Origin of the sequence: Burkholderia orbicola (genome assembly GCF_900100915.1) — a bacterium.
Classification (GTDB): Bacteria; Pseudomonadota; Gammaproteobacteria; order Burkholderiales; family Burkholderiaceae; genus Burkholderia; species Burkholderia orbicola.
This window is the reverse complement of sequence record NZ_FNKW01000001.1, coordinates 57,672-510,477: the sequence shown is the minus strand read 5'-3', so window position 1 is coordinate 510,477 and position 452,806 is coordinate 57,672. Positions and strand designations below refer to the sequence as shown.

Below are 452,806 nucleotides of genomic sequence, written 5' to 3'. Positions count from 1 at the left end.
GTGGAGCATCGAGACCGCCTTCTGCGGATGAGTTTTCCGAGTGTAACGGGATTGCCGCGGCGCGCGTATCAGGGTAACTCCAGACGCAAACGGTACACCGCGATTCCGGCCCGTGCCCGGCGGCGCGGCGACGAGCGCCGCGTGCATGCGTACGGTGCATGACCGTCGCGAAACGAAGCGCGCGGCGGCCAGCGGCAGATGACAATCTCGCGACAGAGCCTCGGCATGACCGTGCGTCGCCGCGGCGCGACGCGCAGGCCGATGCGGGAAATCCCGGCGGCGGCCGCCGCCGTCAGACGAATGAGATGAATGCCCGCGCGTCATGATGCGATCCGCGGTCCGTCGGCAGACCCGCATCGCGTCGTCACCGGTACTGTCGCGCGACGGGCGGCGGGCGACGGGCCGCAGTTCGTGCGCCCCGCGCGCCGATCGTCAGGCCGCCTCGCCGCCGCGCGGTCGGATGCCGGGAATCCGCTTGATCACGCCGGTCGCGAGCGCGGTGCCGACGAGCACGATCGCGCAGCCTTCGATCATCACGGCCGACACGTGTTCGCCGAGGAACAGCGCGCCCCACAGCAGCCCGAACACCGGGATCACGAACGTCACGGTAATCGCACGGGCCGGCCCGATATGCGCGATCAGGTAGAAGAAGATGAAATACGCGATGCCCGTGCACGCGACGCCGAGGGCGAGCACCGCGCTCCAGGCGTGCACGCCGACCGGCGCGGCCGGCCAGGTCGCGATCGCGAACGGCAGCAGCAGGATGGTCGAGCCGATCATGCTGCCGGCTGCGTTGACGAGCGGATCGACGCCGCTGAGCTTGCGTTTCGTATAGTTGGCCGCGATGCCGTACAGCAGCGTCGCGCCGAGCGCGGCCGCCGCGGCGAGCGCGGTCGCGCTGGCGCCCGTGTCGCCGTGCGCGTTCGCGACCTGGTTCCACACGAGCGTGAGCACGCCGGCAAATCCGATGACGAGCCCGAGCGCGCGCGGCAGCGACAGCTTGTCCTTCAGCCACAGGTAAGCGACCAGCGCGCCCCACAGCGGCGTGGTCGCATTGATCACCGACGTCACGCCGGCCGACAGCGTCAGCTCGGCGAACGCGAACAGGCAGAACGGGATGCCGGAATTCAGCGCGCCGACGACGAACAGCGGCCACGCATGACGGCGCAACCGGGCGCCCAGATCGGCGGGTTTGAAGCGCGTCAGCGCGAAGCCCGCGAGAAACAGCGCGCCGATGCCCACGCGCAGCGCCATCAGCGGCGCGACGCCGAAATCGACCACGCCGACCCGGATGAACAGAAAGGAGGCGCCCCACAGGGCGGCGAGCACGGTCAGCAGGAAAGCGTTCTTGGGTGACATCGATCGGGCCGGGGCGGGTCGGGATGCGAAGAATCTTACACCGCGTTACCGCACCGTCGTTTCAGGATCGGATGAAACGACAAGAAACGGGAATTCCGCCGCTTGCTGCTCCGGGGCGAGTAGCCGGCCGCGTGCGGCGCGGCCGATCAGTGATGACGCCAGCCGCCGCGTCCGCCGAAACCGAAATTGAGCGACAAAGCCGGGCCCCAGTAACCGCCCCACGCGGGCGCATACGCCGGCGCCGGATAGTAGTAGGTGGGGGCCGGATCGACATACACGGGCGCGGGCTGTACCGGCACCGGCGCCGCCGTGTAATAGCCGCCCGGATAGTAGCCGTAGGGGTAATAGCAGCCGGCAAGCGTCGTGCAGGCGAGCGCCGCGGCGACGAAGGTCCTGTTCATGATGTGTCTCCGGCGGAAGCCGGCCATCGGCAGATGCTTCAAGCTTAGGCCGCGTACCGATGACACGGTATGAAAAACGGTAACCGATCATTTCCGGGCGGCGCGGCCGCGCCTTTGCGGCACGGCATACGAAACATACGAAAACGGCGCTTCCGCATCGCGGAAACGCCGTTGAACCGACCGGCCTGCAGCTGGGCGACGCCCAACCGGCCGATGTCGCGCTCGTTACTTGCCGACCTGGTTACCGATGATGCCGCCGGCCGCCGCGCCGCCCAGCGTCGACAGCGCGTTGCCGCCGATCGCCGCGCCGGCCACGCCGCCGACACCCGCACCGATTGCCGTATCGCGCTGGCGTCGCGACATCGAATCGCAGGCCGACAGGCTGGCCACGGTCGCGACGAGGAGCGCGCATACCCCAAAACGCCGAATCGAATTCATGATCGTTGTCCTTGTGGTAGTGAACGGAAGGCGCGCGACCGGCTGGCGGCCGCGCATGACTTCAATCTACGCGCCGTCCCGCGACGCTGCTGTAAGGACTTGTTAAGGCCCGCGCGGTTTCGTAATCAATTGTTTCGCACCGGGTTGGCAGGCACACCGCATGCGCAACAGGCACACGGCATGCGCAAAAAAAGCCCGCTCGAAAGCGGGCTTCGTGCATCGCGACGCGATGCCGGTGTGGCTCGCCGCGCGCTTACTGACGGTGGTAGATCTCGGCGCCGGTCTTCACGAACTCGACCGCCTTGACCTCCATCCCTTTCTTCAGCGCTTCGGTTTCCGACACGCCCTGCTGCGCCGCGAACTCGCGCACGTCCTGCGTGATCTTCATCGAGCAGAAATGCGGGCCGCACATCGAGCAGAAGTGCGCGACTTTGGCGGAATCCTTCGGCAGCGTCTCGTCGTGGAATTCGCGCGCCTTGTCCGGGTCGAGACCGATGTTGAACTGGTCTTCCCAGCGGAACTCGAAGCGCGCCTTCGACAGCGCGTTGTCGCGCACCTGCGCGCCCGGGTGGCCCTTGGCGAGGTCGGCGGCGTGTGCGGCGAGCTTGTACGTGATGATGCCTTCCTTCACGTCGTCCTTGTTCGGCAGGCCGAGGTGTTCCTTCGGCGTCACGTAGCACAGCATCGCGGTGCCGAACCAGCCGATCATCGCGGCGCCGATGCCCGACGTGATGTGGTCGTAACCCGGCGCGATGTCGGTGGTGAGCGGCCCGAGCGTGTAGAACGGCGCTTCCTTGCACCAGTCGAGCTGGAGATCCATGTTCTCCTTGATCAACTGCATCGGCACGTGGCCGGGGCCTTCGATCATCACCTGCACGTCGTGCTTCCACGCGATCTGCGTGAGTTCGCCGAGCGTCTTCAGTTCGCCGAGCTGCGCTTCGTCGTTCGCGTCGTAGATCGAGCCGGGACGCAGGCCGTCGCCGAGCGAGAAGCTCACGTCGTACGCCTTCATGATCTCGCAGATCTCTTCGAAGTGTTCGTACAGGAAGCTTTCCTTGTGATGCGCGAGGCACCACTTCGCCATGATCGAGCCGCCGCGCGACACGATGCCGGTCATCCGGTTCGCGGTGAGCGGCACGTACTGCAGGCGCACGCCCGCGTGGATCGTGAAGTAGTCGACGCCTTGCTCGGCCTGTTCGATCAGCGTGTCGCGGAAGATTTCCCAGGTGAGGTCCTCGGCCTTGCCGTTGACCTTTTCGAGCGCCTGGTAGATCGGCACCGTGCCGATCGGCACCGGGCTGTTGCGAATGATCCACTCGCGCGTTTCATGGATGTGCTTGCCGGTCGACAGATCCATCACCGTGTCGCCGCCCCAGCGGATCGCCCACGTCATCTTGTCGACTTCCTCGCCGATCGACGACGTGACGGCCGAGTTGCCGATGTTCGCGTTGATCTTCACGAGGAAGTTGCGGCCGATGATCATCGGCTCGGATTCCGGGTGGTTGATGTTCGCCGGGATGATCGCGCGGCCGCGCGCGACTTCGTCGCGCACGAATTCCGGCGTGATCTCGGCGAGCGCGTTCGCGCCGAAGGCCGCGGCGCCGAACGCCTGGCCCGGATGCTGGCGGCCCATCATCGCGGCGAGCTTCGCGCCGTTCGGGCCGCTCGACTTCAGGCTCTCGATGTACTCGGCGCGGCGTTGATTCTCGCGGATCGCGATGTATTCCATTTCCGGCGTGATGATGCCCTGGCGCGCGTAGTGCATCTGCGTGACGTTCTTGCCGGGCTGCGCGCGGCGCGGGTTGCGGTGCAGGCCCGGGAAACGCAGGTCGGCCGTGGCAGGATCGGCCGCGCGCTCGAGGCCGTACTGGCTCGACAGGCCGGGGAGCACTTCGGTGTCGCCACGCGCCTCGATCCAGCGCTGGCGCAGTGCGGGCAGGCCCGCGCGGATGTCGATCTTCGCGTCCGGATCGGTGTAGGGGCCCGACGTGTCGTACACGTAGATCGGCGGATTCTTCTCGCCGCCGAAGCCGGTCGGCGTGTCGGCCTGCGTGATTTCGCGCATCGGCACGCGGATGTCGGGCTGCGAGCCGGTTACATAAACCTTTCGCGAATTGGGCAGCGGCGCGACGGCAGCGGCGTCGACGTGCGCGTCGGCAGACAGAAACTTCGGATTGGCGTTCATGCAATCTCCTGTGCGGGCGCCGGACAGGCGCTGCGGCGCTTGCCCGGAGCCCTTGACGAATGTGGGGCTCGAGCTAAGCAGGAGACGAGGCTTGGTGAGGCGGCGGATTTCGTCAGAAGGATGGCGGCGAAATCCGTACGCTTCCCTGCGCTGGCATTATCCAGATCAGGTTCAAAGGGTATTTCTCACCCGCAATGCCGGTTGTTTGACCGAACGCATTGCAGGACCCCCGCGTTAGCAAGGGCACACGATACACCGGCTTGGCGGTGGTTTCAACCGGGTGCGAAGCCGATGCCGCCGGGCGGCGGCCGGATCGCGGCCGGCGAACCGGGCAGGGTGCGCCGCAGCAATCCCGACTGCCGAACGGCGTCCCGGCCGGGCCGGATAGCGCCAGGCGGTGCAGCATTCGCGTCTTCATTTTCGGCGTCTACAATTTTTTTGACATCGCTGTCATTTCCGGCGGTGTGCTCCGTCTATTCGGCTCCCAAACCCATGTATCGGAGAGATGTCATGAAAAACGTATTCCTCGCCGCCTGTATCGCCGCACTTGCCACGATCGCAACGGGCGCCCATGCGCAGAACGACGCCATGTCGAAGGACGGCACGTCGATGTCGAAAGACGCGATGGGCCACGACGCGATGGCCAAGGACGATGCGATGGCCAAGGACGGCGCGATGAAGAAGGACGGCATGAAGAAGCACGCGATGAAGAAGGATGCGATGGGCCACGACGCGATGAAGAAGGGCGATGCGATGAAGAAGGACGCCATGAGCCCGTCGAACTGACGAATGCGGGCGGGGCGCGGCCGGCCGGTTACCGGCACACGTCGCGTCCCGCTGCATCATCCCGGGAGTCTTCATCATGCAAACGGTTCCTGTTACCGATCGCGCGAGCGTGCCGCCGCCCGCGCCGACGATCCATCCGCGGTGGGTGCGCGCGAGCCACTGGCTCAACGCGCTCGCGGCGATCCTGATGGCGTTGTCGGGCTGGCGTATCTACGATGCGTCGCCGATCTATCCGGCGTTCACGTTCGCGCACGGCATCACGCTCGGCGGCTGGCTCGGCGGCGCGCTGCAATGGCATTTCGCGGCGATGTGGCTGCTGGTCGGCAACGGGCTGTTCTATCTCGCGATGGCGATCGCGACGGGGCGCTTCGCGCGCAAGCTGCTGCCCGTGACGCCTGCGTCGGTGTGGCGCGACGTGCGCGCGGCGCTCGGCGGGCGGCTGTCGCACCACGACCTGAGCGTCTACAACGCGGTGCAGCGTGCCGCGTACCTGACCGCGATCGTCGATCTCGTCGTGCTGGTGCTGTCGGGGCTCACGATCTGGAAATCGGTGCAATTTCCGCTGCTGCGCGAGCTGTTCGGCGGTTACGACAACGCGCGCATCGTGCACTTCTGGGCGATGGCGCTGCTGGTCGCATTCGTCGTCGTTCATGTCGCGATGGCGTTGCTGGTGCCGCGCTCGCTGCTCGCGATGCTGCGCGGCCGTTGACCCGCGCGACGCGGGCGAAGGAACTCATCATGTCGGAATCCGAAAAAAATCGCGGCGCGCCGCGCTGGACGCTCGACCGGAAATCGCTCGAACTCGACGTGCGCCGCGAGCTCGAGATGCCGTCGCGACGGCTCTTCAACCGGCGCGTGCTGACGCTCGGCGGCCTCGCGATGCTGACCGGCTGCACGCTGCAGGACGACGCGTCGGTCAACACGTTCCTCGAGAAAGTGTCGCGCATGAACGATCGCGTGCAGGCGTGGCTGTTCAATCCCGACCGGCTCGCGCCGACCTACACCGAAGCCGACATCACACGTCCGTTTCCGTTCAACGCGTACTACGGGATCGACGAAGTGCGGCACGTCGACGAGTCGACCTACCGGCTCGTGTTGTCCGGTCGTGTAACGGGCAAGCGGGTGTGGACGCTCGACGAGCTTCGAGCGCTGCCGCACGCGGAACAGATCACGCGGCATATCTGCGTGGAAGGGTGGAGTGCGATCGGCCGCTGGGGCGGCACGCCGTTCGGCGCATTCCTCGCGCGCGCCGGCGCGGACACGCACGCGAAATACGTCGGCTTCAAGTGCGCGGACGATTACTACGAAAGCATCGACATGCCGACCGCGCTGCATCCGCAGACGCTGCTCGCATTCGATTACGACGGCCGCCAGCTGCCGCCGGAATACGGGTTTCCGATGAAGCTGCGGATGCCGACCAAGCTCGGCTACAAGAACCCGAAGCACATCATGGAAATTTTCGTGACGGATACGTTCCCGGGCGGCTACTGGGTCGATCAGGGCTACAACTGGTTCGGCGGATCGTGAGCGGTGCGCGTGGCGTGCACCGCGTGCGTATGCGTCACGCGGAATCGCGCACCTGCAGATCGACGCGCAGGCCGACTGCCGAGGCCATGTTCACGAGCGCGTCGAGCCCGAACAGGTTGATCTTGCCGCGCATCAGGTCGGAGACGCGCGGCTGCGTGACGCCCAGCTGCTTCGCGGCCTCGGCCTGACTCAGTTCGAGCCGCGCGATGCGCTGCTTGAGCGCGATCATCAGTTCGGAGCGCAGCTTCATGTTCGCGGCTTCCGCCGGCTCGCTTTCGATTGCGTCCCAGACGTTCGCGTAGCGTTCATCGGTCATCGTTTCAACTCCATCATCAGCATCCGATAGCGGCGGGCGGCGAGGTCGATATCGGTCTTGTTCGTGCGCGTCGATTGCTTGCGGAAGCAGTGCAGGACGTAGACGGCCTCGGTGAAAGTCGCGACGTAGACGACCCGGAATGCGCCGCTTGCATCGCGCAGGCGAATTTCCCGCACGCCGACGCCGATCGTGCGCATCGGTTTCCAGTCGTCGGGTGCGAGGCCGCGCTGCACCTGGTCGATCTGGTGGCCGGCTTCGCGTCGCGCGGGCAACGGAAAGCCGCGGAGATCGGCCAGCGCGCTGCCGACGAAAACGACGGGCTTCGGCGGAAGAATGTCTGAATTATACAAAATTTTGTATGAGCTGTGCAGGTGTCGGAAAGAAGCCGCGGGCGCCGCCAGGGGCGCGCGCCGTCCGTCACGATAGGCGCGTCACGGCGCACCGATGCACAAACTGGCCGTCAGGCCGATGCTGGATCAAGGGTTGCGAAGGGTGGCGCCGGCGCTCCCCCCATTGCATATCCGGCCCCGAATTTCACCGGTCCGTCGCGCGAAAAATGTCGCGCCGAAACATCAGTCGATATCTTTCAGACAGGTCCGACGATGCTTTCGAATCCTTGATGCCATAATGCCGAGCGTGTGCAGCCGACGCGGTTGCGCACGTTTTTTTTTGCCCCGTTTTTGCCCCTTTGCCGCCGCTTGCCGGTTCTTTTTCGTCGCCGTTCGCACCGCCATGTCGTTCCGCACGTTCGCTCTGCCTTCCCGGTCCCGCGTGGACCGTTTGCCGGCATCGCCGGCGTCTTTCAGCGGAGCACGCGGCGTGACGTGCGGGCGGGTGGGACGATGACCCCGCTCGACCGCCTCCTCGATTTCCTCGCCCGCTTTTCGTTCCGGATTCGCCTGCCGCAAAGCCGCGGCGGCCGCGTGGCGCTGGCGCTCGTCTTCATCTATTTCGTCTGGGGCTCGACCTACAGCGGGCTGCATTTCGCGCTGCAGTCGTTCCCGCCGCTGCTGTTGTCGGGATTGCGCAACCTGCTCGGCGGGATCGGCCTGTTCATCTTCGCGCTGCGGCGCAAGCCCGAATGGCCGACGCTGCTGGAAATCCGCAACTCGGCGATCGTCGGCACGATGCTCGTCGCGCTGTCGTCCGGCACGATCGCGCTCGGCATGCGCACCGTCAGCAGCGGTTCGGCCGCGGTGATGGTGGCCACGGTGCCGCTGTTCGCGACCGTGATCGCGGCGGTGGCCGGGCGGCCGGTGACGAAGGGCGAATGGGCGGCCGTCGCGCTCGGGATGGTCGGCATCGTCGTGCTGAATTCGGGCGGCGCGGCCGCCGCGAACTCGGCGCTCGGCACGATCTGCGTGCTGGCCGGCGCGCTGTTCTGGGCGGGCGGCGCGCATCTCGCGACACGGCTCAAGCTGCCGTCCGACCTGTTCCTGTCGACGTCGCTGCAGATCGGCCTGGGCGGGCTGATGTCGACGATCGTCGCGTGGCTGCTCGGCGAACGCGTCGAACAGCTGGCCGTCGGGCCCGTGTTCGCGTTCGTGTACCTGATGGTGTTCTGCACGATGGCCGCGTACGTTGCGTACGGCTACCTGATCCGCCACACGAGCCCGATCATCGCGAGCAGCTGCATGTACGTGAACCCGATCGTCGCGGTCGCGCTGGGCGCGCTGTTGCTGGGCGAACCGGTGACGATGGCGACCGTGGTCGCGACCGTCGCGATTCTCGGCAGCGTCGGGTTGTCGTTCGTGTTCGATCCGGCGCGCCGGCCCGCTGCGGCGACGGTTACGGTTACTGGTACGGCCACGGCTGCTGCTGCCAGTTCGCCGGCTGTGGCGGCCGAGCAGGCGGCGACGGCGGACGCTTCGCCCGTCGTCGAGCAGATCGCGACGCCGGATGCGCCGCCCATCCTTGCGCCTTCCGCCGTCCCGCTCGCGGTGCCGACGCCTGCGGCCGTGATGGACCCCGCCGCGGTGATCGAGCCCGCCCCGGCATTCGCGACGCCGCCCGCCGCCACCGAGCCGGCCGTTTCGCGCACCGACGCGTGACGCCGCGCTGGCCGGTCGCGCTCAGCCGCGTCGGCCGCCGCGATGGTGGGACCAGCCGGCGAGTGCGGTAAACAGCAGCCCGGCCGCGCACATGCCGATCCAGCCGAACGCGCGCCATGCGGCGACGCCGGCCGACGAGCCGAGCGCGCCGCCGATGAAATAGCACACCATGTACACCGTGTTCACGCGGCTGCGCGCCTCCGGCTTCAGCGCATAGATGCGCGACTGGTTCGAGATCTGCGCGGCCTGTACGCCCACGTCGAGCACGATCACGCCGATCACGAGCCCGACGAGGCTCGAGCCCGACAGCGCGAAGATCACGAACGACAGCGCGAGCAGCACGATCGCGAGCGAGATGACCGCGCGCGGCCCGCGCGTGTCCGCGGAGCGGCCCGCATACGGTGCGGCGAGCGCGCCCGCAGCCCCGACGATCCCGAACAGGCCGGCTGCCTGCGGGCCGAGATGGAACGGCGCGCCGGCGAGCAGCAGCGTGAGCACCGGCCAGAATGCGCTGAACGCCGCGAACAGCGCGGCGCCCGTGAGCGATGCCTCGCGCAGCCCGCGCAGCTCCACGGCCAGATCCCACATCGAGCCGAGCAGCTTGCCGTACGACAGCGTCGACGTCGGCGAGCTGCGCGGCAGCCGCAGCACGATCACGACGGCGAGCGCGACGAGCGCCGCGACCGACGCGGCGAACACCGCACGCCAGCCGAAATACTCGGCGATGAAGCCGGCGGCGGTACGCGCGAGCAGGATGCCGAGCAGCAGGCCGCTCATCACGGTGCCGACCGCATGGCCGCGTTCGGCCGGCGGCGCGATTTCGGCGGCGAACGGCACGGCCTGCTGCGCGATGGTCGCGAGGATGCCGATCGCGAGGCTCGCGACCGCGAGCACGACGAGCGACGGCGCGGTGGCCGCCACGATCAGCGCGATCGACAGGCCGGCGATCTGCAGCAGGATCAGCCCGCGGCGATCGAAGCGGTCGCCGAGCGGCGCGAGCAGGAACATGCCGGCCGCATAGCCGAGCTGCGTCGCGGTCGGCACCGCGCCGATCCACGAGGCGCCGTCCGGAAAGGACGCGCGGAAGCTGTCGAGCAGCGGCTGGTTGTAGTAGATGTTCGCGACCGATACGCCCGCGATCGTCGCGAGCAGCAACAGCAGGCTGCGCGAGTAGTGGGGCGAGGCGGCGTCGGTCGGACGGTCGGTGGAGGTGGTGGACATGGCGGCGGCAACGAAGTTGGGCGGCGCGGCAGGCGGCGCACGCGTCGGGTGCGCAGGCAGGCCGGGCGCCGGTCGAGGCTGCCGATCATACCGGAGCAACGTGAATCCTGCCGGCGGCGAGCCGGCATAACCGGCATAACCGGACAACCAGCCGGCCGCCGGCCGTCACGGCACGCGCTTCACGTCGTCAGTCGACCAGCTCGCCCGTCGGCTCGTAGAACGGATACGGCCCCGCGCCTTCGTCCACATAGACGTGATGCGATGTCATTCCCGTATCGGGCGCATGACGATGGACCGCGAACGCCGGCGGTTCGAGCCGGAATGCGGACGGCGCATCGGTCCGCAGGTCGAACGCGACCTGGTGCGCGGGCGACGGCACCGCAGCCGCGAGCGTGCCGCCGAAGCGTGTGAACATCGTGCGGTGCACGTGACCGCACAGCACGCGCTCGACGTTCGGATGACCGCGCAGCAGCGCATCGAGTTTCGCGGCGGCGGCGGGCGCGAGACGCAGCTTGTCCATGTGGCCGATGCCCGACACGAACGGCGGGTGATGCAGCGCGACAATCACCGGCCGGTCGCGCGCGGCGTCGAGCTGCGCGGCGAGCCACGCGAGCCGGACGTCGCACAGGTCGCCGTGGCTCGCGCCCGGCACCTGCGAATCGAGCGCGAGTACGCGCACCGCGCCGACGTCGAGCGCGTACTGCACGAATTCGCCGTCCTGCAACTCGGCGCGATCGGCGAACGCGCGGCGCAATCCGGCGCGGTCGTCGTGATTGCCGATCATCAGGTAATACGGAATCTCGAGCGCCGCGAGCAGCCCGCGCAGGTTGCCGTACTCTTCGTCGTGACCGAAGTCGGTCAGGTCGCCGGTGACGAGCACGGCGTCGGGGCGCGGCACGAGTGCGTTCAGCTTCGCGACGCAGCGCGCGAGCGCGGCCGCCGTGTCGACGCGCCGGTACGCGAGCTGGCCCGGCCGCTTGATGTGGAGATCGCTGATTTGAGCAAGCAGCATCGTCGTTCCTCGGAATCTCTGGTTGTTGTCGCGGCGGCGTGCGCCACCGTGGGGGCTGCAGGCATGATGCCCGATCGACGGCTTACGCGCCGAGCGCGATCAGGCCTTCCGGCGCGATCGTGAGGCCGACCGCCGTGCCGCGCGCAAGCGCGATGCGGCCCGGCACGTCGATCACGAGCGCGTCGGGCGCCGCATGCTCGATCGTGAGCCGCGTGCGTTCGCCGAGGAACGCGCACGCGCCGACCGCGCCGCGCAGCGGCGCATGCGCGGGATCGGCGAGCTGCGCGTCCTCGGGGCGGAAGAACCATTCGTCGGCCGCGTGCGGCGTGACGATCGCGCCGCCCGTCGTTGCGAGCGCGCCGTCGCGCCACTGGCCCGCCAGCCGGTTCAGCGTGCCGATGAACTGCGCGACCGTGCGGTTCGCGGGGTGGTAGTAGATCTCGCGCGGCGTGCCGATCTGCTCGATGCGGCCCGCGCCCATCACGACGATCCGGTCGCCGAGTTCCATCGCTTCGGCCTGGTCGTGCGTGACGTAGACGGTCGTCACGCCGAGTTCGCGCAGCAGCGTGTTCATGTCGCGGCGCAGCACGTCGCGCAGCTTCGCGTCGAGCGCGGTCAGCGGTTCGTCGAGCAGCAGCACGCGCGGCCGCACCGCGAGCGCGCGCGCCAGCGCGACGCGCTGCCGCTGGCCGCCCGACAGTTGATCGACCGGTTTGTCCGCATGCGCGTCGAGCCGCATCATCGCGAGCAGTTCGTCGACGCGTTCGCGCAGCGCACGCGGCTCGGTCTTGCGGATCTTCAGCCCGTAACCGACGTTGCCGCGCACCGTCAGGTTCGGAAACAGCGCGTAGTTCTGGAACACCATGCCGACTTGCCGGCGCTCGATCGGCAGCGCGGTGACGTCGTCGTCGCCGAACGCGATCGTGCCGCCGGCATCCGGCGTGTCGAGGCCGGCGATCAGGCGCAGCGTGGTCGTCTTGCCGCAGCCGGACGGCCCGAGCAGCACGAGCGTTTCGCCGGCGCCGATCGACAGGTCGAGCGGTTCGAGCACGCGTGTACCGCGGAACGTCTTCGCGCAGCCGGTCAGGGTGATGGGAGTGGAATCGAGTTTCATGTCTGCAGGAAAAGTCAGCGCGGGCGCTTCTTGAGCGCACGCGTACCGGACGGATCGACGCCGAGCCATTGCATCGCGACGAGCAGCGGCAGCGTCATCAGCAGGAACAGGATCGTGTACGCGCTGCCGACTTCGAGGCGCAGCGACGCATACGTATCGGCAAGCCCGACCGGCAGCGTCTTGGTGTCGGGCGTGTGCAGCATCCAGGTGAGGTTGAATTCGCCGATCGACAGCGTGAGCACCGCGAGCGCGCCGGCGACGATGCCCGGCCGCAGGTTCGGCAGCACGATCGTGACGAAGCGCGTGACGAACGATGCGCCGAGGCTCGCCGCGCCTTCCTCGAGCGTGCGCAGGTCGGCGCCGGCCGCGACGGCCGCGACCGCGCGCACCATGAACGGCAGCGTGAACACGACGTGGCCGACGACGATGAACCACAGGCTCATCCGGAACGCGGTGAAGCCGCCGTACACGACCAGCAGCGCGAGCGCCGAAGCCAGCCCCGGCAGCGCGACCGGCAGTACGAGCGCTTCCTCGATCGCCCGCGCGATGCGGCTCTTGCTGCGCGCGAGCGCATAGCCGGCCGGCACGCCGACCGCGAGCACGATCGCGAGCGTCGCGAACGCGACGTAGAGCGACAGCGCGACCGAGCCGTGATACTGCTGCCACACCTGCTCGAGCCAGCGCAGCGTGAGGCCACTCGACAGGCCGCGGAAATAGTTGACGGTCAACCCCGCGAGCACCGACATCACGACGGGCACGATCAGGAACGCGCACAGCAGCAGCGTGACGCCCCATTGCAGCGCGGCGATCGCGCGTGCACCGGCAACCCGCGGCGCGTGCCGGGCAGCAGGTTTCGCTGGCAGGGAAGCCGGCACAGGTGCCGGGGAGGGCGCGGAAGAGCCGGAAAGCGATGTCATGCGGAAATCCTCAGGCCGCGGCGGCGGCGGTGTGACCGGTGAAGCGTCGTGCGAGCGCGAGCACGGCCCAGGTGACGACGCCGAGCACGATCGACAGGCCGGCCGCCGTCGCGATGTTCGCGTTCAGCGTGAACTCGGTGTAGATCGTCATCGGCAATACGTTCAGGTCGGTGGCGAGCGTGAACGCGGTGCCGAACGCGCCCATCGCGGTCGCGAAGCAGATCGCGCCGGCCGCGATCAGGCCCGGCGTGAGCGCGGGCAGCACGATGTCGACGAAGATGCGCCACGGCGACGCGCCGAGCGAACGCGCGGCTTCCTCGAGCGACGCGTCGAGCTTCGACGCGGCCGCGATCACGGTGACGATTACGCGCGGAATCGAGAAGTACAGGTAGCCGATGAACAGGCCCGCTACCGAATACGCGAATACGAACTTGTCGCCGGTGAGCTTCGCCGACAGCATGCCGATCAGCCCCTGGCGCCCGGCCAGCATGATCACCATGAAGCCGACGACGACGCCCGGGAACGCGAGCGGAAACGTCAGCAGCGCGAGCAGCACGCGCTTGCCGGCGAATTCGCGGCGCGCGAGCAGCAGGCCCGAGATGGTCGATAGCGCGAGCGTCGCGAGCGTGACGCCCGCGGACAGCGCCACCGTCTCGCCGAGGCTCTTCATGTAGCGCGCATTGCCGAGCAACGCCGCGTAGTGCGAGAAGAAGGCGCCGTCGGCGGACACCTGCACGAGCGACGCCATCGGCAGCAGCCAGAACGCGGCGAATACCGCCAGCGCCGGCGCGACGAGCGCGACGCGCCAGCGCAGCGGAAAAGTCAGGTCGAGCATGACGTGGGGCCGGCCGCTTACTGCATCACCTGCAGGTACTGCTGGCCGAACGCCTGCTGGCCGGCCGCCATCTTGCCGAAGTCGACCGATTTCGCCCGCGCGTATTCGCTGGCCGGCAGGAACTTCGCGGCGATGTCGGCGCCGAGCGCCTGCGCGCGCACCGGGCGCAGGTAGGCGTTGGCCCACAGCTTCTGGCCTTCGTCCGACAGCACGAAATCGAGCACCTTCTTGCCGTTCGCGTCGTGCGGCGCGCCCTTCACGAGGCTCATCACGTACGGCACCGCGATCGTGCCTTCCTTCGGGATCACGAACTCGACGTTCGCGTTGTCCTTGTACTTCGCGCGATACGCATCGAAGTCGTAGTCGAGCAGGATCGGAATCTCGCCGGACAGCACGCGCGCATAGGCCGTCTGCTTCGGCACGATCGGCGCGTTCGCCTTCAGCTTGCGGAACCAGTCGAGGCCCGGCTTGAAGTTGTCGAGGCTGCCGCCGAGCGCCTGGTTGACGGCGACCGCACCCGCGTAGCCGACGAATGCGCTCGACGGATCGAGATAGCCGACCATGCCCTTGTATTCGGGCTTCAGCAGATCGGCCCACGAACGCGGCACCGGCTTGCCGTCGAGCGCGTCCTTGTTCACGAAGAAGCCGAGCGTGCCCGAGTGGATCGCGAACCAGTAGCCTTGCGGGTCCTTCAGGTTCGCGGGAATGTCGTTCCAGTGCGCGGGCTTGTACGGTGCGATCACGCCCTTGTCCTTCGCCTGGAACGCCGACGACACGCCGAGGTAGACGACGTCGGCCACCGGGCTCTTCTGCTCGGCGATCAACTGCGCGATCGACTGGCCCGAGTTCTTGTTGTCGAACGGCACGCGGATGCCGGTCTTCTGCTTGATCGCCGCGATCTGCGCGGCCCAGTCGGCCCATTCGGGCGGGCAGTTGTAGCAGATCGCCGTTTCGTCGGCGTGGGCCGCGGGGGCGCCGGCGACGAGCGCGGCGAAGGCGAGCGGCGCGGCAAGCGCGCGCAGCAGCGAGGTCAGGCGAAAGGACACGGTGAATCTCCGGGCGAGTGGGTGTGGCGCTGGGGTGGTGTGGTTATGGGTGTGTGTGGCCGCGCGGCGCATGCGGTCGGCGCTCAGGCCTTGCGCAGTTGCAGGTCGGTGGCCGGAGGCGCAATCGTCGCGCCGTCGCGTACCGCATGCGGCAGGATCGTCGACGTGCGCTCGATCGCCGCACCGCCGATGCATTCGACGAGACGCTGCCACGCGTGGCGGCCGATGTCGCGGTTCGGCGTCGTGACGCTCGCGAGCGGCGGCGCAAGCAGCTCGCCGATCGCGATCCCGTCGAAGCCGAGCACCGACAGGTCGTCGGGAATCGAGAAACCCGCGCGGCGCAGGCCGCGCATCACGACCATCGCGAGCAGGTCGTTGCTGCAGAAGAGGGCCGTCGGCCGCGTGGCGTGCGCGGTGAGATGCGCGAGCACCGCGTCGGGCAACTCGGGCGCGTTGAAGTCGACTTCGACGGGCGGCAGCGGCGCCACGCCGCTTTCCTCGAGTGCCTGCGCATAACCGAGATGACGCTGGCGCGCGCGATCCGACGCGGCGAGCGAACCGGCCAGCATCAGCACGCGGCGGTGACCGCGCGCGGTCAGCAACCGCACGCCGTCATACGAGGCGCGGCGGTTGTCGACCGACACCGACGGACGCCGCTGCGTGTCGTTGTGCATCAGCACGTAATGCGGGCCGTCGCGATCGAGCATGTCGAGCAGCGGGTGCGTATCCGCATCGGCGACGGTGAGGATCAGCCCTTCGACGCGCTGCTCGCGCAGCGTCTCGATCGCATGACGTTCGCGCGCCGCGTCGTATTCGGTCGTCATCAGGATCAGCTTGAACCCGGCCGCGGTCGCGAGCGCGTCGATGCCTTGCAGGCAGTCGGCGAACACCGGGTTCGACAGCGTCGGCACGACGACGCCGACGAGCCGCGTGCGCTCGCCGCGCAGCTGCCGGCCGAGCGGGCTCGGGCGGAACTGCAGCGTGTCGATGGCGGTGCGGATCGTCTGCAGCGTGGCGGGGCTGACGGTATGCGGCGCGTTGATCGCACGTGAAACGGTGGCGATCGAGAAGCCCGCGAGGGCAGCGACGTCCTTGATGGTCGAGGTCATGAAGTCATGCGATGTAAACGTTTTCGGCCGGGGAATTATCGAAAACGTTTGTGACTTCGCGATGACGCACGCGACGCTTGTTTCGCGAAAAGCACGATACAAACGTCAGACGGTTGAGGCGGTCAGACGACGCGCGGTCGATTGTATCGGCGGAGGTTACGGCGCGGGACGAAATCGTCGGCCCAGTGGCGTCGGTGTGGTATCGGCGTCGAATGCGAGGGAGCAAGCGGTGCGACGACGGCCGGTGTCGCGATGCGGCGCGGCGGAATAAGGGAACGCATGCGCAAGCAATGGTAGAATCGCGTCCGCCCTCTTGCCGGGGTGATGAAATTGGTAAACATAGCGGACTTAAACGATTGAGTGCCCGGCCGGAAACGGTCGGTGCAGAACCCTTCAAATTCGGCGAAACCCCTGATGCGCGCATCGAGGCAACGCCGAGCCAAGCCTCGCGGCAACCCGCGAGGAAGGTGTAGAGACTAGACGGGGGGCGCCTAAGGCGCACGGGCAGCGGTCACGCCCGCGCGCGACGGTGAAGGCATAGTCCAGCGCACGAACGGTTCGCGCACGCGACGCCGGCTTTGAAAGAAGCAGTGTGACGAAAATCCGCCGCCTTAACTGGCTTGCCGGTTCGAGTCCGGTCCCCGGCACCATCGATTGCGTTGATGCGATTCGATTCGATGAAGGTGTGAAAAACCCGCGAGAAATGCAGCGCTCGCGGGTTTTTTTGTTTGTGCGGCGTCGCCATCGAGGCGAGGCTGCGACGCCGGCCGGGACGTGAAAAATATCGCGGCTTGTCGCGTGTCAGAAAATTCCCAGCCCGCCGTCCGCGCCCCAGACCTGCCCGTTCGCATAGCTCGTTTCCGACGAGGCGAGCGCGACATACAGCGGGGCGATTTCGGCTGGTTGTCCCGGCCTGCCGTACGGCGAGCCCGCCGCATAGTTGACCACCGTCTCCGGTGGCTGGCCGCCGCTCGATTGCAGTGGGGTCCAGTAGGGGCCGGGCGCGACTGCATTGACGCGAATGCCATGCGGCCCGAGCTGCTTCGCGAGGGATCGGGTGAACGCGATGATGCCGGCTTTCGTCGTCGCATAGTCGAGCAGGTTGGCGCTCGCCCTGACTGCCTGGACCGACGTGGTGTTGATGATCGACGCGCCGGGCGGAAGATGCGGGATGGCTGCCTTCGTGATCCAGAACATCCCGTAAAGATTGGTCTTGATCGTTGCATCGAAATGCTCGGTCGTCATCTCGTCGATCGAATCGAGCGCCTGTTGTCGGGCGGCGTTGTTGACGAGAATGTCGATCCCGCTGAGTTCCGCCGCCGCGCGTGCGACCAGCCGCTGGCAGAACGCTTCGTCACGGATGTCCCCCGGTAGCGCGACGGCTTTGCGTCCTGCTGCCCGGATCAACGCAACGACTTCCTGTGCATCGGATTCCTCGATAGGAAGATAGCCGATCGCGACGTCCGCCCCTTCGCGCGCGAACGCAATGGCTGCTGCCCTGCCGATGCCGGAGTCGCCGCCGGTGACGAGCGCCTTGCGGCCGACGAGCCGGCCACGGCCGCGATAGCTTTGCTCGCCGTGGTCGGGGCGCGGCTGCATCCGGCTCGCGAGTCCCGGCGGCGCCTGGACCTGATGCGGGAACGGCGGCTTCGGGTACAGATCGACCGGATTCGTCAGACTCGCCGCGGCGGGTGGCGCGTCGACGGCATGCGCGGCGGACGGACCGAGTGCGGACATCGCAGCCAGCGCGCCAAGATTGCCGATGACCTGTCGGCGCGACACGCGCATGCCTGCTTCGTTATCATCGTCTTTCAACGGATGCTCCGTGAGCGAAATCGCGCGTCGTGCTCCGTACCGTCCGCGCGAAAGTGGGTGATCGCCGTACGGCAGGCGAGCTCGCTGGCGCGCGACGACGGTGCCGTCACGCGCCGGTACATCGCGTTCATTCGACGCGCAGGATCAGCTTGCCGGTCGTCTGGCCGGTTTCGAGCGCGTGATGCGCGTCGGCAATCGCATCGAACCCGTAGCTGCCGCCGATCAGCGGCTTCAGCTTGCCGGTCGCGAGCAGTCCGAACAGTTCGCCGAGTGTCCGGCGCACGACGTGCTCGTTGAGGAACGCGTGCAGCGCGAAGCCGGACACCGATCGACAGCCGAAGATCAACGCATTCATCAGCGCCTCGTCGACCGTCAGGAGTTGGCCGCTCGCGGCGCCGTAGCTGACGAACCGGCCGTATACCGCAAGACCCGAAACCAACGTGCGTGCGACCGTCCCGCCGATCGAATCGAATACGACATCAGGGCCCTCGCGGCCGGTTGCGTCGCTCAATTGATCGGCCCAGTGCGCGTCGCGATAGCTGATGGCCCGATCGGCGCCGAGCGTTCGCACCGCATGCAGTTTGGCCGGCGCGCCTGCGAGGCCCGTGATCGAGCGTGCCCCGTCGAGTCGCGCCAACTGGATCAGCATCGAGCCGACGCCGCCGGCCGCGGCAGTGATCGCGACCGTGCGCGCGGCCACGGGCGTCTCGCGCAGCAGCACACGGGCCACGAGCCCCTGCAACATCACGGCGACCGCGTCGTCGTCGGAGACTTCGTCGGGAATCGCGGTAATCAGCGCGGCGCCGAGCGTCACGTATTCGGCGTAGCCGCCAGTCGCGCGCATCGCGCCGAACAGCGGCGCCGCGACGCGTGCGCCGACCCGGATGTCCCGCACGTTCGCGCCGACGGCAGCGACGGTGCCGACGACTTCCGAGCCGGGCACTGCGGGCAGTGTCAGCGCCGGGCCCGGATAGGTGCCGGCGCGTTGCAGCGTTTCCGCGAAATTCAGTCCGATACGCGTGACCCGTACGAGAACCTCGTCGGCGGCAGGGGTGGGGCGCTCGATCACGACGGGACGAAGGACGGAAGGATCGCCGACCCGCTCGATCTGGATGGCATGCATGCTGGTCATGGAAACATCTCGCTTGGAATGGGGGCGTTCGCCCCCCGGGGATGGATGAAGCGCGGACCTGGATCGGCCGCGCAGCTGTGTGTTGCCGAAGGCCGACGGGTCAGTCCGGCTGTGCGCGGTCGAACGCGATACGGCCGGCGCCATGCAGGAACAGCGCGAGCAGGCCGCCTGCCATCGACAGGTTCATCATGAAGAACGTCTGCTGGGTCTGGTCGCCGCCGCCGTGGAAGATCACCGCGGCGATGATCGAGAAGATCGCGAGCCCGAGGGCCGCGAGCCGCGTCATGAAGCCGGTGATCAATGCCAGGCCGCCGGCGACCTCGACGACGATCACGAGCGGAAGCAGCGCGCCCGACACGCCCATGTGCTCCATGTACTGCTGGGTGCCCGCATAGTTGAAGACCTTGCTGATTCCGGCGCCGAGATACACGCCGGCGATGAGAAGCCGCACGAGCACGGACAGCACGAGGTTGACGACGGGCGTTTGAACGGTTGTTTTGTACAGTGCGCGGTTGATCGAATTGATCATATGGAATCCGTAATGAATGAGTGGGTGGATCGTCGATTCGGTCGAGCGACCGACCTGTTGTCGGGCGATTGATGCTTACGCGTCGAGCGTCGGATAGTCGGTGTAGCCGGCTTCACCGCCGCCGTAAGCGGTGGACATATCCGCGTGCGCGAGCGGGCGATCGTGTCGAAGGCGCGTGACGAAGTCCGGGTTCGCGATGAACGGATAGGCAAACGACACGAGGTCGGCATGGCCGTCGTCGAGCGCCTGTTGCGCACGCGCCTTCGTGTAGCCGCCGTTCGCGATGTAGAACCCGCCGAATGCACGGCGCAATGCGCGGTAGTCGAACGGCGGTGCCTGATCGGCCGCGGACTGCGGAATGCCTTCGACGACGTGAAGGTAGGCGGCGAGCCCGGTCAGCCGGTTGGCGAACCGGTCGAACAGCGCCTGCGGTTGACTGTCGGCGATGCCGCCGAAATGCGGCGTGACCGGCGAAATGCGGACGCCCACGCGCGCGGGACTCACGACACGTCCGACCGCCCGCACGACGTCGAGCGGCAGCCGGATACGGTTGTCGATCGTGCCGCCGTAAGGGTCCGTGCGCCGGTTCGTACCGTCGCGCAGGAACTGATCGAGCAGGTAACCGTTCCCCGCGTGGATTTCGACGCCGTCGAAACCTGCCCGCAACGCGGCCTGCGCCGCATGCGCGTATTGCTCGACGATGCCTGGTATTTCATTCGTCTCGAGCGCGCGCGGTACGGGGTGCGGTTTCGGTCCGGCCGGCGTGAATGCCTGTCCGTCCGGCTGAATGGCCGACGGCGCGACGGGCAGGGCGCCGTCGGGCTGCAGATCGGGATGGCCGATGCGGCCGACGTGCGCGAGCTGGACGAAAATCCGGCCGCCTGCGCGGTGCACGGCGTCGGTCACGCGTTGCCAGCCGTCGATTTGCGCATCGCTGTAAATCCCCGGCGTGAACGGATAGCCCTTGCCGAGCGGCGAAATCTGCGTGCCCTCCGTGACGATCAGGCCAGCCGACGCGCGTTGGGCGTAGTAGGTGGCGCTGAGCGCGCCGGGTACGTCCCCGGCGCCGGCACGGCTGCGCGTCATCGGTGCCATCACGATGCGGTTGCCGAGCGTGATCCCGCCGAATTCGAGCGGGTCGAACAACGTGGCGCGGGTTGATGCCGCCCGGCCGGAAGGAGAGTTGTCGATCGTCATGATTCCATTTTCCTGTCGTGTTCATGGGTCGTCGACGCGCGATCCGGGATGCCCGGCGCGCACGCGTCGAGCGCTGCTGAACAGGAATTTAGGAGAATGCCGTGATCGAAACAATCGTCTAGAATGGATCATTAAAATCGATTTTCTTGATGGGTCATGGAGCGAAGCCCCAATCTGGATCAACTGCGCGCGTTCATCGCGGTGGTCGAAGCCGGTAGCTTTTCCGGCGCGGCGCGGCGGCTCGAGCGCGCGCAATCCGTCGTCAGCTACGCGATCGCCAATCTGGAGTCGTTGCTGGGCGTGCCGCTCTTCGAACGGGGCAAACGGCGACCGACGTTGACGGCGGCCGGTGAAATCGTCCTGGCCGACGCACGGCGGCTCGACATGCTGGCGGGCCAGTTGCTGGCGAAGACCGCCGGTTTGCGCGGCGGGGTGGAAGCCGAGCTGTCGCTGGCGGTGGACGTGATGTTTCCACTGGCCAGGCTCGTCGAGGGGCTGCGCGCGTTCGCCGACGAATTTCCCACGGTCGCGCTCAACCTGACCATCGAAGCGCTCGGCGGCGTGATGAAGCTGGTGGTCGACGGCGGCTGCGCGCTCGGCGTCAGCGGGCCCGTGCAAAACTGGCCGGATGTGATCGACGCGACGTCCATGGGCGCGATCGAACTGGTCACCGTCGCCGCGCCCACGCATCCGCTCGTGCAGCGCCGCGGGCGTGTGCCGCTGTCCGAGGCTCGCGAATATACGCAACTCGTGCTGACGGATCGAAGCAAGCTGACCGAAGGGCAGTCGTTCGGCGTATATGCGACCCGCACATGGAAGACTGCGGACCTCGGCGCCAAGCATCGGCTGTTGCTCGAAGGGCTCGGCTGGGGTTCGATGCCGATGCATTTGATCGAGGACGACCTGCGGCAAGGCCGACTGGCCGTCGTGCGGTTGTCGGATCGCGATGTGATTCGATACGGTATGTCGTTGATCAGGCGGGCCGATCGTGCGAGCGGGCCCGCGACGCAGTGGCTGATCGACCATCTGACGCGTCCTGGTGAACCGGACGCCTGAAGCGCGACGCCGTCTATCCGCTTCACTGCGCCGAAAACGGCGCCATGTGATACTGCCAGGCACGTCGCACGGGCGCCTGCGTCGCCATCGGCAAACGCGTCCCGCTGACAGCCTTCACATCGTTCGCCTCTCGCAACACCACCCGTCATGACCGACTCGACCCATCACTATTACGAACCGTCGCAAGGCCACGGCCTGCCGCACGACCCGTTGAACGCGATCATCGGCCCGCGCCCGATCGGCTGGATCTCATCCCGCGGCAGCGACGGCACGCTCAACCTCGCGCCGTACAGCTTCTTCAACGCGTTCAACTATCGCCCGCCGATCATCGGCATTTCGAGCACCGCCGCGAAGGACAGCCTGCGCAACGTGCAGGAAACCGGCGAGTTCGTGTGGAACCTCGCGACGCGCGATCTCGCCGAGCGGATGAACCAGACCTGCGCCGCCGTGCCGTACGACGTGAACGAATTCGAACTCGGCGGCTTGACCGCCGTGCCGTCGCGCCTCGTCGACGTGCCGCGCGTCGCGGAAAGCGGCGTGAACTTCGAATGCAAGGTGACCGACGTGATCCGGCTGCGCGATCATCACGGTGTCGAGACGCCGGCCACGCTGGTGCTGGGCGAGGTCATCGCGGTCCATATCCGCCATGACCTGCTGAAGGACGGCATTTTCGACACGTTCGGCGCGGGCATCATTCTTCGTGCGGGCGGCCCGTCGGCCTACGCGCACGTGACGCCCGACAGCCGCTTCGACATCTTCCGTCCCGACGCGTGATCGATCGCGCGCCGCAGTAAGCCGGCAAGCGGGCGCACGAGCGCCCGCACCCGACGAAAGACCCCGCTGAAATCCAGGATTTCGCGGGGTCTTTTGCTTCGTACCCTCACATGATCGGGACGGCGCCGATCCGTCCGTTCCTTGATGCCCGCTCGCTGCCGCCGGCCCAACGACGATGCGCTGCAGCAAACCCGTCCGTCGTTAAAGCTGACCACCGCACGCACATGCCGCCACCGCGATCCACCATGGCAAATCTGCTCATCACGAACGAGCGGCTTGGGCATCGACGCCCGCCGCTGCGAGGCATAAATTTCCAAGGTTGACGTGCTTATCCGCGCGTCAGCTCGCGCGCAGGCCGGCAACCGGCCCGCGCGTTCCCAAACAGCGTGAGACACAATCGAGCGTGGAGACGACACGATGAGCCTGTCAGAGCCATTGCGTCTGCATGTGCCGGAGCCCACCGGGCGCCCGGGCTGCAAGACGGACTTTTCCTATCTGCATCTATCGCCGGCCGGCGCCGTGCGCCGCCCACCGATCGACGTTGCCGCGGCGGACACCGCCGATCTCGCCCGCAGCCTCGTGCGCGTGCTCGACGACAACGGCAAGGCCGTCGGCCCGTGGGCCCCCGATCTCGACGATGCGCGGCTGATCGCCGGGCTGCGCGCGATGCTCAAGACCCGCATTTTCGACGCGCGCATGATGATCGCGCAGCGTCAGAAGAAAATCTCCTTCTACATGTTGAGCCTCGGCGAAGAGGCGATCGGCACCGCGCACGCGATGGCGCTGCGCGACGGCGACATGTGCTTTCCGACCTACCGGCAGCAGAGCATCCTGATCGCGCGCGACGTGCCGCTCGAGCGGATGATCTGCCAGCTGATGTCGAACGAAGGCGATCCGCTGAAGGGCCGCCAGCTCCCGGTGATGTACTCGGATCGCGCAGCCGGCTTCTTCTCGATTTCCGGCAACCTCGCGACGCAGTTCATCCAGGCGGTCGGCTGGGCGATGGCGTCGGCGATCAAGGGCGACACGAAGATCGCATCCGCATGGATCGGCGACGGCGCGACGGCCGAAGCCGATTTCCACACCGCGCTCACGTTCGCGCATGTGTACCGCGCGCCGGTCGTGCTGAACGTGGTCAACAACCAGTGGGCGATCTCGACGTTCCAGGCGATCGCGGGCGGCGAGGGCACGACCTTCGCGGGGCGCGGCGTCGGTTGCGGGATCGCGTCGCTGCGCGTCGACGGCAACGACTTCCTCGCGATCTACGCGGCGTCGAGCTGGGCGGCCGAGCGTGCGCGCCGCAATCTCGGCCCGACGCTGATCGAGTGGGTGACCTACCGCGCGGGTGCGCATTCGACGTCGGACGATCCGACCAAGTACCGGCCGAGCGACGACTGGTCCCATTTCCCGCTGGGCGATCCGATCGAGCGCTTCAAGCGCCACCTGATCGTGAAGGGCATCTGGTCGGACAGCGCGCACGACGCATTGACGGCCGAACTCGAGGCCGAGGTGATCGCCGCGCAGAAGGAAGCGGAGAAGTACGGGACGCTGGCCGACGACCGGATTCCGTCGCCGGCCTCGATGTTCGACGACGTGTACAAGGAGCTGCCCGCGCACCTGCGCCGTCAGCGCCAGGAACTGGGAGCGTGATCATGGCGCAACACGAGACAGAGACGGCGACGCAGCCGATGACGATGATCCAGGCGCTGCGCTCCGCGATGGACGTGATGCTCGGGCGCGACAGCGACGTGGTCGTGTTCGGGCAGGACGTCGGCTATTTCGGCGGCGTGTTCCGTTGTACCGAAGGACTGCAGAACAAGTACGGTAAGTCGCGCGTGTTCGATGCGCCGATCTCGGAAGGCGGGATCGTCGGCGCGGCGGTCGGGATGGGCGCATACGGATTGCGGCCCGTGTGCGAGATCCAGTTCGCCGACTATTTCTATCCGGCATCCGACCAGATCGTGTCGGAAGGCGCGCGGCTGCGCTACCGCTCGGCCGGCCAGTTCACCGCGCCGATGACGATCCGGATGCCGTGCGGCGGCGGCATCTACGGCGGGCAGACCCACAGCCAGAGCCCGGAGGCGATGTTCACGCAGGTGTGCGGGCTGCGCACGGTGATGCCGTCGAATCCGTACGACGCGAAAGGGCTCTTGATCGCGTCGATCGAGAACGACGATCCGGTGATCTTCCTCGAACCGAAACGGCTGTACAACGGGCCGTTCGACGGCCATCACGAACGGCCGGTCACGTCGTGGCTCAAGCATCCGGCGAGCGCGGTGCCGGAAGGCTACTACACGGTGCCGCTCGATACGGCCGCCGTCGTGCGGCCCGGCAACGACGTGACGGTGCTCACATATGGCACGACGGTGCACGTGTCGCTGGCCGCCGCCGAGGAGACGGGCATCGACGCGGAAGTGATCGACCTGCGCACGCTGTGGCCGCTCGATCTCGACACGATCGTCGCGTCGGTGCGCAAGACCGGGCGCTGCGTCGTGGTGCACGAGGCGACGCGCACCTGCGGCTATGGCGCGGAGCTCGTGTCGCTGGTGCAGGAACACTGCTTCTACCACCTCGAAGCGCCGGTCGAGCGCACGACGGGCTGGGACACCCCGTATCCGCATGCGCAGGAATGGGCGTACTTTCCGGGGCCGACCCGGGTCGGTGAAGCGTTGCGACGCGTGATGGAGGCGTGAGATGGGGATTCATGTCATCAAGATGCCGGATATCGGCGAAGGGATCGCCGAGGTCGAGCTGGTGGCCTGGCATGTGGAAGTCGGGCAGACGATCAAGGAAGACCAGCCGCTCGCCGACGTGATGACCGACAAGGCGGCGGTCGAGATCCCGTCGCCGGTGACGGGCAAGGTGATCGAGCTGGGCGGCCGGATCGGCGAGATGATGGCGGTGGGCAGCGAGCTGATTCGGCTGGAAGTCGAAGGCGACGGCAACCTGAAGGCCGCGGCACCGGTGCAGGAAACGAAGGTAGCAACCGCACCGGTTGAGGCGCCGGTGCCGTCGAAGCCGGTGGCCGACACATCGGTCGAGCCGCCTGCGCAGCCCGCGGCGCTCCGGGCACCGGCGAAACCGCGTCGCGACGAACCGGCCTCGCCGTCGCGCGCGGCGCTCGCGCCGGGCGAGCGGCCGCTCGCGTCGCCGGCCGTGCGTCAGCGCGCGTGGGACATGGGCATCGAGCTGCGCTACGTGCGCGGCACCGGTGAAGCCGGGCGCATCCTGCATGCGGACCTCGATGCGTATGCGCGGACCGGCGGCGGTGCGTCGCACGCATCGCAGCCGCGCGGCTACGACGAGCGCCACGACGAAACCGAAGTGCCGGTGATCGGCCTGCGGCGCGCGATCGCGCGCAAGATGCAGGAGGCGAAGCGCCGCATCCCGCACTTCAGCTACGTCGAGGAAATCGACGTCACCGAGCTCGAATCGTTGCGCACGGAACTGAACCGCCGTCACGGCGACACGCGCGGCAAGCTCACGCCGCTGCCGCTGCTGATCCGCGCGATGGTGATCGCGCTGCGCGACTTCCCGCAGATCAACGCACGGTTCGACGACGAAGCGGGCGTCGTCACGCGCTACGGCGCGGTGCACATGGGCGTCGCGACGCAGACGGACGGCGGCCTCACGGTGCCCGTGCTGCGTCATGCGGAAGCGCGTGACGTGTGGTCGATCTCGGCGGAAATCGCGCGGCTCGCCGATGCGGTGCGGGCGAACCGCGCGCAGCGCGACGAGTTGAGCGGCTCGACGATCACGATCTCGAGCCTCGGCGCGCTCGGCGGCATCGTGTCGACGCCGGTGATCAATCATCCGGAGGTCGGCATCGTCGGCGTGAACCGGATCGTCGAGCGGCCGATGATCCGCGACGGCGCGGTCGTCGCGCGCAAGATGATGAACCTGTCGTCGTCGTTCGACCATCGCGTCGTCGACGGCGCGGACGCGGCCGAATTCATCCAGGCCGTGCGCGCTGTGCTCGAACGCCCGGCACTGCTGTTCGTGGAGTGAGCCGATGAAGAACGAACACACCACACTGCTCGTCATCGGCGGCGGCCCGGGCGGCTACGTCGCCGCGATCCGCGCCGGCCAGCTCGGCATTCCGACCGTGCTCGTCGAACGCGACCGGCTCGGCGGCACCTGCCTGAACATCGGCTGCATTCCGTCGAAGGCGCTGATCCACGTGGCCGACGCGTTCGAGCAGGCGTGCGGCCATGCCGGTGAAGCGGCGCTCGGCATCCGCGTGCGCACGCCGGAGATCGACATCGCGAAAAGCGTCGCGTGGAAGGACGGCATCGTCGACCGGCTGACGCGCGGCGTCGGCGCGCTGCTCAAGAAGAACGGCGTGCGCGTGCTGCACGGCGAAGCGCGCGTGATCGACGGCAAGACCGTCGAGGTCGTCAGCGGCGGCCATGCGGTGCGGATCGGTTGCGAGCACCTGTTGCTCGCGACTGGTTCCGAGCCGGTCGAACTGCCGTCGATGCCGTTCGGCGGGCACGTCGTGTCGTCCACCGACGCGCTGTCGCCCGCGACGCTGCCGAAGCGGCTGGTCGTCGTCGGGGCCGGCTATATCGGGCTCGAACTCGGGATCGTCTATCGCAAGCTCGGCGTCGACGTCAGCGTCGTCGAGGCGGCCGAGCGCGTGCTGCCTGCGTACGATGCCGAACTCGTGCGGCCGGTGGCCGATTCGCTCGCGCGCCTCGGCGTGCGGCTGTGGCTCGGCCACACCGTGCTCGGGCTGGACGAGCACGGCGCGGTGCGCGTGCGGGCGGCTGACGGCGCCGAGCAGACGCTGCCGGCCGATCGCGTGCTGGTTGCCGTCGGCCGCAAGCCGCGCGTCGACGGGTTCGGGCTCGAGACGCTGATGCTCGATCGCAATGGCCGCGCGCTGCGGATCGACGACGCCTGCCGGACCTCGATGCGCAACGTGTGGGCGATTGGCGACGTCGCGGGTGAGCCGATGCTCGCGCATCGCGCGATGGCGCAAGGCGAGATGGTGGCCGAGCTGATCGCCGGCCGGCGGCGCCAGTTCACGCCCGCGGCGATTCCGGCCGTGTGCTTCACCGATCCCGAGATCGTGACGGCCGGCTGGTCGCCGGACGATGCACATGCGGCCGGCGTCGATTGCCTGAGCGCGTCGTTTCCGTTCGCCGCGAACGGGCGGGCGATGACGTTGCAGGCGACCGACGGATTCGTGCGCGTCGTCGCGCGGCGCGACAATCATCTGATCGTCGGCTGGCAGGCGGTCGGGCGCGGGGTGTCGGAGCTGGCCGCGGCGTTCTCGCAGTCGCTGGAGATGGGCGCGCGGCTGGAAGACATCGGCGGCACGATCCACGCGCATCCGACGCTCGGCGAAGCCCTTCAGGAGGCGGCGTTGCGGGCGCTCGGACACGCGCTGCATGTCTGACGTGCGGGCTTGACGGAGCGCTGCCGGTGCGTCGCGCACGCATCGGCGGCGCTTGCGGCGTCTGATGGACTTCATGTTGTTCATCCGGTATCCGTTCGTGCCGGTCCCGAAACCGATCCGATCGGGTTTGCCCGTGCTCGCGCGCCGGGTCGGGAACGCGAGTCGGGCGCAGCGCCGGGGCCGGGTCGTATTCGATCGCCCGGAACGGCGCCTGACAGGCCGGTAATTTTTCGAGACGAGGGGAGGGTTGCCGCCGCCACGTCGGCCGACGATCATGTCGATAGCCGGAAACCGGGCTGCCTCGGCCCGCCAACGCAGGCTTCACACGGAACAACCGGACATGAAACTGCTGCTCGTCGGCGCGACCGGACTCGTCGGGCGCCACGTCCTCGAAGTTGCGCTCGCCGACGCGCGGGTCGATCAGGTGATCGTCCTCGCGCGCCGGCCGTTGTCGCCGCATCCGAAGATGCGCGCGCTGGAAGTCGATTTCGACCATCTGCCCGACACGGCCGATTGGTGGCACGCGGATGCCGTGATCTGCACGCTCGGCACGACGATGCGGGCCGCCGGTTCGCAGGCGGCCTTCCGGCGCGTCGATCACGACTATCCGCTTGCGGTCGCGCGGCTCGCGCATCGGCACGGCACGCCGACCTACGTGCTGAATTCCGCGCTCGGCGCCGATGCCGGGTCGCGCATCTTTTACAACCGCGTGAAGGGCGAAGTCGAGCGGGCGCTCGCCGGCGTCGGCTTCGATTCGCTCACGTACGTGCGACCGGGCCTGATCGGCGGCAGCCGCGACGAGTTCAGGTTCGGCGAGCGGCTGTTCGTGTTCGCGCTGAGCGCCGTCGCGCCGGTGCTCCCGGCGAAGTGGCGCGTGAATCCCGCGCCGCGGATTGCGCGCGCGTTGCTCGACGCGGCGATCGACGCACGGCCGGGCGTGCAGGTCGTCGCATCCGACCGGCTCGTCTGATGCGGTGCGGGCGGTGCGCCCGTCCGACTATTCGTCTGCGTTTCCGACGAGCGCGCCGAACTGCTCGGCGAGCGCGGCCATGAACGCATCCAGCGCTTCGCTGCCGTCGGAATTCCTCGGTGTCGCGAGCTGGAATGCCACCGTGTGGCTCAGCTTGCTCGCGAGCAGCCGGCGCATCTTCCCGGCGGCGATCCACGGTGCCGCGACGTGGTCGGGCAGGAAGCCGACATGCGCGCCCGACAGGATGAAGATCACGTCGGCATCGACGTTTTCCGAAAACGCGGTCGGCCGTGCATTGCGCAGCGCCGCTCCCGACGTGTTCGTCTTGTAGAGCCGCGCGACGTTGCTCGCGTGTGCGATGTCGTTGACCGACACGGCTTTCTTCGCGAACAACGGATGGCGGGCGCCGCAATGCAGCGACTGGTGCTCGACGAACAGCGGCGCATAGTGCAGGCCGGCCTGGTGGCCGGAGAAATAGCCGATCGCGAGCTGCAGTTCGCCTTTCAGCAGCCGGCGCTCCAGCTCGTCGGGCGGCACCGCGATCATTTCGATCAGCACATCCGGCGCGCGCTCGCGAAAGCGGCTGACGGCCGCTGCGATCGATTCGACGACGTCGGGCGAGATCCGCTCGGACAGGCCGATGCGCAATTCGCCAAGCAACGTGCCCGAGATGTGCTGCGTGTCGCGCGTGAACACGTCCATCGCGTGCAGCAGGCGGCGCGTCGACTGCAGCACGCGTTCGCCCTTCGGCGTCAGCCGGAACCCGCCTTTGCCGCGATCGCACAGCCGGAACCCGAGCCGCGTCTCGAGCTTGGCCATCTGCGTGCTGATCGTCGACGGCGCCATGCCGAGCGTGCCTTGCGCGGCACTGAAGCCGCCGCTTTCGACGATCGTCAGAAAGAGCCGCAGCAACTGCAAATCCATGTCTCTGAGTCGGGTCAGCATGGCGATACATCGCATTTTGTGAAGTCGGCTTATGTTAGTTCATATTTTTCGTTGCATGCGGGCGCGGCAGAATCGGGCTCGAGGTCGCCAGCCGCGCGGCCGTGCCCCCTTCAGACCGGACTCCGACGATGAGCCAGAACGATTTCGCGTTCACCCGCGACAGCCTCTACGGCACCCAGGCCGAACCCAGTTTCGCGGGCGCGACGAGCTTCATGCGCCGGCGTTTCAGCCGCGATCTGGACGGCGTCGACCTCGCGATCACCGGCGTACCGTTCGATTCCGCCGCGTCGCACCGGCCCGGCACGCGCTTCGGCCCGCGCGGGTTGCGGACCGCGTCGACGGGCATCGCGTGGGCGCGTCCGTGGCCGTGGTCGTTCGATCCGTTCGACGTGCTGGCGGCGGTCGATTACGGCGACTGCGCGTTCGATCTCGGGCAGCCCGAAGCGGTGCCGGGCGCGATCGAGCGGCATGCCGATGCGATCCTCGCGCGCGGCTGCGCGATGCTGACGCTCGGCGGCGATCATTTCATCACGTATCCGCTGCTGAAGGCGCATGCGAAGGTGCACGGGCCGCTGTCGCTCGTGCATTTCGACGCGCACACCGACACGTGGCCCGACCGCGACGTGAAGCGCATCGATCACGGGACGATGTTCTATCACGCGGCGCGGGAAGGGTGGGTCGTGCCCGGACGATCGGCCCAGATCGGCATCCGCACGACCAACGACGAACCGATGGGCTTCGACATCCAGGATGCGCGTCAGGTGCATGCGTCGACGCCCGCCGCGGTCGCCGCGCGCATTCGCGAGCGAGTCGGCGATCATCCGGTGTACCTGACGTTCGACATCGACTGTCTCGATCCGGCGTTCGCGCCGGGCACCGGGACGCCGGTGTCGGGCGGACTGTCGAGCCATCAGGCGTTCGAGATCCTGCGCCACCTCGACGGGATCAACCTGGTCGGCATGGACGTGGTCGAAGTGTCGCCGCCGTACGATCACGCGGAAATCACGTCGCTGGCCGGTGCGACGATCGCACTGGAACTGATCTGCCTGTATGCGTCGCGCCGGCGGCAGAAAAAGGAACACCCGATCGATGGATGAACTGATCTGGCGCAAGGCCGTTCCCGGCGACGCGGCCGACTGCATCGCACTGCGTGCGCGCACACGCGAAAACGCGTTCAGCGAAGCGCAGTTGCGCGCGCTCGGCATCACCGTTGAAAGCTGGGACGACGGTATCCGCGACGGCGTGTTCGCAGGCCATGTCTGCTGTGCGCCCGCACACATGGTCGGCTACTGCTTCGGCGACACCGGTTCGGGCGAAATCGTCGTGCTCGCGATTTTGCCCGAGTACGAAGGGACGGGGATCGGCAAGCGGCTGCTGCGGTGCGTGATCGACGATTTCGCGGCGCACGGCGTCACGTCGCTGTTTCTCGGCTGCTCGACCGATCCCGCGTCGCGTTCGTACGGGTTTTATCGCCATCTCGGCTGGATACCGACCGGGGAACTGGACGACGCGGGGGACGAAATTCTCACGTTTCAGGTCGGGCCGCGCGGTTGATCGCATGTGGGGTCCGGGGTACGACGTCGTGGCTCTGCGTCGCGACAACGCCGACGACTGGCTGCACGGACACGACATCGAGGCCGCGCGACAGCTGCTGAACTTCCTCCCGCCGACCCCATGACGGTCGCGCCTGCTCGGCCACCCCCCACCGACCCAACTTTCATTTTTCCTACATCCGACTCGCGGCAAAACTGCGCGGGTGTGCCGCGATTGCTCGGACGATTTCGAAAACCGATCGATACCGGGTAATCACCGATATCTCCCAAGTTGTATATACAACATCATCCGCTGGCAATGTCGGCACACGTCGTGCCGGTTGCGCGCCAGCGTGCAGACCGTGCGTGCGTGGCGCATGCCGGCGATCCACGGCGCCCCGCATCCGCAGAGCCGAAAGGGCGGCTCGCAGTTTCCTGTCCCGTTCAAACCATGTGTGGTCCTGAGTATTTTGGAGATTGACCCGTGTCAACGAATTCCAGTGGAAAAGCTGGCGGACTGATCGAAGTACGCTCGATCGACTTCATTCCCGACGCCGAGCGCCACGGCGGCCTGCTGAGCCAGTTCACGCTGTGGCTGTCGGCCAACATGCAGATCACGGCTATCGTCACCGGGGCGCTGGCGGTCGTGCTCGGCGGCGACGTGTTCTGGTCGCTGGTCGCGCTGCTGCTCGGCCAGCTCGTCGGCGGCGCGGTGATGGCGCTGCACGGCGCGCAGGGGCCGCAGCTCGGGCTGCCGCAGATGATCTCGAGCCGCGTGCAGTTCGGCGTGTACGGCGCGATGATTCCGATCGTGCTGGTGTGCCTGATGTACATCGGCTTTTCCGCGAGCGGCTCGGTGCTGGCCGGGCAGGCCGTCGCGCAACTGCTGCACGTCGACGACGCGGCCGGCATCCTGCTGTTCGCGGCCGTGATCGTCGTGCTGACCGTGTTCGGCTATCGCGCGATCCACTTCGTCGGCCGGATCGCGAGCGTGGTCGGCATCGTCGCGTTCGTCTACATGTTCGCGCAACTGTTCGCGAACCACGACATCGGCGCGCTGCTCGCAAACCGGCATTTCTCGCTGGCGAGCTTCCTGCTCGCGATGTCGCTGTCCGCGTCGTGGCAGATCGCGTTCGGCCCGTACGTCGCCGACTATTCGCGCTACCTGCCGCGCTCGACGTCGTCGGTCGCGACGTTTCTCGCGGTCGGCCTCGGCTCGGTGATCGGCGCGCAGGCGGCGATGGTGTTCGGCGTGTTCGCGGCCGCGCTGGCCGGCAGCCAGTTCGCGCACCACGAAGTGTCGTACATCGTCGGCCTGGGCTCGACGGGCGCCGTGGCCGCGCTGCTGTATTTCAGCATCGCGTTCGGCAAGGTGACGGTGACGGCGCTCAATGCATACGGCAGCTTCATGTCGATGGCGACGATCGTCAGCGGCTTTCGCGGCAAGGGCGCGGTATCGTCGAAGAGCCGCCTCGTGTACATCTTCGGGATGATCTGCGTGTCGACGCTGATCGCGCTCGCGGGCCGTCATTCGTTCCTGAAGGAATTCACCGCGTTCATCCTGTTCCTGCTCGCGTTCTTCACGCCGTGGAGCGCGATCAATCTGGTCGATTACTACTGCTTCACGCGTTCGCGCTACGACGTGCCGGCGTTGTCCGATCCCGATGGTCGCTACGGCCGCTGGAACGTGATGGCGATCACGATCTACGTAGTCGGTATCCTGGTGCAACTGCCGTTCATGTCGACGCACCTCTACACGGGGCCGCTCGTCGATGCGCTCGGCGGCACCGATATCTCGTGGATTCTCGGCCTCGTCGTGCCGGCCGTGCTGTATTACGTCGGCGCGCGCGCGTCGCGACGCAGTATTCCCGAGCGCCTGATCCTGCCGCTCGAACGCGGCGAAGTTCACCACTGACCACGCGTCTCGCGCATCGGGCCGGCACGCCACCGGCCTGAGCGCCGAGTCGGACGTAGCCTGCGTCCGGCTCCATCAACACATTCCGATATCCCGCGATACCGGTGCGGCGTTCACGCCGTGCCCGGTGTCGTTTCAATCTCGACCTATCAAATAGTATGACTAAGCATATTGAAACGCGCGGCATCGATTGCCGGGTGCGGCCGGTGCACGCCGGTTTTCGTCTCATGGTGGCGCTTGCCTGCGTCGCCGGTTCGGGCACTGCGTCCGCGCAGGACGGCGTCACGCTGTACGGCGTGATCGACGAATTCGCGCAGGTCGTGAATACGGGCAACGGCTATACGGCCGCGATCAACTCGGGCGGCCAGTGGGGCAGCCGGTTCGGATTGAAGGGCGGCGAGGATATCGGCGGCGGCCAGAAGATCGAGTTCGCACTGGAAAACGGCTTCAATCCAAATGACGGCTCGCTCGCGAGCGCCGGCAGCCTGTTCAACCGGCAGGCGTGGGTCGGCATCGCGGGGCAGTGGGGCAAGGTGCGCGCGGGCCGGCAGAATTCGCCGCTATTCAACGGCCAGGGCGGGCAGGATGCATTCGGCGGAGTCACGCAGGCATCCGGCATGGACAACTTGACCGTGTTCGCGTTCCGCACAAGCAACACGCTGTCGTACCAAAGCCCGGAGATCGCCGGTTTCCAGGGCGGGCTGTACTTCGGATTCGGCGATGCGGGCGGCGTGCGCTCGGCCGGCTCCAGCCAGCAGTTCGACCTGACCTACGAACACGGTCCGTTCGGCGCATTCGTCGCGGGCCAGTGGTTGAAGAACGCCGTGGCGACCACGACGGATCGCACGATCATGGCAGGTGCATCATATGCGATCGGCAAGGCCACCGTGTATGGCGGCTTTTCCGCGGTGAAGTGGGCCGACCTTGGAATCGATTCGCGTGTGTACGGGCTGTCGGTCAAGTACCAGTTCAACCCGGCCAACTATGTCGCGCTCGGTTACGCGTACCTGCACGACCAGTTGTCGCAAGGCAACCACGCAGATCAACTCGGGCTGATGTACGAATACGACCTGTCGAAGCGCACGAGCTTCTACGGCGCGCTGTCGTACCTGCGCAACCGCAACCAGGCCGGCTACACGCTCGCTGGCGCGGCGAACCCCGGCCTGCCGCTCGCGTATCCGGGTGCGAATGCCCGCGGCGTGCAACTCGGCATCGTGCATCGCTTCTGATGCATGCGCACGGAGCGACCGCCGGGCCGCATGCGCCCGGCCGTGCTCCGAGCGCATGCGCGCCGTCATTTCCCTAACCGCTCCGCCAGCGAATAGCGCTGCATGCAGCGCTCCATCGCGTCGAGAAACGCCAGCTCGGCTGCGTTCATCTTGCGGTCGCGATGCCACAGCAGGAACACGTCGACATCGACGAGCCCGTCGTCGGGCGGCAGCCGCCACAGCCGCTGCTGCGCGATGTCGTCGCGCACGATGTGCTCGGGCAGGCAGCCGATCCCGTAGCCCGCGAAGATCAGCCGCCGCACCTCCTCGAGGCTCGGCGACGACGCGACGATGCGTCCCGTGAAGCCCTTCTGGTCGCGGAACACGGTGAGCGGCGACAGGCTGTCGCCGATCTGGTCGCTCGTGAACGACACGAAATTCTCCGCGAGCAGATCGTCCATCCGCAATTGCGTCTGCCCGAACAGCCGGTGATGGCGGCCGCAGTAGATCGCATAGCGCTGGCGCAGGAAGCAGCGCATTTCCAGCTTGTCGTGCGGCGTGCGGCACAGGCCGAGCCCGGCCGTGGCCGTTTTCTGCAGCAGCGAGGAGAGGATGTCGGACGAGCGCATCACTTCGATCTGCAGATCGATACGCGGATATGCGCGGTGGAAATCCGCGAGGAATTCGTCGTAGATGGGCGATTCGATGCGGCTCACCGTCAGCAGCCGGATCGAGCCGGTCAGGTCGGCCGTGCTGTCGTCGATTTCGGTTTCGAGGCGCGAGATGCCGCCGTAGATGTCGCTCGCGATCCGGTACACGGCTTCGCCGGCCGGCGTCGGCGCGAAATGCGCACCGCGCCGCTCGATCAACCGGCGCTCGAGCGTCTCTTCGAGCCGACGCAGCGCCTGGCTCACGGCCGGCTGCGTGACATGCAGGCGCGCGGCTGCGCGGCTCACGCTGCGTTCCTGCATGATCACCAGATAGGTGCGCAGCAGATTCCAGTCGAGGCGGTCATTCAGGAACGGGGCGAGGTCGGGGCGCATCGGGTGTCCGGGCAGCAGTGATCAGGCATTAGTTGAATTTATATCGTGAATAATAACTTGAAATTTGACTAATGATTTGCGGCCACCGATAAAGGAGGGGCGCCGCAGCGTGCGGCGCGAGGCCGCGACAGACGGCCGCCGTCACGATATTGCGTGCTGCCCCGCCGCGGCGCGCGTCAGGAGCCCGCATGACCCAGTCCCTTCCTTCCGCCCGCCAGCCGGCACGCGCCGCGACAGCCGCGTTCATCGGCACGATGATCGAGTGGTACGACTTCTACATCTACGCGACCGCCGCCGCGCTCGTGTTCGGCGAACTCTATTTCCCGTCGCACGACCCGTTCGTCAGCACGATGGCATCGTTCGCGACGTTTGCGGTCGGCTTCTTCGCGCGTCCGCTCGGCGGCGTGATCTTCGGCCATCTCGGCGACCGCATCGGCCGCAAGAAGGCGCTGATGACGACGTTGATGATGATGGGCGTCGCGACCGTGTGCGTCGGGCTGCTGCCCGCTTATTCGAAGGTCGGCATCCTGGCGCCGGTGCTGCTCGTCGCGCTGCGCGTCGTGCAGGGCATCGCGGTGGGCGGCGAATGGGGCGGCGCGGTGCTGATGGCCGGCGAGCATGCGCCGCAGGGGCGCCGCACGTTTTTCGCGTCGTTCGCGCAGCTCGGCAGCCCGGCCGGGCTGATCCTGTCGCTGATCGCGTTCCGCGCGGTCACGTCGATGGACAAGGCCGATTTCCTCGCGTGGGGCTGGCGCCTGCCGTTTCTCGCGAGTTCGGTGCTGCTCGTGGTCGGCATCCTGATCCGGCTCGGGGTGAACGAGTCGCCGGAATTCGCGCGGGTGAAGGAAGCCAACCGCACGGTGAAGCTGCCGGTCGCGGAAGTGTTCCGTTCCGCGTCGGGGCTCGTGCTGCTCTGCATCGGCGCGAACACGATCGGCATCGCGGGCGTCTATTTCACGAACACGTTCATGATCGCGTACACGACGCAGTACGTCGGCGTCTCGCGCTCGCTGATCCTCGACAGCCTGTTCGCGGTCGCGATCATCCAGTTTTTCGCGCAGCCGCTCGCCGCCTGGATCGCCGAACGTATCGGCGGCGCGCGCTTCCTCAAGCTCGCGGCGCTGCTCGCGATGCTGTCGCCGTATCCGATGTTCATGCTCGTGCAGGGCGGCACGTCCGCGTCGCTGATCGCCGGCATCGCGCTCGCCGTGGTGTGCATGGCCGGCTTCTATTCGGTGATCGCGGGCTTCGTCAGCGACGTGTTTCCCGCGCACGTGCGCTATTCGGCGATCTCGCTCGCTTACCAGATTTGCGGCGCGATCGCGGGCGGCCTGACGCCGCTCGTCGGCACGTGGCTCGCACATCGCTTCACGGGCCAGTGGTGGCCGCTCGCGGTGTTCTACACGTGTCTCGCCGGTATTTCGCTGCTCTGCATCGTCGCGCTCGATGCGCGCCGCGCCGCGCGGCCGGCCGCCACCGAAGCGCTCGGCTCGCACTGACCTTCAACGAACGAATCGATCCGGAATGCATATGAAAGACCTGCTGGAAATCGACGGCGCCCGCCTGTGGCAGAGCCTGACCGACATGGCGCGCGTCGGCGCGACCCCGCGCGGCGGCGTGCGGCGCCTCGCGCTGACCGATGACGACCGGCGCGGGCGCGACCTGTTCGCGCAATGGTGCCGCGACGCGGGAATGACGGTGAGCGTCGATGCGGTCGGCAACCTGTTCGCGCGGCGCGACGGCGCCGATGCGCAGGCAGCGCCTGTGCTGATCGGCAGCCATCTCGACACGCAGCCCGAAGGCGGCCGCTTCGACGGCGTCTATGGCGTGCTCGCCGCGCTCGAACTCGTGCGCACACTGAACGACGCGGGCATCGCGACCGACAAGCCGCTCGAGATCGTGTCCTGGACCAACGAGGAGGGCGCACGCTTCGCACCGGCGATGCTCGGCTCGGCCGTGTTCACGGGCGCGTTGCCGCTCGACGACGCGCTCGCGAAGCAGGACGCCGACGGCATCACGCTCGGCGCGGCGCTCGACGCGTGCGGCTACCGCGGCACGCGAGCAATGGGTGGCGCGGTCGACGCGTATTTCGAGGCGCATATTGAACAGGGGCCGGTGCTCGAGGCGAACGGCACGACGATCGGCATCGTCACCGGTGGCCAGGCGATCCGCTGGCTCGACGTGACGGTGACCGGCGTGGCCGCGCATGCGGGCACGACGCCGATGCCGTATCGCAAGGACGCGTATTTCGCGAGTGCGCAGATCGCGCTCGAACTCGAACGAATCGTCGCCGGCTACGCGCCGCGCGGGCTCGCGACGATCGGGCAGGTCGGCATTCGCAACGCGTCGCGCAACACGATTGCCGGCGACCTGACCTTTACGGTCGACCTGCGTCATCACGACGATGCCGAAGTCGATGCGATGGAGCGCGACCTGCGCGACGCCTGCGCACGCGTTGCCGCCGCACGCGGCGTGCAGGTGGCGATCGACACCTGCTGGCGCAGCCCGGCGACGCCGTTCGACCGCGATTGCGTCGGGCTGGTCGCGCAGGCGGCCGCCGCGTTCGGCTATACACACGAGCGGATCGTGAGCGGCGCCGGTCACGACGCGATCCTGCTCGCGCGTCGTTTCCCGACCGCGATGGTGTTCATTCCGTGCGTCGACGGCCTGTCGCACAACGAAGCCGAGGATGCATTGCCCGACGACGTGACGCGCGGCACGAACGTGCTGCTCCATGCGGTGCTGGCGCGCGCGGGCATCGCGGCGCGCGTCGACGCGGCGGCTGCCGCGCACGGCGCCTGATCCGACGAATCGACGAGGAACATCATGAAAACCTATTTCCATCCCGAACAACTGCTGCACCATCCGCGCAGCTACCTGTCGCGCGGCCAGATGCGCGAACCGCAGGAGGTGCCCGAACGCGCGGCACGGCTCGTCGCGGCCGTCCGGTCGCTCGACTTCGACGTGCGCGAGCCGGCCGATCGCGGCACCGCGCCGATCGCGGCCGTGCACGACATGAACTACCTGCGCTTTCTCGAGGACGCGCACCGCGACTGGAAGCAGATGCCCGACGACTGGGGTGACGAAGTGATGTCGAACGTGTTCGTGCGCGATCCGAACCCGCTGCGCGGCGTGCTCGCGAAAGCCGCGCGCTACCTCGCCGACGGCAGTTGCCCGGTGGGCGCGAACACGTGGCGCGCGGCGTACTGGTCCGCGCAGGGCGCGCTGGCGGCTGCCGCCGACGTCAACGACGGTGCACGCGAGGCGTACGCGCTGTGCCGGCCGCCCGGCCATCATGCGCGGCGCGATGCGGCCGGCGGCTTCTGCTACCTGAACAATGCGGCGATCGCCGCGCAGGCGCTGCTGGGCCGCCATCGCCGCGTCGCGATCCTCGATACCGACATGCATCACGGGCAGGGCGTGCAGGAGATCTTCTACGGCCGCGACGACGTGCTGTACGTGTCGATTCACGGCGACCCGACCAACTTCTACCCGGTCGTCGCGGGCTACGAGGAAGAGACGGGGGCGGGCGCCGGCGACGGCTTCAACCTCAACCTGCCGATGCCGCACGGCGCGCCGGAGTCGGCATTCTTCGAGCGGCTCGACGACGCGTTGCGTGCACTCGCGCGGTTCCAGCCCGATGCGCTCGTGCTCGCGCTCGGTTTCGACATCTACAAGGACGATCCGCAATCGCAGGTTGCGGTCACGACCGACGGGTTCGGGCGGCTCGGGGGCGCGATCGGCGCGCTCGGCTTGCCGACGGTGATCGTGCAGGAGGGCGGTTATCACCTCGCGAGTCTCGAGGCGAACGCGCGCGCGTTTTTCGGCGGGTTTGCCGCCGGGCGCTGATCGAGCCGTCGGAACCGAAGCGCACGCCGGAAATGACAACGGCCGCATGGCGCGGCCGTAAGAATGCGTGCGGCAGGTTCCCGGCCGTCCGGGCGTTGCCCTTTACGAGTTCGCGGCGGCCGGCGAGCGGCGGCGCTGCGTGACCTGCAGCATCACGAGTGCGAGCCCGGCGGCGGCGATCAGCGCGCCGACGAGCGGCACCGCCGCGTAGCCGAACCCGGCCGAGATCGCCGCGCCACCGGCGGCGGCGCCCACCGCGTTGCCGAGGTTGAACGCGCCGATGTTGACGGCCGACGCGAGGCCCGGCGCTTCATGGGCCGCGCGCATCACGCGCATCTGCAGCGGCGGCACGACCGCGAACGTCGCGATCCCCCAGACCAGCAGCGTAACGCCGGCGCCCGCGTGAGTGGTGGCGAGCAGCGGGAACGCGGCCATCGTCGCGATCAGCAGCAACAGGAAGCCGATCAGCGTGCCGTCGAGCGAGCGGTCGGCGAGGCGCCCGCCCGCGATGTTGCCGATCGAGAAGCCGACGCCGATCAGCACCAGCATCGCGGTCACGAAGCCGGGCGTCGCGCCCGTCAGGTGTTCGAGCGTCGGCGCGACGTAGGTATAGAGCGTGAACATCGCACCGGCGCCGAGCACCGTCGTCCCGAGCGCGCCGAGCACGACCGGACGCGTCAGCACGGAGAGTTCGGCGCGCAGGTCGGGCATCTTGCCGGCTTCGCCCTTCGGCAGTGCGGCGAACAGGCCGGCGATCGCGATCAGGCCGAGGCCCGCGGTCGCCGCGAACGACATGCGCCAGCCGATGATCTGGCCGAGCCAGGTTGCGGCCGGCACGCCGCCGACGTTCGCGATCGTCAGCCCCATGAACATCGTCGCGACCGCGCTGGCCTGCTTTTCGCGCGGCACGAGGCTCGCCGCGACCACCGAGCCGAGCCCGAAGAACGCGCCGTGATTGAGGCTCGTCACGAGGCGGGCGAGCAGCAGCGTCGTGTAGTCCGGCGCGACGGCCGACAGCAGGTTGCCGATGGTGAAGATCGACATCAGCGCGATCAGCGCGGAGCGGCGCGACCAGCGCGCGAGCAGCAGCGTCATCAGCGGCGCGCCGACCATCACGCCGATCGCATACGCGCTGATCAGCATGCCGGCTTGCGGAATCGACACGTGCACGCCTTCGGCGATGACGGGCAGCAGGCCCATCGGCGAGAACTCGGTCGTGCCGATGCCGAACGCGCCGGCGGCGAGCGCGAGCAGCGGCAGCGCGGCGCTGCCGCCGGGGCGGGACGGAGAGGAAGTCGTGGTGGTCACGTGGTGGACTCCTGTAAGCGGGGGACGACGGCACGAGGCCGTTGAGGACAGCGTGAAGTGTGCCTGCGTTACTTTTGCGGAAAAAGCCGTATGCGGACGAAATTATCTTGATTTCATGTCAACAATGCAGCGCGCGGGCGACGCGGGTGTGCGTGACCTATGAGCCCGTGTTTTGGCGGGATAGACGAACGCCAAGGATTTTTAGAAAGCTTTTCGTAATGAATGGGCGCGCAACTTCCAGACAGGGAGCTGCGACGCCGTGACGGTTCCCGGCTCATGCGGAGGTATCTTGCGAGACGCTCGGGAAGTCGGCCGGCGAGCATGAGATGACGCGCGGCTGCCTGGCCGGACGCGTTGCCCTGCGACAGGCGATTCTGCCGTCGCCGGCCGGGCGCAATGTTCGGAAAGCCTTTCGCCGCAAGGCGCGACAGAAAAAAGCCCCGACCACAGGGGGTCCATGGCCGGGGCGGAAACGCATCCTCTCTTTGGCACGAGGGTTGGATGCGCGCGCAGTATATTTCGGGCCAGGACGATTCGAATCGGCGTTAAACGACCGTTTTTGGTGTCAATTTGAAAATAGCGGTATCGCGGCGTCGGACGTCGGCGTTTTGAAAGATTTTTCGATGACACGACGATGTCGCTTCGTGTGCAAAGACATCGAAAACGACGCGATCGCGGAAGTGAATGCCGCACGTCGGTCGGCGCGGCAAGTCGCATCGCCCGACCGCGCGCCGATGCGTCCAGCGTGCGTTCAGCCCGGTTCGCCGGCCGCGTCGCGGACCGCCGCGAGAAAGCGCGCGACGACGGGCGACGGCGTCGTCGCCGCGCCGTCGAACACGAACTCGATGTCGAAGCGGCTCGCGAGTTCGTCGAGCGCGACGAGCCGAACCGTGCTCGGGCAGGTCGGCGATGCGCTTTCCGGCACGAACGCGCAACCCATCCCCACCGCGACGAGGCCGATCAGCGTCGGGATGTCGCTGCCGATCTGCGCGATGCGCGGCGTGAAACCGGCCTGCTGGCACTGCGTCATCAGGAACCGGTGGTGCGCGGCGGAACGTTGCGCATCGAACCAGACGAACGGCTCGTTCGCGACGTCGGCCAGCGTGCGCGGCGCGACGAAGCGGCCGCCCGACGGTGCGGGCATCGCGAGCACGAAGCGGTCGCTCAGCAGCCGCACGCCCGTCAGGTGCGGCGCTTCCTCGCGACGCCACGCCATGATTCCGGCGTCGAGCTGGCCGCGCATCAGCGCGCTGGCCTGCTCGGCGGACAGCATCGGCGCGATCGACAGTTTCACGTCCGGGCACGCATCGCGAAACGTTTTGAGGACGTTCGCGACGACCGGCAACGGCAGGCAGTTCGGCAGCGCGCCAAGCCGCAGTTCGCCGAGCTGGCCGGCCGCGCTGCGCAGCGCGCGCTCACGGCTGTCCTGCAGCATCGCGAGCAGGCCGGTCGCATCGTGCAGAAAGCTCGTGCCGGCCGCGGTGAGCGTGACGCCCGTCGCGCGACGGATCAGCAGCGGCGTGCCGATCGCGTCCTCCAGTTCGCGGATCTGCCGCGACAGCGCGGGCTGCACGATGCCGGCCGCGCGGGCGCCGGCCATCACGCTGCCGGCCTGGGCGACGGCGACGAAGTAGCGAAGGTGACGCAATTCGATCTGGCGCATGCGGTGTCCGGTTCGATGTGTGGATATGCCTGCAAAGCATAGCAAACGCCATTCGATGGTATTGGAAGGCATGACCGGCCTACCGTACGATGACCGTCATCGCCGCGCTCGCTTCCTTCGGAGTCGCGTGTGTTTCCTCCGTCCCCACTGCGTTCCGTCCCATGCCGCTTCATATCCCGACCCCTTATATCCGCTCACCCATCGCGTCCCGCCGGCTCGGCAGGACCGTCCGGCTCAAGCTCGATGCGCTGCAGCCATCGGGCTCGTTCAAGCTGCGCGGCATCGGCGCCGTCTGCGAGGCGCGCCATGCGGCCGGGGCGCGGCGGTTCGTGTCGTCGTCGGGCGGTAACGCGGGCATCGCAGTCGCGTATTGCGGCCGCGAACTCGGTGTGCCGGTGCGCGTCGTCGTGCCGGAAAGCGCATCGGCCCGGGCGCGCGAGCTGATCCGCATCGAAGGCGCGGACCTCGTCGTGCACGGCGCGAGCTGGGCCGAGGCAAATGCGTTCGCGCAATCGACGCTCGACGAGCACGACGCGTTCGTGCATCCGTTCGACGACCGCGTGCTGTGGCAGGGCCACGCGACGATGATCGACGAGATGGCGGCGGCCGGTCCGAAGCCCGACGCGGTCGTGCTCGCGGTCGGCGGCGGCGGTCTGCTGTGCGGCGTGCTGGAAGGGTTGGTGCGCAACGGCTGGCACGACGTGCCGGTCGTCGCGGCCGAGACGGAAGGCGCCGACTGCTATGCGCGCTCGGTCGCGCAGGGGCGTCCGGTCGAACTGGCGGCCATCGCGAGCATCGCGACGTCGCTCGGCGCGAAGCGGCCATGTGACGCGGCGGTCGAGTGGGCGACGCGCCACGCGATTCATCCGGTCGTCGTGTCCGATGCCGACGCGGTGGCTGCGTCGCTGCGGTTTGTCGATGAACACCGGATCGTCGTCGAGCCCGCGTGCGGCGCTGCCCTGGCCGCGCTGGAGCGCCCGGTGCCGGTGCTTGCGTCGGCGTCGGACATCGCGGTGATCGTCTGCGGCGGCGTGACCACGACCGCCGAGCATCTGCAGACGCTGCGTGCGACGTTGCGGTAGGTGAGGGCGCCGCCAAGCCGCGCGGCGCGAGACGGCGAGGCGCCTGCGATTTTCGTCCCGGTGGCGACCGCGGGTTGGGCACGTAGCTAACCGCGACGCGTCGACGTTGCCTTTTCGTCGATCCCGTGCGGCCATGCGCGGCCGGCGCCGAGCCGGATGAACGGGAAGGGTCTCGGAGAATGATGCGGAAGGTATGCGTACCGTCGCGCGGCGCCGCATGCGGCCGGCCGCGACGATACCGGAGCGCGGTCAGTTCGCGGCGGGTGCGCTCGCGCCGGACGGCGTGGACGATGCGATCGGGTTGGCTGTCGCCGGCGCAGGCGATGCGCTCGACGGCGCCGAGGCCGATGCGGGCGTCGATGCTGCTGACGAGGGCGCGGGCGATGATGGCGTGGCGGTGGCCGGCGCCGGAGCCGAAGCAGACGCGGGTGCGGAAACCGGCGCGGCCGTCGAACCGGAGGCCGATGAAGGCGCCGGTGCGGTTGCCGGACCGGAAACCGGCTTAGGCGCCGAAGCGGGTGCAGCAGCCGAAGCGGGCGCAGGCGCCGACGCAGGCGTCGGGCCGCCAGCCGAAGCCGGCGCAGGTGCAGACGCAGGGGCCGCCCCCGAAACCGCCCCGGACCCGGACGCCGCCGCCGGCGCGGCAGCACGCATCGCAGCGGGCGCCGCCACGGCCGACGCCGCGGCCGGCACGGCATTCGCGCCCGATCCAGCCGCGACCCCCGGCGCCGAAAGCGGCACCGGCGCCGCGGGCGGCGTCGGCACGACCGGCGTCGTCATCTTCAGCGGTTCGCCCTGCGGCGTCGGCGCGGGTTCGGGCAGCGGCGCGACGGGTTCCTTCTCGGCGGCCTTCACGGTTGCGCGGTCGCGCCGCGCCGGGTCGATCTTCAGGAAATGGTCGACGAGCGTGAAGAAGCGCTCATAGAACACGCCGGCGGGAATCGTCTCGCTCGCGGTCTTGACGAGCGCGTCGTCGCTCGACCCGATCGGCAGCGACAGCGAGCCGAACACGCTCAAGCCGACGCTGGCCGACGTATTCGACTTCTTCAGCGTATAGCGGTCCTGCACCGCGTTCACGTACGCGATGCTCGACGAGCCGTCCGCATTCGCGTCCGCGCACACGACGTGAAACTCGATCACGACGTGCATGTCGTTGCTCGGCTGGAAATTCTTGCTGCCGTCGACCGCGTCGTTGCGCGACGACGACACCACGTAGCCCTGGCTCAGCAGCGCGCGCCGCGCGGCCTCGCAGGCCGCGTCGGATTTCGAGTGGAACGTGTGCGCATACGGGCTGGTGGTCGCGTCGAACTGTTCCTGCTGGTAGATCGGCTTGGGCGGCGACGAGCATGCCGCCAGCACGGTCGCAACCGCGAGCGCGCACGAAACGGAAAACAGGCGAAATCGGTTGTGCATGGCGTCTTTCAGAAGGCTCGGCGAGAGGCGGCGCAACGGGAGTGCCCGGATTGATGCGCGCGCACATCTCGTATGGCCGGGGCGACATTATAGTTTCGTTTGATGTCGCGCTCGCTTCAGTCGGCCGGCGCGCCGCGCGCCGCGGCCAGCAATTGCGCCGTCAGCGGATGATGTTCGCCGCGTCGGGAGCGGATCGCGTGGATCTCCTCGGTCACGTCGCCCGCGCGCCCGAGCCGCCTGAGCCCGCGCAGCAGCGACGCATCGTTCGCGCCGAGTTCGCTCAGTGGAAACACGCCGAGGCCGCGCGCCGCGAACACGGCCATCAGCGCGCTGTCCTCGAATTCGCCGGCCACGCGCGGCACGATCCGCTCGCTTTCCAGCCATCGGTCGAGATGGGCGCGCAACGCCGAATGCGCGGTCGGCAGCAGCACCGGCAGCTCGGCCAGACACTGCGGAAAGCGCTGGCGCGCGGCCGGCGTGACGAGTGCCGCGGGCCCGTACCAGTCGACCGGCGACGCGACGAGCCGCTCGCTCGTCACGCGCAGGTTCGACCCGGACGGCGCGCCCTGACCGGCCAGCACGAGATCCAGGTGATGCAGCGCGAGTTCCGCGAGCAGCGCGTCGTGCTCGCCCTCGTGGCACAGCAGCCGCAGCGTGGGCGTGGCGAGCACCGGGGCCAGGATCGCGTGCGCGGCAAGCTTGGAGATGCCGTCCGCGAGGCCGACCGCGAGCCGCACGGTCGGCTGGCTGGCCGCCGCCCGCACGTCGTCGGGAATCAGCCGGCCCATCTCGAAGATGATTTCCGCGCGTGCAAAGGCGGCCTGCCCGGCATCGGTCATCGCGACGCCGCGCCCGGCGGGGCGCAGTAGCTGGTGCCCGAGCGATTTCTCCAGTTCGCGCACCTGCGCGCTGATCGTCTGCACGGCCATGTCGAGCCGCTCGGCCGCACGCGCGAAGCCGCCTTCCTTCACCACGACCCAGAAATAGTACAGATGTCGGAAATTGAGCATCGGAGCGCGATATATCGAAAAAACCGAACCTAAAATCAGATTCTCTCTGATTTTTACGAAGTTCGGGGCGTCATATCATCAGGCTTTCCACTTTCGTATCGGCCCCGCCCATGGACTACCTGCTGACGCTTGCCACCGACCCCGCCGTCTGGGCCGCGCTCCTGACGCTCGTCGTGATGGAAGTCGTGCTCGGCATCGACAACCTGATCTTCATCTCGATCCTCAGCAACAAGCTGCCCGAAGCGCAGCGCGCCCGCACGCAGCGCCTCGGCATCGCGCTCGCGCTGGTGATGCGCCTCGCGCTGCTCGGCAGCGTCGCGTGGATCGCGAGCCTGACCGAACCCGTGTTCACGCTGTTCGACCATGCGTTCTCGTGGCGCGACATGATCCTGCTGTCGGGCGGCCTGTTCCTCGTGTGGAAGGCGACCACCGAGATCCATCACCACGTGTCGCACGACGGCGACGGCGCGGGCGGGGCCGCCGGCGCGGCCGGCCTGACGGTATGGGCCGCGATCGGCCAGATCGTGATGCTCGACATCGTGTTCTCGATCGACAGCATCGTGACCGCGATCGGCATGACCGAGCACGTTCCGATCATGTTCGTCGCCGTGATCGTCGCCGTGAGCGTGATGCTGTTCGCCGCGCAGCCGCTCGCACGCTTCATCGACCGCAACCCGACGATCGTGATGCTCGCGCTGTCGTTCCTGGTCGTGATCGGCATGACGCTGATCGCCGAAGGGTTCGGTTCGCACGTGCCGAAGGGGTACATCTATGCGGCGATGGCGTTCTCGGCGTTCGTCGAGGGCATGAACATGCTGGCGCGGCGGGCCAAGGCGAAGCGGGCGGCGCAGGTGGCGCGCGACTGAGCCGGCGCGCGTGATGCCGGCCGCTGTGGCGGCCGGCTCGCGCACCTCATATGAAATCCGGATGAAATTCGCACGGAAAGGAGAAACGCGATGAAATGTCCTGTCTGCAAGACGCCCGACCTGCTGATGGCCGAGCGCCAGTCGATCGAGATCGACTACTGTCCGACCTGCCGCGGCGTGTGGCTCGATCGCGGCGAACTCGACAAGCTGATCACCCGCGAAACCGGTGACGCGCCGGTGCGACGCGACACGGCGCCAGTGCAGCACGATGCGCACGCGCCGCGCGGCCGCGACGACGGCTGGGGGCGCGACGGCCGCTCGCACAACGAGCGTGACCGGCACGACGGCCGGCGTCGCAAGAAGTCGGTGTTCGACCTGTTCGATTTCGATTGAAGCGGCAGTCCGCGTGCCTGAATGCGCGCGGCCCGATGCAAAAAAGCCCCGCCCGGCATCGCGCCGGAGCGGGGCTTTTTCATGCGCGTCGTGTCAGGACACGCGTCGACGCTCACGCATTGCCGGCCGTCACGTCGATGCGGCGCGGGCGCGTTTCCTCGCGGCGCGGGATCGTCAGCGTCAGTACGCCGTCGCGCAGGTTCGCGTCGATTCGCGACGTGTCGAGGTCGGCGCTCAGCACGAACGACCGTGCATAGCGCGTCGAACGGATTTCCGCGTGCCGCACGCGCAGGTCGGCCGCCGTGTCGAACTGCGTCGCGGCTTCGATCGTCAGCGTGTTGTCGTGCACCTTCACGTCGAGATTCTCGCGCGGCACGCCGGGCAGGTCGGCGCGCAGCGTGACGCCGCGTTGATCCTCGACGATGTCGACGGACGGGGTGATCGCGGGCCGGCGCGCGGCTTCGGCGGCGGCCGGATGAACGGCGGTGGTTTGGCGTTCGGCCAGGGTCGGGTTCGTGTTCATGTCGGTATCCTGAAGGTTACTGAATGGTGATCGCACGCGGCTTCGAGGCCTCGCGCCGGCCGACGCGAATCAGCAGGCAGCCGTTTTCGTAGCGGGCGCTGACCTGGTCGGGGTCCGCGTCGCGCGGCAGTTCGACCACGCGGCGGAACGCGCCATGAAAGCGCTCCTGTGCATAGGTGCGCACGTCGTCGCCTTCGGTGCGCGGCGCCGGTTTGCGCTCGCCGCTGATCGTCAGCAGATCCTTGTCGATCGATACGTCGAAGTCGGCCGCGGCCATGCCGGGTGCGAACGCGACGATCTCGATCGCGTCGTCGGTCGCGCCGACGTTGAGGGCGGGAAACGTGCCGGCGCGCCCCGCACGGATGCCCGACGGGCGTTCGCCGAGCAGGCTCGCCATCTGCCGCTGCACGCGGGCGAATTCGTCGAACAGATCGTTGCCGAAATGGATACCGCTCATGTTGGTCCTCCTGAACAGGGAACGCGGGAGACGTGACCGCGCGTCGCCTGCGGCGGGCGCGACGGGTGGCTCCACTGGGTCGATACGGGGGCGGTGCGTGGCATGCGGCACTGCCCGACGACGCTTAATTAGTGGCCGTCGCCGCGCATTTCAAGAGGGAATCTGCAGTCCGCGTCGACGCCTGCGCGCGGGATTCGATGCGACAATCGCCGCGGCATATCCGCAGACCAACCACACGGGACAACCATGGACATTCGACGTATCGCGATCGTCGGCGCCGGCGTGATCGGCGCAAGCTGGGCCGCTTTCTACCTGACGCAGGGCTTCGACGTCGTCGCGACCGACCCGGCCCCGCAGGCCGATGCACGGCTGCGCGACGCGCTCGCCGCATTCCTCGGCGAGCGGGCCGCCGAGCTTTGCGCGCGGCTGTCGTTCGACGCCGATCTCGTGCGCGCGCTCGACGGCGTCGACTTCGTGCAGGAGAACGGCCCCGAGCGACTCGACCTGAAGCGCGCGCTCTATCGCCAGATGGACGACGTGCTGCCCGCGCACGTGCCGATCGCGTCCAGCTCGTCGGGCCTGAAGATGTCCGAGATCCAGACGGCCTGCGCGAAGCATCCGGAACGCTGCCTGATCGCGCATCCGTTCAATCCGCCGCACCTGATCCCGCTCGTCGAGCTGGTCGGCGGCGACGCGACCAGTCCGGACGTGATCGCGCGCGTGAAGCAGTTCTACGATGCGCTCGGCAAGCAGACGATCGTGCTGAACAAGGAGATGACCGGCCACGTCGCGAACCGGCTCGCGGCCGCGCTGTTCCGCGAGGTGTATCACCTGGTCGGCGAAGGCGTCGTGAGCGTCGCCGATGCGGACAAGGCGGTCGCGTGGGGGCCGGGCCTGCGCTGGGGGCTGATGGGGCAGTGCCTGACCTATCACCTCGGCGGCGGCGCGGGCGGGATCGCGCACTTCCTCGAACACCTGTCGGGGCCGATCACGAGCTGGTGGGACGACCTCGGCACGCCGTCGTTCGATCCGGAAGTTGATCGCAAGCTGACCGACGAGCTGCGCGCGATCCAGGGCGAGCGGTCGATGCAGGCACTGGCAGCGGAGCGCGATCGGCTGCTCGTCGAACTGATCGACGCGCGACGCCGCAGCTTCCTGCCCTGATCCTGATCCGGTCGCGCGCAGCGGCGCCACCGGTCATTGCTGCGACGTCGCCTGGCTGGCGGGCGGCACGTGGGCCAGCCAGGCCGGGCTCGCGGCCTGTACGAGTTCGCGGTTGCGTGCGCGGGTCGCGGCGTTCGGCGGATAGTTGCCGTCGTTGGTCGGCAGTTCGCCGTCGAGATAGGCCTGCTTGAGCTGGTCGATGACTTCCGCGCGCGTCAGGCCCTGCGTGGGAGCCGATGCGTCGGTCTGGGCAAAGGCGGGGGACAGCAGCGCGGCTGCGGCGGTCGCGACGGCGAATCGCAGGACGTTTTTCATGGCGGGCTCCGATCAAGGGGACGGGGTACCGGACGCGCGCGGCGATGCGCGGTGCGTTCGGATGGGTCCCATTGTCGCGAGCGGATGCTGCGCGGACGATGACGCGTTCCGGGCAAAGCCGTCAGGTGCGACCACGCCCGCGCCCGTGTGCGATGCGCGCCGTGCCGTTACAACTCGGCCGCCGCCGTGATCAGCGTGGCTTCGAGCGCGAGCGTGGAGCGCGACGCGGCCGCCGGGCGATCGACCACGTATTCGAGTTCGCCGAGTTCGGGTAGCCCCGCGTCGAGCCGCGCGAGCCCGGCCGGGATCACGTAGCCGGCGAACGCGCTGACGCCGAGCCCCGCGCTCGCGGCCGCCCGCAGCACCGCGATGCTGCTGCTCACGACGGCGATCCGGTAAGGGCGCCCGACGGCTTCGAGCGATTCGAGCACGCGGCGGCGCGACACGCTCGGCTCCGGATGCATCGCGAGCGGCAGCACGGCCTCGTGGCCGGTGATCCGCGAATCGGGGCCGGTGCACCAGTACAGCGGTTCGCTGCGGATCACGCGGCCGCGCCGGCTGCCGGCGATGCGTTTCGCGAACACGAGATCGTGCCGGCCTTCGTCGAGCGCGTCGAACAGGTCGCCCGACAGCCCGGTCGAGATCGCGAGCTCGACGTCCGGGTTGCGCTGCACGAAGCTCGCGAGCGCGGCCGTCAGGTGCGCCGACGCGAAATCCTCCGACATCGCGAGCCGCACCTTGCCCGACAGCGGCGGCCCGCAGACCGACGTGACGGCCTCGTCCATCAGTTCGAGGATGCGCACCGCGTAGCGGAACAGTGCGTCGCCGTGCTGCGACAGGTGCACGTTGCGCGTGTCGCGCTCGAACAGCGGCCGGTCGAGCAGCTCCTCGAGGCGGCGGATATGCTGGCTGACGGTCGACTGCGACAGGTTCACGCGCTCGGACGCGGCGGTGAAGCTGCCGGACTGGGCGACGGCGACGAAGCTGCGCAGCAGTTCGGGCGGTAACGGACGCATTGCTAAATCCACTGAATCGGTTTCGACAACTTCATAAATGGCCGGATTATGCGGCGCTAGTATCGGATCACGCGCCAGTGCGGCCTCCGCCAACGAGGGGCACCAGACGCGTAGCCCGTGTCGCGCCGCCGGCTGCATCGGTCAGTCTAAGCCATCCGGCGTCCGGCCCGAATCCGCATCATCCCATCGACCCCGAGAACGTGCTCGCACGACGAGCCGCCGGGCCGCGGCGCCCCGCCGCAGGAGACAGACAGTCCGCCCGGGATCGGCGTGCGGGCCTGACTCCCGCATGCGTCAGGCGCCCGTCACGAAGAGACTGGAGACGACTCATGATCATCTACGGAACCGCGCTGCTGGCGTTCTGCCACCTGGCCGGACTGTTCCTCGGCGACCTGCTCGGCAGCGCGATCGGCGTGAAGACCAACGTCGGCGGCGTCGGCATCGCGATGCTGCTGCTGATCTGCCTGCGCCTGTGGCTGCACCGGCGCGGCTGGCTGCCGAAGGAGACCGAGGCGGGCGTCGGTTTCTGGGGCGCGATGTATATCCCGGTCGTCGTCGCGATGGCCGCGAACCAGAACGTCGTCGCCGCGCTCAAGGGCGGGCCGGTCGCGCTGCTGGCCGCCGTCGGCGCGGTCGCGATCTGCGCATGCTGCATTGCGGTACTCGCGCGCACGGGGCGCGACGACACGGCCTTCGCGGGCGTGCCGCAATTCGAAGAACAATAACGGAGGCCGCCATGCTGCAGATGCTCGAAAAAACCGTCGCCCACAACGGGCTCGTCGCGTCGTTCGCGCTGGTCGGCCTGATCATGTGGCTGTCGTCGATCGCGTCGCGCAAGCTCACGTTCGGCCGCGTGCACGGCTCGGCGATCGCGATCGTCATCGGTCTCGTGCTCGCCTACGTCGGCGGCGCATTCACCGGCGGCGAGAAGGGGCTGGCCGACGTCAAGCTGTTCGCCGGTATCGGCCTGATGGGCGGCGCGATGCTGCGCGATTTCGCGATCGTCGCGACCGCGTTCGAAGTACAGTCGACCGAGGCGCGCAAGGCCGGGCTCGTCGGCGTCGTGTCGCTGCTGCTCGGCACCGTGCTGCCGTTCATCGTCGGCGCGTGCGTCGCGCGCGCGTTCGGCTACACCGACGCGGTCAGCATGACGACGATCGGCGCGGGCGCCGTCACCTATATCGTCGGGCCCGTCACCGGCGCGGCGATCGGTGCGAGCTCCGACGTGATCGCGCTCAGCATCGCGACCGGGCTCGTGAAGGCGATCATCGTGATGGTCGGCACGCCGGTCGCGGCCAATTTCATGGGCCTGAAGACGCCGCGCTCCGCGATGATCTTCGGCGGGCTGGCCGGCACCGTCAGCGGCGTGAGCGCGGGCCTTGCCGCGACCGATCGCCGGCTCGTGCCGTACGGTGCGCTGGTCGCGACGTTCCATACCGGCGTCGGCTGCCTGCTCGGGCCGTCGGTACTGTTCTTCACGACGCGCGCGCTGGTCGGCGCGTAGGGCCCTGCGACGCGGCCCGCGCGCGGGCCGCATCCATCGCCGCGTCCTCTGAGTCGCATTCTGCAACATCATCAATCGGCGGCGGCGCCAGGCTTAGAATGCCGCTGAACCCTCGAAGCGGAGAACTGTTCATGACCGGATGGAATCACGCGCGGCAGGCGCGCGATGCACGCCTCGCGGCCGGCGCGGCATACGCGCAGGGCAAGCGGGTCGATGCGCGCGACACCGTCGCGTTGCTCGAAGCGGTGCTGCGGCCCGGCGATCGCGTGTGCCTCGAAGGCGACAACCAGAAGCAGGCCGATCTGCTCGCCACCGCGCTCGCCGACGTCGACAGCGCGAAGATCCACGACCTGCACATGGTGCAGTCGGGCGTCGTGCTGCCCGAGCATCTCGACGTGTTCGAGCGCGGCATCGCGAAGCGGCTCGACTTCGCGTATTCGGGCCCGCAGTCGCAGCGCATCGCGAAGCTGCTGTTCGGCGGCAAGATCGCGCTCGGCGCGGTGCATACCTATCTCGAACTGTTCGCCCGCTACTTCATCGACCTCACGCCGCAGGTCGCGCTGATCGCGGCCGTGAGCGCCGATCGCGACGGCAACCTGTACACCGGCCCGAACACCGAGGACACGCCGACTGTCGTCGAGGCCACCGCGTTCAAGGACGGCATCGTGATCGCGCAGGTCGACCGCATCGTCGACAAGGTGCCGCGCGTCGACATTCCCGGCGATCGCGTGCATTTCGTCGTCGAGGCCGGCCGGCCGTTCTACGTCGAGCCGCTGTTCACGCGCGATCCGGCCGCGATCACCGAAACGCAGATCCTCACCGCGATGCTCGCGATCAAGGGCATCTACGAACCGTACGGGATCAAGCGTCTGAACCACGGAATCGGCTTCAACACGGCCGCGATCGAGCTGCTGCTGCCGACCTACGGCGCGAAGCTCGGGCTGAAGGGCAAGGTCTGCACGCACTGGGCGCTCAATCCGCACCCGACGCTGATTCCCGCGATCGAATCGGGCTGGGTCGAGCAGGTCCACTGTTTCGGCTCCGAGGTCGGGATGGACGACTACATCCGCGCGCGCTCCGACGTGTGGTTCACGGGCCCCGACGGGTCGCTGCGCTCGAACCGGGCGTTCTGCCAGACGGCCGGCCTCTATGCGTGCGACATGTTCATCGGCTCGACGCTGCAGATCGACCTGTCCGGCCATTCGTCGACGGTCACCGCCGAGCGGATCGCCGGCTTCGGCGGCGCGCCGAACATGGGCAGCGACGCGCGCGGCCGGCGTCATCCGAGCGAGCCGTGGCTGAAGGCCGGCGCGGAAGCCGACCCGGACACGCCGGCGGCGCTGCGGCGCGGCCGCAAGCTGGTCGTGCAGATCGGCGAGACGTTCGGCGACAAGAACGTGCCGATGTTCGTCGAGAAGCTCGACGCGCTGAAGCTCGCCGACAAGCTGCAGCTCGACCTCGCGCCGATCATGGTCTACGGCGACGACGTCACGCACATCGTCACCGAGGAAGGGATCGCGAACCTGCTGATGTGCCGCGACAAGGACGAACGCGAGCACGCGATTCGCGGCGTCGCCGGCTATACCGACGTCGGCCGCGGCCGCGACAAGAAGCTGGTCGAGCGGCTGCGCGAACGCGGCGTGATCCGTCGCCCGGAGGATCTCGGTATCGATCCGCTCGACGCCGACCGCCGCTGGCTCGCCGCGCGGTCGATCAAGGATCTGGTGCACTGGTCGGGCGGGCTCTATGCGCCGCCGGCCCGGTTCCGCAACTGGTGAGGAAGAGGGCATGGAACAGTTGAACTATCGCTTCACCGCGCGCGAACGCGCGAAGGGCGAGCAGGCCGCGGCGCTCGTCGGCGTGGTCGCGTCCGGCAATCTCGAAGTGCTGGTCGAACGCGTGCTGCCCGGCAATGAATGCGAGATCGACATCCGCACCGCGGCCGTCGGTTTCGGCGCGGTCTGGCAGGCGGTCGTATCGGACTTCGTCGAACGGCGCACGCCGGGCGGCCTGAAGCTGTCGATCAACGACGGCGGCGCGCGGCCCGACATGGTGTCGCTGCGGCTCGCGCAGGCCGTGCGCGCGATCGAGGGAGACGCATGATGAGCGACGTGATCCACGATGCGCCGGCGTTCGTCGCGAATGCGGCGAGCTGGTACGAAGCGTCGGCGCGGCAACGCATCGACGGTCTGCTCGACGCGGGCAGCTTCACGGAATTCCTCGGGCCGGCCGAGCGCGTGACGAGTCCGCACCTGCCGCTGTTCGCGCTGCCGCAGCAGTTCGACGACGGGATGGTGGTCGGCCACGGCCGGCTCGATGGCAAGCCGGTGTTCGTCGCCGCGCAGGAGGGCCGCTTCATGGGCGGCGCGTTCGGCGAGGTGCACGGCGCGAAACTCACCGGGCTGCTGCGCGCCGCGCGTGACGTCGGCAAGCCGGTGTTGATCCTGTTCGATACGGGCGGCGTGCGGTTGCAGGAAGCGAACGCGGGCGAGCTCGCGATCGCCGAGATCATGCGCGCGCTCGTCGACGCGCGGGCGGCCGGCGTGCCGGTGATCGGGCTGATCGGCGGGCGCGCGGGCTGCTACGGCGGCGGCGGGTTGCTCGCTGCGTGCTGTTCGGCGCTCGCGGTGTCGGAGCAGGGGCGCATCAGCGTGTCGGGGCCTGAAGTGATCGAGACCAATCGCGGCGTCGAGGAATTCGACTCGAAGGATCGCGCACTGATCTGGCGCATGATGGGCGGCAAGCACCGGCGCTTGATCGGCGGCGCCGATCGTTACGTGGCCGATACGCCGGACGCATTTCGCGCGGCCGCGCTCGACCTGATCGGGCGCGCGCCGACGTTCGATGCGGCGATGCTGCGTGAGGAACAGGCGCGTCTCGAAGCGCGGGTCGAACGGTTCGGTGCATGCAAGGATGCGCTCGATGTGTGGCGTGCGCTCGGGGCTGATGAGCCGGAAGCGATTCCGGGTATGCCCGACGATGAATTCGCGAAGCTCGCCGACCAGTTACAGGAGCAGAAATGAAACGACCCCCACGCTCACTTCGTTCGCTGCCCCCCGAGGGGGCGCCTGCCTCCCTTGGGGCGGCCCGGCGGGAGGCAGCATGACGCTCGATGAAGTACTGAACTCGCTGTTTCCCGCGGGCCATTCGATTGTGCGCAATGGCGGCTTGCTGACGGGCCACGCGGAACTGGCCGGCACGCGCGTCGACGTGATCGGCGTGGCCGACCGCCTGCCGTTCGGCATCGACGAGGCGCTGACGCTCGCGTCGTCCGTGCTCGACACGGTCGCGCGCGGCGGCGACACGCCGATCCTCGTGCTGGTCGACAGCGACAGCCAGCGGATGAGCAAGCGCGACGAACTGCTGGGCCTGAACGAAGGGCTGTCGCATCTCGCCAAATGCCTGATGCACGCGGATCTCGCCGGACACCGGACGATCGGCGTGCTGTACGGCCACACGGCCGCCGGCGCGTTCATCGCGACCGCGCTTGCGACGCGCACGCTGCTCGCCGTGCCGGGCGCCGAGCCGGAGGTGATGGACCTGCCGTCGATGTCGCGCGTGACCAAGCTGCCGATCGACGTGCTGAAGGAGATGGCGCGTTCGACACCGGTGTTCGCGCCGGGGCTCGACAACCTCGTGAAGATGGGCGCCGTCGACGCCGTGCTCGATCCGTCCCGCGCGCTCGACGCGCAGGTCGGCGAATGGCTCGGCAAGCCGGCCGAGCGCATCGACCGGCGCGCGGCGCGCGGCCGGCCGGTCGCGACCGACGTCGCCGCCCGCGTCGAGGCACTCGCGCGTGCCGCACGCTGAGCTGCCGCTGCGCCGCCACACGCTCGTCACGCTGACGGCGGGCGGGTGGGGCGCGGCATTCGCCCGCGACCCCGCGCTCGCGGGTGATCCGCTCGTGCGCGCATGGGCTGAACGCGATTGGCCGCTGATCGTGCGTCGCGCGTCGCCGGACGAAGCCGATGCTGGCCGCGTGCCGCTCGGCCTGCCGCTGCCGCCGTCGGCGGGCAAACGGCGCATCGCGCTGAACGTGGCCGCCGACGCGCTCGCGACGGTCGGCCCGCTGCCGACCTTGACGGACGGGCTCGCCGCCGCGCCCGCCGCGTGGCATGCGCCATTGCGCGAACTCGATGCGCTCGGGGCGCGCTGCGGCGTGCAGGGCCGCGTGTTCGGCAGCCTCGCGTGGCAGGCGCTGACGGGCGAGCCCTACCTGAGCGCATCGTCCGATCTCGACATCGTGTTGCCGCTACCGGACCCCGTGTCGCTTGCGCCGTTGCTCGACGGTCTCGCGGCGATCGACGCGCGCGCGCCGATGCGCATCGACGGCGAGCTGCTGCGCGACGACGGTGCAGGCGTCAACTGGCGCGAACTGCATGCGCGCTTGCCCGAAGTCGCGGTGAAGACCGCGATTGCGGTCGAATTGATGCGCGCCGATGCCTTCACCGGAGGCCCGCGATGAACGCACGGGCTGCCTGCCGCGTAGCGGCGCCGTCCGATGCCGAACGCATCGCGGCGCTGGCCGAGCGCAGCCTCGTGCTCGAGATCGACACCTATCCGAAGCCGGGCCTGGTCAGTCACGTCGACACCGGCAGTCATACGGACATGGATGCCGCGACGTTCGCGCGCAGCGCCGCCGTGCTGCGGCCGTACTTCGCGGAACTCGCCGATGCGGGCGCCCGCGACGCGGACATGGCCGTGCTGCGCAAGATCGGCCTGCGTGCCGAGCACGCGATGCTCGCCGCGACCGGCGGCGTCAATACGCATCGCGGCGCGATCTTCGGGCTCGGGCTGCTGTGCGCGGCTGCCGGCCGGCGCGCGCTGCCGGGCGCGGTGCCGGCCGGAATGACGCTCGGCGCGTTCGTATCCCGCCGCTGGGGCGTCGAGATCCTCGGCGGCCCGCGTTTGCCGGACAGCCATGGCGAGCGCGCGAGCCGCCGCTACGGTGTGGGCGGTGCGCGTCGCGAGGCGGCCGACGGCTTTCCGACCGTGTACGCGGTCGGATTGCCCGCGCTGCGCCGCGCCCAGCGCGACTTGCCGGACGATCCGGAAGCCGCGCGGGTCGCCGCGTGCTTCGCGCTGATCGCCGCGCTCGACGACACGAATCTGCTGCACCGGGGCGGGCAGGCCGGCCTCGATTTCGCCCGCGCGACCGCCCGTGCCTTCGTCGCGCGCGGCGGCGTGCGGGTGCCCGACTGGCGGCTGCGCGCGGCGGCCGCGCATCGGGCGTTCGTCGCACGCCGGCTGAGCCCGGGCGGGGCGGCCGACCTGCTCGCGATGAGCGTGTTCGTCGATGCGCTCGAAGCCGAAGGGCACGCGCGATGACGCTGGCCATCCTGTGTTCGGGGCAAGGCGCGCAACGCGCCGACATGTTCGATCTGACCGGGTCGGCGCCGCAGGCCCACGCATTGTTCGCGCATGCGGGCCGGCTGCTCGGCGACGATCCACGCACGTGGGTCCGGCAGGCCGGGCCCGATGCGCTGCGGGAAAACCGGGCCGCGCAGATCCTCTGCACGGTCCAGGCGCTCGCGGCGGCCGCGCTGCTCGATGCGGTGTGGCCGCGCCGGCGTTGCGTCGCCGGCTACAGCGTCGGCGAGGTCGGCTCGTGGAGCGTCGCGGGGATGATCGACCCGCACGACGCGCTCGACCTGGCCGATGCGCGTGCACGCGCGATGGATGCCGCAAGCGGCGGCGACGAGCGGATGGTGTTCGTGCGCGGCCTGGCGCGTTCGCAACTGGCGCAGCTGTGCGACGGTCGCGACGCGGCCATCGCGATCGCGAACCCGGGCGATGCGTTCGTGGTCGCGGGGCGGCACGCCGATGTCGATGCGGTGGCCGACGACGCGGCGCATGCCGGCGCGCAGCGCGTCGCGCCCGTCTGCGTGCGGATCGCGTCGCACACGCGCCGGCTCGCGGCTGCCGTGCCGGCCTTCCGCGCGACGCTGGCCGTGACGCGCGTGCGCCGGCCGCTGCCCGGCACGCGGCTGTTCTCGGGGATCGACGGCGCGTCGGTGCTCGATGTCGACACGGGCCTCGACAAGCTCGCGCGGCAGATCGCGGAGCCGGTCGAGTGGGCGAGTTGTCTTGCCGCGTGCGTGGAGGCGGGCGCCACCGCGTTTCTCGAACTCGGTCCCGGGCGCGCGCTGGCCGAGATGGCCGGCGGCGCGTATCCCGCGTTGCCGGCGCGCAGCCTCGCGGATTTCCGTTCCGTCGACGGCGTGACGAACTGGCTCGCGCGCGTCGCGCCCGGCTGATCGACGGGTTGAAACCCGGCTCGAAACACAGCGTCCGGGCACCGGTTCGGCACTGTGTGTTGCGCCGGCGCAGCAGCGTCGCAGCCGCCCCTTGCCACGCGAATTGGCGTCGCTACAATGGCGCCCGCCATGAGACCAGCCGCCTTCTTCCTCGCCGCGTTCTGCTGCGCGACGAGCGTCCACGCCAGCCAGATTCTGTCCGACGCCGCATCGGTCGGCACGTACTTTTCGTATGACAACGCGGCGGCCGACGCGACCGTCGATCTGATCGAACAGGCGCAGCGCCGCGTGCTGCTGGCCGGCTATACGCAGGTGCCGCCGGCTGTCGCGAGCGCGCTGCGCGCGGCCCGCGCGCGGGGGATCGAGGTGCGCGTGGTGCTGGTGCGCCCGCCGCGTGCGGGCAGGTACAGCGGCGCCGGCTATCTGAAATCCGCGGGTATCGACGTCGCGATCGATTCGCGGCATGGCGGCCCCGCGTCGCGTTTCGTGATCGTCGACGACAGCGTCGCGCTGACGACGCTGTCCGACGGCGCGGCCGAGCAGGCCGACACGGTCAACGTATTCCGGCGCGCGCCCGAACTCGCGCAGTCCTACGCGCAATCGTTCTGGCGGCTGTACCGGCAGGCCGGCGGCCTCTGACCCTTCCTGCGGCGCATTGCGCGCCGGTGTGACCCTGCTTGCATCGGCGCGACCGATGAACCATCCTCGTTGACAGGCGCCGGCGCGGCTTTCGCGCATCGGCGCAATGGCAGGGAGTCGATCGTGATCGAAAGCAGTTTTGCCGATCGCGCCGATGCCGGTCGCCAGCTGGCCGACGCGTTGCGCGAATACGCGGGGCGAAGCGATGTCGTCGTGCTCGCGTTGCCGCGCGGCGGTGTGCCCGTCGCGTATCCGGTCGCCCGTGCGCTGCGCGCGCCGCTCGACGTGCTGGTCGTGCGCAAGCTCGGCGTGCCGTTCGACCCCGAGCTCGCGATGGGCGCGATCGCGACGGGCGGCGGGACGCATTTGCAGCGTTCGGTGATCCGCGACATGGACGTATCCGATGCACAACTCGCCGACGTGATCGCGCGCGAGACGGCCGAACTGCATCGTCGCGAGGCGCTGTATCGCGGCGCGGTGCCGCCGCTGGCGGTGGAAGGGCGCATCGCGATCGTGGTCGACGACGGCGTCGCGACCGGCGCATCGATGCGCGTCGCGCTGCAGGCGCTGCGCGAGCGTCACCCGGCGCGCATCGTCGCGGCCGTGCCGGTCGCGCCGGCGAGTGCCGTGCATGCGTTCGACGGCCTGGCCGATGCATTCGTCACGGTGTCGCAGCCGGCGCGGTTCTTCGGGATCAGCCAGTTCTACGCGCACTTCGCGCAGACGAGCGACGACGAGGTGCGCGCGCTGCTCGACGCGGCGCGCCCGTGATGCGGCGTCAGGTTTGCCGGTTTCGGCGCGGGCGCGGTCGGCCGGCTTCCGCGAGCGCGAACACGCGCTGCAGCGCCGGATGAACGTTGCCGTGCCAGCGTGGCCCCGTAAACAGCCCGTAGTGATCGCAATCGTCGATGTCGACGCGATGGCGCTCGTCGGCCGAGAGGCCGCTGCACAGATCGAGCGCCGCATGCGTCTGCCCGGTGCCCGTGACCCCGTCGCGGGCGCCTTCGACGGTCAGCAGCGCGACATCGCGCAGCGCGGCCGGTTCGACGCGGCGGCCGTCCACATGCCACGCGCCGGCCGCGAGCAGCATGCGCTGAAACACGACGTCGACCGTGTCGAGAAAATAGTCGGCCGGCATGTCGAGCAGCGCCGTGTATTCGCGCAGTGCCCGCCGGGCGTCGGCGAGCCCGGTCATGTCGAAGCGGGAAGCTGCCAGCGCGTAGGTCTCGATCAGCGTCAGGAAGCGTTGCGGATACAGGAGCGCGATCTCGCCCTGTTGCAGATAGGTCGGGAACACGTGGCGGCCATGCCCCGCGAAGCCGGGCGGCACGATGTCGATCAAATGGCGCCGGCACCAGTCGAGCGAATGGGCCGCGGCCGCGGTGCCGAGCGCGCTCGGGTTCAGGCGGGCATCGATCGGGCCGCCGATCAGCGTGATACTCGCGGGCGGCGCGAGGCCGCGCGCGGCGCGCAGCGCCAGGGCGCCGAGTGCCGGTACGGTCGCCTGGCAAACGGCAACGACGTGCAGCGGCCGCTCGTCGTGCTGGAGGGTGCCGACGAAGCCGTCGAGCATCGCGACGTATTCGTCGAGTCCGAAACGGCCTGCCGCAAGCGGCACGTCGCGCGCATTGCGCCAGTCAGTCACGCAGACGTCGCCATCGGCGAGCAGCGTTTCGGCGGTTTCCCGCATCATCACGGCCGCATGCCCCACGAGCGGCGCGCACAGCAGCACCGTGCGGTGCGCATCGGCATGCGCGAAGCGCCGCAAGTCGCAAAACGGCGTGTGCGCGACGATCTGCTCGCTGACGGCGGGCCACGCGAGGTCGAAGCCCGGCGGCGCGGCCTGCGGCCCGAGCAGCGGTTCGAACAGGTCGTCGTAGCACGACGACGCGGCGTGCGGCAGCGACGCCGCGGGCCATGCGTCGAACGCGTATCGCGTCGCCGCGCGCCATGCGCGCATCCATTCCCGCTGCTGCTCGACGACGGCATACCACATGGCGGACCCTGGGGCGGAAGGAGCGTGAACCTCCATTATGGTCATAGCGGCCGGGCAGCGGGAGCCCGATGTACGGCCGGCTGATGCGCGTCAAGCGCAGGGGCACGCTAGGCGCTGCCGGCCGCCGCTGCTACAGTCGTCAGGCCCATTCCCTCGAAGCGGAGCGTTCGCGATGAAGCTGATCGGCATGCTGGATTCCCCGTTCGTGCGCCGCGTCGCCATTTCGGCGAAGCTGCTCGACCTGCCGTTCGAACACGAGTCGATCTCGGTGTTTCGTCATATCGAGCGGTTCAGGACGCTCAACCCGGTCGTCAAGGCGCCGACGCTCGTGACCGACGGCGGCGCGACGCTGCTCGATTCGTCGCTGATCGTCGACTATCTCGACCACCTGGCAGCACCTGAGCGGCGCCTGCTGCCCGACGCCGTCGAGGCCCGGCTGCGCGCGCTGGTGCCGATCGGCTTCGCGCTGGCCGCTGCCGAGAAAACCGTGCAGGTCGTCTATGAGCAGGCGCTGCGTCCGTCGGACAAGCAGCACGAGCCGTGGGTCGATCGCGTGCTGAGCCAGCTCGAAGGCGCATACGGCGCGCTGGAGCCGCTGGTCGCGGCCGCCAACGGCTGGTTCGGCGGCGCGCGATTGCTGCAGTCGGACGTGACGGTCGCGGTGGCGTGGCGCTTCACGCAGTTCATGGCGGCCGATTACCCGGTGCTGGCACGGATCGATCCGGCCCGTTATCCGGCGCTCGCCGCGCATTCCGCGCGGGCGGAAGCGTTGCCGGCTTTCGTCGAAACGCCGCTCGTCTAGGTTTCGAAGCGGGGCGCCGGACTGTCGCGCACCGCTGTCGGCCGCCGCTCGCCCTTGTCCGGCAAGCCGCTGCCGATTGTTCTCGGCGGCTGACAAGTGACTTCGCATTCGCGCTGTTTATCCGGAGGCGACCGATCCCTAGAATCCACTCCATCAAATCACGCATTGCCAGATGGAGCCGATGATGAAAGCCCTGATCGAATCGAGCCTGTACCACCCGTCCGTCGTGTTGGCGCTTGCCGGGCTCACGCAGCTGATGGTCGAGCGCGATTTCAATCTCGGCCAGGTCGGGATGATCGTCGCGGCGCGCGGTGCGCAGGCAGCCGTGTCGCGGTCGCGCGCGCTGATCTTCTGCCGTCACTGCGAAGCGCAGGCATGAAGGCGTTCGCGCCGATTGAATGAAAAAAGCCCGGCCGGCGCAAGCCGGTCGGGCGGATCGGGTTCGATCGGGCCCCGGCTTCGGCCGGGGCTTTTTCATTGCGCGACGCTTACGCGCGGGCAGGCGTCGCGACGCCGTAGACCTCCGATTCGTCGTCGTCCTCGCGCAACTGGCGCGCGAGCTGGTGCGCTTCGCGGCGCGTCGCGACGGCCGGCGGCGAGCCCTTCAGCGGCTGGCGCGCGGTTTCGGCGAGCGCGACGACCGACACGATGCCGATCAGCGCGGCGCCCATCATGTAGTACGCGGGCATCATCAGGTTGTGCGTCACGTCGACGAGCCACGCGGTCACCAGCGGCGTCGTGCCGCCGAACAGCGACACCGACACGTTGAAGCCGATCGCGAGCGCGCCGTAGCGGATCTCGGTCGGGAACAGCGCGGGCAGCGCCGACGGCATCACGCCCGTGAAGCACGACAGCAGCACGCCGAGGATCAGCAGGCCGCCGAACACCGACGCCGTGGTGCCCGTGTGGATCAGCATCAGCGACGGGATCGACAGCACCAGCAGGCCGACGCAGCCGGCGAGCATCACCGGCTTGCGGCCGACCTTGTCCGACAGGCGGCCGGCGTACAGCGTCATCGGCATCATCAGCACCATCACGATCAGCACCAGCACGAGGCTGTGCGATTCGTCGAAGTGCAGCGTCGACGACATGAAGCTCGGCAGGTAAGACAGCACCATGTAGTCGGTCACGTTGAAGATCAGCACGAGGCCGACGCACAGCAGCAGCGCACGCCAGTTGCGCAGCAGCGTCTCGCGAAAGCGCGCCTTCGGCACGGCCTTGTCCTGCGCTTCGCGCTCTTCGGCCTGGCGCTTGAACGCCGGCGTTTCCTCGAGCTTCATCCGGATGTACAGACCGATCAGGCCGAGCGGCCCGGCGATCAGGAACGGCACGCGCCAGCCCCACGACAGCAGCGCTTCCTGCGACAGCGACGCGGTGAGCAGTGCGACGACGCCCGCGCCCAGCACATAGCCGATCAGCGTGCCGAATTCGAGGAAGCTGCCCATGAAGCCGCGGCGCTTGTCGGTCGAGAACTCGGCGATGAAAGTGGCCGCGCCGCCGTACTCGCCGCCGGTCGAGAAGCCCTGCACGAGGCGGGCGACGAGCAGCAGGATCGGGGCCATGATGCCGATCGACGCATAGCTCGGGATCAGGCCGATCGCGAAGGTGCCGACGGCCATCATGATCATCGTGGCGGCCAGCACGCGCTGGCGGCCGATGCGATCGCCGAGCGGGCCGAACACCATGCCGCCGAGCGGGCGCACGAGGAACGCGGCCGCGAAGGTGCCGAAGGTCGCGAGCAACTGCGCGGACGGGCTGCTGGACGGGAAGAACACCTTGCCGAGCGTGACGGCGATATAGCTGTAGACGCCGAAGTCGAACCATTCCATCGCATTGCCGATGGCCATTGCGCTGACGGCGCGCTTGAGCAGGCTCTGGTCGACGACGGTGATGTCGTCCGCGGCGAGCGGGGCTTCGCCGGACGACGAAGCGGGGGAAGAGACAGCGGTCGGGCTGACGTGTGTTGCGGTCAAGGTCATGCACTCCTTTGACAGCGCCGGAACGGGCGGGCCGTCCGACACGGTTTGCCGGCGAGCGCGGTGTCGTGTGCTGCGCGTCGGGGCAGACCATTAAGCACTTACTGCATAGAGGGCAGCAAAGGGCCAAGGGGCTGCTTCGACGCGGGCCCGATGGGCCGTCGCGACAGTGCGCTCATGAAGAATGGGCCGCGTGATGCAGGCGGCGGATGCCGGTGCGGACGATGGGTCCGGCGTGCCGGCAACGCCCCGGAGGGGCAGCGAAACGAGAAAAGCGGGCCTGTCGGGCGGGCTTTCCTGTGGATGCAATTTCGATCGAGGCACCGGGCCGCAACGTGCGGACGGACTTCTCTCAAAATCGAAAAGACAGAGATTGAATGTTGAAACAGGCGACATGATAGCACGATGACGGACGATCGTGCAAATTACCCGGAATCGCCCGTCTGGCGGGGCATCCCGGGGAGCTTGCTCAGGTATGATCGGCGGCGCGCGGCGCGGCCGTGCCGGCCGCCGCGACGGGGCTGAATTCGCGAGGAACCGGATGACCGAACTGATGAGGATCGCGGCGCTGTTCGCCGCTACCGCGCTGGCCGAAATCGTCGGCTGCTACCTGCCGTGGCTCGTGCTGAAGGCCGGGCGCCCGGCCTGGCTGCTGGTGCCCGCCGCGCTGTCGCTGGCGCTGTTCGCGTGGCTGCTGACGCTGCATCCGAGCGCGGCAGGGCGCACGTATGCCGCATACGGCGGCGTCTATATCGCGGTGGCGTTGATCTGGCTGCGGGTGGTCGACGGCGTCGCGCTGACCCGCTGGGACGTGGCCGGCGCGGTGCTCGCGCTCGGCGGAATGGCCGTCATCGCGCTGCAGCCGCGCGCCTGAGCGGCGCGGCCGCGGCGCGTGCCGCCTGCATCAGGCTGCTTCGGCGGTATCCGTGTCGGCGGGCTGGCGCCACACGCACGTGCCCTTGACCGACTTGTCGAGCTCGTCGAGCTGAGCCTGGTGCGCGGCCAACTCGTCTTCGCTCGCGGTCACCACGGCCAGGTCGAGCGCGGCGAGCGACACGCGTTTGCCGTTCGCCGCGCCGCCGTCGGCGCCGGCGTCGTCGAGCATGTCGATCACGAGGCTGTCCTGGCCGCGCGTCATCGCGAGATAGACCTCGGCGAGCAGCTCCGAGTCGAGCAGTGCGCCGTGCAGCGTGCGGTGCGCGTTGCTGATGCCGAAGCGGTCGCACAGTGCGTCGAGCGAATTGCGCTTGCCGGGGAACATCTGCTTGGCCTGCACCAGCGTGTCGATCACGCCGCCGCAATGCTCGGTGAACGGCGGCAGGCCGAGCCGCGCGAATTCGGCGTCGAGGAAGCCCAGGTCGAACGGCGCGTTGTGGATGATCAGCTCCGCGTCCTTCACGAAGTCGAGGATCTGGTGGGCGACTTCCGCGAATTTCGGCTTGTCGCTCAAGAATTCGGTCGTGAGGCCGTGCACCGCCAGTGCGCCCGGATCGCTGTCGCGCTCGGGGTTCACGTAGAAGTGCAGGTTGTTGCCGGTGAGCCGTCGGTTCAGCAGTTCGACGCAGCCGATTTCGATGAGGCGGTCGCCCGTGCGGGCGTTCAGGCCGGTGGTTTCGGTATCGAGAATGATCTGGCGCATATCGGGAAAAGCAACGAAAACAGGAGAGGGCGGCCGGGGTTCAGGCGGCCAGCGATTCGACGCCGCGGTTCGCGAGCGCGTCCGCGCGCTCGTTTTCGGGATGGCCCGCGTGACCCTTGACCCAGCGCCACTCGATCTCGTGCTGCGCGACGAGTGCGTCGAGCCGCTTCCACAGGTCGGCATTCTTCACCGGCGTCTTCGCCGCGGTGACCCAGCCTTTCTTCTTCCACCCGTGGATCCACTCGCTGATGCCTTTCTGCACGTATTGCGAGTCGGTATGCACGATCACCCGGCACGGCCGCTTCAGCGCTTCGAGCGCGGCGATCACGCCCATCAGCTCCATGCGGTTGTTGGTCGTGTTCGGCTCGCCGCCGAACAGTTCCTTTTCTTGACTGCCGTAGCGCAGCAGGGCGCCCCAGCCGCCGGGGCCGGGGTTGCCCTTGCAGGCGCCGTCGGTATAGATGTCGATGGTGTCGGTTGTCATGAACGTTCTTGGTGAGTGGTCGGGGAGGCCGCCGGCGTCAGGCCCGGTGCGAGCACGGGCTTCTTCATCTTGATCGGGCCGACGAGGCGCATGCCGCGCACGCGCTTGACGGCCGTCACCATGTAGACGGCGCCGAAGATCGGCCACCAGCGGTCGCCGGCGGCCTCCATGAAGCCGTAGCGGGCCAGCCACTGGTCGGTGGCGAGCGGCGGCCGGTAGCAGCCGAAGCGGCCGCGTTCGAGGTCGAAACCGAGCAGCTTGATCCAGTCCTTGAGCCGGATGAACGCGATCTGGTCGCGCGTGGCCGGCACGAACGGGCGGTTCGCCATGCGCCCGAACGACTGCCGCATGCCCCACAGGCTCAGCGAATTGAAGCCGGTGATCACGAGCTGGCCTTCCGGCATCAGCACGCGCTCGGCCTCGCGCAGCAGGCGGTGCGGGTCGGACGTGAATTCGAGCGTGTGCGGCATCACGATCAGGTCGACGCTCTGCGACTCGAACGGCAGGTCGAGCAGATCGCACCACGTCGTGCTGCGATCGGCGGGCGCGTGGGCCGCCGTGTGTGCTTCGCGCGCCCACGGATACTGGTACGGCGCGCTCGCGCCGCTCGCCGGGTCGAGCACGAGGCCGCGATACGGCATGCGGTTCTCGCGCAGCGCGTCGAGCTGCGGCAGGCCGAGCTGCAGCGCGTGGAAGCCGAAGACGTCGGATACGATCCGGTCGAGCTGCGCCTGCTCCCAGCCCAGCACGTAACGGCCGGGCGGCGAGTCGGTCCAGGCGGGCCAGTCTATAATTTGACGGTCAGACATAACGATGATTGCGCGCCTATGAACGAGCTGGAATACGTGCCGGTTCCGGCATTCGAAGACAACTATATCTGGCTCGTCTCGGACGGCCGCGATGCGATCGCCGTCGACCCGGGTGAAGCCGCGCCCGTACGCCGGGTTCTTGCCGAACGAGGCTGGCGGTTGACCGCTATTTTACTCACGCACCACCACGCCGACCACGTCGGCGGTGTCGAGGCGCTGCAGCATAGCCAACCGGCCGATGTTCCGCTCACCGTTTACGGCCCCGCGGCCGAAGCGATCGGCGTGGTCACGCGGCCGCTGTCGGGCGGCGATCGCGTGACGCTCGACGCGCCCGCGGTCGCATTCGACGTGCTCGACGTGCCGGGCCATACACGCGGCCACATTGCTTACTTTCAGGCGGCCGGTCAAGGCGCGGCCGGGCAGGGCAACGCGGTGCCGCACGTATTCTGCGGCGACACGCTGTTCTCGTGCGGCTGCGGCCGTCTGTTCGAAGGCACGCCCGCGCAGATGCTCGCGTCGCTCGACGCGCTCGCCGCGTTGCCGGGCGACACCCGCGTGCATTGCGCACACGAATACACGCTGTCGAATATCCGCTTCGCGCTCGCGTGCGAGCCGGGCAACGCGGCACTCGCCGCGTGGCGCGACGACGCACAGGCGCTGCGTGCGCGTGGCGTGCCGACGCTGCCCACTACGATCGCGCACGAGCGTGCCGTTAACCCGTTCATGCGGGCCGACAGCGCGGCGATCCATGCGACGCTCGAGGCCGAGCTGCACGAAACGGTGACGGATCGTCTGGCGGCGTTCACGCTGATGCGCGAATGGAAAAACCGGTTCCGGTGACGTTTTCCGGAGGACTCCAAAGCTCAAGCGGCGTCTGTAAAAATTGCTCCAAATGTAGGATTTCGCTGAGTTTTCGGTGTTTTTATTGACGTGAAGCACGCACTTCCGTAGTATCGCCTGCAATTTCCAGCCGTCGGAAGCCGAGATTTTCATGCGACTTATATTGAGTGCGATGGTGGTGCTGCTACTCGCCGCTTGTGCGAGCCAGCCCCCTGTCGCCAACAACGCCGCCGATTCGCAGGCGACGTCCAACTACCTCCGTAAATCAGCCACCGCCAAAGAAACTGTCGACGTCGACAAGCAATCCGTCGGCGACCTGACCACTGCAGACTCCGATCTCTGGGCGCGCATTCGCCGCGGCTTCCAGATGCCCGACCTGCAGAGCGATCTGGTCGACATGCAGACGACCTGGTATACGCAGCGTCCCGATTACGTGCAGCGCATGACCGAGCGCTCGCAGAAATACCTGTATCACATCGTCGAGGAGCTCGAGGCGCGTCACATGCCGACCGAGCTCGCGCTGCTGCCGTTCATCGAGTCCGCGTACAACCCGCAGGCGCTGTCGGTCGCGAAGGCGGCCGGCATGTGGCAGTTCATGCCCGGCACCGGCCGCACGTACAACCTGAAGCGCAACATGTGGCAGGACGAGCGCCGCGACGTGCTCGCGTCGACGAGCGCCGCGCTCGACTACCTGTCCCGCCTGCACGACATGTTCGGCGACTGGTATCTGGCGCTGGCCGCATACAACTGGGGCGAAGGCAACGTGCAGCGCGCGATCGCGCGCAACCAGGCGGCCGGCTTGCCGACCGACTACCAGAACCTGCGGATGCCGAACGAGACGCGCAACTACGTGCCGAAGCTGCAGGCGGTGAAGAACATCATCGCGAGCCCGCAGCAGTACGGCCTGGCGCTGCCGGATATCCCGAACCACCCGTATTTCGTGACGGTCACGACGTCGCGCGACATCGACGTGGCGGTGGCCGCGAAGCTCGCGAACCTGCCGCTCGACGAGTTCCGCTCGCTGAACCCGTCGTTCTCGAAGCCCGTGATCCTCGGCGCGACCGAGCCGCAGATCCTGCTGCCGTTCGACAACGCGTCCGCGTTCGAGAAGAGCCTGAAAGCGTACAACGGCCAGCTGTCGTCGTGGACTACCTACACGGTCAGCGAGCGTGCGCGCCCGGCCGCGATCGCCGAGAAGATCGGCGTCGACGCCGATACGCTGATGTCGGTCAACAAGATTCCGGCCGGCATGCGCCTGAAGCCGGGCTCGACGATCGTCGTGCCGCGCGGCAATGACGACGACGAGGACATCAGCGCCGACGTCGCCGAAAACGGTGCGCTCGCGATGGAGCCGGACGTCCCCGATACGCGCAAGATGCTGATCCGCGTGCGCCGCAAGCAGTCGATGGCGGCGATCGCCGGCCGCTATGGCGTGTCGGTCGGCCAGTTGAAGGCGTGGAACCGTACGCACCGCGATCTCGCGATGCCGGGTCAGGCGCTCGTGCTGCACGTGCCGGTCGGCCGTTCGGTGCCGGCGGAACCCGGTCCGGAGCGGATCGCGACGTCGACGGGCGGTGCGCACATCGAGCGCGCGAGCCTGGCGGTGGGCGGCAAGTCGCACGGCGGCAAGCGCGGCGCCGCGAAGTCGTCGGTCCGGCCGGCGGCGAAGGCCGCGCCCGCGAAAGCCGCGCCGGCCAAGGCCGCCGCGCACAAGGGCAAGAAGAAGTAAGCGGCTGCCGCGCGCAACGTGGCGGCCGGTGAGGCCCGCACGATTGCGCTATCATCCGACGAATTCGACGAAACGCCGTCACCGAGGTGACGGCGTTTTCTTTTGTGCGCGGCGCGGCGTCACGCGTCTTCACATGACAAGGAGAAGCGATGTCGTCGGTGCAGGTGAGGGTGCTCGCGCTGTTCTCGGTCGGGTATTTCGTGTCGTACGTCTTTCGCGGCGTCAATCTGGGCTTCGCGCCGTTCGTCACGCATGAGCTCGGGCTGTCGGCCGCCGATCTCGGCTTGCTCACCAGCCTCTATTTCCTCGGCTTCGCGGGCGCGCAGATCCCGGCCGGCGTGATGCTCGACCACTTCGGCCCGCGGCGCGTGACGGCCGGCATGCTGCTGTTCGCGGCGGCCGGCGCGGCCGTGTTCGGTGCGGCGCATGGCATCGGCACGATGATGGCCGGCCGGCTGCTGATCGGCGTCGGCGTATCGGTCTGTCTCGGTGCGGCGTTCAAGGCGCTCGCGCAGCATTTCCCGGTTGGCCGGCTGCCGCTCGTCAACGGCCTCGTGATGGCCGTGGGCGGCCTCGGCGGCGTGATGGTCGGCTCGCCGCTGACCTGGCTGCTCGGCTGGGCGAGCTGGCGCGCGATCTGTTTCGGCCTCGCGGTGCTGACCGTGGCCGTCGCGGCGTCGATCGGCTTCGGGGCGCCCGATGCGCAGCAGGCGCGTCACCAGGGCGGCCTCGTCAGCCAGTTCAAGGGCACGTGGCACATCCTGACGAGCCGCGCGTTCTGGAAGATTGCGTCGTTCTCCGTCGTCACGCAGGGCGTGTTCTATGCGATGCAGTCGCTGTGGGTGGGCCCGTATCTGCGCGATGTCGGCGGATTCGACGCGCCGCATGCCGCGCGCCTCGTGTCGGTGCTCGGCTTCGCGATGATGGCCGGCTGCGTCGGCTTCGGCGCGGCGGCGCGCGTGCTCGAGCGGCGCGGCGTGTCGGTCTACGCGACGTGCGGCATCGGCATGGCGCTGTTCGTCGCGACGCAGCTCGCGATCGTCGCGCGCGTGCCGTTGCCGCCCGCCGTGCTGTGGGCCGCCTACGGGATGTTCGGCGGCGTGGGCATCCTGACCTACGCGGTGATGGCCGGCCACTTTCCCGCCCATCTGATCGGGCGCGCGAACACGACGCTCACGCTCGTGATCTTCCTGCTGATCTTCGCGTTCCAGATCGGCGTCGGCGCCGTACTGTCGCACTGGCCGGCGGTCGACGGCCGTTATCCGGCCGCCGCGCACTTCACCGCCTGGGGCGTGCTGCTCGCGCTGCAGCTCGCGAGCGCGGTCTGGTACGTCTGGCCCGCGCGCGGCGCTGGCCAAGCGCACTGATCCGGCGGTACGCTGATGCATGGGGCGGCCGCGAAAACAGGGCCGCAGCACGGTGCGCTGCGCCCGCCGCTCGCGGCGCGCGCATGATCGGACGGCCATATCAATTGAAGATAGGGCTATTTTCAGGCTATAATTTGAAAGTTTGTGCTGATCAACCTCGCACCCTAGCGCCTACCTCATTCATCCCGTTCATCCGCCGCACGCCGCCTGCCGGGCGATGCCGCGAAGCCTCGTGCGCCACGCGCCGGGTTCGCGTCTCGACAACGCAGGCCGCGTCCAGCTAGCGACCACGCGCGCCCACGCAGCGCGGCGCTCGCGCGGCAGGGTAAACAGGTCGGCAGCAGGGTGTTCCCCAAGGAGCCTCCCGTGTTGCCGTCTTTTTCTCCCGCCTTGCTTGCACTCGCCGACGGCACGGTCTTTCGTGGTTATTCGATCGGGGCCGAAGGCCATACGATCGGCGAAGTCGTGTTCAATACCGCGATCACCGGCTATCAGGAAATCCTGACTGATCCGAGTTACTCGCGCCAGATCGTCACGCTCACCTATCCGCATATCGGCAACGTCGGCGTCAACGCCGAAGACGTCGAAGCCACGAAAGTCCATGCCGCCGGCCTGATCATCCGTGATCTGCCGACGCTCGCATCGAACTTCCGCATGGACCGCACGCTCGGCGACTACCTGCGCGACGAAGGCGTCGTCGCGATCGCCGGCATCGACACCCGCAAGCTGACCCGCATCCTGCGCGACAAGGGCGCGCAGAGCGGCTGCATCCTGACGGGCTCCGACGACGAAGCGAAGGCGATCGAGCTCGCGCGCTCGTTCGAGGGCCTCGCCGGCATGGATCTCGCGAAGGTCGTGTCGACCACCAAGCCGTTCGAGTGGAAGCAGACGGAATGGCGTCTCGAGGGCGGCTACGGCATGCAGGAAGCGCCGAAGTACCGCGTCGTCGCGTACGACTTCGGCGTCAAGTACAACATCCTGCGCATGCTCGCGGAGCGCGGCTGCCACGTGACGGTGCTGCCGGCCCAGGCGAGCGCGGAAGATGCGCTCGCGCTGAATCCGGACGGCATCTTCCTGTCGAACGGCCCCGGCGACCCCGAGCCGTGCGATTACGCGATCGCGGCCACCAAGGCATTCATCGAGCGCGGCGTGCCGACCTTCGGCATCTGCCTCGGCCATCAGATCATGGGTCTCGCGGTCGGCGCGAAGACACTCAAGATGAAGACGGGCCACCACGGCGCGAACCATCCGGTGAAGGATCTCGGCGACGGCCGGGTCGTGATCACGTCGCAGAACCACGGCTTCGCGGTCGACGCCGATTCGCTGCCGGCCAACGCGCGCGTGACGCACGTGTCGCTGTTCGACGGCACGCTGCAGGGCTTCGAGCTGACCGACAAGCCGGCGTTCTGCTTCCAGGGCCACCCGGAAGCGTCGCCCGGCCCGCACGACATCGGCTATCTGTTCGACCGTTTCACCGCGCTGATGGACGCGGCGAAGCAGCGCAACGCCTGAGTCACTGACGCAACCGAAGAACGGGAGATTCACATCATGTTCGGCCACGCACTCGGCATCACGGATATCTGGACCTACGTGTTCGGCGTGATCTTCATCATCCTGCTGCCGGGGCCGAACTCGATGTACGTGCTGTCGCTTGCCGCGCAGCGCGGCGTGAAGGCCGGCTATCGCGCGGCCTGCGGCGTGTTCGTCGGCGATACCGTGCTGATGGTGCTGTCCGCCGCGGGCGTCGCGTCGCTGCTGAAGGCGAACCCGCTGCTGTTCTCCGTCGTCAAGTACGGCGGCGCCGCCTACCTGCTGTACATCGGCACCGGGATGCTGCGCGGCGCGTGGAGCAAGCTGCGCGCGCGCGGCGATGCGCCGGTCGAGGCGCCGCAGGCGGTCGACGGCGAGCGGCCGTTCCGGAAAGCACTGATCGTGAGCCTGCTGAATCCGAAGGCGATCCTGTTCTTCATCTCGTTCTTCATCCAGTTCGTCGACCCGGCATTCCCGCATCCCGCGCTGTCGTTCGTCGTGCTCGGGGCGATCGCGCAATGCGCGAGCTTCCTGTACCTGAGCACGCTGATCTTCGCGGGGGCGCGGCTCGCCGAGCACTTCCGCCGCCGCCGCAAGCTCGCGGCAGGCGCGGCGAGCAGCGTGGGCGGCCTGTTCATCGGTTTCTCGGTGAAGCTGGCGCTGGCGACCATGAGCTGAGCGCCGCCGGCCGACCCACGACAACGATTACTTATTGAATTCACAAGCCATGCCAAAACGCACAGACATCAAGAGCATCCTCATCATCGGCGCCGGCCCGATCATCATCGGCCAGGCGTGCGAGTTCGACTATTCGGGCGCGCAGGCTTGCAAGGCGTTGCGTGAGGAGGGCTACAAGGTCGTTCTCGTCAACAGCAACCCGGCGACGATCATGACCGACCCGAACACGGCCGACGTGACCTACATCGAGCCGATCACGTGGGAAGTCGTCGCACGCATCATCGAGAAGGAGCGCCCGGACGCGATCCTGCCGACGATGGGCGGCCAGACCGCGCTGAACTGCGCGCTCGACCTGCACCACCACGGCGTGCTCGAGAAGTTCGGCGTCGAGCTGATCGGCGCGTCGCCGGAAGCGATCGACAAGGCGGAAGACCGCCAGAAGTTCAAGGAAGCGATGACCAAGATCGGTCTCGGTTCCGCGAAGTCGGGCATCGCGCACTCGATGGAAGAGGCGACCAAGGTGCACGCCGAGATCATGGCGGAGACGGGCGGCAGCGGCTACCCGGTCGTGATCCGTCCGTCGTTCACGCTCGGTGGCTCGGGCGGCGGCATCGCGTACAACCGCGAAGAGTTCGAAGAGATCTGCAAGCGCGGTCTCGACCTGTCGCCCACGCGCGAGCTGCTGATCGAAGAGTCGCTGCTCGGCTGGAAGGAATACGAGATGGAAGTCGTGCGCGACCGCGCCGACAACTGCATCATCGTCTGCTCGATCGAAAACCTCGACCCGATGGGCGTGCACACCGGCGACTCGATCACGGTAGCGCCTGCGCAGACGCTCACCGACAAGGAATACCAGATCCTGCGTAACGCATCGCTCGCGGTGCTGCGCGAGATCGGCGTCGACACGGGCGGTTCGAACGTGCAGTTCTCGATCAACCCGCGGGACGGCCGCATGGTCGTCATCGAGATGAACCCGCGCGTGTCGCGTTCGTCGGCGCTCGCATCGAAGGCCACCGGCTTCCCGATCGCGAAGGTCGCGGCGAAGCTGGCGGTCGGCTACACGCTCGACGAACTGAAGAACGAAATCACCGGCGGCCAGACGCCCGCGTCGTTCGAGCCGACGATCGACTACGTCGTCACGAAGATTCCGCGTTTCGCGTTCGAGAAGTTCCGCGAAGCCGATTCGCGCCTGACCACGCAGATGAAGTCGGTCGGCGAAGTGATGGCGATCGGCCGCACGTTCCAGGAGTCGTTCCAGAAGGCGCTGCGCGGCCTCGAAGTCGGTGTCGACGGCCTCGACGAGAAGTCGACCAACCGCGACGAGATCGCGATCGAGATCCACGAGCCGGGCCCGGACCGCATCTGGTACGTCGGCGATGCGTTCCGCATCGGCATGACGGCCGAGGAAATCTTCGCTGAAACCGCGATCGATCCGTGGTTCCTCGAGCAGATCGAGCAGATCATCCTGAAGGAAAAGGCGCTGTCGGGCCGCACGCTCGCGTCGCTAACGTTCGACGAGCTGCGCTACCTGAAGCAGAGCGGCTTCTCCGACCGCCGCCTCGCGAAGCTGCTCGGCGCGACGCCGGAAGACGTCCGCAAGCGTCGCGTCGAACTGAACGTGCGCCCGGTCTACAAGCGCGTCGACACGTGCGCGGCCGAGTTCGCGACGAAAACCGCCTACATGTACTCGACCTACGAGGAAGAGTGCGAGGCGCAGCCGACCACGAACAAGAAGATCATGGTGCTGGGCGGCGGCCCGAACCGGATCGGCCAGGGCATCGAGTTCGACTACTGCTGCGTGCACGCGGCGCTCGCGATGCGCGAGGATGGCTATGAAACGATCATGGTCAACTGCAACCCGGAAACGGTGTCGACCGACTACGACACGTCCGACCGCCTGTACTTCGAGCCGCTGACGCTCGAGGACGTGCTCGAGATCGTCGACAAGGAAAAGCCGGTCGGCGTGATCGTCCAGTACGGCGGCCAGACGCCGCTGAAGCTCGCGCTCGACCTCGAGGCGCACGGCGTGCCGATCGTCGGCACGTCGCCGGACATGATCGACGCGGCCGAAGACCGCGAACGCTTCCAGAAGCTGCTGCAGGACCTCGGCCTGCGCCAGCCGCCGAACCGCACCGCGCGCGCCGAAGACGAAGCGCTCGCGCTGGCCGACGAAATCGGCTACCCGCTGGTCGTGCGTCCGTCGTACGTGCTCGGCGGCCGCGCGATGGAAATCGTCCACGAGCCGCGCGACCTCGAGCGCTACATGCGCGAGGCCGTGAAGGTGTCGAACGATTCGCCGGTGCTGCTCGACCGCTTCCTGAACGATGCGATCGAGTGCGACGTCGACTGCATCTGCGACGGCGAAGCCGTGTTCATCGGCGGCGTGATGGAGCACATCGAGCAGGCGGGCGTCCACTCGGGCGATTCGGCATGCTCGCTGCCGCCGTACTCGCTGTCGAAGGAAACCGTGGTCGAACTGAAGCGCCAGACGGGCGCGATGGCGAAGGCGCTGAACGTGGTCGGCCTGATGAACGTGCAGTTCGCGATCCAGCAGGTGCCGCAGGCGGACGGCTCGAAGCAGGACATCATCTACGTGCTGGAAGTGAACCCGCGCGCGTCGCGCACGGTGCCGTACGTGTCGAAGGCGACCAGCCTGCCGCTCGCGAAGATCGCGGCGCGCGCGATGGTCGGCCAGAAGCTCGCGCAGCAGGGCGTGACGAAGGAAGTCGAGCCGCCGTACTTCAGCGTGAAGGAAGCGGTGTTTCCGTTCGTCAAGTTCCCGACCGTCGATCCGGTCCTCGGGCCTGAAATGCGTTCGACCGGCGAAGTGATGGGCGTCGGCCAGACGTTCGGCGAAGCGCTCTTCAAGTCGCAGCTCGCGGCCGGTTCGCGCCTGCCGGAGTCGGGCACGGTGCTGCTGACCGTGATGGACGCGGACAAGCCGAAGGCCGTCGAAGTCGCGCGCATGCTGCACGACCTCGGCTACCCGATCGTCGCGACCAAGGGCACGGCAGCCGCGATCGAAGCGGCCGGCGTGCCGGTGAAAGTCGTGAACAAGGTGAAGGACGGCCGTCCGCACATCGTCGACATGATCAAGAACGGCGAGATCGCACTCGTGTTCACGACGGTCGACGAGACGCGCCAGGCGATCGCCGATTCGCGCTCGATCCGCATGAGCGCGCAGGCGCACAAGGTCACGTACTACACGACGATGTCGGGCGCGCGCGCGGCCGTTGAAGGCTTGCGCTACCTGAAGGATCTGGAAGTCTATGATTTACAAGGTCTTCACGCTCGCCTAAACTAAGCGGTCAGTTACCTGTCGAAGCAACACGTGCCGCGATTAGGCGGTGTTTCCAGTGCATCGGAAGCGCGCTTAATCGCGGTGATTTTTTTTATAGCCGTTTTTAGCGATTGAGCCGTTTATGAGCACCATTCCGTTGACAAAGCGTGGCGCAGAGCAACTGCGCGATGAATTGCAGCGCCTCAAGTCCGTCGAGCGGCCGGCCGTGATCAACGCGATCGCGGAGGCCCGCGCACAGGGCGATCTGTCGGAAAACGCCGAATACGACGCAGCGAAGGAAAAGCAGGGCTTTATCGAGGGCCGCATCGCGGAACTCGAATCCAAGCTGTCCGCCGCGCAAATCATCGATCCCACGGTGCTCGACGCCGATGGCCGCGTGGTGTTCGCCGCGACGGTCGAACTCGAGGATCTCGAGTCGGGCGACACCGTCAAGTACCAGATCGTCGGCGACGACGAAGCCGATATCGATCACGGCCTGATCTCGGTCAGCTCGCCGATCGCGCGCGCGCTGATCGGCAAGTCCGAAGGCGACGTCGCGGCCGTGCAGGCGCCGAGCGGCGTGCGCGAGTACGAAATCATCTCGGTCAGCTACATCTGAAGCGGGGCGACGTGATGCCGCATCGCGTGTTCCGTCTGCTGTCGGCCGTATGGGTCGGCAGCCTGCTGACGATCGGGTATGCGGTCGCGCCCGTATTGTTCAAGACGCTGGAACGGATGACGGCCGGTTCGGTCGCCGCCCAGCTGTTCCGTATCGAGGCGATCCTCGGCGTCGTGTGCGGCGTGCTGCTGCTCGCGTTGTCGAATCAGCAGGTGCGGCGCGGCAGCAGCGAGTATCGCCGCGTGCGCTGGATCGTCGCCGCGATGGTCGTATGCGTGCTGGTCGGGTATTTTGCGCTGCAGCCGTTCATGAACGCGCTGCGCGTGGCCGCGATGGATGCGGGCACCGATATCGCGAATTCGCCGTATGCGAGCCGCTTCGGGATGCTGCACGGCGTCTCGAGCGTGTTCTATCTCGTCGAAAGCGTGCTGGGGCTGATGCTGATCTGGCGTCTGCCGGCGCGCGACGCCTGAGCGCTCGTCGTTGCGCGTTGCGCAACGACGGGGCAGGGCGGCACGGGAATCCGTGCCGCACCGGCGTGTTACTTGTCCTGGAACGGCCGCTTGGTGCTGGCCTGGCGCTTTTTCGCACGCTTCACGGTGCCGCCTGCCGTCACGCGTTCGTTGCCGCGCACCGTGACCTTCACCGGCCTCGGACGGCGCACGGGGCTCGCGTTCGGCGACACCTTGACGACCTTCACGGTGCGCGGGGCGCGGCCTTTCTTGTCGTCGGCGGCTTCTGCCGCGCTGGGCAGCGCACCGGCACGGCGACCGCGGGCCGGGGCCGCTGCGGCTTCGGGCCTCCAGATCACCAGCAGCTTGCCGATATGCTGAATCGGGGCCGCGTTCAAGCGGTCGCAGATATCGTCGTAGATCGCGATCCGTTCGTCGCGCTCGTCGCCGAACACGCGGATCTTGATCAGTTGGTGCGCGTCGAGGTGCACCTTGATTTCCTTCAGCACGGCGTCGGTCAGCCCTTCGGCGCCGATCAGCACGACGGGCTTGAGCGCATGGGCCTGGGAGCGCAGCGCGGAGCGCTCGGCGGGAGAAAGCGAAAGGGCGGGCATGGAAATGTCGAAATCTAAATAAGGGCGCGCTGACTGAAAAGCGATCGCGGGACGTTCGCGCGTCAGCCGTGCGCCGAAACCACGTAAAATCGCGGCTTGGGCCTGAAAAGGGGCCGCAGCCGCGCGAAGAAGACGCGTATTATCCGCTAAAAGCGCGGCTTCACGAAGCAATTGGCAGCAATCTCTCTCTCGAATGGCAAAAAACCGCTTCAACCAGCACTGGCTGCACGACCACATCAACGACCCGTACGTCAAAATGGCGCAGCGGGAGGGCTATCGCGCGCGCGCCGCGTACAAGCTGAAGGAAATCGACGAGCAGGACAAGCTGATCCGTCCCGGCCAGGTGATCGTCGATCTCGGCGCCACGCCGGGCAGCTGGAGCCAGTATGCCCGCAACAAGCTCGCGCAGGGCAAGAAGCGTGACGCGGAGCGCGAAGGCGGCATCGACGGCACGATCGTTGCGCTCGACATCCTGCCGATGGAGCCGATCGCCGACGTCCACTTCCTGCAGGGCGACTTCCGCGAGGACGACGTCCTCCACCAGCTCGAAGAAGTGCTCGAAGGCCGCGCGGTGGACCTTGTTATTTCCGACATGGCCCCCAACCTCTCCGGCGTGGCCTCGGCGGACGCGGCGCGCATCGAGCATCTCTGCGATCTGGCGCTCGAATTCGCGCAGAACCATCTGAAGCCGGACGGTGCGCTGCTCGTGAAGTGTTTTCACGGCAGCGGCTACAGCCAAATCGTCGAGAAGTTCAAACAGCAGTTTAAGGTTGTCGCGCCGCGCAAGCCCAAGGCATCCCGCGACAAATCGTCCGAAACGTTCATTTTGGGTCGGCAGCTGAAGCATCCGCGCTGATGCGGAGTGCGGTGCCGCAAACGGGCTCCGGCCCTTGCCAGACAAGCGAAGCGCTATCGCGGCGGTTGTCAATGCTTATGGCGGGGGTGGTCGGACTGGATTAGAATGACCGAGGGGCGCCGCAAGGAAAATGTAGGCGCTCGTCTACGAGTGAAGGAGTGGTGCTTTGAACAACAATATGTTTTCGAAGGCAGCGGTGTGGCTGGTGATCGCACTGGTGCTGTTTACGGTGTTCAAGCAGTTCGACAAGCCCCGCGTCCAGGAAGGCGTGTCCTATTCGCAGTTCATGGACGACGCCAAGAACGGCAAGGTCAAGAACGTCATCGTTCAGGGGCGCAACCTCACCGTCACTCCGGCTGATGGCCAGAAATACCAGATCGTGTCGCCCGGCGACATCTGGATGGTCGGCGATCTGATGAAGTACGGCGTGCAGGTCAGCGGCAAGGCCGACGACGAGCCGAACGCGCTGATGTCCGCGCTGTACTATCTCGGGCCGACGATCCTGATCATCGTGTTCTGGTTCTACATGATGAGGCAGATGCAGGGAGGCGGCAAAGGCGGCGCATTCTCGTTCGGGAAATCGCGTGCGCGGCTGATCGACGAGAACAACAACGCGGTGAACTTCTCCGACGTCGCGGGCTGCGACGAAGCGAAGGAAGAAGTGTCCGAGCTCGTCGACTTCCTGCGCGATCCGCAGAAATTCCAGAAGCTGGGCGGCCGCATTCCGCGCGGCGTGCTGCTGGTCGGCCCTCCGGGTACCGGCAAGACGCTGCTCGCCCGCGCGATCGCGGGTGAAGCGAAGGTGCCGTTCTTCAGCATCTCGGGTTCGGACTTCGTCGAAATGTTCGTCGGCGTCGGCGCGGCCCGTGTGCGCGACATGTTCGAGCAGGCGAAGAAGCATGCACCGTGCATCGTGTTCATCGACGAAATCGACGCGGTCGGCCGTCATCGCGGCGCCGGCATGGGCGGCGGCAACGACGAGCGCGAACAGACGCTGAACCAGATGCTCGTCGAGATGGACGGCTTCGAGGCGAATTCGGGCGTGATCGTGATCGCCGCGACCAACCGTTCCGACGTGCTCGACAAGGCGCTGCTGCGTCCGGGCCGTTTCGACCGCCAGGTCTATGTCGGCCTGCCGGACATCCGCGGCCGCGAGCAGATCATGCGCGTGCACCTGCGCAAGGTGCCGATCGCGAACGACGTCGACGCGGCGGTCATCGCACGCGGCACGCCGGGCTTCTCGGGCGCCGATCTCGCGAATCTCGTGAACGAGGCTGCGCTGTTCGCCGCCCGTCGCGGCAAGCGCATCGTCGAGATGCAGGATTTCGAGGACGCGAAGGACAAGATCTTCATGGGTCCGGAGCGCAAGTCGGCCGTGATCCGCGAGGAAGCGAAGCGCGCCACCGCTTATCACGAGTCGGGCCACGCGGTGATCGCGAAGCTGTTGCCGAAGGCCGACCCGGTGCACAAGGTCACGATCATCCCGCGCGGTCGCGCGCTGGGCGTCACGTGGCAGTTGCCGGAGCATGACAACGAGACGTATTCGAAGGACTACCTGCTGGACCGCCTTGCGATCCTGTTCGGTGGCCGGGTGGCCGAAGAGCTGTTCATGAACCTGGTCAGCACCGGCGCATCGGACGACTTCAACAAGGCCACGCAGACCGCGCGTGCGATGGTGGCCCGTTTCGGCATGACCGACGCACTCGGGCCGATGGTCTACGTCGACGACGAGAACGATGCGTCGCCGTTCGGCCGCGGCTTCACGCGCACGATCTCGGAAGCGACGCAGCAGAAGGTCGACTCGGAAATCCGCCGCGTGCTGGACGAACAGTACAACCTCGCACGCCGCCTGCTCGAAGACAACCGCGACAAGGTCGAGGCGATGACGGCCGCACTGATGGAGTGGGAGACGATCGACGCCGATCAGATCAACGACATCATGGAAGGCCGTCCGCCGCGCTCGCCGAAGAGCTCGCCGGCTGTCGGCGGCGATTCGTCGGGCGGCGGCAGCGCCGAGGTCAAGCCCGGCAGCGCGCCGGCGCCGGCTACGCCGGCGGCATAATCTCCGCTTTAACGCCGTTCACGGGCTGGTGTGGCTTCACACCGGCCCGTTTTGCATTCATCCACGCCCGTTGCTCGTGTCCGATTCCGCTGTGTCCCCATTCATTCCCGCTCCGCTCCAGTGCGGCCGCTTCGAACTGACGTTCGAACGCCCGCTCGTGATGGGCATCCTCAACGCCACGCCCGATTCGTTCTCCGACGGCGGCCGCTTCCTCGCGCGCGACGATGCGCTGCGCCAGGCCGAGCGGATGATCGCCGACGGCGCGGACCTGCTCGACATCGGCGGCGAATCGACACGCCCCGGTGCGCCGCCGGTGCCGCTCGACGAGGAGCTCGCGCGCGTGATTCCGCTCGTCGAGGCGCTGCGGCCGCTCAACGTGCCGCTGTCGATCGATACCTACAAGCCGGCCGTGATGCGCGCGGCGCTGGCCGCCGGCGCGGATCTGATCAACGACATCTGGGGGTTCCGCCAGCCGGGCGCGATCGATGCGGTGCGCGACGGCAACAGCGGCCTGTGCGCGATGCACATGCTCGGCGAGCCGCAGACGATGCAGGTCGGCGAGCCCGACTACGGCGACGTCGTGACCGACGTGCGCGATTTTCTCGCTGCGCGCGCCGAGGCGCTGCGCGACGCTGGGGTGGCGGCGGAGCGCATCTGCGTCGACCCCGGCTTCGGGTTCGGCAAGGCGGTCGTCGACGACAACTATGCGCTGCTGGCCGCGTTGCCGGACACGGCGCCCGCGCGCCCCGACGGGCGCGCTTATCCGATTCTCGCGGGCATGTCGCGCAAGTCGATGCTCGGTGCGGTGATCGGCGGCAAGCCGCCGATGGAACGCGTCGCGGCGAGCGTGGCGGCCGCGGTGTGCGCGGTCGAGCGGGGCGCCGCGATCGTGCGCGTGCACGACGTCGCGGCGACGGTCGATGCGCTGAAAGTATGGAATACCGTGCGCGCAGCCGCACGGCAACGATAAGCAAGTCAGAAAGACGAAAGACGAAGGAGGAAGGACTCATGGGACGTCGATATTTCGGCACGGACGGCATTCGCGGCACGGTGGGCGAAGCGCCCATCACGCCGGATTTCGTATTGCGCCTCGGCTACGCGGCCGGCAAGGTACTGGCCGGCTCGGCCGACGTCGCGGCAGGCTCGCGTCCGACGGTGCTGATCGGCAAGGACACGCGCGTGTCGGGCTACATGCTCGAAGCCGCGCTCGAGGCCGGATTCTCGGCGGCCGGCGTCGACGTGATGCTGGCTGGCCCGATGCCGACGCCCGGCGTCGCGTACCTGACGCGTGCGCTGCGTCTGTCGGCCGGTGTGGTGATCAGCGCGTCGCACAACCCTTATCACGACAACGGGATCAAGTTTTTCTCGGCTGACGGCAACAAGCTGCCCGACGACACCGAAGCCGCGATCGAAGCGTGGCTCGACAAGCCGCTCGAATGCGCGCCGTCCGACGGGCTCGGCAAGGCGCGTCGCCTCGACGACGCGGCCGGCCGCTACATCGAGTTCTGCAAGAGCACGTTCCCGGCCGCGTTCGACCTGCGCGGCCTGAAGCTCGTGATCGATTGCGCGCACGGCGCCGCGTACCAGATTGCACCGCACGTGTTCCACGAACTCGGCGCGGACGTCATCCCGATCGGTGTCGCGCCGAACGGCTTCAACATCAACGACGGCGTCGGCGCGACCGCGCCGGACGCGCTGGTGCGCGCGGTGCGGGCGAACCATGCCGATCTCGGCATCGCGCTCGACGGCGACGCCGACCGCCTGCAGGTCGTCGACGCGACCGGCCGCCTGTACAACGGCGACGAACTGCTCTACGTGCTCGTGAAGGACCGGATCGCGACCGACGGCAAGGTCGACGGCGCGGTCGGCACGCTGATGACGAACCTCGCGGTCGAAGTCGCGCTGCAGCGCGAGGGCGTGAAGTTCGTCCGTGCGGCGGTCGGCGACCGCTACGTGCTCGAGCAGTTGCGCGAGCACGGCTGGCAGCTCGGCGCGGAAGGGTCGGGCCACATCCTGTCGCTCGACCGGCATTCGACCGGCGACGGCATCGTGTCGGCGCTGCTCGTGCTGGCGGCGCTCAAGCGCAGCGGCCGCACGCTTGCGCAGGTGCTCGACGGCGTCACGCTGTTCCCGCAGAAGCTGATCAACGTGCGGATGAAGCCGGGCGCCGACTGGAAGGGCAGCGCGTCGATTCGCGCCGCGATCGATGCCGCCGAAGCCGCGCTCGCCGGCAGCGGCCGCGTGCTGATCCGCGCATCGGGCACGGAGCCCGTGCTGCGCGTGATGGTCGAAGCGCAGCAGGCGGCCGATGCGGTGCTCCATGCGGAGACGATCGCCGACGCGGTGCGGGCGGCAACGGCCTGACCAGCGGCAAGCGCGCGCGGCGGTCCGGCCGCTCGCGCGCCGGCTTCCGGCGAATTCGCATGCGGCGCCTTCGGGCGCCGTCGTTTTTGTCAGACGCAAAGGTTTGCCATACCTATAAGTAACGCACTTCGGCAAACGCATTATTCCGATCTCATCAGGTATCCGACCCCACGATTTCAGCGACCGCGAAACCGGCTTCCCGCCCGGCTGACGCTGCGCTACGATGCGTCAGCACGCCCTCGAAGACAGGCGTCGTCCCCATCCCTCCGCGCCAGGCAATTCTTGCCGCCACCGCCGCTCCGGCGTCCCGACGCGCCGCCCGATATTCCCTTTCAACCAGTCATGTTACTGTCACGCCAGTTTCATCGATTGTCACATTACCGTCATGAGCAGCCCCTAACCTTCGCGGTGCCGTAGTCATCCGCTCACACACTGGAGGTCTCATGAAATTGATGCAAACCGCGATTGCCGGCCTGGCTGGCGCGCTTTTCGCCGTCGCCGCCCACGCTGCCGACATCACGGGCGCAGGTAGCACGTTCGCGATGCCGATCTATACGAAATGGGCTGCCGACTACCAGCAGTCCGGCGGTTCGAAGGTCAACTACCAGGGCATCGGCTCGTCGGGCGGCCTGAAGCAGATCGTCGCGAAGACGGTCGATTTTGCCGGTTCGGACGCTCCGCTGAAGGATGAAGAACTCGCGAAGGAAGGCCTGTTCCAGTTCCCGACGGTGGTCGGCGGCGTGGTGCCGGTCGTCAACGTGCCGGGCGTGAAGGCCGGCGAACTGACGCTGTCGGGCCCGGTGCTCGGCGACATCTACCTCGGCAAGATCAAGAAGTGGAACGATCCGGCGATCGCCGCGCTGAACCCGAAGGTCAAGCTGCCGGATACGGACATCGCCGTGGTCCGCCGCGCTGACGGCTCGGGCACGAGCTTCATCTGGACGAACTACCTGTCGAAGGTCAACGACGAGTGGAAGTCGAAGATCGGCGAAGGCACGACGGTCAACTGGCCGACGGGCACGGGCGGCAAGGGCAACGACGGCGTCGCGGCCTTCGTGCAGCGCCTGCCGGGCGCGATCGGCTACGTCGAGTGGGCGTACGCGAAGAAGAACAACATGACCTACACTGCGCTGAAGAATTCGACGGGCACGGTGGTCGAGCCGAAGACGGAAACGTTCAAGGCCGCAGCAGCAGGCGCGAACTGGTCGAAGTCGTTCTACCAGATCCTGACGAACCAGCCGGGCAAGGAAGCGTGGCCGGTCGTCGGCGCGACGTTCGTGCTGCTGCACGCGAAGCAGGACAAGCCGGAGCAGGGCGCGGAAACGCTGAAGTTCTTCAGCTGGGCGTTCAAGAACGGCGAGAAGGCTGCCGACAGCCTCGACTACATCTCGCTGCCGGCGACGGTCGAGACGGAAATCCGCAAGCAGTGGAAGACGAAGGTGACGGACGCTTCGGGCAAGCCGGTCGCCGCCGAGTAAGCCATCCAGCGGTTCGCTGCCCGGCCGTGCCGGTCGGGCAGTGTGTGCGGTAAAGCCGGGCGTTACGGCGCCCGGCGATCAAAAGCAGGCACCCATGTCTGATATTTCATACACGTCCTCCCGATCGCCCGACAGTGCGCAGCAGCGCGCGCCGAGCCGTCTCGGGGATGTCCTGTTCGGCGGCCTTGCGCGGCTCGCCGCGATCGTGACCCTGCTGCTGCTGGGCGGGATCATCGTTTCCCTGATCATTGCGTCGATGCCGACCATCCAGAAGTTCGGCCTCGGCTTCCTGTGGCAATCCGAGTGGGACCCCAACTCGGACATCTACGGCGCACTCGTGCCGATCTACGGCACGATCGTGACGTCGCTGATCGCACTCGTCATCGCGGTGCCGGTCAGTTTCGGCATCGCACTGTTCCTCACCGAATTGGCGCCCGTGTGGCTGCGCCGTCCGCTCGGCATCGCGATCGAGCTGCTCGCCGCGATTCCGTCGATCGTGTACGGCATGTGGGGCCTGCTCGTGTTCGCGCCGATCTTCGCCGAATACTTCCAGAAGCCGCTCGGCCGGCTGCTCAAGGACGTGTGGGTGCTCGGCCCGCTGACGTCCGGCGCGCCGATCGGTATCGGCATCCTCGCGGCCGGCGTGATCCTCGCGATCATGATCATCCCGTACATCGCATCGGTGATGCGCGACGTGTTCGAGGTCACGCCGGTGCTGCTGAAGGAATCGGCATACGGGATCGGCTGCACGACGTGGGAAGTGATGTGGAAGGTCGTGCTGCCCTACACGAAGACCGGCGTGATCGGCGGCGTGATGCTCGGCCTCGGCCGCGCGCTCGGCGAAACGATGGCCGTGACCTTCGTGATCGGCAACACCAACCTGCTCGACAGCGTGTCGCTGTTCGCGCCGGGCAACAGCATCACGTCGGCGCTCGCGAACGAATTCGCGGAAGCGCAGCCGGGCCTGCATACGTCCGCGCTGATGGAACTCGGCCTGATTCTGTTCGTGATCACGTTCATCGTGCTGTCCATCTCCAAACTGCTGCTGCTTCGTCTCGAGAAGGGAGAGGGCAAGAAATGAGCGAGCCCATCATGAATTTCCCGGGGCCGGACGGCGCCGCGCTCGACGCGATGCGCAACCGCCTGCAGCGCAAGCGCAAGGCCGTCAACGCGATCGCGCTCACCGCGTCGCTCGGCGCGATGGCGTTCGGTCTGCTGTGGCTCGTGTGGATTCTCTACACGACCGTGCATCTCGGCGTCGGCGGCCTGTCGCTGCAACTGTTCACCGAATCGACGCCGGCGCCGAACACGGAAGGCGGCGGTCTCGCGAACGCGATCGTCGGCAGCCTGCTGCTGTGCGGCTTCGGCACGCTGGTCGGCACGCCGATCGGCATCCTCGCGGGCGTCTATCTCGCCGAATACGGCCAGAAGAACCTGCTGGCCAGCACGATCCGCTTCATCAACGACATCCTGCTGTCCGCGCCGTCGATCGTCATCGGCCTGTTCGTGTACGCGATCGTCGTCGCGAAGTCGGGGCGCTTTTCGGGCTGGGCCGGCGTGATCGCACTCGCGCTGCTGCAGATCCCGATCGTGATCCGCACGACCGAGAACATGCTGAAGCTCGTGCCGAATGCGCTGCGCGAGGCGGCCGTCGCGCTCGGCACGCCGAAGTGGCGCATGGTGCTGAAGATCACGCTGCGCGCGTCGGTCGGCGGGATCGTGACGGGCGTACTGCTCGCGGTCGCGCGGATCGCCGGCGAAACGGCGCCGCTGCTGTTCACCGCGCTGTCGAACCAGTTCTTCTCGTGGGACATGAGCCAGCCGATGGCGAACCTGCCGGTCACGATCTACAAGTTCGCGATGAGCCCGTTCGCGGAATGGCAGTCGCTCGCGTGGGCGGGCGTGTTCCTGATTACGCTCGGGGTGCTCGGACTGAACGTCCTGGCGCGCTCGATCTTCTCGAAAAAGTAACGGCGGAGCAATCCGATGAATATGGCAGAAAGCCACCTGAATCCCGTCGAGCGCACCGCTGCGCCCGCCGGCACGCAAGACGCGGCGCACGGCCGTCCGCTCGCGCCGCTGAACGCGAAGATCGAGGTCAACAACCTCAACTTCTTCTACAACAAGTTCCACGCGCTGAAGAACATCAACCTGCGCATTCCCGAAGGGAAGGTGACGGCGTTCATCGGCCCGTCGGGCTGCGGCAAGTCGACGCTGCTGCGCACGTTCAACAAGATGTTCGCGCTCTATCCGGAGCAGCGCGCCGAAGGCGAAATCCTGATGGACGGCGAGAACCTGCTGACGACGAAGCGCGACATCTCGCTGCTGCGCGCGCGGATCGGCATGGTGTTCCAGAAGCCGACCCCGTTCCCGATGTCGATCTACGACAACATCGCGTTCGGCGTGAAGATGTTCGAAAAGCTCACGCGTTCGGAAATGGACGACCGCGTCGAGTGGGCGCTTACCAAGGCCGCGCTGTGGAACGAAGTGAAGGACAAGCTGGGCCAGAGCGGCTACGGGCTGTCGGGCGGCCAGCAGCAGCGTCTGTGCATCGCGCGCGGCATCGCGATCCGTCCGGAAGTGCTGCTGCTCGACGAGCCGTGCTCGGCGCTCGACCCGATCTCGACGGGCCGCATCGAAGAGCTGATCGCGGAGCTGAAGAGCGACTACACGGTCGTGATCGTCACGCACAACATGCAGCAGGCCGCACGCTGCTCGGATTACACGGCCTACATGTACCTGGGCGAGCTGATCGAGTTCGGCGAGACCGAAAAGATCTTCATCAAGCCGGTGCGCAAGGAAACGGAAGACTACATCACCGGCCGCTTCGGCTGATGACGGAGAACAACAACCATGTCGGATAAACATCTGTCGAGCCAGTTCGACGCGGACCTGAATGCCGTGTCGTCGAAAGTGCTGGAAATGGGCGGACTCGTGGAGTCGCAGATCGTCGGCGCGATGCGCGCGCTGAACGAATTCGATCGCGATACGGCCGAGAAGGTGATCGCGGCCGAGGAAACGCTGAACGCGATGGAAGTGGACATCGACCAGGAATGCGGCAACATCATCGCGCGGAGACAGCCTGCCGCGCGTGACCTGCGTCTTTTGATGTCGATTTCGAAAACGATTACGAACCTCGAGCGCGCCGGCGACGAGGCCGAGAAGATCGCCAAGCGCGTGCGCCGCCTGGTCGACGAGCCGGCCGCGCGCGCGGTCAACATCGCCGAGATCAAGGTGTCGGGCGAGATGGCCGTGACGATCCTGCGCCGCGCGCTCGACGCGTTCGCGCGCCTCGATACGGTGGCCGCCGCGCAGATCGTCAAGGACGACAAGGAAATCGACATGGAATTCCGCGCGTTCGTGCGCAAGCTCGTGTCGTACATGCAGGAAGATCCGCGCACGATCTCGGTCGGCCTCGACTACCTGTTCATCGCGAAGGCGATCGAACGGATCGGTGACCACGCAAAGAACATCGCCGAATTCATCATCTACATCGTGAAGGGCACCGACGTGCGGCACCAGCCGCGCGACACGCTCGATCGCGAAGCCAACAGTTAATCGACTCCATAGGAAGAACAGAGGTGCCGATGCCCAGCAACATTCTCGTCGTTGAAGATGAGCCCGCGATTTCCGAACTGATCTCGGTGAATCTCCAGCACGCCGGTCACTGCCCGATCCGCGCTTACAACGCCGAACAGGCGCAGAACCTGATCAGCGACGTGCTGCCCGATCTCGTGCTGCTCGACTGGATGCTGCCGGGCAAGTCCGGCATCGCGTTCGCGCGCGACCTGCGCAACAACGAACGGACCAAGCACATCCCGATCATCATGCTCACCGCCCGCGGCGACGAGCAGGACAAGGTGCTCGGCCTCGAAATCGGTGCGGACGACTACGTGACGAAGCCGTTCTCGCCGAAGGAGCTGATGGCGCGCATCAAGGCCGTGCTGCGCCGCCGCGCGCCGCAGCTGACCGAGGACGTCGTGTCGATCAACGGGCTGCGCCTCGACCCGGCCACGCATCGCGTCGCCGCGCACGGCGACGGCAGCGAGATCAAGCTCGATCTCGGCCCGACCGAGTTCCGCCTGCTGCATTTCTTCATGACGCATCCGGAGCGCGTGCACAGCCGCACGCAGTTGCTCGACCAGGTGTGGGGCGACCACGTGTTCGTCGAGGAGCGTACCGTCGACGTGCACATCAAACGATTGCGCGCGGCCTTGAAACCGGCCGGCTGCGATGCGATGATCGAAACCGTGCGCGGCAGCGGCTACCGCCTCGCCAAGCACGCGTAACGTATTCGGGCATGCCGCGTGCCGCGGCGTGCCGTTCATTCTTTCGGACGCTGAATCATGAACATCATCTGGGCGCGCTTTCTGGTGTCGCTCGTGCTGCTCGTGCTGATCGGCGTATTGGTCGGCGTCTTCGCCGGCCCGACCGCGGGCCTCGTGTTCGTGGTCGTGATGCTGGTCGCGCAGGGCTTTTTCAGCACCTTCCATACGCAGCGTCTGTGGCGCCTGCTCGATGCGCCCGTCTACGGCGAGGTGCCGAGCGCGCCGGGCATCTGGGGCGAGATCTACTATCGGCTGCACAAGCTCGCGAAGCAGTGGCATGCGCAGGTGCGGCAGGTCGAACAGCAGCACTCGCGTTTCATCCAGGCGATCCAGGCCTCGCCGAACGGTGTCGCGATGCTCGACGACCATGACCAGATCGAGTGGTGCAACGCGATCGCCGAAGTCCATTTCGGCCTCGATGCGAAGCGCGACCTGCGCCAGCACATCACGAACCTGGTGCGCCATCCCGATTTCGTCCGCTATCTCAATGCGCAGCATTACGACGAGACGCTGTTGATGCGCGGCATGGGCGACTCGCGGCAGAACGTGCTGGCCGTGCAGGTGTTTCCGTACGGCGAGAACCGCAAGCTGCTGCTCACGCAGGACATCACCGAGCTCGAACGTACCGACGCGATGCGGCGTGACTTCGTCGCGAACGTGTCGCACGAGCTGAAGACGCCGCTCACGGTGCTGTCGGGTTTCCTGGAGACGATGCGCGAGCTGCCGCTGAACGAGGAGGACCGCGCGCGCTATCTCGACATGATGGAGCAGCAGGCGTCACGGATGCGGCACATCGTGACCGACCTGCTGGTGCTCGCGAAGCTGGAGGGCGAGAGCAAGCCGCCGGTCGATCACGCGATCGACATGCGGGCGGTGTTCGATCATCTGAAGGAGGATGCGCAGACGCTGTCGAACGGGCATCACGACATCGCGTTCTCGATCGACGAGACGCTCGGTGTCACGGGCGCGCAGACGGAGCTGTTCAGCGCGTTCGCGAATCTCGTCACGAACGCGATCCGCTATACGCCCGACGGCGGCAAGATCGTCGTGTCGTGGCGGCGCGAGGGCGCGCAAGGCGTGTTTTCCGTCACGGACAGCGGCTTCGGGATTCCGGCCGCCGACCTGCCGCGGCTCACCGAGCGCTTCTACCGCGTCGACCGCAGCCGTTCGCGCGACACGGGCGGCACGGGCCTCGGGCTCGCGATCGTCAAGCACGTGCTGCAGCGGCACGATGCGCATCTGTACGTGCAGAGCGAGGAAGGGCGCGGCAGTACGTTCACCGCGCGGTTCCCGGGCTCGCGCGTCATCGCGATCCGGCCGGCTGCTTACGAAGCATGATCGCGTAGCGGCTCGTCGGCGTTCAAAAAAAGCAGCCCGCGGGCTGCTTTTTTTCATGGCGATGCGTCGGCGCGATCTGCATCGCGCCGACGGTTCACGAACAGAACTTCGCGAGCAACCCGAGCTGGGCGTTGCGGATCGTCTTGCCGGTACGGCGCCGGCGATAATGGCCGTCGCTGTGCATCTGCCATGCCGACTGGTTGTCGCCGAGGCACACCGACAGCCCTTCGGCGATCACGCGCCGCTTCAGCTTGCGCTCGCGGATCGGGAACGCGACTTCGACGCGGCGGAACAGGTTGCGGTCCATCCAGTCGGCGCTCGACAGATAGACGTCCTCGGCGCCGCCCGCATGGAAATAGTAGATGCGGTGGTGTTCGAGGAAGCGGCCGACGATCGAGCGCACCGTGATGTTTTCCGACAGCCCCGGCACACCGGGCTTCAGCGCGCAGACGCCGCGCACGATCAGATCGACCTTGACGCCGGCCTGCGACGCTTCGTACAGCGCGGCGATCACCGACGGTTCCAGCAGCGCGTTCATTTTCGCGACGATGCGCGCGCGCTTGCCGGCCTGCGCATTGTCGATCTCCGCGCGGATCGACTCGATGATGCGCGGATGCAGCGTGAACGGTGACTGCCACAGCTCGTGCAGCGTCAGTTCGCCGCCGATCCCGGTCAGTTGCTGGAACACGTGATGCACGTCCTCGCAGATCTTCTGGTCGGCCGTCATCAGCCCGAAGTCGGTGTAGAGGCGCGCGGTGCGCGGATGGTAGTTGCCGGTGCCGAGGTGCACGTAGCGGCGCAGCGACGCCTTGCCAGCCTGCACGACGCGTCGCACGATCAGCATCATCTTCGCGTGGCACTTGTGGCCGACCACGCCGTACACGACATGCGCGCCGACGGCTTCGAGCTGCGACGCCCAGTTGATGTTGGTTTCCTCGTCGAAGCGCGCGAGCAGCTCGACGACGACGGTCACTTCCTTGCCGTTGCGCGCGGCTTCCATCAGCGCGTCCATCAGCGGCGAGTCGGTGCCGGTGCGATAGATCGTCTGCTTGATCGCGACGACGCTCGGGTCTCTCGCGGCCTGCTGCAGCAGTTCGAGCACCGGCTGGAAGCTCTCGTACGGGTGGTGCAGCAGGATGTCGCCGGCGTCGATCGCGTCGAACATCGTCGGCGCGTTGGCGATTACCGCGGGGGTCGATGCGGTGAACGGCGTGAACTTCAGGTCCGGGCGGTCGACGAGATCGGGAATCTGCATCAGGCGCACGAGGTTCACAGACCCGGCCACGCGATAGCAGTCCTTGTCGCCGAGTTCGCTTTCCTCGAGCAGGCGCCGCACGATGTGCAGCGGCGTGTCGGCCGACACTTCGAGGCGCACCGCGTTGCCGAGGTGGCGCGCGGGCAGTTCGCCCTGCAGCGCGACACGCAGGTTCGTGATTTCGTCTTCGTCGACGAACAGCTCGCTGTTGCGCGTGATGCGGAACTGGTTGCAGCTCTTCACGACGAGTTGCGGGAAGAGTTCGCCGACGAAGCGCTGCATGAACGAGCTCAGCAGCACGAAGCCGTGCTCGAAACCCGACAGCGCATGCGGCATGCGCACGACGCGCGGCAGCGCGCGCGGCGCCTGCACGATGCCCATCACGGCCTGGCGGCCGAACGCGTCGCGGCCTTCGAGCTCGACGACGAAGTTCAGGCTCTTGTTCAGCACGCGCGGGAACGGGTGGGCCGGATCGAGGCCGATCGGCGTCAGCACGGGCAGCAGTTCGTCGAGGAAGTAGCGTCGCGCCCATTCGAGCTGCTCGTCGTTCCACGAGTCGCTCGCGTGGAAGTAGATGCCTTCCTGTTCGAGCGCCGGCAGCACGGTTTCGTGCAGCATCGTGTACTGTCGATGCACGAGCCGCTGCGCGCGTTCGACGACGAGATCGTAAGCGTGCTGCAACGACATGCCGTCGGGCGTCAGCGCGCCGGGGTTGTCGCGGAGCTGTTCCTGCAGGCCGGCCATCCGGACTTCGAAGAATTCGTCGAGGTTGCTGCTGGTGATACAGATGAAGCGCAGGCGCTCGAGCAACGGGACTTGCGGATCGGCCGCCTGGGCCAGCACGCGCTCGTTGAAACCGAGGATGCCGAGTTCACGGTTGAGAAGCGGGTAACGGACGGACATCGGCAGAGTAGGAGGTAATTCAGGCGATGATTCGAAAGGACGCTCGGAAACTCTCACGGTACGATGACGTGCTGATGACAATAATGGTTTTATATCGGGAAATTCTACGCCGTAACCCTTTCGTCGCATAAATGTTTCGGCTATATGGAATCGAGCAGTGTGCATGCCCGTGAAGCGTGGCAACGGCAAGCGTTCCACGCTTAAAATGTCGCCTTTGATTGATCGCCCGCGGTTGCCGGAGGAACGGCTGTCGCGGAAGAACGCGCACGGAGCCCCCTTCTGATGGTTACAACTCCCCACTTGCTGGCTGCCGTGGATCTCGGCTCGAACAGCTTCCGGCTGATCGTCGGGCGCGTCGAGGAAACGCCGGCGGGCAGCCAGATCTATCCCGTCGACGCGCTGCGCGAGCCGGTGCGGCTGGCCGCGGGCCTGTCGAGCGACAAGATGCTCGATCGCGCGTCGCAGGAGCGTGGCTGGGAGGCGCTCAAGCGGTTCGGCGAGCGCCTGCGCGATTTCCATCCCGATCATGTGCGCGCGGTCGCGACCAACACGCTGCGCGTCGCGAAGAACGCCGCCGAATTCCTCGGCGAGGCCGAGGCGGCGCTCGGGTTCCCGATCGAAGTGATCGCGGGCCGCGAAGAGGCGCGCCTGATCTATGCGGGCGCCGCGCACTCGGTGCCGGCGAGCGCCGGCAAGCGGCTCGTCGTCGACATCGGCGGCGGCTCGACCGAATTCATCATCGGCTCGCACTACACGCCGATCGTGATGGAGAGCCTCTATATCGGTTGCGTGAGCCATAGCCGCACCTTCTTTCCGGCCGGCAACGTCGACGAATACACGATGCGGCAGGCCGAACTCGCGGCCAAGCGCGAGATCCAGATCATTTCGAGCGAATACAAGAAGGCTGGCTGGGACCAGGCGATCGGCTCGTCCGGCACCGCACGCGCGCTCGCCGAGCTCGTCGAGGCGAACGGCTTCAACGATCCGGGCATCACGCACGGCATTTCGCGCGGCGGCCTGGAGCGGCTGAAGCGCGCGCTGATCAAGTCGGAGAACGTCAACCGGCTGAAGCTGATCGCGCTGAAGCCCGACCGCGTGCCGGTACTCGCGGGCGGCCTGGCGATCATGCTGGCGGTGTTCGAGGAGCTGGGCGTCGACTACGTCGACACGACCGACGGCGCGCTGCGCCTCGGCGTGCTGTACGACCTGCTTGGCCGGACCCAGCACGAGGACATGCGCGCGGTGACTGTCGAGGGTTTCACGCGCCGCTACGGCGTCGATCGCGCACAGGCCGAGCGGATCGGGGCGCTCGCCGCGCGTTTTTACGACGAGCTCGAGGAAGGCGACGAGGAAGCGCGCGAGGAAGGGCGGATGTTCCTCGGCTGGGCGGCCGCATTGCACGAGATCGGTCTGTCGATCTCGCACAGCGCGTATCACAAGCATTCGGCCTATATCGCGAGCAATGCGGACATGCCGGGTTTTTCGCGTACCGACCAGGCCCGGCTCGCCGCGCTCGTGCTCGGCCATGCGGGCAAGCTCGGCAAGCTGTCGCAGGCGCGGGAGGTCGAATGGCCGCTGCTGTTCTGCCTGCGGCTCGCGGCGCTGCTGTGCCGGCGCCGGACCGATGCGGGGCTGCCCGACATTTCCGTTTCGCAGATGAAGAAGGGCGGGTACGAGGTGCGTCTGCCGAGCGCTTGGGTCGAGCAGAACCCGTTGACCGACTACAGCCTCAGCCAGGAGGCGGCAGAGTGGGAGAAGGTCGGTATCCCGTATCGCGTGGTTTATACCGGCGCGTGACGGGCCAATAGCGGGCCCGGGAGGTGCTCCGGGCGCCGGGTGGACAGGCGGGCGAGGCACCCGTCAGGCGCGGCGCCGCACGATCGTCAGGGCCGCGCAACGCGGGTGCCGACGGTCGGCTCAATCCGACGAGCAGACGATCGCGGTCAGGAACGGGAACGCCTGCTTGACGGTTGCATCGCTGCCGGCCTTGCGTACGGCTTCCTCGACCGCGCTCTTCGTGCCGCGCACGACGACGCCGTAGGCCCAGTCGCCGATCGGCCTGCCGTCGCCCGGACGGAAGATCGGGTCGTTGGCCTGGTAACCCAGCACGACATAGACGCCGAAGCCGTACGCCGTCAGCGAGCGGTTCGTGCGGAACGCGTTGACCGAATTCGATTCGACGTGCATCGGCTCGGACTGGATTTCGCCGGCGGCAAGCAGCGGCGCGACGAACTTGTGGCCGGTCGAATGACAGTCGAGCGCGTCGTCGAGCGCTTTCGCCGACGCGGCGCCGGCGGTGGTCGCGAGTACGAGCAGCGACGCGCAGAGGGCTGGCTTGAGAACGTTGTTTTTCATGCGCGGTTGCGGGTTGTTTCACACGTATTATCGCGTGTTCCAGCAAGTTCCGTGCGCGAGCCTCGTGGTGGAGGCGTGGGTGCGTCGACGCGGCGGTTGAGCCGGGCTTGGCCCGCATCGCGGCGAGCCCGGAAAACGGCGGGGCGATTCTAGGGCTGGTAAAAAACGCCCGTAAACGGAAAAAGGGTTACACGCTTTTGGCATGTAACCCCTTGATTCCTTGGTCGGAGCGATAGGATTCGAACCTACGACCCTCTGATCCCAAATCAGATGCGCTACCAGGCTGCGCTACGCTCCGACGAGCCAAAGATAATAACGTCGAATGGCCGCATCGGTCAATCACGATATGCGGGTAAATGCCGCGGCGGCGAGCGGTCCGCGATTTGCGACAATTCACGGGATGATCGGCCGCCCCCCACGCATGCGCGCGCGGGCGCTCGCCGAAGCAAGGAGAACATCATGATGAACCTGATCCTGTGGCGCCACGCCGAAGCCGAAGACTACGCGACGAGCGATCTCGCGCGCCAATTGACCGTGCGCGGCCGCAAGGATGCGCAGGCGATGGCCAAATGGCTGCGCGGCCGGCTCGAGACGAATACCGTGATTCTCGCGAGCCCCGCGGCGCGCACCGTGCAGACCGTCGAGGCGCTGACCGACCAGTACCGGACCGTCGACGCCCTCGCGCCGGGCGGCAGTGTCGACGACGTGCTGGCGGCGGCCGGCTGGCCGGACGGTATCGCACCGACGGTCGTGATCGTCGGCCATCAGCCGACACTCGGCAGCGTCGCCGCGCAGCTGGTCGCCGGCAGCGACGACAGCTGGAGCATCAAGAAGGGCGGAATCGTGTGGCTGGCGAGCCGCACGCGCGACGGCAGCCGGCAGGCCGTATTGCGGGCGGTTTTGACGCCGGAACTGGTGTAAAGCCCGCCTGAATTGGTTTGAAGGGATTGATCGTACGGTTTCGCAAGCTTTCTGCTAAAGTCAATTCGGCGACACGTCATTGAAAGGACACGGTCGTGCCACATAACGGTCACGGCCGGTTACTACATTGGCGGGCATGTCGTCCTATTCCTTACGACCAGGAAAGCCTAATGCGAGAACTGCCGACGCCTACGCTCCCTTTTGCCTCGCTGCCCCTCGACACGTCGCGACGCCACCTGCCGCGCGCCAGTGAAACCGTCACATCGGAGTATCGCCTGCGCGCCGCATGGGCGCGTACGGAAGACGAATTGCGCGAAGCCCAGCGCCTGCGCTACAGCGTGTTCGCCGAAGAGATGGGCGCGCAGGTCAGCGGCCCGTCCGGTCTCGATGTCGATCCGTTCGACGTGTATTGCGACCACCTGCTGGTCCGCGATCTCGACACGCTGAAAGTCGTCGGTACGTACCGCGTGCTGCCGCCGCACCAGGCGGCGCGTGTCGGCCGCCTGTACGCCGAAGGCGAATTCGATTTGTCGCGCCTCACGCACCTGCGCGGCAAGATGGTCGAGGTCGGCCGCTCGTGCGTGCACAGCGACTACCGCAGCGGCGCCGTCATCATGGCGCTGTGGGGCGGCCTGGGTGCGTACATGATGCAGAACGGCTACGAGACGATGCTCGGCTGCGCGAGCGTGTCGATGGCCGACGGCGGCCACTACGCGGCGAACCTGTACCAGTCGCTGTCGGCGGGCTCGCTGACGGCGCCCGAGTATCGCGCATTCCCGCACACGGCCCTGCCGGTCGATGAACTGCAGACGGGCACCGTCGTCGCGCCGCCGCCGCTGATCAAGGGTTACCTGCGTCTCGGCGCGAAGATTTGCGGCGCCCCGGCCTGGGATCCCGATTTCAACTGCGCGGATTTCCTGACGCTGTTCCGTCTGTCGGACATCAACGCGCGCTACGCCCGCCACTTCCTGGGCTGAGCATCCGCATCGCGCCGCATCTCTCGAGGCACGGTGCACACAAGCGAACGCCGTCGCACGGTAGCTGCCGTGCGACGGCGTTCGTGTATCCGGTCCGTGGCTGCGTATCGGGCCCCGATAATTTCAGCGATACGCAACGACCACCGTGCCGCAGGGCGGCACGTCTGGGACGGCCCGTGGGAGGGCCGGACGACAGCAGCGCGCTCAGTGCTTGCGCCGCCAGTCGAGCAGGTGGTGTTCCGCCATCCAGTGGTGGATCATCCCTTCGCCTTCGTGGCTGCGCTTGTATTCGCGCGACTCGAAGTACGACAGCGCGACCAGCACCATCAGACCGATGAACAGGCCGATCAGGCCCGCAATTTCCTCAGACGACATGGCAGCCTCCTTTCAACGGCACAGCGCCATGCGTACATAGTAGGACATGCGCGGCGCAACCCCGAAACCGGATTTCCGCTAGACTCGGCGCGGTCCCGGCGTGCGATGGGCGCGCCGTTTTCCGGAGCCCTACCTGATGACCCGTTTCGTGCTGGCCGTGCTGGCCGCATCCCTTCTTGCCGCCTGCAGCAGCGATCCTCGTCAGGCCCGCCGTGGTCACCCGCCGGAAGATCCGGCCGACTATCACGGCGTGCCGACCGACATGACGCCGCCGTCGATGCTCGACGCGCCGCCGCCGAAACCCGTGCAGTAGCAGTAACGGTCGGCCGGGCCCGTAGTCACGCGCGGGCTGCGGGCGCGGCTTGCGGTTCGGCGCCAACGCGCCGCAACAGCGCCGGCAGGTAACGCGCGAGCGTCGCGCCGCGTGCCGCCATGAACAGCAGCAGCGCGAACCAGAGGCCATGATTGCCGAACGTGCCGACGGCGGCGAGCGTGGCCGCGACGAAGATCGACAACGACACGAGCATTGCGCGCATCAGCGATTGCGTCTGTGTGGCGCCGATGAACACGCCGTCGAGCAGGAAACCCCAGACCGACACGATCGGCGAGATCGCGGCCCACGGCAGGTAGCGTAGCGCGACGGCGCGGATCTCGGCCTGGTCGGTCAGGCGCGCGACGATCCAGCCGCCCGCCGCCCAGTAAGCGAGCGCGAACAGCAGCGCGCCGAGTGCCGACCAGAACAGCGTGACGCGCACGGCTTGCCGGAAGGCGCGGCGATCGCGCGCACCGGCCGCCGCGCCGACGAGCGCCTCGGCCGCATGCGCGAAGCCGTCGAGGCCGTACGCCATGGAGGTCTGGAAATTCAGCAGTAGCGCATTCGCGGCGAGGGTCGCGTCGCCTTGTTTCGCGCCAAGATGCGCGAACCAGCCGAACGCGCCGAGCAGGCACAGCGTGCGCAGGAAGATGTCGCGATTGAGCACGATCAGCCGCTTGAGCGCGACGCGGTCGGCAAGCGCGCGTACCGCGAGCGGTGCAAGGCCGCGCGGCCGCAGCCGCCACAGCATCCACGCACCGAGCGCGAAACCGCACGCGTCCGCGGTGGCGGTGGCGGCGCCGATGCCGGCGATGCCCCAGCCGAAGCCGTACACGTAGAGCAGCACGGCGCCGATGTTCACCGCGTTGATGAACACCTGTGCGACGAGTGCGAGCCGGACGCGCTGTACGCCCAGCAGGTAGCCGAGCACCACGTAGTTCGCGAGCGCGAACGGTGCGCTCCAGATCCGTGCGTGGCTGTATGCGAGCGCCGTCGCGCGGACGGCATCGCTGCCGCCGAGCGCGGACAGCGCGAACGACAGCAGCGGCACCTGCAGCGCCAGCACCGCGGCGCCGAGCGCGAACGCGACGATCAGCGCGCGCAGCAGGTTCAGGCGGATTCCGGCGGCGTCGCCGGCGCCATGCGCCTGCGCGACGAGGCCGGTCGTCCCCATCCGCAGGAAGCCGAAGCCCCAGAACACGAAATTGAAGAACAGCCCGCCGAGCGCGACGCCGCCGAGATATTGCGCGCCGTCGAGGTGGCCGGCGACGGCCGTGTCGACGGCACCGAGGATCGGCTGGGTCAGGTTCGCAAGGACAATCGGGAATGCGAGCGCGAGGACGCGCCGATGCGTGACGGCGGCCGACGCGCTGCCGGCCCCGAGCGGTAAGGCGGATTCGGACATGACGGATGCGTCAGGCGCGTTCCTGCACGCAGACCCACGGCGAGACGACGACCGCCCACAGCTCCGGATTGCGCGCCGCGTAGTCGGCGGCGGTTTCGGCCGGCATGCGCGCGACGAGGCCGGACGACAGCCAGCGCGTAACCTGTTCGGCATCGTCGCTGGCAACCGCTTCCGCGACGCTGACGAGATCGAGGTCGCGCGCGATCGACAGCAGCTTGCCCTGCGCGAAGAAGCGTTCGAGATCGCACCAGTCGATCTTGGCGGTTTCGCCGAGGAGTTTGGCGTAGAGCGGGCTGTGCGACGCGCCCGCGGCGTGTTGATCAGAGGACATCGGTTTCTTGGAAAGACTGCGTGGCGCCACTATAAACCATCCGGCCGGGCGGGCCGAGCGGCAGCGGGGCGCTCACGCGTCGCGCAGCGCGCGCCGGATGATTTTGCCGGTCGCGGTCATCGGCAGGGCGTCGACGAACGCGATCGCGCGCGGGTACTCGTGGGCGGCGAGCCGCGTGCGCACATGTGCCTGCAGCGCGCTGACGAGCGCGGCGTCGCCGACGTGGCCGGGGTTCAGCACGACGAACGCCTTGACGATCTCGGTGCGCGTCGCGTCGGGCACGCCGACGACGGCGGCCATCCGCACCGCCGGATGCGTGAGCAGGCAGTCCTCGATCGGGCCGGGGCCGATCCGGTAACCGGCGCTCGTGATCACGTCGTCGTCGCGGCCGACGAAGCGCACGAAACCGTCGGCATCGATCGTGCCCGTATCGCCGGTGAGCAGGTAGTCGCCCGCGAACTTGTCGCGCGTCGCGTCGGGGTTGCGCCAGTATTCGAGAAACATCACCGGGTCGGGGCGGCGCACCGCGATGCGGCCTTCGACGCCGGGCGGCAGCGGCGTGCCGTGCGCATCGACGATCGCGACCGCATGACCGGGCACCGCCTTGCCGATCGCGCCGGGCTGCGCATCGAACAGCGCCGCGCACGACGACAGCACCATGTTGCATTCGGTTTGCCCGTAGAACTCGTTGATCGTCACGCCGAGCGCATCGCGGCCCCATGCCGTCAGTTCGGTGCCGAGCGATTCGCCGCCGCTCGCGACCGATTTCAGCGCCAGCGTGTAGCGTTCGCGCGGCGCCTCGACGGCGCGCATCAGCTTCAGCGCGGTGGGCGGCAGGAATGCGTGAGTGACGCCGTGCCGCGCCATCAGCGCGAATGCCGCTTCGCCGTCGAATTTCTCGAAGCGGTGCGCGAGCACCGGCACGCCGTGATGCCATGACGGCAGCAGCACGTCGAGCAAGCCGCCGATCCATGCCCAGTCGGCGGGCGTCCAGAACAGGTGCGCGTCGTGCGGGAAGCACTGCTGCGACATCTCGACGCCCGACAGGTGGCCCAGCAGCACGCGATGCGCGTGCAGCGCGCCCTTCGGTTTGCCCGTCGTGCCGGACGTGTAGATGATCAGCGCCGGATCGTCGGCGGCCGTATCCACCGGCACGAAATCGGGCGCTTCGGCGGCGAGCGCCGCGTCGTAGCGCAGCACGCCGGGCGCGTCGGGCGCATCGTCGCCGATGCAGTAGACGGTATGCAGCGCAGGCAGTTGCGCGCGCAGCGGCGCGATCTTCGCGTAACCGGCCGCGTCGGTGACGAGCGCGGCCGCCTCGCTGTTCGCGAGCCGGTACTCGAGCGCATCGACGCCGAACAGCGTGAAGAGCGGTACCGCGATCGCGCCGAACTTGTACGCGGCCAGGTGTGCGATGGCCGTTTCGGGGCCTTGCGCGAGAAAGATGCCGATCCGGTCGCCGCGCCGCAGGCCGGCACGCGCAAAGCTGTTCGCAAGCCGGTTAGAAGCATGCTTCAGGTCGTCGAACGTGAGGCGGGAAACGTCGCCTCGCGCCGTTTCGTGGATCAGCGCGACGCGTCCGCTGCCGTCGGCCCATTTGTCGCACACGTCCACGCCGATGTTGTAGCGCGCCGGAATATCCCAGCGGAAGCGGGAGAGGAGGTGATCGTAGCGGTCGGCGGCGGGCAGCATCGCGAGGTCTCCTGGTGTCGAGCGTGGCGTCGGGTGAACGGCTTACATCAGGATTTCACGCAGACGAATCCACAATGGTGTTTGCTGATAGGGAATGTTCGGACTCGTCCAATAGGCGAGGCTCAGTGCACGATTCCACAATGACGCATAAGATCAAGACAAAACAGTGGTGTGACCATGGATTTGCTTCTGATAGCTGCGGGGTTCAGCCTGATCGGAATCGGGGTGCTGGTGGCGTTTGCTCGTCACGTCGATCCGTTGTCCGGCCGTTTCACCGGACGTCTGCGCAAGCGCTGACTTGATGTGTTCCGTTTTCGCCGCGACGGCACGCGATGCGCGCCGGCATCGCGTGCCGTCTGTCGTGCGCTCAGCGCGCCGGCAGGTAGCGTGACGGATCGATCGAGCGGCCGCCATAGCGCAGCTCGAAATGCAGCGCGACACGATCGCTGTCGCTGTTGCCCATCTCGGCGATCGATTGCCCTTGCGTGACCGATTGACCTTCCTTCACCAGCAGCGCGCGGTTGTGCGCGTAGGCCGTCAGGTAATCGGCGTTGTGCTTCAGGATGATCAGGTTGCCGTAGCCGCGCAGCCCGTTACCGGCATAGACCACGACACCCGGCGCGGCCGCGACCACCGGCGTGCCCGGCGAATTCGCGATGTCGATGCCCTTCGATTTCGAGCCGTCGAACGTGCGCACCACGTTGCCGGCCGCCGGCCAGATCAGCGCAATGCTCGTGGCCGGCTTCACGGCCGATTCGACCGGGGCGGAAGGCGCCGGGCGTGCACGGCCCGCGCTGCCGGTGCCGGTGGTCGACGGCGTCGATGCGGTGGTCGTGCCGGGCGGCGGCGCGACGCGCAGCACCTGGCCGACTTCGATCGCATCGGGGTTCGTCATCTGGTTCCAGCGCACGATGCTCTGTACCGACGTGCGGTTGTCGCGCGCGATCTTGTAGAGCGTGTCGCCACGCTCGACGCGATAGAACCCGGGGCCGACGGGCGCGGAGCCGCACGCGACGAGCAGCGCGGCGCAGGCGGCTGCGAAGAGTCGCTTCGTTGTTGTTCCGAACATTGAACCTCGCAAGACCCTGCCGCGCGTGACGCGGCAGGCAACACAAAACGTCCGATTTTAACGGGTTCGACCCGCGCACCGCAGTTTCGGGCGCTACCAAGGCCGCCGGGCGCCGGTTCCGTGCGTGTCGAATCAGCCGGCGAGCGGGATCACGCGGATTCGCAGCGTGGCCGTTTCGGTCGCGCCCGGCGCGAGCATGCGCAGGCCGAGGCCGTTGTGGATCGCATCGGGCAGGCCGAGCCACGGCTCGACGCAATAGAAGTCCGAATCCGGCTTTTCGGTCCAGGTGGTGACCGCGTACCACGGGATCGAGCCCGGCACGTCCAGCGCGATCTCGATCGTGCGGCGGCGGCCCGGCATCACGATGCGCACTGGCGTGGACGGCGTACCGTCGAGGCAGTGGAAGCGGTCGAGGATGTCCGGATCGTCGAGGCGGTAGCGGGCTTCACCCGGTTCGGGCGGGCTGATCGAGCCGTCCGCGCGCTGGTGGCAACGGCGGGTCGGCGGCAACTCGAGGAGGGTGTCGGCTCGCTCGCCGTGCGGCAGCGCGAAGTAGAAATGGTGGCCGGCGTAGTAGGGCAGCGGCGTGTCGCCGCGATTGGTCGTCGTCAGCGCGACGTCGAGCGTATGCGCGTCGGCCAGCCGGTACGTGGTTTCGAACCGGAAATCGAACGGGTAGCTCGCGCGCAGCGTGTCGTTCGCGTCGAGCGTCATCGACAGCGCGGCACCGTCGGTCGACGGGTGCGCGTCGAACGGCAGATCGCGCGCGAAGCCGTGCATCGGCAAGTCGCGGACCACGCCGGCAGCGTCGCGCCAGCGGCCGATCTCGCCGTCGACGCGGTGGCGGCCGAGGAACGGGAACAGCAGCGGATTGCCGCCGCGCACGCGGGCGAGGTTGCTCCAGTCGGCGGTTTCCGGCCAGAAGATCACCGGTTCGCCATCGACGTGCCAGGACAGCAGGCGGCCGCCGAATTGCGGGGCGACCCGGACGAGCGACGGGCCGGCGTGAAGTTCGTGAATGTCGTGTTGCTGGAAGATCGGCATGGCGAATCGGATTGGGCGGGTGACGGGAGCAACGGGCGTTCCATTATCGGGCCGCGGCCGGTCGGGGAAAACCCTTCTCGGGAAATTGCGAGTTTTTAACATTGTCGACGGTCGGGATAATGCCTCTAAACCGGTGATGTTGCCGGGTCATGACACTTCGTGGAGGGGGCCATGGATCTGGCAATGGCAATGGGAATCGCACTGTTCGGCATGTTTACCGGCAGCACGGTATTATTTTTCTATCAGCTCGGCCGCTGACGGCAATTTCTGCCGAAGTCGACAGGCCCGCCATGCAAATGGCGGGCTTTTTGCTTTCTGGGCGCTTACAAATTGCAAGCGTTTGTGTGCAGCGCCGCAATATCCTGCCAAATGCCTTGGCGCAGTAATCCGGGCTCGGCATAATCGGGGCGCGTTTTCCAGGACGCGCATCGCGTCGTCCGCCTTCCTTCCCGCTTAATCTTCACTAAAAGGACCGACGCGTGAGCCTCTGGTTTCTGGTATTCCTGAGCGTCCTGCAGGGCGTCACCGAACTCTTCCCCGTCAGCAGTCTTGGCCATACGCTGCTCGTGCCGGCGCTGTTCGGCATGCACATCGACAAGCACGCGCCGCAACTGCTGCCGTTCCTCGTCGCGCTCCACCTCGGCACCGCGCTGGCGCTGCTGTGGTATTTCCGCGCGCGCTGGATCGCGCTGATCGGCGGTTTCTTCGCGCAGCTCGGCGGCCGCAAGAACGACGACGGCCACCTGATGTGGGCGCTGATCATCGGCACGATCCCGACCGGCATCGTCGGGCTGCTGCTGGAAAAGCGCATCGAGCGCGTGTTTCACGATCTGAGGATCGTCGCGATCGCGCTGATCGTCAACGGCGTGTTGCTGTGGCTGGGTGATCGCATCCAGCGCAGCCGCGCGCATCAGGCGCCCGAGAAGATGACGTTCAAGCAGGCGTTCTTCGTGGGGCTCGCGCAGATCGGCGCGCTGATTCCGGGCTTCTCGCGCAGCGGGCTGACGATGATTGCCGGCAATGTGGCCGGGCTGACGGCGGAAAAGGCGGCGGAATTCTCGTTTCTGCTCGGCACGCCGATCATCTTTGCCGCGGGCGTGCTCGAACTGCCGAAGCTGTTCCATGCGCGCGACCAGCTCGCGGATGCGCTGCTCGGCGGCGTGCTGACGGCGATCGCCGCGTACCTGAGCGTGCGGTTCCTGATGCGCTATTTCGAAGGGCGCGGCCGGCTCGCGTCGTTCGGCGTGTATTGCGTGATCGCCGGTGTGTTCTGTCTCGGCTGGTTCATGCTGCATCCGCAGCCGGTTTGATGCGGCGGCGCCGATCTCGCGTGATCTGGCGCGATGATCGGGTATAATTTCGGGCTCGGCTTTGTGTCGGGCCCGTTTTGTTTCGGGGCTTTGAGTTGTTGTTGCTCAAAACCCCGATGCCGAATGCGGTTCGTGTCAGGCCGTGTCTTTTCTCCCCGACCGCCCTTAGCTCAGTTGGATAGAGCAACGGCCTTCTAAGCCGTAGGTCACACGTTCGAATCGTGTAGGGCGGGCCAGTTTGGTCACTGGGCGATCTTCCCGGGGCCTGCCGAGGTACATTAATTCTGGTTACGCGTCACCGCTGGTTTTGGTTACGTCCGAACTCTCTCGGCAAATCAATGGCTTGCGTGGCCGACCCGACGATGTCAAATCGTACGTATGTTTGCGTGACCGCCGTCAACATCCGAACACTCGCTTTTCCAACAGTTTCGGTTACGTACGTTGCCTGTAGGACCCGCACTGGCGCTTCCCTTATGGCCCTGTCCACTGAGCGCGCGAGCGTTATAGGTGCAGCCGGAAGTGACCGGGACGCGAGAGAATCGCGCCGACCGCAAGTACAGCCATCATGACCGGCTAATCGTGTCGGTGCACTTGCGGCAGGCGACGAGCAACTACCTCGAGAGGCCTCATCGTGAAACCGAGGCTTCTCCTGCGGAACGCCAGACCAGCTGTTAGGCAGCTTCGCTGGTACTTCTCTTTGCCCTGCGGAGCTGGTCGGTTCCTCTGCCGCTATGCGAATCACGAACCCGACGGAAATCATACCCAAGCATGAAAAGCGCCGCTTCCAGCCTACGAAGTCCATCGGGCCGTGCGCACCATTCCGCACCAGCTTTGTCACATGCGTCAGAAAGAATCCAGTTGGCCCAGACGTTCACTCGGGCCCAGGACTTGGAACCGTAGCATCCGCCATACAGCTTGCTGAACTGGTGTCCGCCAGTGGACGGGTCGCGCAGCGTGCGGCCGCCATCACCATTAGCCCACAGGAACTGGAGCTTCTCCGGAACGCCTGCAAAGTGCGACAGGGAGGCTAGGTATCGTTGCACGAGGAACCCAAGCGCAGCCCCAACGCGACCATCGTAAATAATGTGATTGGGAAGTGCCAGCGCGTAGTACTTCGTCCAGCCGGCATTCATTCGAGGCGAGTGGGTGTGACTGCTCTCACTGCCGCCGAAAGCCTCAATGTCCGGATTGTCTCCGCTCAATGCTTCTCGCCCCATGCGCAGGACATGGGGGAGGGCTTGTTCCTGTTGCTTTGCCCAACTCATATTTGCGGCGTACGCGCGACGTTTTTCCCCAAAGCCCCACTTCATCACTTCGTGACATGCCGCTTCGGCGAGCTTGTGCGCACGCGAGCTATTCTCGCCCTCAATGGCTTCCTTGATTTTCTGGCTGACTGCGCTGAGCGCAAGCATGTTGCCCTCAAAATCCTTTCGGTTCCACCAATACATATCAAAAAGGCTTTCAAGACTTTCGGCGCGCACCACGTAGACCGGACCACCACCATTCCGGTAGTCGTGGTAGCCACCCGGGAACTTGTCTTCAAAGCCATCATAAAGTTGATTTCTGGAAAATCCGATGGAAAGCCCGAGGGACTTGCCCCGGATGACGCCGGCCAGGAAGGCGACGAAATCCTGAACGTCTTTATCTTCGAGGTAGTCAGTACGGTTCACGACAGTTCAGCTCTTGGTAGAAGTCGGTTCGAGCCAGCAATGGGGGCTCGCATTTTGCACAAAGGCCCATTCTCGTTAACGGAAAAGTCGACGGTTACTGGAGGGAAAATGCTCATGCTTGTCGGCGGAGTTCATTGTCGATTTGTTGCAGTGCGTCTCGCGCCGCGCATGCCACTCCTACTCCGACTGCAATCGGTATCGCTGATTCCCGTGGGTTGATGCGGATGACACGAGGGCCATGCCTTTCACTAAATCGCCTCACGGTCGGTATTGCTCGGCTAGCGCCCACCTCGACCACTATCCGGCGCTGGCCGCGTTTGAACCAGGATGCGAACTGGTTTTCCTGCCTTTCCGCGTGCTTCTCCACCCATTGCGAGTCTCCGAACATAAGAATGTTCGGCCTCGCGAGACCTCCGCAATGTGGACACCTCGGCATTTCGTTCTCGAGCAGACATGTCGTTTCGTTGACGACCGGCATGAAGTCGTTAGCAGACCACGTCTCATCGATGCAAGCCTCGACGCATTGAAGCCGGTGGATGGTGCCGTGGCATTCCACAATGTGCTGTTCATCGAATCCTGCCTTCTGGAACTGGCCGTCGACGTTGCTGGTGAACACGAAAGCGCCGTGCTTCATCGCCGACGCCCACCCGAGCAGAATGCCAAAGCCGGCATGAGGAACGGTCGCGCGATAAAGCGCGAGGCGGTGACCATAGAATCCCCAGCTCAGGCGCGGATTGCTCGCAAAGCCCGCGGGGTTGGCGATGTCCTCAAACGAAAATCCATAGTGGCGCAGCGCCGGGTATGCACGCCAGAAGCCTTCCGTTCCCCGGAAGTCGGGTAGCCCGGAATCCACCCCCATGCCAACGCCTGCGGTGATGAGCAGGCCGTCCGCATCGCGAATCCACGCCGCCGCCCGTCTGATTGCAATTTCGTGTTCCACTCACTACCCCGATTACGCTGTTTAGTTTGCCGATGTGCCGCTCAAGTAGTGGTGACGTAACGCTTCGCCAGTGCAGCCGCCTCGCGAGCGAATTCGTCGCGGAGTACGGCCGGTGCCAGAATCTCCACTGCAGCGCCGAGGGAACGAAGCCACCATCGTAGCTTGACGCTCGGGACCACCGTTCCTGTCACCTTTATCCGGCCATCGGGCAGCGGCGTATGTCGCTGGTCCTCCGACATGCGCCGCTCCTCAAGTCGCTTCGCCTCGGGCGGCTCTAGCGCGAGCTCCAGTACGACAGGCGGCTCCGGAAGAAAGTCGAACACCTGCTCCTTTTCAATCGTCGCCTTCAGGTTGAAATCCCGTGGGTACGCAAACGCTGTTCCGGAATCGACCGCAGAAATACAACGGTCCAGTCGATACATAATTCGAAGCCAGTTTGGCTTGCCTTCCTCGGGGCGTGGCGGGTGGTCCGGACTCTGGGCGACCATGTACATGAGGCCGGCTGATTCGACAAGTGCGAGCGGCCAGAGCCGTTTCGGCTTGATGTCTTCATCGCTTATCTCCTTGTAGGCCGGCCGATACCGAACAATGAGTTCGCGCTCGAAGAACGTCGCAGTCACAACCGTCTGGAAGACTTCTGGGTCGATGGGCGGCCGCCCCAGCAGATAGGTCGGCTCCACTGAACCAATCTTGTATACCCACGCCCGATACAGCCGGCTGTCTTCCCCGTCTTGCGAAAGACGGGTATCGGCGGCCTTGAACAGTGGCTCGATGTCCATGGTGACCGCTGCGGGCAGCTTGTCCGCCACGAAGCGCCGGAGCGCGTGGAATGCTACCGCCTCCGAGGCGCTCATCAGGTTGGCCATCTGGTTGGCACCCTGCAACCACGATTGGCGCTGCCATAGAAGCTGCTGCCCGTCCATCGTGCACAACACAAGCCTTTCGCGCTCAAGCCGAGCAAGGCGGCGTCGAACCTGCCGCGGATAGTCGACCTGGTGGCCCCGGTCGGTCAGTAGTTGGATAACCCGTGAAGTGGGCATCCACGAGTCCGATTCCCTGTCCGTAGGCAGGATTCGAAGAATCGCTTCATCAAGGCTGGAGGTCATCGGTCTGTGCGTCGTTCAACGGTGCGTGAGTCAGCTTTCGGGCTTGTCATGATTCTACGAGAGGACTGGGACACTTTTTGTCCCTTGTGCCCCTCATCATTGTCTCCAGCCACAGGAGAGACCTATGACTTCGACTACAAAAATCACCATCGCCGTTTCGGCCCGGGCGCTGTTCGACTTTGAGGCAGAAAATCAGCTGTTTCAGGAAGACGACCCATCGGCGTATTGTGCGCTTCAGGCCACGCACCTGGACGTCCCGGCGAGCCCGGGCGTGGCCTTCCCACTGGTGCGAAAGCTCCTCGCCTTCAATAGCGGCGGGAACAACGACGTCGAGGTTGCCATCCTGTCGCGTAACGACCCGGTTACGGGGCTGCGGGTGTTCACATCGGCCCGCCATCATGGGCTGGCAATCAGCCGAGCCATTTTTACTAGCGGTGCAAAGCCCCACCGCTACCTTGCGCCGCTTGAGGCAAACCTGTTCCTTTCTGCTCATGCGCCGGACGTCAGAGAAGCGATGTCGGCAGGATTTCCCGCAGCCCGGGTCTACCCGGTTTCAGGTTTGGTTACCGCCCAGAATGACGGGGAACTGCGCATCGCGTTCGACGGAGACTCAGTCCTTTTCAGTGACGAGGCCGAGCGTGTTTTCAAAGAGCGGCAGTTGCTGGAGTTCAATGCGCACGAGGTGCGTCACGCGCGTTCGCCATTGCCTGCCGGTCCGCTGAAGCCATTCCTTGCCGCCCTGTGCGCACTTCGAAGCCAGCGCCGGTCGGTCGTACAGGTGCGCGTGGCGCTGGTCACAGCCCGCAGTGCGCCGGCGCATGAGCGGGCGATTCGCACGCTGATGGCGTGGGGCGTCGCGGTCGACGAGGCTATGTTTCTCGGCGGCAAGGATAAGACGGCCTTTCTCGCGGAATTTAGGCCCGACATCTTCTTCGACGACCACGTGCGCAACTGCGAAGCAGCTTCGCAACTCGTAGCGACCGGGCACGTGCCGTATGGCATCAACAATGAATGCCGGCCGGTTCTTCATTGAGCGAGTGCCTGCGATGAACCGGGAATTCGAAGACGCTCTGATGGCGAGCTATCCGGCAATCTACCGCTCCCTGAAGCCGCGCTTTTCCTGCGGTTGCCTGTTCGAGTGCGACGATGGCTGGTATCGCATCATCGACGAGTTGTCGCGCAAGCTCGAAGTGGAATCGTGGAGGTCGCATCTGGTCGCGATTGAAGTGCGGGAGAAGCTGGGCAGTCTGCGTTTTCGTCTGCGCGGCGACATAACAGACGCCGTGAATAACTGGCTTACCGAAGCTGCAAGGTTGAGCCAGAGCACTTGCGAGCGGTGTGGTCAGCCAGGGACGCTGCGCGGGCATGAGGACGGCCAGGTAAGGACGCTCTGCCCAACCTGTGCCGCGGCGATGGGCTACGTCGTCGAATGACGTCGCCGCGACAAAACTTTCTCCCAACGACACGGATGAAATGCCATGCCGCAACTCATCGAACACATTGATGCAATCGCCCGAAAACTTCAGCGGGACGTGCTCTATCTCGAATTCATGAAAGCGCAACGTCCTCGCCGCGCGGACTACCGGGGTCTGGATAGCCGCTTGTGCATCGTGCAATGGCTCGATAGCGAAGGTATCCGGTGGCGCGAGTGCGGGCAGGTTGCCTCCGGGACAGTCGTGCGTTCGTATGCCGGGGAGATTTTCATCGACGTGCCGTTCGACGAAACAGACAGTCAGTACCGAACGGTTCAGGCATTTCTCGAGTATCCAGACGGCGCGATGCGCTTCGACGACGTCCGGTTCTATGTCGTCACGCTGCAGGATGCCATGAAGAACGTGCATCACGATGAGCCCGGATTCTGGGACCGCTGGGCCGACAACGTCTAATAAGCAAGACAACAGAGGGGGGCGTTGTGAGCACAATCTATATTCGTGACGGTTCGTCGAGGATTATTGGCCGTATCCAGACCGGCAGCCAGGGGAAACAGTTCGCCTACGTGGGCGGCAGAATGGTTGGAATCTACAATCCACAACTGGACAAGACATTCGATTCCAGGCTGCACGTGTTCGGAAACGGAAATCAGTTGATGGCTTTGGTCCGCTGCGATGAAAACGATTAACGTCGTTGAGCCAACGCGCTCTTGTGCGCTAAAGTCACAATTGGACCACCGTACTGCCATGCGAATACCTACCCGAGAAAGCTGGGCGCGAGAACGCCCCGATACATTGGCGTTTTGCAAAGGGTACCTGCCAATAACACCGCGGAGGTTCTACAAATACACTTGGCAGATATGGACACCCGACTGCGAGCTTGAGAGCCGCGAGTTCTTGCATTATGCGCCGCGCATGTCGACCGCTGAATTTATTGCTCGCTACGAGGAGATGTCGAACGCCGGGCTGCCAGGATGGATATATCGTCACGACCGCCCGCGAGAAGGTCCCGGGACGCCTTTCGATAGAAACCACCCGAAATGGAAAGCCGTGGAATTCGCTCCGTCATGGGATGACGACCCGGCCCCCATCTGGAACGGACACAAGTGAAATCGGGGCGTAGACGCCGGGGCTCGGCAACGGGCACCGATACTTGGCCTCAGTACGTTCGAAAAAGAATCGATGCATTCCCCGTCGGAGGATGAACGGTGTCATCTGCACAGCACTTCACTGGTCCGCGCCTGTATGTGTTTTCAGGAGCAGGGCTGTCCGCCGAGAGCGGCATTCCAACATTCCGTACCGGCGGCGGTATCTGGAGTCGGGAGAGCATCGACGAGGTTTGCAACTTTCTAACCTGGCGCCGTAACCGGGAAGCGGTATTCCGCTTTTACAACCAGAGAATCGCCGAGAAACGGGACGCGCGACCGAACGATGCACATCGGATTCTCGCTGCCTGGCAGGGCCTGTGGGGACCTGAGCGGGTTCGACTTATCACACAGAACATCGACGATTTGCTCGAGCAGGCAGGCGCGCAGCAGGTCACCCACCTTCACGGTGACATGCATTCAATGCTTTGCACGTCGTGCGACCTCCGCTTCCCTAAGAGCGGTGAAGAGTATCGCCTCGATACCGCCTGCCCTCGATGCGGGACAGCAGAAACGGTCAAACCAGGTGTGGTGTTCTTCCAGGAAGCGGCACCGGAATACGTGAAGCTGCATCGCATGCAACTTGAGATGACTGGCAATGATGTATTCATCGCGATTGGGACCGCGTTTCAGGTCGTTTCGCCGGAAGCGATGCTGCCACGCGAGCGATGGCGCCGGCACGAGAGGAGCTTTTTGGTGGACCCAGAACCGCATCGAGCGGAGTTTTTCGGATGCGTGGAACAAGAATCTGCGACGGTGGGTTTGCGCAACCTCGAAAGTCGAGTTCATGCGTTGATGACCACGCGATGATACGCATTGCCTTCAAGACCTGCCTTACTCGAGACTACTCATGCATGTCACTCTTGGACTGAAACTCGACAGCCGACTGGGGCCTTGCAATCAGGACGCCCTGGACCAGCCTGTCGTCGGCCCCCTGGGCCTGCTCGGGCTTCTTGAAACCTGGCTTGGGCTGAGCCGCCCGGAGGTAAGCACGGCGCAGCGCGTCACGAGCTATCTCGGCAATTTGCGCAAGCAAGCGGTGCCGAGCCGGTTCTACAGTCATTCGCTTCAGGCGGATAGCGTCGGCACTAGCGCCAAACTTCTTTCCTGGCGCGACGATTGGCGCCTCGGAGGTTGGGACGGCACAGCACCAGCAGGCAGTCCGCGAAGGTTGGTGGAGATGGCGGAGGTCGAGCAGATTGCTAATGGCAACATTCCACCCGGACAAGCGGAGCGCCTCGCTGCGGTCCTTGTAGCGCTCGAAACCGGGCGGACGCCAATCGAATCCGTGCGGCTTGTCGACCCGCTGGACAGCTTCCCGCGCGCCTGGCGCGGAGTTCTCGCCCGCCTGCCTGAAGTCAGGGCTTGGGAGCCGGAGCCTCAAGGTGAAGGATTGCTTCGTGAACTTCAGAAAAGTGCACTCGAGGCAGTTACGAGGGGGGAGCTTCGTCCCCTCGTCAACCCGATTGCCGACGGCAGTATCGTGTTTGTTCAGTCATCGACCCGAGAGGCTGCTGAGCATTGGCTCAGTGCATATTGCCGCCAAACGCCAGCAGACCGGCTTCTGGTGTGCGAGTCGGACGGTGATTCGGTCGACGCAACGATGATGGCGACGGGTGGCGCCAGCAGTGGCTTTCGCCGCGTCAGCAGCCTGCGTCCTGCCTTACAGGCCCTTGGCCTGGCACTTGAAATGTGCTGGGCCCCGGTTGATGTCGGACGCCTCGTCGAGTTTCTTTCTCATCCCATTGGCCCTTTCCCGCGGAAGGCACGCGTTCGGCTCGCGAAGGCTGTCGCGGAGCAACCGGGTATCGGAGGCGGTGCATGGGAATCAGCGAAGCAGGAAATCCACGGCACCGAAAACGGCGAAGCCATACTTGAGGACATCGCTTTCTGGCTTGAGGGCGAGCGCTGGAATCGCGATGCCGGCGCACCCGTCGATGCGCTTCTGGCGCGGGTCGAGAAGCTGGCCGATGCCCTGCGCAAAAGGCTCGCGGACGATGGTCTGTTGAACTCGACGCTCGGCGCGGCGATAGAGCAGTGCTCGGCAGTTCGGGACGGTCTGCTTGAATTGAAAAGCCAGGGCGCGCCCGCCATCGCACCGCGCATGGTTGAACAGCTTCTTGAGCACGCAACGCCAATGAGTGCCGGAAACCCTTTTGCGCCGGCGCAGGTAGGCTGCCTTCGGGCCGAGTCGGACGCCGCGGCCTGCATCGATTCTGCCGACGAGGTCATCTGGTGGATGCCATCGACGCCGCAGTTACCGCTACCGCTTGAATGGACGAAGTCGGAAGTCGCGATACTCCGGGACCTCGGCGTGGAGGTGCGCGACCCGCAGAGCGAACTGGAGCTATTGTCCCGGCAGTGGCTGCGCCCACTGCTCGTCGCGAGGCGCCGGTTTATTATGGTTTTGCCGCCGCCTGGCGCAGAGGAGCATCCTGTTCGGCAACTGCTGCTGAAACTTTGGCCAGACCTGAAGGAGCACCGCGTCAACCTTGATGCGCAGGTTTCGAACGGGTTTGTTGGGACGCTCGCGGAGAACGTCACGCGCACGGCGTTGCCTCCAGCGCCTCAGTCGCTCGAACTCAGTGAGCCGATTACAGTACCGACGACGGACCAGTCATACACGTCCATGTCGGAGCTATTCAACGCGCCCGCACTCTACGCGTTCAAGCGCATCGCACGCATGCGCCCGGCCTCGATACTTGAGGCACGGGATGGCAACAATCTCCTGGGCACGCTCGCGCATCGTGTTTTCGAGAAGCTATTTCAGCAGGCGGACAGCCTGAGCTGGAGCGACGAGCAGGCGGTTGCATGGTTCCGGGACAACGTTGATTCCCTCCTTCGGACTGAGGGTGCCATCTTGCTGATGCCCGGTGCCGGGGTCAGTCTGCAACGATTCAGGAGCGTATGCGAGCATGCAATCCGTTCGATGATGCGCCATCTGCGCGCCGCGAAGGCTACCCGTGTCCATACCGAGCTGCCTGTCACGGGTAAGCTCGGCGACGTGTCGCTTATCGGCAAAATCGACCTCGTCGTCGAACTGGCTGGTGGCCCAGCTGTAGCACTGGATATGAAATGGCGCGGCGACAAGCATTTCGCGGACGCACTGCACGACGGGCAGCATCTCCAGCTAGCACTCTATTCGTCGCTGTACCAGCAGCAAGCCGGCGTCGCGCCGGCGGCGCTGGGTTATTTCCTTCTGGAGACTGGCGCGATGTACGTCAGTGCCCCCGACGTCATCCCGACTGCACAGGTTCGGACGCCACCTCCGGCTGCAACCGCAGGTCTCATTGAGCAGGCCAGGGCAAGTTGGTCCTGGCGCGCCAATCAATGGGCTGAAGGCCACATCGATGTCGTTCCAGTTGGCGGCGGGGAAGATTTCAACGGACCTGAGGGCACACTGCCGGTGAACGGGCCGAATGCGTGGGATAAGGACTATATGGTACTGCTCGGGGGCTGGGAGCAATGAACAACATCGAATTCATCAGCGCAGGTGCGGGCAGTGGTAAAACCTACAAGCTCACGGAGACGCTCGCCGAGGCACTCGAGTCAGGCGAAGCACGGCCGCACGCCGTCCTCGCGACGACCTTCACGGTCAAAGCTGCAACGGAGCTGCGCGAGCGCGCGCGCGCATGGCTCTTGAACAAAGGCGCAATCGGGCTCGCTACTGCTATCGGCCAGGCAAGGCTCGGAACAGTCAATAGCGTATGCGGCCAGTTGCTGAAGCGCTTCTGCTTCGAGATAGGTCTATCCCCGGACCAGACCGTCTTGAGTGAAGGTCAGGCCAAGCGCCTGCTGGCGACGTCACTAGCAGAGACGCTCGACGACGCCGGGCGGGAAAAGCTGGTAATGCTCACCACCAGGTTTGGCATCGACCATGCGGAATGGTCAGCGCAGATTGAGGATGTAGTGAACGCCGCTCGGAATAACGATATTTCGGCGGACGAGTTGCGAAAAATGGGCCATCGAAATGCCGACCTGATGCTGGCGAATTGGCCCACTCCCTCGGTAAGCAGCGACCCAACGGGAGAACTCGTTGCCGCCTTGACGAAGGCACTCACGGACGTATCGTTGCATATTGCAACGGCTGAGGCCGCGGGCGGGAATGTCGCGCAGAACCTTCGGAATGGTCACAAGGAGTTGGAGCGCCTCGAGCGGTGCTTTCGGGAGGGGCGTTGGAGCTGGCCAGACTGGATTGCGGCTTGCACGCTGAACGCCGGTGCCGTAGTGCGCGCGGCTATCACCCCTGTTTCGGAAGCCGCACAGGCGCACGAATCGCATCCTGGATTCCATGCGGATGTGCGCTCCTATCTAGAACTGGTGTTCGAACTGGCCGCCATGACGCTCGACACCTATGCCGAAGCGAAGCGTGCGATGGGTGCGGTTGACTTTGGCGACCAGGAAGTTCTGCTGCTTGAGGTTATCCGCAAGAACGAGGATGTTTGCCAAGCGTTGGCCGATGAGCTCGACCTTGTGATGGTCGACGAATTCCAGGACACCAGCCCACTACAGCTCGCGCTTTTCGTGGAACTCGCCAAACTGGCCAAGCGCTCTGTCTGGGTTGGAGACCCGAAGCAGGCCATTTACGGATTCCGGGGCACCGATGCCCGGCTCATTGCAGGCGTTCTCGCGGCTGTTGAGGGTTGGGGCGGGAAGCTGGGCGCTCCGCTGACTACCTCCCGACGCTCAACGCCGTCGCTGGTCTCTCTCACAAATGCGGTATTTGGCTCCGCGTTCCTTCCGGAACTGCAGCCGGAACAGGTGCACCTGCAACCATCGAGGAATGACATTGCAGGGCAACCGGCGTTATTCCACTGGAACTTCGAAAGCAAAAACAACGAGTCCGACTACCTCGCGTTGGGGCAGGCAGTCAGCGAACTGCTTCAATCGGAGTTGAAGGTCGTTGACCGGCACACCCAGCAGGAACGCCCTGTTCGACCGGGTGATATAGCGGTCCTTTGCCGCAAGAACGACCAGGTTGAACTTGCGGTAACTTCGCTGACGCAATGGGGCGTACCGTCCGCGAGTCCGAGAGCCGGACTTCTTGGTACGCCCGAAGCTATTTTTGTTCTTGCGTGTCTTCGACGCTTGCTCGACGCAGGGGACACGGTCGCGTCCGCGCTTATTTTGTCCCTCGCTGATGGCATTCCTGCGCAGGAGTGGCTCGGGGACCGGCTCGAGTACCTCTCCCGGGAAGATGCAAGCCCTTCGCGGTGGAAAGCTGAGGGGGACGATGCGCATCCGCTACTTGTCCGTCTGGAGAAGTTGCGAGCAAGCCTCGCTGCTCTTACCCCGCGGGAGGCGCTGCGACTCGCCAAAGCCGAGTCACACGTTGCCCATGTTGCAAGCCAATGGTCGAGTTCTCCCCAACAAGCGAGGACTCGAATCGCCAACGTGGAAGCCTTGATGGACCTCGGCACCGCTTATGAGGACGAGTGCATCGCCGCCAGACGTCCGGCAACCGTTAGCGGGCTGCTGCTTTGGCTTGGCACACTTGCTGACGACCTGGCCGACGACCGTGCCGCGACCGCCGACGATGCCGTCAGCGTGATGACACACCATGGAGCAAAGGGGCTTGAGTGGCCGGTCGTCATTCTGACGTCCCTCGGAACGGCAGCGAGAAGTGCGCTGTGGGGCGTTCGTGCGCGTACCGACGGCGAGTTCAATCCCGAGCGCCCACTTGAAAATCGCTTCGTGCACTTCTGGCCGAGGTCATGGGGCAAGCGGACTCAGCCGCAGTCAGCCACCAATGCTGAGCAAAGCGCTATCGGCCAGAGGATGGCGGTGGATGCGCTTGCCGAGAACAAGCGGTTGCTCTATGTCAGCATGACACGTGCACGCGACGTAAACGTTGTTGTGACTTGCCAGCGGAGTCGGAGCATCAACAGAGACTGGGTGGATGAGGTCGAGGCAGGTGACCTGCTGTTCGGTGATACAGGTCCAGTCGTGCTGCCAGATGCGCGGACTCTTCTCCGAAAAGCTGGAGTCTGGAAAGTCACCGAAATGGGCGCGCCACCAGCGCCGCACGAATCGACATGTAGCTGGTACGTGGCGGCGCCCGTTAGCGATGCTCCGCCTCTCTGGTATCGACCGAGCGATGCCGAAGGTGGTCTATACCAAGTCGTGACATCAGAGCCGGTCGGCGTACGCATCGCAATCACCGCCAGCGTCGAAATGGACGTACTCGGAAACGCGATGCACCTCTGTATAGCACGCGCTGGTGTAACAGGAAGTGTGCAAGACGCTGATGTCGAGCGAATCCTCAGTATCTGGGGAGTGGCGCACGCAGTCGACAAGACCGCTGTCATCGCCCAGCTGCAAGCGTTCTTCGAGTGGCAGCAACAGCGCTGGCCGGGGAGCACGATTCGCGTTGAGGTGCCTGTCGAGGCCAATCGCCCGGATGGAACGCGACTGCGAGGTCGTATCGATATGCTGCTGGATACGCCTGACGGATGGGTCCTCATAGACCACAAGTCGAATCCCGGTGGCACCAGGCATGATGACGCACTCGCGCGGGAGCACGGCCCACAGCTATCCGCGTATGCTCATGCCATCGAGCAATGCACGGGGAGAGCCGTCAAGGAGCGATGGCTTTACTTGCCGGTTTCCGGTCGTGCTTTGCAGTTACAATCGGCTGCGTAGTGCTGCCACGTCGTTCTCGGTTGAGCTCCATGAATATCTTGTGGCGAGCTATCCTACGGCTTAGGCGAACAGTAAAACTTCAATCAGGGATGGCGCCGGCGCGGCAACCCGTTGCGCTGGCACACATCATTTAGACGTCGTTTGGCACCTAACCGTTCGGTCTAGGTGCAAGCTATGATTGAAAAGGTTGCAGCTTTCATAATAACCGGCACTAGAGAACGGACACGTCACGACTTCGGGGTAACAATTGGCATTTTCGTCTGCGGAACTACAAAGACTCGGTGACCTGCTAGCGGGTTATCACTTCCACATCCCGGACTACCAGCGCGGTTTCGCTTGGGGCGAAGCGCAGCTGGAAGCCTTGTGGAACGACCTTCACGTCACCGTGTCCTCCCAAGCCAAAGAACACTTCACCGGTGTTGTACTGATGCGCCAGCTGAATGAAGACAACGCGACGCTGCAGTCGGTGGAGCTAATTGACGGCCAGCAGCGAGTCATTAGCGCTATGACGCTTGCCAGTGCGCTCGCCCGACGCGCAAGCGCATCGGAGGGCGAGAGCCAACCCGCTGCGAGGCATGATTTCAAAGTAAGCTTCCTTGACAACGCCGAATTGCAGACCTACTTCAATTTCTGGACGTTGAATGACGAAAATGCGGCCGCCCGTGTCGGCCCCGACTGCTCCAGTTACGCCGCCAACCTCAAGAATGCCGCGCAATATTTCAGAAAGCGCGCCGCTGAACTACCGGATGCCTTTCACGCGCGCCAGTATCTGGATGTCCTGCTCGACCGATTCCGGTTGTTCGTGCTCGATGCGCACCCGGATTTCGACATTCACGTTGCATTTGAGACGCTGAATAACCGCGGCAAGAAGCTTTCAACGCTCGAATTACTAAAAAACCGGCTGATTTACCTGACCAACGTGTTGCCCTCCCGGGACGCCGAGGTCGACGTCAGCACCGACGAGCCACATCTGAACGGCAGAGCGCTACGCGAACAGGTTCATCTCGCCTGGAAAGGCATCTATACGTCCCTTGGCCGCAGTCCGGCCACACAGAACCACGACGACGAATTTCTCCGCGCGCACGCAGTTGCCTATTTCGGCGAAGTCAAGGACGCAGACTGGCTCGACAATGTCTTGCTGAATGAGACCTTTACGGCGAAGAACAAGTCGTTGGCGCTCGAAGACGTGTCCGCATATATCCGCAATCTCGAACAAGCAGCGGTTTGGTGGTCTCACGTGCACGAGACCAAACTGATGCCCACAACGCATCAGCTACACCTGGAGCGTATTGCACGCATTGGCCACGCCTATTTCAAGCCGCTCCTCCTGGCCGCCTACATGCGGGCCACTGCGCTCAACTCTGAGGCGCTTGGGGAGCCTCGCGCATACGAAGCGGACATTAAGCCTGTCGCAGGGCTTCTCGAGCAGGTCGAGCGCTTTATCGTACTGGTGCTCAACTTGTCGGGGCGAGCGAGTCACCTCGGTCGGTCGCATATGAACCGGATGGCGCACTCACTCCTGCGCCCAGACTCGCTCGACTGCCCTTGGAAGGATAAGGGCTTGCCTACGATGCCTGCAGACGACGCCATCGCGTTTGCGAAGAGCTATGTGAAGGCCTATATCGATAACGAGGAGGTTGGCGACTCCTGGTCTGACCCGCGCTTTGAGTGGGTGGGCGTGTATTCCGCTGCTGATGTACAGCGGCAGGTAGCGGCCCGACTCAGGGAGGGCACCGGTTACTACAGGTGGCCATTTGCCCGGCTCCTCCTGCTCGAATACGAAGAGGCCCGGCGTGAGGCGGGCAACAAACCCATTGCGCTTGAATGGCCGTGGGACGAATTCAGTTTCGATAAGACGGTAGAGCACATCTTCCCGCAGACGCCTGACGAGGACGGTTACTGGGATAGAGCCATCCCCATCGATGGCCGCGCCAAAGCCCTGAGAAAGGCCGTGGTCCACTCACTCGGTAACCTGATGCTTCTGTCGAACAAGGTGAATTCGAGCGTCTCAAACCTGCCATTCCGGGCAAAAGGCGGCACTAACAGCAAGCTTATGTCCTACGAGGTCGGCAGCCACTCGGAAACCCAGGTGGCACAAGTTTTTCGCGGGCGTGACTGGACTGTTGCGTGTATTGCTGCCCGCGGCATCGCCATGCTCAAGTTTGCGGAGGAGCGCTGGTCATTCAGATTGACCGAGGCGCCAGACAACTACAGCACATATCTCCCGTATCTGTTTGGGGACAAAGCTGACGCAGTTTACGCAGGGGAGGCAAGCAATGGCCGGCAGGTTGACGGTCGTGCCCTCAACGCGCTGGTGGACGCTTTGCTTGGGTAAACGGCTTGCGCGGACTCAGATTGAACCAGCATAGGCGGGCCAACCAATAATTTTGTGACAAGGTTCGCTCGCCATAGACCTATCGGTGGAGCCGGCTTGGCAACTTCATTGCACACCGGCATTACAGTTTGTGCCCTCCTCCACCAGCCGTCCTTCCCCAGTGGGTTCGGAATAGGCGGCGAAACTCGGCTACCTCTGGCGTCTGTTCGAACTCGTCGGTAGTACTCGCGGCCGGATAAGCCGGCTTCGCCAACCAAAAGCCTCGTCCGGCGCCGGGCTTTTTTGTGCGCGCCTCTCAGAACTCAAGCACGCGCCCGCTTCTGAGATGTGCGCGCACTTCGGCGCCGCTCTCAAAGGCGAGTTGCTTTCCGAACGCTTGCGCGATGCCCTCTAGTCCTTCACGGATACGGTTTTCGACGACAGGCACATGGGCATCAGAAAATAGCTCTTGACCTCTGGAAAGCCGAGCGCGCGACAATGGACTACCTCGGTGAGTGGCATACCCATCCGGAAGCTGTCCCTACACCGTCGTCAATCGATACCGGGGAATGGCGAAAGATTTGCGCAAAAAAGAGCGACTTCATGATGTTTCTGATTCTAGGTACTCGCAACGTGCTGTGGGTTGGAGCGGGCCGACGTGGCGAACTGCGTGGGGAAACTGCCGACGTGCCTAGCGAAAGTTGAACTGAATAGCGGACGAATGCTCCCCGCAACCGTGAAGCCGCAGGATGCCCCTCAAAGTGGAACAATGACGGCCGGAGGGCATTCGGGCCATGTGATGGCATTTCCCCTCGTCCATCGCTGCCTAAGCGTCTAAAAGGCATCGCTTATCGCGCGCCGATGCTTCAAACCTTCCTCCATGGGCGCAACTGCTGAAGACATAGACTCGGTTGGTGTCGCTCGCCGAACGGCTCGCGTGGAGCCCTCTTGACTCGACGGCGGCTTCCAGGGGCCGATGCGTCGTGAAGGCGAAATCCGAGGTGCCGTGCGCAAACGAAGGGCGCTAGAAAATGCTCCAGCGCCCCCCGAGGCATCAGTTTTGGTTACCGCTTGCCAGGTGCGGCTCAGCGGCCGGAAAGAGCCGTGTAACCAAAACTGAATCGGGGCTTCGTAACCGAAATTAATGCACCTGAGCACGCCACCCCGGATGACGCGAGCGCATCACTCCACCGTCACCGATTTCGCCAGATTCCTCGGCTTGTCGATATCCGCGCCCCGCAAGCACGCCGCGTGATACGCGAGCAACTGCAACGGCACGACGTGCAGAATCGGCGACAGCAACCCGTAATAATCCGGCATCCGCAATACCGACACGCCTTCGCCGTTGTCGATCCGCGTATCGGCATCCGCGAACACGTAAAGCTGCCCGCCGCGCGCCCGCACCTCCTGCATGTTCGACTTGAGCTTTTCGAGCAGCGCGTCGTTCGGTGCGATCGTGGCAACGGGCATCGTGTGCGTGACGAGCGCAAGCGGCCCGTGTTTCAGCTCGCCCGCCGGGTACGCTTCCGCGTGGATATACGAAATCTCCTTCAGCTTCAACGCGCCTTCGAGCGCGATCGGGTAGTGCAGCCCGCGCCCGAGAAACAGCGCGTTTTCATGCTGCGAGAACTCCGCCGCCCAGCGCGCGATCTGCGACTCCAGCCCCAGCACGTCTTCGAGCGCGCCGGGCAGGCGCCGCAACTGCGTCGTATAGCGCGCGAGTTGCGCATCGTCGACGTAGCCGCGCAGTCGCCCGAGCGTCACCGCGAGAATGAACAGCGCGACGAGCTGCGTCGTGAACGCCTTGGTCGACGCGACGCCGATTTCCGGGCCGGCCCGCGTCAGGAAGCGCAGTCCGGTCTGGCGCATCATCGCGCTGGTCGGCACGTTGCAGATCGCCAGCGTGTCGATGTGGCCGAGCGCCTGCGCGTACTTGAGCGCGGCGAGCGTGTCGGCGGTCTCGCCGGATTGCGACACGCTGACCACCAGCGTATTGGGCGTCGCGAGCGCATCGCTGTAACGGTATTCGCTCGCAATCTCGACCTGCGCGGGGATGCGTGCGATCGTCTCGAGCCAGCGGCGTGCGGTCAGGCCGGAGTAGTGGCTCGTGCCGCACGCGAGGATCAGCACGTTGTCGATCTGCTCGAACGCGCGCGCGGCGTCCGGGCCGAATACGGCGGGATCGAACAGCCCGGCATCGGGGATCGTCGCGGCCACGGCCTGCGGCTGCTCGAAAATTTCCTTCTGCATGAAGTGCCGGTAGGGGCCGAGCTCGACCACGCCCTGCACGGACGAAATGGTTTGTATCGCGCGTTCGATCGGCGCGCCGGTGCGATCGAGTACCCGCACGCCGCCCGGCGTCAGTTCGACGATGTCGCCTTCCTCGAGAAAGATGAAGCGGTCGGTGATGCCGGCGAGCGCGAGCGCATCGGACGCGAGAAAGCATTCGCCGTCCTTCACGCCGACGACGAGCGGCGAGCCGGCCCGCGCGCCGATCAGCCGCTGCGGCTCGTGCTTGCTGAACACCGCGATCGCGTAGGCGCCGTGCAGTTGCGAGGTCGCGTCGCGCACGGCGGCAAGCAGGTCGCCGCGATACTTGCTGTGGATCAGATGCGCGACTACCTCGGTGTCGGTCTGGCCGTCGAATTCGTAGTGCTCGTCGGACAGTTGCTTGCGCAACGTTTCATGGTTCTCGATGATGCCGTTGTGCACCAGCGCGATTTCGTCGCGCGAGAAGATCGGATGCGCGTTGCACGTTGCGGGCGCGCCGTGGGTTGCCCAGCGCGTGTGCGCGATGCCGGTGCTGCCGGCGAGGCCGGCGCTGCGCACGTGGGCGTCGAGATCGGCGACGCGCGACATGCTGCGCTCGCGGCGTGCCTGGCCGTCGACGACGGTCGCCACCCCGCATGAATCGTAGCCGCGATATTCGAGGCGGCGCAAACCTTCGATCAGAATCGGGACGATATCCCGTTGCGCGACCGCGCCGACGATGCCACACATGACACGTCTCCTTCCCTGTAGATTTCCCCGGACCGTGCGCACGCGTGGATCAGCGTGACGCGGTCTCCGTTGTCGCCGCCGTCGTGAAGCCGCATCGAGCGGGTGCGACCGGGTCGGCCATCCGGCTTTCGAATGCCAGGTAAAGCGCCTCCTCCAGTACGTTCCAGTGCGCGCCGTGCCGGTACGGCCCCGATCGTGCATGCCAGCACGCGACCGTGTTCATGTCGTTCATCTTGAATGCGACCAGTGCGATCAAGCCCCACGGATAGTCGGAGCTGGCGAGTTGCAGCCAGGTCTTGCCGTACTTCTGCATCCACTGCGCGTAGATCGTCTCGTTCGATTGCTGGGGAACCTGGATACCGGAAAGAAGCGGAAAGACCTGCGCGACTTTCGCCGGATAGAACGTCGTGTCGCTGATGCGCTGCGTGCTCGCGCGAAAGCCGGACTGCGTGCCGCGCCAGAACACCTTCAGGATCGCGGACGCGAGCCGGTCGGCGCGCTGGCTCCACGGGCCGGCGCGCGTGGCGTCGCCATGCCGGACGTAATACGCGGCGAGCGCCTGGAACGCGCTGTGGACCTCGACGTTGTCCATCAGCAGCGCGACGTGCAGCGTCGACGAGATCTGATAGACGCCCGCGGGCTTGCTGAGCAGCGCGTCCAGATGCGCGGCCGCGCGATCGAGGCTGAGTTCCCATGCGGCGGGCAGGCCCTCGGGCGGCGCGAAGCGGGCGAGCAGTTCGATCCAGGTCGCCATCATCGCATCGTCGGCGTCGGCTTCGGCACATGAGCTGTACTGGCCGCTCTTCACGCAGTAGCGATCGAACCCGCCGTCCGGGCGCTGGCGCGGCAGCAGCCACGCGATCCAGGCGAGCGCGGCCTGATGGGCGTCGAGCCCGGCGTCGGCGGCGCCGAGCAGCGCCTTCGCCGCGAAATAAGGATCGATGCCGGCGCCGTTCAGGCGCACGGTGATCGCGCCGTCGGGGCGTTGGTAGAGTCCGTTGAGCTGGAGTTCGGCGGCACTCGCCTGCAGCGCGACGCCGCACGCGGCGACACAGCAGGCGACGCACCAGAGGCGGCATAGCCGGGCGGTGGCCGCCACGCGTGCGCGTGCGGCCGGGAAAAGCGCGGGCCGGTTCATGATGGGGGGCTCCTGCGCGATGGTCCTGCGCAAATCCCGCCGCGCGCGGCGTTGGCCGCGCCACGCGCCGACGGGTGTGTCGATGTCGCGGCTCAGTGCACCTTGGCGCTGGTGAACTTGAGACTGGTGCCGCTGTTCGCGGTCACGAGCCAGTACGTCGAGTCGGTGATGACGACGCTGCCGAAGCCTTGCGTGATGACCGGCAGCGCGAAGCCCTTCTTCGGCAGGAGCCACGTCATGTTCGCGAGGCTGGTCGGATGGCTGGCGGCGAACGTCCAGCCGCTGCCCGTGTCGGTGGCCGACCACGTGACGTTCAGGCGTGCACGATCGAAGGTCGTGATGTCACTCATCGTGTACCACTTGAACTGACCCGTCAGTTTCAGCGTATTGGCTTGCGAGAAGATCGCGGACAACGTCGACGTGTAGGACGACGCGCCCAGCGGATGCGCATAGATCAACCGGCTCGTGCGGTTCGCGACGACGAAGTTCATCAGGGATGCGTACCAGTTGTTGACGTCGGCCGTCGGCACCGCGTATTGCTGGAACTCCTCGAACGTCGCGTACTTGCCGAACGGCATCACGGGGTACGCCCACAGGCCGGGGTTCAGCAACGCGCCGTTGCGGTATGCGCGGGTCGGTGCCGAGCCGGTGTGGCCGGTGAAGTAGTAGCCGTTGAAGCCGTTGCTTTCGAGCCAGTTGACCGACCAGGTCGGCGTGTTGCCTTCCGGCGCCGCGTATTCGACGTCCGGCTGGCCGGTCGCGGCCTGGACGGCCTGATGGTTCATCACGAGGTATTGCGTGAACGTGCTCGCGTTCGTTTCGCTCGCATTCGCCCCCCAGTAATCGTGAATCCAGCCGCCGTGGCTGCCGACGCGATGGCCCTTGGTCAGGAAATACTTGACGAGGTTCTGCGCGGTCGGGTTGTTGGCGAGGTTGACGCCGTTGCCGTCGCCGAAGGTCGCTTCGTCCGGGCCGGCCGTGATCACGAGCGAGAACGGCCCGTTGTTCCACACGCCGAGGTTCTTCAATTGCAGCGCCGGCTGGATCTGGTCGCCCGCGCAGAAGTGCCAGTTGAACACGAGCCCGGCCATCGCCTTCGGCAGCGGCGACAGCGACGGCAGGTTCAGCATCTGTGTGCCGAAATAATGCAGGTAGCCGTGAATCAGCATGCCGTCGGTCTGGCCGTCGAGGTAGGCGAGCGGAAGGTTGACGAACAGCACGCCGCCGTTGCCGTAGGTGTTGTAGCCGGACACCAGCCCGAAGGTCGGCGAGGTCAGGATCGTCGTGCCGGTGTACGTCCCCTGCGTGACGAAGCTCGGATAGGTGAGGAAGCCGTACACGTAGCCGGAGATGCCTTCGAGCGTGTCGCTGGTGGTGGCCAGCGTCGACGCGAGCGTGTTGGCCGTCTTGCCGGTCGACGTGCTCAGGAGCGAATTGGCGGTATACGTCGTGGTCTTCTTCAGCTTGCCGGTCACGGTGCCGGTCAGCTTCGGCGTGGTCTGGTTCAGCACGCCGCTGCCCGTGGGCGGCGTCGTGTACTTGAACCATGCGTCGTGGTTGTAATTGGCGAGGCCGCCCGGGTTCGACGGGCTGGCGGCCAGAAACTGCGCGCTACCCGACGACGTGTTCGTCGACGTGCCCGAGGTGCTCGTCGAGGCGAGCGCGGTCGCGGTCGTGGTGCTCGACGAAGCCGTGGTCCATGCCATCGACTTGCCGGGAGGCACCTGGAGCGTGCGCAGCCAGCTGCTCATGCCGGTCACGTTGCCGAGGCCGATCATGTTGCCGCCGTATTGGTCATACAGCACGTAGTCCACACCGACCATGCTGCTGAAGCGCGATTTCGGGCTGACGTAGAAGCCGGCGGAATTCAGCACGCCGAAATCGTAGACGAGCATCACCTTGCCGCCGTTCAGTGCGTAGTTCTGGATCGCCGTCACGAGCGCATCGGCGGCTGTCGTATGCACCTGGTCGGGCAGGATCAGGCCCGGATACTGCGACAGCGACGCGCCGGCCGCCATGAACTGGCTGTCGGTCATCACCTTGATCTGCAGCCCTTCTTCCTGCGCACTGTCGAGCCATGCGGACACGCGCGAATCGGGCAGCGTCAGCGTATCGGGCACCAACAGGAGAAGCTGGTTGGTGGCCGCCTGAACGCCGCCCGGACTGAATGCGAACGCGAGCGCGAACAGCGCGAACAGGATCCGCAAGAACTTGCCTGACTTTGCCAACATGGTGTGCTCCTCGCTCAAGGAATGGGGGCGTGCGGCAGCCGGAACGCGCGTGCCGCGAGGTCGACCAATCCAGCCCCGTAGGTGTGTGCGGCTGTCCGGTTCGTCGGGTATCGAGCGGTGCATGTCGACGGCGGACGGATCGCGCCAGGGCGCCGGGGCGCCGCGCTGCCTTCGCCGATGAGAGGACTCGATGCGACGTATTGAAAGAAGCGAACAACGTGCCATTGGCGCAGGAGGCCCGGTCCTGCTGGCTTCCTGCGATGCGGGCCGGGCGGCAGGGCCGGAAACGCGGCGGATTCGTTTCATCGCTGATACGGCGCGTTTGAACGCGCTATCAGCAGACGGAATCGCGATCGCGCGTCAGTGCGCCGGGCCAGCTTGCGCAGTAGGTATAGAGCGTGACCAGCAGGCCGATCAGCAGCGGCCCGCCGAGCAGGAAATAGCAGAACGGCAAGAACAGCAGCGAGCCGTGATGGATGATCGTCGCGTGCAGCAGCATCACGAACGGCAGCGCGAACACGAAGTAGCCGAGCACCAGCAGCGACGCGACGGCTTTTTGCAGCAGCGAGAAATCGAGCGGGTAGTACAGCGCGGCCATCACCAGCGGGATCACTGCGATCGCCGCGCCGTGCAGCACGAACATGTCGCGCAGGTGCAATTGCGGGACATACGGAAACGTGCCGGGCGCAAGCCAGAAGTATGCGCAGATCAGCAGCTGGGTGAAGCTCGCGATACGTAACAGATATGCAACAGGCAACCAGTTCTTCCGCCGGATGAAAGATGCGGCGAAGCCGGTCGCGCAGAGCGCGGCGGTGGCGGCCAGCAGCATGCCGCCCGGCATGCGGGCCGCGACGTCGATCGACAGCAGCGGCACGCGCGGTGCGTCGGGCGGGTAACCGATCACGATCACGTGAAGCGCCGGATCGAGCTGGTGCGCGCCCCACGCCATGACCGAGCGCCAGTAGCGCCACGCCAGCGGCAAGCCGAACCACAGCGACGCGTACAGCGCGGGCGTCAGCAGCGCGATCGACGACAGCCAGCGCTGCGGGTACGCGTGGGTGCGCAGCGAACGATCGACGGGAGGACGGACGGGATGCGTGTGCATGGCGCCCGCCCGGTTACCAGCGATAGAAGACGCTGAGCTCGCCGCCGATTCGTGAGTAGTAAGGGTTGTGGTAATAGTCGAATTCGAGCTGCGTTCCCCACTTGCGCGTGAACCAGTAGCGCCATTTCGCGGTGATCTCGTGGCTGCGGAAATCCGCGATCTGCGTGCCGGACCCGGTGACCTGATACGCCTCGCGGCCGACGCCGCCGCGCAGCACGATCACGCTCTTGCCGACTTCGCCGTAGGTGACGGCGCCGTAGTACGCCGGCGCCTTCACCGATCCGGGTGAATCGACCGTATAGTTCGCGCCCGCCTCGAAAATCCACTTCGGCAATGCATACCAGATCACGCCGGCGTGATACAGCTGATCGCGGTGGCCGCTGCGGTTCCATGCGTAGCCGGCGCCGAGCGACACCACCAGCGAACGATCGGACAATAGCTTGCGGTTGATCGACACGTCGACGCGCGCACTCGGCAGGATCGTGCCCGATGTGGTCCCGGAAAAGCCGATCCCGCCGAACCAGTCAGGGCCGAGGTCCTGCACGTAGGTCAGCGCGCCGAGCTGCGTGTTCTCGCCGAAGCGGTGCAGTTGCGCCAATTCGCCGAGCACGGTGCGGCCGCCATCCTGGTAGACGCCGCGCAGATGCACGCCGTACCAGTCGCCGTAGCCGTGCGTCAGGTGTGCGTTCGAATAGCCGAGCGTCAATTCGGTGTGCGATTCCTGCGGCGCCTGCACATGCGTGACGACTGCATCGGGCAGCGGCGGCCGGTTCGTGTCCTCGGGCGTGAACTCGGCGAGCGGCACGCCGTCCGGCAGGCCTTCGGCGTCCACGCGCACGAACATCGACTCGTCGCGCATCCGTGGCGTGATGACGGTCGCGGGGGCCGGAGGTTGCACGGCCGGCGTGGCGGCGGCATCGTCAGGCTGCTCCGCCAGCGCCGCGGGCGCGCCGAAGGCGACGCCGCACAGCATCGCGAGGGTGGCAACCGGCACGCGCGGGCCGCGATGGCTGGGGCGATCGGACATGAGGCGCTCCTTAACGGGATGTGTGGAACCAGCCGCTGCGCCACGCCACGAGATCGCCATGCACGCAGGCATGATTGACGACCGAGACGTCGCGCGCGCACGCACTGACCGGGTGACCGGCGACGCCGATGCGCGCCCCCGTCAGTCGCAGCAGGCCGCCGGCCGACACGACGCCGTCGATGCAGCTCGCGTGGGCGAGCAACACGTCGTCGCGCGCGAATACCGCGCCGTGCAGCAACGCATGACGTTCGAGTTCGACGCGATGCGCCTTGACGCTGCCGCGCAGCACGCAGCCTTCGCCGAGGACGAGCGCGCCTTCGACGATCAGGTTGCCCTGTACGACCGTGTGCGCGGGCAGGCGAACGTCGCACGGCAGCAGGTAACGGCCGTGCAGGAAGCGATGCGGCAGCGACGCGAAGTGGCGGGTGAGCGAGATCGCGCGGCGCGGGGCGGCCGGGGTGTCAGCGGGTCGCGGGCCGGGCGCCGCGCCGAAGACGAGCGGCTCGCCATACAGGCACGCGAAGCCGCCGGCGCCGCGCAGGCGCACCGTGTCGCCGACCACGACGCCGCGCAGCACCGCGTCGTCGACGTCGATCAGCGGCGCATGCGCGAGCGTGCCGATCGTCGCGCCGGCATGGATGTCGATGTGCTCGTCGGCGAACGCGTACGCGGCCTGCGCGCCTTCGTCGAGCGTGATCGTGCGATCGGCGTAGAGCACGTCGTCGCGATGCGCGTCACGTGCGACGTGGATCGCGTCCGCGTGCTGCACGGCCAGCCCGAGCGTTTGCCACGGCGGCACGGCCGACGCATCCGCCGGCGGCGTGCCGGCCACGTGGGCACGCAGCGCGTCGTGCCAGCGCGCGGCGAGCAGCGCCTGATCGACGAACGGCCCGTCGCCGATCGGGAGTGCCGCGACGTCGCTGCGCCGGATCAGTTCATGCAGCATCGGCAGGAACGGCAGGGCGAGTACGCTGGCCACCGGCACCATCACATTGAAGGTCGTCATCGCTCATCGCTCCGGTTTCAACTGCCGGCGAAAACGCTCGGTCTTGTCCCATTTCAGTTCGCGGCGAAACGCAGCGTCGAGCGCGAGTCCCCAGAGCGCGGAGACGACCGCCGCGATCGTCACGCAAAAGCCGACGACGTTGACCGGCACGAGCCGCAGGCGCGTCGCGCGGCCGTCGAGCCGCGCGGCGACGACGATCTCGAAGAACACGCCGAAGTTGCCGAAGGTGCTGAACGAGAACAGCGCGAACAGCGACAGGAGCAGGCCGAGCGCGGTCGAGTTGACGCCGTTGAACAGGTAGAGCGCGAGCGCGGCGCTCCACGCGATCGCGAGCAGCGCCGGCATCGTGAACACGCCGAGCAGCAGTGCGCCGTCGAGCCGGCAGCGCCGAGAGATCAGCGGATTGCGCAGCACCGGCACCAGATAGCGCAGCATCGTCTGGTTGTGGCCCTTCGCCCAGCGGGTCAGTTGCCGGGCGCGGACGGCCCAGCGCTCCGGCACTTCCTCGTAACATTCGGCGTGGTTCAGATAGACCGTGCGCCAGTCGCTCAGCAACAGGCGGTAGGTCATGTCGGTATCTTCGGCGAGCGTGTCGTCGCACCAGCCGCCCACGGCGTCGAGCGCACCCTTGCGGATGCCGCCGACCGTGCCGCCGTACTGCGGCACCAGGTCGAGATTGTTGCGGGCTTGCTGGTTGACCTGATAGCCGCCCGCGCGCTCGAGATCGAGCAGCCGCGCGAGCAGGTTGCTGTCGGCGTTCTGCGGCACGACACGGCCCATCACCGCGCCGACTTCCGGATCGAAGAACGGCGCGACGAGTTCCTTCAGCAGCCCCGGTCGAGGCAGGTAGTCGGCGTCGAATACCACCATGATGTCGCCGCGGATGAACCGCAGCGCATCCTTCAGCGCGGCTGCCTTGCCCGGCTTGCCGGTTTCGCGGTGAAACGGCTGGATCAGCTCGGGCGCGAGTGCCCGGACCTCGTCGATCAACGCTCGCGTGTTGTCGGTCGAGCGGTCGTTGACCGGGATGATCGTGAGCCGGTCGCGCGGGTAGGTCGTGGCCAGCAGCGCCATCAGGCAATCGACGATGACCGTTTCCTCGTTGTGGGCGGCGACGAATACCGTGAGCCGCGGCCAATCGCCGTGGGTCATCGTCCGGTAGGGCGCGTGTTGCGGCTTGAACAGGCGATCGAGGCTGAATACGTAATGCCGCGCGGCATACGCGCACGTCAGCAGCGTGAACAGCCACAGGTACGCCACGCACGGCATCAGCAGCAGCTCGGGATCGAACGTGATGCCCGGCGTGGCGGCGGGCGGCGGTTCGAGCGACGCGTCCGTGTCGGTCGCGGCCTGCGCGGCGAGCGAAAGCGTCACGCTATCGAGCGCGGTGCGCTCCATCGCGATCGCGAGGTTCGCGGCGTTCGCGGCAGTCGTGATGTTGGCGGCGGGCACGCTGAAGCGGGCCGGTTCGGCAATCGCCCGCGATCCGGTGTCGCGCACGATCAGCGAGCAGGCCAGCACGATCAGCAGCAGGATGCCTTGCTCGCAGAGTGACGCCGTCCGCGTTTTCGTCATGTCCTGGTCCCCGTGCCCGCGACGACGGCCGATGAGAGCTGAAGGCGCTCCGTGGATCGCGCGGATGTCAATGGAAGGTGGTGACGCGTTCGTCGCACAGGGGGCGGTTGTCGGTTGCCCCGGACGGACGCGTCGCGTCGCCTCCCGGCTTCGTTGCTTTGGCGTCCCCGTCTGTTTGCTGCCGTGCGAGTGCTTCGGGACGCACCTGTCTGACATTAAGCAAGGCGTGCGCCATCTGCCGGCATGCCCCGCGCGACAAGGGGGCGAGCGCCGCAGGCGAATGCGGGAGGCGCGCGGGCGGCGTGTTTTGATTCACTGACGAATCAGCGTGTGCGCGCCGCATTCGACTCCGCAGGGGCGATCGCACGCATTCGAACACGTCGCGCGGCGACCGGGGCGGTCCAACTTGTCGTGCCGCATTGTCGGCGCAGCCTGGCATGGCTGACCGTCGTGTGTCGTGCGTCGTGTGCGAGACGGCCCGGCGCGCTGAACGAACGCCGCTTTCACATGAGACAAATGGACCGGACTCCGATGTATTTGCCGGTTTTGGCGTGGCGTTACACATTCGCAACATTTCCCGCGCACCGATTCGTGTGATGCAAGCGCCGTCGTGCGCCGGGGAAATCCGGTGCGCGCGATGGCGGCCGACGCTCGCGTGCGCGCCGCGCGCTGCACAGACGAAAGCGTCGAATCGAGACGACGCAACGCGCGTCGAAAGATGCACGCCATTCGCCGTGTCGCGTGCGCTCGACATGCATGCACGATTCATCGGACGACGTCGTCAGACGGATCGCGCGCACGTCCGGCTGTTTATCGTTGTCGTGTCGATCCGGCGATGCGTGTGCCCGTAGCAGTTGTGAAACATTCCGCGACGCGCTGTTCGCACGCGATGGTCGCGGAACGAAGCGGGCCGGGAGGCGGGCCGGCTGGTTTGAATATTGCTGTAGTGGGAGGACCTGATGCTCGACGCAGCGAGGAACGGCTCATGACGTGATCGATCCAGTACGACGGGACGCCGGTAGTACGACGATTCGCGCGGCTTCGACCGTGCGAACGAGGTGGCGCGCTCGCCCCGCGACACCGCCGCGTGTTGATCGCGTGCGAGTACGGGATGCGCCGCCCGAATACATGCTTCGCGCCACGTGCCGGATCGCCAGGCGCGAAGTGGCTAAACGAGGATAACGATGAAGAAGATCTTGCTTGTGTTCGGGACTCGGCCGGAGGCCATCAAGATGGCGCCGCTGGTGCGCGCGCTGAAGGCGCAGGCGGATGTCGACGCCCGGGTGTGCGTGACCGCGCAGCATCGCGAAATGCTCGACCAGGTGCTGACGCTGTTCGACATCAAGCCCGACTACGATCTCAACCTGATGCGGCAAGGCCAGACGCTGACCGACGTGACGACCGGCATTCTTCATGCGATCGGCGTCGTCTTCGACGATTTTCGGCCGGACGTCGTGCTGGTGCACGGCGATACGACGACCACGCTCGCGGTGAGCCTGGCGGCGTTCTATCGCTATCTGCCGGTCGGTCACGTGGAAGCCGGCTTGCGCAGCGGCGACATCTGGTCGCCGTGGCCGGAGGAACTGAATCGCCGCGTGACCGATGCGGTGTCGTCATGGCATTTCGCCCCCACCGGGCAGGCGCGCGACAACCTGCTGAGCGAAGGCGTGCCGGGCGGGGCGGTCTCGCTGACCGGCAATACCGTGATCGACGCGTTGCACGAGGTCAAGCGCATGCTGGATCGCACCGCCGCGCTGTCGGACCGGATCGCCGCCTACTTCCCGTTCCTCGAGCCGTCGCGGCGTGTCGTGCTGATCACCGGCCATCGCCGCGAAAGTTTCGGCGAACCGTTTCGGCATTTCTGCGACGCGCTGTGCACGCTGGCGGGCCGCTATCGCGATGCGCAATTCGTCTATCCGCTGCATCTGAACCCGAACGTGCGGGAGCCGGCACGCGCACGGCTCGGCGGCGTTCCCAACATCTACCTGATCGAGCCGCAGGAATATCTGTCGTTCGTATTCCTGATGTCGCGCGCGTATTTCATCATCACGGATTCGGGCGGCATTCAGGAAGAAGGGCCGGCGCTCGGCAAGCCGGTGCTCGTCACGCGCGAGACGACCGAGCGGCCCGAAGCGATTCAGGCCGGCACCGCGCGGCTCGTCGGCACCGACCGGGAGCGGATCGTGTGGGAGGCGTCGCGGCTGTTCGACAGCGAGAGCGCTTACGAGGAAATGTCGCGCGCGAGCAATCCGTATGGCGACGGCCATGCGAGCGAGCGGATCGTTCACGCGCTGATGCGCACGCCCGGCGTGCCGACGAAGACGACGAGTTTTGCGATGGGCGCCGCGGAAATGCCGTTCAATGCGCTCACGCTCGGATTGCAGGCGTTGCGCTCGCCGTGAAGAAGGACGCGCGGTAGCGCCTGCCGGCGTGTTCCACGCAGGCATCAAACATCCGGTCCGGCCGCGAGGTCGGCCGGATGTTTGCCTGTATGCGACCCGGAACCCATTTTCCCGATGCATTCAAAAGTGTTTTCGCCGGAAGCCTCTTTCGCGGAACGGCGCCGCGCACGGATACTTCTGCGGATATCCACCCCGCCTCTTCCGAAAATCGCATCGACGGGCGGAACTCCGATGCGGGGTCCGTTGCATTCGCACTTGCACGGGATCGCCGAGCGCCCGTCGCGTGTCACACCATGCCCATCCCCATGACTCAATTCATTCATCAAGCCTCGTTGCCGGCCCGCTATCGGGCGTGGACCTGGCAAGGCAGCGAGCATCCCGCGCAGTTGCGTCTCGAACAACGCGAAATGCCGGGGCTGAAGCCCGGCCAGGTGCTGGTCCGCAACCACGCGATCGGTCTCAATCCGGTCGACTGGAAAGTGCTTGGCGGCGCGCTCGTGAACTGGCGTCTCGGGCATGTGCCCGGCGTCGATGGCGCGGGCACGGTGGTCGCGGTTGCGGACGACGCGATGCGCTACCTGCTGGGCCGCCGCGTCGCCTATCATCAGGCGCTCGGCGAGCACGGGAGTTTCGCGGAATACACGCCGGTTGCGGCCGGCGTGCTGCTGACGGTGCCCGACACGCTCGATTTCGAAACGGCGGCGAGCGTTCCGTGCCCGGCGCTGACCGCATGGCAGGCGCTCGAGAAGGTACCGTGCCGCGTGGCGAGGGAAATCCTCGTCAGCGGCGCGGGTGGCGCGGTCGGCAACTACCTGGTGCAGATCGCCGCCGATCGCGGGTTCGTGGTGTCGGTGTCGAGCCACGAACGACATTGGGAGCGCCTGCGCGAGCGAGGGGCAAGCCATTTCCTGCCGGGCGCCGTCGATGAAACGATCGGCGCGACGCCCGAACTGGCCCGGCGTTTCTATGCGGTGTTCGACAGCATCGATGCGCGGTACGCGGCCCGCTGGGCACCTGCAGTGGCCGCGAACGGGCATATCGTGTGCATCCAGGGGCGCTTCGACACGCCGCCGCTGCCGCCGTTCACGTCGAGCGCGTCGCTTCATGAAGTCGCGCTGAATGCGTTGCACACGTATGGCGACGATGCGGCGTGGCTCGAGACGACCACGGCGGGCAGCATGCTGCTCGCCGGTATCGCGAACGGCCGGATGCAACCCGAAGCACGCGTCACGGGCGACTTCGAGAAGTTGCCCGCGCAACTGGAAGGGCTCCGGCATCGGCGGTTCTCGGGCAAGCCCGTGGTGCTGGTCGACTGACGGGCGCGATCGGCCGTCGACGCATGCCGTTTCCGGCCGAAATCCCGTGCCGTTTGCCTAAAACTCTCGAACCGCGTCGATCCGACGTCAAATTCGAAATGGTTCGATAATGCGGACGGCGATCCATGCGGACGAGCGGCCGGCCGGCGTGACGTTGAAAGGTTGCGCGGGCAACCGGCCGACAGCATCGTTCGCAGTATCAGCCCGACCGTGCTGCACGCGACACGGTCGACGAAACGGTGCCACGCCTGCCTGATCGTTCGGAATGTGCGCCGCGCCGTTCGAATCCCCACTCGATGCCTGCCCGGCGGGCATCGCAACCAGGAGGTGAACGATGATCACGCTGACCGTCAACGGTAGCGAGCAGCACTTCGACGGCAATCCCGACATGCCGTTGCTCTGGTATCTGCGCGATGTGCTCGGCCACACCGGCACCAAGTTCGGCTGCGGGATGGCGCTGTGCGGCGCGTGCACCGTGCATCTCGACGGCGTGGCGATCCGCGCGTGCATCACGCCCGTTGCGGTCGCCGCCGGCAAGCGCGTGACGACGATCGAAGGCTTGTCGACGGACCTCACGCACCCGCTGCAGCAGGCGTGGCAGGAGCTGAACGTCGCGCAATGCGGCTACTGCCAGTCCGGGCAGATCATGCAGGCCGCGTCGCTGCTGAAGACGAATCCCCATCCGACCGACGCCGACATCGACGGTGCGATGTCCGGCAACATCTGCCGCTGCGGCACCTATACGCGCATTCGTGCGGCGATCCGGCTGGCCGTGCGCCGCGGAGGTGCCGCATGAGCGCGCCCGAACTCTCCGTGCACAACGAAAGCCGTCGCGCGCTGCTGCTGGGCTTCGCATCAGGCGGGCTGTTGCTCGCGTTCGGCGTGCCGTCGCTCGCGCAGGCGGCCGCGCCGGTGCAGCCGCCCGTCAGCGCGAATCCGCAGTACGGCGGCGCAGGGATGCCGCACGGCTTGCGCGACGATCCGAACCTGTTCGTGGCGATCGCCCCGGACGGCACCGTCACGGTGACCTGCATCCGCTCCGAGATGGGGCAGGGCGTGCGTACGAGCGTGGCGCTCGTGGTGGCCGACGAGCTCGGCGCGGACTGGGCACGCGTGAAGGTCGCGCAAGCGGTAGGCGACGAGCCGCGCTACGGCAACCAGAACACCGATGGTTCGCGCAGCCTGCGCCAGAGCTTCGCCGCGCTGCGCCGAGCGGGCGCGGCCGCGCGCACGATGCTCGAGCAGGCCGCGGCAGCGACGTGGGGCGTCGACGTGCGCCAGGTGAAGGCGACGGTGCACGAGGTCGTCGACACGAAAACCGGACGCAAGCTCGGCTTCGGCGAACTGGCCGCGAAAGCCGCCGCGCTGCCGGTGCCCGATACGAAAAGCGTGGTGCTGAAGGCGCCGGCGGAATTCCGCTATATCGGCAAGGGCAAGACGGCGCTGATCGACGGACGCGACATCGTCGGCGGGCGGGCGCAGTACGGGATCGATACGCGGCTCGACGGCATGCTGTACGCGGTCGTCGCGCGCCCGCCGGTCTACGGCGATACGGTGGCGTCGTTCGATGCATCGGCGGCCGGGAAGCTGCCGGGTGTCGTGAAGGTCGTGCAACTGGCGTCGACGCCGCTGCCTTCCGGCTTCCAGCCGTTGGGCGGCGTAGCCGTGATTGCGCACGATACGTGGACGGCCATCCAGGCACGCGCGCAGTTGAAGATCGACTGGAAGCACGGACCCAACGCGGGCTACGACTCGGCCGAATATCGCAAGGCGCTCGAAGCGGCTGCCGCGCAGCCGGGCGACGTGATCCGCAGCGACGGCGACGCGGCGGCGGCACTCGCCGGTGCGGCGAAACGCGTGCGCGCGACGTACTACATTCCGCATCTCGCGCACGCGACGATGGAGCCGCCCGCGGCCGTCGCGCGGGTGGCCGACGGCCGCTGCGAAGTATGGACCTGCACGCAGGCGCCGCAGACCACGCGCGACGAAATCGCGAAGGCGCTCGGCTTGCCGACGGAGCGCGTGACGGTCAACGTGACGCTGCTCGGCGGCGGGTTCGGCCGCAAGTCGAAGCCCGACTACGTGGTGGAAGCCGCGCTGCTGTCGAAGGCGGTCGGCGCACCCGTGAAGCTGACCTTCACGCGCGAGGACGACATCGCGCACGACTACTTCCACGCGGTGTCGCTCGAAGCGTTCGACGGCGGGATCGATGCGTCGGGGAAGGTGGTCGCGTGGCAGCATCGCACGGTCGCGCCGTCGATCCAGTCGACGTTCCGGCCCGGCGTCGTGCACGAGCAGCCGGGCGAGCTCGCGCAAGGCATCGCGGATCTGCCGTTCGCGATTCCGAACGTGCGGATCGAGAATCCGGCCGCGCAAGCGCACACGCGGATCGGCTGGTTCCGCTCGGTGTACAACATTCCGCATGCGTTCGGCATCCAGAGTTTCGTATCGGAGCTCGCGCATGCGGCCGGCCGCGATCCGAAGGATTTCCTGCTCGACCTGATCGGGCCCGCGCGGCGTTTCGAGCCGCACATCACGGTGAAAAACGTGAACTACGGCGAGGACCCCGCGCTGTATCCGGTCGATACGGGGCGGCTGCGGCGCGTGGTCGAGACGGTCGCGCGCGAAGCCGGATGGGGGCGCAAGCTGCCGAAGGGGCACGGGCTCGGGATCGCCGCGCATCGCAGCTTCGTGTCGTACACGGCCGCGGTGTGCGAGGTGCAGGTCGACGCGGACGGCAAGATCTCGGTGCCGCGCGTCGACATCGCGATCGACTGCGGGCCGCAGGTCAATCCGGAGCGCGTGCGTTCGCAGCTCGAGGGCGCGGTGGTGATGGGGCTCGGCATCGCGCTGCACGGCGAGATCACGTTCAAGGACGGCCGCCCGGAGCAGAGCAACTTCAACGGCTTCCAGGTGCTGAGGATGAACGAGGCGCCGCGCGAGATCCGCGTGCATCTCGTCGCGCCGGACGATTACGCGACGCCGCTCGGCGGTGTCGGCGAACCGGGCCTGCCGCCCGTCGCGCCGGCGCTGACCAACGCGATCTTCGCGGCGACCGGCACGCGTATCCGCAGCCTGCCGGTGGCCGATCAGCTCGCGAAACCGCAGGCCGATTGACGCAGCATCTGTCCCTCGCCGGGCCGCATCGTGCGGCCCGGCTCACTTCGAGCCCTGAACGAGGAGCGTGACGTGACCTCATCCGATGTCAATGTGAAACAGACGGTTTCTCCCGCCGAATGGGAGGCACGAGTCAACCTGGCGGCCGCGTATCGCCTCACCGCGCTGTTCGGCTGGGACGATCTCGTGTTCACTCATATTTCCGCGCGCGTGCCCGGCCCCGAGCACCACTTCCTGATCAACCCGTACGGGATGATGTTCGACGAGATCACGGCGTCGTCGCTGGTCAAGGTGGATCTCGACGGACGCAAGGTGTCCGAATCGCCGTACGAGATCAACCCGGCCGGCTTCACGATCCACAGCGCGGTGCATGCGGCCCGCGACGATGCGCAATGCGTGATGCACACGCATTCGATCAACGGCGTGGCCGTCTCGGCGCAGGAAGGGGGCTTGCTGCCGCTGTCGCAGCAGTCGCTCGGCGTGCTGGCGTCGCTCGGCTATCACGACTACGAGGGCATCGCGCTCAATGAAGGCGAGAAGGCGCGCCTCGTGCACGACCTCGGCGGCAACACGAACCTGATGTTGCGCAACCACGGGTTGCTGACCGTCGGTGCGACGCCGGCCGATGCGTTCGTCGCGATGTACTTCTTCGAAGCGGCCTGCATGATCCAGGTGCGCGCGCAGGCGGGCGGCTCGACGCTGCTGCCGATCGCGCAGCCGATTCTCGACGGCATCAAGCAGCAGATCGCCGCGGTCACGCGCGGAATGGGCGCGGGGGCGCTCGTCTGGCCCGGATTGCTGCGCCGGCTCGATCGACGTAATCCCGGATACGCGGACTAGCTTGCGCGCCGTTGTCGTTTGCGAACGACCGTGCTAAATTCCTGCCAGCGCTTGCAGTCACGCAACCCTTCATTCGGCTGACACGGCCGGCAACCCGGGAGGCAGCACGATGAGTCTGTTGATGTCGCGACGCGATCTCGCGTTCCTGCTGTATGACTGGCTCGACGCCGAAGCGCTCGTCGCGCTGCCGCGCTACGCGGAGCACAGTCGCGAGACCTTCGACGCGGTGCTCGACACCAGCGAGCGGATCGCCGAAGACCTGTTCGCGCCGCACGCGGCGCGCGGCGATCGCGAGGAGCCGCGGTTCGACGGCGAACGCGTGACGCTGATCCCGGAAGTCGAACCGGCGGTGCGCGCGTTCGCGGACGCCGGCCTGATCGCCGCGGGTCACGACGAAGCGCTCGGCGGCATGCGCTTGCCGAAGCTCGTCGAAGCCGCGTCGTTCCTGTTCTTCCAGGCCGCGAACATCGCGACCGCCGCGTATCCGTTCCTGACCGTCGCCAATGCGAACCTGCTCGTCGCGCACGGCAGCGCCGCGCAGATCGACGCGTTCGCGTGCCCGGAGCTGGAAGGGCGTTTCCTCGGCACGATGTGCCTGTCCGAACCGCAAGCCGGCTCGTCGCTGTCCGACATCGCGACGCGCGCCGATTTCGAAGGCGATTCGCCGCTCGGCCCGCGCTACCGGCTGACCGGCAACAAGATGTGGATTTCCGGCGGCGAGCACGAGCTGGCGGAAAACATCGTCCACCTCGTGCTCGCGAAGATCCCCGACGAACATGGCCGGCTGCAACCCGGCACGCGCGGCATCTCGCTGTTCATCGTGCCGAAGTTCCTGACCGGTATCGATGGCGCGAATGGCGAGCACAACGACGTCGTGCTCGCCGGGCTGAACCACAAGATGGGTTATCGCGGCACGACCAACTGCCTGCTGAATTTCGGCGAAGGCACGCGTTATCGGCCCGAAGGGCGCGCGGGCGCGATCGGTTATCTGGTCGGCCAGCCGAATCACGGCCTCGCCTACATGTTCCATATGATGAACGAGGCGCGTATCGGGGTCGGCGCGGGCGCGGTGGCGCTCGGCTACACCGGTTATCTGCATGCGCTCGACTACGCGCGCAACCGCCCGCAAGGCCGCCCGCTCGGGCCTGCGGCCAAGGATGCGGCCGCGCTGCAGGCACCGATCGTCGACCATCCGGACGTGCGGCGCATGCTGCTCGCGCAGAAGGCCTATGTCGAAGGCGGTCTCGCGTTGATCCTGTACTGCGCGAGGCTGGTCGACGAAGCGCGCGCGCACGGCGATGCGACGGTGCGCGCCGAGGCTACGCGCCTGCTCGACATCCTGACGCCGATCGCGAAGAGCTGGCCGTCGCAGTGGTGTCTGGCCGCGAACGATCTCGCGATCCAGGTGCACGGCGGCTACGGCTACACGCGCGACTACGCGGTCGAACGGCTCTATCGCGACAACCGCCTGAATCCGATTCACGAAGGCACGCACGGTATCCAGGCGCTCGATCTGCTGGGCCGCAAGGTCACGCAGGACGACGGCGCATCGCTGCGCGCGCTCGATGCGCGGATCGGCACGACCGTCGAGCGCGCGCGAGCACTGGATGCCGGCGCGTGCGAGCAGGCCGATGCGTTGGCGCAGCGTTGGGCGAGACTGTGCGACGTGACGCATCAGTTGAGCGCGATCGGCGATCCGCGGACGCGGCTGGCGAATGCGAGCGTGTATCTCGAAGCGTTCGGCCATCTCGTCGTTGCGTGGCTGTGGCTCGACGTGACGCTCGCCGCGCACGGGCAGGACGGCGATTTCCACGACGGCAAGCGTGCGGCGGCCCGTTACTTCTTCCGCTGGGAACTGCCGAAGGTGGATGCGCAGCTCGACCTGCTGTCGAGCGTCGACACGACGACGCTCGACATGCGCGACGCGTGGTTCTGAACGTGGTTTCAACGACATTCCGGAATACCGACGATCGTGCCGATGCCGATGGCCATCGCATGCTCGTCGCGAACCGGCCGCGCGGGGCCATCCCGCACACCGTACCGATGCCCGGCCACGCCGCGCAAGGAGACAGAAGCGCATGAAAGCCCTGTTGTGTACCGCATTCGGCCCGATCGACCGCTTGCGCATCGAGGACGTCGCGATTCCCGAACCGGCCGCCGGGCAGGTCCGGATCCAGGTGAAGGCGGCATCGCTCAATTTTCCCGACGCGCTGATCGTCCAGGGGTTGTATCAGGTGAAACCGGCGCTGCCGTTTTCGCCGGGCGCCGAGTTCGCCGGCGTGATCGACGCGGTCGGCGAGGGCGTCACCGCGTGGCGGCCCGGCGATTCGGTGATGGCGTTTACCGGGCACGGCGGGTTCGCGCAGCAGTGCGTGGCCGATGCGCGGCAGCTCGCCGCGCTGCCGCCCGGCATGACGTTCGAGCAGGGCGCGGCGCTCGTGCTCGCCTACGGCACGTCGCTGCATGCGTTGCAGCAGCGTGCGCGCCTGCAGGCGGGCGAGACGCTGCTCGTGCTGGGCGCGGCCGGCGGCGTCGGGATCGCCGCGATCGAGATTGCGAAGGCGCTCGGTGCGCGCGTGATCGCGGCAGCGTCGAGCGCGGACAAGCTCGCGCTGTGCCGTGAAGCGGGCGCCGACGAGACGATCGACTATGCGACCGAAGACTTGCGCCGCCGCGTGGACGAACTGACGGGCGGCCGCGGCGCCGACGTCGTCTACGATCCGGTGGGCGGCGCGTACAGCGAAGCGGCGCTGCGCGCGACCGCGTGGCGCGGCCGGTTCCTCGTGGTCGGTTTCGCGGCCGGCGAGATTCCGAAGATCGCGTTGAATCTTGCGCTGCTGAAGGAGCGCGACATTCTCGGCGTGTTCTGGGGCGATGCGGTGCGGCGCGACCCGGCACAGCATGCCGCGAACATGCGGCTGCTCGCCGAATGGTTCGCAGCGGGCAAGGTGCGGCCCGCGATCACCGAGCGCGTGTCGCTGGACGGCGCGGCCGACGCGATCGCGCGGATGGCGAACCGGCAGGTGAAGGGCAAGGTGGTGATTTTTCCGGACGCGTGATCGGGGTTCGCCGCGCGGTGATTCAATGCGGGCCGCGCGGTGGGTTTTTCACGACGGCGGGCGCGGCGCGCGGGCTGCTGTAGAGCGTTGCGATCCGCTACACAGGCGCGCAATGTCGATCGGCGGTGAAACGGACAACGCGCGTTCTTCGTCAGCCGCTTCAATCCTTCGGCAAACGCAGCGTGTCGAGCGCATGCTGCGAGAACTCGACCCAGAACCGCTCGTTCGCGATGCCGGCCTGCAGCACCAGATGCTGCAGGCGCTTCGTGCGTGAATCGCCGGCCGCGGGGTCGCCGGTCGCCGGGTCGCCGGCCGCCACAAAGTCACGCGCCTCGATCTGCAGATACAAGTCCAGCTTTTCCTGATGCAGCGCGATGCGCCGCCGGATCTCGTCCTCGAGGCCGGCCGGCCCGAGCACGGCTTCCGCGCGCAGGCGCACCATCAACGCTTCGCGCAGCGGCGTCGGATCTTCCGGTTCGGCGATCCAGCGGCGCAATTCCTTCTTGCCGGCCGGCAGGATTCGATACGCACGCTTGCGGCCGCGGCCGGACTCGGCGGGCAGCGATTCGATCCAGCCCATTTCCTCGAGACGCCCGAGTTCGCGATAGATCTGCTGGTGCGTCGCCTGCCAGAAATAGCCGATCGAACGATCGAAGCGATCGGCGAGCTCGGACCCCGAACCGGGGCGTTCGGCGAGGGCGGTGAGAAGCGCGTGCGGCAGGGACATGTCGAATCGGCGAAGGCTGCGGAATGAACCGCATCTTGCCATATCGGGGCCGCAGCACAAACGACGCGGGTGCTTTTATGCAACATGTTGCACAAACAAAGCCGGCGAGCTACCATCAATGCAACTTGTTGCATAAACATGGAGACACCCGATGGCTTCCCGTTATCCGCATTTGACGACCCCGCTCGAACTCGGCTTCACGTCGCTCAGGAACCGCGTGTTGATGGGGTCGATGCACGTGGGCCTGGAGGAAGCGCCGAACGGTTTCAAGCGGATGGCCGCGTTCTATGCGGAACGTGCGCGCGGCGAGGCCGGCCTGATCGTCACGGGCGGCTTCGCGCCGAACGAGCGCGGCCGTCCGGCGCCCGGCGGCGCGATGCTGACGACCGAAGCGGAAGCCGAGCGTCATCGCGTCGTGACGCGCGCGGTGCAGGCGGAGGGCGGCAGGATCGCGTTGCAGATCCTGCATTTCGGGCGCTACGCGTATCACCCGGCGCTCGCGGCGCCCAGTGCGCTGAAGGCGCCGATCAACCGGTTCACGCCGCATGCGCTGACGAGCGATGAGGTCGACGAGACGATCGCCGATTTCGTGCGATGCGCGGCGCTCGCGCAGCATGCGGGCTACGACGGCGTCGAGATCATGGGGTCCGAGGGCTACCTGATCAACGAATTCATCGCCGCACGCACGAACCATCGCGACGATGCATGGGGCGGCGCGTACGAGAACCGCATCCGCTTCGCGGTCGAGATCGTGCGGCGCGTGCGCGAGCGTGTCGGCACGAACTTCATCGTCATCTACCGGCTGTCGATGCTCGATCTCGTCGAAGGCGGCTCGACGCTCGACGAGGTGATCCGGCTCGCGCAGGCGATAGAGGCGGCGGGCGCGACGATCCTCAATACCGGCATCGGCTGGCACGAGGCGCGCATTCCGACCATCGCGACCAAGGTGCCGCGCGCCGCGTATGCGTGGGTGACGCGGCAACTGATGGGCAAGGTCGGCATCCCGCTCGTCGCGACCAACCGGATCAACACGCCGGAAGTCGCCGAGCAACTGCTCGCCGACGGCTATTGCGACATGGTGTCGATGGCGCGGCCGTTCCTTGCCGATGCCGAGTTCGTTCGCAAGGCGCGGGAAGGGCGCGCGGACGAAATCAACACGTGCATCGGCTGCAACCAGGCATGCCTCGACCATACGTTCAGCGGCAGGATCACGTCGTGCCTCGTGAATCCGCGTGCGTGTCATGAAACCGAGCTCGTGATCCAGCCCGCGCCGCAGCGCAAGCGGATCGCGGTGGTCGGCGCCGGGCCGGCGGGCCTCGGCTTCGCGGTCACGGCGGCCGAACGCGGTCATGCGGTCACGCTGTACGAAGCGGGCGCCGAGATCGGCGGCCAGTTCAACATCGCGAAGAAGGTGCCCGGCAAGGAAGAGTTCAACGAGACGCTGCGCTATTTCCGTCGGCAGATCGAATTGCGCGGCATCGCGCTGCACGTCAACACGCGCGCGACCGCCGAGATGCTGTTGCAGGGCGAATTCGACGAAGTGGTGATCGCGACGGGCATCGTGCCGCGCACGCCGCCGATCGACGGCATCGGACATCCGAAAGCGCTCGGCTATCTCGACGTGCTGCGCGACGACAAGGCCGTGGGCCGCAGCGTCGCGATCGTCGGCGCGGGCGGCATCGGCTTCGACGTCGCCGAATATCTCGTTCATCGCGACGGCGACGACCGTGTCGACGCTGACCGGTTCTTCAGCGAATGGGGCGTCGACCGGTCGTATGCGCATGCCGGCGGGCTGGGCGACGCGCGGCCCGAGCCGGCGGCGCGGCACGTGCATCTGCTGCAGCGCAAGGCGTCGAAGGTCGGCGACGGGCTCGGCAAGACCACCGGATGGATTCACCGTACGGCGCTGAAGGCGCGCGGCGTCGGGATGTCGTCGGCGGTCACCTACCGGCGCATCGACGATGAAGGTCTTCACGTGACGATCGACGGCGTCGAGCAGACGCTGCCGGTGGACAACGTGGTGATCTGCGCGGGGCAGGAGCCGTCGCGGGAGCTGGCGGAGCAACTGCAGGCAGCCGGCTGCCGCGTGCATCTGATCGGCGGCGCATGCGAGGCCGCCGAACTCGATGCGAAGCGCGCGATTCACCAGGGCACGACGCTGGCCGCGACCCTTTGATACCGATTCGTTTCTTCCCCGTCCAACCACGTTACTGGAGACTGCGATGACGCACTCGCCGCTGAATGTTCATCCCGCCGTCGCGAAATCGCTCGACGCATGGCACGCGATGGTCGAACGCAAGGATTTCGGCGCGCTGGAATCGATCGTCCATCCGGACGCCACGTTCCGTTCGCCGATGGCGTTCAAGCCGTACGGGCCGGCGCCCGCGCTGCTGATGGCGCTGCGCACGGTGATCACGATCCTCGAGAACTTCACGTATCACCGCCAGTTCGCGACCGACGACGGCAAGAGCGTCGTGCTGGAGTTCGGCGCGACCATCGGCGACAAGGCGCTGAAGGGGATCGACATGATCCGCTTCGACGATGACGGCCGGATCGTCGAATTCGAGGTCATGATCCGGCCGTTCAATGCGCTGCAGGCGCTCGGCGCGGAAATGGGCGCGCGGCTCGGGCAGCAGTTGCCGGCGTTCAAGACCGGCGGTTGAGCAGCGCGGCGGTTGCCGCGAGGCGCGGGCCGCCGCCGCATGTCGTCACGCCCGCGCAAGCCGCTCGACGAACCAGTCGCAATGACGGTTTCGTTTATTGGTGTGTGGTGGGTGCGGGTTCAGCGCATCGTCGAACCGGGCAGGTTGCCGTCGAAGGCATCCTGCAGCAGCGCGCGCAGGCCGTCGCGCTCGACCGGGCGCGGGTTCCAGTACGGATTCGCGGCCGCGAGATCGGCGGCGCGATCGAGGTCGGCTTCCCGCATGCCGATCGCCTTCAACGACACCGGCGCGCCATTGTCGCGGGCCAGCGCGTAGAGGCCCCGCGCGGCGTCGTTCGTGCCGATCGCGCGGGCGATCCGCTGCATCGCGCCCGGTGCGTGCGCCGCGTTGTACGCGAGTGCATGCGGCAGCACGACCGTGTGGGTCGGCGCGTGCGGCAGATCGAAGCTGCCGCCGAGCGTATGGCAGAGCTTGTGGTGCAGCGCCATGCCGACGTTGCCGAGCACCATCCCGCACAGCCACGCGCCGTAGAGCGCATCGCCGCGCGCGTCGAGATCGGCCGGGTCGCGCCGCACGCCGGGCAGGCCGCGCGCCAGCGCGCGAATGCCTTCTTCGGCCACGAGGCTCATGACGGGATTCGCGTTGTTCGCGTAGAGCCCTTCCGCCGCATGCGCGATCGCGTTGAGGCCGCTCGTCACCGACAGTTCGACCGGCAGCGTGACCGTGAGCGCGGGGTCGTAGATCACCGTCTTCGGCAGTACGCGTGCGTCGTTGCCGGTGCGCTTCACGCCGCCTTCGGTGATGCCGTAGATCGGCGTCATTTCGCTGCCGGCGTAGGTCGTCGGGATCGCGAGGATCGGCAGACTGCTTTCGAGCGCGATGGCCTTGCCGAGGCCGATCGTCGAGCCGCCGCCGATCGCGACCGCGCAATCGGCGTCGCAGGAGCGGGCGAACGCCTGCGCATCGCGGGCGATCTCGATCGGCACGTGCATCGTCGCGCGGTCGTACAGTCCGGCGGCGCGCGCGCCGAGCCGCTCGACGATGCGCTCGGCGAGGTCTCGCTGCTCCGGCGTGCACAGCACGATCGCGCGCCGCGCACCGAGTTCCAGCACTTCGCGTTCGAGATGTTCGAGACTGCCCGCGCCGAAGATCACGCGTGCGGGGCGTGCCTGGTAGATGAAGTTCATGGGGGCGTCACTCCGTTGCGTAGTCGACCTGATGGCGCGCGATGCGCAGCCCGGTCAGTGCGTCGCGCACGCGTGCGTGTTCGGGATGCGTCGCGTACCCGTCGAGCGCTTCGCGCGACTCGAAGTCGGCGACGAGGATCAGGTCGAACGCATAATCGGCCGCGCTGAAATCCGCGCCGATCTCGAGGTGCGTCATGCCAGGAATCCGGCCGCGCAGGCTTTCGAACGCGGTCTTCACGGTGGCACGCGCGGCGGTGCGTTCGTGGTCGGTTGCGCCCGCAACCTTCCACATCACGACGTGCCGGATCATGCAGCACGCTCCGCGCGGTTCAGCACGAAGTCGTAGTCGAGCGTGTAGAACGGCGTGTCCATGCGCGAACCGTCGGGTGCGATGCCGGGCGGATGCCGGACCCAGTCCGCGACGAGCGTCGAGCGCACGCCGAACACCGCATCGGAGTCGAGATAGCGGTCGCCGTCGCGGAACACGTGCGTGATCAGGGTTTCGTAGCCGCGTGCTTCGATCATGAAGTGCAGGTGGGCGGGGCGCCACGGATGACGGCCAAGCGCATCGAGCATCGCGCCGACGGGGCCGTCGTGCGGAATCGGATACGGCTCGGCGAGGATCGAGCGGAACGCATAGCGGCCGTCGGCGCCGCTGCGCAGCCGGCCGCGCGCGCGATGCGTGACCGATCCGTCGTCGTCCGGCAACTGCACGTCGTAGTGGCCGTCCTCGTCGGCTTGCCACACTTCGAGCGATGCATGCGCGACCGGCGTGCCGTCGATGCCGCGCACCCGACCCGACACGAAACACGGCTCGCCGCATGCGCCGTTCGCGATGTCGTCGAACATCCCGAATTCGGGGCTGCCGTCGACGTAGAACGGCCCGAACACGGTCGCCTCCGTGCAGCCGGCCGGTTTCGCATGGTTCTGCGCGGTCACGAGCGTCGAGAGTCCGAGCACGTCGGACAGCAGGATGAACTCCTGGCGCTTGTCGTCGGTGATGTGGCCGACCGCCGTCAGGAAGCCGATCGCGGCTTGCCATTCGGCCTCGGTGAGCTTCGTTTCGCGGGCGAACGAATGCAGGTGCTGGACGAGGCTCGTCATCACCGTGCGCAGCCGCTCGTCGCGACAGCCGGAGAGCGACGCGATCACGGCTTGCGTGATGGTGTCTTCGTTGAGATTGCGCATTGGGGTTGTCTCCTGATGTCGTTCGATGGCGCATTGACGTAACATTAATTCCTCCCCGAATCGTAAAAAAGTGGGTTTGGAGGAGTTTTGTTCTCCGCCAGGTGGAAGAATCGAACGCATGGACAAGTGGACTCAGATCGAATTTTTCGTGCAGGTGGCGGAGCTCGGCAGCCTGTCGAAGGCCGCCGAGCGGCTCGGCATGTCGAGCGCGGCGGCGAGCCGTTGCCTGACCGCGCTGGAAGAACGGCTGGGCGCGCGGCTCGTCGAGCGGACCACGCGCCGGCTGTGGCTGACCGACGCCGGGCACGAGTATCACCGGCGTTGCGTCGCGATCCTGACGGAGCTGTCGGAAGCGGATGCCGCCGTCAACGAAGCGAGCGTCAACCCGGCCGGCACGCTGCGCGTGACCGCGTCGGTATCGTTCGCGTCGATCTACATCGCGCCCGCGCTGCCCGAGTTTCACCGGCGCTACCCGAACCTGAACGTGCAGATCGTCGCGGCGAACCGTTATCCGGATTTCATCGAGGCCGGCATCGACGTGGCGATCCGCACGCGCGAACATGAAGCGGATTCGGGTATCACCGTGCGCAAGCTCGCCGAGACGCGGCGCGTGCTGGCCGCGTCGCCCGGGTATCTGGCGAAGCACGGCGCGCCGGCGACGCCCGACGCGCTGGGCGAGCACCGGCTGCTGGTCTATAACCTCGCGAACGATCCGTACGTGCTGCATTTCCGCCACGGGGCGAAGAAGCAGTCGGTCACGATCAAGAGCGTGCTCGACGCGAACGAAGGGCAGGTGATCCGTGCCGCGGCGCTCGCCGGGCTCGGTATCCTGATCCAGCCGCTTTACATCATTCACGACGATATCGTCGCGGGGAAGCTGGTGCCGGTGCTGACCGACTGGCAACTGCCGGCGCTCACCGTCAACATCGCGTATCAGAGCCGCCGTCACCAGCCGGCGAAGATCCGCGTCTTCACCGAGTTCCTGATCGAGCGTTTCGAACGGCTCGGGCTTGCGCGCAAGTGGAAGGAGGTCGGCCGCTGAGCGGGGGCCGGCACGGCGCTGCCGCGTATTGCTCCGCATGACGGGGAACTGTTCTCCCGAGCGTCGTCTTTTTCGCCGCTGTCGTGCGTTTTACGTTGCGTCTCCCCGGGCCGGCAGAGCCCGGCTCGTGAATGCACGAGAACCAGCGGTCTGGAGACGACGTGCGCTACGCATTGCGGCGGGACGCACAGCGCGGAACACAAGCTGTCGAAACCCTGACGGATCAAGTTGATATATTGTATCATCTGACGTTTTCGTCGCCGGCCGGCCGGGCTGCCCGGGCCGGCCGCATGCGGCGACACCAACGAAGATCGATACGACGTGACGAGAACCGGACATACCCCGGCGCGCGGGGAGCGGCGCCATGCCGCGCCGCGCCGGACCACGGGCGCCTGGCGCATCCGCGCGGCACGCAGGTGCACGACCTTGCTGGGCTGCGCGATGGCCACCACCGGCGCGCTGGCCGCCGAAGCCGCGGCGTCGGCGCCGGCGCCGGACGACCGGCACGCGCTGCCGGCGATCAACGTCACTGCGTCGTCCGCGTCGGCCGGTCCGCTGACGCAACCGCTCGAAACCGGCTCGCGGCTCGGGCTCGCCAGCCTCGACACGCCCGCGAGCGTCGAAACCGTCACGGCCGATACGATCGACGCACGCGGCGATCGCACGGTACTCGACGCGGTCACGCGCACGGCCGGCTTTGCGAGCGCGATCGCACCGGGCACCGGCGGCACCGCCCTGAGTGTGCGCGGCTTCAGCGGGCAGGAATCGGTGATGACGCTGCTCGACGGCGTGCGGTTGATGCCGGCGGCCGGCACGATCACGTTTCCGTTCGACACGTGGTCGGTCGCGCGCATCGAGGTGCTGCGCGGCCCGGCATCGGTGCTGTACGGCGAAGGGGCGATCGGAGGAGTCGTGAACGTGGTGCCGAAGCGGCCGCAGCGCACGCGCGAGACGACGCTGCAGGCGGGCGTCGGCCCCGACGGCGCGAAGCGCTTCGCGTTCGATACGACGGGCGCGCTCGGCCCGCGGCTGTCGTACCGCTTCCATGCGAGCGATGCGCGTGCGAACGGTCTCGCCGAGCGGGCCGATACGCATACGACGGCCATCGGCGGCGCGCTGACATTCGACGTGAGCCCGCAGCTCACGCTGACGCTCGACTACGACTACGGGCGCCAGATGCCCGCGACCTACTATGGCGTGCCGGCGCCGCACGGCGTGCTCGATCCGTCGCTGCGCAAGCTGAACTACACGGTCGGCGACGCGACGATTTCGTACTACGACCAGTGGACGCGCCTGTCGGCCCGCTACCGGCCCGCGCCCGGCGTGACGATCGACAACCAGCTCTACTACCTGACATCGAACCGTCACTGGCGTAACGCCGAATCGTATGTGCTCGACCCCGCGACCGCGCGCGTCACGCGCGGCGACTATCTCGACATCGGCCATCATCAGCGGCAGATCGGCGACCGGCTGAGCGCGCGTTTCGACGGGATGCTGTTCGGTCGCGCGAACCGTTTCGTCGTCGGCACGGAATTCAGCCAGATCACGTTCAGCGGCATCAACAATTCGCCGTACGGCGGCGAAACGACGGTGCCGGCGCACGGCTTCGATCCTGGTGTATTCACGAGCCCCGATCCGACCGTGCCGCAATTCAGCACGCGCGCACGGCAGGCGGCGGTATTCGCGGAGAACCGGCTCGAGGTGCTGCCGCGGCTCGCGTGGGTGAGCGGCCTGCGCTACGACCACATCGCGTTCAGTCGCGAGCAGGCGGCGACCGGCGCGGGCTTCGACAAGCGGTTCGCGAACGTCGGTTGGCGCACCGGTGTCGTGTTCGACATCGCGCCGACGTTCACCGCCTATGCGCAGTACACGACGGGCGCGGAGGGCGTCGGCTCGCTCGTGACGCTGTCCGCGTCGCAGATGAACTACCGGCTCGCGACTGGCGAACAGTGGGAAGCCGGGCTCAAGCAGACGCTGCTCGACGGTCGCGCGTACTGGACGGTCGCGGTGTACGACATCACGAAGCGCAACCTGCTCAGCACCGATCCGTTCAATCCGGCGCTGCGCCAGCAGGTCGGCCGGCAGTCGTCGCGCGGCGTCGAGCTGACCGGCGGCGCGCGGCTGCCGCACGGCTGGACGATCGAGGCGAACGTCGCGCTGCTGCGTGCGCGCTACGACGCATTCAACCAGACGGTCGGCGGCGCGACGGTGTCGCGGGCTGGCAATGTGCCGTCGGGCGTGCCGCAGCAGACCGCGAACCTGTGGCTCGGCTGGGCATTCGCCGAGCGCTGGCACGCGAATGCGGGCGTGCGTTACGTCGGCGCGACCTACGGCGACGATGCGAATCGCGTACAGGTGCCGTCGTATACGGTGTTCGATGCGTCGCTGCGCTGGCAGCCGACGTCGCGCACCGAGCTCGCGCTGTATCTGCGCAATCTCGCGAACCGCACGTACGCGGTGACGACGTCGAACGGCGGCGAGCAATGGCTGCTCGGTCCGTCGCGCTCGGCGGAGCTCGTCGCGACGATGCGCTTCTAGGGCGGCACGACATGCGTCCCGTCAAACACATGCTCGACATCGAACGCGTGAGCTGGTCTCCCGGCGGCGCGATCGACGTGCTCGATTCGGTGACGCTGACGGTGGCCGAAGGCGAGTTCGTCGGGCTGGTCGGCCCGAACGGCAGCGGCAAGACGAGCCTGCTGCGCTGCGTGTTCCGCTACGCGCGGCCCGACGCGGGTCGCGTCGCGCTCGACGCGCAGGACGTGTGGCGCATGCGGCCGCGCGCAGTCGCACAGCGCATCGCGGTGCTGCAGCAGGAAACGCCCGACGATTTCGGGCTGACGGTCGACGAACTGGTCGGCATGGGCCGCACGCCGCACAAGCGGGCGTTCGATGCGGAGTCGGCCGACGACAGCCGGATCGTCGATTCCGCGCTGCACGATGTGGGCCTCGTCGAACGCCGCGCGCAGCGTTTCGCGTCGCTGTCGGGCGGCGAGAAGCAGCGCGCGCTGCTGGCCCGCGCACTCGCGCAGCAGCCCGAACTGCTGTTGCTCGACGAACCGACCAACCATCTCGACCTGCGTCACCAGCTCGAACTGCTCGCACGCGTGCGCCGCCTCGGCATCGCGACACTCGCGACGATTCATGACCTCAATCTCGCGGCCGCGTATTGCGACCGCCTCCATGTGCTCGCGCACGGCCGCGTCGTCGCGTCCGGCGCGCCGGACGACGTGCTGACTGAAGCGCTGCTGCGCGATGTGTTCGGCGTCGCGGCGCTCGTCGATCGCCATCCCGCCACGGGCCGCCCGCGCATCACGCCGCTTCATCCGGAATGACCACCATGCCGTTTTCTCTCCTGTCTTTCGTCGCCCGCCGGCTGGTCGCAGCTGCCGTGCTCGGCGGCGCGGCCGTGCACGCGCTCGCCTATCCCGTCACCGTGCGCAGTTGCGATCGCGACGTGACGTTCGAGCGCGCACCGACGCGCGCGGTGAGCAACGACGTGAACCTGACCGAGATGATGCTCGCGCTCGGCCTGAAGGACCGGCTCGTCGGCTATACGGGCATCGGCGGCTGGAAGACGGGCACCGCGCGCGTGCGCGACGCGTTGCGCGGCGTGCCCGAACTGGCGAGCCAGTATCCGTCGCTGGAAGTGCTGGCCGCCGCGCGCGCCGACTTCTATCTCGCGGGCTGGAACTACGGGATGCACGTCGGCGGGCCGGTGACACCGGCGACGCTCGCGCCGTTCGGCATCCGCACCTACGAACTGACCGAATCGTGTTCGCACGTGATGAAGCAGTCGGCCGCGTCGTTCGACGACGTGTTCCGCGACCTGACCAATCTCGGTCGCATCTTCGGTGTCGATGCGCGCGCCGCGCAGGTCGTCGCCGGGATGCGCGCGCGGCTCGCGGCGGTGTCACGCGCGATCGGGCGCCCGGCGCCGCTGCGCGTGTTCGTGTACGACAGCGGCACCGACAAGCCGATGACCGCGGGCGGGCTCGCGATGCCGACCGCGTTGCTCGCGGCGGCGGGCGCGCGCAACGTGATGGACGACCTGCCGCGCAGCTGGACGCAGGTGAGCTGGGAAAGCGTGGTCGCACGCGATCCGCAGGTGATCGTGATCGTCGACTATTCGGCGGTCACGGCCGCGCAGAAGCAGCAGTTCCTGTCGAGCCAGCCGGCGCTCGCGCGCGTGGCCGCGATTCGCGACCGGCGCTTCGTCGTGATTCCGTACGATGCCGCGACGCCCGGCCCGGAGAACGTCGCGGCGGTCGAGACGCTGGCCCGCGCGCTGTATCCGGCCGCATTCGCCGGAGCGGCACGATGAGCGTGCGCGGGCAGGCGGCGCGGGTCGACATGCGCATGGTGCTGCCGGGGCTGGCCGTGCTGCTGATCGTGTCGATCGTCGTGTCGGCCGCGTTCGGTCCCGCGCCGATCGCGATGCCGGCCGCGGTGCGGATCGTCGCCGCGCACGTCGCGTCGGCGTTCGGCGGCGCCGATGCGTTCGCGGCGGCGCCGGGCGACGACAGCATCGTGTGGTTGATCCGGATGCCGCGTGCGCTGCTGGCCGCGATCGTCGGCGCGACGCTGGCGACGGTCGGCGTTGCGTTGCAGGCGGCGACCGCGAACCGCCTGGCCGATCCGCACCTGCTCGGCGTGAGCGCGGGCGCGATGCTCGGTGCGATCGCGGTCACGGTGGTGGCCGGCGCGGCGTTCGGTCCGTTCACGCTGTCGGCCGCCGCGTTTGCAGGTGCGCTTGTGGCGACCGCGTGCGTGGGCGCGCTCGCTTACCGGAGCGGCCGGCTCGAATCGGACCGGCTGCTGCTCGCGGGCGTGTCGGTGTCGTTCATGATGGCTGCGTTCGGCAACCTGCTGCTGTATCTCGGCGACCAGCGCGCCGCGTCGTCGGTGCTGTTCTGGATGCTCGGCGGCGTCGGGCTCGCGCGCTGGGACCTGCTGCCGGTGCCGGCCGTGTGCGCGGTGCTCGCCGGCTGCGCGCTCCATGCGCGTCGACGCGAACTGAATGCGCTGATGTCGGGCGACGTCGCCGCCGCGTCGCTCGGCGTGCCGAGCGCGCGGATGCGGCGCGAGGTGTTCGTCGTCGCGTCGTTCGCGACGGGCGCGATGGTCGCGGTGAGCGGCGCGATCGGCTTCGTCGGGCTCGTGACGCCGCATCTGTGCCGTCGCGTCGTCGGCGCGGAGCACGGCCGGCTGCTGCCGGTCGCCGCGCTGGCCGGCGCGATCCTGCTCGTGTGGGCCGATGTCGCCGCGCGCACGCTCGCAGCGCCGGAGGACCTGCCGATCGGCATCGTGACCGCGCTGTTCGGCAGCCTGTTCTTCGTCGCGCTGCTGCGCCAGCGCTGAGCGAAGGCACGGTCACGCGGGGGCGGGTAGGCGCCCGCCGCCGTTTTCATTGAAGCGGGACGACCGTGCCCGTGCCGCTGCGGCGGCGCGCATCGGCATGCGTGCTTTCCACGTGCTGCGCGACGTCGAACAGACTGTCCGGCAGCGCACGCACGGGCAGCGTGATCACGAAGCGCGCGCCGCCGAGCGGCGAATCCTCGAGCCGCACGTCGCCGCCGTGCACCTGCGCGACACGCCGCACGATCGCGAGCCCGAGCCCGAAGCCGCCGGTCTGACGGTCGCGGCTCGAATCCAGCCGCTGGAACGGCTCGAACACGCGGGCGCGTTCGGCGGCCGGAATGCCGGGACCATCGTCGTCGACGCTCAGCACGAGCGCGCCGGACGGGTCGCAGGTAGCGGCCAGCACGACCTTGCGCGACGCATAGCGGGCGCCGTTGCGAATCAGGTTCAGCAACGCGCGGGCGACGAGCTTCGGGTCGCAGACGTGGGTCGCGGGCGCGTCGAGCGTCGACACGTCGAGCGCGATGCCGCGATCGGCGATGTCGTCCGCGACGTTGCCGGCGACGCTGTCGATCAGTGCATCGACGACGACTTCCATCGGCGCGAGCTCGCTCGCACCCTGTTCGAGCCGGCCGATCGTCAGCAGCTCGGTGACGAGCTCGTCGAGTTCGCGCACGTCGCGCCGCAGCGCGTCGCGGCGCTCGCGCATCCGGCCCGTCTCGTCGGCGTCGGCGAGCAGCGCGAGCCCGAATTCGAGTCGGGCGAGCGGCGTTTTCAGTTCATGCGAGATGCCGTGCATCATTTCGCGCTGCTGCTTGATCGACGCCTCGATACGCGCGGCCATGTCGTTGAACTGCTGCGACAGCTCGTAGATGTTCGACTTGCCCGACAGCTTCACGCGCGTCGACAGCATTCCGGCGCCGAACGCGCGTGCGGCATCCTGCAGCCGGCGAATGTCGCGCCAGTGATAGTGAATCCACAGCACCACCGCGAACAGCGTCGCGAGCGCGAGCAGCATGTACGCATAGATCCGGATGTCGAGGTCCGGCGCCTCGATCGGGCGGGCATGCAGCACCGAGCCGTCCGCGAGCGGCATGTAGTAATCCTTGCCGTTGTAGCTGATCGCGATCCTGCCGGCATCGAGATCGCGCAACGGCGCGCCGCTCAGTTGCGCACGCGCGTCGGCCATCGACATGAAGCCGAATCCTTCGCGGCCATGCAGCGCGAGTTCGCGCAATGCGAGCTCGCGCTGCGCGCCCGGATGGCGTTCGAGGTAGTCGTTCAGCACGAACGAATAGGTCGTCAGCGAATCGCGCTGCGCCTGCGCGCCGCGTTCATAGAAGATCCGGTCGAACGACAGCTGGATGAAGATGATCGACGCGCCGACGAACAGGATCACGACGAGGTACAACCGGAGCAACGGGCGCAGCATTTACTCGTCCCACGCAGAAGGGCTGAACAGGTAGCCGCGACCCCAGATCGTCTTGATCTTGTGCGGCTCCGATGACGCATCCTCGAAGCGGCGGCGCAGCTTCGAGATGCCGGAATCGACCGAGCGGTCGAGCCCGTCGAATTCGATCCCGCGCAACTGCTTCAGGATGTCGTCGCGGCTCAGCACGGTGCCGGCCGCGCGCGCGAGGATCAGCAACAGGTTGAATTCGGCGGTCTTCAGCTCGACCGGCTCGCCGCGCCACGTGACGGTGCGGTTCGGCGGCGAAATGGCGAGCTCGCCGAAGACCAGCGCGTCGGGCGCGACCGCGGGCGCTTCCGCCGCGGCCGGCTGCGCGCGGCGCAACAGCGCGCGGGCGCGGGCGACGAGCACGCGCGGCTCGATCGGCTTCGTCACGTAGTCGTCGGCGCCCGTCTCGAGCCCGGCGACCTGGTCGTACACGTCTGCCCGCGCGGTCAGGATCAGCACCGGGACGTTGGTGAACGCGCGGATGCGCCGGCAGACTTCCATGCCGTCGAGATTCGGCAGCATCAGGTCGAGTATCACGAGGGCCGGCTGGTGCTCGCGCACCGCCGCGACGGCGAGGTCGCCGCGCCGCACGACCGTCACCGCGAATTCATAGCCGTCGAGGTATTCGCGGACGAGCTGCGCGAGGCGATCGTCGTCCTCGATCAGCAGCACACGGTATTTGAGTGGAACTTCGTTCATGGACTCCTCAGGATGCACGCGCCATCTCCCACCCGGCAGACCGATGCGCGGCGCGGCACGCGAATTCTATCCGGCCGATCGACCGCCGGGGCAGCGGGGCGACAATCTCCAACAATCGAACACAATTGCGCACAGATTCGCCGCACATTCAGGACAGTCTCGGCGCGGGGCGGCACCTAGACTGCGGGCTTCGTCACCCTTATCTCAATATTGTGCGCCCATTACTTCGCCGTTACCGCTATTGCATGCCGCTCGCCGGCCTGACCCTCGCCGCCGCTGCCCACGCGGAAAACCAGTATTCGTTGTCGCTCGGTGGCGGGTTCGCACCGCGCTACCAGGGCAGCAAACAGTATCGCGGCGTCGTTGCGCCGTCGTTTTCCGCGAAGTTCGGCAATGGCTTCTTCGTCGACAGCACGGAGGGTGCCGGCTACCGGCTGGACCTGCCGCACGGAGCGTTCGTGTCGGCGGCGGTGAGCTACGACGCGGGTCGCGCGGACGAGAACCGCTTCGACCTGCCGGGCTCCGACTACCTGAAGGGAATGGGGCGAATTCCGGGCTCGGTGCTGGTCGGCGTGCGTGCCGGCGTGACGCTCTTCGATGCGGCGGAGCTGAGCGTCACGATCGATACTCCCGTGACGCATACGTCGCGCGGCGTGTCGGGGCACGTGGATCTCGCGGTGCCGGTGCTCAAGACGTCGCAGCACGAGATCATCGTGACGGGCACCGTGCACGCGGGCTCGGGACGCTACATGCAGACCTTCTACGGCGTGACCGACGCACAGTCGATCACGAGCCGGTTCCGGCCGTATTCGGTGAGCGGCGGGATCGACAGCGCATCGATGGCGGTCGCGTGGAACTGGACGCTGTCGCGGCACTGGTCGGTGCTCGCGACCGGCGGCGTGACGCGGTTGCTCGGCCGCGCCGGCGACAGCCCGATCGTGCAGTCGCGCAGCAACTACTACGGCATTGCGGGCGTGACGTACAAGTTCTGAACGGATTGCGGGGGCGCGGGGGACGCACGCGATGCGTCGGCGTCGCGCCGTCGCCGCGAACCGCGTGCGGTAACATGCGCTCGGGTTCGGCGTCAGGCCGGGCCTGCGACGCGGGTGCGCCGGAGCGGCGCGGCCGGGTCGCGAAAGGCCGCCATGCGCTGGCCGGCTCCGTCAGGAAACGGCCGGCAGCATGCGGAATCGATCACGCATGCGATGCCCGGTCGTGCACGAGTGCCGTACATGGACCGCCGGGCCGCGACAGGGAGAAACCGATGAAGAACACGATCGCGATGCTCGTTGCACTCGTTGCGAGTGCAACTTTTGCAGGATGTGCGGACATGGACACGAAACACCCCAACGCCACCGCGGGCGGCGCGGCCAGGCCCCCTCTGCAGTCGGGCGCCGCGCAGGCATGCAAGGCGGACGCCGCACCGGACGATGCGCTGGTCGGCAAGACCGAGGCCGATGCGACCGCGCTGCTCGACGGCTGCCTGTGGCGCGTGCTCGAGCGCGACGGCAAGTCGTTGCCCGGCACGATGGACTACCGCGAGGAGCGCCGCAATCTCGGCATTCGCGACGGGAAAGTGATCTGGGTACGGCGCGGGTGACGGCCGTGTGACGATTGCGTCACCGGAATCGTCGACGTCGCGCGATCTGCGCGCGTATGTCATGAAGCGCGGCGCGGCGCGGCCGCGCCCGAACGGCCGCTGACCGCATCGAAAGGATCGCCGCGATACGCGTGCGATCGGACACGCGTTACTTCGAGATGTACCACAGCGCGTCGGCGCTGGCGCGCGACGGCTGAGCGGCCGCAGCCGGTGCTTGAGCCGGCGCGGGTGGCGGCGTGTTCGACGTGATGGCCGTCGGCAGCGTGGCGGGAATATTCGCGGTCGAAGGCGAGGCCGCCGCCGTTCCCGACGTGGACGGCGTATTCACGTACCACAGCGCATCGGCCGAGGCCGTGCGTTTCGCGGTCGTATTGGCTGCCGTGTTCGTCGCGGCATTCGCTGCCGCACCGGCCGACTTCTTCGATGGCGGGGCTGATGCGCCGACCGTCGCCGTGCCCGCCGTCCCGGCCTGCGCGGTCATGCCTGCGGCCGCCGCACTGCGTTGCGCGCGCGCTTCGAACGGCCCGAGCTGGAAGATCAACGTTTGCGCGGGACGCGTCACGACGGCATACGGAAACTGCAGCTCCCACGACATCAGCACGCGCCCGGCCGACGTCTCGGTGAAGATCGCCGGCACGTGCTTCATGTCGCTGAACTGCACGTAGACCCGTGCACCGTCGTCGAACACCTGGGTCGGCTTGGCCTGATCGGCGCCGGTGACCGTCCATCCGAAGTTGTACGTACCGGCCGGGCCGGCGGGGCCCCCCTGCGGCGGCGCCGGCGGCGAGGCCGGCGAGATCGTCCGTGCGCGCGTGACGGGCGGCGCCGACACGCTCAGGCTCGCGAACGGGTTGTACGTCTGCGCCTGTTGCGGCGGCGTGAAGGAGGGTGGAAGGATGGGCATGGGAGTATCCGGCGAATCCGGCATGGTCCGGATTGCATCATAGACCTTGCGCGCATAGGCGAGGCGCTTGTCGGGCGACGCGGAGTTGTACGCGCCGATCGCGTTCCAGTTGGGGCCGAGCTGGCGGATGTTCTGCGACAGGATCCACGCACCGACGTACGCGTTCGTGCACGCATCGAACAGGCTTTCCCGCGTGATGCCTTCGCGTGCGAGCGTCGGCAGCCACGTGCTGTTGATCTGCATCAGCCCGATGTCGACCGTGCCGTTGGTATTCGTGTTGACGGCGTTCGGATTCATCCCCGATTCGACTTGCGCGATGCCGCGCATCAGGGCGACGCTCACGTGCTGGAACGCGGCCGCGTCGTCCAGGCAATCTGCCCGCGCGACGCCGCAGAGCGCGCACGCGAGCGCGATCGTCGAGGCGAAGGGCAGCGCGTGGCGGCCGAACAGGCGAGTGGTATGACGCGGCATGGCAGGATGGGGCGGAATCCGGGCGCCCGGTGCAAGGAAATTACGCAGACGCGAAGTGTGCCATAGCAGCCGGGCAAATGGCTCGCGTCAAACTTTCCTTTGCATTTATCCGCGCGTTCGACGCGCATTTGTATCGCGCCGGATCAGGGTCCGAGGCGTTGCAGGATCGGTAAGAATGGCCGGCATTGGCGCGAATGCCGATGCAATGGCGGCGACCGGAACCTGACGTATTACGTCATTCGCAGGGTGAAACCGGCAATCAAGCGAGCGAAAGAGAAAATCGCTTGCCAGCCGTCGGCAGCGCAAAAGGAAGCGGCAAAAAATCGGCGGCCGAAGCCGCCTTATGTGCAACGCGGAGTCGGCCGGCCCGCGCGGAGCGCAACCGGCCGTCTCCGGGTATCGCAATATCGCGATCAGAAGCGGTGACGCAGGCCGAGGTTGACCATCGTCTGCGAGCTCGTGCCCGCATAACCGTACGAGCCGATCGATGCCTGCGCGGCCATCGAGCCGCCGTTGCCGTCGCCGGTCTGGCCGCTTGCGTGCTGATACGCGGCGGTCAGGTAGACGTCGGTGCGCTTCGACAGGCTGTAGTCGGCGCCGGCCGATACCTGGTGATAGGTCGCCGACGTGTCGCCGCCCGAGCGCGTGTAGCTGTAGCCGACGCCGACGAGCAGCGCGTTCGTCGCCTGGTAGTTCACGAAGCCTTGCCCCGTGTTGTAGTGCTCGTTCGAGCCGAACACCGAGCTCGCGTCGCGGCGGTATTGCGCATTGCTGTAGCCGACGCCGAACGTGAACGGGCCGGCGACGTACTGGCCCGCGATGCGCGCGATGCCGAACGAGTGCGCGCTGGCATAGCCGCTGTTGATCGGGCCGTCGAACGTGCCGTCCGACGAGCTGGTCCAGCCGTTGCGCACGCCGTTCGACGCGGGGCTGTTGGTCGCGTGGAAGTAGCCGCCCGCGACGCTGAACGGCCCGTTGTTGTACGACACGGCGGCCGAGTACGACTGCGCGGCGCCGGTGCTGCCGGCGATCCCGCCGAACGAATACATCGCCGCGAACTGCAGGCCCGAATAGACGGCCGACGTGTACTTCACCGCGTTGTCGACGCGGAAGCTGTTGTCGTAGTTGTCGACGTCGCCCGGCGTCGCGAACACGCTGCCCAGGTAGTTGTCGGCGGTGATGCCCTGCACGAGATCGACGAGCGGGTCGTACTGGCGGCCGAACGTGAGCGTGCCGTAGCGGTCGCTCGTCAGGCCGACGAAGGCCTGACGGCCGAACAGGCGGCCGCCCTGGCCCTGCCGGCCGTTGCTCGGGTCGAAGCCGTTTTCCAGCTGGAACAGCGCCTTCAGCCCGCCGCCGAGATCCTCGGTGCCTTTCACGCCCCAGCGGCTGCCGGCGAGGTTGCCCGCGCTGCTGTTGCCGAGCATCCACGCGTTGTCCTTGCCCTGTGCGTGGTTCACATAGGTGATCGACGTGTCGATCACGCCATACAGCGTGACGCTCGATTGCGCATGCGCGACGGGCATCGCCGCGAACGACGCGAGCGAAATCAGCGAGAGGGTCGTGCGTTTCATGTCATCTCCTTGGCGCATTGGTGGGGGTTCGTGATCCGGAATGGCAGGAGACTACCGAGCCGCGATAAAACGGCAAAAATGAAATTCTTCGTTGTGGCCTGATGTCGACAGGCACATTCCCGGAAATTCATTTTTGAGGGATTTGAATTATTGATCGTTGCGTATCAATGGGTTTCTGTTTCGCGTTTTTTTTAGCGCGATTTGCATGGGGCGTGATAATTCGGCGCGATTTTCGCGTGAATTTCTGCAATCTCAATATTGTTATCGATCCGTCAAATCATTATTTAACGAATCGAATTGGCCGGGCTGGAACGAATGTGATAACTGCATGCGGTCCGCCATCCGCGGGGGCGACACTGACGCGGCTTCGCCATCCTCCGCTTCGCCAGCGTCGCCACCGGCGCACCGAAACCGCGGTCGCTATCTTACTTTTGCATATAATAATCATTCTCATTTACAGAATCGTTGACGCTCGCTCACCCGGAACCCGGCCATGTCCGCTGACAAGCTGTCCCTCCATCGAGAAATCGACGCCCTCTATGTCGGCCACCACGCGTGGCTGCGCGGCTGGCTGAGCCGGAAGCTCGGTTGCACACACCGCGCGGCCGACCTGGCGCACGACACGTTCGTGCGCCTGCTCGCACGCGACGAGCCGATCGGCGCCGACGAGCCGCGTGCGTTCCTGACCACGGTCGCGCAGCGTGTGCTGAGCAACCACTGGCGGCGCGAGCAGATCGAGCGCGCGTATCTCGACGTGCTCGCGCAGCGCCCGGAAGCGGTTGCGCCGTCGCCGGAAGAGCGGGCCGTCGTGGTCGAGACGCTGCTCGAGATCGACCGGCTGCTCGACGGCCTGCCGCCCGCGGCGAAGCGGGCGTTCCTGCTCGCACAGCTCGACGGGCTCACGCAGGTCGAGATCGCGCGCCAGCTCGGCGTGTCGCTCGCGACGGTGAAGCGCTATCTCGTGAAGGCCGGCACGCAGTGCTTCTTCGCGATGGCGGCCTGACCGATGGCCGCCCCGGGAGCGCCGGCGGTGCCGCCGCACGTCGCCCGTCGCGCAGTCGAGTGGTGGGTCGACCGGCAGTCCGGCCGCACGGACGACGTGTTCACCGCCGCGCTCGCGCGCTGGCGCGCGGAAGATCCGGTGCACGATGCGGCGTGGCGTCACATCGAAGCGATGCAGGGCCGGTTCGGCCGGCTGGCGGCCGGGCTCGACGCGCAGGCCGCACAGGCCGCGCTGCTGCCGAAGCGGGCCGGCCGCCGCACGGCCGTGAAGACGCTGGCCGTGCTGCTGTTCGCGGGCGGCGCCGCATGGATGGCCGAGCCTTCGCGGCGCGCGACGATCTGGCCGGCGGACCTGCGCACGGCGGTCGGGGAGCGGCGCACGGTGACGCTTGCGGATGGCACGGTCGTCGTGCTCGATACCGACACGGCGCTCGACGTGCGCTTCGACGATACGGCGCGGCGCCTGCGCTTGCTGCGCGGCACGATCATGATCACCAGCGGTCACGACGATCGTCTGCCAGCGCGGCCGCTCGTCGTCGCGACCGCGCAGGGCGAGCTGCGACCGCTCGGCACGCGCTTCGCGGTGCGGCAGCGCCACGGCGCGACACGCGTCGAGGTGTTCGCCGGCGCCGTCCAGGTGCAGCCGGTCGATGCGTCGGCCGGCACGCGCGTGATCGCGGCCGGGAAGGGCGCGGATTTCACGCGCGACGCGATCGGGGCGCCTGCGCCGCTCGATCCGTATGCGTCCGCGTGGACGAGCGGCATGCTCGTCGCGTCGCGCATGCGGCTGGCCGATCTCGTCGCCGAGCTCGACCGCTATCGCCGGGGCAGCCTGCGCTGCGATCCGGCCGTGGCTGACCTGCGCGTGTCGGGCACTTATCCGCTCGACGATCCGCAGCGCGTGCTCGATACGCTGATGGCGACGCTGCCGATCGACGTTCATTACCTGACGCGTTACTGGGCGACCGTCGTGCCGGCCTATTCGACCCATTCGTGAGCGCGCCGAAAAATTTTCTCGCCGACCTGAGCTCTTTTCCGATGTTCGCGTGACATGGGTAGTGAAAGCAGCACTGGCCCATCGTCCACCGACTCTCCGATCATGGCTTCCATCCGTCTCACGTATCGGCGCCGTCCGGCGCCCGCCCGTTATCTGCCGCGCACGTCGCGCCCGGCCGCGCCGGGCCGTCTCGCCCGCCGGCTGGCCGGCGCCGTCCTGCTGTCGGCGCTGCTGCCGCTGCCCGCGCTGGCCGACACCGACGCCGATGCGGCGCCCGCCACGCAGCGCGCGTCGCGCCGCGCGTTCGACATTCCGGCCGGCCCGCTCGAAGCGGCGCTGAACCGGTTCGGCCGCGATGCGGGCATCCTGCTCGCGTTCCCGGCCGAGCTGACGGCGGGCCTGACGAGCGGCGGCGTGCACGGCCGGTTCGACGTCGACGGTGCGTTCGACCGCCTGCTGGCCGGCACGGGGCTCGTCGCGCTGCGCCAGCCGGGCGGTGGCTACACGCTGATGCGCGCCGACGGCTCGGCGGCCGGCCCCGTGGCGGCCGGCGTCGCGCCAGCTGCCGAGTTGCCGACGATCGACGTGCGCTCCAGCGCCTTGCGTGCCGAAAGCTATCGCGCGCCGAAGGAAGCGGGTGTGCTGCGCTCCGACATTCCGCTGCTCGACACCGCGCAGGCCGTCAACATCGTGCCCGCGCAGGTGCTGCGCGATCAGCGGCCGCGCAATCTCGACGATGCGCTCGGCAACGTGAGCGGCATCACGCAGGGCAACACGCTCGCCGGCACGCAGGACACGATCATGAAGCGCGGCTTCGGCGGCAACCGCGACGGCTCGATCATGCAGAACGGCATGCCGCCCGTGCAGGGCCGCGCGTTCAACGCGGCGACCGACAGCGTCGAGGTGCTGAAGGGGCCGACGTCGTTGCTGTACGGGCTGATGGACCCGGGCGGCGTCGTCAACGTCGTTACCAAGCAGCCGCAGCTCGTGCGCTACAACGCGATCTCGCTCGGCGCGTCGACGTTCGGGCACGGCAAGAACGGCGGCAGCGCAACCTTCGATTCGACCGGGCCGGTCGGCGATTCGCGGCTCGCGTACCGGCTGATCGTCGACCAGTCGAACGAACAGTACTGGCGCAACTTCGGCGAGTACCGGCAGACCTTCGTCGCGCCGTCGCTCGCGTGGTACGGCCGCGATACGCAGGTCGCGGTGTCGTACCAGTACCGCAAGTTCCATTCGCCGTTCGATCGCGGCACCGCGCTCGACCCGCGCACCAATGCGCCGCTCGACATCCCCGCACGGCGGCGCATCGACGAGCCGTTCAACAACATGGACGGCGAATCGCAGCTCGCGCAACTGAGCGTCGATCACCAGTTCAACGCGGACTGGAGCGCGCATTTCGGCTACAGTTACAACCGCGAGACCTACGATGCGAACCAGTTGCGCACGACCGGCGTCGACCCGGTGAAGGGCACGATGACGCGCAGCAACGATGCGACGCACGGCTCGCTCAGCACCGACAGCTACGGGATCGGCTACGTGACCGGCAAGCTGACGCTCGCGGGGATGCGGCATGACGTGCAGGTCGGCTTCGATACCGAATACCGCCGCATCTATCGCAAGGACCTGCTGCGCCAGGCGGTGAAGACGCCGTTCAGTTATATCGATCCGGTGTACGGGCTGCTGCCGCCGTCGAGCACGGTGTCCGCGAGCGACAGCGACCAGACCGACACGCTGCACGATGCATCCGCGTTCTTCCAGGACACCGTCCACCTGACCGACAAGTGGATCGTGTCGGGCGGCCTCCGCTACATCACATACAACCAGGTGGCGGGGCGCGGCCGGCCGTTCGTCGCGAACACCGATCTCAGCGGCTCGAAGTGGCTGCCGCGCGCGGGCGTCGTCTACAAGTGGACCGATGCGTTCTCGCTGTACGGCAGCTATTCGCAATCGCTGAAGCCGTCGTCGTCGATCGCGCCGATGACGGGCTACATCATCGACGGCGCGACGCCGCCCGAGGAAGCGACCGCGTGGGAAGTGGGCGGCAAGCTCGACTTGGCCGGCGGGATGACCGGCACGCTCGCGCTGTTCAACATCGACAAGAAGAACGTGCTCGTGTCGCAGTACAACGACGCGACGAAGCTGACCGACTGGCGCACCTCGGGCAAGGCGCGCTCGCGCGGTGTCGAGCTCGACGTCTCCGGCAAGCTCGGCGAACGCGTGAACGTGATCGCGAGCTACGCGTACATCGACGCGAAGACGACCGAGGACCCGCTGTACGCGGGCAACCAGCTGTGGAACGTCGCGCGTCACACCGCGTCGCTCGCGGCCGTCTACGACTTCGGCACGGTGGCCGGCGGCGACGATCTGCGCATCGGCGCGGACGTGCGTTACGTGGGCGCACGGCCCGGCGATTCGGCGAACAGCTTCACGCTGCCGTCGTACGTGCTCGCCGACGCGTTCGCGACCTACGACACGCGGATCGGCAAGCAGAAGCTGTCGTTCCAGCTCAACGTGAAGAACCTGTTCAACCGTACGTACTACCCGTCGAGCGCGAACCGCTACTTCGTCGCGGTCGGCGACGCGCGCCAGGTGTCGCTGCTGACCACGCTGCAGTTCTGACCATGCAATCGCCGCGCGGCCTTTGCGTCGGCGCGCGGCTTCGGAGAGGAATCCAGATGAATCTGAAGATGAAGAGCGGTGCGCGCCGCCGCCTGTTGCGCGCGATCGCGGGTTCGGCGCTCGCGTTGTTCGCGGTTGTTGGCGCCGGTGTCTTGGCGCCCGCGTTCGCCGCCGATGCGTCGCCGGCCGTCACGCGCGTCGCGATGCTCGTGCAACTGCACGGCCCGAACCTGAAGGTCGACGAACGCATCGGCCAGCATCTCGGCGAACGCGGCTACGCGGTGCGCTTGATCGACGAGTCCGCCACGCCCGATGCGGTGCGCGACGCCGATCTGTTCGTGATCTCCTCGACGGTATCGTCGAAGAACGTGCGGCCCGGCTGGCGCATGCTCGACAAGCCGCTCGTGACCTGGGAAAACGACCTGCTCGACGATCTCGCGATGACGGGCAAGCGGCACGACGTCGACTTCGGCGAAACGGGCAAGGAGCGCTACCTGTGGCTCGTCAACGCGCCGCATCCGATCGCGGCCGGGCTGCCGGCCGGCGCGACGAATGCGTACGGCAAGCAGGCGCCGATGAGCTGGGGCAAGCCGGGGCTCGGCGCGATCACGATCGCGACCGTGTACGGTCAACCCGACAAGGCCGCGATCTTCGCGTACGAGAAGGGCGCGACGATGGACTACGAAACGCTCGCGCCGGCGCGCCGCGTGATGTTCTTCCTCGACAACGACACGTTCACGAACCTGTCGCCGGCCGGGGTCGCGTTGTTCGACGCGGCGGTGGACTGGGCGGCCGGGCGGCGCTGAACCGCCACGCGCCGATCACGCGGCCGGCGGCGGTGAACGCCGCCGCGACGCTGCCTCGATCAGTTGCGCGAGCGTTTGCGCGGGCTCCGACATCGTGCGCCGCGCGCGATGCACGAGCCCGATGTCGCGGTGAAACGTGTGATGCCCGAGGTCGATCGCGCGCACGCCGGCCGGCCAGCGGCGATACACGGCGGTCTGCGGCACGATCGCGACGCCGACGCCGTTCTCGACCAGCTTGACGATCGCGTCGAGATCGTCGAGTTCGCAGGTGTCGCGCACCGCGATATGCATCTTGCGCAGGAAGCGGTCGACCTGCCGGCCGCCGAACGACGCGCGGTCATAGCGCACGAACGGCGCGTTCGCGAGCAGCGCGGCCCAGTCCTTGCCTTTCACGCCGCGCGGCACGATCAGCCGGAACGGCTCCCGCGCGAGCGTCGTCCAGTGCAGGTCGCTCTGCAGCGCGAACGGCGGCCGGATGATCGCGGCCATGTCGATCTCGCCCGCGTCGACCCGGTTGACCAGCTCGATCGACAGTCCGGGTATCACGCGCGTCCGGCACGCGGGGTGCTGGCGATGGAAGTCGGCCAGCGCGGCCGGCAGCAACGCGCTCTGCACCGATGCAATCGCGCCGATCGTCACGCGCACGGCGGCCGGCGAGCCGGGCGCGGTCGAGCTCAGGTTCTCGTACAGGCCGATCAGCGCCTGCGCCTGGTCGAGCACGTGATGGCCGCGCTCGTTGAGCCGCGCCGAACGCCCTTGCCGGTCGAACAGCGCGAAGCCGAGCTCGGCCTCGAGGCGCTGCATCTGCGCGCTCACGGCCGCCTGCGTGAGCCCGATACGATTGCCGGCGGCGGCAAAGGTGCCTTCCCGGGCGACGGCGACGAGGGTCTTCAGTTCGCGGATCATTCATCGATTCCATTTGTGAATCGCAAAACTATATATTGATTTAATTTTTGCTCGGCGTTGTCTACCATGGTGCGGTCCTCGCGCCATGCGAGCGTTTCTTCACGAGGCCATCATCCATCATGAGTCTTTCCCCGTTTCACCTCGCGATTCCGGTCTACGACCTGCCGGCCGCGCGCGATTTCTACGGCCGCGTGTTCGGGCTGGAAGAGGGGCGCTCGAGCGCGCAGTGGGTCGATTTCAATTTTTACGGGCATCAGCTCGTGATCCACGAGCATCCGAAAACGGCGTCGCAGGAAGGCGCGCATACGAATGCGGTCGACGGCCACGACGTGCCGGTGCCGCATTTCGGGATCGTGCTCGACTGGGCGAGCTGGGAAGCGCTGGCCGAGCGGCTGCGCGGGTTCGGCGTGACGTTCGTGATCGAGCCGTATGTGCGGTTCCAGGGGCAGGTCGGCGAACAGGCGACGATGTTCCTGTTCGATCCGTGCGGCAATGCGCTCGAATTCAAGGCGTTCCGCGACATCGGCCAGCTGTTCGCGAAGTGACCGGCCGCGGCGCCAGCGCCGATCGACATTGGGTGCGAGAATGCGGCCTTCGGCCCGGCCGCGCGCAGTTGCGGCGACCGGCGCCGCGCCGCACGGCATCCGTCCGTGCGCGCCGTTTTCCAGGGAACCCGTATGGACAGTCACATCGCGCCGGTGGCGCTGAACAAGGCCTACCGTCTCCTCAATCACGGCCCGACCGTGCTCGTGTCGGCCCGCCACGACGGCGTGGACAACGTGATGGCCGCCGCGTGGGCGTGCGCGCTCGACTTTTTGCCGCCGAAGCTGACGGTCGTGCTCGACAAATCCGCGAAGACGCGCGAGCTCGTCGAGCGCAGCGGCACGTTCGTGATCCAGGTGCCGACGGCCGCGCAACTGCAGCTCACGCATGCGGTCGGCAGCTACAGCCTCGCGGAGCGCCCCGACAAGCTGCGCGAAGCGGGCGTCACGCTGTTCGACGTCGACGGCCACGACCTGCCGTTCGTCGCCGGCTGCTCGGGCTGGCTCGCGTGCAGGCTGATTCCCGAGCCGCACAACCAGCAGACCTACGACCTGTTCATCGGCGAGGTGGTCGCCGCGTGGTCCGACACGCGCGTGTTCCGCGACGGCCACTGGTATTTCGAATCGGCCGATCCCGCGCTGCGCAGCCTGCACTACATCGCGGGCGGCAATTTCTATGCGATCGGCGAATCGCTCCATGTCGACGTCGATCCGGACCCGCAGTAAGCGTCGGACGGTCGGCCATTCCTCACCAGAGCGCGCGTCATGCGCGCTTTTTCAATTCCGCCAGCATGAGGTCGGCGAACGCCTGCGCGACGCGCGGCAGCGTGCGCCCGCGCTTCGCGACGAGCGCGATCGGCCGCACGAACGCGGGATCGTCGATCGGCTTCACGACGAGATCGGGCTCGGCGCGCACCTCGCGCGCGGTCGCGGGCAGGATCGTCACGCCGAGGCCGCCGCGCACCATCGCGACCGCCGTCATCATGTAGGTCGGTTCGCACGCGATGTCGGGCGTGCAGCCGGCCGCTTCCAGCGCGGCATCGACGACGCTGCGCACGCTCGTGCCTTGCGCGGTGAGCACGAGCGGCACGCCGGCGACGTCGGCGGTGCCGACACGGCGCTTGCGCGCGAGCGGATGATCCTTCGGGCACACGGCGACGAGCTGGTCGGCGCCCGCATACAGCACCTCCAGCGACGCATCGAACGTATCGCCGCCGGTCAGCCCGAGATCGGCTTCCTCGGTGCGCACGAGCGTGGTGACGAGGCTCGCGACGCCGTCGCGGATCTCGAAGCCCGCGCGCGGCACGTCGCGCCGGAACGACTGGATCAGCTCCGGCAGCACACTCGACGCGAAGGTCGGCAGGCACGCGAGCCGGACCGTGCCGCTCGCGCCTTCGCCGAGCGCGCGCGCATCGCGCAGCACGCGCTCCATGTCGTCGAGCGAGCGCTGCAGCAGCGGCAGCAACTCGCGGCCGGTCTGCGTGAGCGCGACGCTGCGGCTGTTGCGGTCGAACAGGCGTGCGCCGACGATGTCCTCGAGCCGGCGGATCTGCACGGTCAGCGCCGGCTGCGACAGATGCAGCCGCGCGGCCGCACGCGTGAAGTTGCCGGCGTGCGCGACGGTGACGAACGCGCGAATGTCGCGAAGATTCAGATCCATAACGATTCGTGATTGCTGCGATCAAATCATTTCAATTGTGCTATCGCTGCGCTGACCTTACGCTCGCCTCCAACAAAAGACAAGGTAGGAGACACGGATGCTGCCGTTACTCGGGCTGGGCACGATCGTCGTGCTGCTGGCCGCGATTCTGTCGAAGCGGATGTCGCCGCTCGTCGCGCTGATCATCGTGCCGATTGCCGCGTCGCTGCTCGGCGGTTTCGGGCTGCACACCAGCAAGTTCGTCATCGACGGGCTGAGGGGGCTCGCGCCCGTCGTCGGGATGTTCGTGTTCGCGATCCTCTATTTCGGAACGATCACTGACGCCGGCACGCTCGACCCGATCATCGACCGGATCTTGCGCGCGGTCGGTACGCGGCCGACGCGCATCGTGATGGGCACGACGCTGCTCGCGCTGCTGATCCACCTCGACGGCTCGGGCGCCGTCTGCTTTCTTGTGACGATTCCCGCGGTGCTGCCACTGTACGACCGGCTGAAGATGGACCGCCGCGTGCTGGCCGCGGCCGTGTCGATGGCCGCGGGCATCAACTTCCTGCCGTGGACGGGCCCGATGATCCGTGCGTCGGCCTCGCTGCACCTGCCGGTGTCGGCGCTGTTCAATCCGCTGATTCCGGTGCAGGCGATCGGGCTCGTGTTCGTGTTCGGCGTCGCGTACTGGCTCGGGCGGCGCGAGGAGAAGCGGCTCGGCCTGTCGCGCGACGACGCGTCGATTCCATTGCCCAAGCGCGAACTGACGCCCGACGAGCAGGCGCTGCGCAGGCCGCACCTGTTCTGGTTCAACCTCGTGCTGACGCTCGTCGTGCTCGGCACGATGGTCGTGATGGGCGAGAAGATCCCGCCCGCGATCATGTTCATGGTCGGGCTGTGCATCGCGCTGATGGTGAATTACCCCGACGTCGACATGCAGAGAAAGCGCATCGACGCGCATGCGCGTGCCGCGCTGATGATGGCCGGCATCCTGCTCGCGGCCGGCGTGTTCACCGGGATCATGCAGGGCAGCGGGATGCTGAAGGCGATGGCGCAGGCGGCGGTCGGCTTCGTGCCGCCGTCGATGGCCGGCCACATTCCGGTGGCGCTCGGCCTCGCGTCGATGCCGCTCAGCATGCTGTTCGATCCCGATTCGTTCTACTTCGGCGTACTGCCCGTGATCGCCGAAGTGGCCGGCCAGCTCGGTGTGCCGGCCGTGCAGGTCGGGCAAGCGGCGCTGCTCGGCCAGATGACGACGGGCTTTCCGGTCAGCCCGCTCACACCGGCGACGTTCCTCGTCGTCGGGCTGTGCGGGATCGAGCTGGCCGAGCACCAGAAGTTCACGTTTCCGCTGCTGTTCGGCGCGTCGATCGTGATGACGATCGCGTGCGTCGTGCTCGGCGTGTTTTGATTTTTTCCGGCGATGCGCTCGCCGGATGACGGTACGGACATGACAGCAAAGCAACCTGAACGGCGCGTGCGCATCGGTGCGGGCGCCGGCTACTCGGGCGACCGGATCGAGCCCGCGGTCGAACTGGCCGAACACGGGCAACTCGACTACCTGGTCTTCGAATGCCTGGCCGAGCGCACGATCGCGATCGCGCAGCAGGCGCGCCGCAACGATCCGGCGCTCGGCTACGATCCGCTGCTCGACGCGCGGATGCAGGCGGTGCTGCCGGTAGCGGCGGTAAAGCGCGTGCGCATCGTGTCGAACATGGGCGCGGCGAATCCGCGCGCGGCCGCACGGCGTACCGCGCAGATCGCGCAATCGCTCGGCATCGCGGGGCTGAAGGTCGCGGCGGTCGAAGGCGACGACGTGCTCGACGTCGTGCTGCGCGGCGCGTTCCGTTTCGAGGAATCGGGCGACGACGTCGCCGCGTATCGCGACCGCATCGTGTCCGCGAACGCGTATCTCGGCGCCGCGCCGATCGTCGACGCGCTCGCGGCCGGCGCGGACGTCGTGCTGACCGGGCGCGTCGCCGATCCGTCGCTGTTCGCCGCGCCGCTGATCCATGCGTTCGGCTGGCGGATGGACGACTGGGACACGCTGGGCGCTGCGACCGTCGTCGGCCATCTGCTCGAATGCGCGGGGCAGGTGACGGGCGGCTATTTCGCCGATCCCGGCTACAAGGACGTGCCGAATCTCGCGCGGCTCGGGTTTCCGATCGGCGAGGTCGCGGCCGACGGCTCGGTCGTGATCACGAAGGTACCGCATGCCGGCGGCCGCGTGAGCGCGGCGACCTGCAAGGAGCAGCTGCTCTACGAGATTCACGACCCGGCGCGGTATCTGCAGCCCGACGTCGTGGCCGATTTCACGCGCGTGACGGTTGCCGAGGAGGCGGCCGATCGCGTGCGCGTGACGGGCGGGCGCGGCACCGCGCGGCCCGATACGCTGAAGGTGTCGGTGGCTTACGTCGACGGCTGGATCGGCGAAGGCCAGATCTCGTACGGCGGCCCGGGCGCGCTCGCGCGTGCGCGTCTGGCGCTCGACATCGTTCGCGAGCGGCTCGCGCTGACCGGCGTCGCGGCGAGCGAGCTACGCTTCGACCTGATCGGCGTCGATGCGCTGTATGGCGACGCGACGCCGGCCGTGCGCGGTGAGCCGAGTGAAGTCCGCGTGCGGGTGGCCGGACGCGCGGCGAACGCCGCCGAAGCCGCGCGGATCGGCAACGAAGTCGAGACGCTCTATACGAACGGGCCGGCCGGCGGCGGTGGCGCGTTCAAGTCGACGCGCGAGGTGATCGCGGTGCAGTCGGTGCTGCTGCCGCGCGCGGCCGTGACGCCGTCGTTTTCATTCGTGGAGGCCTGATGCAACTGCGTGAACTTGCGCATGCGCGCACCGGCGACAAGGGCAATACGCTGAACGTGTCGGTCATCTGCCACGATCCGCGTCATTACGATCATCTATGCGCACATCTGGATGCGGCAACGGTGAAGGCGCGGCTCGCGGGCATCGTGTACGGCGACGTCGTGCGCTACGAATTGCCGGCGCTCGGTGCGTTCAACTTCGTGCTGCGCGATGCGCTCGGCGGCGGCGTCACGCGCTCGCTCGCGCTCGACGCGCACGGCAAGTCGGTTAGTTCGGCGTTGCTGGCGATCGAGGTGCCCGATCCGGCGTGACGCAAGCGTCGGGGCAGGGAAGGGGCCGGGAAGCGACCGGGTGCTCACGGGATCAGTAGTTCGCGCAGTCCGTCCGCATGCTCGATGCGCTCCCCGGTGACGTGCAGGCGTTGGTCCGCACGATAGTCGTACACCGCGCGCGACGCGGCGAGCTGATCGAAATCGAGTTCGACCGTGTGGCGCGATTCGCCGTTGCCGGCTTCGAAGATCAGGTAACCGAACGGATCGACCGCGAGGCTGCCGCCCGCGAACACGACGTCTTCGCTGCCGACGCCGACGCGGTTGGCAACAGCCGCGAACACCTGGTTCTCCATCGCGCGCGCCGACACCGACGTGCGGTGGACGTTGCGGTACGGCTCCATGTTGCCGTCGGCCACGAGGATCAGTTGCGCGCCGAGCGCGGCCAGCGCCCGGCCGCTTTCCGGGAATTCGCTGTCGTAGCAGATCAGCAGGCCGATCCGCACGCCGCGCCATTCGACCGTCGCGTAGCGGTCGCCGGGCTGCACGACGTCGCGTTCGCTGACCCACAGGTGCGTCTTGCGATAGCGCAACGCGATGCCGTCCGGCGTGACGAACACGGTTGTGTTGTAGAAGCGGCCGCCATCGTTCTCGATCAGCCCGGCCACGACCGCGACGTCGCGTGCCCGGGCGGCCGTGATCACCGCGCCGACGCTCGGACCGTCGAGCGGTTCGGCGACGTCGGCGAGATTCGACGGATCGAGAAAGCCGGTGAGCTGCGCTTCCGGAAACATCACGATGTCAGTGCCGGGCGCGCAGGCGGTGATCGCTTCGAGCGTGCGTTGCAGGTTGTAGCGCGTGTCGCCGTCGCGGCCGGCGAGCTGCACGATGTCGAGCTTCAGTTTCATGGGCGATGTCGGTGGCGGTGGCTCGTCGCGCCGTGCGTGTACGCTACGGCCTCGCGGGTCGATTTCCGCGCGTGTCGAACGGAGCCTGAAGTGAAGAATGAGATCGTAACGCCGACCGGCGTGAATGGCGAGACCGGGCGGCGCAGCCGATGCGCGGCCATCGCCGTGCGCGTCGCGCTCGCGTGTGTCGGCGCGCTGGCCGTACAGGCCGCCGTCGCCGCGCCGGCGTCGCCGTCGCCGTCGCCGTGCAACGAACGACTGACGGCACTGATCGTGCCTGCACTGCCGCAGACCGCGTTCGCCCGGCGCGACATCCATGCCGCCGTGGACGAGCGCAACGGCGACGTCTACCGGATCCGGCTGTTCACGAGCCCCGACCATCCGGGCACGCCGAATCGTGAAGCGACGGTCGGCTGGGTGACGCTCGATACGAAGGCGATGCGGGCGCTCGACGTCACGCGCGATCCTGATCGGCCGGACGTGCTCAAGATCGACCGGCGCGCGCTGTCGCGTTTCGTGTCGACGTGCGTGGTATCGGCGACGCCGGTACACAGTGCCGTCGATTGCGATGCGCTGAACCGCCGTGCGCAGGCGCAAGGCGATTACGTGATGGGCAGCGACGCCGGGCGCGTCGTCATCGGCAACGGGCGGTTGCCCTTCCTTTCCGCACCGGACGACGCGTGCAGGATCGACGGGCTCTTCATCGTCGAGCACGACCACGTCGACGCGCGGACCGAGTACGGCCGCTTCACGTCGGTCGTCTATCTGAATTCGCGCACGCGCGGCATCGCCGAAGGGTGGGTGCGCACCGCGCGGCTGAAGCCGGACGGCACGGGCATCGCGCCACGACAACCTTGATTCGTCGATTCTGCAACAATCCGCCACACATCAATCCGACCTGATCTCGTCATGACCATCCAGAACCGGAACCGACGTCTCACGCTGCTCGCCGCCCTTGGCGTGCTCACGGTACTCGCCGTGCTCTCCGCGCTGTCGCCCGTTCATGCCGCCGAGCCGCCCCAGCCCGACCGTCAACTGAAAACCTTCATCCACGACACGTACGGCAACTGGCGTGCGGGCCGCAAGGGCTGGCAGGCGGAAGGGGACGATTTCATCCATTCGCCGTGCGGCGTGCTGCGCGTGGCGACCGCGGACGGCCCGCGCACGCTGCTCGCGATGTGCGGTGAGACCGAGGCGGCGGTGCAGAACGGGATGCCGGGCATGGATTCGGACGCGACGCCGGGCATGATCGACCTGTACGTGTTGAAGCCGACGCCGGACGGCAGCGCGCTCGAGCCGGTCGCGAAGACAACGGAGATTGCCTCGGGCCAGCGCGGCGAACCGGGCACGGTGCGCATCGAGCGGCTCGGGCCGCACCTGTTCGGGTTCGTTATCGGCGAAAGCGACATGCGGCAAGGCTACACGCAAAGCTTTCGTTCGATCTGGCTGCCGTACGGCAATGCGCTGGTGCATGCGGCGGCGCGCATCGACGAGGCGCTCGACAATGCGGAGTCGACGGAATGCGCGCACGCCCGGGCGCGTTGCGAGGAGCGCCGCTTCGAGATCGCGCCGGACACGACCGGCATCGGCGATGTCTATCCGCTGACGGTCACCGAAACGGGCACGCGCGGCGACAAGGCCATCCACGTACGCTACACGGTGAAGTTCGACGCCGCGCGCGGCCGCTACGTCGTGCCGAAGGCGCTGCGCGACGGGTACTGATCCGTCGCGCGCAGGAACGGGCGGCATCGCACCGCCCGCGCATCACACGTACAAGTAGCGCACCAGGTGGAAGAACACCGGCGCGGCGAAGCAGATCGAATCGACGCGATCGAGCATCCCGCCGTGGCCGGCGATCATCGAGCCCCAGTCCTTCGTGCCGAGCGAGCGCTTGACGGCCGACAGCACGAGCCCGCCGACGAAGCCTGCGATCACGATCGCGAGCGAGATCCCGAACGCCGCGCCGAAGCTGAACGGCGTCACGCGATACAGCGACGCGCCGCACAGCGTGGCCAGCAGGCCGCCGCCGACGAAGCCCTCGATCGTCTTCGACGGCGACAGCTGCGGCGCGATCTTGCGGCGTCCGAACAGCTTGCCGACCACGTATTGCAGCACGTCGCTGATCTGTACGACGAACAGGAAGAAGAACAGCAGCAGCGCGTTCTGCCCTGCGTAGTGCGGAATGTCGAGGATCAGCACGGCCGGCGCGTGGCTCAGCCCGTACACGCACACCATCAGCGCCCAGTTGATCTTCGCGTTGCGGCTCAGGAAGTCGCGCGTGTCCTGCGTGAGCGCCGACACGAGCGACATCGCGAAGAACAGGTGCACGGGCACGAAGATCGAATACATCCCGTACCAGTTGATGCCGAGCAGCAGGTATTGCACGGGGATCGCGATGAAGAACGCGATGAAGAGCGTCGTATGGTCGCTCGCGGTGGTCGGCGTGAGCGTGATGAATTCGCGCAACGTCAGGTACGACAGCAGCGCGAACACCAGGTACGTGACGTTGTTGCCGAGGCCGATCGCGACGGCCATGATCGCGATCATCGCCCACCACGCGCGGATGCGCTGGTTCAGGTTGACGATGGTCGCGCTGGTGCCGCCGCTGCGCGCGCCGAGGATCGCGCCGATCACGGTCGCGACGACGAGCACGCCCGTGACGCCCGCGACCAGTTCCCAGAAGAGGGTTCGCATGGTTGGTATCCGGAAAAGGGAGAAGGAGGCGCGCCGCGTTCAGCCGGCCGGCCGCTGCGGCGGCGCGAGCGCGACGACCGCGTCGCGCATGCGGGCGAGGAACGTCGGCTTGTCTTCCTGAGCGCCGAGCGCTTCGTTCGCGCCGAAATGCACCTTGCAGATCAGCGGCACGGGCCAGATCGCGCCCTTCGGCATGATGCGCTGCAGGTTTTCGAGGTAGACGGGCGCGAGCGCGACGTCCGGGAACTCGGTCGCGAGATGGAACAACCCGCTCTTGAACGGCTGCGGCAACACGTCGGCGCCGCGCGTGCCTTCCGGGAAGATGATGATCGAGTGGCCTTGCCGCAGCGCGTCGCGCACCGGCTCCAACGGGTCGCCGCCGTTTTCGCGATGACGGTCGATCAGCACGACGTTCAGCAGCTTCTGCGCGATGTGGCGCTTCAGGTCGCTGCTGTCCCAGTAGTCGCGCGCGGCGACCGGCCGCACGACCGCGCGCACGTCGCGCGGCAGCGCGGCGAGGATCGCGAGCGTGTCGATGTGGCTCGTATGGTTCGAGAAATAGATCTTCTGCGTCGGGGACGGCGGCGCCTGATGCCAGACCGGATACGCGCCGGCGACGAGCCGCACGATGGACAGCAGGAAGTCGCGCTGCCAGACGTTGAGGATGTTCATCGGCGTGTGGCCTCCTGCGTGCATGCCCGGCCCGCTGCGCATGCGCGGCGGGCGGAACCCCGGAATGCCGGCGCGGCAGGATGCGCGCCGGACGGCTCTTGTTTAAATTTTTTCAAATTCGTGGCTGCCTGTCGCAGGTCCGCGATAATCGGACGATTCGCCGTCGCACGCTGTTGCGTCGCGGCGAATGCGCCGGTCGGCGGCGTGATAATCGGCTGTTGCACGAGTGCCCGTCTGCAGTTCGAATCGATCTCGCCGCGATCGGGCCAGCGGATTATCGCGAGTTTCGCCGAAAAACGCCAGATTGGCGCCGCGCGGGCGGGCCGGCCCGCAGGCTTGACGCATCGAGGCCGCTCGGCGACGATGAGGGCCGTTCAATCCAGGCCGACGCAGGCCGTTTCGCCGCCCGGGGCATGGCGGCGGGAAACGTATCCGACCGAGCCGCACGAATAAAACGAATACGAAACGATGAGCCTCTACGCACTCAAACCCAAATTCCAGAATCGTCTGCGCCCGTTCGCGGATTCGCTCGCCGAACGCGGCGTCACGGCCAACCAGGTCACGCTGTTCGCGGCAGGCGGCTCGATCGTCGTCGGCGCGCTTGCCGGCCTCGGCGTGTTCGCGCGCGCGCTGTTCCTGCTGATCCCGCTGTGGCTGTTCGCGCGCATGGCGCTCAACGCGATCGACGGGATGCTCGCGCGCGAGCATGGGCAGAAGAGCACGCTCGGCGCCTACCTGAACGAACTGGGCGACATCGTGTCCGACGTCGCGCTCGTGCTGCCGTTCCTCGCCATTCCCGCGTTCGCTCCGGCGGACGTCTGGTTGTTCGCGCTGACGGCGGTGATCGTCGAATGCGCGGGGCTGATCGGCCCGCTCGTCGGCGCGACGCGCCGCTACGACGGCCCGTTCGGCAAGAGCGACCGGGCGCTGGCCCTCGGCGCGTTCGCACTGTGGATCGGCTTCGGTCTGCCGGTGGGCAGCGTCGGCGCCTGGCTGTGGCGGCTGCTGATCGTGCTGTCGATCGTGACGGTGGTGCGGCGCGTCCGGGCCGGGATCACCGAGGCGGGCGGCTGACGGGCCGGGCGCCGGAGTGCGGCGCCACACGATACGTATAACGAAACGAGAGAGATCGCATGAGCGCACGCACGGCCCGCGAGGCCGACTTCATCACGCACGACGGCGAAACGCTGTTCTATCGTCACTGGCCCGCGACGGGCGCACGCTGCCGCGGCGCCATCGTGCTGCTGCATCGCGGGCACGAACACTCGGCGCGCGTCGCGCACCTCGTCGACGAGCTCGACCTGCCGGATTTCGCGTTTTTCGCGTGGGACGCACGCGGCCACGGCCGCTCGCCGGGCGCGCGCGGCTACAGCCCGAGCGCGGCCGCGTCGGTGCGCGACCTGCAGACCTTCGTCGAGCATATCCGCGACACGCACGGCATCGCGATCGAGGAGATGGCGGTAGTCGGCCAGAGCGTCGGCGCGGTGCTCGCGGCGACCTGGGTGCACGACTACGCGCCGCCGATTCGCGCGCTCGTGGTCGCGTCGCCGGCGTTCCACATCAAGCTCTACGTGCCGTTCGCGCGGCCGGGGCTGCGGCTGATGCACAAGCTGCGCGGGCTGTTCTACGTGAACAGCTACGTGAAGCCGAAATTCCTCACGCACGATCCCGAACGGATCGCGAGCTACGCGTCCGATCCGCTGATCACGCGGCCGATCGCGGTCAACATGCTGCTCGACCTGCACGATACCGCGCAGCGCATCGTCGCCGACGCGGCCGCGATCACCGTGCCGACGCTGTTGCTGATCTCGGGCGCCGACTGGGTCGTGCATCGCGGCCCGCAGGACCGTTTCTTCGAGCGGCTCGGCGCGGCGCGCAAGGAGCGCATCGTGCTGCCGGGCTTCTATCACGACACGCTCGGCGAGCGCGACCGCGCGCAGGCGCTCGCGCCGCTGCGGGCGTTCGTGCTGCGCGAGTTCGATGCGCCGAGCCCGCGCGTGTCGCTCGCCGATGCCGACCGGCGCGGCGCGTTCCATGACGAATACGCGGCGCTCTCCCGGCCGCCGGCGAACGTGTTCGCACGGGCGTACTGGGCGCTTACGCGCGCCGGCCTGAAAGCCGGCGGCGCGCTGTCGGACGGCATCGCGCTCGGGTTGCGGCTCGGCTTCGATTCGGGCTCGACGCTCGACTACGTGTACCGCAACCGCGCGCAGGGGCGGCTGGGCATCGGCGCGCTGATCGACCGCACGTATCTCGATTCGCCGGGCTGGGTCGGCATCCGCCAGCGCAAGGTGCATCTGCAGGAACTGATCGGTGCGGCGATCGGCCGGCTGCGCGGGAACGGCACGCCGGTGCGGATCGTCGACATCGCCGCCGGCCACGGGCGCTACGTGCTCGATGCGATCGCGCTGGCCGCGGAACGCGATGGCGCGGCGCCCGACGACATCACGCTGCGCGACTACAGCCCGCCGAACGTCGAGGCCGGGCGCGTGCTGATCGCGCAGCGCGGCCTCGAGCCGATCGCGCGCTTCGAGCGCGGCGACGCGTTCGACGAGACGTCGCTCGCGACGCTCGAGCCGCGGCCGACGCTGGCGATCGTGTCGGGCCTGTACGAGCTGTTCGGCGAGAACGCGCTGATCGAACGCTCGCTGCGCGGGCTCGCGCAGGCCGTGCCGCCGGGCGGCTATCTCGTCTATACGGGGCAGCCGTGGCATCCGCAGCTCGAATTCATCGCGCGTGCGCTGAACAATCATCGCGGCGAGTCGACCTGGGTGATGCGTCGCCGTTCGCAGGCCGAAATGGACGAACTCGTCGCGCGGGCGGGGTTCCGCAAGCTCGACCAGCGGATCGACGAGATGGGCATCTTCACGGTCAGTCTCGCGCAGCGGGTCGACGCGTCATGAGCGTGCTGGGTGGCGCGGGCGCGGGGCCGAGTGACGGGCTGGCCGAACCGGCGGCCGGCGCGCGCGACGCGTCGTTCGTGCTGCGCTTCGGCTGGCTCGCGGCGATGGGCGCCGTGTTCTTCTCGACGTACGGCTTCGCGAACTGGCTCGCCGCGCGCCGCGCCGCGGTGCCGACCTTCGCGTTCGGCTGGGAGCATGCGATCCCGTTCGTGCCGTGGACGATCGTGCCGTATTGGTCGATCGACCTGCTGTATGCGTTGTCGTTCTTCTTCTGGACGCGCCGCGACGATCTGCTCGATCACGTGAAGCGGCTGCTGACCGTGCAGCTGGTGTCGGTTGCATGCTTCATCGCGTGGCCGTTGCGCTTCGGCTTCGAGCGGCCCGACGCGGGCGGCATGGCCGGTGCGCTGTTCACGCTGCTGATGGGTTTCGACAAGCCGTTCAACCAGGCGCCGTCGCTGCATATCGGCTTGCTGGTCGTGCTGTGGGCCGTCTATGCGAAGCACCTGCACGGCACGGTCGCGCGCGTCGTGCTGCATCTGTGGTTCGCGGCGATCGGCGTGTCGGTGCTGACGACATACCAGCATCACGCGATCGACGTGCCGACCGGGGCGGCCGTCGGCTGTCTCGCGCTGTTCCTGTTTCCGCTGCGCGATGCCGCGGGCCGGCTGCCGGGCGTCGATGCGTCGCCGTCCGCGGCCGGTCGCGCGCTCGCGCGCCGCTATGCGTTCGGCGCCGCGCTGGTCGCGCTCGTGGCGCTGGCGTGCGTGCCGCGCGCGCCGGGCTGGGCGCTGGCGGCTGGGTGGGTCGCACTGGCGCTCGCCTGCGTGGCGTGGGCCTACCGGCGCGGCGCGCCCGGCGCATTCCAGAAGGATGCGCACGGGCGGCTTCCGGTCTTCGTCGGCGGGCTGCTCGCGCCGACGATCGCCGGCGCATTCGTCAATTCGCGGCTGTGGACGCGCCGGCAGCCCGCGCCGGTGCGGATCGACGAGCGCGTGTCGATCGGCCGGACGCCGACCACGCGCGACATCCGGCGCCACGGCTTCACCGCGCTGGTCGACCTGACCGCCGAGATGCCGCGCTGGGCGGCGGCCGACGCATCGCTCGCGTATGCGTCGGTGCCGCAGCTCGACCTGGTCGCACCGACGGCGGCGCAGCTCGCGCAGGCCGTCGCGGCGCTCGAACGCCTGCACGGCGAAGGGCGCGACGTGCTGGTCTGCTGTGCGCTCGGCTACGGGCGCAGCGTGCTGTGCGCGGCTGCGTGGGTCGCCGCGCGGCGCGGGTTGACCGATGCGCGCGACGCGCTGGCCGCGGTGCGCGCGGTCCGGCCACGCGCGGTATGGTCGAATGAAAGCGTGGCCGTGCTGCAGCAGTGGATCGATCGCCGGCGCGGCGCGGGGCAGGGGTGATGCGCGATCCGTCCGCTCCGTTCAGGATTGCCGCCGCACGCGGCGCGCTCGATGCGGGCGCATGGGCGCTCGCGGCAGCGCTGGTCGCGGCTGGCGCAGGCGGGTGGATCGCGACGGGCTGGGCGGCGCCGACGCTTGCCCGCGCGCTGCTGGCCGTCGTCAGCACGGGATCGGGGATCGCGGCGCTGTGGTACGCGGTGCGCATCGCGATCGACCGGCGACTGTTTGCCACGCTCGCGCGGGCGGTGGACGGCGACGGGGCGGTCGACGGTCCGCTCGCGGCGCTCGACCGCGCGCTCGCCGACCTGGGCTGGATCGATGCGGCGAAGGTCGGGCGCACGCTCGACGCGCGCGTGCGCGGCGCGGTCGGGCTGTGCCGGGCCGCCGTGCTCGTGGCGATCGTGCAGTGGCTCGTCGTCGGGATCGCGGTCGCGGTGTCGCTCATCGGCTAGCGACAGCGCGAGCCGGCTATCGGTGGGAACAGCCCGGCCGGCGCGTACCAGCCGTCATGCGTGCGTGGTGCGCCGCGATCGCGTGCGCTTGGCTTCGTACATCGCCTGGTCCGCATGCTCGATCAGCGCGTTCATGTCGGTGCCGTCGTCCGGCAGCATCGCGATGCCGACGCTGACGCCGAGCCGCAGCGCATGCCCGTCGAATTCGAACGGCTCGCCGACCCGCCGCGCGAGCCGCATGCTTTGCACCTGGGCGTCGTCGCGGGTGCCGAGGTTCGGCAGGATCACCGCGAATTCGTCGCCGCCGATGCGCGCGACCGTGTCCGAGCGCCGCACCGCGGCCTGCATCCGCGTGGCGACCTCGCGCAGCGCGGCGTCGCCCGCGCGGTGGCCGAACCCGTCGTTGATCGGCTTCAGGCCGTCCATGTCGATGTTGAGAATGCCGAGCCGGCCGCTCGCGCGCAGCGCCGTGTGCATCGACTGGCGCAGGCGGTCGTAGAACAGCGCGCGGTTCGGCAGACCCGTGAGCGCGTCGTGCGTCGCGCGCAGGTACAGCTCGTTCGCTTCGTTGCGCGCCGCGTGGAACATCGCGGCGGCGATCAGGTCGGCCATCAGCCGCAGCGTGCCGGCGTCCGCCGGTGAGAAACCGTCGACGTCCGGCGACATCACCTTCAGCACGCCGACCGTCGTGTCGGCGTGCGTGAGCGGCATCACGAGCATCGAGCGCAGGCCGACCCGGCGGCATGCATCGCGATCGACGCGCGGGTCGGTTTCCGAATCGATACAGTGCAGCAACTCGCCCTGCTGCACGCACAGGCCCGACAGGCTGCCCGAACGCCGCAACCGCAGGCCGAGCATCCCGGCGGCCGTGCCCGACGCGGCGCGGTACACCATGTCGTCGCCTTCGGCGAATTCGACCGCGGCGGCGCTTGCGCCGGTGAGCTGCGGCACCTGTTCGGCCACGTAGGCCATCACGCTGCCGAGGTCGAGGCCGAGTTTCGCGATTTCGGCTTGCGCGGCGATGATGCGCAACAATGTGTCGGGGGATGGCGTGGCGGCGTCGGCGGTTTGATTCAAGTCAGTTTTCCGTGAAAAAGTGCATCGCTCGGCGCGCGCTTGCGGTAGCATACGCGCCGCTCGCGGCAGCGCGTGCCGGGTGGTTCGCAACGCAACGGTGCCGGTGCCCGGCCAGCCGTACCGCGCCGGCAGTATGCCGTTCCAGCCATCCGGCGGCAACGGCGCAATTCTTGCCATTCACTCTTCCTGCGCGGCATTTCCGACCGAATTGAGATTTTTTCGCTTCTCAGTCGCGAATCACGGTGAGTTTTGTTCTATTTTTGAGATAGTGTGACAAATGGGCGGCCGCCGGTGCCAGGCGTCCCCCAGCGCGACGAACTGGTCATTGAATGATCCGCCGCGTCGTTCCGATAAATGCAATCAGGCCATAAATGAGGGGAAGCAGAGGGGATGTGCACTCACGGGCATAGCTGCTTTGCGCGCGTCGGTTTCGACGCGCAGGATGACCGGACGATCGTGACGAAGCGGAGCGGCGCATGAAGCCGGCCGTGTCGCTGTTCGTTCTGGCTGCCGCGATGACCGGCGCTTTCCACACGGCCGCGCTGTCGGCCGCACCGCTGCCGGCGGTGCCGGCCGCCGCTTCGACGGCCGCTGCCGATCACGCAGCGGCGCCGGATGCCGCGCCAGCGGCGGTGCTCGCGGCCGCTCCGGCCACGCCGGCGGCGGCCAGCGCGCCGGCCGCCGGCCTGCCGGCGACGACCGTGCGCATGCCGTTCGCGTCGCTCGGCGCGTTCGATCCGCTGCGCCTGCGCGGCGCCGACGACGCACGCACGATCAACGCCGGCGTGCGGCTCGACCGCGTGATCACGGGCGCGCGCTTGCGCCTGACCTACGCGTATTCGCCGTCGCTGGTCTTTCCGCTGTCGCACCTGAAGGTGTCGGTGAACGGCGAGGTGATCGCGACCGTCCCGTTCGATGCCGCGCGTGCGGGCCGCACGGTGACGCAAGAGATCCCGATCGATCCGCGCTACTTTTCGGATTTCAACCAGATCGGCCTGCGCCTGATCGCGCATTACACGCTCGACCACTGCGAGGACCCGACGAATTCGGCGTTGTGGGCCGACGTGAGCCCGACGAGCGAACTGATCCTCGACGAATCGCCGGTGCGCCTGCCGAACGATCTCGCGCTGCTGCCCGCGCCGTTCTTCGACCGGCGCGACAACGGCCGCCTGCGGCTGCCGTTCGTGCTGCCCGCCACGCCCGATTCGGCCACCCTGCGCAGCGCGGGTGTGCTCGCGTCGTGGTTCGGCGCGCTGGCCGACTACCGGCATGCGCGCTTCCCGGTATCGAGCGCGCTGCCGGCCGACGACCAGGCCGTCGTGGTCGGCACGGCCGCGACGCTGCCGGCCGGTCTCGCGCTGCCGCCAATCAATGGCCCGCTGCTCGCGGTCGCGGACAACCCGGCCGCGCCGGGCCGCAAGCTGCTGGTCGTCACGGGCCGCACGGCGGCCGAGGTCGACGACGCGGTCGCGACGCTCGTGCTCGGCCGCGCGGCGCTGTCGGGGCAGGCGGCGACGGTTGCGCACGTCGATCTGGGCGCGCCGCGCAAGCCGTACGACGCGCCGCGCTGGCTGCCGGTGAACCGGCCGATCGCGTTCCGCGAACTCGTGAACGATCCGCGTCAGCTGGAGGTGCGCGGCACGACGCCCGACGCGATCCGGCTGAACCTGCGCGTGCCGGCCGATCTGCATTCATGGAACGGCGCGGGCGTGCCGATCACGCTGCGCTACCGCTACACGGCGCCGACCGTGCAGGACAATTCGACGCTCGCGGTCGAGATCAACGATCAGCTCGTGAAGTCGTACCGGCTCGGGCCGGCCCACGCCGAGGACGCGCACGGCCGCATGCAGCTGCCGCTGCTGGCGGTGCCGGAAGGGCGCGTGACGAGCGACGTCGACATTCCCGCGTTCCGCGTCGGCAGCGGCAACCAGCTGCAGTTCCGCTTCACGCTCGATTCGCAGAAGACGGGCCTGTGTTCGAGCACGGCCACCGAGCCGCAACGCGCGGCGATCGATCCCGATTCGACGATCGACTTCTCGCACTTCGTCCATTACGCGCAATTGCCGAATCTCGCGTTCTTCGCGAACAGCGGCTTCCCGTTCACGCGCTTCGCCGACCTGTCGCAGACGGCCGTCGTGCTGCCCGACCGGCCGTCGCCGCAAGAACTCGAGGCCTACCTGACGATGCTCGGCCACATGGGTGAATGGACCGGCTTCCCGGCGCTGCGCGTGCAGGTCGCGCGACCCGGCGACGTCGCCGCGCTGTCGGGGCACAAGGATCTGCTCGTGATCGACGGCTCGCCCGCATCGCCGCTGCTCGCGCAGTGGCGCGCGGCGCTGCCGCTCGCGATCGGCGAGCAGGGCGGCGCGGGCGCCGGTGGCGCGACGCGCGTCGCATTCACGGTGAAGGAGCGCTGGCGCAACGGCGTGGGCCTCGCCGACGGCGGCGCGCATATCGAACAGACGGGCCCGCTCGCGGCGCTCGCCGGGTTCGAGCTGCCCGGTAGCCGCGGCCGCAGCGTCGTCGCGCTGACGGCGACCGACCAGCCGCGCCTCGGCGATCTGCTCGACGTGTTCGAGAGCGGCGGCCTCGTGTCGCAGTTGCAGGGCGACCTCGCGCTGGTTCGGCCGGGGCAGGTCGACAGCCTGCGGGTCGGCGAGCCTTACGTGGTCGGCTTCGTGCCGTGGTATGCGCGCGTGTGGACGGAGGCGGCGCGGCATCCGGTGCTGCTCGGCGCGGTCGGCGTCGTCGCAGGGCTGCTGCTCGCGCTCGGCGTGTTCAGCGTGCTGCAGCGAATCGCCGCGCGTCGCCGGGGGATGTAACGGATGGCGCGGGCAATGACGAAGCGACGGGCAATGCAGCCGGCGCGGCGTGTCGGCGCGACGCTCGCGCTGGCGATCGCGATGACGTGCGCGGCGGCTGGCATGGCCACGCGCGCGCACGCGGCGGCGGCCGGTGCAGCCGATGCGGCGAGCGCGGGATGCAGCGCGGCGTGGCCGCGCTGGGACGCGTTCAAGCGTGATTTCATCTCGGCCGACGGCCGCGTGATCGACGTCGGCTCGGCCGATTCGCGTACGGTATCGGAGGGGCAGGCGTATGGACTTTTCTTCGCGCTGGTCGCGAACGACCGGCGCATGTTCGACACGATCCTCGCATGGACCGAGAACAACCTCGCGCAGGGCGACCTGAGCGCGCATCTCCCGGCGTGGCTGTGGGGCCGCGCGCCCGACGGCGCGTGGCGCGTGCTCGACGCGAACCCGGCGTCGGACGCCGATCTGTGGATCGCGTATGCGCTCGTCGAGGCCGGGCGGCTGTGGCACGAGCGCAGCTATACGGCGCGCGGCGCGCTGCTCGCGAAGCGCGTGCTCGACGCCGAGACGGCGACCATGCCGGGCCTCGGCCTCACGCTGTTGCCGGGCCCGACCGGGTTCAAGCTGGCCAACGGCCAATGGCGCGTGAATCCGAGCTATTCGCCGCCGCAGGTGATTCGCGCGCTCGGCGCACGGCTGCCCGACGACCGTCGCTGGGCCACGCTGGCGTCCAGCACCGCTCGCGTGCTGCTCGACACCGCGCCGAAAGGTTTTTCGCCCGACTGGGCGCTGTATCGCGCGGGCAACGGTTTCGGGCCCGATCCGCAGACCCATGCGGAAAGCGCGTACAACGCGATTCGCGTGTACCTGTGGGCCGGCATGCTGGACCGCGCCGATCCGCTCGCCGCGCCGCTGCTCGCGAAGTTCGCGCCGTTCGCCGACCATATCGCCGCGCACGGCGCGCCGCCGGAGAAGGTCGATACGACGACGGGCGTCGCGGGGCCGAACGACGGCAACGGCGGCTTCTCCGCGGCCGCCGTGCCGTTTCTCGACGCACGCGGCCAGCACGCGCTCGCGGATGCCCAGGCGGCCCGCGTCGATACGCTCGCGCGCCAGTCGGCGCCCGGCTATTACACGAGCGTGCTGACGCTGTTCGGCCTCGGCTGGCGCGATGGCCGCTATCGGTTCGGGGCGGACGGCACGCTCGACACCCGCTGGGGAGGCCGTTCGTGCGCCGCCCGCTGAAATGTGCCGCGCCGCACGTCGCGGGATTCGCGTGGCTCGCGTCGTCGGTGTGCGCGGCGGCGCCGGGCGCGGCCTCCGGCGCGGCGATCGCGAACCCGGCGACTCCGGCGACCTCGGCCGCCGCCGATGCGCGGCGCGAACTCGACACCGCGCGGATGTGGGGCATCAAGCATCGCGACGACCTCGCGCGCGATGCGCTGCGCAAGGGCTTGCTGATCGCGCCGGGCGATCCCGAGCTGCTGGCCGAACAGGTGCGTGTGCTGCTGCGGCTCGGCGACGCGAAAGGCGCGCAGGCGTCGCTGGCGCGGCTGCAGGCGCAGTCGCCGAATGCGCCGGCCACGCGGCGGGTGGTGGACGAATACCGCGTCGCGACGAGCGGGCGCGGCGAGATGGCGCAGATCCGGCTGCTCGCGCGCAGCGGCCGCGCCGATGAGGCGGCCCGACGGATCGTCGCGCTGTTTCCGAACGGCGCGCCATCGGGCGCGCTCGGCGCCGAGTACTACCAGATCGTGTCGAATGCGCCGGGCGGGCGCCAGCCGGCGATCGCCGCGCTGCGCCGCGCGGTCGCCGCCGATCCGCGGGACACGAGCGCATCGATGGCGCTCGCGCGGCTGTTGAACCAGCGCGACGACACGCGCGCGGAAGCGAACCGGATCGCATGGTCGCTCGCGAAGCGCGCCGACGCGGACCATACGGAAGCGATGGCGCTGTGGCGGCGCGTGCTGCAGTCGGCCGGCAGCGATCCCGCGTATCTCGATGCGCTGCACGCGTATCTCGCGCTCGCGCCGGACGACACCGAATTCCGCGATCGCGCCGCCGGCCTCGACCAGCAGCGCGACGCGCAACGCCGGCTCGAACGCGATCCCGACTACATCGCGCAGCAGCGCGGGTTGCAGGCGCTGGCGCGCGGCGACCTGGCCGCCGCCGACCCGCTGCTCGCGCGCGCCGCGCGGGCGCGGGCCGACGACGCCGATGCGCTGGGCGGGCTCGGCCTGCTGCGTCTGCGCGAAGGGCGGCACGACGAAGCGCGCGCGCTGTTCGCGCGGGCCGCGACGCGTGCGACCGACCAGCGCGGCAAATGGCAAGGCCTCGCGCGTACCGCGCAGTTCTGGGGGCTGCTCGCCCAGGGCCGCGAAGCGGCCAGTGCGGGCCGCCCGCGCGATGCCGAGCGCGCCGCGCGTGCGGCGCTCGCGATGCAGCCGGACAACCCGGACGCGAAGCTGCAGCTCGCCGATGCGCTGCTCGCGCAGCGCGACTGGGCACAGGCGGAGCCGTTGCTGCGCGGCTTGCTGGCCGCGCGTTCGCCAAGCCTGTCGGCCGTGCGCGACACGGCCACGCTGTATGAAAACACCGGCCGCGCGGACCGGATCGGCCCGTTGCTCGATGCGCTGCAAGGGCGCGTGACGGGCGCCGACGATCGCCGCACGCTCGACGGCCTGCGTGGCGATGTGCTCGCGAACGAGGCGCGCGCGCTGGCCGAGAAGGGCGCGCGCGGGCCGGCCGCGCAACGCTACGAGGCGGCCGTGCGCGCGGCGCCCGATGCGCCGTGGACGCGCTTCGCGCTCGCACGCCTGTATCGCGACATGGGATTGCCGCAGCTCGGCCGCACGGTGATGGACGACGGGCTGGCGCTGAGCGATACGCCCGAGATGCGTTACGCGAACGCGCTGTACCGCAACTCGCTCGACGATGTCGTGGGCGCTCAAGCCGCGCTGGCGCCGGTCGACGACGCGCACCGTTCGGACGGGATGCGCGCGCTGGCGCGCAAGCTCGATGCGGAAAGCGCGCTGGCCGACGCGCGCGGCGCACATGCCCGCGGCGACCGCGCGGCCTTCGCCGCCACGCTCGCGCACGCGCAGGCGAGCGCGCCGGACGATCCCGACATGCTCGCCGCGATCGGCGCGCAGTGGATCGACGCGGGCGAACCGGAGCGCGGCCTCGCGCCGCTGCGCGACTGGATCGCCGCGCATCCGCGCGAAGCCGACGCGGACGTGCGGCTGCGCTACGGCGACCTGCTCGGCCGCGCGGGGCGCGACGATGCGCTCGCTGCATGGCTCGACACGCTGCGCCGCGACCCGGCGCTGACGCCCGCGCAGACGGCGCGACTGGAGGATCAGTCGCTGCGGCTCGTGCTGCGGCAGACCGACGACGCGATCGCCCGACAGGACTATGCGCAGGCGCGCACGCTGCTCGACCGCGCGAGCCCGGCCGGCCGGGCGGACAAGCGTTATGCGCTCGAACTCGCCGATCTCGAACGCGCGCAGGGCCATTACGATGCCGCACGCGATGCGCTCGCACCGGTCGTCGCGCGCACGCCGGACGACGCCGATACGCAGCTCGCGCTGGCCCGGATCGACGAGGACAGCGGCAACCGTGCCGCCGCGCGCGAGCGCGTGCAGGCCGTGCTGGCGCGCACGCCGGACGACGACGTCGACACGCAACTGTCGGCCGTGCGTCGCCTGAACGCGCTGCGCCGGCCGGACGAAGCCGCGCAGGTGACCGAGCGGCTGCAGGCCGCGTATCCGGCCCGCGCCGACGTGACGGTCGCGGCCGGGCGCGTGGCCGAGGCGCAGGGCCGCTATGACGACGCGGCGTCGCTGTACCGGTTGTCGCAGTCGCAGGAACGCGCGACGGGCGTGATCCCGGGCCGCGACGGGCTGACACCCGCGCAGGCCGCGTTCGCCGATCTGCAGCAGCGGCGCAATCCCGAGATCGAGACCGGCTGGATACCCGCGTACAAGTCGGGCGACGAAGGCATCTCGTCGTATCGCGCGCAGCAGGTGCCGATCTACCTGCAGATGCCGATCCGCTACGACGGGCACGTGTTCGCGCAGGTCGACACCGTGCATCTCGATCCGGGCACGCTCGATACGAGCGTGCCGGGCGCGTATTCGCTCAAGACGTTCGGCACGTACGCGGCGCTCAGGGCGCAGCCGAATCCGCAGGCCGCCGCGCTGATCGCGAATCCGCCGGGCTCGCTGCACCAGTCGACGACGGGCGTTGCGCTCGGCGCCGGGTATCTGTCCGATGCATGGCGCTTCGATCTCGGCACGTCGCCGCTCGGCTTCCCGGTGCATTACCTCGTCGGCGGCGTGCGCTATCGCTTCGACGCGGGCCCGGCGAGCTTCTCCGTGAATGCGTCGCGGCGGCCGGAAACGAGCAGCGTGCTGTCGTACGCGGGGATGCGCGACCCGTGGACCGGCGCGGTGTGGGGCGGCGTGCGCCGCGACGGCGTGAATCTGCGCGCGTCGGTCGACGTCGGCCGCACGAACCTGTTCGCGGAGCTCGGCGCGGGCGTGCTGTCGGGCCGTAACGTCGAGCGCAACGCGGAAGTTACGCTGCGCACCGGCTTCACGGTGCCCGTGTACGAGCGCGCAACGATGAAGGTCAGCACGGGGCTGGTCGGCAATGCGTGGCACTACGCGCAGAACCTGCGCTACTACACGTACGGGCAGGGCGGTTACTACAGCCCGCAGCGCTACCTGTCGCTCGGCGTGCCGATCGAATGGGCGGGGCGGCACGATGCGCTGTCGTGGGACCTGACCGTCACGGGCGGGATCTCGAACAGCTACGAGAAGGATTCGCTGTATTACCCGACGCTTTCCGGCCAGCGCGCCGAACAGGTGGCGGCCGGCTTCGTGTACGCGGGCAGTTCGACGCGCGGCGTGTCGTTCTCGTACGGCGTGAACGGCATCGCGGAATATCGTGTGAACCCGCACCTGAGTGTCGGCGCGCAATTGCACATCGACCGGTCGCACGACTATGCGCCGAGCTCGGCGCTCGTGTATCTGCGTTATGCGTTCGACGCGCGTGCGTCGCGCAGCTGGCTCGTCACGCCGACGCCCGTGCGGCTTTATTCGGATTACTAGGGGAACGCCGTGACTACGGAATTCGATGTCACCCGCTCCGCGCCCGGCGCCACCGGCCTGGCCGATCGCCTGCGCGCGCTGCTGCGCATGGGGCCGGCGGGCGGCCGTGCCGGCGCCTTGAGCCGGCTCGCGATCGACGGCCTGCCCGACACCTGGACGCAACTGGAAGCCGGCGGCCTTTACGCGATCTACGCGGCCGGCGGTACGCCGGCCTGCGATGCGCTCGTCTGGGAAAGCGCGCGGCAGGCGCGCACGCGCGACGTCACGATCGTGCTGGCGCGCGATCCGGCGCGCGTCGCCGCGCACATGGCGTCGCTCGGCTTCGCGGGCGGCGTGCAGCCGGCCGGCTGGCCGCGCAACCTGAACGTGCTGGCGATGCCGGCTGCGGTCGAGCCGGCCGACGACGGTGCCGACGCCGGCGCAGCCGGCAACGCACCGCGCCGCGCGGCGCCGGGCCCGTTCGCGCGGCTGACCGGCGGCTTGCGCGCGATGAAGCGCTATGGATTTCACGCGCGTTCGCTGTATTTCGTCGAAGGCGCCCAGCGCTGGTTCAGCTGGGACGATCCGGCCGCGCTCGCGGACGAAGCGCACGCGCTGGCCGACTGGTGCCGCACGCGCCGGATTGCGCTCGTGCTGCTGCTCGACCCTGAAGCGACCCGCGCGGGCGGCGACGCGCGCGCCGACGATGCGCCGCTCGTGCGCGATGCCGATCGCACGCCGCGCAGCGGCTTCCACGGAATCTGTTCGGGCGTCGCGCAGTTGCAGCGCACGCATGGTGAACTGCTGTGGGTGGTCGATTTCTGGCGCGCGGGCGACACGCTCGCGGCCGGCGAGGTGCGGCCGCTGCGCTTCGCACCGGGCGGCCGGCTGTCGGCGAGCGTCGATGGCGGCGCGACCGAACCGGCACGGCGGATGAAGCTCGCGAGCGACGAGGATCGCGTGGTGGTCAGCCGCGCGGTGCTCGACGGCGCGAGCCGCGTGCCGGACGGCTGGGAGATCGTCGACGACAACGCGGCCGTCGTCGCCGCGTGCGCGAGCGCGCAGGCCGCGACCGCGGTGCTCGTGTTCCGCTCGCACGCGCAGCTCGAAGCGCTGTGCGCGGACGTGCACGCGCTGCGCCGGCAGTGCGGCGGCGCACTGAAGATCGCGGTCGTCGAGCGCGGCGAGGTGCTGCGTCAGCAGTTCGAGATGCTGGTGCTGAGCGTCGGTGCGAACCGGGTCGTCGCGCGCGACCTGCCCGTCTCGCGGATGCAGGCCGCCGTGCATGCGTTGCACGGCCAGCTCTACGCGCGGCCCGTCGCGGCCGACTACCGCGCGGCGCTCGCGGCCGCGCTCGGCGATTCGGTGCTCGGTTATCTGCCGGTCGGCGCGTTCTGCCAGCGGATTCGCGCGGTGCTCGATCGCGGTGCGGTGCTCGCGCTGCCGCACACGCTCGCGAAGCTCACGCTGTTGCCGGGCGTATCGCACGTCGACGCGCTGCGGCACTGCCGGGCGCGCCGCGCGGGCGACGTCGTGACGGCCGATGCCGGACACCTGTTCGTGTTCCTGTTCGCCTGCGAGCCGGTCGACGCCGAGGACGCGCTCGCGCGGATCTTCGAGGTGCCGGTCGATACGTTGTCCGACCGCGTCGTGTGCCTCGGGCAGGGCAGCGTCGACACCGAGCTCGACGCGCTGAAGGCCGAGAACCGCCGCGCGCCGATCGCCGACTACAGCGACCTGTTCGCGGCGACGCGGCCGGCGGGCGCCGCACGCGCAGCGGCCGTGCCCGTCGAGCCCGGCGTGGCATTGCCCGATGCGGGCGAGGTGAGCGACGCGATCGACGCGATCGATACCGTCGTCGCGCTCGACGCGATCGGCGTGCCGCAGGCGTCCGTGCCCATCGCCGTCGACGCGTCGCCGCCGGACCCCGTCATTTCCGCCGCGCGGGCGCGCGGCGCCGTCCGCAGCGCGATGCCGTTGCGCAAGCAGGAGGACGCATGATCGCCGAACTCGTCATCGGCTTCATCGTCGGTATCGTGATTGCGGTACCGGTGTGGATCGTCGCGCAGCACCTCGGCATCGGCCGCGGCTTCCATGCGCCGCGCGGCATCGACCGGCGCGACGCGGTGCCGTGCGAACTCGTGCCGGTCGCGCTGCGCGGCCGTCTGCTGCCGGGCGTCGGCGGCGCCGACGCCGACGAAGCCGACGAAGCCGGCATTCGCGACAGCAAGGCGGCACGATGAAGACGATCGCCCTCACGTCGACGACGGGCGGCGCGGGCCGCACGACGCTCGCCGCCGCGCTCGCGGTGCTGCTCGCGCGCCGCGGCCGGCCGGTCGTCGCCGTCGAATTCGATGCCCAGAACCTGATGGGCGCGACGCTCGGCCTCGATACGCTGGCCGAGCACGGTCTGGCGCACAGCCTGCTGGGCGGCGCCGAACCGTGGCACGCGCACACGTGGCGCAACGCCGACGGCGTGCTGTTCGTGCCGTACGGGCAAGTCGATGCGGCCGGCGCCGCCGCGTGCGATGCGCGGCTCGTGGCCGATCCGGTCTGGCTGTCGCGCGCGCTCGGCGAAATCGCGTTGCCGGCCGATGGCGTCGTGCTGGTCGACACCGCGCGCTATCCGTCGCCGCAGGCCGAACAGGCGATCCGGTGCGCTGACCTGGCGCTCGTCGTCGTGCCGCCGGAGCCGGTCGCGTGCGCGACCACGGCCGCGCGGCTCGGCGCGCTGCGAGCCGGCCGCGGCGCGCTGCAGATCGTCGTGAACCGGCTGAACCCGGCGCGCGACATGCAGCGCGACGCGCTGGCGATGCTGCGCGCGGTTGCGGGGCCGGCGTCGATGCTCGAGCAACGCATCCACGTCGACGCGGCCGTGCCCGAAGCGCTCGCACGCGGCAGCTGGATCTTCGACGACGCGCCGTATTCGCAGGCGTCGCACGACCTGAACGGCGTCGCGAACTGGGTCGATACGTGGCTGACGGCGGCCGTCGCCGGCCGCGCCGGAGCCATGCGATGAACGCCGCGCTCGCGTCGCGACTGCGTGCGTTCGGCCGTCGCGCGGCCGACTGGTGCGCGCGCGGCATCGGGCTGCCGGCGCAACGCACGCGGGTGGACTGGCTCGTGCGGCTGTTCTTCCATGCACCGCCGCCCGGTCGGCCCGATCATGTGCGCCTTTGGGTTCGCGTCGCGTTCCTGCGGCTCGCGCACGACTGGGGCGTGCTGCAGCCGCTCAGCATGCGCGAATGGCTGTGGCGCGCGATCGTGCGCGCGCCGCGCGCGGCCGACGGCCGGCCCGCGCGCGATCCGCTCGCGTGGTTCGACACGTTCGTGGTGCCCGTCTACGTGGCCGGCCGCGCGGTCGGCCGGCGCATCAACGCGATGCTCGAGCGTTTGCCGTGGGTGCGCTGGGGCGGCTGGCTCGATGCGCGCGCGAACGGCGTCGGCCGGCGCCGCTGGCTCACGCCGCTGCTGCTCGTGGCCGGCGCGGTGCTGTGGGCCGCGGCCGGGATGTCGCCGCTGATGCCCGGTGCGCAGTTCGCGTTCTTCGCGATGGTCGCGGTGCTTGCGCTCGCGCTGCGCCGCCTGCCGGGCCATCTGCCGACCCTCGCGCTCGCGTCGCTCGCATTGCTCGCGACGGTGCGTTACGTGTGGTGGCGCACGACCCAGACGCTCGACTTCCGCAGCCCGGTCGAAGCCGTCGCCGGCTACCTGCTGTACGGCGCCGAAGCCTATACGTGGATGATCCTGCTGCTCGGCTTCGTGCAGACCGCGTGGCCGCTCGACCGGCCGATCGTGCCGCTGCCCGACGATCCGGACACCTGGCCGACCGTCGACGTCTATATCCCGACCTACAACGAGCCGCTGTCGGTCGTGAAGCCGACCGTGTTCGCCGCGCAGAGCATCGACTGGCCGAGCGCGAAGCTGCGCGTGTACCTGCTCGACGACGGCCGGCGCCCCGAGTTCGCGGCATTCGCGGCCGAGGCCGGCATCGACTACCTGACGCGCGACGACAACCGCCACGCGAAGGCCGGCAACATCAACCGCGCGCTGCCGAAGACGCACGGCGAGTACATCGCGATCTTCGATTGCGATCACGTGCCGACGCGCTCGTTCCTGCAGACGACGATGGGCGTGTTCCTGCGCGACCCGAAATGCGCGCTGGTGCAGACGCCGCACCATTTCTTCTCGCCCGATCCGTTCGAGCGCAACCTCGGCACGTTCCGCGAGATTCCGAACGAGGGCAACCTGTTCTACGGCCTCGTGCAGTCGGGCAACGACCTGTGGAACGCGACGTTCTTCTGCGGCTCGTGCGCGGTGCTCAAGCGCAGTGCGCTGGAGGAGGTCGGCGGCGTCGCGGTCGAGACCGTGACCGAGGACGCGCACACGGCGCTCAAGCTGCATCGGCGCGGCTATACGTCGGCGTACCTGCCGACCGTGCAGGCAGCAGGCCTCGCGACCGAAAGCCTCGCGGGCCACGTGAAGCAGCGCACGCGCTGGGCGCGCGGGATGGCGCAGATCTTCCGCATCGACAACCCGTTCCTCGGGCGCGGGCTCGGCTTCATCCAGCGGATCTGCTACGGCAACGCGATGCTGCATTTCTTCTACGGGATTCCGCGGCTGATCTTCCTGACGATCCCGCTCGCGTACCTGTTCTTCCACCTGTACTTCATCAACGCGTCGTCGCTCGCGCTCGCGAGCTACGTGATCCCGTACCTCGTGCTCGCGAACGTCGCGAACTCGCGAATGCAGGGGCGCTACCGGCATTCGTTCTGGGCCGAGGTCTACGAATCGGTGCTCGCGTGGTACATCGCATTGCCGACCACGGTCGCGTTCTTCAGCCCGAAGCACGGCAAGTTCAACGTGACCGACAAGGGCGGCAAGATCGACGAAGGCTACGTCGACTGGTCGACGTCGAAGCCGTATCTGGTGCTGTTCGCGCTGAACGTGCTCGCGATCGTCGCCGGCCTGTGGCGGCTCGTGGCCGACCAGGGCGACGAGGCGTCGACGATCCTGATCACGCTCGGCTGGACCGTGTACAACCTCGCGATGCTCGGCGCGGCGCTGGCGGTTGCGCGCGAGACCAAGCAGGTGCGCGTCACGCACCGGATCGCGATGCGCGTGCCGGCGATGCTGCTGCTCGCCGACGGCTCGACCGCCGCATGCTTCACGAGCGACTACTCGACCGGCGGCCTCGGGCTCGAGGCGGTGCCGGGGCTGCCGCTCGCCGCCGGCGACACGCTGACGGTGTGCGTGACGCGCGGCGACCGGGCGTTCCCGTTCCCGGTGCGTGTGACGCGGGTGACGGCGACTCATGTCGGCGTCAGCTTCGAGGAACTGACGCTCGAACAGGAACGTCAGCTCGTGCAATGCACGTTCGGCCGCGCGGATGCGTGGCTCGACTGGCACGAAGGCGCGCGGCCCGACACGCCGCTCGGCGGGCTCAAGGAAGTGCTGCGGATCGGGCTGGACGGCTATGTACGAATGTGGAAGGGTGCGGCGCGCGGCGTGCAGGGGATGCTCGCGCCGAAACTCGATCGCGCGCGCGACTGACGCGGCGCGCATCATGGAGTGGGTTAGATGACGTTCTGGAATCTGTATTTCATCCTGAAGTTCGCGCTGTTCGCGACCGGGCGCCTGCAGCCGTTCTGGCTCGCGAACCTCGCGTTCGCGATGGCGCTCGTGGCGAGTGCGCCGATCCGGTCGCGCGCATGGCGCATCGTCCGGCAGGTCGTGGCGGTCGCGATCGCGGTGCCGTTGCTCGCGCGCGAGCTGCATGCGCCGTCGCTCGCCCGTCTCGCGGAGGCCGCGCGCGAAGTCAGCACGTTCCGCCTCGACTACTGGATGGAGCTGCTGCCGCGCCTGTTGCCGCCCGTGCTGGCGCTGACGATCGTCGGCGTGCTGATCGTCTATTTCATCGTCAATCGCTGGCTGCGCGTCGCGACGTTCGTGGTGGCCGTGCTGGTGGTGATGCCGCTGTGGCAGGCCGGCAGCGGGCTGATGGCGCGCGTCGTCGCGCCGGCCCAACCGCAGGCGAACGTGGCGGGCGCCACGCGCGTCGACCAGCCCGAGGATCACAACGCGGCGCTCGCGACGTTCCGCGCGCAGGAGTCGCAGCGGCAGGTCGCGTTCGGCCATCTCGGCAGCGATCCGGCCGCGCAGTTCGACGTGATCGTGCTGCACATCTGCTCGCTGTCGTGGGACGATCTCGACGCGGCGAAGGTGCGCAATCACGCGATGCTGAGCCACTTCGACTACCTGTTCACGAACTTCAGCACGGCCGCGAGCTACAGCGGCCCGGCCGCGATCCGCGTGCTGCGCGCGAGCTGCGGGCAGGAGGCGCATGCGGACCTGTACAAGCCCGCACCGCAGCAGTGCCACCTGTTCTCACAACTGGCCGGCGCCGGCTACACGGTGCAGTCGCTGCTGAACCACGACGGCCATTTCGACAACTTCCTGCAGGTGATCCACGACAACATCGGCGTGGCCGATGCGCCGATGATCTCGAACGCGGCCGCGCCGGTCGCGATGCACGCGTTCGACGGCTCGGCGATCAAGGACGACTATGCGACGCTCGCGAACTGGTACGCGCAGCGCGCATCGGTGCCGGGGCCGGTCGCGCTGTACTACAACACGATCAGCCTGCACGACGGCAACCGCGTGGTCGGCAGCGCGCTGACGAGCATCGACTCGTATCCGCAGCGCGCGACGAAAATGATGACCGACTTCGACCGTCTCGCCGACCTGATCGCGCAATCGGGCCGCCGCGCGGTGATCGTGTTCGTGCCCGAGCACGGCGCCGCGTTGCGCGGCGACAAGAACCAGATCGCGGGGCTGCGCGAGATTCCGACGCCGCGCATCGTGCACGGGCCGGTCGGCGTGCGGCTCGTCGGCTTCACCGGCAACCACGGCGCGACGACCGTGATCGAGCAGCCGACCAGCTTCCTCGCGCTCGCGCAGTTGCTGTCGAATCTCGTGTCGAACAGCCCGTTCAAGCCCGGTGCGACGCTCGCGCAATACGCGGCCGATTTGCCGCGCACGCGGATGATCGGCGAGAACGAGGGCACGGTGACGATGCAGACGGCCGCGGGTTACGCGGTGAAAACGCCGGACGGTGTATGGATCGACGAACAGTGACGATAGCTGGCGAAGGCGACGACGATCGCCTGTCGCAACCGAACGACGTGATCGGCCTCGCGCGGCATCTGCCCGCGCTCGACCCCGAGCGCTACGTCGACGAACAGGCGCGCCGCGCGTTCGACGCGTCGCTCGATCGCTGGCCGACGCTCGCGAAGCTGATGGGGTTGAAGGCCTGAAGGAACGGCGGCCGGGTAGGGGATGCCGGATTTTAATCAGGCGCGGTTGACATGAAACTAGACCGGTCTATATCATTTGGCGCAGTCCGTCGGGCATAGGCTTCTGGCGATTCCGGCTATTCCGTCGGATAGTCTCCGCGAGCGGTGCATCGGTTTTATTTGGAAAACCACCGCCGTACTGAAGGGCGCATACCTTCGTCAACCTGAAAGCCAGGGACGGCAACGAGTTTGCGTGCACGATCGAGGGCAGACAATCCGCTGTCTTTCGGCATGACGAACCCGCCGGTTTGCAACCGGAAGGGGGCAGCCGCGCCAAGGCGGGCCGTTCTCTCGAACCTGAAGGTCGGGCTGCCAGTCCGTTGACCGGCGCCATCGCTCGGGGTCCAGCGGTCCAGCGGCGCGGCTGCCGGCGGCGGACACCGCATTGATTCATTGGGCGTTTGTCTTGTGTCGGGGGGCTGCCATGTCGTATCACATTCGGATCGCGTTTCGAACGGTAGGGGTGTGCACGGCCGTGGTCGCCGCGCTGTCAGGGTGCGCAGGGATGCTGACCGCATCGTCCGGTCCGCAGCCGGAACGCGTGGCGGCGCAGAAGGAAGAAGGCGCCCGCTATACCCAGACGCTGACGTCGTTCATCGCGCTGGTGTCGAACGCCCAGGCCTCCACGCCCGACAGTCGCGCCAGAATACTCGACGCTTACCAGCGCGTCCTGTATCAGTACTCGGTGGCTGCCGTGAGCTGGGTGCGGCTCGTTCATCCGGCGCTGCAGCCCTTGCCGGCGTCCCTGCAGCCGCTTCCCGCGCCGACGGGCACGCCCACGACGGCCGAGGTCGATCGCGGCTATGAACACGCGATCGAGATGCGGGTGGCGATGTGGGATATCGGCGAGGCGGCGATCTGGGGGAAGACCTCGAAGATGTCGATCCCCCGCTACCGCGGCACCGCGCCCGCCGTGCCGATGCCGCCGCCGCTGCCGCCATTCCAGGACGCGCGGGATTCCCGGTATGCGAGGCTGGTTGCGCTGACGAAGCAGGCGGACGACGCGCAGCGTGCGTCGATCGAGCAACAGCGGCAGGTCGAGGCCAAGGAGTTGGCCAAGGCACTTGCCATGGCGAGGGCCGTGCCGTACTCGCCGCCGCAAGCGCAGGGCCAGCCTCAGCAGGAACAGCGCTGGTGTACGCAGTCGGGTGGCGGAGTCGTGGGCCGCGTGCCGTGCTGAGCTTGCATCGCCGGGCGGCCTCGGTCGCCCGTTGCGCGTTGCGTTAAGCCTTGCGTGCCGGCTGGCGCGTCCATTCGTTTTCTTCGCCCGGCACCTTGCCGAACGTCTGATCGGCCCACGCGGCACGCGCCGCATCGATCTTCGCGCGCTCGCTCGACACGAAATTCCATTCGATGAACCGCTCGCCCGGCAGGTGCGCGCCGCCGAGCAGCATCACGCGTGCGCCGTTCGTACTCGCCAGCACGACGCTCGCGCCCGGTTCGAGCACGGCCATCGTCGCGGGGGCGAGCGATGTGCCGTCGACGCTGAGGTCGCCGTCGACGAGATACACGCCGCGTTCCTCATGTTCGGCATCGAGCGCCAACGTGCCGCCTGCCGCGAATTCCGCAACCGCATAGAGCGTCGGCGAGAACACGGCGACCGGCGACACGAGCCCGAACGCGGTGCCCGCGATCACGCGCACGGTCACGCTGTCGCGCGTGAACGACGGCAGCGTGTCGGCCGCATGGTGAACGAACGCCGGCGTCGTGTCTTCATGCTCGACCGGCAGCGCGACCCAGGTCTGGATGCCGTGCACCGGCTGCTCGCGCGGGCGATCCTCGTCGGGCGAGCGCTCCGAATGCACGATGCCGCGGCCGGCCGTCATCCAGTTCACGTCGCCCGGCACGATCTTCTGCCGGAAGCCGAGGCTGTCGTGATGCATCAGCGAGCCGTCGAACAGGTAGGTGACGGTCGCGAGCCCGATGTGCGGGTGCGGCAGCACGTCGATGCCGCGCCCGGCCGGCAACACGGCCGGCCCCATCTCGTCGAAGAAGATGAACGGGCCGACGAGGCGCGCGGCGCGCGCGGGCAGCACGCGCCGCACGACGAGGTTGCCGATGTCGCTTTCGCGCGGCGTGAGCAGGGTCTTGATCGAGGCGGACATGACGGGAATCTCGTGACTGTGACTGTGACTGTGGCGGTGACGGTGACGGTGACGGTGGCGGGAGGCGCTCAGGCGATCGCCGTGTCGATCGTGATCGGGTGCGTGAGGATCTTGTGCACCGGGCAGGCATTCGCGATCTGCAGCAGGCGTTCGCGCTGCTCGTCGGTCAGGTCGCCGTCGAGCGAGATGCGGCGCACGATCGTGCTGCCCGCGCTGCCCGATTCGTGGGCGAGCTTCACGTGCACTTCGTCGAGCGGCCAGCCTTTTCGTTGCGCATACATCTTCAGCGTGATCGCGGTGCATGCGCCGAGGCTCGACAGCAGCAGCGCGACGGGCGTCGGCGCCGCATCGTCGCCGCCGAGCGACGCGGGTTCGTCGGCGCGCCACTGGTGGACGCCATCGGTGAAGTGGACGAGGTAATCGACCGGGCCGATGCTCGCTTCGACGGTGAGTTCGCTCATTGCGGTTCCAGGTGGGAAAGGGACGGGCTGGGCAGGCCAGACGTTAAGGTTCGAGCAGGCGCTGCAGCCGCAGCTCCTCGAAATCGAGCTCCGATTCTATGCGGTGCAGCACCGCGTCGTCGACCCGGCCGTCGCGATGCAGGTCGAGCAATGCGTCGCGCGACACGCCGACCAGCTCGAGCTCGACACGCAGCATCCGCGCGCGCACGTCCGCGGGCGCCGCGCCGTCGCGATGTGCGTGCTCGTTGAACGCGACGCGGCTCCGGTATTCGGTCAGCAGCCGGTCGAGCGACGCGCGTTCGAGGCCGGCGCCGCGCTGCTCGCGCGCATCGAGCTCGGCGAGCGCCGCGCCGAACGTGTGTGCACGCACCGCATGTTCGGACATCGTGCGGCGCGCGGCCGGGCGCAGCTTCAGCACGCGGATCAGCGGCGCGAGCGTGCCGCCCTGCACGACGAGCGTCGCGATGATCAGCAGGAACGTGCTGAACAGGATCAGGTCGCGGCCGGGGAAGTTGGCCGGGAGCGCGATCGCGGCCGCGAGGCTCACGACGCCGCGCATGCCCGACCAGCCGAGTACGACGGCTTCGCGCCACGACCACGCCGCGTGGCCCGCGCGCCGCGCGCGCAGGCGACCGGGTAGCCACATCGCAACGAACACCCATACGACGCGCGCGCCGATCGCGGCGGCCGTCGCCGGCAGCGCGACCCGCAGGCCGGCCATCAGCACCGCGCCTTCGTGGTTCACGCCGGCGAGGATCGCGTGCAGCGCGAGGCCGATCAGGATGAACACGAGCGCGTCGAGCACGAACACGATCGCTTCCCACGTCGCCTTCGCCTTGATCCGCATGTCGGCGCCGAACACGCGATGCTGGCGCACGCCGAGCACGAGGCCGCAGGTGACGACCGACAGCACGCCCGAGCCGTCGACGGCTTCCGCGATCCCGTAGCTGCCCCATGCCATCGCGAACGTCACGACGATGCCGAGCATCGGTTCGCGCAGGCGTTGCAGCACCCAGCACATCGCATGGCCACACGCGAGGCCGACCGCGATGCCGATCAGCGTGAGCAAAAAGAACAGGCCGGTCGCGCTCGCGGTCGTGATCGTGGCGGCGAGCGCGGCCGATACGGCCATCTGGTACAGCAGCAGGCCCGACGCATCGTTGACGAGGCTTTCGCCTTCGAGCACCGCGACGAGCCGCGCGGGCAGCGGGTGGCGCTGCAGGATCGCCTTCGCGGCGACCGCGTCGGGCGGCGACACGATCGCGCCGAGCGTGAAGCACGCGGCCCACGGCAGCGCGGGATTCGCCGCATGTACGGCGAGCGCGACCGCGACGGTCGTGAACGCCACGGCCCCGAGCGCGAGCGACGCGATCGACGCGAGCTCCTGCCGGAATTCCTTCCACGCGGTGTAGAACCCGCTCGACATCAACAGCGGCGGCAGCACGGCCGCGAGCAGCAGCGCCGGGTCCATGTCGGGCACGCGCTTGCCGGCGACGGCGACCACGCAGCCGCCGAGCAGCAGCACGACGGCCGGCGGAATCGACACGCGCTCGGCGAGCCAGGTGAGGGCGCCCGCGCCGCAGATCAACAGCAACAGGTAATGGAACAGCTCGACGTTGGTCATGCGCGGCCGGCGGCGATGGGGTGGATCAAGAAGGCTTGCGGTCGTTCGCGGCGCCGCCCGGCAGCGCGCCGAACATGTGCTGGCTGCACTGCGCGTCGCGCCATGCGGTGTTCAGCCGATGGCCGGACAGCATCCGGCGCGCGACGGGCAGGATCTGTTCGCCGGCGAGCATGCCGAGCAGGCCGACGAGCGCGATGACCGGCGGTGCGGGCGAATTCACGCCGAGCGCGCCGTAGATCACGCCGGCGAGGATGCCGGCGAGCAGCGAGAAGACATACGGTTTCATGGTGGTGCGCCTCGTGATGGCCGAGCGGCGCCGGAACGGCGCCGTCAGAGTCTTGAAAGCGTAGCGGGTTTGCGTGAAGAAAAAAAGGGCGGGCAGCCCCGAACGGGCATTCGTTCAGGAATCGGATCGATTCCATTCCTTGGGTGTTCGCGCCGCGCGTTTGGGGCTTAAATATTTCGGCCCGGATGACGATCCGGCGCCGACGCATTTCAGGCTCCTCCCGTTTTCACGGTCGAGGCAGGCCCCCCTTTTTTCGTTCACAGGACACCTTGCGCCATGAGCAACCCGAAACTTGAAGTACTGACGCCGCAGAACAGCCAGCTGATCTTCATCGACCAGCAGCCGCAGATGGCGTTCGGCGTGCAGTCGATCGATCGGCAGACGCTGAAGAACAACGTCGTCGGGCTCGCGAAGGCCGCGAAGGTCTTCAACATCCCCACCACGATCACGACCGTCGAAAGCGACAGCTTCTCGGGCCACACCTATCCCGAACTGCTCGACGTGTTCCCGAACCAGAAGACGCTCGAACGCACGTCGATGAACTCGTGGGACGACCAGAAGGTGCGCGACGCGCTTGCCGCGAACGGCCGCAAGAAGGTGGTCGTGTCGGGCCTGTGGACCGAGGTCTGCAATACGACGTTCGCGCTGTGCGCGATGCTCGAAGGCGACTACGAGATCTACATGGTCGCCGACGCATCGGGCGGCACGACGCAGGCCGCGCACGATTTCGCGATGCAGCGCATGGTGCAGGCTGGCGTGGTGCCGGTCACGTGGCAGCAGGTCCTGCTGGAATGGCAGCGCGACTGGGCGCGCCGCGACTCGTACGACGCGGTGATGGCGATCGCGAAGGAGCATTCGGGCGCATACGGGATGGGCGTGGACTACGCATACACGATGGTCCACAAGGCAGCGCAGCGTACCGCGACGCCGCACGAGTCGATTCCGGCCGTGCCGGCGAAGTAACGGTCACCGGCCGCGATCGCCGCGTGGGCTGCGGCGATCGCCTGCCGTCGGCCATCACGCGTTCAGGCGGCGGGCAGCGCCCACGGCGCGTGCGAGAAATGTTCCGCGAGGAAATCGAGCAGCACCGTCACGCGCGCGGCGCGCAGCATGCCGGGCGGCGTGACGAGGTTCACGTTGATGTCCGCGATCTTCCAGTCGCTCATCACCTCCTCGAGTTCGCCGCGCTGCATCGCGTCCCACACGAGAAATTCGGGCTGCAGCGCCAGGCCGTGACCGCCGACGAGGGCCGGGAGGATCACGTCCGCGTTGTTGGTGCGGATGCGCCCGTGCACGGACACGCCGACTTCGTCGCCCGACGCCGGATGACGGAAGCGCCAGTACTCGGGCGTCGGCAGGTTGGTGTACGTGAGGCACACGTGCTGTTCGAGGTCGCGCGGATGCGTCGGGCGGCCGCGTCGATCGAGATACGCGGGCGACGCGACGAGCGGCCGGCGCACCGCGCACAGACGGCGCGAGCGCAGCGTCGAATCGCTCAGCTCGGCGATGCGGATCGCGACGTCGAAGCCGCCCGACACGATGTCGACGATGTGATCGGTGAGCACGAGATCGATGTCGACGCGCGGATAGCGCTCGAGAAACGCGGGCAGCACCGGCGACAGATGGTGCAGCCCGAACGACATCGGCGCATTCACGCGCACGAGGCCGTGCGGCTCGAGCGCCTGCGCGGACGCTTCGTTCTCGATCAGTTCCGCATCGGCGAGCAGGCGGATCGCGCGGTCGCGCAGCAGTTCGCCGGTCGGCGTGAGCGACAGCTTGCGCGACGTGCGGTACAGCAGCATCGCGCCGAGACGCTTTTCGAGGCGCGCGATCGCCTTCGACACGGTGGGTTGCGAGATGCCGAGCAGGTCGGCCGCTTTCGCGAACGAACCGGTCTCTGCGACGCGCGCGAAGATGGCCCAGGCTTCGAGATCAGGAAGATGTTGCATGGTCGGCATGGATGGCAGGGAAGCGAAACGGATGCGATGCGCCGCGCGGGCGGCCTCGCGATGCCGGTGATTCTAATCCGGCCGGGAGAAAAAACATTATGGAATCTTATTTAATTTCATTGGGCGCCGGTGTGTTGATCGGCGTCGTGTACAGCGTGATCAAGGTGCGCTCGCCGGCGCCGCCGCTGATCGCGCTGGTCGGCCTCGCCGGCATGCTGGTCGGCGCGCAGGCCATCGCGCCGGTTCGTCACTGGCTCGGCTTCTGAGCACATCGAGGACATTCATGAGCGCAACCGATACCCCACCCGATCTCATCCTGCACAACGGGCGCATCACGACGCTCGATCGTGCGAACCCGATCGCCGCCGCCGTCGCGATCAAGGACGGCCGCTTCGTCGCGGTCGGCAGCGAAGCGGACGTGATGCTGCTCGCGGGCCGCGCGACGAAGGTGGTCGATCTCGGCGGCCGCGGCGTGCTGCCGGGGCTGATCGACAACCACTGCCACGTGATTCGTGGCGGCCTGAACTACAACATGGAACTGCGCTGGGACGGCGTGCCGTCGCTTGCGCTCGCGATGGAGATGCTCAAGCAGCAGGTCGCGATCACGCCGGCGCCGCAGTGGGTGCGCGTGGTCGGCGGCTTCACCGAACATCAGTTCGTGGAGAAACGGCTGCCGACGATCGAAGAACTGAACGCAGTCGCGCCCGATACGCCCGTGTTCATCCTGCACCTGTACGATCGTGCGCTGCTGAATGCGGCCGCGCTGCGGGTGGTCGGCTATACGAAGGACACGCCGGAGCCGCCGGGCGGCACGATCCTGCGCGATGCCGCAGGCAACCCGACCGGCCTGCTGCTCGCGAACCCGAACGCGACGATCCTCTACGCGACGCTCGCGAAGGGCCCGAAGCTGCCGTTCGAGTATCAGTACAACTCGACGCGCCACTTCATGCGCGAGCTGAACCGGCTCGGCGTGACGGGGGTGATCGACGCGGGCGGCGGTTCGCAGAATTATCCCGACGATTACGAAGTGATCCGCAAGCTGCACGACGCGGGCGAGATGACGATCCGGATCGCGTACAACCTGTTCACGCAGAAGCCGAACGCGGAGAAGGAAGACTTCGTGAACTGGACGAAGAGCGTCAAGTACCACGACGGCACCGACTACTTCCGCAACAACGGCGCGGGCGAGATGCTGGCGTTTTCCGCGGCCGACTTCGAGGATTTCCGCGTCGCGCGGCCGGATCTGCCTGCGCAGATGGAAGACGACCTCGAAGGCGTCGTGCGCGTGCTCGCGGAAAACCGTTGGCCGTGGCGCATGCACGCGACCTATGACGAAACGATCAGCCGCGCGCTCGACGTGTTCGAGAAGGTCAACGAGGACATCCCGCTCGCAGGGCTGAACTGGTTCTTCGATCACGCGGAAACGATCACCGAGCAATCGATGGACCGGATCGCCGCGCTCGGCGGCGGTATCGCGGTGCAGCACCGGATGGCGTACCAGGGCGAATATTTCGTCGAGCGCTACGGCGCGCAAGCCGCGGAGGCGACGCCGCCGGTCGCGAAGATGCTCGGCAAGGGGCTCAAGGTGTCGGCCGGCACCGACGCGACGCGGGTCGCGTCGTACAACCCGTGGGTGTCGCTTGCATGGCTCGTGACCGGCAAGACGGTCGGCGGCCTGAGGATGTATCCGCAGCGCAACCTGCTCGATCGCGAAACCGCGCTGCGGATGTGGACCGAATACGTGACGTGGTTCTCGAACGAGGAAGGCAAGAAAGGGCGCATCGCGGTGGGGCAGCTTGCCGACCTGGTGGTCCCGGATCGCGATTTCTTCGGGTGCGCGGAAGACGATATCGCCGGCACGACCGCGTTGCTGACGGTGGTCGACGGGAAGATCGTGTGGGGCGCGGGGCCGTTCGCGTCGCACGACGCACCGATCCCGCCGGCGATGCCCGACTGGTCGCCGGTGCGCGAGTTCGGGGGCTATGGCGGCTGGGGTGCGACGCAGCGCAACGGCGCGCCGCTGCAACGCGCGGCGGCCGCCGCGATGTGCGCCTGCGCGAACGAATGCAACGTTCACCAGCATGCGCACGCGGGTGCGTGGGGCCGCACGTTGCCGACGTCGGACGCCAAGGGCTTCTGGGGCGCGTTTGGCTGTTCGTGCTGGGCCGTCTGACATGACGACGCGCTCCGTCTACGGCACCCCCGTGTGGGTCCGCGCGCTGCTATCGCAGCCGTGGGTCCTGCCGCTCGCGCGCCTCGCGCTGGTGTCCGCCTATCTGCTCGGCGGCGTCGCGAAGGCGCTCGACTTCCCCGGCGCGGTCGCGGAGCAGGCACATTTCGGCCTGCAGCCGGCCGCGCTGTGGGCGGCCCTCGCGATCGCGGTCGAGATCGCGGGCTCGCTGTGCGTGGTGTTTCGCCGCTTCACGTGGCTCGGCGCCGGCAGCCTCGGCATGCTGACGCTCGTCGCGATGGTCGTGGCGAACGATTTCTGGAACCGTTCGGGCGCCGAACATTTCATGGCGCTCAACAGCTTTTTCGAGCATCTCGGGCTGATCGCGGCACTCGTGCTCGCGACCATGCTCGACGATGCGCGGCAATCGGCCGATGATGGCCGTTCCATTCGATGACGATGCAACAACCAGGAAATCCTGTGATGAAATCCGTTCGTTCCGTGCTGCTCGCCGCGATGCTCGCGGGCGGCCTCGCCGTTGCCCCCGTGACGTTCGCAAAACCGCCGGTGCCGCCCGCGGCGGTGCCGACGGTGGCGGTCGGCCCGCAGTACGACACGACGCACGTGTGCGTCGCCCCCGAAGACTTCGACCGCTTCACCGACAGCTTCGTCGCGACGTTCGGCGGCAAGAAGTCGAAGCAGGGCGTGTTCCAGGTCACGCCCACGCCGAGCCAGACGATGTCGCAACTGGTGCTCACGCCGGTCGGCACGATCTCGGTGTTCGGCTTCAAGACGCCGATCCCGTATCCGTTCTGCGCGGAGCGCACCGGCTATCTGGTGACCGACATGGACGTTGCCGTGAAGTCGGCGCGCGAGCACGGTGCCGACGTGATCGTCGACACGTTCCCCGACCCGATCGGCCGCGACGCGATCATCACGTGGGCGGGCGGCGTGAACATGCAGCTGTACTGGCACACGCAGGCGCCGAATTACGACGCACTGCAGACCATCCCCGAGAATCGCGTCTATGTGTCGCCGCAAAGCGTGCGCAAGTTCGTGCACGACTTCGTCAAGTTCTCGAAAGGCAAGGTGGTGTCCGACAATCTGAAGGCGCCGGGCATCGAGATCGGTCGGCCGGACGATACCTACCGCCGGATTCGCATCGAATCGGGCTTCGGCAAGATGACCGTGCTGGTGACCGATGGCCATCTGCCTTACCCGTTCGGCCGCGAGATGACCGGCTACGAAGTGCCCGATCTCGCCGCGACGCTCAAGCAGGCCGAAGCCGCGGGCGTGACGGTGCTGGTGCCGCCGTTCAAGTCGGACGGCCGCGACGCGGCGCTCGTGCAGTTCCCCGGCGGCTACGTCGCCGAAATCCACGCGAGCGCGGCGCGATGAAGCACGAGGACACGATCCTTGCCGCGGTGGCCGGCTTCGTCGATACGCTCAGCTTCGTCGCGCTGTTCGGGCTGTTCACCGCGCACGTGACCGGCAACTTCGTGCTGATCGGCGCGGGCATCGCGGGCTTCGGCCAGGGCGTCATACTGAAGCTCAGCGTGTTTCCGGCGTTCGTGTGCGGCGTGATCGCGAGCAGCCTGATCGCGCGGTCGATGGCCGCGCGACCGGCCTGGCAGGGCACGCGCGTGCTGCACACGGTGCAGGCCGTGCTGCTGCTCGGCTTCTGTGCGGCCGGCGTGTGGGCGACGCCCGTCACGCAGCCTGATAGCCTGGCGGCGCTCGTGGCCGGCATCGTCGGCACGTTCGCGATGGGCGTGCAGAATGCGCATCCGCGCGTGATCGCCCGCGCGGGCGGCGTGCCGAATACGGTGATGACCGGCAACGTCACGCAGGCGATCCTGGATGCGGTCGACATCCTGTCGCCCGGCATGGCGGACAGCGTGCGCGCCACCGCGCGCGCACGCTTCGCGAAGATGCTGCCGGCGATCGTCGCGTTCGCGCTCGGCGCGGCGGGCGGTGCGCTCGGGTTTCGCTATATCGGATTCCTGGCGCTGCTGGTGCCCGTCGGCGCGCTCGCGACGCTCGCGCTGTGCGCGGCGCAATCAGCCGGCACCACCACGCAGGAGCGCGCATGATCGAGCGACGGAGACGACGCCACGGCCGCCGCGTCGAGCGGGCCGCGCGCGTGTCGATCGTCGCGGGGCTGTTGTTCGCGGGCGCCGACGCGGTGTGCGCGGAAGCGGCAACTGCGTCGACTTCGACTTCGACTTCGACGCAAGAACCGACTCCAGCATCGACCGCGTCATCGGCTTCGGCGCCGGCCTCGACGTGCACCGCCAAACGCCCGACGGTGTTGTTCAACCGCTGGCAGGAAGACTGGTCGGTGCTCGCGAATCCGTGCGTGCCGCGCGCGCCGCTCGACGGGTTGAAATACCTTCCCCTCGGCAACGATCCGTCCTCCTATCTGTCGCTCGGCGTGAACCTGCGGGAGCGTCTCGAGACCAACGACGCGCCGCTGTTCGGCATCGGCTCCGCGCAATCGGATACGTACCTGATCCAGCGCATCGAAGTGCACGCCGATGCGCATCTCGGCCCGCACTGGCAGTTTTTCGCGCAGTTGCAGGACGCACGCGCGTTCGGCAAGAACACGGTGTCGCCGGTCGACAGGAACCCGCTCGATCTCGAACAGGCGTTCGCGACCTACACGGGCGCGCTCGGCGGCGGCACGGTCAAGTTCCGCGTCGGCCGGCAGGAGATGGCGTTCGACCTGCAGCGCTTCATCGCCGCGCGCGACGGCCCGAACGTGCGGCTGGCGTTCGATGCGGTGTGGGCCGATTACGAATACGGCAAGTGGCGCTTCATCGGCTATGCGACGCAGCCGGTGCAGAACCGCAACGCGTCCGATTTCGACGACGTGTCGAATCGCGATCTCACGTTCAGCGGCGTGCGCTTCGAGCGGCAGTCGGTGGGGCCGGGCGACCTGTCCGGCTACTGGTCGCGTTACAACCGCCGCGGCGCGCGTTTTCTCGATGCGAGCGGCCCCGAGCATCGCGACGTATGGGACGTTCGCTACACGGGCACGCACGGGCGCTTCGACTGGGATCTCGAAACGATGCTGCAGACCGGCACGGTCGGCAACGCCACGATCGGCGCGTGGGCCGTCGGCTCGATCGCCGGCTACAAGCTCGACGCGCCGTGGTCGCCGCGCATCGCGCTGCAGGTCGACGCGGCATCGGGCGACCGGCATCCGCGCGACGGCCGCGTCGGCACCTTCAATCCGCTGTTTCCGAACGGCTATTACTTCACGCTGGCCGGCTATACGAGCTATGCGAACCTGATTCACGTGAAGCCGTTGGTGACGCTGAAACCGTGGGCGAACCTGTCGCTGCTCGGCGCGCTCGGGTTCCAGTGGCGCGAGACGACCGGCGACGCCGTCTATCAGCAGCCGAACATCCCGGTGCCGGGCACGGCGGGCAAGGGCGGATTGTGGACGGGCATGTACGTGCAACTACGCGCGGACTGGACGATCGCCGCGAACCTGATCGGCGCGATCGAGGCCGTGCATTTCCAGGTCGGCGACGCGATCCGGCAGGCGGGCGGGCACAACGCGGATTACGTCGGCGTCGAGCTGAAGTACGGCTGGTGACGGCGGCGCGCGGCAACCCGCACGCGACATGAAAAAGGGCAGCCCCGCGGGGCTGCCCTTCGTTCGTCCGGGCCGCCAGTTTGGCCGGCCCGTTCGCGGGGATGGCGATGCCGTTACAGGTTCGGCGACAGCGCGAGCGCGTTCGTCAGGTCGCCCATCGGCTGCGCGCCGTTCGCCTTCAGCGCGTCGTCGCGCTGCTGCAGGCCCGCGAGGCGCGGCAGCGAGAAGCGGCGCGTGATGAAGCGCAGGATCGAACCCGTGTCGTACTGCGTGTGATCGACGAAGCCCTTCTTCGCGTACGGCGACACGATCAGCGCGGGAATGCGGGTACCCGGGCCCCAGCGGTCGGCATTCGGCGGCGTCGCATGATCCCAGAAGCCGCCGTTTTCGTCGTACGTGACGACCACGACCATGTTCTTCCACTGCGGGCTCGCCTGCAGGTGCGCGATCACGTCGGCGATGTGCTGGTCGCCGGACGTGACGTCCGTGTAACCCGGGTGCTCGTTCAGGTTGCCTTGCGGCTTGTAGAACGTGACCTGCGGCAGCGTGCCCGCGTCGATCGCCTTGATGAACTCGGCGCCGTTCGCGCCGCCGTCGAGCAGGTGCTGCGCGCGGCTCGCGGTGCCCGGCGCCTGGTTCGCGAAGTAGTTGAACGGCTGGTGGTGCGGCTGGAAGTTCGGCGTCGACAGGTCGGCGCCGTAGATCACGTTCGACGTGCCGTTCTGGCTCGCCTGCAGCGCCTGGCCCCACGCGCCGGAATACCACGCCCACGACACGCCCGCGTTGGTCATCAGGTCGCCGATGTTGGTCGCCGTCTGCGGCGGCATCGTCGACGGATTGGCCGGGTCGGCGAGCAGCGGATCGCCGCCCGCAGCCGCCTTGTTGCCGCTCGGCTGATACGCCGGCTGCATCGTGTTGATGCCGTAGAAGTCGGGCGTGAGCGCGCCGTCGTTGACGAACTTCGGCGGGCCGCTCAGCGCGGAAGCCGGCGAATTCGTCGCGACCTTCAGCGATTTGCCGTCGGCGTTCAGCACGGCGATCTTGCCGGCCGCCGGGCTCTTGTCGGCATTCGCGTAGTACGGCGCGCACGCGCAGATCAGGTACTGGTGGTTCAGGAACGAACCGCCGAACGCGCCCATGAAGAAGTTGTCGGCGAGCACGTACTGCTGCGCGATCTTCCACAGCGGCAGCTTCGACGGATCGGCCGTGTAGTGGCCCATCGTCAGGCCGCCCGCGTCGGTCCAGGCGGCGTACATGTCGTTCTTGCCGCCGTTGATCTGCATCTGGTCCTGGTAGAAGCGGTGCACGATGTCGCGCGTCGCGATGCTCATCGACTGGTTGAAGCCTTTCGGATCGTCGATCGCGAACGGCGCGTTCGGCAGGTTCGCCGTCATCGCCTCGGTCACCGCCGGCGTGATGCCGGTCGCGGTCAGGCCGCCCCAGATCTTCGGCAGCGTCGCCATCGTCGAGCCGTCGCGATCCTTCTGCACCGAATTCGCGGCCGTCGCGTTCTGCAGGCCGTTCGCGCCCGGGAAGTTGCCGTACAGGTTGTCGAAGCTGCGGTTTTCCGCGTAGATCACGACGACGTTCTTGACGGCCGACAGGCCCTGTTGCGTGACGTCGTCGCCGCCGCAGGCGGTCAGGCTGAGCGCGGCCGCGAGGGCGATCGGCGTGTAGCGAATCCAGGCGTGCTTCTTCATGCGATGTTCTCTCTCATTCGTCGTTGGTCGCGTGTGGGAACCGGGTGGCGGGAGGGCCGGCGCGCGAACCTCGCGGTACCGCCCGGCTGCGCGCATTATCTGGAACCGATTTGACAGCCGGGTGTAGGGACGCTTTCAATTGACTGTCGGTTGAACGTCATCCAACGGTCACGGAACTGACATAAGCTCCGGCCGATTGCCCACCGCTACCAGAACAACGATGCACACCCTTCTGAAATCCTTCGCGTCCGCGCGATCGCTGATTCCCGCCGCGGCGACGCTCGCGATGGTCGGCGCGCTCGCGGCGCTGGCCGGTTGCGATGCGCAGCCCGGCACGAGTGCGTCGGCCGCGTCCGTCGTACCGGCGGCGCAGGCCGCTCCGGCCGCCCCGGCGGTCGCGCCGGCCAGCCAGCCGCAGACGCGTGCACAGGTGTTCGAAGGCGTGAAGCAGATGACGGCGCTCGGCAAGCAGCTGTTCTTCGATCCGTCGCTGTCCGGGTCCGGCAAGCTCGCTTGCGCGTCGTGCCACAGCGCCGAACATGCGTTCGGGCCGCCGAACGCGCTGTCGGTGCAGCTGGGCGGCGACGACATGCACCGTACCGGCTTTCGCGCGGTGCCGTCGCTGAAGTACCTGCGCGGTATCCCGCCGTTCAGCGAGCACTTCCACGATTCGCCGGACGAAGGTGACGAAAGCATCGACGCGGGGCCGACCGGCGGACTGACCTGGGATGGTCGCGTCGATACGCGCGATGCGCAGGCGCGCATTCCGCTCACGTCGCCGTTCGAGATGAGCAGCTCGCCCGCGCGGGTCGCGAAGGCGGTTCGCGCCGCGCCGTACGCCGACGCGTTCCGCAAGGCGTTCGGCGACCAGGTGCTCGGCGACGACCGGGCGACGTTCGATGCGGTGCTGCGCGCGCTCGACGCATTCCAGCAGCAGCCGGCGCTGTTCGATCCGTACACGAGCAAATACGACGCGTATCTGGCCGGCCACGCGCAGCTCACGCCCGCGGAGTTGCACGGCCTGCAGCTGTTCAACGACGAGAAGAAGGGTAACTGCGCGAGCTGCCACATCAGCCAGCGCACGCTCGAAGGCGGCCCGCCGCAGTTCAGCGATTTCGGGCTGATCGCGATCGCGGTGCCGCGCAACCGCGCGCTGCCGGTCAATCGCGACCCGCGCTTCTACGATCTCGGCGCCTGCGGCCCCGAGCGCACCGACCTGAAGGGCCGCGACGAATTCTGCGGGCTGTTCCGCACGCCGTCGCTGCGCAACGTCGCGCTGCGCAAGACGTTCTTCCACAACGGCGTGTATCACTCGCTCGAGGACGTGATGCGCTTCTACGTCGAACGCGACATCCATCCCGAGAAGTTCTATCCGGTCGTGCACGGCAAGGTGCAGATCTACGACGATCTGCCGAAGCGCTACTGGCCGAACATCAACCGCGAAGCGCCGTTCGACCGCAAGCCCGGCGACCAGCCGGCGCTGAACGCGGCCGAGATCAAGGACGTGATCGCGTTCCTCGGCACGCTGACTGACGGGTATCAGCAAACGGGTGCGGTGGCCAAGCCCTAGGGCCTGTTCCCGCTAATAACGGGCTTGCGCTGGCCCCCAGAAGGGCCGAGCGCGAGGATTGCGACGAAGCGAATACTCGACGTATTCGCGAGGAGCATGACGCGGCGATCGGCCCTTCTGGGGGCCAGCCCCACGAATGCATTTTTCCAAACAAGGGGAACGTGCCTTTCCGCCCACATTGCGGCGTCGTGCGTCGCTTGTTTGGCACGGCCAAACGGCGCTCCTTACTCCTTGCACTGCGGGCGGAAAGGCACGTTCGCAAGCCCGTTATTAGCGGGAACAGGCCCTCGAGGCATTCACGGTAGCACGCATGCTATGCTCGCTCGCTGACGGGCGTGGCGCATGCCGGCGGGCCGGCCCCCGGTCCGCCGGCATGCGCCACGCCGTTCGATCGAACATCCAAGGAGAAAAACATGTCGATGCGTGCATCCCTTTCCATCGTCACGCGTGTGCTGGCCGGCGCCGCGTGCGCAGCCGCGATGCTGCCCGCCCATGCGCAGAACAACCTGAATTTCCTGAACGACACGCCGATCAGCTATTTCAGCAAGACCGATCGCGCGTCGCTCTCCAAGGCGGTCGTGCAGGCGCGCGACGAAGGCAAGGACGGCGAAACCACGACGTGGCAGAGCAACGGCCGCGGCACGCAGATCGATGCGAAGCTCACGCCGAGCACGACCGAGACGGACGGCAAGACCTGCCGCGAAATCGCGACCGAAATCACCGCGAAGGGCCAGACGATGACGCTCAAGCCCGTCTACTGCAAGACGGCCGCGGGCAAGTGGCAGCTGCAGAAGCGCTGAGCACGCGCATGATGAAGCGGGGCGGCGCGCCGCGCACGGTGTCGTGCGGCGTCGTGATCCTCGATACGGCCGGCCGCGTGTTCCTCGCGCACGCGACGGACACCACGCACTGGGACATCCCGAAGGGGCAGGGCGAACCGGGCGAGACGCCGGCCGACGCCGCGCTGCGCGAACTGCTCGAGGAAACCGGCATCGAGTTCGCGCCGGCACGCTTGCTCGATCTCGGCCGCTTCGCATACCGGCACGACAAGGACCTGCACCTGTTCGCGGTGCAGGTGGCCGAAGGCGAGATCGATCCCGCGCGGTGTACGTGTACGTCGCTGTTTCCGAGCCGTCGCGACGGCTCGATGATTCCCGAGATGGATGCGTATCGCTGGACCGTGCCGGGCGACGTCGACACCTATGCGAGCCGCAGTCTCGCGCGGCTGTTTCGCACGAAGCTGTCGCTGGCGGAGCTGCATCGGCGGTTGTCGGGCGCGTGAATGAGCGCCGCGGCTGTCGCTGCGGCCATCCGTCCTTCGGCGCACGCCGATAAAAAAACCGGCCCTCGAGCCGGTTTTTTTCATGGGCAGGCAGCGGGGCGGCTTGCGAAGCCGCACGCCGCCGCGTGCAGCAGGCCGTCAGGCCGGCTTGCCCCAGCTGTCGCGCAGCCCGACGATCCGGTTGAACACCGGCTTGCCCGGCTTCGAATCGACACGGTCTGCAACAAAGTAGCCGTGGCGCTCGAACTGCAGGCGCGTTTCCGGTGCGACGTCGCCGTTGCCCGGCTCGAGGTACGCCTGCACGATCTTCTTCGAATCGGGGTTCAGCGCCTCGAGGAAGTTCGCGCCGCCCGCGTCCGGGTGCGGCTCCTTGAACAGGCGGTCGTAGATCCGCACTTCGGCCGGCTGCGCGTGCTTCGCGCTGACCCAGTGGATGTTGCCCTTGACCTTGTACGTGTTCGCGCCTTCGGTGCCCGACTTGCTGTCCGGGAAGTAGTTGCAGTGCACGGCCGTCACGTTGCCGTCGGCGTCCTTGTCGAAACCCGTGCACTCGATCACGTAGCCGTAGCGCAGGCGCACCTTGTTGCCCGGGAACAGCCGGAAATAACCCTTCGGCGGATTCTCGACGAAGTCCTCGCGCTCGATCCACAGCTCGCGCGAGATCGGGAACGTGCGCACGCCGCGGTCCGGATGGTGCGGATGCACGGGCGCCGTGCAGGCTTCCTCGAGGTCTTCCGGATAGTTGTCGATCACGAGCTTCAGCGGATCGAGCACCGCGACCGTACGCGCGGCCTTGTCGTCGAGGTCGTCCCGCAGCGCGCCTTCGAAGATGCTCATGTCGATCCACGAATCGATCTTCGTCACGCCGATCCGTTCGCAGAACAGGTGAATGCTTTCCGGCGTGAAGCCGCGGCGGCGCACGCCGACGATCGTCGGCATCCGCGGGTCGTCCCAGCCGTCGACGTGGCCTTCGGTGACGAGCTGCAGCAGCTTGCGCTTGCTGGTGATCGCGTACGTGAGGTTCAGCCGCGAGAATTCGATCTGTTGCGGCAGCGGGCGCGTGAACACGCCGGCTTCCGCGAGTTCGTTCAGCACCCAGTCGTACAGCGGGCGGTGATCCTCGAACTCGAGCGTGCACAGCGAATGCGTGATGCCTTCGAGCGCATCCGAGATGCAGTGCGTGTAGTCGTACATCGGGTACACGCACCATGCGTCGCCGGTGCGGTAATGGTGCGCGTAGCGGATCCGGTAGATCACCGGGTCGCGCATGTTCATGTTCGGCGACGCCATGTCGATCTTCGCGCGCAGCACGTGCTCGCCTTCCTTGAACTCGCCGGCCTTCATGCGGCGGAACAGGTCGAGGTTTTCTGCCGGCGTGCGATCGCGGAACGGCGACGGCTTGCCGCCTTCGGTCAGCGAGCCGCGGTTCGCGCGCATTTCGTCGGCGCTCTGGCTGTCGACGTAAGCCTTGCCGCGCTGGATCAGCAGCTCGGCGAACTCGTACAGCTTGTCGTAGTAGTCGCTCGCGAAATACTGGTGATCGACCGCGTCCTTGCGCCAGTCGAAGCCGAGCCAGCGCACCGCGTCGACGATCGAGTCGACGTATTCGACGCTTTCCTTTTCCGGGTTCGTGTCGTCGAAGCGCAGGTGGCACACGCCGCCGTAGTCGCGCGCGACGCTGAAGTTCAGGCAGATGCTCTTCGCGTGACCGATGTGCAGATAGCCGTTCGGCTCGGGCGGGAAGCGCGTTTCGACGCGGCCGCCCCATTTGCCGGTGCGGTTGTCGTCGTCGATGATGTTGCGGATGAAATTGGAAGCCGCGGGGGCGTCGTTGCGTTCGGTGCTCATGCGGTTGGCGTCAGGGTTGTGTCGGCGCGTCGCGCCGGTTTAATCCTGTAATTCTACCTGACCGGGGTCCGTCCCGCGCGGCCTGCCGGTCGGCTGCCGTCGGTTCGCGATGTGTTTCGCAATATATCGAGTGTGTGTCGGCTGTAACACGACGTAAATCGGATTGCCGGCACCGTTCGGGTTTTCCTATGATCGCTTTACCGATTCAATGCCGCCATTCGCAATTTTTGCCTGGCGGGAGGAAGCCAATAATCATGATGAAGAAGACCACTTTTCTCGTTCGTACCGCGGTGATCGTCGCGGCCCTGTCGCAACTCGGCGCATGCGCGATGACGCATACGCAGCGTAACGCCGGTATTGGCGCGGCCGCGGGCGGCGCGCTCGGCTACCTGATCACGGGCGGCCCGATCGGCACGGTGGCCGGCGCGGCGGCAGGCGGCCTGGTCGGCGCCGGCGTACGCTGATCTACCACGCCGGCTGGCGCCCGCGACGTGGGCGCCACTGCACGCCGGCCGGTCGTGACGCCTGCCTGAGCGCGTCACGACCCGCTCGAAGGTCACGCACATCCCCCGAATTTTGACAGGCACCATCAGGGAGAGGCGGGTGTGCGACACTGCGTCGACGCTACAACACGATTCCATTCGTCGACGAATCCTTCCATGACCGACCCCGTCGTTTTCGTCCTGCCGGGCTATGCCAATTCGGGCCCGCTTCACTGGCAGAGCCGCTGGGAGCGCGCGGATGCGCGCTTCTCGCGGGTCGCGATGCCTGACTGGAACCGCGCGTTCCGCAACGGCTGGTGTCTCGCGCTCGACCGGGCGGTCGAAGCCGCGCGCGGGCCCGTGCTGATCGCCGGCCACAGCCTCGGCACGCTGACCACCGCCTGGTGGGCGACCCGCTATGCACGCCCGGCCGCGCTCGCGAAAGTGCGCGGCGCGCTGCTCGTCGCGTTGCCCGATCCCGCCGGGCCGGTGTTTCCGGCAGAGGCACACGGCTTCGGCCCGGTGCCCCACGAGCGGCTGCCGTTTCCCACCTGTGTCGTCGCGAGCAGCGACGATCCGTACGGTTCGCTCGCGTTCGCACGCGGCTGCGCGAACGCGTGGGGCAGCACGTTCCATGACCTCGGCCCGCGCGGTCACATCAACGCGGACAGCGGGCTCGGCGACTGGCCGCAAGCGCGCGGCTGGCTCGACGCGCTCGGGCGTTAGTCAGCCTGCCGGTCGGGCGCGGGTCGCGGCCGTGTGATCCCGTCGTTGCACGCCACGTGCGCCCGCAGCCGCCGCGACGCCGTCACCCGAATCGCGTCAGATCGCCTGTTTCGCCTTCAACGCGGCGATCCGCACGTCGTCGTAGCCGAGCATGTCGCGCAGCACGTCTTCCGTCTGCGCGCCGAGCAGCGGCGGGGCCGTGCGCGCGTCCGGCGGCGTCGCGCTCATCCGGATCGGGTTGCGCACGAGCTTCACGTCCGCGCCGCACGGGTGCGGCAACGACACCTGCATCCCGCGCGCGACCACCTGCTCGTTGTCGAACACCTCGTCGAGATCGTTGATCGGCCCGCACGGCACGCCGGCCGCTTCGAGCGCGCCGATCCAGTCGGCCTTGCCGCGGGCCTTCACCATCTCCGCGAGGATCGGCACCAGCGTGTCGCGGTGGCGCACGCGCGACGGGTTCGTCGCGAAGCGCTCGTCGTCGGCCAGCTCGGGCCGGCCGCCGGCCTCGACGAACTTGCGGAACTGCCCGTCGTTGCCGACCGCGACGATAATCCAGCCGTCGCGCGTCTGGAACGTCTGGTACGGCACGATGTTCGGATGCGCGTTGCCCCAGCGCACCGGCGGCTTGCCGCTCGCGAGGAAGTTGGTGTTCATGTTCGCGAGCAGCGCGACCTGCACGTCGAGCAGCGCCATGTCGATGTACTGGCCTTCGCCCGTGCGGTCGCGATGCGCGAGCGCGGCGAGCACGGCGATCGTCGAATAGAGGCCGGTCGCGAGATCGGCGATCGCGACGCCGGCCTTCTGCGGGCCGCCGCCCGGCTCGCCGTCGCGTTCGCCGGTGATGCTCATGAAGCCGCCGATCCCCTGCACGATGAAATCGTAGCCCGCGCGGTGCGCATACGGGCCGGTCTGGCCGAAGCCGGTGACCGAGCAGTAGACGAGATCGGGCTTCACCGCGCGCAGCGCTTCATAGTCGAGCCCGTATTTCTTCAACTGGCCGACCTTGTAGTTCTCCAGCACGACGTCGCTCTGCGCGGCGAGCTCGCGCACGATCTGCTGCCCCTCGGGCGTCGCGATGTCGATCGTCACCGAGCGCTTGTTGCGGTTCGCCGCGAGGTAGTACGCGGCTTCGGCGGTATCCGCGCCGTCCGCGTCCTTCAGGTACGGCGGCCCCCAGTGGCGCGTGTCGTCGCCGGCGCCCGGGCGCTCGACCTTGATCACGTCCGCGCCGAAATCGGCAAGGGTCTGCGCGCACCACGGGCCCGCGAGCACGCGGGTCAGGTCCAGCACGCGGATATGGCTCAGGGCACCCATCGTCGAATCGTCTCCTTTCATGGCGGGCCTGCGTTGTCGGGCAAGGCCGATTGGCATGCCGAGCATCTTAAGGCGAATCGGCCGCGCGGGTGGCCCAGGCGGCTCGTCCGGATGGCCGAGCCGCCTTGCCGGCGCTTTGCCCGGAAGCCGGCCCCGATCCCGTATAATCGATCGTTTCCGAATCCATGCCGCCGCGCGCCCCGCCTGGGGCGGCGGCGTTTGAAGCCGTCTTTGCCAGACTGTCCCCGCACGCCATGAAAGCTGCCGAAATCCGCGAGAAATTCCTCAAATTCTTCGAATCGAAGGGCCACACGATCGTCCGCTCGTCGAGCCTCGTGCCCGGTAACGACCCCACGCTGATGTTCACGAACTCGGGCATGGTCCAGTTCAAGGACGTCTTCCTCGGCACGGACCCGCGCCCGTACTCGCGCGCCACGACGGCGCAGCGCAGCGTGCGCGCGGGCGGCAAGCACAACGACCTCGAGAACGTCGGCTACACGGCGCGCCACCACACGTTCTTCGAGATGCTCGGCAACTTCTCGTTCGGCGACTACTTCAAGCACGACGCGATCAAGTTCGCGTGGGAGCTGCTGACCACGGTCTACCAGCTGCCGAAGGACAAGCTGTGGGTGACCGTCTACCAGGAAGACGACGAAGCCTACGACATCTGGGCGAAGGAAGTCGGCGTGCCGACCGAGCGGATCATCCGGATCGGCGACAACAAGGGCGCGCGCTACGCGTCGGACAACTTCTGGACGATGGGCGACACCGGCCCGTGCGGCCCGTGTACCGAAATCTTCTACGACCACGGCCCGGACGTGTGGGGCGGCCCGCCGGGGTCGCCTGAAGAAGACGGCGACCGCTACATCGAGATCTGGAACCTCGTGTTCATGCAGTTCAACCGCGACGCGCAGGGCAACATGACGCGCCTGCCGAAGCAGTCGGTCGACACCGGCATGGGCCTCGAGCGTCTCGCCGCGGTGCTGCAGCACGTGCACAGCAACTACGAGATCGACCTGTTCCAGAACCTGATCAAGGCCGCCGCGCGCGTGACCGAGATCAGCGACCACACGAACAACTCGCTGAAGGTGATCGCCGATCACATCCGCGCGTGCTCGTTCCTGATCGTCGACGGCGTGATCCCCGGCAACGAAGGCCGCGGCTACGTGCTGCGCCGGATCGTGCGCCGCGCGATCCGCCACGGCTACAAGCTCGGCCGCAAGGGCGCGTTCTTCCACAAGCTGGTGGCCGACCTCGTCGCCGAGATGGGCACCGCCTATCCGGAGCTGAAGGAAGCCGAGCAGCGCGTGACCGACGTGCTGCGCCAGGAAGAAGAGCGCTTCTTCGAGACGATCGAGCACGGCATGTCGATCCTCGAAGCCGCGCTGGCGGAGGTCGAGGCGAAGGGCGGCAAGGTGCTCGACGGCGAACTCGCGTTCAAGCTGCACGACACGTACGGCTTCCCGCTGGACCTGACGGCCGACGTGTGCCGCGAGCGCGGGATGACGGTCGACGAGCCGGCATTCGACGACGCGATGGCGCGCCAGCGCGAGCAGGCGCGCGCGGCCGGCAAGTTCAAGGCGACGCAAGGCCTCGAATACTCGGGCGCGAAGACCACCTTCCACGGTTACGAGGAAATCGCGTTCGACGACGCGAAGGTCGTCGCGCTGTACGTCGACGGTTCGGCCGTCAACGAGGTGAAGACCGGCCAGGACGCGGTCGTCGTGCTCGATCACACGCCGTTCTATGCGGAATCGGGCGGCCAGGTCGGCGACCAGGGCGTGCTCGCGAACGCCGCGACGCGCTTCGCGGTGGCCGACACGCTGAAGGTGCAGGCCGACGTGATCGGCCATCACGGCACGCTGGAGCAGGGCACGCTGAAGGTGGGCGACGTGCTGCGCGCGGAAATCGACGCGCACCGCCGCGCCCGCACGCAGCGCAACCACTCGGCCACCCACCTGATGCACAAGGCGCTGCGCGAAGTGCTCGGCGCGCACGTGCAGCAGAAGGGTTCGCTCGTCGACGCGGACAAGACCCGCTTCGACTTCGCGCACAACGCACCGATGACCGACGACGAAATCCGTCGCGTCGAGCAGATCGTCAACAACGAGATCCTCGCCAACGCGCCGGGCATCGTGCGCGTGATGCCGTACGACGAAGCGGTGAAGGGCGGCGCGATGGCGCTGTTCGGCGAGAAGTACGGCGATGAAGTGCGCGTGCTCGATCTCGGCTTCTCGCGCGAACTGTGCGGCGGCACGCACGTGCACCGCACCGGCGACATCGGCCTGTTCAAGATCGTCGTCGAAGGCGGCGTCGCGGCCGGCATCCGCCGCGTCGAGGCGATCACCGGCGACAACGCGGTGCGCTACGTGCAGGAGCTCGACGCACGCGTGAACGAAGCCGCGGCCGCGCTGAAGGCGCAGCCGTCGGAACTCACGCAGCGCATCGCGCAGGTGCAGGAGCAGGTGAAGTCGCTCGAGAAGGAACTGGGCGCGCTGAAGTCGAAGCTCGCGTCGAGCCAGGGCGACGAGCTCGCGCAGCAGGCCGTCGAAATCGGCGGCGTGTACGTGCTGGCCGCGACGCTCGACGGCGCCGATGCGAAGACGCTGCGCGAAACGGTCGACAAGCTGAAGGACAAGCTGAAGAGCGCGGCGATCGTGCTGGCGGCCGTCGAAGGCGGCAAGGTGAGCCTGATCGCGGGCGTCACGCCGGACGCGAGCAAGAAGGTCAAGGCCGGCGAGCTCGTGAACTTCGTCGCGCAGCAAGTGGGCGGCAAGGGCGGCGGCCGTCCGGACATGGCGCAGGCGGGCGGCACCGAGCCGGCGAACCTGCCGGGCGCGCTGGCGGGCGTGAAGGGCTGGGTCGAAGAACGGCTCTGAACCCTGATCGTTGCACGACCGATGCGATGCCGTCGCCCTGACGGCATCGCGTGAATCGAAAAACGACCCGATCGGCAGGCGCCGGTCGGGTCGTTTCGTTTGTGCAGCCCATGCGCGTCGATCGATGCGGTGGCGCGCGCATACGGGTCAGGCCGGCACGGTCACCGTTGGCGTCGTCATGTCCCCAGGCTGCCGCGCGGCGTCGGTGAGCGCATCGCGCAGCGCGGCGAGCGCCGCCGACGCATAACCGCGCCGCCACCCGAGCAGCGTGTCGATGCCTTCGAGTTCGGGAATCGTGTGCGCGGCGATGTTGCCGGTCTCCGGCTGCAGATCGAGTACCGAACGTGGTGCGACCGCGACGCCCGCGCCGGCCGAGACGCACGCGACGATCGCGTGATACGAACCGAGTTCGAGCACACGGGCCGGCTTCACGCCGTGCGCCGCGTACCACCGTTCGACGTACTTGCGATACGCGCAGCCGCGCTCGAACGCGATCAGCGTCGGCAGGATCACGTCGCGCGGCGTGCGCACCGGCGGGTGGCCGCGCGGCGTGAGCAGCACGAGGTCCTCGCGGAAGATCGGCACCGTCTCGAACGTGTCGGGCAGCGTGTCGGGATCGGGCGGCCGCGCGAACAGCGCGGCGTCGATCTCGAAGTCGCGCACGCGGTCGATCAGGCACCCCGTCGTGCCCGTCAGCAGTTCGAGCGACACGTCGGGCCACGCATGGTGGTAGCGCGCGAGGAGGGTCGGCAGCCGGCTCGCGGCCGTGCTTTCCATCGTGCCGAGCCGCAGCCGCCCACGCGGCGTGTCCTCGCGCACCGCGTCGCGCGCCTCGTCGGCGAGTGCGAGCAGGCGCTCCGCATACGGCAGCAGCGTGTGCCCGGCCGGGGTCAGCACGAGCCGGCGGCCGTCGCGCACGAACAGCGCCGCGCCGAGTTCTTCCTCCAACTGCTTGATGCGCGTCGTGACGTTCGATTGCACGCGATTGAGCTTGGCCGCCGCGCGCGTCACGCCGTTTTCGCGCACGACCGCCCGGAAAATCGCCAGCGCCGCCAGGTCCATGATTCTCTCCAAGGGATGGGTCGATTCTCAATTATTCATTTTTCGAGAACGGTTGGTCAAGCTAGGATGGACCCATTCCGATTTCCGATCCGGCCGGCGCGCGACGCGCCCGCCCATGCCGCCATGTCCCGCTTCGATGCTTCGACCGCCGCTGCCCACGTGCTTTCGTCCGACCAGGCCGACCGCCGTGCCCGCGCGGCCGCGCTCGCCTGCATGGTCGGCCTGGCCGTCGTGCTCGGCGTCGGCCGTTTCGCGTTCACGCCGCTGTTGCCGTTGATGCTCGCGGACGGCTCGATCGGTCTGAAGGGCGGCAGCTGGCTCGCGTCGGCGAACTATGCGGGATACTTCGTCGGCGCGGTCAGTTGCGCGGCGCTGCGCGTCGCGCCGGCGCGGATGGTGCGCTTCGGGCTCGTCGCGACCGTGCTGCTCACCGCCGCGATGGGTGTCGGCCACCTGCTGCCGGTGTGGCTCGTCGTGCGTTTCGTCGCGGGCGTCGTCAGCGCATGGACGTTCGTGTTCGTGTCGCAATGGGGACTGCGGCGCCTGGCCGAGCTGCATGCGCCCGAATGGAGCGGGGTGATCTACGCGGGGCCGGGCGTCGGCATCGTGGTGACGGGGCTGATCGGCAGTGCGCTGGCCGGGCAGCGTGCATCGGTGGGCTGGCTGGGTTTCGCGGCGTTGTCGGCTGTCCTGTCGGTCGCGATCTGGCGCACGTTTGGTACGACGCCGGCTCCCGAACGGACTCCGACCCCGGCGCACGCGCAGCCCACGCCGCCGGCTGCCGCGCCGCATGCGGCCACCGGTGCGCCGGTCACCCCGGCGGCGCGGGCCGACACGCGACGCCCTCGCGCGGACGCCGCGTGGCTCGTCGTGCTGTACGGCGCACCGGGCTTCGGCTACATCATCACCGCGACGTTCTTGCCGGTGATCGCGCGCGCCGCGCTGCCGGCCGGTTCGCCGTGGCCCGACCTGTTCTGGCCGATGTTCGGCGCCGCGCTGATCGTCGGCGCGATCACCGCCGCACGGCTGCCCGGGCACTGGGACAACCGGCTGCTGTTGGCGGCCGGCTGCGTGACGCAGGCGCTCGGTATCGCAGCCGGGATCGTGTGGCCGAACGCGGCCGGTTTCTCGATCGGCAGCGCGCTGCTCGGCCTGCCGTTCACCGCGATCACGCTGTTCGCGATGCGCGAGGCAAGGCGTCTGCACGGCGAGCGGGCGGCCGGGTTGATGGGCTATGCGACCGCGTCGTACGGCGTCGGGCAGATCCTCGGGCCGCTCGTCGCGGCGCCGCTGGCCGCGCGCTTCGGGTCGTTCACACCCGCGCTGTGGGTCGCGGTGGCGGCGCTGCTGACCGGCGCCGCCGGCTTCGCGGCGACCGCCGCACGCGGGCGCGGGTCGCCCTGACGCCGGTGGGGCCGGATCGTCTCGGGCGCGGGCAAACTCGCTAGAATGAAGCCTTTCCCGCGCCGAGCGGGTGTCCGACGCGGCCTGCAGGCCGATGCCCGGCGCTCGCCAGATCCCCATCGATGACCACCGCCGACTACCGCTTTTGCCCGCGCTGCGCGAGCCCGCTGACCGAGCGGGCCGATCCCGACCATGAAGGCGGCCGCGTCCGCCAGGCCTGCCCCGACGACACCTGCGGCTATGTGCACTGGAACAACCCGCTGCCGGTCGTCGCCGCGATCGTCGAACTCGACGGCAAGATCCTGCTCGCGCGCAACGCCGCGTGGCCCGAAGGGATGTTCGCGCTGATCACCGGCTTCCTCGAAAACGGCGAGACGCCCGAGGACGGCATCGCGCGCGAGGTATTCGAGGAAACCGCGCTGAAGGCCGAGCAGGTGTCGCTCGTCGGCGTGTACGAATTCATCCGCAAGAACGAACTGATCATCGCGTACCACGTGCGGGCGTCGGGCACGGTGTCGCTGTCGCCGGAACTGCTCGAATACAAGCTCGTCGATCCGCCGCTGCTGCGCCCGTGGCGCGCCGGCACGGGCGTCGCGCTCGCCGACTGGATGCGCGCGCGCGGCCTCGATTTCGAATTCGTCGACCGGCCGGGGCAGTGACGCGCCGGCCTGCCCGCGGCGTGTCGTCCGCTGTGCCGCGCGCGATCGCGACGCGACGCCGCGTTGCCTGCCGGCGCGCCGCGTGCTTCGGCCGCCGCGCGTCGTCCCAACCGTTCCCATCGTTCCCTTCGCTTCCCTCGTCCTGAGCGCCATCGCCATGTCCGACAAGCCGCAGCCGCGTCCGCGCGACGCCTATCGCCACTTCCTGCCGATCACGACCCGCTGGATGGACAACGACGTCTACGGGCACGTGAACAACGTCGTCTACTACAGCTACTTCGACACCGTCGTGAACGAGTACCTGATCCGCGCGGGCGTGCTCGACGTCGAGCACGGGCAGACGATCGGGCTGGTCGTCGAGACGCAGTGCAACTACTTCGCGCCGCTCGTGTTCCCGCAATCGGTCGACGCGGGGCTGCGCGTCGTCAAGCTCGGCACGTCGAGCGTGCGCTACGAAGTCGGGCTGTTCGCGCAAGACGAGGCGTCGCCCGCCGCGCAGGGGCATTTCGTGCACGTATACGTCGATCGCGACACGCGCCGTCCGGTGCCGCTGCCCGACGCGCTGCGCGCCGCGCTCGAACCGCTCGCCGCCTGACGCGACGCGGTGCACGCGTTCGCGCTCCAGGCCTTCAACGGCCTCAGCTACGGCTTGCTGCTGTTCATGCTGTCGGCCGGCCTCACGCTGATCTTCAGCGTGCAGGGTGTGCTCAACTTCGCGCATGCGAGTTTCTACATGCTCGGTGCGTACGTCGGCTACAGCATCGCGGGCTGGGCGGGCTTCTGGCCCGCGCTCGTGCTCGCGCCGCTGGCGGTCGGGCTGCTCGGCGCCGGCTGCGAACGCGCGCTGCTGCGCCGCGTGCAGGCGCGCGGCCATACGAGCGAACTGCTGCTGACCTTCGGTCTTGCATACCTGATCGGCGAGGGCGCGAAACTCGTGTGGGGCCTCGCGCCGCTGCCGGCGCCGGTGCCGCCGCTGTTCGACGGCGCGCCCGTGACCGTGTTCGGTCTCGCCTTGCCGCGTTACCGGCTGTTCATGATGGCGATGTCCACGACGATGCTGGTCGCGCTCGGCGTGCTGCTGCGCGCGTCGCGTATCGGGCTCGTCGTGCGCGCGGCGCTCACGCATCGCGCGGCGGTCGAGGCGCTCGGCTACGACGTGCCGCGCGTGATGACGGCGCTGTTCGGCGCGGGCACCGCGCTCGCGGCGCTGGCCGGCGTGATCGGCGCGCCGCTCGCGGTGATCGAACCGGCGCTCGCCGAGACGGTCGGGTCGGTCGTGTTCGCGGTGGTCGTGATCGGCGGGCTTGGCTCGCTCGGCGGCGCGTTCGTCGCGTCGCTCGCGGTCGGCTTCGCGCAGACCTTCGCGGCCGCGAGCGACACGTCGCTGCGCGATCTCGCGCAATGGACGGGCATCGCGCTGCCCGACAGCGTGGCAGCGGTGTCGATCGCGCAACTGGCGCCGCTGGTGCCGTACCTGCTGCTCGTCGCGGTGCTGGTCGCGCGGCCGCGTGGGCTGTTCGGCGAGCGTGTCGATGCGTAGCCGCGCAGTGGCCGGATGCATGCGCTGGGCGCTGTTCGCCGCGTGCGTCGCGCTGCCCGCGTGGCTGTGGCCGCATGGTGCGGTGCTCGGCTATCTCGCGCAGACGGCCGCGCTCGTCGTGCTCGCGCTGTCGTACAACCTGCAGCTCGGCACGACCGGGCTGCTGTCGTTCGGGCATGCGGCGTTCGCGGGCCTCGGCGCGTTCGCGGCCGCGCACTGGTTCAATCACGTCGGCGGCCCGCTGCCGCTGCTGCCGCTCGTCGGCGGCATGGCCGGCGCGGGCTTCGGGTTCGTCGCCGGGCTGTTGGCGACGCGCCGCTCGGGCACCGCGTTCGCGATGATCACGCTCGGGCTCGGCGAATGCGTCGCGGCCGCCGCGTGGAGCGTGCCCGCGTGGTTCGGCGGGATCGGCGGCGTGCCGATCGACCGGGCGAGCGGCGCGCCGTGGGGCAACGGGTATTTCGGCGCGCCGGCCCACGCGTATGCGCTGATCGCCGCGTGGTGCGTCGTGTCGGCGGCGGCCATGCATGTGCTGACGCGCACGCCGCTCGCGCGGCTCGCGAACGCGGTGCGCGACAACCCGGCGCGCGTCGCGGCGCTCGGCACCGATCCGCGCCGCGTGCGGCTCGCGATGGTCACCTGCGCATCGTTCTTCGCCGGCGTCGCCGGCACGCTGACGCTGATCGACGTCGAACTCGCGACGCCCGACAGCGTGTCGATGGCGCGCTCGGCGACCGTGCTGATCGCCGCGGTGATCGGCGGTACCGGTGCGTTCTTCGGGCCGGCGGCCGGCGCGGCCGTGCTGACCGCGCTGAGTATCGGCGTCGCGGGCGTGTCGCGTGCGTGGGCGCTGTATCTGGGCGTGCTGTTCGTCGCGGTCGTCGTGGCCGCGCCGGGCGGGATCGCCGGCATCGCGCAGGCACTCGCGCATGCATTGCGGCGCGATGTGCCGGCGACCGAGCGCTGGCGGGTGCTGTGCGCGATCGGGGCGTGCGTGTTCTGGGGCGTCGCGATCGTCTGCGCGGCCGAGCTCGGCTATGCGTGGCGCTTCGCGCAGGACGACGGCACGGGCCTCGCGTTCGGCGCATGGGGCATCGACGCCGATACGCCGGTCGGCTGGGCCGTCGCGGCTTCGGCGGCAGGCATCGGCACGCTGCTGTGGGGCTGGCGCGCGCGGCTCGGGCACGGCGCGGCGGTCGCCACGCAGGAGGACGCACGATGAACGGCAACGCGATCGCGCTGCACGGCGTGGTGCAGCGCTTCGGCGCGCAGACCGTGCTCGACGGCGTCGATCTGAGCATCGCGGCCGGCGAACGCCACGCGCTGATCGGGCCGAACGGCGCGGGCAAGTCGACGCTGTTCGGTGTGATCGCCGGGGCGACGCGCCCGACGCGCGGGCGCGTCATGCTGCACGGCGTCGAGCTGCGCGGGCGCGGGCCGGTCGTCGCGAGCCGCCTCGGCATCGGCCGCAGTTTCCAGCAGACGAGCGCATTCGCGCGCCTCAGCGTATTCGACAACCTGCGCTGCGCGGCGCTGCATGCGCCGGCCGAGCGGCGGCGCTGGTGGAACCGGCTGCGCGAATCGGCGTCGGTCGATCTCGCGGCCGCGCGCGTGCTGCACGACATCGGCCTCGACGCGCGGCGCGATACGCCGGCCGGCGAACTGAGCTATGCGGAGCAACGCGCGCTCGATCTCGGGATCGCGCTCGCGAGCGGTGCACGTACGCTGCTGCTCGACGAGCCGACGGCCGGCATGAGCCGCGCGCAGGCGGCGCGGATGATCGCGCTGATCCGTGCGACGACGCAGGGCCGCACGGTGCTGATGATCGAGCACGACATGGACGCGGTGTTCGGTTTCGCCGAACGCATCACGGTGCTCGTGCGCGGCGCGGTGGTCGCGACCGGCGCGCCCGATGCGATCCGCGCCGATCCGAGCGTGCGCGCCGCGTACCTGGGCGAGGGCGCGGCATGAACGCCGTGCTCGACATTCGCGGGCTGCGCGCGTGGTACGGGAGGCAGCCCGTGCTCGACGGCGTCGATCTCGCGCTCGCGCCGGGCGAGACGCTCGCGCTGCTCGGCCGCAACGGCTCGGGACGCTCGACACTCGCGAAGGCCGTGATGGGGCTCGTACGCACGGCCGGCTCGGTGCGCATCGCCGGCGCCGAATGCGCGGGGGCGCGCACGTTCGAGATCGCGCGGCGCGGCGTTGCTTACGTGGCTGAAAGCCGCGACGTGTTTCCGCTGCTGAGCGTGCGCGACAACCTGCGGCTCGGTTTGCGCGGCGCGAGCGGCGCCGCCGAACGCACGGCGCTCGATCGTCTGTTCGAGCGTTTTCCACTGTTGGCCGCGCGCGCGGACGTGAAAGCCGGGCGGCTGTCGGGCGGCGAGCAGCAGGTGCTCGCGCTGGTGCGCGCACTCGCCGGGCGCCCGCGCGTGCTGATCGTCGACGAGCCGGCCGAGGGGCTCGCGCCGCTCGCGGTCAACGAAGTCGGCGCGTGCCTCGCCGCGCTGCAGGCCGACGGCGTCGCGATCATGCTGATCGAGCAGCGGCTGCAGCTCGCACCGAGGCTCGCGCGGCGCGTCGCGGTGATGGGGCGCGGACGGATCGTCTACGACGGTGCGCTCGACGGCCTGGGCGGCGAGGTCGCCGATGCGTGGTTGAGCGCCGGCTGACCGCGTCCGGTCGATTGTTCGGCAAACTCCGCCAGTCAATTCGCATCGAGCCGCTTTATCGCTGCGGTGCCGCAACGTACATTGCCAGTCAGGCCGGTCGCCCTCACAACGCGTCGACGCGTCAACGCATCGTCGCGGCAACCGGCACCATCCATCGAACGTCTTCGGACTGAGGAATGAAATCATGAGCAAGCTGACAGGCAAGGTCGCGATCGTCACGGGCGCATCCAAGGGCATCGGCGCGGCAATCGCGAAGGCACTGGCCGACGAAGGCGCAGCGGTCGTCGTCAACTACGCGAGCAGCAAGGCGGGTGCGGACGCGGTCGTGAGCGCGATCACCGAAGCGGGCGGCCGCGCGGTCGCGGTCGGCGGCGACGTGTCGAAGGCCGCCGATGCGCAGCGCATCGTCGATACCGCGATCGACACGTACGGCCGTCTCGACGTGCTCGTCAACAACTCCGGCGTGTACGAATTCGCACCGATCGAAGCGATCACCGAGGAACACTACCGCCGGCAGTTCGACACGAACGTGTTCGGCGTGCTGCTGACCACGCAGGCCGCGGTCAAGCATCTCGGCGAAGGCGCGAGCATCATCAACATCAGCTCGGTGGTGACCAGCATCACGCCGCCGGCCAGCGCCGTGTACAGCGGCACGAAGGGTGCGGTCGACGCGATCACCGGCGTGCTCGCGCTCGAACTCGGCCCGCGCAAGATCCGCGTGAACGCGATCAACCCGGGGATGGTCGTGACCGAAGGCACGCACAGCGCGGGCATCATCGGTTCCGATATGGACGCACAGGTGCGTAGCCAGACGCCGCTCGGCCGCCTCGGCGAGCCGAACGACATCGCGTCGGTCGCCGTATTTCTCGCGTCGGACGATGCACGTTGGCTGACCGGCGAGCGTCTCGTCGCGAGCGGCGGGCTGCGCTGAGCATCCACGCAGTCCACGCGAACGGTGCGTGTGCGCCGTTCGCGCCGCTACGCGCTCATTGCGAGCGCATTCGCGCCGACGTGCCAGCGCAGGCATTCGACGACGAGCGCGTGATTGGCTTCGGAGCCGAGCCCCGCGATCGTCATCGCGCCGACGATGCCGGCCCCGGCGACCCGCAACGGCACACCGCCGCCGTCGAGCGCATAGTCGTCGTCCGACAGGCCCTGCGAGCGCAGCGACCAGCCGGCACGCCGGAAGCAAGCGCCGACCGCGAGCGAACTCTGGCCGAAACGCAGCACCGTGTTCTGCCGGCGGCGGATCGCATCGCCGTCGTGCGCGCCGCTGCCGTCGAGCGCGCAGTAGAACAGCGGTGCATGCCCGCCGACGATGCCGACCGCGATCGGCAGTCCGCGTCGCGACGCGAGGTTGACCGCGATTTCGCCCATTCGACGTGCGACGGCCGCATTGAAGTGCGGCAGCGCCGGGTTCGACGCGTCGTCGTCGAAGGCGTGGGGTGCGAGGCGAAAGGGGGGCGTCACCATGGCGGCTCCGTAGCGTTGCCGGCGCGGTACGCGCGTGCCGGGCGTCGCATCGTCAGGGGCCGCGCGAGGGCCCGTGTTCCATTCAGTGCTTCGGCGTTTCAGCACGTCAGCACTTCTTCAGCACTTCAACGTTTCGGCGCCGCGTCGAGCATCCACTCGTGCGCGGGATCGTTCTTGAACGCCCACGCGCGGCTCGGGCCCGCCATCACGTTCAGGTAGTACAGGTTGTAGCCGTGAGGCGCGACCACCGGGTGATAGCCGCGCGGCACCATCACGACGTCATGGTTCTCGACCGCGCAGGCCTCGTCGAGGCTGCGATCGTCGGTGTACACGCGCTGGAACGCGAAACCCTGCGGCGGATCGATCCGGTGGTAATAGGTTTCCTCGAGCGACGTCTCGTCGGGCGCCGCGTCGCGGTCGTGCTTGTGCGGCGGATAGCTGCTCGAATGGCTGGCCGGCGTGACGACTTCGACGACGAGCAGCCGGTCGGCGGCCGGATTGTCGCCCATCAGGATGTCGCATACGTAGCGCGTGTTGGTGCCTTGCCCGCGCACCGAGCGGCGCATCCGCTCGCCGTCGAGGCGCAGCACGCGCTTGTCGCCGCTCGCGTACGGCGCCGTGCACAGCGCGACTTCCGCATCGCGCGTCGCGACCAGCGTGACGCGCTTGCCGCCCGGTACGTACAGCGCGTCCGGAGACACGTCCTCGAACACGCTGTCGCGCTTGCCGAGTGCATCGTAGGTTTCGCCGTCGACTTCGGCACGCACCGTGCCCGTCAGCACCACGACGCACAGTTCGCGCGTGCCGGTGTCGAGCGTTTCGATGTCGCCGGCCTTCAGGCGCAGCGCGCGAAAGCCGACATGCTTCCAGCCGGCCGATTCGGGCGTGACGTTGCAGATCTCGCGGTCGGCGGATGCCTTGATCAGCAGGGGAGAAATCGTCATGAAATGGGTCTCCGCAATAGGATAGGGCTCGAGCGCTCACGCGCCTTCGTGCCGGCTCACGCGCTCAACCGGTCGACGATTGCGCGCAGCGATTCGTAGCCTTTCTTCGCATACGCATAGCTCGGCGCGACGGCCGGGTCCTGCTCGGCCTCGACGACGAGCCAGCCTTCGTAGCCGGCGTCCTTCAGCGTGCGCAGCGTCGCGTCGTAGTCGAGCGCGCCGTCGCCCGGCACCGTGAAGGTGCCGTTGATCACGCCGTTCAAAAAGCTCCAGCCGTCGTTGCGCGCCTGGTTGACGACCTGCGGCCGCACGTCCTTGCAATGCACGTGCGCGACGCGCGATACGTGCTTCTTCAGCAGCGCGACCGGGTCGGCCGCGCCGCCGAAATACGCGTGGCCGGTGTCGAACAGCAGGAACACCTTCGCCGGATCGGTCAGCGCCATCAGCCGGTCGACGTCGTCCGGCGACTCGACGTACGCGCCCATGTGGTGATGGTAGGCAAGCTTGATGCCGTACGTGTCGAGCAGGTGCGCGCCGAACGCGTCGAGGCGCGCCGCATAGCGCCGCCACGCTGCGTCGTCGACGAAACGCGGCCGCTTCGCGACCGGCGTGTCGATGTTGCCCTGGATCGTCCCCGCGCATTCGCCGTACACGACGACTTTCACGTCGTTGTACTGCAGCTTCGTCATGTGCGCGCGGCAGCGCTCGATTTCGGCGGCGACCGCATCGGCGTCGGTCATGCCCGGCGCGAGCTCCGCGAGGAAGCCCGAATACCAGCCCGACACGCACACGAGCCCGAATTCGGCGAGCTTCGCTTTCAGTTCGGGGCCTGTCTTCGGAAACTTGTTGCCGAGCTCGAAGCCCGCATAGCCGATTTCGGCGCCTTCCTTCAGCGCCGTTTCGAGCGGCGTCTCACCGCCGAGCGACGGCAGATCGTCGTTCATCCACGACAGGGGATTGATACCGATGCGGACGTTCCAGCTCATGACGTGCTTCCTTGATTCGAATGGTGTTGTCTCGGCGCGGCCGATGGAAAGGGTGAGCGGATCAGCGCCGCTGGCGGTTTTTCGCGTCGAGATACGCGCGGTGTGCGTCCACGACGCCGGCGCGTTCGGACACCTGCGGCACCGCGACTTCCCACCACGCGCCGCCGTCGTCGGTCGTGCGCTGGTGCGTGGTGTCGATCACGAGCACCTGACTGGTCGTCGCCGCACGCGCGCGCTTCATTTCGTGGCGCAGCTCGGCAATGTCGCGCACGTGCACGGCTTCGGCGCCCATCGCGCGTGCATGCATCGCGAAGTCGATCGTCGAGCGTTCGCCGCCTTCGGGCACGCAGTCGTCGAGCATGTTGTTGAAGCTCGCGCCGCCGCAATTGAGTTGCAGCCGCTCGATGCAGCCGTAGCCGCGGTTGTCGAGGATCACGACGATGATCTTGCGGCCGAGCATCACGGAGGTCGCGAGTTCGGCGTTGAGCATCATGTACGAGCCGTCGCCGACGATCACGATCACTTCGCGCTCGGGCCGCGCGAGCTTCGCGCCGAGGCCGCCCGCGACTTCGTAGCCCATGCACGAATACGCATAGTCCATGTGGTAGTTGCCCGGTACGCCGCTGCGCCACAGTTTGTGCAGTTCGGCCGGCAGCGTGCCGGCCGCGCACACGACCAGGTCGTCGCGCGCGCTGTCGCGCCCCGCGTCGGCCGCGGAGTCGCGCACCGCGCCGATCACTTCGGCGTCGTACGGCAGCGTGTCCTTCGGAATCCGGGTGGTCAGGTCCGTCACGCGTGCGTTCCACGCGGCGGCCTGGTCGCGGTTCGCGGCGGTCCACGCCGCGTCGGCGCGCCAGCCGGCCAGCGCGGCCGACAGTTGCCCGAGGCCGGTGCGCGCATCGGCCACCAGTTGCCGGCCGCGCTTCTTGCCCGCGTCGAACGGCTGCACGTTCAGGCTCAGCAGCGTCGCGTCGCCGTAGAGCGCGTGCGAGCCGGTCGTGAAATCCTGCAGCCGCGTGCCGACCGCGAACACGACGTCGGCCTGCGCGGCCGCGCGGTTCGCGGCGGGCGAGCCCGTCACGCCGATCGAGCCGAGGTTCAGCGGGTGATCCCACGCGAGGCTGCCCTTGCCGGCCTGCGATTCGGCGACCGGCACGCCGTGCGTGTCGGCGAACGTGCGCAGCGCATCCCACGCCTGGCTGTACAGCACGCCGCCGCCGGCGACGATCAGCGGCTTCTTCGCGGCCTTCAGCACGTCGAGCGCATCGGCGAGTTCGAGCGCGTCGGCCGGCGGCCGGCGCATCCGGATCAGCGGCGGCGCGAAGAAATCCTCGGGCCAGTCGTACGCGAAGGTCTGCACGTCCTGCGGCAGCGCGAGGCACACGGGCCCGCATTGCGCGGGATCGGTCATCACCTGGATCGCGCGCGGCAGCGCGACGAGCAGTTGCTCGGGCGACGTGATGCGGTCGAAGTAGCGCGTCACGGGCCGGAAGCAGTCGTTCGCGCTGACGTCGCCCTGTTCGAAATCCTCGACCTGCTGCAGCACCGGGTCGGGCAGCCGCGACACGAACACGTCGCCGGGCAGCAGCAGCAGCGGCAAGCGGCCGACGTGCGCGAGCGCGGCCGAGGTCAGCATGTTGGTCGCGCCGGGGCCGATGCTCGACGTCGCGGCCATCATCCGCTGGCGGAAATTCGCTTTCGCGAACGCGACGGCCGCATTGGCCATCCCTTGCTCGTTGTGCGCGCGAAACGTCGGCAGCCGGTCTTTCTCCGCGTGCAGCGCTTCGCCGAGCCCGGCCACGTTGCCGTGGCCGAAGATCGCGAACACGCCGCCGCAGTACGGCAGGATCTCGGTGCGGCCGTCGGGCTGGACGACTTCGGCGCGCAGGGCGGCCAGGTAGCGCACGAGCGCCTGGCTGACGGTCAGTCTTACGGTGGTGGTCATCGTCGGTCGATAGAGAGAAGTCGGGTGGTCGTCACGAACACGGGCATCAGGCCGCGGCGGCGCGCGCGGCGGTACGGCGGCCCAGCCACGCGTCGACCAGTTGCGCGAAGTTGCCGGCCACTTCGTCGATCAGCGCCTGATCGTCGATCCGGCCCGCGAACCAGTTCAGCGACGCATCGGCCCACAGCGTGCGCCCGACCATGAAGCCCTTGACGATCGGGTTGGTCGCCGAGCGGAAGCTGTCGACGAGGTATTGCAGCGGCTGGTTCAGCCCGAGGATCACCGCGCCGCGGCAGTGCGGGTCGCGCTCGGCGATCAGCGCGGCGAGCCGCGCCCAGCCGTCGGCGGTGAGCGGCGTGAGCTTCCACCATTCGGGCTTCACGCCGAGGTTGTAGAAGCGCGCGATCGTGCGCAGCACCGCGTCGTCCTCGGTGCCGGCCGGCGTGACCGCGCGCGGCGGAATCATTTCCAGCAGCAGCTCGTTGCCGCTCGCACGCGTGGCTTCCCACAGTTCCAGCACGCGCTGCTCCTGCTCGACGCGCAGGTCGACGGGGTCGTCGGGGTGATAGTGGACGAGGCACTTCACGACCTGTTCGGTCGGCCAGTGCGTGAGCGACGAGCCGACCGAGCGCGTGTCGTCGAACCGCAACGGCCGCGAGCCCGGCAGCTCGACCGGACGGCCGACCCACCAGCCGCGCCCGGTGGCCGACGCGAGCGCGTCGCTGCCGTACGCGCCGCCGTCGATCAGCACGCCGACGTGGCCGGCGATGCCGCGATCGCGCTCGACCTGTTCGACCGCACGCACCAGCAGGCGCTTCAGCGTCTTGATCCGCGCTTCGTCCGCGCCGGCCTGCACCGCCAGCTCGTAGAACTGGCTGCGATGGTCGAACGCCATCACGCACAGGTCGTCCCATTCGCGGCGTGGCACCGTCACGCGATGCAGGTGCGCGAGCGTGCGGTCGGCGTCGACCTGCGGATTGCGGCTGCCGTCGAACCAGTGCGCGAGTTCCGCCGGCGTCGGCATCGCGGCCGAGCACGCATGGCGCGACACGACGATCGCGCCGCACGCGTTCGCGATGCGCGTCGATTCGGCCCAGTCGCACCCGCGCAGCAACCCCGACAGCAGGCCGGACAGGAACGCATCGCCCGCACCGAGCACGTTCAGCACTTCGACGCGCTCGCCGAGAAAGGTCGGCGCAGCGTCGATGCCGGCCGGAATGTCGCCTTCGATCACGCAGCAGCCGAGCGCGCCGCGCTTGACGACCAGCGTCGCGTTCGTGATCGCGCGCACCGCCTGCAACGACCCGATCAGGTCGTGCGGCACACCGCCCGCGATCAGGAATTCCTCCTCGGTGCCGACCAGCAGGTCGAATTCGCCGAGCACCTGCTGCAGTTGCCGTGTCACCTGCGCGTCGGGCACGTAGCGGTTTTCGCCGGCGCCGCGTGCGGTCAGCCCCCACAGCACCGGCCGGTAGTCGATGTCGAGGATGCGCACGGCGCCGTGGCGGCGCGCATATCCGAGCGCAGTCAGCGACGCCTCGCGCGTGCCCGGCGTCGACAGATGCGTGCCGGTGATCGCCAGTGCGCGGCAACCGGCGATGAAATCCTCGCTGATCTCGTCGGCGCGCACGGCCATGTCCGCACAGTTCTCGCGCACGAACAGCAGCGGGAACGTATCTCGATCCTTCAGTCCGAGCAGCACCAGCGCGGTGAGGCGCTCGCGGTCGGTCTGCAGCTGGCTCGTGTCGCAGCCTTCGCGCTCGAGCGTCTCGCGCAGGAAGCGGCCCATCTGCTCGTCGCCGACGCGCGAAATCATCGCGGTCTTCAGCCCGAGCCGCGCGACGCCGAACGCGACGTTGCCCGACGAGCCGCCGAGATACATCTGGAAGCTGCGCGCGTCCTCGAGGCGGCTGCCGTACTGCTGCGCATAGAGATCCACGGCCACGCGGCCGAGGCAGGCGAGATCGATGGGGCGGTCACTCGGAAAGTTCAGCAGGCTCATATCACGTGTCACGCTCGCGGCCGGCGTTCGGCGCTGCCGGCAGATTAGGGGACCGATCCGGTGGCGACTGTCCGCGGCCTATGCCGCACGACACGAGGCTGCCTGCCACCGGGAGTCGGGCTACGGAACGGAGTCTAGACTTTTTGGAAATACAGTTCCCTAGGTGAAATCACGTAGAAATAAATTTCCAAATTTTCGAGGAAGTGATCTACAGTTTCATCCGGATGCTTCAGTCCCGATCGGACCAGATCGGACTCGGCCCGGCGGCGCGCAACGCGCCGTCTTCCGCCCCCCGGAGATGAGGAGACAGATTGATCATGAAGACCAAGCTGATGGCCGTCGCGGCCGCCGCGATCCTGGCTGCGCCGCTCGCGCATGCCGAGAAGATCGGCGTGACGATGGCATCGTTCGACGACACGTTCCTGACCATCCTGCGCAACAGCATCGCCGATTCGGCGAAGAAGGACGGCGCGACGGTGCAGATCGAGGACGGCGGCAATGACGTCGGCAAGCAGTTGAGCCAGGTCCAGAACATGATCGCGCAGAAGGTCGACGCGATCATCGTGAATCCGGTCGATACCGACGCGACGCCGAAGATCACGAAGATGGTGACCGCGGCGAAGATCCCGCTCATCTACGTGAACCGCAAGCCGGTCGACTTCGACAAGCTGCCGGCCGGCGTCGCGGTCGTCGCGTCCGACGAAAAGCAGTCGGGCACGCTGCAGGCGCGCCAGGTGTGCAAGCTGCTCGGCGGCAAGGGCGATCTCCTGGTGCTAATGGGCGAGCTGTCCAACGAATCGGCGCGCGCCCGCACCAAGGACATCGAGGACGTGATCGCGACGAAGGAATGCTCGGGCATGAAGATCGTCGACAAGCGCGAAGGCAAGTGGAGCCGCACACAGGGCCAGGACATCACGATGAACTGGCTAAGCTCCGGGACGAAGTTCGACGCGATCGTGTCGAACAACGACGAAATGGCGATCGGCGCGATCAACGCGCTGAAGGCCGCGCGCAAGCTCACGCCGAAGACGGTCGTCGCCGGTATCGACGCGACGCCGGACGGCCTCGCGGCGATGAAGGCCGGCGAGCTGAAGGTGTCGGTCTACCAGAACGCGACCGGGCAGGGCGCGCAGGCGGTGGCCGCGGCGCTCAAGCTCGCGAAGAAGCAGCCGGTCGATCGCTACGTGAACGTGCCGTTCGAACTCGTGACGCCGGAGAACATGAACCAGTACGCGAAGCACTGACCGGTTTTTCCGCTGAACTGCGCGGGCCCGGCGCGACCGGGTTCGCGCGCGATTTTCGAGGAACGTCCATGTTTACAGCCAGGATCGCGCGCTCGATGGCCAGCGAAAGCGCACCGGCCGCGTCGTCCGCCGCGCCCGGTTCGTCCGGTGCGCCCATGGCCGACTGCGTGCTCGAGGTGCGCGGCGTCGGCAAGTCCTTTCCCGGCGTCGTCGCGCTCGACGGCGTGCAGTTCCGCGTGCGCCGCGGCACCGTGCATGCGCTGATGGGCGAGAACGGCGCGGGCAAGTCCACGCTGATGAAGATCATCGCGGGCGTCTACACGCCCGACCAGGGCGAAATCCTGATCAACGGCGAACCGGTCGTGCTGAACGGCCCGCTCGATGCGCTCGACCGCGGCATCGCGATGATCCATCAGGAACTCAACCTGATGCCGTACATGACGGTCGCGGAGAACATCTGGATCCGCCGCGAACCGAAGAACCGCTTCGGCCTGATCGATCACGCCGAGCTGCGCCGCCGCACGGCCGCGCTGTTCGAGCGGCTGTCGATCGACATCGATCCGGAGACCGACGTGCGCACGCTGACCGTCGCGAGCCGCCAGATGGTCGAGATCGCGAAGGCCGTGTCGTTCGACTCGGACGTGCTGATCATGGACGAGCCGACCTCCGCGCTGACCGACAAGGAAGTCACGCACCTGTTCCGCATCATTCGCCAGCTGCGCGAGCAGGGCAAGGGCATCGTCTACATCACCCACAAGATGAACGAGCTGTTCGAGATCGCCGACGAGTTCTCGGTGTTTCGCGACGGCAAGTACATCGGCACGCATGCGTCGAGCGACGTCACGCGCGACGACATCATCCGCATGATGGTCGGGCGCGAGATCACGCAGATGTTCCCGAAAGAAGACGTGCTGATCGGCGACGTCGTGCTGTCGGTGAAGGATCTCTGCGTCGACGGCGTGTTCCGCGACGTGAGCTTCGAGCTGCGCGCGGGTGAAATCCTCGGCGTCGCGGGCCTCGTCGGCTCGGGGCGCTCGAATGTCGCGGAGGCGCTGTTCGGCGTCGTGCCGGCCACCTCGGGCGAGATCCGCATCGACGGCAAGCCGGTGCGTATTTCGACGCCCGCACAGGCGATGAAGCACGGGATGGCGTTTCTCACCGAGGACCGCAAGGATTCCGGCTGCTTCCTGAATCTCGACCTGCTCGCGAACATGGAAGCGGCGGTGCTGAGCCGCCGCTACGTGAAGTTCAATTTCGTGCAGCAGGCGCAGTTGAAGCGCGACTGCGAGGAAATGAGCCGGATGCTGCGCGTGAAGTCGCCCGGGCTGCACGAGGAAATCCAGAACCTGTCGGGCGGCAACCAGCAGAAGGTGCTGATCGGCCGATGGTTGCTCACGCAGCCGCGCATCCTGATCCTCGACGAACCGACCCGCGGCATCGACGTCGGCGCGAAGGCCGAGATCCACCGGCTCGTCAGCGCGCTCGTCGGCAAGGGCGTCGCGGTGCTGATGATCTCGTCGGAAATGCCGGAAGTGCTGGGGATGAGCGATCGCGTGATGGTGATGCACGAAGGGCGCATGACCGGCATCGTCGATCGCAAGGACGCCGACCAGGTCCGCATCATGGATCTCGCGTCGCGCTGAGCCGCAACAAGATTGGAGACAACTGAAATGGGCAACCTGAACCCGGTCGCGGATGCGCAGACCATGACACTCAAGTCGCGGCATGCGAAGTGGCCGCCCGAACTGAGCATCTTCCTGGTGCTGGTCGGCATCAGCCTGTTCTTCGAGGTCGTCGGCTGGATCGTCGTCGGCCAGAGCTTCCTGTTCAATGCCGAGCGGCTCGAGATCATCGTGCTGCAGATGGCCGTGATCGGCATCATCGCGGTCGGCGTGAACCTCGTGATCATCACCAGCGGGATCGACCTGTCGTCCGGGTCGGTCGTCGCGGCGGCCGCCGTCGTGTCGGCGAGCCTCGCGCAGGTGTCCGACTTCCCGCGCGCGGTGTTTCCGCACCTCACCGACCTGCCGGTCATCTGGCCGGTGCTGGCCGGCGTATGCGTCGGGCTGCTGGTGGGCCTGCTGAACGGCACGCTGATCGCGCTGACGGGCATCCCGCCGTTCATCGCGACGCTCGGCACGATGGTCGCCGCGCGCGGCTTCGCGAAGTGGTTCACCAACGGGATGCCGGTATCGATGCTGACCGACCCGTTCGCGGCGATCGGCGCAGGGGCGAATCCGGTGATCATCTTCCTGGTGGTGGCCGCGATCTTCCACATCGTGCTGCGCTACACGCGCTTCGGCAAGTACACCTACGCGATCGGCGCGAACCGCCATGCGGCCGTCGTGTCGGGCATCAACGTCACGCGGCACCTGATTTTCGTCTACGCGATCGCGGGTCTGTTGAGCGGGATCGCCGGCACCGTGACGGCCGCGCGCGCGATCTCCGGCCAGTCGGGCATGGGCGTGATGTACGAGCTCGATGCGATCGCGGCCGTCGTGATCGGCGGCACGTCGCTGTCGGGCGGCCTCGGCCGCGTGACGGGCACCGTGATCGGCGTGCTGATCCTCGGCGTGATGACGTCGGGCTTCACGTTCATCCGCATCGACGCGTACTACCAGGAGATGGTCAAGGGCGCGATCATCGTCGCGGCCGTGATCGCCGATCAGTACCGCAACAAGAAGTCGCGTCGCTGATCGACTCCAACCCTGTCGAAACCACGAAACTGCCCAGGAAGAAGATGAAGATCGCACTGGACCCCTACATGATTCGCCACCTGCCGCTCGACCGGCTGCCGCACGCGGTGGCCGAGCTCGGCTACGACCAGATCGAGCTGTCGCCGCGCAGCGACTTTCTCGACTGGTGGGTGATGCCGCGCGCGACCCGCGAGCGCATGGCCGCATTCCGCCAGGCGCTGCGCGCGAGCGGCGTGGGCCTCGCGTCGCTGCAGCCGATGTACCGCTGGGCGAGCCCGTTCGACGACGAGCGGCAATGGGCGGTGCGCTGCTGGAAGAAGGCGATCGAGGTGGCAGTCGAGATGGAGTGCCCGCTGATGGTGTCGGAGTTCGGGCGCGGCGCGTCGCCCGAGCGCTCGGTCGGCGAGCGGCCGGGCGCGAACCCGAAGGAGCTGTGCGAGGCCGCGTGGTTCCGCTCGATGGACGAACTGCTGCCGATCCTCGAGCGCGAACGTATCGTGCTGTCGGTCGAGCCGCATCCGGAGGACTGGATCGAGCAGTTGCAGCCGGCGATCGACATCGTCACGAATCTCGATTCGCCGTCGTTGAAGCTGTCGTATATCGCGCCGCACACGTTCTACTACGGCGACGACATGGCCGCGATGATCGCGCAGGCCGCGCCGATCCTCGCGCACGTGCGCGTGGCCGACACGTTCGACCACCGCAAGAGCAGCCAGTTGCGCTACATCGTGAACCCGCCCGGCTCGAACCAGATCCGCGTGCACCAGCATCTCGACATCGGGCAGGGCGAGATCGATTGGGACGTGTTTTTCCGCGCACTCGGCGCCGCCGGCTTCGACGGCGTGATGTCGTCGTGCGTGTTCGCGTGGGAAGACCGCGCGGAAGCGTCGTCGCGCTACATGCGCGACGCGATCCAGCGCTACGTCGATCGCCATTTCGATCGCACCGCGCGCTGACTGATGACCGATTGCTGACCGGCGCGGCACGGGCCGCGCCGCTGATGAACGAACGACTGGAGAGAACTGCATGACCTTGCAAATCGGCGTGATCGGCTGCGGCGCGATCGGCCAGGACCACATTCGCAGACTGACCCGCACGCTGTCCGGCGCGCGCGTCGTGGCCGTCAACGACATCGATCCGCAGCAGGCGCGCGACGCGGTGACGAAGTACGGGCTCGACGCCGAGATCTACGGCGACGGCCACGAAGTGGTCGCGGCCGCCGACGTGCAGGCCGTGCTCGTCACGTCGTGGGGGCCGACGCACGAAGCGTTCGTGCTCGACGCGATTGCGCACGGCAAGCCGGTGTTCTGCGAGAAGCCGCTGGCCGTCACGGCCGACGGCTGCATGCGGATCGTCGAAGCCGAAGTCGCGCACGGCAAGCGGCTCGTGCAGGTCGGCTTCATGCGGCCGTACGATGAAGGCTATCGCGCGCTCAAGCGCGTGATCGACAGCGGCCAGATCGGTGCGCCGCTGATGCTGCATTGCGCGCACCGCAACCAGTCGGTCGGCGAGCGCTACACGACCGACATGGCGATTACCGACACGCTGATCCACGAGCTCGACGTGCTGCGCTGGCTGCTCGGCGAGGACTATGCGAGCGCGCAGGTCGTCTATCCGAAGAAGACGCGCCATGCATCCGCGCATCTCGCCGATCCGCAGATCGTGCTGCTCGAAACCGCGAGCGGCGTGCGCATCGATGTCGAGATCTTCGTGAACTGCCAGTACGGCTACGACATCCAGTGCGAGGTCGTCGGCGAGCAGGGCATCGCGAAGCTGCCCGATCCGCCGGCCGTCGGGCTCAAGCATGCGGCGCGGCAATCGGTCGAGATCATGACCGACTGGAAGGAGCGCTTCATCGCGTCTTACGACGTCGAGCTGCAAGCGTTCATCGACGGCGTGCGGCAGGGCGCGCTGACCGGGCCGTCCGCGTGGGACGGCTACGCGGCGGCGGTCGCGGCCGACGCGTGCGTGCGGGCCCAGCAGAGCGGCGCGGTCGAGGCGATCGCGATGGCCGAGCGTCCCGCGTTCTATCGCGGCTGACCGGTCGCTGACCTGCCGGAGAGACCGACATGACGATGAAGATTGGCTGCGCGCCGTGTTGCTGGGGCGTCGACGACGTGAAGAACCCGCACCTGCCGCCGTGGCGGCATGTGCTTGCCGAGGCCGCGCAGGCCGGCTACTCGGGTATCGAGCTCGGGCCGTACGGCTACATCCCGCTCGATCTCGACGTGGTGAGCGCCGAACTCGAACGCCAGCGCCTGAGCATCACGGCCGGTACGATCTTCGACGATCTCGTGTCGCCGGAGAACCTGCCGAACCTGCTGCGCCAGACGCGCGACATCTGCGCGCTGATCACGCGGTTGCCGAAGCTGCCAACGCAGGACGGTCAGCGCTACGCGGCGCCATACCTGGTCGTGATGGACTGGGGCCACGAGGAACGCGACTACGCGGCCGGCCACGGCGATCGCGCGCCGCGGCTGTCCGACGAGCGCTGGGCGCGGATGGTCGACCATATCCGGCAGATCGCCACCATCGCGCGCGACGAGTTCGGCGTGCGCGCGGTGATCCATCCGCATGCGGGCGGCTACATCGAGTTCGCGGACGAGATCGACCGGATCGTCGCCGACATTCCGGCCGAGACGGCGGGCCTGTGTCTCGACACCGGCCACCTGCATTACTCGGGCATGGACCCGGAAACGTGGCTGCGCCGCCATGCGGCACGGCTCGACTACGTGCATTTCAAGGATATCGACGCAGCCGTGTACGACGCGGTGATGGGCGAGCACATCGCGTTTTTCGCGGCCTGCGCGCGCGGCGTGATGTGCCCGATCGGCACCGGCGTGCTCGACTACCAGGCGATCCGCCGCGCGCTCGACGACATCGGCTACGCCGGCTACATCACGATCGAACAGGAGCGCGACCCGCGCAACGCCGGCACGAGCCTGCGCGACGTCGCCGCGAGCCGCGCGTTTCTCGCGTCGGCCGGTTTTGCATGATCCCCTGAACCCGCACCAGGAACACCACCATCATGATTGACGGACAGATTCTGCTTGGCCATTCGATTCGCTGGGGCATGGTCGGCGGCGGGCTCGGCAGCCAGATCGGCTACAGCCACCGGTCGGCCGCGCTGCGCGACGGCAGCTTCCAGCTGGTTGCCGGCGCATTCGATATCGATCCCGAGCGCGGCCGCCAGTTCGGCGTGAAGCTCGGCGTCGCGGCCGAGCGCTGCTATCCCGACTACGCGACGATGTTCGACGCCGAGGCGCGTCGCCCGGACGGCATCCGCGCGGTGTCGATCGCGACGCCGAACAACACGCACTTCGAGATCTGCCGCGCCGCGCTGAACGCCGGGCTGCACGTGGTCTGCGAGAAGCCGCTGTGCTTCACGACCGAGGAGGCCGAGGCGCTGCAGCGCCTGTCGGTCGAGAAAAACCGGATCGTCGGCGTCGCGTACGGCTATTCCGGACACCAGATGATCGAGCAGGCGCGCGAGATGATCGCGCGCGGCGACCTCGGCGAGATCCGCATCGTGCAGATGCAGTTCGCGCACGGCTTCCACAGTGAAGGCGTCGAGGCCGCGAGCGCGGCCGCGCGCTGGCGCGTCGATCCGAAGTTCGCCGGCCCGAGCTACGTGCTCGGCGACATCGGCACGCATCCGCTGTACATCTCCGAGGTGATGGCGCCGGAACTGAAGATCCGCCGGCTGATGTGTTCGCGGCAGAGCTTCGTGAAGAGCCGCGCGCCGCTCGAGGACAACGCGTTCACGATCATGGAGTACGACACCGGCGCGATCGGCTACGTGTGGTCGAGCGCGGTGAACGCCGGTTCGATGCACGGGCAGAAGGTGCGCGTGATCGGCTCGAAGGCGAGCGTCGAATGGTGGGACGAGCATCCGAACCAGTTGCGCTACGAAATCCAGGGGCAGCCCGCGCAGGTGCTCGATCGCGGGATGCCGTACCTGCGTCCGAACGCCACGCGCGAAGACCGCATCGGCGCCGGGCACCCGGAAGGGCTGTTCGAGGCATGGTCGAACCTGTACGCGCGGTTTGCACTCGCGATGGATGCGGCCGATCGCGGCGACGCCGCGGCGGTGAAGGCCATCCGCATTCCGGACGTCCACGCGGGCGCCGAGGGCGTGCGCTGGGTCGAGAATTGCGTGCGTTCCGCCGATGCGGGCAGCGTGTGGGTCGACTATCGTTGAATCGGGCACGCCGGCTGCGCCGCGCTCCGTCGTGGTTTGTCGCGGCAGCCGGCCTCGGTAGACACCCTGATCTTTACGACGCCGCGAGCGCGTTGGACAATCGTTTCCAGTCTTGCCGTGGAGCGTGTGCAAGTGATGACCGAGCGCGTGGGAGCGAGCCGGCGGCGCGGGTCGTGCCGCAAACGTGATTAAATTCGCCCTTCATGCATGTATCCAGTCGAGCCCCGGGCCGCGCCGGCCAGCCGCGCGCGCATCGGGGCCGTCAACTTCGCGCTATCCGATGAGCTCATCCGAGAAACCTCCCGCCACCGTCGAGGCGTTCCTGCAGCACCTGACGCAGGAGTACGACGGCCTCAGCAATCGCCTGAAGGTGATCGCGCGCCACGTGGAAACGCATCGGGACCAGCTTGGGCTGGAAGGCATCCAGTCGCTCGCGGAAGCCTGCGGCGTCCAGCCGTCGGCCGTCGTGCGCTTCGCGAAGCACTTCGGCTTCTCCGGCTTCTCCGAGATGCAGCGGCTGTTCCGCGAGGGGCTTGCGCAGCAGATCGCGCCGGGGCGCGCGTACAACCTGCGGCTGCGCGACGTGATCGAGGCCGGCTCGTCGAGCCTGCAGCCCGAACAGATCGCTGACGAATTCATCAAGGGCAGCATTGCCGGGATGCAGCAGTTGCGGCAGACGCTCGACTCGCAGGCACTCGCGCAGGCCGTCGACCTGCTCGCCGATACGCAGGCGATCTGGATCGCCGGGTCGCGGCGCGCGTTTCCGATCGCCGTGTATCTCGACTATGCGCTGCAGCACACCGACAAGCGCATCGGGCTGTTCGACGCGCTCGGCAGCATGCATCTCGGCCAGATCCGCTCGGTGCGCAAGGGCGACGTGATGATCGCGATCTCGTTCATGCCGTATGCGGACGAGACCGTGCAGGTCGCGCAGCAGGCCGCGCAGCGCGGCGCACGCTTGATCGCGATCACCGACAGCCGGATGAGCCCGCTCGCGCGGGAAGCGGAAGTGACGCTGATGGTGCAGGACAGCGCGACGTTCGGTTTCCGCGCGCTGACGGCCACGATGGGTCTCGCGCAGAGCCTGTTCGTCGCGCTCGCGTACCGGCTGGAGCTGTCGTACCTGCCGACCGCCGACGGCGCGCACGGCACGAAGGCCGGTTGATCCCGACTGCCGGTGCGCCGCCCGCCGAACGGATCGGCGGAGGGCGCACCGGCCGGCTTACTTCGCGGTCGGCATCGCGAATTCGGCGCCCTTGCCGATGCTCGACGACCAGCGCTGCATCACCGACTTCTGGCGTGTGTAGAAGCGCACGCCTTCCTCGCCGTACGCGTGCATGTCGCCGAACAGGCTCTTCTTCCAGCCGCCGAAGCCGTGCCACGCCATCGGCACCGGAATCGGCACGTTGATGCCGACCATGCCGACCTGGATGCGCCGCGCGAATTCGCGCGCGATCCCGCCGTCGCTCGTGAAGCACGACACGCCGTTGCCGAACTCGTGCGCGTTGATCAGGTCGACCGCCTCGCCGAAATCCTTCACGCGCACGCAGCCGAGCACCGGCCCGAAGATCTCTTCCTTGTAGATCCGCATGTCGGGGCTCACGTGGTCGAACAGCGTGCCGCCCGTGAAGAAGCCGGCCTCGCGGCCCGGCACGCGCAGCCCTCGGCCGTCGACCACCAGTTGCGCGCCTTCGTTCACGCCTTGCTCGATATAGCCTTCGATGCGCTTGAGCGCTTCGCCGGTGACGATCGGGCCCATCTCGACTTCCGGCGACATCCCGTCGCCGATCACCAGCTTGCGCGCGCGTTCGGCCACGGCCGGCACGATCCTGTCGGCCACGTCGCCCACCAGCACTGCGATGCTGATCGCCATGCAGCGCTCGCCGGCCGAGCCGTACGCGGCGCCGATCAGCGCGTCGACCGCCTGCTCGAGGTTCGCGTCGGGCATCACGACGAGGTGGTTCTTCGCGCCACCGAGCGCCTGCACGCGCTTGCCCGACTGCACCGCGCGCTGCTGCACGTAGGCGGCGATTGGCGTCGAGCCGACGAAGCTGACGGCCTGCACGTCCGGGTGGTCGAGGAGGGCATCGACCGCGCCCTTGTCGCCCTGCACGACGTTGAACACGCCGGCGGGCAGGCCGGCCTGCGTGAGCAGGTCGGCGATGAACAGCGCGGCCGACGGGTCGCGCTCGCTCGGCTTCAGCACGAACGTGTTGCCCGTCGCGAGCGCGACCGGGAACATCCAGCACGGCACCATGCACGGGAAGTTGAACGGCGTGATGCCCGCGACGACGCCGAGCGGCTGGCGCATCGTCCAGTTGTCGATGCCGGTGCTGACCTGGTCGGTGAAGTCGCCCTTCAGCAGTTGCGGCACGCCGCACGCGAATTCGATGATGTCGATGCCGCGCGCGACTTCGCCCTGTGCATCCGAGAACACCTTGCCGTGCTCGGCCGTGATGATCGCCGCCAGCGTGTCGCGGTGCTCGTTCATCAGCTGCAGGAAGCGGTGCAGCACGCGCGCGCGGCGGATCGGCGGCGTGTCGGCCCAGGCCGGGAACGCCGCGTGGGCCGACGCGACGGCCCGTTCGACTTCGTCGTTGTCGGCCAGCGCGACGCGCCGCACCGCGCGACCGAGCGCCGGATTGAAGACGTCCTGGAAGCGGCCGCTGCGGCCGGCGACGGGCGCGCCGTCGAGGTAGTGGCCGACGTCGGCGTCGGACGTATAGGCGGGAACCGTGGTCATGCGTGTCTCCTGGGGATGAGGGGCAACAGCGCCTAGTCTAGGGAAACCGGCAGGGTGGGAGAAGGCCGCGAAACTTGATTCACTGTTCAGAATTCTGAATAATCAGTGGATGAATCAGCAAAATGTCCAGGCGCTCTGGCCGCATATCCATTCGCTGACGGTGCTGGCCGCCGCAGGCAGTTTCACGGCTGCCGCGCAGCGGCTCGGCATCAGCAAGGCCGCGATGAGCCAGCGCATCGCCGATCTCGAAAAGGCGGCCGGCGTGCCGCTCGTGCGCCGCACCACGCGCAGCGTGCGGCTCACCGATGCGGGCCAGACGCTGGTCGACAGCACGCGCGACGCGTTCGAGTCGATCGGCCAGCATTTCGCGCGGGTGAAGGATCTCGCCGGCGAGCCGCGCGGGCTGCTGCGCGTGACGGTGCCGGTCGCGCTGGGGCGCCAGCAGGTCGTGCCGCACCTGCCCGATTTCCTGCGCCAGCATCCGGGCGTGCAGATCGAGCTCGACCTGTCGGACCGCCTGCATTCGCTGACGCAGGAAGGCTTCGACCTCGCGATTCGCCATACCACCACCGCGCCGCAGACCCACGTCGCGTGGAAGCTGTGCGACACGCGTTCGCTGCTGGTCGCGAGCCGCGACTATCTCGACGCGCGCGGCGCGCCGCGCCACCCGAGCGAACTCGTCGATCACAGCTGCCTGTGCTACCTGCGCGACAACGAGCCGGCCGCGTGGAGCTTCGAGCCGGACGGCCGCCGGCGCCAGCGCGTGAGCGTGCCGGTGCGCGGCAGTTTCGCGGCGAACAACAGCGAGGCGATGCGCGAGGCCGCGCTCGGCGGGCTCGGCATCGCGCTGCTGCCCGATTTCAGCGCGAGGCGCGATCTCGACGCCGGCCGGCTCGTCGCGCTGCTCGACGGCTGGCGGCCGTCGGGCGCGTTCGGCGACCATATTTTCGCGATTCGTCCGTACAGCCCGGTCGTGCCGAGCGCGGTGCGCGCGCTGGTGCGCCACTTGCGCGAGCGGCTCGCGGGCGGCTTCTCCGGCGCGTGAGCCGGCTGCCGGCGGGCGCGGGGCCGTGGGCGGCCGGGCAGGCGCGGCGGCGCTGCGGTAAAATCGCGGCTTCCTCCCGCGCCGTGTGTGGCGCGTCATTCGAAGGTCGACAGCCGATGCAGATTCACAAGGAAGTGGACGCGCGCGGGCTCAATTGCCCGTTGCCGATCCTGCGTGCCAAGAAAGCGCTTGCCGATATGGAGAGCGGGCAGATCCTCAAGGTGCTCGCGACCGATCCGGGCTCGCAGCGCGATTTCGCCGCGTTCGCGAAGCAGACGGGCAACGAGATCGTCGAATCGACGACGCAGGACAAGACCTTCGTGTTTCTGATGCGCCGCCGCTGAAGGCACGCATCGCACGTCCCGCGGTGCCGCCGGGCTGCCGGCCGGCCGCGCCTCGGCAGTCGCGCCTGGCCGACCGCCCCAAGCCGGTTGCCCCCTTGGCCGGGCGTCCCTAACCGGGCGTCCCTAACCGGGCCTCCCTAACCGGGCCTCCCTAACCGGGCGTCCCTCTCTGACAATTCTTAAACCTCATTGCGTGACCGGCTGCGTATACTGACCCGGCCGGTCGTCCGCTCCCAGCGGAGGCGCCGGCCACGGTACGTCGCACGGCGGGCTCGGGGGCCATGCCTGACGCTACCGTCGTACAACGGGGAGAGGACATGTCCTTCAGACCAGGGACCCTTCGAAGTCCGTCCGGAGCGGAAAGCATCGCGCCCGTGCGCACCTCGGAATTGAGCCGGATCGAGCTCGATCCGCAGCAGGACCGCCACGCGCGTGCCGCGCTGGAGGCATATGCGGATTCGGCCGCGGCCGAAATGCCGTGGCTGGCCGAGTGGCTCGACGAACGGCTGCGCGACGCCGCGCGGGACGACGGCTCGGGCCCGACCTACTGTGGCGCAACGATCGAACGCGTGTTCGATCTGGCGCAGGCATGGGCGGCGGGCCAGCCCGACTACGCGGCCCATGCGTGGGAGCGCGTGCGCGACCAGCTGCAGCGGATGCTGGCGCAACCGCCGCTGTCGGAGCCGCCGTCGCCACGGATGCCGACCGATGATTTTGCCGAGCCGGTGGCCGGCATCGCGGGCGCCGATTAGGCGTCCGGTTGCGCAACAGAAAGGATTATTCGAAGAAAGGGCGATAGTCCGCGCAATTTCTTGGCGAATTTCATACTACTATGATGAAATCGCCGGTTCGTCCGTGCCCCGTTTTTGAGATATTTAGCCGGGGTCGCCGGTTTGCGCAGGTGGCGCGAGCGGCGAACGACGGCTCGCTGGCCGGTATCCGGCGCCGCGCGCACGCTGCGCGGCCCGGGGCAGGCGCGGGAGCCGAATGGACGAATCGACTTCGATTTGCGGGGTGCTATGAGAATTGCTGTACTGGATGACGATCCGGCCCAGACGGATTTCGTCAGTCAAACGCTGACGGCCGTTGGCCATACGTGCTATGCGTTCAAGGAAGGCAAGGCCCTGAAGAAGCGCCTGCAGCGCGAGACGTTCGATCTGCTGGTGCTCGACTGGAACGTGCCCGACATGTCCGGCGAGGAAGTGCTCAAGTGGGTGCGCGCCAACCAGACCGAGCACAGCCTGCCGATCATCTTCATGACGAGCCGCGACGACGAGGCGGGGATCACGCAGATCCTCAACGCCGGCGCCGACGATTACGTGGTCAAGCCGGTGTCCGGCCCGATCCTGCGCGCGCGCATCGGTTCGCTGCTGCGCCGCGCGTATCCGGTCAACGCCGAGGCGACCATCCGCGAATTCGATCAGTTCCGTTTCGACGTGAACCTGAAGCAGGCGTACGTCGGCGACAAGGCCGTGAGCCTCACGCAAAAGGAATTCGAGCTCGCGCTGCTGCTGTTCCAGCATCTGGACCGGCCGCTGTCGCGCGCGCACATTCTCGACCTCGTGTGGAAGCAGGCGACCGACATTCCGTCGCGCACGATGGATACGCACATTTCGATGCTGCGCACCAAGCTCGGCCTGCGGCCCGAGAACGGCTACCGTCTCGCGCCGATCTACGGGTACGGCTACCGGCTCGAACGGGTCGGCCAGGGGGAACCGGAGTGACGACGCGAATCACGCAGCGCACGGCGAACCTGGGTACGGCAGCGCTGCGCGCGGCCTGCGCGGTCGCGTTGGTGTTCGCGGCGCAGCAGGCCGCGGCGCAGCCGGCCGCCGCCGTGGGCAAGACGGTCGTCTATCGCACGCAGGCCGGCGACACGCTGTACGACGTCGCCGCGCGCTACCTGCAGGGCGCGGACGACTGGCAACTGCTCCAGCAGATCAACGGCGTGCCGGCGCCGAAGCACCTGCAGCCCGGCATCGCGCTGAAGCTGCCGGTCGCGCGCCTGCGCAAGGAAAAGCTCACCGCGCGCGTGATCGCGGTGCAGGGCACGGCCGAGCGTGCGTCCGGCGCGGCTTTCGCGCCGCTCGCGAACGATGCGACGCTCGCCGAAGGCGATCGCGTGCGCACCGGCCCGAACGGCTTCGTGACGATCGAGCTGGCCGACGGCACGCACATGAGCCTGCCGCCCGACAGCCAGCTCGACCTGAAGTCGCTGCGCCGCACGGTGCTGACCGGCACGCTCGATCGCGAGTTCGAACTCACGCGCGGCTCGGTCGACAGCGAAGTCACCCACCTGAAGAAACGCGACGACCGCTTCCAGATCCGCTCGCCGTCGGTCGTGGCCGGCGTGCGCGGCACGCGCTTTCGCGTGAACTACGACGCGGCCGGCACTGCGACGACGCGTGTCGAAGTGCTCGATGGCACCGTCGGCGTCGCGGGCGGCCGGCAGCCGGCCGACGCGACGCTCGTGCATGCGAATTTCGGCAGCGTCGCGACGTCGTCCGGCGCGGTCGGCGCGCCCGTCCAGCTGCTGGGCGCCCCCGCGCTCGCACATCCCGACAAGGTGCAGGACGAGCCCGACGTCGCATTCGACGTCACGCCGCTCGCGCAGGCGCATGCGTATCGCGTGCAGCTCGCGCACGATGCGGGGCTGCTCGACCTGTTCCGCGAAACGCGCACCGATTCGCCGCGCGCGGTGTTCCGCGACGTGCCGAACGGCAACTACTTCGTGCGGATCGCCGCGATCGATGCGAACGGCCTCGAGGGGCTGCCGCGCACCTATGCGTTCGAACGCCGCGTGATGGGGCTCGACGCGAGCGCGTCGCAGGGCGCGGGCGGGTACGAGTTCCGCTGGTCGCCGAACGGCTCGGGCAAGAATGCGCGTTACCGGTTCGTGCTGTCGCGCTCGAAGGACCTGAGCGCGCCGGTCGTCGACCAGGTGGGCCTGCACGCGCGCCAGATCACCGTCGCGCACCTGCCGCCGGGCGACTATTTCTGGGCCGTGACCGTCGAGGAATTCGAAGGCGGCAAGTTCTACGAGAAGACCAGTCCGGTCAGCGCGTTCACGTTGTCGCGCTGATCCGCGGCGCATGAAACCCGACTCCGTTTCTCCGCGGCGGCACCTCGGCCGCCGTTTCCTGATCGAATGGATCGCGATCGGCTGCCTCGGGATCGCGGTGATTCTCGTGTGCGCGCTCGGCCGCCTGTCGTCGAGCGTCGACGGGCTGATCTACGACCGGCTGCTGATGCTGCGCAGCCTGCCGCTGTCGCCCGACGTGGTCGTCGTCGACATCGACAACCAGAGCGTATCCGCGCTCGGCCGCTGGCCGTGGCCGCGCGACGTGCATGCGCGGCTGCTCGATACGCTGGCGCGCGCGCAGCCGGCCGCGGTCGTCTACGACGTGCTGTTTACCGAACCGTCGTCGGAGGATCGCGCGTTCGCGGACGCGATGAGCCGCGTGCCGACCTTCCTGCCCGTGCTGTTGAGCCCCGAGCAGGCGGACGGCACGCGCTCCGTCGATCCGCCGGTCGCCGCGCTCGCCGCGCGCGCGACGGGGCTGGGCCATATCAATCTCGAAGTCGATCGCGACGGCATCGTGCGCAGCGTCGCGCTGTTCGAAAGCGACGGCCGCGTGCGCTGGCCGCAACTGATGGTGCCCGTCTATCGCGCGATCCAGGCCGGCCGGCTGCACCCGGTCGGCGGCATGCCCGGCGCGGACGCGCACGACCTGTCGCGTGATGCGGCGGGCGACGGCCGCTACCTGATTCCGTTCAGCCGCAATACGCCCGCGTATCCGACGCTGTCGTTCGACGACGTGCTCGAAGGGCGCGTGAAGCCCGACGCGCTGCGCGGCAAGATCGTCGTCGTCGGCGTGACGGCGTCCGGGCTGTACGATCGCTTCGCGACGCCGGTGTCCGGCGAGTTCGGCCCGCTCGCCGGTGTGTATATCCATGCCAACGTGCTCGACATGCTGGCGACCGGCAGTGCGATCTCGCCCGCGTCGCGCGCGGGGTTGTTCGCCGCGTCGCTGCTGCCGCTCGCCGTGCTGCTGGGCGGCTTCCTGATGCTGTCGCCGTGGCGCGCGTTGCTGCTGACGCTGAGCCTCGCCGCGCTCGCCGTCGTCGCGAGCCTGGCACTGCTGTTCGAGGCGCGCATCTGGCTGACGCCGGCGCCGGCGATCTTCGGGCTGATCGCCGTCTACCCGATCTGGAACTGGCGGCGGCTGGAAATGACGATGTCGTACCTGCGCCGCGAGCTGCAGAAGCTCGCCGACGAGCCGCACCTGCTGCCCGAGGCGCCGCGCACGCGCAGCGTCGGCGGCGACGTGCTGGAGCGGCAGATGGCGCTGATGGCGCAGGCCGCACAGCGTGTGCAGGACATGAAGCGCTTCGTGTGGGACAGCCTCGACAGCATGCCCGAGCCGATCTTCGTGACCGACCTCGCCGGCACCGTGCTGATCGCGAACCACGCGGCGAAACGTTACGGGTCGCGGCTCGCGCTGCCGCTGCCGGAAGGGCGGCCGCTGCGCACCGCGCTCGGCGAGCTGACCTTCATGAAGACCGTCGACGGCAACGCCGAGCATGACGCGGCGATCCGCGAGCACTGGCCGGCCGTGCTCGATCCGACGCTCGAGGCCGAGCACGACGCGATGGCGCGCGGCATCGAGGTGCGCGATCGCGACGGGCTCGACCATCTGCTACGCTACGCGGCATGTACGAACGCGCAAGGGCGCGTGACCGGTTGGATTGCCGGCCTCGTCGACGTGACCGAGCTGCACGCGGCCGAGCGGCAGCGCGAGGAAGCGCTGCACCTGCTGTCGCACGACATGCGTTCGCCGCAGTCGTCGATCCTCGCGCTGGTCGAGATCGAGCGCGACCGCGTCGAAAGCGACGCGATGCGCGGGCTGCTCGCGCGAATCGAGCGCTATGCGCACCGCGCGCTGTCGCTCGCCGACGAGTTCGTGCAACTGGCGCGCGCCGAGTCGCAGGCGTACCAGCTCGAGGTGACGAGCCTCGTCGACGTGCTGATCGACGCGAGCGACGAGGTGTGGCCGCAGGCGCAGGCGAAGCACATCCGCGTGGAGACCGGCGTGGGCACCGACATGTGCTGGGTGCGCGCGGACCGCTCGCTGATCACGCGCGCCTTCGTGAACCTGCTGAACAATGCGGTCAAATACAGTCCGTCCGACACGGTGATCACGTGTACGCTGACGGTCGAGCACGCATCGAAGCGAATGTTCTGTACGATTCGCGATCAGGGGTACGGCATTGCACCGGAAGATCAGCGGCATCTGTTCGAGCGTTTCAAGCGATTCCATGCCGGCGAGCGGCCCGAAATCTCGGGTTCCGGGCTCGGCATGGCGTTCGTGAAGACGGTCGTCACGCGCCATGGGGGCAGCGTGTCGGTCGACAGCGAAGTGGGTGTCGGCACCGCGGTGACGGTGTCGCTGCCCGCGATCGACGAGCCGTCCGCCTGACAGGGCCGGGCGCGACGGCAGGCATTTGGGGAAAGTCATGAGAAAGCAATGGGCAGCGACCGCGCTGGCGGCGTCGCTGTTGACGGGTTGCGCCGGCGTGACGAGCGGCGTGAGTGCGGTCGGGCAGCCGAATGCGTTTGCATCCGGTGCGCACGGCTACGACTTCGCGCGGACGGCCGCGCAGGCGGACGACGCCGAATACCGGCAGATCGAGACGCTCGTGCGCGACGAGCTCGCGCGCCGCGGCTTCGATGCGCAGCCGCTCAAGGACGCGCGTTACCGGCTGTCGATCGCGTACGCGACGCAGCCGGCGGCGGTCGCGGCGAGCGCCGAGCGGTGCGGCGCGGCGAGCAGCGCGTGCGTGACGGTCGACGGGCCCGCGCCGTTCGCGCTGCCGTTCATGGGCCGCGTGTACCGTCACGTGCTGACGCTGCGCTTCGTTGACGCGAAATCGGGCGCCGACGTCTATCGCGTGTCGGCGTCGCTGCGCGATCGCGATCCCGGTACGCAGCAGGCCGCGCCGGCGCTCGTGAAGAGCGCGCTGGCGAAGGTGCCGTTCGGCGACGGCAGCGGCTGGCTCGTCAAGACGAAAAAAGACGATGCGGGCGGCATGCCGGGCGTCGTCTCGGTGAAGCCGGCCGACGCGCGCTGAAGCGGCGGCCGTGAGGTGAGGGCGGGCGCGCTGGAGCGCGCCCTTGCCGCGTTCAGACGGTCGGTTGGGCGCCGTCGCGGGTGCGCAGGTACGTCTCGAATTCCGCACCGACTTCCGGGTGGCGCAGCGCGAATTCGACCGTCGCCTTCAGGTAGCCGAGCTTGCTGCCGCAGTCGTAGCGCGTGCCCTGGTACTTGTAGGCCAGTACCTGCTCGTCGGCGAGCAGCGCCTGGATCGCATCGGTGAGCTGCAGTTCGCCGCCCGCGCCCGGCTTCAGCGCACGCAGGTGATCGAAGATCCGCGGCTTCAGAACGTAGCGGCCGACCACGCCGAGGTTCGACGGCGCGACTTCCGGCGCCGGCTTCTCGACGATCGCCGACATCTTGACGATCGACTCTTCCCATTCCTTGCCGTCGACGATCCCGTACGACTTCGTCTCCGACGGCGGGATCTCTTCGACGCCGATCACCGAGCTGTGATAGTGGTCGAACACGTCGACCATCTGCTTCATCACCGGCGGGTTGCCGTCGAGCAGGTCGTCCGCGAGGATCACCGCGAACGGGTTGTCGGCGACGAGCTTTTCCGCGCACAGCACCGCGTGGCCGAGGCCGAGCGCTTCCGGCTGGCGCACGTAGAAGCAGTCGACATGGCTCGGCTTGATGCTGCGCACGAGTTCGAGCAGCTTTTCCTTGCCGCGCGCCTCGAGTTCGGCCTCGACCTCGTACGACTTGTCGAAGTGGTCCTCGATCGCGCGCTTGCTGCGCCCGGTGACGAAGATCATCTCGGTAATGCCGGCCGCGATCGCTTCCTCGACCGCGTACTGGATCAGCGGCTTGTCGACGACCGGCAGCATTTCCTTCGGGCTCGCCTTCGTTGCCGGGAGGAACCGCGTGCCGAGACCGGCAACGGGGAATACCGCCTTGGTGACTTTCAACATGATCGAACCTTTATTCCTGTAATCGACTTGTCAGACGGTCTATGTTCACGTTCGCATTATAGTGAACGCAAATGACCTTACCGTTTGTTACGCAGGCAACCGATCGAGCTGCGCACGCAGTTTTTCGAGCGTGCTCTGGAATTCCGCGACACGTTTCTGCTCCTGTTCGACCACGGCCGGCGGCGCTTTCGCAACGAAAGCCTCGTTGCCGAGCTTCGCGTTGCACTTCGCGATCTCGCCCGTCAGGCGCGTGATTTCCTTCGACAGGCGCTCGCGCTCGGCCGCGACGTCGATTTCCACCTTCAGCACCAGCTTGTTCGGGCCGACGATCGCGATCGGTGCGCCGTGCGCTTGCTGGTCGAGCGCGGCTTCGTCCGCGAGGATCTGCACTTCCGACAGGCGTGCGAGCGCCTGGACGTACGGCGCGAACGAGCGCAGGCGCTCGGCGTCGCCGGCCGCCAGCAGCGGCACCTTGGTCGCGGGCGACAGGTTCATCTCGCCGCGCAGGTTGCGGCACGCGTCGACGATCGCCTTCAGGTCGGCCGCCCACTGCTCGGATGCCTCGTCGAGCTTCTGCAGGTTCGCGACCGGGTACGCCTGCGTCATCAGCGATGCTTCGCCGTCGGCCTTGTCCTGCGGATAGCGGCCGGCGAGCGGCGCGACCTTCTGCCAGAGCGCTTCGGTGATGAACGGGATGACCGGGTGCGCGAGGCGCAGCACCGTTTCCAGCACGCGCAGCAGCGTGCGGCGGGTGGCGCGCTGCTGTTCCGGCGTGCCGTTCTGGATCTGCACCTTCGCGAGTTCGAGATACCAGTCGCAGTACTCGTCCCACACGAACTTGTAGATGCTGCTCGCGATGTTGTCGAAGCGGTAATCGGCGAAGCCCTTCGCGATGTCGGCTTCGGTGCGCTGCAAGAGCGACACGATCCAGCGGTCGGCCGCCGAGAAGTCGAGGTAGCCGCCGGGGCCGCAGTCGCCCGCGCCGCACACTTCCGGCTTGTCGTTGCCGCAGTCGTGGCCTTCGCAGTTCATCAGCACGAAGCGCGTCGCGTTCCACAGCTTGTTGCAGAAGTTGCGATAGCCTTCGCAGCGCGCGAGGTCGAAGTTCACGTTGCGGCCGAGCGTCGCCATCGACGCCATCGTGAAGCGCAGCGCGTCGGTGCCGAACGCGGGGATGCCGTCCGGGAATTCCTTGCGCGTCTTCTTCTCGATGGTCGCGGCCTGCTTCGGGTTCATCAGGCCCGTCGTGCGCTTCGCGACCAGCGACTCGAGGTCGATGCCGTCGACGATGTCGATCGGGTCGAGCGTGTTGCCCTTGCTCTTCGACATCTTCTGGCCTTCCGCGTCGCGCACGAGGCCGTGCATGTAGACGGTATGGAACGGCACCTTGCCGGTGAAGTGCGTCGTCATCATCACCATCCGGGCGACCCAGAAGAAGATGATGTCGAAGCCGGTGACGAGCACCGACGACGGCAGGAAGTGCTTCAGTTCGGGCGTTTCGTTCGGCCAGCCGAGCGACGAGAACGGCACGAGCGCCGACGAGAACCACGTGTCGAGCACGTCTTCGTCGCGCTTGAGCGCCCCTGCGTAACCCTTCGCGGCGGCCTGCGCGCGTGCGTCTTCCTCGTTGCGCGCGACGAATACCTCGCCGTTCTCACCGTACCACGCGGGAATCTGGTGGCCCCACCACAGTTGGCGCGAGATGCACCAGTCCTGGATGTTCTCGAGCCACTGGTAGTAGGTGGTCGTCCAGTTTTCCGGGACGAACTTGATCTGGCCGTCGCGCACCACGTCGAGCGATACCTCGGTGATCGACTTGCCCGGATGGAACGTGCCTTCTGGCGCCGGCTTCGTCATCGCGACGAACCACTGGTCGGTCAGCAGCGGCTCGATCACGACGCCCGTGCGGTCGCCGCGCGGCACCATCAGCTTGTGCGGCTTCACGGAGTCGAGGAAGCCCTGCGCGTCGAGGTCGGCGACGATCGCCTTGCGCGCGTCGAAGCGGTCGAGGCCGCGATACTGCTCGGGGCCGTTGTCGTTGATCTTCGCGTCGAGCGTCAGGATCTCGATCGGCGCGAGCTTGTGGCGCAGGCCGACCTGGTAGTCGTTGAAGTCGTGCGCGGGCGTGACCTTCACGACGCCCGTGCCGAACTCGCGGTCGACGTAGTCGTCGGCGATCACCGGGATCTCGCGGGCCGTCAGCGGCAGCGTGACGAGCTTGCCGATCAGGTGCGCGTAGCGTTCGTCTTCCGGATGGACCATCAGCGCGACGTCGCCGAGCATCGTCTCGGGACGCGTGGTGGCGACCGTCAGCGAGCCCGAGCCGTCGACGAGCGGGTAGCGGATGTGCCACAGGTGGCCGTTTTCCTCTTCGCTGACGACTTCCAGGTCCGACACGGCGGTGAGCAGCACCGGATCCCAGTTGACGAGGCGCTTGCCGCGATAGATCAGCCCTTGTTCATACAGCGTGACGAACACGTCGCGCACGGCGGCCGACATCTTGTCGTCCATCGTGAAGTATTCGCGCGACCAGTCGGTCGACGCGCCGAGGCGGCGCACCTGGTCGGTGATCGTCGAACCGGATTTCTGCTTCCATTCCCACACGCGCTCGACGAATTTCTCGCGGCCGAGGTCGTGGCGCGACACGCCCTGTGCGTCGAGCTGGCGCTCGACCACGATCTGGGTGGCGATCCCCGCGTGGTCGGTGCCGGGCACCCACAGCGTGTTCTCGCCGAGCATCCGGTGGTAGCGGGCGAGGCCATCCATGATCGTCTGGTTGAACGCGTGGCCCATGTGCAGCGTGCCCGTCACGTTCGGCGGCGGCAACTGGATCGCGAAATCGGGGCGGGACGGATCGAATGCCGGGGCGGCATAGCCGCGTTTTTCCCACTCCGGCCCCCATTGGGACTCGATGGTATGGGGCTCGAAGCTCTTCGCAAGCGTGTTGTCGCTCATGTTGGAAATCTGCCGAAAAATGCGTGAATTGGATGCCGAATCTGACAATTATAAATGGATGCCCATCGGCCAGCCATCGCCTTGCCGGCGCGGGCCCGCCGGGACGCGGCCGCAACGTGTCCGCAACCCGCCCGCAACACGCAGGCAGCGTGCGACCGAACGGATCGGAAACGGCATCGCGCGGCCGACTTATAATGTCGGGTCCGCATTTTTCTCGCCCGTTAGCCGCCGCTCCATGCCCGATCTGCTCGCCAATCTGAACCCCGAACAACTCGCCGCCGTCACGTTGCCGAACGAACCGGCGCTGATCCTCGCAGGGGCGGGCAGCGGCAAGACCCGCGTGCTGATCACGCGCATCGCGTGGCTGATCCAGCAGGGCTATGCGTCGCCGCCCACCGTGCTTGCCGTCACCTTCACGAACAAGGCCGCGCGCGAGATGATGGCGCGCCTGTCGGCGATGATGCCGATCGATACGCGCGGGATGTGGATCGGCACGTTCCACGGCCTGTGCAACCGGATGCTGCGTACGCACTGGCGCGACGCCGGCCTGCCGCAGACCTTCCAGATCCTCGACACGGCCGACCAGCTGTCCGCGATCAAGCGGCTGATGAAGGCGGCGAACGTCGACGACGAAAAGTACCCGCCGAAGAACGTCCAGTACTTCATCAACAACGCGAAGGAGCAGGGGCTGCGCCCGGACAAGGTCGACGCGACCGACAACTTCAACCGCAAGTTCGTCGAGCTGTACCAGGCGTACGACCAGCAGTGCCAGCGCGAAGGCGTCGTCGATTTCCCCGAGCTGCTGCTGCGCTGCTACGAGCTGCTCGCGTACAACGCGCCGCTGCGCGCGCACTACCAGGCGCGCTTCCGGCACATCCTCGTCGACGAATTCCAGGACACCAACAAGCTGCAGTACGCGTGGCTCAAGATGCTCGCGGGCGGCGAGAACGCGATCTTCGCGGTCGGCGACGACGACCAGTCGATCTATGCGTTCCGCGGCGCGAACGTCGGCAACATGCGCGACTTCGAAGACGAATTCCGCGTGCGCAATCTGATCAAGCTCGAGCAGAACTACCGTTCGCACGGCAACATCCTCGACGCGGCGAACCAGCTGATCTCGAACAACGCGCACCGCCTCGGCAAGAACCTGCGTACCGATGCCGGCCACGGCGAGCCGGTGCGCGTGTACGAAGCCAGCACCGATTCGCAGGAAGCCGGCTGGATCGTCGAGGAGATCCGTTCGCTGATCAATACCGGGATGGCGCGCAGCGAAGTGGCCGTCCTGTACCGCAGCAACGCGCAATCGCGCTCGATCGAGCACACGCTGATGTCGTCCGGCATTCCGTACCGCGTGTACGGCGGCCTGCGCTTTTTCGAGCGGCAGGAAGTGAAGCACGCGCTCGCGTACCTGCGCCTGATCGACAACCCGAACGACGACACGGCATTCGCGCGCGTCGTGAACTTCCCGACCCGCGGCATCGGTGCGCGCTCGGTCGAGCAACTGGCCGACGCCGCGCGCCTGTACGGCTGCTCGATGGCCGCCGCGATTCCGTACGTGACCGGCAAGGCCGGCACGAGCCTCGGCGGGTTCGCGAACCTGATCGCGAAGATGCGTGCCGACACGCAGCACATGAACCTGCCCGACACCGTCGAGCACATCGTGCGTGCGAGCGGCCTCGCCGATTTCTACCAGGGCGAGCGCGAAGGCCAGGATCGCCTCGAAAACTTGCAGGAGCTCGTGAACGCGGCCACCGCGTTCATCGCCGAGGAAGGCTACGGGCTCGACACGCCGGCCCGCTCGATCCCGCTGCGCGCGGGTGCGATCGCGGCGCCCGAGCTCGGCACCGCAACCGACGATCCGGCGGTCGACGTGCTCGACCCGGCGTTGCCCGCCGACCCCGCACAGAACCCCGACACGATGACGCCGCTCGCCGGCTTCCTGTCGCACGCGTCGCTGGAGGCCGGCGACAACCAGGCGCAGGCCGGCCAGGACGCCGTGCAACTGATGACCGTGCACGCGGCGAAGGGGCTCGAGTTCTCGGCCGTGTTCATCACGGGCCTCGAGGAGGGGCTGTTCCCGCACGAGAACAGCGTGCTCGAATCGGATGGCCTCGAGGAAGAGCGCCGGTTGATGTACGTCGCGATCACGCGTGCGAAGGAGCGGCTCTACCTGTCGTTCGCGCAAAGCCGGATGCTGCACGGCCAGACCCGCTACAACGTGCGCTCGCGCTTCTTCGACGAACTGCCGGAGCACGTGCTGAAGTGGCTCACGCCGAAGGTCGAGGCCGGGTCGCGCTGGGGCGGGCGTTCGGACAATGCCGGCTACGGGCGTGACTGGTTCGCGCGGCCGGGCGGCGGCAGCCGCGAGCAGATCGTCGATGCGGCCGTGTCCGCGCCGCTGCCCGCGTTCGCGAACAAGCAGCGCGCGGCCGACACCGGCTTCCGGGTCGGCCAGCAGGTGTTCCACACCAAGTTCGGCGAAGGCACGGTCACCGCGCTCGAAGGCAACGGCACCGATGCGAAGGCGCAGGTGAAGTTCAAGCGCCACGGCGAGAAATGGCTCGCGCTCGCGGTCGCGAAACTGCAGGCGGTGGAATGATGGACGTCGACCTCGCCGTGACGCCTGCCGCCCGTCCGCTCGGCATTCTGGCCGCGCTGCCCGAGGAACTCGGCGACCTGATCGCCGCGATGCGCGCCGACGGCGCGATGAAGACGGTCACGCTCGGCCGCCGCGATTATCACGTCGGCACCGTGCACGGCGCGGCCTGCGTCGTCACGCTCGCGCGGATCGGCAAGGTCGCGGCCGCCGCGACGGTCAGCGCGCTGATCCACGTGTTCGGCGTGTCGGGCGTGGTGTTTACCGGCGTCGCGGGCGGCGTGTCGCGCACGGTGCGCGTCGGCGACGTCGTCGTGGCCGATACGCTGCTGCAGCACGATCTCGATGCATCGCCGCTCTTTCCGCGCTACGAGGTGCCGTTGCTCGGCATCACGCGTTTCGCGACCGACGCGGCGCTGACGGCCCGCTTGCGGGCTGCATGCACGCTGTTCGTCGAGGAAGAGGGCGCTCGATTCGCCGAGCGCTTCGGGCTCGCCGGCGCGGCGCTGCACGCGGGGCTCGTCATCAGCGGCGACCGCTTCGTGTCGAGCGAGCGGGAGGTCGTCGCGCTGCGCGACGCGTTGCCGGACGCGCTCGCGGTCGAGATGGAAGGCGCGGCGATCGCGCAGGTGTGCGCGGAACACGACGTGCCGTTCGCACTCGTGCGCACGATCTCCGATACGGCCGACGATCACGCGACGCAGTCGTTCTCGCATTTTCTGTCGGCGATCGCGAGCAGCTATTCGTCCGGCATCCTCAAGCGCTTCCTGACGCTGCATGCGACGACGGCGGCCTGAAGCCGCCGTCTCGCACTTTCCCGTCCAAACCATTCGACCGGCCGCAGCGCGCACGCGGCGGCCGGTCGTTCGTCACGCCTTTTTGCGCCGGCTGCTTTCGAGGTTCGGCAGGAACACCGTCAGCACGCCGATCAGCGGCAGGAACGAGCACACCTTGTAGACGAACGGAATGCTCGTCGCATCGGCGAGCTGGCCGAGCACGGCCGCGCCGACGCCGCCCAGGCCGAACGCGAAGCCGAAGAACAGGCCCGCGACCATCCCGACCTTGCCGGGCATCAGCTCCGTCGCATAGACGAGGATCGCGGCGAACGCCGACGCCAGCACGACGCCGATGATCACGGTCAGCACGCTCGTCCAGAACAGGTTCGCGTACGGCAGCAGCATCGTGAACGGCGCGACGCCCAGGATCGATACCCAGATCACGTACTTGCGGCCGATCCGGTCGCCGACGGGCCCGCCGATCAGCGTGCCGGCCGCCACCGCCGCGAGGAACACGAACAGGTGGATCTGCGCGGCCTGCACCGACAGGTGGAACTTGTCGATCAGGTAGAACGTGAAATAGCTGTTGATGCTCGCGAGGTAGAAGTACTTCGAGAACACGAGCAGCACCAGCACGCCGATCGCGGCCATCACGCGGCCGCGCGACAGCGTCGGGTGGCCGGCCGAGGCGGCCTTCTTCTTCATCGACGGATGCTTCTTGTACCAGTGGCCGATCTGCGTGAGCACGATCATCGCGACGAGCGCGGCCGCCGAGAACCACGCGATGCTGTGCTGGCCGTGCGGAATGATCACGAGCGCGGCGAGCAGCGGCCCGAGCGCGGAGCCGGCATTGCCGCCCACCTGGAACACCGACTGCGCGAGCCCGTGCCGGCCGCCCGACGCCATCCGCGCGACCCGCGACGATTCGGGGTGGAACACCGACGAGCCGCAGCCGACGAGCGCGGCGGCCACCAGCAGCATCGGGAAATTCGGCGCGGCCGACATCAGCAGCAGCCCCGCGAGCGTGAAGCCCATGCCGACCGGCAGCGAATACGGCTTCGGATGCTTGTCGGTATAGAGGCCCACGAGCGGCTGCAGCAGCGACGCGGTGATCTGGTAAGTGAGCGTGATCAGGCCGATCTGCGCGAACGACAGCGCGAACTGGCTCTTGAGCATCGGATAGATCGCGAGGATCAACGACTGGATCATGTCGTTGAGCATGTGCGAGAAGCTGATCGCGCCGAGCACCGGGTAGATGGTGCGGGCGACGGGCGGTGCGGACGGCTGGGCGGCGGCTGCGCCGGCGGCTCCGGAGTCGAGGCTGGTTTCCATGTGAGCTGAACGAGTTGAGGTGGCTGGCGCGCTCTGTTGGGGATCGGCGCGTTGTCGATTCGTTGATGCGTCAAAGAAGTGTAATGTGGCGTATCGAGAATGTCAGGCCAAGTTTTATCGCAAATCGGACATTCGTGTGACGGATCGGTCGGTGCGTCCTTTTTTGGACGGGTATAACGCTGGCGGCGCGTCCGTCCTTCAGCCGGGCCGCGCCGGGGCCCGGGGCGTGTTTTTCCGGACTCAAGAAACGGCGATGGCGGCCGTAGAACGACCCAATGACAACAGGCGCGCCGCGCCCCGCACCGGCTACCCGCCGGGCGGGCGCAGGACGCGCGGCATGGCCTGCCATCGCGGGACCGCCGGGACCGACCTTTCCGGCAGCGTGATCCATACGGGGATAGTTCGATGAAAGCAGCATCTTTGCATCCACAGCCCGGTGCGGCCGCCGCCGCACCCGCCGTTGCCGCCGGCCGCGCCGCTCGGCGCACGCGCGCGGCGCGTCGTACGCGTCGGCCGTGGACCGTCAAGGCGACGTTGCGCGCCGCGTTCGCGATCCTGCTGGTCGGCACGCTCGCGATCGGCGTGTTCTCGCTGTGGCAGATCAGCCGGCTGAACGCGTCGATCGCGTCGGTCTACGAGCAGGGCCACGTCGCGAGCCGCGCGGCGGCGGAGGTGCGGGCCGAGGTGTTGCGCGCGAGCCGCGCGCAGAAAATGCTGCTGACCGCGACCACCGCGAAGGAGCGCGACGAACTCGGCGCCGAGGTGAGCGCGGGGCTCGCGTCGATCGGTCAGGCGCTCGGCACGCTGCAGCGCTATGCCGATCCGGCCGATGCCGGCGATTCGGCGCGGCTGCACGCCTTCTCGACGGCGGTCGGCACGTGGAGCACGCATCTGCGCGATTTCGTCACGCTGGTGCGCGCCCAGCCGCTCGACCTGTCGCAGATGAACTGGCAGGTCGGCACGCAGGACGTGTCGCTGCTGGTCGAAACCGGCAAGCTCGAAAAACTCGTCGCCGAACTCGTGAAGACGCGCGGCGAGAAGTCGAAGGCGACACTCGATGCGTCCGCCACCATTTTTTCGTCGTCGTTCGCGATGATCGCGGCGATGACGGCCGCGCTGATCGTGCTGGCCGTCGTGATTGCCGAGCGCGTCGTGCGGCGCCTCGCGTCGCAGCTCGGCGGCGAGCCCGCGCTCGCGAAGGAGATTGCCGCGGACATCGCGCGCGGCGACCTGACGCGGCCGATCACGCTCGCCCGCCACGACCGCGACAGCATGGTGCGCGCGCTGGCCGAGATGCAGACGGGGCTCGCGGCCACCGTGGGCGAGATCGCGGTGAGCGCCGAGGCCATCGCGGCCGCGTCCGGCGAAATCTCCACCGGCAACCTCGACCTGTCGCGGCGCACCGAGCAGCAGGCCGTCGCCCTCGAGCGCACCGCCGCCAGCATGGAGCAACTCACGTCGACCGTGCGGCAGAACGCCGAGAACGCGCGGCAGGCGAGCACGCTCGCGGCCAATGCATCGGCGGTCGCGGAGACGGGCGGGGAAGTCGTCGGCCGCGTGGTCGCGACGATGAGCGAGATCGACGACAGCGCGAAGAACATTCGCGACATCATCGGCACGATCGAGGGGATCGCGTTCCAGACCAACATTCTCGCGTTGAACGCGGCGGTCGAGGCCGCGCGCGCCGGCGAGCAGGGGCGCGGCTTCTCGGTGGTCGCCGGCGAGGTGCGGCTACTCGCGCAGCGCTCGGCGACCGCGGCCAAGGAGATTCGGGAACTGATCGGCGCGTCGGTCGAGCGCGTGGCCAACGGCGCGGCGCTCGCGCACGACGCGGGCCGCACGATGGGCGACGTGGTGCGCGCGGTCAAGCGCGTGACCGACATCATCGGCGAGATTTCGGCGGCGTCGGACGAGCAAAGCGCGGGGATCGACGAGATCGGCCGCGCGGTCACGCAGATGGATGCCGGCACCCAGCAGAACGCGGCGCTCGTCGAACAGGCAGCCGCTGCCGCGAACGCGCTCGACGAGCAGGCTCAGGCGCTGAAGGCGCTGGTCGGGCGTTTCCGCATCGCGCACTGAGCGTGCGGCACGCCCCGGCGATTACGACTTCTTCTGCTTGTCGGGATCGATGATGACCGTGCAGGTCGTGCCCGCCGACAGCACCACGTCGGCCGGCACTTCGTCGATCTTGATGCGCACCGGCACGCGCTGCGCGAGGCGCACCCAGTTGAAGGTCGGGTTCACGTCGGCAACGAGGTCGCGGCTTTGCGGGTTGTCGCGATCGTAGATACCACGCGAGATGCTTTCCACGTGGCCCTTCATCACGCCGCCGCTCATCAGCCGCATTTCGGCCGGCGCGCCGATCTTCACGCGCGGCAGCTTGGTTTCCTCGAAGTAGCCGTAGACCCAGAACGAGTGGCTGTCGACGATCGCGAGCTTCGCCTGGCCGGCCACCGCATAGTTACCCTTGAAGGTCTGCAGGTTCGTGATGTAGCCGTCGACCGGCGCGACGACGCGCGTGCGCTCGAGGTTGAGCTTCGCGGCGTCGAGCGCGGCGAGCGCCTGCTGATACTGCGCGTCGGCGCTCGACGCGCTGTGCGCGGCGTTCTCGCGGTTTTCCTTCGACACGACGAGCGCATCGAGGTCCGCACGGCGGGCCGCGTCGTCGCGGCGCATCTGCAGTTCCGCGCGGCGGGCGGCCACCGCCGCCTGCGCCTGCTCGACCGCGATCTGGTAGTGCGACGGGTCGATCTGCATGATCAGGTCGCCTTTCTTCACGAGCTGGTTGTCATGCACGGGCAGCTCGACGATCGCGCCCGACACGTCCGGCGCGACGTTGACGATCTCGGCGCGCACGCGCCCGTCGCGCGTCCACGGATCGTCCATGTAGTGCACCCACAGCGAGTGCCCGATCAGGATCGCGACGAGAAGGATGATGGCGGTCGCGACGAAGCCGAAGAGTTTTCTGAGAATCATGATGGTTCGGAATCAACGGTAAACGGCAAGACTCAGTCCGCCGCAAATGCAGACGAGAAGGCAGGCCCGGAACAGCGACGGGTGCCAGACGAGACGGTAGAGGCCCGTATAGGCGAGCAGGCGGTCGACAGCCCAGGTCGCGATCGCGCCGAGGACGAACATCAGCACCACCGTCGGCATGTAGGCATCGAGAATGGCGATTTCACGCGGCATCATGACGAGGCTCCTGGTTGGGGATGCACGGGGCGGTTGCGGTTGAGCGGCTCGAGCGGCGATTCCGGGTCGAGCAGCGCGGTCCGCACGAAATGCAGGTGGCTCAGGATGCGCTGCAGCCGGTGGCGCTCGTCGCGCGACGGCTCGACCGCATCGAGCGTTTGCCGGGTCGCGTCGATCGCCGCATTGGTCGCGGCGAGCGTCGCGTCGAAACGCGCGGCGCTCGGCCGGGTGAACAATGCCGACAGCGCGGTGCGCATCGTGTCGATCGCGCGCCGCCACGGCATCGCCGGCGCATAGCGCGGGTCGGCCGGCAGCGTCGCGAGCTCGTGACGCAGGTCGATCGTCGCGTTACCGGTTTCGAGCACCGCGAACATCCAGCGCAGCGCGTCGCGCTGCACGTCGGGCTGGTCGGCCGACAGCGTGTGCGCCTGGTACATCAGGTCGCGCGCGCCGCTTTCGAAGCGCGTGCGCAAACCCGCGAGCCGCGCGTGGCCGGCCGCGACGGCCTGGTGGCGCAAGTCCGCGAACAGCCGCTTCTTGTGCCACGGCGCGGTCGGCGGGAACAGCACCGCGAACGCGATCGCCGACGCCAGCATCGCCAGCACGAGCGCGAGCGAATCGTTCATGAAGCTGGTCGGATCGTAGTGCGTGATGTTGTCCGGGCCGGCGAGGAAGCTGAAGAAGATCAGGTAGCCCATCCCGTAGCCGGCGAGCTTCGGCTTCAGCGTCATGAAGATGCCGATCGCGAGCAGCGGCGCCAGCGCGACGCACAGCAGCGGGAAGCCGTCGATGTGCGGATAGATGCCGAACGTCAGCAGGAAGCCCGTGCAGACGGCGAGCGCCGTGCCCATGCCCATCTGCGCGGACATCGCGGTGGGGCGCGGCGTCGACGACGCGAGCGCGCAGGTGGCCGCCGCCGTCAGCGTCATCGTCACGCCGCTCGGCCACGCGGTCTCGATCCAGAACCAGCCGAGCACGAGGATCACGGTCGCGGTGCGAATCGCCGCGATCACCATCGCCGTCGCATTGGTGCGCGGCTCGTAGCGCTCGATCCAGCGTTCGCGTTCGTGCGTCGCGCTCGACAGCGATGCGTAGGTGGCCGCGTACTCGTGCAGGTCGGTGATGAAGCGGTACAGCAGTTCGGCGGCCGTATCGAAGTCGAGCAGCGGAAAGTCCGGCTGCGTTTCGAGCGCCGCGCGCGTCGCGCGGATGCGGCGCGGCAGTGCGTCGCGCCACGCGAGCAGTTGCGTGGCCGCGTGGCCGGCATCGGCCGACGTGCGCACCGGTTCGCCGGCCGGCGTCAGCAGCAGCGGGGCGATCTCGCGAAAGTACGGCTCGATCGCGTCGATCGCGGCCTGCGCGCCGGCCGCATGCAGCCGGTTCATCAACTGGTGCAGCGCATGGAAGCGGCTCGACGCGCTCATGAACTCGCTGTTCAGCCGCGCAAGGCGGCCGCTGCGCATCCGCGTGTCCGGGTCCTCGAACACGGCCATGCTGCGCGCGGCTTCGAACCCGACCACGTCGGCGACGAAGCGCGTATGAATGGTTTCGATATGCGCGCGGTCGAGCTGGCCCGACAGCGCTGCCGCGACGTAGTCGACGAAGTTGCCGAAGCGCTTGCGCACCGTCGTGCGCATCTGCTCGCCGGTGGTCCGCGGAAACACGAGGGCGCTGACCACGCCGGCCGACACGATCCCGACCATGATTTCGGCCACGCGCGTCATCGCGCTCATGAACGCACCGTCCGGGTGTTGCGACGCGGGCAGCCCGATCAGCGCGGTCGTGTAGCCGGCCAGCAGGAAGCCGTAGCTGCGGAAGTTGCGGTTGCGCGCGGCGCCGGCCGTGCACAGGGCGACCCACAGCGCGACCGCCAGCAGGAACAGCTGCGGCTGCTGCGGGAACAGCCCGACGAAGGTGAGCGTCGCGATCAATCCGAAGATCGTGCCGGCGACGCGATAGAAGCTTTTCGCGAGCACCGCGCCGCTTTGCGGCTGCATCACGATGAACACCGTCGTCATCGCCGTTTTCGGCGCGGGCAGGTCGAGCCGCATCGACACGCCGGTCGCGATGAACGCGGCGAGCAGCGCCTTGAACAGATAGAGCCACGCGGCGCCGTCGGTGCGGGCCCAGTCGCCGAATGCGGCATACCAGGCCGCGAACGGGCCGCCGGCGGGCGTTGAAGCGGGGGAGGAGGCTGACATGGCGACGCTCCGCGTTACCGTGCGGCCGGCACGCCGGACGCGCCGGTGGTGGCGACTTCCGCAGGCCGGGCGACGGCTGCCGCGGGCTTCGTGCCCGACGCGGCGGCGAGCGCGGCAACCGCGGCGCCGGCTTCGTCCTTCGGCACGTCGCTGCCCGTCTCGACCCCACCCCCGAGCGCGGCCATCAGCTGCGCGTGCGCGGCGAGGCGTTCCGCGTCGATGCGGGCGGCCGTCTCCTGCGCGCGCAGCAGTTGCTGTTGCGCGACCAGCACGTTTACGTAATCGGTCAGCCCGCGGCGGAAGCCTTCGCGCGACAGTTGATAGCTGCGATTGTTGGCCGCCACCGAGCGCGCGGCGTCCTTCTTCTGCGTATCGAGCGAGCGGATTCGCACGACCTGGTCGGCGATGTCCTTGAGCGCGCCGACGATCGTCTGGTTGTAGCGCTCGACCGCCTGGTCGTAGCCGGCGTTCGCGGCGCCGAGCTGCGCCCGCAGCCGGCCGCCTTCGAAGATCGGCAGCGACAGCGCGGGGCCGGCCGTCCAGCCGCCGTTCATCGCGCGCAGGAAGTCGGTGAACGGCGCGGTCACGCCGAAGCCGCCGACCGTCGCGAGCAGGTCGATGTTCGGGTAGAACGACGCCTTCGCGACGTCGATGCCGCGCGCCTGCGCGTCGACCGTCCAGCGCGCCGCGACGACGTCGGGGCGGCGGCCGAGCAGGTCGGCCGGCATCGCCGACGGCAGGCCGGCCGGCGCATCGAGCGCAAGCTGCGGCCGCTTGATGGTGTCGCCGGCGCCCGGGCCCTTGCCGGCCAGTGCGGCGAGCTGGTGGCGCGCGAGCTGGATCGCCTCTTCGTAACTGTCGATCTGGCGCTCGTAGTCGGGCAGCGTCGATTCCGCCTGGCTCACGTCGAGCTGCGTGCCGAGGCCGGCCTGCAGCCGCTTGCGCGCGAGATCGGCGAGCGAGCGCTGGCGTTCGAACGTCTCGTGCGCGAGGTCCAGCAGCGCGTAGTTCATCGACATGCCGACATACGCGCGCACCACGTTGACTTCGAGTTCGAGCTTCGCCGCGCGCGCGTCGGCGGCAGTCGCATGCGCGGTGTCGAGCGCCCGCTCGGTCGCGTTCTTGTCCTTGCCCCACAGATCGAGGTGGTATGACAGGCCGAGCGAGCCGGTATTGTTCCAGGTATCGGCGTTCGCGAGCGGCCCCGGGCCGTAGTACACGTTGTCCGGCCAGTGCTGGCGCATCAGCGACAGGTTGCCGTTGATCTGCGGCAGTTCGGCCGAGCGGGCGACGCGCGCCATCGCCTGCGCTTCGCGCACGCGGGCCTCGGCGGCCGCGAGGGTCGGGTTGCCGGCCTGGGCGGCGGCGATCCATGCATCGAGCTGGGGATCGCGGTACGCGCGCCACCAGTCGGCGGCGGGCCAGCCCGCGTCGCGGTCGGCCGCGCGGATGGCCGCGCCGGCGTCGAGTGCGTTCGCTTCGATGCGAGTGGACTGGGTTTTGTTGTCGCCCATGCTCGCGCAACCGGCCATTATTAATGAGACTGCAAGAACCGCCAGTGCGAGCGTCCCTTTTGTCGCCGGAGACTGCACGATTTTCTCCCTTTCGGATATAGATGAGTCGGAGGCGATTATATTTTTCAGTGATTCCTGAATAAACGGACAACGGTGCAAGTCATTTTTACGAATCCTGAGATAATATTTGTTGGACCCTGTGCAACAATCCCTCCGGATTCAAACGGGTAATGGGATGGATACGCTACAAAACATGCGGGTATTCGTCCGCGTGGTGGACGCGGGAAGCTTTACCGCGGCCGCCCAGCAGATGAATTCGACCACCGCCTACGCGTCGCGCGCGGTCTCGGATCTCGAGGCCCACCTGCGCACGCGTCTCCTGAACCGCACGACGCGCCGGATCGCGCTGACCGAAGCGGGCGAGCGCTATCTGCAGCGCTGCGAACAGATCCTCGCTTACGTCGACCAGGCCGAAGCCGAGGCGGGCGACGCGCACGCGCGTCCGTCCGGCAAGCTGAAGGTCCATTGCTTCACGAGCCTCGGCCAGCACTATCTGGTGCCGGCCATCGCGCGCTATCGCGAGCGCTATCCGGACGTGCACGTCGAGCTGACGCTCGCGCAGCGGATGCCCGACCTGCTCGACGAGGGCTACGACGTCGCGATCGTCGTCGGCCGCGATCTGCCCGATTCGGGGCTCGTGTCGCAGCGGCTCGGCGAGAGCTACAGCGTCGTGTGCGCATCGCCGGGTTATGTCGAGTCGCACGGCGTGCCGCAGCGGCCGGCCGATCTCGCGCAGCACGTGTGCCTCGGGATGGTCGCGCCGGGCTTTCACTTCGACGAATGGGCGCTGGCGGGGCCGAACGGCGACGAGGTCGTGCCGATCACGGCGCCGCCGTTCCGCGTGAACGTCGCGGAGGCGCTCGCGGTGGCCGTGCGGGAGGGGATGGGGATCGGCGGGCTGCCGCTCTATTCGGCGATCGGCTGGCTGCGCAGCGGGCACATCGTGCGCGTGATGCCCGAGTACCGGTCGCACGTGATGAACATCTATGCGCTGTATCCGTCGCGCCAGTACCTCGACGCGAAAATCCGGACCTGGGTCGATTTCCTGCGCGAAGAGCTGCCGCTCACGCTCGAAGCCGACGAAGCGGCGCTCGAACAGTACACGCGTGCGACATGACCGCGCGGTCGGCCGCCATCTGACGAGATTTGTCCTTCACGCAACATTTTTTTACGAACGTGTGTCAGACAGTTTGATACTGTTGGAATTAACGAGATACACCACACCGGAGTAGCGATGGATACGCACCTGATGATCGGCCTTGGCGTCCTGCTGGGCGCGGCTGCCGCCGCGGCGGCGACCCGCGACCTGCTGCGTGCGATGAAGGCGAAGGCGCAGATGAAGCCCGTGCCGGTCCGCGTGCGCGAGCCGCGCCGCCCCGGCCGCTGATCCCGCCGTCACGTTTCAGACAGGCAAGGCCGCGCCACGCGGCCGCCCGGGCCGGCGCTCAGTCGAGCTCGACGACCTTGTCCCACGCGAACGCGGGGTTTTCCCATTCGCCGGTGCGCCGGTGAAGGTAGCCGCGCGGATTGCACACCACGCGCGTGCCACCGTCCGCCACGTAGTCGAATGACGTATGCGTGTGGCCGTGCAGCCACAGATCCACCGGCGGTCGCACCAGTTCCGCCATGTCCGTGACGAACCCCGCCGACGCCAGATCCTCCGCATAGCGTTCCGCCAGCGAGCGCCGGTGCGGCGCATGATGGGTGACGACGATCGTCTTGCCCGCGAACGGCGCCGCCAGTTGCGTTTCCAGCCATGCGCGGCCCCGCCGGTGCAGCGCGATCGCGTCGGCCGGCGCGAAATCCCGTTCCGGCGCCCCCGCTGCCGTATGCAATGCCGCGTCGTGCGGCCACGTCACCTGGATCAGTCCCTTGAAATCGAGCATCACCCGCAGCGCGGCGTCGATCGCACGCGCGACGCTGGCTTCGTCCCGGCCGAACAGCGAAAAATCGGCCCAGAGCGTCGTGCCCAGCACGCGGAAGCGTTGGGCGGGATCGACGTAGACGCCGTTGTTCAGGTAATGGACGTTGTCGAGCGCATGCGCCGCGTCGCGCATCGCCGTCTCCAGCGCGCCGAATTCCCCGTCGTAGTACTCGTGGTTGCCCGGCACGTAGACCACGGGCACCGCCGGGTCGAACGTCTCGGCGGCCCAGCGCAGGCCTTCCGCGTGATTGTGGATGTCGCCGGCCAGCACGACGAGATCCGCATCGGCATGCGGGATCGCGTCGGGCAGGTTGTTTTCGAGATGCAGGTCGGACAGGACGCGGACTTTCACGGGCTTGGCTCCTGAGTAGGCGGCGTCAGCGCAGGACCTTGCCGGGATTCATCAGGCCGCGCGGGTCGAGCGCGGTCTTCAGCGTGCGCATCAGCGTGGTTTCGACCGGCGACTTGTAGCGTTGCGCGTCGTCGATCTTCAGTTGGCCGATGCCGTGCTCCGCGCTGATCGTGCCGTGATGGCGATGCACGTTGTCGTAGACGATCCGGTTGATCGGCTTCTGGAATTCCGCGAGGAACGCCTTCGGATCGCCGCCTTCGGGCGTCTGCACGTTGTAGTGCAGGTTGCCGTCGCCGAGGTGGCCGAACGTGACCATGCGCGCGCCCGGCGCGGCCTGCTGGATCGCCGCGTCGGTCTCGTCGATGAAGCGTGCGATCGACGAGATTGGCACCGCGATGTCGTGCTTGATGTTGAGCCCTTCGTCGGCCTGCGCGAGCGGGATGTGCTCGCGCAGGCCCCAGAACGCGCGCGACTGCGCAAGGTTCTCCGCGACCACCGCGTCGACCACGAGCCCGGCCTCGAACGCGTCTTCCATCAGCTTCTCGAACAGCGCGCGCGCATGCGCTTCGCTTTCGTTGTCGGACAGCTCCAGCAGCACCGTTTGCGCATGCGTCTGCGCGAACGGGTAGCGCAGTTGCGGATAGTGCTTGCCCACCAGCTGCATGCAGAAATCCGACATCAGCTCGAAGCCGGTCAGCAGCGGCCCGGCCGCGCGCTGCGCGAGCGCGAGGAAATCGAGCGCCGCGTGCGGCGATTCGAGCGCGGCCAGCGCCGTGACCTGCGCGGCCGGCAGCGGATGCAGCTTCATCACGGCCGCCGTGATGATCCCGAGCGTGCCTTCGGCGCCGATGAACAGGTCGCGCAGGTCGTAGCCGGTGTTGTCCTTGCGCAGTCCGCGCAGCCCGTCCCAGATCTCGCCCTGCGGCGTCACGACCTCGAGGCCGAGGCACAGCTCGCGCGCGTTGCCGTAGCGCAGCACCGCGGTGCCGCCCGCATTGGTCGACAGGTTGCCGCCGATCGTGCAGCTGCCTTCCGCCGCGAGGCTCAGCGCGAACAGCCGGCCGCCTTCTCGGGCGCGCGCCTGCACGTCGGCGAGGATCACGCCGGCTTCGACGGTGATCGTGTTGTTGTGCGGATCGAGCGCGCGCACGCGGTTCAGGCGCGCCAGGCTCAGCACGGCCTGGCTGCCGCTTGCATCGGGCGTCGCGCCGCCGGCGAGGCCCGTGTTGCCACCTTGCGGCACGAGCGCGACGCCGTGCGCGTTGGCGAGCTTCACGAGCGCGGCGACTTCGGCCGTGTTCGCGGGCCTCAGCACCGCGCACGCCGCGCCCTTGTAGCGGCGGCGCCAGTCGGTCAGGAACGGTTCGGTATCGTGCGGATCGGTCAGCACGTGGTCGGCGCCGATCGCGTCGCGGCACGCGGAAACGAAAGCTTCGGAGGACATCATCACCTTGTCGCGTAAGGGTCAGGACGTGGCGCGCGGTTTTTTCGCCGCGCGCTTGAACGGCGCGACGTAAGCCAGCGCCGCCACGAAGAAGCCGACGGCAAGCGCGGTCTCGCACCAGCCGAGCGTCGCGGACAGCCCGCGATCGGACATGCCGCGCACGATGCCTTCGGCGAGATAGACGAGGATCAGCATGCTCGCCCACTGCATCGTATAGATGTTACGCCGCCAGACGCCGGGCAGCGCGAGCGCAAGCGGCACGGCCTTGAGCATCAGCGCGGAGCCGCCCGGGCGCAGCGGCGCGAGCCACAGCTCCCACGCGAGCGACAGCGCGATCAGCGCGACGAGACACGCGGCGGCGGCCAGCGCGTAGCGCGGCCGGGCCGCGATGGCGGGGCGGGCGGGGGCGTTCATGCCGCCTCGGCGGCCTGGGCGCTGGCGAGGGCCGCGGCGGCGCGTGCGAGCCGTACGCCGAGCGCGGCCGCGAGCGCCTTCTCGTCCGCCGACAGCCCGGCGGGCGCCGAGCGGTCGTGCTGCGCGACGTGCGACGCGCCGTACGGCGTGCCGCCGGTACGTGTCGTGCTCAGGGCGGATTCGGTGTAAGGGATTCCGACGATCATCATCCCGTGATGCAGCAGCGGCAGCATCATCGACAGCAGCGTCGACTCCTGGCCGCCGTGCAGGCTGCCCGTCGACGTGAACACGCTCGCCGGCTTGCCGGTGAGCGCGCCCGACAGCCATTGCGGCGTCGTGCCGTCGAGGAAATACTTGAGCGACGCGGCCATGTTGCCGAAGCGGGTCGGCGAACCGAGCGCGAGGCCCGCGCATTCCTCGAGGTCGCGTAGTTCCGCGTAGGGCGGGCCGTCGGCCGGGATGTCGGGGGCGGTGGCTTCGCAGACGGCCGACACGGGCGGCACGGTGCGGATGCGGGCCTGCATGCCCGGCACGCTGTCGATGCCGTTCGCGATCGCGAGCGCGAGATCGCGCGTGGCGCCGTGACGGCTGTAATAGAGGACGAGGATGTCTTTCATGGGCGACGGAGCCGCGTGCGGCCGCGCGCGTGCCCGGTGCAGTCGGCCCCTGCTGGAATCGAGCGGCTATTATAGGGGCTGAAGCCGTCGCGCTGCGCGGCGGCGGCGCGCCGTGACGCGCGCAGCATCGAGAAGGAGAAGCCGTTTGCCGAAGTTGAGCGTCGATCTCGACACCATCAAGCGCCTCGCGCAGTTCGCGGCCCGGCGCAGCGCCGAGGATCGCATCCCGCAAGTGGCGGGCAGCCTGACCTTCACGACGCTGCTGGCGCTCGTGCCGCTCCTGACGGTCGCGTTCGCGCTGTTCACCGCGTTCCCGATGTTCGCGTCGTTCCAGATCTCGCTGCAGGGGTTCCTCGCGGATCACCTGATGCCCGCGCAGTTCAACATCCAGATCTTCAAGTACCTGAACCAGTTCGCGTCGAAGGCCAAGGGGCTGACCACGGCGGGCCTGATCGTGCTCGTCGTCACGTCGGTGATGACCATGATGACGATCGAATCGGCGTTCAACCTGATCTGGCGCGTGCGCAAGCCGCGGCCGTTCGCACAGCGCGTGCTCGCGTACTGGGCGCTGATCACGCTCGGGCCCTTGCTGTTCGGCGTGAGCCTGTCGATCTCGTCGTACCTGTTCACGCAATCGCTCGCGTTCACCGGCGCGGGGCCGTCCACGTCGATGGTTGAGTGGCTGCTCGCGCTGGCATCGCTGCCGTTGACGGTGCTCGCGTTCACGCTGCTGTACGTGTATCTGCCGAACTGCACGGTCGCATGGCGCGACGCGGTGATCGGCGGGCTGTTCGCGGCCATCGCGTTCGAGCTCGCGAAGCGCGGCTTCGGCTACTACGTGCGGCGCATTCCGACCTATACGGCCGTCTACGGCGCGTTCGCGGCGCTGCCGGTGTTCCTGCTGTGGGTGTATTTGAGCTGGTTCATCGCGCTGCTGGGCGCGATGGTGGCGTCGGCGCTGCCGGCGATTCGCGTCGGCCAGTTCCACCGGATCCACTATCCGGGCAGCGACCTGCTCGACGCGCTCGAGCTGCTCGCGCGGCTCGCCGAAGCGCGCGCGGCCGGCAAGCGCGGCTACACGGCGCTGCGGCTCGCGACGATGCTGCGCTGCGACATGGAAACCGCGCAGCGATTGCTGACGACGATGGAGGAGCGCGAATGGGTCGCGCGGCTCGACGGCGGCGGGGAGACCACGCCGCGCTATATCCTGCTCGCGAACCCGGAGCAGCTGACGCTCGCGCAACTGTTCGACGTGCTGGTGATCGATCGCACCGAGCTGACCTACCAACTCCAGCGGCGCCGCAGCCACGTCGACGGGGCTGCGCTGCTCGACGTGCTGTCGAACGACCGGTTCGACGTGACGCTCGCATCGCTGATCGCCGCGCACCGGCTCGCGGGCGGGCAGCCGGGCGGCAGCGCCGCACCGGCGCCGGGCGTGGCCGACGCGCACGCGCAGCCGCCGCGGCCTGCCTGAAGGCGGGGTCAGGCGGCTACAGCGGGATCTTGCCGGTGCAGATGTCCTTGAACATCACCCAGTCGCCCATCAGGCTGTAGATCGGGTGCCGGAACGTGGCCGGGCGGTTCTTCTCGAAGAAGAAGTGTCCGACCCACGCGAACCCGTAGCCGCAGACGACCGCCGCCGGCAGCCACAGCCAGTGGCCGGTCGCGACCGCCATCGCGACGCAGCCGATCACGCCGAGCGAGCCGATGAAGTGCAGCCGCCGCGACGTCAGGTTCTGGTGCTCGTTCAGGTAATACGGGTAGAAGTCAGCGAAGCTGGCGAATTGCTCCGTATGCGTATGCGCCATGGCCGTCTCCTCGGGCCGCTGTTCATGGGGCCATTGTGCGGCCGGCGGCCCGCGTCCGCAAGCGGTGGCGGGCCGCCGCGCCGGCCCGTGCTTTCCTTTTGACAGGCTTTCCGATAGGATCGAAAGAGATTTTGCATTCAAGCATGAGGGGACTACGATGCGCGTCAGCGATATTCTGAAAGTGAAGGGCAACACGCTGTTTACGGTGACGCCCGATAAGCCGCTGCGCGAAGCGGTCGATACGATGGCCGAACACGACATCGGTTCGCTCGTCGTGATGGAGTACGGCGATCTCGTCGGGATGCTGACGTTTCGCGAGATCATCCTGCGCCTGCACGTGAACGGCGGCGCGATCGGCGACGTGCAGGTGCGCAAGGTGATGGACGAGCCGCTCACGTGCACGCCGGAAACGGACGTCAACGAAGTGCGCCGGATGATGCTCGAGCGTCACGCACGCTACATGCCGGTGCTCGACAAGAAGGTGCTAATGGGCGTCATTTCGTTCTACGACGTCGCGAAGACGGTCGTCGAGGCGCAGAGCTTCGAGAACCGGATGCTGAAGGCGTACATCCGCGACTGGCCGGAATCGGAAGCCGAAGCGCACAAGCCGTGAATCGCGCCGCGCCCGGCACGTCGATGCATGGGCGCCGCCATCCGGCACGCGGCGGCGCAGGCATGTCCTGCGCCGCCGTTTTTTCAACGACAACACGAGGCCCGCGCAGCATCGCCCAGACGATGCGCGCGTATTCCGCATGAGCGATCACACGCAAGCCACTTCGGGGCGGCGCGACGAACGTCGCGCCCACGCATCGCAGTTCGACCTGCTGCGCGAGCGCCGCTTCGCGCCGTTCTTCACGACCCAGTTCCTCGGTGCGCTGAACGACAACGTCTTCAAGATCGGTTTCACGTCGCTCGTCACGTATCACACCGCGCGGTTCTCCGGCGTCGATGCGAAAACGGCCGCGTTCCTGATTTCCGCGATCTTCATCCTGCCGTTCGTGCTGTTCTCGGCCACCTCCGGCCAGATCGCCGACAAATACGACAAGGCGACCCTCACGCGCTTCGTGAAATCGTTCGAGATCGTGCTGATGCTGGTCGGCGCGGCCGGCTTCGTCACGCACAGCGCGACGCTGCTGTATCTGTGCACGTTCATGATGGGGATGCACTCGACGCTGTTCGGGCCCGTCAAGTATTCGTACCTGCCGCAGCATCTCGGCGAACATGAGCTGGTCGGCGGCAACGGGCTCGTCGAGATGGGCACGTTCATCGCGATCCTGATCGGCACGATCATCGGCGGCGCGGCCGCCGGCATCGAAGGCAGCGGCGAGCGCGTGCTCGCGGTGAGCGTCGTCGTCATCGCGCTGGCCGGGCGGCTCGTCGCGCAGCGCGTGCCGTCGACACCCGCGCCGCAGCCCGACCTCGTGATCAACTGGAACCCGGTCAGCGAAACCTGGCGCAACCTCGGCCTCGCGCGCCAGAACCGCACGGTGTTCCTGAGCCTGCTCGGCATTTCGTGGCTGTGGTTCGTCGGCGCGACCTTCCTCACGTCGTTCTTCAATTTCGCGAAGGACGTGCTGTCCGCGAGCCCCGACGTCGTCACGATCCTGCTCGCGACGTTCTCGGTCGGCATCGGCCTCGGCTCGCTGCTGTGCGAGCGGCTGTCGCAGCGGCGCGTCGAGATCGGCCTCGTGCCGCTCGGCTCGATCGGCATCAGCGTGTTCGCGATCGAGCTGTATTTCGCGAGCCATGCGCTGTCGTCGCCCGGCCATCTGCTGTCGGTCGGCGAATTCCTGGCCGGTGCGCGCCACTGGCGCATCCTCGCCGACCTGTTCCTGCTCGCGATGTTCGGCGGCTTCTACAGCGTGCCGCTGTACGCGCTGATCCAGAGCCGCAGCGCGCCGACGCACCGCGCGCGGATCATCGCCGCGAACAACATCCTGAACGCGCTGTTCATGATCCTGTCGGCCTTGATGGCGATGGGGCTGACCAAGGCCGGGGTCGACATCCCGGGGCTGTTCCTCGTCACCGCGCTATTGAACGTCGTGGTCGCGACGTATATCTACCTGCTCGTGCCCGAGTTTCTGCTGCGCTTCGTCGCGTGGGTGCTCGTGCATACCTTCTACCGGATTCGCCTCGTGCACGCGGAGCGGATTCCGGCGGAAGGGGCGGCGGTGCTCGTGTGCAACCACGTCAGCTACGTCGATGCGCTGGTGCTGGCCGCCGCGAGCCCGCGTCCGATTCGGTTCGTGATGGATCACCGGATCTTCAAGACGCGTTTCGCGAGCTGGGTATTCCGGCATGCGAAGGCGATTCCGATCGCCCCGCGCCACGAGGACCCCGCGATGCTCGCGCGTGCGTACGACCTCTGCGAGGCCGCGCTGAAGGACGGCGAGCTCGTGTGTATCTTCCCCGAGGGCAAGCTGACGAAGACGGGCGACATCAACACGTTCCACCACGGTATCACCGAGATCCTGAGCCGCACGCCGGCGCCGGTGATCCCGATGGCGCTGCGCGGGCTGTGGGGCAGCTATTTTTCGCGGCATTCCGATGCGCGGATGCCGCGGCCGATCAAGCGCGGCGTGATGAGCCGGCTGACGCTGGCGGTCGGCGAGCCGATTCCCGCGTCGGTGGCGACGCCCGAGGCGCTGCAGGCGGCGGTGACCGAACTGCGCGGCGCGCGGAAGTAGGCGGGCGCCGAGTCCGGCGCGGAATGATCGATCCGCGCGCCGGGCCGGGATGGGGGCCGCGGTTCGGCGGCTCCCGCGCGTAACGCCGAGGGCCTGCGATCGCCGTACCGCGTTGCCTCTGCCCTTATCCGCGCCCGCCCGTGTGGTCTGAACGGTTCACGCGGCCCGCGGGCCCGGGACGGCTGGCATAATAGCGGTTTACCTCTTTTTCTCGACCGGCAAACGATCGGCCTGCCTGCGGCCCCGGCAGCGCATCGGTTTGCCCATTTCTCTTTTGGGCGGTTCCATCATGTCCGGCAATACCCTCGGCACGCTTTTCACTGTCACGACCTTCGGCGAATCGCACGGTCCCGCGATCGGCTGCGTGATCGACGGCTGCCCGCCGGGGATGGGGCTGACCGAAGCCGATATCCAGATCGAACTCGATCGCCGCAAGCCGGGCACGTCGCGACACGTGACGCAACGGCAGGAGGCCGACGAGGTCGAGATCCTGTCGGGCGTGTTCGAAGGCGTGACGACCGGCACGCCGATCGCGCTGCTGATCCGCAACACCGACCAGCGCAGCAAGGACTACGGCAACATCGTCGAGACGTTCCGTCCCGGCCACGCCGACTACACCTACTGGCAGAAATACGGCATCCGCGACTACCGCGGCGGCGGTCGCTCGTCCGCGCGCCTGACCGCGCCGATCGTCGGCGCGGGCGCGGTCGCGAAGAAGTGGCTGCGCGAGCGCTTCGGGGTCGAGGTGCGCGGCTACATGAGCGGCCTCGGCGAAATCGACGTGCCGTTCGTCGACTGGTCGTACGTGCACGAGAATCCGTTCTTCTCGCCGAACGCGGCGGTCGTGCCGGAGCTCGAAGCGTACATGGATGCGCTGCGCAAGGATGGCGATTCGATCGGCGCGCGCATCGACGTCGTCGCGTCGGGCGTGCCGGTCGGCTGGGGCGAACCGGTATTCGACCGGCTCGATGCCGATATCGCGAAGGCGATGATGAGCATCAACGCGGTGAAGGGCGTCGAGATCGGCGCGGGTTTCGACAGCGTCGCGCAGCGCGGCTCGGTGCACGGCGACGAACTGACGCCGGCCGGCTTCGTCGGCAACCACGCGGGCGGCGTGCTCGGCGGGATTTCGACGGGGCAGGACATCACCGTGTCGATCGCGATCAAGCCGACGTCGAGCATCCGCACGCCGCGCCGCTCGATCACGAAGAGCGGCGACGAGGCGACGGTCGAAACCTTCGGCCGCCACGATCCGTGCGTCGGCATTCGTGCGACGCCGATCGCCGAATCGATGCTCGCGCTGGTGCTGATCGATCATGCGCTGCGCCATCGCGCGCAGTGCGGCGACGTCGAGACGTCGACGCCGAAGATCGCGGGCAGCGCGACCTGATAGAGGCGGGCGGGGCGCCCTGTGTCGCCTCGGCAGTGGAGCGATGAATGCAAGCGGGGCGCTGCGTGATGCAGCGCCCCGTTTCGTTTATGGCGGTTCGCAGTGACCGACGCAAAACGCGCCGCTCGTGGCGGCGCGTTCCGGCAGGTTACATGTTCGGATAATTCGGCCCGCCGCCGCCTTCGGGCGTGACCCACACGATGTTCTGCGTCGGGTCCTTGATGTCGCAGGTCTTGCAGTGCACGCAGTTCTGCGCGTTGATCACGAGGCGCTCGCCGCCGTCGTCGTTCTTCACGAACTCGTACACCGCCGCCGGGCAGAAGCGCGCCTCCGGCCCCGCGTACGTGCGCAGGTTCACGTTCACCGGCACGCTCGCGTCCTTCAGCGTCAGGTGCGCCGGCTGGTTCTCCTCGTGGTTCGTGTTCGAGATGAACACCGACGACAGCCGGTCGAACGTCAGCTTGCCGTCCGGCTTCGGATACGCGATCGGCTCGCACTGCGACGCCGGCTTCAGCATCTCGTGGTCCGCGTGCTGGTGATGCAGCGTCCACGGCACGTTGCCGCCCATCACCTTCTGCTCGAGCCCCACCATCAGCGTGCCGAGGTACAGGCCCTTGGCCATCCACTGCTTGAAGTTGCGCGCGCGGTACAGCTCCGTGTACAGCCACGATTGCTTGAACGCATCCGGGTACGCATTGAGTTCATCCGACTGGCGGCCGGCCTGCACCGCGTCGAATGCGGCGTCCGCTGCCAGCATGCCGGTCTTGATCGCCGCGTGGCTGCCCTTGATCCGCGATGCGTTCAGGAAGCCCGCGTCGTCGCCGATCAGCGCGCCGCCCGGGAACACCGTCTTCGGCAGCGACAGCAGGCCGCCGGCCGTGATCGCGCGTGCGCCGTACGACACGCGCTTGCCGCCTTCGAGGAACGCGCGGATCGACGGATGCGTCTTGTAGCGCTGGAATTCCTCGAACGGCGACAGGTACGGGTTCGTGTAGCCGAGGCCCACCACGAAGCCGACCACCACCTGGTTGTTGTCCATGTGATACAGGAACGAGCCGCCGTACGTGTCGGACTTCAGCGGCCAGCCGGCCGTGTGGATCACGAGGCCCGGCTTGTGCTTGGCCGGGTCGATTTCCCACAGTTCCTTGATGCCGATCCCGTACGCCTGCGGATCGGCGTTCGCGTCGAGCTTGAACTTCGAGATCAGCTGGCGGCCCAGATGGCCGCGGCAGCCTTCGGCGAACAGTGTGTACTTCGCATGCAGCTCCATGCCGAGCTGGAAGTTCTCGGTCGGCTCGCCGTCCTTGCCCACGCCCATGTTGCCGGTGGCGACGCCTTTGACCGAGCCGTCGTCGTTGTAAAGAATTTCCGCGGCGGGGAAGCCGGGGAAAATCTCGACGCCCAGCGCCTCGGCCTGTGCCCCAAGCCAGCGCGTGACGTTGCCCAGCGAGATCACGTAGTTGCCGTGATTCTTGAAGTTGTCCGGCAGCGCCCAGTTCGGCGTGGTCACCGCGCTCTTCTCGGACAGGAACAGGAAGCGGTCTTCCGTCACCTCGACGTCGAGCGGCGCGCCGCGCTCCTTCCAGTCGGGAAACAGCTCGGTGATCGCGCGCGGGTCCATCACCGCGCCCGACAGGATGTGCGCGCCGATCTCGGAACCCTTCTCGAGCACGCACACGCCGATCTCGGTGCCTTTCTCGGCGGCCAACTGCTTGAGCCGGATCGCCGCCGACAGCCCGGCGGGGCCGCCGCCGACGATCACGACGTCGTATTCCATCGATTCGCGCGGGCCGTATTGCTCGATGAGGCTTGCGGGGGTCATTGGCGTTCCTCTAACCGTTAGAATGCTTTTATTCGGGAGCGTATTGTCTGCGAAACGAAACGCTTGCCGCAACAACATGCGGGTAGATTAGCACGATCGTTCTATTTTTTGTGCTAGGGTAATGCCGCCCGGGCTGCGCCGCCGGGGCTGGCGAAACGACATCGAAAGGGGATGGTCAAATGGGTCGATCGATCAATCTGGAAGGCAAGGTTGCGCTGGTGACGGGCGCGTCGAGCGGCCTCGGGCAGCGTTTTGCGCAGGTACTGTCGCAAGCCGGCGCGAAGGTCGTGCTCGCGAGCCGCCGCGTCGAGCGCCTGAAGGAGCTGCGCGCGGAGATCGAGGCGGCGGGTGGCGCCGCGCACGTCGTGTCGCTCGACGTGACCGATGTCCAGAGCATCAAGGCGGCCGTCGCGCATGCGGAGACGGAAGCCGGCACGATCGACATTCTCGTGAACAATTCGGGCGTGTCGACGATGCAGAAGCTCGTCGACGTGACGCCGGCGGATTTCGAGTTCGTGTTCGATACGAACACGCGCGGCGCATTTTTCGTCGCGCAGGAAGTCGCGAAGCGGATGATCATGCGCGCGAACGGCGGCGGCAACGGCAAGCCGCCGTGCCGGATCATCAACATCGCGTCGGTGGCCGGGCTGCGCGTGTTCCCGCAAATCGGGCTGTACGCGATGAGCAAGGCCGCGGTCGTGCAGATGACGCGCGCGATGGCGCTGGAGTGGGGCCGTCACGGGATCAACGTGAACGCGATCTGCCCGGGCTATATCGATACCGAAATCAATCATTACCTGTGGGAAACCGAGCAGGGCCAGAAGCTGCAGTCGATGCTGCCGCGCCGGCGTGTCGGCAAGCCGCAGGATCTCGACGGGCTGTTGTTGCTGCTCGCGGCCGACGAGTCGCAGTTCATCAATGGCTCGATCATCTCCGCGGACGACGGCTTCGGCCTCGCCTGAGCGGGTGACATTCAGCAACAAAGAAGACTGCAATGAGCGCAACAAGCGATTACTCCCCCGTTTTTGAGATGTCGATGCCGATCCGCTGGGGCGACATGGACGCGTTCGGCCATGTGAACAACACGGTCTATTTCCGCTACATGGAGCAGGCGCGGATCTCGTGGTTCGAGCAGCTCGGCATTGCCGGCGGCAACGGCGAGGGGCAGGGGCCCGTCATCGTCACCGCGTCGATGGAATTCCTCAAGCAGTTGCACTATCCGGGCGACGTGATCGCGAGGATGTCGGCCGCGAAGCCCGGCCGAAGCAGTTTCGATACCGGGTTCGAGCTCACGCGCGCGGACGATCCGCAGCATGTCTACGCACGCGGTAACGCGCGCTGCGTGTGGGTCGACTACGCGCTCGGCAAGTCGGTGCCGCTGCCGCCCCTGCTGCGCGACACGATCGAGCGCGCGCTCGCGGCGAAAGTCGGCTGAGCGTGCCTACCGGCAGGCCGGCACCGGGTCGCCGGTGGCGCGCCGTGCCCGTTGTTTCCCCCGGTCGGCCGCCGCGTGCGGCCGATCGTCATTCGAGCGCTGCGACGCAATGCGCGCTCACTGCCCGAGCAGGCGCTGCAGCAGCTCCGGCGTATTGTTCGTCCCGTATTTGCGCATCAGCCGGGCGCGGTAGATGTCGACCGTGCGCGAGCTGATGTCGAGCACGCGCCCGATCTGCTTGCTGGTCTTGCCGGTCGCGAGCTGGGCGGCGATCTCGCGCTCGCGCGGGGTCAGCTCGACCGCGACGCGGCGCGTCGCACTCAAATCCTCGAAGGTCCAGACGCCCGCCGCGAGCGGCGCGGTGCGGTCGAGTGCGCGGCCCGTCACGTGGCACCAGAACAGTTCGCCGTCGGCGCGCTTCATGATTCTGTCATCCGAGTAGACGCCGTTCGCGACCATCACGCGTGCGATGCGCTCGCCGATTCGCTGGAATTCGTCCGTGGACGGGTAGAGCACCGCGTACGATTTCCCGATCAGGTCGGCCCGTGCGCAGCGGAAGATCGACGCGAGCGCGTCGTTGCAGTCCTCGATCACGCGGTCGCGCGACAGCACGAGGCCGAGCGGCGCGAGGTGGAAGGCGGTCTGGTAATCGAGATCGGGCATGGCGCAGGCAGGCGGAGGGAAATGCTTATGTATTTTTGCGTATTGTGCCGCATCCGCGCCGCATCGTACCCTTTCAGGCATCTCGCGGCGGTGTGTCGCGACATAAAAACAGCGTGCTTCGACGCAGGCATCGCCGCGCATGCATAGAATGGTGCGGCGGGCTTGCGCCACGTGGCGCGTGAACCGGTTTTGCTGGTTTCCATAGAGGAAGGGACAACTGATGAACAAAGTCTATCCAAGCGCGGCTGCCGCGCTGGAGGGGATCGTCCGTGACGGACAGACCTTCGCGGTGGGCGGCTTCGGCCTGTGCGGGATTCCCGAGGCGCTGATCGCGGCGTTGCGCGATTCGGCGGTCAAGGGCATCACCTGCATCAGCAACAACGCAGGCGTCGACGGTTTCGGCCTCGGCCTGCTGCTGGAAACGCGCCAGATCAAGAAGATGATCTCGTCGTACGTCGGCGAGAACAAGGAGTTCGAGCGCCAGTACCTGGCCGGCGAACTCGAGCTCGAATTCACGCCGCAGGGCACGCTCGCCGAAAAGCTGCGCGCGGGCGGCGCGGGCATCCCCGCGTTCTTCACGAATACCGGCTACGGCACCGTGATCGCGGAAGGCAAGGAGACGCGCCAGTTCGGCGATCGCCACTACGTGCTCGAGCCGTCGCTGACGGCCGACGTCGCGCTCGTCAAGGCGTGGAAGGCCGACAAGTCCGGCAACCTGATCTATCGCCGCACCGCGCGCAACTTCAACCCGATGTGCGCGATGGCCGGCAAGATCACCGTGGTCGAAGTCGAGGAGATCGTCGAGAACGGTACGCTCGATCCGGATCAGGTCCATACGCCGGGGATCTTCGTGCAGCGCATCGTGCTGAACGCGACGCCCGAAAAACGCATCGAACAACGCGTCGTACGCGCGAAAGGAGACTGACATGGCCTGGAATCGTGACCAGATGGCCGCGCGCGCGGCGAAGGAACTGCAGGACGGCTTCTACGTGAACCTCGGCATCGGCCTGCCGACGCTCGTCGCGAACCACGTGCCGGAAGGCGTCGAGGTGTGGCTGCAGTCGGAGAACGGCCTGCTCGGCATCGGCCCGTCGCCGACCGAGGACGAAGTCGACGCCGATCTGATCAACGCCGGCAAGCAGACCGTCACGACGCTGCCCGGTTCGTCGATCTTCTCGTCGGCCGATTCGTTCGCGATGATCCGCGGCGGCCACATCAACCTCGCGATCCTCGGCGCGATGCAGGTCAGCAAGCAGGGCGACCTCGCGAACTGGATGATCCCGGGCAAGATGATCAAGGGGATGGGCGGCGCGATGGACCTCGTCGCGGGGGTGGGGCGTGTCGTCGTGCTGATGGAGCATGTCGCTAAGGGCGATCAGCACAAGATCCTCGAAGAATGCAACTTGCCGCTCACGGGTGTTGGCGTGGTCGACCTGATCATCACCGATCTCGGCGTGATCGAAGTGACGCCGGCCGGGTTGAAGGTGCTCGAACTGGCCGACGGCGTGAGCGCCGACGAGATCCAGGCGAAGACGGGCGCGCCGCTCGACGTCAGCGCCGTGGCCTGAGCGTCACGCTGTTGCGTCATCCCTGACGCCCGCGTTCCTGACGGAACGCGGGCGTTTTGTCGTGCGCGCAGGCGTCACGCGATCGCGCCGCCGCCGTCAACCAGTACCGTCGAACCGGTTGCATAAGGCGTGGCCGCCAGATACAGGATCGCATTCGCGACATCCTCCGGCTGGCCGACCCTGCGTGCCGGAAGCCGCTGGGCGGCGCCGGCGTACATCGCGTCACGTGCGTCGGGCGCGAGCTTGTCCCACAGCGGCGTCGCGATCAGGCCGGGCGACACGGTATTCACGCGCACCGGCGCCAGCTCGAGCGCCAGCCCGCGGGCGAGGGCTTCGAGCGCTGCGTTGATCGCGCCTTGCAGCACCGACGACGCGCTCGGCCGCACGCTCAGGTAGCCCGACACGAACGTCAGCGAGCCGCCGGGCGCGATATCGATCGCGCGGGCGATGCGGTAGGCGCCCCAGAACTTGCTGTCCATCGCTGCCTGCGCGTCGGCGAGCGGCAGCGCACGGACCGCGCCCGTGGCCGTCTTCGCGGCAGAAATCACGACGTGGTCGAACCGGCCGGCGCGTGCGCAGAACGCATCGACGTCCGCCGTATCGGTGATGTCGAGCGTTTCGGTCCGCACGTGCGCGCCCGGCAGGGCGTCGAGGTCGAACCTGCGTGGATCGCGCGAAGCGATCGTCACCCGCGCGCCGCGCCGCGCGAATGCTGCTGCGGTGGCGGCGCCGATGCCGGAGCTGCCGCCGACGACGAGTACTGTCTTTCCGTGGAGCAGATCGTCCATGAAAGTCTCTCCTGGGTGGTGAGTTGAACGGAATCCGGTCAGATCGTTTCGGTCTCGCGCAGCGTCGACGGGCTGTGCAGTGCGAAGCGCGCAATGTCGTCCTTGCGCATGAAAGCGACCCCGGGGTGTGATCGAGCGTAGTGCAGGAAGTCGTCCCACGCGCGGACCATCTGCGGCGTGCCGCTGATCCGGTCGTGCGCACTGATCGACATCAATCTGCGCCGCTGCCCGGCTTCCGCGTACAGCTGGTCGAAATCGAGCTTGATCTGCTCGACGAACATCGTCGGCGAGTAGTGACGGCCTTCGATCAGCAGGATGTCGTTGTTGCGCAGCGTGTACGGGACCACCACGAAATCGCGGCCGCCGACGGTCTCGATGAACGGTTCGTCGCGACTGACGTCGTCGATGTGATACGTGTAGCCGAGTTCCTGCAGCAGCGACAGCGTATGCGGGCCGCGCCGCAGCCAGTTGCAGTTGTAGCCGGTCGGGCGCTGGCCGGTCACCGCTTCGACCATGTCGCGCGCTTCGGTCAGGAAGTGGCGCTCGTCGTCGCGGCTCATCGCGAATTGCGCGCGCCACGTCGGGCCGTGCGCGGCGGCTTCGTGGCCGCGCGATACGATCTCGCGCGCCAGTTCGGGATGCCGGCGCGCGGCTTCTCCGATCATGTGCGACGTCACTTTCACGCCGTGCCGGTCCCACAGGTCGAGCAGGCGCGGAATCCCTTCCCGATAGCCATATGCGAACCAGGTGGCCGATGCGAGATCGACCGGCACCGACGGCGGAAACGCGACGGCCGGAAACGGACTGTCCGCGCCCGTGGGCGGTTGTCCGCCCGCCTCGAACTGCATCGAGATCGAGATCACGAGCCGCGCGCCGTCCGGCCAGAACGGCGTGGCGCCCGGTGTCGCGGGCGCCGGCACCGTCGCGGCGGCGGCACGCACGGACGTGCCTGCGGCCAGCGCGACGCCGGCCGCGAGCCCTGCGCCGGCCTGGGCCAGGAACGTGCGGCGCGGCAGAGGCGTCGCGGGCGTGTCGTTACCGTGAGTCATCGTCCCCTCCGTCAACCGACGAGCCCAAGCTGACGCATCAGCGTCAGGTTGTCTTCGATGTGCCAGTTTTCCGCGATCCGGCCGTGGTCGATCCGATAGATATCGGTCGCGATGAAGTCGATCGCCTGTCCGCGCCCGGCCGTTCCGTTGAACGCGCCGGTGAAATGCCCGCGGAAATGCAGGTGCACGACGACCCGGTCGCCAGCGACGATCATCTGTTCGATGTCGCAGCGCAGATCCGGGATCGCGTCGCGCATCGTGCTGGAGGCCGCGAGCGGCCCCGCTGCGCCTTGTTCGCGGCCGGGCGGCAGCGTGCGGTCGGTGAAGTCGGCGGCGAGTGCCGCGCGGGCGAGTGCGGGGTCGCCGGTATTCCAGAAGCTGCCGTAGCGGCGCGCGGCCAGGATTTGCGCGCGGGCCTGCGCGGCCGGCAAGCCTGCCGCGACGGTCAGGCTGTGCGGTGCGACGAGATCGGCGGCACGGGCGGCGGCGGGCCAGAGCGCCACGACGCAAGCGGCTGCCGCGAAGGCGTGCGCGACAGGGCGGGCGGCTGAACGAAGGCGGATCGACATGGTTGCAAGGGTCCTGTGAAGAGCGTCATGCGACGACGCGGAACAGGTATGGTAGGTTTCCGTTCTGAATGCAAATACGGGCAAGAAGCGAATGGATTATTCGAAAAAAGGAAAGGTTAGGGTAAGGCGGGCGCCATGACGCTGATCGACGATTTCCCCGCGCTCGATACCTTCGCGCGGATCGTGTCGGCCGGAAGCCTGTCGGCGGCGGCGCGCGAGCTCGACCTGTCGTTGTCGGTCGTCAGCAAGCGGCTCGCGCATCTCGAGTCGCGGCTCGGCGTGCGCCTGCTGCACCGGACGACGCGGCAGCAGACGCTCACCGACGACGGCGCGCAGTTTCATGCGCAGGTGCTGCGCATCCTGGCCGAAGTCGAGCATGCGGAAACGCTGATGCGCGACCGCCGCGGCACGGTCAGCGGCGTGCTGCGCGTGACGGCGCCTGGCGAACTCGGCCGCCTGCGAATCGCGCCGCTCGTCGCGGCATTTCAGCAGCGGCATCCGCAATTGACCGTGCAGTTGATGCTGACCGATGCGGTCGTCGATCTGCTCGCAGCCGACATCGACGTCGCCGTGCGGATCGGCAATCTCGCCGATTCGACGATGATCGCGCGCGAGCTGGCGCCGAATCACCGCGTGCTGTGCGCGTCGCCGGGCTATCTCGCGGCGCACGGCTGGCCCGCCCATCCGGCCGAGCTGCGTGCGCATCGATGCATCGTGATGGGCGACCAGCCGCGTGCCGAATGGCGGTTCGATGGCGCGCAAGGCGGCGTGGCGGTCGAGGTGACGGCCGCGCTGCTGACGAACGACGGCGGCGCGGCGCGTACGCTGGCGCTCGAAGGCGCGGGCATTGCGTTGAAGTCGATCTGGGACGTCGGCGCCGATCTCGACGCCGGCCGGCTCGTGCGCGTGCTGCCGGCCTTCGAGGCATCCGCCGCGCCGTTGCATGCCGTTTATCCCGGCGCTCGCCATGTGCCGTTGCGGGTGCGGACATTCGTCGATTTCCTGCGCGAGCAGTTGCGGGGCGCGTGGCGCCGCCACGATTGAACCTGGCTCGGGTGGTGGGCCGGGGCGCGTGGCGCCCCGTCATTCCGAAGCGGTTTACAATCGTTTGCATCGGGCGCCGCAAGCGTTGTCCCGCGCGTCGCCCCCCGTTCGACAGGATGCCAACGATGCCAACGACCCCAGCGAATCCCCCGGTTCCCCGCCAGCGGCGCGTGCAGTGTGCGAGCGCGGCCGGCCTTCACCACGTCGCCTATACCGAGTGGGGCGATCCCGCGAATCCGCGCGTGCTCGTCTGCGTGCACGGCCTGACCCGCTCCGGGCGCGATTTCGACCGGCTTGCCGCCGCGCTGTCCGATACGTATCGCGTCGTCTGCCCCGATGTCGTCGGGCGCGGCCAATCGGACCGGCTGGCCGATCCGCGGCACTATGCGATTCCGCAGTACGTGGCCGACATGGTGACGCTGATCGCACGGCTCGACGTCGAATCGGTCGACTGGTTCGGTACGTCGATGGGCGGCCTGATCGGCATGGCGCTCGCCGGGCTCCCCGGTTCGCCGCTACGCCGGATGATCGTCAACGACGTCGGCCCGCGCATCGAGCCCGATTCGTTGACGCGCATCGGCGAGTACCTCGGCGTGCAGCCGCGCTTTGCGACCGAGCAGGAGGGGATCGACTATCTGACGTCGCTGTCGCTGCCGTTCGGTGCGCTGAGCGCCGACGAGTGGCGCGAGATCAACGGGCCGCTGCTGCACGAACTGCCCGAAGGCGGCTGGACGATGCGCTACGATCCGCGCATCGCCGAGCCGTTCAAGGCGACGACGCCCGAACTGGCCGCGCTTGGCGAGGCCGCGCTGTGGCGCGCGATCGAGACGACGGATGCGACGCTCCTCGTCGTGCGCGGCGAGACGTCCGACTTGCTGTCGCGCGAGACGGCGGCCGAAATGGTCCGTCGCGGGCGGCACGTGACGCAGGTCGAGATTCCGGGGGCGGGCCACGCGCCGGCCTTCGTCAGCGCCGACCAGATTGCGCTCGCACGACGGTTTTTCGTCGAAGGCGACGCATAAACGCGTCATAATATGCGGTTCGGCGGCACGCGGGCCGTGCCGCCGCCCGATTCCTTACCCATCACGACCGGAACATTTTCATGGCAGTCATTCGTCACCACGTCGGGGCCCGTCTCTCCGAAACCGCGATCCACAACGGTACCGTGTATCTGGCCGGCCAGATCGCCGAAGACACCACGCAGGACATCCGCGGCCAGACGCGCGAAGTGCTCGGCCACATCGATCGCCTGCTCGCCGAAGCGAACAGCGACAAGGCGCATCTGCTGTCGGTGCAGATCTACATCTCGGATCTGGCGAACTTCGAAGGCATGAATGCGGAGTGGGACGCATGGGTCGCACCGGGCAACACGCCGCCGCGCGCCACCGTCGAGGCGAAGCTCGCCGATCCGGCGCTGCTCGTCGAGATCGTGGTCGTCGCCGCGCAGCGGAGCTGAGCGTTATCCGACGATGACCGTATTCCGGCAGGCCGTGCAATGACCGAATCCGTTTCCGCCTCTCCCGTCGCGGCGCCGTCGTTCGACGACGTGCTCGCGTTCGTGCGCGAGCGGGCCGGCGACGCGCGCCTGTCGTCCGGCGAGCTGCTCGCCGATCACTCGGCGGGCACGGCGGCGATCATGCGCACGCTGAACGTCGATCCGCACGCGATGCAGGCCGCCGCGCTGTTCGTGCTGACGCCGCACCTGAGCGACCCCGAGCGTGAGCTGACCGAGCGTTTCGGCGACGAAGTCGCGCGGCTCGTGTCCGACGTGCGTAAGCTGTTGCGGCTCGGCACTGTCAGCCTGCGCGCCGCGCAGAATGCCGCGAAGCCCGACTCCGGGCGCGACGCGGCGGAAGAGCGGCGCACGCAAATCGAGGCGCTGCGCAAGATGCTGCTCGCGTTCGCGCAGGACATCCGCGTGGTGCTGATCCGGCTCGCGTCGCGGTTGCAGTCGCTGCGCTACTACGCGGCCGCGAAGCTCGATCCGCCGCCCGACGTCGCGCGCGAGACGCTCGAGATCTATGCGCCGCTCGCGAACCGTCTCGGTATCTGGCAACTGAAGTGGGAGCTCGAGGATCTCGCGTTCCGCTTCGAGGATCCCGTCACCTACAAGCGGATCGCGAAGCTGCTCGACGAGAAGCGCATCGAGCGTGAGGCGTACGTCACGCAGGCGATCGCGCGGCTGCAGCACGAGCTCGCGCAAGCGCACATCCAGGCCGACGTGAGCGGCCGGCCGAAGCATATCTACAGCATCTGGCGCAAGATGCGCGGCAAGGAGCTCGATTTCTCCGAGCTGTACGACGTGCGCGCGTTTCGCGTGATCGTGCCCGACATCAAGGATTGCTACGCGGTGCTGGGCATCGTGCATCACCTGTGGCAGCCGGTGCCGAAGGAATTCGACGACTACATCTCGCGGCCGAAGCCGAACGGCTACAAGTCGCTGCATACGGTCGTGATCGGCGACGACGGCCGTGCGTTCGAAGTGCAGATCCGCACGCAGGAGATGCATCGTTTCGCCGAGTACGGCGTCGCCGCGCACTGGCGTTACAAGGAGGCCGGCGCGCGCGGCTACGGCGGCCAGTTCTCCGCGAGCGACAAGTACGACGAGAAGATCGCGTGGCTGCGCCAGTTGCTCGCGTGGAAGGACGACGTCGAGGATGGCACCGAAGTGTCGGGCGACCAGGCGTGGGCGCAATTGCGCGAGACGTCGCTCGACGACGACCACATCTATGTACTGACGCCGCAGGCGCGCGTGATCGCGTTGCCGCAGGGCGCGACGCCGGTCGATTTCGCGTATCACCTGCACAGCGAGCTCGGCCATCGCTGCCGTGGCGCGCGCGTCGACGGCGTGATGGTGCCGCTGAACACGTCGCTGGCGAACGGCCAGACGGTCGAGATCGTCGCGGTGAAGGAAGGCGGGCCGTCGCGCGACTGGCTGAACCTGCAGCTCGGTTACCTGAAGAGTTCGCGTGCGCGGCAGAAGGTGCGTGCGTGGTTCAACTCGATCGAGCAGGAAGAAAACGTCGCGCACGGGCGCGCGCTCGTCGAAAAGACGCTGCAGCGCGAGGGCAAGACGTCGGTCAACCTGGACAACCTCGCCGCGAAGCTCGGCTTCAAGTCACCCGAGGAGTTGTTCTCGGTCGTCGGCAAGGAAGAGTTCAGCCTGCGCAACGTCGAGCACGCGCTGTCCGATGCGCCGCCGCCGGAACCGGCGCCCGAGGCGCCGGCCGATTTCGAGAAGCGCAGCAGCGGCGCGAGCGTCGCGCACGGCGCGTCGACCGGCGTGCTGGTGGTGGGCGTCGACGCGCTGCTGACGCAGTTGGCGCGCTGCTGCCGTCCGGCGCCGCCCGATCCGATCAGCGGTTTCGTCACGCGCGGCAAGGGAATGTCGATTCATCGCAGCGACTGTCCGACGTTTCGCCGGATGGTCGAGCGCGCGCCGGAGCGCGTGCTGCAGACGACCTGGTCGGCCGACGTGCTGGGCGGGCGCGGCGCGTCCGTGTATCCGGTCGACCTGATGATCGAGGCGAGCGACCGGCAAGGGTTGCTGCGCGATATCTCCGAAGTGTTCGCGCGCGAAAAGATCAATGTCGTGGGCGTGAAGACGCAGAGTCGCCGCAATGCGGCATTCATGCAGTTCACGGTCGAGGTATCGAATTCGGCGCAGGTGCAGCGCGCGTGCACGCTGCTCGGCGAGGTGCAGGGCGTCGTGCGGGCAGGGCGGAAATCGTGATGGGGTTGGAACGGCATTGTTTTGCTGCGACCGCATAAAACACTTGCCAAGTCGGTAGCCGCTCCATATAATCTTAGCTTCTCTAGGCTCGTAGCTCAGTTGGTTAGAGCACCACCTTGACATGGTGGGGGTCGTTGGTTCGAATCCAATCGAGCCTACCAACGAATTGAGAATGCCCGGCCTCCGGGTGTTCAGTGCAGTACACAACTCAACGCGAACAAGGCGAATACGGTTATGACACCGCGAACGTTGACCGAAACCACTTCGGAGCGACGCTAGTCGAGGAACGTTTTCGCCCTTTCAGTTTGAGTGAAGTATCGAATGCGGCCCCTCGAAAGCGGGGCCGCATTTTTTTTGTCGCGAAATTTTCATGCGTGAGTTCGATCTCGCGTACCTGGTCTGCCGCCCACTGTCGGCATCACGGAGATTGCTATGGTTTCGATACGCTTGCCTGACGGCTCAGTTCGACAATACGAGCATCCGGTGACAGTTGCCGAGGTTGCGGCCTCGATCGGTCCCGGCCTTGCGAAGGCTGCGCTTGGTGGCAAGCTCGATGGCGAGCTCGTTGATACGTCGACGGTGATCGACCGCGACGCGTCGCTCGCGATCGTCACGGACAAGGATGCCGACGGCCTCGACATCATCCGCCACTCGACCGCCCACTTGCTCGCGTATGCGGTGAAGGAGCTGTATCCGGACGCGCAGGTGACGATCGGCCCGGTGATCGACAACGGTTTCTATTACGACTTCTCGTACAACCGCCCGTTTACGCCGGAAGATCTGGAAAAGATCGAAAAGCGCATGCAGGAACTCGCGAAGAAGGACGAGCCGGTCACGCGCCGTGTCGTGTCGCGTGACGAAGCGGCCGGTTACTTCCGCAGCATCGGCGAGAAGTACAAGGCGGAGATCATCGAATCGATTCCGCAAAGCGACGAAATCAAGCTGTACTCGCACGGCGGCTTCACCGATCTGTGCCGCGGCCCGCACGTGCCGTCCACCGGCAAGCTGAAGGTCTTCAAGCTGATGAAGGTCGCGGGCGCGTACTGGCGCGGCGATTCGAAGAACGAGCAGCTGCAGCGTATCTACGGTACGGCCTGGACGAAGAAGGAAGACCAGGATCAGTACCTGCACATGCTCGAGGAAGCGGAAAAGCGCGACCACCGCAAGCTGGGCAAGCAGCTCGACCTGTTCCACATGCAGGAAGAGTCGCCGGGCATGGTGTTCTGGCATCCGAAGGGCTGGACGCTGTGGCAGCAGGTCGAGCAGTACATGCGCCGCCGCGTCAACGAAGCCGGTTATCTCGAGATCAAGACGCCGATGATCATGGACCGCTCGCTGTGGGAAGCGTCGGGCCACTGGCAGAACTATCGCGAGAACATGTTCACGACGGAGTCGGAGAAGCGCGACTACGCGATCAAGCCGATGAACTGCCCGGGCCACGTCCAGGTGTTCAAGCACGGCCTGCGCTCGTATCGCGACCTGCCGCTGCGTTACGCGGAATTCGGCTCGTGCCACCGCAACGAGGCGTCGGGCGCGCTGCACGGCCTGATGCGCGTGCGCGGCTTCGTGCAGGACGACGCGCACATCTTCTGTACGGAAGACCAGTTCATCTCGGAATCGATCGCGTTCAACACGCTGGCCATGAGCGTGTACAAGGACTTCGGTTTCGATCACATCGACATCAAGCTGTCGCTGCGTCCCGACCAGCGTGCGGGTACGGACGAGACGTGGGATCGTGCCGAGCAGGGTTTGCGCGATGCACTGACGGCCTGCGGCCTTGCGTGGGAAGAATTGCCGGGTGAGGGCGCGTTCTACGGTCCGAAGATCGAGTACCACATCAAGGATGCGCTCGGCCGCTCGTGGCAGTGCGGCACGCTGCAGCTCGACATGGTGTTGCCGGAGCGCTTGGGTGCGGAGTACGTCGCGGAAGACAACAGCCGCCGCCGGCCGGTGATGCTGCACCGCGCGATCGTCGGTTCGATGGAGCGATTCCTCGGCATTTTGATCGAGCACCATGCTGGTGCAATGCCGGTTTGGCTCGCGCCGTACCAAGCAATTGTGCTCAATATCGCCGAAAGTCAGGCCGAATATGCGCAGTCTCTGACCCAAACGTTGCAAAAACAAGGGGTTAGAGTGGCGGCCGATTTGCGCAACGAGAAGATTAGCTATAAAATACGCGAGCACACGCTGGAAAAGGTGCCTTATCTCCTCGTCGTGGGCGATAAGGAGCGTGATGCGCAAACGGTAGCCGTGCGTGCCCGTGGCGGCGTCGATCTTGGCGTAATGCCGGTCGAAGCCTTCGTTGAGCGTCTGCAGGAAGACCTGCGCTCGTTCAAGTAACCGCCCTGGCAGCGCGGCTCGTTTTTTTAATTTTTAGAGGAAACGTAACATCGCTACTGATAAGTCGTCGCACCGCATCAACGGTGAAATCACTGCGCCGGAAGTGCGCCTGGTCGGGATCGAGAACGAACCGCTCGGTATCGTAAAACTCGCTGACGCTTTCCGTAAATCGGAAGAACTGGATGTTGACCTGGTGGAGATCGCGCCGCAAGCGGTGCCGCCGGTTTGCCGTCTGATGGATTACGGCAAGTTCAAGTACCAGGAGTCGAAGAAGCAGCACGAAGCGAAGCTGAAGCAGAAGGTCATCCAGGTCAAGGAAGTCAAGTTCCGTCCGGGTACCGATGACGGGGATTACAACGTCAAGCTCCGCAATCTCGTGCGCTTCCTCGAAGAGGGCGACAAGACGAAGATCACGTTGCGTTTCCGCGGCCGAGAAATGGCCCACCAGGAAATCGGTATGCGGATGCTCGAGCGTCTGCGCACGGATCTCGAGGAAGTCGGCCAGGTCGAGCAGATGCCGAAGATGGAAGGGCGCCAGATGATCATGGTGCTCTCGCCGAAGAAAAAGAAGTAACAACGGGCCCGCGCGCGTCGCGCGCAGGTTCGACAGTGGTTCGGCGCGTTGCCCGGTCAGGGCGGCACGCCAACGATGACGGCGGCTGCGCAAGCGGTTCGCCGTACACAAGTGGACTGGGTTTCGAAGGGCGGGTCAAGGGCGCAAGCCAACCGCACACCCATCGCCATCTAATAAACTGGAGTTGTTCGTCATGCCTAAGATGAAGACCAAGAAGAGCGCTGCAAAGCGCTTCGTGGTGCGTCCGGGCGGTACCGTCAAGCGCGGTCAAGCCTTCAAGCGTCACATCCTGACCAAGAAAACCACGAAGAACAAGCGCCATCTGCGCGGTGCAACGGCAGTTCATGATTCCGATCTGAACTCCGTCCGCGCGATGCTCCCGTTCGCGTAACCCCTCAACTGATACTCCAAGGAGAGAAACATGCCTCGAGTCAAACGTGGGGTAACCGCACGGGCCCGCCACAAGAAGATCATCAACCTGGCCAAGGGTTATCGCGGCCGCCGCAATAACGTCTACCGCATCGCCAAGCAGGCGGTGATGCGCGCTGGTCAGTACGCGTACCGCGATCGCCGCAACAAGAAGCGTGTGTTCCGCGCACTGTGGATCACGCGTATCAACGCGGCAGTTCGCCAGCACGACATGACCTACAGCGTGTTCATCAACGGCCTGAAGAAGGCGTCGATCGAACTCGACCGTAAGGTGCTGGCCGACATGGCGGTGTTCGACAAGGCTGCTTTTGCTGCGATCGTCAAGCAGGTGAAAGCCGCCGTTGCAGCCTAATTGCGAAATTAGCACTGCGTGGTTAGTTGCAGCGAGGTTCCGGTAGTCTCGGCCGCTGCAGCGAAAACGGGGCTCTTCCGAGCCCCTTTTTTGTTTGGCGAGGCCATTTCGCTCGCCAAGACCGAATGACGTTGGAAATGATGGGATCTATGGATCTGGACCAGATTGTCGCCGACGCGCAGCAGTCCTTCGAACAGGCTGCCGACATCACCACGCTCGAAAACGAGAAAGCACGATTTCTCGGCAAATCGGGTGCGCTGACCGAGTTGCTGAAGGGCCTCGGCAAGCTCGATCCCGAAGCACGCAAGACCGAAGGCGCACGCATCAACGTCGCGAAGCAGCAGGTTGAAGCCGCGCTCACCGCCCGTCGCCAGGCACTGGCCGACGCGCTGCTGAATCAGCGCCTCACCGCCGAAGCGATCGACGTGACGTTGCCGGGCCGCGGCGCCGGCGCAGGCAGCCTGCACCCCGTGATGCGCACGTGGGAGCGTGTCGAACAGATTTTCGGCTCGATCGGTTTCGACGTGGCCGACGGCCCCGAAATCGAGACCGACTGGTACAACTTCACTTCGCTGAACAGCCCGGAGAACCATCCGGCGCGTTCGATGCAGGACACCTTCTACGTCGAAGGCAAGGATGCCGACGGCCGCCAGCTGCTGCTTCGCACGCACACGAGCCCGATGCAGGTGCGTTACGCGCGCATGAACCGTCCGCCGATCAAGGTGATCGCGCCGGGCCGCACGTATCGCGTCGACAGCGATGCGACCCACTCGCCGATGTTCAATCAGGTCGAGGGGCTGTGGATCGACGAAAACATCAGCTTCGCCGACCTCAAGGGCGTCTATACCGACTTCCTGAAAAAATTCTTCGAGCGCGACGACATCCTCGTGCGCTTCCGTCCGTCGTATTTCCCGTTCACGGAACCGTCGGCCGAGATCGACATGATGTTCGAGCAAGGCAAGAACGCCGGCAAGTGGCTCGAGATTTCCGGCTCGGGGCAGGTGCATCCGACCGTGATCCGCAACATGGGCCTCGACCCCGAGCGCTACATCGGTTTCGCGTTCGGCAGCGGCCTTGAGCGCCTGACGATGCTGCGCTACGGCGTCCAGGATCTGCGGCTGTTCTTCGAGAACGACCTGCGTTTCCTGCGCCAGTTCGCATAACGCCGCTCGCCGCGCCGACCTGTGCCCGCGCACGCCCCCGATGGACGTTTCCGACGGGGCCCCGGGCGTCGATCTAACCTGTTTCGAACGTAGACATCCATGCAATTCCCTGAATCCTGGTTGAGAACCTTTGTCGACCCGCAGCTGACGACCGACGAGCTGTCGCACGCGCTGACGATGGCGGGGCTCGAAGTCGAATCGCTGAGCAAGGCTGCGCCGCCGACGTCGAAGATCGTCGTGGGCCGCGTGCTCGAAGTCGTCAAGCATCCGGATGCGGACAAGCTCAATGTCTGCCAGGTCGACGCCGGCACCGGCGCGACGCTGAACATCGTCTGCGGCGCGCCGAACGTGGCGCCCGGCATCAAGGTGCCGGTCGCGCTGGTGGGCGCGGAACTGCCGCCGGCGGAAGAGGGCGGCAAGCCGTTCGCGATCAAGCTGTCGAAGCTGCGCGGCGTGGAGAGCCAGGGGATGCTGTGCTCGGCGCGCGAGCTGAAGTTGTCCGAGGATCACAGCGGGCTGTTGATCCTGTCGGAAGACACGCCGGTCGGCCAGGACATCCGCGAGACCCTCAATCTCGACGACACGATCTTCGAAATCAAGCTGACGCCGAACAAGGCCGACTGCCTGTCGGTGTTCGGCATCGCGCGCGAGACGGCCGCGATCACCGGCGCGCCGCTGACGCCGGTCGACATCCGCCCGGTGAACGTCGAGCTCGACGAAACGCTGCCGGTGCGCATTGCCGCGCCCGATCTGTGCGGCCGCTTCTCGGGTCGCGTGATCCGCGGCGTGAACGCGCATGCGAAGACGCCGCAGTGGATGGTCGAGCGCCTCGAGCGCTCGGGCCAGCGCAGCGTGTCCGCGCTCGTCGACATCTCGAACTACGTGATGTTCGAACTCGGCCGCCCGTCGCACGTGTTCGATCTCGACAAGATCCACGGCGGCATCGAAGTGCGCTGGGGCAAGCGCGGCGAATCGCTGAAGCTGCTCAACGGCAACACGGTCGAGCTCGACGAAACGGTCGGCGTGATTGCGGACGACCGTCAGGTTGAAAGCCTGGCCGGCATCATGGGCGGCGACAGCACGGCCGTCACGCTCGATACGACCAACATCTACCTGGAAGCCGCGTTCTGGTGGCCGGACAGCATCCGCGGCCGCGCGCGCAAGTACAACTTCTCGACCGATGCGGCCCATCGCTTCGAGCGCGGCGTCGATTACGCGACGACCGTCGAGCACGTCGAGCGCATCACGCAGCTGATCCTCGAGATCTGCGGCGGCAAGGCCGGCCCGGTCGACGATCAGGCGGTGAACCTGCCGCAGCGCGCGCCGGTGAAGATGCGCGTGTCGCGCGCGAACCGCATCATCGGCGTGAAGATCGACGCCGACGAGATCGCGGACATCTTCACGCGCCTTGGCCTGCCGTTCGAGCGCGACGACGATGCGTTCCTCGTCACGCCGCCGTCGCATCGCTTCGACATCGAGATCGAGGAAGACCTGATCGAGGAAGTGGCGCGCATCTACGGTTTCGAGAAGATCCCGGCGCGGCCGCCGGTCGCGACGAGCGAAATGCGCGCGACCCACGAGACGCGACGTTCGATCCACGATATCCGTCACGCGCTTGCCGCGCGCGACTACGCGGAAACCGTCAACTTCAGCTTCGTCGATGCGGAGTGGGAGCACGATTTCGCGGGCAACGACAACCCGATCCGCCTGCTGAACCCGATCGCGAGCCAGCTTTCGGTGATGCGCACGACGTTGTTCGGCAGCCTGATCGCCGTGCTGCGCCACAACCTGAACCGCCGCGCCGATCGCGTGCGCGTGTTCGAATCGGGGCGCGTGTTCGTCGCCGATCCGTCGGTGAAGGCCGGCGAGCTGGCGGTCGAAGGTCATGCGCAGCCGAAGCGCGTCGGCGCGCTGGCGTACGGTCCGGCGCTCGACGAGCAGTGGGGCGTGGCGACCCGCGCGGTCGATTTCTTCGACGTGAAGGGCGATCTCGAAGCGCTGCTCGCGCCGGCGGTTGCACGTTTCGTGAAGGCCGAGCACCCGGCCCTTCATCCGGGGCGCAGCGCACGGATCGAAATCGATGGCCGTGCGGTCGGCTGGATCGGCGAGTTGCATCCGCGCCTGATGCAGAAATACGAGTTGCCGCACCCGCCGGTGATGTTCGAAATCGACGCGGACGCGCTGATTGCCCGGACGCTGCCCGCGCCGACCGATGTGTCGAAATTCCCGCCGGTCCGTCGCGATATCGCCGTTGTCGTCGATCAGGCGGTCGAGGTTCAGGCACTTTTCGACGAAATGAAGAAGGCGCTTGCCGAAGAGGCCTGCCGATTCGTTCAGAAGGTTGTACTCTTCGACGAATTTCGTGCAAAATCAAATACTTCCGGTGGTCTTGCCGCGAACGAGAAGAGCCTTGCCTTCCGCGTGACGCTGCAGGACGCGGCTGGCACGCTGCAGGACGAGGTCGTCGATCAGGCGATTCAGACGCTGGTCGAGCGAATGGCTCGTGCCGGTGCGCGCCTGCGCGGCTAAGGAGAGGGCCCGCCCGTTCGCGGGCGGCTTTTTTCCATCGTAAGTTTTGATTCAACGCGCTGTATGGCAGATATGAACGACATGACCTCGAGTGAATTCGAAGCCCTCCTGACGGCGCAACGCAGCGCGATGAACCGCGACGCGTCGGCGCCGGCGTCCACCGAGACGCCGACGCTGACGAAGGCGGAACTGGCGGAGCTGCTGTTCGACAGCGTCGGGCTGAACAAGCGTGAAGCGAAGGACATGGTCGAGGCGTTTTTCGAAGTGATCCGCGATGCGCTCGAAAACGGCGAAAGCGTCAAGCTGTCGGGGTTCGGCAATTTCCAGCTGCGCGACAAGCCGCAGCGTCCGGGCCGCAATCCGAAGACGGGCGAGGCGATTCCGATCGCGGCCCGCCGGGTGGTAACCTTCCACGCGAGCCAGAAGCTGAAGGCGCTGGTCGAAAACGGCGCGGAGTAATACGCGCGCCCACGCCCCGCGCGGCCGCCGCGCACCCTTACCGACGGTTAACCGACGATGACCACCACGGTTGAGAAAGTCGTCTTGCCTCCGATTCCCGCGAAGCGCTACTTCACGATCGGCGAAGTCAGCGAACTATGCGGGGTCAAACCACATGTGCTGCGTTACTGGGAACAGGAATTCACTCAGCTGCGGCCGGTGAAGCGGCGCGGCAACCGGCGGTATTACCAGCATCACGAAGTGCTGCTGATCCGGCGGATTCGCGAGTTGCTGTACGAGCAGGGCTTCACGATCAACGGCGCGCGCAACCGGCTCGATTCGCCGGGCAGCGAGCGGGCCACGGCGGAGCCGGTCGAATCCGACGCGCAGGCCGTCGATGCGCGCGGCGCGGCCAGGCCGGGCGCAAACGTCGATGTGATCGCGTTGCGGCAGGCGTTGCTGGATGTGATCGACGGACTGAAACACGACTGAGCGCACGGCGCGCAGGATGCATCGGAAAGCCCGGTTGGCGACCTGCCACCGGGCTTTTTTCATGCGGGTCGCGCACGGGGCAGCGCGACGGAATCAGCGTGACGCGAGCGGATTCTTGCGCCCCATGTCGACGACCAGCGTGCCGTCCGGCAGCATCCGCACCGAGCCCTGCGCGACCTGGCTGCGATAGCCGTACAGGTCGAACCGCATCGGGCCGGCCTCGGCCGAATTCCGGATCAGCGCGCGCACGTTCAGTTCGAGCACGTTGAACATCTTCATGTCGCCGCCTTCCATCCACATGTAGCTCGGTGCGTCGATCTGCGGCCGCTTTGGTGCGGGCGCGCCTGCCGCGCGCCGGAACGTGAGCCGCAATCCGTCCGGCTCGACCGTCGCCTGGGCGAGCTTGCCGTTCAGCACGGGCGGCGGAAACACGGTGTACTGGTCGAGCACGAGCGTGTCGCCGCGCAGTTCCGCGCCGCGCCGCTGCAATGGCGTCAGCGACGCGAGCTCGATACCGAGCGAGCGCAGCAGCGTCGCCTGCGGGATGCCGAGCACCGACACCTGAGACGGCTTGAAGGCGAGGTGCCGATCATCGAGCACCGTCAGCGAGCCCTTCATGTCGGTCGGTAACCAGACGCCCGGTACGTGATTCCACAGCTTGATGCCGCCCTGGACGCGCAGGTTCTGGCCGTCCGCGCTCAATTGCAGGTCGTTCAGCGAACGCGGCGAATAGTCGAGCAGGTAGCTGTTGAAGAGCGCCGACATCGCCTTCCACGACTCGACGACCGTGCCGCCGAGAATGCGGATGTCGTACTGGTTCGGGTCGTCGAGATCGACGGGTTCGCCCGGGCGCTTCGACACGAGTTCCACGTCGAGATCCTCGACATGAAAGCCGATATCGCCGGACAGGTTGAAGTCGACGTTGCGCAGATGGATCGTCGGGTTGCGGTTCGACACGTGCCGCTCGTTGAACGGCGTCGTCGACGTGCGCCGCATCGCGACCTTCTGCATGCCGGGCCGCACGGCATCGGCGAGCGCGTACGCTTCCCAGTGCTGGCGCACGTCGCGCAGCGCATTCTGCTGCGCGGCGAGGAAGCTGTCGTTCAGGCGCGCGGCCGCGTTGCCGAGCAGTGCGCCGCTGGCCGGGCCCGTATACGAAGGCATCCGGATCGCCATCGCGCCGCTTTCGTCGAAGTTGAAGTAGCCGGCCGATACCTGGTCGCGATAGTGATACAGGTCGAACACGAACGTCTGGTCGCGCTTCGACGCGTCGAGCGGACCGATAAGGATGTCCGCGTTCATCGGCATCGAGCGCATGAACTTCACGTCGCCACCGCGGATATACATTGCTTGCTGCGGTGCGTTCGGGGGCATCGCGAAGCCGGCATGCGAGCCGTCGTCGAGCGTCAGGTCGAGGCCCGCCGGCGTCACGCGCACGGCGGTGATCGTCAGTTTCAGGCGCGGCGGCGGCATCAGCTTGTCGACCGCCATCATGAGATCGTCGCCGGCGAGTTGCGCGATCGGGGTCTGCACCTTCAGCAGGTCGGCCATTTTCACGTTGGCCGCGCGCATCACCGGCTGTGCGTTGAGGCCCGACACGCGCACGCCGGTCGGGTGGAACACGAGCTGGCTGCCGTCGCGGATCGCGAGCGTGCCGGTCAGCGAGAACGGTACCCAGCCGTCGCGCTGCATCTCGCCTTGCAGATGGATCACGCCGTCGCCGGCCGATACCGCGAGCTTGCGCAGCGGCGCGTTGCGATAGCCGAAGATGTAGGTGTTGAAGAGGGCGGTCAGCTTCGCGTTGTCGAGCGTGACCGTGCCTTCGTGCACGTCGATCTCGAAGCTCGTCGGATCGTCGAAGACGATCGGTGCGCCGGCCTGCGTCGGCACGAGCGTGGCCGACAGCTGATGAATGAAGAAGCCGAGGTTGTTGACGATGCGGAAATCGACGTCGCGCAGGAACGTCATCGCGCCGTTCTGGCCCGAGTCGCGCAGCGTGAACGGCCGCGGCTGCGTGAGGCTGATCGATGCGAGCGACGGCACGGTGCGAGCGATCTGCTGCTCGCGCGCGAGCAGCTCGGCCTTGGTGCGCTCGATCTTCGTCGATGCGATGGACGTGTTGCTGTCGCGCTGCGCGGCCGATTCGGCGCAGCCGGCGCAGAGCAGGGCGAGCGCCAGCGCGCCGCAGCCGAACATGCGGAATGTCGTATGCGATCTTGGGGCGACCGTGCGTCGCAGGCCGGAAAACCAGTCGAAAATTGCCAAAGGCGAGCGATGGCCGCGCCGGACCGTATTCCGCATCGTCTGTCTCCATGTCTTGTCTTGATCGACGGCGGCGCGCGCCACTGCACGGCGCGAGCGTCGATGCCGTGCAGTGTGTCATAGCGTGCTAGAGCGGCGTTACCAAACAACGGGCGCCCGGACGCGATGCGCCGGCGGACTGCCGGACAATGGATTCGCGGTCGACGAGCTGCTGAATCAAACGGTCGTTTGGTTTGTCCGGGCCGTCGCTCGGCGTGTTTCGAAGCGACCCTGAAAATCCGCGGCCGGCCTTGGTCGGCGCGGGTTTCACCGGATGCCGAAGCGCCGCGGCCCCGGGCATCGACGGATACGATCGGCGGCAGCGGCGAGGTAAGATCGGCATCAGTGGCGGATTCGACATCACAACACGGCAGCCATCACGGGAAAGCACCATGGACCTGAAGGAAGTCGACGTACTCGGTGCGGGGGTGGGCGATCACTGGTACTACGCGTCGAAGGCGAGCGCGATTCGCCGGTTCCTCGGCGCATCGGGCGCGAACCGGATACTCGACGTCGGCGCGGGCTCCGGTTTTTTCTCGAAGCATCTGCTCGAGCGCACGCAGGCGACGGAAGCATGGTGCGTCGATACGAGCTACGCCGACGACAGCGACGGCGAGGCGGCCGGCAAGCCGATCCACTTTCGGCGCGCCGTCGATCGCTTCGATGCCGATCTCGTGTTGCTGATGGACGTGCTCGAACATGTCGACGACGACGTCGGACTGCTGACGCAGTACGTGAAGGGCGCGCCTCCGGGCAGCCGGTTCCTGATCACGGTTCCCGCGTTCCAGTTCCTGTGGAGCGGCCACGACGATTTCCTCGAGCACAAGCGCAGATACACGCTCGGCGGCCTCGAGGACGTGGTCCGGCGTGCGGGGCTCGACGTCGAGCACGGCGCCTATTATTTCGGCCTCACGTTTCCGCTCGCGGCCGCATTGCGGCTCGGCGAGCGGGTGCGTCCGCATCCGCGCGAGCCCGAGTCGCAATTGCGCCGTCATCATCCGTTCGTCAACGGCTTGCTCAAGACGATCTGTCGTATCGAGCTGCCGATGTTCCGCTTCAACCGCGTCGCCGGCTTGACGGTCATCTGCGTCGCGCGCAAGCGATGACGGCGATGCGGGATCGGTGCCGCAGGTTGCCTGCATTGGCGTCGTCACGCAAAAGAATTTCACGAGAACACTCACAAAATGCATGCGACCCGTTCTAAACCGGGAAACTGTCTGTTATAATTTTTTTCTTTCGGGGCGTAGCGCAGCCTGGTAGCGTACCTGCATGGGGTGCAGGTGGTCGGAGGTTCAAATCCTCTCGCCCCGACCAGACAAGAACCCGCGTCAGCTCAGGCTGGCGCGGGTTTTTTCTTGGCCGTCGCTTTTTTGCACATCGCAGCGCGGCCCCGGTAAAATGCAAGGTTGATCCACGGAAAGCGCCGCGATTTAGCGGAAGAGGATTCCCCGAACATGACTGATCTTCGTCTTACCATGCGGTTCGCTGCAGTGCTCGCCACCGGCGCGCTCGTCGCCGGTTGCGGTACGTCGTCGCCCACGAAAGTGGACTACAAGAGCGATTCGAAATCGAAGGAAGCGTCGCTCGCAGTGCCGCCCAACATGCTCGACGAGACGGCCGATCAGCGTTCGCTGCCGCCCCAGGGCGGCGCGACTTCCCTGTCCGCGCTCCAGCAGGTCCAGCAGGCCGCGCCTGCGCTGGACACCGTCGCGCCGGCCGTGGCCGGCATGCATATCCAGCGCGACGGCACCGAAAGCTGGCTCGTGATCGACGGCAAGCAGCCCGCCGCGATCTGGCCGCAGGTGCGCCGCTTCTGGCAGGAGCAGGGCTTCCTGCTCGTCGTCGACCAGCGCGACAAGGGCGTGATGGAAACCGACTGGAACGAAACCCATCCGCAGATCAACGACGGCCTGATCCGCAGCGTGATCTCGAAGGCGATGGGCAATTCGTACGTGACGGCCGAGCGCAACAAGTACCGCACGCGTCTCGATTCGGCGCCGAACGGCGGCACCTACGTGTTCATCAGCCAGAAGGGCATGCGCGAGGCGATCACCGGTGCGAACAACGATTCGAGCAAGTGGGAACCGAAGCCGAACGATCCGGCGCTCGAGACGGAATACCTGAAGCGGCTGATGGCCGTGCTCGCGCAGAACGAGCAGCGCGCGAAGAACGGCGAGCCGCCGATCGCGAACATCAAGGACAACGCGGTACCGAAGGACAAGAAGGCCGATGGCGACGCGTCGTCCAAGGCTGCCGCGGCGATCGCTGCGCAGAACGTCTCGCGCACGTCGGCGCAAGGCAATGACGCGGCTGAAGCGGCCGTGCCGTCCGAAGTCACGCTCGGCGAACCGTACGACCGGTCGTGGCTGCACGTCGGTCTCGCGCTCGATCGCGCGAACTTCACGGTCGACGATCGCGATCGCTCGAAGGGTCTGTACTTCGTGCGTTACGTCGATCCGAAGGATTTGAGCGCGGCCGAGCAGGGCTTCTGGAGCCAGCTGTTCCATGGCAAGAAGGAAAAGCAGGCGAAGCAGTATCGCGTCAACGTGAAGGCGCTCACGGCCGATCAGACGCGTGTCGCGGTCGTCGACGATGCGGGCGCGATCGATACGTCATCGCCGGCTCGCCAGATCATGGGGTTGCTCGTGAATCAGCTCCGCTGATCCCGGCGTTTTCCGCCCCCTTGAAAAGCCCGCCATCCGGCGGGCTTTTTTCATGGTTGCTCGCCGACGCGTACGCCTGTTCGGTGGGGCCCGTCCCTTCTCGTGACGTTACGTAACATTCGAGCGTTACGAGGACAGAACACGTGTCACATTGTCGCCGATCTAAAAAAATGTCCTTATAAATCAATGGAATGTTGATCACGTAATGCCTGGCACGCAACCTGCTTTATAGGTTGGAATCGTTAGAACAGGGAGGACGGTGTCAGAGGCCGGGAATGCGCCGCGAGCGCCTGAACAACGGCATCGACACCCTCACATGCCGACGCGCCAAGCGTCGGCGCAACAGATGACGATCCGCGCCAGCGTGCGGATCTCGATGGCCCCGTCGCCTATCCTCGTAGGGCGACGGTTTCGCCCGCGCTTCTCTGAAGCGCGGGCTATTTTTTTGGTGCCATCGCCCTGTCGTATCGGCATAGCCGATGCGTGGTGCGGGATTCGCGTATTCTCGGACTTTTTCGGATGAAGGAGGCGGGAATGGCGGAAATTGCAGTCGTGGCGCTGATCGTGGCGAAGCCGGGCGCGGAGGAGAAACTGCGCACCGTGCTCGAGGGAATCGTCGAGCCGACCCGCAACGAAGCGGGCGCATTGCAGTACGACCTGCACCGGGACCTGAAGGAGCCCGCGCGGTTCGTATTCGTCGAGCGTTGGGAGAGCGAGGAGGCGCTGGCCGCCCATGCGCGTTCCGCGCATATTCTCGCTTATCGCGAAGCGGCCGCGGACTGGATCGAGCGTTCCGAAATCCGCGTGCTGTCGAAGCTCGTCTGAGTCCGAGCCGGGTAGGGCGACCGGACGTGTCCGGTCGCGGCGGCGCGTCAGTGCGACGTGCCGGGTACGTCGAGGATCAGGATGATCGTCCAGTCGGCATCGCCGTCATGGTGATACTGACGCTCGGCAACGATGAACGGTTGCTGCTTGCCTTGCGGGCCGAGGAACAGCACGTCGCCCTCCATCGGCAGGCATTCGATCGGCGGCAGCGCGAGAAACGCGTCGTCCGAGCCGCGGGGCATCAGTTGCTTGATCTGGCGAGTGGCGGCTTCGGTCCACTCGATGTCGAGTTGAATGTTGCTCATGCTGTCCTCCGCACCGGGGTGCGCACGGGTGGAAAATTTCGGTGCGCGACTTTAGCACAGCGCGCGGGCGCCGCAACCAAAAAAGCCGAACCCGGTTACCCGGATTCGGCTTTTTACTGGAGCGGTGCCGCCGAACTTACTGGCTGGCAGCGTCTGCAGCCTTCGCCTTCTTGCCGGCCTTCTTCGCTGCTGCCTTGTGATGCGCAGCCTTCTTGCCGTGGTGATGCTCTTCCTGCGCCGCCGGCTGAGCCGCTTCGGCCGCTTGCTGCTGTTGCAGCGCTTGTGCACGCTGCTCGATCTCGGCGATCTTGGCCGGATCGGTGATGGTCTGAATCTGCGTGCTCTCTTGCGCATACGCTGCGCCAGTCAGCGCCGACATCGCTACCAGGATAGCCAGGGACGTCTTCTTCATTGCTTTACCTCCGCTAAGTGGTGATGAACCCGAGTGTTGCCGTTTCGTCTGGCGACTGCAATCGAGTGCGTGTCGAGTGTAACAAAAGTGACGGATCAATGTGCACCGGATCGTCGCACGACGCAAGGCCCCGTTGAAGTCGCGCAACACTTCGCGCACTTCGTCACGCGTCTGCCATCCAGGGTGGTGCAGAGATTTTCGCGCGGGGTTTCGCGCCGTGGTCAAAACCATCCGAGCCAACGATACACGTGGAATTGTGCGATCCCGACCAGCTCGTGCAGCGCCTGCTCGGCGTTGGCCACATTGCGCCAGCGGGGCAGCCAGCCCGTTTGCGCGCGTCGGAGATTCGCATAAACGGGCTGCGGATCGATGCCGAAACGGCGGAAATCGAGCAACGCCCGGCGCATCTGGTACGACGACGTGACGAGAACGCGCGCATCGTCATACTGTGAGCGTAGTATAGATGCAGTGAATTTCGCGTTTTCGTAGGTTGTGCGGCTGTTCGGTTCGAGCACGAGGTCGGCCGGCGCCACGCCTTGAGCGACGAGTTGGCGCCCGTACACGGCTGCCTCGGTATCGCCGTGATGCTGTGGGTCGCCGCCCGACATCACCACGGTGCAGCGTTCGGCCTGCTGCCGGCACGTGCGATAGAGCGCCGCAACCTTGTGGATGCGCGCGACGCCGTCGGGCGGCGGCTGCACTCCGGTGTCGGTGCGATGCGTGCCGGCGCCGATGAGGATCAGCGTGGTTCGCCCGTGCATGTCGGGATGCTCGACCGGCGTGACGCCGGCCTCGCTCCAGGCGATCAGCGGCGCTGCGAGCCAGCCCGTCGCCAGCAGCCAGAACAGCGCGGCGGCGACGATCGAAATGGTTCGACGCTGCTTGCGGCAGAGCATGAAACCGATGAAGAGAAGTACAAATGAATCGAACAGAATCAATTTGATTGGGGTATGGTGTCTTTTTATGGACGGCTGACGATACGGCCCTGACGCGACGCCGAACAACGTTGGCCTCCAGAATCGGTGGCGGTTTCGGCGGGCGGAGACCCCGCCCGGCGCGCCGCTTCGCATTGTCGCTGCACTTTAAGAAAGAATCGAGATGGCCACGTATTCCAACGAAGCGGTGCTCGACGCATTGAGACGAGTGCAGTACCGCCAGGTACCGTGGGCACGCCGCCCGGGCGTGTTCGAGTATCTCCGTTCGCTCGGGCTGATGGACACGGTCAGGCAGAAGACCGTTGCCCCCGCGCCGGGCTTCCATGCACCGGTCGACATTGCCGTATTGACCGACAGCGGTCGAGCCGAATTCTCGCGCCTCGAGCGCGCCGAGAAATTACTTTCCTGGACTGATCGCCGCATGGACGACTACGCATTGAGCGAAGCGAGCGCCGTGGCGATTCTCGAAAGCCGCCTGTAGCGGTCGGTCTTCATCCCGCCCCGCGCATCGCCGCGCAGGCCGGCGATGCAAAAAAAAGCCCGTATCACGAGGATACGGGCGTACCGGATACTTTTGCTGCTGCCACGCTGTGCTCATGGCAACGATGTGACCCGCCGCATGGGGCGCAGTTCCCGGAGACCGGCATTTTCTTTGGCGAAATCTCGAAATCGGCAGGACTACGGATGACGCGACATGCCCGGTGGCTGTGAGCCAATCCGTGCTCGCGCGTTGCTGGCGATGTCGCCGCGCAAGTCGCCGCGTGGCACGGTTTGCCGGCTGGGCGGGTTGGCGGACGGCGGCTGGCGAAGGGTGTTGCGGTGATCCTGCTGGCGATGCGGCGGTTTCACCCGATCGTCGGCATGGACGGGAGCGGTCAGCGCCACGGAAACGACAATGCCGCATGCAACGAGCAGTGACATTGTTTTCATGGCGGGGCTCCCTTCAAGCCGTCAGTGCGGCCTGTTGATATGACGCTAAGGTAAGCGTGGGAGTGCAGGCTTGCTGTAAATATTGGTAAATAGATGTTTCGCGGCACGACAACGGTAATCGACGACAAGGCATGCGTCGCAACGAAGTCGCGTCGCAAAAAGAAACCGGGCGGCCGAAGCCGCCCGATCGAGCATTCGTTACGCCATCTTGACGGGCGCGCGCCAGGATTCCGGATTGGTCCAGAACGCGCCGCGCAGCCGGTCGCGGCTCGGCGGTGCGGGCGGCTTCGCCGCGCTTGCGCCGATGCGTCCGCGCAGCGAGATCTGACGGCCGCTCGTGCCGAGTCGTTTCACGATTTCGGCGAGCGTACCGTCCGCCTGCCATTCGTCGAAGCGGCGGCGGCAGGTCGGCGGGGACGGATAGCGGCCCGGCAGTTTCGACCAGCCTTCACCCGTCGACAGCACCCACAGCACGGCGTTGACTACCGATCGGGCTTCCACGCGGGGGCGGCCACGCCGCTCACTCCGTGCGGGCTCCGAGCAAAACAGACCCTCGACCAGCGCCCATTCGTTATCTCTCAAATCGTCGAACAGCATCATGTCCTCACCTCAGCGAAGCTAACTCCGGTGCGCTGCCCTGCGCCGCGCACTCTTCAAGCACTCGATCGTCGAGTGCCGGGTGGGGGCGTCCGGTTGGCCGGCAGCGGCGTTTCTACTCTTCCGTCCGACGAAACCTGCACCCTGTGCGCAAGGTAATGCACGAAGCGTGCCATGTCAGAGGTAAATCCCTCGAGAGCCGCTTGGCAGCGAGCTAACGGCTAAGTCAGCTAGGGGCGTATAAGACGCCAAAATAACCCGTGAGCAAATCGGGACAATCACCAATCTTGTGCAATCCGCCCATGCCACGTGCGTTTGCGAACGTATTGCACCGCAGCGAAACATGTGCGACCGGTGCCGCATTCATTCATCGAAGTCGTTTCGCGCATTAAAATCGTGCATCGATATCGACGATTGATGAGGCCGGGACATGAACGTTACGCTGCGCCAGCTCCGCGTATTCATCGAAGTCGCGCGGCTCAAGAGCTTCAGTCGGGCGGGTGACGAGATCGGGCTCACGCAGTCCGCGGTCAGCCGCTGCGTGCGCGAGCTCGAGGCCGAACTGGGGCTGAAGCTGATCGACCGCACGACGCGCGACGTGCAGCTGACCGACGTCGGTGCGAACCTGATCGCGAGTGTGTCGCGTCTGCTCGACGATCTCGACGATACGTTGCGCGAGATTCGCGAGATCGGCGAGCAGCGCCGCGGGCGCGTGATCGTCGCGGCAAGCCCGACGATCGCATGCAGGCTGATGCCGCGGGTGGTGGCGTCGTGCGAGCGCCAGTTCCCGTTCGTGACGCTCGGCCTGCGCGATGACGTGCAGAGCGACGTGTTGCGCAAGGTGAAGTCGAGCGAAGTCGACTTCGGCGTCGTGATCGGCCCGCTGACGGTCGCCGATCTGGTCTGCGAGCCGCTGATGACGGATTCGTTCTGCCTCGTCGCGCGCGCCGACCATCCGCTCGCGGCACGGGCCGAGGTGTCATGGACGGCGCTGGACGGCGAGCGCCTCGTGCTGCTCGATCATGCGTCGGGCAGCCGGCCGCTGATCGATGCCGCGCTGGCCACGCATCGCGTCAACGCGACGGTCATGCAGGAGCTCGGGCATTCGGCGACCGTGTTCGGGCTGGTCGAGGCCGGCGTTGGCGTAAGCGTGCAGCCGTGGCTGTCGCTGCCGCTGCCTGCCGGCTCGACGCTGGTCGCGCGGCCGCTCACGCCGCGCACCGAGCGCACCGTCGAACTGGTGCGCCGCCGCGACCGGTCGTTGTCGCCCGCCGCGCAGGCGATCTGGGAGCTGGTGCGGCAGATGCCGGCGCGGGCCGAAGATCTCGACTGACGCGTATTGGCGTGCGTCCGGTCTGGCTTGCCGGCCGGTACACTACGCGGATCGTGTTCCTCGACGGTGGTTTTCGATGACGCATTCCGCAGGTTTTTTCCCGGCGAGCGACGAACCGGCGGCGCGCGCCGCGGTGCACGCGCTGCGGCCGTCGCTGATCCGCGAGGTCGCAAACGCCGGCTTCGGCGTGCCGGACATGCTGCCGTTCTGGTTCGGCGAATCCGATCGCGTGACGCCGGACTTCATCCGCGACGCCGCGGCCGCGGCGCTGCGCGATGGCGCGACCTTCTACACGCACAATCTCGGGACGGCGGCGCTGCGCGACGCGATCGCCGCCTATGTCAGCGCGCGTCACGGTGCGACGGCGGCCGACACGGTCGCCGTAACGAGTTCGGGCGTGAGTGCGCTGATGCTGGCTGCGCAGATGCTGGTCGGGCCGGGCGAACGTGTCGTCGCGGTCACGCCGCTCTGGCCGAATCTCGTCGAGATTCCGAAAATCCTCGGCGCGCAGGTCGACTGCGTGCCGCTCGGCTACGGCGACGCGGGCTGGCAGCTCGACGTCGGTCGGCTGCTCGCGGCGCTGACGCCCGATACGCGGATGCTGCTGATCAACTCGCCGAACAACCCGACCGGCTGGACGATGTCGCGCGACGATCAGCGGGCCGTGCTCGCCCATTGCCGTCGTCACGGCATCTGGCTGGTCGCCGACGAGGTGTACGAGCGGCTTGCGTTCGACGAGGGCGGCGCGCCGTCGTTCCTCGATATCGCGTCGCGCGAGGAGCGCGTCGTGGTCGTGAATTCGTTCTCGAAGGCGTGGGCGATGACGGGCTGGCGGCTCGGATGGCTGATTGGGCCGGCGTCGGTGATGGGCGACCTGTCGAAGCTCGTCGAATACAACACGTCGTGCGCGCCGGGCTTCGTGCAGGCCGCCGGTGAGGTCGCGTTGCGCGACGGGGAGCCGTTCGTGCGATCGTTCGTCACGGCGCTGCGCGAAGCGCGTGATCACCTGGTCGCCGCGCTGCGGACGCTGCCGGGCGTCGAGGTGCCGCCTCCGCCCGGCGCCATGTACCTGTTCCTGCGGCTGCCGGGCGCGACCGACAGCCTGGCGTTCTGCAAGACGCTGGTGCGCGACGCGGGGCTCGGCCTGGCGCCCGGTCGAGCGTTCGGCCCGGAGGGAAAAGGGTTCGTGCGCTGGTGTTATGCGTGCGATCCGGCGCGGCTCGACGCGGGCGTGGAGCGACTACGCAGGTTCCTCGCGCACGGCGCGGGCGTTCGCTGAAGCGGGGACGGAGCGGGCGTGCCGCCGGGGCGGCGGCCTGTTTCGCTCATCTTTACGCACCGGGCGATTTTGCGTAATATGGCGTTCAGTCACGCGGTTCCGTCGTTGAGCCGTGCTGTTCCGTCCGGTTTGGGCCTGGCTTGAAGTTGATTCGCCGCCCCCGGTTCGTGCTCCCATCAATATGACCGATCAGAATCGGGCGAGCGCGTCTTCCGTTCCTTTCGTCTGTTTGTTGATCCGGTTCGTTTGACCACAGGGTCTGGCCTAGCTGCATGAATACCCAAGAGGCGAAGATCGTCCTCGAGACTGCTTTGATCTGCGCGCAGGAACCGCTGAAGCTCGGCGATTTGCGCAAGCTCTTTGCCGACGGCGTGTCGGCTGACACGGTCCGCACGTTACTCGAAGATCTGAAACAGGATTGGTCCGGCCGCGGTGTCGAACTGGTGGCGCTGGCGACCGGGTGGCGCTTTCAGAGCAAGCCGGCGATGCGTCATTATCTGGATCGCCTGCATCCCGAGAAGCCGCCGAAATATTCGCGCGCCGTGCTCGAAACGCTCGCGATCATCGCGTACCGGCAGCCCGTCACGCGCGGCGACATCGAAGAGATTCGCGGCGTCACGGTCAATACGCAGGTGGTCAAGCAGCTCGAGGATCGCGGCTGGATCGAGGTGATCGGTCATCGCGACGTGCCGGGGCGTCCGGCGCTGTATGCGACGACCAAGCAGTTCCTCGACGATCTCGGCCTGAAGGTGCTCGACGACCTGCCGGCGCTCGAAGAGCCGGCCGCGAACGTCGAGGCCGCGCTGCTCGCGCAGCAGGCCATGGATTTCGACGGTGACGTAGTGGTAGCCGACGACGCGGCGGCCGACGTGCCGCAGGCGCTGGCGGATGAAGCGCCCGCCGACGAGTCGGCCGAAGGGCCCGGCGATGTCGCGTCCGACGTCGCGTCGACGCAGGAAATTCCGAGTCGCGATACGCTCGATGCTGATCGCGCGCAAACGGAACGTATGGAACAGGTTGGTGCCGAAGCAGTGCCGACCGGTGTGCAGCCCGAGCCGCAGCGTGCGGATTCGAGCGAGGAAGATCGCAAGCCGGCCGCCGAAGCGGCTGCCGGAGACGGAGCGGAAGCGGCCGGCGACATGCCCGGCGAGGCCGATCAGGCCGACGCCTCCCGCTCCCGTCCCGCGGACGACGAGACGCTGGACGACACGTCCGACAGTCTCGCGGATGCCGTCCGAAGCGCCAGTGCGCCCATCGGCGCCGACGCGCTGCCGGACGACGAAGCAGAACCCGAACAGCGTCGCGCCTGATCGCGGCCAACTTCTTGCCGCGCCCGCGCCGGGCGCGAGACCTGACATTTTGAGGTTGTTTTGACAGATATCCACGATATTGAATCGTCCGCGCCTGCCGTGCAGGCAGCGCGTGCCGACGATGCGCCGGAGCAGGATGCTTCGGCCGCGGGTGGCGACGAGCGTCCCCGCCGCGGTCTGCGGCGCGGCCCGCGTAGCCTGATCGCGCGGCGTCGCGCGGCGGCTAAGTCGAAGGGCGCCGAAGGTGAGCAGCAGGGTGCCGAGGGCGCGGATGCGCAGCCGGCCGAGGCCGCCGACGCGCAGCCGGCGCGTGCGCCGCGCAAGGAAGGCGCGGCCAAGGGCGGTCGCAAGCCGGCCGGCAAGCGCGAAGGCGCGGCGGCGGCCAAGGGCGGCCAGGCTGGCCAGGGCCGTCGCGGTGCAGCGAAGGCTGAAGGCGGCCCGGCGAAGGCGGCGGAAGGCGATGCGTCCCAGGACGAACTGTTCGCATACGTGACGTCGCCCGCCTTCGACGCGGACAACTCCGCGGGCGGCAGCGGCGTGCGTGCGCCGATGCTGCGCCGCGGCCGCGCCCAGCCGGCCAACAAGCGCGTGCTGTCGCCGGACGACGACGCGCCGAAGCTCCACAAGGTGCTCGCGGAAGCGGGCATGGGGTCGCGCCGCGAAATGGAAGAGCTGATCGTCGCCGGCCGCGTGTCGGTGAACGGCGAGCCCGCGCACATCGGCCAGCGGATCATGCCGACCGACCAGGTGCGGATCAACGGCAAGCCGGTCAAGCGCAAGCTGCCGAACAAGCCGCCGCGCGTGTTGCTGTATCACAAGCCGACCGGCGAAATCGTCAGCCACGCGGATCCGGAAGGCCGTCCGTCGGTGTTCGACCGTCTGCCGCCGATGAAGACGGCGAAATGGCTTGCGGTGGGCCGCCTCGACTTCAATACCGAAGGTCTGCTGATGCTGACGACTTCCGGCGATCTCGCGAACCGCTTCATGCATCCGCGTTACAGCGTCGAGCGCGAGTATGCGGTGCGGGTCGTCGGCGAGTTGGCCGAAGGCATGCGGCAAAAGCTGCTGCACGGCGTCGAGCTCGACGACGGTCCGGCGAATTTCCTGCGCATCCGCGATGGCGGCGGCGAAGGCACGAACCACTGGTATCACGTCGCGCTGGCCGAGGGCCGCAACCGCGAAGTGCGCCGGATGTTCGAGGCGGTCGGCCTGATGGTGAGCCGGCTGATCCGTACGCGTCACGGCCCGATTCCGCTGCCGCGCGGCCTGAAGCGTGGTCGTTGGGAAGAGCTCGACGATGCACAGGTGCGCAAGCTGATGGCGACCGTCGGCCTGAAGGCGCCGTCCGAGGAGAAGGGTAAGCGCGGCGGCGCTGCCGGTCCGACCGAGCGTCGCCAGCCCGATCCGATGCAGACGTCGATGGGCTTCATCAGCCGCGAACCGGTGCTGACGACGCACGGACAACTCGACCAGCCGCGTCGCGGCGGTGGCCGGCGCGGCGGGCCGGGCTTGCCGGGCCTGAGCGGCTACGGCAGCTTGCCGGTTGCGCCGTCGGGTTACGGCAACCGCGCGGGCGGCGGCCGTGACGGCAATCGTACCGGCGGCGGCCGCGACGGCAACCGTGTAGGTGGCGGTCGCGATGTCGACGGCAATCGCGCGTCGTATGGCGCAGGCCCCAAGCGCGAGGGTGCGGGCGGCAAGCGCGGCGGCGGCAAGGGCGGCGGCAATCGCAATCCGAACGGCAATCGTGCCGACGGCGCCGGCAACGGCGGCCCGCGCGGCGGTCAGCGTCCGCAGCGCAGCCGTACGCGCAGCCGCTAAGCGTCTGTCGATTGACGTACGGCGGCGCAAAGCCGCCGATACGTCGGCGTGGCCGGCATCCGGCCGGCTTTGTCTGCGCGACGCATTGCGTTGTGAGTTTCGGCTGTTTTGATGTCGCGTGCCGCGACAACGATGATCACCGGTGCGGCAGGGTAGTGCCGGTCGATCGGGCAGCCCGATTTCGCATTTTCGGTCCGTAAAGGCAGCCGACGCGCTGCTTTTACCGGCTGGCTTGGCGTTTGCGCCAAAAATCGCTATAATCGCGGAGTCGCTGGGCGTACGGATTCAATGTGCGGCTCAGGTGCGACCACCAGTAAGAAGATGGGCGTTCCGCCCATTTTTTTTTGCTGAAACGGTTAGGCATCTCGGGTAGCGCTTCCTGCGCCGGCTAAGGCGCGCGCCCGCGGGTGAATCGCGAGCGGCGGGCGCGAACACCTGAGAGGACACTGTGCAACTGACGGAACTGATAGAAACCACGGTCACCGGGCTCGGCTACGAGCTGGTGGAACTCGAGCGCACCGGGCGCGGCATGCTTTGCATCTATATCGATCAGCCTGCCGGCATCTCGCTCGAAGATTGCGAAAAGGTTACGCGTCAGCTCCAGCACGTCTTGACGGTCGAAAATATCGATTACGAACGGCTCGAAGTCTCGTCCCCGGGGCTCGACCGCCCGTTGAAGAAGCTGGCCGACTTCGAGCGCTTCGCCGGCAGCGAAGTTTCCGTGACCTTGAAAAAGCCGCTGGACGGGCGCAAGACGTACCGGGGCATTCTGCACGCGCCGAATGGCGAAACGATCGGTTTGGAATTTGAGGGGAAGAAGGGCGAGGCAGCCATGCTGGATTTCACGCTGGCCGATATCGACAAAGCCCGCCTGATTCCGCAAGTTGACTTTAGGAGCCGCAAATAATGAGTCGCGAAGTGTTGATGCTGGTGGATGCGCTGGCGCGCGAGAAAAACGTCGACAAGGATGTGGTGCTGGGCGCCCTCGAGGCTGCGCTCGCGTCTGCTTCCAAGAAGCTGTTCGACGAAGGCGCCGAAATCCGCGTCCATATCGATCGCGAAAGCGGCGAGCACGAAACCTTCCGTCGCTGGCTCGTCGTGCCCGACGAGGCAGGCTTGCAGGAGCCGGATCGCGAGATCCTGCTGTTCGAAGCGCGTGAGCAGAAGCCCGACGTCGAAGTCGGCGAGTATGTCGAGGAACCCGTTCCGTCGATCGAATTCGGCCGCATCGGCGCGCAGGCCGCGAAGCAGGTGATCCTGCAGAAGGTGCGCGACGCGGAGCGCGAGCAGATCCTGAACGACTACCTCGAGCGTGGCGAAAAGATCATGACGGGTACGGTGAAGCGCCTCGACAAGGGCAACTTCATCGTCGAATCGGGCCGCGTCGAGGCGCTGCTGCGCCGCGATCAGCTGATCCCGAAGGAAAACCTGCGCGTGGGCGACCGTGTGCGTGCGTACATCGCGAAGGTCGACCGCACCGCGCGCGGCCCGCAAATCGAGCTGTCGCGCACGGCGCCGGAATTCCTGATGAAGCTGTTCGAGATGGAAGTGCCGGAAATCGAGCAGGGCCTGCTCGAGATCAAGGCGGCTGCCCGCGACCCGGGCGTGCGCGCGAAGATCGGCGTCATCGCCTACGACAAGCGGATCGATCCGATCGGCACCTGCGTCGGCATCCGCGGTTCCCGCGTGCAGGCCGTGCGCAACGAGCTCGGTGGCGAAAACATCGACATCGTGCTATGGTCGGAGGATCCCGCCCAGTTCGTGATCGGCGCGCTCGCGCCGGCAGCCGTCCAATCGATCGTCGTCGATGAAGAAAAGCATTCGATGGACGTCGTCGTCGACGAGAACGAGCTGGCTGTCGCGATCGGCCGCAGCGGTCAGAACGTTCGCCTTGCCGGCGAGCTGACCGGCTGGCAGATCAACATCATGACGCCGGACGAATCCGCCCTGAAGCAGGGTGAAGAACGCGACCGGCTGCGTGCGCTGTTCATGGCGCGTCTCGACGTCGACGAAGAAGTTGCCGACATCCTGATCGACGAAGGCTTCACGAGCCTCGAAGAAATCGCGTACGTGCCGCTCAACGAAATGCTCGAAATCGAAGCGTTCGACGAGGACACCGTGCACGAACTGCGCAACCGCGCACGCGACGCGCTGTTGACGATGGCCATCGCGAACGAAGAAAAGGTCGAGAACGCAGCGCTGGATCTCAAGAGCCTCGACGGCATCACGCCGGAACTGCTCGCGAAGCTGGCCGAACACGGCGTGCAGACGCGCGACGATCTCGCCGAGCTGGCTGTAGATGAACTGGTCGACATGACCGGAATGGAAGAGGATGCCGCTAAGGCGTTGATCATGAAAGCACGTGAACATTGGTTCCAGTGAGAAATGACCATGGCGCACTGATTTGATGGCGGCCGTATGGCCTGACCCGATGCTAACCGCAAGGAATCGGTCCTTGCACTAAGAGGAATGAATGGCGAGTAACAACGTAGCCCAATTTGCCGCGGAACTGAAAATGCCTGCTGGTGTGCTGCTCGAACAGCTGCAGGCAGCGGGCGTCCAGAAAGCGAGTGAAGACGATGCGCTGTCCGAAACGGACAAGGCGCGTCTGCTCGATCATTTGCGCAAGTCGCACGGCGCAACTGACGGCGACAAGCGCAAGATCACGCTGACCCGCAAGCATACGTCGGAGATCAAGCAATCTGACGCGACGGGCAAGGCTCGCACCATTCAGGTCGAGGTTCGCAAGAAGCGTACGTTCGTCAAGCGCGACGACGTGGCCGAAGGCGCGGATCAGGGTCAGGCGCAGGTCGCCGAAGCGGACGACGATGCGGAACTGAAGCGTCGCGAGGAAGAGGCACGCCGCGAGGCCGAGCTGCTCGAGAAGCAGGCGCAGGAGCTGCGCGAGCGTCAGGAACGCCTCGAACGCGAGGAAGCCGAACGTCGCGCCCGCGAGGAAGCGGCCGAGGCCGAGCGCCGTCGCGCCGAGGAAGAAGCGGCGACGAAGCGTGCCGCGGCGGAAGCCGCCGCAGCCCAGCAGCAGGCGGCAGCGCAGCAGGCTGCTGCCGAGCAGGAAGCGACGCCGACGCAGTCCGCGCAGGACGAAGCACGCGCAGCCGCCGAACGCGCGGCCCAGCGCGAAGCGGCGAAGAAGGCCGAGGACGCTGCCCGTGAGGCAGCCGACAAGGCGCGCGCCGAGCAGGAAGAGATCAGCAAGCGTCGCGCGGCGGCGGAAGCCGAAGCTCGCGCGATCCGCGAAATGATGAACACGCCGCGCAAGGCCGTGGTCAAGGCAGTCGAGCCGCCGAAGCCGGTCGAACCGCCGAAGCCGGCCGAAGCGAAGGGCACGCTGCACAAGCCGGCGAAGCCGGAAGGTGCGCAGGCGCGTCCGGCCGTGAAGAAGCCGGCTGGCGCGGCGGCTCCGGCCACCACGCAGGCGCCGGCAGGCGCGGGCGACCGCAACAAGAAGCCGGGCGCAGGCAAGGGCGGCTGGCAGGACGACGCGGCGAAGCGTCGCGGCATCAAGACGCGCGGCGACTCGAGCGGCGGCGTCGACCGCGGCTGGCGCGGCGGCCCGAAGGGTCGCGGCCGTCACCAGGACAGCTCGACGTTCCAGGCGCCGACCGAACCGATCGTCCGTGAAGTGCACGTGCCGGAAACCGTGTCGGTTGCCGATCTCGCGCACAAGATGTCGATCAAGGCCTCGGAAGTCATCAAGGTGATGATGAAGATGGGCCAGATGGTCACGATCAACCAGGTGCTGGACCAGGAAACGGCGATGATCATCGTCGAGGAACTGGGCCACCGCGCGGTTGCCGCGAAGCTGGACGATCCGGAAGCGCTGCTGGTCGAAGGCGAATCCGGTACCGATGCGGAGCAGCTGCCGCGTCCGCCGGTCGTCACGGTGATGGGGCACGTCGACCACGGCAAGACCTCGCTGCTCGACCACATCCGCCGCGCGAAGGTTGCCGCGGGCGAAGCGGGCGGCATTACGCAGCACATCGGCGCTTATCACGTCGACACGCCGCGTGGCGTCATCACGTTCCTCGATACGCCGGGTCACGAAGCGTTCACGGCAATGCGTGCACGCGGCGCGAAGGCGACCGACATCGTGGTGCTGGTGGTGGCGGCCGACGACGGCGTGATGCCGCAGACGAAGGAAGCCATCGCCCACGCGAAGGCGGGTGGCGTGCCGATCGTCGTCGCGATCAACAAGATCGACAAGCCGGAAGCGAACCCGGATCGCGTCAAGCAGGAACTGGTCGCGGAAGGCGTCGTGCCGGAAGAATACGGTGGCGATTCGCCGTTCGTGCCGGTGTCGGCCAAGACGGGCGCAGGTATCGACGATCTGCTCGAGAACGTGCTGCTGCAGGCCGAAGTGCTGGAACTGAAGGCACCGGTCGAGGCGCCGGCCAAGGGTATCGTGATCGAAGCGAAGCTCGACAAGGGTAAAGGCCCGGTCGCGACGATCCTGGTGCAGTCCGGTACGCTGAACCGCGGCGATATCGTGCTGGCCGGTACGGCCTACGGTCGCGTCCGTGCGATGCTCGACGAGAACGGCAAGCCGACGAAGGAAGCCGGCCCGTCGATCCCGGTCGAGATTCAGGGTCTGTCGGAAGTGCCGGGCGCGGGCGAGGAAGTGATCGTGCTGCCGGACGAGCGCAAGGCGCGTGAAATCGCGCTGTTCCGTCAAGGCAAGTTCCGCGACGTGAAGCTCGCGAAGCAGCAGGCCGCGAAGCTGGAAAGCATGCTGGAGCAGATGGGCGAAGGCGAAGTGCAGAACCTGCCGCTCATCATCAAGGCAGACGTGCAGGGTTCGCAGGAAGCGCTCGTGCAGTCGCTGCTCAAGCTGTCGACCGACGAAGTGCGCGTGCAGATTGTGCACAGCGCGGTCGGTGGCATCAGCGAAAACGACGTCAACCTCGCGACGGCATCGAAGGCGGTCATCATCGGCTTCAACACGCGTGCGGACGCACAGGCACGCAAGCTGGCCGAGGCGAACGGCATCGATATCCGCTACTACAACATCATCTACGACGCAGTGGACGAGGTGAAGGCGGCGATGTCGGGCATGCTGGCGCCCGAGAAGCGTGAAGTCATCACCGGCATGGTCGAGGTGCGCCAGGTCTTCAAGGTACCGAAGATCGGCACGGTCGCCGGCTGTATGGTCACCGACGGTATCGTCAAGCGCTCGTCGTCGGTTCGCGTGCTGCGCAACAACGTCGTGATCTTCACGGGCGAACTCGAATCGCTGAAGCGCTTCAAGGACGACGTGAAGGAAGTCAAGCAAGGCTTCGAGTGCGGTATGTCGGTGAAGAACTTCAACGACGTCACCGAAGGCGACCAGTTCGAAGTATTCGAAGTGACCGAAGTCGCACGTACGCTGTAATCGTCGCGTATCGGCTCTTGGGCGGGGCAGGCTTGGGCCTGTCCCGCCCATTTTCATGGTGGCGTGCCGACAATGGCCGCCGCTTCATCCTGATAAACGGATCACGGATCGATCATGTCCAGGAAACGTACTTCCCCCAATCGCAACGTTCAGATCGCCGACCAGATTCAGCGCGATCTGTCCGAACTCATCATGCGCGAGGTCAAAGATCCGCGCATCGGCATCGTGACCATCCAGAGCGTGGAACTGACGCCGGACTATGCGCACGCGAAGGTCTACTTCACGGCGCTCACCGGCGATCCGGAGAAGACGCAGGAGGCACTGAACCACGCGTCGGGTCACCTGCACAACCTGCTGTTCAAGCGCTTGCACATTCATACGGTGCCGACGCTGCATTTCCACTACGACCAGACGATCGAGAAGGCCGTCGAAATGTCGCGCCTGATCAAGGAAGCGAACTCGACGCGCGCGAAGGACGACGAGGCCGACACGCCTGCCAAGGACGATTGAGCTCGACCGGCCTATGACGAATGCAGCACCCCCACGTCCGCGCGTGCCCCGGCGCGTGCTGGACGGCGTTCTCCTGCTCGACAAGCCGATCGGCCTGTCGAGCAACGATGCGCTGATTCGCGCAAAGCGCCTGCTTCTCGCGAAGAAAGCCGGTCACACCGGCACGCTCGATCCGCTGGCTTCGGGCCTGCTGCCGCTTTGCTTCGGCGAGGCGACGAAGTTCTCGCAGGACTTGCTCGACGCCGACAAGACGTATGAAGCGACGATGCGTCTCGGCCAGCGTACGGCCACCGGTGACGCGGAAGGCGAGGTGATCGACACGCGGCCCGTCGAATGCGATCGCGCGGCGGTGGAGGCCGCGCTCGTGCGCTTCACCGGCGACATCGTGCAGGTACCGCCGATGTATTCGGCGCTCAAACGCGACGGCAAGCCGCTGTACGAATATGCGCGGGCCGGTCAGACCGTCGAGCGGGAGGGTCGCAACGTGACGATCCATGCGCTCGATCTGCTCGCTTGCGAACTGCCCGACGTGACGTTTCGCGTGACCTGCAGCAAGGGCACCTACGTGCGTACGCTCGCGGAAGATATCGGTGAAGCGCTCGGCTGCGGTGCGCATCTGACGATGCTGCGCCGTACGGGCGTCGGCGCGCTGACGCTCGAGCATGCGGTGACGCTCGATGCGCTGTCGGACGCTGCCGAAGCGGCGCGCGATGCATGGCTTCAGCCGGTCGATGCGCTGCTGTCGACGTTTCCGCTGGTGCGTCTCGACGAAGCCAGCGCGAAGCGGTTCCTGCACGGCCAGCGTCTACCGCTGTCGGCCCTCGAGCCGATCGTCGCGGCCGATGGCGAGCGCGTGCGCGTGTACGACGCCACCCGGTTGCTGGGCGTGGCGCGCAAGGCGAATGGCGTGCTCGCCCCGGAACGGCTCGTCGTGACGGCTCAATGACACAGCAGCGTACGCAAGTGCGCGCGGCAGAATGCAAAAAGCCCGGTCGATTTCGACCGGGCTTTTTATTTGGCGTGTTGCGTTTAACCTGGCCGCTCAGTGCGCTGCCGACGCCGCCGCACCGGCATCGCCGCCGCCCGCGCGTTCGGGTTTGGTGATCCAGATCAGCGCGATCAGCAGCACGAAGATCACCGCCGAGATATAGAACAGATCGTTCACGCCGAGTTGCGCGGCCTGTTGCGTGGCCATGTTGTTGATGAGCCCGTGTGCCTGGCTCTGCGACAGCCCGAGGTTGCCCATCTGCGTGACGGCCTGGTTGAAAGTCGGGTTGTACGGGTTCGCCTGCTCGACCAGTTGCGCGTGATGGAAGTTGTTGCGGTGGTCCCACGCGGTCTGGAAGATCGACGTGCCGATGCCGCCGCACATGATCCGCACGAAGTTCGACAGGCCGGACGCCGCAGGAATGCGGGGGCCGGGCAGGCCGGACAGCGTGATCGACACGAGCGGGATGAAGAAGCCCGCCATCGCGATGCCTTGCACGAGCGTCGGCAGCGTCAGCGACCATTCGTCGACACCCGTCGTGTAGCGCGAACGCATCCAGAAGCACAGCGCAAACGTCAGGAACGACGCCGTCGAGATGAAGCGCGGATCGGTGCGCGGCAGATACTTCCCGGTGAGCGGCGACAGCAGGATGGCGAACAGCCCGACCGGCGCCATCACGAGGCCGGCGTCGGTCGCGGTGTAGCCGATCTGCGTCTGTAGCCACAGCGGCAACAGCACGAGGTTGCCGAAGTACAGGCCGTACCCGATCGACAGCGCAACCGTGCCGCCGGTGAAGTTCCGGATGCGGAACAGCGACAGGTCGACGACCGGGTGCTCGGCGGTCAGCTCCCAGATCACGAAGAACGCGAACGCAATGACGGCGGTCAGCGCGAGCACGACGATGGTCGTCGACGCGAACCAGTCGAGATCCTTGCCCTTGTCGAGCATGATCTGCAGCGAGCCGACCCAGACGACCAGCAGCGCGAGGCCCACGCCGTCGATCGGCGCGCGGCGCACGGCCGACTCCCGGTTGCGATAGATCATCCACGTCGCGGCGGCGGCGGCGATGCCGACCGGGATGTTGACGTAGAAGATCCACGGCCACGAGTAGTTGTCCGAGATCCAGCCGCCGAGAATCGGGCCCGCGACCGGCGCGATCAGCGTCGTCATCGCCCATAGCGCGAGCGCCATCGGTGCTTTCGCGCGCGGATAGCTCGACAGCAGGAGCGCTTGCGACAGCGGAATCATCGGGCCTGCGACCGCGCCCTGCAGCACGCGCGAGCCGAGCAGGAACGGCAGGTTCGGTGACAGCCCGCACATCCACGACGAGATGACGAACAGGATGATCGACGCGAGGAATAGGCGCACCTGCCCGAAACGGTCGGTCAGCCAGCCGGTCAGCGGCACCGAGATGGCGTTCGCGACCGCGAACGACGTGATGACCCACGTGCCCTGGTCGGACGACACGCCGAGGTCGCCCGAGATGGTCGGGATCGCGACGTTCGCGATGGACGTGTCGAGCACGTTCATGAACACCGCGAGCGACACCGCGATCGTCCCGAGTACGAGTTGCCCGCCCTGCAAGGGCGGGTAGGAGGCAGGAGCCTGTGCCATGTCGGTTGTCTTTCCGGAGTCGGAACGGTTACATCATTTTCGCGGCGGTGTTCTGCTTCGCCGCGACCGGCGCCGATGCGTTGCCGCCCGCGTTCTCGGCGATGATGCGCGCGATTTCGGCGTCGGCCTCGTCGCCGTATTTCGCGAACACGTTGGTCTCGTAGACGGTGTTCGGCGCGTTGACGAGCTGGTCACCGCGTTCGTCCTTGATGTCCACGTCGACCTGCATCGACAGGCCGATACGCAGCGGATGCTTGTCGAGATCCTTCGGATCGAGCTCGATCCGCACCGGCAGGCGCTGCACGACCTTGATCCAGTTGCCGGTCGCATTCTGCGCCGGCAGCAACGAGAACGCCGAGCCCGTGCCGGCCGAGAAGCCGACGACCTTGCCGTGGTACGTGACCGACGAACCATAGATGTCGGCCGTCAGCTCGACCGGCTGGCCGATGCGCATGTGCTTCAGCTGGACTTCCTTGAAGTTCGCGTCGACCCACACGGCATTGAGCGGCACCACCGACATCAGCGGGTTGCCGGGCGACACGCGCTGGCCGACCTGCACCGAGCGCTTCGCGACGTAGCCGGTGACCGGCGCCGGCAGCACGTTACGCGCGTTTGCGAGGTACGCGTCGCGCACCTTCGCGGCGGCGGCCATCACGTTCGGGTGCGATGCGATCGTTGTGTTCGCGGTCAATGCGCGATTCGATGCGAGCTGTTGCTGCGCGGCGTCGACCGATGCCTGCGCGGCCTTCACCGCGTCGCGGGCGTGCGAGATTTCTTCCTGCGACACGGCGCCCGTCTGCGCGACGGCCAGGCGGCGGCGCAGATCGTCCTGGGCCTTCGACAGGTCGGACTGGCGCAGTGCGACTTGCGCGCGGTACTGGTCGTCGTTGACGAACAGGCCGCGCACCTGGCGCACCGTCTGCGCGAGATTGGCTTCCGCCTGCTGCAGCGCGACCTGCGAATCGGCCGGGTCGAGCACGACGAGCGGATCGCCGGCCTTGACCGTTTGCGTGTCGTCCGCCTTCACGGCGATCACGGTGCCGGTGACCTGCGGCGTGATCTGCACGACATTGCCGTTCACGTAGGCATCGTCGGTGTCTTCATGGAAGCGGGCGACGAGGAAGTAGTACAGGCCGTATGCGATGGCCGCGATCACGATGACCGCGACGAGCAGCGTCATCATTCGTTTGCGCTTGCCGTTGTTCTGCGGCTGCGCGCTGGCGGCGTTTTGTTGGTCGCTCATGGCGATTTTCTCCGTCCGTTATTTCGAGTGTCTGCGTAGTGGTGGCGCCGGCTCAGTTGGCGGCCTGTTTGGTCGGCGTGGCGGCATCGGGCGCGGCGAGCGGCGTGCCGGTTGCGTCGAACCCGCCGCCGAGCGCCTTGATCAGCGCGAGCTGCATGTCGCGGCGACGCATCTTCAGGTTGGTCACCGTCTGCTCCGATGCGAGGCGGTTGCTGTCCGCCGTCAGCACCTGCAGTTGCGGCGACAGGCCGGCCTTGTAGCGAATGACCGCGAGATCGTACGCGCGCGTCGATGCGTCGAGCGCACGTTGGGCGTCGCCCATCTGCCGATCGATCGCGCGGATCGACGCGACCTGCGTCGCGACGTCGTTCAGCGCGCTGATCAGCGTCTGGTTGTAGTTCGCGACCGACAGGTCGAAGTCGGCGTAGCGGCCCTTGAGTTGGGCGCGCAGCGCGCCGGCATCGAAGATCGGCAGGTGGATCGCCGGGCCGAACTGCGCCTGGCGGCTCGCGAAGTTCAGGAATTTGCCCCAGCCGAACGCATCGAAGCCGAAGCCGGCCGCGAGGTTCACGTCGGGGTAGAACTCGGCCTTCGCTTCCTTCACGTCGTGCATCGCGGCTTCGACTTGCCAGCGCGCGGCGACGATGTCGGGGCGGCGCGACACGAGATCGGCCGGCAGGTTGCCGGGCAGCGTGACGTCGCCGCTCGGGTTCAGCACGGGCGCCGCGATCTGCAGCCCGCGATCCGGGCCCTTGCCGAGCAGCGCGGCGAGCTGGTAGCGCACCGTCGTGATCTGCCCGTCGAGGTCCGACAGCGAAGCCTGGGTCGTCGCGATGTTGCCGCGGGCCGTCTGGCGCTCGACGTTGGTGTCGAGGCCGGCCGACACGCGGCCGTCGGTGATCTTGCCGACCGTCTCGCGGTTGGTGATCTCGCGCTGCGCGATGTCGCGCAGCGCATAGAGCTGCGCGAGCGAGTTATAGGTGCGCGCGACCGACGACGCGAGCGTGATGCGCGCCTGTTGCATGTCGGCTTCGGCGGCTTTTTCCTGCGATACGGCCGTGTGCAGGCGTTCGCGGTTCTTGCCCCACAGATCGAGTTCCCACGAGGCGCTCGCGAGCACATTGTTCTCGCTGTACCACTGGCCGCCGTACGGGGGCGGGAACAGTGCGTTCGACGAATACAGCTCGCGCGTCCACGAATAGCTGGCTTCGGCCTTCGGCATCAGGTTCGAGCGGGATGATTCGATGTACGACGAGGCTTTCGCGATGCGCGCCTGGGCCTGCGCGATCGACGGGTTGCCCTGCAGCGCTTCGTCGATCAGCTTCGGCAGTTGCGGATCGCCGAACTGGTTGGCCCAGTCGAGCGCCGGCCACTGGCCGCCCTGGGCCGGCAGGCTCTGGGCGGATTCGAATTGCGACGCGGGGGCGATCTGCTTGTCGCTCTTGATGCCGATGTAATTCGCGCAGCCCGCCAGCGCCAGCGCGGCGACCGCGGCGGCGACGGCGGCGACGGCGGCACGGCACGACCCGGCGCGCACGGACAACGGGGAGGTTTTCATCGCGCTAACCCCTGACTCGGAATGAATGATGGACACTGCAAGGATTTCCTTACATTAATCTGTCAAAAGTAATTGTTATGGCAACTATTACGTGATGCTACCGCCGGTCGTCTCGCAATAGTTGCTGAGAATGCGGCGCAGCATGCTCTTCAGGAACCCGACTTCTTCCGGCGTAAACCCGTCCAGCACCTGGTCGAGCACGCTGCGGAAAATGGGCGGCAGCCGTTCGGCCAGCGCGCGGCCTTCGTCGGTGAGCTCGAGCCGCACGACGCGCCGATCCTCGACGCTGCGCACGCGTGACAGCAGGCCGCGTTTCTCGACCCGGTCGAGCAGGCGCGTGACCGCGCTTGCGTCGATGCCGTATTCGCGTGCGAGTTCGGCGGCCGTCGAGCACTTGCCGACCGCGATCATGAACAGCATGCTCGCCTGCGTGCCCGTGATGCCGAGCTCTTCCTGCGTGCGCTGCGTGACGAGATTGGTCATCACCGACTTCACGCGCGACATCAGATAACCGACGCTGTCGTTCATCTGATACGTAGACAGCGACGAAACGGGCGGTGGGGTAGGAGAATCCGACATAAAACCCTGAAGCTGCAATAGTTGACTAGGCAGCAGTATAGGCACAATTGCTTGCCGCGGCAAATGTTAATCGAACCGCGAAACGCGCGCTCCGTCCGGCGAGAATCCCTTGTCCAAATAAGGTTTTTCGGCGCGCCGGTCGTGATGCAGAAGAGGCTCGGCCGGGTCGGGAACGGAGGGCGGGGCGGCCCGTTTTGTTGCGTTGCAACGTGTAGGCCAGCTCTCGCCACTCGCACGTGCTATAATTTGAGGCTCACCAAGCTGCAACGGCGCGCGCCCGTGAAAAACGAGCGCGCGCGTTTGCGCGTTCAAACGGATTTCCAGGTTTCTATGACCCGCGCCCTTCGCAATATCGCCATCATCGCCCACGTCGACCACGGCAAGACCACGCTCGTCGACCAACTGCTCCGCCAGTCCGGCACCTTCCGCGACAACCAGCAGATTGCGGAGCGGGTGATGGATTCGAACGACATCGAAAAGGAACGCGGGATCACGATTCTCGCGAAGAACTGCGCGGTCGAATACGAAGGCACGCACGTCAACATCGTCGACACCCCGGGGCACGCGGACTTCGGCGGCGAAGTCGAGCGCGTGCTGTCGATGGTCGACTCGGTGCTGCTGCTCGTCGACGCGGTCGAGGGCCCGATGCCGCAGACGCGCTTCGTCACGAAGAAGGCGCTCGCGCTCGGCCTGAAGCCGATCGTCGTCGTCAACAAGATCGACCGTCCGGGCGCGCGGATCGACTGGGTGATCAACCAGACCTTCGACCTGTTCGACAAGCTCGGCGCGACCGAAGAGCAGCTCGACTTCCCGATCGTCTACGCGTCGGGCCTGAACGGCTACGCGTCGCTCGACCCGGCCGCGCGCGAAGGCGACATGCGTCCGCTGTTCGAGGCGATCCTCGAGCACGTGCCGGTTCGCCCGGCCGATCCGGAAGCGCCGCTGCAGCTCCAGATCACGTCGCTCGACTATTCGACGTACGTCGGCCGGATCGGCGTCGGCCGCATCACGCGCGGCCGCATCAAGCCGGGCCAGCCGGTCGTGATGCGCTTCGGCCCGGAAGGCGACGTGCTGAACCGCAAGATCAACCAGGTGCTGTCGTTCAAGGGGCTGGAGCGCGTGCAGGTCGAATCGGCGGAAGCGGGCGACATCGTGCTGATCAACGGTATTGAAGACGTCGGCATCGGCGCGACGATCTGCGCGGTCGACACGCCGGAAGCGCTGCCGATGATCACCGTCGACGAACCGACGCTGACGATGAACTTCCTCGTCAACTCGTCGCCGCTCGCCGGCCGCGAAGGCAAGTTCGTGACGAGCCGCCAGATCCGCGACCGTCTGATGAAGGAACTGAACCACAACGTCGCGCTGCGCGTGAAGGATACCGGCGACGAAACCGTGTTCGAAGTGTCGGGCCGCGGCGAACTGCACCTGACGATTCTTGTCGAGAACATGCGTCGCGAAGGCTACGAGCTGGCCGTGTCGCGTCCGCGCGTGGTGATGCAGGAAATCGACGGCGTGCGTCACGAGCCGTACGAGCTGCTGACGGTCGACGTCGAGGACGAACACCAGGGCGGCGTGATGGAAGAGCTCGGCCGCCGCAAGGGCGAAATGCTCGACATGGCGTCGGACGGCCGCGGCCGCACGCGCCTGGAGTACAAGATCTCGGCACGTGGCCTGATCGGCTTCCAGAGCGAATTCCTGACGCTCACGCGCGGCACGGGCCTGATGAGCCACATCTTCGACTCGTACGCACCGGTCAAGGACGGCTCGGTCTTCGAGCGCCGCAACGGCGTGCTGATCTCGCAGGACGACGGCGCGGCGGTTGCCTACGCGCTGTGGAAGCTGCAGGATCGCGGCCGCATGTTCGTGAAGCCGGGCGACGCGCTGTATGAGGGCATGATCATCGGTATCCACAGCCGCGACAACGACCTCGTCGTGAACCCGATCAAGGGCAAGCAGCTGACCAACGTGCGCGCGTCGGGCACCGACGAGGCCGTGCGTCTCGTGCCGCCGGTCCAGATGTCGCTGGAATACGCGGTGGAATTCATCGACGACGACGAGCTCGTCGAAGTGACGCCGCAGTCGATCCGCCTGCGCAAGCGCTTCCTGAAGGAGCACGAGCGTCGCCGCGCGAGCCGCGAAGGCGCGGTCGACTAAGCATCGATCGTTCCCGAGCACGACGAAAAAGGCTGCCTTCGGGCAGCCTTTTTTGCATCTGCGCGTCGTGCAACCGGATTGCCTGCAAAACACTGTTCCCGCGGGTCGCCGCAATCCGGCAAAACCCCGCCGTGCGGTGCTTTCAGGCACATTTCGCCGTGAACTCCGGTATCGGTTCTGTGATATGCTGCGCGCACGCAAGTTTTAGGTCCTTCCAAGCAAGACTTGATTCGCAATCCGCTAAACGGTCAGGCCGTGTCGCGGAAGGTTGAGTAACCCGCTATTTCTCGAGAAGCTCGAAGAAAGGTGAGCGTAAAATGTCAGATGTAATGAAGCAGTTTCAGCTGAACTCCTATCTGTTCGGCGGCAATGCTTCGTACGTTGAAGAACTGTACGATGCATACCTCAACAATCCGGCATCGGTGCCGGAGAACTGGCGCGAGTATTTCGACGCGTTGCAGAACGTGCCTGCAACCGACGGCTCGAATGCCAATGACGTCGCTCACTTCCCGATCGTCGAATCGTTCGCCGAGCGTGCGAAGGCCAATGCCTTCATCCCCCGCGAAAGCACCAGCAATCTCGCGACCGCACGCAAGCAGGTGCACGTCCAGTCGCTGATCAGCGCCTACCGCTTCCTCGGCTCGCAATGGGCCAACCTCGATCCGCTGAAGCGTCGCGAACGTCCCGCCATTCCCGAACTCGAACCGGCTTTCTACGACTTCTCCGAAGGCGATCTCGACCAGACCTACAGCGCAAGCAACCTGTACTTCGGTTTCGACCAGGCTTCGCTGCGTGACATCGTCAAGGGCCTGCGCGACACGTATTGCGGTACGATCGGCGCCGAGTACATGTACATCAGCGACCCGGAACAGAAGCGCTGGTGGCAGGAGCGCCTGGAATCGACCCGCGCGACGCCGTCGTTCTCGATCGAGAAGAAGAAGCACATCCTGAATCGCCTGACGGCCGCCGAAGGCCTCGAGCGTTACCTGCACACCAAGTACGTCGGCCAGAAGCGCTTCTCGCTCGAAGGCGGCGAAAGCTTCATCGCGGCGATGGACGAAGTCGTCCAGCACGCAGGCAAGAGCGGCGTGCAGGAAATCATCATCGGCATGGCCCACCGCGGCCGTCTGAACGTGCTGGTCAACACGCTGGGCAAGATGCCGGCCGACCTGTTCGCCGAATTCGAAGGCAAGCACGTCGACGACCTGCCGGCCGGTGACGTGAAGTACCACAAGGGCTTCTCGTCGGACGTGTCGACGGAAGGCGGCCCGGTCCACCTGTCGCTCGCGTTCAACCCGTCGCACCTCGAAATCGTCAACCCGGTGGTCGAAGGTTCCGCGAAGGCGCGGATGGACCGTCGCGGCGACGAAGACGGCCTGCAAGTGCTGCCGGTGCAGATCCACGGCGACGCGGCCTTTGCCGGCCAGGGCGTCGTGATGGAAACGCTGAACCTCGCGCAGACGCGCGGTTACGGCACGCACGGCACGCTGCACATCGTCATCAACAACCAGATCGGCTTCACGACGTCCGACCCGCGCGACGCGCGCTCGACGCTGTACTGTACCGACGTCGTCAAGATGATCGAGGCGCCGGTGCTGCACGTGAACGGCGACGATCCGGAAGCCGTCGTGCTCGCGATCCAGATCGCGATCGACTATCGGATGCAGTTCCACAAGGATGTCGTGATCGACATCGTCTGCTTCCGCAAGCTGGGTCACAACGAGCAGGACACGCCGGCGGTCACGCAGCCGCTGATGTACAAGAAGATCGCGCAGCACCCGGGCACTCGTGCGCTGTACGCCGAGAAGCTCGTGCAGCAGGGCGTGATCACTGCGGAAGACGCCGACAACTACGTGAAGGCATACCGCAAGGCGATGGACGACGGTCACCACACCGTCGATCCGGTCCTGTCGAACTACAAGAGCAAGTACGCGGTCGACTGGGTGCCGTTCCTGAACCGCAAGTGGACGGACGCAGCCGATACGGCCGTGCCGCTCGCCGAACTGAAGCGCCTGGGCGAACGCATCACGACGGTCCCGGAAAACTTCAAGGTTCACCCGCTCGTCGAGCGCGTGATCAACGACCGCCGCAACATGGCGCGCGGCGATCAGCCGCTCGACTGGGGCATGGGCGAACACCTCGCATTCGCGTCGCTCGTCGCATCGGGCTACTCGGTGCGCCTGACGGGCCAGGACTCGGGCCGCGGCACGTTCACGCACCGTCACGCGGTGCTGCACGACCAGAACCGCGAGCGCTGGAACGACGGCACGTACGTGCCGCTGCAGAACATCGCCGACGGTCAGGCGAAGTTCACGGTGATCGACTCGGTGCTGTCGGAAGAAGCGGTGCTGGGCTTCGAATACGGTTATTCGACCGCCGAGCCGAATACGCTCGTGCTGTGGGAAGCGCAGTTCGGCGACTTCGTCAACGGCGCGCAGGTCGTGATCGACCAGTTCATCTCGTCGGGCGAAGTGAAGTGGGGCCGCGTGTCGGGTCTCACGATGCTGCTGCCGCACGGCTACGAAGGCCAGGGTCCGGAACACTCGTCCACGCGTATCGAGCGTTTCCTGCAACTGTGTGCCGACCACAACATGCAGGTCGTCCAGCCGACGACGCCGGCGCAGATTTTCCACCTGCTGCGTCGCCAGATGATCCGCCTGTTCCGCAAGCCGCTGATCGTCGCCACGCCGAAGTCGCTGCTGCGTCACAAGGAAGCGGTGTCGGACCTGTCGGAACTTGCGAAGGGTTCGTTCCAGCCGGTGCTGGGCGAAACCGACGGCGGCATCGACGCGAAGAAGGTCAAGCGCGTGCTGGCATGCTCGGGTCGCGTGTATTACGACCTCGTCGCACATCGCCGCGAAGCGAAGGCGAACGACGTCGCGATCATCCGTATCGAGCAGCTGTATCCGTTCGCGCACAAGCAGTTCGAAGCCGAAATGAAGAAGTACGAGAACGCGACTGAAGTGGTCTGGGTGCAGGACGAGCCGCAGAACCAGGGTCCCTGGTTCTACGTCGAGCACCACCTGAAGGAAGGCATGAAGGAAGGGCAGAAGCTGGCATACAGCGGCCGTCCGGCTTCGGCCTCGCCGGCGGTTGGCTACTACGCGAAGCACTACGAGCAGCAGAAGGCCCTGATCGAAGGTGCATTCGGCCGCCTGAAGAGCGCATCGATCGCGAAATAACCGACGGAAGCGAAACGGGAAGGCGCGCGGCGCTTTCCCGTTCCTTTTGGCCCGCCGGGCGCGTCGCGCGCCGCACCGGCCGAAGGAATCGCACGAACCTCGTCATACCCCAGATTAAGCATCCAGGAAAATCACATGGCTATCGTAGAAGTCAAAGTCCCCCAGTTGTCGGAGTCGGTGTCGGAAGCCACCATGCTGCAGTGGAAGAAGAAGCCGGGCGAAGCAGTCGCGCAGGACGAAATCCTGATCGAACTCGAGACCGACAAGGTCGTCCTCGAAGTGCCGGCGCCGGCAGCGGGCGTGCTCGCGCAAGTGCTGCAGAACGACGGTGACACGGTCGTGGCCGACCAGATCATCGCGACGATCGACACCGAAGCGAAGGCAGGTGCCGCTGAAGCCGCGGCAGGCGCTGCCGAAGTCAAGCCGGCAGCCGCGCCCGCTGCAGCCGCCGCCGCACCGGCCGCTCAGCCGGCAGCCGCAACGGCATCGAGCTCGGTCGCCGCATCGCCGGCCGCAGCGAAGCTGCTGGCCGAGAAGGGCCTGTCGACGGGCGACGTCGCAGGTTCGGGCCGCGACGGCCGCGTCACGAAGGGCGACGCGCTGGCAGCAGGCAGCGCACCGAAGGCTGCTCCGGCCGCCGCACCGGCGAAGACCGCCGCCGCGAAGCCGGCGCTGCCGGAAGTGAAGGTGCCGGCGTCGGCAGCGACCTGGCTGAACGACCGTCCGGAACAGCGCGTGCCGATGTCGCGCCTGCGTGCGCGTATCGCCGAGCGTCTGCTCGAATCGCAGCAGACCAACGCGATCCTGACGACGTTCAACGAAGTGAACATGGCTCCGGTCATGGAACTGCGCAACAAGTACAAGGACAAGTTCGAGAAGGAACACGGCGTGAAGCTCGGCTTCATGTCGTTCTTCGTGAAGGCGGCCGTCCATGCGCTGAAGAAGTTCCCGCTCGTGAACGCGTCGATCGACGGTAACGACATCGTCTACCACGGCTACTTCGACATCGGTATCGCAGTCGGTTCGCCGCGCGGCCTGGTCGTGCCGATCCTGCGCAACGCGGATCAACTGAGCCTCGCCGAGATCGAGAAGAAGATCGCCGAATTCGGCCAGAAGGCGAAGGACGGCAAGCTGTCGATCGAGGAAATGACGGGCGGTACGTTCTCGATCTCGAACGGCGGCGTGTTCGGCTCGATGCTGTCGACCCCGATCATCAACCCGCCGCAATCGGCCATCCTCGGCGTGCACGCGACGAAGGAGCGCCCGGTCGTCGAGAACGGCCAGATCGTGATCCGCCCGATCAACTACCTCGCGCTGTCGTACGACCACCGCATCATCGACGGCCGCGAAGCCGTGCTGTCGCTCGTCGCGATGAAGGATGCGCTGGAAGATCCGGCACGCCTGCTGCTCGACCTGTAAGCCGAGTCTCACCGCATCGACCCGTTCCGCAGGTTTGCGCCCACGTGCGAACCTGCGGGCGTACAAGTAGAAAGGATTGTCATGTCCAAGGAATTTGACGTCGTCGTGATCGGCGCCGGCCCTGGCGGCTACATCGCCGCGATTCGCGCCGCGCAGCTCGGCAAGACCGTTGCCTGTATCGAGAAGTGGAAGAACCCGGCCGGCGCGCTGAAGCTCGGCGGCACCTGCCTGAACGTCGGTTGCATCCCGTCGAAGGCGCTGCTCGCGTCGTCGGAAGAGTTCGAGAACACGTCGCACCACCTGGCCGACCACGGCATCACGGTCGACGGCGTGAAGATCGACGTCGCGAAGATGCTCGGCCGCAAGGATGCGATCGTCGAGAAGATGACGAGCGGGATCGAGTTCCTGTTCAAGAAGAACAAGATCACCTGGCTGAAGGGCCATGGCAAGTTCACCGGCAAGACCGATGCCGGCGTGCAGATCGAAGTGAGCGGCGAGGGTGAAGCCGAAGTCGTCACCGCGAAGAACGTGATCATCGCGACGGGTTCGAAGGCGCGTCACCTGCCGAACATCCCGGTCGACAACAAGATCGTGTCGGACAACGAAGGTGCACTGACGTTCGACTCGGTGCCGAAGAAGCTCGCCGTGATCGGCGCGGGCGTGATCGGCCTCGAGCTCGGCTCGGTGTGGCGTCGCCTGGGTGCCGACGTGACGGTGCTCGAAGCGCTGCCGGCCTTCCTCGGCGCAGCCGACGAAGCGCTCGCGAAGGAAGCGGCCAAGCTGTTCAAGAAGCAGGGCCTCGACATCCATCTCGGCGTGAAGATCGGCGACGTGAAGACGACCGCCGACGGCGTGTCGATCGCCTACACGGACAAGGACGGCAACGCGCAGACGCTCGACGCCGACCGCCTGATCGTGTCGGTCGGCCGCGTGCCGAACACCGACAACCTCGGCCTCGAGGCCATCGGCCTGAAGGCGAACGAGCGTGGCTTCATCGACGTGGACGACCACTGCCGCACGGCGGTGCCGAACGTGTACGCGATCGGCGACGTGGTGCGTGGCCCGATGCTCGCGCACAAGGCGGAAGACGAAGGCGTGCTGGTCGCGGAAGTGATCGACGGCCAGAAGCCGCACATCGACTACAACTGCATTCCGTGGGTGATCTACACGTACCCGGAAATCGCCTGGGTCGGCAAGACGGAGCAGCAGCTGAAGGCGGAAGGCCGCGAGATCAAGACGGGTAAGTTCCCGTTCTCGATCAACGGCCGCGCGCTCGGCATGAACGCGCCGGACGGCTTCGTGAAGATGATCGCGGATGCGAAGACCGACGAGCTGCTCGGCGTGCACGTGATCGCCGCGAACGCGTCGGACCTGATCGCGGAAGCCGTGGTCGCGATGGAGTTCAAGGCGGCGTCGGAAGACATCGCCCGCATCTGCCATCCGCACCCGTCGATGTCGGAAGTGATGCGCGAAGCGGCGCTCGCGGTCGACAAGCGCTCGCTGAACAGCTGAGCGCGGTATAGCGCCGGCCGGCCATCGGCTGGCGCAACCGTCTCATGACGAAGGCGGGCGGGTTTTTCCCGCTCGCCTTTGTTTTTTCCGGTTTGCCCCGATGAACGTCACCGAATACTACACGCGCGAACTGACCACGCGCGGCTATCAGTCCGATCCCGCCCAGCGCGCGGCCGTCGATCGCCTGCAGCGCTGCTTCGACGAATGGGTCGACTACAAGGCGCGTCGCTCGAACGCGTTCAAGAAGCTCATCAATCACCCGGATCTTCCGCGCGGCGTCTACATGTGGGGCGGCGTCGGTCGCGGCAAGAGCTTCCTGATGGACAGCTTCTACGCGGTGGTGCCCGTGCAGCGCAAGACGCGCCTGCATTTCCACGAATTCATGCGTGAAGTGCACCGCGAACTCGAGGAACTGAAAGGGCAGGCCGATCCGCTCGACGAACTCGCGCGACGCATCGCGAAGCGTTACCGGCTGATCTGTTTCGACGAGTTCCACGTGTCGGACATCGCCGACGCGATGATCCTGTACCGGCTGCTCGACCGCCTGTTCAACAACGGCGTGCAGTTCGTGATGACGTCGAATTACGACCCCGACGATCTGTATCCGGACGGCCTGCATCGCGACCGCATGCTGCCGGCGATCGCGCTGATCAAGGACAAGCTCGACGTGCTCAACGTCGATGCGGGGGTCGATTATCGCCAGCGCACGCTCGCGCAGGTGAAGATGTATCACACGCCGCTCGGCGCGGATGCCGATCGCGAACTGCGTCATGCATTCGGCAAGCTCGCGGCCGTGCCCGACGAGAGCCCGATCCTGCATATCGAGAAGCGCGAACTGAAGGCGCTGCGCAAGGCGGACGGCGTCGTGTGGTTCGATTTCGCGACGCTGTGCGGCGGCCCGCGTTCGCAGAACGACTACCTCGAACTGGCGAGCCGCTTCCATGCGATCGTGCTGTCCGAGGTGCCGCAGATGTCGCCGCGGATGGCATCCGAGGCGCGCCGCTTCACGTGGCTCATCGACGTGCTGTACGACCACAAGGTCAAGCTGCTGATGTCCGCGGCGGTGCCGGCCGAGGACCTGTACGTCGAAGGCCCGATGGCCAACGAATTCGCGCGTACGGTCTCGCGTATCGTCGAGATGCAGTCGAAGGAGTATCTCGAAACACCGCGCCGCATCGTCGATACGTCGTTGACCTGAGCGGATGCGGGTTCGGGTAATTGGCGGGATTTAAACGTCAATTTCGGTTAAATTCAGTCGATCTACGGGTATTTTCGGATTTGTCTTATATTCATCGTTGAGGTGAGCCGATATTGTGGTGTCATGGTTATTAAGGCTGGAGATGTCCATGACACCGTATCGCGATTTGACCGACCACGAATGGCGCTGCGTCGCGCCGCTTCTGCCCGAAATGCAGCCGCGCACCGAGTTGCGCGGCCGGCCGTTAGCCAATACGCGGGCCGTGCTGAACGGGGTGCTCTGGGTGATCTACAGCGGCGCAACCTGGTCGGCCATGCCGCGCCGTTACCCGTCGTATCAAACATGCCATCGCCGCTTCAAGGTGTGGCACGAAACGGGCACGCTGATGAATGTGATGCGTGAGCTTTATGGCGAAGCCGGTATGAATCTATGCAATGAACTCTCCGCGCGGATGCGCAAGCACACGCAATCGAAAGCGGCGGAGGCGCGTAGCAACGCAGCACCCGCGTATCGTGCACCAGGCAGCTATGCATCGGGTGCAATGAAGCACGCAGCGTGATTCCATCGCTTTTCGTTGTGCGCGCACCAAAAGAAATCGGCCTGACGACGTTGTCGCAGGCCGATTTTTATTGAGCCGCGCGTTTTGGCGCGTGGTGCGTTATTGCTGGCGAACCCAGGTCTGCGAGCGACCGAGCAGCGACACGCCGATGTAGCCGCGCACCACGAGCTTCTGGCCGCCGTCTTCAAGCGTCATCTTGCACTTGTAGACCTTGCCGTTCTCCGGGTCGAGAATGTTGCCGCCGTCCCAGTGGTCGCCGTCCTTCTTCATCGCCTTGATGATCGTCATGCCCTTGATGAGCTGATCCTTGCGCTCGTCCGTGCACGCGGTGCAGCGGCGATCGGGCGTATCGTTCGCGCCGAGGCCCTTGACGACCTTGCCGGTCAGCGCGCCGTCGCCGTCCTCGGCGATCTGCACGAGTGCCTTCGGTTGATGGGTGTTGTCGTCGATCGTTTGCCACATGCCGATGGGGCTGTCGGCTTGCGCGAAGGTGGGCGCTGCGCACGCGAGCAGGGCGCCGGCAATGGCGATTGCACGCAACGGGCGAGTCAGTTGAATCATTGTCATCCTCCTTGTTTTGCATGTCTGTTCGATTCGCCCGCACGCCCGTCTGCATGGGGCGGGCATGTTGCGAGCTTCGCCAGAATACGTGAAACCGCGCGCCACGTTTGATAGAGGGGACTCTAATCGAAACAGCCCGCGTGATGCGGGCTGTTTCGAGGCTTTGGTGACCGATCAGTTGAGCTGATAGGAGAACGCGGCGTTGATGCGTGGGCTGCGTGACGCGCTTTCGACCGGTGCGTCGCCTACCGGTTTGGCGACGTTCAGGTCGAGACTGTAGTAGCGGCTGTCCGTGAGCCGCACGCCGATGCCGACCGACGACATGCGGTTCGGTGACGGCGTGCCCGAGTGCAGATACACGCGCGCCATGTCGTATGCGATGTACGGCGTGATCGATTTCAGATACGTCCAGCCCGGCGTGAAGCCGCGGTTGACTTCCAGCGACATCCCCCAGCCCGAGTCGCCCGACGTTTCGCCGGGCTGGTAGCCGAGCGCGTAACGGGTCGAGCCGAACGAGATCTGCTCGGACGTCGGCAGCGAGTCGGGACTGTATTGCCCGGTCACCGAAACCGACGTGCCGATCCGGAACGGCCATTCGTTCGTCTGCGTGAAAGTCGCGCCGGTGCGAACGAAGGTCAGCGAGATCGGGCTGTCCACCGAGGTCGTCGTCGTGCCGACGGTAATGTCCTGCGCTTTCGACGCGCCGAGGATATTGAACCCCTTCGCGACGTTGACGCTCAACTTCTGTACCTGTTTCGGCTGGACGCTCGTGTAGTCGAGCTGCATCTGCAGCACGCGAACCTGCGAGCGCGTATCGAGGCTCGCACCGTTGATCTGGTTCTGGTAACGGTCCTCGTTGTGCGACGCATAGCCCGACACGGTGCCGAGCAGGCTGCGCTGATTGTTCAACAGTATCGGATAGGAGGCCGAAAGACCGAGTTTTTCGTTCTTGACCGTCCGCTCGACGTACGACGGCAACCCCGGGTTGTCGGTCGGCTTGCCGCGATACGTGCTGGCATCGAGTCGCGTGATCAGGCCGCTGCTGCCGACGGGCAGGGCGCCGCTGAACGCGAAGTAGGTTTGCTTGTCGCGTCCCGGCGGCGCGAGCGCCGAGATGCTCAGTTGCTCGCCGAACCGCGTCAGGCCGTTTTCGGTCGCGGTGATGAGGCCCTGGACGCCCGGGTGGTTGAAGTCGATCCCCGTGCTGACGTTGAACGGTTTGCGGTCGACCGCGAGCTCGAGCGTCGTCGCGCCGTCGGTGGTTTGCGGCGGCGGGACATTCGCCTTCACCGTGAGGCCGGGCAGCAGGCCGAACGTGTTCACGTAGCGCTCGAACGTCGCGCGGCGCAGCGGTCGGTCCGCCGTGATATGCGCGGCAATCGCGCGAATCTTCGGTTCCATCGCGCCGGGTTTGCCGGTGACCTTGACGTCCGACACATAGCCTTCGACCACCGTGATGCGCACGACACCGTCCTCGAACGTCTGCGCGGGAACGAACGCGAACGACAGCGCGTAGCCGCGCTCCTGGTACAGCTTCGTCACGCCGTTGGCGGTTTCGATCAGCTCGCCGATCGTGATGTCCTTGCCGACGAGCGGCGTGAAGCGGCGCGTGATTTCCTCGAACGGTACCGACTTCACACCTTCGACCTGGAACGTCTTCGGCGTCAGGTGCCGCGACAGCAGCTCCTGCAATTGCGGCGCCTGCGGCGCGACCTGAACGGTGACGTTCGGGCCCGTCTTCGGTGCGTTGATCTGGGGAAGGGAGTCGAGCGGGTTACCGCCGACGCGCGTTTGTGCCTGTGCCGTGCCTGCCGCCGCGATGGCGAGCAGCATCATCCATCTGTCGAGTCTGGATTTCATTGTTTTTCCTCGTAGGCCTTGCTTTTCGTCTTCTTTGTAATGCCGGCGCGCGACATCCGAGTGTCGCGCGCCGCGTGCCGCCATGCCGGTTGTGTTTGTACGGCCGCGCCATTCGCTCCGGCTGCGATGACGCGACCGTCCTCCTTACTTGCCAACGCTACCCAGCGTACCCAGCAACCCCGTGACCGGCGCCAGCAGGCCCGTCGAACCGCTGCCCGACGATGCCGTACCCGACACGCTGCCGACCAGCGACGTGACCGGCGCGAGCGGGCTCGAGCCCCCGGACCCCGCTGCACCGCCCACTGCTCCGGTGACAGTATTCAGCAAACCGGTGACGGGCGCGAGAGGGTTTGCACTGCCTGCGCCACCTGTTGCGCCGCCGAGCGTGCCCGTCACCGTCGACACGAGATTCGTGACGGGTGCCAGCGGACCGCTGCTGCCGCCTGCCGCGCCACCCAGTGCGCCGGTCACCGTGGAGACGAGGCCGGTCACCGGCGCGAGCGGGCCGCTGCCCGAGCCGCCCGTTGCGCCGCCGAGGGCGCCCGTGAGCGAACCGAGCGGGGTCGAGCCGAGACCCGACAGCAGGCCGCCGAGCGGGTTCGTCGAACCGGAGCCCGACGACGAGCCGTTCTGGACGGTTGCCGTCGAACCGCCGACGAGGCTCGTGATCAGGCCGGGGATCGGCGCCGCGCCATTCGGGCCGTTCGGGTTGACGAGGCCGCCCGCGTTGGTCACGGTGTTGCCGACCGCGGTCACGAGCTGGCCGACGTCACCGACGAGCGGCTGGCTCGACGTGCCGCCGACCTGCTTGCCGGCTGAGCTGATAGCACCGCCGATCTGGCCGAGCAGCCCCGAGACGGGTTGGCCGAGGCCGGTCGTCGTGCCGACCTGCTGCGTGACCTGGCCGGCGGTGATCACGAGCGGCGTGATCGCCGAGCTGATCGGTTGCGTGACCTGCTGCACGGCGCCCGACGACAGCGTCGAGCCGATCGTCGTGCCGGCGGCCGTCAGGCCGTTGGCGACCGTGTCGAGCACGGTGCCGACCGGCGTCGTGACCGGCGCGAGCGGTGCCAGCGGGCCCGTGCCCAGCGCCTTGACCGTCGAGCTCAGGCCGGAGACCGTGTTGCTGGTTGCGCCGACGACGTTGCCGAGACCGGCAACCGTGGTGCCGACCGGGTCCTTCGTCGAGCCGATCTGTCCCAGCCCGTTGCTCACCGCATCGGCTGCCGCGCCGACGATCGTGCCGGTGCTGGACAGCGTGCTGCCGACGCCCTTCGTCACGCCGTCGCCGAGGCCCGGCAGGCTGATGTTGCCGACCGTGCTGCCGAGGTCGGTGGCCGTCTGGCCGACCGTGCTGATGACACCCTTGGTGCCGGTCGACGAGCCGCTGGTACCGCTCGTGCCGGACGTGCCGCTGGTGCTCGGGTTGTTGTTGTCGTTGCTGCTGGTCGGCGGCGAGCTGACGCCGCCGCCGCCGCAGGCGGCCAGCAGGCACGCCGCGGCGAAGGCGGTGAGGGGCGCGCGCCACTGGCGCAGGGCGACCGTCGGGATGGAACGTTGCTGGGACATGATGGACTCCTCGCTGTCTTTTCGATGAATGGATGTCGGATTACTTGCCGTGCGTGCCGCCGAGCAGGCCGCCGATCAGCGACGTGACGGGCGCAAGCGGATTCGACGACGCGCCCGAGTTCGTGACGGCACCCGTGCCGCCGCTCAGTGCCGGTACGCCGACCGTGCTCGTCACCGTGGAGACGGCGTTCGTCACCGGGGCGAGCGGGCTGCTGCCGCCTGCGCCACCCGTTGCGCCGCCGAGGGCGCCCGTGACTGCGCCGAGGAGGCCCGTGACCGGGGCGAGCGGGCCGCCGCTGGTACCGCCCGTTGCGCCGCCGAGCGCGCCGGTGACCGTGGAGACGAGGCCCGTAACCGGTGCGAGCGGGCTGCTGCCGCCGCCTGCTGCGCCGCCGAGTGCGCCGGTGACCGTGGAGACGAGGCCCGTGACCGGTGCGAGCGGACCGCTGCCGCCGCCTGCTACGCCGCCGAGTGCGCCGGTGACCGTGGAGACGAGACCCGTGACCGGCGCGAGCGGACCGCTGCCGCCGCCTGCTACGCCGCCGAGCGCGCCGGTGACCGTGGAGACGAGGCCCGTGACCGGAGCGAGCGGGCCGCTGCCGCCGCCTGCTACGCCACCGAGTGCGCCGGTGACCGTCGAGACGAGGCCCGTGACCGGAGCGAGAGGACCGCTACCGCCACCCGTCGCGCCACCGAGTGCGCCGGTAACCGTGGAGACGAGGCCCGTGAGCGGGGCGAGCGGGTTGGTCACGCCGCCGGTGCCGCCCGTGAGCAGGCCGCCGACGGCCTTCACGGTGTTGCCCGTCGACGAGACGGTGTTGCCGAGACCCGTGGTGACCGGGTTGCCGCCCGTCGATGCGAGCAGGGCGCCGGCCTGGTTCAGCCCGTTGCCGACCGTGCCGAGCAGCGTGTTGACCGGTGCGCCGAGGCCGGTTGCCGTGCCGATCGTCTGAGTCGTCTGGCCGACCATCGTCGTGATCGGCGTGATGGCCGAGCTGACCGTTTGCGTGACCTGCTGGATCGGGCCGGTCGACAGCACATTGGTGAGCGTGGTGCCGCCGTTCGACACGGCGCCGCCGAGCGTCGTGACGAGGCCGCCGACGGCGCCGGTGACCGGCGCGAGCGGCGACAGCGGGCCGCTGCCGAGGCTCGTGACCAGGTTGCCCGTTTGCGTGACTGCGCCGCCGAGCTGATTGACCACGCCGCCGGTGCTGGCGACCGTGGTGCCGACCGGGTCCTTCGTCGCGCCGAGCTGGCCGAGCCCGCTGCCGAGGCCGTTGCCCAGTGCGGTGACCGCGCCGCCGACGCTTTGCACGATGCCGCCCGCGGCTTGCGTGGTGGCCGGATTGACGCCCGGCAGCGTCTGGCTGCCGATGACGGAGCCGAGACCGGAGACGGTGCTGCCGGTATTCGTGATGATATTGCCGGTGCCTGCGAGGACATTTCCCACCGGATTCGCCGACACACCCGAGGTGCCGGACGTCCCGCTCGAGCCCGAGGTGCCGCTGGTGCCCGACGTGCCGCTCGTACCAGAGGTGCCGCTGGTACCGGACGTACCGGACGTGCCGCTCGTGCCCGAAGTCCCGCTGGTGCCGGAGGTACCGCTCGTACCCGAGGTGCCGCTCGAGCCGTTGCCGCCCGACGTGGAGATCGTATCGCCGCCGCCGGAGCTCGAACCGCCGCCGCCGAGACCCTGGCTGATGGAGCCGGAGCCGCCGCACGCGGAGAGGGAAAGCATGGCTGCAACGGTGGCCGCGATCAGAGTCGTCCGGAACACGCCATGAGGGATAACCTTGATGTCCATTTCTTCCTCGCATTAAAAATGTGTTGTGAACTGCGTTGTGTTGAGTGGTGCGAGGACTACTCTGCAACTGTCGTGCCATTTCGCTGCCCGACGGTTCGACAACAGGTTTTAAACGAGGCAATTCCTTGTGGGAAAAGGAAGTTACGGATCTTGAAAGATTGTTGAATCTGTTTAAATGCAGATGAATGAGAACGGTTTCGGCCGTTTCGTAACGTAACGTCACAACATTGGCGTTACGCGTGCGGCGTAACGTGGGGGCCCTGGACGCTTGCTGGACGAGGCAATTGTTTTACTGGTGGATTAGGTGTGCACATCTAACCTATCGTAAATCCTATGTGTAAGTCGTACCGAAACGCCGTACAAATACGTTGTGCTCCCGGTCATTTTTTTCCGTCAGAGTGGTTAAAAGAGGTTGGAATTTAAATGGGATCGGATATAGAATCCGGAGCAGATGTAAGCAAATGTACGGTTCGGTACACTACGTTCGAGGAGGAGCGCTATCGCGAATGTTAACTTGCATCAAATCGTGAGCAATGCCCTTCGGGGCGACCTATAAAGAAAGCGCACCCGGTTGTCGTTACAGCAGATGTGGCGAACGGTTGGGGCAAACGGCCAGATATGCGGGGACGTATACGTATAAAAGGCCAGAAAACGTAAATACAGGCACGAGGAATAAAATGAAAGCAATCATCAAGCGTTTCCTTAAGGAAGAAGACGGGGTTACCGCAGTCGAGTACGGACTCATCGCAGGACTTATCGCAGTCGCTCTCGTCACGGCCATGAGCACGTTGACAACCGGCATCTCGGGGGCGTTCTCCTACATCGCGAGCAAGCTGCCGTCGGTATAACGAACGAGCTTCGGCTCATTTCCCTGCTGTTAGGGGCGCGGATTGCTTCGGCAATCCGCGCGGTAAGTTTTGCCGTTCGGGGCGTAAATGATCCTGCTAACTGGCGTCGGGGTTTTCCTCGCGTGGGCGGTGCTCGTCGCGCTCGAGGACATCCGTCATAGGCGTATACCGAATTCACTGGTGATCGGTGGATTCGTATCTGCATTTGTGCTCGCCGGGCATAATCCATTCGGCATATCCATGAATCAGGCGCTCATTGGCGTACTGATCGGCTTTCTCAGCCTTTTCCCGTTTTTTGTGCTGCGCGTAATGGGCGCCGCGGATGTCAAGGTATTCGCGGTGCTGGGCGCGTGGTGCGGCCCGCATGCGCTGCTGTGGCTCTGGATCATTGCAAGCCTGCTGGCATTCGCGCATGCCGGCACGCTGGTTTTCGCCACCCGTACGCCGGTGTCGGCGTTGTGGCAGCGGCGTTCGCCGACGATGCAGATCGCCGGTTTCCGGGCGTCGCCGTATGCCGCGTTTCTCGTGATTCCCGCGGCGCTGTGGTGCCTGTACCGGATCGCGACGGGGGGAATGCAATGACGGCCGTTCGTCCGGTATCCGGCATGCGGCGTCGCCAGCGCGGCGCGACGGCGATCGAGTTTGCGATGGTGCTCCCCGTGTTCTTCCTGATCCTGTACGCGATCATCACGTACGGGATGATCTTCGCGGCCCAGCAAAACCTGACGCTAGCCGCCACGGAAGGCGCTCGCGCCGCGTTGAACTATCAGCAGGTCGGCGCGGCCGCGTCGGTGCAGGCCGCGCAGCAAGCCGCGCTGGCGGCGCGGGCCCAGGCCGCATGCACGGCCGCGACGAACCTGACCACATGGCTGAAAGGGTCGACATGCTCACCCACGCAGCAAGGCAGCTGTTCGTACGACCCGACGATGCTGTGCGTGCAGATCACGCTGACTTATCCCTACTCGCAGAGCCCGCTGATTCCGCCGTTTCCGCTGCTCGGTTCGCTGTTGCCGGTGCCGTCGACACTCACCGGAACCGCGATGGTGCAGATCAGCCCGGTCAACATCATATAGACGGCAGCAACGGCGTCGTACCGGGTCGAGGGCGCCCGGTCGGCCATGCTGCGTGGAGAATTCAATCGTGAGTAGCGGGGAAACATAACAACACCATGGCCAACAACCTGACGAAGATCATTGCAGGCTTGCTGATCGCGATCGCGATCCTGCTCGGCGTCTATGCGTGGATGCTCGGTCGCAAGCCGGCCGACGTAGCGCCGGTTGCCGCGACGGTCGCGACGCAGAGCGTGCCGGTCGTCGTGACGACGCGGCCGTTGCAAGCCGGCCAGCCGATTCCGGCCGAGGCGCTGAAGGTGCAGCAGTCGACCGCGGCGCCGCAGGGCGCGTTCGCCGATCCGCTGCAACTGGTCGGCCGCATTCCGGCAGCCGATATTCCCGCGCAGGCGGCCGTCGTCGCGAGCGCCTTGTCGTCCGGCCTCGCCGAGCAGCTCGCACCGGGAGAGCGTGCCGTCGCGATCAAGGTCGACGAGACCAATGCGGTCGGCAACCGCGTGCGGCCCGGCAACTATGTCGACGTGTTCCTGAACCTGAAGCGCGACGGGACCGGCGTGGCGATCGGCGGGACGTCGACGGCGGAGATCGTGAATACCCAGGCACGGCTGCTGATGTCGAAGGTCCGCGTGCTGTCGTTCGGCGATGCGACGACCGAGCGCGACAGTTCGAACGGCTCGGTGGTCGGGACGCGGACCGCGGTGCTGGCGGTGCCGACCGCGCAGGTGGACGCGCTGACGCTCGCCGAGCAGAGCGGCCGGCTCGTGCTCGCGCTGCGTAGCCCGCGCGACGACGATGTCGCGACGCAAACCGTCGCGGTCCGTGTCGGCGACGACAAGAGCCCGTCGGCGCTTGCCGCGGCGGGCGTGGTGCTGGGCGAGTTGTCGAAGAGCGCGACGACGGCGGCACCGGCCCCGCGTGCGGCGCCGCGGGTGGTCGCGCGGCATCCGAGCGGCGGCAGCATCGAAGTGATTCGGGGTGGGCGGACCGAAACGGTCGCTTATTGAGCGGGACGACGACGGCAAAACAATGAAAAAGAAACTGATTGGTTTGGCTATTGCATTGAGCGCGCTGGCGATGCCGCCGCTGTCGGACGCGGCCGACACGAGCGGCACGATCAGCCTTGCGATCGGCGCGCAGCGGCAGATTGCGACGGGGCGCGCGCTGCAGCGGGTCGCGGTCGGCGACCCGTCGGTGGCCGACGTGCTCGTCGTGAAGGGCGGGCGTGGCGGCGTGCTGCTGGTGGCGAAGAGTGCCGGCGCGACGAACGTGATGATCTGGGAGCGCGGCCGCGACGAGCCGACCGTCTATAACGTGAACGTCACGAGCGGTGCGGCACGGGCACTGCTCGACGGCACGTCGCCGAGCGTGAACACGTATGGCGGCACGACGGTGATCGGTGGTGCGGCCGGAACGCTCGACGGGCATCAGCGGGCGGTCCATGCGGCGAAGACGGTCGGCGGCAAGGACGGGACGACGCTCGATGCGTCGACGATTTCCGGCAAGAACGTCGTGCAGGTCGACGTGCGGGTCGTCGAATTCAGCCGTTCGGTGCTGAAGCAGGCGGGCCTGAACTTCTTCAAGCAGAGCAACGGCTTTGCGTTCGGCGCCTTCGCGCCGACGGGGCTCACCTCGATTACCGGTACGCCGGGCGGCTCGCTCACCTACAACACGAGCGTACCGATTTCGTCGGCGTTCAACCTCGTCGTCAATTCGGTGTCGCGCGGATTGTTCGCTGACCTGTCGATTCTCGAGGCGAACAACCTGGCGCGCGTGCTCGCACAGCCGACGCTCGTCGCGTTGTCCGGCCAAAGCGCGAACTTCCTCGCCGGCGGCGAGATCCCGGTGCCGGTGCCGCAATCGCTCGGCACGATCTCGATCGAATGGAAACCCTACGGCGTTGGGCTCACGGTCACGCCGACCGTGCTGAGTCCGCGGCGGATCGCGCTGAAGGTTGCGCCCGAGTCGAGTCAGCTCGACTTCGTGCATTCGATCACGATCAACAGCGTGCAGGTGCCCGCGCTGACGACGCGGCGCGCGGACACGACGGTCGAGCTCGGCGACGGCGAAAGCTTCGTGATCGGCGGCCTGATCGACCGCGAAACCACGTCCAACGTCAACAAGGTGCCGTTCCTGGGCGATCTGCCCATCATCGGCGCGTTTTTCAAGAATCTGAGCTACCAGCAGAACGACAAGGAGCTCGTGATCATCGTGACGCCGCATCTCGTTGCGCCGATCGCGCAGGGCGCGCCGCTGCCGGCGACGCCGGGCGAGCTGTCCGAGCAGCGCGACGGTCCGGTGTGGCGTTCGTACCTGGGCGGCATGGCATCGCCGGACGCAGGACCGGGGTTCTCGAAATGAGCGCGCCGAATCGTTACCGGACCGCGCAGGCCGTCGCGCACGACGCGATGCCTTGCTTCATTGGGAGTATCCAAGATGAATGCGAGAACCTACTCTTTGGCTGAGCCCGCCGTCACCGACCACTTCGTCTGCGCATCCTCGCTTGCGGAGCATGTGCACTGGCTGTCGCAATCGCTGGTGGCCGCCGGCGCGGTCGAAGGGGTGCCGCTCGATGGCGCCGCGCTGTCGCAGCGTATCGGCGTGTTGAATCCGGCACTGGTGTTCATCGATTTTTCCGGTGACTGCGCGGCGGCAAGCACGGTGGTCGCCGCGGTACGCGCGGCGCATCCGGGCGTGCCGGTCGTCGCACTGGGTTCGCTCGCGCAGCCGGAAGGGGCACTCGCCGCGCTGCGTGCGGGCGTGCGCGATTTCGTCGATTTCTCCGCACCGGCCGACGAAGCGCTGCGGATCACGCGCGTGTTGCTCGACAACGTGGGCGAGCCGGCCAATCGTCACGGAAAGGTCACCGCATTGCTCGGCGCGCGCGCCGGAATGGGCGTGAGCACGCTCGCCGCGAACCTGTCGGTGCTGATGCAGCGGCGGCCGGCCGACCCCGCGCGCACAGCGGCGCTGCTCGATCTCGGGCTGCCGGCCGGCGACGGCGCGTTGTTCCTGAACACGCGCTGCGAATTCCATTTCGTCGAGGCCGTGCGCAACCTGCGCCGGATCGACCGTACGTTCGTGACCACCGCACTCGCGCGCCATTCGAGCGGCGTCGCGCTGACGACGCTGCCACCGAATCTCGCCGAGCTGCGCGACGTGGCGACAGCGTCTTGCGCGGCGTTGCTGAACCGGCTGCGGGCGTTCTTCGATCACCAGATCGTCGATCTCGGCGGCTTCCCGAATCGCGAATTCATTGCGCAGGTCGTGAACCTGGCGGACGAAGCATGGCTCGTTTGCGATCAGGGCGTGGCATCGGTCGTATCGGCGGTCGAGATGCTGGACGGGTTGCGCGAGGCAGGCGCCGCGACCGACCGGATCCGGCTCGTCGTCAACCAGTTCGATGCCGAGCTCGGGCTGATGCCCGCGCAGATCGCCGAACGGCTCGATCTGTCGCTGCTCGCGACGCTGCCGTCGCGGCGCGTGTCGATCGGGCACGCGGCGAACCAGGGCAAGCTGATCGCCGAGGTCGCGGAACGCGATCCGTACGTTCGTGCGCTCGGGCCGCTGGTCGAGCGCCTCGCGGGCGCACCGGCGCCGGGAGCGGCACAGCGCGCGGCCGGCGGCCTCTCGGCGCTCAAGCGAATCATTCAATCCTCAACGAAGCGGTCGTAAGCGATGGCACACGACATTCAATTTGCCGACGGCGCAGCGCCGTTCTCGCAAACGCAACAGTTCCACGACATCAAGAATGCCGCGCACGAGCATCTGCTCACGCGGATCGAGGAACTGGGCGCCGAATTCGGCCGTTGGTCGCGACAGGCGATCAACCAGTTCGTCGATCTCGAAATCGACAGCTTCGTGCGGTTGCGGCGCATCCCGCTCAACGAGAGCGAGGTGCGTGCGGTGGCCGAGGCGCTGACGAAGGAGCTCGCCGGCTTCGGGCCGATCGAAGACCTGTTGGCTGACCCGCACGTCGAGGACATCCTGATCAACGGCTACAACGACATCTACGTGTCGCGCCACGGGATCCTGTCGAAGCTGCCGATCCGCTTCACCGACAACGCGCATCTGCTGCGGATCGTGCGACGGATTCTCGCGCCGGTCGGCCGGCGGCTCGACGAATCGAATCCGATGGTCGATGCGCGGCTGCCCGACGGCGGGCGGGTCAACGTCGTGATCGAACCGTTGTCGATCGACGGCCCGGTCGTGTCGATCCGGAAGTTCCGCAAGGACCCGCTGAAGCCCGAGGACCTGCTGGGCAACGGTACCTACAACGAGGAAATTGGCCGACTGCTCGAGGCCGCGGTCGACGCGCGCTGCAACGTGCTCGTGTCGGGCGGCACCAGTTCGGGCAAGACGTCGCTGCTGAACGCGCTGGCGTTCCACATCCCGATGGCAGAACGCGTCGTGACGATCGAGGATACGGCCGAACTGTCGCTGAATCACCCGCACGTCGTGCGACTCGAAAGTCGTCCCGGCGGGTTCGACGGCAGTGGCGTCGTGACGATTCGCGACCTGCTGCGAAACACGCTGCGGATGCGGCCGGACCGGATCATCGTCGGCGAAGTGCGCGGCGGCGAGGTGCTCGAAATGCTGCAGGCGATGAATACCGGCCACGACGGATCGATGGGCACAGTGCACGCCAGCTCGCCGCGCGAATGTTTGTACCGGCTCGAGATGCTGGCGGGCTTCGCCGGTTTTCAGGGGACCGAAGCAAGCCTGCGACGGCAGATCGCCAACGCGATCGACTTCATCGTGCAGATCGGCCGGCTGTCCAACGGCCGCCGCCGCATCCTGTCGATCACCGAAGTCACCGGCATGTCGGACAACATCGTATCGACGCAGGAGCTGTATCGCTACGAAGCGCGCGTCACGCCGGAGGGCGAAGAGATCGATCATTGGGAATCGCTCGGCATTCATCCGCATTCGCCGAAGCTGGCGCGTTTCCGCAGCACGCTGGTGTCGGCGGGCGGCGGTGGCGGCGGGTTCGGTGGCAGCTTCGGGCGAGGCGGGGGCTTCAATGTCTAGCGCCACCTTGCTCGCGCTGATGTTCGCGTTGATTTGCGCGGCGGCCGGGTTGCTGCTGTGGCGCGGAAGCCAGGTGCGGGAAGGGCGTGCGCATGCGCAGCGGTTCTTCGACAGCCGCGTCGGACAGGGCGCGCGCCCCGCCGCATCGGCTGGCGATACACGCACCGCGCGCGCCCCGGCGGCCGGTACGGCGAACCCGCAGGAGCCCGAACAAGGGTTCGCGCGCTGGCGTGCGTCGGCGTTCAACGCATGGACCGTGCTGTCCGACCGTGCGGGTCTCGATGAAGTCCGCGCCGGACTCGTGCTGTCGCTGGCGATCGTTGTGCTGCTCGCACTGTGGGCCGGCATGGCCGGCGGCGTGCTCGCCGCGGCGGCCGCGCTCGTCGCGGGCAGTGTGTTGGTCGTGCTGTGGATCACGTCACGCATCAGCCGGCGCCGCCTGAAGATCGTCCGTCAGTTGCCGTCGTTTCTCGACGGGATCGTACGGCTCGTGACGCTCGGGAACAGCGTGCCGGCGGCGTTCCAGTCGGCGCTTCAGACGGCCGAAATGCCGCTGCGCCGCTGCCTCGACGACGTGTCGCGAATGCTGCGCTCCGGCGTCGACATCGATCGCGCGATGCTGCACATCGCGCACACGTACCGTATTCGCGAATTCGAACTGGTCGGCGCGGTGCTGCGTCTGTCGGTGCGCTATGGCGGACGGGCGGACGTGATGCTCGACCGGATGTCGACCTTCATGCGCGATCTCGAGCAAGCGGAGCGCGAACTGTCCGCGATGTCGGCCGAGACCCGGCTGTCCGCATGGGTGCTGGCACTGTTGCCGATCGCGGTCGGCAGCTTCGTCATTGCCACGAGCCCGCGCTATTTCACGGCGATGTGGAACGACGATGCCGGACGTCAGCTGGTTTACCTGGCGTTCGTGCTGCAGGCGATCGGCGGTTTCTGGCTGTTCCGGCTCGCGCGGCTGAGGTGAATGGATGGATGCAAACCGTTTAGGCGCGCTTGCGCTGGTGCTCGGATCGGTCGGCGTGCTGCTGCTTGCCGCGCTCGCGATCGTTCGCATCGTGCTCGTGCAGCGTGCCGAGCGCGCGCTGTTGCATGCGCTCGACCGCCGGGCCGCCGCAGTCGAAGCGGCCGCCGCGCGTGCCGGCTCCGGCGAAGCGGCGCGCGAGGCAGCGGCACCTGTCGCGCCGCGGGTTCGCTTCGCGAGGCTGCGCGAACGTTTCGAAGACGTCGGGATGCGGTGGCTCGATACCGGTTTCAGCCGATATCTGATCGCCGACGAAGACCGTCGATTGCTCGAGCAGTGCGGTTTCGTCGACGTGCGCGCCAGAGCGCTGTTCGTCGGCGCGCGCATCGTCTGCGCGATCCTGCTGCCGGCGCTGGCCGTGCTGGTACTGATCGGCCGCGGACAGCAGGCGCGCTGGCCGTTGTGGCTCTCCATCGCGCTCGTGACCGGCTACATGCTGCCGAAAATCTACGTGCGGCGGCGCGCGACCGCGCGTCGACAGAGCCTTGCGGCCGAACTGCCGCTGCTCGTCGACATGTTGCGGCTGCTGCAGGGCGTCGGCCTGTCGCTCGACCAGAGCATCCAGGTGGTCACGCACGATTTTCAGACGATGTTGCCGGTGCTGTCGTGGGAGCTCGGCGTCGCGCAGCGGCAGTTCGCGGCCGGACGTACGCGTGAGCAATCGCTGCAACGCCTCACGAACAGTTTCGACAACGAGGATCTGCGCGCGATCGTGCGCTTGCTGATTCAGGTCGACAAGCATGGCGGCGCGGTGCAGGAGCCGCTGAAGCAATTCGGCGACCGTCTGCGTGAAGGGCGTCGCGCGACGCTGCGCGAGCAGATCGGCCGCCTGACGGTGAAGATGACCGGCGTGATGATCGTCACGCTGTTGCCGGCACTGTTGATCGTGACCGCGGGGCCGGGGATCATGACCGTGCTGTCCGCGCTCGCTGCGTTTCAGCGCTGATGCGGCATGAGGGGAAGGAGCGACACAAGATGAATCGATTGGGTTGGGTTCGCACGATCGCAGGCGCGACGGCGTGCGCGTTGCTCGCCAGCGGGTGCGCGATGTTCAAGGAGTCCGGATACGGTATCGGTGCGCAGGCCGAACGCGGCGCGCTGATGCAGGCCGCGGCCGACAAGAATGCGGCGCCCGATACGCCGGGCATGTATCTGGGCCTTATCGAGCGGATGCAGGGGCAAGGGCTGTATTTCGCGTCGCTCGCGCACATCGATCAGTACGAGAAGCAATATGGCGCATCGCCGGACACGATCCTGCTGCGCGCCGATGCGTTGCGGGCGACCGGCCAGTACGATGCCGGCGTGGCCGCCTATACCAAGTTGCTGACGACGCCGCTCGCGGCGCGCGGCTATCGCGGGCTCGGGCTGACCGCCGGCGCCCGCGGCGATTTCGCGCTGGCCGCGCAGCAGCTCGAGCAGGCGACGGCGCTTGCGCCGACCGATGCGGCGACGTTGTCCGACCTTGCGTATTCGAAGATGCGCGAAGGCGATCTGGCGGGGGCACGCGTGCCGCTGCTGAAGGCGGCCGAACTCGAGCAGAAGAACCCGAAGATCCTCAGCAACTTCGTGCTCTACCTGCTCGCGACCGGTCACGCGAAGGACGCGCGGCGGTTGATGGATCAACAGAAGTTGTCGCCCGCCGTGCGCAACCAGATTCGCGACGACGAGACGAAGGTCGCGGCCGCGATGCGCGCGAAGCAGCGCGCCGTCGCCTATACGCCGGCCACTGCGCCCGTGCCGTCGGTGGCCAGCAGCGACAATTTCGATCTTGCCGTGCCGCTGCTGCAGCGTTTCGCGCGATAACGACGATATTCACGGAGGCCATCATGTTTCACCTTTCTTCAATCCGCGTGCGGGCCGTGGGTATCGCCTTCGCCTGCTCGCTCGGTACGGGCGTCGCGCATGCGCAAGACGACACGCCGGCGTCCGAAATCGGTCATGCGACCAGCGCGCTGTTCGACGTGCAGCGCTCGAATCGCGCGGCCGCCATGCCGCAACCGATCGACGGTGCGGCCGGCACGTATGCCTATCAGCGCTATATCGACTCGTTCAAGACGCCGATTCCGCAGTGGTTCGGCACGATGTCGGCGTCGGGCGGCGGCAGCAGCGGTGGCAGCGGCGGCGGCCAGTCCGGTGGCGATCTCGCGCGCTGACGGAGCAAAACGGTGACTACCCGGCACAGTGGCGGCACGATCCGCCGCGCGTCACGACAGCGCGGCGCGTTCTCGGTGATGGCGATCATCGCGACGCTGATCGCCATCACGACGCTTGGCGCCATTGGCGTCGGTAATCTCTTTTTCCAGCGTCGGGACGTGCAGCGGATTGCCGACATGGCCGCGCTCGCGGCCGTGCAGCGGATGGACGACGCCTGTTCGCAGCCGACTGCCACCGCGACCAGCAACGCACAGTCGAACGGGCTCGATGCGTCGAACGGCGACACGATCAATATCGAATGTGGCCGCTGGGATACGTCGGTCAACCCGGCACCCAGCTACTACGCTGCCGCGACATCCGGAACCACGCAATTGAACGCGGCCAAGGTGGTCGTCACGCGGCAAGTGCCGTTCTTTTTCGTCGGGCCGCCGCAGACGGTGTCCGCGGTGTCGACCGCGCGGTCGACCAACATCGATACGTTCTCGGTCGGCGCGACCCTGGCCGCGCTCGGCGGAGTGGGTTGCTCAGGCGGATCGGCGCCGACGTCCGGCAATCCGGGGCTCGTCAACGGGCTGATCGGTGCGCTGCTCGGCGCCAACCTGAACCTGAACATCGCATCGTATCAAGCGCTTGCGTGCACGAACGTGACGGTCGGCGACCTCGTCGTGGCGGCGGGCGTCGGGACGGTCGATCAACTGCTCGCGCTGAAGCTCACGTTGCCGCAACTGCTCCAGTTGATGGTGAAGGCGGCCACGCAGACGTCCGTCGTCAACGCAAGCCTGCAGGCGAGCCTCGCCACGCTGCAGGCGATCCTGAACGCCAACGTTCCGGGGACGTCGATCGGCCTCGGCGGCGCGGGCGGCTTGCTGAACGTCGCGCTCGCGGATACGCAGGCGGCGCTCAACGCACAGGTGGATCTGCTCGATCTGCTGATGGTCGGCGCGGAGATCGCGGCAACGGGCAAGCCGGCGGTCGTGGTCAACGTCCCGTCGCTGAATCTCGGCGGGCTGACGGGAACGCAACTGCAGGTGCAGATCATCAGCCCGCCGTCGATCGGTGTCGGCGAGGGCGGGATCGATCCGGCGACGGGAACGTGGCGGACGAAGGCGTCGACGGCGGCGGTGGGTGTGTATCTGAATGTCTATCTTGGGACGGCGCAGTTGCCGCTGGTCGGGCCGTTGCTGGGCGCGCTGAACGTGGGCGTCGATGTCAATCTGCCGATTTATCTGCAGGCCGGCACCGGTACCGCGTGGCTGAACTCGACCCAATGCGCGGCCACACAGGCAGCGAGCACGGTCGTCATTACCGCACAGCCGGGGGTTGCCAATCTGTGCATCGGGCAGCCACCGCTCGATTCGTCGGGCAAGATCAGTCTGTCGTCGGCATACAGCTGCACGTCGCCTGCGCAGGTGGTCAATGCGACTGTCCTCGGCCTTGCCGGGCTGAAACTTGCCACCCTGAAAGTCTCGATGTCCAACGTATCGGTCCAGGTGCAGGGCGCGGCACAACAGCACACATTCAATGGTGTGCCGGGGATCGACGCCAACTACTGGACGGTCAATTCGAATGCGCTCGGCTCGGCGCTCAGTTCAGCGCTCACCCAACTCGCGGGCGCGCAGATCACCGCCACCCTTACTTTGCTCGGCGCAGATCTGCTGTCGATTCCGTCGACCCTCGCGTCGACATTGCTCGGTTTTTTGACTAGTCTGCTCGGCCCACTCTTGTCGAGCCTTGACGCAGTCCTCGTTCCGCTGCTGAATCTGCTTGGCGTCCAGGTCGGCGCGGCGACGGTCCATCAGATCTCGCTCAGTTGCGGGGTCGCCCAAACGGTTTACTGAAGAAGCAGATCAGATGAGAAATACGCCCGCAATCGAAGAGCTCGACCTGTACGTCTGGGAAGGCAAGGCGGACATCGTCGACCGTGTCGCCCGGTGCATGGCGAGCTTCGACGTCGAAGTGATCCGCGCCGACAACGCGGCGGTCTCACCCGAGCGCGCCGCGTTGCGGCGGTCGCTGGCGATCATCAGCGTGACGATGATCGAGGGCGGCGCGGCATTCCTGCGCGACTGGCAGGCCAACATCGGCATGCCGGTGGTCTGGGTCGGCGCGGCGCGCGACCACGACGCGTCGCAGTATCCGCCCGAGTATTCGCACATCCTGCCGCTCGATTTCACGTGCGCCGAATTGCGCGGCATGATCGGTAAGCTCGTCACGCAACTGCGGGCGCACGCAGCCGAAACGTTGCAGCCGTCGGAACTCGTCGCGCACTCCGAATCGATGCAGGCGCTGCTGCACGAAGTCGATACGTTCGCCGACTGCGACACCAACGTGCTGCTGCACGGCGAAACCGGCGTCGGCAAGGAGCGCATCGCGCAACTGCTGCACGAAAAGCATTCGCGCTATCGGCACGGCGAGTTCGTGCCGGTGAACTGCGGCGCGATTCCGGACGGCCTGTTCGAATCGCTGTTCTTCGGTCATGCGAAAGGGTCGTTCACGGGCGCGGTTGTTGCGCATAAAGGTTATTTCGAGCAGGCGGCCGGCGGCACGCTGTTCCTCGACGAGGTCGGCGATCTGCCGCTGTACCAGCAGGTCAAGCTGCTGCGCGTGCTCGAGGACGGCGCGGTGCTGCGGGTCGGTGCGACCGCGCCGGTCAAGGTCGATTTCCGTCTGGTCGCGGCGAGCAACAAGAAGCTGCCGCAGCTCGTGAAGGAAGGGTTGTTCCGCGCCGATCTTTATTACCGGCTCGCGGTGATCGAACTGAGCATTCCGTCGCTCGAAGAGCGCGGCGCGGTGGACAAGATCGCGCTGTTCAAGTCGTTCGTCGCACAGGTCGTAGGCGAGGAGCGGCTCGCCCAGTTGTCCGATCTGCCGTACTGGCTCACGGATTCGGTCGCGGACAGTTATTTCCCCGGCAACGTGCGCGAACTGCGCAACCTGGCCGAGCGGGTCGGCGTGACGGTACGGCAGACGGGCGGCTGGGATGCCGCGCGGCTGCAGCGGCTGATCGCGCATGCGCGCAGCGCGGCGCAGCCGGTGCCGGCGGAGAGCGCGGCCGAGGTGTTCGTCGATCGCAGCAAGTGGGACATGAACGAGCGCAACCGGGTGATCTCGGCGCTCGACGCAAACGGTTGGCGGCGTCAGGACACGGCCCAGCAACTCGGCATCAGCCGCAAGGTATTGTGGGAAAAAATGCGCAAATATCAGATCTTCGACGAAGAGCCCGAGACCCGCGAAAGTGAGTAATTAATGAGATAAAATCGCGGTGAATTACAACGACTCGGGCGGGAATAAAACTTCATGAGCCATATGACGGGGTTGGGGCGGGTGAGCGTATTGCTGCTCGCCATGGTGGGAGGCATGCAAGGCGCGTTCGCGCAGGGGCTGGCGGGCAGCGATCCGTCGGCGGTGCAGCAGGCGTCGGCGCCGGTAGCCGCGATTCCGGTGATCGATTCGCAGGCACAGACGTCGGTGCAGCCGCAGGCCGGCGAGACGACGGGGCCGAGCACGGTCGACGACTTGCAGCGCCAGATCCAGGCGCACTCGCTGACGGAAATGCGCACGAGCTACAACGGCAGCTACGGCGCCAGCCTGCTGTTCAACGTCAAGGATGGTGCGTATTTCGTCGCGTTGTTCCAGCAGAAGGCGTTCTGGCGCGTGATCAAGACTTACGACGAAACGCGTGCGGAAGCGATCTATCGCGATTTCTCGCATCAGGCGGAGCGGCTGGCCGTCAACGAGTTGCGGGCGGCGAAGCTGGAATCGCAGAAGGCGCAAATGGACAAGCAGATCGAGGTCACGCAGGACCGCGCGCGGCGCCTGCAGGCGGACATCTCGATCGCCCGCCAGCAGCAGGCGGCGGTGGCGGATCGCCAGAAGAGCGTGCGGAGCGAAACGGCGGCGTTGCAGGCGCAACAGGCTCAACTCCAGTCGCAACTGCGGGCGTTGCAGCAGCAGGTGCGTTCGCTGCAGCGCGAGGCTGACGCGGGCCTGCCGACGACGGCGCGCTGAACCCGATAACGACGGTGCGGCGACATGCCGCGCCGGCCGTACAAGTGAAAAGGGCAAGCCGGTTGGCTTGCCCTTTTTGTTTTACTGGCCGTCCGGCACGATTCGCCGGCGGCGCGTCACGATGACCGGCCCGTTGCCGCCGCGGGAATCCGACGGTGCGGCGTTGCCGGATGCGTCGCCGGTGTCGCGCGGCGCGCCGTAGCTTTCGCGCGGTTCACGCGGCTCGCGGGGGGCGCCGTAGCCTTCGCGCGGCTCACGTGAGCCGTAACCCTCGCGCGGTTCACGCGAACCGTAGCCTTCACGCGGCTCGCGGGAGCCGTAGCCGCCGTCGCCGCGCGATTCGCGCGGGCCGCCGTGCGAGCCGTACGGGCTGTGACCGCCGCCTTCACGGCCGCCGGGGCGACCACCGGTGCGCGGACCGCGGGGGCCGCCGCCGGGGCGCGAGCCGCCCGTGTCGAGCTGGATCGTGGAAATCGCACGCTTGTAGATGCCTTGCAGACCCACGGGGGTGCGCAGCATCACCAGATACTGGTCGAACGACTCGATACACCCCGTCAGACGAATGCCGTTGACGAGATAGATTTCAACACGCTTACGTTCCTTGCGCGCCGAATTGATGAAGTCGTTTTGCGGATGGGATTCTGCGGGATTGGCCATTGAGGTGCGGCAGGAGCCTGCGTCAGAGAATATGTTGTGCGTGTGTGTGGCGTGTTCGTCCACAAGCCGTTTGGCGGAATTCTACCCTGTTCGATAAGGGAGCGCGCAGTCGTGATTGTGTCGAACCGTAACCCACTATAGACGTTCCGGCGCATTTTCGCGATTAGGCCGAACGGTCAAATTCGTTTCGTTACGTCGCGTTACGACTCTCGCAGCCCCGTATCACCTGGGTGCGCGGGCCGCGCTTACATTGACCGCGTGAACCGGGCGGGCCGGCTTATCAGGGATGCGGAGCATGAACAAGAGGCAAGTAGCAGCGGTGATCGGGAGCATGGCGTTGCTCGTTTCCGGTAGCGCAATGGCGGGGCACGTCGACCTGTCGGTCGGCATCGGCGTCCCGGTCGCACCGGTCTATGTCGAGCCGGCGCCGGTCTATGTGGCGCCGCAGCCCGCCGTCGTCGCCTATCCGGGCTACGGATATGGCTATTACGGCGATGACGACGACGATCGCTACCGCAAATGGCGCAAGCACTATTACAAGCACTGGCATCGACACCACGGCGACGACGATGACGATTGAGCCCGTGACCGCCCCGCCGGCGCGCGTCAGAACGCGTAGTCGGGGTTTTTCGGGTCGAACGCGGTGTCGTCGAGCGTCGCCGGCGCGATTTTCTCGATGACGATCCGCTCGAAGATCTTGCCGTCGTTGTCATAGGACTCGACGGTCCGGAAATAGGGTGCGTGCAGGTCGAGCCCCAGCACTTCCTTTTTCGCATAGAACTGCGGCCGGCCGGTCGGCGTTTCGTAGGTGAGCGCGACGACGCGCACACCGCCGATCGTTTTGGCTTCCACGTCGGTCGGGCGCTGCACGCCGGCTTCCAGGTATTTCTTCCCTTCGGTCAGGTACAGGTTCGCGATGAACTCGGTGCCGAGATCCTTCACCTGGTGATTCGACTGGGCACGCGCCAGCGCGCCGTCGATCGCCGTCCACAGCGGAATCTTGCCGAGCAGACCGCCGAGGTGGCCGTACATTTCGTCCTTGCGCTGCGTCGTGTCGTAGATGGTCTCCTGGCCGGCATGCGCGCCGCCCGGCAGCCATTTCGCATACACGCGCAGCGGCTCGCGGGTCGTCTTCACGAGCATGCGGTCGGGCGTGTCGGACCATTTTCCGCTGATGCGCTCCTGGCGCACCATCGTGAACTGGTAGGACGGATAGCCGTTCGGGCCATTGCGGATATAGAGCGGCACGGCGAGCGGATCGAGCGCCTTGAAGAGCGCAGTGAGCGTCGCGTCGTCGAGTTGCGCGAGCGTGCCGCGCTGAGCCGCCGTGCGCAGCCAGCGCGCCTGTTGCGCGAGCGGCTCGTGCGTGACTTTCGCGAGGTCCGCCGGCAGCGCGGCGGCCTGGGCCGCGCTCGCGGCGCCAGCCGTTTCCTGTGCATGCAGGCTTGCCTGCGCGAGCGACAGCACGCACGCGAGCGCCGCCGCGGCGGCATGCCGTGCACGGCGTTTCATTCCTTCGTTCATCGACAGCGTCTCCCGGAGCGATGGATCGTTCAGCCTTGTTTCGCGGCGTTGATTTTGCCGAGTTCCTCGTCGCGCAGCGCGCGGCGCAGAATCTTGCCGACGTTCGTCTGCGGCAGTGCGTCGCGGAACTCGACGAACTTCGGCATCTTGTAGCCGGTCAGGTTCTTGCGGCAGTGCGCGAGCACGTCCTCGGCCGTCAGCGACGGGTCACGGCGCACGACGAATACCTTGATCCGTTCGCCCTGTACCTCGTCCGGAATGCCGATCGCCGCGGCTTCGCTGATGCCGGGATGCATCACCAGCACTTCCTCGATCTCGTTCGGATACACGTTGAAGCCCGACACGAGGATCATGTCCTTCTTGCGGTCGATGAGGCGGATGAAGCCGCGCTCGTCCATCACGCCGATGTCGCCGGTCGCGAGCCAGCCGTCGGCGTCGATCACCTTGGCCGTCTCGTCGGGGCGCTGCCAGTAGCCGCGCATCACCTGCGGGCCGTGCACGCACAGCTCGCCCGGCTCGCCGATGGCGGCCCAGGTGCCGTCCTCGCGGCGAAAGCGCACGACGGTCGACGGCGCGGGTAGCCCGATCGACCCGCTGAACGCGGCCATGTCGTTCAGGTCCACGGGGTTCATCGTGACGATCGGCGAGCACTCGGTGAGGCCGTAGCCTTCGACCACCGGCCGGCCCGTCACCTGCTGGAAGCGCTCCGCGACCGCACGCTGCATCGCCATCCCGCCCGCCATCGCGAGCTTGAGCTTCGAGAAGTCGCGCTTGCGGAATTCCTCGTTGTCGAGGAACGCGTTATACAGCGTGTTGATGCCGGTGATGCCCGTGAACGTCTCGTGGCGGATGATCTTCATCACCATCTTCATGTCGCGCGGGTTCGCGATCAGGATGTTGCGCCCGCCGAGCCCCATGAAGATGAACGCGTTCACCGTCAGCGAATAGATGTGATAGAGCGGCAGCGGCGTGAGCACGGTTTCGACGTCGCCCGACACCTGGTCGGCGATCCACGCCTTCGCCTGCAGCAGGTTCGCGATCAGGTTGCCGTGCGTGAGCATCGCGCCTTTCGCGACGCCGGTCGTGCCGCCCGTGTACTGCAGGAACGCGAGATCGTCGCGCGTGGTCTGCACCGGCTGCGGCTTGCCGCGTGCACCGAGCGCGAGCGCGGAGCGCAGCCGGATCGCCTGCGGCAGGTGGTAGGCCGGCACGAGCTTCTTCACGTGCTTCAGCACGAAATTGATCAGGCGTCCTTTCGCGTTGAAGCCGTCGGCGAGCAGGTCGCCGAGCGCGGTGACGACGATGTGCTTCACCTGAGTTTCCGGCAGCGCGTCCTGCAGCGTGCGCGCGAAGTTCTCGAACACGACGATCGTCTGCGCGCCGCTGTCCTTCAACTGGTGCGCGAGTTCGCGCACGGTGTAGAGCGGATTCACGTTGACGACGATCGCGCCGGCCTTCAGCGTGCCGAACAGCGCGACCGGGTACTGGAACGTGTTCGGCAGCATGATCGCGACGCGGTCGCCGGGCTTCACGCCTAGGCTTTGCAGATACGACGCGAATGCGTCGACCTTCCGCGCGAGCGTGCGGTAGGTCATCGACGCGCCGGCGCTCACGTAGGCGACGCGGTCGGCGAAGCGGGTCGTGCATTCGTCGAAGAACTGCACGAGCGACGCGTATTGCGTGACGTCGATCTCGTGCGGAACGCCGGGCGGGTACGACGCGTACCAGATGGCGTCGGTGTTCGGCGCAATCCGGGCCGAGGTGGTTGCTGCGGAAGATGACATGACGTGTCTCCGGTCTTGGCTCTCGGCGCGAGTCGGCGCATCAGCGCCGGCCCATGCCCCGTGCTTCGCGGCCGGTCGGCGTGGGCGTCTCGACGCCGCGTCCGACCGCGCGTATCAATCAAATCGTGAACAGGAAGCCGCGCGTGGCCTCGCGCGCTCAGTTCGTGGAATGCAGCGTGGCCGTTTCGGCGGTCGTCGCACCCGACTGCGGCAGGCCGAACGCTTCGCTGGCGCCCGCGTCGTCGAGCACCGCCGCGAAAATCGACAGTTGCGCCGTGTCGGGCATCGGCGCCTTCAGCGCGGCGACGATCAGCGACGACAGCCGCGCGATCATCTGCACGTCGTTCATCGTGCGGCCTTGCGAGAATTCGTCGATCAGGCTTTCCGTTTCGGCGCCCGCGAGCGCGCCGGACAGCGCGCCGATCGCGAAGTGCAGCCGCCAGCCGAGCTCGGTGCGCGGCAGGTGCGGCAGCGCGCGCTGGAAGGCATCGAAGAAGCGGCCCGCGACGCTCGCATAGTGCGCGGTCAGGAAGTTGCGCACGAACGGCGAGGGATCGGTGTACGCGCGGCCGATCAGCCGCAGGAAGCCGGGCCCGCCGCGTTCGGGATCGCGCGAGGCCTTCAGCGCCGGAATGAACATTGCGCCGAGCACGTGCTCGCAGGTGATGTGCGTGCCGAGCTGCGCATCGAAGCGGTCGAGGATGCCGAGGCGTTCCTGGTTCAGCTGGTCGAGCCGGCGCGACAGCATCGCGTGGATCAGCGCTTCCTTGCTGCCGAAGTGGTAGTTGACCGCGGCGAGATTGACCGTCGCGCGCGACGTGATCTGCCGCATCGACATCGCTTCGAAGCCATGCTCGATGAACAGATCCTCGGCCGCATCGAGAATGCGTGCCTTCGTCCCCCCGGTCTGCCGTGTGCCGGATGACCGCGCCCCGGACGGCCGTCCCGCAGATGGCCGCCCCTCCTGACTTACTGCCATGTTCCGCCTCCCATGCCGGTTTCCCGGCCGCGAACAGGTGATTTGATTATCTGATTCAAACAGTCGTTTTTATTAAGATAAAAAATCGTGGCCGGACCGGGCAAGCGCGGAATCTGGATCAATTCCTCTAGTTCGATGTGCGGGTGCGGAAAGCGCGACACCCGCTCACGGCGGGGCGGGGCGCGCGCGATGATGCGGTGCCGCAATGCGCGGGTTCACCCGACGGTGCTACGCGTATTGACCGATTGCGTCATGTCGATGCCGCGCCGCTCGCGGCTGAACAGGATCAGCACGGCGATCGCGACGGCCACGATACCGGCCACGAGGGCGAGCGCGAAGCCGTAATTGTCGTGGTTCGACACGGCCAGCGACGCCTGCATCGTCGCGTTGCCCGACGCGAGCAGGTTGCCGAGCTGGTAGACGACACCGGGGAAGGTCGCACGGATCTCGTCGGGCGAGATCTCGTTCAGGTGAACCGGTATCACGCCCCACGCGCCCTGTACCGAGATCTGCATCAGAAACGCGCCGGCGGCGAGTGCAACCGGGCCGCTCGAGAACGCCCACAGCGGCAGCACGGGCAGCGCGATCAGCGCGGCGATGAAGATCGCGCGGCGCCGGCCGATCCGCTCCGAGATCGTGCCGAACGACAGGCCGCCGACGATCGCGCCGATGTTCAGCACGATCGTGATCCACGACACGGTATGCGGATCGAAGTGGTGCTGTTCGCGCAGGAAGGTCGGATAGAGGTCCTGCGTGCCGTGCGAGAAGAAGTTGAACGCGGTCATCAGCACGATCGCGTAGATCGTGAGCTTCCAGTTCTGCTTCAGCGTCGCGCCGAGGCTCGGGCGCGCTCGCTTCTCCATCTGTTTCCATGCCGGCGATTCGGGCACGTGTGCGCGCACGTACAGCACGAGCAGCGCGGGCAGCACGCCGACCATGAACATCCCGCGCCAGCCGATGGTCTGGTAGAACAGGCCGAACACGACGGACGCGAGCAGATAGCCGCTCGGGTAGCCGGCCTGCAGCAACCCGGACACGAAGCCGCGCGCATGGGTCGGCACGGTTTCCATCGTCAGCGCGGAGCCGACGCCCCATTCGCCGCCCATCGCGATGCCGAACAGCGCGCGCAGCACGAGCAGCGCGGTCAGGCTCGGCGCGAAACCCGACGCGAGTTCGAGCAGCGAATAGCAGGCGATGTTGACCATCAGCGTCGGGCGGCGGCCGAAGCGGTCGGCGAGCCGGCCGAAGATCAGCGCGCCGAGCGGGCGCATCGCGAGCGTCAGCGTGAGCGCGAACGCGACGGCGGGGATCGTCGACGCGAATTCCGCGGCGATGTCCTTCAGCACGAAAACCATCAGGAAAAAATCGAACGCATCGAGCGTCCAGCCCAGGTAGGCGGCGATCGTGACGTTGCGTTGCTCGCGGGTCCAGCTCATGTCCGGGTCTCCTCGTTGGCTTGCGCGCTCGCGATAGGCATGCGGATGCCGGCCCGGCTCGCGCGCGGCGCGGGGGCACTGATCGAGTGTAGGCTTCCGCGCTGCGCGAGGTGGGGCGCGATAAGCGCGAATCAGGAATAATCCCTACGAAATGGACTGTTTCGGAATCTGAAACGGCGCTGCTACAGGCACGCGACAGGCATCTGTATCATGGTGGAAGGCTTTTTGTATCCGTTCTGTAATGCGCTCGATGCGCATCGTCACCGACTCAGGAGTCCGGATGAATGACCGTTCCGCCGACCCGTTGCCCGTGCTCGAAACCGCGAGGCTGTGGCTGCGTCCGCGCGTGCTGGCCGATCTCGAAGCGTGCATCGAGATGGATCGCGATCCCGAGGTCACGCGCCACATCGCGGGCCCGTGGCACGACCCCGTCGAGCATCGCCGCTTCGTCACGCACCGGATCACGTGCGACTATCCGCCGGGCCTCGGCTACTGGTCGATCTTCGAGAAGGCCGCGCCCGACGTGTTCATCGGCTGGATGCTGCTGATTCCCGACTACAAGGACGGGTCGCGCGACGTCGAGATCGGCTGGCGGCTCGTGCGTGCGACATGGGGGCGCGGCATCGCGAGCGAAGCCGCGGCGGCCGTCGTGCGGCACGCGTTCGACACCGTGCGCCTGCCGCGCGTGATCGCCGATATCGCGGAGGCCAACAGCGGCTCGCTGAACGTGGCGTGCAAGCTCGGCATGCGGCGCGTGAGCATCGTGCACGACGGCATTCCTTACATTCGTCATCGTCTCGAACGCGACGATTTGCGCGCGTAGCGCGGCGTCGTGCAGGCCAGGTGTCGGAGATCGTCAACCGGACGCGTATCGCGGTCATGACGGATTAACGGCGCCCGTGATCAGGAGTATCGTTGCCGGAATTTTGCAACATGGGGTACGACCATGGCACTCGGCAACGACGTTCATCTCATTCCCGTCAGGCTCGACGCGCTGCGTCCGACCCAGATGACGGTGGGCTACCGCGAAGTCAAGGCGAAGCGCAAGCACTGGAAGGCGCTGAACAAGCGCGCCCGCAAGGCCGCGATCGAATCGCACTGGTTCCCGGCCGTGCTCGGTCCGGACGGGCTGCACTACATCACCGATCACCACCATCTTGGCCTCGCGCTGATCGAGGAGGGCGAGGCGCGCGTGAATGCGATGCTGCTGAAGGATCTGTCGTGGCTCGACGACACGATCTTCTGGCGGATGATGGAACACAACCAGTGGGTGCATCCGTTCGGCCCGGACGGTTCGCGGCGCGACTATGCGCATTTGCCGAAGGCGCTGACGGGGCTCGAGGACGATCCGTACCGCAGCCTCGCCGGCGAACTGCGCACGGCGGGCGGCTACGCGAAGGACGCGACCCCGTTCAGCGAATTCCTGTGGGCTGACTATCTGCGCCAGCACGTGTCGCTCGACCAGATCCGCAAGAACTTCGCGAAGGCGCTCGATATCGCGCTGCATCGCGCGCACGAGCAGGATGCGCGCTATCTGCCCGGCTGGTCGGGCGTGATTGCCGTCAAGCCCTGACCGGCTCACGGCTCCGCCGTCTCATGACGACCGCTCCGATTCGCCCCGACGCCGGCCCGCAGCATCCGGACCATTTCGTCGCGCTCGACACGCCGCCCGCGTCGCGCCCGCGGCGCGTCAGCCTCGATGCGCTGGCCGGCCTGTCGATTGCCGGTTTGCTGATTCCCGAGGCGGTCGCGTATGCGGGGCTGGCCAACCTGCCGCCGCAGGCCGGCCTGATCGCGCTGCTGTCAGGGCTCGTCGTCTATGCGTTGACCGGCAGCAGCCGCTTCGCGATCGTGTCGTCGACGTCATCGTCGGCCGCGGTGCTCGCGGCGACCGTGCTCGCCGAATCGGGGATGGCGCTGGCCGCGCAGCTCGCGCTCGCGGCGGCGCTCGTCGCGATGACCGGCGTGCTGTTCATCCTGGCCGGTGTCGCGCGGCTCGGCGGCATGTCGGATTTCGTCGCACGACCCGTGCTGCGCGGCTTCACATTCGGTCTCGCGCTGACGATCGTCATCAAGCAGTTGCCGAAGATTCTCGCGATTTCCGTGCAGCACAGCGATGCGCCGCACGTCGCGCTCGACCTGCTCGCCGGTGCGCCGCACGCGAATCTCGCGAGCGTCGTGGTCGGTGCGACGGCACTTGCGCTGTTGTTCGTGCTCGGCCGCGGCGCGCGCGTGCCCGCGACGCTCGTCGTGATCGTGCTGTCGATCGCGGCGGGTTACGCGATCGACTGGCAGCGGTACGGCATCGCGATCGTCGGCCATATCGACTTCCGACACCTCGAATTCGGTTTGCCGCATCTCGACCGCAATGCGTGGATGCAGACGGTCGAGCTCGCATTTGCGCTGATGCTGATCCTGTATGCGGAGTCGTACGGCTCGATCCGCAACTTCGCGCTGAAGCATGGCGATACCGTGTCGCCGAACCGCGACCTCGTCGCGCTCGGCTGCGCGAACCTCGTGTCGGGGCTGCTGCACGGGATGCCGGTCGGCGCCGGCTATTCGGCGACGTCGGCGAACGAGGCGGCCGGTGCGCAGTCGCGTTTGGCGGGGATGTGGGCGGCCGGCGTGGTCGCGCTGATCGTCTGGCTGCTGCTGCCGCAACTCGCGCGTACGCCCGAGCCCGTGCTCGCGGCCATCGTGATCTTCGCGGTCAGCCATTCGCTGCATCCGTCCGTGTTCCGGCCGTACTGGGTCTGGCATCGCGACCGGCTCGTCGTGATCGCGGCGCTGCTCGCGGTGCTCGTGCTCGGCGTGCTGCACGGCCTGCTCGCGGCGATCGGCGTGAGCCTGCTGCTGACGCTGCGCAAGCTGTCCGAGCCGAACGTCAGCGTGCTCGGCCGGCTGCGCGACAGCCACGACTTCGTCGACGTCGCGAGCCACGCCGATGCGAAACCGGTGCCCGGCGTGCTGATCGTGCGGCCCGAGGCGCAGCTGTTCTTCGCGAATGCGGACCGGATGCTCAATCGCGTGCGGGCGCTGATGAAGGCCGCGCCGGACACCCATATCGTGATGGTGAGTCTCGAGGAAACGCCGGACGTCGACGGCACGACGATCGAATCGTTGCGCACGTTCGCGGCCGAATGCGCGGCGCGCGGGCTGCGGCTCGCGCTCGTCCGGCTCAAGACGCACGCGCTGCATGCGCTGCGCCGTGCGGCGGACGATACGTTGCACGACGACGCGATGTCGGAGCTCAGCGTCGACGAGAGCCTGCAACTGCTGCAGGTAGGCAAACCGCAGAACGGCAGCGAGTGACGGCGCGGCGCATCGGCGCCATCTATTGCGAAAGCGCGGCGTTGGCGGTGGTGCGTTCGATCATGTCGGCCACTTCCGCAGCCGTCGGCGCATAGGCGCCTGCATGTTCACAAGCGACGGCCGCGCACGCGGCCGCGTAGCGCAGATGCTCGGCGGCCGATGCCTCGGGGCGGGCGAGCTGGCTCGCGAGCCAGCCGCCGATGCTCGCATCGCCGCAGCCGACCGTGTCGGCCACCTCGGCCGGGAACGCCGGCTGGAACAGCACGGTATCGCGATGCAGCAGCTGCATGCCGGCCGCGCCGCGCGTGACGAGCATCGTCGCGTCGGGCGCCCATGCACGCAACTGCGCGAGCGCGGCCGCTTCGTCGAGTTCGGGAAACAGCCCGCGCAGATCCTCGTCGGATACCTTGATCCAGTCGGCGAGCGCGGTCAGCCGGCGCAGCGTGTCGCGATACGACGGCGCGGCCATCGGCGCACGGAAGTTCGGATCGAACGAGATCCGCTTGCCGGCCGCCCGTGCGGCCTGCGCGAGTTCGATCAGGCGCGACGCGAGCGGCTCGCGCACGACGCCGAGCGAGCCGACGTGCACGATGTCGGCCGCGTCGAACGCACCGGCCGGCAAGTCGGCCGGATCGAACGCGAGATCGGCGCTGTTTTCGCCGATGAAGAAATAGTGGGGCGGCTGCTTCGACACGACCATCGCGAGCAGCGGTGCGCGGTCGACCTGCCGGATGAAACGCATGTCGAGCCCCGCGTCGGCGCTCTTGCGCATCAGCTCGTCGCCGAAGGTGTCGCGGCTGACCGTGCCGGCGAAGGCCGTCGGCACGCCGAGTCGCGCGCCGACGCGCGCGACGTTCCAGCACGAGCCGCCGGCGACGCTGTGCCAGTGCTGCGCGTCGTCGCGGATGAAATCGGTCAGCGCTTCGCCGAACACGATCAGGCGGGGAAACGTCGTCGTCATGTGGAAACCTTGTGCCGCGGCATCGCGCGCGGCCGTACAGCGGTTGATCTGAATCTGAACAGCCGGGCGGTGCGGGGCGTCGCGCGTGGCGACGCGGCCCGGCACTGCCCGGCCTCGAGGGCGATCGGCGTGATCAGCGCGGGGAGCTCCAGCCCTTGTAGGTCTTCACGTTGTCGCGCGTGATCAGCGTCGGCTCGATCAGGATCATCGGATTGGCCGGCTTCTGGCCGTTCATGATCCCGTAGCCGACGTTGACGGCCTGCTGCGCCATCGCCCACGGGTCCTGGCTCGACGACGCCTGCACGAGCGTGTTCGACTTGAGTGCGACCTCGATGTCGGGCGCGCCGTCGACCGACGTGATCACGATGTTCGGGCGGTTCAGCTGTTTCGCCGCGAGATCGCTGCCGATCGCCTGCGGGTCGTTGATCGTGAACACGCCGTCGAGCTTCGGAAAGCGCGTCAGGTAGCCCTGCATCGCGTTCATCCCGCCTTCGCGGGAGCCCTTGCCGTCCTGGTCGCTCGACAGCAGCTTGATGCCGGCGTTTTTCGCGAGCACGGCCTTGCAGCCGTTCACGCGGTCGATCACGGCCGACACCTGCGGGCCGTTCTCGATGATCACGTTGCCCTTGCCGTTCAGCTTCTTCGCGAGGTAATCGCACGCGAGTTCGCCGGCCTTCACGTTGTTGGTCTGCACGGTCGCGTTCGCGCCGGCCGCCGCGACGTCCACCGCGACGACCGTGATGCCGGCCGCCTGCGCCTTCTTCACCGCCGGCTCGATCGCCTTCGGGTCGGTCGCGTTGAGCAGGATCATGTCGACGTGCGCGGAGATGAAGTTGTCGATCTGCGTGAACTGCTTGTTCAGGTCGTAGTCGGCCGAGACGGCCGTGACCTTCGCATTCGGGTTGAGCTGCTTCGCGCGCGCTTCGGCGCCTTTCACGATCGTGACGAAATACGGGTTGCCGAGCGAGCCGACCGTGACGCCGATCGATTTCAGCGGCTTGTCGGCTGCATGGGCGGCGGCAGCGCCGAAGGCGAGTGCGCAGGCGACGGCGGTCAGGGCGGCGGTGTGCTTGAACATGTCGTTGTGTCTCCGTGAGGTCTGTTGGTGAACGCGCGCAGGAGGACCTGCCTGCGCGCCGATGGTTGAACGATGAGGGAGGGGAGTCAAGTACGGGCCGAGTCGCGCTGGCGATAGCGGTCGAGCGCGACCGCGCCGATGATCACCAGCCCCTTGATGATGTATTGCCAGATATCGGACACGCCGAGCAGCACGAGCCCATTGGTCAGCACCGCGATGATCAGCGCGCCGATCAGCGTGCCGACGATCGAGCCGACGCCGCCGACGAAGCTCGTGCCGCCGAGGATCACCGCGGCGATCGCGTCGAGCTCGTACGACTGGCCGAGCTGCAGGCCGTTGGCCGCATACAGGCGCGCGGCCGACATCACCGCGCCGAGGCCGGCGAGCAGGCCCGACGCCGCATACACGAACATCTGGATCGCCCGTACGTTGATGCCCGACAGACGTGCGGCTTCCGGGTTGCCGCCGACCGAATAGATCCGCATCCCGAGCACCGTGCGGCGCAGGATGAACCACGAGATCGCGATCACCGCGCACGCGATCACGACGAGCCACGGCACGCCGAGGATCGAGCCGTTGCCGATGAACGCGAACGGCAGTTGCGGGTTGAACACGGTCGTGTCGTTGCCGATCAGGCGTGCGACGCCGCGCACGGCCGTCATCGCGCCGAGCGTGACGATGAACGGCGGCAGGCGCAGGAACGAGATCAGCCCGCCGTTGATCGCGCCGAACACGAGGCCGACGATGAGCGCGAACGGCACGCCGAGCCAGCCCCAGCCGGGAATGGTCGATGCGATGAGCGCCGCGACGGCCGCGGCGGCGAGCACCGAGCCGACCGACAGGTCGATGCCGCCCGTCAGGATCACGAACGTCATGCCGGCGGCGAGCACGATGTTGATCGATGCCTGCTGCGTGACGATCGACAGGTTCTGCAGCGTGAAGAAGCCATCGGTCAGGAAGCCGAAGCCGACGCACAGGACCAGCAGCACCGGCAGCATGCCGGCCGTGCGGATCAGCGATTGCATGCGGGCGCGATGATCGGCGCCGCGCATCAGGGGTGTGCGGTTGGCGACCGGGTGGGCGGTCGCGGAAGCGAGGTTCCGCTGCTTGGTCGGGTTGATCATTTCGGTAGCCTGAATGTGAGAGTGAAATGAAAAGGGGCGGCGCTCAGTGCGCGTCGGCCAGTTCGGCCTGCGAGCCGGTGGCGAGCGCGATGATCGCTTCCTGCGTGATCGGCGTATGCGTGTGGCCGCCGAGTTCGCCTGCGATCTCGCCTTCGCGCATCACGAGCACGCGGTCGGCGACGCCGATGATTTCCGGCAGTTCGCTCGAGATCACGATTACGCCCACGCCGGCACGGGCCAGTTCGTTGATGATCCGGTAGATCTCGGATTTCGCGCCGATGTCGACGCCGCGTGTCGGTTCGTCGAGGATCAGCACGCGCGGCTTCGTCTCGAGCAGGCGCGACAGCAGCACTTTCTGCTGGTTGCCGCCGGACAGCGCGCCGACGTTGACGTTCGCGTGCGGCACCCGGATCGACAGTGACGCGATGGCGTCGCGCGCCCGTTCGGCGCCGCGCGCGAGGTCGAGCGCACCGAGCCGCGCATCGCGGTTGCACACCGAGATGTTGATGTTGTCGCGCACGCTCATGTCGAGGAACAGGCCCTGGCGCTTGCGGTCTTCGGTCAGGTAGACGAGGCCTGCGTCGATCGCGTCGCGCGGCGAGTGCGCGCCGAACGTGCGCTCGCCCAGCTTCACGTCGCCGCGCACGCGTGGTTCGGCCCCGAAGATCAGCCGTGCGAGCTCGGTGCGGCCCGCGCCGACGAGCCCCGCGATGCCGAGCACTTCGCCGGCATGCAGGTCGAGGCTGCAGCCGCGAACACGCGCACCGTCGGCGATGTCGCGGACCGACAGCAGCAGGTGGCCGGGGTCGTACGGCGCGTGTTCCTTCTTGTAGAAACCGGAGATGTCGCGGCCGACCATCATCGCGACGAGCCGCTCGGCCGACAGCGACGCGCGCTCCAGCGTGCCGACGTACGCGCCGTCGCGCAGCACCGACACGCGGTCGGACAGCTCGTAGATCTCCGCCATCCGGTGGCTGATGTAGATGATCGCGAGGCCTTCCTCGCGCAACTGGCGGATCAGGCGGAACAGGTGTTCGGTTTCGCGCGACGACAGCGGCGTGGTCGGCTCGTCCATCACGAGGATGCGGGCGCGGGTATGCACGGCGCGGGCGATTTCGACGAGCTGCTGTTCGGCGATCGACAGTGTGTCGACGAGCGTGTCGGGCCCGAACGGGGCACCCAGGCGCGCGAGCACGTCCTGGCAGCCGCGCGCCATCGCCGCGCGGTCGATCGTGCCCCAGCCCCGGTTGCCGCGGCGCAGTTCGCGGCCGACGTAGATGTTTTCCGCGACGGTCAGGTTCGGCGACAGGCACAGCTCCTGGTAGATCACCGCGACGCCGGCATCGCGTGCGGCGAGCGGGCCGTCGATCTCGATGCGTTGGCCGTCGATCAGGATCTCGCCGCCGGCGTCGGCGCGGTAGGCGCCCGACAGGATCTTCATCAGCGTCGATTTGCCCGCGCCGTTCTCGCCCATCAGCGAATGGATTTCGCCCGGATAGACGGTCAGGCTGACGTTGTCGAGCGCGCGTACGGCCGGGAACGTCTTGCTGATCCCGCGCATCTCGAGCAGCGGGCGGGGCGACTCAGAACGCGACATGGTGGACCTCCTGCAAATCGGTGCGGGCGCCCTTGAGGATGCCGGCCCGCGGGGAGAAGTTGAAAAACATCGGCAGCGTGGCGGCGCCGATCGCGCCTGCGTCGGCGCCGAACGTGCCGCGCACGAGCACGGGCGTGCCGCGGGCCTCGGGCGCGGTGGCCACGAGCGCCGCGCGCAGGCGGGTCGTGACCGCGTCGAGCAGGCCTGCGTCGGTGTCGGCGTCGAGCACGACCACCGGCGCGTCGATCACGCACAGCACCGCGCGCAGCGCCGGCGCGAGCGCGTCGACGCAGTCGTCGATCCATTCGTCGACGGCCGGCAGGCCGCGGGCGATGCAGGCTTCGAGATCGGCGCGGTTCTCGACCGTCTCGCCGTGATGGCGCAGATGGCGCACGAGCGCATGCAGCGAGGCGCGTGCGAGCAGGATGTCCCACGGGCCGCGCGGCGGCGGCGCGGAGGCCAGCCGGCTCGGCGGCACCGGAATCACCGCGATGTCGCCGGCATTGCCGGTCACGCCGCGCAGGCAGTCGCCGTCGATCGCGATGCCGCCGCCGATCGCCGGCCCGATGAACAGGTAGACGAAGTCGTCGCACTGCCGGCCGTATCCGTAGAACAGTTCGGCGATCGCGGCCGCGTTGCCGTCGTTCTCGCCGAATACGGGCAGCGACAGCGTGCGGCCGAGGTCGGCCGCGAAATCGACGTCTTCCCACGCGCGGAACGTGTCGGGCGCGAGGCCGAGCTCGCGCATCCATGCGCCGAGGTTGTACGGCTGCGCGACGCCGACGCCGGTCAGGCGCGCGCGTTCATGGTCGGGGAGGAGGGCCTGCATCGCGTCGATGTCGTGACGCACGATCTCGAGCACGTCGGCGGGCGGGGGAAGCAGCGTGTCGTGCGAGCGGCGGCCGAGCACGTCGCCCGCGAAGTTGACGAGCGCCGTCTCGATGCGCATCCGGTCGAGGTGGACGCCGATGCCGAACGCACCGCGCGGATCGACGCGGATCAGCGAAGCGGGCTGGCCGCGCTGGCCTTCGGTGCGGCCCGCGAATTCGATCAGCTTCGCGTCGGCGAGCGACCCGATGATGCTGCCGACCGCCGTGCCCGTCATATTAGCGAGACGGGCGAGGTCGGCCTTCGACGCGCTGCCGGCGCGGCGCAGCGTCTTCAGCAGCAGGCGCTCGTTGTAACGGCGCACGTTGGCCGAATTGCTTCCCTGGCCGAAGTGCGGGCTTCTCATGGCGTCTCCTTCCATGGTGCGCCGTTCGGCGGCGCATTAAATAAATCACGTTGATTTATTTAACCGCGTGAGCGACGGCCTGTCAGCCTAGGGAAATCCCGGTTTTTCTACGACGAGAGATTCGTGCGGAGCGGAGTGAAGTGAAGGAATGAGGGTGCTGAACCGATCGAAGCACTGCGGGGCGGGGCAATGAGAGGAGGATAGATATGCGATACGGAAATTCCGGAGCATGTCCGATTCCGGGGCCGGAAATGAAAAAAGGCCGGCTAGAAGCCGACCTTTTTATAAATCAAGTGGTGCCCAGGAGAGGACTCGAACCTCCACGATGTTGCCACCGCTAGGACCTGAACCTAGTGCGTCTACCAATTCCGCCACCTGGGCACGTTTCGCTTGCTGCAGTGCGAAGGCCGCTATTCTAGCGTGCCCGGAGAATCTGTCAACAGAATTTGAGGGGCGGACGAAAATATCAATCTGGGCGGCTTGATTGCCGAACCGGCGAGTGCAGGGGCCGTGACGGCTGACGCGCCTCCTCGATGTGCGACGTGATGTCGGCGGGGTAAATGCGTCGACGCGAGCACACATATCGATTTGTGCACCGGAAATGAAAAAAGGCCGGCAAAAAGCCGACCTTTTTAGAAAACAGATGGTGCCCAGGAGAGGACTCGAACCTCCACGATGTTGCCACCGCTAGGACCTGAACCTAGTGCGTCTACCAATTCCGCCACCTGGGCACGTTTCGCTTACTGCAGTGCGAAGACCGCTATTGTAGCGTGTCGGCGAAGTCTGTCAACACAATTTCATCCGGAGCGGCAAAAATATTGCGCGCCTTGCGCCGCCGACCGTCACGCGCCGACCGGCTCCGCGCGCTTCGTCGTGAAATTCCAGCGCTGCGCCTGGCTCGTATCGACGCGGGCGGGCAGCAGCCCGGCCGCAAGGAACGTGTCGGCGATCTTCTGCTGTTCGCCGAAGTTTTGCGTGACCACCGCGCGGACGAGATAGCTGCGTCGCGCATTCGCACGTGCGATCGTCGCGGCATCGAGCCCCCAGATCGGCGCGAGCGTGTTCGCGGCCTCCTGCGGATGGTCGCGCAGCCACGCGCCGGCCTGCGACAGTTGGTCGAACAGGATCTGGATGGCATCGGGGCGCGCGGCGGCGAAGCTGCTCGACGCGAGGTAGTAGCGTTGGTACGACGCGAGTCCGTCGCCGTCGGCCAGAATCCGTACGTCGGGATTCCGGTCGACCGACGCGACATACGGATCCCACGTGATCCATGCGTCGACGCTGCCGCGCTCGAACGCGGCGCGGCCGTCCGCGGGTGTCAGGTAATGGATCGCCACGTCGGCGGGCGCGAGCTTCGCGCGGGCGAGCGCGGCAAGCAGCAGGTAGTGGCTGCCGGCCGCCTTCGTGACCGCGATACGCCGGCCGTTGAGATCGGCGAGCGTGCGCAGCGCGCTGTCCTGCTTGACGACGATCGCCTGCGCCTTCGGCGAAGGTGCCTCCTGCGCGACGTACACGAAACGCGCATGCGCGGCCTGCGCGAAGACCGGCACCGTATCGGCCACGTCCGCGCTGAAGTCGACGGCGCCGACGTTGAGCGCTTCGGTCAGCGGCAATCCGCTCGCGAATTCATGCCATGACACGCGCAGGCCGAGCGGCGTCAGCGCCTGCTCGAGTGTGCCGCGCGTCTTGAGCAGCGTGATCAGCGTCGACGACTTCTGGTAACCGATGCGCAGCGTGGCCGACGCATTCTCGGCGTGCGCGCGGACACCGGCGGCAGCGAGGCCTGCGGCCAGCATCGCGCGCGCGAATGCGCGGCGGTTCATCGACGTCATGAAGGGTGCTCCTCGTTGGATGCGTTGAAAGCGAGGCGGCTAACGTAACAACGGGGAGGGCGATTGATAACCGATAAATTCTGCTATCGATCGGAGCGGCCGACATAAGGGCCGAGGACGGGCACTCGCGATGCAAGCGCCGAAATGAAAAAAGGCCGGCAAAAGCCGACCTTTTTTATAAATCAAGTGGTGCCCAGGAGAGGACTCGAACCTCCACGATGTTGCCACCGCTAGGACCTGAACCTAGTGCGTCTACCAATTCCGCCACCTGGGCACGTTTTGCAGTAGCTGTTTGCTGCAAAGAAGCGAAATTATAGCGCCCCAATTAACCCTGTCAACACTTTTTTGCGATGCGCCGCAAACAGGCCGTCGCCGCGCGTGTTGGCGGCATTCCCGTCTTTTGGCGACACAGGCGGGTGATAGAATGACCCGCCGCCGTCAATATAGAACTGTCTGACGGACACCTCTATGTTGATGCCGTGCACCATCAGTCAACGCAACGAGAACAATCATCGACAAACCCTTGAGCAAATATCCGTACCCCATTCCGAGCCGTGAAGAGATTCTCGGCGTGCTGCGTACGAGCGACGCGCCGCTGGCCGCCAACGACATCGCCGAAGCCCTGTCGATCAAGCGTCAAGAGCGCGAGGGGTTCTTCCGGCGTGTCGCCGCGATGGAGCGCGACGGCCAGATCCGCCTCGACAAGCGTGGCCACTACCAGTTGACCCATCCGTCGAATTTCGTCGCCGGGCGCGTGCAGGGGCATCGCGACGGCTACGGGTTCGTGATCCGCGACGACGGTCAGGACGACCTGTTCTTGCCGAACGGCGAAATGCAGAAGGTGATGCACAACGACCGCGTGCTCGCGCGGATCGTCGGCTACGATCGCCGCGGCCGGCCGGAAGGGCACGTCGTCGAAGTCACCGAACGCGCGAACAAGCGCGTGATCGGTCGCCTGCTGAACGAGAACGGTGCGCTGATCGTCGCGCCGGAAGACAAGCGCATCGGCCACGACATCCTGATCACCCAGAACGTGAAGAAGGCGAAGGTCGGGCAGGTCGTCGTCGTCGAACTGACCGATTTCCCGAGCCGTCATTCGCAGCCGCTCGGCCGTGTCGTCGAGGTGCTCGGCGATATCGACGATCCGGGCATGGAAATCGAAATCGCGGTGCGCAAGTACGGCGTGCCGCATGAATTCAGCCAGCCGGCGCTCGACGAAGCCGCGGCGCTGCCCGACAAGGTGCGCCCGGCCGACCTGCGTTTCCGCGTCGACCTGCGCGACGTGCCGCTCGTGACGATCGACGGCGAGGACGCCCGCGACTTCGACGATGCCGTCTACTGCGAGCCGGTCAAGGTCGGCCGCGGCGACGGCTTCCGGTTGATCGTCGCGATCGCCGACGTGTCGCACTACGTACAGCCGGGTACCGGGCTCGACGCCGACGCGCTCGAGCGCAGCACGTCGGTCTACTTCCCGCGTCGCGTGATTCCGATGCTGCCGGAGAAGCTGTCGAACGGCCTCTGTTCGCTGAATCCGCAGGTCGATCGCTGCGTGCTCGCGTGCGACATGGTGATCACCGCGCGCGGCGAGATCAAGGCCTACCAGTTCTACCCGGCCGTGATCCATTCGGCGGCGCGCCTCACGTACACCGAAGTCGCGGCCGTGCTGTCGAACACGAAGGGGCCGGAGGCCGCGCGCCGCGCCGATCTGCTGCCGCACCTGCAGGATCTGTACGGCGTCTACAAGTCGCTGTTCGCCGCCCGTCAAAAGCGCGGTGCGATCGACTTCGACACGACCGAAACCTACATCGTCTGCAACTCGCAGGGCAAGATCGAGCAGATCGTGCCGCGTCAGCGCAACGACGCGCACAAGCTGATCGAGGAATGCATGCTGGCCGCGAACGTCTGCGCGGCCGATTTCCTGAAGCGCAACAAGCATCCGGGCCTGTACCGCGTGCACGCGGGGCCGACACCGGAGAAGCTCGAGAACCTGCGCGCGTTCCTGCGCGGCATGGGCCTGTCGCTCGGCGGCGGCGACAAGCCGCATGCGAGCGACTACGCGGCGCTGATGGCGCAGATCCGCGACCGGCCGGACGCGCAGATGCTGCAGCCGATGCTGCTGCGCTCGATGCAGCAGGCCGTCTACAGCCCGGACAACATCGGTCACTTCGGCCTCGCGTACGAGGCGTACGCGCATTTCACGAGCCCGATTCGCCGCTATCCGGACCTGCTCACGCACCGTGCGATCTACGCGATCCTGTCGGGCAAGAAGTACACGCCGAAGGCGCCGGAAGGCTTCGAGCTGAACACCGCGCTGTCGCCGCGCGCCCGCGCGATGCAGCAGGCCGACGACGAAGCGCGCAACCGCTCGCGCTCGAACACGGCGATTTGGGAAGAGCTCGGCTTGCACTGCTCGGCGAACGAGCGCCGTGCGGACGAGGCGTCGCGCGACGTCGAAGCGTGGCTCAAGTGCTACTTCATGCGCGACAAGCTCGGCGAGGAGTATGGCGGGATGGTGAACGGCGTGACGTCGTTCGGCATCTTCGTGCAGCTCGACACGCTGTTCATCGAAGGGCTCGTGCACGTGACGGAACTCGGCTCGGACTACTTCCAGTACGACGAGATCAAGAACGAGCTGCGCGGCGAACGCACGGGCATCCGCTATCGCCTGTCGGATCGCGTGCGCGTGCAGGTGAGCCGCGTCGATCTCGATGCGCGCAAGATCGATTTCCGCCTCGTGCGCGATACGCCGGTGAAGGCGCCGCGTCCGTCGCCCGCGCCGGCTGCCGGCATCGATCGCAACGGCAACGGCAGCGGCAATGGCCCGCGCGTGCGTGCGCTGCCGCCGGTGGAGGAAACCGTGCCGCGTCGCAAGAAGGCCGCGAGCGCGCCGAGCGTCGCGGTGCAGGAAGCGCGCGCCGCGCGTGGCGCCGCGAAGAAGAAGAGCGGCGGTGCTGGCGGTGGCGCACTCGCGAAGCCGACTGCGAAGAAGGCTCGCGCCCGCAAGAAGTATTGAGTGTTCGGGGCGGCGTACGCGCACGCCCTGCAGTATCGAGAGACGCCGCGTCACCGGTCATCGGCCGGCCACGCGGCGCTTTCCTTTTCCATGGATCGCGGCTGCGCACGTCGCGCGGCCGCACGTTTGATCGAAGGTTGTTCCAGTCATGTCACGTCTGAAGGTTCTTTACGGTTTTCATGCGGTGACCGCACGTTTGCGGCACGATGCATCGACGGTGGCGGAGGTGCTGTACGACCAGACGCGCCGCGACCGCCGCATGCAGGACTTCCTGCACGCCGCGAAGGAAGCGGGCGTGCGGCTGATCGCAGCCGACGAAACGCGCCTGTGGGGCCTCGCGCACACCGAGCGCCATCAGGGCGTCGTCGCGCGCGTCGAGGACATGCCGCTTGCGCAGAACCTGTCCGAGCTGCTCGACGGCATCAACGGGCCCGCGCTGCTGCTCGTGCTCGACGGCGTCACCGATCCGCACAACCTCGGCGCGTGCCTGCGGGTCGCCGATTCGGCCGGCGCGCATGCGGTGATCGCGCCGCGTGACCGCGCGGTCGGCCTGAACGCGACCGCGGCCAAGGTGGCGAGCGGCGCGGCCGACACGGTGCCGTACATCACGGTGACGAACCTCGCCCGCGCGCTGCGCGAGCTGAAGGAAGCGGGGGTATGGATCATCGGCACGTCGGACGAGGCGCCGGCGACGCTCTACGAAACGAAGCTCGACGGCCCGGTCGCGCTCGTGATGGGCGCGGAAGGCGAAGGCATGCGCCGGCTCACGCGCGATACCTGCGACGAAGTGATGAGCATCCCGATGGCCGGTAGCGTGGAAAGCCTGAACGTGTCGGTCGCCAGCGGTGTCTGCCTGTACGAAGCCGTGCGTCAGCGGCGCGTGAAGGGCTGAACCCCGGGGCTGACCCGGGGCCGACCCGCCCGTCCCGCGCGCGATGCGCGGGCGTCGAATGACCCGCACGACGCGTGCCCCGATGCAAGGCGGCACGCGGCTCTCCGGAACCCGCGACCGATGACCCTGTTTCGTATTGGCGCCTGCTGCGCCGTATTCGGTCTGTTGGCGGCCTGCACGTCGCCGTCGCTCGTCGAACGCGGCACCTACTACGCCGACACGAGCCTGCACGCGCGCGGCGCCGATTCGCGGATCCGCTTTCTTGTCATGCATTACACCGAAAGCGACGAGACGAAATCGCTGCGCACGCTGACGGGCGACTCGGTCAGCGTGCATTACGTCATCCCGCCGCAGCCGCGCGCCGAACGCGGGATGCCCGTCGTCTACCAGCTCGTTCCGGAAGCGCGGCGCGCGTGGCACGCGGGCGTCAGCGAGTGGCAGGGCACGACCGAGCTGAACGCGGTGTCGATCGGCATCGAGAACGTGAACCGCGGCCCGCTCGATCCGCAGCACCGCACCTGGCAGCCATATCCGCCCGAACAGGTCGACGCGCTGACCCGCCTGTCGAAGGACATCGTCGCGCGCTACGGCATTCCGCCGACGCGCGTGGTCGGGCACAGCGATATCGCGCCTCAACGCAAGATCGATCCCGGCCCGCTGTTTCCTTGGCATGCGCTCGCGCAAGCCGGCGTCGGCGCATGGCCGGACGACGCGACCGTCGCCGCTCGGCTCGCCGGCCGCGACCCGCACGCGCCGGTCGATGTGCGCGAATTGCAGCTCAAGCTCGCGCGCTACGGCTACGACGTGCCGACCGACGGCGTGCTCGACATGCGCACGCGGCGCGTGTTCGCGGCGTTCCAGATGCATTTCCGGCCGTCCGATTACGCGGGCAATCCGGACGCGGAAAGCGATGCGATCGCGCAGGCGCTGCTCGACAAGTACTTCCCCGGCACGCAAGCGGCGGATCCCGCGCCGGCGGCCGACACACCCTGAATACGCGGCGCGGCGCACGCCGAAAAACGCGGGGGCGTCCGCCGACTCCGGTAAACTGGCGGTTTTCCGCAATCCCGCAGCATTACCACGCCATGACTCAAGACGAACTCAAACGCCTCGTCGGCCAGGCCGCCGCCGATTACGTGATCCAGAACGTGCCGGAAGGCGCCGTGATCGGTGTCGGCACCGGCTCGACCGCCAACTGCTTCATCGACGCGCTCGCCGCCGTCAAATCGCGCTATCGCGGCGCCGTGTCGAGCTCGATTGCCACGACCGAACGCCTGAAATCGCACGGCATCAAGGTGTTCGACCTGAACGAGATCGAGTCGCTGCAGGTGTACGTCGACGGTGCCGACGAGATCGACGCGGGCGGCGCGATGATCAAGGGCGGCGGCGGCGCGCTGACGCGTGAGAAGATCGTCGCATCGGTGGCCGACACGTTCGTCTGCATCGCGGACGCCAGCAAGCGCGTGCCGGTGCTCGGCGCGTTCCCGCTGCCGATCGAGGTCGTGCCGATGGCGCGCACGGCGATCGGCCGGCGCGTGACCGCGCTCGGCGGCGTGCCCGTGCTGCGCGTGACGAAGGACGGCGCGCCGTATATCACCGACAACGGCAACGAGATCATCGACGTGAAGGGCCTGCAGATCGCCGATCCGCGCGGTTTCGAAGCGCAGGTGAACGCATGGCCGGGCGTCGTGACGGTCGGTCTGTTCGCCGAACGCGGCGCGAATCTGTGCTTGCTCGGCACGGAAAACGGCGTTGAAACGATCGTTTATCCGGCTGGCTAAAACTGAATGAGAAGCAGTCCGTAACGGCGCGGTATCGGCCGTCATGGATTGGATGGTTAAATCTTGTGGAAACCGGGGTCCGGCAGGCGCGGCGCGCTTCCCGGGCCTTTTTTTTAGCCGTATAAATCACCTCGTTCAAAAGAGGGATAACCCTGTCAGGTGTTTACCAGATAGCGAAATATCGTCGAACTCATCAACTTATAGATCATAAGAACAGAGTAGTAACCAGGGCCGGCGGAACTGCGGAGCAGGTGTTCGCAAATCGACGCACGGGGAGGTGTCATGGAGCAGGGCAAAGACCGGTCACTGGTCGCCAAAGTGATGGATGGGCTTGTCGCGGGTATCGTCGAAGACAAGTACGGCGGCATCTTGCCGCCACAGGACGTGCTGTCGAAAGAGTTCGATGTGAGCCGCACGGTGATGCGGGAAGCGTTGTCGATGTTGCTTGCGCGCGACATGCTCGACGTGCGTCCGAAAGTCGGGACGCGCGTGCGGCCGATGCGCGACTGGCGGATGATCGACGAAGACGTCGTGAGCTGGCGATTTCGGGCAAAGCCCGATCCGCAGTTCATGCGCGACGTCATCGAATTCCGGATGCTGATCGAACCACGCGCGACCGCGCAGGCGGCGGTGCGTGCGACGGCGGCCGACATTGCGGGCATTCGCGAAGCGTTCGATGCGTTCAAGGTGCTGCAGCCGGGCGACCCCGGCTACGACACGGCGGACGAGTTGCTGCATACGCGGATCGTCCAGGCGAGCGGCAACCAGTTCTTCCAGCAGATGGCGGCGATCGTGCGCGGGGCAGTGCGTCTCGTGAATCCGCGCGTCGTGCAGAAGGAAGGCGCGCACGACATCGCGGTGAAGGCGCATGCGCGGGTCGTCGATGCGATCGAGCGACGCGACCCGCGCGAAGCCGAAGCGGCGTCGCTCGCGCTGATCGATTTCAGCGCGGACGAGATTTCGCGCGATTTCTCGGTCGACGTGCCGGTGCGTGCCTGACGCGGCACGTGTCGCTCATCCGTGTGCCGCCGGGCCGTTTATCATGACGGCCGGCCGGCAGCGTGCCGGCTACCGTCATACGACCGACACGGAAGATCAGGATGAACGACAACGACCATCGCCCGGTGCGCTTCGGCATCGTCGGTGCAGGCGGCATTGCGCGCCGCTTCGCGCAAAGCCTCGCCCACGTGCCGGGCGCCACGTTCGCCGGCGCCTGGGCCCGCCGCGCCGACGCAGCGGCCACTTTCTGCGCGACATACGGCGGCACGCCTGCCGCGAGCCTCGACGCGCTCCTCGCGAGCGATATCGACGCGGTCTACATCGCGACGCTCCATGACAGTCACGCGCAGTACACGCTGGCCGCACTGGCTGCCGGCAAGGCCGTGCTGTGCGAGAAACCCGCGGCGCTGAACGCCGCGCAACTCGACACGGTGCTGCACGCGGCGCGCGATGCCGGGCTGCTCTTCATGGAGGCGATGAAGCCGCCATTCTTCCCGCTGTACCGTCAGTTGCGTGCGCACCTGCGTGACGATCCGATCGGCGAGATCCGGCTCGTGCGGGCGGGCTGCGCATCGTCGTCAGTGCCGGAGGACCATTCCGTCTATCGGCTCGATCGTGCGGGCGGCGCGTTGCTCGACATCGGCATCTACGAGGCGTTTCTTGCCGTCGACTGGCTCGGCGCCGCGCGCGACGTGCAGACGCTCGGCCGCGTCGGTGCGACGGGGGTCGATCTGTTCGCGAGCCTGAACAGCGTGCATGCGAACGGCGGAATCGCGCAGCTCTTTTGCGGCCTCGACGTGATGGGGCGCGGCGATGCGCTGATCGCCGCGGCGGGCGGCCACGTGACGATTCACGAGAAGTGGTGGAACCCCGAGCGCGCGACGATCCGCTATGCGGACGGGCGTACCGTCGAACTCGATGCGCGGGCCGAAGGCGGCGGGCTGAACTACGAAACCGCGCATTTCTGCGACCTGCTGCGCGCGGGCGAAACCGAAAGCCCGATCATCACGCACGACCATTCGCGGCAGATGATCGCGATGACCGATGCGGCGCGCGCCGTGCTCGGCGTGCGTTATTCGGGCGAATAGACGGAACAGGCGGGAAGGCGGGCGCCGGGACCGCGAGCGCGGCCCGGCGCAACGGCGCGGCTCAATGCCGCGACGGCAGCGACAGGCGCTTTTCGTACCAGCGCTGCACCCATTCGAGGATCTGGCACAGGACCCAGTACACGGCCGCGGCGGCGAGATAGAGCGGCAGCGGCTGATAGGTCGCCGCGATCACTTCCTGCGCGCTGCGCAGCAGTTCGGTCACGGTGATCACGGACACGAGCGACGTGTCCTTGATCAGGCTGATCAGGCTGTTCGACAGGCTCGGCACCGCGATGCGCAGCGCCTGCGGGCCGATCACGTAGCGCAGCGTCTGCCCCCACGACAGCCCGAGACTGTACGCGGCGAGCCACTGGCCGCGCGCGATCCCGTTGATCGCGCCGCGCATGCTTTCCGACATGTAGGCCGCGACGTTCGCGGACAGAGCGATGACGCCGGCCGGCGTCGGATCGAGCGAGATGCCGAGGCTCGGCAGCCCGTAATAGATGACGAAGATCTGCACGAGCAGCGGCGTGCCGCGCATCAGGCTCACGTATGCGCGTGCCAGCCACGCGAGCGCGTTGACCCAGATGCGCTCGAAGCCGTCGAGCGCTTCGCTCTGCCGGATGCCCATCATCGCGAGCACGACGGCGCCAAGCAGGCCGAACACCATCGACAGCACGGCGAACTTGACGGTCAGGACGGCGCCCTGGGCGAGCACCGGCAGCGATTGGACGAGCAGGGACGTTGTCGACATGGAGTGCGAATCGAATGCGTGCGCGAAAGCGCAATCATAAACCGGGCCGATAAAACAAAGGGCGGCATCGTTGCGGATGCCGCCCTTTCCGGCCCGCCGTCAGGCGGGAAATGCAGGCGTGCTTACTTGATCGGTTTCGTCACGTCGATGCCGAACCACTTGTCGGAGATCTTCGTGAACGTGCCGTCGGCCTCGAGTTGCGCCATCGCGTCGTCGATCGCCTTCTGGAACTTCGGGTTGCCCTTCTTGAACGGGATGCCGGACGGGTTCGCCGAACCGACGTTCGCGCCCGGGCGCAGCGGCAGTTGCGAATTCTTCGTCAGGTATGCGAGCATCAGGCGGTCGTTGAGCGCCGCGTCGAGGCGGCCGGCCGCGAGATCGCGCAGGTACTCGGGCGCGCCCGGGTACGTCTTCACGTCGATGCCCGGTACCGATTTCGCCATGTCCATGTAGTTCGTGCCGAGCGCGACACCGAGCTTCTTGCCCTTCAGGTCTTCCAGCGACTTGAATTGGCGCGTGTCGTCCTTGCGCTGGATCAGCTGCGCGGACGAGTACGTGTACGCGGGCGAGAAGTCGAGCGTTTCCTTGCGCTTGTCGGTGATGCCGACCTGGTTGGCGATCACGTCGAACTTGCCGGCCTGCAGGCCCGCGATGATGCCGCTCCATTCGGTCGTCACGAATTCGGCCTTCACGCCGAGCTTCGCGGCGACGGCTTTCGCGATATCGACGTCGAAGCCGACGAGCTCGCCTTGCGGGCTCTTCGAGTTGAACGGCGGGAACGTGCCCTCGAGGCCGACGCGCAGCGTGCCGCGTTGCTTGACCTGGTCGAGGAGGTCGGCCGCGTGGGCGGTCGCCGCGGCGAACGACGTGCCGATCACGCCGGCAACCAGCAGCTTCTTCAGCAGCGAAGATTTCATCGTGTGTGTCCTTGCCCTGTCCGGGTCAATGATTCTGATCGTGAAACGACGATAGCAAGAACGCTATCGATCATCAAATACAGTTTGTTTATGCCTATATTACGCGCTGCGTTCGCGGGCGATCGCCTTCACGCATTCGGATACGAGTGCCGGGCCGCGATAGATGAAGCCGGTATAGAGCTGGACGAGCGCCGCGCCGGCCGCCAGCTTCGCGCGGGCGTCCTCGCCCGAGAAAATGCCGCCGACGCCGATGATCGGCACGTCGTTGCCGACTTCCGCGTGCAGCTTGCGGATCACTTCGTTCGACGCGTCGAACACGGGGCGGCCCGACAGGCCGCCGGCTTCGTCCGCGTGCGGCAGGCCCTGGACGGCCGCGCGCGACAGCGTCGTATTGGTGGCGATCACCGCTTCGATCTTGTGGCGCAGCAGCGTGTCGCCGATTTCCTTGACCTGTTCGTCGTCGAGATCGGGCGCGATCTTCAGCGCGAGCGGCACGAGCTTGCCGTGCAGGTCGGCCAGGCGCTGCTGCTTGTCCTTCAGCGCGGCGAGCAGTGCGTCGAGCTCGCCTGCGCCCTGCAACTGGCGCAGGTTCTTCGTGTTCGGCGACGAGATGTTGATCGTCACGTAGCTCGCGAACGGGTACACGCGCTCGAGGCAGTACAGGTAATCCTCGGCGGCGCGTTCGATCGGCGTGTCGGCGTTCTTGCCGATGTTCAGGCCGAGGATGCCGCGATAGCGGGCGGCCTGGACGTTCTTCACGAACTGGTCGACGCCGTGGTTGTTGAAGCCCATCCGGTTGATCAGCGCCTGGGCCTGCGGCAGCCGGAACATCCGCGGGCGCGGGTTGCCGGGTTGCGGGCGCGGCGTGACCGTGCCGACCTCGATGAAGCCGAAGCCGAGCGCCGCGAGGCCGTCGATGGCCGCGCCGTCCTTGTCGAGGCCGGCCGCGAGGCCGACCGGGTTGCGGAACGTGAGCCCCATCACGGTGCGCGGCGCGTCGGGCACGCGGGCCGACAGCGCGCAGGCGAGGCCCGTGCGTCCGGCCGCGCCGAGCGCGCGCAACGTAAGGTGGTGAGCGTCTTCCGCATCCATTTTGAACAGGGATGCGCGGGCCAGCGGGTAGAGGGAACTGAACACGGGAGTTGGGCGGACAGCCGGAATGAATGACAACCCGCTATTTTACCGGGAGTTGCGCGGCACGGGCGTGCTTTGCTTCGTAGCCTCCGCGGCGTGCGTCAGCCCGAGCCGGAATGCCCGCCTGGCAAGGGCGCGCGCGCCAGCGCCGCGTCGACGGGCGGCAGGTCGATCCGTTCCGGATCGAGCGTCTTCCAGCGGCCGTCGATCAGCCCTTCGAGCGGGTGGAAGTTCGCCTTGTAGGCCATCTTCGGGCTCTCGCGAATCCAGTAGCCGAGGTACACGTAGGGCAGCCCGAGGCTCTTCGCCTGCTCGATCTGCCACAGGATGTTGTAGGTGCCGTAGCTCGTGTGCCGGTCATCCGGCTCGAAGAACGTATAGACCGACGACAGCCCGTCGCCGAGGATGTCGATCATGCTGACCATCCGCAGCTTGCCGGGTTCGCCGCCCGGTGCGTCGAGGTCGCGGAATTCGACGAGGCGCGAGTTGATCCGGCTTTGCAGCAGGAATTGTTCGTACTGGTCGCGGCTGTCGCGATCCATGCCGCCGCCTGCGTGGCGCGCGGACTGGTAGCGCATGTAGAGCGCGTAGTGCTCTTCGTCGTAGTGCAGCGGCGAGACTGTCGCGACCAGCGCGCGGTGCCGCTTCCACATCCTGCGCTGCGTGCGCGTCGGCGCGAACTCGCCGACCGGCACGCGCACCGGCACGCAGGCGCGGCAGCCGTCGCAGTACGGGCGGTACGTGAAGACGCCCGAGCGGCGGAAGCCGGCCTTCACGAGCTCGGTGTAGATGTCGGAATTGATCAGGTGGCTCGGCGTCGCGACTTGCGAGCGCGCGATGCGGCCGTCCAGATAGCTGCACGGATAGGGCGCCGTTGCATAGAATTGCAGCGCCGAAAGCGGTGAAAGCGGCAGCTCAGTCGGGTGAGTCATGGGCAGCTCTCGATGCAGGGAAGGAGTGCCGCGCTAGCGCTCGGTCCCGGTGGGCGCCGCCGTTTCGGCGGGGCTCGTCAGCGCGGCGAGCACGCGCTTGTCGAACTGCCACGGAATCGGCGGTTCGGCTACCGCGCTGCGCACGTGAGCGACAAAGGCCTTGCGTGCGATCTCGCGGCCGCCGAGCGACGCTAGATGCGACGTATTCTGCTGGCAGTCTATCATCTCCAGCCCCTGCTCGCGAAGGTGCGCGATGAGCGCGGCCAGCGCGATTTTCGACGCATCGGTCACGTCCGCATACATCGACTCGCCGAAAAACATCCGGCCGAACGACACGCCGTACAGCCCGCCGACGCGGCGCCCGTCGTGCCACGTCTCGATGCTGTGCGCGTTGCCGGAGCGGTAGAGCGACGTATAGGCGTCGATGATCTCGGCGGTGATCCACGTGCCGCGCTGCCCGCGGCGCGGCGCCTGGGCGCATGCCCGCATCACGCCGGCAAAATCGTGATCGACGCGCACTTCCCATTCCGGCGCGCGCAGCACGCGCTTCAGCGTCTTGCGCAGCGACGGCGATACCTTGAATTCGGCCGGCACGAGGATCATGCGCGGGTCGGGGCTCCACCACAGCACCGGCTGGCCGTCCGAGTACCACGGGAAGATGCCGCGCAGGTAGGCGTCGATGAGCCGCGACGGCAGCAGGTCGGCGCTCGCGGCGAGCAGCCCGGGCGCCCCGGTCGCGGGACCGAGCGCGCGTTCGATGGACGGAAACGGATCGTCCGGGCCGAGCCAGGGAACCATGGGTGCGGGGCTCAGCCGTTGCGCAGCGAGCGGAAGATGTCGCCGGTGTGCACGCCGTAGTCGCCGGCGGCGCGATCCGCGAAGAAGAAGCGCAGGGTCTGGCTGACGGTCGGGAACGCGATCTCGTCCCACGGGATGTCGGCTTCGTCGAACAGTTTCACTTCGAGGCTTTCCTCGCCGGCTTCGAAACCCGGATCGGTGAGCCGCGCAAGATAGAACAGGTGGACCTGGTGCACGTGCGGCACGTTGAGCAGCGTGAACAGGTTCTGCACCTCGACGCGCGCGCCGGCTTCCTCGAGCGTTTCGCGCGCAGCGGCTTCCGCGGTCGTCTCGCCCATTTCCATGAAGCCCGCCGGCAGCGTCCAGAATCCGTAGCGCGGTTCGATCGCGCGGCGGCACAGCAGGATCTGGTCGCCCCAGACCGGCACCGTGCCGACGACGTTGCGCGGATTCTGATAGTGGATCGTGCCGCAGTGATCGCAGACGAAGCGCTCGCGGTTGTCGCCCGGAGGAATGCGCGCGAGGACTTCGTGACCGCAGACGGAGCAGAATTTCATGTCGAATGGAAGGGACGAGGTGATGCGAGTGTATCACCGGGCCGCGGCATTCTCGAACGCCTGCGCATGGGGCGGCGTGTCATGCGAAACGGTGGGTGCGCGGGTGGCGCGCGAGCGAAGAGGGCGCGGCGCCCGGACGCGTAAAAACAAAAAGCCCGGCACGAAGCCGGGCTTTTTGCGAAATTCTGGACGGTTGGTTGCGGGGGTAGGATTTGAACCTACGACCTTCGGGTTATGAGCCCGACGAGCTGCCAGACTGCTCCACCCCGCGTCCGTCGAAGAAATGAATTATATGGGCTAACCCGAATGCGTGCAAGTATTTTCTGACAATCGCATGACGAGCGCGGGTGGGGCCGGTACGGGAAGGCACGTGCGCTAGAATCGAGCGGTTTGTGTCGTCATCCCGGCAGCGGCCCTGCGCGATCGCATCGGCGCCGTTGCGACTCTCATTACTGCATCGACGGATTCATGGACATCGCTCACGATCTGCAATCGATCGGCGCGCAGGAACAGGCGCTCGTGTTTCCCCATTTCGACCCGGCCCGTGCGTGGGCGCTCGGCAACCGGATGCATGCGCTCGCGACGTCGCGCGGTCATGCGATCGCGATCGACATCGTCACGTTCGGCCAGCCGTTGTTCTATGCGGCGCTCGCGGGAGCCACGCCCGACAATGCCGACTGGGTGCGCCGCAAGCGCAACGTCGTCGCGCATTTTCGCCGTAGTTCGTATGCGATCGGCCTGCGCATGCAGCAGGCCGGCGCGACGCTCGCGGACAAGCACGGGCTGCCAGTCGCCGAGTATGCGTCGCACGGCGGCTCGTTTCCGCTGACCGTGGCCGGTGCCGGCGTGATCGGCTCGATCACCGCGTCCGGGTTGCCGCAGCGTGCGGATCACGAGTTCGTCGTCGAGGCGCTGTGTGCGGAGCTCGGTCACGACTACGCGGTACTGGCCCTCGCAAGGAGCTGAGCGATGCAACTGCCTGGTTACGCATGGCTCGCGATCGCGATCGTCGCGGAAGTGATCGGCACGTCCGCGCTGCGCGCGGCGGACGGCTTCACGCGCTTGGGGCCGTCGGTGCTCGTCGTCGCCGGTTACGGCGTCGCGTTCTACTGCCTGTCGCTCACGTTGCGCACGATGCCCGTCGGCATCATCTATGCAGTCTGGTCGGGCGCCGGCATCGTGCTGATCACGCTCGTCGCGATGCTGCTCTATCGCCAGGTGCCGGACGTGCCGGCGGTGATCGGCCTCGGGTTGATCATCGCGGGCGTCGTGGTGCTGAACCTGTTCTCGAAGATGCAGGCGCACTGAGCGTGCGACCGCCGTTTGCCGGATGACCTTCATGACCGATTCCCCTTCCGCCGCCGTGTCCGCCGAATCCACCCAGCCCGACGTGCGCGCGTATGTCGCGAACCGCATCGGCTTTCTCGAACTGAACCGGCCGAAGGCGCTGAATGCGCTGTCGGTCGGCATGATCCGGCTGATGCAGCAGGCGCTCGACGCGTGGCGCGACGATCCCGACGTCGTCGCGGTCGTGGTGCACAGCCCGCACCCGCGCGCATTCTGCGCGGGCGGCGACGTGCGCTTCTTCCACGACGCGTGGCAGCGCGGCGACCGCGATGCGGTCGACACGTTCTTCATCGAGGAGTACACGCTGAACCATGCGATCTTCACGTATCCGAAGCCGTACATCGCGCTGATGCACGGCGTCGTGATGGGCGGCGGCATGGGGATTTCGCAGGCGGCGCGGCATACGGGCGGCCTGCGCGTCGTGACCGACTCGACGAAGATGGCGATGCCCGAAACGCGCATCGGCCTGTTTCCGGACGTCGGGATGAGCTGGTTTCTCGCGCGCACGCCCGGCGCGATCGGCCGCTATCTCGCGGTGACCGGCGCGACGCTCGACGCGGCCGGCGCGCTGTACGCGCAACTCGCCGACGTCTATCTGCCCGATGCCGCGCTGCCGGCGCTGCTCGACACGCTACGTACCGCGCGCATCGACAGCGGTGCGCAGGCCGTCGGGTGCGTGACCGACGCGGCGGCCGCGCACAAGGTCGTGCCGACGCCGGACACGTCGGCGCTCGCCGACGCGCGCACCGGGATCGACCGGCATTTCGCGCAGCCCGACCTCAACGCGATCCTCGCGTCGCTCGACGCCGAGCCGGATTGCGCGGCGGTCGACGGGTGGATCGAGAAGGCGACCCACGCGATGCGCGAGCAGTTGTCGCCGCTGTCGATGGCTGTATCGCTCGAAGTCGTCGAACGCGCGCGCGGCGCGACGATGGCCGATTGCCTGCGGCGCGATCTCGATCTCACGCGCTCGACCTTCGCGCGCGGCGACGTGATCGAAGGCGTGCGCGCGCTGATCGTCGACAAGGATCACCAGCCGGTGTGGCGCTTCAAGTCGGCCGCCGACGTCGGGCGCGCCGACGTGCTCGCGATGTTCGACAGCCCGTGGACGCCCGATACGCATCCGCTGCGCGCGCTGAAGGACTGACGTCGATCAGGCTGATTCGCGCGGAAGGATCGATGCGCGGGGAAGAAACGAAAAGGCCGCGTGCACGATGCACGCGGCCTTTTTGATGGATGTCGGCCGGTCCGGGCCCGAAGGACGCGTCGCCCGCGCCGGCGTTATTCGTCGCCCGCGTCGTCCGACATGAACGCGCGCATGAACACGAGCGCGCCGAAGCCCCATACCGCGTTCGCCGCGAAGCCGGCCGCGAGCACGGGCATCATGTTGCCCGACGGCCAGATGCCGCGCAGCGGATCGATCGCGAACACGCGGGCGGCCGTCAGCACGATACCGCCGAACACGAGCGCGCCGATCCACGATGCTTCGCGTTCCGGCGACACGCGCAACAACCACGCCATCGGAATCGCGCAGCACGCGCTGATCAACGCATTCGCGACAAATTCAGGAATACCGAGCGGCGCGAACGGTTGTGTCGAGAAGCCGGTTGCGGCGATCAGATCGGCCGTGTGGAGGAGGGCGAGCGTGGCCTCGCGGAAGAACAGTGCGGCCAGGAAGCCGGACAGGAAGGGCAGGATGACTTTCTGCATCGATGAGTGCACCGCAGGCGCGCACGGCCGAAGCCGTATGCGCGGAGTTATTCGGATAGGTGCGCCATTATAGGGCCCGGCCGCGGCGATATTCGCTCCAGCGTCGTGCTAATCACGAAAGCGGAAAACCTAAGCTCAAAAAAATCGTTCCAAAGCCCTGTACCGATCCCTAGACTGTTTCCTCAGAAACAGCCGTGCGATCGCGTCCTCGTCCGCTGCACGGCCTGACCGGCGAGCCATCCCGATTCGAATGCACACCATGCATGCGTCGCTCCTCCGCGACGCGAGCAGGGCGACGTTTTTTTCAAATTTCGGCAGTGACAGTCAAGCAGGAGCAGCAGATGAATGTGTTCTGGTTTATTCCCACGCATGGCGACAGCCGCTATCTCGGCACGGCCGAAGGCGCGCGCGCCGCGGACTACGATTACTTCAAGCAGGTCGCCGTGGCGGCGGATACGCTCGGCTACGACGGCGTGCTGCTGCCGACCGGCCGTTCCTGCGAGGATGCGTGGGTCGTCGCATCGAGCCTCATTCCGGCGACGCAACGCCTGAAATTCCTGGTCGCCGTGCGTCCCGGCATCGCTTCGCCGGGGCTCGCCGCGCGGATGGCCGCGACCTTCGACCGTCTGTCGGGCGGCCGCCTGCTGATCAACGTCGTTACGGGCGGCGATGCGGCCGAGCTCGAAGGCGACGGCCTCTTCGCCGATCACGACACGCGCTACGAGATCACCGACGATTTCCTGAACATCTGGCGCGGACTGCTCGCCGCATCGCACGACAACGACGGGTTCGACTACATCGGCAAGCACCTGCAGTCGAAAGGCGGCAAGGCGCTTTATCCGCCCGTCCAGCATCCGCATCCGCCGCTGTGGTTCGGCGGCTCGTCGCCGGCCGCTCACGCGATCGCCGCCGATCACATCGATACCTATCTGACCTGGGGCGAGCCGCCCGAGGCCGTCGCGAAGAAGATCGCCGATATCCGCGCCCGTGCCGACGCGCGCGGCCGCAAGATCAAGTTCGGCATCCGCCTGCACGTGATCGTGCGCGAGACCGAGGACGAGGCATGGCGCGACGCCGATCGGCTGATCAGCCGGCTCGACGACGACACGATCGCGCGTGCGCAGAAAGCGTTCGCGAACATGGATTCGGAAGGCCAGCGCCGGATGGCCGCGCTGCACGGCGGCAAGCGCGGCGGCCGCGAGGCGCTCGAGGTCTATCCGAACCTGTGGGCCGGCGTGGGGCTCGTGCGCGGCGGCGCCGGCACGGCGCTCGTCGGCAATCCCGAGCAGGTCGCGGAACGGATGCGCGAATACGCGGATCTCGGCATCGAGACGTTCATCCTGTCCGGCTATCCGCACCTCGAGGAGTCGTATCGCTTCGCGGAACTCGTGTTCCCGCTGATCAAGGGCGAGGGCGTCAAGAAGGCGGCTGGTCCGCTGTCGGGGCCGTTCGGCGAGATCGTCGGCAACAACTATCTGCCGAAGACGAGCCAGAGCTGAGCGACGGAGGCTTGCGATGACAACGAAAACGTCGACGACGGGCGTCGCCGTGGCCGCCCGCGCGTGGCGCGGCGTCGCGCCGTGGCTCGTGCCGCTCGCGTTGCTGGTGGTGTGGGAAGTCGGTGCGCGCACCGGCTGGCTGTCGACCCGCGTGCTGCCCGAGCCGGTGGCGGTCGTGCGCGCCGCCTGGTCGCTCGTGACGTCGGGCGAAATGTGGGCGAACGTGAAAGTGAGCACGTGGCGCGCGCTGTTCGGCTTCGCGATCGGCGGTGGCGTCGGCCTTGCGCTGGGGCTTGCGACCGGGCTGTCGAAGGCCGCCGAGGTCGCGCTCGACTCGACGATCCAGATGATCCGCAACATCCCGGCGCTCGCGATGATCCCGCTCGTGATCCTGTGGTTCGGCATCGACGAGAAGGCGAAGCTGTTCCTCGTCGCGCTCGGCGTGTTCTTCCCCGTCTACATCAACACGTATCACGGGATTCGCTCGGTCGACGCGAACCTGATCGAGATGGCGAAGAGCTACGGCGTGCGCGGCTTCGCGCTGTACCGCGACGTGATCCTGCCCGGCGCATTGCCGTCGATCCTCGTCGGCGTGCGTTTCGCGCTCGGCCTGATGTGGGTGATGCTGATCGTCGCGGAAACGATCTCCGCGCAGTCGGGCATCGGCTACATGACGATGAACGCGCGTGAATTCCTGCAAACCGACGTGGTGGTGGTCGGCATCCTGCTGTACGCGGTGCTCGGCAAGCTGGCCGATGTGCTGGCGAAATGGATCGAGCGCGTGACGCTGCGCTGGCACCCCGCCTATCAATCAGGAGCAAAGGCATGAATGCGACGACTTCGGCGGCCGCCTACGGCCCGCTCGCCGGCGCAGACCTCGAGGCCGAACTGGCGCAGGCCCGCGTCGCGGACAGCGATGCGCGTGACGCGGCGATCCTCGAACATGATGGCAGCGCATCGGTCGTACCGCTCGCGCGGCGGCGCGCGGGCGGTACGGCACCCGACGACGCGGTCACGCTGTCGGGCGTCAGCAAGCGCTTCGGCGCGCGCACGGTGCTCGACAACGTCGAGCTCGGCATCGCGCGCGGCAGCTTCGTCGCGATCGTCGGCCGCAGCGGCTGCGGGAAATCGACGCTGCTGCGTCTCGTCGCGGGGCTGGAGCAGCCGAGCAGCGGCGCGCTCGTGACGCGCGGCGAGGGCGGCGGCGTGCTCGATACACGGATCATGTACCAGGATGCGCGCCTGCTGCCGTGGAAGACCGTGCTGCAGAACGTGATGCTGGGTCTCGGCCGCGGTGCGCGCGACCAGGCCCGCGCGGTGCTCGACGAAGTCGGGCTGCTGGAACGCGCGAACGACTGGCCCGCGCAACTGTCGGGCGGCCAGCGGCAGCGTGTCGCACTGGCCCGCGCGCTCGTGCACCGGCCGCAACTGCTGCTGCTCGACGAGCCGCTCGGCGCGCTGGATGCGCTCACCCGCATCGAGATGCATGCGCTGATCGAGCGCCTGTGGCGCGAGCATCGGTTCACTGCGCTGCTCGTCACGCACGACGTGCAGGAGGCCGTCGCGCTCGGCGACCGCATCCTGCTGATCGAGCAGGGGCGCGTGGCGCTCGACCAGGCGGTGCCGCTCGACCGGCCGCGTGCCCGCGCGTCGGCCGCATTCGCGGCGCTGGAGGATCGCGTGCTGAAACGCGTGCTCGCCGGCGGCCCCGGCGCGGCCGATCACGACGCCGAGCATGAAGCAGACAAGGTTCGACCGGTCGGGCAGATCCGCTGGGCCGTTTAATTCCGGGCGGCTCCGGCCGCCCGTTCTGAGACTTTTTTCTTCGGAGCGATCATCCCGATGAGCATCACTGCAATCAACGTACGAAACCAGTTCAAGGGCAAGGTCAAGGAGATCATTCGCGGGTCCGTGGTCTCCGAAGTCGACGTCGAGACGCCGTTCGGCATCGTCACGTCGGTGATCACCACCCGTTCGGTGGACGAACTTGAACTGAAGGTCGGCGCCGAAGTCGTCGCGCTCGTGAAGTCCACGGAAGTCTCGATCGCGCGTCTCTGAGCGCGCGGGTCGCGCCCCCGTGCGGCGTCGGCGGGCAGTGTGCCCGGCGGCGCCGCATTGCATTCGCGCAGCGCGTTTGCCTCGGTATTCGGCTTCCGGACGAAGTGCTAGGATGGAACGACACCGATGCCGGAGGCCAACGCATGACCCCCATCCTTTCCCCCGAAGCCATCGAGGCGCTGAAATGGATCGACCAGTTCGGCGACAGCCGGCCGGTTCCCGCCGCATTCGACGACGTCGTCTACGCGTTGCTGAATGACGGGCTGATCTATCAGGCGGCGGCCGACCGGGTCGACCTGACGGCCGATGGCCGGTCATTTTTGTCCGACGAATACGATTGAGCGCGCGGCGCCGGCCGCGCAGGCGGCCGGGCGCGGCGTCGCCACGGAGCGTGCGATGGAACCGAGAGGCAGCGACCTCGGCGATTTCAGCGAGCCGTACCGCGGCTTCGAGATCGAGGTGAAGACCGAGCAGGTCTGGGACGGCGAGCATGCGCACTATCGCGTGCTGCAGGGCGATGCCGTGCGGATCGACTGGCGGCTGGTCAAGGTCGACGGGATGCTGCTCACCGAACGGCGCGTGATCGAGCGGGTGTTCGACGCGGCGCGCCGGGCGGTCGATGTGGAACTGGACGGCCGGTAGCGCGCGGGTCGGGCGGGTATGGCCGGTATTGCGGTAAAATAGCCGGTTGTTTCCGTGCCGCCTGGCCTGTACCCGAATTCCATGTCCGTTCCGTCCTCGCTTCCCCCTCGCCGTGTATCGGTCGCGCCAATGCTCGACTGGACGGACCGCCATTGCCGTTCGTTCCACCGCACGCTGACGCGCAATACGTGGCTGTATACGGAGATGATCACGACGGGTGCGCTGCTGTTCGGCGATGCCCAGCGGCATCTCGCGTTCACGCCGAGCGAATCGCCAGTCGCGCTGCAACTGGGCGGCAGCGAGCGGGACGACCTCGCGCGCGCGGCGAAACTCGGCGAGCAGTGGGGCTACGACGAAATCAACCTGAATTGCGGGTGTCCGTCCGAGCGCGTGCAGCGCGGCGCGTTCGGTGCGTGCCTGATGAACGAGCCGCAGCTCGTCGCCGACTGTGTGCGGGCGATGCGCGATGCGGTGTCGGTGCCGGTGACGGTCAAGCATCGGATCGGTGTCGATGCGGTCGAGGATTACGCGTTCGTGCGCGACTTCGTCGGCACGGTGGCCGAGGCTGGTTGCGAAACGTTCGTCGTGCATGCCCGCAACGCGATCCTGAAGGGCCTGTCGCCGAAGGAGAACCGCGAGATCCCGCCGCTCAAGTATGACTATGCGTATCGGTTGAAGCGCGATTTTCCATCGCTGGAGATCGTGATCAACGGCGGTATCACGACGCTCGACGAAGTCGCGCAGCATCTCGAGCACGTCGACGGCGTGATGCTCGGGCGCGAGGCGTATCACAACCCGTACGTGCTGGCGGAGGTCGATGCGCGCTTCTACGGGTCGACCGCAGCGGTGCCGACGCGCGAAGAGGCCGAAGCGCAACTGATCGAATACTGCGCGGCTGAACTGAAGCGCGGCACCTACCTCGGCGCGATCGTGCGGCATGCACTCGGGCTGTATCGCGGCATGCCGGGTGCGCGCGGCTGGCGTCGCGTGCTGTCCGACAACAAGAAGCTCGCACGCGGCGAGCTGGCCGTGTTCGACGAGGCTCGCGCGCATCTGAGCGAAGCCGAAGAAATTTTTGAAAAAAAGGCTTTGCAAGATTCAAAAGTGTTCGTATAATCTTGTTCTTCGCTGCTGAAACAAAACAGCGAAACGAAGCAAGCAGTATCAGTGGTGGCTGTAGCTCAGTTGGTAGAGTCCAGGATTGTGATTCCTGTCGTCGTGGGTTCGAGTCCCATCAGCCACCCCAAAGAATTCTAAGCGGTATCAAGTCGTTAGAAACGGCACTGTTCGAAAAGACAGTGCCGTTTTTGTTTTGGAACTTCACAAAATGGAATTTAAAGCGCCTCGCGCTTCACGATTTTGTTGCGATCGTAGACACGTGCGGTGGTTGCCGGATTCGCGTGAAGGTCCGGCAATGTGCCGCTCTCACGCTTGAATTGCGTTGCGTAGTATGCGCGCAGGTCATGGAAGGTGAATCGGCTCGCGATTACCTTCGCTTCAATCGCCTCGTTCATCAACCTCCCCCAGAATCTTTTGAATCCGTCGTGCGTGTAGTGCGCGTCCCGAACTTCGTCGTGAAGACGTAGAGGCACTCTTTATCGCCTCGCACGGCCGCCGGTCGGTCGAGCTGTTCAGTGAGCGGCATGCAGATCACCTCGCGCCAGTGCCGCGCGTGGCCGGGTGCCGCAAGCGTGGCGAACCCGGTGAACGCTCATTCTAGGATGCGGGCGCCGCCGCGCCGCTCGATCCCGCGCATCGCGTCCCGCGTGGCCGCGACGGCTGCGAGATTGTCCGCGATCCGCGCGGACTGGTCTATCGCCATCACGCGGGGTGATCCTTCTGAATTCGACGACCCACAGGAGCGGGTTCGTGTCCCCCCGCCGTGGCCGGCTTCGGCGTTGATGCTGCCCCAGAGCGACGCGAACGAGTCGCGCGCCCGAGCTGCGGGGAAGTGGCGGCTGCCGTCGACGCTGAAGCCGTCGGATGTCCGCTCAATTCCTTCGGAGATCGCATTTACGTCGCTGATCGATTGAAGGCGCTCCACGCACACGCCAGGCACTTCGAACAGCGTGCGCGCGGGCGGTGCTCGGCATGAAGATCGACGGGCGACGCCACCACGCCGGCAGCACACCGTCGCGTTTGGCGTTTGGCACCGCGCCGTCGAAGCGGTACTCGCGGCCGGTTTCGAACGTTTCGATCGCGGCAAGTGCAACTTGTGCCGTCAGCGCATCAGCGTGGCTCTTATCGGTGGTCATGGTGATCTTCAGGAAATCGGTGGACGCACCTATTTTTCACAGTGCGACGTAGCAGAAAGCTCGCTAATGGAGCTTCGATGCTCGGGGGTAAATGGATTAAAGACCTGCCTTTCTTAGCAATTACCTTACGGAATTCCTCAAATCAGAAAGGCACATCCTTGTGCTATTCTGCCGCTGCAACAAACTGTAACGATCACGAATCCAACATGGATTTATCTAAAACCATTACCTAGGGGTTGCTATGAGGTTTGTTACGTCGTTGATTGTTTGCTTGGTAGCTTTAATGCCGATACTTTCGAGCGCGAAGATCCTTGGCTCAAATGAAACATTGTCGGCTGGAAATGTTGTCTACTCGGATAACGGCCAGTATCACCTTGCGATGCAAACGGACGGGAACTTGGTCGTCTATGGACCGACGGGCGCAGTATGGCAATCGCAGACATCGGGATCTGGCGGCAACAGGGCGGTAATGCAGGGCGACGGAAATCTTGTCATTTATCGTGCCGACAACACGGCTGCATGGTCGTCCAAAACGGCGCATCCGGGCGCGTTCCTCGCAGTGCAGGATGACGGGAACGTGGTGATCTACTGGCCCCGTCCGGCCTGGGCAAGTAATACCAGTGATCCCGCGACCCAACAATCGGCCGAGAGCAAATATCTCGCTTCGGGCTCCACGATGTCGGCTGGTCAAACTGTCACTGTCGCCCAATACATGCTCGTGTTTCAGGCGGACGGCAACCTCGTTCTTTACAAGAATGGCGGTAATCCGATTTGGTCGACTGGCACTCAGGGAAAAGGTGCTACGTATGCTGTTATGCAGAGCGACGGAAATTTTGTAATTTATGCAGGATCGACGGCTCTTTGGTCGACTAAGACTAACGGAGCCAATGGAGCGCAACTCGTTTTACAATCGGATGGCAACCTGGTGATTTACGCGCCGACAGCGGCATGGAGTACAAAGTTTGGCCTGGTTACGGCTCCGACATCGACGTCGACATCGAATAACGGGCCGGGCAGCGGTATCTGTGTCGGTGTTTGCCCGCCGCACCCCCTCAACGGAAATCCTTTTTCGCCCGTCGGCGTTGGTACAACCGGCCTCGGGTTCCCGACACCGGGTTATCCGGGTGCCGCCTTCTGACTTTGCTGACCAAACCCTTCAGTCGACCTGACTGAGAGCGGAACAAAAGTGCCGTCAGAGTTCGTTAATGGTTGCCTCGGGCGAGGCGTAATTTCGAACTCGTCTCATTGCCGCCGCCGGCATCCAGCTCGCCAATGCTTTCGGCGGCCGGGACAACCCCTGTAAAGGTACTGTCCATTCCCGGTCGCTGAGCTGTTGCTCCGCTCGCCTGTACGGAAGCGGGGCCTTATCTTGGCTAAGGTTCTCGGCGGGCGTGCCGTTATCTGCTGAGGCAGTCCTCGTGCCTCGATTGCTGTTCCGTTTTTTTTGCCCGCTCGCGTTCCACGTACACGGGTTTTTTTCGTTTCGGGTGCTCATGATTCGAATCGCAGCTGATAAGGATGCCTGTGGGCGATAGGGCATCTAATATATAAACAATGGTTATAATTGTTGTAAATCATAAAAGAAAGTTTTGTAATAATTTCACTTAATTGGCTTCGCTGTAATATTCTTTTAAGTGTGGTAATCTCGCTATGCGTCTGGCTCGATGCAAATAAAGCGAAACATACATTTACGAGAGGAAATCAGTGAAAAAGGGGATTGTTGTATTTTTCGGAATGCTAATGCTGTATATGTCATCGGCAATTGCAACGGTGATTCCTTCTGGGGCCACCCTAAATCTAGGTGCGCAGGTTTGTTCTGAAAATGGCCAGTACTGCCTCGACATGCAAGCGTCCGATGGCAACCTGGTGTTGTATGGTCCGAGCGGCGTAGTCTGGTCCGCACAGGTTGCGGGGAAGGGTGTTACGCGAGCAGTCGTGCAGCCGGACGGAAATTTCGTTCTGTACACTTCAGCCAATGTACCTGTGCTCTATTTCAATACCCAGCACCCGGGTGCATATCTGAATGTTCAAAATGACGGCAATCTCGCTCTTTATTGGGATCGTCCGGTATGGCAAAGTCATACCAGCGATACCGGTTCTATTCAGACAAATCAGGGACGTATACTACACACCAATAACAGAATCCTCGTCGGCACGAGCTACACGGTCGGTCAGTATTTCTTGATTTTGCAAGCTGATGGTAATTTCGTTCTTTACAAGAACGGGGGTGCAATTTGGAATTCAGGAACCCCGGGCAGAGGTGTTACTGCAGCTTGGATGCAGAACGATGGGAATTTCACGCTGACCAACGACGCGGGCACTGCGATTTGGCAAACGAACACGGAAGTGAATTCCAATAATTACTTTGCGTTCCAGCCTGACGGAAACCTTGTTGTCTATGCGCCGACTGTAAGCTGGGATCGTCTTGCTCACTTCAATCACCCGGACTATCTTGATCACGGTGGTGGCAACTACTGCTTTGCTTGTACGGCGAAGCCAATCTCAATTCCGTTCTAAGGATCTGCTATTCGTACGTTGAGCCGATGGCGTGAAGATAAAGGTCCTCCGAGCGAGGGCCTTCTCGTATTGAAGCGTGGCAGCCCAAAAGAACAGGTGTGAGCCTGGGTGGTCATGCGAAAAGGTCACCCTGCTCCTTCCGCTCGACTCCGCAAGGTGGGTGGCAGAAATGGACGTCAGTCCCGATCTAATGCGCATGCGCGGCGCACAGGTGCCGATCGCAAGTCTTACCCGGCTTCGTCTGGAAATCGCAGTGGAAGCCACTCAGCACGTTGCAGCCATCGACCGAGCAGCGATGCTCGTGCTTGCGACCTCGCGTGCAGATGATTCCGGACATGCGGCCGGGAAGGCGAAAGGGGTGCAGGGCATCAGGTGCCTCCGTCTTAGAAGGTCTGCGGTACGACGGTCAGTGCGGTGGCGATAGGGCGCATCGAGACCGGTGTCGATGAAAGCTGCAACGTTTCGCCGGATTCAACGAGCAGCAGCGTGGTGCCCATTGCCTCGGCTATCTCCTGCGCGGCGTCGGGCGGCACGACGTTGCCGATACGCTCGCGCCATGCCTGGTCGGGCACCCCGTCGAGCTCGAGGTACTCCTCCGGCTCGACAAGCGATTGCAGTACCGCCAGCTCGAGCGTGGTGAACGGCCGGCGCCACGTACTATCGAGTGCGCGTATCACGGCGCCGGTCTTCTCGTTCGCAGCGAGCAACCGTCTATACCTGATCGACCTGGTGCGCGGGAAGTGGAAGGCGCCGCAACTGAAGCGGCACGGAATCGACTTCTGAACAAGCACAACGCGATCGGCGCCGGCGTCCTTGGTGCGCCGATGCTTCGCCAGATGAAGGTCGAGGATACGCGGAACCGTCGACTAGGTAGGGCATCAGCCAATGCGACGTACGCATATCCCGGCTGAAGTGGTTGTATAGCCGGCCAACCTCAATTTGAGATGAGGGTTATTGCTATATGGCGGTGCGTCGACATGAAAATCGAGCGCGTGTGCGTGTGGTGCCGGCGCGAACGTCTCAACCTCGTATCCTCGGTCGCGCAATCGCGTGACGAGTTCTTCCATATCGCGTTTTCGATAAATCACGGTCCCACCTTCGCGGGAAGTGTCGTCGTTCGACGAAAGATTGTATTCCGTCGTGTGAACCGCAACCCCACCGGGCTTCAGTGTGTCCATGCTGTTGATGACGAACTGCAGTCCGGCCTCCAGATTGCCAAGGTGCTCGAAGCAGCAGGACGACCAGTTGAAATCAAAATCGCGGAGCGACGGGGCAATGGCGTTCATGTCGCAATACTGATGCGTCACTGACCGATCGAAGATTTTATCGGCCACAATGGCCGGGAACCGTAGCTCGTCGAGAGCACTGCTATGTTGTCCGGTTTGGGACCATCCGCTAGATTGTCCGATTTCCGGCGGCGCATCAGTGGCGACGATCGAGCATCCCAGCTTCGCGAAAAGCGCCGGCAACCGCTCCTGACCCACGCCGAAACCAAGTCCGCGCCTGCCTGGTTTGAGCATGCCTAGCCGATTCAGATGATGGATGATGTATGTCCATTCCCAAAATTTTCGCTGGTACATCGGAGGGAGGCCGAGCATCGCGCAAATTCGGGCATGCTCCGGGTGAAGCATATCGGCTGCGCTGCACGTCGAATACTGCATGAACGGCGCTTGATCGTCGAAGACCGGGTCGGATGGAACGAAGATTCGTTGCCCGATCGCATGGGCAATGCGCTTGTCCAGATCGAAATGTTCGCTTTCGCACCCGCGCTCGAGGTACAGGGATTCGACCATTTTTTGTAGGCCAACGATCACCTGCTTAAGCCGTTCAATTTCTGCCCGGTCACGTTCGATACGTCCATCGATCGCGGCATTGATACGGAACTGCATCCGCTTCCAGATCGGCCTGCCGATTACCTTCAACGCCGCCTTCACCATTCCGGTCTCCATCGATGTGGTGCGGGGATGTTGACGATCTTACGTTAAGTAAGAACTATCAACAATCGACCGTCGCTATGATGGTCCTTCATTTTCGGGAGATGAATGACCGGCCGCGCACCGGCACGCGCGCATCGAGGAGCGATTGCGCGCCGAAGCGCGACCCTTTTCGAAGCTGAAATTCGACAGGTGCGCGTCCGGCCGTCACAATCGCGCGAAGTGCCGTTTTTCGTGTTCGATGCATACTGTGCGGGCATCGACGTCAGAGCGTTGGAAGTGCTCGCGATCATCGCTCATGGCCTGCTCGAATACACGTTCGTCCTCGACATTTCACTTCCACGCTGATTGCCCCCCATGAAGAGCATCCGTATCTGTTTGTTCGCTGCGCTCGTTTCGACGACCGCATTGCCCTCACATGCCCAGTTGGCGACTGGTCAATCGCAGTCGACTTCTCAGCCCGGTGCGAAGCTTTCCTCGACAACCTCCAATGCGACGCCCGCCGTTGCATCGTTCGGCAATCAACTTACCTGGCTTAACTCGTTGATCCCCTGTACCACAGCCTGCGCCCAAACGTGGTCGCAATCGGCTGGGGGCGGAATGGGTTTGCTGGGGGCAACGCGCACCTCGGATAATTCGTTGACCGGGTCGATGGCTGCTCAGGGCGTTGCCGGCTATGCGATCAATGACAATACGAAACACGTTCAGACCGCCTACGCCACCTATTCCGAAGTGCGGAGAAAGCCGGGGGCCGGGACGACGCAAGGTCATGAAATCGACGTCGTTAATCAGGGTTCCGTAGTCGGCGTTGATCCGTACAACATGTTCCGGATTGGCATTACGCCGGGGCTTTGGCTGTCATCGGGGCGTCCGGATGTGAAGACCGGTGCAGCCAACGCGAGCACTGCCGTCGGAATCGTAAACAACAACACTGCTTTCGAAAACGGGATCGTGTTTCACAGTAATGCCTTGAACGCGACGACCGGCGAAGGTAACGCAATCGCGCTGCCACGAAAAGATGCTGTCGTATGGTTCGGTAGCGCAGGGAACAAGGTTGCGGCAATTCGAAGCGATGCGACGACTGCGTCACTTCGTGCGATATTTGCGAATGGCCTTCTTGCGCTACAGAATCTCTCCGGTGTTAACGAGCACACGTTTTCGGATGCCGGGAACTATTCCGCAAAGGGAAATATTTCAGCCGCCGGGACGGGCTCAATGCCGCTGTATAGCACAACCGGAAACGGCATGAATGCTCCGCACATGGTGCAAGGGTCGGTCGCGTTGGCGTCCGGTCATGCTACGGTCAAGCTCACGGGTTTGGCTGTCTACACGTCCGCGTCGAGTTATACATGCACGGCCAACGACACGACGGAGGCAAACGCAGTAAAGGTCAGTCAAGATTCCGGGACTTCGATTACTTTCGCGGGAACCGGCACGAACAGGGTTCAGTTTCTCTGTGCGGGCAATTGATCTGGATGTTTCGAGCGTTAGGTCCCGGTGGCTTCTTTGCGTGCCTCCATCGCCGCCGCTGGCTGTATAACGGCCCTGCCGCAGAAGCAGTCGGATCCCGCCGTGAACTACAGGGGACGGGCCACTCAGGTATCGATCCGCCTGTCTGCATTTTTGCGAGGGAGGAACGGATGGCTGTCGAGATTGGATGGAACATCACGCTGGGTCTTTATGGATCATGCTGCTGTGTTGCCCCCTAAGGTTCCCGCCCGCCGTGCCGTTATCTTGCCTGGACAGCCCTCGTGCCTCGAATGCTGATCCGTTTTCTTGCCTGCTCGTGCAAAACGCGGGCAGGCTTTTTTCGTTTACGCCCGTTCATAACAGATTGATTGGCGGAATCGAACAGAGGTTTGGCACAAACCGACAAAGCGCAACAGTCTTACATGCGTGTAATGTGTGACCTTCCTCGTGCCCTCATGCTTTGCAGGGCCGTTCAATCCCGACGACCGGAGAAGGTGTCGGGATTTTTTTTGCCCGCGCGGCGATCTCCCGACGACGAGCTCCTGCGAAATGCATCTTGCAAAGCAAGATATATTTTGCGACGACACATGTCGACCAAGAAAATCTGCAGAAGGAGTTGCAACCGATGCAGGACACCCGGACCACACTGCGCGCGGCCACGCCACACGACGCGAACCACATCGCTCGCCTGCACACGCTGAGCTGGCAAACCGCCTATAGCCATATCCTTCCGGCCAGCTATCTGTCCGACGAGGTGCCGACGGAGCACGCGGTCCGGTGGCGCAAATACTTCGATAGAAACGCGAACGAGTGGGGCCTCGTGCTGATTGCCGAGTCGAATGGCGAGCCGGTCGGCTTCGTCAGCGCCGAACGCCCCGTCGATCCGGCGCTTGGTGTGTTGCTCGACTGCCTGCATGTTCATCCTTCGCATCACGGCGGCGGCACGGGCAAGCGCATGATCGAAGCCGTTCGCGCATGGGCCCGGTCGATCGGCGTGGACAAGGTCCATCTGCAGGTACTGGAGGGCAATGTGCGTGCGATCGGGTTCTACGAACACAACGGCTGGCAATTGGCCGGTGTCGAAACCAGCCGCATCGGCCAGACGGAAGTCACCGACCGGATTTACGCGATCCGGGCTTGAACGCTCGCCGGTTCGATACGAGCGACGGCAAGCGAGTGCGCCTGCGCCTGGCCGCAATGGAAGCGCCAGGTGAAAGCCGCCCGAACTTTGCCGTCACTCGCCGCAATACCGCACAAGCAAATCGGCTTCGGTCTCGTGGATTTCGACGGGCAAGATCGTGGCACCGGCATGCGCGAGATAGCGCGCGCGATGCTGGCCGTTACGGAACGATGCGACGCCGATTTTCGACAGGCCGGGAATGCCGAGCAATGTCCGCGTTCTCGTCTCGCGAAACGTGATGAACGGCATGTCCGGAATCCGCTCCCGGTTCGGATCGAGGAATTCGCGAATGCCCGCGGCCTTTCCAGGCGCCCAGTACTGAACCGACGGCAGCACATAGTCGGTGGTGTCGCGGTCGGCGCAGGCCAGCAGCTTCTTCAGGTCGATCGTCACGACCCGATGTCGAGAGTCGTCGGACGAGAATACCCGCTTGAGGTGCGTGTAGGCATAGGGCGCGTGCCCGGGAAGCTGGACGATCCAGACATCTACGCCGCTTTGTCGTGCGTGAGCGAGCGTCATGATTTCCTCTGGTGGCGCAAGCGGTCTTTGTGATTCGAGTTTAGCAGCGCGATGACGGCTGCGGAGCAGGTCGATACCGGAAACAGGAAAACGGAGCGGCTGACGGCGACATCGAAAGGGTGGAAAAAGGATGAGAGCGGTCATACGTCGACCGTTCACATCGACAATTCGCGAGAATATCGCGATAACGCCAGCGAGAATGGCGTCCCGAGTGAAATTCACGCAAGATTCACACAGTGTCGCGAAGCGCGTCAGGCGCCGGGTATCATAAAAATTGAGAGGGCGGATTGAGCGGAGAAACCATGTCGTCGAAACTCGAGATCGAATATCTCGATTACCGTTTCACCGCGACGCTCGAAATCACGGAGTCCGGTCGTACCGTCGTTGTCGACAGGCAGCTCGAATCCGAGACGCGAAGCAAGACGCTCGCGTGGATCGTGTTCGATCGGTTTCTGGCGCGCAATGATTTCGCCGGTGAAGAAGACGCACGCGCCAATATCGTCACGTGGCCGGAGCAGCTTGCTGATCCGAGGCCCGTCGCATCGACCGGGATTGCGAAGGCGAGCGCGATGGTGACCGGGACGGTGGCGACAGATTCGTCGACAGCCGGAATCATCAGCAATCTCGATTGGATCGCTTTGGTTGCCGACTGGTTTTGCAGTGGCTCGTCGTAGCGAGGAATGCGCGTTTTCGTGACGCAGATCATTGTGGGCGCGAAATTCTGCACAAAAAACGGAGTGGAAATCGCCTAGTGTGAAAAAATAGAATAATCCTGCTTTGACAATACCCGCAACTTACCGGAAACTGCGCCCGGGCCTGAAAATTCCACTTGAATTAATACAAAATAAAACGCCAGAAATGAAAAAAGAACGCTGTCGATGGCTGTCGCAATGACGACTGCCGCCGGCCTGACAGGTTGTACTGCGATGCGGTCCGAAGACGGCGGATACGAAGAAACTCGCGACCGGTTCCTCGTCAACGAGACCGACAGGCAACGCGTTGGGCTTGAATCATGACGATATGCGCCGGGACGCGAGCCTGCCGGTTGCCGTCACGTTGTCACTAAAGGGTGAGTTGCCGCACAGACCGTCGCGCGACCCGCGATCACAATTTGACCGGTTGACCGTTCTTCCCCGGCCCGGTCAACCATTTCCCCGCTCGCTCGCGCAGGAGCGGGGGCTTTTTGCCCCCCGACGCCGGAAGGTTGCGTCGGCGGAACCGGACAGGCGTTCGGCGGGCTGCGCAACGGCACTCGTTCGCACCCCGACATCCGTTCGCCCGATCCGTACGAATTGCTTTCCTCGTGCCTGAGCGAACCCTCAGGCCCATCGCCGGTTGTTGCCGGCGATGCCTTGATCCCGGCGGCGCGTAACAACGCTGCCGGGATGTTTTTTGCGTCGCATGCGTGACGTCACGTCACGCGCAACGGGCACCACACTCCGCTCAACCTGCCTGTTCGACACTGGTTTCCCATCCGTCGTAGTTCCCGCCGAGCGCGCGTACTTCGCGACTGAGCGCGACCGTATGGCGCGTGATGTCGGCGAGCGCGAGCGTGCCTTCGTGCGAAAACCGCACCGCCGACTTGCCGTCTTCGGTCGGCGCGACCGATTCGACCGGATAGCCTTTCGCTTCGGCCCAGTCCGCGAACTGGTGCGCGTCGCTCGGGTCGGGGAAGTATGCCCAGTGCATCACGCGCCGGCTCACGTCCGGTGCGTCGCCTTGCTGCCGCAGCGCATCCAGCGTGCGCATGTCGCGCATGATCTGCCAGTCGTCGTCGGTCGGGTAGAGCGTCTGCCAGTATGTCGTCTTGTCCGGATCGTCCTGGTGGGCATACTGCAGCGCGTAGGTCGTCTGGTCGGCCAGCGAGTCGACGATTTCCGCGGCTGCCTCTTCGTCGAACGGCACGTAGAAAAGAAAATCCCGGTTGCCGTCGACGGTGATGCGGCCGACCTGCACGCCGCCTTTCGCGATGATCGCGGCGTCGAGCAGATCCTCGATCTTCGCGAGATCGGCGAATTCGTCGCCGGTCGGCAGCCCTTCAGGCGACGGATGCGCAAAGGGGACCCGCACGCTGAGCAGCGACGTGCGCGGATCGCCTTCGGCGATTTCCGCGAAGCCGTGGTTGAAGCTGATGAAAGCCTGATGGTCGCCCATTCTGGCAGGGAAGGTTCCCCAGGCGTCGCTCATGTGTTTCTCCCGTACACGATTGTCTGTTGACGGTTGCAAAGCGTCCCAATGTATCATCGAAAATCGCGTTGGCCGAAGCAGCGCACGCGATCGCAGGCCGTGCGCGCCGCGCGGGCGAGATCCGGGTTGGTCGCAGCGCGCCGCGCGCCGCATGCATGCGGCCGGCCGCAAAAATTCAAGGGAGATGCCGATGTCGACGTTTGCGGTGAATGGTGTCCGAATCGATCCGCTCAGCGCGCGCGTGACGCACGTGCGCTGGGCGGCCGTGAACCCGGCCGATCGCTCGTGGGCGGCGACGCCCCGCGAGGCCCCGGTGGCGGACGTGGCGCGCGCGCTCGCGTCCGGTAACGATGTCCGCGCGATCTTCTCGGCGTCGGACACCACCGCAATCGGCCCCAGGCTGAAACGCGTGCTGTATCGCGATGCGTCCGAAGGCATCGAGCTCGACATCGATGCAACGAGTGAGTCGCGCACGTTGCGCGATCTGCCGCAGATCTGACTGCGGGCCGTTACTCAAAACGAATCGCGCGAGCGTACCCATGACCCTCTCCAGATTCGCCATCGCCCCGCGGGCATTCGCGCTCTGTCTGGCGCTCGGCGCTTGCCAGACCGCGTCCGGGCCATCGCCCGTGCAACCGTCCCCCGAGACCGCGTCGGCGACCGTTCCCGCCTCGTCGCCGCCGGCCGCGCCGATTCGCGGCATGGGCGTCGCGCCCCGTCTGGCAGGACAGAGCCACTGGGCCATCGGGCAATGCACGACCAACGGTACCGTCAAGGTATGCAATTGACCGACGTCGGCGCAATGGCGCGTGATTCGCGACATCGGGATTGGCATCCCGACATCGTGCCCGCATTGAGGAACCGACGGCCGTCGACACGAGCCCGCGTGAAATGAACGACGCACACGAAATGACGGATTCCGGCTGGCACGTCGATCCGGTCGCGGGAACGGTCACCGGTTCGTTGCCGGTCACGCTGGCAGTCGACAGCCGGAGCCTGAAAAGCAGGGCGGCCGTGTGTGCAGGGCTCGCCGCGGCGACCTTGTGTGGTTATGTGGCCGCCCCGACGCTCTGGCCGGTAGCGGCGTTGGCCGTGTTGCTGGCGCTGGCCAGTGCCGCGTTGTTCGTCTCGTCGCGGCGCAAGCTCGCGTTGCAGGTCGACGAGACGGGCTTCCGGCTGATCGGCTCCGCGCGCGAAAAACCCGTCACGCCGTGGCGTGACGTCACTGAATTCCGGATCGTCAGCGTTGCCGGAAATCGTTACATCGGCTATCAGTTCTCCGCCCATTCGTCGCGCACGAAGGTGCCGGGCGGCGTGATGCTGCCGATCGCGCGATTTGCCGATCTTCCGCTCGACACGGTGGCCGCGTTGCTGGAGGCCTGCCGCCGTCAATTCGGCCAGCCGGGCGAACCGGCCGACCGAACGGGCCGATGACGCCCGATGCGGCGTCCTGCGCCCCCATCAGTCAGGCGAACAAAAAAATCCTGGGCACCGTGTCGATTTCCGTCGGCGTCGTCCGTCGTAGCATCGGAGGCGTGCGCATCGCGCGTCCGTCCCGATTTTCGATACGACAACCGACTGAAGGAGCGACACCATGCCCACGTCCGTCAAGCCGATCCCGGAAGGGATGCGCACGCTGACCCCACATCTGATCTGTGCGGGTGCAACCGCGGCCATCGATTTCTACAAGCGCGCATTCAATGCGACCGAACAGTTTCGCCTCGCGATGCCCGACGGCCGGCTCGCGCATGCGTGTCTTGCGATTGGCGATTCGACGCTGATGCTGGTGGACGAAATGCCGGAGCACGGTGCGCTGGGGCCGAAGGCGCTGAAAGGCACGCCCGTCTGCCTGCATCTGTACGTGCCGGACACCGATGCGGCGATCGCGAAGGCGGTTGAAGCCGGCGCGACGGTCACGATTCCGGCCGCCGACATGTTCTGGGGCGACCGTTACGGGCAGGTCGAGGATCCGTTCGGGCATCGCTGGTCGCTGGCGACGCATCAGCGCGACCTGACGCCCGAGCAGATCGCGGACGCAATGGCGAGCGCGCCGCCCTGCGGCAGTTGAACCGGCGCCGTCGCACGACCGCGGCCGGGCGGCAGCGCGGCGGTTTAATCGAACCGGCGCCGTCGCACGACCGCGGCCGGGCGGCAGCGCGGCGGTTTAATCCGGCGCGCCGGCCTGGCTCGTCCGCGGGCCGGGCGCCGGCCGTCCTGCCGCGCGGCTTGTGTTCGTCCATCCGGCGATCGGCCGATGTCAGCCGGTCGGTGACGGTGCGATGGCGTGCGGGATCATCGGCAACGTGCCCGACCGAGCCGCGTCGTCGGCCGGTTTCGGTGCGATTGGCGTGAGCCTTGTCTCTTGTCCCGTCGGCCAGGTTGGTCATGGTTCGTACGTCGAACAGTGTTGCGCATGGCTCGATGCGTCGCCTCGCTGCACGTCCCGCCGCGGCGGTGATCGGGTGCGTGAGCGTCGGTGAAGATGCGGTAAGAAAGAAGCGGTAAGAAGCGGGTGTCATCGGCCCGTGTTTCGTCTCGATGCGGAATCGGGCAGCCGATACCTCAAGGTGCGCGTCGCCATGCCGTAAAACAGGACGAGTCCAATCGTTCATCGCATCCCATCGCACCATGGTTCGAATTCTTTACGCGGGTTATCTCGCGTTTGCGCTGTATTTCCTTTACCCGTTGGTGCACGACACGCTGACATTCAGTACCGATTGCGTGCGCAGTGTGCTGCCGATGGGCGCCCCCGGGCTGTCGACGAATGCGGCAAGCAGTACGGACGGGCACGCGAACCGCTGTGTGCCGAGCCCGCATGCCGGCATCGCGACCGGGCGGGGTGCCTGACATCCATTGAATGCGGCGGTGTTGCGCGTGACGGGCGCTTCGTAACGCGGCATGCTGGCCATTCGGCCGAATTGAACATCGGGCCGCGCTCGCCGATCATCTGCAACACGTCGCGTGCATGCGAGCGATCGGGCGTCGGGCGAGAGCGCGTGTCGCGCGTCAGTAGCTGGAGCGGTACGGCGTGCCCTGGTCGAAGCGGCTTTGCCAGTGCGTGAGGTAGCGCGACGCGAGTTGCGGATTGTTCCAGACCACGACGACGTTCTCCGAATTGCGGCTGGCTGCCGACGCGCTGTAGTTGAACGAACCCGTTTCGACGTGCTCGGCGTCGATCACGAGGTACTTGTCGTGATGGATCGCATAGGCGTCGATCGTGCGCGTCGGAATGCCCGCGTTGACGAGCAGGTTCAGTGCCTGCTTGCTGTTCTTCGCGCGGTTGCCCTTGTCGTCGACGACCACCGCGACATTGACGCCGCGGCGCTTGGCGGCAAGCAATGCACGCGTGACGGGCGGCGACGTGAACGAGTAGGCGGCAACCCGGATCGAGCTGCGCGCCGCGCCGATCGCTTTCAGTACGAGCGCCTCGGCACCGCCGTCCGGCGAGAAGGCCGATTCGACGACCTGGGTCGCGGGTGCTTCGTGATTGGGGGTTGGCAGCCATCGCGACACGAGATCGATCGCTTGCTGGAGCAGCGATTCGCTTTGCGTCTTGCCGAAGGCGGCGAACGGGGTGGCGAGCAGGGAAGCGGCGAGACAGGCGGCAGCGAGGCGATTGCGCGACAACATCTTGGACGGCGAATAATTTCGAGACAGCGGGCCGTGAGTGTAACGCACGCGTGGCGGCCTGGTCACGTGCGGATGCGAAGCGCTGATCCACGCGATGATCGGCATGGGTGGAGAGGGTGACGCAAAGTTGCGTCATGCAGCCCGCGTGTGCGAGCGGGGCGATCGGCGGATAGCGGATCGGGCCGCGAGGCATGCGATTGCGTTCGTCGTTGCAAGGCGCTTGCGTGGCAAGTAATGCGCGCGCCCGGTTGGAAGGACCTGGACTCAATGCGGCCCATGGCCGAAGCGTATGTGCAGCGAGTGCGTCAGACAGTCATTCGCGAGCCGCGTGTAGCGCGTCCGTCAATCCCTGGCTGCAGGCGCCTCAGCCCCGTCGGACACGATCCACCCGGGCCCGGGCTCGGGCTGCACGTCGCGCGCGTCGAGTGGTTCGCCACAGGCCGAGCACACGGTCACCGCATGCATCAGTTGCCCGCAGGCCCGGTGGCGCAATTGCACCGGCGGCCCTTGGCCGTCGTCCTTCCAGCGATCGCCCCATGCCATCAGCGCGAGCAGGGCCGGATAGAGGTCGAGGCCCTTTTCCGTCAGCCGGTACTCGAAGCGCGGCGGGCGTTCCTGATACGCGCGCTTGACGAGCACGCCTTCGTCGACGAGCCGCGCGAGCCGTTCGGCCAGCACGTGGCGCGTCAGGCCAAGCTGGGCCTGGAACGCGTCGAAGCGGCGGCAGCCGAGGAATGCGTTGCGCAGGATCAGCATGGTCCAGCGGTCGCCGAGCACGGCGAGCGTGCGTGCGACCGAACAGTTCAGCGTGCCGATGTCATCCCATTTCATCGTCGAGTCTCTCGTCTCTTGCGGCGGTCGTGCGGCGGTTCAGCGAAATAGCGGGTTCGATTATAGAACCCGCCTTCGGTCGCAACGGGCGCGGCCGCGTTGACAACCGCCGGCATCGTTGACAATAATGAGTTCCAATTTAGAACTTACTCGCGCGGCGACGCGCTTTCAACCCGGAGACAACCCGATGAACCCGCTTTCCCTGTCTGGCCTCGACCTGCTGCGTGCCGCCGTGTCGGGCGACGCGCCCTTGGCATCGATTTCCGAGACGATCCCGATGCGTCCGCTCGACGTCGAGCTCGGTTACGTGAAGTTTTCGGCGCGGGCGGACGGCCGGCACCTGAACCCGTTGGGCGGTGTGCACGGCGGGTTCGCCGCGACGGTGCTCGATTCGGTCACTGGGTGCGCGGTGCATTCGATGCTCGACGCGGGCGTCGGTTACGGCACCGTCGATCTGCACGTGAAGATGCTGCGGCCTGTGCCGCGCGACGTCGAGCTGATCGCGGAAGGGCGCGTGATTCACCTGTCGCGTTCGCTGGGTGTCGCGGAGGGCACGCTGAAGACGCCGGACGACAAGATCGTCGCGCACGCGTCGGCGACCTGCTTCATCCAGCGGCCGCAGTGACGGGAGGGGGCGACACCCCCCCCCGTTCGGGCGGGCGCGTGAGCGTGCGGAGCAGCGCCGAAGGCCGCTTGTAAGCGTGCGCGGAGCCCATCTGAAGCAGTGGCTTCAATGTGATAGCGTTCCTGCTTTCCACTGACGCGACAGGAACAGCATGGAATACCGCACACTCGGCGATTCGGGCATCGAGGTCAGCCTGATCGGTCTCGGCACGATGACGTGGGGCGAGCAGAACTCGGAGCGCGACGCGCACGAGCAGATCGACTACGCGCTCGGACACGGCGTGACGCTGATCGATGCCGCGGAGATGTATCCGGTGCCGCCGAAGCCCGACACGCAGGGCCGCACCGAGCAGTACATCGGCACCTGGATCGCGCAGCATCGCGCGCAGCGCGACCGCATCGTGCTCGCAACGAAGATCGCCGGGCCGGCGCGGCAGCCGCACAATCCGCGTCATATTCGCGGCGAGGGCAACCAGTTCGACCGCAAGAACCTGACCGAAGCGCTCGACGGCAGCCTCAAGCGCCTGCAGACCGACTACGTCGATCTTTACCAGCTGCATTGGCCCGATCGCAGCACGACCACCTTCGGCCGTCCCGCGTATCCGTGGGTCGACGACGCGTACACGGTGCCGATCGAGGAAACGCTCGGTGTGCTCGCGGAATTCGTGAAGGCCGGTAAGGTGCGCGCGATCGGCGTGTCGAACGAAACGCCGTGGGGTGTCGCGCAGTTCCTGCGCGCGGCCGAGCGGCTCGGGCTGCCGCGCATCGCGAGCATCCAGAATCCGTACAGCCTGCTGAACCGCACGTTCGAGAACGGGCTGTCGGAGTTCACGCATCGCGACGGCGTCGGCCTGCTCGCGTATTCGCCGCTCGCGTTCGGCTGGCTGTCAGGCAAGTACGAGAACGGCGCGCGTCCGGCCGGCGCGCGGATCACGCTGTTCGAGCGCTTCCAGCGCTACAGCAAGCCGCAAGCCGTCGAGGCGACGTCGCGTTACGTCGCGCTCGCGCAGCGTCACGGGCTGTCGCCCGCGCAACTGGCGCTCGCGTTCGTCAACAGCCGCCCGTTCGTGCGCAGCAACCTGGTCGGCGCGACGTCGCTCGAGCAGTTGAAGGAAAACATCGGCAGCGTCGACGTGACGCTGTCCGACGAGATCCTCGCAGAGATCGACGCATTGCACGAACGGCAGCCGAACCCGGCGCCGTAAACGGCGCGCGGCCCGCGCGGCAGCGATGCCGCGACGGGCCGAGTCGCACCGAGTCGGGCGGTTTCGGCGGCAGCATCGCTGCGCCGTCGTTTCTCGTGTCAGCGCATTTTCAGCCGCGTGCGCGCGACGAACAGCGCGGCGAGGCTCAGCAGCGCACATCCCATCAGATAGAGCGCCGGCGACAGCCGGTTGCCGGTCGTGCTGATCAACCAGGTGATGACGAACGGCGCGAAGCCGCCGAACAGCGTGACGCCGGTGTTGTAGCTGACCGCGAGCCCGGTGGCGCGGGTCTGCGACGGGAACAGTTCGGCCATCAGCGCCGGCAGCGCGCCGCAGTACATCGCCTTCAGCGCGCCGATCCAGACCAGTGCGGCGAGCATCGTCGCGAACGACGCGTGGCGCGTGAGCCAGGCGAACGTCGGCCACACGGTCAGCAGCATCAGCACGGCCGCGACCGCCATCATGCGGATTCGCCCGGTGCTGTCGGACAGATGGCCGACGACCGGCGTGACGAGCGTCAGCACGAAGCCGGTCGCGAGCGTCGCCGCGAAACCGGTCGATGCGGGCAGCCCGAGCTGCTTGATCGCGTAGGTCGGCATGTACAGGATCATGTAGTTGATCGCGGTCGAGATCACGAGCGCGCCCACCGACAACAGCAGGCGCACCTTCTGATCCGCGAACAGTTCGCGCACCGGCGCTTCGGAGCGCGCCTGCGTCTTGAACTCGACGCCTTCGTCGACGTAGCGGCGGATGTACAGCCCGACCGGGCCGATCGCGAGGCCGAACAGGAACGGCACGCGCCAGCCCCAGCTTTCGAGTTGCGCGGTGGTCAGCGTGGCCGTCAGCAGCGCGCCGAAGCCCGACGCGAGCAACGTCGCGAGGCCCTGGCTCGCGAACTGCCAGCTCGACATGAAGCCGCGCCGCTGCGGCGCGTGCTCGACGAGAAACGCGGTCGAACTCGCGAATTCGCCGCCGGCGGAAAAGCCCTGCATCAGCCGCGACAGCATGATCCCGAGCGGCGCGAGAATGCCGATCGATGCGTAGGTCGGCATCAGCGCGATCAGCAGCGTGCCGGCCATCATCATCGCGATCGACAGCAGCAGCGACGCCTTGCGGCCCGCGCGGTCCGCGTACGCGCCGAGCACGAAGCCGCCGATCGGCCGGATCAGGTAGGACAGCCCGAACGTACCGAGCGTCAGCATCAGCGACGTCGCTTCGCTCGTGGCGGGGAAGAACAGCTTGGCGATCGTGACCGCGAAGAAGCCGTAGACGATCAGGTCGAACCATTCGAGTGCATTGCCGATCGACGCCGCGAAGATGATGCGCCGGATCTTCGCGGCGCTGGGGCGCGCGGCGTCCTGCGAGGTCAGGGTGGTCGTATTCATCGTGTGTGCAGGTCCCGTGAAAAGGGGCGAAGCGCGTTACAGGACGGCGCCGGCCGCGGCGGATGCCGCGCGGCGAACGGGCGGCGCGTCGTCGCCGAGATCCCAGAAGAGGCCGGCCATCATCTGCAGCCCCTCGCTGACGACGCTCGCGAGCAGGTGCTCGTCGGGCGCATGCTGCGAGCACGCCGGGTACGAGTGCGGCACCCACAGCGTCGGCAGCCCGAGCGTGTCGGCGAACACGTCGTTCGGGAGCGTGCCGCCGAGATTCGGCAGGATCGCGGGCTTCTTGCCGGTGGTGCGCGCGAGCGACGCGACGGCCCAGCGCACCCACGGATCGTCCGGCGGCACGCGCGTCGCCGGTGCGCCGCGTTCGACGTCGATCTCGACGTCGGCGAAGCCGTGCGCATCGAGGTGCACGCGCAGGTGTGCCTGCAGCGCTTCCCAGTCGGTGCCGACGACGAAGCGCAACTGGCAGTGCGCATACGCGGCGGGCGGGATCGCGTTCACGGGATGCTCCGGATTGCCGGCCTTGAACGCGAGGATTTCGAGCGTATTCCAGCCGAACACGCGCTCGGCCGCGGACAGGCCGGGCTCGCCCCAGTCGGCGTCGAGCGCCGGGTCGCCGGGCCCGCCGCCGACCGACAGATCGGCGAGCGCGTCGCGCACCGCGGCCGGGATCGGCGGCGGGCGCAGCCCCGCGACGCGAATCGCGCCGCGCGCGTCGACGAGGCTCGCGAGCGCATGCGCGAGCACGATCGCCGGGTTGCGCAGCAGTCCGCCCCAGTTGCCGGAGTGATGCGCGCCGTCGCGGGCGCGCAGGCTCAGCTTGAAGTTGACCGCACCGCGCGAGCCGAGGAATACCGTCGGGCGCGCGGCGGCGATGCGCGGGCCGTCGGACGCGATCAGCACGTCGGCCGCGAGCGCGTCGCGCTCCCGGCGGCACAGCGCGTCGAGGCCCGGCGAGCCGGTTTCCTCGCCCATCTCGATCAGCAGTTTCGCGTTGAAGCCGAGCCGGCCGCCGCGCGCGTCGAGCACGCTCGCCAGCGCGGCCAGGTTGATCGTGTGCTGGCCCTTGTTGTCGGCGCTGCCGCGGCCGTACCAGCGGTCGCCGTCGGCCGTCAGCGTCCACGGCGACAGCGGCGCGCGCCACTGCGCGTCGTAGCCGCGCACGACGTCGCCGTGGCCGTAGATCAGCACGGTCGGCAGCGCGTCGTCTTCGTGGCGCGACGCGAGCAGGAACGGCCCGCCGCCGTCGACGGGGTTGTCGACGATCCGCGACGTGAAACCGAGGCGGGCGGCCTCCGGCGCGATCTCGTCGGTCAGGTAGGCGCGCAGCGCGGCTTCGTTGCCGCGGTCCTGGCTTTCGGTGCGCAGGCCGACGCGGCGGCTCAGGGTCGTGAAGAACGCACCGGACTCGAACTGGTTCAGCGCGTGCTGGATGGCGGCGGTACGGCTCAAATCGGGTCTCCTCGGTCGGGTGCGCCGTGCGCGGGCCGCGCAGGCAACGTGAAGTGCGATCGATTCTAGAAAGCCGGTTTTTTTGTCACAATGATCGAATTTCGAACCTTTCTTTGCCGAAAAGGCAAAGCAGCGCGGCCGGATGCGGCGCGGAGACACGACGATGGCGGCTTTCCTGCATGGCCTAGCACTGCGGTATTTCGTCGAGGTGGCGCGTACCGGCTCGATCAGCGACGCGTCGGCGCGGCTGCACGTGGCCGTGTCGGCGATCAGCCGCCAGATCGCGAAGCTGGAGAGCGAGCTCGGCGCGCCGCTGTTCGAGCGGCGCCCGCGCGGGATGGCGTTGTCTGAAGCCGGCGAGCGATTGCTGGCGTTCGCGCAGCGCAGCCTGCTGGAGGCCGAGCACGTGATGAAGGACATCGGCGGGCTCGACGCGCTGCACGGCAGCCTGCTGAAGATCGCGTGCTCGGAAGGGTTCGCGATCGATTTCCTGCCCAGCGTGCTCGCGAGCTTCAAGGCCCGCCACCCGGGCGTCGATTTCATCGTGTGGGTCGTGTCGCCGGCGGACGCGACCCGGCGCGTGCGCGACGGCGATGCGGACATCGCGTTGACCTTCAGCCTCGCGCCGGAGAAGGGCGTGCGCGTCGACCACACCGAGCGCGCGCCGGTCTTTGCGCTGGTCCGGCACGATCACCCGCTCGCGGCGCGCGACGCGGTGTCGCTCGCCGATGTCGCGCGGCACGCGCACGTGCTGCCCGAGGCCGGCACGACGGTGCGCCAGCTGATCGACATCGCGTGTGCGCTCGACGGGCTGCTGCTCGAGCCCGAGCTGACGAGCAACAACACCGCGGCGATGTACGGCTACGCGCGGCGCACGGGCGCGGTGATGTTCACGGGGCTGCTGTCGGTGCGCGACCGTGCCGATGCGGACGGCTTCGTCGTCGTGCCCATGACGAACCCGCAACTGCGCGAACGCAGCATCCAGGTGCAGACGATGGCGGGGCGCGATCTGCCCGCGTCGGTGCGCGCATTTCGCGACCACCTGATCGACGCGATGCAGGTTGCGTCGTCGTCGCCGACCGCCGCGCGAGGCCCGGGACGCCGGCCCGTGAGATAATCGTCAATCCGCCTTCCGTGCCCATGCGGCTCCTCGAGCCGCATCGCCCCTGTTCGACGCCAAATTGAAGAACCTGATTGTCACCCTCGATCGCGCCGGCGAGTTCGACGAGATCATCGACGTGCGCACGCCGCTCGAGTTCGCCGAGGACCATATCCCCGGCGCGCTGAACGCGCCCGTGCTCAGCAACGAAGAGCGCGTGCTCGTCGGTACGATGTATCGCCAGGTGTCGCCGTACGAGGCGACGCGCGTCGGCGCGGCGATCGTCGCGCGCAACATCGCGCGCCATCTCGACACGACGTTCGCTGACCGGCCGCGCAACTGGCGGCCGCTGATCTACTGCTGGCGCGGCGGCAAGCGCTCGGGCTCGATGACGACCTGGTTCAACCTGATCGGGTGGAAGGCGCGCCAGCTCGACGGCGGCTACAAGGCGTACCGCCAGTCGGTATGCGCGACGCTCGACTCGCTGCCGACACGCTTTCGCTACATCGCGCTCGTCGGCCATACGGGCTGCGGCAAGACGCGCCTGCTGAACGCGCTGCGCGACGTGGGTGCCCAGACGCTCGATCTGGAAGCGCTCGCGTGCCATCGCGGCTCGCTGCTCGGCGCGCTGCCGGGCAAGCCGCAACCGGCGCAGAAGGGGTTCGATTCGGGGCTCGTGGAGGCGCTTGGTCGTTTCGACCCCGAATGGCCGGTATTCGTCGAGTCGGAAAGCCGCAGGATCGGGCTTGTGCAGCTGCCGATCGCGCTGATCGAAGCGTTTCATGCGGGCCCATGGGTGCAGGTCGAAGCGGCCCATGACGAGCGGATCGCGTTCCTGCTCGACGATTACGCGCACCTGTTCGACGAGCCGGATGCGTTCAAGGCACAGCTTCATCGGCTGATCGGCCTGCACAGCCGCGAAGAGGTGACGCGCTGGAAGGGGCTGATTGATGCCGGCGCGCGGGCCGATTTGTTCGCCGAACTGATCGACAGGCATTACGATCCCGCCTACGCGCGCACTTACCGCGCGACGTACAACAAGCCGAACCGGGCGCTGACCTTCACGTTCCGGCCCAACGCTGCCGACGTGCGCGAGCAGGCGCGCCGGCTGCTGGCCGAACTTGCGCAAGCCAGGTTGCCCGCATCGGCCGCGCTCGCCGCCGGCACGACATCCGAAACCGACAAAGATCCATCAACGACCACCACACGATGACGACCACACGCACTCAACCGAATCCGGCCCTCGGCTGGATGACCTTCCTGCTGATCGCGGTCGCGGGACTGTTCTACGTGAAATGGTTCCCGTACTACAACAAGGCGTTCGTTGCCGCCGAGCACCATTCGATCGGCCAGTCGATCCTGATGGGCACGTCGGCGGCCGCGCCCGAGCCGTCGCTGAAGGCGGCGCTCGACTACGCGTGGGCATACGGCAAGGCGATCTGGCAGGCGATGGTGCTCGGCCTGCTGCTCGGCTCGGCCGTGCAGGCGCTGCTGCCCGCGCACTGGGTGGCGCGCGTGCTCGGCCGCACGGGGTTCGGCAGCGTCGCCGCGGGCGGGCTGCTGTCGCTGCCCGGGATGATGTGCACGTGCTGCGCGGCGCCGGTCGTCGCGGGCCTGCGGGCGCGCCACGCGTCGCCGGGCGGCGCGGTCGCGTTCTGGCTCGGCAACACGGTGCTGAACCCGGCGGCGCTGGTGTTCATGGGCTTCGTACTCGGCTGGCACTGGAGCGCGCTGCGCCTCGTGCTCGGCATCGCGATGGTGTTCGGGATCGGCTACCTGCTGAACCGCATCGCGCGTCCCGAAGACCGCAGCATCGACGATGCGCAGCTCGCCGCGCTGGCAGCCGAGCAGGCCGCGGCCGGCAATCCGTTCGTCCGCTGGATGAAGCTGCTCGCGCGCATGGCCGTGCGGCTCGTGCCCGAATACATCGTCCTCGTGCTGCTGCTCGGCGCCGCGCGCGCGTGGCTGTTCCCGCATATCGGCCCGGACATCGGCAATCACCTCGGCTGGATCGTCGCGTTCGCGGTCGCAGGCATGCTGTTCGTGATCCCGACAGCTGGCGAGGTGCCGATCATCCAGGCGATGCTGTCGCTCGGCATGGGCGTCGGTCCGGCCGCCGCGCTGCTGATGACGCTGCCGCCGATCAGCGTGCCGTCGCTCGCGATGCTCGCGCGTTCGTTCAAGCCTTACATGCTGGCGATCGTCGCGACGCTCGTCGTCGTATTCGGGATCGTGAGCGGCTTGCTCGCGATCGCGTTCGGGTTCTGACGACGCGGGCGACACGCCGGCCCGGCGCAATCGTCGCATTCGTATTCATCCGGCGCCGCCGCTTCACGCGTGCGGCGCCCTTTACAAGAAGCAAACAGGAAAACGCATGACCCAACCGAAGATTCATCCTCGACTCGAAAAGGCGCTGACGCGCGGCGATCTCGCGATCCGCCAGGCCAATTCCGCGCGGGCGACTGCCGTGCTGCAAGCACTCGGCACGATGATCATCGAGGCCTCCGCAACGATCGGTGTCGAGGCCAGCATCGACATTCCGCAAGGCGATCGCATTTACGATCCGGTCAACGGACTGTGGCCGCAGAAGATGCTGGTGTCGTTCGACGGCCCGGTGGACGAAGCCGACAAGGAAGAACTGCGCACGGTCTATCTGGTGGCCGACGATCCGGGCACGCAGTTCCGTGTGGAATGGCATCGCGCGGACGGCAAGCTCGGCCGCCAGGAAGGCGGTCCGCTCGCGACCGTCGCGTTCCTGACCGACGTTGAAATTCCGTGGAGCGACGACGACGAGTAACGTCGTCGCATGAAGCCGGCGCCCGGTGTCCGGCGCGCCGGCCGTCAGCGCATCATCCGCCGCCGGAACAGCCACGCGGACAGCAGGAATCCGCCGACCGCGTAGCCGGCGAGCACCGCGACGTGCAGCGCGATGTCGGTCGCCGGCCGGCCGAGCATCGCGGGCCGGATCAGTTCGACCGCATTCGCGAGCGGCAGCGCCTGCGCCGCGTGCTGCGCAAGCGGCGGCAACTGCGTGATCGGGAAGAACACGCCCGACAGCAGCAGCATCGGCGTCAGCACGAGCGTCTGATAAAACATGAAGAAGTCGTAGGACGGCGCGAGCGCCGTGACGATCATCGCGATGCTGGCGAACGCGAGGCCGGCCAGCGCGATCACCGGCAGCGCGGCGAGCATCGACGGAAACTGCGCATAGCCGAGCCCGCCCGCGACGAGCATGATCGCGCCGCCCGACAGCAGCGCCTTGCTGGCCGCCCACACGATCTCGCCTAGCACGATGTCGCCGAGCGCGAGCGGCGTATGCATGATCGCTTCCCACGTGCGCTGCACGTGCATCCGCGAGAATCCCGAATACATCGACTCGAAGCTCGCGGACATCATCACGCTCGAGCCGACCGTGCCGGCCGCGAGGAACGCGATATACGACACGCCGTCGACATGGCCGAGCATCAGCCCGAGCCCGAAACCCAGTCCGAACAGATAGATCATCGGATCGGCGAGATTGCCGAACATCGATGCGAGCGCGAGCTTGCGCCACACGAGATAGTTGCGCCGCCAGACGGCGATCCAGTTGCTTGCGTTCGCCGGCATCGCGATCGCGAAGCGCGACTCGCGCGGCGGGGCCGACGGCGTGGTGGCGGAATAGTTGTGAACGTCCATGGTCGATCAGTCCTGCATCTCGCGGCCCGTGAGCCGCAGGAACACATCCTCCAGATTGGCCGGGCGATGCAGATAGCGCAACCCCGGGCGGCCCTTGAGTCGTGCGGTGAGCGGTTCGGGATCGATCACATAGCAGAACAGTGTCTCGCCGCTGATCTCGGTGTGCTTCGCGAATGCCGACAATTCGTCGCGCAGCGCGGCCGGATCGGGCCCGTAGATCTCGATCACGTCGCAGCCGATCTCCGATTCGATCAGGGCGTGCGGCGCGCCTTCGGCAATCTTGCGGCCTTCTTCGATCACGCACAGCCGATCGCACAGGCGCTCGGCTTCCTCCATGAAATGCGTGGTGATCAGGATCGTCTTGCCGCGCGCGAGCAGCGAACGCAGCCGTTCCCACATCAGGTGCCGCGCCTGCGGATCGAGGCCGGTCGTGGGCTCGTCGAGCACCAGCACATCGGGATCGTTGACGAGCGCGCGGGCGAGCGTGAGGCGGCGTTTCATGCCGCCCGACAACTCGCCGACCTTCGCATCGGCCTTGTTTTCCAGCTTCGCGAATTCGAGTAGCGGCGGCACGAGCGCGCGGCCCGCCTGCGCCGACATCCCGAAATAGCGGCTGAACACGAGCAGGTTCTCGCGCACGGTGAAGTCGGGGTCGAGATTGTCGAACTGCGGGACGACGCCGACTCGCTGGCGTGCGTGTCGCGCCCGCGATGGAACCGGTTCGCCGCACAGCGCGATGGTGCCTGCATCGGGATGCGCGAGGCCGAGCAGCATCTTCAGCGTCGTGGTCTTGCCGGCGCCGTTCGGCCCGAGCAGGCCATAGCATTCGCCGGCCTTCACGTTGAAGGACAGACCGTTGACGACGAGCTTGTCGCCATAGCGCTTTTCGACGTTGCGTAAATCGATCGGTGCGACGGACATGGGTGTGTTGTCGTTGTAAGCGGGCGCGTTCCGCTGCTCTGTGCGTGGCCGGTGTGCGAACGGATCGCGCGAATGCGTGTCACACGGGCATGGCCGAAGCATACGACGCCGGCACGAGGCGGCCCGCTGGCGATGGAACGGGCCATTCTAGTGCATCGGCTGCCTCGCTTCAGGGCATGCCTGCACGGTGCGATGCAAGTGCGCGCCGATCGTGCACCGCATCATCGCGCACGCGCCGCACGGGGCGAATCAGCGTTTTCCATCCCTTGCGTCTTGAATTGCGGCGCACCATGATGAATGCGTAGGCTCGTTGTCGCGATAGGGAGGCTTCATGGCTAGCTACAACAAGATTTTGCTGTGTTACGACGGCACGCTCGAAGGACGCAAGGCGCTGCGTTACGGGGCCAATCTCGCAATGGACCTGAAGGCCGAAACGCATTTGCTGTCGGTCGTCGACATGCGTTCGAGCATTGCGCAAAGTGCAGGTTTGCTGACCGATGTCGCATGCGGCCGCTTCGAGGAAACGGCGCGCGAAATCCTGCAGGAAGGCGTGAACTGGCTGCGCGAGCGCGGCGTGCAGGCCGAAGGCCATTTCGCATTCGGTTATCCGATCGACGAAATCGCGAATCTCGCGTCGGAGCTGAAGGTCGACCTCGTCGTCGTCGGCCACCGGTGCCGCAGCGGATTGTCGAGATGGTGGATGGGGTCGGGAAATACGCAGCTGCTCGATCGCGTGAACTGCAGCATCCTGGTGGCGTGTTCGTCGGCGGAAGAGCAGAAGGCCGAAATCGCGCGCGAGCGTGAAGCGGCCATCGCGAACGGCCAATGATCTAAAAGCTGGGGGACCGCCTGACCGGCAATGCGTGCCGGTCAGGCATCGCACTGCATCGGCAGTGCGCACGTCGAGCACGGCCTGCTATGCATGCAGGTCGATCCCCGACAATTTCCACGAGAACAGCCCGAAGCGGTGGAAAATCGCCGCATAGCGCGTGCCGTCGGCACTGCGCTGGTACGTCACGACGAATTCGTCGATATTTCGATAGCCCGCGCTGGTTTGCTGCTGGTGCGGCGCCTGGGTTGCTTCGCTCGGGCTGGCCGGTGCGGCGGGCACGGGTGCCGGCGACGAGGCCGCCGGAGCGGCCGGGTTGCTGCCCGGTACGGCAGCACTGGCCGGAGCAGGATTGGCGGGCGGCGCGGCAGGCGTGTTGCCGGGGGCATTCCCCGCCGGCGGCTGATTTGCCCACTCAGGCGGACGCTCGCCCGGATTGCCGCGCGGCGGCAATCCGCTCATCAGCGCGGCGACGCCTTCCGGGGTCGCGTACGCATCGACCAGCGGGCCAATCAGCGCGGACCCGATCAGCGCGCCGATCACCGCGAACGGATTGTCCTTCTTCACTGCGTCGATCCGGCGCATCAACTCTTCCGTGACCTGCTGCTTCAGGCTGATGCGCAGCGACGGAAAGTCGACGTACTCGCTGATCACCTGCGCATCGCGCGCATCGATCGCCGATTTCAGGCGACCGAGCGCGACATACGGCGACGCGTACGCATAGCCGAGCGCCCCAATCAGGGCGACGACCAGCGCGACGATCAGGAAGGGCTTGAGTCGCCATGCGCGGCGCGACGATCCAGTCACGTTGCCTCCGGTGCGGGAAGGTTCCGCAATCAGAGACCGCCCGGCGTGGCCGATCGTTCCTCTGCGATGCAGCGATCGATCATCCGGCACACGGCATCGATCGTGCCGACCATGATCAGGCGCGACCGGCCGTGATAGACGCGCACCGGCGCGCGGCGCGCGGGCTCCGCGTGATTGAGACCGGCGTTCAGCGATACCCGCGCGAACGCGGGGAGCGCTGACGGCAGCAGGGAGGCCTGCCGTTCGACTGCGACTTCTTCTTGCACAGGCGCCGCCGCGGACAGCGGTGCGCAGGGCGTGCGGCCGCGCAGATGACGCAGGCGACCGAATTGACGGAAAGGCAGCAGGCGGGCAAGGCGTTCCATGATGTTCTCCTGGAGAGACGGAATGTCAGAGTTCGCCCGAGCGGATCAGCCCGACGGCGATGCCTTCCAGCGCGAAATCCGCGCTGCCGGCCTTGACGAAGATGTTTTCGTAATCCGGGTTCTCCGCGATCAGCTCGAGGCCGCCGGGCCGGCGCATCAGCCGCTTGACCGTGACGTCGTCGCCCAGACGCGCGACGATGATCTGGCCGTCCTTCGCTTCCGTGCGCTTCTGCACGGCGAGGAGGTCGCCGTCGAGAATGCCGGCGTCGCGCATCGACAGGCCGCGCACCTTCAACAGGTAGTCGGGCTTGCTGGTGAACAGCGCGGGATCGCACGCGTAGTGCTGCGAGATGTGCTCCTGCGCAAGGATCGGGCTACCGGCCGCGACGCGGCCGACGAGCGGCAGCGACAGTTGCATCAGGCCGGCATGCGGCAGCGTGAACTGGTGCGGGGCGTCGTCGATGCCGAGCAGCCGGATGCCGCGCGATGCGCCGGCGGCGAGCTCGATCACGCCCTTGCGAGCCAGCGCGCGCAGGTGCTCCTCGGCCGCATTCGGCGAGCTGAAGCCCAGTTCGGCCGCGATCTCGGCACGGGTGGGCGGGAATCCGGAGCGCTCGATCGCGCGACGAATCAAGTCGAACACTTGCTGCTGACGGGCGGTGAGTTTGGTCATGGCTCAACTGTATGGATAGACAGTGAGCTGTATTTTTATACAGTACTTGGCGAATTTCAAGTGTTACTTGAGGTTCGACGCGATCGCGGCGGTTCCGGCGTGATTTCGCGACGCCGGGACGCCGGTTCATCCGCCGCAACCGTCCATCCCGTCTGCGTTAGCACTTTTGAGTATTAAAAAATAAGGAACGATTATTTTTAATCATGTAACCCGTTCGATAGACTGGCCCGACATCGCAATACCGACAACACTGGAGAACCAAGGATGGCGAAGCGCAATACGGGGCTGGTGGGCGGAGTGGGCCGCCTGATCGCAACACTCGCGCTGGGCGCGGCGGCGGCGCTGGGCGTCGCGACGCATGCCCAGGCCGATACGACCTTCCTGAACGTGTCGTACGACCCGACGCGCGAGCTGTATCAGGATTTCAACCAGGCGTTCGGCAAGGAGTGGAAGGCGAAGACGGGCGAAACCGTCAACTTCAAGCAGTCGCACGGCGGCTCGGGCGCGCAGGCGCGCTCGGTGCTCGACGGCCTGCAGGCGGACGTCGTCACGCTGGCGCTGGCGTACGACATCGACGCGCTCGCGAACAAGGGGCTCGTGAACAAGGATTGGCAGAAGCGCCTGCCCGACAACGCATCGCCGTACACGTCGACGATCGTGTTCCTGGTGCGCAAGGGCAACCCGAAGGGGATCAAGGACTGGGACGACCTGACCAAGCCGGGCATCTCGATCGTCACGCCGAACCCGAAGACCTCGGGCGGCGCACGCTGGAACTACCTGGCCGCATGGGCCTACGCGCAGCACAAGCCGGGCGGCAACGAGCAGACGGCGAAGGAATTCGTCACGAAGCTCTACAAGAACGCAGGCGTGCTCGATTCGGGCGCGCGGGGCGCGACGACGAGCTTCGTGCAGCGCGGGATCGGCGACGTGCTGATCGCCTGGGAAAACGAGGCGTTCCTGTCGGTCAAGGAATTCGGTAACGACAAGTTCGAGATCGTCGTGCCGTCGGTGAGCATCCTGGCCGAGCCGCCCGTCGCGGTGGTCGACAAGGTGGTCAACAAGAAGGGCACGCGCAAGCTGGCCGAGGCCTACCTGAACTACCTGTACAGCCCGCAGGGCCAGGAAATCGCGGCGCGCAACTACTACCGGCCGCGTTCGAAGAACGTGCCGGCGGAGCTGACCAAGCAGTTCCCGAAGCTGAAGCTGTACACGGTCGACGACACGTTCGGCGGCTGGACGAATGCGCAGAAGACGCATTTCGCGGACGGCGGCGTGTTCGATTCGATCTACAAGCCGCAGTAACGCCATAACGACAAGCGGCGCGCCACGACAGCGCGCCGCACCCTCGACGGGCCGCCGGCGCGATTCACTGCGCCGGCGTTTGCGTCGGACCCGTGAGCAGCATCGACCCAGCAAGAGCATCCGATGACGACGTACACCTTTCGCAAGCCGAGCGCGCTGCCCGGTTTCGGCGTGACACTCGGCATCACGGTGGCCTATTTGAGCCTCGTGGTGCTGATTCCGCTCGCCGCCACGTTTCTGAAGACCGCGACGCTGTCGTGGGACCAGTTCGTCACCGCCGTCACGTCGCCGCGCGTGCTCGCGTCGTACCGGCTGACGTTCTCGGCCGCGCTCGGCGGCGCGCTGATCAATGCCGTGTTCGGCTTCCTCGTCGCATGGGTGCTGGTGCGCTACACGTTCCCGTTCAAGCGTCTCGTCGATGCGGTCGTCGACCTGCCGTTCGCGCTGCCGACGTCGGTGGCCGGCATCTCGCTCGCGGCCGTCTACGCGACCAACGGCTGGGTCGGCCAGTATCTGGCGCCGCTCGGCATCAAGATCGCGTTCACGCCGGCCGGCGTGCTGGTCGCGCTGACCTTCATCGGGCTGCCGTTCGTCGTGCGCACCGTGCAGCCGGTGCTCGAGGATTTCGAGCGCGAGCAGGAAGAAGCCGCCGCGTGCCTCGGCGCGTCGCGCTGGCTGACGTTCCGCCGCGTCGTGCTGCCGGCCGTGCTGCCGGCGCTGCTCACCGGTTTCGCGCTCGCGTTCGCGCGCGCGCTCGGCGAATACGGCTCGGTGATCTTCATCGCCGGCAACGTGCCGATGAAATCCGAGATCACGTCGCTGCTGATCATCACGAAGCTCGAGCAGTACGACTACGCGGGCGCGACCGCGCTGGCGGTCGTGATGCTGGTCGTGTCGTTCCTGATGCTGCTGCTGATCAACACGCTGCAGTGGTATCTGCAGCGTCGTACGAGCAAGGGCGCGAGCGGTCCGGCGCCCGCCACCGTCACCGCTGCTGCTGCCGCCGCAGGAGGCCAGTAATGACCCAGGAGGCCACCGTCGTGCTGAAAACCCCGTCGCCGGCCGCGCGTGCCGCGAAGCGGCTCGACCCCGTCAGCGAGTCGCGCGTCGTGCGCTGGCTGCTCACGGGCATCGCGCTGGCGTTCCTCGCGTTCTTCCTCGTCGTGCCGCTCGCCGCGGTATTCGTCGAGGCGCTGCGCAAGGGCATCGGCTTCTATCTCGAATCGCTCGCCGATCCCGATGCATGGTCGGCGATCAAGCTGACGCTGACCGTCGCCGTGATCGCCGTGCCGCTGAACCTCGTGTTCGGCGTGTGCGCATCGTGGGCGATCGCGAAGTTCGAATTCCGCGGCAAGGCGCTGCTGACGACGCTGATCGATCTGCCGTTCTCGGTGTCGCCGGTGATCTCGGGCCTCGTGTACGTGCTTCTGTTCGGCGCGCAGGGCTGGTTCGGGCCGTGGCTGCAGGATCACGACGTGCAGATCATCTTCGCGGTGCCGGGCATCGTGCTCGCGACGATCTTCGTCACGTTCCCGTTCGTCGCGCGCGAGCTGATCCCGCTGATGCAGGCGCAAGGCACCGACGAGGAAGAAGCCGCGCGCGTGCTCGGCGCGTCGGGCTGGCAGATCTTCCGCCGCGTGACGCTGCCGAACGTGAGGTGGGGCCTGCTGTACGGCGTGATCCTGTGCAATGCGCGCGCGATGGGCGAGTTCGGCGCGGTGTCGGTCGTGTCCGGCCACATCCGCGGCGTGACCGACACGATGCCGCTGCACGTGGAGATCCTGTACAACGAATACAACTTCGCGGCGGCGTTCGCGGTGGCGTCGGTGCTGGCGCTGCTCGCGCTCGTCACGCTCGCGCTGAAGCTGATCGCCGAGCGTCATCTGGCGGCCGAACTGGCCGACGTGCACGACGCCGTTCCCGCACATGCCGGCCCTGTCGGCGCCGTTTCGTCGAAATCGTAAAGAGGCAACCAGAATGGGTATCACCGTCCGTAACCTTCAGAAGCGCTTCGGCGATTTCACGGCGCTCGACAACGTCTCGCTCGACTTCCCGCCCGGCGAACTGGTCGCGCTGCTCGGGCCGTCCGGCTGCGGCAAGACCACGCTGCTGCGCGTGATCGCGGGCCTCGAGCACGCGGACGCCGGCCAGGTCGTGCTGCAGGGGCTCGACGTCGCGTCGGTCGGCGCGCGCGATCGCCAGGTCGGCTTCGTGTTCCAGCACTACGCGCTGTTCCGCCACATGACGGTGTTCGAGAACGTCGCGTTCGGCCTGCGCGTGAAGCCGCGCCGCGAGCGGCCGTCGGAAGCCGCGATTCGCGAGAAGGTGCACGAGTTGCTCAAGCTCGTGCAGCTCGACTGGCTCGCGCAGCGCTATCCGTCCGAGCTGTCGGGCGGCCAGCGCCAGCGCATCGCGCTGGCCCGCGCGCTCGCGGTCGAGCCGAAGGTGCTGCTGCTAGACGAACCGTTCGGCGCACTCGACGCGAAGGTCCGCAAGGAATTGCGCGGCTGGCTGCGTCGCCTGCACGACGACCTGCACATCTCGACGATCTTCGTCACGCACGACCAGGAAGAGGCGCTCGAAGTGGCCGATCGGATCGTCGTGCTGAATCGCGGTCACGTCGAGCAGGTCGGCAGCCCGCAGGACGTCTACGATCATCCGCAAAGCGCGTTCGTGTACGAGTTCCTCGGTGCGGCGAACCGGTTGCCGGGCACGGTCGCCGGCCGCGGCTTCGTCGCCGAGGGCGCGGCTGCGCCGATCGAGGTCGACGCCGATTTCGCGGGCCCCGCGAACGCTTACGTCCGGCCGCACGATCTGCAGCTGTGGCCGGCGGGCGAAGGGCATCGCGACGGCATCGCGGTGGACGTGCGGCGCGTGATTCCGCTCGGCGGTTCGGTGCGCGTGGAGCTCGAGGCGCGCGCGGGCGGCGCGCTCGAGGCGGAACTCGACCGCGACGCATGGCGGGCGCTGTCGCTGCAGGTCGGCGACGGCGCGACGGCCGTGCCGCGCGCCGTGCGGGTATTTCCCGCGCGTTGACGAGACAATGCAGGGCAGAGGGCGGGTTTCGCTCCGATTGAACAATCAAACAACGACAGCCTAAGAGGCATACCCATGAATTTTCAGCAATTGCGGTTCGTGCGCGAAGCGGTGCGCCAGAACATGAACCTGACGGAAGTCGCGAACGTGCTGTACACGTCGCAGTCGGGCGTGTCGAAACAGATCAAGGATCTGGAAGATGAGCTGGGCGTCGACATCTTCATTCGGCGCGGCAAGCGGCTGACGGGGCTCACGGAGCCCGGCAAGGCGGTGCACCAACTGATCGAGCGGATGCTGCTCGACGCCGAGAACCTGCGCCGCGTCGCGCGCCAGTTCGCCGATCAGGACAGCGGCCATCTCGTCGTCGCGACGACGCACACGCAGGCGCGCTACGCGTTGCCGAAGGTGATCCGGCAGTTCACCGAGGTGTTCCCGAAGGTACATCTCGCGCTGCGCCAGGGCAGCCCGCAGCAGATCGCGCAGATGATCCTGAACGGCGAGGCCGATCTCGGCATCTCGACCGAGGCGCTCGACCGTTATCCGGACATCGTCACGTTCCCGTGCTATTCGTGGCACCACACGGTCGTCGTGCCGAAGGGCCATCCGCTCGTCGGCCGCGCGAACCTGACGCTCGAGGAAATCGCCGAGTACCCGATCATCACGTACGACCAGGACTTCACGGGCCGCTCGCACATCGACCAGGCGTTCACGCAGGCGGGCGCCGTGCCCGACGTCGTGCTGACCGCGATCGACGCGGACGTGATCAAGACCTACGTCGAACTCGGGATGGGGATCGGCGTGGTCGCGGCGATGGCCTACGATCCGCAGCGCGACACGGGGCTCGTCGCGCTCGATACGCAACACCTGTTCGAGGCGAGCACGACGCGGGTCGGGCTGCGCAAGGGCGCGTTCCTGCGTGCGTATGCGTACCGGCTGATCGAAATGTTCGCGCCGCACCTGAACGAAGCGGAAATCGCGGGGCTGTTGCGCGAAGCCGTTTGATTTGACCCGAGCGTGTCGCGCGCCGTCCGGGCCATTGCCGCGGATGGCGCGACTTGCACCACGTGTGCGTTGCCGCATACGGCACCGGGCGGCGGCAGGGGATTGCCGCCATCACGGCTGAAGCATCCGCCGATGCGATAACACGCAAGGTGCGTCGCGTCAGGTGACGATCGCCGATGCTTTCAGCCAACAGAAAAACAAGAACAACCTGCGACGCCGAACCTCGGCGCGAAACGCACAATCGGCAGTTATCCTCGTTCACAAGGCTGCGCGTTCAAATCACCGGTTCCGTCACAGTCGACGACATATCGCGACGGCGAACGCGGCCGCGCTTCGTGCCGATCGTCGACGCGATCACGCTGTCCGGAACGAACCGCGCCATCACCGGCAAGCCGGCTACGAAGCACTTCGACGATCCACCGTCGGCGTCGCTACTGTCGTATTTGCGCGTCGTGAAGCGCGCTCGCGCGCTCCGAATAAACCCTTAAATATTGATCAGACAGGTTGCGCGCCGAAGCGAATCGGTACAGCATAGCCTTCACTCCGCCGGCATCCCGCCGGCGGTGGCGCGTCAACGACAGCACGCGCCAGGCAGTCGGCCGTCTGCCTCGCTTCCATTCCGTGGTACCGACAGCAGCATCGATGGCCATTGCCCGGGTAGTGTGGCGCAAACGTTTGCTCACATTAAAACAACAGTCGAATAACAATCCGGCCTTCGGGCCAGTCGCCAGGAGATGTGTATGAATGTCCGCTTTCGCCGTCGCTTCCTGACCGCCGCGCTCGCCGCCGTCGCGGTGGCCGCCGCACCGGCCGTCCACGCGCAATCCGCGGCCAAGCCAAAGGTCGCGCTCGTGATGAAGTCGCTCGCCAACGAGTTCTTCCTGACCATGGAAACGGGCGCGAAGGAATACCAGAAGCACAACGCGAACCAGTTCGACCTGATCACCAACGGCATCAAGGACGAGACCGACACCGCGAACCAGATCCGCATCGTCGAGCAGATGATCGTGTCGAAGGTCGATGCGATCGTGCTCGCGCCGGCCGATTCGAAGGCGCTCGTGCCGGTCGTGAAGAAGGCCGTGGACGCCGGCATCGTCGTCGTGAACATCGACAACCGGCTCGATCCCGACGTGCTGAAGTCGAAGAACCTGAACGTGCCGTTCGTCGGCCCGGACAACCGCAAGGGCGCGCGCAAGATCGGCGATTACCTCGCGAAGCGGCTGAAGGCGGGCGACCAGGTCGGCATCGTCGAAGGCGTGTCGACGACGACCAACGCGCAGCAGCGCACGGCCGGCTTCCAGGACGCGATGAAGGCGGGCGGGATGAAGGTCGTGTCGGTGCAGTCGGGCGAATGGGAGATCGACAAGGGCAATGCGGTGGCCGCCGCGATGCTCAACGAATACCCGAACCTGAAGGCGCTGCTGTGCGGCAACGACAACATGGCGATCGGCGCCGTGTCGGCCGTGCGCGCGGCCGGCAAGCAGGGCAAGGTGCTCGTGGTCGGCTACGACAACATCAACGCGATCAAGCCGATGCTGAAGGACGGCCGCGTGCTCGCGACCGCGGATCAGTACGCGGCGAAGCAGGCCGTGTTCGGCATCGACACGGCGCTCAAGGCGATCGCCGAGCATCGCAAGCAAGCCGACATGTCCGGCGTGGTCGAGACGCCGGTGGATCTCGTGACGAAGTAACGCCGCGCCGATCCGGCCGCCGCCCTCAAGAATCCGGCGCGGCGGCCGTTATCCGGTGTGAGCGCGATCACGGCCACTGCATGCACATGCACTAGTGAGCGTCATACCCGCGCGCCCCGTGCGCGCGGCCGCAACCAGGATCGCGATGGAACCGACCTTCCAACCCTCCCGTTCAGCCCATCCCGTGCTGTCCGTATCCGGCATCGGCAAGACCTATGCCGAACCCGTGCTCGCCGACGTCACGCTGACGCTCGACGCGGGCCAGGCGCTCGCGCTGACGGGCGAGAACGGCGCCGGCAAGAGCACGTTGTCGAAAATCATCGGCGGGCTCGTCGACCCGACCACCGGCACGATGCAACTCGGCGGTGAGGCGTACGCGCCGGCGAGCCGCACGCAGGCCGAGGCGCTCGGCGTGCGCATGGTGATGCAGGAGCTGAACCTGCTGCCGACGCTGAGCGTCGCCGAAAACCTATTCCTGAACCGCTTGCCGCGGCGCTTCGGGATCATCGATCGCGCGCGGCTGCGCGACGACGCGCGTGCCGCGATGGCGCAGGTCGGGCTCGACGCGGTCGACCCCGATACGCCGGTCGGCGCGCTCGGCATCGGCCACCAGCAGATGGTCGAGATCGCGCGCAACCTGATCGGCGACTGCCGCGTGCTGATTCTCGACGAGCCGACCGCGATGCTGACCGCGCGCGAAGTCGAGCTGCTGTTCGAGCAGATCGACCGGCTGAAGGCGCGCGGCGTCGCGATCGTCTACATCTCGCACCGGCTCGAAGAGCTCGCGCGCGTCGCCGAGCGCGTCGCGGTGCTGCGCGACGGCCGGCTCGTGCACGCGGGGGACATGGCGGCGACGACGTCCGACGGGCTCGTCACGCTGATGGTCGGGCGCGAGGTCGGCGAACACATCGATCTCGGCGAGCGCCGCTTCGGCGCGCCGCGGCTCGCGGTCTCGGGCCTCACGCGCGGCACGGCGGTGCGCGACGTGTCGCTCGAGGTGCGCGCGGGCGAGATCTTCGGCATCTCGGGGCTGATCGGCGCGGGACGCACCGAGCTGCTGCGGCTGATCTACGGCGCCGATACGCCGGATGCCGGAACGATCGCGGTCGGCCAGCCGCTGAAGCCGGCGCGCATCGCGTCGCCGGTCGACGCGGTGAAGCTGGGCATCGCGCTGATCACCGAGGATCGCAAGGGCGAAGGGCTGCTGCTGTCGCAGTCGATCACCGCGAACGTGTCGCTCGGCCAGCTCGACCGGCTCGCGCGCGGCGGCATCGTCGATGCCGCACGCGAAACGGCGCTCGCCGAGCAGCAGATCGATGCGCTGCGAATTCGTACGCACGGGGCGGCGCAGCCGGTCGGCGAACTGTCGGGCGGCAACCAGCAGAAGGTCGTGATCGGCCGCTGGCTCGCGCGCGACATGGGCGTGCTGCTGTTCGACGAGCCGACGCGCGGGATCGACGTCGGCGCCAAATTCGAGATCTACACTTTAATGGGCGCGCTCGCGCGCGAAGGCCGCGCGCTGGTGGTCGTATCGAGCGACCTGCGCGAGCTGATGCTGATCTGCGACCGGATCGGCGTGATGTCGGCCGGGCGCATGACCGCCGTGTTCGAGCGCGGCAACTGGACCCAGGATGCGCTGCTGGCCGCGGCGTTCGCCGGCTTCGGCCGCGAGGCGCCGGCGGCCGCCATGCAGCATCCGGACGCGGGGCAGGCGCGCGGCGCCGCTCCGGGCACTTCGACGACAGGACCACAGCAATGACCCAGCCTCCCGTATCCCCGACCGACGCAGGCGCGCAGCAGGACGTGACGGGGCGCCGCGCGCGCACGCTGTCCGGCACGCGGCTCGGCCTGTCGAACTATCTCGGGCTGGCCGGCGCGCTGGCTGCGATGATCGCGCTGTTCTCGGTGCTGAGCTCGCATTTCCTGACCTACGACACGTTCAGCACGATCGCGAACCAGATTCCCGATCTCGTCGTGATGTCGGTCGGGATGACCTTCGTGCTGATCATCGCCGGGATCGACCTGTCGGTCGGCTCGGTGCTCGCGCTCGCCGCGTCGATGGTCAGCGTCGCCGCGCTGAAATGGCAGTGGGGGCCGCTGCCGGCCGCGCTGATCGGGATCGCGGTCGCGACCGCGACGGGCGCGCTGACGGGCGCGGTCACGGTGGGCTGGCGGATTCCGTCGTTCATCGTGTCGCTCGGCGTGCTGGAGGCCGCGCGCGGCCTCGCGTACCAGCTGACGAATTCGCGCACCGCGTATATCGGCGACGCGTTCGATTTCCTGTCGAACCCGATCGCACTGGGCATTTCGCCGGCGTTCCTGATCGCGGTCGCGGTGATGATCGCGGCCCAGTTCGTGCTCACGCGCACGGTGTTCGGGCGCTATCTGGTCGGGATCGGCACGAACGAGGAAGCGGTGCGGCTTGCCGGGGTTAACCCGAGGCCGTATAAAATCCTCGTATTCGCGCTGATGGGCGCGCTCGCGGGGCTCGCGTCGCTGTTCCAGATTTCGCGGCTCGAGGCGGCCGATCCGAACGCGGGCGCGGGCCTCGAACTGCAGGTGATCGCCGCCGTCGTGATCGGCGGCACAAGCCTGATGGGCGGGCGCGGCTCGGTGATCAGCACGTTCTTCGGCGTGTTGATCATCTCCGTGCTGGCCGCGGGGCTGGCGCAGATCGGGGCGAACGAGCCGACGAAGCGGATCATCACGGGTGCGGTGATCGTGGTGGCGGTCGTGCTCGATACGTATCGCAGCCGGCGTACGCGTGTGCGGTAAAAAGACAGACAGAACAGACCAGAGAGAAACGGGAAATGGCGACGATCAAGGATGTGGCGGCCATGGCGGGCGTGTCGTTTACGACCGTCTCGCACGTGGTGAACAATTCGCGGCCGGTGTCCGCGGATGTGCGTGCGAAGGTCGAGGGCGCGATCCGCGAGCTGAATTACGTGCCGTCGGCCGTGGCGCGCTCGCTGAAGGCGCGGGCGACGGCGACGATCGGCCTCGTCGTGCCGAACAGCACGAATCCGTACTTCGCCGAGCTTGCGCGCGGTATCGAGGATCAGTGCGCGGCCAACGGCTATTGCGTGTTCTTCTGCAATTCGGACGACGATCCCGTGAAGCAGCGCAACTACCTGCGCGTGTTGCAGGAAAAGCGCATCGACGGGCTGATCGTCGCGTCGGCGGGCGAGGACGCGGTGCTCGCGCAGACGCTCGCGGATATCCATGCGCCGCTCGTCGTGGTCGACCGCAACATCGAGGGGCTCGCGGCCGATCTGGTGCAGATCGACCACGAGCGCGGTGCGTATCTGGCGACGCGTCACCTGCTCGAACTCGGGCACGCGAAGATCGGCTGCATCACGGGGCCGACCGACACCGCCGTCAGCGCGATGCGCGTGCACGGCTTCATCCGCGCGATGGCCGAGCGTGGCGTCGACATCGTGCCGGGCGCGATCGCCGAAAGCGATTTCTCGTGCCTGGGCGGCTATCACGCAGCGTCGCGGCTGTTCGAATCGGTGCGGCCGAGCGCGATTTTCGCGGGCAACGACCTGATGGGCGTCGGCGCGCTGCGCGCGGCGGCCGAGCGCGGGATGCGCGTGCCTGACGACTGCTCGATCATCGGCTTCGACGACATCGAATTTTCCCGCTACACGTATCCGGCGCTGTCGACGGTCGGCCAGTCGGTGCGCGCGCTCGGCGAAATGGCCGCGCAGACGCTGATCGAACGGATCGGCGGCGGTTCGAGCGCCGTGCCGAGCCGCCGTCGCGTCGTGTCGCCGCGCCTCGTGCTGCGCGAATCGACGGCCATCTACCGCGAGCCGGCCGCGCCGGGCGCTCGCGCATGACGGCGACCGTAACGGGCGGCGGCCGCGTGACGGTGGTCGGCAGCCTCAACATGGATCTCGTCGTGCGGGCGCCGCGGCTGCCGCTGCCGGGCGAAACGCTCGCCGGGCACGCCTTCGCGCAGGCCGCGGGCGGCAAGGGCGGCAACCAGGCCGTCGCCGCCGCCCGGCTCGGCGCGCAGGTCGCGATGATCGGCTGCGTCGGCGCGGATGCGCACGGCGCGGCACTGCGCGCGGGTCTCGAGGCCGAGGGCATCGACTGCGCGGGGCTCGCGACGAGCGCGTCGGCGTCGACCGGCGTCGCGCTGATCGTCGTCGACGATGGGAGCCAGAACGCGATCGTGATCGTCGCGGGCGGCAACGGCGAGGTCACGACCGACACGATCGCGCGGCACGAGGCCGCGCTGGCGGCGGCCGACGTGCTGATCTGCCAGCTCGAGACGCCGCCGGACACGGTGTTCGCGGCATTGTCGGCCGGACGCCGGCTCGGCCGCACGGTGGTGCTCAATCCGGCTCCGGCCGTCGCGCCGCTGCCGGACGGCTGGCTGCCGCTCGTCGATTACCTGATTCCGAACGAGGTCGAGGCGGCCGCGCTGACGGGGCTGCCCGTGCGTGATCCGGCAGAAGCCGAAGCCGCCGCGCGGGCGCTGCAGGCCGGCGGCGCGCGCAACGTGCTGGTGACGCTCGGCGCGCGCGGCGTGCTCGCGTTGACGGCCGACGGCACCGCGCGGCACTATCCGGCGCCGGTCGTGCAGGCGGTCGACACGACGGCCGCCGGCGACACCTTCATCGGCGGCTTTTCCGCACGGCTCGCGGCCGGCGCGGACGTCGACACGGCCATCCGCTTCGCGCAATGCGCGGCGGCGCTGTCGGTCACGCGCGCGGGCGCTCAGCCGTCGATTCCGACGCGCTCCGAACTGGCCGATCAGGCCTGACCCCAGGATCGCGGTTCCGTCTCGTGGCCGGTTCGTCGCACGAGACGGCCGGCCGCACCTCGCCGGCCGCACCTGCCTGAACCTGCCGGTGCCTCGCGGTCTTTTCCTTCCGTTGTCGAACTGGCCCGAATTTACGCCATTTTGTTCAGTGGTTTGTAATGTTCAGACTAATAATTCGAAAAAATGGTCTGAAATCCGTCAAGTTGTGCGTCGCGCGGTCGTAAATAAATCAAGCGAAGCAATGCTTCGAGCCAACGGGCCCGGCCCGTTCATGACGACGCAACACAGGATGGATGATGGTGTTCAGGAACCTGACGATTCGTGCGCGCATCGGTTTGACGATGGCGTTTCTGGCGGTACTGCTGGGTGTCACCGGCGTGCTCGGCCTGTACGGGATGACGCGTGCGAACGATTCGACGCGCGAGATTTTCACGAACCAGATGCCGAGCGCGGTCAACGTGGCGATGGCGGAAATGTTCGCCGCGCGCGAGCGCCTCGCACTCGACCGTGCGGCGCTGCTGGCCGGCACGCCGGACTCGGCGGCGGCCATCGAGCGCAGCCGCGCGATGCGGGCACAATCGGACGCTTGGTGGCAGAAATACCTTGCGCTGCCGCGCAACGCCGACGAGGACCGGCTCGCACAGGACGTCGCCGCCCGGCGCAAGGTGCTGCAGGACAGTTGCGACGCGTTCTCGAGTGCGGTCGGGGCGGGCGATCACGACCAGATCGGCGGCGGCGCGAAGCAGCTTCAGGCGCGCTATACCGAACTCGCCACGGCCGGTGAAGCGCTGCGCAGCTTCCAGTTCACCAATGCGCAGGCGCGCTTCGATCAGGCGGAATCGGTATTCGAGACGATGCGCGTGCTGTCGATCGTGGTGCTGCTGGCCGGCATCGGCGCCGCGGTGCTGTCGTGGCTGACGCTGAGCCGCGCGATCGGCCGCCCGATCGCCGACGCGCTGTCGCATTTCGACGCGATCGCCGCAGGCGACTTGCGCCGGCCGATCGTCGTCGACCGGCGCGACGAGATGGGCCAGATGCTGGAAGGCCTCGCGAGGATGCAGCGCGGGCTCGTCGACACGGTGCGTACCGTGCGCGGCGGCAGCGAGTCGATCGCGACCGCGGCCCGCCAGATCGCGGCCGGCAACACCGACCTGTCGTCGCGCACCGAGGAACAGGCCGCTGCGCTGCAGGAAACCGCGTCGAGCATGGAGCAGCTGACGGGCACGGTGAAGCAGAATGCCGACAATGCGCGCCAGGCAAGCTCGCTGGCCGCGAATGCGTCCGACATTGCAAACAAGGGCAATACGGTGGTCGGCCAGGTGGTCGGCACGATGGGCGAAATCAACGACAGCTCGGCCAAAATCGCGGACATCATCGCGATCATCGAGGGAATCGCGTTCCAGACCAACATTCTTGCGCTGAATGCGGCCGTCGAAGCCGCGCGGGCGGGAGAGGAAGGCCGCGGCTTCGCGGTGGTCGCCGGCGAAGTGCGCAGCCTCGCGCAGCGTTCGTCGAGCGCGGCGAAGGAAATCAAGGCGCTGATCGACGCGTCGGTGGAGCGTATCCGGACGGGCTCGACGCTGGTCGACGAAGCCGGGCGCACGATGAGCGACGTGATCGGCGCGGTCCAGCGCGTGACGGACATCATGGGCGAGATCGCGGCGGCGTCCGAGGAGCAGAGCAGCGGGATCGACCAGGTGGCGCGCGCGGTCGCGCAGATGGACGAGGTCACGCAGCAGAATGCCGCGCTCGTCGAGGAAGCGGCGGCCGCCGCGCAGTCGCTCGAGGAACAGGCGGCCCGCCTGCGCGAAACGGCGGCGGTATTCCAGCTCGACGACGAAGCAGCACGCGCGGGCGCCGTCGTTGCGGTGGCGCGTCAAGCGCCGCGTGCACCTTCCGCGCCGGCTGCGGCGCGCGTCGAACGCGACGCCGCGCCGAAACGCGCACCCGTAATCGCGACGCCGGCGCGCAAGCCCGCCGCCGTATCGGCCGCCCCCGCGCCGGCAGTCGCGACCGCCGGCGGCGACGACTGGGAGACGTTCTGATCTTCAGGCACTGCGTATCTATCCCCATTTGGTGACGAACGACGCCCGCGATCCGCGGGCGTTGTCGTTTCCGCGATGGACAAATGTGACAGCACGGACGATCGATCGTGCATCGTCACCTGCGTCGCGCACCGACGCATACGCGGCGACGCGCTGCGTGCACGTCACGTTCCCGCGTTCGTCGTACGGGTATGTCCGTAAGGGACTGCGAAAAAAATTTGTAACGGTGCGCGCGGCGTGTCATCGCGCGCGACCGCTCGAACGTATAGGGATGAGGGGAGGAAGTGGCGACGTCGGAGATGTCCAACGCACGAGACGTTTCGATGTTCGACGAGACGCGGCGGATGCAGTTTCTGCGGCTCGGGAGGTCGATTGTAAAACGACGAAATGCGTTGTCCAAGCGGTGTTGTCGAGAATGACGAACTTCATACGAAGAGTTCGTGAAAAAAAATAAGAAAGGGTTTAGGATGAATTCGAACGCGCTTGCTTCTGCGCAGTCATACGAAGGCAGGCACGTCTTCAGACTCAGGCGAGGGAGGTAGCATGGATATTTACAGCAGCTTCGCGAACCGCTTCGAAAAAACGCGAGAGGAAGAGCTCTCGCTGGAGGAGTATCTCGCGCTCTGCAAGAACGATCCATCCGCGTATGCGACGGCGGGTGAACGCATGCTGGAAGCAATCGGGGAACCTGAACAGATCGATACCCGCAACGACCCGCGCCTGTCGCGGATCTTCGCGAACAAGGTCATCAAGGTGTATCCGGCATTCCGTGAGTTCTACGGAATGGAGGAGGTGATCGAGCAGGTGGTCGCATATTTCCGCCACGCTGCGCAAGGTCTTGAAGAGAAGAAGCAGATCCTCTATCTGCTGGGCCCGGTGGGCGGCGGCAAGTCGTCGATCGCCGAGCGCCTGAAGCAACTGATGGAGCGCGTGCCGTTCTATTCGCTGAAGGGTTCGCCCGTCAACGAATCGCCGCTCGGGCTGTTCGACTACGACGAGGATGGTCCGATCCTCGAGGAACAGTACGGCATTCCGCGCCGCTACCTGAAGAGCATCCTGAGTCCGTGGGCCGTCAAGCGCCTGCACGAATACAACGGCGACATCCGCCAGTTCCGCGTGGTGCGCCGCTTTCCGTCGATCCTGCGGCAGGTCGGCATCGCGAAGACGGAGCCGGGCGACGAGAACAATCAGGACATCTCGTCGCTGGTCGGCAAGGTCGATATCCGCAAGCTCGAACAGTATGCGCAGGACGATGCCGACGCATACAGCTACTCGGGCGGCCTGTGCCTGGCGAACCAGGGCCTGCTCGAATTCGTCGAAATGTTCAAGGCGCCGATCAAGGTGCTGCACCCGCTGCTGACCGCCACGCAGGAAGGCAACTTCAAGGGTACCGAAGGTTTCGGCGCGATTCCGTTCGACGGCGTGATTCTCGCGCACTCGAACGAGTCGGAGTGGAAGGCGTTCCGCAACAACCGCAACAACGAGGCACTGCTCGACCGGATCTTCGTCGTGAAGGTGCCGTACTGCCTGCGCGTGTCGGAAGAAATCAAGATCTACGAGAAGCTGATCCGCAATTCGTCGCTCGCCGAGGCCGTGTGCGCGCCGGGCACGCTGAAGATGATGTCGCAGTTCTCGGTGTTGTCGCGTCTGCACGAGCCGGAGAATTCGAGCCTGTTCTCGAAGATGCAGGTGTACGACGGCGAAAACCTGAAGGACACCGATCCGAAGGCGAAGTCGTACCAGGAGTATCGCGACTACGCGGGCGTGGACGAAGGGATGACCGGCGTGTCGACCCGCTTCGCGTTCAAGATCCTGTCGCGCGTGTTCAACTTCGATACGAGCGAGGTCGCGGCGAACCCGGTGCACCTGATGTACGTGCTCGAACAGCAGATCGAACGCGAGCAGTTCCCGCCGGAAACCGAGCAGAAGTACCTGTCGTTCGTGAAGGACGTGCTCGCGTCGCGGTACGCGGAGTTCATCGGCAAGGAGATCCAGACCGCGTATCTCGAGTCGTATTCGGAATACGGCCAGAACATCTTCGATCGCTACGTCACGTATGCGGACTTCTGGATCCAGGATCAGGAATTCCGCGATCACGATACCGGCGAGAGCTTCGATCGCGCCGCGCTGAACGCGGAGCTGGAGAAGATCGAGAAGCCGGCCGGGATCAGCAATCCGAAGGATTTCCGCAACGAGATCGTGAACTTCGTGTTGCGCGCGCGGGCGGCGAACGCCGGCAAGAACCCCGTGTGGACGAGCTACGAGAAGTTGCGGGTCGTGATCGAGAAGAAGATGTTCTCGAATACCGAGGAACTGTTGCCGGTCATTTCGTTCAACGCGAAGGGTTCGGCGGAGGAGCAGCGCAAGCATGAGGACTTTGTGAACCGGATGGTCGCGAAGGGCTATACGCCGAAGCAGGTGAGGCTCCTTTGCGACTGGTACCTGCGCGTGCGCAAGTCGTCATGACACGCGCGGTATCGCGCCCGTACGGCGAGTCCGTACGGGCGCTTTCAGAGGCGCCGCCCGCATGACGGCAGACGGCATGCGCGGCGAGTGCCCCGGCAGATCGACTTTCGAGCGGGAGACCGGGAGTGCTTCATCAAATCATCGACCGCAGGCTGGCCGGCAAGAACAAGAGCATCGCCAATCGCGAACGCTTTCTGCGTCGCGTCAAGAACTACATTCGTCGTGCCGTGTCCGACGCGGTGCGCGACCGTAGCATCAAGGATATCCAGAGCACGCAGAGCATCACGATCCCGCGCAAGGACATCGCGGAGCCGAATTTCCGGCACGCGCCGGGCGGGCGTCGTGAGTACGTGCACCCCGGCAACGAGGACTACGTGCGCGGCGACAAGATCCCGCGCCCGCAGGGCGGCTCGGGCGGTGGCGGCAGTCAGGCGAGCAACGAGGGCGAAGGGCAGGACGACTTCGTGTTCGAGCTGTCGCGCGACGAGTTCATGCAGTACTTCTTCGACGATCTCGAACTGCCGCGCCTCGTGAAGACGCACCTGCTGACGGTGCCGAGCTGGAAGAACGTGCGCGCGGGCTGGTCGGCGGAAGGCACGCCGAACAACATCGACGTCGTGCGTTCGCTGCGCAGCGCGCTCGGCCGGCGCATCGCGCTCGGCTCGCCGCTCGTCAACGAGCTGCGCGAGCTCGAGGCCCAGCTCGAAGCGCTGAAGAGCGACCCCGAAGACCGCCGCGCGGAAATCGCGACGCTCGAGGCCGAGATTCATCACCTGAAAGGGCGCATCTGGCGGATTCCGTTCATCGATCCGTTCGACCTGCGCTACATCAACCGCGTGAAGCAGCCGCAACCGTCGAGCCAGGCCGTGATGTTCTGCCTGATGGACGTGTCGGGCTCGATGGACGAGCAGCGCAAGGATCTCGCGAAGCGCTTCTTCATCCTGCTTTACCTGTTCCTCAAGCGCAACTACGAGCGCATCGAAGTGGTGTTCATTCGCCACCACACGCGGGCCGAGGAAGTCGACGAGGACACCTTCTTCCATTCGACCGAAAGCGGCGGCACCGTGGTGTCGAGCGCGCTCGAACTGATGCGCAAGGTGATGGACGAGCGCTACTCGCCCACCGAGTGGAACATCTACGGCGCGCAGGCGTCCGACGGCGACAACTGGACTGACGATTCGCCCAAGTGTCGCAAAATCCTGGAAGAGGATATCCTCACCAAGACGCGTTACTTCGCGTATATCCAGGTCGCGCCGGAAGAGCAGAATCTGTGGCTGGAATACGCGCAACTGGCCTTGTCGCAACCGCATCTCGCGATGAAAAAAGTGGAATCGGCTGCGGACATTTACCCGGTGTTTCGCGAATTGTTCGAAAAGCAGGTGGAAATGTCATGACGACCCGCCATCTGCACAACGAGTCGCGCGGCTACGCGCCGCGCCCTTCCGGCGACGACACGGCCGGCCCTGCCGCACCGCAGCAACGCGGGCAGGCCGAACCGCCGCCGCCGGCCGCCGACTTGCCCGGTTCCGGGCAAAAGGAAGCGCGTATGAACGTTGCCGAACGCAAGCCGTTGCCGTGCCCGTCCGACTGGACGTTCGAATTGCTCGAGGAATACGACACGCACATCTCGCAGGTTGCCGAACAATACGAGCTCGACATCTACCCGATCCAGCTCGAACTGATCAGCGCCGAGCAGATGATGGATGCGTATGCGTCGGTCGGGATGCCCGTCAACTACCGTCACTGGTCGTTCGGCAAGCACTTTCTCGCGACCGAGAAGAGCTATCGTCGCGGCCAGATGGGCCTGGCCTACGAAATCGTCATCAATTCGAATCCGTGCATCGCGTATCTGATGGAAGAGAACACGATGACGATGCAGGCGCTCGTCATCGCGCACGCGGCGTACGGGCACAACTCGTTCTTCAAGGGCAACTACCTGTTCCGGCTGTGGACGGACGCGCACGCGATCATCGACTACCTCGTGTACGCGAAGAACTACGTCGCGGAATGCGAGGAGCGCTACGGCCTCGATCGCGTCGAGGAACTGCTCGACTCGTGCCATGCGTTGATGAACTACGGCGTCGACCGCTACAAGCGGCCGCAGAAGCCGTCGCTGTCGAAGGAAGCGGCGCTGCGGCGCGAGCGCGAGGCGTACCTGCAGTCGCAGGTGAACGAACTGTGGCGCACGCTGCCGGGCAAGAAGCCCGAGCTGACGGAGGAGCAAGACGACCGCTATCCGTCCGAGCCGCAGGAGAACCTGCTGTATTTCGCGGAAAAGAATGCGCCGCTGCTCGAACCGTGGGAGCGGGAAGTGATCCGCATCGTGCGCAAGATCGGCCAGTATTTCTATCCGCAGCGGCAGACGCAGGTGATGAACGAAGGCTGGGCGACGTTCTGGCACTACACGCTGCTCAATACGCTGTACAACCAGGGGAAGCTGGAAGACGGCTTCATGATGGAGTTCCTGCACTCGCACAGCAACGTGGTCTACCAGCCGCCCGTCACGAAGCCGTATTACAGCGGGATCAACCCGTATGCGCTCGGTTTCTCGATGATGAGCGACATCCGAAGGATCTGCGAAGCGCCGACGGAGGAAGACTACAAGTGGTTTCCGGAGATCGCGGGCACGCCGTGGCTGCCGGCGATGCACTACGCGATGCGCAACTTCAAGGACGAGAGCTTCATCGCGCAGTACCTGTCGCCGAACCTGATTCGCGAGATGCGGCTCTTCTCGGTGCTCGACGACGACATGCGCGATTCGCTCGAGGTGTCGGCGATCCACGACGATTCCGGCTACCAGTACGTGCGGCAGGCGTTGTCGCGGCAGTACGACATCCATCACCGCGAGCCGAACATCCAGGTGTGGGCCGTCAACACGCGCGGCGACCGCAGCCTCACGCTGCGCCACTTCATGACCGACAACCGTCACCTGTCGAACGACAGCGAGGAAGTGCTCAAGCACATGGCGCGGCTCTGGCAGTTCGACGTGTACCTGGAAAGCGTCGACGAGGCCGGCACCGTGCGCAAGCGCTACGAGTGCCGCTACGTGCCGCCCGAAGTGCGCGTGTGATCGCCGCACGCCGGAAATGTTTGCATCGGACGCCAGCCTGCGGGCTGGCGTTTTCATATGACGAACGCGCGCCGGGAGAAAAATTTTCTACATCGGGACGAACCCGGAGCGCTTGTTACTTTACATTTCGCTAAAATCCCGTAGCGCCGTGCGCCGGAACCGGTGCCACGTGCGACCGCACGCGGCGGCCCCAGCCGTCTCGCCCAGAAAGCACTAAAAGGAATAGACCAACCCATGGACGTCCAGACCGACCAAGCTGCGCTGTCCGCGCAAGACACCCGGCGGCGCGTGTTCGCCATCGTCGGCGCCTCATCGGGCAACCTCGTCGAGTGGTTCGACTTCTACATCTACTCGTTCTGCGCGCTGTACTTCGCGCCGGCATTCTTCCCGAGCGGCAACACGACGACGCAGCTGCTGAACACGGCCGGCGTGTTCGCGGCCGGTTTCCTGATGCGTCCGATCGGCGGCTGGCTGTTCGGCCGCATCGCCGACCGTCACGGCCGTCGCGCGGCGATGATGATCTCGGTGCTGATGATGTGCGGCGGGTCGCTCGTGATCGCGGTGCTGCCGACCTATGCGCAGATCGGTGCGCTCGCGCCGGCGCTGCTGCTGGTCGCGCGCCTGTTCCAGGGCCTGTCGGTGGGCGGCGAGTACGGGACGAGCGCGACCTACATGAGTGAAGTGGCGCTGAAGGGCCGTCGCGGCTTCTTCGCGTCGTTCCAGTACGTGACGCTGATCGGCGGCCAGCTGTGCGCGCTGCTGGTGCTCGTGATCCTGCAGCAGACGCTGTCGGCCGGCGAGCTGAAAGCGTGGGGCTGGCGTATTCCGTTCGTGGTCGGCGCGGCGGCCGCGCTGATTTCGCTGTACCTGCGCAAATCGCTCGACGAGACGTCGACGAGCGCATCGCGCGACAAGAAGGACGCCGGCACGATCCGCGGCGTGTGGCAGCATAAGGGCGCGTTCTTCACGGTGGTCGGCTTCACGGCCGGCGGCTCGCTGATCTTCTACACGTTCACGACGTACATGCAGAAGTACCTCGTGAACACGGCCGGCATGCACGCGAAGACAGCCAGCAACGTGATGACCGTCGCGCTGCTCGTCTACATGCTGATGCAGCCGGTGTTCGGCGCGCTGTCGGACAAGATCGGCCGCCGCACGTCGATGATCCTGTTCGGTTCGTTCGCGGTGATCGGCACGGTGCCGCTGATGCATGCGCTGAAGGGCGTGACGAGCCCGGTGGCCGCGTTCGTGCTGATCACGGTTGCGCTGGCGATCGTCAGCTTCTACACGTCGATCAGCGGCCTGATCAAGGCCGAGATGTTCCCGCCGGAAGTGCGCGCGATGGGCGTGGGCCTGTCGTATGCGGTCGCGAACGCGATCTTCGGCGGTTCGGCCGAGTACGTCGCGCTGTGGTTCAAGTCGATCGGCAGCGAGGAAACGTTCTACTGGTACGTGACCGTGCTGTGCGCGATCTCGCTGATCGTGTCGTGGCGGATGCGCGATCCGAGCAAGGAAGGGTACCTGCGCCACGAGCCGTGATCGGCCGCGCGTGGCGCGTACTTGCATCATGACGAACGTCCCGCTGGTTGGCGGGACGTTTTTTTTGCGACGTGCGATTCCGCAGGCGGCGGCATGAGCGCGCCGCGTCATATCGATATGGAAATCGATTCGTTGTCCGTGGCGGGCGATTTCCTTAATCTGACTGCGTAGTTCGTGTGACACCTCCTTGACTGGGATTCGCGCCCGCTGCTTGCAGCGGGCGTCTTTTTTTGCACGGCGGCAATGCGTGCCCGCAGCCCGCCTGCCTCATCACGAAACCCGCTGAGCAAAGCACCATTTGTTGGTTCGGATTCGCCGCACGCGCTGATACGTTAGCGGCTTCGCGGCGACACACTTCGTCACGATGTTCTTCGAACCGTGCCGCCGCGCGATCCGCGGCGGCCTCCATAACAAATCAGGTCGTGCTCATGAAAATCAACACGCTCGCTACGTGGCTCGTCGGGGTCGCGCTCGTTACCGCAGGCACCGTCGCCCATGCGGACCGTCTCGACGACATCAAGAAGGCCGGGGTGCTGCGCGTCGCGACGTTCGACAGCAATCCGCCGTTCGGTTATGTCGATGCGAAAAGCAACCACATCGTCGGTCTCGACGTCGATTATGCGAAGGCGCTCGCCGACAAGCTCGGCGTGAAGCTGCAGCTCCAACCGACCAACCCCGCGAACCGCATCCCGTTCCTCACCTCCGGCAAGGTCGACCTCGTGCTCGCGAACTTCACGATCACCGATGAGCGCGCGAAACAGGTCGACTTCAGCATCCCGTATTTCTCGTCGGGCCAGCAGTTTCTCGCGAAGAAGGGCGTGCTGAAATCGGCCGACCAGCTCAACGGCCTGCGCGTCGGCGCGGACAAGGGTACGACCAACGAGATCACGCTGCGCGAGAAATTCCCGAAGGCGACGATCGTCGCGTACGACGACACGCCGTTCGCGTTCGCCGCGCTGCGCGCCGGCAACGTGCAGGCCATCACGCAGGACGGCCCGAAACTGATCGGCCTGCTCGCGAACGTGCCCGACAAGCAGAACTACGAGATCCCGGCGTTCACGATCTCGAACGACTACATGGGCGTCGGCGTGCCGAAGGGCGAGACGCGCCTGCTCGGCTTCGTCAACGACACGTTGAAGGGGCTCGAGGCGAACGGCCGCGCGACGCAGATCTACGACGCATGGTTCGGGCCGACGACGAAAACGCCGCTCACGCGCATTTTCCGGATCGGCGACAAGACCTGAGCACTGCCGCACGCGCGCCGCGCTTGGCCGGAACCTCGGCCGCGCGGCGCTTTTCGTTTTCATCCGACCGCGCGCGTCGTGCGCGCTCCCCAGCATGCTCGGGTTGGCTCCCAAATATCTGTCCTGGCTCTGGCAGGGCTTCCTGCTGACACTCGGCCTCGCGGCCGCGTCGGCCGTCGCCGCGACCGTCGGCGGGTTGCTGCTCGCCGTGATGCGGCATGCGCGTGGCCGGGCGCCGCGCGCGGCAGCCGCCGCGTACGTCGTCGCGTTCCGCAACACGCCGCTGCTCGTGCAGTTGCTGTTCTGGTATTTCGGCGTCGCGTCGTTGCTGCCCGAAACGTGGATCGCGTGGCTCAATGCGCGCCATGCGGTGAGCGTGGGCCCGTTCACGCTCGCGTGGCCGTCGTTCGAATTCGTGGCGGGTTGGGTTGGCTTGAGCGCCTATACGGCTGCCTTCGTCGCCGAGGAATGCGAAGCCGGTCTGCGCGGCGTGCGGCGCGCGCAACACGATGCGGCGGCCGCGCTCGGCCTCACGCCGATGCAGTCGCTGCGCTACGTGGTGCTGCCGCAGGCCGTGCGCATCGCGCTGCCGCCGCTGTTCGGCCAATACATGAATCTCGTGAAGAACTCGTCGCTCGCGATGGCGATCGGCGTCGCCGAGCTGTCGTATGCGTCGCGGCAGGTCGAGACGGAGACGTTCCAGACCTTCGCCGCGTTCGGCGTCGCGACGCTGCTATATATCGCGGCGGTGGCCGCGATCGAGGCCGGTGCGTATGCGGCCACGCAATGGCGCGACCGGCTCGGAGCGGGGCGCTGACGATGGACCTTTCGCTGCTGCTTTCGAATCTGCCGTACCTGCTCGTCGGCGCGTTTCCGGACGGCCCGCTCGGCGGCGCCGCGCTGTCGCTGGTGCTGGCGCTTGCATCCGCGATCGCGTCGGCCGTGCTCGGCGTGGCGCTCGGCGTCGCGATGGCGCTGGCGCGCGGCCCGGCGCGTGTGTTGCTGCTCGCGTTCATCGGTTTTTTCCGCGCGATTCCGGTGCTGATGCTGATCTTCTGGACGTATTTCCTGATGCCCGTGCTGTTGCACATGGATGTACCGGGGCTCGCGACGGTCGTGTGCGCGCTGGCGCTGATCGGCGGCGCGTATCTCGCGCATGCGGTGCATGCGGGGATCGTCGCGGCGGGCGATGGTCAATGGCAGGCCGGGCTGTCGCTCGGGCTCACGCGCTGGCAGACGGTGCGCTACGTGTTGCTGCCGCAGGCGATCCGGATCATGACGCCGTCGTTCGTCAACCAGTGGGTCGCGCTCGTGAAGGACACATCGCTCGCGTATATCGTCGGCGTGCCGGAGCTGTCGTTCGTCGCAACGCAGGTGAACAACCGGCTGATGGTGTATCCGGCGCCGATCTTCCTGTTCGTCGCGCTGATTTATCTGGTGCTGTGCACGTCGCTCGATGGAGGGGCGCGTTGGCTGCTGTCGCGGGGGCCGCGCACGCAACGTGCGGCGCAGGCGACGGCCGAACGCACGGAACCCGCGCGGTAACGGTGGGCCGGCGAGCACGCGTGCGATGCGTGCGCGCGCTTTCGGTGATGAAGATGGATGATGTGCGACCATCCGCAGCGGGCCGCGTCGCCGTTATTCGAGCGGCGACGCGCGCGGTGGTGCAGATGAGGCTAGGTGCCCGGACGCTTCAGTCCGTCAGCGTCAGGACGCGCTGTAGTGCGTATCGAACACCGCACGCAGCGTCGACGGGCCGGTCGCGAAATCGCCCCACAGCGGGCCGTCGTTCTGCGCGAACGCGAACGGCGTGGTGCTGATCGACGCGAGGCGCAAGCGCCATTGCGCGGCTTCCTGGCGGAACGCGGTGAGCTGCATGTCCGACAGCGCCGTCTGCGCGCTGGCCAGCGTGACGAGCGGGTCGACCGGATCGTTCGCGACCCGCACCTCGAAATGCAGGTGCGGGCCGGTCGCCGCACCCGTCATCCCGACCGAGCCGATACGTTGCCCCTGCTTCACCGTTTCGCCGGTCTTGAGCCCGCGAGCGAACGCGGACAGGTGCGCGTAGTAGGTCGAATAGCCATCCGCATGATCGACGATCACATAGCGGCCGTAGCCGCCCGGATCGGTGCCGACGAACGACACGACGCCGTCGGCCGCCGCATCGACCGGCGTGCCGCTCGGCGCGGCGAGATCGACGCCCGTATGGAACGCCATCGCCTGCGACAGCGGATGGATGCGCTCGCCGAAGAACGAACTGATACGCGTCCACTTGACCGGCATCGTGAATGCGGCGGCTTCGAGCGGCGAGCCGTCGAGCGCGTAGTACGCACCGTGCTCGGCGCCCGGCGCGCGGAACCAGATCGCGCCGAACGTGCGGCCGGCGACGCGCAGCTCGAGCGCGGTGAGGCGCGGCGTGCCGTCGTTCGTGTCGAACGCGACGCGGTAATAGTCCCCGCGCTGCGCACTCGCGCGCATCGCGACCTTGCCGGTGACGAGATCGCCAAGCTGGATGCGCACTTCGGGTGGCACGTCGAGACGGTTCAGCGTATCGGACAGCGTGAGTTCGATGTCGCCCGCGCGCATGCCTTGCTGGTGGTCGGGCGCCGCGAACTGAAACAGGCTCGCGTAGCCGAGCATGTCGTTGCGATGCGCGCTGAGCGGCGCGAACAGGCCCGGCTGCACACTGCGATCATTGCGATCGAGGTGTTCGTTGCGCTCGCCGATCGTGCGGGCGAGCTCGCTCGTCACGAAATGCTGCGCGGTGGGAAACGGCGTATCGGACAGCACGCGCTGCGGCAGCGCGGCCGTGCCCGAATCGACGGCGCCCGGCAGTTGCGACACGGCCGGCAACGCGGCGGCGAGGCCGAATGCGGCGAGGGCGCCGAGCACGGCGGCCGGCACGAGCGTGCGCACGACGCGCTGCGCGCGACCGGGTGCGACGGCATCAGGGGTTGCGACAGACTTGACCAAGGTGTCCACATCCAGGAAAGCGGTTCAAAGGGGTGTGGGCGGGGGCCGCCGGCGGCACACCGTCGAACGGCGACGGGGCGGGCGGCGGGCGTGCAACAAAACAGGCCCCGCCAGGGGCCTGTGTCGTTTCCGTTCGACCCAACCTGCGGGGCAGTGCCCGCTTCGAACGGCGGCGTGCATACCGGGTCGAACCCGGTTATCACGAAGACGCTAAAGAAAGATGACAGCGTCAGTCTACCGATGTTCCGCGAAACGTTAAAAATTTTAAAGAGGGTCAGCTCATTCGTTTCGCAGTGCGGTAAGTCGGGTTAAATCAGCATTTGTTACGACGATTCTCGTCAGTCCGGCAATTTTTGCGCGCGTCGGCGCAGGGCGGCGGAGGTGCGCACGGCGTCGAAGCCGGCGTCGAGCATCGCCTCGGCGTCGTTCCACAGGTTGCCGCGCAGCCGGTTGGTCCAGATCATCGACGCGAACACGCCTTCGAGCAGCGACACGAGATAGACGGCGGCGAGGTGCACGTCGAGATCGACGGCAAGTTCGCCGGCGGCGATCGCGCGACGCAGCAGCGCCTTCGTGATCCGCAGCATCTGCAGCTCGAGCAGCATGCGGCGCCGCTGCAGCGCGCCGTTCTCCTCGCTTTGCTCGCACTTCGTATAGAGAATCACCAGCACGCGCTGCATCGGGCCAGGCTCGCCGCATTCCTGCAGATAGTGCGACGCGGCGCGCCGCAGCGTCGCGAACGGCGGCAGGCCGTCGCCCGCGTCGAACCCTTCCGACGTGCGCGCGAACGCGCGGTCGCACATCGCCAGACACACTTCCATCTTGTTGCGGTAGTGGCCGTAGACGGCGCCCCGCGACATCCCGGCGGCCTCGGCGAGGTCCGCCATCGCGGTTTGCGCGACGCCTCTTTCGAGCAGCACGAGCTCGGCGGCGTCGAGGATCCGGTGCTTGATGGCGAGCGATTCTTCCCGGGTCTTGCGGGCCATGTCGTGAAATTCCTTACAGTTCGCTGTCGTTTTATTGAGACAGTGTGTCAGCCGGATTGAAAGCGCGTGTATTTAATCAGTCGTGACTGATTATAATCGGCCACCCTGAGCCGCCGCATTGTATCGGCGGCGAATGATCCGAGGTCAGAACATGAATAACAAACGCACCCTGTGGCGCCGCATGCGGCTGGCGCCGTTCGCGCTCGCGGCCCTGCTGGCCGTGGCCGGATGTGGAAAGGGCGACAAGGATGCCGCGCCGGAGACCGCGAAGCAGGCGACCGTCGTGACGGTGCGCCCGACGGCCGTGCCGATGACCGTCGAACTGCCGGGCCGGCTCGACGCGTACCGGCAAGCGGAAGTCCGCGCGCGGGTCGCGGGCATCGTCACCGCACGAACCTACGAGGAAGGCCAGGAAGTGAAGCAGGGCGCGGTGCTGTTCCGCATCGATCCCGCGCCGCTGAAGGCCGCGCGCGACGCCGCGCAGGGCGCGCTCGCGAAGGCGCAGGCCGCCGCGCTCGCGGCGACCGACAAGCGCCGCCGTTACGACGATCTCGTGCGCGACCGCGCGGTGAGCGAGCGCGACCACACCGAGGCCGTCGCGGCCGATACGCAGGCGAAGGCCGAGGTGGCATCCGCGAAGGCCGAACTCGCGCGCGCGCAGTTGCAGCTCGACTACGCGACCGTCACCGCGCCGATCGCGGGCCGCGCGCGGCGCGCGCTCGTGACCGAGGGTGCGCTCGTCGGCCAGGACCAGGCGACGCCGCTCACGACCGTCGAGCAGCTCGATCCGATCTACGTGAACTTCTCGCAGCCGGCCGCCGACGTGGACGCATTGCGTCGCGCGGTGAAGAGCGGGCGCGCGACCGGCATCGCGCAGCACGACGTCGCGGTGACGCTGCTGCGCGCCGACGGCACCGCGTATCCGCTGAAAGGCAAGCTGCTGTTCAGCGATCTCGCGGTCGATCCGACCACCGATACCGTCGCGATGCGCGCGCTGTTCCCGAATCCGGAGCGCGAGCTGCTGCCGGGCGCGTATGTGCGGATCGCGCTCGATACGGCGGTCGACCAGCGGGCGATCCTGGTGCCGCGCGACGCGCTGCTGCGCACGGCCGACCGCACGTCGGTGCGGGTCGTCGGCGCGAACGGCAAGGTCAAGGACGTCGAGGTCACGGCCGACCAGATGAGCGGCCGTGACTGGCGCATCACGCGCGGCCTCGCGGGCGGCGAGCGCGTGATCGTCGACGAC

General features: G+C 66.9%; 408 protein-coding genes, 9 tRNA genes, 1 pseudogene and 1 riboswitch (1 of these 419 running past the window's edge). Of the genes and pseudogenes, 266 read left to right on the top strand and 152 right to left on the bottom strand.

All coding sequences use genetic code 11. The annotated features are described in order from the left end of the window. Positions 1-432: 432 nt before the first annotated feature. The 4 genes from BLS50_RS02335 to thiC all read right to left on the bottom strand — a co-directional run bounded on the left by BLS50_RS02335 (position 433) and on the right by thiC (position 4,383). The gene (locus tag BLS50_RS02335; RefSeq protein WP_074800462.1) at positions 433-1,359 is read right to left on the bottom strand and encodes a DMT family transporter; all 927 of its coding nucleotides are present in this window, start codon (positions 1,357-1,359) and stop codon (positions 433-435) included. 146 nt (positions 1,360-1,505) lie between these two features. Further along, positions 1,506-1,760 (bottom strand): hypothetical protein, encoded by a 255-nt coding sequence (locus tag BLS50_RS02330; RefSeq protein ID WP_011545019.1) that lies wholly within the window; start codon positions 1,758-1,760, stop codon positions 1,506-1,508. A 225-nt stretch (positions 1,761-1,985) separates the two neighbouring features. After that, positions 1,986-2,198: a glycine zipper 2TM domain-containing protein gene (locus tag BLS50_RS02325; RefSeq protein WP_011545020.1), complete on the bottom strand. Its 213-nt coding sequence runs from the start codon at positions 2,196-2,198 to the stop codon at positions 1,986-1,988. A gap of 253 nt (positions 2,199-2,451) precedes the next feature. Continuing rightward, a complete protein-coding gene (gene thiC, locus BLS50_RS02320; protein ID WP_060965798.1) occupies positions 2,452-4,383 on the bottom strand; it encodes a phosphomethylpyrimidine synthase ThiC in 1,932 nt (643 codons plus the stop codon). A gap of 124 nt (positions 4,384-4,507) precedes the next feature. Then, positions 4,508-4,624, bottom strand: a riboswitch (TPP riboswitch). A gap of 269 nt (positions 4,625-4,893) precedes the next feature. On the opposite strand from thiC, the gene BLS50_RS02315 reads away from it, so the two are divergent. From BLS50_RS02315 to BLS50_RS02305, 3 genes are all read left to right on the top strand, one after another. After that, positions 4,894-5,169, top strand: coding sequence for a pentapeptide MXKDX repeat protein (locus BLS50_RS02315; RefSeq protein WP_027807507.1), 276 nt, complete (start codon positions 4,894-4,896; stop codon positions 5,167-5,169). 76 nt (positions 5,170-5,245) lie between these two features. Further along, on the top strand, positions 5,246-5,878 hold the full coding sequence (locus tag BLS50_RS02310; protein ID WP_074800459.1) for a cytochrome b/b6 domain-containing protein: 633 nt from the start codon (positions 5,246-5,248) through the stop codon (positions 5,876-5,878). Positions 5,879-5,907: 29 nt separating this feature from the next. After that, the gene (locus tag BLS50_RS02305) at positions 5,908-6,696 is read left to right on the top strand and encodes a molybdopterin-dependent oxidoreductase (protein ID WP_074800456.1); all 789 of its coding nucleotides are present in this window, start codon (positions 5,908-5,910) and stop codon (positions 6,694-6,696) included. Between the two features lie 34 nt (positions 6,697-6,730). Here the strand turns inward: BLS50_RS02305 and BLS50_RS02300 are convergent, their stop codons facing one another. Both BLS50_RS02300 and BLS50_RS02295 read right to left on the bottom strand, forming a co-directional pair. Then, positions 6,731-7,012 (bottom strand): helix-turn-helix domain-containing protein, encoded by a 282-nt coding sequence (locus tag BLS50_RS02300; RefSeq protein ID WP_069232404.1) that lies wholly within the window; start codon positions 7,010-7,012, stop codon positions 6,731-6,733. Beyond that, positions 7,009-7,362: a type II toxin-antitoxin system RelE/ParE family toxin gene (locus BLS50_RS02295; RefSeq protein ID WP_074800453.1), complete on the bottom strand. Its 354-nt coding sequence runs from the start codon at positions 7,360-7,362 to the stop codon at positions 7,009-7,011. Before BLS50_RS02295 ends, BLS50_RS02300 begins: the two co-directional genes overlap by 4 nt. 492 nt (positions 7,363-7,854) lie before the next feature. Between BLS50_RS02295 and BLS50_RS02290 the strand changes: the two genes are divergently transcribed. Next, positions 7,855-9,063 carry an EamA family transporter gene (locus BLS50_RS02290; protein ID WP_074800450.1) on the top strand — a complete coding sequence of 403 codons (1,209 nt, stop codon included), beginning with the start codon at positions 7,855-7,857 and terminating at the stop codon, positions 9,061-9,063. 21 nt (positions 9,064-9,084) lie between these two features. Here BLS50_RS02290 and BLS50_RS02285 read toward each other — a convergent pair whose 3' ends face one another. The 11 genes from BLS50_RS02285 to BLS50_RS02230 all read right to left on the bottom strand — a co-directional run bounded on the left by BLS50_RS02285 (position 9,085) and on the right by BLS50_RS02230 (position 20,990). After that, the gene (locus BLS50_RS02285; protein ID WP_074800447.1) at positions 9,085-10,284 is read right to left on the bottom strand and encodes an MFS transporter; all 1,200 of its coding nucleotides are present in this window, start codon (positions 10,282-10,284) and stop codon (positions 9,085-9,087) included. A 187-nt stretch (positions 10,285-10,471) separates the two neighbouring features. Further along, positions 10,472-11,296, bottom strand: a complete 825-nt coding sequence (locus tag BLS50_RS02280; RefSeq protein WP_074800445.1) for a phosphodiesterase — start codon at positions 11,294-11,296, stop codon at positions 10,472-10,474. A gap of 82 nt (positions 11,297-11,378) precedes the next feature. After that, positions 11,379-12,410: an ABC transporter ATP-binding protein gene (locus tag BLS50_RS36505; RefSeq protein WP_074800442.1), complete on the bottom strand. Its 1,032-nt coding sequence runs from the start codon at positions 12,408-12,410 to the stop codon at positions 11,379-11,381. A gap of 14 nt (positions 12,411-12,424) precedes the next feature. Next, positions 12,425-13,327 carry an ABC transporter permease gene (locus BLS50_RS02270; protein ID WP_027813108.1) on the bottom strand — a complete coding sequence of 301 codons (903 nt, stop codon included), beginning with the start codon at positions 13,325-13,327 and terminating at the stop codon, positions 12,425-12,427. A 10-nt stretch (positions 13,328-13,337) separates the two neighbouring features. Continuing rightward, positions 13,338-14,162, bottom strand: coding sequence for an ABC transporter permease (locus BLS50_RS02265; RefSeq protein ID WP_011545031.1), 825 nt, complete (start codon positions 14,160-14,162; stop codon positions 13,338-13,340). 17 nt (positions 14,163-14,179) lie between these two features. Further along, positions 14,180-15,208 carry an ABC transporter substrate-binding protein gene (locus BLS50_RS02260; protein ID WP_006476396.1) on the bottom strand — a complete coding sequence of 343 codons (1,029 nt, stop codon included), beginning with the start codon at positions 15,206-15,208 and terminating at the stop codon, positions 14,180-14,182. Between the two features lie 83 nt (positions 15,209-15,291). Continuing rightward, entirely contained in the window at positions 15,292-16,317 is a 1,026-nt protein-coding gene (locus BLS50_RS02255; RefSeq protein ID WP_074800440.1) for a LacI family DNA-binding transcriptional regulator, read from the bottom strand. A gap of 801 nt (positions 16,318-17,118) precedes the next feature. Next, complete coding sequence (locus BLS50_RS02245; RefSeq protein ID WP_027813111.1) at positions 17,119-18,105, bottom strand: SDR family oxidoreductase; 987 nt, start codon at positions 18,103-18,105, stop codon at positions 17,119-17,121. A 154-nt stretch (positions 18,106-18,259) separates the two neighbouring features. Beyond that, positions 18,260-19,264 carry a quinone oxidoreductase family protein gene (locus tag BLS50_RS02240; RefSeq protein WP_034196501.1) on the bottom strand — a complete coding sequence of 335 codons (1,005 nt, stop codon included), beginning with the start codon at positions 19,262-19,264 and terminating at the stop codon, positions 18,260-18,262. A 100-nt stretch (positions 19,265-19,364) separates the two neighbouring features. Further along, positions 19,365-19,793, bottom strand: coding sequence for a DoxX family protein (locus BLS50_RS02235; protein ID WP_074800437.1), 429 nt, complete (start codon positions 19,791-19,793; stop codon positions 19,365-19,367). Positions 19,794-19,868: 75 nt separating this feature from the next. Continuing rightward, positions 19,869-20,990 (bottom strand): alkene reductase, encoded by a 1,122-nt coding sequence (locus BLS50_RS02230; protein WP_074800434.1) that lies wholly within the window; start codon positions 20,988-20,990, stop codon positions 19,869-19,871. A 156-nt stretch (positions 20,991-21,146) separates the two neighbouring features. Here BLS50_RS02230 and BLS50_RS02225 point away from each other — a divergent pair, with 156 nt between their 5' ends. From BLS50_RS02225 to BLS50_RS02195, 7 genes are all read left to right on the top strand, one after another. Beyond that, positions 21,147-22,046 carry a LysR family transcriptional regulator gene (locus BLS50_RS02225; RefSeq protein ID WP_006476390.1) on the top strand — a complete coding sequence of 300 codons (900 nt, stop codon included), beginning with the start codon at positions 21,147-21,149 and terminating at the stop codon, positions 22,044-22,046. A gap of 147 nt (positions 22,047-22,193) precedes the next feature. Continuing rightward, complete coding sequence (locus BLS50_RS02220) at positions 22,194-22,820, top strand: flavin reductase family protein (protein ID WP_074800432.1); 627 nt, start codon at positions 22,194-22,196, stop codon at positions 22,818-22,820. A 417-nt stretch (positions 22,821-23,237) separates the two neighbouring features. Continuing rightward, positions 23,238-24,470 (top strand): 3-methyl-2-oxobutanoate dehydrogenase (2-methylpropanoyl-transferring) subunit alpha, encoded by a 1,233-nt coding sequence (locus tag BLS50_RS02215; protein ID WP_074800429.1) that lies wholly within the window; start codon positions 23,238-23,240, stop codon positions 24,468-24,470. A 2-nt stretch (positions 24,471-24,472) separates the two neighbouring features. Then, positions 24,473-25,513, top strand: a complete 1,041-nt coding sequence (locus tag BLS50_RS02210; RefSeq protein WP_027807525.1) for an alpha-ketoacid dehydrogenase subunit beta — start codon at positions 24,473-24,475, stop codon at positions 25,511-25,513. Between the two features lies 1 nt (position 25,514). Then, complete coding sequence (locus BLS50_RS02205; RefSeq protein WP_074800426.1) at positions 25,515-26,828, top strand: dihydrolipoamide acetyltransferase family protein; 1,314 nt, start codon at positions 25,515-25,517, stop codon at positions 26,826-26,828. Positions 26,829-26,832: 4 nt separating this feature from the next. After that, positions 26,833-28,224, top strand: a complete 1,392-nt coding sequence (gene lpdA / locus BLS50_RS02200) for a dihydrolipoyl dehydrogenase (RefSeq protein WP_074800423.1) — start codon at positions 26,833-26,835, stop codon at positions 28,222-28,224. Between the two features lie 340 nt (positions 28,225-28,564). Next, positions 28,565-29,194: an NAD(P)H-binding protein gene (locus BLS50_RS02195; RefSeq protein ID WP_074800420.1), complete on the top strand. Its 630-nt coding sequence runs from the start codon at positions 28,565-28,567 to the stop codon at positions 29,192-29,194. Positions 29,195-29,221: 27 nt separating this feature from the next. On the opposite strand, the gene BLS50_RS02190 is transcribed toward BLS50_RS02195, so the two are convergent. Continuing rightward, positions 29,222-30,139: a LysR family transcriptional regulator gene (locus tag BLS50_RS02190; RefSeq protein ID WP_074800417.1), complete on the bottom strand. Its 918-nt coding sequence runs from the start codon at positions 30,137-30,139 to the stop codon at positions 29,222-29,224. 128 nt (positions 30,140-30,267) lie between these two features. Between BLS50_RS02190 and speB the strand changes: the two genes are divergently transcribed. The 4 genes from speB to BLS50_RS02165 all read left to right on the top strand — a co-directional run bounded on the left by speB (position 30,268) and on the right by BLS50_RS02165 (position 34,815). Beyond that, positions 30,268-31,236: an agmatinase gene (gene speB / locus BLS50_RS02185; protein WP_074800415.1), complete on the top strand. Its 969-nt coding sequence runs from the start codon at positions 30,268-30,270 to the stop codon at positions 31,234-31,236. Next, positions 31,229-31,693 carry a GNAT family N-acetyltransferase gene (locus BLS50_RS02180; protein WP_074800413.1) on the top strand — a complete coding sequence of 155 codons (465 nt, stop codon included), beginning with the start codon at positions 31,229-31,231 and terminating at the stop codon, positions 31,691-31,693. The genes speB and BLS50_RS02180 overlap by 8 nt, the downstream gene beginning before the upstream one ends. A 462-nt stretch (positions 31,694-32,155) precedes the next feature. After that, positions 32,156-33,586, top strand: a complete 1,431-nt coding sequence (locus BLS50_RS02170; RefSeq protein ID WP_011694243.1) for a purine-cytosine permease family protein — start codon at positions 32,156-32,158, stop codon at positions 33,584-33,586. Positions 33,587-33,744: 158 nt separating this feature from the next. Continuing rightward, positions 33,745-34,815: a porin gene (locus BLS50_RS02165; RefSeq protein ID WP_074800403.1), complete on the top strand. Its 1,071-nt coding sequence runs from the start codon at positions 33,745-33,747 to the stop codon at positions 34,813-34,815. Between the two features lie 65 nt (positions 34,816-34,880). Here the strand turns inward: BLS50_RS02165 and BLS50_RS02160 are convergent, their stop codons facing one another. Further along, positions 34,881-35,837 carry a LysR family transcriptional regulator gene (locus BLS50_RS02160; RefSeq protein WP_074800400.1) on the bottom strand — a complete coding sequence of 319 codons (957 nt, stop codon included), beginning with the start codon at positions 35,835-35,837 and terminating at the stop codon, positions 34,881-34,883. A gap of 188 nt (positions 35,838-36,025) precedes the next feature. Here BLS50_RS02160 and BLS50_RS02155 point away from each other — a divergent pair, with 188 nt between their 5' ends. Genes BLS50_RS02155 through BLS50_RS02145 form a run of 3 tightly spaced genes read left to right on the top strand, consistent with a single transcriptional unit; the run spans position 36,026 to position 39,686 of the window. Beyond that, a complete protein-coding gene (locus BLS50_RS02155) occupies positions 36,026-37,336 on the top strand; it encodes an MFS transporter (protein WP_074800397.1) in 1,311 nt (436 codons plus the stop codon). A gap of 31 nt (positions 37,337-37,367) precedes the next feature. After that, a complete protein-coding gene (locus tag BLS50_RS02150; protein ID WP_074800394.1) occupies positions 37,368-38,639 on the top strand; it encodes a Zn-dependent hydrolase in 1,272 nt (423 codons plus the stop codon). A gap of 24 nt (positions 38,640-38,663) precedes the next feature. Further along, the gene (locus BLS50_RS02145) at positions 38,664-39,686 is read left to right on the top strand and encodes a histone deacetylase family protein (protein WP_069232427.1); all 1,023 of its coding nucleotides are present in this window, start codon (positions 38,664-38,666) and stop codon (positions 39,684-39,686) included. A 102-nt stretch (positions 39,687-39,788) separates the two neighbouring features. On the opposite strand, the gene BLS50_RS02140 is transcribed toward BLS50_RS02145, so the two are convergent. Further along, a complete protein-coding gene (locus tag BLS50_RS02140; protein WP_027807538.1) occupies positions 39,789-40,994 on the bottom strand; it encodes an MFS transporter in 1,206 nt (401 codons plus the stop codon). 751 nt (positions 40,995-41,745) lie between these two features. Next, positions 41,746-42,657, bottom strand: coding sequence for a LysR family transcriptional regulator (locus BLS50_RS02135; RefSeq protein ID WP_023477716.1), 912 nt, complete (start codon positions 42,655-42,657; stop codon positions 41,746-41,748). A 161-nt stretch (positions 42,658-42,818) separates the two neighbouring features. Here BLS50_RS02135 and BLS50_RS02130 point away from each other — a divergent pair, with 161 nt between their 5' ends. Beyond that, positions 42,819-43,739 (top strand): pyridoxal-phosphate dependent enzyme, encoded by a 921-nt coding sequence (locus tag BLS50_RS02130; protein WP_034174194.1) that lies wholly within the window; start codon positions 42,819-42,821, stop codon positions 43,737-43,739. A 249-nt stretch (positions 43,740-43,988) separates the two neighbouring features. Here BLS50_RS02130 and BLS50_RS02125 read toward each other — a convergent pair whose 3' ends face one another. Both BLS50_RS02125 and BLS50_RS02120 read right to left on the bottom strand, forming a co-directional pair. Further along, positions 43,989-45,152, bottom strand: coding sequence for a DUF2242 domain-containing protein (locus BLS50_RS02125; RefSeq protein ID WP_074802747.1), 1,164 nt, complete (start codon positions 45,150-45,152; stop codon positions 43,989-43,991). A 116-nt stretch (positions 45,153-45,268) separates the two neighbouring features. Then, positions 45,269-46,162 (bottom strand): LysR family transcriptional regulator, encoded by an 894-nt coding sequence (locus BLS50_RS02120; RefSeq protein ID WP_074800391.1) that lies wholly within the window; start codon positions 46,160-46,162, stop codon positions 45,269-45,271. 110 nt (positions 46,163-46,272) lie between these two features. On the opposite strand from BLS50_RS02120, the gene BLS50_RS02115 reads away from it, so the two are divergent. Both BLS50_RS02115 and BLS50_RS02110 read left to right on the top strand, forming a co-directional pair. Continuing rightward, positions 46,273-47,028 (top strand): TerC family protein, encoded by a 756-nt coding sequence (locus BLS50_RS02115; RefSeq protein WP_012328220.1) that lies wholly within the window; start codon positions 46,273-46,275, stop codon positions 47,026-47,028. A gap of 90 nt (positions 47,029-47,118) precedes the next feature. Next, a complete protein-coding gene (locus BLS50_RS02110) occupies positions 47,119-47,421 on the top strand; it encodes a TFIIB-type zinc ribbon-containing protein (RefSeq protein WP_074800388.1) in 303 nt (100 codons plus the stop codon). Positions 47,422-47,533: 112 nt separating this feature from the next. On the opposite strand, the gene BLS50_RS02105 is transcribed toward BLS50_RS02110, so the two are convergent. Beyond that, complete coding sequence (locus BLS50_RS02105; protein ID WP_074800385.1) at positions 47,534-47,944, bottom strand: Hsp20/alpha crystallin family protein; 411 nt, start codon at positions 47,942-47,944, stop codon at positions 47,534-47,536. A 16-nt stretch (positions 47,945-47,960) separates the two neighbouring features. Continuing rightward, positions 47,961-48,401 carry an Hsp20/alpha crystallin family protein gene (locus BLS50_RS02100; RefSeq protein ID WP_054927578.1) on the bottom strand — a complete coding sequence of 147 codons (441 nt, stop codon included), beginning with the start codon at positions 48,399-48,401 and terminating at the stop codon, positions 47,961-47,963. 246 nt (positions 48,402-48,647) lie between these two features. Here BLS50_RS02100 and BLS50_RS02095 point away from each other — a divergent pair, with 246 nt between their 5' ends. Next, positions 48,648-49,565 (top strand): 3-hydroxyacyl-CoA dehydrogenase NAD-binding domain-containing protein, encoded by a 918-nt coding sequence (locus BLS50_RS02095; RefSeq protein WP_006476368.1) that lies wholly within the window; start codon positions 48,648-48,650, stop codon positions 49,563-49,565. A gap of 33 nt (positions 49,566-49,598) precedes the next feature. Here BLS50_RS02095 and BLS50_RS02090 read toward each other — a convergent pair whose 3' ends face one another. Then, positions 49,599-49,880: a DUF4148 domain-containing protein gene (locus BLS50_RS02090; protein ID WP_074800382.1), complete on the bottom strand. Its 282-nt coding sequence runs from the start codon at positions 49,878-49,880 to the stop codon at positions 49,599-49,601. A 167-nt stretch (positions 49,881-50,047) separates the two neighbouring features. Then, positions 50,048-50,896 carry a LysR substrate-binding domain-containing protein gene (locus BLS50_RS02085; RefSeq protein ID WP_074800379.1) on the bottom strand — a complete coding sequence of 283 codons (849 nt, stop codon included), beginning with the start codon at positions 50,894-50,896 and terminating at the stop codon, positions 50,048-50,050. Between the two features lie 329 nt (positions 50,897-51,225). On the opposite strand from BLS50_RS02085, the gene madL reads away from it, so the two are divergent. The 11 genes from madL to BLS50_RS02030 all read left to right on the top strand — a co-directional run bounded on the left by madL (position 51,226) and on the right by BLS50_RS02030 (position 60,067). Next, a complete protein-coding gene (gene madL / locus BLS50_RS02080; RefSeq protein WP_006485307.1) occupies positions 51,226-51,621 on the top strand; it encodes a malonate transporter subunit MadL in 396 nt (131 codons plus the stop codon). Positions 51,622-51,632: 11 nt separating this feature from the next. Then, positions 51,633-52,400 (top strand): malonate transporter subunit MadM, encoded by a 768-nt coding sequence (gene madM / locus BLS50_RS02075; RefSeq protein WP_074800376.1) that lies wholly within the window; start codon positions 51,633-51,635, stop codon positions 52,398-52,400. A 131-nt stretch (positions 52,401-52,531) separates the two neighbouring features. Then, positions 52,532-54,178 carry a malonate decarboxylase subunit alpha gene (mdcA, locus tag BLS50_RS02070; protein ID WP_027808884.1) on the top strand — a complete coding sequence of 549 codons (1,647 nt, stop codon included), beginning with the start codon at positions 52,532-52,534 and terminating at the stop codon, positions 54,176-54,178. A gap of 10 nt (positions 54,179-54,188) precedes the next feature. Beyond that, positions 54,189-54,503: a malonate decarboxylase acyl carrier protein gene (gene mdcC, locus BLS50_RS02065; RefSeq protein WP_006485317.1), complete on the top strand. Its 315-nt coding sequence runs from the start codon at positions 54,189-54,191 to the stop codon at positions 54,501-54,503. Next, on the top strand, positions 54,500-55,423 hold the full coding sequence (locus BLS50_RS02060) for a biotin-independent malonate decarboxylase subunit beta (RefSeq protein ID WP_074800373.1): 924 nt from the start codon (positions 54,500-54,502) through the stop codon (positions 55,421-55,423). Before mdcC ends, BLS50_RS02060 begins: the two co-directional genes overlap by 4 nt. 79 nt (positions 55,424-55,502) lie before the next feature. Beyond that, positions 55,503-56,210 carry a biotin-independent malonate decarboxylase subunit gamma gene (mdcE, locus tag BLS50_RS02055; protein WP_074800371.1) on the top strand — a complete coding sequence of 236 codons (708 nt, stop codon included), beginning with the start codon at positions 55,503-55,505 and terminating at the stop codon, positions 56,208-56,210. Further along, positions 56,197-56,865: a malonate decarboxylase holo-[acyl-carrier-protein] synthase gene (gene mdcG, locus BLS50_RS02050; protein WP_074800368.1), complete on the top strand. Its 669-nt coding sequence runs from the start codon at positions 56,197-56,199 to the stop codon at positions 56,863-56,865. Before mdcE ends, mdcG begins: the two co-directional genes overlap by 14 nt. Beyond that, entirely contained in the window at positions 56,862-57,728 is an 867-nt protein-coding gene (gene mdcB, locus BLS50_RS02045) for a triphosphoribosyl-dephospho-CoA synthase MdcB (protein WP_074800365.1), read from the top strand. Before mdcG ends, mdcB begins: the two co-directional genes overlap by 4 nt. Then, positions 57,725-58,657 carry a malonate decarboxylase subunit epsilon gene (gene mdcH / locus BLS50_RS02040; protein WP_074800362.1) on the top strand — a complete coding sequence of 311 codons (933 nt, stop codon included), beginning with the start codon at positions 57,725-57,727 and terminating at the stop codon, positions 58,655-58,657. The genes mdcB and mdcH overlap by 4 nt, the downstream gene beginning before the upstream one ends. A gap of 117 nt (positions 58,658-58,774) precedes the next feature. Further along, positions 58,775-59,296: a phospholipase D-like domain-containing protein gene (locus BLS50_RS02035; protein ID WP_027813635.1), complete on the top strand. Its 522-nt coding sequence runs from the start codon at positions 58,775-58,777 to the stop codon at positions 59,294-59,296. Positions 59,297-59,419: 123 nt separating this feature from the next. Further along, the gene (locus BLS50_RS02030; RefSeq protein WP_074802746.1) at positions 59,420-60,067 is read left to right on the top strand and encodes a phosphoribosyltransferase; all 648 of its coding nucleotides are present in this window, start codon (positions 59,420-59,422) and stop codon (positions 60,065-60,067) included. Positions 60,068-60,074: 7 nt separating this feature from the next. Here BLS50_RS02030 and BLS50_RS02025 read toward each other — a convergent pair whose 3' ends face one another. Then, positions 60,075-61,292 carry a polyhydroxyalkanoate depolymerase gene (locus tag BLS50_RS02025; RefSeq protein WP_074800359.1) on the bottom strand — a complete coding sequence of 406 codons (1,218 nt, stop codon included), beginning with the start codon at positions 61,290-61,292 and terminating at the stop codon, positions 60,075-60,077. A 172-nt stretch (positions 61,293-61,464) separates the two neighbouring features. On the opposite strand from BLS50_RS02025, the gene BLS50_RS02020 reads away from it, so the two are divergent. Continuing rightward, positions 61,465-62,094 (top strand): glutathione S-transferase family protein, encoded by a 630-nt coding sequence (locus BLS50_RS02020; protein WP_074800356.1) that lies wholly within the window; start codon positions 61,465-61,467, stop codon positions 62,092-62,094. Positions 62,095-62,266: 172 nt separating this feature from the next. Beyond that, complete coding sequence (locus tag BLS50_RS02015; RefSeq protein ID WP_006476356.1) at positions 62,267-62,473, top strand: hypothetical protein; 207 nt, start codon at positions 62,267-62,269, stop codon at positions 62,471-62,473. 109 nt (positions 62,474-62,582) lie between these two features. Here the strand turns inward: BLS50_RS02015 and proP are convergent, their stop codons facing one another. Next, the gene (proP, locus tag BLS50_RS02010; RefSeq protein WP_011694245.1) at positions 62,583-64,073 is read right to left on the bottom strand and encodes a glycine betaine/L-proline transporter ProP; all 1,491 of its coding nucleotides are present in this window, start codon (positions 64,071-64,073) and stop codon (positions 62,583-62,585) included. Between the two features lie 538 nt (positions 64,074-64,611). On the opposite strand from proP, the gene BLS50_RS02000 reads away from it, so the two are divergent. Then, positions 64,612-64,944, top strand: coding sequence for a YnfA family protein (locus BLS50_RS02000; RefSeq protein WP_011545077.1), 333 nt, complete (start codon positions 64,612-64,614; stop codon positions 64,942-64,944). A gap of 30 nt (positions 64,945-64,974) precedes the next feature. Here BLS50_RS02000 and dnaQ read toward each other — a convergent pair whose 3' ends face one another. The 3 genes from dnaQ to BLS50_RS01985 are packed head-to-tail and all read right to left on the bottom strand — an operon-like array spanning position 64,975 to position 67,002. Further along, positions 64,975-65,709 carry a DNA polymerase III subunit epsilon gene (gene dnaQ, locus BLS50_RS01995; RefSeq protein WP_011545078.1) on the bottom strand — a complete coding sequence of 245 codons (735 nt, stop codon included), beginning with the start codon at positions 65,707-65,709 and terminating at the stop codon, positions 64,975-64,977. Between the two features lie 40 nt (positions 65,710-65,749). Beyond that, on the bottom strand, positions 65,750-66,193 hold the full coding sequence (gene rnhA / locus BLS50_RS01990) for a ribonuclease HI (RefSeq protein ID WP_006476352.1): 444 nt from the start codon (positions 66,191-66,193) through the stop codon (positions 65,750-65,752). Then, positions 66,190-67,002, bottom strand: a complete 813-nt coding sequence (locus BLS50_RS01985; protein ID WP_011545079.1) for a class I SAM-dependent methyltransferase — start codon at positions 67,000-67,002, stop codon at positions 66,190-66,192. The genes rnhA and BLS50_RS01985 overlap by 4 nt, the downstream gene beginning before the upstream one ends. 18 nt (positions 67,003-67,020) lie before the next feature. On the opposite strand from BLS50_RS01985, the gene gloB reads away from it, so the two are divergent. The 8 genes from gloB (at position 67,021) to BLS50_RS01940 (ending at position 77,518) form a co-directional block, all read left to right on the top strand. Continuing rightward, positions 67,021-67,842 (top strand): hydroxyacylglutathione hydrolase, encoded by an 822-nt coding sequence (gloB, locus tag BLS50_RS01980; RefSeq protein ID WP_011545080.1) that lies wholly within the window; start codon positions 67,021-67,023, stop codon positions 67,840-67,842. A 151-nt stretch (positions 67,843-67,993) separates the two neighbouring features. After that, on the top strand, positions 67,994-69,571 hold the full coding sequence (locus BLS50_RS01975; RefSeq protein ID WP_074800353.1) for a transglycosylase SLT domain-containing protein: 1,578 nt from the start codon (positions 67,994-67,996) through the stop codon (positions 69,569-69,571). Between the two features lie 149 nt (positions 69,572-69,720). Continuing rightward, entirely contained in the window at positions 69,721-70,938 is a 1,218-nt protein-coding gene (locus BLS50_RS01970) for an MFS transporter (protein WP_074800350.1), read from the top strand. 366 nt (positions 70,939-71,304) lie between these two features. Then, the gene (gene carA, locus BLS50_RS01960) at positions 71,305-72,450 is read left to right on the top strand and encodes a glutamine-hydrolyzing carbamoyl-phosphate synthase small subunit (RefSeq protein WP_023475510.1); all 1,146 of its coding nucleotides are present in this window, start codon (positions 71,305-71,307) and stop codon (positions 72,448-72,450) included. A gap of 36 nt (positions 72,451-72,486) precedes the next feature. After that, a complete protein-coding gene (gene leuE / locus BLS50_RS01955) occupies positions 72,487-73,146 on the top strand; it encodes a leucine efflux protein LeuE (protein ID WP_011545084.1) in 660 nt (219 codons plus the stop codon). 49 nt (positions 73,147-73,195) lie between these two features. Then, on the top strand, positions 73,196-76,450 hold the full coding sequence (gene carB / locus BLS50_RS01950) for a carbamoyl-phosphate synthase large subunit (protein WP_074800347.1): 3,255 nt from the start codon (positions 73,196-73,198) through the stop codon (positions 76,448-76,450). Between the two features lie 118 nt (positions 76,451-76,568). Further along, on the top strand, positions 76,569-77,045 hold the full coding sequence (greA, locus tag BLS50_RS01945) for a transcription elongation factor GreA (RefSeq protein ID WP_006476345.1): 477 nt from the start codon (positions 76,569-76,571) through the stop codon (positions 77,043-77,045). 14 nt (positions 77,046-77,059) lie between these two features. Then, on the top strand, positions 77,060-77,518 hold the full coding sequence (locus BLS50_RS01940; RefSeq protein ID WP_006497614.1) for a DUF4149 domain-containing protein: 459 nt from the start codon (positions 77,060-77,062) through the stop codon (positions 77,516-77,518). Positions 77,519-77,586: 68 nt separating this feature from the next. Here the strand turns inward: BLS50_RS01940 and BLS50_RS01935 are convergent, their stop codons facing one another. Continuing rightward, positions 77,587-78,111, bottom strand: coding sequence for a YhbY family RNA-binding protein (locus tag BLS50_RS01935; protein WP_069232448.1), 525 nt, complete (start codon positions 78,109-78,111; stop codon positions 77,587-77,589). A 193-nt stretch (positions 78,112-78,304) separates the two neighbouring features. Here BLS50_RS01935 and BLS50_RS01930 point away from each other — a divergent pair, with 193 nt between their 5' ends. From BLS50_RS01930 to phoR, 11 genes are all read left to right on the top strand, one after another. Then, a complete protein-coding gene (locus BLS50_RS01930) occupies positions 78,305-78,967 on the top strand; it encodes an RlmE family RNA methyltransferase (protein WP_006476343.1) in 663 nt (220 codons plus the stop codon). 166 nt (positions 78,968-79,133) lie between these two features. Further along, a complete protein-coding gene (gene ftsH / locus BLS50_RS01925) occupies positions 79,134-81,029 on the top strand; it encodes an ATP-dependent zinc metalloprotease FtsH (RefSeq protein ID WP_011694248.1) in 1,896 nt (631 codons plus the stop codon). 76 nt (positions 81,030-81,105) lie between these two features. Then, positions 81,106-81,999: a dihydropteroate synthase gene (gene folP, locus BLS50_RS01920; protein WP_436407791.1), complete on the top strand. Its 894-nt coding sequence runs from the start codon at positions 81,106-81,108 to the stop codon at positions 81,997-81,999. A 38-nt stretch (positions 82,000-82,037) separates the two neighbouring features. Continuing rightward, a complete protein-coding gene (gene glmM / locus BLS50_RS01915; RefSeq protein WP_074800342.1) occupies positions 82,038-83,393 on the top strand; it encodes a phosphoglucosamine mutase in 1,356 nt (451 codons plus the stop codon). A 443-nt stretch (positions 83,394-83,836) separates the two neighbouring features. Continuing rightward, positions 83,837-84,871: a phosphate ABC transporter substrate-binding protein PstS gene (gene pstS / locus BLS50_RS01905; RefSeq protein ID WP_006490565.1), complete on the top strand. Its 1,035-nt coding sequence runs from the start codon at positions 83,837-83,839 to the stop codon at positions 84,869-84,871. Between the two features lie 94 nt (positions 84,872-84,965). After that, entirely contained in the window at positions 84,966-85,952 is a 987-nt protein-coding gene (gene pstC, locus BLS50_RS01900) for a phosphate ABC transporter permease PstC (RefSeq protein ID WP_027809587.1), read from the top strand. Next, complete coding sequence (gene pstA / locus BLS50_RS01895; protein WP_011545091.1) at positions 85,949-86,842, top strand: phosphate ABC transporter permease PstA; 894 nt, start codon at positions 85,949-85,951, stop codon at positions 86,840-86,842. Before pstC ends, pstA begins: the two co-directional genes overlap by 4 nt. A 15-nt stretch (positions 86,843-86,857) precedes the next feature. Continuing rightward, complete coding sequence (gene pstB / locus BLS50_RS01890) at positions 86,858-87,706, top strand: phosphate ABC transporter ATP-binding protein PstB (RefSeq protein WP_006490515.1); 849 nt, start codon at positions 86,858-86,860, stop codon at positions 87,704-87,706. A gap of 18 nt (positions 87,707-87,724) precedes the next feature. Further along, positions 87,725-88,429, top strand: coding sequence for a phosphate signaling complex protein PhoU (gene phoU / locus BLS50_RS01885; RefSeq protein WP_006476334.1), 705 nt, complete (start codon positions 87,725-87,727; stop codon positions 88,427-88,429). Between the two features lie 29 nt (positions 88,430-88,458). After that, positions 88,459-89,160, top strand: a complete 702-nt coding sequence (phoB, locus tag BLS50_RS01880; RefSeq protein WP_006750313.1) for a phosphate regulon transcriptional regulator PhoB — start codon at positions 88,459-88,461, stop codon at positions 89,158-89,160. A 57-nt stretch (positions 89,161-89,217) separates the two neighbouring features. Then, positions 89,218-90,537, top strand: a complete 1,320-nt coding sequence (phoR, locus tag BLS50_RS01875; RefSeq protein ID WP_006476332.1) for a phosphate regulon sensor histidine kinase PhoR — start codon at positions 89,218-89,220, stop codon at positions 90,535-90,537. Positions 90,538-90,631: 94 nt separating this feature from the next. On the opposite strand, the gene ppk1 is transcribed toward phoR, so the two are convergent. Then, complete coding sequence (gene ppk1 / locus BLS50_RS01870; RefSeq protein ID WP_069232450.1) at positions 90,632-92,695, bottom strand: polyphosphate kinase 1; 2,064 nt, start codon at positions 92,693-92,695, stop codon at positions 90,632-90,634. Between the two features lie 282 nt (positions 92,696-92,977). Between ppk1 and ppx the strand changes: the two genes are divergently transcribed. Further along, positions 92,978-94,492, top strand: a complete 1,515-nt coding sequence (ppx, locus tag BLS50_RS01865; protein ID WP_074800339.1) for an exopolyphosphatase — start codon at positions 92,978-92,980, stop codon at positions 94,490-94,492. A 120-nt stretch (positions 94,493-94,612) separates the two neighbouring features. Here ppx and BLS50_RS01860 read toward each other — a convergent pair whose 3' ends face one another. After that, positions 94,613-95,050: a hypothetical protein gene (locus BLS50_RS01860; protein ID WP_074800336.1), complete on the bottom strand. Its 438-nt coding sequence runs from the start codon at positions 95,048-95,050 to the stop codon at positions 94,613-94,615. Between the two features lie 221 nt (positions 95,051-95,271). Continuing rightward, a tRNA-Pro gene (locus tag BLS50_RS01855) sits at positions 95,272-95,348 on the bottom strand. Positions 95,349-95,509: 161 nt separating this feature from the next. Between BLS50_RS01855 and sixA the strand changes: the two genes are divergently transcribed. Both sixA and BLS50_RS01845 read left to right on the top strand, forming a co-directional pair. Then, on the top strand, positions 95,510-95,971 hold the full coding sequence (sixA, locus tag BLS50_RS01850) for a phosphohistidine phosphatase SixA (protein WP_176934163.1): 462 nt from the start codon (positions 95,510-95,512) through the stop codon (positions 95,969-95,971). Positions 95,972-96,141: 170 nt separating this feature from the next. Next, positions 96,142-96,948, top strand: coding sequence for a GNAT family N-acetyltransferase (locus BLS50_RS01845; RefSeq protein WP_012328253.1), 807 nt, complete (start codon positions 96,142-96,144; stop codon positions 96,946-96,948). Positions 96,949-97,152: 204 nt separating this feature from the next. On the opposite strand, the gene BLS50_RS35825 is transcribed toward BLS50_RS01845, so the two are convergent. Then, on the bottom strand, positions 97,153-97,323 hold the full coding sequence (locus tag BLS50_RS35825; RefSeq protein ID WP_006476323.1) for a hypothetical protein: 171 nt from the start codon (positions 97,321-97,323) through the stop codon (positions 97,153-97,155). A gap of 136 nt (positions 97,324-97,459) precedes the next feature. On the opposite strand from BLS50_RS35825, the gene BLS50_RS35820 reads away from it, so the two are divergent. Continuing rightward, positions 97,460-97,636 (top strand): hypothetical protein, encoded by a 177-nt coding sequence (locus tag BLS50_RS35820; protein WP_175682797.1) that lies wholly within the window; start codon positions 97,460-97,462, stop codon positions 97,634-97,636. 25 nt (positions 97,637-97,661) lie between these two features. Here the strand turns inward: BLS50_RS35820 and BLS50_RS01840 are convergent, their stop codons facing one another. The 5 genes from BLS50_RS01840 to BLS50_RS01820 form a co-directional block, all read right to left on the bottom strand. Beyond that, the gene (locus BLS50_RS01840; RefSeq protein ID WP_074800331.1) at positions 97,662-99,041 is read right to left on the bottom strand and encodes an MATE family efflux transporter; all 1,380 of its coding nucleotides are present in this window, start codon (positions 99,039-99,041) and stop codon (positions 97,662-97,664) included. A gap of 10 nt (positions 99,042-99,051) precedes the next feature. Further along, entirely contained in the window at positions 99,052-99,372 is a 321-nt protein-coding gene (locus BLS50_RS01835; RefSeq protein WP_012328256.1) for a DUF2288 domain-containing protein, read from the bottom strand. Positions 99,373-99,444: 72 nt separating this feature from the next. After that, positions 99,445-101,064, bottom strand: coding sequence for an acyl-CoA synthetase (locus BLS50_RS01830; RefSeq protein WP_074800329.1), 1,620 nt, complete (start codon positions 101,062-101,064; stop codon positions 99,445-99,447). A 367-nt stretch (positions 101,065-101,431) separates the two neighbouring features. Continuing rightward, positions 101,432-102,133 carry a peptidoglycan DD-metalloendopeptidase family protein gene (locus BLS50_RS01825; RefSeq protein ID WP_006476318.1) on the bottom strand — a complete coding sequence of 234 codons (702 nt, stop codon included), beginning with the start codon at positions 102,131-102,133 and terminating at the stop codon, positions 101,432-101,434. A 132-nt stretch (positions 102,134-102,265) separates the two neighbouring features. Next, positions 102,266-103,177, bottom strand: a complete 912-nt coding sequence (locus BLS50_RS01820) for an aldose epimerase family protein (RefSeq protein WP_074800325.1) — start codon at positions 103,175-103,177, stop codon at positions 102,266-102,268. Positions 103,178-103,656: 479 nt separating this feature from the next. Between BLS50_RS01820 and BLS50_RS01815 the strand changes: the two genes are divergently transcribed. Together BLS50_RS01815 and BLS50_RS01810 are read left to right on the top strand one after the other, a co-directional pair. Further along, positions 103,657-104,487, top strand: a complete 831-nt coding sequence (locus BLS50_RS01815) for an undecaprenyl-diphosphate phosphatase (protein WP_011545102.1) — start codon at positions 103,657-103,659, stop codon at positions 104,485-104,487. A gap of 159 nt (positions 104,488-104,646) precedes the next feature. Beyond that, positions 104,647-104,723, top strand: a tRNA-Arg gene (locus BLS50_RS01810). Between the two features lie 435 nt (positions 104,724-105,158). Here BLS50_RS01810 and BLS50_RS01805 read toward each other — a convergent pair. From BLS50_RS01805 to BLS50_RS01795, 3 genes are all read right to left on the bottom strand, one after another. Next, entirely contained in the window at positions 105,159-106,157 is a 999-nt protein-coding gene (locus BLS50_RS01805) for a hypothetical protein (RefSeq protein ID WP_074800323.1), read from the bottom strand. A gap of 112 nt (positions 106,158-106,269) precedes the next feature. Beyond that, a complete protein-coding gene (locus tag BLS50_RS01800; protein WP_074800320.1) occupies positions 106,270-107,097 on the bottom strand; it encodes an SIR2 family NAD-dependent protein deacylase in 828 nt (275 codons plus the stop codon). 41 nt (positions 107,098-107,138) lie between these two features. Next, positions 107,139-108,203, bottom strand: a complete 1,065-nt coding sequence (locus tag BLS50_RS01795) for a helix-turn-helix transcriptional regulator (protein WP_059547568.1) — start codon at positions 108,201-108,203, stop codon at positions 107,139-107,141. A gap of 124 nt (positions 108,204-108,327) precedes the next feature. Between BLS50_RS01795 and BLS50_RS01790 the strand changes: the two genes are divergently transcribed. The 9 genes from BLS50_RS01790 to BLS50_RS01745 all read left to right on the top strand — a co-directional run bounded on the left by BLS50_RS01790 (position 108,328) and on the right by BLS50_RS01745 (position 120,439). Continuing rightward, the gene (locus tag BLS50_RS01790; RefSeq protein WP_074800317.1) at positions 108,328-109,236 is read left to right on the top strand and encodes a 5'-nucleotidase; all 909 of its coding nucleotides are present in this window, start codon (positions 108,328-108,330) and stop codon (positions 109,234-109,236) included. Positions 109,237-109,249: 13 nt separating this feature from the next. Continuing rightward, positions 109,250-109,636, top strand: coding sequence for a hypothetical protein (locus BLS50_RS01785; RefSeq protein WP_074800314.1), 387 nt, complete (start codon positions 109,250-109,252; stop codon positions 109,634-109,636). A gap of 45 nt (positions 109,637-109,681) precedes the next feature. Next, on the top strand, positions 109,682-110,089 hold the full coding sequence (locus BLS50_RS36225) for a hypothetical protein (RefSeq protein WP_074800311.1): 408 nt from the start codon (positions 109,682-109,684) through the stop codon (positions 110,087-110,089). 26 nt (positions 110,090-110,115) lie between these two features. Then, the gene (locus tag BLS50_RS35815; RefSeq protein ID WP_074800308.1) at positions 110,116-110,322 is read left to right on the top strand and encodes a hypothetical protein; all 207 of its coding nucleotides are present in this window, start codon (positions 110,116-110,118) and stop codon (positions 110,320-110,322) included. 519 nt (positions 110,323-110,841) lie between these two features. Next, a complete protein-coding gene (locus tag BLS50_RS01765; RefSeq protein WP_074800303.1) occupies positions 110,842-111,588 on the top strand; it encodes an SIR2 family NAD-dependent protein deacylase in 747 nt (248 codons plus the stop codon). Between the two features lie 40 nt (positions 111,589-111,628). Continuing rightward, positions 111,629-114,247, top strand: coding sequence for a PD-(D/E)XK nuclease family protein (locus BLS50_RS01760; protein WP_080486853.1), 2,619 nt, complete (start codon positions 111,629-111,631; stop codon positions 114,245-114,247). Next, positions 114,244-117,420, top strand: a complete 3,177-nt coding sequence (locus tag BLS50_RS01755) for a UvrD-helicase domain-containing protein (RefSeq protein ID WP_074800300.1) — start codon at positions 114,244-114,246, stop codon at positions 117,418-117,420. The genes BLS50_RS01760 and BLS50_RS01755 overlap by 4 nt, the downstream gene beginning before the upstream one ends. Before the next feature lie 247 nt (positions 117,421-117,667). After that, the gene (locus BLS50_RS01750; protein WP_074800298.1) at positions 117,668-119,755 is read left to right on the top strand and encodes a DUF262 domain-containing protein; all 2,088 of its coding nucleotides are present in this window, start codon (positions 117,668-117,670) and stop codon (positions 119,753-119,755) included. 327 nt (positions 119,756-120,082) lie between these two features. Next, positions 120,083-120,439, top strand: coding sequence for a Mov34/MPN/PAD-1 family protein (locus BLS50_RS01745; RefSeq protein WP_256333910.1), 357 nt, complete (start codon positions 120,083-120,085; stop codon positions 120,437-120,439). A gap of 477 nt (positions 120,440-120,916) precedes the next feature. Here the strand turns inward: BLS50_RS01745 and glmS are convergent, their stop codons facing one another. From glmS to BLS50_RS01710, 7 genes are all read right to left on the bottom strand, one after another. Then, complete coding sequence (glmS, locus tag BLS50_RS01740) at positions 120,917-122,734, bottom strand: glutamine--fructose-6-phosphate transaminase (isomerizing) (protein ID WP_074800295.1); 1,818 nt, start codon at positions 122,732-122,734, stop codon at positions 120,917-120,919. Between the two features lie 49 nt (positions 122,735-122,783). Further along, a complete protein-coding gene (locus BLS50_RS01735) occupies positions 122,784-123,872 on the bottom strand; it encodes a hypothetical protein (protein ID WP_069232470.1) in 1,089 nt (362 codons plus the stop codon). 92 nt (positions 123,873-123,964) lie between these two features. After that, positions 123,965-126,103: a polysaccharide deacetylase family protein gene (locus BLS50_RS01730; protein ID WP_074800292.1), complete on the bottom strand. Its 2,139-nt coding sequence runs from the start codon at positions 126,101-126,103 to the stop codon at positions 123,965-123,967. A gap of 334 nt (positions 126,104-126,437) precedes the next feature. Further along, a complete protein-coding gene (locus BLS50_RS01725) occupies positions 126,438-127,208 on the bottom strand; it encodes a hypothetical protein (RefSeq protein WP_074800289.1) in 771 nt (256 codons plus the stop codon). Positions 127,209-127,221: 13 nt separating this feature from the next. Further along, entirely contained in the window at positions 127,222-128,235 is a 1,014-nt protein-coding gene (locus tag BLS50_RS01720) for a YaiO family outer membrane beta-barrel protein (RefSeq protein WP_053526736.1), read from the bottom strand. A gap of 10 nt (positions 128,236-128,245) precedes the next feature. Then, the gene (locus BLS50_RS01715; protein ID WP_074800286.1) at positions 128,246-129,241 is read right to left on the bottom strand and encodes a bactofilin family protein; all 996 of its coding nucleotides are present in this window, start codon (positions 129,239-129,241) and stop codon (positions 128,246-128,248) included. Between the two features lie 3 nt (positions 129,242-129,244). Continuing rightward, positions 129,245-130,816 carry a glycosyltransferase family 2 protein gene (locus BLS50_RS01710; protein ID WP_074800283.1) on the bottom strand — a complete coding sequence of 524 codons (1,572 nt, stop codon included), beginning with the start codon at positions 130,814-130,816 and terminating at the stop codon, positions 129,245-129,247. Between the two features lie 1,184 nt (positions 130,817-132,000). Between BLS50_RS01710 and wecB the strand changes: the two genes are divergently transcribed. From wecB to BLS50_RS01665, 7 genes are all read left to right on the top strand, one after another. After that, complete coding sequence (gene wecB / locus BLS50_RS01700; protein WP_074800278.1) at positions 132,001-133,218, top strand: non-hydrolyzing UDP-N-acetylglucosamine 2-epimerase; 1,218 nt, start codon at positions 132,001-132,003, stop codon at positions 133,216-133,218. 305 nt (positions 133,219-133,523) lie between these two features. Then, complete coding sequence (locus BLS50_RS01690) at positions 133,524-134,534, top strand: zinc-binding dehydrogenase (RefSeq protein WP_011694252.1); 1,011 nt, start codon at positions 133,524-133,526, stop codon at positions 134,532-134,534. A gap of 334 nt (positions 134,535-134,868) precedes the next feature. After that, positions 134,869-135,330, top strand: a complete 462-nt coding sequence (locus BLS50_RS01685) for a (2Fe-2S)-binding protein (RefSeq protein WP_074800271.1) — start codon at positions 134,869-134,871, stop codon at positions 135,328-135,330. Further along, positions 135,327-137,651 carry a xanthine dehydrogenase family protein molybdopterin-binding subunit gene (locus BLS50_RS01680; protein WP_074800268.1) on the top strand — a complete coding sequence of 775 codons (2,325 nt, stop codon included), beginning with the start codon at positions 135,327-135,329 and terminating at the stop codon, positions 137,649-137,651. The genes BLS50_RS01685 and BLS50_RS01680 overlap by 4 nt, the downstream gene beginning before the upstream one ends. Positions 137,652-137,723: 72 nt before the next feature. Continuing rightward, a complete protein-coding gene (locus BLS50_RS01675; RefSeq protein WP_074800265.1) occupies positions 137,724-138,491 on the top strand; it encodes a class II aldolase/adducin family protein in 768 nt (255 codons plus the stop codon). Between the two features lie 109 nt (positions 138,492-138,600). Then, the gene (locus BLS50_RS01670; protein WP_074800260.1) at positions 138,601-140,427 is read left to right on the top strand and encodes an acyl-CoA dehydrogenase; all 1,827 of its coding nucleotides are present in this window, start codon (positions 138,601-138,603) and stop codon (positions 140,425-140,427) included. A gap of 142 nt (positions 140,428-140,569) precedes the next feature. After that, entirely contained in the window at positions 140,570-141,550 is a 981-nt protein-coding gene (locus BLS50_RS01665) for an NADPH:quinone oxidoreductase family protein (protein WP_074800257.1), read from the top strand. A 160-nt stretch (positions 141,551-141,710) separates the two neighbouring features. On the opposite strand, the gene BLS50_RS01660 is transcribed toward BLS50_RS01665, so the two are convergent. Beyond that, entirely contained in the window at positions 141,711-142,277 is a 567-nt protein-coding gene (locus BLS50_RS01660) for a PadR family transcriptional regulator (RefSeq protein WP_027813742.1), read from the bottom strand. Between the two features lie 151 nt (positions 142,278-142,428). Between BLS50_RS01660 and BLS50_RS01655 the strand changes: the two genes are divergently transcribed. Then, positions 142,429-144,453 carry an oxidoreductase gene (locus tag BLS50_RS01655; protein ID WP_074800253.1) on the top strand — a complete coding sequence of 675 codons (2,025 nt, stop codon included), beginning with the start codon at positions 142,429-142,431 and terminating at the stop codon, positions 144,451-144,453. A gap of 46 nt (positions 144,454-144,499) precedes the next feature. After that, positions 144,500-144,940, top strand: a complete 441-nt coding sequence (locus BLS50_RS01650; RefSeq protein ID WP_074800251.1) for a nuclear transport factor 2 family protein — start codon at positions 144,500-144,502, stop codon at positions 144,938-144,940. Positions 144,941-145,059: 119 nt separating this feature from the next. Here the strand turns inward: BLS50_RS01650 and BLS50_RS01645 are convergent, their stop codons facing one another. Genes BLS50_RS01645 through BLS50_RS01635 form a run of 3 tightly spaced genes read right to left on the bottom strand, consistent with a single transcriptional unit; the run spans position 145,060 to position 147,315 of the window. Continuing rightward, complete coding sequence (locus BLS50_RS01645; protein ID WP_074800248.1) at positions 145,060-146,127, bottom strand: maleylacetate reductase; 1,068 nt, start codon at positions 146,125-146,127, stop codon at positions 145,060-145,062. A 7-nt stretch (positions 146,128-146,134) separates the two neighbouring features. Next, a complete protein-coding gene (locus BLS50_RS01640) occupies positions 146,135-146,437 on the bottom strand; it encodes a Dabb family protein (RefSeq protein ID WP_074800245.1) in 303 nt (100 codons plus the stop codon). Further along, positions 146,434-147,315, bottom strand: a complete 882-nt coding sequence (locus BLS50_RS01635; protein ID WP_027813747.1) for an intradiol ring-cleavage dioxygenase — start codon at positions 147,313-147,315, stop codon at positions 146,434-146,436. The genes BLS50_RS01640 and BLS50_RS01635 overlap by 4 nt, the downstream gene beginning before the upstream one ends. A gap of 118 nt (positions 147,316-147,433) precedes the next feature. On the opposite strand from BLS50_RS01635, the gene BLS50_RS01630 reads away from it, so the two are divergent. The 5 genes from BLS50_RS01630 (at position 147,434) to BLS50_RS01610 (ending at position 153,718) form a co-directional block, all read left to right on the top strand. Next, complete coding sequence (locus BLS50_RS01630; protein ID WP_074800242.1) at positions 147,434-148,357, top strand: LysR family transcriptional regulator; 924 nt, start codon at positions 147,434-147,436, stop codon at positions 148,355-148,357. Positions 148,358-148,798: 441 nt separating this feature from the next. Then, positions 148,799-150,895: a TonB-dependent receptor gene (locus tag BLS50_RS01625; RefSeq protein ID WP_074802743.1), complete on the top strand. Its 2,097-nt coding sequence runs from the start codon at positions 148,799-148,801 to the stop codon at positions 150,893-150,895. An 11-nt stretch (positions 150,896-150,906) separates the two neighbouring features. After that, on the top strand, positions 150,907-151,692 hold the full coding sequence (locus tag BLS50_RS01620; protein WP_074800239.1) for an ABC transporter ATP-binding protein: 786 nt from the start codon (positions 150,907-150,909) through the stop codon (positions 151,690-151,692). Beyond that, the gene (locus tag BLS50_RS01615; protein WP_074800236.1) at positions 151,689-152,681 is read left to right on the top strand and encodes an ABC transporter substrate-binding protein; all 993 of its coding nucleotides are present in this window, start codon (positions 151,689-151,691) and stop codon (positions 152,679-152,681) included. The genes BLS50_RS01620 and BLS50_RS01615 overlap by 4 nt, the downstream gene beginning before the upstream one ends. After that, positions 152,678-153,718 carry a FecCD family ABC transporter permease gene (locus tag BLS50_RS01610; protein WP_074800233.1) on the top strand — a complete coding sequence of 347 codons (1,041 nt, stop codon included), beginning with the start codon at positions 152,678-152,680 and terminating at the stop codon, positions 153,716-153,718. The genes BLS50_RS01615 and BLS50_RS01610 overlap by 4 nt, the downstream gene beginning before the upstream one ends. A gap of 46 nt (positions 153,719-153,764) precedes the next feature. Here the strand turns inward: BLS50_RS01610 and BLS50_RS01605 are convergent, their stop codons facing one another. Beyond that, positions 153,765-155,150, bottom strand: coding sequence for an ATP-binding protein (locus BLS50_RS01605; protein ID WP_074800230.1), 1,386 nt, complete (start codon positions 155,148-155,150; stop codon positions 153,765-153,767). Next, the gene (locus BLS50_RS01600; protein ID WP_011545135.1) at positions 155,151-155,876 is read right to left on the bottom strand and encodes a response regulator; all 726 of its coding nucleotides are present in this window, start codon (positions 155,874-155,876) and stop codon (positions 155,151-155,153) included. A 245-nt stretch (positions 155,877-156,121) separates the two neighbouring features. On the opposite strand from BLS50_RS01600, the gene BLS50_RS01595 reads away from it, so the two are divergent. Beyond that, entirely contained in the window at positions 156,122-156,868 is a 747-nt protein-coding gene (locus BLS50_RS01595; RefSeq protein ID WP_074800227.1) for a MipA/OmpV family protein, read from the top strand. A gap of 272 nt (positions 156,869-157,140) precedes the next feature. Beyond that, a complete protein-coding gene (locus tag BLS50_RS01590) occupies positions 157,141-157,476 on the top strand; it encodes a hypothetical protein (protein WP_011694254.1) in 336 nt (111 codons plus the stop codon). 148 nt (positions 157,477-157,624) lie between these two features. Here BLS50_RS01590 and BLS50_RS01585 read toward each other — a convergent pair whose 3' ends face one another. Further along, positions 157,625-158,851, bottom strand: coding sequence for a lytic transglycosylase domain-containing protein (locus BLS50_RS01585; RefSeq protein WP_074800225.1), 1,227 nt, complete (start codon positions 158,849-158,851; stop codon positions 157,625-157,627). A gap of 413 nt (positions 158,852-159,264) precedes the next feature. Continuing rightward, positions 159,265-160,425 (bottom strand): porin, encoded by a 1,161-nt coding sequence (locus BLS50_RS01575; RefSeq protein WP_012328290.1) that lies wholly within the window; start codon positions 160,423-160,425, stop codon positions 159,265-159,267. Between the two features lie 493 nt (positions 160,426-160,918). On the opposite strand from BLS50_RS01575, the gene BLS50_RS01565 reads away from it, so the two are divergent. The 4 genes from BLS50_RS01565 to BLS50_RS01550 are packed head-to-tail and all read left to right on the top strand — an operon-like array spanning position 160,919 to position 165,852. Continuing rightward, the gene (locus BLS50_RS01565) at positions 160,919-161,428 is read left to right on the top strand and encodes a sigma-70 family RNA polymerase sigma factor (protein WP_074800221.1); all 510 of its coding nucleotides are present in this window, start codon (positions 160,919-160,921) and stop codon (positions 161,426-161,428) included. 3 nt (positions 161,429-161,431) lie between these two features. After that, complete coding sequence (locus BLS50_RS01560; RefSeq protein WP_074800218.1) at positions 161,432-162,424, top strand: FecR domain-containing protein; 993 nt, start codon at positions 161,432-161,434, stop codon at positions 162,422-162,424. Between the two features lie 54 nt (positions 162,425-162,478). Continuing rightward, positions 162,479-165,046: a TonB-dependent siderophore receptor gene (locus BLS50_RS01555; protein ID WP_074800215.1), complete on the top strand. Its 2,568-nt coding sequence runs from the start codon at positions 162,479-162,481 to the stop codon at positions 165,044-165,046. Positions 165,047-165,102: 56 nt separating this feature from the next. Continuing rightward, positions 165,103-165,852: a hypothetical protein gene (locus BLS50_RS01550; RefSeq protein ID WP_074800212.1), complete on the top strand. Its 750-nt coding sequence runs from the start codon at positions 165,103-165,105 to the stop codon at positions 165,850-165,852. Between the two features lie 15 nt (positions 165,853-165,867). Here the strand turns inward: BLS50_RS01550 and BLS50_RS01545 are convergent, their stop codons facing one another. Next, positions 165,868-166,758 carry a LysR family transcriptional regulator gene (locus BLS50_RS01545; RefSeq protein WP_074800209.1) on the bottom strand — a complete coding sequence of 297 codons (891 nt, stop codon included), beginning with the start codon at positions 166,756-166,758 and terminating at the stop codon, positions 165,868-165,870. A gap of 119 nt (positions 166,759-166,877) precedes the next feature. Between BLS50_RS01545 and BLS50_RS01540 the strand changes: the two genes are divergently transcribed. Continuing rightward, on the top strand, positions 166,878-167,303 hold the full coding sequence (locus BLS50_RS01540; RefSeq protein ID WP_006481570.1) for a VOC family protein: 426 nt from the start codon (positions 166,878-166,880) through the stop codon (positions 167,301-167,303). Between the two features lie 132 nt (positions 167,304-167,435). Then, on the top strand, positions 167,436-168,026 hold the full coding sequence (locus BLS50_RS01535; RefSeq protein ID WP_074800206.1) for a flavin reductase family protein: 591 nt from the start codon (positions 167,436-167,438) through the stop codon (positions 168,024-168,026). A 37-nt stretch (positions 168,027-168,063) separates the two neighbouring features. Here BLS50_RS01535 and BLS50_RS01530 read toward each other — a convergent pair whose 3' ends face one another. Then, positions 168,064-168,960, bottom strand: coding sequence for a LysR family transcriptional regulator (locus BLS50_RS01530; protein ID WP_027812527.1), 897 nt, complete (start codon positions 168,958-168,960; stop codon positions 168,064-168,066). 97 nt (positions 168,961-169,057) lie between these two features. Between BLS50_RS01530 and BLS50_RS01525 the strand changes: the two genes are divergently transcribed. From BLS50_RS01525 to BLS50_RS01515, 3 genes are read left to right on the top strand one after another with little or no spacing between them, the layout of a single operon-like run. Then, on the top strand, positions 169,058-170,356 hold the full coding sequence (locus tag BLS50_RS01525) for a CitMHS family transporter (protein ID WP_074800204.1): 1,299 nt from the start codon (positions 169,058-169,060) through the stop codon (positions 170,354-170,356). A gap of 39 nt (positions 170,357-170,395) precedes the next feature. After that, complete coding sequence (locus tag BLS50_RS01520) at positions 170,396-171,754, top strand: acyclic terpene utilization AtuA family protein (RefSeq protein WP_074802742.1); 1,359 nt, start codon at positions 170,396-170,398, stop codon at positions 171,752-171,754. Further along, positions 171,754-172,065, top strand: a complete 312-nt coding sequence (locus tag BLS50_RS01515) for an AtuA-related protein (protein ID WP_074800202.1) — start codon at positions 171,754-171,756, stop codon at positions 172,063-172,065. Before BLS50_RS01520 ends, BLS50_RS01515 begins: the two co-directional genes overlap by 1 nt. Before the next feature lie 44 nt (positions 172,066-172,109). Here the strand turns inward: BLS50_RS01515 and BLS50_RS01510 are convergent, their stop codons facing one another. Continuing rightward, positions 172,110-172,931 (bottom strand): carbon-nitrogen hydrolase family protein, encoded by an 822-nt coding sequence (locus BLS50_RS01510; RefSeq protein ID WP_074800199.1) that lies wholly within the window; start codon positions 172,929-172,931, stop codon positions 172,110-172,112. 90 nt (positions 172,932-173,021) lie between these two features. Here BLS50_RS01510 and BLS50_RS01505 point away from each other — a divergent pair, with 90 nt between their 5' ends. Further along, complete coding sequence (locus tag BLS50_RS01505; protein ID WP_256333907.1) at positions 173,022-173,789, top strand: hypothetical protein; 768 nt, start codon at positions 173,022-173,024, stop codon at positions 173,787-173,789. Positions 173,790-173,840: 51 nt separating this feature from the next. Next, the gene (locus BLS50_RS01500; RefSeq protein WP_074800198.1) at positions 173,841-174,653 is read left to right on the top strand and encodes a topoisomerase IV; all 813 of its coding nucleotides are present in this window, start codon (positions 173,841-173,843) and stop codon (positions 174,651-174,653) included. Between the two features lie 42 nt (positions 174,654-174,695). Here the strand turns inward: BLS50_RS01500 and BLS50_RS01495 are convergent, their stop codons facing one another. The 3 genes from BLS50_RS01495 to BLS50_RS36220 all read right to left on the bottom strand — a co-directional run bounded on the left by BLS50_RS01495 (position 174,696) and on the right by BLS50_RS36220 (position 176,642). Beyond that, entirely contained in the window at positions 174,696-175,625 is a 930-nt protein-coding gene (locus BLS50_RS01495; RefSeq protein ID WP_027808384.1) for a phosphatidate cytidylyltransferase, read from the bottom strand. Positions 175,626-175,664: 39 nt separating this feature from the next. Then, positions 175,665-176,297 carry a lysophospholipid acyltransferase family protein gene (locus BLS50_RS01490; protein ID WP_074802740.1) on the bottom strand — a complete coding sequence of 211 codons (633 nt, stop codon included), beginning with the start codon at positions 176,295-176,297 and terminating at the stop codon, positions 175,665-175,667. 102 nt (positions 176,298-176,399) lie between these two features. After that, positions 176,400-176,642, bottom strand: a complete 243-nt coding sequence (locus BLS50_RS36220) for a hypothetical protein (protein ID WP_226141478.1) — start codon at positions 176,640-176,642, stop codon at positions 176,400-176,402. 123 nt (positions 176,643-176,765) lie between these two features. Here BLS50_RS36220 and BLS50_RS01480 point away from each other — a divergent pair, with 123 nt between their 5' ends. Genes BLS50_RS01480 through BLS50_RS01465 form a run of 4 tightly spaced genes read left to right on the top strand, consistent with a single transcriptional unit; the run spans position 176,766 to position 181,061 of the window. Further along, positions 176,766-177,371, top strand: coding sequence for a CDP-alcohol phosphatidyltransferase family protein (locus tag BLS50_RS01480; RefSeq protein ID WP_011545156.1), 606 nt, complete (start codon positions 176,766-176,768; stop codon positions 177,369-177,371). A gap of 59 nt (positions 177,372-177,430) precedes the next feature. Next, on the top strand, positions 177,431-179,200 hold the full coding sequence (locus BLS50_RS01475; RefSeq protein WP_074800195.1) for a bifunctional alpha/beta hydrolase/class I SAM-dependent methyltransferase: 1,770 nt from the start codon (positions 177,431-177,433) through the stop codon (positions 179,198-179,200). After that, positions 179,197-180,609, top strand: a complete 1,413-nt coding sequence (locus BLS50_RS01470; protein ID WP_074800192.1) for a phosphatase PAP2/dual specificity phosphatase family protein — start codon at positions 179,197-179,199, stop codon at positions 180,607-180,609. The genes BLS50_RS01475 and BLS50_RS01470 overlap by 4 nt, the downstream gene beginning before the upstream one ends. Then, positions 180,609-181,061, top strand: coding sequence for a hypothetical protein (locus BLS50_RS01465; protein WP_074800189.1), 453 nt, complete (start codon positions 180,609-180,611; stop codon positions 181,059-181,061). The genes BLS50_RS01470 and BLS50_RS01465 overlap by 1 nt, the downstream gene beginning before the upstream one ends. A gap of 54 nt (positions 181,062-181,115) precedes the next feature. Here BLS50_RS01465 and BLS50_RS01460 read toward each other — a convergent pair whose 3' ends face one another. Next, entirely contained in the window at positions 181,116-182,315 is a 1,200-nt protein-coding gene (locus tag BLS50_RS01460; RefSeq protein ID WP_074800186.1) for a sensor domain-containing diguanylate cyclase, read from the bottom strand. Positions 182,316-182,614: 299 nt separating this feature from the next. Between BLS50_RS01460 and bcsB the strand changes: the two genes are divergently transcribed. The 10 genes from bcsB to BLS50_RS01410 all read left to right on the top strand — a co-directional run bounded on the left by bcsB (position 182,615) and on the right by BLS50_RS01410 (position 198,576). Continuing rightward, entirely contained in the window at positions 182,615-184,960 is a 2,346-nt protein-coding gene (gene bcsB / locus BLS50_RS01455) for a cellulose biosynthesis cyclic di-GMP-binding regulatory protein BcsB (protein WP_074800184.1), read from the top strand. Positions 184,961-184,963: 3 nt separating this feature from the next. Continuing rightward, on the top strand, positions 184,964-186,193 hold the full coding sequence (gene bcsZ / locus BLS50_RS01450) for a cellulose synthase complex periplasmic endoglucanase BcsZ (protein ID WP_074800181.1): 1,230 nt from the start codon (positions 184,964-184,966) through the stop codon (positions 186,191-186,193). Beyond that, the gene (locus BLS50_RS01445; protein ID WP_074800178.1) at positions 186,178-190,062 is read left to right on the top strand and encodes a cellulose synthase subunit BcsC-related outer membrane protein; all 3,885 of its coding nucleotides are present in this window, start codon (positions 186,178-186,180) and stop codon (positions 190,060-190,062) included. The genes bcsZ and BLS50_RS01445 overlap by 16 nt, the downstream gene beginning before the upstream one ends. 9 nt (positions 190,063-190,071) lie before the next feature. Beyond that, positions 190,072-192,042 (top strand): cellulose biosynthesis protein BcsE, encoded by a 1,971-nt coding sequence (gene bcsE, locus BLS50_RS01440; protein ID WP_074800175.1) that lies wholly within the window; start codon positions 190,072-190,074, stop codon positions 192,040-192,042. Then, a complete protein-coding gene (locus tag BLS50_RS01435) occupies positions 192,039-192,284 on the top strand; it encodes a hypothetical protein (protein WP_012328310.1) in 246 nt (81 codons plus the stop codon). The genes bcsE and BLS50_RS01435 overlap by 4 nt, the downstream gene beginning before the upstream one ends. Further along, positions 192,281-193,060 (top strand): cellulose biosynthesis protein BcsQ, encoded by a 780-nt coding sequence (gene bcsQ / locus BLS50_RS01430; RefSeq protein WP_074800172.1) that lies wholly within the window; start codon positions 192,281-192,283, stop codon positions 193,058-193,060. The genes BLS50_RS01435 and bcsQ overlap by 4 nt, the downstream gene beginning before the upstream one ends. Beyond that, positions 193,057-195,594, top strand: coding sequence for a UDP-forming cellulose synthase catalytic subunit (bcsA, locus tag BLS50_RS01425; RefSeq protein WP_074802739.1), 2,538 nt, complete (start codon positions 193,057-193,059; stop codon positions 195,592-195,594). Before bcsQ ends, bcsA begins: the two co-directional genes overlap by 4 nt. Positions 195,595-195,621: 27 nt before the next feature. Beyond that, on the top strand, positions 195,622-197,178 hold the full coding sequence (gene bcsG, locus BLS50_RS01420) for a cellulose biosynthesis protein BcsG (protein ID WP_074800170.1): 1,557 nt from the start codon (positions 195,622-195,624) through the stop codon (positions 197,176-197,178). Continuing rightward, entirely contained in the window at positions 197,160-197,357 is a 198-nt protein-coding gene (locus BLS50_RS01415) for a hypothetical protein (protein WP_011694257.1), read from the top strand. Before bcsG ends, BLS50_RS01415 begins: the two co-directional genes overlap by 19 nt. A 544-nt stretch (positions 197,358-197,901) precedes the next feature. After that, positions 197,902-198,576: a hypothetical protein gene (locus BLS50_RS01410; protein ID WP_012328315.1), complete on the top strand. Its 675-nt coding sequence runs from the start codon at positions 197,902-197,904 to the stop codon at positions 198,574-198,576. A gap of 43 nt (positions 198,577-198,619) precedes the next feature. On the opposite strand, the gene BLS50_RS01405 is transcribed toward BLS50_RS01410, so the two are convergent. The 4 genes from BLS50_RS01405 to BLS50_RS01390 all read right to left on the bottom strand — a co-directional run bounded on the left by BLS50_RS01405 (position 198,620) and on the right by BLS50_RS01390 (position 201,872). Then, positions 198,620-199,501, bottom strand: a complete 882-nt coding sequence (locus BLS50_RS01405) for a pirin family protein (protein ID WP_074800167.1) — start codon at positions 199,499-199,501, stop codon at positions 198,620-198,622. Between the two features lie 68 nt (positions 199,502-199,569). After that, a complete protein-coding gene (locus BLS50_RS01400; protein WP_074800163.1) occupies positions 199,570-199,962 on the bottom strand; it encodes an OsmC family protein in 393 nt (130 codons plus the stop codon). Positions 199,963-200,005: 43 nt separating this feature from the next. After that, positions 200,006-201,586: a cation:proton antiporter gene (locus tag BLS50_RS01395; protein WP_074800161.1), complete on the bottom strand. Its 1,581-nt coding sequence runs from the start codon at positions 201,584-201,586 to the stop codon at positions 200,006-200,008. Between the two features lie 25 nt (positions 201,587-201,611). Then, positions 201,612-201,872 (bottom strand): XapX domain-containing protein, encoded by a 261-nt coding sequence (locus tag BLS50_RS01390; protein ID WP_012328319.1) that lies wholly within the window; start codon positions 201,870-201,872, stop codon positions 201,612-201,614. Positions 201,873-202,148: 276 nt separating this feature from the next. Between BLS50_RS01390 and BLS50_RS01385 the strand changes: the two genes are divergently transcribed. Continuing rightward, a complete protein-coding gene (locus BLS50_RS01385; RefSeq protein ID WP_011545175.1) occupies positions 202,149-202,835 on the top strand; it encodes a hydrolase in 687 nt (228 codons plus the stop codon). A gap of 62 nt (positions 202,836-202,897) precedes the next feature. On the opposite strand, the gene BLS50_RS01380 is transcribed toward BLS50_RS01385, so the two are convergent. Then, positions 202,898-203,821, bottom strand: a complete 924-nt coding sequence (locus BLS50_RS01380) for a LysR family transcriptional regulator (RefSeq protein WP_027808800.1) — start codon at positions 203,819-203,821, stop codon at positions 202,898-202,900. A gap of 98 nt (positions 203,822-203,919) precedes the next feature. Between BLS50_RS01380 and BLS50_RS01375 the strand changes: the two genes are divergently transcribed. The 6 genes from BLS50_RS01375 to BLS50_RS01350 are packed head-to-tail and all read left to right on the top strand — an operon-like array spanning position 203,920 to position 209,595. Then, on the top strand, positions 203,920-204,087 hold the full coding sequence (locus tag BLS50_RS01375) for a DUF1427 family protein (RefSeq protein ID WP_011545177.1): 168 nt from the start codon (positions 203,920-203,922) through the stop codon (positions 204,085-204,087). Between the two features lie 17 nt (positions 204,088-204,104). Next, positions 204,105-205,994, top strand: coding sequence for an amidohydrolase (locus BLS50_RS01370; RefSeq protein ID WP_074800158.1), 1,890 nt, complete (start codon positions 204,105-204,107; stop codon positions 205,992-205,994). A gap of 1 nt (position 205,995) precedes the next feature. Continuing rightward, complete coding sequence (locus BLS50_RS01365) at positions 205,996-206,448, top strand: DoxX family protein (RefSeq protein WP_074800155.1); 453 nt, start codon at positions 205,996-205,998, stop codon at positions 206,446-206,448. Between the two features lie 26 nt (positions 206,449-206,474). Further along, positions 206,475-207,389, top strand: coding sequence for a VOC family protein (locus BLS50_RS01360; protein ID WP_074800152.1), 915 nt, complete (start codon positions 206,475-206,477; stop codon positions 207,387-207,389). Next, the gene (locus BLS50_RS01355) at positions 207,386-208,084 is read left to right on the top strand and encodes a YoaK family protein (protein WP_074800148.1); all 699 of its coding nucleotides are present in this window, start codon (positions 207,386-207,388) and stop codon (positions 208,082-208,084) included. The genes BLS50_RS01360 and BLS50_RS01355 overlap by 4 nt, the downstream gene beginning before the upstream one ends. Continuing rightward, positions 208,081-209,595, top strand: coding sequence for an alginate export family protein (locus BLS50_RS01350; RefSeq protein WP_074800146.1), 1,515 nt, complete (start codon positions 208,081-208,083; stop codon positions 209,593-209,595). Before BLS50_RS01355 ends, BLS50_RS01350 begins: the two co-directional genes overlap by 4 nt. 113 nt (positions 209,596-209,708) lie before the next feature. Here BLS50_RS01350 and BLS50_RS01345 read toward each other — a convergent pair whose 3' ends face one another. After that, positions 209,709-211,295: an acid phosphatase gene (locus BLS50_RS01345; protein ID WP_011694259.1), complete on the bottom strand. Its 1,587-nt coding sequence runs from the start codon at positions 211,293-211,295 to the stop codon at positions 209,709-209,711. A gap of 220 nt (positions 211,296-211,515) precedes the next feature. On the opposite strand from BLS50_RS01345, the gene BLS50_RS01340 reads away from it, so the two are divergent. From BLS50_RS01340 to BLS50_RS01325, 3 genes are all read left to right on the top strand, one after another. Next, on the top strand, positions 211,516-212,865 hold the full coding sequence (locus BLS50_RS01340; protein WP_074800143.1) for a cytochrome-c peroxidase: 1,350 nt from the start codon (positions 211,516-211,518) through the stop codon (positions 212,863-212,865). Between the two features lie 413 nt (positions 212,866-213,278). Next, positions 213,279-213,665: a hypothetical protein gene (locus BLS50_RS01330; RefSeq protein ID WP_053523994.1), complete on the top strand. Its 387-nt coding sequence runs from the start codon at positions 213,279-213,281 to the stop codon at positions 213,663-213,665. An 11-nt stretch (positions 213,666-213,676) separates the two neighbouring features. Next, positions 213,677-214,147, top strand: a complete 471-nt coding sequence (locus BLS50_RS01325; RefSeq protein ID WP_011545186.1) for an NUDIX hydrolase — start codon at positions 213,677-213,679, stop codon at positions 214,145-214,147. A gap of 138 nt (positions 214,148-214,285) precedes the next feature. Here BLS50_RS01325 and BLS50_RS01320 read toward each other — a convergent pair whose 3' ends face one another. Next, entirely contained in the window at positions 214,286-215,995 is a 1,710-nt protein-coding gene (locus BLS50_RS01320) for a glutamine--tRNA ligase/YqeY domain fusion protein (protein ID WP_011694261.1), read from the bottom strand. Between the two features lie 254 nt (positions 215,996-216,249). On the opposite strand from BLS50_RS01320, the gene BLS50_RS01315 reads away from it, so the two are divergent. Both BLS50_RS01315 and BLS50_RS01310 read left to right on the top strand, forming a co-directional pair. Beyond that, the gene (locus tag BLS50_RS01315; protein WP_006476248.1) at positions 216,250-216,459 is read left to right on the top strand and encodes an ornithine acetyltransferase; all 210 of its coding nucleotides are present in this window, start codon (positions 216,250-216,252) and stop codon (positions 216,457-216,459) included. A 195-nt stretch (positions 216,460-216,654) separates the two neighbouring features. Next, positions 216,655-217,203: an RBBP9/YdeN family alpha/beta hydrolase gene (locus BLS50_RS01310; RefSeq protein ID WP_027813481.1), complete on the top strand. Its 549-nt coding sequence runs from the start codon at positions 216,655-216,657 to the stop codon at positions 217,201-217,203. Between the two features lie 96 nt (positions 217,204-217,299). Here the strand turns inward: BLS50_RS01310 and BLS50_RS01305 are convergent, their stop codons facing one another. Further along, on the bottom strand, positions 217,300-218,520 hold the full coding sequence (locus tag BLS50_RS01305) for a CaiB/BaiF CoA transferase family protein (RefSeq protein WP_012328332.1): 1,221 nt from the start codon (positions 218,518-218,520) through the stop codon (positions 217,300-217,302). A gap of 254 nt (positions 218,521-218,774) precedes the next feature. Here BLS50_RS01305 and alaS point away from each other — a divergent pair, with 254 nt between their 5' ends. Beyond that, a complete protein-coding gene (alaS, locus tag BLS50_RS01295; protein WP_074800133.1) occupies positions 218,775-221,399 on the top strand; it encodes an alanine--tRNA ligase in 2,625 nt (874 codons plus the stop codon). A gap of 147 nt (positions 221,400-221,546) precedes the next feature. On the opposite strand, the gene BLS50_RS01290 is transcribed toward alaS, so the two are convergent. After that, positions 221,547-222,461, bottom strand: coding sequence for a LysR family transcriptional regulator (locus tag BLS50_RS01290; protein WP_074800131.1), 915 nt, complete (start codon positions 222,459-222,461; stop codon positions 221,547-221,549). A 123-nt stretch (positions 222,462-222,584) separates the two neighbouring features. On the opposite strand from BLS50_RS01290, the gene BLS50_RS01285 reads away from it, so the two are divergent. From BLS50_RS01285 to BLS50_RS01250, 8 genes are all read left to right on the top strand, one after another. Beyond that, entirely contained in the window at positions 222,585-223,865 is a 1,281-nt protein-coding gene (locus tag BLS50_RS01285) for a YbfB/YjiJ family MFS transporter (protein WP_074802738.1), read from the top strand. Between the two features lie 122 nt (positions 223,866-223,987). After that, the gene (locus tag BLS50_RS01280) at positions 223,988-224,524 is read left to right on the top strand and encodes an NUDIX domain-containing protein (RefSeq protein ID WP_069232526.1); all 537 of its coding nucleotides are present in this window, start codon (positions 223,988-223,990) and stop codon (positions 224,522-224,524) included. A gap of 157 nt (positions 224,525-224,681) precedes the next feature. Next, positions 224,682-225,119 carry an acyl-CoA thioesterase gene (locus BLS50_RS01275; protein ID WP_074800129.1) on the top strand — a complete coding sequence of 146 codons (438 nt, stop codon included), beginning with the start codon at positions 224,682-224,684 and terminating at the stop codon, positions 225,117-225,119. A 9-nt stretch (positions 225,120-225,128) separates the two neighbouring features. Beyond that, on the top strand, positions 225,129-226,064 hold the full coding sequence (locus BLS50_RS01270; protein ID WP_074800126.1) for a branched-chain amino acid ABC transporter permease: 936 nt from the start codon (positions 225,129-225,131) through the stop codon (positions 226,062-226,064). Further along, positions 226,057-227,286 (top strand): branched-chain amino acid ABC transporter permease, encoded by a 1,230-nt coding sequence (locus BLS50_RS01265; protein WP_074800123.1) that lies wholly within the window; start codon positions 226,057-226,059, stop codon positions 227,284-227,286. The genes BLS50_RS01270 and BLS50_RS01265 overlap by 8 nt, the downstream gene beginning before the upstream one ends. Next, positions 227,283-228,035 carry an ABC transporter ATP-binding protein gene (locus tag BLS50_RS01260; protein ID WP_011545198.1) on the top strand — a complete coding sequence of 251 codons (753 nt, stop codon included), beginning with the start codon at positions 227,283-227,285 and terminating at the stop codon, positions 228,033-228,035. Before BLS50_RS01265 ends, BLS50_RS01260 begins: the two co-directional genes overlap by 4 nt. Beyond that, positions 228,032-228,736: an ABC transporter ATP-binding protein gene (locus BLS50_RS01255; RefSeq protein WP_074800119.1), complete on the top strand. Its 705-nt coding sequence runs from the start codon at positions 228,032-228,034 to the stop codon at positions 228,734-228,736. Before BLS50_RS01260 ends, BLS50_RS01255 begins: the two co-directional genes overlap by 4 nt. Before the next feature lie 184 nt (positions 228,737-228,920). Beyond that, positions 228,921-229,667 (top strand): glucose 1-dehydrogenase, encoded by a 747-nt coding sequence (locus tag BLS50_RS01250; RefSeq protein WP_027807887.1) that lies wholly within the window; start codon positions 228,921-228,923, stop codon positions 229,665-229,667. Positions 229,668-229,714: 47 nt separating this feature from the next. Here the strand turns inward: BLS50_RS01250 and BLS50_RS01245 are convergent, their stop codons facing one another. From BLS50_RS01245 to BLS50_RS01225, 5 genes are all read right to left on the bottom strand, one after another. Next, positions 229,715-230,209, bottom strand: coding sequence for a heme-degrading domain-containing protein (locus tag BLS50_RS01245; RefSeq protein WP_027807886.1), 495 nt, complete (start codon positions 230,207-230,209; stop codon positions 229,715-229,717). A gap of 125 nt (positions 230,210-230,334) precedes the next feature. Then, complete coding sequence (iolB, locus tag BLS50_RS01240) at positions 230,335-231,153, bottom strand: 5-deoxy-glucuronate isomerase (protein WP_074800115.1); 819 nt, start codon at positions 231,151-231,153, stop codon at positions 230,335-230,337. Between the two features lie 56 nt (positions 231,154-231,209). Next, on the bottom strand, positions 231,210-232,139 hold the full coding sequence (iolE, locus tag BLS50_RS01235; protein WP_027807884.1) for a myo-inosose-2 dehydratase: 930 nt from the start codon (positions 232,137-232,139) through the stop codon (positions 231,210-231,212). A 61-nt stretch (positions 232,140-232,200) separates the two neighbouring features. Continuing rightward, on the bottom strand, positions 232,201-234,084 hold the full coding sequence (iolD, locus tag BLS50_RS01230) for a 3D-(3,5/4)-trihydroxycyclohexane-1,2-dione acylhydrolase (decyclizing) (RefSeq protein WP_074800113.1): 1,884 nt from the start codon (positions 234,082-234,084) through the stop codon (positions 232,201-232,203). Positions 234,085-234,130: 46 nt separating this feature from the next. Further along, positions 234,131-236,086 carry a bifunctional 5-dehydro-2-deoxygluconokinase/5-dehydro-2-deoxyphosphogluconate aldolase gene (locus BLS50_RS01225; protein WP_074800109.1) on the bottom strand — a complete coding sequence of 652 codons (1,956 nt, stop codon included), beginning with the start codon at positions 236,084-236,086 and terminating at the stop codon, positions 234,131-234,133. Positions 236,087-236,403: 317 nt separating this feature from the next. Here BLS50_RS01225 and BLS50_RS01220 point away from each other — a divergent pair, with 317 nt between their 5' ends. From BLS50_RS01220 to BLS50_RS01185, 8 genes are all read left to right on the top strand, one after another. Then, on the top strand, positions 236,404-237,330 hold the full coding sequence (locus BLS50_RS01220) for a sugar ABC transporter substrate-binding protein (protein ID WP_074800106.1): 927 nt from the start codon (positions 236,404-236,406) through the stop codon (positions 237,328-237,330). Positions 237,331-237,398: 68 nt separating this feature from the next. After that, positions 237,399-238,973: a sugar ABC transporter ATP-binding protein gene (locus BLS50_RS01215; RefSeq protein WP_074800104.1), complete on the top strand. Its 1,575-nt coding sequence runs from the start codon at positions 237,399-237,401 to the stop codon at positions 238,971-238,973. Positions 238,974-239,000: 27 nt separating this feature from the next. After that, on the top strand, positions 239,001-240,026 hold the full coding sequence (locus BLS50_RS01210) for an ABC transporter permease (protein WP_054927647.1): 1,026 nt from the start codon (positions 239,001-239,003) through the stop codon (positions 240,024-240,026). 44 nt (positions 240,027-240,070) lie between these two features. After that, positions 240,071-240,982: a sugar phosphate isomerase/epimerase family protein gene (locus tag BLS50_RS01205; protein WP_053523979.1), complete on the top strand. Its 912-nt coding sequence runs from the start codon at positions 240,071-240,073 to the stop codon at positions 240,980-240,982. A 70-nt stretch (positions 240,983-241,052) separates the two neighbouring features. After that, positions 241,053-242,066, top strand: a complete 1,014-nt coding sequence (locus BLS50_RS01200; RefSeq protein WP_027807877.1) for a Gfo/Idh/MocA family oxidoreductase — start codon at positions 241,053-241,055, stop codon at positions 242,064-242,066. Positions 242,067-242,095: 29 nt separating this feature from the next. After that, positions 242,096-243,022, top strand: a complete 927-nt coding sequence (locus BLS50_RS01195) for a TIM barrel protein (protein ID WP_074800101.1) — start codon at positions 242,096-242,098, stop codon at positions 243,020-243,022. Between the two features lie 32 nt (positions 243,023-243,054). Then, complete coding sequence (locus BLS50_RS01190) at positions 243,055-244,227, top strand: Gfo/Idh/MocA family protein (protein WP_074800098.1); 1,173 nt, start codon at positions 243,055-243,057, stop codon at positions 244,225-244,227. 280 nt (positions 244,228-244,507) lie between these two features. Continuing rightward, positions 244,508-245,392: a MurR/RpiR family transcriptional regulator gene (locus BLS50_RS01185; protein WP_027807874.1), complete on the top strand. Its 885-nt coding sequence runs from the start codon at positions 244,508-244,510 to the stop codon at positions 245,390-245,392. A 57-nt stretch (positions 245,393-245,449) separates the two neighbouring features. Here BLS50_RS01185 and BLS50_RS01180 read toward each other — a convergent pair whose 3' ends face one another. Next, positions 245,450-246,970 carry a CoA-acylating methylmalonate-semialdehyde dehydrogenase gene (locus tag BLS50_RS01180; RefSeq protein ID WP_074800093.1) on the bottom strand — a complete coding sequence of 507 codons (1,521 nt, stop codon included), beginning with the start codon at positions 246,968-246,970 and terminating at the stop codon, positions 245,450-245,452. Positions 246,971-247,079: 109 nt separating this feature from the next. Here BLS50_RS01180 and BLS50_RS01175 point away from each other — a divergent pair, with 109 nt between their 5' ends. The 7 genes from BLS50_RS01175 (at position 247,080) to BLS50_RS01145 (ending at position 254,491) form a co-directional block, all read left to right on the top strand. Then, complete coding sequence (locus BLS50_RS01175) at positions 247,080-248,015, top strand: LysR family transcriptional regulator (protein WP_011545214.1); 936 nt, start codon at positions 247,080-247,082, stop codon at positions 248,013-248,015. A gap of 116 nt (positions 248,016-248,131) precedes the next feature. Beyond that, the gene (locus BLS50_RS01170; RefSeq protein WP_006402122.1) at positions 248,132-248,359 is read left to right on the top strand and encodes a sulfurtransferase TusA family protein; all 228 of its coding nucleotides are present in this window, start codon (positions 248,132-248,134) and stop codon (positions 248,357-248,359) included. Positions 248,360-248,676: 317 nt separating this feature from the next. Further along, a complete protein-coding gene (locus tag BLS50_RS01165; protein ID WP_027813456.1) occupies positions 248,677-249,111 on the top strand; it encodes a hypothetical protein in 435 nt (144 codons plus the stop codon). 267 nt (positions 249,112-249,378) lie between these two features. Then, the gene (locus BLS50_RS01160) at positions 249,379-250,083 is read left to right on the top strand and encodes a response regulator transcription factor (RefSeq protein WP_074800091.1); all 705 of its coding nucleotides are present in this window, start codon (positions 249,379-249,381) and stop codon (positions 250,081-250,083) included. Further along, positions 250,080-251,441 carry a FecR family protein gene (locus tag BLS50_RS01155; RefSeq protein ID WP_074800088.1) on the top strand — a complete coding sequence of 454 codons (1,362 nt, stop codon included), beginning with the start codon at positions 250,080-250,082 and terminating at the stop codon, positions 251,439-251,441. The genes BLS50_RS01160 and BLS50_RS01155 overlap by 4 nt, the downstream gene beginning before the upstream one ends. Positions 251,442-251,451: 10 nt before the next feature. Beyond that, on the top strand, positions 251,452-253,839 hold the full coding sequence (locus tag BLS50_RS01150; RefSeq protein WP_074800086.1) for a CHASE2 domain-containing protein: 2,388 nt from the start codon (positions 251,452-251,454) through the stop codon (positions 253,837-253,839). 37 nt (positions 253,840-253,876) lie between these two features. Beyond that, a complete protein-coding gene (locus BLS50_RS01145; RefSeq protein ID WP_011545219.1) occupies positions 253,877-254,491 on the top strand; it encodes a DUF4136 domain-containing protein in 615 nt (204 codons plus the stop codon). Positions 254,492-254,543: 52 nt separating this feature from the next. Here BLS50_RS01145 and galU read toward each other — a convergent pair whose 3' ends face one another. Together galU and BLS50_RS01135 are read right to left on the bottom strand one after the other, a co-directional pair. Further along, complete coding sequence (gene galU, locus BLS50_RS01140) at positions 254,544-255,428, bottom strand: UTP--glucose-1-phosphate uridylyltransferase GalU (RefSeq protein WP_006476218.1); 885 nt, start codon at positions 255,426-255,428, stop codon at positions 254,544-254,546. A gap of 87 nt (positions 255,429-255,515) precedes the next feature. After that, on the bottom strand, positions 255,516-258,383 hold the full coding sequence (locus BLS50_RS01135) for a valine--tRNA ligase (protein ID WP_074800084.1): 2,868 nt from the start codon (positions 258,381-258,383) through the stop codon (positions 255,516-255,518). Between the two features lie 235 nt (positions 258,384-258,618). On the opposite strand from BLS50_RS01135, the gene BLS50_RS01125 reads away from it, so the two are divergent. Both BLS50_RS01125 and BLS50_RS01120 read left to right on the top strand, forming a co-directional pair. Further along, the gene (locus tag BLS50_RS01125; RefSeq protein WP_074800081.1) at positions 258,619-260,982 is read left to right on the top strand and encodes a UvrD-helicase domain-containing protein; all 2,364 of its coding nucleotides are present in this window, start codon (positions 258,619-258,621) and stop codon (positions 260,980-260,982) included. Further along, positions 260,982-261,776 carry a 5'-methylthioadenosine/adenosylhomocysteine nucleosidase gene (locus BLS50_RS01120; RefSeq protein ID WP_412668059.1) on the top strand — a complete coding sequence of 265 codons (795 nt, stop codon included), beginning with the start codon at positions 260,982-260,984 and terminating at the stop codon, positions 261,774-261,776. Before BLS50_RS01125 ends, BLS50_RS01120 begins: the two co-directional genes overlap by 1 nt. A gap of 72 nt (positions 261,777-261,848) precedes the next feature. On the opposite strand, the gene BLS50_RS01115 is transcribed toward BLS50_RS01120, so the two are convergent. After that, positions 261,849-263,087 (bottom strand): MFS transporter, encoded by a 1,239-nt coding sequence (locus tag BLS50_RS01115; protein ID WP_069232543.1) that lies wholly within the window; start codon positions 263,085-263,087, stop codon positions 261,849-261,851. Positions 263,088-263,492: 405 nt separating this feature from the next. On the opposite strand from BLS50_RS01115, the gene BLS50_RS01110 reads away from it, so the two are divergent. Beyond that, the gene (locus BLS50_RS01110; RefSeq protein ID WP_074800075.1) at positions 263,493-265,166 is read left to right on the top strand and encodes a methyl-accepting chemotaxis protein; all 1,674 of its coding nucleotides are present in this window, start codon (positions 263,493-263,495) and stop codon (positions 265,164-265,166) included. A 21-nt stretch (positions 265,167-265,187) separates the two neighbouring features. On the opposite strand, the gene BLS50_RS01105 is transcribed toward BLS50_RS01110, so the two are convergent. From BLS50_RS01105 to BLS50_RS01090, 4 genes are read right to left on the bottom strand one after another with little or no spacing between them, the layout of a single operon-like run. Further along, positions 265,188-266,063, bottom strand: coding sequence for an efflux RND transporter periplasmic adaptor subunit (locus tag BLS50_RS01105; RefSeq protein WP_074800072.1), 876 nt, complete (start codon positions 266,061-266,063; stop codon positions 265,188-265,190). 12 nt (positions 266,064-266,075) lie between these two features. Continuing rightward, positions 266,076-266,279, bottom strand: coding sequence for a DUF1656 domain-containing protein (locus tag BLS50_RS01100; protein WP_006476212.1), 204 nt, complete (start codon positions 266,277-266,279; stop codon positions 266,076-266,078). Continuing rightward, positions 266,276-268,480: an FUSC family protein gene (locus BLS50_RS01095; protein WP_074800069.1), complete on the bottom strand. Its 2,205-nt coding sequence runs from the start codon at positions 268,478-268,480 to the stop codon at positions 266,276-266,278. Before BLS50_RS01095 ends, BLS50_RS01100 begins: the two co-directional genes overlap by 4 nt. Positions 268,481-268,494: 14 nt before the next feature. Then, positions 268,495-270,072 (bottom strand): efflux transporter outer membrane subunit, encoded by a 1,578-nt coding sequence (locus BLS50_RS01090; protein ID WP_080486852.1) that lies wholly within the window; start codon positions 270,070-270,072, stop codon positions 268,495-268,497. A 157-nt stretch (positions 270,073-270,229) separates the two neighbouring features. Here BLS50_RS01090 and BLS50_RS01085 point away from each other — a divergent pair, with 157 nt between their 5' ends. Both BLS50_RS01085 and BLS50_RS35810 read left to right on the top strand, forming a co-directional pair. After that, positions 270,230-271,171, top strand: coding sequence for a LysR family transcriptional regulator (locus tag BLS50_RS01085; RefSeq protein WP_027814359.1), 942 nt, complete (start codon positions 270,230-270,232; stop codon positions 271,169-271,171). A 117-nt stretch (positions 271,172-271,288) separates the two neighbouring features. Next, positions 271,289-271,441, top strand: a complete 153-nt coding sequence (locus BLS50_RS35810) for a hypothetical protein (RefSeq protein ID WP_006476208.1) — start codon at positions 271,289-271,291, stop codon at positions 271,439-271,441. Between the two features lie 58 nt (positions 271,442-271,499). Here BLS50_RS35810 and BLS50_RS01080 read toward each other — a convergent pair whose 3' ends face one another. From BLS50_RS01080 to wrbA, 4 genes are read right to left on the bottom strand one after another with little or no spacing between them, the layout of a single operon-like run. After that, a complete protein-coding gene (locus BLS50_RS01080; protein WP_074800063.1) occupies positions 271,500-272,330 on the bottom strand; it encodes a metallophosphoesterase in 831 nt (276 codons plus the stop codon). Positions 272,331-272,355: 25 nt separating this feature from the next. Continuing rightward, on the bottom strand, positions 272,356-273,777 hold the full coding sequence (locus tag BLS50_RS01075; protein ID WP_074800060.1) for an FAD-binding oxidoreductase: 1,422 nt from the start codon (positions 273,775-273,777) through the stop codon (positions 272,356-272,358). An 18-nt stretch (positions 273,778-273,795) separates the two neighbouring features. Then, the gene (locus BLS50_RS01070) at positions 273,796-274,188 is read right to left on the bottom strand and encodes a DUF2069 domain-containing protein (RefSeq protein ID WP_074800057.1); all 393 of its coding nucleotides are present in this window, start codon (positions 274,186-274,188) and stop codon (positions 273,796-273,798) included. Further along, positions 274,185-274,805, bottom strand: coding sequence for an NAD(P)H:quinone oxidoreductase (gene wrbA / locus BLS50_RS01065; protein WP_006476205.1), 621 nt, complete (start codon positions 274,803-274,805; stop codon positions 274,185-274,187). Before wrbA ends, BLS50_RS01070 begins: the two co-directional genes overlap by 4 nt. Positions 274,806-274,950: 145 nt before the next feature. Here wrbA and BLS50_RS01060 point away from each other — a divergent pair, with 145 nt between their 5' ends. Then, the gene (locus BLS50_RS01060) at positions 274,951-276,279 is read left to right on the top strand and encodes a YihY family inner membrane protein (protein ID WP_074800054.1); all 1,329 of its coding nucleotides are present in this window, start codon (positions 274,951-274,953) and stop codon (positions 276,277-276,279) included. Positions 276,280-276,295: 16 nt separating this feature from the next. On the opposite strand, the gene BLS50_RS01055 is transcribed toward BLS50_RS01060, so the two are convergent. Beyond that, positions 276,296-276,613 carry an Mpo1-like protein gene (locus BLS50_RS01055; protein ID WP_006476203.1) on the bottom strand — a complete coding sequence of 106 codons (318 nt, stop codon included), beginning with the start codon at positions 276,611-276,613 and terminating at the stop codon, positions 276,296-276,298. Between the two features lie 157 nt (positions 276,614-276,770). On the opposite strand from BLS50_RS01055, the gene BLS50_RS01050 reads away from it, so the two are divergent. The 3 genes from BLS50_RS01050 to aroC all read left to right on the top strand — a co-directional run bounded on the left by BLS50_RS01050 (position 276,771) and on the right by aroC (position 280,690). After that, entirely contained in the window at positions 276,771-277,226 is a 456-nt protein-coding gene (locus BLS50_RS01050; RefSeq protein WP_006488504.1) for a CBS domain-containing protein, read from the top strand. Between the two features lie 139 nt (positions 277,227-277,365). Further along, positions 277,366-279,300, top strand: coding sequence for an MFS transporter (locus tag BLS50_RS01045; RefSeq protein WP_074800051.1), 1,935 nt, complete (start codon positions 277,366-277,368; stop codon positions 279,298-279,300). Positions 279,301-279,589: 289 nt separating this feature from the next. Then, entirely contained in the window at positions 279,590-280,690 is a 1,101-nt protein-coding gene (gene aroC / locus BLS50_RS01040; protein WP_006476200.1) for a chorismate synthase, read from the top strand. 148 nt (positions 280,691-280,838) lie between these two features. On the opposite strand, the gene BLS50_RS01035 is transcribed toward aroC, so the two are convergent. Then, entirely contained in the window at positions 280,839-282,512 is a 1,674-nt protein-coding gene (locus tag BLS50_RS01035; RefSeq protein ID WP_027810268.1) for an electron transfer flavoprotein-ubiquinone oxidoreductase, read from the bottom strand. Positions 282,513-282,691: 179 nt separating this feature from the next. On the opposite strand from BLS50_RS01035, the gene BLS50_RS01030 reads away from it, so the two are divergent. After that, positions 282,692-283,474 (top strand): SDR family oxidoreductase, encoded by a 783-nt coding sequence (locus tag BLS50_RS01030; protein ID WP_011545236.1) that lies wholly within the window; start codon positions 282,692-282,694, stop codon positions 283,472-283,474. Positions 283,475-283,506: 32 nt separating this feature from the next. Continuing rightward, a complete protein-coding gene (locus BLS50_RS01025; RefSeq protein WP_011545237.1) occupies positions 283,507-283,947 on the top strand; it encodes an acyl-CoA thioesterase in 441 nt (146 codons plus the stop codon). A 117-nt stretch (positions 283,948-284,064) separates the two neighbouring features. Here the strand turns inward: BLS50_RS01025 and BLS50_RS01020 are convergent, their stop codons facing one another. Then, a complete protein-coding gene (locus BLS50_RS01020; RefSeq protein ID WP_012328362.1) occupies positions 284,065-284,610 on the bottom strand; it encodes a LuxR C-terminal-related transcriptional regulator in 546 nt (181 codons plus the stop codon). Between the two features lie 220 nt (positions 284,611-284,830). Between BLS50_RS01020 and BLS50_RS01015 the strand changes: the two genes are divergently transcribed. Next, positions 284,831-285,535 carry a CoA transferase subunit A gene (locus BLS50_RS01015; RefSeq protein WP_011545238.1) on the top strand — a complete coding sequence of 235 codons (705 nt, stop codon included), beginning with the start codon at positions 284,831-284,833 and terminating at the stop codon, positions 285,533-285,535. Position 285,536: 1 nt separating this feature from the next. Further along, complete coding sequence (locus BLS50_RS01010) at positions 285,537-286,178, top strand: CoA transferase subunit B (RefSeq protein ID WP_006476194.1); 642 nt, start codon at positions 285,537-285,539, stop codon at positions 286,176-286,178. A gap of 74 nt (positions 286,179-286,252) precedes the next feature. On the opposite strand, the gene BLS50_RS01005 is transcribed toward BLS50_RS01010, so the two are convergent. The 3 genes from BLS50_RS01005 to BLS50_RS00995 are packed head-to-tail and all read right to left on the bottom strand — an operon-like array spanning position 286,253 to position 288,584. Next, on the bottom strand, positions 286,253-286,966 hold the full coding sequence (locus tag BLS50_RS01005) for an SDR family oxidoreductase (RefSeq protein ID WP_074800048.1): 714 nt from the start codon (positions 286,964-286,966) through the stop codon (positions 286,253-286,255). A gap of 38 nt (positions 286,967-287,004) precedes the next feature. Then, the gene (locus BLS50_RS01000) at positions 287,005-288,015 is read right to left on the bottom strand and encodes a polysaccharide deacetylase family protein (protein ID WP_074800045.1); all 1,011 of its coding nucleotides are present in this window, start codon (positions 288,013-288,015) and stop codon (positions 287,005-287,007) included. An 11-nt stretch (positions 288,016-288,026) separates the two neighbouring features. Beyond that, positions 288,027-288,584, bottom strand: a complete 558-nt coding sequence (locus BLS50_RS00995) for an ester cyclase (RefSeq protein WP_074800042.1) — start codon at positions 288,582-288,584, stop codon at positions 288,027-288,029. Positions 288,585-288,719: 135 nt separating this feature from the next. On the opposite strand from BLS50_RS00995, the gene BLS50_RS00990 reads away from it, so the two are divergent. From BLS50_RS00990 to BLS50_RS00925, 13 genes are all read left to right on the top strand, one after another. Continuing rightward, positions 288,720-289,628, top strand: a complete 909-nt coding sequence (locus BLS50_RS00990) for a LysR family transcriptional regulator (RefSeq protein ID WP_074800040.1) — start codon at positions 288,720-288,722, stop codon at positions 289,626-289,628. Positions 289,629-289,753: 125 nt separating this feature from the next. Then, positions 289,754-290,650 carry an alpha/beta fold hydrolase gene (locus tag BLS50_RS00985; protein ID WP_011545243.1) on the top strand — a complete coding sequence of 299 codons (897 nt, stop codon included), beginning with the start codon at positions 289,754-289,756 and terminating at the stop codon, positions 290,648-290,650. Between the two features lie 80 nt (positions 290,651-290,730). Further along, complete coding sequence (locus BLS50_RS00980; RefSeq protein ID WP_006486103.1) at positions 290,731-291,084, top strand: RidA family protein; 354 nt, start codon at positions 290,731-290,733, stop codon at positions 291,082-291,084. A gap of 39 nt (positions 291,085-291,123) precedes the next feature. Then, positions 291,124-293,361 carry a RelA/SpoT family protein gene (locus BLS50_RS00975; protein ID WP_011694268.1) on the top strand — a complete coding sequence of 746 codons (2,238 nt, stop codon included), beginning with the start codon at positions 291,124-291,126 and terminating at the stop codon, positions 293,359-293,361. A gap of 84 nt (positions 293,362-293,445) precedes the next feature. Further along, positions 293,446-293,522, top strand: a tRNA-Val gene (locus tag BLS50_RS00970). 271 nt (positions 293,523-293,793) lie between these two features. After that, complete coding sequence (gene thrS, locus BLS50_RS00960) at positions 293,794-295,701, top strand: threonine--tRNA ligase (RefSeq protein ID WP_069232553.1); 1,908 nt, start codon at positions 293,794-293,796, stop codon at positions 295,699-295,701. Between the two features lie 49 nt (positions 295,702-295,750). Further along, positions 295,751-296,275, top strand: a complete 525-nt coding sequence (gene infC, locus BLS50_RS00955; protein WP_071734130.1) for a translation initiation factor IF-3 — start codon at positions 295,751-295,753, stop codon at positions 296,273-296,275. A gap of 193 nt (positions 296,276-296,468) precedes the next feature. Then, a complete protein-coding gene (gene rpmI / locus BLS50_RS00950; RefSeq protein ID WP_004191477.1) occupies positions 296,469-296,666 on the top strand; it encodes a 50S ribosomal protein L35 in 198 nt (65 codons plus the stop codon). A 30-nt stretch (positions 296,667-296,696) separates the two neighbouring features. Next, on the top strand, positions 296,697-297,056 hold the full coding sequence (gene rplT / locus BLS50_RS00945) for a 50S ribosomal protein L20 (protein ID WP_004192938.1): 360 nt from the start codon (positions 296,697-296,699) through the stop codon (positions 297,054-297,056). A gap of 149 nt (positions 297,057-297,205) precedes the next feature. Next, positions 297,206-298,219 (top strand): phenylalanine--tRNA ligase subunit alpha, encoded by a 1,014-nt coding sequence (gene pheS, locus BLS50_RS00940; RefSeq protein ID WP_006486107.1) that lies wholly within the window; start codon positions 297,206-297,208, stop codon positions 298,217-298,219. Positions 298,220-298,318: 99 nt separating this feature from the next. Next, positions 298,319-300,748, top strand: a complete 2,430-nt coding sequence (gene pheT, locus BLS50_RS00935) for a phenylalanine--tRNA ligase subunit beta (protein ID WP_074800038.1) — start codon at positions 298,319-298,321, stop codon at positions 300,746-300,748. A 72-nt stretch (positions 300,749-300,820) separates the two neighbouring features. Further along, positions 300,821-301,207, top strand: a complete 387-nt coding sequence (locus BLS50_RS00930) for an integration host factor subunit alpha (RefSeq protein ID WP_006486093.1) — start codon at positions 300,821-300,823, stop codon at positions 301,205-301,207. A gap of 57 nt (positions 301,208-301,264) precedes the next feature. Beyond that, the gene (locus tag BLS50_RS00925) at positions 301,265-301,678 is read left to right on the top strand and encodes a MerR family transcriptional regulator (RefSeq protein WP_074800034.1); all 414 of its coding nucleotides are present in this window, start codon (positions 301,265-301,267) and stop codon (positions 301,676-301,678) included. A gap of 93 nt (positions 301,679-301,771) precedes the next feature. Here the strand turns inward: BLS50_RS00925 and BLS50_RS00920 are convergent, their stop codons facing one another. Continuing rightward, positions 301,772-303,979, bottom strand: coding sequence for a hypothetical protein (locus BLS50_RS00920; protein WP_074802737.1), 2,208 nt, complete (start codon positions 303,977-303,979; stop codon positions 301,772-301,774). A gap of 392 nt (positions 303,980-304,371) precedes the next feature. Between BLS50_RS00920 and BLS50_RS00910 the strand changes: the two genes are divergently transcribed. From BLS50_RS00910 to BLS50_RS00895, 4 genes are all read left to right on the top strand, one after another. Then, entirely contained in the window at positions 304,372-305,085 is a 714-nt protein-coding gene (locus BLS50_RS00910) for a class I SAM-dependent methyltransferase (RefSeq protein WP_074800028.1), read from the top strand. Positions 305,086-305,216: 131 nt separating this feature from the next. Beyond that, positions 305,217-305,293, top strand: a tRNA-Pro gene (locus BLS50_RS00905). A 140-nt stretch (positions 305,294-305,433) separates the two neighbouring features. Further along, positions 305,434-306,642, top strand: coding sequence for an outer membrane protein assembly factor BamC (gene bamC / locus BLS50_RS00900; protein WP_054927676.1), 1,209 nt, complete (start codon positions 305,434-305,436; stop codon positions 306,640-306,642). A gap of 534 nt (positions 306,643-307,176) precedes the next feature. Continuing rightward, positions 307,177-307,467, top strand: a complete 291-nt coding sequence (locus BLS50_RS00895; RefSeq protein ID WP_027810280.1) for a putative quinol monooxygenase — start codon at positions 307,177-307,179, stop codon at positions 307,465-307,467. Between the two features lie 47 nt (positions 307,468-307,514). Here BLS50_RS00895 and BLS50_RS00890 read toward each other — a convergent pair whose 3' ends face one another. The 3 genes from BLS50_RS00890 to BLS50_RS00880 all read right to left on the bottom strand — a co-directional run bounded on the left by BLS50_RS00890 (position 307,515) and on the right by BLS50_RS00880 (position 309,122). After that, complete coding sequence (locus BLS50_RS00890) at positions 307,515-307,772, bottom strand: hypothetical protein (protein WP_012328373.1); 258 nt, start codon at positions 307,770-307,772, stop codon at positions 307,515-307,517. Between the two features lie 136 nt (positions 307,773-307,908). Next, a complete protein-coding gene (locus BLS50_RS00885; RefSeq protein ID WP_006486101.1) occupies positions 307,909-308,184 on the bottom strand; it encodes a hypothetical protein in 276 nt (91 codons plus the stop codon). 221 nt (positions 308,185-308,405) lie between these two features. After that, positions 308,406-309,122 (bottom strand): YdcF family protein, encoded by a 717-nt coding sequence (locus tag BLS50_RS00880; RefSeq protein WP_027810281.1) that lies wholly within the window; start codon positions 309,120-309,122, stop codon positions 308,406-308,408. 160 nt (positions 309,123-309,282) lie between these two features. Between BLS50_RS00880 and BLS50_RS00875 the strand changes: the two genes are divergently transcribed. Next, entirely contained in the window at positions 309,283-309,600 is a 318-nt protein-coding gene (locus BLS50_RS00875) for a hypothetical protein (protein WP_011545254.1), read from the top strand. Positions 309,601-309,797: 197 nt separating this feature from the next. Here the strand turns inward: BLS50_RS00875 and BLS50_RS00870 are convergent, their stop codons facing one another. Both BLS50_RS00870 and BLS50_RS00865 read right to left on the bottom strand, forming a co-directional pair. Beyond that, complete coding sequence (locus tag BLS50_RS00870) at positions 309,798-310,049, bottom strand: hypothetical protein (RefSeq protein ID WP_027813379.1); 252 nt, start codon at positions 310,047-310,049, stop codon at positions 309,798-309,800. 201 nt (positions 310,050-310,250) lie between these two features. Next, a pseudogene (locus BLS50_RS00865) lies at positions 310,251-310,646 on the bottom strand (transposase); the annotation flags it as partial. A gap of 430 nt (positions 310,647-311,076) precedes the next feature. Between BLS50_RS00865 and BLS50_RS00860 the strand changes: the two are divergent. From BLS50_RS00860 to truB, 9 genes are all read left to right on the top strand, one after another. Next, a complete protein-coding gene (locus BLS50_RS00860; protein WP_074800025.1) occupies positions 311,077-311,979 on the top strand; it encodes a LysR family transcriptional regulator in 903 nt (300 codons plus the stop codon). A 76-nt stretch (positions 311,980-312,055) separates the two neighbouring features. Next, positions 312,056-313,258 carry a pyridoxal phosphate-dependent aminotransferase gene (locus BLS50_RS00855; RefSeq protein ID WP_074800022.1) on the top strand — a complete coding sequence of 401 codons (1,203 nt, stop codon included), beginning with the start codon at positions 312,056-312,058 and terminating at the stop codon, positions 313,256-313,258. 272 nt (positions 313,259-313,530) lie between these two features. Further along, a complete protein-coding gene (scpB, locus tag BLS50_RS00850; protein ID WP_074800019.1) occupies positions 313,531-314,568 on the top strand; it encodes an SMC-Scp complex subunit ScpB in 1,038 nt (345 codons plus the stop codon). 60 nt (positions 314,569-314,628) lie between these two features. After that, positions 314,629-316,389: a 23S rRNA pseudouridine(2605) synthase RluB gene (gene rluB, locus BLS50_RS00845; protein ID WP_074800017.1), complete on the top strand. Its 1,761-nt coding sequence runs from the start codon at positions 314,629-314,631 to the stop codon at positions 316,387-316,389. Between the two features lie 448 nt (positions 316,390-316,837). Next, a complete protein-coding gene (gene rimP, locus BLS50_RS00840) occupies positions 316,838-317,296 on the top strand; it encodes a ribosome maturation factor RimP (protein WP_006476167.1) in 459 nt (152 codons plus the stop codon). Next, positions 317,296-318,771, top strand: coding sequence for a transcription termination factor NusA (gene nusA / locus BLS50_RS00835; protein ID WP_006476166.1), 1,476 nt, complete (start codon positions 317,296-317,298; stop codon positions 318,769-318,771). The genes rimP and nusA overlap by 1 nt, the downstream gene beginning before the upstream one ends. 91 nt (positions 318,772-318,862) lie before the next feature. Beyond that, a complete protein-coding gene (infB, locus tag BLS50_RS00830) occupies positions 318,863-321,778 on the top strand; it encodes a translation initiation factor IF-2 (RefSeq protein WP_012328382.1) in 2,916 nt (971 codons plus the stop codon). Positions 321,779-321,892: 114 nt separating this feature from the next. Further along, positions 321,893-322,288 (top strand): 30S ribosome-binding factor RbfA, encoded by a 396-nt coding sequence (gene rbfA / locus BLS50_RS00825; protein ID WP_074800014.1) that lies wholly within the window; start codon positions 321,893-321,895, stop codon positions 322,286-322,288. A gap of 13 nt (positions 322,289-322,301) precedes the next feature. Next, positions 322,302-323,234, top strand: coding sequence for a tRNA pseudouridine(55) synthase TruB (gene truB / locus BLS50_RS00820; RefSeq protein WP_074800011.1), 933 nt, complete (start codon positions 322,302-322,304; stop codon positions 323,232-323,234). A 96-nt stretch (positions 323,235-323,330) separates the two neighbouring features. On the opposite strand, the gene BLS50_RS00815 is transcribed toward truB, so the two are convergent. From BLS50_RS00815 to BLS50_RS00800, 4 genes are all read right to left on the bottom strand, one after another. Further along, a complete protein-coding gene (locus BLS50_RS00815; protein WP_011545264.1) occupies positions 323,331-324,890 on the bottom strand; it encodes a DHA2 family efflux MFS transporter permease subunit in 1,560 nt (519 codons plus the stop codon). Positions 324,891-324,918: 28 nt separating this feature from the next. Beyond that, the gene (locus tag BLS50_RS00810; RefSeq protein ID WP_006476162.1) at positions 324,919-326,133 is read right to left on the bottom strand and encodes an HlyD family secretion protein; all 1,215 of its coding nucleotides are present in this window, start codon (positions 326,131-326,133) and stop codon (positions 324,919-324,921) included. 52 nt (positions 326,134-326,185) lie between these two features. Then, positions 326,186-327,691 carry an efflux transporter outer membrane subunit gene (locus BLS50_RS00805; protein WP_074800008.1) on the bottom strand — a complete coding sequence of 502 codons (1,506 nt, stop codon included), beginning with the start codon at positions 327,689-327,691 and terminating at the stop codon, positions 326,186-326,188. Between the two features lie 87 nt (positions 327,692-327,778). Then, entirely contained in the window at positions 327,779-328,270 is a 492-nt protein-coding gene (locus tag BLS50_RS00800) for a MarR family winged helix-turn-helix transcriptional regulator (RefSeq protein ID WP_012328385.1), read from the bottom strand. A gap of 330 nt (positions 328,271-328,600) precedes the next feature. On the opposite strand from BLS50_RS00800, the gene typA reads away from it, so the two are divergent. The 6 genes from typA to BLS50_RS00770 all read left to right on the top strand — a co-directional run bounded on the left by typA (position 328,601) and on the right by BLS50_RS00770 (position 338,297). Continuing rightward, positions 328,601-330,427, top strand: a complete 1,827-nt coding sequence (typA, locus tag BLS50_RS00795) for a translational GTPase TypA (protein WP_006476159.1) — start codon at positions 328,601-328,603, stop codon at positions 330,425-330,427. A gap of 317 nt (positions 330,428-330,744) precedes the next feature. Further along, positions 330,745-333,609: a 2-oxoglutarate dehydrogenase E1 component gene (locus tag BLS50_RS00790; RefSeq protein WP_006476158.1), complete on the top strand. Its 2,865-nt coding sequence runs from the start codon at positions 330,745-330,747 to the stop codon at positions 333,607-333,609. Positions 333,610-333,744: 135 nt separating this feature from the next. Continuing rightward, entirely contained in the window at positions 333,745-335,028 is a 1,284-nt protein-coding gene (gene odhB, locus BLS50_RS00785) for a 2-oxoglutarate dehydrogenase complex dihydrolipoyllysine-residue succinyltransferase (protein WP_074800005.1), read from the top strand. Between the two features lie 81 nt (positions 335,029-335,109). Beyond that, positions 335,110-336,540, top strand: a complete 1,431-nt coding sequence (lpdA, locus tag BLS50_RS00780; protein WP_006476156.1) for a dihydrolipoyl dehydrogenase — start codon at positions 335,110-335,112, stop codon at positions 336,538-336,540. Positions 336,541-336,640: 100 nt separating this feature from the next. Next, entirely contained in the window at positions 336,641-337,738 is a 1,098-nt protein-coding gene (gene zapE, locus BLS50_RS00775; protein ID WP_011545268.1) for a cell division protein ZapE, read from the top strand. A gap of 148 nt (positions 337,739-337,886) precedes the next feature. Then, complete coding sequence (locus tag BLS50_RS00770) at positions 337,887-338,297, top strand: transposase (RefSeq protein ID WP_006476154.1); 411 nt, start codon at positions 337,887-337,889, stop codon at positions 338,295-338,297. A 99-nt stretch (positions 338,298-338,396) separates the two neighbouring features. Here the strand turns inward: BLS50_RS00770 and BLS50_RS00765 are convergent, their stop codons facing one another. The 4 genes from BLS50_RS00765 to BLS50_RS00750 form a co-directional block, all read right to left on the bottom strand. Then, positions 338,397-338,858 carry a DUF2147 domain-containing protein gene (locus BLS50_RS00765; RefSeq protein ID WP_011545269.1) on the bottom strand — a complete coding sequence of 154 codons (462 nt, stop codon included), beginning with the start codon at positions 338,856-338,858 and terminating at the stop codon, positions 338,397-338,399. Positions 338,859-339,032: 174 nt separating this feature from the next. After that, positions 339,033-340,718 carry a ShlB/FhaC/HecB family hemolysin secretion/activation protein gene (locus BLS50_RS00760; RefSeq protein ID WP_006476152.1) on the bottom strand — a complete coding sequence of 562 codons (1,686 nt, stop codon included), beginning with the start codon at positions 340,716-340,718 and terminating at the stop codon, positions 339,033-339,035. Positions 340,719-340,862: 144 nt separating this feature from the next. Beyond that, positions 340,863-342,287 (bottom strand): collagen-like triple helix repeat-containing protein, encoded by a 1,425-nt coding sequence (locus BLS50_RS00755; protein ID WP_011545271.1) that lies wholly within the window; start codon positions 342,285-342,287, stop codon positions 340,863-340,865. 40 nt (positions 342,288-342,327) lie between these two features. After that, positions 342,328-344,091 carry a collagen-like triple helix repeat-containing protein gene (locus BLS50_RS00750; protein ID WP_074800002.1) on the bottom strand — a complete coding sequence of 588 codons (1,764 nt, stop codon included), beginning with the start codon at positions 344,089-344,091 and terminating at the stop codon, positions 342,328-342,330. Positions 344,092-344,768: 677 nt separating this feature from the next. Here BLS50_RS00750 and BLS50_RS00740 point away from each other — a divergent pair. The 14 genes from BLS50_RS00740 (at position 344,769) to BLS50_RS00675 (ending at position 358,229) form a co-directional block, all read left to right on the top strand. Further along, positions 344,769-344,939, top strand: coding sequence for a Flp family type IVb pilin (locus BLS50_RS00740; RefSeq protein ID WP_011545273.1), 171 nt, complete (start codon positions 344,769-344,771; stop codon positions 344,937-344,939). An 87-nt stretch (positions 344,940-345,026) separates the two neighbouring features. Continuing rightward, complete coding sequence (locus BLS50_RS00735; RefSeq protein WP_074799999.1) at positions 345,027-345,521, top strand: A24 family peptidase; 495 nt, start codon at positions 345,027-345,029, stop codon at positions 345,519-345,521. Then, entirely contained in the window at positions 345,518-346,012 is a 495-nt protein-coding gene (locus BLS50_RS00730; RefSeq protein ID WP_012328389.1) for a TadE/TadG family type IV pilus assembly protein, read from the top strand. Before BLS50_RS00735 ends, BLS50_RS00730 begins: the two co-directional genes overlap by 4 nt. 95 nt (positions 346,013-346,107) lie before the next feature. Beyond that, complete coding sequence (gene cpaB, locus BLS50_RS00725) at positions 346,108-347,013, top strand: Flp pilus assembly protein CpaB (RefSeq protein WP_074799996.1); 906 nt, start codon at positions 346,108-346,110, stop codon at positions 347,011-347,013. A 22-nt stretch (positions 347,014-347,035) separates the two neighbouring features. Next, positions 347,036-348,367, top strand: coding sequence for a type II and III secretion system protein family protein (locus BLS50_RS00720; protein WP_027807341.1), 1,332 nt, complete (start codon positions 347,036-347,038; stop codon positions 348,365-348,367). 75 nt (positions 348,368-348,442) lie between these two features. Then, a complete protein-coding gene (locus BLS50_RS00715) occupies positions 348,443-349,681 on the top strand; it encodes a fimbrial protein (protein WP_011545278.1) in 1,239 nt (412 codons plus the stop codon). 3 nt (positions 349,682-349,684) lie between these two features. Then, positions 349,685-351,037, top strand: coding sequence for a CpaF family protein (locus BLS50_RS00710; RefSeq protein WP_006483500.1), 1,353 nt, complete (start codon positions 349,685-349,687; stop codon positions 351,035-351,037). Then, positions 351,030-352,010 carry a type II secretion system F family protein gene (locus tag BLS50_RS00705; protein ID WP_011545279.1) on the top strand — a complete coding sequence of 327 codons (981 nt, stop codon included), beginning with the start codon at positions 351,030-351,032 and terminating at the stop codon, positions 352,008-352,010. Before BLS50_RS00710 ends, BLS50_RS00705 begins: the two co-directional genes overlap by 8 nt. A gap of 4 nt (positions 352,011-352,014) precedes the next feature. Then, positions 352,015-353,013: a type II secretion system F family protein gene (locus tag BLS50_RS00700; RefSeq protein ID WP_053525758.1), complete on the top strand. Its 999-nt coding sequence runs from the start codon at positions 352,015-352,017 to the stop codon at positions 353,011-353,013. Between the two features lie 29 nt (positions 353,014-353,042). Further along, entirely contained in the window at positions 353,043-353,870 is an 828-nt protein-coding gene (locus BLS50_RS00695) for a tetratricopeptide repeat protein (protein WP_011545281.1), read from the top strand. A gap of 23 nt (positions 353,871-353,893) precedes the next feature. Further along, entirely contained in the window at positions 353,894-354,220 is a 327-nt protein-coding gene (locus BLS50_RS00690) for a DUF3613 domain-containing protein (RefSeq protein ID WP_074799994.1), read from the top strand. 12 nt (positions 354,221-354,232) lie between these two features. After that, entirely contained in the window at positions 354,233-356,059 is a 1,827-nt protein-coding gene (locus tag BLS50_RS00685; protein WP_074799991.1) for a TadG family pilus assembly protein, read from the top strand. A 13-nt stretch (positions 356,060-356,072) separates the two neighbouring features. Next, positions 356,073-357,464: a sigma 54-interacting transcriptional regulator gene (locus BLS50_RS00680; RefSeq protein ID WP_011545284.1), complete on the top strand. Its 1,392-nt coding sequence runs from the start codon at positions 356,073-356,075 to the stop codon at positions 357,462-357,464. 54 nt (positions 357,465-357,518) lie between these two features. Next, positions 357,519-358,229, top strand: a complete 711-nt coding sequence (locus BLS50_RS00675; RefSeq protein WP_053525508.1) for a DUF2968 domain-containing protein — start codon at positions 357,519-357,521, stop codon at positions 358,227-358,229. A gap of 81 nt (positions 358,230-358,310) precedes the next feature. On the opposite strand, the gene hfq is transcribed toward BLS50_RS00675, so the two are convergent. Beyond that, the gene (hfq, locus tag BLS50_RS00670) at positions 358,311-358,886 is read right to left on the bottom strand and encodes an RNA chaperone Hfq (RefSeq protein ID WP_074799988.1); all 576 of its coding nucleotides are present in this window, start codon (positions 358,884-358,886) and stop codon (positions 358,311-358,313) included. A gap of 295 nt (positions 358,887-359,181) precedes the next feature. Between hfq and BLS50_RS00665 the strand changes: the two genes are divergently transcribed. Beyond that, complete coding sequence (locus tag BLS50_RS00665) at positions 359,182-359,466, top strand: PXPV repeat protein (protein ID WP_034174581.1); 285 nt, start codon at positions 359,182-359,184, stop codon at positions 359,464-359,466. A 26-nt stretch (positions 359,467-359,492) separates the two neighbouring features. On the opposite strand, the gene BLS50_RS00660 is transcribed toward BLS50_RS00665, so the two are convergent. The 4 genes from BLS50_RS00660 to BLS50_RS00640 form a co-directional block, all read right to left on the bottom strand. Beyond that, positions 359,493-360,410, bottom strand: coding sequence for a DUF1571 domain-containing protein (locus tag BLS50_RS00660; protein WP_053525509.1), 918 nt, complete (start codon positions 360,408-360,410; stop codon positions 359,493-359,495). Between the two features lie 29 nt (positions 360,411-360,439). Beyond that, positions 360,440-362,194, bottom strand: coding sequence for an AMP-binding protein (locus BLS50_RS00655; RefSeq protein WP_074799986.1), 1,755 nt, complete (start codon positions 362,192-362,194; stop codon positions 360,440-360,442). A gap of 157 nt (positions 362,195-362,351) precedes the next feature. Then, complete coding sequence (locus tag BLS50_RS00650) at positions 362,352-363,173, bottom strand: TetR/AcrR family transcriptional regulator (RefSeq protein ID WP_006476131.1); 822 nt, start codon at positions 363,171-363,173, stop codon at positions 362,352-362,354. 215 nt (positions 363,174-363,388) lie between these two features. Beyond that, a complete protein-coding gene (locus BLS50_RS00640; protein ID WP_011545290.1) occupies positions 363,389-364,609 on the bottom strand; it encodes an MFS transporter in 1,221 nt (406 codons plus the stop codon). A gap of 280 nt (positions 364,610-364,889) precedes the next feature. Here BLS50_RS00640 and BLS50_RS00635 point away from each other — a divergent pair, with 280 nt between their 5' ends. The 3 genes from BLS50_RS00635 (at position 364,890) to BLS50_RS00625 (ending at position 367,921) form a co-directional block, all read left to right on the top strand. Continuing rightward, positions 364,890-365,432, top strand: a complete 543-nt coding sequence (locus BLS50_RS00635) for a GNAT family N-acetyltransferase (protein WP_074799983.1) — start codon at positions 364,890-364,892, stop codon at positions 365,430-365,432. 123 nt (positions 365,433-365,555) lie between these two features. Further along, positions 365,556-366,182 (top strand): ParB-like protein, encoded by a 627-nt coding sequence (locus BLS50_RS00630; RefSeq protein WP_027810354.1) that lies wholly within the window; start codon positions 365,556-365,558, stop codon positions 366,180-366,182. A gap of 23 nt (positions 366,183-366,205) precedes the next feature. Beyond that, positions 366,206-367,921 carry a SulP family inorganic anion transporter gene (locus tag BLS50_RS00625; protein ID WP_074799981.1) on the top strand — a complete coding sequence of 572 codons (1,716 nt, stop codon included), beginning with the start codon at positions 366,206-366,208 and terminating at the stop codon, positions 367,919-367,921. Positions 367,922-367,943: 22 nt separating this feature from the next. Here BLS50_RS00625 and BLS50_RS00620 read toward each other — a convergent pair whose 3' ends face one another. The 9 genes from BLS50_RS00620 to BLS50_RS00580 form a co-directional block, all read right to left on the bottom strand. Then, positions 367,944-368,882 carry a carbohydrate kinase family protein gene (locus BLS50_RS00620; RefSeq protein WP_074802736.1) on the bottom strand — a complete coding sequence of 313 codons (939 nt, stop codon included), beginning with the start codon at positions 368,880-368,882 and terminating at the stop codon, positions 367,944-367,946. Between the two features lie 133 nt (positions 368,883-369,015). Continuing rightward, positions 369,016-369,960, bottom strand: a complete 945-nt coding sequence (locus BLS50_RS00615) for an ABC transporter substrate-binding protein (RefSeq protein ID WP_023474777.1) — start codon at positions 369,958-369,960, stop codon at positions 369,016-369,018. Between the two features lie 86 nt (positions 369,961-370,046). Beyond that, positions 370,047-371,084 (bottom strand): ABC transporter permease subunit, encoded by a 1,038-nt coding sequence (locus tag BLS50_RS00610; RefSeq protein ID WP_006476124.1) that lies wholly within the window; start codon positions 371,082-371,084, stop codon positions 370,047-370,049. Between the two features lie 43 nt (positions 371,085-371,127). After that, positions 371,128-372,681 carry a sugar ABC transporter ATP-binding protein gene (locus BLS50_RS00605; RefSeq protein WP_074799978.1) on the bottom strand — a complete coding sequence of 518 codons (1,554 nt, stop codon included), beginning with the start codon at positions 372,679-372,681 and terminating at the stop codon, positions 371,128-371,130. Then, on the bottom strand, positions 372,668-373,915 hold the full coding sequence (locus BLS50_RS00600; RefSeq protein ID WP_054927808.1) for an ROK family protein: 1,248 nt from the start codon (positions 373,913-373,915) through the stop codon (positions 372,668-372,670). The genes BLS50_RS00605 and BLS50_RS00600 overlap by 14 nt, the downstream gene beginning before the upstream one ends. A 294-nt stretch (positions 373,916-374,209) precedes the next feature. After that, a tRNA-Leu gene (locus BLS50_RS00595) sits at positions 374,210-374,296 on the bottom strand. 263 nt (positions 374,297-374,559) lie between these two features. Further along, positions 374,560-374,646, bottom strand: a tRNA-Leu gene (locus BLS50_RS00590). Positions 374,647-374,757: 111 nt separating this feature from the next. Further along, positions 374,758-375,747 carry an aliphatic sulfonate ABC transporter substrate-binding protein gene (locus tag BLS50_RS00585; protein WP_074799975.1) on the bottom strand — a complete coding sequence of 330 codons (990 nt, stop codon included), beginning with the start codon at positions 375,745-375,747 and terminating at the stop codon, positions 374,758-374,760. Positions 375,748-375,934: 187 nt separating this feature from the next. Next, positions 375,935-376,021, bottom strand: a tRNA-Leu gene (locus BLS50_RS00580). Between the two features lie 249 nt (positions 376,022-376,270). Here BLS50_RS00580 and rnr point away from each other — a divergent pair. The 6 genes from rnr to BLS50_RS00550 all read left to right on the top strand — a co-directional run bounded on the left by rnr (position 376,271) and on the right by BLS50_RS00550 (position 383,520). Then, positions 376,271-378,760: a ribonuclease R gene (rnr, locus tag BLS50_RS00575; RefSeq protein WP_074799970.1), complete on the top strand. Its 2,490-nt coding sequence runs from the start codon at positions 376,271-376,273 to the stop codon at positions 378,758-378,760. Between the two features lie 148 nt (positions 378,761-378,908). Beyond that, a complete protein-coding gene (gene rlmB, locus BLS50_RS00570) occupies positions 378,909-379,652 on the top strand; it encodes a 23S rRNA (guanosine(2251)-2'-O)-methyltransferase RlmB (RefSeq protein WP_023474772.1) in 744 nt (247 codons plus the stop codon). Between the two features lie 120 nt (positions 379,653-379,772). Further along, positions 379,773-380,645, top strand: a complete 873-nt coding sequence (locus tag BLS50_RS00565) for an N-acetylmuramoyl-L-alanine amidase (RefSeq protein ID WP_027807356.1) — start codon at positions 379,773-379,775, stop codon at positions 380,643-380,645. Between the two features lie 92 nt (positions 380,646-380,737). Further along, positions 380,738-381,433, top strand: coding sequence for a ribose-5-phosphate isomerase RpiA (gene rpiA / locus BLS50_RS00560; protein WP_006476119.1), 696 nt, complete (start codon positions 380,738-380,740; stop codon positions 381,431-381,433). Between the two features lie 282 nt (positions 381,434-381,715). Further along, positions 381,716-382,432 (top strand): FadR/GntR family transcriptional regulator, encoded by a 717-nt coding sequence (locus BLS50_RS00555; protein ID WP_006476118.1) that lies wholly within the window; start codon positions 381,716-381,718, stop codon positions 382,430-382,432. A gap of 101 nt (positions 382,433-382,533) precedes the next feature. After that, the gene (locus BLS50_RS00550; RefSeq protein WP_074799966.1) at positions 382,534-383,520 is read left to right on the top strand and encodes a Gfo/Idh/MocA family protein; all 987 of its coding nucleotides are present in this window, start codon (positions 382,534-382,536) and stop codon (positions 383,518-383,520) included. Between the two features lie 61 nt (positions 383,521-383,581). On the opposite strand, the gene BLS50_RS00545 is transcribed toward BLS50_RS00550, so the two are convergent. The 7 genes from BLS50_RS00545 to BLS50_RS00515 all read right to left on the bottom strand — a co-directional run bounded on the left by BLS50_RS00545 (position 383,582) and on the right by BLS50_RS00515 (position 388,883). After that, on the bottom strand, positions 383,582-384,274 hold the full coding sequence (locus BLS50_RS00545; protein ID WP_012328406.1) for an amino acid ABC transporter permease: 693 nt from the start codon (positions 384,272-384,274) through the stop codon (positions 383,582-383,584). A gap of 122 nt (positions 384,275-384,396) precedes the next feature. After that, positions 384,397-385,191, bottom strand: a complete 795-nt coding sequence (locus BLS50_RS00540; RefSeq protein WP_074799963.1) for a cystine ABC transporter substrate-binding protein — start codon at positions 385,189-385,191, stop codon at positions 384,397-384,399. A 99-nt stretch (positions 385,192-385,290) separates the two neighbouring features. Continuing rightward, positions 385,291-386,328, bottom strand: a complete 1,038-nt coding sequence (locus BLS50_RS00535) for a quinone-dependent dihydroorotate dehydrogenase (protein WP_074799960.1) — start codon at positions 386,326-386,328, stop codon at positions 385,291-385,293. Between the two features lie 98 nt (positions 386,329-386,426). After that, a complete protein-coding gene (locus BLS50_RS00530; protein ID WP_006476113.1) occupies positions 386,427-387,257 on the bottom strand; it encodes an arginyltransferase in 831 nt (276 codons plus the stop codon). Between the two features lie 33 nt (positions 387,258-387,290). Continuing rightward, positions 387,291-388,055, bottom strand: a complete 765-nt coding sequence (aat, locus tag BLS50_RS00525) for a leucyl/phenylalanyl-tRNA--protein transferase (protein ID WP_006476112.1) — start codon at positions 388,053-388,055, stop codon at positions 387,291-387,293. 11 nt (positions 388,056-388,066) lie between these two features. Then, positions 388,067-388,612 (bottom strand): NUDIX hydrolase, encoded by a 546-nt coding sequence (locus BLS50_RS00520; RefSeq protein WP_006476111.1) that lies wholly within the window; start codon positions 388,610-388,612, stop codon positions 388,067-388,069. Between the two features lie 194 nt (positions 388,613-388,806). Further along, positions 388,807-388,883, bottom strand: a tRNA-Met gene (locus BLS50_RS00515). A 197-nt stretch (positions 388,884-389,080) separates the two neighbouring features. On the opposite strand from BLS50_RS00515, the gene BLS50_RS00510 reads away from it, so the two are divergent. Genes BLS50_RS00510 through BLS50_RS00500 form a run of 3 tightly spaced genes read left to right on the top strand, consistent with a single transcriptional unit; the run spans position 389,081 to position 391,106 of the window. Beyond that, on the top strand, positions 389,081-389,578 hold the full coding sequence (locus tag BLS50_RS00510; protein WP_006476110.1) for a heme-degrading domain-containing protein: 498 nt from the start codon (positions 389,081-389,083) through the stop codon (positions 389,576-389,578). Between the two features lie 9 nt (positions 389,579-389,587). Next, positions 389,588-389,920 carry a DMT family transporter gene (locus tag BLS50_RS00505; RefSeq protein WP_372237126.1) on the top strand — a complete coding sequence of 111 codons (333 nt, stop codon included), beginning with the start codon at positions 389,588-389,590 and terminating at the stop codon, positions 389,918-389,920. A 31-nt stretch (positions 389,921-389,951) separates the two neighbouring features. Then, positions 389,952-391,106 (top strand): enoyl-CoA hydratase/isomerase family protein, encoded by a 1,155-nt coding sequence (locus BLS50_RS00500; RefSeq protein ID WP_074802735.1) that lies wholly within the window; start codon positions 389,952-389,954, stop codon positions 391,104-391,106. 134 nt (positions 391,107-391,240) lie between these two features. Here the strand turns inward: BLS50_RS00500 and BLS50_RS00495 are convergent, their stop codons facing one another. After that, positions 391,241-391,669, bottom strand: a complete 429-nt coding sequence (locus BLS50_RS00495) for a hypothetical protein (RefSeq protein ID WP_006484223.1) — start codon at positions 391,667-391,669, stop codon at positions 391,241-391,243. A gap of 341 nt (positions 391,670-392,010) precedes the next feature. On the opposite strand from BLS50_RS00495, the gene ssuD reads away from it, so the two are divergent. The 8 genes from ssuD (at position 392,011) to BLS50_RS00455 (ending at position 397,114) form a co-directional block, all read left to right on the top strand. Further along, positions 392,011-393,168, top strand: coding sequence for an FMNH2-dependent alkanesulfonate monooxygenase (ssuD, locus tag BLS50_RS00490; protein WP_011545310.1), 1,158 nt, complete (start codon positions 392,011-392,013; stop codon positions 393,166-393,168). Positions 393,169-393,184: 16 nt separating this feature from the next. Further along, positions 393,185-393,997, top strand: a complete 813-nt coding sequence (gene ssuC, locus BLS50_RS00485) for an aliphatic sulfonate ABC transporter permease SsuC (RefSeq protein WP_011545311.1) — start codon at positions 393,185-393,187, stop codon at positions 393,995-393,997. Continuing rightward, positions 393,994-394,953, top strand: a complete 960-nt coding sequence (locus BLS50_RS00480; RefSeq protein ID WP_074799956.1) for an ATP-binding cassette domain-containing protein — start codon at positions 393,994-393,996, stop codon at positions 394,951-394,953. The genes ssuC and BLS50_RS00480 overlap by 4 nt, the downstream gene beginning before the upstream one ends. 57 nt (positions 394,954-395,010) lie before the next feature. Further along, the gene (locus tag BLS50_RS00475) at positions 395,011-395,226 is read left to right on the top strand and encodes a TOBE domain-containing protein (RefSeq protein ID WP_006476104.1); all 216 of its coding nucleotides are present in this window, start codon (positions 395,011-395,013) and stop codon (positions 395,224-395,226) included. Between the two features lie 143 nt (positions 395,227-395,369). Beyond that, positions 395,370-395,567: a hypothetical protein gene (locus BLS50_RS00470; RefSeq protein WP_011545313.1), complete on the top strand. Its 198-nt coding sequence runs from the start codon at positions 395,370-395,372 to the stop codon at positions 395,565-395,567. Positions 395,568-395,622: 55 nt separating this feature from the next. After that, positions 395,623-395,868 (top strand): hypothetical protein, encoded by a 246-nt coding sequence (locus BLS50_RS00465; RefSeq protein ID WP_074799953.1) that lies wholly within the window; start codon positions 395,623-395,625, stop codon positions 395,866-395,868. 129 nt (positions 395,869-395,997) lie between these two features. Then, the gene (dusA, locus tag BLS50_RS00460; protein WP_249191844.1) at positions 395,998-396,984 is read left to right on the top strand and encodes a tRNA dihydrouridine(20/20a) synthase DusA; all 987 of its coding nucleotides are present in this window, start codon (positions 395,998-396,000) and stop codon (positions 396,982-396,984) included. Between the two features lie 54 nt (positions 396,985-397,038). Beyond that, positions 397,039-397,114, top strand: a tRNA-His gene (locus tag BLS50_RS00455). Positions 397,115-397,202: 88 nt separating this feature from the next. Here the strand turns inward: BLS50_RS00455 and BLS50_RS00450 are convergent. Next, positions 397,203-397,382, bottom strand: a complete 180-nt coding sequence (locus BLS50_RS00450; RefSeq protein WP_226292181.1) for a site-specific integrase — start codon at positions 397,380-397,382, stop codon at positions 397,203-397,205. Between the two features lie 477 nt (positions 397,383-397,859). After that, complete coding sequence (locus tag BLS50_RS36215; RefSeq protein ID WP_249191833.1) at positions 397,860-398,123, bottom strand: hypothetical protein; 264 nt, start codon at positions 398,121-398,123, stop codon at positions 397,860-397,862. 241 nt (positions 398,124-398,364) lie between these two features. Between BLS50_RS36215 and BLS50_RS00440 the strand changes: the two genes are divergently transcribed. Both BLS50_RS00440 and BLS50_RS00435 read left to right on the top strand, forming a co-directional pair. Further along, complete coding sequence (locus BLS50_RS00440; RefSeq protein ID WP_011545318.1) at positions 398,365-399,261, top strand: curculin (mannose-binding) lectin; 897 nt, start codon at positions 398,365-398,367, stop codon at positions 399,259-399,261. Between the two features lie 566 nt (positions 399,262-399,827). Beyond that, positions 399,828-400,640 carry a curculin (mannose-binding) lectin gene (locus tag BLS50_RS00435; RefSeq protein WP_011545319.1) on the top strand — a complete coding sequence of 271 codons (813 nt, stop codon included), beginning with the start codon at positions 399,828-399,830 and terminating at the stop codon, positions 400,638-400,640. A 383-nt stretch (positions 400,641-401,023) separates the two neighbouring features. Here the strand turns inward: BLS50_RS00435 and BLS50_RS00430 are convergent, their stop codons facing one another. Both BLS50_RS00430 and BLS50_RS00425 read right to left on the bottom strand, forming a co-directional pair. Further along, positions 401,024-401,347: a DNA methyltransferase gene (locus BLS50_RS00430; protein WP_011545320.1), complete on the bottom strand. Its 324-nt coding sequence runs from the start codon at positions 401,345-401,347 to the stop codon at positions 401,024-401,026. 171 nt (positions 401,348-401,518) lie between these two features. Further along, positions 401,519-402,577, bottom strand: a complete 1,059-nt coding sequence (locus BLS50_RS00425) for a methyltransferase domain-containing protein (RefSeq protein WP_011694275.1) — start codon at positions 402,575-402,577, stop codon at positions 401,519-401,521. A gap of 105 nt (positions 402,578-402,682) precedes the next feature. On the opposite strand from BLS50_RS00425, the gene BLS50_RS35070 reads away from it, so the two are divergent. The 3 genes from BLS50_RS35070 (at position 402,683) to BLS50_RS00415 (ending at position 405,185) form a co-directional block, all read left to right on the top strand. Then, complete coding sequence (locus tag BLS50_RS35070) at positions 402,683-402,922, top strand: hypothetical protein (RefSeq protein WP_012328417.1); 240 nt, start codon at positions 402,683-402,685, stop codon at positions 402,920-402,922. A gap of 9 nt (positions 402,923-402,931) precedes the next feature. Continuing rightward, complete coding sequence (locus BLS50_RS00420) at positions 402,932-404,044, top strand: hypothetical protein (protein ID WP_249191832.1); 1,113 nt, start codon at positions 402,932-402,934, stop codon at positions 404,042-404,044. Between the two features lie 625 nt (positions 404,045-404,669). Next, the gene (locus BLS50_RS00415; RefSeq protein WP_074799945.1) at positions 404,670-405,185 is read left to right on the top strand and encodes a GNAT family N-acetyltransferase; all 516 of its coding nucleotides are present in this window, start codon (positions 404,670-404,672) and stop codon (positions 405,183-405,185) included. Between the two features lie 93 nt (positions 405,186-405,278). On the opposite strand, the gene BLS50_RS00410 is transcribed toward BLS50_RS00415, so the two are convergent. Then, positions 405,279-405,743 carry a plasmid fertility inhibition factor family protein gene (locus BLS50_RS00410; protein WP_027807372.1) on the bottom strand — a complete coding sequence of 155 codons (465 nt, stop codon included), beginning with the start codon at positions 405,741-405,743 and terminating at the stop codon, positions 405,279-405,281. A gap of 302 nt (positions 405,744-406,045) precedes the next feature. Between BLS50_RS00410 and BLS50_RS00405 the strand changes: the two genes are divergently transcribed. Next, positions 406,046-406,417: a hypothetical protein gene (locus BLS50_RS00405; protein ID WP_074799942.1), complete on the top strand. Its 372-nt coding sequence runs from the start codon at positions 406,046-406,048 to the stop codon at positions 406,415-406,417. 769 nt (positions 406,418-407,186) lie between these two features. Here the strand turns inward: BLS50_RS00405 and BLS50_RS00400 are convergent. Continuing rightward, positions 407,187-407,930 (bottom strand): DUF695 domain-containing protein, encoded by a 744-nt coding sequence (locus tag BLS50_RS00400; protein WP_011545326.1) that lies wholly within the window; start codon positions 407,928-407,930, stop codon positions 407,187-407,189. Positions 407,931-408,120: 190 nt separating this feature from the next. On the opposite strand from BLS50_RS00400, the gene BLS50_RS00395 reads away from it, so the two are divergent. The 5 genes from BLS50_RS00395 to BLS50_RS00375 all read left to right on the top strand — a co-directional run bounded on the left by BLS50_RS00395 (position 408,121) and on the right by BLS50_RS00375 (position 410,777). Continuing rightward, the gene (locus tag BLS50_RS00395) at positions 408,121-408,429 is read left to right on the top strand and encodes a hypothetical protein (RefSeq protein WP_011545327.1); all 309 of its coding nucleotides are present in this window, start codon (positions 408,121-408,123) and stop codon (positions 408,427-408,429) included. Positions 408,430-408,469: 40 nt separating this feature from the next. Then, positions 408,470-408,718: a hypothetical protein gene (locus BLS50_RS36500; protein ID WP_074799939.1), complete on the top strand. Its 249-nt coding sequence runs from the start codon at positions 408,470-408,472 to the stop codon at positions 408,716-408,718. 103 nt (positions 408,719-408,821) lie between these two features. Continuing rightward, positions 408,822-409,364, top strand: a complete 543-nt coding sequence (locus BLS50_RS00385) for an aspartyl-tRNA synthetase (protein WP_074799935.1) — start codon at positions 408,822-408,824, stop codon at positions 409,362-409,364. A 160-nt stretch (positions 409,365-409,524) separates the two neighbouring features. Continuing rightward, the gene (locus BLS50_RS00380) at positions 409,525-409,998 is read left to right on the top strand and encodes a VOC family protein (RefSeq protein WP_012328424.1); all 474 of its coding nucleotides are present in this window, start codon (positions 409,525-409,527) and stop codon (positions 409,996-409,998) included. A 560-nt stretch (positions 409,999-410,558) separates the two neighbouring features. Then, positions 410,559-410,777: a hypothetical protein gene (locus tag BLS50_RS00375; protein WP_074799933.1), complete on the top strand. Its 219-nt coding sequence runs from the start codon at positions 410,559-410,561 to the stop codon at positions 410,775-410,777. Between the two features lie 159 nt (positions 410,778-410,936). On the opposite strand, the gene BLS50_RS00370 is transcribed toward BLS50_RS00375, so the two are convergent. After that, entirely contained in the window at positions 410,937-411,560 is a 624-nt protein-coding gene (locus tag BLS50_RS00370; RefSeq protein WP_074799930.1) for a phospholipase D family nuclease, read from the bottom strand. A 342-nt stretch (positions 411,561-411,902) separates the two neighbouring features. Then, complete coding sequence (locus BLS50_RS00365; RefSeq protein ID WP_074799927.1) at positions 411,903-412,391, bottom strand: winged helix-turn-helix transcriptional regulator; 489 nt, start codon at positions 412,389-412,391, stop codon at positions 411,903-411,905. A 187-nt stretch (positions 412,392-412,578) separates the two neighbouring features. Here BLS50_RS00365 and BLS50_RS00360 point away from each other — a divergent pair, with 187 nt between their 5' ends. Together BLS50_RS00360 and BLS50_RS00355 are read left to right on the top strand one after the other, a co-directional pair. Then, the gene (locus BLS50_RS00360) at positions 412,579-413,016 is read left to right on the top strand and encodes a PaaI family thioesterase (protein WP_011545334.1); all 438 of its coding nucleotides are present in this window, start codon (positions 412,579-412,581) and stop codon (positions 413,014-413,016) included. A gap of 151 nt (positions 413,017-413,167) precedes the next feature. Further along, on the top strand, positions 413,168-414,220 hold the full coding sequence (locus tag BLS50_RS00355) for an NADP(H)-dependent aldo-keto reductase (protein ID WP_012328428.1): 1,053 nt from the start codon (positions 413,168-413,170) through the stop codon (positions 414,218-414,220). 98 nt (positions 414,221-414,318) lie between these two features. On the opposite strand, the gene BLS50_RS00350 is transcribed toward BLS50_RS00355, so the two are convergent. Together BLS50_RS00350 and BLS50_RS00345 are read right to left on the bottom strand one after the other, a co-directional pair. After that, positions 414,319-415,605 carry an MFS transporter gene (locus tag BLS50_RS00350; protein ID WP_012328429.1) on the bottom strand — a complete coding sequence of 429 codons (1,287 nt, stop codon included), beginning with the start codon at positions 415,603-415,605 and terminating at the stop codon, positions 414,319-414,321. A gap of 36 nt (positions 415,606-415,641) precedes the next feature. Continuing rightward, positions 415,642-417,063 carry a M20 family metallopeptidase gene (locus BLS50_RS00345; RefSeq protein WP_074799923.1) on the bottom strand — a complete coding sequence of 474 codons (1,422 nt, stop codon included), beginning with the start codon at positions 417,061-417,063 and terminating at the stop codon, positions 415,642-415,644. A gap of 163 nt (positions 417,064-417,226) precedes the next feature. Here BLS50_RS00345 and BLS50_RS00340 point away from each other — a divergent pair, with 163 nt between their 5' ends. From BLS50_RS00340 to BLS50_RS00325, 4 genes are all read left to right on the top strand, one after another. Next, positions 417,227-418,180 carry a LysR substrate-binding domain-containing protein gene (locus BLS50_RS00340; protein ID WP_074802734.1) on the top strand — a complete coding sequence of 318 codons (954 nt, stop codon included), beginning with the start codon at positions 417,227-417,229 and terminating at the stop codon, positions 418,178-418,180. A gap of 64 nt (positions 418,181-418,244) precedes the next feature. Further along, a complete protein-coding gene (mnmH, locus tag BLS50_RS00335) occupies positions 418,245-419,375 on the top strand; it encodes a tRNA 2-selenouridine(34) synthase MnmH (protein WP_074799918.1) in 1,131 nt (376 codons plus the stop codon). Continuing rightward, the gene (locus BLS50_RS00330; RefSeq protein ID WP_027809855.1) at positions 419,372-420,430 is read left to right on the top strand and encodes a permease; all 1,059 of its coding nucleotides are present in this window, start codon (positions 419,372-419,374) and stop codon (positions 420,428-420,430) included. Before mnmH ends, BLS50_RS00330 begins: the two co-directional genes overlap by 4 nt. A 106-nt stretch (positions 420,431-420,536) precedes the next feature. After that, complete coding sequence (locus BLS50_RS00325; protein WP_006484198.1) at positions 420,537-420,959, top strand: hypothetical protein; 423 nt, start codon at positions 420,537-420,539, stop codon at positions 420,957-420,959. Positions 420,960-421,003: 44 nt separating this feature from the next. On the opposite strand, the gene BLS50_RS00320 is transcribed toward BLS50_RS00325, so the two are convergent. Both BLS50_RS00320 and nodI read right to left on the bottom strand, forming a co-directional pair. Beyond that, positions 421,004-421,837 (bottom strand): ABC transporter permease, encoded by an 834-nt coding sequence (locus tag BLS50_RS00320; protein WP_074799915.1) that lies wholly within the window; start codon positions 421,835-421,837, stop codon positions 421,004-421,006. A gap of 6 nt (positions 421,838-421,843) precedes the next feature. Continuing rightward, positions 421,844-422,758, bottom strand: coding sequence for a nodulation factor ABC transporter ATP-binding protein NodI (gene nodI / locus BLS50_RS00315; RefSeq protein WP_074799912.1), 915 nt, complete (start codon positions 422,756-422,758; stop codon positions 421,844-421,846). A 331-nt stretch (positions 422,759-423,089) separates the two neighbouring features. Between nodI and BLS50_RS00310 the strand changes: the two genes are divergently transcribed. Continuing rightward, positions 423,090-423,587, top strand: coding sequence for a universal stress protein (locus tag BLS50_RS00310; RefSeq protein ID WP_011545343.1), 498 nt, complete (start codon positions 423,090-423,092; stop codon positions 423,585-423,587). Between the two features lie 87 nt (positions 423,588-423,674). Here the strand turns inward: BLS50_RS00310 and BLS50_RS00305 are convergent, their stop codons facing one another. The 3 genes from BLS50_RS00305 to lexA are packed head-to-tail and all read right to left on the bottom strand — an operon-like array spanning position 423,675 to position 425,432. Further along, positions 423,675-424,394 (bottom strand): DUF2939 domain-containing protein, encoded by a 720-nt coding sequence (locus tag BLS50_RS00305; RefSeq protein ID WP_074799909.1) that lies wholly within the window; start codon positions 424,392-424,394, stop codon positions 423,675-423,677. A gap of 29 nt (positions 424,395-424,423) precedes the next feature. Further along, entirely contained in the window at positions 424,424-424,759 is a 336-nt protein-coding gene (locus tag BLS50_RS00300) for a hypothetical protein (RefSeq protein WP_006476078.1), read from the bottom strand. Between the two features lie 25 nt (positions 424,760-424,784). Continuing rightward, positions 424,785-425,432, bottom strand: a complete 648-nt coding sequence (lexA, locus tag BLS50_RS00295) for a transcriptional repressor LexA (RefSeq protein WP_006476077.1) — start codon at positions 425,430-425,432, stop codon at positions 424,785-424,787. Between the two features lie 264 nt (positions 425,433-425,696). Between lexA and BLS50_RS00290 the strand changes: the two genes are divergently transcribed. From BLS50_RS00290 to BLS50_RS00195, 19 genes are all read left to right on the top strand, one after another. Continuing rightward, complete coding sequence (locus BLS50_RS00290; RefSeq protein WP_074799906.1) at positions 425,697-426,734, top strand: sulfate ABC transporter substrate-binding protein; 1,038 nt, start codon at positions 425,697-425,699, stop codon at positions 426,732-426,734. A 123-nt stretch (positions 426,735-426,857) separates the two neighbouring features. Next, on the top strand, positions 426,858-427,754 hold the full coding sequence (gene cysT, locus BLS50_RS00285) for a sulfate ABC transporter permease subunit CysT (RefSeq protein WP_006476075.1): 897 nt from the start codon (positions 426,858-426,860) through the stop codon (positions 427,752-427,754). Further along, positions 427,754-428,698, top strand: a complete 945-nt coding sequence (cysW, locus tag BLS50_RS00280; RefSeq protein WP_054927797.1) for a sulfate ABC transporter permease subunit CysW — start codon at positions 427,754-427,756, stop codon at positions 428,696-428,698. Before cysT ends, cysW begins: the two co-directional genes overlap by 1 nt. Before the next feature lie 13 nt (positions 428,699-428,711). Next, the gene (locus BLS50_RS00275) at positions 428,712-429,770 is read left to right on the top strand and encodes a sulfate/molybdate ABC transporter ATP-binding protein (protein ID WP_012328435.1); all 1,059 of its coding nucleotides are present in this window, start codon (positions 428,712-428,714) and stop codon (positions 429,768-429,770) included. Between the two features lie 75 nt (positions 429,771-429,845). Further along, positions 429,846-430,772 (top strand): CysB family HTH-type transcriptional regulator, encoded by a 927-nt coding sequence (locus tag BLS50_RS00270; protein ID WP_027807388.1) that lies wholly within the window; start codon positions 429,846-429,848, stop codon positions 430,770-430,772. Positions 430,773-430,948: 176 nt separating this feature from the next. Next, positions 430,949-431,260 (top strand): hypothetical protein, encoded by a 312-nt coding sequence (locus tag BLS50_RS36210; protein ID WP_256333906.1) that lies wholly within the window; start codon positions 430,949-430,951, stop codon positions 431,258-431,260. A gap of 252 nt (positions 431,261-431,512) precedes the next feature. Next, positions 431,513-432,463 (top strand): sugar ABC transporter substrate-binding protein, encoded by a 951-nt coding sequence (locus tag BLS50_RS00260; RefSeq protein WP_011545349.1) that lies wholly within the window; start codon positions 431,513-431,515, stop codon positions 432,461-432,463. A gap of 145 nt (positions 432,464-432,608) precedes the next feature. Next, complete coding sequence (locus BLS50_RS00255) at positions 432,609-434,222, top strand: sugar ABC transporter ATP-binding protein (RefSeq protein WP_074799903.1); 1,614 nt, start codon at positions 432,609-432,611, stop codon at positions 434,220-434,222. Continuing rightward, on the top strand, positions 434,219-435,238 hold the full coding sequence (locus tag BLS50_RS00250) for an ABC transporter permease (RefSeq protein ID WP_006476069.1): 1,020 nt from the start codon (positions 434,219-434,221) through the stop codon (positions 435,236-435,238). The genes BLS50_RS00255 and BLS50_RS00250 overlap by 4 nt, the downstream gene beginning before the upstream one ends. Positions 435,239-435,273: 35 nt before the next feature. Continuing rightward, complete coding sequence (locus BLS50_RS00245) at positions 435,274-436,305, top strand: LacI family DNA-binding transcriptional regulator (protein WP_011545351.1); 1,032 nt, start codon at positions 435,274-435,276, stop codon at positions 436,303-436,305. After that, positions 436,302-437,237 (top strand): ribokinase, encoded by a 936-nt coding sequence (rbsK, locus tag BLS50_RS00240; RefSeq protein ID WP_074799900.1) that lies wholly within the window; start codon positions 436,302-436,304, stop codon positions 437,235-437,237. Before BLS50_RS00245 ends, rbsK begins: the two co-directional genes overlap by 4 nt. A 296-nt stretch (positions 437,238-437,533) precedes the next feature. After that, positions 437,534-439,282: a methyl-accepting chemotaxis protein gene (locus BLS50_RS00235; protein ID WP_074802733.1), complete on the top strand. Its 1,749-nt coding sequence runs from the start codon at positions 437,534-437,536 to the stop codon at positions 439,280-439,282. Positions 439,283-439,825: 543 nt separating this feature from the next. Next, a complete protein-coding gene (locus BLS50_RS00225) occupies positions 439,826-441,748 on the top strand; it encodes a PrkA family serine protein kinase (protein WP_006476065.1) in 1,923 nt (640 codons plus the stop codon). Positions 441,749-441,873: 125 nt separating this feature from the next. After that, on the top strand, positions 441,874-443,142 hold the full coding sequence (locus BLS50_RS00220; RefSeq protein WP_006476064.1) for a YeaH/YhbH family protein: 1,269 nt from the start codon (positions 441,874-441,876) through the stop codon (positions 443,140-443,142). Further along, positions 443,139-444,818, top strand: coding sequence for a SpoVR family protein (locus tag BLS50_RS00215; protein WP_011694280.1), 1,680 nt, complete (start codon positions 443,139-443,141; stop codon positions 444,816-444,818). The genes BLS50_RS00220 and BLS50_RS00215 overlap by 4 nt, the downstream gene beginning before the upstream one ends. Before the next feature lie 234 nt (positions 444,819-445,052). Further along, positions 445,053-446,357, top strand: coding sequence for an MFS family transporter (locus BLS50_RS00210; protein WP_011545356.1), 1,305 nt, complete (start codon positions 445,053-445,055; stop codon positions 446,355-446,357). A 428-nt stretch (positions 446,358-446,785) separates the two neighbouring features. After that, a complete protein-coding gene (locus BLS50_RS00205) occupies positions 446,786-447,601 on the top strand; it encodes an ABC transporter substrate-binding protein (protein ID WP_006476062.1) in 816 nt (271 codons plus the stop codon). Between the two features lie 94 nt (positions 447,602-447,695). Continuing rightward, positions 447,696-448,418 carry an amino acid ABC transporter permease gene (locus tag BLS50_RS00200; protein WP_012328439.1) on the top strand — a complete coding sequence of 241 codons (723 nt, stop codon included), beginning with the start codon at positions 447,696-447,698 and terminating at the stop codon, positions 448,416-448,418. 2 nt (positions 448,419-448,420) lie between these two features. After that, the gene (locus BLS50_RS00195; RefSeq protein ID WP_027811290.1) at positions 448,421-449,146 is read left to right on the top strand and encodes an amino acid ABC transporter permease; all 726 of its coding nucleotides are present in this window, start codon (positions 448,421-448,423) and stop codon (positions 449,144-449,146) included. Positions 449,147-449,308: 162 nt separating this feature from the next. On the opposite strand, the gene BLS50_RS00190 is transcribed toward BLS50_RS00195, so the two are convergent. Further along, entirely contained in the window at positions 449,309-450,574 is a 1,266-nt protein-coding gene (locus BLS50_RS00190; RefSeq protein WP_053524175.1) for a M23 family metallopeptidase, read from the bottom strand. Positions 450,575-450,912: 338 nt separating this feature from the next. Continuing rightward, the gene (locus BLS50_RS00185; protein ID WP_011694295.1) at positions 450,913-451,560 is read right to left on the bottom strand and encodes a TetR family transcriptional regulator; all 648 of its coding nucleotides are present in this window, start codon (positions 451,558-451,560) and stop codon (positions 450,913-450,915) included. Positions 451,561-451,711: 151 nt separating this feature from the next. Here BLS50_RS00185 and BLS50_RS00180 point away from each other — a divergent pair, with 151 nt between their 5' ends. Beyond that, positions 451,712-452,806, top strand: the 5' portion of a protein-coding gene (locus BLS50_RS00180; RefSeq protein WP_074799897.1) for a MexX/AxyX family multidrug efflux RND transporter periplasmic adaptor subunit. Its footprint extends 90 nt past the window's final position; 1,095 of the gene's 1,185 nt are visible here — the first part of the coding sequence; it begins with the start codon at positions 451,712-451,714; its stop codon lies off the right edge, out of view.

What these genes read in the sequence shown, in the direction of transcription:
- BLS50_RS01930 (WP_006476343.1), top strand. Translation starts at nt 78,305, where the DNA reads ATGGCAAAAAACCGCTTCAACCAGCACTGGCTGCACGACCACATCAAC.
- bamC (WP_054927676.1), top strand. Translation starts at nt 305,434, where the DNA reads ATGACTGATCTTCGTCTTACCATGCGGTTCGCTGCAGTGCTCGCCACC.
- BLS50_RS00995 (WP_074800042.1), bottom strand. Translation starts at nt 288,584, where the DNA reads ATGTCGATCCGCCTTCGTTCAGCCGCCCGCCCTGTCGCGCACGCCTTC.
- BLS50_RS01585 (WP_074800225.1), bottom strand. Translation starts at nt 158,851, where the DNA reads ATGCCGCGTCATACCACTCGCCTGTTCGGCCGCCACGCGCTGCCCTTC.
- BLS50_RS02155 (WP_074800397.1), top strand. Translation starts at nt 36,026, where the DNA reads ATGACCCAGTCCCTTCCTTCCGCCCGCCAGCCGGCACGCGCCGCGACA.
- BLS50_RS01225 (WP_074800109.1), bottom strand. Translation starts at nt 236,086, where the DNA reads ATGAGCCTGCTGAACTTTCCGAGTGACCGCCCCATCGATCTCGCCTGC.
- BLS50_RS00870 (WP_027813379.1), bottom strand. Translation starts at nt 310,049, where the DNA reads ATGAAAACAATGTCACTGCTCGTTGCATGCGGCATTGTCGTTTCCGTG.
- BLS50_RS02330 (WP_011545019.1), bottom strand. Translation starts at nt 1,760, where the DNA reads ATGAACAGGACCTTCGTCGCCGCGGCGCTCGCCTGCACGACGCTTGCC.
- iolB (WP_074800115.1), bottom strand. Translation starts at nt 231,153, where the DNA reads ATGACGATTTCTCCCCTGCTGATCAAGGCATCCGCCGACCGCGAGATC.
- BLS50_RS00600 (WP_054927808.1), bottom strand. Translation starts at nt 373,915, where the DNA reads ATGAGAAGCCCGCACTTCGGCCAGGGAAGCAATTCGGCCAACGTGCGC.
- rpmI (WP_004191477.1), top strand. Translation starts at nt 296,469, where the DNA reads ATGCCTAAGATGAAGACCAAGAAGAGCGCTGCAAAGCGCTTCGTGGTG.
- BLS50_RS00530 (WP_006476113.1), bottom strand. Translation starts at nt 387,257, where the DNA reads ATGACTCACCCGACTGAGCTGCCGCTTTCACCGCTTTCGGCGCTGCAA.
- BLS50_RS00475 (WP_006476104.1), top strand. Translation starts at nt 395,011, where the DNA reads ATGAGCATCACTGCAATCAACGTACGAAACCAGTTCAAGGGCAAGGTC.
- BLS50_RS00495 (WP_006484223.1), bottom strand. Translation starts at nt 391,669, where the DNA reads ATGCAGAAAGTCATCCTGCCCTTCCTGTCCGGCTTCCTGGCCGCACTG.
- BLS50_RS01645 (WP_074800248.1), bottom strand. Translation starts at nt 146,127, where the DNA reads ATGAACTTCATCTACCAGGCACGCCCCGCACGCGTGATCTTCGGCGCG.
- BLS50_RS01525 (WP_074800204.1), top strand. Translation starts at nt 169,058, where the DNA reads ATGCTGCCGTTACTCGGGCTGGGCACGATCGTCGTGCTGCTGGCCGCG.
- BLS50_RS01540 (WP_006481570.1), top strand. Translation starts at nt 166,878, where the DNA reads ATGAGTCTTTCCCCGTTTCACCTCGCGATTCCGGTCTACGACCTGCCG.
- aat (WP_006476112.1), bottom strand. Translation starts at nt 388,055, where the DNA reads ATGGTTCCCTGGCTCGGCCCGGACGATCCGTTTCCGTCCATCGAACGC.
- BLS50_RS00740 (WP_011545273.1), top strand. Translation starts at nt 344,769, where the DNA reads ATGAAAGCAATCATCAAGCGTTTCCTTAAGGAAGAAGACGGGGTTACC.
- BLS50_RS00400 (WP_011545326.1), bottom strand. Translation starts at nt 407,930, where the DNA reads ATGAGCGACGCCTGGGGAACCTTCCCTGCCAGAATGGGCGACCATCAG.
- BLS50_RS01660 (WP_027813742.1), bottom strand. Translation starts at nt 142,277, where the DNA reads ATGTCCCTGCCGCACGCGCTTCTCACCGCCCTCGCCGAACGCCCCGGT.
- BLS50_RS00985 (WP_011545243.1), top strand. Translation starts at nt 289,754, where the DNA reads ATGCCAACGACCCCAGCGAATCCCCCGGTTCCCCGCCAGCGGCGCGTG.
- BLS50_RS00310 (WP_011545343.1), top strand. Translation starts at nt 423,090, where the DNA reads ATGGCTAGCTACAACAAGATTTTGCTGTGTTACGACGGCACGCTCGAA.
- BLS50_RS01315 (WP_006476248.1), top strand. Translation starts at nt 216,250, where the DNA reads ATGATGAAGAAGACCACTTTTCTCGTTCGTACCGCGGTGATCGTCGCG.
- BLS50_RS01515 (WP_074800202.1), top strand. Translation starts at nt 171,754, where the DNA reads ATGCAACTGCGTGAACTTGCGCATGCGCGCACCGGCGACAAGGGCAAT.
- BLS50_RS00235 (WP_074802733.1), top strand. Translation starts at nt 437,534, where the DNA reads ATGGTGTTCAGGAACCTGACGATTCGTGCGCGCATCGGTTTGACGATG.
- BLS50_RS00695 (WP_011545281.1), top strand. Translation starts at nt 353,043, where the DNA reads ATGAATCGATTGGGTTGGGTTCGCACGATCGCAGGCGCGACGGCGTGC.
- BLS50_RS00290 (WP_074799906.1), top strand. Translation starts at nt 425,697, where the DNA reads ATGGCGAAGCGCAATACGGGGCTGGTGGGCGGAGTGGGCCGCCTGATC.
- phoB (WP_006750313.1), top strand. Translation starts at nt 88,459, where the DNA reads ATGCCCAGCAACATTCTCGTCGTTGAAGATGAGCCCGCGATTTCCGAA.
- BLS50_RS01125 (WP_074800081.1), top strand. Translation starts at nt 258,619, where the DNA reads ATGCCCGATCTGCTCGCCAATCTGAACCCCGAACAACTCGCCGCCGTC.
- BLS50_RS01085 (WP_027814359.1), top strand. Translation starts at nt 270,230, where the DNA reads ATGGATACGCTACAAAACATGCGGGTATTCGTCCGCGTGGTGGACGCG.
- rbsK (WP_074799900.1), top strand. Translation starts at nt 436,302, where the DNA reads ATGACGGCGACCGTAACGGGCGGCGGCCGCGTGACGGTGGTCGGCAGC.
- BLS50_RS01600 (WP_011545135.1), bottom strand. Translation starts at nt 155,876, where the DNA reads ATGAACGAAGTTCCACTCAAATACCGTGTGCTGCTGATCGAGGACGAC.
- bcsZ (WP_074800181.1), top strand. Translation starts at nt 184,964, where the DNA reads ATGGCGCGGGCAATGACGAAGCGACGGGCAATGCAGCCGGCGCGGCGT.
- BLS50_RS02245 (WP_027813111.1), bottom strand. Translation starts at nt 18,105, where the DNA reads ATGCGCGTGTCGCGCCGACAGGTCATCGGCAATCTTGGCGCGCTGGCT.
- BLS50_RS01045 (WP_074800051.1), top strand. Translation starts at nt 277,366, where the DNA reads ATGAGCGATCACACGCAAGCCACTTCGGGGCGGCGCGACGAACGTCGC.
- mdcA (WP_027808884.1), top strand. Translation starts at nt 52,532, where the DNA reads ATGACCGGATGGAATCACGCGCGGCAGGCGCGCGATGCACGCCTCGCG.
- BLS50_RS35810 (WP_006476208.1), top strand. Translation starts at nt 271,289, where the DNA reads ATGGATACGCACCTGATGATCGGCCTTGGCGTCCTGCTGGGCGCGGCT.
- BLS50_RS01385 (WP_011545175.1), top strand. Translation starts at nt 202,149, where the DNA reads ATGAGCAACCCGAAACTTGAAGTACTGACGCCGCAGAACAGCCAGCTG.
- BLS50_RS00750 (WP_074800002.1), bottom strand. Translation starts at nt 344,091, where the DNA reads ATGGACATCAAGGTTATCCCTCATGGCGTGTTCCGGACGACTCTGATC.
- BLS50_RS00415 (WP_074799945.1), top strand. Translation starts at nt 404,670, where the DNA reads ATGCAGGACACCCGGACCACACTGCGCGCGGCCACGCCACACGACGCG.
- BLS50_RS01290 (WP_074800131.1), bottom strand. Translation starts at nt 222,461, where the DNA reads ATGGACCTGGCGGCGCTGGCGATTTTCCGGGCGGTCGTGCGCGAAAAC.
- BLS50_RS00920 (WP_074802737.1), bottom strand. Translation starts at nt 303,979, where the DNA reads ATGCGGAATACGGTCCGGCGCGGCCATCGCTCGCCTTTGGCAATTTTC.
- BLS50_RS02100 (WP_054927578.1), bottom strand. Translation starts at nt 48,401, where the DNA reads ATGAGCGGTATCCATTTCGGCAACGATCTGTTCGACGAATTCGCCCGC.
- BLS50_RS02220 (WP_074800432.1), top strand. Translation starts at nt 22,194, where the DNA reads ATGACCGACTCGACCCATCACTATTACGAACCGTCGCAAGGCCACGGC.
- BLS50_RS01715 (WP_074800286.1), bottom strand. Translation starts at nt 129,241, where the DNA reads ATGACGACCTTCAATGTGATGGTGCCGGTGGCCAGCGTACTCGCCCTG.
- BLS50_RS01195 (WP_074800101.1), top strand. Translation starts at nt 242,096, where the DNA reads ATGACGATGAAGATTGGCTGCGCGCCGTGTTGCTGGGGCGTCGACGAC.
- BLS50_RS02160 (WP_074800400.1), bottom strand. Translation starts at nt 35,837, where the DNA reads ATGCGCCCCGACCTCGCCCCGTTCCTGAATGACCGCCTCGACTGGAAT.
- BLS50_RS00375 (WP_074799933.1), top strand. Translation starts at nt 410,559, where the DNA reads ATGGTTCGAATTCTTTACGCGGGTTATCTCGCGTTTGCGCTGTATTTC.
- typA (WP_006476159.1), top strand. Translation starts at nt 328,601, where the DNA reads ATGACCCGCGCCCTTCGCAATATCGCCATCATCGCCCACGTCGACCAC.
- BLS50_RS01395 (WP_074800161.1), bottom strand. Translation starts at nt 201,586, where the DNA reads ATGACCAACGTCGAGCTGTTCCATTACCTGTTGCTGTTGATCTGCGGC.
- rplT (WP_004192938.1), top strand. Translation starts at nt 296,697, where the DNA reads ATGCCTCGAGTCAAACGTGGGGTAACCGCACGGGCCCGCCACAAGAAG.
- BLS50_RS00690 (WP_074799994.1), top strand. Translation starts at nt 353,894, where the DNA reads ATGTTTCACCTTTCTTCAATCCGCGTGCGGGCCGTGGGTATCGCCTTC.
- BLS50_RS00760 (WP_006476152.1), bottom strand. Translation starts at nt 340,718, where the DNA reads ATGAAATCCAGACTCGACAGATGGATGATGCTGCTCGCCATCGCGGCG.
- BLS50_RS00765 (WP_011545269.1), bottom strand. Translation starts at nt 338,858, where the DNA reads ATGATTCAACTGACTCGCCCGTTGCGTGCAATCGCCATTGCCGGCGCC.
- BLS50_RS35820 (WP_175682797.1), top strand. Translation starts at nt 97,460, where the DNA reads ATGACCCGTTTCGTGCTGGCCGTGCTGGCCGCATCCCTTCTTGCCGCC.
- BLS50_RS35825 (WP_006476323.1), bottom strand. Translation starts at nt 97,323, where the DNA reads ATGTCGTCTGAGGAAATTGCGGGCCTGATCGGCCTGTTCATCGGTCTG.
- BLS50_RS01565 (WP_074800221.1), top strand. Translation starts at nt 160,919, where the DNA reads ATGTCCGCTGACAAGCTGTCCCTCCATCGAGAAATCGACGCCCTCTAT.
- BLS50_RS01560 (WP_074800218.1), top strand. Translation starts at nt 161,432, where the DNA reads ATGGCCGCCCCGGGAGCGCCGGCGGTGCCGCCGCACGTCGCCCGTCGC.
- bcsA (WP_074802739.1), top strand. Translation starts at nt 193,057, where the DNA reads ATGAACGCCGCGCTCGCGTCGCGACTGCGTGCGTTCGGCCGTCGCGCG.
- BLS50_RS02195 (WP_074800420.1), top strand. Translation starts at nt 28,565, where the DNA reads ATGAAACTGCTGCTCGTCGGCGCGACCGGACTCGTCGGGCGCCACGTC.
- BLS50_RS01625 (WP_074802743.1), top strand. Translation starts at nt 148,799, where the DNA reads ATGGCCACCACCGGCGCGCTGGCCGCCGAAGCCGCGGCGTCGGCGCCG.
- BLS50_RS02290 (WP_074800450.1), top strand. Translation starts at nt 7,855, where the DNA reads ATGACCCCGCTCGACCGCCTCCTCGATTTCCTCGCCCGCTTTTCGTTC.
- BLS50_RS01120 (WP_412668059.1), top strand. Translation starts at nt 260,982, where the DNA reads ATGGACGTCGACCTCGCCGTGACGCCTGCCGCCCGTCCGCTCGGCATT.
- BLS50_RS00665 (WP_034174581.1), top strand. Translation starts at nt 359,182, where the DNA reads ATGAACAAGAGGCAAGTAGCAGCGGTGATCGGGAGCATGGCGTTGCTC.
- BLS50_RS01260 (WP_011545198.1), top strand. Translation starts at nt 227,283, where the DNA reads ATGAACGGCAACGCGATCGCGCTGCACGGCGTGGTGCAGCGCTTCGGC.
- BLS50_RS00185 (WP_011694295.1), bottom strand. Translation starts at nt 451,560, where the DNA reads ATGGCCCGCAAGACCCGGGAAGAATCGCTCGCCATCAAGCACCGGATC.
- BLS50_RS00805 (WP_074800008.1), bottom strand. Translation starts at nt 327,691, where the DNA reads ATGAAAACCTCCCCGTTGTCCGTGCGCGCCGGGTCGTGCCGTGCCGCC.
- BLS50_RS36210 (WP_256333906.1), top strand. Translation starts at nt 430,949, where the DNA reads ATGCTTTCAGCCAACAGAAAAACAAGAACAACCTGCGACGCCGAACCT.
- truB (WP_074800011.1), top strand. Translation starts at nt 322,302, where the DNA reads ATGACGAATGCAGCACCCCCACGTCCGCGCGTGCCCCGGCGCGTGCTG.
- cysW (WP_054927797.1), top strand. Translation starts at nt 427,754, where the DNA reads ATGACCCAGGAGGCCACCGTCGTGCTGAAAACCCCGTCGCCGGCCGCG.
- BLS50_RS01860 (WP_074800336.1), bottom strand. Translation starts at nt 95,050, where the DNA reads ATGAAAAACAACGTTCTCAAGCCAGCCCTCTGCGCGTCGCTGCTCGTA.
- BLS50_RS01215 (WP_074800104.1), top strand. Translation starts at nt 237,399, where the DNA reads ATGTTTACAGCCAGGATCGCGCGCTCGATGGCCAGCGAAAGCGCACCG.
- BLS50_RS00195 (WP_027811290.1), top strand. Translation starts at nt 448,421, where the DNA reads ATGGACCTTTCGCTGCTGCTTTCGAATCTGCCGTACCTGCTCGTCGGC.
- BLS50_RS00550 (WP_074799966.1), top strand. Translation starts at nt 382,534, where the DNA reads ATGAACGACAACGACCATCGCCCGGTGCGCTTCGGCATCGTCGGTGCA.
- BLS50_RS00720 (WP_027807341.1), top strand. Translation starts at nt 347,036, where the DNA reads ATGAAAAAGAAACTGATTGGTTTGGCTATTGCATTGAGCGCGCTGGCG.
- BLS50_RS02270 (WP_027813108.1), bottom strand. Translation starts at nt 13,327, where the DNA reads ATGACATCGCTTTCCGGCTCTTCCGCGCCCTCCCCGGCACCTGTGCCG.
- BLS50_RS02135 (WP_023477716.1), bottom strand. Translation starts at nt 42,657, where the DNA reads ATGCGCCAGATCGAATTGCGTCACCTTCGCTACTTCGTCGCCGTCGCC.
- BLS50_RS01285 (WP_074802738.1), top strand. Translation starts at nt 222,585, where the DNA reads ATGTCCCGCTTCGATGCTTCGACCGCCGCTGCCCACGTGCTTTCGTCC.
- BLS50_RS00860 (WP_074800025.1), top strand. Translation starts at nt 311,077, where the DNA reads ATGAACGTTACGCTGCGCCAGCTCCGCGTATTCATCGAAGTCGCGCGG.
- speB (WP_074800415.1), top strand. Translation starts at nt 30,268, where the DNA reads ATGAGCCAGAACGATTTCGCGTTCACCCGCGACAGCCTCTACGGCACC.
- gloB (WP_011545080.1), top strand. Translation starts at nt 67,021, where the DNA reads ATGAACGAGCTGGAATACGTGCCGGTTCCGGCATTCGAAGACAACTAT.
- wecB (WP_074800278.1), top strand. Translation starts at nt 132,001, where the DNA reads ATGAAGAAGATCTTGCTTGTGTTCGGGACTCGGCCGGAGGCCATCAAG.
- BLS50_RS00425 (WP_011694275.1), bottom strand. Translation starts at nt 402,577, where the DNA reads ATGGTGAAGGCGGCGTTGAAGGTAATCGGCAGGCCGATCTGGAAGCGG.
- BLS50_RS02145 (WP_069232427.1), top strand. Translation starts at nt 38,664, where the DNA reads ATGAAAACCTATTTCCATCCCGAACAACTGCTGCACCATCCGCGCAGC.
- BLS50_RS02205 (WP_074800426.1), top strand. Translation starts at nt 25,515, where the DNA reads ATGGGGATTCATGTCATCAAGATGCCGGATATCGGCGAAGGGATCGCC.
- BLS50_RS01830 (WP_074800329.1), bottom strand. Translation starts at nt 101,064, where the DNA reads ATGCTGCCCGCCGCCGACCGCTACGATCACCTCCTCTCCCGCTTCCGC.
- mdcB (WP_074800365.1), top strand. Translation starts at nt 56,862, where the DNA reads ATGAACGCACGGGCTGCCTGCCGCGTAGCGGCGCCGTCCGATGCCGAA.
- BLS50_RS01310 (WP_027813481.1), top strand. Translation starts at nt 216,655, where the DNA reads ATGACCGACCCCGTCGTTTTCGTCCTGCCGGGCTATGCCAATTCGGGC.
- BLS50_RS01325 (WP_011545186.1), top strand. Translation starts at nt 213,677, where the DNA reads ATGAAGCGGGGCGGCGCGCCGCGCACGGTGTCGTGCGGCGTCGTGATC.
- wrbA (WP_006476205.1), bottom strand. Translation starts at nt 274,805, where the DNA reads ATGAAAGACATCCTCGTCCTCTATTACAGCCGTCACGGCGCCACGCGC.
- BLS50_RS01685 (WP_074800271.1), top strand. Translation starts at nt 134,869, where the DNA reads ATGATCACGCTGACCGTCAACGGTAGCGAGCAGCACTTCGACGGCAAT.
- BLS50_RS00815 (WP_011545264.1), bottom strand. Translation starts at nt 324,890, where the DNA reads ATGGCACAGGCTCCTGCCTCCTACCCGCCCTTGCAGGGCGGGCAACTC.
- BLS50_RS01005 (WP_074800048.1), bottom strand. Translation starts at nt 286,966, where the DNA reads ATGGACGATCTGCTCCACGGAAAGACAGTACTCGTCGTCGGCGGCAGC.
- BLS50_RS02230 (WP_074800434.1), bottom strand. Translation starts at nt 20,990, where the DNA reads ATGACGATCGACAACTCTCCTTCCGGCCGGGCGGCATCAACCCGCGCC.
- BLS50_RS00680 (WP_011545284.1), top strand. Translation starts at nt 356,073, where the DNA reads ATGAGAAATACGCCCGCAATCGAAGAGCTCGACCTGTACGTCTGGGAA.
- BLS50_RS01165 (WP_027813456.1), top strand. Translation starts at nt 248,677, where the DNA reads ATGTCCTTCAGACCAGGGACCCTTCGAAGTCCGTCCGGAGCGGAAAGC.
- BLS50_RS00710 (WP_006483500.1), top strand. Translation starts at nt 349,685, where the DNA reads ATGGCACACGACATTCAATTTGCCGACGGCGCAGCGCCGTTCTCGCAA.
- BLS50_RS01245 (WP_027807886.1), bottom strand. Translation starts at nt 230,209, where the DNA reads ATGGTGACGCCCCCCTTTCGCCTCGCACCCCACGCCTTCGACGACGAC.
- BLS50_RS02105 (WP_074800385.1), bottom strand. Translation starts at nt 47,944, where the DNA reads ATGAACACGAACCCGACCCTGGCCGAACGCCAAACCACCGCCGTTCAT.
- BLS50_RS00420 (WP_249191832.1), top strand. Translation starts at nt 402,932, where the DNA reads ATGAAGAGCATCCGTATCTGTTTGTTCGCTGCGCTCGTTTCGACGACC.
- BLS50_RS00440 (WP_011545318.1), top strand. Translation starts at nt 398,365, where the DNA reads ATGAGGTTTGTTACGTCGTTGATTGTTTGCTTGGTAGCTTTAATGCCG.
- BLS50_RS00480 (WP_074799956.1), top strand. Translation starts at nt 393,994, where the DNA reads ATGAATGCGACGACTTCGGCGGCCGCCTACGGCCCGCTCGCCGGCGCA.
- BLS50_RS00635 (WP_074799983.1), top strand. Translation starts at nt 364,890, where the DNA reads ATGAATGACCGTTCCGCCGACCCGTTGCCCGTGCTCGAAACCGCGAGG.
- BLS50_RS01275 (WP_074800129.1), top strand. Translation starts at nt 224,682, where the DNA reads ATGTCCGACAAGCCGCAGCCGCGTCCGCGCGACGCCTATCGCCACTTC.
- BLS50_RS01605 (WP_074800230.1), bottom strand. Translation starts at nt 155,150, where the DNA reads ATGCTGCGCCCGTTGCTCCGGTTGTACCTCGTCGTGATCCTGTTCGTC.
- BLS50_RS00275 (WP_012328435.1), top strand. Translation starts at nt 428,712, where the DNA reads ATGGGTATCACCGTCCGTAACCTTCAGAAGCGCTTCGGCGATTTCACG.
- BLS50_RS00855 (WP_074800022.1), top strand. Translation starts at nt 312,056, where the DNA reads ATGACGCATTCCGCAGGTTTTTTCCCGGCGAGCGACGAACCGGCGGCG.
- zapE (WP_011545268.1), top strand. Translation starts at nt 336,641, where the DNA reads ATGAACGTCACCGAATACTACACGCGCGAACTGACCACGCGCGGCTAT.
- BLS50_RS00585 (WP_074799975.1), bottom strand. Translation starts at nt 375,747, where the DNA reads ATGACGTCGATGAACCGCCGCGCATTCGCGCGCGCGATGCTGGCCGCA.
- BLS50_RS01055 (WP_006476203.1), bottom strand. Translation starts at nt 276,613, where the DNA reads ATGGCGCATACGCATACGGAGCAATTCGCCAGCTTCGCTGACTTCTAC.
- cpaB (WP_074799996.1), top strand. Translation starts at nt 346,108, where the DNA reads ATGGCCAACAACCTGACGAAGATCATTGCAGGCTTGCTGATCGCGATC.
- BLS50_RS01190 (WP_074800098.1), top strand. Translation starts at nt 243,055, where the DNA reads ATGATTGACGGACAGATTCTGCTTGGCCATTCGATTCGCTGGGGCATG.
- BLS50_RS01610 (WP_074800233.1), top strand. Translation starts at nt 152,678, where the DNA reads ATGAGCGTGCGCGGGCAGGCGGCGCGGGTCGACATGCGCATGGTGCTG.
- BLS50_RS00730 (WP_012328389.1), top strand. Translation starts at nt 345,518, where the DNA reads ATGACGGCCGTTCGTCCGGTATCCGGCATGCGGCGTCGCCAGCGCGGC.
- BLS50_RS02265 (WP_011545031.1), bottom strand. Translation starts at nt 14,162, where the DNA reads ATGCTCGACCTGACTTTTCCGCTGCGCTGGCGCGTCGCGCTCGTCGCG.
- BLS50_RS01180 (WP_074800093.1), bottom strand. Translation starts at nt 246,970, where the DNA reads ATGACCACGGTTCCCGCCTATACGTCCGACGCCGACGTCGGCCACTAC.
- BLS50_RS02130 (WP_034174194.1), top strand. Translation starts at nt 42,819, where the DNA reads ATGCCGCTTCATATCCCGACCCCTTATATCCGCTCACCCATCGCGTCC.
- nodI (WP_074799912.1), bottom strand. Translation starts at nt 422,758, where the DNA reads ATGTCCGTCGCACCGATCGATTTACGCAACGTCGAAAAGCGCTATGGC.
- mdcH (WP_074800362.1), top strand. Translation starts at nt 57,725, where the DNA reads ATGACGCTGGCCATCCTGTGTTCGGGGCAAGGCGCGCAACGCGCCGAC.
- BLS50_RS01590 (WP_011694254.1), top strand. Translation starts at nt 157,141, where the DNA reads ATGAAGAACACGATCGCGATGCTCGTTGCACTCGTTGCGAGTGCAACT.
- BLS50_RS02335 (WP_074800462.1), bottom strand. Translation starts at nt 1,359, where the DNA reads ATGTCACCCAAGAACGCTTTCCTGCTGACCGTGCTCGCCGCCCTGTGG.
- phoU (WP_006476334.1), top strand. Translation starts at nt 87,725, where the DNA reads ATGTCGGATAAACATCTGTCGAGCCAGTTCGACGCGGACCTGAATGCC.
- infB (WP_012328382.1), top strand. Translation starts at nt 318,863, where the DNA reads ATGGCGAGTAACAACGTAGCCCAATTTGCCGCGGAACTGAAAATGCCT.
- galU (WP_006476218.1), bottom strand. Translation starts at nt 255,428, where the DNA reads ATGTTGAAAGTCACCAAGGCGGTATTCCCCGTTGCCGGTCTCGGCACG.
- BLS50_RS01975 (WP_074800353.1), top strand. Translation starts at nt 67,994, where the DNA reads ATGCGACTTATATTGAGTGCGATGGTGGTGCTGCTACTCGCCGCTTGT.
- ssuC (WP_011545311.1), top strand. Translation starts at nt 393,185, where the DNA reads ATGACAACGAAAACGTCGACGACGGGCGTCGCCGTGGCCGCCCGCGCG.
- hfq (WP_074799988.1), bottom strand. Translation starts at nt 358,886, where the DNA reads ATGGCCAATCCCGCAGAATCCCATCCGCAAAACGACTTCATCAATTCG.
- BLS50_RS00735 (WP_074799999.1), top strand. Translation starts at nt 345,027, where the DNA reads ATGATCCTGCTAACTGGCGTCGGGGTTTTCCTCGCGTGGGCGGTGCTC.
- BLS50_RS01070 (WP_074800057.1), bottom strand. Translation starts at nt 274,188, where the DNA reads ATGAACGCCCCCGCCCGCCCCGCCATCGCGGCCCGGCCGCGCTACGCG.
- BLS50_RS00875 (WP_011545254.1), top strand. Translation starts at nt 309,283, where the DNA reads ATGGCCACGTATTCCAACGAAGCGGTGCTCGACGCATTGAGACGAGTG.
- BLS50_RS36500 (WP_074799939.1), top strand. Translation starts at nt 408,470, where the DNA reads ATGACCCTCTCCAGATTCGCCATCGCCCCGCGGGCATTCGCGCTCTGT.
- BLS50_RS01175 (WP_011545214.1), top strand. Translation starts at nt 247,080, where the DNA reads ATGAATCAGCAAAATGTCCAGGCGCTCTGGCCGCATATCCATTCGCTG.
- BLS50_RS01935 (WP_069232448.1), bottom strand. Translation starts at nt 78,111, where the DNA reads ATGCCCGCCCTTTCGCTTTCTCCCGCCGAGCGCTCCGCGCTGCGCTCC.
- BLS50_RS02060 (WP_074800373.1), top strand. Translation starts at nt 54,500, where the DNA reads ATGATGAGCGACGTGATCCACGATGCGCCGGCGTTCGTCGCGAATGCG.
- madM (WP_074800376.1), top strand. Translation starts at nt 51,633, where the DNA reads ATGCTGCAGATGCTCGAAAAAACCGTCGCCCACAACGGGCTCGTCGCG.
- BLS50_RS00615 (WP_023474777.1), bottom strand. Translation starts at nt 369,960, where the DNA reads ATGTTCAAGCACACCGCCGCCCTGACCGCCGTCGCCTGCGCACTCGCC.
- BLS50_RS01680 (WP_074800268.1), top strand. Translation starts at nt 135,327, where the DNA reads ATGAGCGCGCCCGAACTCTCCGTGCACAACGAAAGCCGTCGCGCGCTG.
- BLS50_RS01480 (WP_011545156.1), top strand. Translation starts at nt 176,766, where the DNA reads ATGAGCCTCTACGCACTCAAACCCAAATTCCAGAATCGTCTGCGCCCG.
- BLS50_RS01550 (WP_074800212.1), top strand. Translation starts at nt 165,103, where the DNA reads ATGAATCTGAAGATGAAGAGCGGTGCGCGCCGCCGCCTGTTGCGCGCG.
- BLS50_RS01465 (WP_074800189.1), top strand. Translation starts at nt 180,609, where the DNA reads ATGCGCGATCCGTCCGCTCCGTTCAGGATTGCCGCCGCACGCGGCGCG.
- BLS50_RS01970 (WP_074800350.1), top strand. Translation starts at nt 69,721, where the DNA reads ATGTCGTCGGTGCAGGTGAGGGTGCTCGCGCTGTTCTCGGTCGGGTAT.
- ssuD (WP_011545310.1), top strand. Translation starts at nt 392,011, where the DNA reads ATGAATGTGTTCTGGTTTATTCCCACGCATGGCGACAGCCGCTATCTC.
- BLS50_RS01535 (WP_074800206.1), top strand. Translation starts at nt 167,436, where the DNA reads ATGGACAGTCACATCGCGCCGGTGGCGCTGAACAAGGCCTACCGTCTC.
- BLS50_RS00810 (WP_006476162.1), bottom strand. Translation starts at nt 326,133, where the DNA reads ATGAGCGACCAACAAAACGCCGCCAGCGCGCAGCCGCAGAACAACGGC.
- scpB (WP_074800019.1), top strand. Translation starts at nt 313,531, where the DNA reads ATGAATACCCAAGAGGCGAAGATCGTCCTCGAGACTGCTTTGATCTGC.
- BLS50_RS00470 (WP_011545313.1), top strand. Translation starts at nt 395,370, where the DNA reads ATGACCCCCATCCTTTCCCCCGAAGCCATCGAGGCGCTGAAATGGATC.
- BLS50_RS00980 (WP_006486103.1), top strand. Translation starts at nt 290,731, where the DNA reads ATGGCAGTCATTCGTCACCACGTCGGGGCCCGTCTCTCCGAAACCGCG.
- BLS50_RS36215 (WP_249191833.1), bottom strand. Translation starts at nt 398,123, where the DNA reads ATGACCACCGATAAGAGCCACGCTGATGCGCTGACGGCACAAGTTGCA.
- BLS50_RS01250 (WP_027807887.1), top strand. Translation starts at nt 228,921, where the DNA reads ATGAGCAAGCTGACAGGCAAGGTCGCGATCGTCACGGGCGCATCCAAG.
- BLS50_RS00890 (WP_012328373.1), bottom strand. Translation starts at nt 307,772, where the DNA reads ATGAGCAACATTCAACTCGACATCGAGTGGACCGAAGCCGCCACTCGC.
- BLS50_RS01305 (WP_012328332.1), bottom strand. Translation starts at nt 218,520, where the DNA reads ATGGGTGCCCTGAGCCATATCCGCGTGCTGGACCTGACCCGCGTGCTC.
- BLS50_RS01720 (WP_053526736.1), bottom strand. Translation starts at nt 128,235, where the DNA reads ATGTCCGATCGCCCCAGCCATCGCGGCCCGCGCGTGCCGGTTGCCACC.
- BLS50_RS00450 (WP_226292181.1), bottom strand. Translation starts at nt 397,382, where the DNA reads ATGAACGAGGCGATTGAAGCGAAGGTAATCGCGAGCCGATTCACCTTC.
- BLS50_RS02025 (WP_074800359.1), bottom strand. Translation starts at nt 61,292, where the DNA reads ATGTGGTATGCCGTCGTCGAGCAGCAGCGGGAATGGATGCGCGCATGG.
- BLS50_RS02090 (WP_074800382.1), bottom strand. Translation starts at nt 49,880, where the DNA reads ATGAAAAACGTCCTGCGATTCGCCGTCGCGACCGCCGCAGCCGCGCTG.
- BLS50_RS01490 (WP_074802740.1), bottom strand. Translation starts at nt 176,297, where the DNA reads ATGAACATCCTCAACGTCTGGCAGCGCGACTTCCTGCTGTCCATCGTG.
- BLS50_RS02215 (WP_074800429.1), top strand. Translation starts at nt 23,238, where the DNA reads ATGAGCCTGTCAGAGCCATTGCGTCTGCATGTGCCGGAGCCCACCGGG.
- BLS50_RS01650 (WP_074800251.1), top strand. Translation starts at nt 144,500, where the DNA reads ATGACGCACTCGCCGCTGAATGTTCATCCCGCCGTCGCGAAATCGCTC.
- BLS50_RS00385 (WP_074799935.1), top strand. Translation starts at nt 408,822, where the DNA reads ATGAACGACGCACACGAAATGACGGATTCCGGCTGGCACGTCGATCCG.
- BLS50_RS01340 (WP_074800143.1), top strand. Translation starts at nt 211,516, where the DNA reads ATGCACACCCTTCTGAAATCCTTCGCGTCCGCGCGATCGCTGATTCCC.
- BLS50_RS00885 (WP_006486101.1), bottom strand. Translation starts at nt 308,184, where the DNA reads ATGAAGAAGACGTCCCTGGCTATCCTGGTAGCGATGTCGGCGCTGACT.
- BLS50_RS00370 (WP_074799930.1), bottom strand. Translation starts at nt 411,560, where the DNA reads ATGTTGTCGCGCAATCGCCTCGCTGCCGCCTGTCTCGCCGCTTCCCTG.
- BLS50_RS00545 (WP_012328406.1), bottom strand. Translation starts at nt 384,274, where the DNA reads ATGTCGACAACGTCCCTGCTCGTCCAATCGCTGCCGGTGCTCGCCCAG.
- BLS50_RS01010 (WP_006476194.1), top strand. Translation starts at nt 285,537, where the DNA reads ATGGCCTGGAATCGTGACCAGATGGCCGCGCGCGCGGCGAAGGAACTG.
- BLS50_RS01435 (WP_012328310.1), top strand. Translation starts at nt 192,039, where the DNA reads ATGATCGCCGAACTCGTCATCGGCTTCATCGTCGGTATCGTGATTGCG.
- BLS50_RS01545 (WP_074800209.1), bottom strand. Translation starts at nt 166,758, where the DNA reads ATGATCCGCGAACTGAAGACCCTCGTCGCCGTCGCCCGGGAAGGCACC.
- BLS50_RS35070 (WP_012328417.1), top strand. Translation starts at nt 402,683, where the DNA reads ATGACCGGCCGCGCACCGGCACGCGCGCATCGAGGAGCGATTGCGCGC.
- BLS50_RS00350 (WP_012328429.1), bottom strand. Translation starts at nt 415,605, where the DNA reads ATGAATACGACCACCCTGACCTCGCAGGACGCCGCGCGCCCCAGCGCC.
- BLS50_RS01845 (WP_012328253.1), top strand. Translation starts at nt 96,142, where the DNA reads ATGCGAGAACTGCCGACGCCTACGCTCCCTTTTGCCTCGCTGCCCCTC.
- BLS50_RS00260 (WP_011545349.1), top strand. Translation starts at nt 431,513, where the DNA reads ATGAATGTCCGCTTTCGCCGTCGCTTCCTGACCGCCGCGCTCGCCGCC.
- phoR (WP_006476332.1), top strand. Translation starts at nt 89,218, where the DNA reads ATGAACATCATCTGGGCGCGCTTTCTGGTGTCGCTCGTGCTGCTCGTG.
- BLS50_RS01370 (WP_074800158.1), top strand. Translation starts at nt 204,105, where the DNA reads ATGAGCGCAACCGATACCCCACCCGATCTCATCCTGCACAACGGGCGC.
- BLS50_RS02310 (WP_074800459.1), top strand. Translation starts at nt 5,246, where the DNA reads ATGCAAACGGTTCCTGTTACCGATCGCGCGAGCGTGCCGCCGCCCGCG.
- BLS50_RS01820 (WP_074800325.1), bottom strand. Translation starts at nt 103,177, where the DNA reads ATGCCGATCTTCCAGCAACACGACATTCACGAACTTCACGCCGGCCCG.
- BLS50_RS01390 (WP_012328319.1), bottom strand. Translation starts at nt 201,872, where the DNA reads ATGAAACCGTATGTCTTCTCGCTGCTCGCCGGCATCCTCGCCGGCGTG.
- leuE (WP_011545084.1), top strand. Translation starts at nt 72,487, where the DNA reads ATGTTCGGCCACGCACTCGGCATCACGGATATCTGGACCTACGTGTTC.
- lpdA (WP_074800423.1), top strand. Translation starts at nt 26,833, where the DNA reads ATGAAGAACGAACACACCACACTGCTCGTCATCGGCGGCGGCCCGGGC.
- BLS50_RS00660 (WP_053525509.1), bottom strand. Translation starts at nt 360,410, where the DNA reads ATGAACGAAGGAATGAAACGCCGTGCACGGCATGCCGCCGCGGCGGCG.
- BLS50_RS01495 (WP_027808384.1), bottom strand. Translation starts at nt 175,625, where the DNA reads ATGCGAACCCTCTTCTGGGAACTGGTCGCGGGCGTCACGGGCGTGCTC.
- pstA (WP_011545091.1), top strand. Translation starts at nt 85,949, where the DNA reads ATGAGCGAGCCCATCATGAATTTCCCGGGGCCGGACGGCGCCGCGCTC.
- BLS50_RS00620 (WP_074802736.1), bottom strand. Translation starts at nt 368,882, where the DNA reads ATGACGACGACGTTTCCCCGCCTGATCGTGTTCGGCGAAGCGCTGACC.
- BLS50_RS00510 (WP_006476110.1), top strand. Translation starts at nt 389,081, where the DNA reads ATGGACATCGCTCACGATCTGCAATCGATCGGCGCGCAGGAACAGGCG.
- BLS50_RS02085 (WP_074800379.1), bottom strand. Translation starts at nt 50,896, where the DNA reads ATGCGTCCGTTACCGCCCGAACTGCTGCGCAGCTTCGTCGCCGTCGCC.
- pstB (WP_006490515.1), top strand. Translation starts at nt 86,858, where the DNA reads ATGAATATGGCAGAAAGCCACCTGAATCCCGTCGAGCGCACCGCTGCG.
- BLS50_RS01035 (WP_027810268.1), bottom strand. Translation starts at nt 282,512, where the DNA reads ATGACCCCCGCAAGCCTCATCGAGCAATACGGCCCGCGCGAATCGATG.
- BLS50_RS00365 (WP_074799927.1), bottom strand. Translation starts at nt 412,391, where the DNA reads ATGAAATGGGATGACATCGGCACGCTGAACTGTTCGGTCGCACGCACG.
- BLS50_RS00210 (WP_011545356.1), top strand. Translation starts at nt 445,053, where the DNA reads ATGGACGTCCAGACCGACCAAGCTGCGCTGTCCGCGCAAGACACCCGG.
- BLS50_RS00925 (WP_074800034.1), top strand. Translation starts at nt 301,265, where the DNA reads ATGACCACCACGGTTGAGAAAGTCGTCTTGCCTCCGATTCCCGCGAAG.
- BLS50_RS02305 (WP_074800456.1), top strand. Translation starts at nt 5,908, where the DNA reads ATGTCGGAATCCGAAAAAAATCGCGGCGCGCCGCGCTGGACGCTCGAC.
- BLS50_RS02235 (WP_074800437.1), bottom strand. Translation starts at nt 19,793, where the DNA reads ATGATCAATTCGATCAACCGCGCACTGTACAAAACAACCGTTCAAACG.
- BLS50_RS01115 (WP_069232543.1), bottom strand. Translation starts at nt 263,087, where the DNA reads ATGGAAACCAGCCTCGACTCCGGAGCCGCCGGCGCAGCCGCCGCCCAG.
- BLS50_RS00640 (WP_011545290.1), bottom strand. Translation starts at nt 364,609, where the DNA reads ATGAGCTGGACCCGCGAGCAACGCAACGTCACGATCGCCGCCTACCTG.
- BLS50_RS00770 (WP_006476154.1), top strand. Translation starts at nt 337,887, where the DNA reads ATGACACCGTATCGCGATTTGACCGACCACGAATGGCGCTGCGTCGCG.
- BLS50_RS01105 (WP_074800072.1), bottom strand. Translation starts at nt 266,063, where the DNA reads ATGATTCTCAGAAAACTCTTCGGCTTCGTCGCGACCGCCATCATCCTT.
- BLS50_RS01265 (WP_074800123.1), top strand. Translation starts at nt 226,057, where the DNA reads ATGCGTAGCCGCGCAGTGGCCGGATGCATGCGCTGGGCGCTGTTCGCC.
- BLS50_RS00300 (WP_006476078.1), bottom strand. Translation starts at nt 424,759, where the DNA reads ATGGAACGCCTTGCCCGCCTGCTGCCTTTCCGTCAATTCGGTCGCCTG.
- BLS50_RS01135 (WP_074800084.1), bottom strand. Translation starts at nt 258,383, where the DNA reads ATGAGCGACAACACGCTTGCGAAGAGCTTCGAGCCCCATACCATCGAG.
- BLS50_RS01785 (WP_074800314.1), top strand. Translation starts at nt 109,250, where the DNA reads ATGAACCGGGAATTCGAAGACGCTCTGATGGCGAGCTATCCGGCAATC.
- BLS50_RS00655 (WP_074799986.1), bottom strand. Translation starts at nt 362,194, where the DNA reads ATGTCATCTTCCGCAGCAACCACCTCGGCCCGGATTGCGCCGAACACC.
- BLS50_RS02315 (WP_027807507.1), top strand. Translation starts at nt 4,894, where the DNA reads ATGAAAAACGTATTCCTCGCCGCCTGTATCGCCGCACTTGCCACGATC.
- rpiA (WP_006476119.1), top strand. Translation starts at nt 380,738, where the DNA reads ATGACTCAAGACGAACTCAAACGCCTCGTCGGCCAGGCCGCCGCCGAT.
- BLS50_RS00990 (WP_074800040.1), top strand. Translation starts at nt 288,720, where the DNA reads ATGACGCTGATCGACGATTTCCCCGCGCTCGATACCTTCGCGCGGATC.
- BLS50_RS01755 (WP_074800300.1), top strand. Translation starts at nt 114,244, where the DNA reads ATGAACAACATCGAATTCATCAGCGCAGGTGCGGGCAGTGGTAAAACC.
- pheT (WP_074800038.1), top strand. Translation starts at nt 298,319, where the DNA reads ATGCAATTCCCTGAATCCTGGTTGAGAACCTTTGTCGACCCGCAGCTG.
- BLS50_RS00975 (WP_011694268.1), top strand. Translation starts at nt 291,124, where the DNA reads ATGACCGAATCCGTTTCCGCCTCTCCCGTCGCGGCGCCGTCGTTCGAC.
- mdcE (WP_074800371.1), top strand. Translation starts at nt 55,503, where the DNA reads ATGACGCTCGATGAAGTACTGAACTCGCTGTTTCCCGCGGGCCATTCG.
- BLS50_RS01670 (WP_074800260.1), top strand. Translation starts at nt 138,601, where the DNA reads ATGAGTCTGTTGATGTCGCGACGCGATCTCGCGTTCCTGCTGTATGAC.
- thiC (WP_060965798.1), bottom strand. Translation starts at nt 4,383, where the DNA reads ATGAACGCCAATCCGAAGTTTCTGTCTGCCGACGCGCACGTCGACGCC.
- BLS50_RS02280 (WP_074800445.1), bottom strand. Translation starts at nt 11,296, where the DNA reads ATGCTGCTTGCTCAAATCAGCGATCTCCACATCAAGCGGCCGGGCCAG.
- BLS50_RS02110 (WP_074800388.1), top strand. Translation starts at nt 47,119, where the DNA reads ATGAAATGTCCTGTCTGCAAGACGCCCGACCTGCTGATGGCCGAGCGC.
- glmS (WP_074800295.1), bottom strand. Translation starts at nt 122,734, where the DNA reads ATGTGTGGCATCGTCGGCGCGGTCGCGCAACGGGATATCGTCCCGATT.
- BLS50_RS01470 (WP_074800192.1), top strand. Translation starts at nt 179,197, where the DNA reads ATGAGCGTGCTGGGTGGCGCGGGCGCGGGGCCGAGTGACGGGCTGGCC.
- BLS50_RS01100 (WP_006476212.1), bottom strand. Translation starts at nt 266,279, where the DNA reads ATGATGCCGCGTGAAATCGCCATTCTCGATGCCTACATGCCGACGGTG.
- BLS50_RS00540 (WP_074799963.1), bottom strand. Translation starts at nt 385,191, where the DNA reads ATGAAATCTTCGCTGCTGAAGAAGCTGCTGGTTGCCGGCGTGATCGGC.
- BLS50_RS01365 (WP_074800155.1), top strand. Translation starts at nt 205,996, where the DNA reads ATGACGACGCGCTCCGTCTACGGCACCCCCGTGTGGGTCCGCGCGCTG.
- BLS50_RS00605 (WP_074799978.1), bottom strand. Translation starts at nt 372,681, where the DNA reads ATGTCGCGTTCTGAGTCGCCCCGCCCGCTGCTCGAGATGCGCGGGATC.
- BLS50_RS02210 (WP_027807525.1), top strand. Translation starts at nt 24,473, where the DNA reads ATGGCGCAACACGAGACAGAGACGGCGACGCAGCCGATGACGATGATC.
- ppk1 (WP_069232450.1), bottom strand. Translation starts at nt 92,695, where the DNA reads ATGTCCGTCCGTTACCCGCTTCTCAACCGTGAACTCGGCATCCTCGGT.
- pheS (WP_006486107.1), top strand. Translation starts at nt 297,206, where the DNA reads ATGGATCTGGACCAGATTGTCGCCGACGCGCAGCAGTCCTTCGAACAG.
- BLS50_RS00705 (WP_011545279.1), top strand. Translation starts at nt 351,030, where the DNA reads ATGTCTAGCGCCACCTTGCTCGCGCTGATGTTCGCGTTGATTTGCGCG.
- BLS50_RS00800 (WP_012328385.1), bottom strand. Translation starts at nt 328,270, where the DNA reads ATGTCGGATTCTCCTACCCCACCGCCCGTTTCGTCGCTGTCTACGTAT.
- BLS50_RS01075 (WP_074800060.1), bottom strand. Translation starts at nt 273,777, where the DNA reads ATGATGTCCTCCGAAGCTTTCGTTTCCGCGTGCCGCGACGCGATCGGC.
- BLS50_RS00555 (WP_006476118.1), top strand. Translation starts at nt 381,716, where the DNA reads ATGGAGCAGGGCAAAGACCGGTCACTGGTCGCCAAAGTGATGGATGGG.
- dnaQ (WP_011545078.1), bottom strand. Translation starts at nt 65,709, where the DNA reads ATGCGCCAGATCATTCTCGATACCGAAACCACCGGCCTGAACGCCCGC.
- BLS50_RS01415 (WP_011694257.1), top strand. Translation starts at nt 197,160, where the DNA reads ATGGATCGACGAACAGTGACGATAGCTGGCGAAGGCGACGACGATCGC.
- BLS50_RS01360 (WP_074800152.1), top strand. Translation starts at nt 206,475, where the DNA reads ATGAAATCCGTTCGTTCCGTGCTGCTCGCCGCGATGCTCGCGGGCGGC.
- BLS50_RS01840 (WP_074800331.1), bottom strand. Translation starts at nt 99,041, where the DNA reads ATGTCCGAATCCGCCTTACCGCTCGGGGCCGGCAGCGCGTCGGCCGCC.
- iolD (WP_074800113.1), bottom strand. Translation starts at nt 234,084, where the DNA reads ATGACCACCACCGTAAGACTGACCGTCAGCCAGGCGCTCGTGCGCTAC.
- BLS50_RS01985 (WP_011545079.1), bottom strand. Translation starts at nt 67,002, where the DNA reads ATGTCTGACCGTCAAATTATAGACTGGCCCGCCTGGACCGACTCGCCG.
- BLS50_RS00465 (WP_074799953.1), top strand. Translation starts at nt 395,623, where the DNA reads ATGGAACCGAGAGGCAGCGACCTCGGCGATTTCAGCGAGCCGTACCGC.
- rbfA (WP_074800014.1), top strand. Translation starts at nt 321,893, where the DNA reads ATGTCCAGGAAACGTACTTCCCCCAATCGCAACGTTCAGATCGCCGAC.
- lexA (WP_006476077.1), bottom strand. Translation starts at nt 425,432, where the DNA reads ATGACCAAACTCACCGCCCGTCAGCAGCAAGTGTTCGACTTGATTCGT.
- BLS50_RS00330 (WP_027809855.1), top strand. Translation starts at nt 419,372, where the DNA reads ATGACGACCACACGCACTCAACCGAATCCGGCCCTCGGCTGGATGACC.
- BLS50_RS00790 (WP_006476158.1), top strand. Translation starts at nt 330,745, where the DNA reads ATGTCAGATGTAATGAAGCAGTTTCAGCTGAACTCCTATCTGTTCGGC.
- BLS50_RS01595 (WP_074800227.1), top strand. Translation starts at nt 156,122, where the DNA reads ATGCCGCTCGCCGGCCTGACCCTCGCCGCCGCTGCCCACGCGGAAAAC.
- madL (WP_006485307.1), top strand. Translation starts at nt 51,226, where the DNA reads ATGATCATCTACGGAACCGCGCTGCTGGCGTTCTGCCACCTGGCCGGA.
- pstS (WP_006490565.1), top strand. Translation starts at nt 83,837, where the DNA reads ATGAAATTGATGCAAACCGCGATTGCCGGCCTGGCTGGCGCGCTTTTC.
- BLS50_RS01620 (WP_074800239.1), top strand. Translation starts at nt 150,907, where the DNA reads ATGCGTCCCGTCAAACACATGCTCGACATCGAACGCGTGAGCTGGTCT.
- BLS50_RS01640 (WP_074800245.1), bottom strand. Translation starts at nt 146,437, where the DNA reads ATGATCCGGCACGTCGTGATGTGGAAGGTTGCGGGCGCAACCGACCAC.
- BLS50_RS00225 (WP_006476065.1), top strand. Translation starts at nt 439,826, where the DNA reads ATGGATATTTACAGCAGCTTCGCGAACCGCTTCGAAAAAACGCGAGAG.
- BLS50_RS00675 (WP_053525508.1), top strand. Translation starts at nt 357,519, where the DNA reads ATGAGCCATATGACGGGGTTGGGGCGGGTGAGCGTATTGCTGCTCGCC.
- BLS50_RS00500 (WP_074802735.1), top strand. Translation starts at nt 389,952, where the DNA reads ATGACCGATTCCCCTTCCGCCGCCGTGTCCGCCGAATCCACCCAGCCC.
- BLS50_RS00930 (WP_006486093.1), top strand. Translation starts at nt 300,821, where the DNA reads ATGAACGACATGACCTCGAGTGAATTCGAAGCCCTCCTGACGGCGCAA.
- BLS50_RS01200 (WP_027807877.1), top strand. Translation starts at nt 241,053, where the DNA reads ATGACCTTGCAAATCGGCGTGATCGGCTGCGGCGCGATCGGCCAGGAC.
- lpdA (WP_006476156.1), top strand. Translation starts at nt 335,110, where the DNA reads ATGTCCAAGGAATTTGACGTCGTCGTGATCGGCGCCGGCCCTGGCGGC.
- ppx (WP_074800339.1), top strand. Translation starts at nt 92,978, where the DNA reads ATGGTTACAACTCCCCACTTGCTGGCTGCCGTGGATCTCGGCTCGAAC.
- BLS50_RS02240 (WP_034196501.1), bottom strand. Translation starts at nt 19,264, where the DNA reads ATGACCAGCATGCATGCCATCCAGATCGAGCGGGTCGGCGATCCTTCC.
- BLS50_RS00650 (WP_006476131.1), bottom strand. Translation starts at nt 363,173, where the DNA reads ATGGCAGTAAGTCAGGAGGGGCGGCCATCTGCGGGACGGCCGTCCGGG.
- BLS50_RS00405 (WP_074799942.1), top strand. Translation starts at nt 406,046, where the DNA reads ATGTCGTCGAAACTCGAGATCGAATATCTCGATTACCGTTTCACCGCG.
- BLS50_RS01555 (WP_074800215.1), top strand. Translation starts at nt 162,479, where the DNA reads ATGGGTAGTGAAAGCAGCACTGGCCCATCGTCCACCGACTCTCCGATC.
- BLS50_RS01025 (WP_011545237.1), top strand. Translation starts at nt 283,507, where the DNA reads ATGAGCGCAACAAGCGATTACTCCCCCGTTTTTGAGATGTCGATGCCG.
- BLS50_RS02020 (WP_074800356.1), top strand. Translation starts at nt 61,465, where the DNA reads ATGAAGCTGATCGGCATGCTGGATTCCCCGTTCGTGCGCCGCGTCGCC.
- BLS50_RS36220 (WP_226141478.1), bottom strand. Translation starts at nt 176,642, where the DNA reads ATGCGTCAAGCCTGCGGGCCGGCCCGCCCGCGCGGCGCCAATCTGGCG.
- BLS50_RS00255 (WP_074799903.1), top strand. Translation starts at nt 432,609, where the DNA reads ATGGAACCGACCTTCCAACCCTCCCGTTCAGCCCATCCCGTGCTGTCC.
- odhB (WP_074800005.1), top strand. Translation starts at nt 333,745, where the DNA reads ATGGCTATCGTAGAAGTCAAAGTCCCCCAGTTGTCGGAGTCGGTGTCG.
- BLS50_RS02225 (WP_006476390.1), top strand. Translation starts at nt 21,147, where the DNA reads ATGGAGCGAAGCCCCAATCTGGATCAACTGCGCGCGTTCATCGCGGTG.
- rlmB (WP_023474772.1), top strand. Translation starts at nt 378,909, where the DNA reads ATGTCACGTCTGAAGGTTCTTTACGGTTTTCATGCGGTGACCGCACGT.
- BLS50_RS01575 (WP_012328290.1), bottom strand. Translation starts at nt 160,425, where the DNA reads ATGAAACGCACGACCCTCTCGCTGATTTCGCTCGCGTCGTTCGCGGCG.
- BLS50_RS01735 (WP_069232470.1), bottom strand. Translation starts at nt 123,872, where the DNA reads ATGAACCGGCCCGCGCTTTTCCCGGCCGCACGCGCACGCGTGGCGGCC.
- BLS50_RS01330 (WP_053523994.1), top strand. Translation starts at nt 213,279, where the DNA reads ATGTCGATGCGTGCATCCCTTTCCATCGTCACGCGTGTGCTGGCCGGC.
- BLS50_RS00565 (WP_027807356.1), top strand. Translation starts at nt 379,773, where the DNA reads ATGACCCTGTTTCGTATTGGCGCCTGCTGCGCCGTATTCGGTCTGTTG.
- BLS50_RS01405 (WP_074800167.1), bottom strand. Translation starts at nt 199,501, where the DNA reads ATGTCCGCCTCGATCAAGACCCTGCTCACGCCGCGCGAAAGCGACATC.
- BLS50_RS01110 (WP_074800075.1), top strand. Translation starts at nt 263,493, where the DNA reads ATGAAAGCAGCATCTTTGCATCCACAGCCCGGTGCGGCCGCCGCCGCA.
- nusA (WP_006476166.1), top strand. Translation starts at nt 317,296, where the DNA reads ATGAGTCGCGAAGTGTTGATGCTGGTGGATGCGCTGGCGCGCGAGAAA.
- BLS50_RS01475 (WP_074800195.1), top strand. Translation starts at nt 177,431, where the DNA reads ATGAGCGCACGCACGGCCCGCGAGGCCGACTTCATCACGCACGACGGC.
- BLS50_RS01655 (WP_074800253.1), top strand. Translation starts at nt 142,429, where the DNA reads ATGGCTTCCCGTTATCCGCATTTGACGACCCCGCTCGAACTCGGCTTC.
- BLS50_RS01825 (WP_006476318.1), bottom strand. Translation starts at nt 102,133, where the DNA reads ATGTTCGGAACAACAACGAAGCGACTCTTCGCAGCCGCCTGCGCCGCG.
- mdcC (WP_006485317.1), top strand. Translation starts at nt 54,189, where the DNA reads ATGGAACAGTTGAACTATCGCTTCACCGCGCGCGAACGCGCGAAGGGC.
- bcsB (WP_074800184.1), top strand. Translation starts at nt 182,615, where the DNA reads ATGAAGCCGGCCGTGTCGCTGTTCGTTCTGGCTGCCGCGATGACCGGC.
- iolE (WP_027807884.1), bottom strand. Translation starts at nt 232,139, where the DNA reads ATGAGCTGGAACGTCCGCATCGGTATCAATCCCCTGTCGTGGATGAAC.
- carB (WP_074800347.1), top strand. Translation starts at nt 73,196, where the DNA reads ATGCCAAAACGCACAGACATCAAGAGCATCCTCATCATCGGCGCCGGC.
- BLS50_RS01530 (WP_027812527.1), bottom strand. Translation starts at nt 168,960, where the DNA reads ATGGATCTGAATCTTCGCGACATTCGCGCGTTCGTCACCGTCGCGCAC.
- BLS50_RS00715 (WP_011545278.1), top strand. Translation starts at nt 348,443, where the DNA reads ATGAATGCGAGAACCTACTCTTTGGCTGAGCCCGCCGTCACCGACCAC.
- BLS50_RS01000 (WP_074800045.1), bottom strand. Translation starts at nt 288,015, where the DNA reads ATGACTCACGGTAACGACACGCCCGCGACGCCTCTGCCGCGCCGCACG.
- BLS50_RS01665 (WP_074800257.1), top strand. Translation starts at nt 140,570, where the DNA reads ATGAAAGCCCTGTTGTGTACCGCATTCGGCCCGATCGACCGCTTGCGC.
- BLS50_RS01210 (WP_054927647.1), top strand. Translation starts at nt 239,001, where the DNA reads ATGGGCAACCTGAACCCGGTCGCGGATGCGCAGACCATGACACTCAAG.
- BLS50_RS00360 (WP_011545334.1), top strand. Translation starts at nt 412,579, where the DNA reads ATGAACCCGCTTTCCCTGTCTGGCCTCGACCTGCTGCGTGCCGCCGTG.
- BLS50_RS00215 (WP_011694280.1), top strand. Translation starts at nt 443,139, where the DNA reads ATGACGACCCGCCATCTGCACAACGAGTCGCGCGGCTACGCGCCGCGC.
- BLS50_RS02035 (WP_027813635.1), top strand. Translation starts at nt 58,775, where the DNA reads ATGGCGCCCGCCATGAGACCAGCCGCCTTCTTCCTCGCCGCGTTCTGC.
- BLS50_RS02165 (WP_074800403.1), top strand. Translation starts at nt 33,745, where the DNA reads ATGACTAAGCATATTGAAACGCGCGGCATCGATTGCCGGGTGCGGCCG.
- BLS50_RS01730 (WP_074800292.1), bottom strand. Translation starts at nt 126,103, where the DNA reads ATGTTGGCAAAGTCAGGCAAGTTCTTGCGGATCCTGTTCGCGCTGTTC.
- BLS50_RS01015 (WP_011545238.1), top strand. Translation starts at nt 284,831, where the DNA reads ATGAACAAAGTCTATCCAAGCGCGGCTGCCGCGCTGGAGGGGATCGTC.
- BLS50_RS01030 (WP_011545236.1), top strand. Translation starts at nt 282,692, where the DNA reads ATGGGTCGATCGATCAATCTGGAAGGCAAGGTTGCGCTGGTGACGGGC.
- rnhA (WP_006476352.1), bottom strand. Translation starts at nt 66,193, where the DNA reads ATGACAACCGACACCATCGACATCTATACCGACGGCGCCTGCAAGGGC.
- BLS50_RS01630 (WP_074800242.1), top strand. Translation starts at nt 147,434, where the DNA reads ATGGACAAGTGGACTCAGATCGAATTTTTCGTGCAGGTGGCGGAGCTC.
- glmM (WP_074800342.1), top strand. Translation starts at nt 82,038, where the DNA reads ATGGGACGTCGATATTTCGGCACGGACGGCATTCGCGGCACGGTGGGC.
- BLS50_RS00910 (WP_074800028.1), top strand. Translation starts at nt 304,372, where the DNA reads ATGGACCTGAAGGAAGTCGACGTACTCGGTGCGGGGGTGGGCGATCAC.
- BLS50_RS01790 (WP_074800317.1), top strand. Translation starts at nt 108,328, where the DNA reads ATGACTTCGACTACAAAAATCACCATCGCCGTTTCGGCCCGGGCGCTG.
- BLS50_RS01145 (WP_011545219.1), top strand. Translation starts at nt 253,877, where the DNA reads ATGAGAAAGCAATGGGCAGCGACCGCGCTGGCGGCGTCGCTGTTGACG.
- BLS50_RS01150 (WP_074800086.1), top strand. Translation starts at nt 251,452, where the DNA reads ATGAAACCCGACTCCGTTTCTCCGCGGCGGCACCTCGGCCGCCGTTTC.
- BLS50_RS01710 (WP_074800283.1), bottom strand. Translation starts at nt 130,816, where the DNA reads ATGACGAAAACGCGGACGGCGTCACTCTGCGAGCAAGGCATCCTGCTG.
- BLS50_RS01940 (WP_006497614.1), top strand. Translation starts at nt 77,060, where the DNA reads ATGCCGCATCGCGTGTTCCGTCTGCTGTCGGCCGTATGGGTCGGCAGC.
- BLS50_RS01350 (WP_074800146.1), top strand. Translation starts at nt 208,081, where the DNA reads ATGATCGAGCGACGGAGACGACGCCACGGCCGCCGCGTCGAGCGGGCC.
- BLS50_RS00630 (WP_027810354.1), top strand. Translation starts at nt 365,556, where the DNA reads ATGGCACTCGGCAACGACGTTCATCTCATTCCCGTCAGGCTCGACGCG.
- BLS50_RS00200 (WP_012328439.1), top strand. Translation starts at nt 447,696, where the DNA reads ATGCTCGGGTTGGCTCCCAAATATCTGTCCTGGCTCTGGCAGGGCTTC.
- BLS50_RS00320 (WP_074799915.1), bottom strand. Translation starts at nt 421,837, where the DNA reads ATGGACGTTCACAACTATTCCGCCACCACGCCGTCGGCCCCGCCGCGC.
- BLS50_RS00895 (WP_027810280.1), top strand. Translation starts at nt 307,177, where the DNA reads ATGGCGGAAATTGCAGTCGTGGCGCTGATCGTGGCGAAGCCGGGCGCG.
- BLS50_RS00380 (WP_012328424.1), top strand. Translation starts at nt 409,525, where the DNA reads ATGCCCACGTCCGTCAAGCCGATCCCGGAAGGGATGCGCACGCTGACC.
- BLS50_RS01220 (WP_074800106.1), top strand. Translation starts at nt 236,404, where the DNA reads ATGAAGACCAAGCTGATGGCCGTCGCGGCCGCCGCGATCCTGGCTGCG.
- BLS50_RS01380 (WP_027808800.1), bottom strand. Translation starts at nt 203,821, where the DNA reads ATGCAACATCTTCCTGATCTCGAAGCCTGGGCCATCTTCGCGCGCGTC.
- BLS50_RS00325 (WP_006484198.1), top strand. Translation starts at nt 420,537, where the DNA reads ATGACCCAACCGAAGATTCATCCTCGACTCGAAAAGGCGCTGACGCGC.
- BLS50_RS01160 (WP_074800091.1), top strand. Translation starts at nt 249,379, where the DNA reads ATGAGAATTGCTGTACTGGATGACGATCCGGCCCAGACGGATTTCGTC.
- BLS50_RS02300 (WP_069232404.1), bottom strand. Translation starts at nt 7,012, where the DNA reads ATGACCGATGAACGCTACGCGAACGTCTGGGACGCAATCGAAAGCGAG.
- BLS50_RS01095 (WP_074800069.1), bottom strand. Translation starts at nt 268,480, where the DNA reads ATGTCAGCCTCCTCCCCCGCTTCAACGCCCGCCGGCGGCCCGTTCGCG.
- BLS50_RS01500 (WP_074800198.1), top strand. Translation starts at nt 173,841, where the DNA reads ATGACCATCCAGAACCGGAACCGACGTCTCACGCTGCTCGCCGCCCTT.
- BLS50_RS02095 (WP_006476368.1), top strand. Translation starts at nt 48,648, where the DNA reads ATGGACATTCGACGTATCGCGATCGTCGGCGCCGGCGTGATCGGCGCA.
- BLS50_RS02015 (WP_006476356.1), top strand. Translation starts at nt 62,267, where the DNA reads ATGGAGCCGATGATGAAAGCCCTGATCGAATCGAGCCTGTACCACCCG.
- BLS50_RS00410 (WP_027807372.1), bottom strand. Translation starts at nt 405,743, where the DNA reads ATGACGCTCGCTCACGCACGACAAAGCGGCGTAGATGTCTGGATCGTC.
- BLS50_RS36505 (WP_074800442.1), bottom strand. Translation starts at nt 12,410, where the DNA reads ATGAAACTCGATTCCACTCCCATCACCCTGACCGGCTGCGCGAAGACG.
- BLS50_RS02125 (WP_074802747.1), bottom strand. Translation starts at nt 45,152, where the DNA reads ATGCACAACCGATTTCGCCTGTTTTCCGTTTCGTGCGCGCTCGCGGTT.
- BLS50_RS01520 (WP_074802742.1), top strand. Translation starts at nt 170,396, where the DNA reads ATGACAGCAAAGCAACCTGAACGGCGCGTGCGCATCGGTGCGGGCGCC.
- BLS50_RS01510 (WP_074800199.1), bottom strand. Translation starts at nt 172,931, where the DNA reads ATGAAACTGAAGCTCGACATCGTGCAGCTCGCCGGCCGCGACGGCGAC.
- BLS50_RS02285 (WP_074800447.1), bottom strand. Translation starts at nt 10,284, where the DNA reads ATGTCCACCACCTCCACCGACCGTCCGACCGACGCCGCCTCGCCCCAC.
- BLS50_RS00755 (WP_011545271.1), bottom strand. Translation starts at nt 342,287, where the DNA reads ATGTCCCAGCAACGTTCCATCCCGACGGTCGCCCTGCGCCAGTGGCGC.
- BLS50_RS02180 (WP_074800413.1), top strand. Translation starts at nt 31,229, where the DNA reads ATGGATGAACTGATCTGGCGCAAGGCCGTTCCCGGCGACGCGGCCGAC.
- BLS50_RS01320 (WP_011694261.1), bottom strand. Translation starts at nt 215,995, where the DNA reads ATGAGCACCGAACGCAACGACGCCCCCGCGGCTTCCAATTTCATCCGC.
- BLS50_RS00250 (WP_006476069.1), top strand. Translation starts at nt 434,219, where the DNA reads ATGACCCAGCCTCCCGTATCCCCGACCGACGCAGGCGCGCAGCAGGAC.
- greA (WP_006476345.1), top strand. Translation starts at nt 76,569, where the DNA reads ATGAGCACCATTCCGTTGACAAAGCGTGGCGCAGAGCAACTGCGCGAT.
- BLS50_RS01725 (WP_074800289.1), bottom strand. Translation starts at nt 127,208, where the DNA reads ATGCACACGCATCCCGTCCGTCCTCCCGTCGATCGTTCGCTGCGCACC.
- BLS50_RS01205 (WP_053523979.1), top strand. Translation starts at nt 240,071, where the DNA reads ATGAAGATCGCACTGGACCCCTACATGATTCGCCACCTGCCGCTCGAC.
- BLS50_RS00395 (WP_011545327.1), top strand. Translation starts at nt 408,121, where the DNA reads ATGTCGACGTTTGCGGTGAATGGTGTCCGAATCGATCCGCTCAGCGCG.
- BLS50_RS01020 (WP_012328362.1), bottom strand. Translation starts at nt 284,610, where the DNA reads ATGCCCGATCTCGATTACCAGACCGCCTTCCACCTCGCGCCGCTCGGC.
- BLS50_RS01280 (WP_069232526.1), top strand. Translation starts at nt 223,988, where the DNA reads ATGACCACCGCCGACTACCGCTTTTGCCCGCGCTGCGCGAGCCCGCTG.
- cysT (WP_006476075.1), top strand. Translation starts at nt 426,858, where the DNA reads ATGACGACGTACACCTTTCGCAAGCCGAGCGCGCTGCCCGGTTTCGGC.
- thrS (WP_069232553.1), top strand. Translation starts at nt 293,794, where the DNA reads ATGGTTTCGATACGCTTGCCTGACGGCTCAGTTCGACAATACGAGCAT.
- BLS50_RS00340 (WP_074802734.1), top strand. Translation starts at nt 417,227, where the DNA reads ATGGCGGCTTTCCTGCATGGCCTAGCACTGCGGTATTTCGTCGAGGTG.
- BLS50_RS01375 (WP_011545177.1), top strand. Translation starts at nt 203,920, where the DNA reads ATGGAATCTTATTTAATTTCATTGGGCGCCGGTGTGTTGATCGGCGTC.
- BLS50_RS01410 (WP_012328315.1), top strand. Translation starts at nt 197,902, where the DNA reads ATGCTGACCGCATCGTCCGGTCCGCAGCCGGAACGCGTGGCGGCGCAG.
- BLS50_RS01615 (WP_074800236.1), top strand. Translation starts at nt 151,689, where the DNA reads ATGACCACCATGCCGTTTTCTCTCCTGTCTTTCGTCGCCCGCCGGCTG.
- BLS50_RS01795 (WP_059547568.1), bottom strand. Translation starts at nt 108,203, where the DNA reads ATGACCTCCAGCCTTGATGAAGCGATTCTTCGAATCCTGCCTACGGAC.
- BLS50_RS02115 (WP_012328220.1), top strand. Translation starts at nt 46,273, where the DNA reads ATGGACTACCTGCTGACGCTTGCCACCGACCCCGCCGTCTGGGCCGCG.
- BLS50_RS01185 (WP_027807874.1), top strand. Translation starts at nt 244,508, where the DNA reads ATGAGCTCATCCGAGAAACCTCCCGCCACCGTCGAGGCGTTCCTGCAG.
- BLS50_RS01635 (WP_027813747.1), bottom strand. Translation starts at nt 147,315, where the DNA reads ATGCGCAATCTCAACGAAGACACCATCACGCAAGCCGTGATCGCGTCG.
- BLS50_RS02255 (WP_074800440.1), bottom strand. Translation starts at nt 16,317, where the DNA reads ATGACCTCGACCATCAAGGACGTCGCTGCCCTCGCGGGCTTCTCGATC.
- BLS50_RS00610 (WP_006476124.1), bottom strand. Translation starts at nt 371,084, where the DNA reads ATGATCAACCCGACCAAGCAGCGGAACCTCGCTTCCGCGACCGCCCAC.
- BLS50_RS01690 (WP_011694252.1), top strand. Translation starts at nt 133,524, where the DNA reads ATGACTCAATTCATTCATCAAGCCTCGTTGCCGGCCCGCTATCGGGCG.
- BLS50_RS01170 (WP_006402122.1), top strand. Translation starts at nt 248,132, where the DNA reads ATGCAGATTCACAAGGAAGTGGACGCGCGCGGGCTCAATTGCCCGTTG.
- bcsQ (WP_074800172.1), top strand. Translation starts at nt 192,281, where the DNA reads ATGAAGACGATCGCCCTCACGTCGACGACGGGCGGCGCGGGCCGCACG.
- BLS50_RS00625 (WP_074799981.1), top strand. Translation starts at nt 366,206, where the DNA reads ATGACGACCGCTCCGATTCGCCCCGACGCCGGCCCGCAGCATCCGGAC.
- BLS50_RS00270 (WP_027807388.1), top strand. Translation starts at nt 429,846, where the DNA reads ATGAATTTTCAGCAATTGCGGTTCGTGCGCGAAGCGGTGCGCCAGAAC.
- BLS50_RS01050 (WP_006488504.1), top strand. Translation starts at nt 276,771, where the DNA reads ATGCGCGTCAGCGATATTCTGAAAGTGAAGGGCAACACGCTGTTTACG.
- BLS50_RS01835 (WP_012328256.1), bottom strand. Translation starts at nt 99,372, where the DNA reads ATGTCCTCTGATCAACACGCCGCGGGCGCGTCGCACAGCCCGCTCTAC.
- BLS50_RS00700 (WP_053525758.1), top strand. Translation starts at nt 352,015, where the DNA reads ATGGATGCAAACCGTTTAGGCGCGCTTGCGCTGGTGCTCGGATCGGTC.
- BLS50_RS36225 (WP_074800311.1), top strand. Translation starts at nt 109,682, where the DNA reads ATGCCGCAACTCATCGAACACATTGATGCAATCGCCCGAAAACTTCAG.
- dusA (WP_249191844.1), top strand. Translation starts at nt 395,998, where the DNA reads ATGCTCGACTGGACGGACCGCCATTGCCGTTCGTTCCACCGCACGCTG.
- BLS50_RS01400 (WP_074800163.1), bottom strand. Translation starts at nt 199,962, where the DNA reads ATGAGCGAACTCACCGTCGAAGCGAGCATCGGCCCGGTCGATTACCTC.
- BLS50_RS00355 (WP_012328428.1), top strand. Translation starts at nt 413,168, where the DNA reads ATGGAATACCGCACACTCGGCGATTCGGGCATCGAGGTCAGCCTGATC.
- BLS50_RS01760 (WP_080486853.1), top strand. Translation starts at nt 111,629, where the DNA reads ATGCATGTCACTCTTGGACTGAAACTCGACAGCCGACTGGGGCCTTGC.
- BLS50_RS01460 (WP_074800186.1), bottom strand. Translation starts at nt 182,315, where the DNA reads ATGGCAAGAATTGCGCCGTTGCCGCCGGATGGCTGGAACGGCATACTG.
- pstC (WP_027809587.1), top strand. Translation starts at nt 84,966, where the DNA reads ATGTCTGATATTTCATACACGTCCTCCCGATCGCCCGACAGTGCGCAG.
- BLS50_RS00245 (WP_011545351.1), top strand. Translation starts at nt 435,274, where the DNA reads ATGGCGACGATCAAGGATGTGGCGGCCATGGCGGGCGTGTCGTTTACG.
- bcsG (WP_074800170.1), top strand. Translation starts at nt 195,622, where the DNA reads ATGACGTTCTGGAATCTGTATTTCATCCTGAAGTTCGCGCTGTTCGCG.
- alaS (WP_074800133.1), top strand. Translation starts at nt 218,775, where the DNA reads ATGAAAGCTGCCGAAATCCGCGAGAAATTCCTCAAATTCTTCGAATCG.
- sixA (WP_176934163.1), top strand. Translation starts at nt 95,510, where the DNA reads ATGATGAACCTGATCCTGTGGCGCCACGCCGAAGCCGAAGACTACGCG.
- BLS50_RS02150 (WP_074800394.1), top strand. Translation starts at nt 37,368, where the DNA reads ATGAAAGACCTGCTGGAAATCGACGGCGCCCGCCTGTGGCAGAGCCTG.
- BLS50_RS02325 (WP_011545020.1), bottom strand. Translation starts at nt 2,198, where the DNA reads ATGAATTCGATTCGGCGTTTTGGGGTATGCGCGCTCCTCGTCGCGACC.
- proP (WP_011694245.1), bottom strand. Translation starts at nt 64,073, where the DNA reads ATGACCTTGACCGCAACACACGTCAGCCCGACCGCTGTCTCTTCCCCC.
- aroC (WP_006476200.1), top strand. Translation starts at nt 279,590, where the DNA reads ATGTCCGGCAATACCCTCGGCACGCTTTTCACTGTCACGACCTTCGGC.
- BLS50_RS01345 (WP_011694259.1), bottom strand. Translation starts at nt 211,295, where the DNA reads ATGAAGAAGCACGCCTGGATTCGCTACACGCCGATCGCCCTCGCGGCC.
- BLS50_RS02000 (WP_011545077.1), top strand. Translation starts at nt 64,612, where the DNA reads ATGACCGAACTGATGAGGATCGCGGCGCTGTTCGCCGCTACCGCGCTG.
- BLS50_RS00205 (WP_006476062.1), top strand. Translation starts at nt 446,786, where the DNA reads ATGAAAATCAACACGCTCGCTACGTGGCTCGTCGGGGTCGCGCTCGTT.
- BLS50_RS01355 (WP_074800148.1), top strand. Translation starts at nt 207,386, where the DNA reads ATGAAGCACGAGGACACGATCCTTGCCGCGGTGGCCGGCTTCGTCGAT.
- BLS50_RS02190 (WP_074800417.1), bottom strand. Translation starts at nt 30,139, where the DNA reads ATGCTGACCCGACTCAGAGACATGGATTTGCAGTTGCTGCGGCTCTTT.
- BLS50_RS00520 (WP_006476111.1), bottom strand. Translation starts at nt 388,612, where the DNA reads ATGAAATTCTGCTCCGTCTGCGGTCACGAAGTCCTCGCGCGCATTCCT.
- BLS50_RS01255 (WP_074800119.1), top strand. Translation starts at nt 228,032, where the DNA reads ATGAACGCCGTGCTCGACATTCGCGGGCTGCGCGCGTGGTACGGGAGG.
- BLS50_RS02120 (WP_074800391.1), bottom strand. Translation starts at nt 46,162, where the DNA reads ATGCTCAATTTCCGACATCTGTACTATTTCTGGGTCGTGGTGAAGGAA.